We start from the raw sequence: 461,373 nt of genomic DNA, 5'->3' as shown, positions 1-461,373 counted from the left end.
TTGCCATAAGGATGCGAACCAAACACTTGCGCGCGAAAGTAATCATTAATCACGGCGCGCGGGCTTTCTTTGGCTTGAGTCAGGGCGGCGATTTGCTGCTGCTTGAGCTTAGTAAACTCAGCGCCATCAAAACTTGGGGAGATTAATATCGCCTTAAGTAAGGGCAAGATTTTTATGGCATCGTTTGCCATAAAATCCAGAGTAACTACACTGCCTTCTGCGCTCGAGTAAGAGGCGACACTCGCGCCAAGTGAATCCACAAAGAGCTCAGACTCGGCCTTACTTTTGAGGCTATTACCCAGTAGCAGGCTTGCGGCAGTCATAGACGCAAGGCCTGCTTGAGTGTCATTAACACTTCCAGCTCGCACCACGGCATTAACAGTAATCAAGGGCACTTCGGTTTGCGGCATTAACATTAAGATTAACCCGTTAGCCAGAGTCACGGTTTCATAGCTTGGCATCACAAAGGCAGGTGAGCTTGCCGTTGCCGCCTTAGATGATTGAGGTACCGATTGACATGCCGTTAAGCCAATAACCATAGTGAATGAGGCTGCCATCAAGCGCGCCACTAAGCCAAATCTGATGTTGCTCATTGATCTTGCTCCTCATTTGCTGCCAACACGCCGACGGTGCGATTCGCGCGGGTAAAATACTTAGCGGCGACTCTTTGTATGTCCTCGGGGGTGACCTTGTTATAAGCCGCTGGCGCCTCGAATAACTGGTTGTAACTGCCAAAATACAACTCATAGGTACCTATGGTATTAGCCTTACCATTGATGGTTTCCATGTTGCGATAAAAACCCATTAGCCGTAAGTTTTTTACCTTGTCTAACTCTTGCTGCGTCACGCCTTGATTCACCACGCTTGCAATCGCAGCCAACATGGCTTGCTCTAACTTAGGTGCCGTCACCTCTGGCGCAGCTACGCCATAAAAATAGAATAAATTAGGATCAAAACTTTCAGGCATATAGGTTTCTGCCGACAAAGCGACTTGCTTATCCACTAACGCCTGATGCAAACGCGAGCTATTGCCTTCCCCTAAAATGGCGGCCAATAAATTCAACGCGTAATAATCTTCAGATTGAGTCGCTGGAATATGGTACGCCAGCATCACATTGGGAGTACTCACAGAAGCCTTGTGCACAAACACGCGGCGCTCACCGGTTTGCACTGGCTCTATGGTTTTTATCGCGCGCGGCGGCGCCTGCGCAGGTATCGGGGCTAAATATTTTTCAGCAAGGGCTTTGACTTCAGCCAGCTTCACATCGCCGGCTATCACCATCACAGCATTATTGGGCGCGTAGTAAGTTTTATGATATTGGCGTAAATCGTCTATGGTCCAAGCCTGAATATCTGACTCATGACCGATAACTGGCCAAGAATAAGGATGAGCATTAAAGGCCACAGATTTAAGCTCTTCATGCAGCACTCTAAAGTTAGAATTTTCAAGCCCAGTAGTGCGCTCAGAGGTGACTACGCCGCGCTCACTTTCAACCATAGCCGCAGAAATATCTAAGTGAGCTATGCGGTCGGCCTCTAAATCAAATATGGTTTCTAGGGCTGATGCCGGAAACCAGTTGGTATAAACCGTTATATCTTCAGTGGTATAAGCATTATTAGCGCCGCCTGCGGCCTCCATAGTACGGTCAAACATTTTTGGACCGTACTTTTTGGCGCCATTGAACATCATATGTTCAAAGAAGTGAGAAATTCCTGTAATGCCTGGCGCTTCATTGCGCGAGCCCACTTTCCAGAAAATATACATGTTAGCGTTGGGAATAGAACTGTCTTCCAACACCATGATCTTCATGCCGTTTGCTAACGTAAAACTGTTAATGTCCGCGCTCGTCGTGGCGCGCGCAGGCGTCCATGCTTGCACCATAATTAACGCTAATCCAATCCATAGGAGCTTCATCAGCACACCTCACCAAAGTCTTGTTAAGTCAGCCCACAACAGCTAACAACTAGTGGAGCCATTATTCAGCCACCAATTAAAGACAAATAGTTAATCGATGCAAGCAAAATTGCAACATAAGCGCAACCTTAGCCAAAAACAGAGATTTGATTAGCAAAAATAGTGGCCGCAGAATGTTTTAATCTAGCGCTAGGGGGATATCTTTATATGCCACCAATCATTGGTGGCGGAATAACTAGCGCGCCTTAGTTAAAAACACTACATCGTTATCAATCAATTCCAGTTGCCAGCCATAATGTTTGGCAAGCCAGCCAAAGCTAGCATCACTATAAAAATTAATATGGGTGAGATCGTTTTTATAGTGCCAGCGACTAAAGGCATCGGCACTAGTCACGCGCTTAGTCATCACAGCTAACACCCCGCCCGCCTTTAACATGGTATTGAGTTGCGCTAATAATTGCGCGGCATCGGCAATATGTTCGATCACTTCCGTCAAAGTAATAAAGTCATACTGCTGATGCAGCAGCGCGCCATGGTTATGGTAATAGAGATCGTAATTAGCTATCGCCACTCCTTCTTCCCTTGCCATTTGGCTTAATACCGCGCCTTCTCCGCAACCAAAATCTAGCCCTTGTAAGCCAGTAATATCCGCATGAGTGCCCTGTAAACGCGCTAACAGTGGCGCCCAAGTGCGACTTAAAAAGCGTCGGTAACCAACATCAGCACAGGAGTTATCATGTTTGTCGTATTCAGCTTTCTCGGCGCCTGGGGATAAATGAAAAGACGCAGGAACTGAAACGAGTTCGCACGCCTGACAGCAAACATAGCGCCGCCGCGCATCTTGGCAAAAAAGAGTTAAGTGCTGCCCGCCGCATAAGGGGCATAACATTGGATGAGTCACATGAGGCTCGCTCAAGAAATAATGGCGCTCTTTATAGCATTTTTTAGCTTAAATTGGATGGCTAAGGAGTAGGCTTAAGTACAGGCGTGAGTGTGCTAGATTGAGTAGCCGCGGCTTTGGCCTCTTTAAGTGCTCGCTCTTCATCGCTTTGTAAGGCGCCTTGGGCTTTTTTTAATTGCTCAGCTTCCCAAGTGGGACGCGCGTCATCAGCCTTGGATGTTAATTGGCGCTCATTGCTGGCCGCAGCTTTTGCTTTTTGTAATTGCTCCGCCTCCCAATTAGGCTTGATGTCATTAGCCGAAGTTAGGGTTTGATGATGTGAGGTCACTGACTTATTAGCGGGAACCAACAGCACTTTATGAGGTTTGCTACTTGGTGTTGGCGGCACGTTTTGCGTGCCAGCACTCACATTAACACTTAGCAGCATAGCGGCCATCATCCATCCTTGGTGTTTCATTGCTAGTCCTTATTTGCTTAAGTGCTTAAGTGCTGACTTGATTAAATACTTACTGGCTTTAGTGCTCAGTATTTAGCGTTAGCTTAGCTTGCTGCGTTTGTTGCCAAAATTCCACAAAGTCTTTGGCAGCCATAGGTTTAGCAAACAAATAACCTTGCTGCAAACTTACGCCACGACTTAATAGTGCCTGAGATTGAGTGAGGGTTTCAACTCCTTCGGCAATCACTCCCATATTTAAGCTCTTGGCCATTCCTACATAAGCATCTAACACTTGAGTACGGTTTTCTTCTTCCACTAAGGTATCAATAAATAGCTTATCAATTTTCATGATATTAAATGGCAGTTGCTGCACATATTGGCCGCCGCCATAACCGGTACCAGCATCATCAAGCTCAATCAAGCAGCCTAATTCCTGCAACTGTTTAAGATTGGCTGACGCAACAGCCATATCTTGAATAGGAGAGCGCTCAGTGATTTCTAACGCCAAATGATAAGCGGGATACCCGAACTCACTTAATTGCGCTAATAAATTGCTAAATTTAGCCGTTTCAATTTGCGCTGCGATTAAGTTGATCCCACAGCGAAATTCTGGATTAGCGTTAAGCACTACCGCTAAATCTTGAGGAATATCATTCAAGATTTTGGTGGTGACCTGATAAACCATATCACTTTGCTCTAGTTCATTGATAAAGATAGCAGGCGATAATATTTCACCACTTGGCAGGATCCAGCGGATCAAGGCTTCTGCACCAACAATTTCACCAGTTCTAGCATTCATTATCGGCTGATAGAAGGGCTGCAACTGCCCATTATCAATAGCTTTTACCAGCCTAAAATGAATACTCTTACGCAATTCTTTGCGAAGACGATATGAACGGAACATCAATAAGATAAAAGTCGACAATAACAACAGACACGGTAAGAAATAGGTTTTAGATAAACTAAATACTCGCCAAAAACCGATCATTGACGTGACTTCAATGGGATACTTATCGCTTTTAATCTGGATAATTTTAATGCCATCACCATCAAGACTACCGATATCTGAGATAAGCTCATTATCGCCAAGATGAATATAAATCCGCCGTTCACTATGACGTTCAGATTCAAAGAATGAATAATGATTCCATAAAGAAATTCGGCGAATATTAACCTGCCGACCTTGATACAACATATATAAATCTTGGTAATGTTGCCCCGGCAAATATGTGGTGGTTAGCTTGGTATTTTCTAATGCGGGAATATCCCAGAGTTTAGGATTAGCGTTAATGCTGAGATCAAAGCTAACTTGTCCCATCACGCTACAAAACTCAAAGGGTGGGCTTGATAATGAGCGCACAAAAAACAAATTTGCATAGATAGAGTTAAACATGTGCTCTTTTAGCACTTCTTGCCCTTTATCATCGCATTGCTCAAAATTGAGTGCATCCATCACTCTAAGATCTTGATATGCGGTGTATAACTGATTTTCCACCGAATAAACAAAATCATCGAGATCATCACTAACTTCCATCTCAATCAGCCAATAACTAAAACCAAAAGAGAGTAACGCGGCCGCTAACAAAAGCGCGAACACCTCTAAGCAGGTTTTCCATGATTCAGTAAAATTTTGCAATGAGGGCCATTCTCGCTTTAAAAAATAACAGTTATCCATTAACTAGTAAGAGGAATAAGTAGATTTAACATTGTGACAACCAGGTTCTATCTGACAAATGCGACATACCCTTAAAAATTAACAAAAAATAATAGCCATAGCGGCTAAAATAAGCTTTAATTTTTAAAGAAATAATCTTTATATTTAATCAAAACTTTTTACAAAGTATTCACAACAGTAATGTATGTAGACGTTCATTGAGATTTTATCATTCACTGGCGGATTTAATAAGAAGATTTAATACTCAAAGATTAGTACATAGGGAAATACTCGACTAATCACCCGCGCTGATAAGGAACATTTAGGGAGACTCTTATTCCATGCGTCCTTGGCAACAGATACTCACTCAACTTTCATCGAAAGCACTCACGCCTCTTGCCAATGAGAACGCCGCGCTGGCGCTCTTATGTAAAGGTAAAATCTTAGGGTGCTCAGCCACTTTTGCTGATGCCCTGGCTGTCAGCCCCGATGAAATCAACGGCATAGATATTTCACAACTGTCTGCGCGCTTACAATCCAATGGTCAACAGAGCATAGAATGCTTGTCATTATGGAGCCCTAAGCGCGATCACCACTTCCAGTGGCTATTTGTTGATGGCAATAACAATGAAAAATTAATGGCTTGCCAATTAAGAGCCACTAGTTATCACCATCAAGACTGTCATTTACTGGCGATTCAATTATTAGAGCGACGCTTACAAGAGCGTAGCCAGCAATCAGCAGACACGACTTTTAGTGATATTCCGCGAGAAATACTCGATGCATCGCTTGGCCATAGCGCCGAGGCTGTGTATATCACAGATGCCGCTGGCACTATCATAGCGGCCAATAATGCTATGTTTAGGATCAGCGGTTATAGCCAACAACAACTGATAGGTATAGCGCAGCAAACGCTGTTTCTTGAAGGTAAAAACCAATTAATGCAAATGGGCATGGCTTGGCAAGGCGAAGTCATGAAAACTAAGGCCGATGGTAGCCGCTTCCCGGCATGGCTAAGTCAACGCTGGCTCACATCCAATGCTGGCGATAGCTACTGCGTCAATATTTTCTCGGATATCACCGACAAAAAAGCGTTGCAACATCACCTTACTTATCAAGCCACCCATGACAGCTTAACTGGGCTTGCCAATCGCAGGCAGCTTAAGCTGTCACTGCAAGATGCGCTTGCCAACATTGACAGAGCCAAGTCCGGCATGGGCGCGTTAATGTTTTTAGATCTCAATGGTTTTAAAAATATTAATGACTGTTTTGGTCATGCCATGGGCGATATGGTACTGCAACTTGTCGCCGCGCGATTAGAAGCCGGCTGCCCAGTGGATAATCTATGCTGCCGCTTAGGCGGCGATGAATTTACCTTACTCATCAACCAATGCGATAGTCGTGAGCAAGTGGCTAAGTTAGCGCGCCAAGTGCTGAGTCTGTTTGATACCCCGTTTGAATTAGAAGGTCAGAAGTTTTATCTCGGTATTAGCATAGGCATCACCTTATTCCCTGAGCATGGCGAGCAAGCTGCGCAATTAATTAGCCGCGCCGATACCGCTATGTATAGCGCCAAAAAGAGTCTCGATCATATCGTCTTCTACAGCCAAGAACTGCAACTGATGGCGGAGAAAAAAGTCACCTTTTTGAATGCTTTAAGGCACGCCTTAAGCCTCAATCAATTTATGCTCTACTATCAAGCCATCATAGCCAATGACACTGGCGAATTAATGGCGGCCGAGGCCTTATTACGTTGGCAAATAGATAAGAACCATGTCATTGAGGCGATAGATTTTATTCAGCAATTAGAAGAATCTGGCCTAATTATCAGCGTGGGCAATTGGGTATTATCGCAAGCCTGTCAGCAAGCCGCGCTGTGGCGTAAACAGTATCAGCGCGGCGTGCGTATTAGCGTTAATGTCTCACCGCTACAGTTAGAGCATCCAGATTTTATTGAGCATGTCGACAATGCGCTCGCGCGAGCTAAATTGCCGCCCAATTTATTAAGCATTGAAATCACCGAAAGCGCCCTAATCAGACGACCTGAAGCCGTCAAGACAACTTTAATGGCACTGAAGCGTAAAGGCGTGGGGATTGCCATTGATGACTTTGGTCGCGGCCTATCATCTCTTAGCCGTTTAAGCAGTTTACCGATTGATAGTATTAAAATTGATGCTAATTTTACCCAACAAATCGACACAGAAACTGGGGTGAAATTTTACCAAGCCATAGTCTCTCTTACTAAAGCGCTCGATCTTAATTTTGTGGCCGAAGGCATTGAAACTGAAAGCCAATGGCAGCAATTTAAAACTATGGGTCACGGATTTGGCCAAGGATTTCTGTTCAATCATCCCTGCCCTGCCACTGAGTTTACACAGAAGTATTTGGACTAATGAGTCAATTAGCATTGGGATTAGGAGTTAGAACTCTTGGTATCTGGCTTGGACTGCCGCTGGCATAGCGGCAATCTGGCGCGCCACCATAGCATCAAAGGCCGCTAACATAGGGCTGATATCTAACTCGTTTTCAAGCGCGGCTAGGCTATAAGCCGCCGCTTCTAAGCTTGAAAGACTATCGCTGCGTTTAGCTTTACGAATACGATAACGCCCTTGGTAATCATCCCCTAAATGCACAGCTTGATACTCTTGTAGCCAAGGGTTGAGCTTAAGTATCTTCAAAGCCTTACGCCAAGTGCCATCAATCAACAACAAAGTGGTATGGGCCGGATTTTCAATCGCCACAGTTTCAATGGCCACACTCGACTCACTGGGGTAAGCCACTAATACTTGAGTGGATGTTTGCGCTAAACGCTGCCGCAAACAGTCAAAATCTTCTGGCAGCTCACCCACATGCACTTCGCACTGAGGCAACACTTGCTTTAACAGACGCACACTATTTTTAGCATGCTGCACTTCTGAAGGGTGCTGCAGCACGACTAATTGCACCTGGCTTTGCATCACGTTAATACTGGCGCACAGACATGCGCTTTGCGGATACTCGCAATCAGGACAATAACGACGTTTAGACATGTCACTCACAGTAGGAAAATTAAGCGCTAGTGTACGTTAAACTGCCGCAGAGGTTAAGAGTGCGCCAATATTAGATGCGCATAAGTTTTGGCAGCAACAGCCAACGGCTAAATTGCCAATTCACACCATTTAAGCATAAAAAGGTAAGCATAAAAAAAGCCCAGAAACTGGGCTTTTAAATTAACAAGTCACAAATCAAGCTCTAACGCTCAGCGGCAGTTTCAAGCTCAGCGTCTAATTCAGCTTCAGGCTCGCGGTGCCAATGACCAAAGCGATTCATCAACATAATGCCAATAAATGCCGCCGATAAACCGCCCATCACAGAAGCAACCGCTACTGGCGCCTCCAATGAGGTTTGCAGAATAATGCCAGCCACAATTGATGCGCCACTCATTTGAATAAAGCCCAGCATAGCGGTCGCCGTACCAGCGCGCTCACCAAAAGGCGCAAGCGCCATTGATGTTGCAGGCCCAAGCAATAAGGCAAAACCACTACATAACAGCATCATAGGCAGCATATAGCTCAAAGCGCCCGCCATGCCTTGCGCGGGAATAAGCTGATGCAATATCAGTAGCAATAACGCCGCTAACAGCATTAATCCCTGCGCCACTATCACAGTCATGCGATTCCCTAAGCGCTTAATCACTAACGGCGCCGCAAAACAGGCAATCACATTGACTATGGCATTAAGGCCAAACAAGCCACTAAAGCCTAATTCCGAAATACCTAAGTGATGAATCAACCATACTGGCGAGTAAGAGACATAACACAAGATAGCGCCCGTGCCTGACATACATGTCAGCGCATAAAACATAAAATGGCTGTTGCTGAGCACTGGCTGATAACGATTCCAGCGATATAACGGGCCAGTGCTAATGGTATGCTCAGGGCGAGTTTCTTTAAAACGCAGCGCAACCACGCTTAACATGATTAAGCCGTAAACCGCCATAAACATAAAGGTTGAACGCCAGCCAAACTGCAAGGCTAATAAGCCGCCTAAGGTCGGGGCTAAGGCTGGGATCACGCAAATTGCGCCATTTAAATAGCTGTATACTTTGGCGCTTTCTTGCGGGCTAAAGCAATCACGCACCGCACTAAATACCACTATTGATGAAGCGCAGGCGGCAAATCCTTGCAGTACCCGAGCTAACTGCAAATAGCTAAAGTCCTGAGCTAACACAGCCATCAAGCTACTTAATACATACATGCTGATACCAGCAAGCACCACAGGGCGACGTCCAAAGCGATCGGCAAGCGGGCCAATCACAATTTGCCCAACCCCCATGGCGAATAAAAACAATACTAAGGTAGATTGCACGTCACTGGCGCTAACACCAAATTCGGTCGCCATTACTGGCATAGAAGGTAAATAAATATCTATGGCCATAGGGCTTAACAGCACCATAAACATCAATAAAGGTAATAAATTTGGTCGCATACAATCTCTGAATTCACACTAAAAATATGGCAACTATTGTAAGCCCTGCCCAAGTTATGAATGAAATGATATTCTTTACTAAATGAATTTCCATTTTGGAATAACTGATGAAGCTGGATAAACTGATCAGGCTAGATCTTAATTTACTGGTTATTTTGCAGGTGCTCTTAGAAGAGCAAAATGTCACCCGCGCTTCTCGCCGCCTCAACTTGAGCCAATCGGCGCTCAGTAAGCAACTCGCCAAATTGCGGGACATGCTTGATGATCCCTTGTTTCAGCGCACCGCCCATGGCTTAAAGCCTACGGCGCATGCCCAGCAAATTGCTGAGCGCTTACCCAATCTGTTGCAAGGCATTGCCGAACTCACCCAGCCACCGCAATTTGTCGCTGCCAGCTGCGATCGCCAATTTAGCTTTGCCATGGTTGAAAGTGCCTATGAAACCTTATTAACGCACTTTATTGGCAAAGCATTGAACGAGGCGTCCAATATTAGGTTCAGCTCTTATGTGTGGACCGAGCATTCACTGCAAGCCTTGCTCATGGGACAAGTGGATTTTGGCATTACAGGCCGAGATCTAACCCCGCAAACTGGTGAGCTCTTTGATAATTTGCCGAAAGAATTAGTCTGCCAAACCTTATTTACTCATCAACAAGTGTGTTTGGTGCGTAAAGATCATCCGGCCTTATTGGCATATGACAAAGGTCATTGGGATCTGGATTTTTATCTCAGTCTGTCGCATGTACAAGTGCGCTGTGAAGGTAACGATTGGTGGGCATTAGATTATCACCTCGCGCGCTCTGGTCAGCATCGCAAGCTTAGCGTGATAGTGCCGGATTTTTATGGGGCGTCCAATATCTGCGCCAATAGCGATTTAGTGTTTACCTTGCCAGAAAGCTTTGCCAAGCACGCCGTAAAAATCTATCCCTTGGTGGAATTACCTTTGCCCACGCCCTTTAGCCCGATGGCGTATGTGTTGCTATGGCATCAAAGACACAGGGAAGACCCAGGGCATCGCTGGGTGAGAGAATCACTCATGGCCTGCGCTAAGCAAGATCAGATCACTCCAAATGATCTTTCACCAATTGTGACAACGTCATAATCAACTGCTCAAGTTTAGGATCGCTATTGCCGCGTTTTTTTAATAAAAATAACCAAGGCGTATCCTGACCTTGATGCAACCTAGCCGCTTCGACTTTCGATATTTGGCAAGCATGTAAGCCTGGGATCATCGCAAACTTATCGTACAAGGTGCGATAAGAGGTTAGCGCTAAGCTGGTATGGGAATACATATAATCTATGAGGCTACTGGTATTACGCACAGTTAACTCTGGCTGTAACTCAATCCCTTGGCTATTACAGAAGCGCTGAAACGGGGTGTACTCATCCAATTTGGCAAATTCAGTATCGACATAAGGGTATTGAGCAATAGATTCAAGACTAATCTCTTGTGACAAAATAGGGTGTTCTGATGATGCTAATAAATATAAATTAGATAACTGAATGAGCGGAATAACATCTAATTTATCACTTAAGGATTGCAACTCATCAAGGGATGAATGGCAGCATAAGGTAAAAGATAACTTATCGTTGATGACTTCTTGCCAAGAGTTAGCATGCCACTGTTCCAGGACTAAATTGAATTTATCATTAAACTGCTTAAGCTTAACCAGTAAATCCTTAGTTAAAGAACAGGCAAAACAATCAGGCAAAGCAATCACAAACTGATTAGTTAGTACTTTAGCCTCAGCGTGAATATGATTAAAAGCCTCTGCACTGGCGATTATACCTTTAGCAATTGGATATATTTGTGATGCTACCGCATTGGGGCACATACCATATCGACGACGCACAAATAATTCATTATCAAATGATTCGCGCAAACTCTTTAAGCAACGACTAATTTTAGGGGCTGGAATATTTAATTGTCGAGAAACAACGGTTGCGGATTCGGACTCGTACAAGAGTACGAATATACTTAGACTTAAAAGGTCAACGCCTTCAACATTCACCACAGCCAGATCCTTCTGATTTATAATTATAATTAACACAATTTCATCTATACAAAAAGTAATCAACTAGTTGCATAGCAATTATCAACCAAGATCACAATTTTATTTTCAACAAAATCCAACACTTACACCTTATTATGCAAATAATAATTCCACTATCAACAAGTATCATTTAAATCAATCACATAGAAATCACTCCTACTACATACCTAGCCATTAAGAATTCTGCTGTTAGCAATTCTTGATTATAAAATGCAAAATATATGTATGTTGTTTTCGCAAACCTCAACAACATCATATTATTAACATTTACTTTCTCAAGATACGGAAATGTTGACTTCTATCAACATTATCCTAGGTAAAAAAAACAATACTGAAGTGGACAAGATTAACAAGGAGAACATCATGTCTACTTCAGTGATTACCAATTATGCCTTTATGTATTTCGTCTTATTTTTAATTGTGCCACTGTTAATTGTGAGTTTTACCCTCACCTGCATTAAGTTTTTCAAAAACGAATCTGGATATAACATTGAAAACTTAACTCTTGAACAATTAGGCGCAAGTGCTACGCCACACTTTAGTAACAAGCAGGTGTTAAACCAACTTCATGACTTAAATGCGCTTGCAAAAGACAAATATGACATTCTGTATGGTGTTAATTTAGATGAAGTGATCGAAGTAAAAAACAATGACGAATTAAAAGAAGTCTTACATCAATATAAAATGAACTATGTCGTGATTGACCATAAGTCATCAGAAATAAAATTAGTCATCACAGACAATGAACATAATGAAAATAGGGCTATTCGTAATATTTTTAGAAAACTTAATATTAACCACATTAATGTTAAACCCAACCAGCCATATGACTTCAACTTAATCAAAACTGCATTAGCGGCCTAATTACACTATGTCAGGGAGTCGCTATATGTTCACATTACTGAAGCCATTAATGTTAGGGCTGATGCTAGTGGGCACTGGAATATCCTGGGCACACGCCCAGGAACCTCTGTCACCAATGCATGACAACGCTTGCTTTAAGTGCCATAAAAAGAACGGAAAAATGCTAGGTGTGCACGCCAACGTTGCGCTCGATATTAGCTGTAATGATTGCCATGGTGAAAAACAAGGCCATCCTCGCCAACCTTCTGAGTTAGTGATTTTTAATTCAGATAAAAGCACAAGTCTCCAACAAACTTCTCGCTGTTTAACTTGCCATGAAGCCTCTGTGATTGGCGAGCAAGAGTGGACCCATAATGTTCACTCCAACAAAATCGATTGTGCCAAGTGCCATCAACTGCATCCAAACATAGATCCTATGGTCACAATCTCAGCCCAGCAACGCGCTGAACTTTGCAGTAGCTGTCATCAAACCTCAGCGGAATAATCTCTATGCAAAAGAGTAAAAGAATGTTTCTTAAAGGTGCGGGAGCCTTAGCATTAGGGTTTTCAATCTACCGAATGTCAGCGACTACCCAAGCAGCCACTGTGGGCAAAATTGAAAAACTGGTGCTCATTCACGATGAGAACAAGTGCATAGGTTGCGATGCTTGCAGCTTGGCCTGCCGCGAAACTAATCAAGTGCCAGAAGGCGTGGCACGATTAGAAATTAAACGTCATGGCCCTTATGGTGAATACCCTAACCAAAGCTATCGTTTTGAACGTATTTCATGTCAGCACTGCGAAGAGGCGCCTTGCGTTAAAGTCTGCCCAACTGGCGCCGCCTATCGCGATGAAGCCACTGGCATAGTGCGAGTTAACGAATGGAAATGTGTGGGTTGCCAATATTGTCTGGCCGCCTGCCCTTATCAAATTCGATTTATCCATCCAACCACCAAGGCTGCTGATAAATGCGATTTTTGCTTAGAAACTAAGTTAATGCAGGGCGAATTACCAGCCTGCGTTCAAGCCTGCCCAACACAAGCGCTTATTTTTGGTGATAGTAAAGATCCAAGTTCCCAGGTCAGCAAAATACTACAAACTGTGGCCGTTAATCGCGATAAAGAAGCCTTAGGCACCCGCCCTAAAGTCTTTAAAATTTTGGCCGCTAATGGCGAGGTAGTGATATGAGCTCCTTTCATTTCGATTCTTTAGTGTGGCATTGGCCCATTGCGATTTACCTGTTTCTTGCTGGTATTTCTGCAGGTTCCATTTTCTTTGCCATCTTACTTAAGTACTTTTGTGTAAAAGATAAAGCTGAAGGTTCACGCTTTATTTTAGGCGCATGTATCATAGCGCCGATTGCCGTGTGGGCGGGTCTTGGTATTTTAGTGGTAGATTTAACTAAGCCACTGGATTTCTGGAAGATTTTAATTTTATACAATCCTTTATCTGTGATGTCCATTGGTGTCATAGTCTTAATGATCTACCAGGTCTTTATGTTTGCTTGGATAGGCGCCATCTATCAAAAATCACTCACTAAGCTCCTAGCGGGTCGCTTGGCAATCGTCAGCCGCTTATTGCATTGGCTTGCACATCATCAAGCCACGATTACCGGATTATTATTAATCCTTTCAATATCACTTGGGGCCTACACTGGATTCTTACTCTCGGCATTACCTGGTTATCCCATGCTTAACAACCCAGTATTACCTTTACTCTTCTTAGCTTCAGGCTTGTCATCGGGAGCTGCAGGCTCGTTATTGCTGGGCGTGCTACTTAAAGGTGCGGCCGACAGTAAAGAAGTGCATTTCATTCATAAGATTGAAATTCCGCTGATTTTAATTGAGTTGGTACTGCTATTTACCTTCTTCCTCGGCCTCATTTTAAGTGGTGGCCAAAAGCAAGTGGCAGCCTTCAATGCCATAGGTCAAGGGTTCTGGGGCTGGATTTTTTGGGGCGGAATTATCGGCCTAGGATTATCGATTCCGTTAGCGATGAACTTATTCATGAGCGCCTCGTCGCAGCGCAAATTTTCTTACGTCGCCTTCACCGCCAGCATGAGTCTGCTTGGGGTGTTACTGCTTAGACATTTCATCTTATATACAGGCCAAATGACATTAGCATAAAGGAAATCAATATGTTGAAAAAAATAATAATGATGCTTATCTGTAGTTCATTCAGCGTTGCCGCGGCCAATATTGCCGACACCCACACAGAAATGTCAGGCTGCGATGCTTGCCACGTCAATAGTGAACCTTCAAGCGACATGGTGCATGAGTTACAGCAATGTCAGTCATGCCACGGTGCTATGAAGGATATTGCTGGCGATAACCATAAGATCCATGATGGCGTTATCGGCTGTAATGATTGCCATATTGCCCATAAAGACGTGAAGCCCGATGCCCAGTGCGCCCAATGCCATTAAGAGCAAGCCACTAAAATAACAGCAATACCTATCAAGATTGCGTCTTGAGCGACACTCAACTTTATTGCTGAGTGTCGTTTTCATTAACGGCAATTAACGTGATCTATATCACACCCAGTGTCAGACTCTTGTTTCGATTTGTTCGGGCGTACATTAATTCGAGCATCTTATGTGATTCACTCACGCGAACCTCTATCGGAGAGTCTATGGTCACTTTTACTTCAGCCAATTCCAGCGGCCAGTTATTTAAAGCATCCCCCATGAAACTCGTGCTGGCAGTATTGCTGTTAGTCGCTACTTTTGCCGTCACTATGGTGGCTTTGCCATTACTACTGTTAATTGGCGCTGTCGCCATGATTGCCATTAACTTAGCTTGGCGGCGCTTACAAAAACGCCAGCAGGCATTTTATGCTCAAAGTGAAACCTACACTGAGCAGGTGGCTCCCGACCAAAGCCATCCATTTGCTGACAACTTTATTCCTAAGCAGCATGAGGCGCAGATAGTCGATTTACCTAGCAGCGAATGGCAACGTAAAGACTAAATGCAAAGATAAGCTAGGTGGCAAAGCACAAAGCTCAGTAAATAGTGCTTAGTAAACAGTGTCATTGGTGAGTCGCGCTGGCGAATCCCCCCTGTTTGCTGCCAAAGTAATTCGCTGCCAAGCGGCTCACGGCTAAAGCAATTCACTCATTCCGCAGGGGTAGTCGATGAAGTGAGGATAGATAACTTAGGGGTTAACGATTTAGTAGCGCGAGCATTGAGCGCCATTAAGCATTAATTTATCGGCATATCAAGTAACTGGGCGGCGCGCTGCATGGCGCTTAGTTCTTGCGGATTATCAGTCAGAGGCATAACTTGCGCTAACTGTTGCTGCAATGACTGCTGCAGCGCAGTAATAATCTCGTGATGTTCATCATTGGCGTGGCGTTTAGCTAAGGACAATAAGGCGGCGGCGCCAACTACATCAATGCGCCCAAGCATGCCATCGGTGAGTGCAACACTAAGCTCAATCATAGCGGGTACACTGCGGCCAAAACGAATGACTTGGCGCAGATAATCTTCGGCAACGCTAAGCTCCTGCGCACTTAAACTTTCATCATTTAATAATTGCTGCGCTCGCAGCAACATGGCATCCAACTGCCCGTGGGTGGCCGCTTCCGTCAGCCAGTATTCACTTAAACTTGGATTGCTAGTGCAGCCCTCACCTTTGGCGAGCATTAAGGCTAAATGATATTGCGCTTGGGCAAAGCCAGCATCCGCCGCCTTTAAGCTCCAGTCATAGCCCAGCGTTAATTGGCCTTGCTGATAATAAAGCACCCCGAGATTACACATAGCCTCAGCGTTATCTTGCTTAGCGGCGGCTTCAAGATACTGCTGCGCCAACGCTTTATCGGCGGCGGTATGCAAGGTGCCCGTTAAATAAAAATAACCAAGCAAAGCTTTGGCATTAATTACCCCAGCTTTTGCTGCCTCTGCAATTAAGGCTTCACCTTGAGCAGCGTCAGCATCACCTTGATACCCGTGTAATAAGGCCACGCCATACTCAAAGCGTGCATCCATATCGCAGCGATAAGCCAAACTAAACCAATACATAGCTTTAGCTAAAAACTCATCACTGCCTTGGTGTAAATTTCCAGCGTCAGGTAAGTCATCCTCTAAGGCCTGCTCTTGCTCTTGTAGAAGCAAGGCTTTGGCTTTAAATGACATACCGAGTAAATATTGCGAGCGACAATCATCTTCCATCACAGCGCGATAGCACAATTCGCGCCCGGCATCTTGCCCTAAGGGTTGCAACTGATACTGACAATTAAGCTTAGGGTGCAATTGCTCGCAGGCTAAGGCTAATACTTGGCGGGCATCGCTTAAGGATTTTTCGGCCAGTGCTAATAAGGCTTCTTGAGTGAGGTGATATTTTTCAGGATGAGCGCCACGATTGCCGTGACCTCTGAGTTTGTGTAGCGATCGCGCGAGGCGCACCGAAATGAGCCGCAGCTTATTGAGCTGCTCAATTCTATCGAACAAGTTAACGCTATCAAAAATGCGCTCGCCTGCTAATAACTGACACAGCCTATGGGTAAAGGCGCGAATATGTAATAGACATTGGGTCGGCACCTCAAAGGCGTAATCCCGCGCTTTATCATATTCACTTGCCAATACCGCATCGATATTAGCTACCCATTGGCTGTCAGTTTGCATGCGTATCCTATTGATTGTCGCCGTTATCTAAGTTAACGGCTTTAGGGGCGCGATTAACCATGTATAAACGGAACAAGGCGATATTGACGAATAAGCTCAAGAAAGCGATGCCAGTATCAACAATGATTTGTACCGGTAATCCCAGTGGCAGCAAGGCCGAGGCAACTAAGCCACCCACTAACGAAAATGGCATGTACAAAAATAAGATCAACATGGTTTTTAAGGCAATAGGACCACTAAAGTTAAAGCTCGCCTTAATAGATTCCAGCGGCGTTAAGCGCTCAGTCACTACCATGAAATTGACATAGGCCAAACGCGAGAACAAATAAGCGCTCACACCTAAGCCTATGATACCTAAGCCACCCGCAAAGGCGGTTAAGATAAAAAATGGCGCTAAAATCGCTAAGCCTGAAAAAACGCCCGCCAATAATAATGGCGGTACAAACGCAAAGCTGTGACTTAACACTTGCATAGCCGTTGGTTGATGACCTTCACTGCGCCATTCCATAAACAAGGTTAATGCCGCAATTAGCAGTGAAAACACCAGTAACAGCACCATCATGGCAGCGCCATGACCGGCACCAAACTGCGGATTTTCTAAGTCAGCGCCGCGCAGTTCTGCGCCCAGCCACACTTGAATTGCCACTTGGATCACTAAGATTGGCAGAGTCAGCTTAGCCAGCTGCCCCATATGATTTTTAAAGAAATAAAACGCTTCGGTTAAGATAGCGGACAAAGACATGCGCCCTTCCATAACATATTCAACATAAACTGCCGCTAGGATACCCAATATCCCGCTGCAATGCACAATACAAATAGCTTGCTGTTACATAAAGAAAAAGCTGTTATCGGAATGTTTTGCCGTTAAGATGGCGCTAGGTATTCTGAACTGAGGTTCCAATGAAAAAATCTATTACTCTAGCTACCCTGCTCGCAGCCACTCTCACTATGGGCGCAGCTCATGCGAGTTGGCTCAATGATTTGGTGGGTTCAAGCAGCGCAGATACAGCAACGTCTAACCAAAGCGCGGCGACATCAGGTCTAAGCACTAATCCCTTGGTTAATAGCCTGTCATCCCTAGGCTTAAATGCCGCGCAAACTGAAGGCGGTATTGGCAGTTTATTAAATGTGGCTAAAAGCACCTTAGGTGCCAGCGACTTTAGCGCCTTAAGCCAATCCATTCCTGGCGCCGATAGCTTATTAGCCGCAGCGCCTGCACTTGGCGGTAACGATGGTCTCACAGGCTTATTGTCTAAAGCCGGCAATGTCGGTCAAGGATTGCAAGCCGGAGCTATGGTCTATGATTCATTTGAGAAGCTCGGCATCCCTAAAGATATGGTGGTGCCTATGATCAATGGCGTGAAATCTTATCTTGAATCTCAAGGCGATACTGGCGCATTGGGACTACTTAATAAAGGCTTAGAAAGCCTGCTCTAAGCGAGTGTTAGCCGTAATTTATCACCAGCTAGCGCGGTAAACCGTGCTAGCTGGATGCAAGTAGCGCCAGCACACTACAAATGAACTAGGTTTAATCCCCCATCCGTCTGAACTTAGTGTCCATATGCTAGTCTTCAATATGTGTTCTATTGCCAAAACTCTCGGTCATGATTTCAAAACTCAAACAATTATTGCTATCGCACTTACAGCCACAAACGCCAGAGCAGCAACAACAGCACCTTAATATTGCGGCGGCAAGCATGCTGTGCGAAGTGATTTTTGCTGATGAACAAGTCTCAGATGCAGAAGCTGATTTATTACCAGACCTACTAAGTTCACTGCTCAATTTAGATAAAGATCAGGCAGAGCAACTGACAGAAGAAGCCAAGCTTAGCCGCCATCAGGCCACGTCCTTGTATGAATTTACCAATGAGCTTAATGATAAATTTAGCTTGGAGCAAAAACTGCAATTGATCTTAGCCATGTGGAAACTTGCCTATGCCGATGGCCGTTTATGCCAGTATGAAGATCAAATTATTCGCCGCTGCGCCGACTTACTTTATCTAAAACACAGTGAGCTGATCCAATTACGCAATCAAGCGCGCGACAGCCTCAATCTCTAATGCATTAGATACCAACGCAGCGCCAGACGTCATAGCTAACGCCACAAAAATAAAGGCTTCACCCTAAGGTGAAGCCTTTATTTATTGTTTCATCGCAGTAACTCACTGCCGCTAGACTCAAGCCTCGGCTTAAGCGAGCATTTTACCCATGGCATAACCTTGACCCCGAACCGCAGCTAAACGCTCAGCTAAGCCATCCATAGGAATTTTTAGGCCCGCAACATTAGCTGTGGTAGCTAACCAACAGGTGCGTCCATGGTCTTCAATCGTGTCCCAATCGGCGATCACTTTCTTAGCAAAGTACAATAGACCAGCCAATTCGCAATAAGGAGAGGTTTCATCGGGATGATTTTGAAAACGTATACCATCCACTAAGGATACTGGGAACTTCCAGTTGTCAGCCATTAACGCGCCAATATCAGCGGCCGCGTAACCAAGCACTGCCACTTGGCTGGCTTCCAAGCCACCACCAGCATCAATTAAGGCTTTAATTTCAACGGCGCTATCGGCCATCATAGTGGCAATTAATAAGTCACCAATATTGTGCAAAATGGCGCAAGTGAAGGCTTCTTCTGGCTGACTTTTGGCGACTTTAGCCACCACCTGACAAAAACATGCCACTTCAAAGGTATTACCCCAGAATTCACTGAGATCGACATGGTTTGATTTAGGAACGGCGCCAACTAAGGCAGAGGCAATAACTAAGGTTCGCAGTTTTTGCATCCCTAAGCGCACCACGGCTTCATCTAGGGAAGCAACTTCGCGGCTATTGCCAAAATATGCTGAGTTTGCCATCCGCAGCACCTTAGCGCTGACGATAGGCTCTTGTGCCAATTTGCTGGAAATCACCTTAATTGTCGCCTGACTATCATTGACTACATCTAATAATTCACTGATGGCCTTTGGTAACCGAGGTAATTCATCCACTTTAGATAAAAGCAGTGCTGCATCCATGACCTTTCTCCTTTTGTTGTCTCTAAAAATATAGTCAACAATTGTCATGCGCACTTAATTTACTATTTAAATTCTTGAATTTAGCTTAACGGCTCTCACTCTTCGCAGTGTCCATAACAGCATAACGCAGCCACTAAATATCAGGCCACCATAAAGCATGCCGGTACCGATCGACCAAGCTAATAAGCCACAAAAAGCCGCTGAGAACGCGACTATCCAGTATATGCCTTTATCCTTAATTAGCTTGGCGGCGGCCAGCATACTCAAGCTATAAATCAGCACAAATACGCCGTTACTCCAACTAATTAAGGTTTCAAGAGAAGCGCCATAAAACTCTGCAATCACTAAAATAACTGCCATAGCGATAAGTAACAGTGAAAGCGCATTGATGGGCACCCCTTTAGCATTTTTATGACACAGAGCTTCAGGCAACAAGCCTTGCTCGGCAAAACTTGCCATTAATCGGGCGCAGCCTGCGCTATAGACGTTAACCGTGGCCAAACCGCTTGCCACCCCTAAAATGCCAATAATCACAGTGCCGCCTTCCCCAAAAAAGTGATTAAACAGCATCACCATAGCCTCAGCACTATTAGTGGCATGACTCATGGGAAACCACAGCAATAAGCAAGTACAAAGTAGATAAATCACCCCAACTAATGACGTGCCGATTATGATGGCAGCCAGCATGTCGCGTTTGGGGTCAATAAAATCATCGCTCAGATGAGTGACGGCTTCTATCCCAAGAAAACTCCACAGACCTATGGCCATAGCTGCCATGACAGCATTGACTTCTATCTTGCTGACTACTGCCATAGATAATTGGCTTATCTCTCTTGAACCGCCTGCAATTAATGCCACCACCACGGCCACTATTAGCAGAGTTAAGCCGAGCTGTAATTTGGCCGACACTTGAATACCGCCGCGATTGACCCACCACAGCAGAGCTAACATAGACAGCTGAAACAAGAGCGGCCAAGGTCCAGTAAAGTGCCAAAAAAGCTCAATAAATTCATAAGTCATTAATAGCGCTGCCGGCGCGCCAATGGGCACCACCAGCAAAAACATCAAGCCGATGACTCGCCCAAGCACAGCGCCAAATGCCAGCTCAGTAAAATAGGCTGGCCCCGCCGCATGGCTAAATGTCGCGGCCAAACGACCAAAAACCCAAGCCACAGGTAAGATGGCCAAGGTTAATACCAGCCAAGCAATAACGGCATTACTGCCCGCTAACGCTAGGGTCATTTGCGGCAAAATAAACACGCCAGTGCCGAGCAAAGTTGTGGCCATCATAGCCGCGCCTTGAAGCCGGCCAAGTTTATGACTCATGAATATCCCTTGAGATAACGCTAAGGGCCTGAGTATATCGCCAATCCATTAACAAGCCGTCAGCATTTGCGGGTATTTTAACCACAAATAACATCTAATCAGTCAATTTAAGCCAGTTAACGATTTGCAGGGAGACAGGTTTTACTAGTAGCAGTTTGCCACCAGCAATTTTCTATTGTCTTGCCGCATGGCAAATAAACGTTGCAAATCAACATAGCGACTAAACATAGCAACTCAAGATGGCAACTAAGAGGGGGATTGGAAGTATGGGGGCTGCCTTAGCGCCCCATATTGCGGCTTTGTTGACGTCTAACTTGCTGACCTTGCGCCAGCACTTCGGCTAAATGCAAAATCACGCTTAAGGATGAAGCCAGCGCTTGCTGCTCTGGCGCCAATCCTTGCGCTTGCCATTGCTTGGCAAGCTTAATGGCGATATTAATGATTAACTGCTCAGGCTGAGACAGGTTTTGCTGCGACGCCTTAACAAACAATAACCTAAAGGCATCGAGCAGCACACTCATCACTACTTCATCAGCGAGCTCTGTATTGGCAGAGCACTCAAATCGCCAATCGTTTTCACCATCAAGCGCTTGATAACTCATGGCGGCAATTAAATTAGTCACAGTAGTTAAACTGGTGGCGCCAACAAACAAGGCGCTAATGTCTTGATTAGCGGCTAAATAGCTAGCTAGATGCTGGGCAAAATCCGCTTTTATGCGCTGCGCCGCCAAGGCATTAATCACACTCATAATTCGCACTCACTCGTTAACAATACTTTTAAGCAATCTTTTGACACTCATAAACTATGCCGCATAGCTTACCCTTGCAATTCTAACCATACAGTTAACTGCTGCAAATAATCGCGAGTTAACAAGGCTAATGCCCGATAATAATCGGTATCGCTATGCTCAGCTAAACGGTCAATACAAGCTGGTGCAAACGTCATAATAAATTGCGCTAATAACTGCGCAAGCCAAGCGTCACTGCAATAAATTTCATCGCTGCCAAGGGCGGCATCCGCGCCAAGACCGTTGGCTAACATGGCCAATAACAGCCCCATATGATCTAGCGGCTCATTGCGCTCACTATCAATATTAATGCCTGCTTGACGATAAAATGCCATCAAGGCTTGGGTGCTAACATCATTGAGCAGCCCAGTTTCGCACAAATACACTGAGCCCCAAGGCGGACATAAAGGCACGCCTGGGCCAATAAACAAACGGCTATAGTCTTTAAGCAATTCATCTAGACTGGTTTGCGGTTTAGACAGTAACTCACAGCCCTGCATACTTGCTTGGCTGTGGGCGAGCGGCCATTCTTGACACCAATCGACTTGACTAAACTGAGCCAATAATTCGGCAGATGGCGGCTGAAACCACAAGTTATGGAGCACTTGGGCCATGGCTTGCATTTCTTCACGGGAGATAGTCATACTGGCTTCCACTGAGTTAACGCCTAAGGCGTTGAATAAGTTAGTAATCAAAAGGCTAAGGCGCACTGCACTTTGGCCTTAATACTTACTCTTAGAGGTTTAATACTTACACTTCAGCAGGGTTAAGTACGCTGCCTTCCACCAAGTTAAGCTTAGGCTCGCTATTTGATGGCCATGGCTGGCTATAACACAAGCCTATGGTCTCTTTCGCTGGGCGACCATGACGGTTAGCCTTAATGATTAAGTTAGGCTTAGTAATGTCTGGAGATGGCAGCGGCGCAATATGGCCATCGCCTTCGCCATACTTGGCCTTAAGCTTGTCCATGGTATCGAAATCCAGCGCGCGCAGCGGGCAAGATTCAACACAAATCGGCTGACGACCAATGGCGATACGCTCAAAACAACCATCGCACTTAGTCATGACTTTACGATCAGGGTCGAGCTGTGGCGCGTCATAAGGACAAGCACAAGCGCAGCTTTCGCAACCAATACATAAGTCTTGCTTGATATGCACTAAACCATCTTCAGCACGCTTATGCATAGCGCCCGTTGGGCAATACTTAACGCACGCAGGCTCATTACAGTGATTGCAACCAATCGACATATAGTAAGCAAACACGTTTTGACTAAAGCTACCATCATCATTTGTGGTCCACTCACCGCCGCCGTATTCATACACACGGCGCCACAACACGCCTTTCATGGCTGAAATACCCGTGGCGCCTTCGCCTTCACCGCGCTCAAGCCCGACCATGCGGTCTTTACAAGCCACATGACAAGTCTTACAACCAGTACACTTAGTAGTATCTAGGTAAAAACCATATTGAACATTTGCTTTCATGGCTTATGCCTCCTGTTTCGCAGCAATTTGCACGCGGTTAGTGTGCTGAGGATTGCCCTTAACCACTGGGGTTGGGTGATACTTGGTCAGAACGTTTAAGGCGCCATTGATATCCACTGGGCGACCTTGCTGATCTTTATCTGTCCCCGGCTTATACCAGCGGCCTTCACCCATGGCAGTAACGCCAGGAGCAATACGCGGAGTAATACGCACAGGCAATTCGGTCATGCCGCGATCATTCCATACTCGCACAATTTGGCCAGACACTAAGTTGCGCGCTGCCGCGTCCATAGGGTTCATCCATACCGCATCTTCTACCGCTTCACGCAGCCAAGGCACGTTGTCATAGCTTGAATGCACTCGGCCTTTAGTGTGATAACCAATTAACTGCAAAGGATATTCCACCGCAGTTTGCTTATCTTCATAGCCATCCCAAGTCACCACATACTGAGGTAATGGCGTGATTTGATAACGCTCTTGCTGCTTGCTGCTAAAGCGTTGCTGCTCTTGCGCGCTCCAATAATTTTGTAACTGCCAGTTGGCGCGTTTATCTGCCAGTGACAAAGAATAGATTTCAATCTTGCCTGATAATGTTTTAACCCCGTAGGCATCATCTTTGCCCGCTACCCAATCTTTAAGCACCACAAAGCTTTCAGGCATGTATTTGCGGAATACCCCTTGCTCTTGCGCTTCGCTATAGGTTGCTGGCAAACCAATATCTGGGTTGTTAGCGCGGGTTTGCTGGTACAAGGTATTATTCCAATCGGCAACATTTTTGCCTTCGGTATAATCATCACAGCCCATAGCCTTAGCTAAGCCAGTGCAGATGTCGTACATGTTTTTGGCTTCACCCAGCGGCTTAACCCCAGTGCTCATCATGGTCATATAACCCATTTGGCCTGAAGCATAAGAGTCACCTGCTAAGTCATCAGACTCAAGCCAAGTGGCAGCAGGTAAAATGTAATCTGCGTAGCGCGCCGATGGCGTCATCCAGCAATCACACACCACAATCAGCTCACACTTACTGGTGTCACTTAAAATCTTAGTGGTACCGTTAATGTCTGAATGCTGGTTAACAATGGCATTACCGCTGACATTGATAATGGCCTTGATGTTGGAATCTAAGCTTTCAGCGCCCTTAAGGTTATGGGTATAAGGGGTGAATTCTTTACCGCGCTCAATGGCTTCGCTAAAGGTAAATACTGGAATAGTGGCTTTAACTGGGTTATCACCAATATCAATGCCAGCCACGCCTAAACCGTAGTTCATTGGCATAGCGCCAGTGTTAACCCCAGGCTGACCTAATTTACCGGTTAAAATCGATAACATGTACAAGGCGCGCGTAGCCTGATCGCCATTGGCATGACGGCTAACGCCAGCGCCTATGCTGATGTACGGCGCTTTAGCGGCCATAATGGCATTGGCTAAATCACGAATTTGCGCGGCGCTAATACCTGTGCGCGCCGCCGCCCACTCTGGGGTGCGCGCTAACTTGCTATAGGTGCCAAGAATATAATCGCGATAGTTTTCTTCTGGATTGATTAACGCCGCGTAGCGCTGCTGTTCGCTGTCATCAGATACTGCCCACAAGGCTTTAAAGCTTGCCAGTGACTCATAGTCATAACCTAAACAATGCTTATCTAAGAAGGCTTTAGAATTGTTTTCAATCCAGCCGCTACTAATCATTTCATAAGCTATGGCTTCGGCTAATGCCGCATCTGTGCCAGGGCGAATAGGCAACCACTGGTGCTCTTTACCCAGCATAGAATCGGTATAACGGCTATCAACCATGTATACCTTAATGCCCGTCGGGTGGTTATTCAGTGCCTGCACAAAGTCATAGCCTTCACCACTACCGCTCATGCGCATTTCATTCGGGTTAAAGGCAACCCCTAAAAATAAGTCAGCATTAGCAATTTCGGCTAAACGCGAGCCATAGTAAGCATGGCCAGCATCACCATAAGTGGCTTCGGCCGCCATATATAGTTGCGCCCACGAGTAATCCCAATGGTGATCTAAGTAACCGCCAGTTTTATTGAGTAAGCGCTGCCATACCTGATAACCCGCAAAGCCGTAATAGGCGCCGCTGCGGTAATGGAAGTAAGTGGATGCTGGGCCGTGATCGCGGCGGATTTGCATCAGCTTCTCACCCACTTCTTGGTAGGCTTGCTCCCAGCTAATGGCAACGAATTGATCAAGCTCACCAGTGCGAGTTGCGCCAATACGCTTCATTGGGGTACGTAAACGGTCTGGGGCATAAGTACGTTGGCGCAGTGAGCGGCCACGAGTACAACAACGAATTTGGTGATTCTCGCCATATTGATCAGAAGTCTCGTGGTCGGTTTCAACCCGAGTGATCACCCCATCTTTACTGAAAACCTTGATAGGGCAGTTAGAACCACAGTTTACCAAACAGGCAGACCAGTGCTGAACTTCATCAGCAGTAGGTTGCAGTGGCTTGCTAAATGCAGGAGTTTTAGTGCTAGGGTTACAGGCGCTAACGGTAGCAGCGCACCCCATGGCGGCACTCATTTTTAAGAAACTTCTACGTTCCATGACTTATGACCTCAATAGAATCCACAGCCTATTTGATTGGCGCTAGCCTTGGCTTTGGCTAACTTTGGTAATCAAATCAAGCTGTATTAGTGATATCCATTGTAAGAGATCTCAGGGTTCAAACTGCAGTTGTTACTTTTTCACTAGGTAGAATTGTGGCGCAAGCGGCAAATTAGCCAAAAACTTGAGTTGACTCACGCTTAAGGTTAAATAATTGAACTAAATCAATAGAGCCTATACTGCTGAAAAATAAAACATTAATACAGTTACTAATATCTAAGGTCAAGAGTGAGTTGCCAACTTGAACCGTGCTTGTTACAAAAGATGCCATAAAGCTCATTGAGAAAACATGGTGCTAGTCAAATTTTGAACAAAAAAGCAATTGTTATGACTCAAACTAGGTAGCGCAGGTTGTTATTCGTGGCGCCATTAACAGCGCCATTGGGAATGTCATTAACAGTGCCGATAGCTGTGCCAACAAAAGTGCCAGCCAAAAAGCACACAAGCCACTAATAGGTTATGTGGCTTGCTAAGGTGAAATAAAAGGGCAGCTTGTGATTAAGGCCTGTGTTAAGCCATTAATGTATCGACTTATCGATTTGCGCGCTTAACCACTGGCTAAACTGCGCCATATTTTCAAGGGATTGCGCGTCCATTGCGAGGGTATTAGTCGCCATCACCTCATCAATTTTGACCTGTAAGCTCGTGGCTTGATAAGCGCAGCCTACCAACTCTTGGGTCAAGCATTCAAATGGCGTAGGGTCGAGCATATCGGTAAATAAGGTGGCCGTCATAATCTGCCCTTTTTCCACGTCAAACAGCACTTCCACCCCGCCCCAACTAAAGCGCTCATCTAAGCTGTGGGTAAAAGGCGGCGTTTGGCCAACGTTCCAATCCCAACTTTGCTGGGTGGCAAACTTGTCACTTAACCCAGGCAAATCAACGCCCTTACCCGCAGTAAAATCATCATCAGAAATATACTCAGGCGCCACTGACTCACCATAATAGTCACTGAACGCAGCAATCATGGCATCACACACTTGCTGATGATCTATATCGCTCTTAACGGTATTAAGGTTAATCACCCGCGATTTCACCGAAGTGATGCCCTTAGCTTGGAGTTTTTTCGGATCTGGCGTTAGATAATCCCCAAGACGCTGCATGTCAGCACTCAGCAATAAAGTACCATGATGAAAGCCCCGCTCTTGGGTTTCACGGTACGCTGAACCTGAAAATTTACGCACGCCATCGCCATCATCTATCACTAAATCATTACGACCATTGGCGCAGCCTTGAATACCTAAACTTGCCAAAGCATCGAGAACAATTTGGGTGGATATGTCTTTGTTGTATTCGGGCTTGGCCGCCATAAAGGTAAAGTTAGAATTGCCTAGATCGTGGAATACAGCGCCGCCTCCCGTTTGGCGCCGCGCTAATTTCACCCCATCTTCTGCCATCTTATCGGTGCGACACTCACGCCAAGGATTTTGCGCGCGGCCAATCACCACAGTATCGGCATTGCGCCATAAAAACAGCACCCGCTGATCGGTCGGCATATTGCGAAAAATAGTGTCTTCAACCGCAAGGTTAAACCAAGGGTTAGTGGAGGTAGAAATCAGAATGCGAGTGCGATGCATAAGTCAGTGGCTCTATAACGATAATGACAGGATTTTAGACCCCAAGGGGTGGTGAGTGCCATAAGTCATGGCACGATATGACTGATTGATTGGGTATATTTGTTTTTAGGGAGGTTTTTATCCGTTTATCCTGCCACGAGCGTTGCTTTATTGGCTACTGCGTTGTCGGCTACTGTTTTATCAATACCTAGGCTCGCCGCCGCCTCCCTCGCTTCGGCGGTTATCGAACACGACAACACGAGCTATTCAAACGCCCGTATTGGAATGCAGGATGATTAACGGGTAATCACATTCACTATATCTAAGATTTTTCGCGTTTTTTCATCAAGCTTAATAATCGAATCATCGACTCGAATGCTAATTCGTCCATCTCTATCGAGGGGCATAACTATATGGCCGCGATCATAAATATCGCTATGCAAAATATCGCCGCGGCGCAGTTTCTTCTGCCAGCCTGGTGGCAAAGGTTGCCCTTGATCCACTTTCTTTTGTAAACCCGGTGGCAAGCCTTTGTCTTTTTTATGATGCTCACCACCCGAATTAGCCGTAGCTATGGCTGGCACAAGTAAGCTTGATAACACACAGCTAATAACCCATCTTGATATTTTATTCATGCTGACTCCCGCTTATAGTGAATTTCATACCAGTTACCTCGCCATACATAGCATCAATAATAGCTTTGATAGCACATCACTCGCTTTAAAAAACGTCGCTCACAACTTAACCATATCACAGCTTGCTGAAATCTGGACGCGAGAGACGGTTGAGTATGGAATACAAATAAAATACCAATCCGCACAGGGCAGCGCCGATGAGATATAACCAAGTGCCGCTTAAGTGATCAAGAATGATACCGCCACCGAGCGGCGCAAGCGCAAAACCTAAGTCATAAAATGAGGCCGCGCCTAAATAGGCGCCGCGTAACTTAGCGGGGGCGAGGCGGTCGATATGCACATTCATGGTGGGGAATAAAATAGTTTCAGCCAAACTCATTACGATAATAGCGCCAACCCAGCCCCAGAATAAATCTATGGGGTTGGCCGCTAACCAACACTGCGACACCATTAATAATACTAATCCCATGCGAATACGATCTGTTAGTTCAAACCGTGCCAGCAATTTTAATAATAAATACTGAGTCGAGATAATCACTAACGCATTAGTCAAAATCAGTGATGAAATGAGCTCCAGCAAATTGGGGGCATTGGCGCGGGTTAAATATTGAATCAGCGAACTATCCATTTGCGCATAAATGAACATACATAAAATATTGGCGACAATCAGGCATTGCAGCAATTTATCTTGTAATAACACCCGTATTATCTGCTGCCGCCCAATAACGGCAGAAGCCATACTATCGTCAGCCTTAGGATTAGCGCAGATTTTGCTTAAGTCATTAGCGCCCTGTTTTGCCTGATGTTTAAAGCCAAAAAATAGCAGTACTAATAGCAAAGCAAAAGCCGCAGCTGTAATATAAAAACTCGATTGCTGACCGGTAACGCCAAACCAAATGCCAAGTAATGGCCCTAAGGCGCAGCCGACATTGACCACAAAATACAAAGATTGCATAGCTAATTCGCGGGTTTTCACATCGGCAATAATATCGCCCACGGCTGCTGAAGTCAGTGGCCGCCACAGCGCAGTAGCTATTGAGCATAATGTCATGACCACGACATAGCCCATCACAGTATCCACTTCTGCCAACAGTGAAAATGAAATGACGTAAAGCACACCAGTGAAATACATTAATTTCTGCCGGCCAATTTTGTCCGATAACGAGCTACCAACAAAGCTAGTAACCACAGAAATTAACGCTGCGCTAGATAAGACTAAGCCGACTTCGGTGGCCGATAGCGCAAACTTCTCATACAGAATTACCGCTAGAAATGGCCATACCATGTAATAACTGCCGCGGGTAATAAACGAGCCAAATAATAAAATCCACATGAGGCGCGGAAATTGTTTAAAACGGGCAAGTGACACGTCTGAATGCATGTAGGCCAAACTTTTAAGGCATTTAATCGCTGGTTAAATATACGGAGTAATTAAGTAAAAAGTAGCTAACGTTAAAAATAAATCTTAATAGCCGCTATAAATTGATGGCATCAGAGACTAACAGCCACAAACAAGATGTTCCCATAAAAGAAAACTCTCTACATATTGAATATGCTGAGGGTTTGGCAGAAAAAGAGTGTTACTTAGCGGCAGCTGCCATTTGGCCAGCAATTCGGCCGTACACAATAATATCTGTGTAGGCATTGCCTCCTAAGCGGTTAGTGCCATGAGTCAAACCTGTAACTTCACCTGCGGCATAGAGACCTGGAATAACCTTACCTTTAGTATCAATCACATGGGTTTTAGTATCCGTAACTAAACCGCCCATAGTGTGATGCACTGAAGGGGTAGCCTTCATTATCCAGTAAGGACCTTGGCTCAAGTTCACTAAACCCGCTCTGTGATAAAACGCCTCATCCTTACCTGTAGCACCGTAATGGTTAACGTCCGTCACTGTGCTCATCAAGCTTGACTGAAATTAGTACTGCATCAGGAACTTAGTGGCGATGTCGACATCTGGTGTAACTAGGCGGTCTTTATCGTAATAAGGCAATGATTGGCGCAATGACTCGCCTGGAAATAGTCAGTGATTTTTACGTATTACAGTCAAAGCTTATTAAACTAGAACTGTCGCGATTAAACCGCGAGCAGCATCACAAGAGGTTAATGCGAGGTAATAAGTAGGTCACAACTCTAATCAATACTAACACTGTCACCAAAGAAGCTTGAGTCAACAAACAGCCTTACAATCTCAATAATCCTTATAATTTCAACGCGTGATCAAACAGAAATGCCACACGCATAGGACTAATATCCCGCGGTTAATGATAGCTAGTAGGTAGTGGCATAAGGTAAGACAGTATCATCACAGCGCTTAACTAATGATGTTTAAAAGCAGAGGTTTTATTCAAGGTGAGGACTGAGTAGAACCACACCTTGTTAATCATTAGCTAGTAGTGAAAGAGTTATGGCTTATACAAATGCTTAGCGTGAAAGCGCAGATGGTTTGCCATAAAACTTGAGACAAAATAGTAGCTATGATCATAGCCTTCGCGATAATTCAGGGTTAACGGGTACTGACTTACCTTAGCGGCAGCAACAAGTATCTCAGGTGTTAACTGCTCAGCTAAAAAGTTATCCGCATCCCCTTGATCCACTAATGCTGGGACAACTTGCACTGCGCTGCGCATTAACACGCTAGCGTCATAGTTTGCCCAAGTGGCTGTATCTTTACCTAAATAAGCCGAAAATGCTTTTTTACCCCAAGGGCAATTCATGGGATTCGTAATCGGGCTAAAGGCAGAAACTGACAGATAACACTCAGGGTTTCGCAGCGCTATCATTAATGCGCCGTGTCCGCCCATAGAGTGGCCAGAGATGGCGCGTTTATCCGTAACCGGAAAGATAGACTCAATCAAGCGCGGCAGTTCATGCACTACATAATCATACATTTGATAATGGCGATTCCACGGCGCTTGGGTGGCATTGACATAAAAGCTCGCCCCTTGGCCTAAGTCATAACTGGCATCATCAGCGACACCATCGCCTCTAGGGCTAGTATCTGGCGCCACAATTGCTATTCCAAGTTCAGCCGCTAGCGCCTGCGCGCCTGCTTTTTGCATAAAGTTTTCATCGGTACAGGTTAAGCCAGAAAGCCAATACAACACAGGCACCTTGTTGATGGGCGATGCTTGTGGCGGCAAATAGATAGCAAAGCGCATGTCGCAATGTAAGCTGCTGGAATGATGCCGATATTGCTTATGCCAACCGCCAAAACTCTTGTTCACGCTAATACTGTCAACTATCACTATGGCGACTCCTCTCGATGTTTGCGTTAATGCTTAGGTGCATTTATTTCAAAGCTTGTATTTCAAAGCTTGTATTTCAAAGCGCTTATTTCAAAGTAAGCACTACAGGCGCCAGCGGCGCTTGCAGTATTAAGTCACTGATTATTTATCGAAATGAATGACAGTGCGGATACTCTTACCTTGATGCATTAACTCAAAAGCCTCGTTCACTTGCTCAAGCGCCATAGTATGAGTAATGAAATCGCTTAATTGGAACTCGCCTTGCAAGTAACGTTCAACATAATCTGGCAATTCTGAGCGGCCTTTGACCCCACCAAATGCTGAGCCTTTCCATACCCGCCCTGTGACTAATTGAAATGGTCGCGTAGAGATTTCTTGGCCGGCGCCCGCCACCCCAATAATCACAGATTCACCCCAGCCTTTATGACAACACTCAAGGGCTGAGCGCATGACATTGACATTACCAATACATTCAAACGAGTAATCTACGCCGCCATCGGTGAGCTCAACTATCACATCTTGAATCGGCTTGTTGTAGTTTTTAGGATTAATAAAGTCAGTCGCGCCCAGTTTGGCGGCTAACTCAAACTTACTCTCGTTAATATCCACCACTATGATGCGTGACGCTTTTGCCATAGTGGCGCCAATTACGGCCGATAAGCCAATGCCGCCCATACCGAAGATAGCCACAGTCGCACCCTCTTCCACTTTGGCGGTATTCATCACGGCGCCCATGCCAGTCGTCACGCCGCAGCCCAATAAACACACTTCTTCAAGTGGCGCGCTAGGGTTAACCTTGGCAAGAGAAATCTCAGGCAATACTGTGTATTCAGAGAAAGTCGAGGTGCCCATATAATGATAAATAATCTGGCCATCTTTAGAGAAACGGCTAGTTCCATCTGGCATTAAGCCTTTGCCTTGGGTTGCACGAATCTTTTGGCAGAGGTTAGTCTTGCCCGACTTACAGAATTTGCATTCGCCGCACTCAGGGGTGTAGAGCGGAATGACATGATCGCCCACTTGCACGCTAGTCACGCCTTCACCGATAGACTCAACTATGCCGCCGCCTTCGTGACCTAAAATACAAGGAAAAATACCTTCAGGATCATCACCCGATAACGTAAAGGCATCGGTATGACACACGCCAGTGGCTATCATCTTTACTCGCACTTCGCCTTTTTGCGGCGGCATAACATCAACTATTTCCATAGTTAATGGCTGACCGACTGCCCAAGCGACTGCAGCTTTGGATTTAATTATTTGTGATGTCATAGATGCATCCTCACATTGAAACTGAACATACGGTCTTATCTGGATCAGTGCCGTGATTAATGGCAAGTAGTATAACTAGCACTCGATAATTGATAATCCCATGCTGGAGTAAAGCGCTTTTACCATAGGGTAATAATGGGGCGTTACTTGGGTCAAAAACTATACGCCTGCGAGTTCAAAATAACAGCAATTAATGTGTTATTGCTGCGCAAATAAACTAAGCAAAACCACACTTATCATCTATCACCTTTTTGAACCCTTTTTTTGCTGTAAATCTTGCTCATTTTGGCAAGCAACACACAAGCGCACGCCGCGAATTGCCTGTTGGCGCGCCGCTGGAATTGGCGCTTCACACATTTGGCAAATGTCAAGACTTGGGCCAACAGGCAAGCGCTTTCTCGCCGCGGTAATGCCCTCTTCAATACTGCTATCGATTTGCTCTTGCACTGCCCCTTCTTTTGCCCATCCACCTGCCATAACATCCCCCTTTCAGCCATAGACACTTGCCCGCAAGCCATAGAAAATCGCCAGTAAGCCAATATTTTGGATATGTTTACGAGCATTTAGCCACTATATTGACCCGCTAGATTTATCAAGAATGAAATAATAATCAGTGAATCGTGCCAATGACTTTTACCTATAAGTAATAATGCTATATTGCCAAACAAGAGTTTTGGCTTCATCAGCCAAACCCAGCAACTGAGATAGTTTATTTTAGTCGATACACTATGCGGCCACTAAAACAGAGTCAGCAACGCGGCCACACTCACATCAAGGAATACACATGGTTAATTGGGAAGGAGTCAGCGAATTTGTGGCGGTGGCCGAGGCCGAAAGTTTTACTCAAGCCGCCAAACGCCTTGAAATCTCCATAGCGCAAATGAGTCGACAAGTGAGTGCGTTAGAAACACGCCTCGCCACTAAACTCTTGCATCGCACTACCCGCAAAGTGTCACTCACTGAGGTCGGCCACATCTATTACCAGCATTGCCGCCAAGTGTTAGATGGCTTGGAAGACGCTGAGCGCGCCATTACCAATTTGCAGACCATACCGCGCGGCCTGTTAAAAATTACCGCCCCAATCACTTATGGTGAAAGAACGCTGGCGCCGCTATTAAATGACTTTCTGCTTAAATATCCTGAGCTGGAAGTGAAAGTTAACCTCACCAATCAGAAGGTTGATTTGGTCGATGGCGGTTACGACTTAGCAATTCGCTTAGGAATACTCGAAGACTCAAGTTTAATAGCCAAACGCTTAGGCACCCGCACTCAATATGTGTGCGCATCGCCTGACTATATTCAGGCATTTGGCATACCGCATTCATTGTCAGAGCTTGATAGGCATAACTGCATTCAAGGCACGTTAGATTACTGGCGATTTCAAGAAAACGGTAAAACCCGTAACATTAGAGTGAAAGGTAATCTCAGCTGTAACAGTGGCTTAGCTTTGGTTGACGCGGCGATTAAAGGCCTAGGTATAGTGCAACTGCCTGATTACTATGTTGTACCATATCTGCACGATGGCCGCCTAGTGCCGCTACTGGAGCAGCACCGCCAACCAGACGATGGCATTTGGGCGCTGTATCCGCAAAACCGTTACTTATCCCCCAAAGTGCGCATGCTTATCGACTTTTTAAGCGAACAGCTAAGCATAAATTAAACCAAAAATGGCGACCTAAGGGTCGCCATTTTGATATGTATGCTAGTGCTATAACCTAAAGCTTATTGCAATAACTGCACGATAATCAGCAAAATTAAGCCAGGGCACACGAACTTAACGTAACTTGGCCACCAGCGCCAAAACCAATGGCTAGTATCAACGCCATCTTGCTGCGCTATCACAGCCAATAACTGCTGACGGTTCCACACCCAACCCACATAAATAGCGATGCCTAAGGCAATCAACGGCTGCGCGCGCTCTGTGGTTAAGGTAATGATCAGGCTAAACAAGCTACCGAAATAACACACCACCAGCACAGATAACGCGGCAATTACTAATCCCACTAAAGCGCTGGCTTGATTGCGACCTAACGCGGTTTTCTCCACTAAATAACTGGTTGGCACTTCAACAATAGAAATGGCTGAGGTCAGTCCGGCGATAGTCATCAGCATAAAAAACACTATGGCTAACAAGTACTGACTCACACCGCCTAAGGTTTCAAACAAGGCTGGCAGCACAGTAAAGACTAAGGTATCGGCATTCAATAAACTGCCATCGGCGGCAAAAATCTCAACGCCATTATGCTGCGCCACATACATGGCTGGCAGCACCATTAAGGCCGCTAAAAATGCCACGCAAGTATCAGTTAAGGTGACATAAGCAGTTAACTTACCTAAGTTTTCTTGCTGACTCACATAAGCGCCGTACACCATCATGGCGCCTGTACCTATGGTCAAAGAAAAGAAGGTTTGCCCAAGCGCGCCAATTAATACATCCGCGTCCCACACTCTTGAAAAGTCAGGCACTAACAACACGGTTAAGCCTTCCATAGCGCCATCTTGCGTCAGAATATAGCCAACGCCCGCCACCAAAATCAGCAGCAATAACGGCATCAAACGCTTTGACCAGCGCTCAATACCTTGCTGTACGCCTTGGCGAATGACCAAGATCACCATGGCAATAAATACTAAGGTAAATACTAAATTGCGCGATACTGAAAAGTCCATCAGCCAAGCACTGACATCATTCATGCCCGCCATTTGCGCCACCGGCGCCATGGCATAACTCACGAACCAACCAGATAAAATGCTGTAAAAGGTGCAAATCAAGGTGGCGGTAATAATCGAAAATATGCCGATGGCCTTACCGATCTTTTTAGCCAAAGCACCCTTAGCCACCTTGGCCATGGCATCGGCAGGATTAGTTTGGCCGTGACGACCAATCATAAGTTCTGCCAGCAGCATGGGATAACCTAAAACCAAGATCAGCAATAAATACACCAGCAAGAAGGCGCCGCCGCCATGAGTGGCTGCTTGGGTTGGAAATCCCCAAATATTACCCACCCCAACGGCAGAACCTGCTGCCGCCATAATAAAGCCAATACGCGAGCTAAATTGCGTAGCTGCTGTTGATGCCATGGTTAACCTCGACCACTGAAATGAGCGCGCATCTTAATGCCTCACGCCAAAGTGTCAACGCGATAAATCAGCTTTAAACTTAGATTTTATAGCGCATTTAGCTTTCAAATAGATTTTTTGAGAAATTAATCCTCAATTTATGTTTAATATTGAACAAATGATTGCGCAGGCGAGCAACTAACTTGATTGCTGCGCAATTTTCTGTAGTCGTCACAAACAACCAAAGTTGCGACATGAGTCACACTTTTAAGGGTGAGCGAGTTCAAACAACTCATCGCAACTGGCCTGAATTACAGCTTGGATGGCAGCTCGAAGGCAACTAACAGCGCCGCCTAACATACGGCGCTAACAGTAACCTTAAGCTAAATCATGGGAGGTCATGGGGCAGCGGAATGCGGGTCTGGTTTTTCACCTGTTTTAGCACAAAGCTTGAACGCACACCGCTCACATGCTCAATGCTAGTGAGTTTATCCAGCAGAAAGATTTTGTACTCTGGCATGTCGCGGATCAGCACTTTAAGCTGATAATCAAAGTCACTGCCAGTTAATAGGCAGCATTCCTGCACTTCATCATAACTGGCCATCTTAGTTTCAAAGTTATCTAACACTTCGCCAGAATGCTTATCAAGGCGCACTTGCACATAGGCAGTAAGCACCAAATTAAAGTGCTCAGGATTTAATAAAGTAGCGTAACCAGCAATATAGCCCGCCTCTTCCAATGCCTTAACGCGGCGCGAGCAAGGCGATGCCGACAAGCCGACTTTTTCAGCCAATTCTTGATTGGATAACTTGCCATGGGCCTGCATTAGTTTGAGTATTTGCAGGTCGAGCTTATCTAAGACTAATTGCGCCATTCACTGTTCTCAGTAACCTTTGTTCTGGGGCGAGCCTAAGCCCTTTATGGCAAGCTGACAAGTCTTACCTAAACAAACGCATGGGCATAGCCACTACCTTAAAATCAGCCGCTAACTGACATAAAAAATCATCAGCGAGCAAAGCCATGCCTTGATAAAACTCACTATCGGCATGCTTGGCGGCAAGCTCTAAGCAGCGCCCTGACCATGGCAGCAAGTGTTGCTGCAGCAGAATTTGAATAAATTGGGTCAACTCTAAATTGGCTGGTTCCTTGGCTAAGCGGCCCAAGCTACTATCTAACACACTAAAAAATAAACCAATATGATCAAGTGGCTGACGATAGTTAAGGGTTAATTCCACGCCGTGGGTCTTATAAAAGTCCATAAGCGCCACTGTGCTTCTATCGTTTAGCAGTTGCTCTTCACTTAAATACACAGAGCCCTGAGGTATCGCCTTTGGCTCACCTGGGCCAAAGAACAATTGGCCATAATCTAGTTGTAACTCAATTATTTGGCTGTCTTTAGTGCAACTGTCTTGCGCTTGCCACTGGCTTAAATAACGGCTTAGGGCAGCTCGCCCTTGAGTATTAGATGCGCGCGCCGCCAAAGTTGGCCAACTACCTGCTACGTCATGCTCAATAAATTCATTGAGCAAGGATGCTTCAGGATAATGGCACAAGAAATGGTGCAGTATGCGAGCAATCCCTTGATATTCAATAAAATCGATTGTGTTGCTGGTCATAAGTGTCTCTTTTATAAAAAGACAAGCGCCCTTAGGCGCTTGTCTTGGCAATAGTAAGCTCTGTGATTTTACACTTCACTCAGGTTCAAGATACGACCCATGTTGCTGCCCGCAGGCTGGCCATGGCGGTTAGCCTTGATGATAAGATTGGGTGACGTAATCGCTGGACTTGGCAATGGCGCAATATGACTATCGCCTTTACCGTACTTAGCTTCTAGGTTTTCCATGGTATCAAAATCCAGCGCGCGCAGCGGGCAAGACTCAACACAGGTAGGTTTTTTACCTTCAGCTAAGCGCTCATAACAACCATCACACTTAGTCATTACTTTGCGCTCACGGTCAATCTGCGGCGCGTCATAAGGGCAAGCGCGGGCGCAGCTTTCGCAGCCAATGCACAAGTCTTGCGCCACATGCACTAAACCATCTTCACGGCGCTTATGCATAGCGCCTGTTGGGCACGCTTTGACGCACACAGGCTCAGAGCAGTGGTTGCAACCTATGGACATGTAGTAAGCAAACACATTGTTCTCGAACACTTTAGTGGCAGGATTCATACTGCATTCCCCACCGCCATATTCGTACACTCGGCGCCAAGTTACGCCCGCTAAGCTTGGCACGCCGCCATTCATAGGGTTATGGGTAGCGCGAATAGTATCGGCCTGACGGTCTTTACAAGACACATGACAAGCCTTACAGCCGGTGCACTTGGTGGTATCAACGTAGAAACCATATTGAGTTGGTTGAGTCATTTACAAGTGCTCCCTTAAGCTTTCTTGATCTGTACACGAATGGTGAGCTGTGGATTACCTTTGGCCACAGGACTTGGCTGATAGCGAGTTAAAGAATTAACCGCTCCGCCCACATCTATCACCTTGCCACTGCTGCCAACGCGGCCTTTCGCGTCTGCTAAATACCAAGCGCCTTGACCGAGCGCCACCACATTAGGTGCTACCCGCGGGGTGATTTTCACCGGCACTTCAATCGAGCCGCGCGCGTTATACACTTCAACCTTGTCACCAGATTTTAGGCCATAGGCATTGGCATCAAATTGATTGATCCACAGCGCATCTTCTACGGCTTCGCGCAGCCAAGGCACGTTGTGATAGCTTGAATGGGTGCGGCCTTTAGTGTGATAGCTAGCTAACTGCAATGGATAAGCTACTGAGGTATCGGCATCTTCATAACCGTCCCAAGTTACTGTGTACTGAGGGATAGCTGTGATGGTGTCGCCTTTAACGCCTGTCTTATCTTCGGTGTTCCAGTTAGCCGCGCGCCACGCAAGCTCAGCTGAGTAGATTTCAATCTTGCCCGATGGCGTGCTTAACGCCTTACCTTCATGCACAAAATCGGCTAAAGCTACATGGTTTAACTGCATGTCTTTACGGAATAAACCTTGAGCCTGCGCTTCTTTATAGGTGGCAGGGAACGCTGGCACGACTCCTTGGTTTTGGCTCATTACGCGCGTCTTTTGATACAGCTCTTCTAACCACTGCGCTTCAGTTTTACCGTCAGTAAATTCCGCGCCCACGCCCATCTTGTCGGCAATCATAGCCGCGGCGTCATGCATAGACTTGCAATCCCACATAGGCTCAACCGCAGCAGACATAGCAGTTAAATAACCAAGCGCGCCAGCAGCATAGGAGTTATCTACTAAGTCGTTAGATTCTAACCAGCTAGTGTCTGGCAAAATGATGTCGGCAAATTTAGCGCCTGGGGTCATCCAGCAATCACAGCTGACCACAAACAAGTCTTCGGCATCCCGCAGAATTTGCGCTGTGTTGTTGATTTCAGCGTGCTGATTTAACAGCGAGCTGTCTGAGGCTGACAAGATAAAGTGAATGTTAGTGCCAAGCTTAGTATCTAGCCCTTTAACACCACGCAGACCATGAGTGCGGGCGGTAAAGTCTTTACCATTGACTATGGCTTCTGACCAAGTGAAGAAAGAGATGGATTCTTTCACTGGATTGCTACCCGTTGGAATACCAGCGCGGCCCATGCCACTCATATAAGGCAGCTCACCGTTAGAGGCGCCGCGAGTACCAAGTTTACCTGTCAGTACTGATAACATGTACAAGGCGCGCATGCTTTGCTCGCCGTTCGCCTGACGGTTAACGCCAGCGCCTATCACTATGTAAGGCGCTTTGGCAGCCATTAAATCATCCGCAATTTCACGGATTTTATCAGCTGAAATACCAGTAATGCTCTCGGCCCATTCAGGAGTGCGCGCCGGCCCTGCAAACTTATTCAGACCTAAGATGTAGTCATGGTAGTTATCTTGGCTATCCATAACCTTGGCATATTCTTGCTTAGTCGCATCATTGCTAGCTTCAAACTTTGCCTGTTGCGCTGCAATAGAAGCAGCGTCATAACCCACTACATGCTTGTTGATAAAATCCAGTGAGTTTTTCGCTACCCAGCCAGTGCTAATCATCTGATAAGCCACAGCCTCAGCAAACGCTGCGTCAGTGCCTGGGCGAATTGGCAGCCACATGGACTCTTTGCCTAACATGGAGTCAGTGTAACGCGGGTCAATCATCACCACTTTAAGGTCATTATTCTTTTGCAGTGCTTGCAAGAAGTCATAGCCTTCGCCTGAACCAGATTGACGAATTTCACTTGGGTTATAAGCAACGCCTAAGAAGAAATCACTGTCGGCTATGGTCGATGTTGATGAACCCATAGTGCTGCCAGTACCAAAGGTATGCTGAGCCGCTTCCATTTGCTGCGCCCAAGAATAGTTACCATAAGCATTGAGGCAGCCACCGACTAAGTTAAACAGGCGGTTAAAGTTAGCGTTAGAGGCAAAACCATAATAAGCGCCAGAACCATAGCTGCGAAATACGGCTTGGTTACCGTATTGGTTAATTACCCGCTGCAGATTTTCAGCCACTATCGTGGTCGCGTCATCCCAGCTAATAGGCACAAATTTGCCTTCACCGCGCTCACCGACTCGCTTCATAGGAGTTTTTAGGCGATCTGGCGCATAGGTGCGCTGGCGCAAAGAGCGGCCACGGGCACAGGCACGCACTTGATGCAGGCCGTAGACATCGTCAACTTCATGATCGGTTTCAACCCGAGTGATCACGCCATCACGGCTAAAGACCTTAATTGGGCAGTTAGAGCCACAGTTAACTAAGCAAGATGACCAGTTAATGGCTTCTTCACTGACTGGTGGCTGTGGCGGTACCAGATTGGCGTCCTTCGAGCTTGAATTACAACCTGTTACTGTCGCGGCGCAGCTCATGGCGGCGCTCATTTTTAAGAAACTTCTGCGTTCCATTATTTTTTCCTCTAAGAATAATTCTGCTTACGGCAGCAAGTAGCTGAAGGACAACATCAGCTGATGAGCGTTGTAGTTATTGTCTACCATGCCCAAAGTGGTGATACCTGTGAGGGAGTCGAGCTGCATTTGACTAGCATCGGTATCGAAATAGCGCTCAAACTGATACGCGAGCTTAAGCTGCATGGTGTCGCTTAAGGCGTATTGACCATACAGCTCAAGGCTGTGGTTAAAGCTGAAGTAATCGCCGTAAGCGCCTGCCTGCTCTTGGTTTACTAAGGTTTCACCGTTAGAGTTGGCAAATAGGTAATCTAGCCCTAAGGTCAACTTGTCATCGAGCAAACCGCTATAAGATGCGCCGGCGCCAAGATTGATAAAGCTGTCGTTGATATCAGCCTGCCAGTGCGCACTTTGATCGCCGCTTTGCTGAGAATCAATCCACTGCTGCCCAGCAAAACCATAGGCATTTAGCTGCTCTGTCAGTTGCAGGCTTAAGTTGATGTCATAGCCATAGTCCCGCGACTCATTAAGACCTAGGTCGGTGTGGTAATAATCATCAAAGGCGTAACGTGTGGTGACATCCAGTACCAGCCAAGTGAGCGGCGTGTATTGCATGCCAACTTCAACTTCAGTGCGCTCTCTGTCGGCCAAATTAAACTTGCGCAGTAAGCTGCTCTCTTCACTTGATGTCAGCTCATTGGCTTGATAACGACTGCCACCGCGATTGCCATAGCTGCCTTTAATATCAAAGCGCACAGTCTCGAACGTGCGGATATCAAGTTCTGCCCACAGAGAGTTATCTTCCGTGCGCTCGCGCTCACCATAGCTGCGTTCAACTTGTTTAAAGTCATAACCTGCCTGCAAGCGATAGCCTGAGGCAATGCGATAGCTAGTGTTTAACTTGACGGTTTGCCGCTCGATATCCAGTGGCACGTTTTGAGTGAAACTGCCATTAAGTGGATTGTAATCAAGCTGCATAAATTCATGCACAGAGGAGTCGTTATCGCGCTTGCTGTAATCAAGGCTGCCACCAACCCGCCAGCGGTTAGTCAGCATAGAAGTGGCGGCTAACTTGGCGTCTAAGGTATCCACTTGCCCGTCCCAGTTTTGCAGCGGATTGCCACTCATCTGGATTAAGGCGTCATCTTGAACCATGCGCCCTGCCACAACGCGGCCATTAACCACGCTAGTATCCAAGCGATACTGGCCTGATAGTGTTAGTTGATGCGCCTGATTATCTGGCGTCGCCGCATAAACATCGCTGGCATAAGGCAGACTAATGTTATTGATATGGTTGCTGTATTGACTGCCATGATAGCTAAGTTCACTGAGCCAATTAGCGCCAGACATAACAGCGCCGGCACTTAATTTGTCGGTCGACTCATCCACAGGCAAACCAAAATTCATTGGCCGCTGGGCCAGCAAACTGGCGCTCTTAGTGCCAGTCTTTTCTTCCCGGTCGTAGCGCACAAAGGTGCTGATATCGACTAACGCCGCGATATCGCCAAAATCATAATCCAGCCCTATACCAGCGCGCTGACGCTCAAGGGCTAAATCAAATATCCGGCCATAAGGGCTTGGCACTAACATGCCATCGTTATGCCATAAGTTTGATTGCGCCGCGCCCGCTTGATAAGTGGTAATGCTTTGATAATCCATATCAAGCTGATATTGACCTAAGCGCCCAGTGCTTAAGGTCGCAAAACCATTATCTAGCCCTAATTGATGCGCTTGAACTTGACTGCGATAGTCAGCACCATTTTGATAGCGCACATCGCCACTTAGGCTCGCATTGGCGCCATCATCATCTGTGCCAAAGGCATTGCCCGCATGCTTATTGCTGGAGTCGATATAGCCAGCAGTGGCCGTTACCACGCCATTAACACCGCTTGCCACAACACAGTTTTTACACTGATAAGCACCGTCTTTTACCCGCGAGGTATTGGCATTGGCCACACCAAAATCTGCAGCAACACTACTGCCACAGGCAGTCAGCAGCGCTAAGGTCAGTAGATTCAATGAAAATCTCATGCTAAACACTCCTGATTAGCGCGACAGTAAGCTGCCGGATGGATGATTAGAGCCGTGGACTTGATTGTGGCAATTTAAACAACTCTTACCGCCACCAAAGGCATCCATACCTGCTTGCGGCACTACGCGAGAAGCGTGGCCATCATCGGCATGACATTGCTGACACAATTGCGGTACGCGGCTATTGAGCAAGGCTTGATTGACGCTGCCGTGAGCGTTATGACAATTTGCGCAGTTTTCTACCACAGGCGCGTGTTCCCATAAAAATGGGCCACGTTTTTCGGCGTGACACTCATAACAGGTATCGTTAAGGCTAGGTTTAACTAAGGCGCTTTCAGTCATAGAACCATGGGGGTTATGACAATCGGTACAAGTCATCTGATCCCATTTCAGTGGGTGTGATGAGCGCTTATTCATGTCGGCCTTAGCTTGGGTATGACAGCTAGTACAAGTGTCATTAACGCTGAGGCGATCTAAGGCAGGATCTTTTGCCGCATGCACTTGATGACAATCAGCGCAGGCTATGTCTTCAAGATTATGGGTACTGTTATGCCAAGACATCTGCTTAGGATCGTTATGACAACCTAGACACACGCTGTTTTGACTGGCAGCAGGCAGTTTTGAGTCTGCGCCAAAGGCGATCATCGGCTCTTTGCCACCGCGATTATGCTGACCCATAGGGCCATGACAAGCTTCGCACTGCAATCCAGCCATAGGTGATTTGGATGATGTCATGTCGCCATGCACACCCTTAAATATGTCCATGACCTTGTCATTGCGCTTGTGACACATAAGGCAAGAATCCGCGCCTTTAGGTGAGTATTTACCCTCACTAAACTTTTGTGTCAGTTGTTGTTCCAGTTGTTCGCCACTGAGATCATCCCAGGGGGTTGCCTGAACGCAAAAAGCCATGGTCATTACCATGGCAAGAAGTGCGTTCAGGCTTAAAGTTAAGCCCTTGCTTATACGCTGCATCATTCTCTGGCCTTCCAATATTTTTATATACTCGCGAGTAGAGGCATCAAGTACCCCTTGGTGAGTATTTTAAGATATGAAAAACCTAAATCAGGGTTTGTTAGTTTATGTATATGAAAATCTGCGACAACGTCTGCAAATACTCAGTAGCTTTGGCCTGAATCACACTCTAGCCACTGATTAAGTATAATTAACGAACTAATTAAGATTATGATAAATAAGGGTAAAAACATTTCGAGGTGACTAAGATGTTAATAATCGTTAACACGCATAAAAAGTAAGGTTAAATGTACTGTAAACATTAGGATATGCAAAAGCATACTCAGTTCAAACTTTTAGCAATATTCATAAATGGTTAGTTGGCTTGCTAGCCACTTATCAACCAACCCGACCCTGGATAACAATAATCACTCTCACTCGCTTATCTGCTTAATGATGTAATCCTTGATGGCAGAAACCAGTAACGCCGGAATTTTGTCTTGGCGATCTTGACGGCAAATACACGAGTATTTGGCAGGCGCCATAGCGCGAGCTAGCCTTGAAAATTGCTTGTCATCAAGCGCCATCATCTTAAGACCTGGGAATTTCTGCAAAAACTCAGCGCCGCAGCGTGAGCCCAATAAGGTCAGCGCCCCCCCTTCCATTAAACAATCGGCAGAGGTTGCTAAGCTAGAACTGCGCTGATGCACCTTCAAATTGAGCTGCATTTGAGATGCAAAAGCTTCTAGCGGATCGCTGACATCGTTGTAACCTGGAGTCTGAGTCACTAAATAAGGGTGACAGGCAATATCTTCCAAGGTCAGTTGGCTTTGCCAAATGGGGTGCTCAGTATGGGCGACTAAGAAAGATATTTTATTTTCGCCAACATAATTGGCTTGGATCATGCTCACGCCTTGCTTAGAACAATCGCTGGTACGGGTGCATTCGCGATTAGTAATAGCTATGCATACCGTGCCTTTAACCACTTCTTCGCAGATGCCGCGCCGACTTGGCTTAAGTGCGATGTTGAGATTAGGATAAGCCAGCGCCAAGGTGCGCTGCAGATATTCAGGCAAGCCCACAGAAAATAACGCCGGCACAGCGATAACACATTCATTAACTTGCACTTGGCGGCGGTTGAAATCCGCTAATTGATCTGTCAGTTGCGTCATCTGTTTAATCAGCGGATACAACTGATGCGCGCGCTCAGTTGGCAAAAAGCCGGTTTTCTTGCGAATGAATAAAGTATCGGCATAAATATCGCGCAGCACAGCCAAGTAACGGCTCACCTTTGATTGCGATATTTGGTACATTTCTGACACCAACCTAGCGCTACCGGTTTCATAAATTGAGGTAAAGACGAATAACGCCCTCAGTTCTTGATTCAACATGCGGTCGGTTCCTGATGATTTTTCATGAATTATAAGTAGTTAAACTTAAATTCATTGTGATAAGTGTATTACTTTAGGGGTAATGCTGAGCTTTTTATAATTTTAGATATCTAAATTAACCGGATCATTTAAAACCCTGTTTGAAATTCCACCATTTGCTGAAACCCGAGCAGCCTCATAGGCGAGCTGGGTTATTTTGGGTTACACTCTGACCTTTGATTATCTGGCCTAAGTCTAAGATAATTGTCCCTTTGTTCTTGCGATTCAGGATTGTCACGCTATGCAAACTCAACACACGGCCGAACTCAACTTGTTATGGGGTTCTATGATTCTCGATGAGCTGGCAAGACTGGGAGTCAAGCATGTGTGTATGGCACCGGGTTCGCGCTCAACGCCGCTAACCTTAGCCGCTGCCAATCAAGATAAACTCAGCCAGCATTTGCATTTTGATGAACGCGGTTTGGGCTTTCTCGCGCTAGGGCTAGCCAAAGCAAGCCAAGCGCCAGTCGCCATTATTACTACCTCAGGTACCGCGGTAGCCAATCTTTATCCTGCGATTGTGGAAGCTTGGCTGACTAAGGTGCCGTTAATTGTTTTATCTGGTGACAGGCCGCCTGAGTTATTAAACTGCGGCGCCAATCAAGCCATAGTGCAAACCGGCATTTTTGCTAACTATGCCAGAATGATTAGCTTGTCGACGCCAGACTGGCATATTGCGCCGCAAGCGCTGCTCACTCAGCTTGATGAAGCCGTGAGTAATTTGCACACCCCATTACATATCAACTGCATGTACCGCGAGCCCTTGTACCCAAGTGCGCTCAACACTGACGTTGTCAGTGATTATCTCGCGCCTGTTAGCCACTGGAGGCAGTCGCAGCAGCCTTATTGCACCCATCAAACTTGGCAAGCCAATGCGCTGCCAACACCGCAGCAAATTGAGAATTTTAGTCATGCAAAGGGCGTGATAGTCGCAGGCACCCTAGCCCCAGAGCAAGACCCTAAGCAATTGCTGCAATTAGCTAAAAAGCTTGGTTGGCCGTTAGTCGTGGACGCGCAAAGTCAGCTGCGCCAAGACGATACTAGCCTTTACCATATAGATTCCCTCTTGCAGCAACCGCAAGCCATAGCGCTGCTTGCCCAAGCTGAGCATGTACTGGTATTTGGCGGGCGCTTACTATCAAAACGTTTGATTCAATACTTAGCGCAGCAGCCATGGCACGCCTATTGGCAAGTGCTGCCGCAGCAAGAGCGCCTTGACCCTAGCCACAAGCCTAAGCAGCTATTTCACTGCTCGCTTACTAGCTTGTGCCAGTTAGCTTGGCCGCAATCGGCGCAGGCTCATTGGGCTAATGACCTCTATGCCATCCAAACTACGCTCGAGCTTGGCTTTACTGAGCATATTGATGAAGGTGAATTTGGTGAGGCGCAAGTCGTGCGAGAATTCAGTGCCGATACTCGCCTCAAGCAACTGTTTATAGGTAACAGCCTGCCAGTGCGCTTATTTGATATGTATGCGCGGCCAACAAATCCTGAGTTAAACGTTTACACCAATCGCGGCGCCTCAGGCATAGATGGCTTACTAGCAACCGCTTGCGGCATAGCTAAAGGCTGCAGCGGCGCTACCGGCTTATTGATAGGTGATTTATCGCAACTGCATGATCTCAACTCCTTTGCTTTGGCTAAATCAATTGATACCCTCATGGTGCTGGTAATTTTAAACAATGACGGCGGCAATATTTTTAATCTGTTGCCAGTTCCGAGTGAAGCGCTGCGCAGCCAATATTATCGTTTAAGCCATGGCTTAACCTTTGCGGGCGTCAGTGAAATGTTCTCCTTACCTTACAGCCAAGTGACTAATAAAGCACAATATCAGCAAGCCATAGAGAATGCCTTTAATCATCAAGGCGCCTCTGTAATTGAAGTGATGGTGACGCCAGAGCAAGCCAGCAATCAAATTGCCGCCATCAATCAATACATCAAACTCAGTCAATGCCATTAGGGATTAAGATGCCGCTATCTATGGCGCCAGAGACTCAGCCAGAACTGGCATTTAGCTGTTATGGCGACCCTAAGTCGCCAGCGTTAGTCTTGCTCCATGGTTTTTTAGGCAATAAGCATGACTGGCTTGGCTATGTTGAGCATTTAACTGACAAGCTTTATTGCATTTGCATCGACTTACCAGGCCATGGTGATAGCCGCGATATGTTAATTCCATCCCCAGGCTTTGATAGCTGCGCGCAGTTAATTATCAATACGTTAGCCAAACAAGGTATCCATCAGTTTCACCTGCAAGGTTACTCCTTAGGCGGGCGTATTGCCCTGCACTTAGCCCATATGGCGCCAAAGACTGTGTTATCGCTGCATTTAGAGTCCTGTCACCCTGGGCTTAAAAACCTAGATGACAAAGAGGCGCGCTTAGCTCACGACAAATTATGGGCGGATAAGTTACTCACTCTGCCCATGGCTCAATTTTTACAAGACTGGTATCAGCAAGCTGTGTTTAGCGATTTAAGCCCAAATGCTAAAGCGCAATTAATTGAACGCCGCTTGGATAATGCGCGGCAGCTTCGAGCAAGTTCACAAACAAGTTCACCAGCAAGTGCACAAGTTGATACAAAAGCGAGTGCACCAACAGAGACAAAGGCTGAGGCGCAAATTGTGCGAGCTCCCCAAGGGCTACATGATTGCTATTGCCATACATCACTGGCCTTGCAGGCAAATTTATGGCATTTACCGCGCTTAATCCCAAGCTTCTATTACGCCGGTAGTCAAGATGCTAAGTTCTCAGCCCTAGCCCAGCAGTGGCAAGCGCGTGGCGGCCCGCAGGTGCACTTAATCGCGGCTGCTGGCCACAACATACATAATGCGCAGCCACAAGCGCTGGCCACGCGGCTAGCGGCCAATATTTGCCAAGGATAAGTACCTCTATGATGCTGGATTTTATTGCCCTTTATCGTTATCAGATTGCACTCAGCCCAAGCTTACCCGTTGCTAGTCAGCGCATTAACCAGCGCCTTGGGCTGGTATTAGAGCTAGCAAGTGGTGATAAACATACTTGGGTTGAGATTGCGCCGCTATCAGGCACAGATGATAACGGCCAAGCCTTGCATGGCTTTAGCCGCGAGCGCCTTGAGCAAGTTGAACACCAGCTTAGCCAAGATTTACCGCGGCTTTTTAATCAGCCCCTAGATGCACTGCTTGCGAGCATTCAACATAGATACCCTAGCCTAGATTTCGCCCTGAGCTTAGCTCATGCCAAATTAACTGAGCGTTTAGCGCCGGCGCGCACACACTTAGCCCCAATAGGGTTAGTTTATGGCCATAGCGGCGAAACTGACGCCGAGTTAGCTCATCGCCTTGAGCTGTATTTAACTCACTATCAAGGCAATTTTCTTAAAATTAAAGTGGGACAAAGACCTTGGCAGCAAGATTTGGCTCTTATCTACCAAGTGCTGGCTCACAAGCCCAAATTGCGCTTGCGTTTAGATGCTAATCGCCACTACTCGCTTGAAGACGCTATTGATTTTTGTGCCTGCTTACCTAAAGCCAATATTGATTACATTGAAGAGCCTTGCGCTAATGTCACTGACTGCCAAGCCGTGTATCAAGCCACAGGCATAGGTTTTGCGCTGGATGAAAGCCTGTGCGCGCCAGATGCTCACTATCAGCCCATGGCAGGGTTAAAAGCACTGGTATTAAAGCCTATGCTCATTGGCGATTTAGCTAAACTGCAAGCTATGATTGAGCAAGCGGCCGCTGATGGCGTGCGCAGCGTAATTAGCTCATCCTTTGAAGCCTCACTTGGTATTCACGATTTAGCCTTAATTGCGGCGCAGTTAACCCCAGACGAAGCGCCAGGCTTAGATACCTTATGTGCATTTAGCCAAGACTTGCTGATTAGCACGGCCAATAAGCCATGCTTAACAACAGCCGATCTCACTTTAGTGTTACAACTCGGGCAAAAGGTTAAGTGATGATTTCACCATTACACCAAACCGCAAACGAACACCCTAATTTACTGGCGCTTGCTAGCTCAAATGGCAGTATTAGCTATCGGCAGTTAAGCGCGCAGGTGTTGGCATTAGGGCAGTCACTGCGACAAGCAGGGCTTGGGCGCGGCTGTCGCCTTGGTGTAATTAGTCACAACAGCTTAGCTATGGTGAGCTTATATTGGACCTGCATTGATGAGGGCATAGTGTTTATGCCCATATCCCCAAGGTTTCCACCTAAGCAAATCAATCAATTACTGCAACGTTTTGCTATAGACCATATTTATAATCCGGGGGAAGTGGCAGGGCTTGTGGGCTGCGCTATTACGCCTGATTTTAACAGCCAACTGGCGATCCAAGCCCCCAATATTGATAGTCACCAAGCCGCCAATGTCATTTTAACCTCAGGCTCTAGCGGCCAACCGAAAGCTGCGGTTCACAGTTTAGCTAACCATATTCATAGCGCCCAAGGCTCGGCGCAAATCATCCCGCTGCACGCAGGGGATCGCTGGCTGTTATCGCTACCGCTATTTCATATTGGCGGTTTAGCCATACTGAATCGCTGCGCCATCGCGGGCGCCTGCGTGCAGCTAATGAGTGATGAGCCGTTATCACTGCAAGTGCCACAGGTTAGCCATGTCTCGTTAGTGGCAACGCAATTACAGCGCTTAGTGGATAATCACTGTGACTTAAGCGGACTTAAGGCCATGCTGCTTGGCGGCGGCGCTATTTCCAGTCAACTGCAAGCAGTATTAGCAAAGCATCACATTCAAGCCTTTTGCAGCTATGGCATGACAGAAATGAGCTCACAAATCTGCACAGGTCAGATTAATAACCGCGGCTTATCAGGCCGCTTGCTGCCTGAGCGCCAACTAGACATTCGTGATGGCATTATTTGGGTGAAAGGCGCGACCTTATTCTTAGGATATTTATCCGATACCGGGCTAGCCTTACCGCTTGACCCCCAAGGCTGGTTTTGCACTAACGATTGCGGCCACTGGAGTGATGATGGCCAACTGAACGTGACTGGGCGCAGCGATAACATGTTTATTTGCGGCGGGGAAAATATTCAGCCTGAGGAAATCGAAGCCTTATTAACTCAATTAGATGCAGTCGCAAACGCCATAGTTTTTCCTGTGCCTAACCATGAATTTGGTTTATTGCCCGCGGCCATTATCCGCTGGGCGGGAGATACTAGACTCAGCCAAGATGAGCTCAATCAAGCCATATTGCCGCTATTAGCCCAGTTTAAACGGCCTCGCCAATATTGGTTATGGCCAGAAGATGCGCCTGAGATGGGAATTAAAGTCAATCGCCAACAAGTCATAGCGTTAGCCCGCCAATCCATTGATTAAGCGCCATAGCAGTAAATGACAGCCACAAAAAAGCCTGCATCAGCAGGCTTGTTTATGGTGATGAGTCATTGACTCATCACAGCATTAAATCGACATTTGCAGCTTAAGCTTATTCATCGCATTTTTCTCAAGCTGGCGAATACGCTCAGCCGATACTTGATACTCAGCCGCTAGTTCTTGCAAAGTAATCTTATTTTCTTCATCTAACCAGCGCGCTTGCAGTATGTGCTGACTGCGCTCATCTAAGGTCTTAATGGCGGCGAGCAAACGCGACTGGGCATCGTTGTCCCAATTAGCGTTTTCTACTTGCGCGGCAACATCTGATGAATGATCTTCAAGGAAATGCACTGGGGCATAATCATGCTCATCGTCATTGTCGCTCGCTAAATCAAAGGCCGGGTCTTGCGCAGCCATGCGTGACTCCATTTCGGTCACATCGGCTTTACTCACGCCCAGATTTTCAGCCACCATGCTGACTTCTTCATCACTAAACCAACCTAAACGAGTCTTGGCTTTACGCAGATTAAAGAACAACTTACGCTGGGCTTTGGTGGTAGCCACTTTAACGATACGCCAGTTTTTCAATACGTATTCATGAATTTCGGCCTTGATCCAATGCACGGCGAAAGACACTAAGCGCACGCCAACATCTGGGTCAAAACGCTTAACCGCCTTCATCAAGCCGATATTACCTTCTTGGATAAGATCCGCCTGTGGTAAACCGTAACCGGCGTAACCGCGAGCCACATGCACCACAAAACGCAAATGCGACATGATCAGCTGCTTTGCCGCTTGCAGATCACCTGTTTGCTGCAGACATTTCGCCAACTCATATTCAGTTTCAGCATCCAGCATAGATCTGCTATTAACCGAGTGAATATAAGCTTCAAGACTACCGCTACTTTGGGGAACCGTCAGCGTCATAGAGGAAGATAACATTGTCATTCACGCTCCTAAAACATAAATAAACCAGCGACTAACGTGGTTTATATCGGGTTGTTTGGCTCCTTGTTGAGCCACAACCTGACGAACTATCGAATATTCATCGCAGACTGTCAACCTTAAGGCTTGTTTTTGTGTGCCTAAGGTTGAGCTAGCTGATATTCTATTCTGCCGTATTTCACCGTTGCTGCAAGTGAACAAATGTTCACCGTTATGAAGGTTCAATATTGCGTAAATGCTGCCTAACCGATAAGTAAGAGCCAAGCCAGCCTAAGAATGAAGCGAGGACAATTAACTGCAGCAACTCACTAAACGACAAGGTTTGCATGTTAAGACTGGTCTGGTACAAGCCCATTAACTCAGCCAGCGCAGAATCGAGGTACAACACCAAAATATTGATGATCACCCAAGCGAGTAATCCACCAATCACGCCATACCACACGCCTGTATATAAGAAGGGGCGCTGAATAAAGCCTTCGGTAGCACCCACTAGCTTCATCACTTCAATTTCGGCGCGCCGCGCCATAATGGCTAGACGAACTGTGTTACCTATGACAAGCACGACGGCCAGCACCAGCAACACGGCAATGGCCATCACAGTATGCTGCAGTAACTTAAGCACAGCTTGTAAACGCTCTAGCCACTCGATATCTAAGCGCCCAAAGCTCACTTCCGGCTCTTGCTGCAACTTATTTAGCAATTCGCGCGCGCCGCCCGCACTGGAATACTTCTGGCTTGGGGTAACCAGCACGACGGCGGGCAGCGGGTTAGTATCTAAATAATCGAGCGCCTCACCAAAACCAGACAATTGCTTAAATTCAGCTAAGGCTTGGTCACGGCTGATATAACGTACATCGCTGATTTCTGGGTAACTTTGAATGCGAGTAATAAGGTTCTTAATCGATTGCTCACTGCGCCCTTCATTGATAAACAATGAAATTTCAGCGGCGCTTGCCCATGAATCAGTCACAGCTTCGGCATTTTTAACTAATACTTGCAGCGCCGCAGGTAAACTTAAGCTCACGCCAAGTACCGCCATGGTCATAATCGACGAGACGGGATTGCGCCATAACTCACCTAGGCTTGCCATGGCCTGCTGAAGATGACGCACAAAAAACATAATGATCCGCCCAGTAAAAGGCAGTTTGCTGCGACTTAATGACACCTGATTAGACATGCAGAATCCTGTGGTTGCTTATCCGTGTGCTAGCTCTTGAGCACCTAACATCCGCCCTTGCCTTAAGGTTAAAGTGCGGTATTTCATCCGTGCAATCAGGCCAAGATCGTGCGTGGCTATGAGCACGCTAGTGCCAGCGGCATTTAAGGTTTCAAATAAGCGTAAAATATCCATAGATAACTTAGGATCTAAGTTACCTGTCGGCTCATCGGCCAGTAATAACGGTGGCTTATTGACGATAGCGCGCGCTATGCCCACCCGCTGCTGCTCACCACCCGATAACATCACAGGATTGTGCCTATCTTTGCCATACAGGCCGACCATATCGAGCGCACCATCAACGCGTTTGCGAATTTCACCTAAGGTAAAACCCTCAATCACTAACGGCAAGGCGACATTGTCAAACACGCTTCTATCCATCAACAAATGGTGATTTTGGAAGATCATGCCAATATCGCGGCGCAAATAAGGCACATCGTCACGCTTGATGCTGGCAATATCATGACCATTGATCATCACGCGACCGGCGTTGGCGCGCTCAATCACGGTGATCAACTTGAGCAAGGTACTCTTACCGGCACCACTGTGGCCGGTCAAAAAAGCCATTTCACCTTTGCGCAGGTGAAAATTCACATCATTCAATGCTTTATGGCCACCAGAATACACCTTGGTTACCTGCTCAAATCGTATCATGGGTTATCCTTAAGCCTTGTCACCATCTTGGTTAAATAATGCTTCGATAAAATCATTAGCATCAAATTGGCGCAAATCATCAATTTGCTCACCCACACCGATATAACGAATTGGAATGCCAAATTTATCAGCAATGGCGAAGATCACCCCGCCTTTGGCTGTGCCATCAAGCTTAGTGATGCTAATGCCGGTAATGCCGACCGCCTCTTGGAACAATTGCGCCTGACTAATCGCATTTTGGCCCGTGCTCGCATCTAAGGTCAGCATGACTTCATGGGGTGCATTGATATCGAGTTTTTTCATTACTCGCACCACTTTCTTAAGCTCTTCCATCAAGTGGCTCTTATTCTGTAAACGCCCTGCGGTATCAGCAATCAAGACATCGACTTTACGCGCTTTGGCCGCTTGCAAGGCATCAAACAACACTGAGGCACTATCAGCCCCTGTGTGCTGGGCAATCACAGGAATATTATTGCGCTGACCCCAAACTTGCAGCTGCTCTACCGCCGCCGCGCGGAAAGTATCACCGGCCGCCAGCATTACAGATTTACCTTGATTTTGATACTGTTTTGCCATCTTGCCGATAGTAGTAGTTTTACCTACACCATTAACGCCCACCATTAAGATCACAAATGGACCATCGCCATTTTCTGGCACTAACGGAATAGCAACCGGAGCTATGGTGTGATGCAATTCTTTACGCAGTAATTCATACAAGGCTTCGGCATCTTTTAACTGCTTGCGACTGGCGTGTTCGGTCAGATTTTTAATCAATTTAGTGGTGGTCTCAACTCCCACATCAGCAATCAATAACTGCTCTTCTAATTCTTCAAATAGATCATCATCAATCTTTTTACCGCGGAACAAGCTCATAAAGCCGCTACCAATGTTCTCACTGGTACGCATTAAGCCGCGCTTTAAACGCGCAAATAAACCTTCTTTCACCGGCTTATCCTGTGGCTCTGGCTGCTGTTCTTCAATTTCTGTTTGTGCTTGAGCTTCAGCTTGTACTTGAGCATCGCGTCGTGCCTGAGCTTCAGCCTGTGCTTGAGCTTCAGCCTGAGCATCGCGTCGAGCCTTAGCTTCAGCTTCTGCCTTAGCTTCAGCTTCTGCCTTAGCTTCAGCTTCTGCCTTAGCTTCAGCTTCTGCCTTAGCTTCAGCTTCTGCCTTAGCTTCAGCTTCTGCCTTAGCTTCAGCTTCTGCCTTAGCTTCAGCTTCTGCCTTAGCTTCAGCTTCTGCCTTAGCTTCAGCTTCTGCCTTAGCTTCAGCTTCTGCCTTAGCTTCAGCTTCTGCCTTAGCTTCAGCTTCTGCCTTAGCTTCAGCTTCTGCCTTAGCTTCAGCTTCTGCCTTAGCTTCAGCTTCTGCCTTTGCTTCAGCTTCAGCTTCTGCCTTTGCTTCAGCTTCTGCCTTTGCTTCAGCTTCTGCCTTTGCTTCAGCTTCTGCCTTTGCTTCAGCTTCTGCCTGCGCTTCCGCTAGTGCATTAGCCTCAGCTTCTGCTTGGGCTTGCGCTTCTAATTTAGCTTGTTCTTCATCTTGCGACTTGTCTCTGCGAAACCAGGAAAAAAAACCTTTCTTAGCCATAAATGCTACCGACACCTGTTATTTATTATGTGGCTGACGTTAATCAACAACTGAGTATTCGTTTTTATTACCAGCCGTAAGGGGCTGCCGTTATGGAGCTTAAGTCTCACTGACGTTAATTGTGTTTATTGCGCTTAGGGAAAGACTCACCCGAAACCGTCAACTTAAGGTAAAATTGCCGCCTTAAAGGTGGCATAGTCTACCACTTTCTTTCTTCAGGCAAAATCATAGGGGCACCATGGCCAAGAACAGAATGGCGAACAAGGGCACATCCTCGTCTAAAAGTGCCAGCAGCAACCCTAAAGGTGGTAGCGGCCAAGTGCGGATCATCGCCGGTCAATGGCGTTCTCGTAAGCTGCCAATTCACGATTTAGAAGGTCTTAGACCGACCACCGACAGAGTGCGCGAAACCGTATTTAACTGGCTAGCTGCAGAATTAACTGACAGTCGCGTACTGGATTGTTTTGGTGGCAGTGGCGCCTTAGCGTTAGAGTCTTTATCAAGATACGCAGCCTACGCGCGCGTATTTGAGCTGCAGCCTCAAGCCGCTAAACAGCTGCAAATTAACCTCACTACCCTAAAATGCGATACGGCAGATGTAGTGCAAGGCAACAGTTTGTTGTTATTGCAGCAAAGCCCAGCCACAGCGCTAGCTAAAAATGATCCAGCGCCAAGCAAGGGCTTTGATATTGTGTTTATCGACCCACCCTTTCGCCAAGGCTTAGCGGCGCAGTGCATTGAGTTACTTGATAAAAATCTATGGTTAAACGATGACGCGCTAATTTATTTAGAAACAGAGTCTGAATTAACCGATATGAACCTGCCAAGCACTTGGCAAGCACTAAAACACAAGCAAGCAGGACAAGTGAGTTATCGCTTATTTCGCTATCAAGCGGCAAGTGAATAATGTTAAGCCTGATTCGTTTAGGTAAAGGCGCGACCTTGCTGGCTTGGGGACTGATGCTAGTTAGTCTTTCGCACCCTTTTACGGGCATGATTCAGCCATTATTGCAGGGGCTGCTTGGAGTCACTTTGATCATGCATGGATTATTTAGCGCAGCATTTCATTATCGCTATCGCGCTAATCCAGCTATCACCCTCGCGCAGCTTCGCTGCACCCGCCTGCAAATATTAATATTCGGCGTCTTTGCTTTATTGGAATTTAAATTCCGCGCTTATAAAAGCCAGCATTCATAAAGCCGCGCCCATAAAAAAACCCGCTAACTGCGGGTTTTTTATAAGCTAATTGCCAACTTATCCTTTTGGATATGGGTGGGCAATGCCTTTGTGACAATCAATACAAGTCTTTCTGTCTTCAGGAGCTTTCTTGAAGTTCATTTCATGCATTCTGACAGCCATCTTCTTCATGTTAGCCGACGGATTTTCATAAATGCGGTTATGACAGTTTTGACAGGTTGAAGAGTCAATTGAACGTAAATAGTCGCGAGCCAATTCAGCTTGCTCTTTACGGTTAGTCTCTAACCATTCTTGAGTTTCAAAGCCGTCAATGGTCAAGTAACCAATGATATCTTTAGATACCACGATTTTCTTGGTCAAATAAGCAAATGGCTCTTGGGCAATATGACATTGCTGACACTGCACTACGATACCAGCACGGTTATCGCCATGCGGTGAAGCTAACACTTCATCTTGCAGAGAATGGCCTGCGTGACAAGTCATACAGAAAGCATCTGTACTGGTTGCATGCAGAGTTTGTTGGGTGGCAAAAAATCCAACGACGCCCACTACAATACCCACCACTAATAAGGCGAATATTGAGTATTTTGCGCTAGGTTTGAATAATGCACGCAAGTTCATCACAGCTCTCCAATTCTTCGGAATTTATCTTTTAATTTTTCTATTTTATGTTCATTTAACTTTAATAAATTTGATTCCGAATCAAAAAATGGACATTTAAATAACTAAAATCGTAAAAATGGGATCCTCATCGCACTAATCCGCTCAATAATTTTTCAAAACAACGGCTTCGTGATGATTTTACCCCCTGTTCTGGGTCATTTTATCTATCTAACTCACAATCTATGGCCCCAGGCAGCAAAACTGTGACGTCAGTCTAGTCATAAGTTGATTATGAGAATTGATAAACACAATATTCTGGGGTTAATCACAAGCTAATAAGAATAAGCTTATTAAATCAATAGTATAAAAGTGTGAAATATCTCACCTAAAAAATCATTAGCTATGTTATAGTTTACGAGTATTCATTGGAGATTTTTACTTTGGCAGTAAACCGTCATTCATTTTTCGTCATGTTAACTATGCTGGCACTTCTTGTGCAGGGCATGGCTTTCAGTGGCCAAGTGATGGCAATGCCAGTAAGTAACTCAATGGATCATATGCAAATAATGGATGCTCATTGCCAAGATCCAGTAAGCACTCATGCTTGCTGCGATGAATCGGCTGCTAACTCAGGCAATAAATCTTGCTGCGAGGGCGACAGCGCCTGTTTATCTGATTGTAACCATTGCCTCAGCATCTCTGTTGCTGGCACTTTAGTGGATACTCAGATGTGGCCATCGACTCTTGCTTACTCTGAGAAGCTATTTTCTGCTATCCCCTCGCTCCACTCACTAGCTCTGCCCACAGAACTGAGACCTCCCATAGTCTAAGTCCGCTAGGTTTGCCCCACGCAAACAACATCACCACCTTGTAAAAAATTCAGCCCGGCCTAACTGCACCTATTGAATCGTGCCTAGGTTAATTGCGGCTATCTCATAGATGGAGCTTTACTATGTTATCTTTTGCCAAAACTATTTTGTTAACGTTTTTCTTCGCGGTTTCAATGCCGACAGCCTTTGCTGCTGATCATATCCACGCGGCGCATGCAGCCAGCCACTCTTGCCCTATGCACCCAGAAGTAACAGGTGTTAACGGTGACTCATGCCCAAAATGCGGCATGGATTTAACCCAAACCTCAGCATCAGGCAAATCACATTGCCCAAGCAAAAAAGCCGATTGCGATAAGTGCCCAAGCGCTAAGCAAGCTCACCATGCCCAACATACGCAGCACACTCCTTATGATTGCCCTATGCACCCAGAAGTGACTGGCGTTAAAGGCGACTCATGCCCTAAGTGCGGCATGGATTTAGAGCCAGTAGCCACAGCGGCCACTCATGATTGCCCTATGCATCCAGAAGTCACTGGCGTTAAAGGCGATTCATGCCCTAAGTGCGGCATGGACTTAGAAGCTAAGCAGACTTCTGCGCCTAAAAAAACACATCATCACGGTTAATACTCTGGGCGGAGTGAGGGATTTTTTATGAATAGTTTTAATCTAAAAGCCAGCAGTATCTTACTTGGACTGAGTTTAAGCGTGGCTATGCCAAGCGCTATGGCGCAAACACAAGCCAGCAGCCAAGATGCGGCCATCACCACTAGCACCAGCAGCAACGCAGAGCAGCATTATTACTGCCCTATGCACCCGCAAGAAACCAGCCATGAGCCAGGTCGTTGCCCAATTTGTAAGATGTTTTTAGTTAAAGATGAGGAAGAAGAAGCCAGTGCTGAACATCAGCATCAAGACGCGAACGCAACGAGCAACATCAAGACCTTAGCCCCCATTAAGGAGCTTAAGCCGTTAACTGAGTTAACGCCTGCCAAGGTCAAATATGTTTGCCCTATGCACCCGCATATTGTCAGCGACCAAGAAGGCAGCTGCCCGATTTGTGGTATGGATTTAGAGCCAGTAAATATGGCCACCAGCGCCACTGAAATTGAAGTCAATGTATCAGGCAATATGCAGCAAGCCTTAGCACTACGGGTAGCCCCAGCAACCCGCGGCACCTTGTGGAAATACGTACGCGCCGTCGGCTCCATTGATTATGATCAAAGACAAATCGAGCATATCCACCCTCGGGTTAGCGGCTGGGTTGAAAAACTTAATGTTGAATCGGCGGGCGATAAAATTAAACAAGGCCAGCTGTTATATGAGCTGTATTCACCTGAGTTAATCAATGCCCAGAATGATTACTTGCTGGCCATGGAAACCTTAGCGCAAAACAATAACAGCAAAAATTATCAGCAATTAGTGCGTAATGCTGGCTTACGTTTAGAGCTACTGGGTTTCAACGCGGCGCAAATTAAGCAATTAGCCAGCACTAAGCAGACCCAGTTTAAGGTGCCATTTTATGCCAAGCGAGATGCTGTGGTAGAAACCCTCAACATCCGTGATGGCATGTATGTGGAGCCGCAAACTGAGATTATCTCGTTAGTGGATTTATCTAAAGTGTGGGTAGTCGCTGATGTGTTTGAAAATGAGCAATCTTGGCTCGCTTTAGGGCAAGAGGCTGAGATTAGCATTCCGGCGCTTAATATCAGCGATATGAAGGGCAAGATTGATTATATCTATCCAGAACTTGACCCTATTACCAGAAGCTTAAGAGTTCGAGTGGTACTGAGTAACCTTGATGCCACCTTGCGCCCAAAAACCTTAGCTAACGTAGCCTTCTTTGGCGGCGCTAAGCGTGGTGTCTTATATGTGCCAAGCGAAGCCTTAATTCAAACTGGCAAGCAAAACCGCGTCATAGTCAAACAAGGCGACACTAGCTTTGTGGCGAAAGAAGTCGTCGTTGGCATGCAAACCCAAGGTAAGAGCGAAATCATTTCCGGTCTTAATGACGGTGAAATGGTCGTGACCTCAGGTCAATTCCTGCTGGATTCAGAAGCTAGCTTAAAGGGCAGTTTACTCCGCTTAAGCCAAGGTCATCAGCACTAGGAGCGCATCATGCTAGAGAAAATAATCCAAGGCTGTTTACGCCAAAGGCTGATGGTGCTGATAATCACCATAATGATCGCCGTGATCGGCATAGATCAGCTGCGTAAAACCCCGCTCGATGCCCTGCCCGACTTATCGGACGTGCAGGTTATTATTAAAACCAGTTACCCAGGTCAAGCGCCGCAATTGGTTGAAGATCAGGTAACTTACCCGCTATCGAGCGCCATGTTATCTGTGCCAGGCGCTAAGACAGTGCGTGGATTCTCTATGTTTGGAGACTCCTACGTGTATGTCATTTTTGAAGATGGCACCGACATTTACTGGGCACGTTCGCGAGTACTGGAATACTTAAGCCAAGTCAGTAGCCGTCTGCCAAGTGGCGTGCAACCTAGCCTTGGCCCGGATGCCTCTGGGGTTGGTTGGATCTTTGAATATGCCTTAGTCGATCGCACCGGCAAGCTTGATCTGTCACAGCTTAAATCCCTGCAAGATTGGTACTTAAAGCTTGAGCTGCAAAGCGTGCAAGGTGTGGCGGAAGTCGCAACCGTTGGCGGCATGGAGCAGACCTATCAAATCGTATTGCAACCCAGCAAATTAGCTATTTATCAGATGGATATCTCAAGGGTCAAGCAAGCCATAGATAATGCTAACAGTGAAGTTGGCGGCTCTGTGGTTGAAATGGCTGAAGCTGAGTACATGGTAAGAGCCAAGGGCTATCGCCAGAGCATAGAAGATTTTGCCAACATCCCATTAGGCATGGCAAGCGCTACGGGCACGCCGCTATTACTTAAAGATGTGGCCGATATTCGTAAAGGCCCAGCCTCACGGCGCGGCATTGCTGAACTTGATGGTGAAGGCGAAGTGGTTGGCGGCATTATTGTGATGCGCTACGGCGAAAACGCATTAGCCACCATTGAAGCGGTGAAAACCAAATTAGAGCAACTGAAAACTGGCTTACCTGAAGGGGTCGAGATAGTCCCAACCTATGACAGATCTGGCTTAATTTTAAAGTCTGTTGATAACCTCTTTCAAAAAGTGATTGAGGAAATGCTAGTTGTTGGTGTGGTGTGCTTACTGTTTTTGCTGCACGCACGTTCAACCTTAGTGGCTGTGATCACCTTGCCACTCGCCATTTTAATTGCCTTTATGGTTATGAATGCCATGGGAGTGAATGCCAACATTATGAGTTTGGGCGGTATTGCCATTGCTATTGGCGCTGTGGTGGATGGCGCCATTGTAATGATTGAAAACATGCACAAGCATCTTGAGCATTTTGAGCAAAAACATGGCCGGCGTCCTGATAATAGCGAGCATTGGCAATTAGTCGGCGAAGCTTCCATTGAAGTGGGGCCAGCGCTATTTTTCTCGCTGTTAATTATTACCTTAAGCTTCTTACCTGTATTTGCCTTAGAAGCTCAAGAAGGCCGCTTATTTGCGCCTCTTGCCTACACCAAAACCTTTGCTATGGCGGCGGCAGCGATTTTATCTATTACCTTAGTGCCGGTATTAATGGGCTACTTTATTCGCGGTAAAATTCCAAGCGAGCAAAGTAATCCCTTAAGTCGCTGCTTAATTGCCTTATATCGCCCAGCGCTGCAAGGCGTATTAAAGTACCCAAAAACCACCTTGTTAGTGGCCTTCATTGCCTTTCTTAGCGCCTTTTATCCGTTATCAAACTTAGGCAAAGAGTTTATGCCTGAGCTTGATGAAGGCGATTTGTTATATATGCCAACTACTTTGCCAGGGATCAGTGCAGGTAAAGCGGCGGAAATATTGCAGCAAACCGACAGGTTAATTAAAACCGTGCCCGAGGTGGCTAGAGTCTTTGGCAAAGTGGGGCGCGCAGAAACGGCGACAGATCCGGCGCCACTAACTATGCTCGAAACCACTATCATGCTTAAACCCAAAGAGGAGTGGCGTGAAGGTGTTGCCCTTGAGGATGTTATTGCTCAGCTGCAAGCCACAGTAAAAGTGCCAGGTATCACCAATGCTTGGGTGCAACCAATTAAGACCCGCATCGATATGCTTTCAACGGGTATTAAAACCCCAGTGGGCATTAAGATCAGTGGCGCTGATGTTCAAACCCTACAAAGCATAGGCGCTGACATTGAAGCCATTTTAAGTAAAGTGCCCGGCACCCAATCAGCTTACGCTGAGCGCTCAAGCGGTGGCCGCTACCTTGATATCACCCCCAAACTTGATGTGGCGGCGCGTTATGGCATGAACTTAAGCGACATTCAAGATGTCGTGCGCTATGCCATTGGTGGCATGAACATAGGCGAATCCATTCAAGGGGCTGAACGTTACCCCATTAACTTAAGATATCCGCGTGAATTGCGTGATGATTTACAAAAGTTAGTCGAGTTACCTGTGGTGACCAAAAGTGGTAATTACCTGCCATTAGGTAACCTTGCTGATATTAGTATTAGCGATGGCCCGCCGATGTTAAGCAGTGAAGATGGTCGCCTGATCTCTTGGGTCTTTATTGATATCAAAGGTGTATCCATTGGTGACTATATAGATAATGCCAAAGTGGCCTTAGATGCTGAGCTTAAAGTACCGCCCCGCTACAGCTATTCATTTGCAGGCCAATATGAATACATGCAAAGGGTAGATGCCAAACTTAAACAAATAGTGCCTGTAACATTGGCAGTGATCTTCATCTTGTTAATGCTGACCTTTGGCTCAAGCCTACAAGCCAGCATGATCATGGTGAGCTTACCTTTCGCCTTAGTGGGCAGCAGCTGGTTACTCTACTTGCTGGACTACAACATGTCGGTGGCAGTCGCGGTTGGCATGATAGCGCTCGCGGGCGTTGCGGCTGAGTTTGGTGTGGTGATGCTGATTTACTTAAACAATGCCATTAAGCAGCATCAGGCAGAAGGGAAATATAACACAGTCAATGACCTCAAAGCGGCGCTAATGGAGGGGGCGGTAATGCGTATTCGCCCGAAAGCCATGACAGTTGCGACCATCTTCTTTGGTCTGCTCCCTATCATGTGGGGCGCTGGCAGCGGTAACGAAGTAATGCAAAAAATTGCCGCGCCTATGATAGGCGGCATGGTAACGGCGCCACTGTTATCACTATTTGTATTACCTGCCTTATATCTGCTGATCTATGGCCGTAAGCTAACTAAGGATTAAGCTTTAGCCTTAAGGGCACAATCACAGATTATCTATGATTGAATTCGCAGTAAAAGGCTTGCCCTTTTACTGCGAGCCCTTAATCCTTAGCTTCATTTATTGAGCTAATTTATTGAGCTCATTTATTCATAGAGTGAGCGGCTCACTCCCATGTGTTAAGTCAGTGTCACTCTTTTCATCACAATGTTAAGCTTGTGGATTCTTAACTGTCTGCAAAAACTAGATAAATAATGATGAATGTTAACGGCTTACCTTTAATTGCCCTGCTATTACTAACTGCCACGCCAAGCCACAGCGCGCCCATGACGGCAGAGTTTAGTGCCAAGGCTGTGTGCCCGCTTTATCAATCCAAAAACAAACAAACCAATCCTGGCGATCACCACACCCAAGTGGGTCAAACCTATGCCGTGATTGAATATCTAGGCAGCAGCGACAATCCTAGCTGGTATCGACTCGAGACTTCGATTGCCCCTTCTCCGCAGCGCTGGGTGGCAGCCAATTGCGGCGCACTAACATCGACAACACAAAGTGCCTCGCCTACGGCTGCGACATTCACTCAACCCTTATCTCAAAGCGCAAATCAGCCAGTGGCAGCTAGCAATAAACGCCAAGCATGCTCCACGCCTGAGCAGTATGATTCCAATCTATTAGCCTTAAGTTGGCAGAATGCGTTTTGTGAATTAAGTGGCCGTAACAAGGCCGAATGCAAAGCTATGCTGAAAGATGCAAGTTTGCCGGCGCACCACAACTTTAGCCTGCATGGCCTGTGGCCTAATAAACAAGGCTGCGGCATCAATTATGGTTACTGCGCTGGCGTGACGTCTAAACCGAAACACTTTTGCGATTACCCAGCGCTAACCTTGTCAGAATCCACTCGCACCGCGCTTGAAGCGTTAATGCCAAGCGCGCAATTTGGCACTTGTTTGCAAAAACATGAATATTGGAAACATGGCAGCTGCACCGCATTTAGCCAAGATAACTATTTTCAGCAAGCGATCCGCTTAACCACAGCAGTGAATAACTCGTCATTTGTGCGCGACTTATTAAAAAAGCGCATTGGCCAAACCATAAGTCGCAAACAGTTTATGCAGGCATTTAGCCAAGACTTTGGCCCTGATGCCAGCAATAAAGTCAGCCTGCAATGCCGCAATGGGGTGTTGATGGAAATCCAATTGAGCTTACCCAAAGACTTAACTGACACCAGTTTAAGCCAGTTATTAGCGCAAGCGCGCCCGATTAAACCTGGATCTTGCCCAGCGCAATTTACTATTGATGCGCCAGGCTATTAGCCTAACAAGCTCGCACTGCGATTAAGTAGTCAAGAACATTGGTGGCTTGATAACCAATTGAAACTTGAGCTATTAGCGGCAAATTTACTGCTGCGCTAAACGCTTATCGTCTAAAGCAACAATTGAGAATGTCGCCCCTTGAGGGTCATTAATCACGCTAAAACGACCAATTTTGGCAATATCTGTAGGCGATACACACACAGTCGCCCCTAAGGATGTCGCCCTAGCCGCGCTGTCATCACAATCTGCCACTTGGAAATACAGCATCCAGTGACTGGGCATATTGCCCCAGTCGCTGGTCATTTGCAGCATGCCTGCCACTGGCTTTCCAGAGACTGAAAATGCTCGATACAGCTGTCGATTCACTATTAAGGTGCGGCATTGCCACCCCAAGACTTGTTGATAAAAATGCTGGCAGCTATCGGCATCTTTGCAGGCAAGCTCAACCCAAGATAAATGATGACAACCACCGCCTTGTACCGCGCCGCTATGATCTTTGGCTTGCCATAAACAAAACACCGCGCCTTCGGGATCTGATACTTGCGCCATGAAGCCTGCGCTTCCCACTTGATGGGGGCCAAGGCGCACTACCCCGCCCGAGGCTTGCACTGCCTGTAAGCTGGCATGAATATCGTCCACCGCAAAATAAGTGCTCCAACCTAACATAGGTGTGCAGGGATCATCTTCAGCAGGATACAACGCGCCTATGGCAGTACCCTGCAACGAGAGCATGGTATAAGCGCCAACAGGCAGGGGCATATCATCCATTTTCCAACCGAAAAAGGCCTGATAAAACTGTTTCGCTTGCGTCCAATCCTTGGCAGCTAATTCACTCCAACAGGGCATGCCATGGCAAATATTGCTGTTATCCATAATCATCACTCAATCCATAACCTAGAGTTAAGTAAAGGCAGGAACCTGCCATTATGCCAACCCATAAAAAAAGGCCGCCGAGGCGACCTTGATTAGCTATCGAGAACTTATTGCTTGATACACATTACGTGATAGACACCATGCTCAACTTCAGTCCCTTCAGTTTCATGCTCAAAGCCTGGGAATTCTTTATCCCACACTTCTAAGCTCTTGAGATAATTGATTTGAGGACTAGTTTCATCACCAAAGTTTTCACCAGACATCAGCATTGGAATTCCTGGTGGATAAGGGATCACAGCATTGGCAGCAATGCGACCCACTAATTCATTGGATGGCACCATTTCCACATTGTTAGCCACAATGGATTGGAACGCCGCTCTTGGAGTAATAATGGCTTCTGGCAAGTTAGAATAAGCAGCATTGAGTTTTTCTGAAGGGTTATGTTCCTTCAGGTAAGCAAACATCTTATTACCTAAATCTTTCAGACCCATTTCACCATAAACCGCGGGATGACCATTGGCTAAATCGGGCAATACTTCGCGCAGTGGTGTGTTGGCATCATAGTGCTTTTTGAACGACAGCAAGGTATTAACCAGAGTCGCCCACTTACCTTTAGTAATACCCATAGAGAACAGGAACATTACTTGGAAGTCAGTAGTACGAGTTGGCACTATACCAAAACGACCTAAATATTGAGTCACCAGCGCCGCAGGCACGCCACTATCGAGTAACTGGCCATCATCGCCCATGCCAGGAGACAGGATAGACACCTTGATAGGGTCTAACATGCACCAGTCTTTTGGCATATCAGCAAAACCATGCCATTTATCTTCAGGATGCATAACCCAGCAATCTTGGTTAGTTACCAATAATTCGGCAGGGGCATCTTCAAAGTTATAGCTCTTTGCGGTTTCAGGGTCGATAACAGTTTCAGCATTCCAAGGCTTGAAGAACCAATCGTTATCGTTCTGATATTCTTTATGCAGCTTGGCCATGGCTTGACGGAAGTCAACGGCTTCGCGGATAACTTCTGTCGTTAATGATAAACCACGATTACCGTCCATTTGCGATACCGCCACATCGTTTGAGGCACTGATGGCATATAAAGGCGATGTAGTCGCATGCATCATATAAGACTGGTTAAATCTCTGATGATCAATGGCATTTTTACCATTACGCACATGTAACCATGAAGCTTGTGACAAGGCATTGAGCAGCTTATGGGTAGAGTGAGTTGCAAATACGGTTGGACCTTGATAATCAGCGGCTGGCTCACCGCGCATCGCAAAGTGATCGGCATAAATGGGGTTAAAGCGTGCGTAACCATACCAAGCTTCATCGAAGTGAATGCGGTCACAGCTTTCAGCCAAGATATCTTGAGCACGTTTAGCGTTGTAGCATAAACCGTCATAAGTACAGTTAGTCAGCACTGAATACACTGGTTTTTGTTCAGCAAACTCTTTGGTCAATTCGCTGTTTTTAGCGTTAGCTTTAAGAGCCGCGGCATTCATTTGGCTTGGGAAGATAGGGCCAATGATGCCATAACGGTTACGGGTAGGAACCATATACACAGGGCGGGCACCAGTTAACATAATGCCTTGTTCAATCGACTTATGGCAGTTACGGTCAACTATGACTAAATCATCTTCATTCATACAAGCTTGCATGATAGTGCGGTTAGAGCCTGAAGTACCAGTCACTAACGAGTAAGAACGATCAGCACCAAAAACACGCGCCGCATACTTTTCACTTTCACCAAATGAGCCGGTGTGATCGAGCAGAGATCCTAAATTACCGCGCTCAATCCCCATGTCGGTACGGAAAATACCTTCACCGTAATAGCTATAGAAGCGTTGGCCAGCGGGTGTTTTAGTAAAACCAACACCACCTTGGTGACCTGGCGCTGCCCATGAATATTCATGAACGTCGTCATACTTCATTAAGGCAGACATTAAAGGCGGTAATTGACGTTCGCGGTAGCGCTGCATGGCAGCTAACGCACGACCGGCAATAAAGTCAGCCGTGTCTTCTAATATCCATGCAAATTCATCAACCCGAGACATCAACTCACGGTTTACCGTTAGAGTAATCTTTTTGCGTTCGGCCAATAAGAAGACTGGCACACTTTCTTGACGACGTTTTAATTTCTCAATCAAGGTAAAGAAACGACTATTTTCTTCTGCTTGAGAACCGCTCATGGTGGATGTCAGCATTAAGCAATCAACTGCAGTATTAGCATTCAAAATTGAATAGCAGTCGTCATAACTAGTCGCAATAATAACTTCAACGCCACTTGTTTCTAATTCTTCAACTAAACGAGTAATCGCATGACCAACCACGCCTTCTTTTGGCGCCTCTTCAAGAATTAAACTGATATATTTTTTGCCGTAACCACTCATAGTAACGCTCCGACTTAAATAGTGAAAATTGAAAATATGGAATTAAAAAGCAAACTAAATAATAAAAGTATTGAATTGACTACTTAATCACTTATGATAAATAACCAGTCGATTAACACCTCGTAATATGGCTCTAATCTAGGCCAAAAGAATATTAAAAACAAATATTTTAATATTCTTAAATATCATAAACTTGCAAACACGCACACAAATAAAAGCATTGAGTTTCAACTAGTTATCTAAACGTATCCATTTAATTAACTATCCTTAATTCATTTTATTAATATCTATTTCAAACGTAGATGTTATCTCGCCATTTCTATAAGATTAACTTCAATTAATAACAATGGTTTTTTATTGCTGCCAAGTTAGATTTAACGTCAAATAAAGATAGATTCCAGCAACACCTTAGCATCAATCCTATTCAAAAAAGTAAAGCGCTCATATATCAGAATTAACCTGCTGTACTTTGCACCAATATTCAGCTTGAAATTTATTTTTGTTTTTTAATTTAATATGACTTGGGAGAAACGTCATGGCGTCAGAGTCAAATAAAATGGGCTTAATCGGCCTGACCACCATAGTAACGGTAAATATGATGGGGTCAGGGATTATTATGTTGCCCGCCAGCTTGGCACAAACGGGGGGGATTTCACTGCTCTCTTGGCTAGTGACTGCAGTTGGGGCTATGTGTATTGCTTATGCCTTCGCAAAATGCGGCATGTACTGCAATAAAGAAGGCGGTATGTCGGCCTATTCAGCCGAGGCCCATGGTAAATCATCATTCTTTATTGCTTCATACACTTATTATGTCTGTTTAGTTATCAGTGCTGTGGCTATCGCGGTTTCTGCGGTTGGGTATTTAGAGCCTTTCATTCCTTGGTTAAAATCTGGCCCCATTCATACTTTTGTTGGCGTGGTATCTATCTTGATAGTGACTATGTTTGCCAACTTTAAAGGACCTAAGATCACTGGTCGTATTTCAACTTTCACTGTCTGGGGTATTATTCTTCCCGTCGTAGGTTTATCTATTTTCGGTTGGTTCTGGTTTGATAACAGCATATTTTCTGCCGCATGGAATCCACATCATTTAGGTACTGGTGATGCTATTTCATCCGGTATTGCACTAACTCTGTGGGCTTTCTTAGGCATAGAATCCGCTGGCGCTAACTCAGGCGCAGTCGAGAACCCAAAACGTAACGTGCCTTTAGCGTGCTTATTAGCCACTAGTTTTACCGCTGTGGTTTATATTGCCTCAACCTCAGTGATTCAAGGGATTGTACCTAACGAAGTGTTAGCGACATCTAACGCGCCATTTGGTCTAGTGTATTCATACATGTTCAATGATACCGTCGGCCAAATAGTCACAGGTCTTGCGGTAATTGCTTGTATAGGTTCATTATTAGGCTGGCAGTTTACTAATGCCCAAGTATCTAAAGCAGCGGCCGATATTCGTTTATTCCCTAAAATCTTTGCTGATGTCACTAAAGATAACGCGCCAATCAAGGGTATGCTAATTATGCTGCTACTTGAACTTGGCTTAGCAGTAATGACTATTTCACCAAGCTTAGTTAAACAATTTAATGTGCTACTTAATTTGGCCGTATTTATTAATATGGTGCCTTATATCTTATCTCTGACAGCACTTGAAATTATTCTGCGTGAAAATAAAGTCAATCGTAGTGAATATTTTAACGCTGCCATTATAGGCACTATAGCAGTAGTTTATAGTTTATACGGCGTATATGCCTGCGGTGAAGATGCGGTATTCTACGGCACCTTAGTGACTCTGTTTGGTTATATTTTCTACGGCTTTATCGCCGCTCGAGATAAAAATACGGCACTTAACGTTAATACCAGCATCAACTAGCTATATTTTTACTCAAATTTACATCATAAAAAAAACCGCAAATGCGTAATGCCAATCAGTTAAGACAGATCGCTTGACGATCTCACTGAAAGGATCAAAATCCGATGACCCCATGTCATCGGATTTTTTTATGCAACTTTCAGACGCTTTGGCGCGTACTCATATCAATCGCCATACCGAATTCACCTGTCTGGCCGATGTGCTTGAGCCTGATTTAATTCAGTCGTGCCTTGATTCACATGGTGTTGCCAGTTTACGGCGACGTAAGTTACCTATGGATGCCATGATTTGGGCGGTGATTGGTATGGCTCTGTTCAGAGGCGAGTCCGTCCGCTCTCTCATCAATAAGCTTGCTATCGTCTTACCTCAAGAAGTGGATTACGTGGCTCGCAGCGCTGTCACGCAAGCGCGTAAGCGGCTAGGCTCTGACGTTGTTCAGGATGTGTTTAAGCGAAGTGCCAAGACCTGGCATGAGAGAGCAGAGCATCCTCATTGGTGTGGACTCAACCTCTACGGTGTCGATGGTGTCGTGTGGCGAACACCTGATAGTGAGCAAAACAACCAGGCCTTTGCCAAAACCGCCAATGCTGCTTATCCTCAAATTCGTATGGTTTGCATGATGGAATTAAGCAGCCACTTGGTATTGAACAGTGCCTTTGATTCTGTTGCTGTCAGTGAAATGAATTTAGCCGCCGAACTGATATCCAGCATACCCAATAACAGCCTGACTCTGTTTGACAGAGGCTTCTATTCCTTGGGGCTTTTGCACGCCTGGCAACAGGCTCAACCTAACAGCCACTGGCTGCTGCCGTTGAAGAAAGGCACACAATATGAAGTGGTACGCTCTTTAGGAAAACACGACCAACTGGTGCAGTTAACCACCACAGCTCAAGCCAGAAAGAAGTGGCCTATTGCCTGACAATATTGAAGCTCGCTTACTGACGAAGACGGTAAAAGGTAAGTTGGTTTCCATTTTGACCTGATTAACTGACCCCTTACGTTATCCGGGGGCCGAGATAGTGGATTTATATGCCTATCGATGGGAGATAGCAGTGGGCTATCGGGAGATGAAGCAGCATCTGCTGGAGAGTCGCTTTACGTTACGCAGTCAATTACCAGAGCTGGTTATCCAAGAATTGTGGGGGGTACTGTTGGCCTATAACCTCATCAGATACAAGATGGTGTTGATGGCTAAAAGCTTACCGTCGTTACATCCGAACCAATTAAGCTTTAGAGATGCGTCGAGTTATATCATTTTCAAACTGACTCAGCTGTCATCTCAAATGCGAGGGAATGTCCCGAGAGATGTCTTGGACATAGTGCGTAATGCGATGCAGTTCAAGCTTGATGGGAAACGGGATAGAGCCTATCCACGTGCGTTAAAAATGAGTAAAAACAAGTATCCCATTAAGCCTAAGAAAAATGCCGTTCACACTAAGTGAACGGCATTAGGCAAATGCGGGTTTTTTATAGAAGCAGTACTTAGACTTTTTTAACACACATCACGTAGTACACCCCATGTTCATTTTCGGTGCCTTCGGTTTCATGCTCAAAGCCAGGGAACTCATTATCCCAAACTTCTAAGCTCTTCAGATAGCCAATTTGTGGACTTGAATCATCACCAAAACTTTCACCCGACATCAACATAGGGATCCCTGGTGGATAAGGGATAACCGCGTTAGCGGCAACGCGGCCTTTGAGTTGATGGGATGGCACCATCTCAACATTATCTTCAACTATGGCTTGGAACGCCGCCCTTGGAGTAATCACAGCTTCTGGCAGAATAGAATAAGCAGCATTGAGTTTTTCTGACGGATTATGCTTACGTAAGTAGTTAAACATCTTGTCCCCCAGTTCCTTCATGCCTAAGTCGCCATAGACTTCAGGATGCGCCTTAGCTAAATCCGGTAGTACTTGCACTAAAGGCGCGTTGGCATCGTAATGCTTTTTAAATGCCAACAAGGTATTTACTAATGTCGCCCATTTGCCTTTGGTAATACCCATAGAGAACAGGAACATGACTTGGAAGTCAGTCGTACGGGTTGGCACTATACCAAAGCGCCCTAAGTACAAGGTGACTAAAGCTGCAGGTACGCCACTAGCTAATAAATTGCCATCATCGCCCATGCCAGGCGCTAAGATAGACACTTTAATGGGGTCAAGCATACACCAATCGGCAGGCATATCTTTAAAGCCATGCCAGGTATCCCCAGGATGCATAATCCAGCAGTCTTGATTAGTCGCAAGTAACTCAACCGGCGCCTCTTCAAAGGCATAACTCTTACCAGTAGCGGGATCTGTGACTACTTCGGCGTTCCACGGTTTAAAGAACCAATCGCCATCAGCATTGCATTCCTTGTTTAACCGCCCCATGGCTTGGCGGAAATCTATGGCCTCTTTAATCACTTCATTGGTGAGGGATAAACCGCGATTACCATCCATTTGTGAAACCGCAATATCGTTTGACGCACTGATAGCATACAGAGGCGATGTGGTGGCATGCATCATATAAGCTTGATTGAAACGGTTGTAATCAATGGCATCTTTACCATGTCTTACATGTAACCACGAGGCTTGTGATAAGGCATTTAACAGCTTATGGGTTGAGTGAGTCGCAAATACAGTTGGACCGTCATAATCTGCTTGCGGTTCACCTCGCATAGCGAAGTGATCTTCATAAATAGGATTAAAACGCGCATAACCATACCAAGCTTCGTCAAAGTGAATGCGGTTGGAGCTTTCAGCTAAAATGTCCTGCGCACGCTTGGCGTTATAACAAAGGCCGTCATAGGTACAGTTGGTAAGCACGGCATAAGCAGCTGAATCCTCCGCCTTATGCTGGGATAATTTACTGCCCTTAGCGTTGGCGATTAATGCCGCTTTAGACATTTGATCGGGATAAATTGGACCAATAATACCGTAGCGATTGCGAGTAGGAACCATATAAACAGGTAAGGCACCGGAGAGCATCAAGCCTTGTTCAATCGATTTATGGCAGTTACGGTCACAAATGGCCAATGCATTCTCACGCATACAAATTTGCATAATGGTGCGGTTCGCGCCCGAGGTGCCAGTCACCAAAGAGTAAGAATTATCTGCGCCAAAAACTTTAGCTGCATACTTTTCACTTTCACCAAAATAACCCGTGTGATCCAATAAAGATCCTAGCGATCCGCGTTCGATCCCCATGTCTGTTCTGAACAGGCCTTCGCCGTAATAGCTATAGAATCTTTGCCCTGCTGGGGTCTTAGTAAAACCGACCCCGCCTTGATGACCTGGAGCCGCCCAAGAATATTCGTGGATGTCATCATATTTCATCAAAGCAGACATTAATGGTGGCAGCAGTTGTTCGCGATAACGCTGCATAGCCGCGACCGCGCGACCTGCGATAAAATCGGGTTTATCTTCTAAAATCCAAGCAAATTCATCGACTTTTGACATCAGCTCACGATTGACGGATAAAGTAATTTTTTTGCGCTCGGCTAATAAAAAAACCGGAACACCTTCTTGGCGACGATTGAGCTTATTAATGATCACATAAAACTTTTCATTCTCATCCGTTTGCGATCCACTCATAGCGGATGTCAGCATTAGACAATCTATGGCGGTATTAGCATTTAATATGGAATAGCAATCGTCAAAAGAGGTAGCAACTATTACATTGGCAGAATTATTTTTAAGCTCTTCAATTAACCGCCCAATTGCATTACCAACCACGCCTTCTTTCGGCGCTTCTTCAAGAATCAAGCAAGTCAGTTTTTTCCCATATGTACTCATAAATATTGCTCCACCTAGTCAGACATGTGTATGCCACTTCACCTTATATTTAGCGCAATGACACCAACACTCAACATTGAGCTATATTTCTGGCGAGTTTTTTAAAATCAGTCTTTTAATGTAGATGACTGTCTTGGACTTCGCAAAAAAAAGCCCAAGTTTTTTTAAGTGTTATCTCATCGACTACATAACGAGCCCGCTATTATTAAATCTTTAATACGAGGATTTAGTTCAGAAGACATTGGAAATAAACATAAAAATTATCGCCAATTTTAATTTGATTTATGCTCACCATATTTTTGGCAAACCTCCAGCGCCTAACCTAGACTTTCCTGTAACAAATAAATCCGAAAAAAGATCAACAACCATGGTTATAGATTACCATTTAATTAACCCACTGACTTATTTGCAAAACCTATAAACCCAGTCGCTAAGGCACTTGCCAATATGTCACTGAGTTTGTCTTATCAACTTTGAAAGAACTAAATGCATCTGGGAGTTCAAATATGGCGTCCAAGTCAAATAAGATGGGACTAATAGGTCTCACTACCATAGTGACCGTCAATATGATGGGATCTGGTATTATTTTACTACCCTCAAGCCTAGCCCAAACAGGAGCCATATCGCTGTTGGCTTGGCTAGTTACCACAGCCGGCGCTATGTGTATTGCTTACGCTTTTGCTAAGTGCGGCATGTACTGTAATAAAGATGGTGGTATGTCCGCCTATTCCGCCGAAGCCCATGGTAAATCGTCATTCTTTATTGCATCTTATACCTATTATGTTTGCTTAGTCATTAGCGCGGTGGCCATTGCGGTATCTGCGGTAGGTTACCTTGAGGCCTTTATTCCTTGGCTTAAACAAACCCCAGTGCACACCTTTATTGGTGTGGTCGTTATTTTAATAGCGACTATGTTTGCTAACTTTAAAGGCCCTAAACTTACCGGTCAGATTTCAACCTTCACTGTATGGGGCATTATTATCCCCGTAGTTGGTTTATCGGTAATAGGTTGGTTTTGGTTTAGTCCAAAGATGTTTAGCGAAGCTTGGAATCCACACAACGTCAGCACCCTTGGGGCAATTTCATCCGGTATAGCCTTAACTCTATGGGCATTCCTAGGCATTGAATCTGCGGGCGCTAACTCAGGCGCCGTAGAAAACCCACAAAGAAACGTTCCTATAGCCGTGATGTTAGCTACCAGCTTTACTGCCGTGGTTTATATCGCTTCCACTGCAGTTATCCAAGGCATTATCCCTAATGCAGAATTAGCCAACTCTAATGCTCCGTTCGGCTTAGTCTATGCTCACATGTTTAATCCTATCGTTGGGCAAGTCATTACCGCATTAGCAGTGATTGCTTGTATCGGTTCTTTACTCGGTTGGCAATTTACCAATGCCCAGGTATCTCGCGCTGCGGCAGATATTCGCCTTTTCCCTAAAATATTTGGTGAAGTCACTAAAGATAATGCCCCTGTTAAAGGCATGCTGATCATGCTTGCCCTTGAGTTAGCCTTAGCCGTTATGACCATTTCACCCAATCTGGTTAAACAGTTTAACGTCTTGGTGAATCTAGCCGTATTTATCAATATGGTGCCTTACATTCTTTCAATGACAGGGCTCGAAGTTATCTTACGCAATAGTAAAGTGAGCCCTAGTGAATATCGCACTGGCGCTATTGTAGGTACCTTGGCAGTGCTTTACAGTATTTATGGTGTGTATGCTTGCGGACAAGAAGCGGTGTTTTATGGGGTGATAGTGACCTTCATCGGCTATATCTTTTACGGCTTTATTGCTGGTCGAGATGCCCATGAGAATATCATGCGATCTTAGTTAGCCTAAAACCAAAAAAGCCCCAAATCCCTGGGGCTTTTTTATTGGTTATTGGTGTAATACAGAAATTAACTACCGTATTGCGGCAACCAAGACGCCATCACTAATAAATGGCAACAAGCGGTTAATACGCCAAAGCCTATCACAATAAAAATAGTGACATTGCCACCAGCAACTTTAAACCCCTGATAGTCAGGATGCAGCTTACGAACTTGGTAGGCCATTAACGCTGGTACTATTACCGCCCAAATACAAGCAGCTAAAGCCGCAAAGCCGATTGCCACTAGAAAGCCGTTAGGGAACAGCAAACCCAGCAAGGTCGGTGGAATAAAAGTCACGCAGGCGGTTTTAGTGCGACCAGAGTAACTATCATCAAAATTAAACAAATCAGCCAAATAATCAAACAAACCTAAGGTAACCCCTAAGAAGGATGATGCCACCGCTAGATTAGCAAATAAGGTCAACATACTAGTTAGCCATTCGCTATTCATCACTTTATCTAAGGCAGCCACTAATACGCCGATATTTCCGCCTTCCTTGATAATACTAATAAATTCAATTCGACCTATATTACCCATCGTAGCCACTAACCAACACAGGTAGATAACCAAGGCAAGGAAGGTACCTAAGAATATGGCTTTAATGATTATTTTATGATTATTGCCATAATACTTTACCAAGCTTGGTACATTACCGTGATAGCCAAAGCTCGCTAGACCAAAAGGCAGTGCGGCCCACAAATAAGGGGCAAAGCTAGCTTCACCCTGTGGATCAAATAAGCGGCTAGGCTCAACTTCAATCAGTAAATTACCTGCAGCCAAGAAAAAGGTAATCACCATACCACCTAACATAATGGTGGTAATACGATCGACCGCCTTAGTACTAATAAGCACTATACCCGCTAATATCGCCACAAATACTAGTCCAGCAACGGGTTGAGGTAGGTTAATCCCCATGCTTTGCAAGCTATGATTAACTATCGACCCACCGCCACTGATATAAGCATAAGTTAAGATATAAAGTACAAAGGCAATCGATAGCCCAGTCACTATCCGCCAGAACTGCCCTAAGGTATCGCGCGTTAAGGTATCAAAGCTAACGCCAGGCTTAAAATGCAGATTGGTTTCTAATAATAAGAGTCCTGAAAGCAGCATGATCAGCCAAATGACAATTAACATCACTACGCTATAGCTAAACCACATACCGGCACTTACTACGGGCAATGAGAACATCCCAGCCCCAACTGTGGTCCCCGCAATAATCATGGCGCCCCCCAGTAACGATTTTCCTGCTGGCTCGGCATTCATATGATTAGCCATGTACTTCTCCAAAAAAATGAGCGTAAATACGCATAAAAAAGCCTGCTCAAGCAGGCTAGTAGATTGGCAAATTCTTAGTGGGCCTTAGCCACACTCTGAATGATGGTTTGACGAATATTGGCCCGCAGCAATCCGTTGGCGTAATCACGAATTCGAATAATCTCAGCACTATGCGCTGATTCACTCAAATAGCCTAAATCCTTTAACTTTAAGCTTAAACAACCATACAATTTCTTATCGTAAAACTCAGGCGCAGTAATACCATGGATATGACCTAAATGCTGCGCCAATTGATGACCTTCATTTTCAAGCGCAGCGCGCTCAATATGAGGCTTAGCCACTAATAAATTGAATAACATGGCATACCGCTGCATAGACTCATCTACCACGGCGGCTAACAAGAGCAACTGATCAATCTTACTGGCATTAATTTCTAATACTTGATCTTCTGTCACTAAGCCTTCTTGGATAAATAAATCCAGCACGCTATCGATATAGCCATCCAGATCAGCAATATCCATAAACAATTCAGCTTGTAATAACGGATAGAAACCATGACACATCTGCTTTATCTTGTTTCGATCGACCACTTCATGCTGAGTCAAAATACAGGCAATCAAAGATGGTAAAATCAACAAATGTAAGATGTTATTGCGGTAATAAGACATGGCCAGCAACTGCGAAGCTTCAATCGAGATAATCGAGCCTAAAGCATCTTGCTCAGACACTAACTTTTTCAACTCTAAACCTTGTTCGACCAGAGACTCACCATTGCCTTCAACCACTGAGGCATAACTGGTATATGGAACTTCTTTTAACAGATGCAAGTACAAGTCTAATTGACGGCACAGCTGGCTGCGCTCGAGCGCATTTTGCTCAGACGCCAATAACACCATACTAGTTAAAGTCACTGAGCTCACTGCAGCAGCATCGTTAATATGAGTCATCACCTTATTAGCTAAGCCATTGACCACAGGGGTTAACCAGCTTGGCTTAGCCTGCGGATTGGTGCTCATTTGCTCACGCCAATCAGCTACATGCTCATTCAGGTAGCTTTGAATGGTAATAGGCTCGCCAAAATTCACATAACCTTGACCAAAGTTACCTAATTTACGGATGGCACCAAATACTTGCCATAGCGACTCTTTTTGCTTCTTTTTGCCACTTAACTCTTTGTGATAGGTCGCGACTTCCATCACATGGTCATAACCTAAATACACAGGCACTAAAGTGATAGGACGCTCAATGCCGCGCAGCACTGAATTTAACGTCATGGCTAACATGCCGGTTTTAGGGGTTAGCAAGCGCCCAGTACGCGAGCGACCACCTTCAGTAAAGTATTCAACTGAATAGCCTTTAGTGAACAGTTGGTCTAAATATTCACGAAAGACTGCGGTATATAATTTGTTGCCGTTAAAACTGCGACGAATAAAGAAGGCGCCGCCACGTCTAAACAAAGGCCCCGCCGGCCAGAAATTAAGATTGATACCCGCAGCAATATGCGGTGGCACCATACCTTGGAAATATAAAATGTAAGACAGCAGCAAATAGTCCATGTGACTGCGATGACAAGGCACATACACGATTTCATGGCCATCATGGTGCAACTGGCGCACATGTTCCGCGCCCTTAATATTGATGCCCTTGTAGAGCTTATTCCAAAGCCATGTCAGCATGCGTTCGGCAATTCTTACCAAGCTATCAGAATAATCCGCCGCGATTTCATCAATATATTCAACAGCCTTAGCCTTAGCTTCGGCATGAGTAATTTTTTTGGATTGAACTTCCTCATCAATCGCCTTCTGCACTGCTTCGGAATTAATGAGGGCATGAAATAAATTCTGACGACTTGGCAGCGACGGCCCTGTCATCACTTTGCGCTGACGGCTAAAGTGAACCCTAGCAACGCGCGCAAGTTTATGGGCAATCTGCTGATCCGTGCCATGCTCGTCAGCCATATAGCGCAGCGACACAGCATTAGAGAATTGCACAAAATTATGGCGACCTAAGAATAAGATCATAAAAAATTTGCGCAGCCAATTAGGATCTTCGCGCTCTAACACCGCGGCCTTCATAGTGTCATCTTCTTTACCTGGTGTCCGTCCCCAAAACAGACTCACAGGTACAAGTTGAATTTCCAAATCAGGATTAGCTCTGTGCATTTGCAGCAGAGTTTTAAATTCACTTAAGAAGGCATCACTTGATGGCCGATTGCCAAACATAGGTTTAGCGCGATTTAAGCACACAACTCGCGGCAGTGCTTTGCCGTGGCATTCCAACTCATCGTAAGGGCTAGGTAAACCAAACTTATCGGTGACATCGCTCAAGGCGGCCATATCGCTGAAAGATTCAGTTTTCATTACATAAATGAGCGGTTTTTTAGGATCAAGATTTAGATCGGCAAAGGGATCTGTTGGCACAACGATTGTGTGCACTAGCTTGCGCTGAAACCAGCGCAACACTGTCATTACGAAAGAGTCTTGTTTGGCCATTGTTATTATGCAATTCAGGTCACGTTAATAGTCCTATAGAATACCAGAACAGGCTACTTGATAGCGAATCTCTACTTAAAACAAACCTTGGCGAATACTTGCGCCAGCACAAATACTGTATATACTAACAGTAACTGTATAGAAAGACAGGAACCAACATGAGACCTTTAACACCCCGCCAAGCAGAGATTTTAGAACTGATTAAACGCAATATCAGCGAAACTGGTATGCCGCCAACTCGTGCAGAAATTGCGACTCAGTTAGGGTTTCGCAGTGCCAATGCCGCCGAAGAGCATTTAAAAGCGCTGGCAAAAAAAGGGTGTATTGAAATCATGCCTGGTACTTCTCGCGGTATTCGTCTGCCGCCCGAAGAAGTGGTAGAAATTGAGACTGGTCTGCCACTCATTGGCCAAGTTGCTGCGGGCGAGCCTATTCTTGCCCAGCAACATGTCGAAAGTTATTTTCAAGTTGATGCCACTATGTTCCATCCTGCCGCCGACTTCTTATTAAAAGTTCGCGGCGATAGCATGAAGAACATCGGCATTCTCGAAGGTGATTTGCTAGCCGTGCATAAAATGCAAGAAGCTCGCAATGGCCAAATTGTGGTGGCTCGAGTTGATGATGACGTCACAGTTAAGCGCTTTGAAAAGAAAGGGAGAATAATTTATCTACACCCTGAAAATGATGAATACTCCCCGATAGTTGTTGATCCTAGCTATCAAGAACTGACCATAGAAGGCTTAGCCGTAGGCATTATTCGTAATGGTGGTTGGCTATGACCACCAAAACATCAACCACATCAGGTCACCCCGGATTATGGTGCGCTAATACTCGGCGCGTTCATCAAACCATGATAGAAAGCTTACCAACCCAAGGCCAAGGGCGAATTGAGCTTGAAAAAATTGCCCCACAACTGGTGCGTCTCAGTCACCAAGGCCAATGGATAGTCTTAATTAATCCGCCCAACATAGGTTATAAAACCATGTTGGCCGCGGCTGGGGTTCGCTTAGATAGAGTTTTACTCGTAAAAGCCAAAGATGAAGTTGAAGCCTTATGGGCGAGTGAAATTGCCCTTACCAATGGTACCTGCAGCGCCGTATTAACTTGGGTTTCTATGTTAGATCAACGCGATCAGCGCCGCATGCAATTAGTTGAACGCAATGCTCGGGCGATTGGCTTTATTTTTGAACATGTAAACCTAACGCTTGGTGACGAGCTCGCATTTAAAGCCCCGCAGACCTTACTGCGTGCCATGCATTAGCACCTAAACATAATCTAAAAATCTAAGCTCGAAATTCACTAATTCAAAATCTAGGCTCGCAGCCTAAGCTCAAAATTTAAATGCAAACCAAGTTCAGCCCAACATAGTGCTGCAGATTAAATTCTGCAGGCATGTCTTAGCTATTACTCATCATCGCCACCAGCATTCATTTCAGTCAGCAAGCCACGCCCTATACTTTCAATCTTTATTGATTTCTAAATTTATGACTTTTCAGCTATATATCTATGGTATGGAAAATTAAGTTGCTGCTAACTTTAATGAATAATGGATTTATCTGATTAACGATTAGTGTCCAATATCGGGCAGCATCATCAAGAATACCTTGGTGCTAGCCTCAAAACACTTGCCGTCATCGTTTGCTGTTGTGGGAACCGAAGAGTTTACATAGCACCTAGACTTTACTGTGTACCTCTTCTTTGTAATTGCTTAGGCAATTAATCGGGGAGATGTCTCTTGAAACCAATACATTTTCTTTTGGCATGTATACTCATGCCGATTTTTCCAGCCACAAGTATGCCGTTAAATATGACCCAAGGGGTGTCAGCCATTAGCGGCAAGGTCTATGACCTACATATGACCATTCTCTACATTTGCTGCGCCATAGGGCTCATAGTTTTTGGCATCATGCTTTACGCCATCATCTATCACCGCAAATCCAAGGGTGCCAGCCCAGCCCAATTTCATGAAAGCACTAAAGTTGAAATCGCCTGGACGATAATCCCTTTTATCATTCTGATTTTAATGGCTATTCCAGCTACTACCACCTTGATTGCAATGGAAGATACTAGTGATGCCGAACTCACTGTAAAAGTGACTGGCTCACAGTGGAAATGGCATTACCAATATTTTGATCAAGATGTTGGCTTTTACAGCATCCTTTCGACCCCAAGAGATCAAATCGATAATTTAGCGCCCAAAGATAAAAACTATTTACTCGAAGTTGATAAGCCGCTTGTGATCCCTGCCCACCGTAAAGTGCGGTTTCTGGTGACCTCTGAAGATGTTATTCACTCTTGGTGGGTACCTGCCTTTGCGGTAAAAAAAGATGCCAACCCCGGCTTTATTAATGAAGCTTGGACACGTGCTGACAAGGTAGGTATTTATCGCGGCCAATGCGCAGAATTATGCGGTAAAGATCATGGATTTATGCCGATTGTGGTGGAAGTCATGGAGCCAGAAGCTTTTGATCAATGGATGATTGCGCAGCAAGCATTAAAAGCCCAAGCATCAGAGCAAGCCAAAGCGCAATTAAGCCAAACCTTAACCATGGCCGAATTGATGACGCAAGGGGAGCAAATTTATGTCAGTCGCTGCGCCGCTTGCCATCAACCCAATGGCGCCGGCTTGCCAGGTGTATTCCCAAGCCTAATTGGCAGCCCCATCATCAAGGGGCCTGTCACAAATCATATCAATATCGTATTGCATGGTAAGGCAGGAACCGCCATGCAAGCCTTTTCCAAACAGCTTAGCGCACAAGAAATTGCCGCAGTGGTTACCTTTGAGCGCAATGCTTGGGGCAATAATTCCGGTGAAGCAATTCAAGCTGCCGACGTTAGCAAACTGAACCAATAAGGGGATATGTGATGACAACTGAAAAACATACACCTATCCGCGAAGAACTGCAGTACGCGGGCGCCGGAGCAATGGACAGTCATAATAATGAACATTCTCATGATCATCACCACGAAGGTCCACCCAAAGGATTAATGCGCTGGGTTCTGACCACCAACCACAAGGATATTGGCACCTTGTATTTGTGGTTCAGTTTTATGATGTTTTTAATCGGCGGCGCCATGGCCATGGTGATCCGCGCCGAGTTATTTCAACCCGGTTTACAATTAGTTGAACCTAACTTTTTTAACCAGATGACCACAGTTCACGGACTCATCATGGTGTTTGGCGCTGTGATGCCAGCCTTTATCGGCTTAGCTAACTGGATGATCCCCATGATGATAGGGGCGCCTGATATGGCGCTGCCACGCATGAATAACTGGAGCTTTTGGATTTTACCTTTTGCCTTCTTAATCTTATTAAGTTCACTGTTTATGGAAGGTGGCGGCCCTAATTTTGGCTGGACTTTCTACGCGCCGCTATCAACCACCTATAGCCCAGACTCCACCGCATTATTCGTATTCTCCATTCATATTATGGGGATAAGCTCCATCATGGGAGCGATTAACGTCATAGTCACCATAGTTAACTTACGCGCCCCAGGTATGACATGGATGAAGCTGCCACTCTTTGTATGGACTTGGTTAATTACTGCTTTCTTATTGATTGCCGTGATGCCAGTACTGGCAGGGGTGGTCACTATGGTGCTAACCGATAAGTTCTTTGGCACTAGCTTCTTTGATGCAGCGGGCGGCGGCGATCCTGTGATGTTCCAGCATATCTTTTGGTTCTTTGGTCACCCCGAAGTTTACATTATGATTTTGCCATCCTTTGGCATCATTTCCGCCATAGTTCCCACCTTTAGCCGTAAGCCTTTATTTGGTTATGCCTCTATGGTTTACGCCACATCCAGCATTGCCATCTTATCCTTCTTAGTGTGGGCGCATCATATGTTCACTACCGGCATGCCCGTCTTTGCCGAGCTGTTCTTTATGTACTGCACTATGCTGATTGCCGTGCCCACAGGGGTAAAAGTCTTTAATTGGGTAGCAACTATGTGGCGCGGCGCATTAAGTTTTGAAGCGCCTATGCTGTTTGCCATCGCCTTTATCATATTATTTACCATAGGCGGATTATCAGGATTAATGCTGGCCATTACCCCTGCGGACTTTCAATACCATGACACCTATTTCGTAGTGGCGCACTTTCACTATGTGCTAGTCACTGGCGCGATATTCTCCATCATGGCCGCCGCTTATTATTGGCTACCCAAATGGACTGGCCGCATGTATAGCGAGCGCTTAGCCCGCTGGCATTTTTGGAGCTCAGTAATTTCAGTTAACGTCTTATTCTTCCCTATGCATTTCTTGGGGCTTGCTGGCATGCCAAGGCGCATTCCCGACTATGCATTGCAATTTGCTGACATTAACCAAATCGTTTCCATCGGCGGCTTTGCTTTTGGCTTATCCCAACTGATTTTCTTAGTGTTAGTGATTAAATGCATTCGTAGTGGAGCGCCCGCCCCCGCCAAACCTTGGGAAGGCGCAGAAGGTTTAGAGTGGACATTACCAAGCCCTGCGCCCTATCACTCCTTTACCACGCCACCAGCCATCGAGCCTGTGGTGCGCCATGGATAAGCCACGCAATAACCGCCTGATCATAGGGTTAGTTTCTGGGGCAATTGCCATGTTTGCTTTCGGCTTTGCCTTAGTGCCCTTGTACGATGTGTTGTGTGAACAATTAGGCATTAATGGCAAACCTCGCAATAGCGCGCAAATATATTCAGCAAACACTGACGCCCCAGGGCGCTTAGTAAATGTTGAATTTATCGCGCAAGTTCCAGCGAGTTTGCCTTGGGAGTTTGCCCCTGAAGTTAAACGCATGCAGGTAAGAACCGGTGAGTTAGTCCGCACTCACTTTAATGCTAAAAATTTATCTGGCCAGCATATCGTTGGCCAAGCCATACCTTCGGTTTCTCCTGGTCAAGGAGCCGCATATTTCAATAAAACCGAATGTTTCTGCTTTAACCAACAACCCCTAGAAGGCCATAGCAGTGCCGAACTTGGCTTGGTTTTCTTCGTGGATAAAGACTTACCTGACTCAATCAATACCTTGACGCTAGCTTATACCCTGTTTGATATCACAGATTCCGCCAGCGGTAGCCCTAAAGGAGTGTCGCAATGAGCACGCAGAATTACCAAAAGTACTATGTTCCCACTCAAAGCCCCTGGCCAATTATTGGGGCTATCGGCTTATTTTTAATCGCGATAGGTGCCGGCACGACAGTGCAACAATATGCCAAGGGTGGCAATGGCGGCGGTTACTTACTGCTGAGTGGCGTTGCAGTGATTTTATTTATGTTGGTGGGATGGTTTAGAAATGTCATTCGAGAATCTATGTCGGGCTTATATTCACCGCAAATGGATAGATCGTTTCGCCAAGGCATGAGTTGGTTTATTTTCTCTGAAGTGATGTTCTTTGCCGCCTTTTTTGGCGCCTTATTTTATGCCCGAAACATTGCTGTCCCTTGGCTTGCTGGCGAAAGCAATAATGCTATGACACATACTGTGCTGTGGCCCAATTTTGTGGATACTTGGCCACTACTTATCACCCCTGACGGTAAGACCACTCAGGCTATGCCTTGGCATGGCGTCCCGTTAGTCAACACCATCTTGCTACTCACCTCTTCCATTACCTTACATTGGGCTCATATCAATCTTGAGCGCGGTAAGCGCACCGCTTTAAAGCTCTGGTTAGGCTTAACTATTATTCTCGGTTTGTTTTTTATCAGTGGTCAAATCTATGAGTATTACCATGCCTATACAGATTTAAATCTCACCTTAGATGCTGGGATTTATGGCAATACCTTTTTCTTACTCACGGGCTTTCATGGCACCCATGTGTTCTTAGGTTTAGTGTTTTTAAGTGTGTTATTGGCGCGGATTTTCAGTGGTCATTTTACCACTAATCGACATTTTGCCTTCCAAGCAGGAAGTTGGTATTGGCACTTTGTCGATATGGTTTGGCTATGCCTATTCGTGTTTATTTATATTTTATAAAGGGACTTAGTAAGGTCTGGGATTTGGCGTTATTAAGCCAAATCCCAGCGCGACTAAAAACAATAACACGACTATGGCCGACCATATCAGGCGACGGCCGAGGTAATGACTCATAGATTGAGTCTCCTCGCCTTGCCCGTGGCGCACCATAAGGAACATGGCTCTGCCTAAATTAATAATGATAATAACTAACAGGCAAACTAAAGCTATTTTGAAGGCCAATAGGAGCGTCATGAGCCATTCCTCGCTGCGATATCAGGGTAACGTGTTCTTAGTGCTGATATTTACTGTGGGCATATTTATTCTGCTGGTCAAGTTAGGCCTGTGGCAATTACACAAAGGCTATGACAAACAAGCTTGGCAGCAACAGCAAGACATTAAACACTCTCGCGAGCCTCTTAATTGGGATGAATTAACACTGAGCGCTGCCGAGTTGCACGGTCATCAAGCTCAGCTTGCAACGACGGATAGCAAGGCGCCACTCATTGTTTTAGATAATCAAATTCTGCAAGGGCAAGTCGGATATCGCATCTTTCAAGTGCAGCAACAGCCGCAGCTTACTCACGCCCTATTAATTGAATTAGGTTTTGTGGCCGCAAGCCCTGATCGCAATAACATTCCGCCGTTAACACGCATTAATTCAGCGCCAGCTTTGGTTGGGCGCCTCTATTACAAACAAACCAATCGCTTAAGTCAGGCACTAGCCCCCGAATCCTTATTAGATAGCCATAACAATCAGGTTATTCGCATTCAAAATCTGAATCTTGCCGCCTTAGCTCAATACTTATCTTTACCGTTATTACCTGTGGTGTTGTTACCTACAGAGCTCTCACAACCTCAGTGGCCGCGAGTATGGCAATCACCGCCCATGTCAGTTGCCAAGCATTTTGGCTACGCCTTGCAGTGGTTTGTGATGGCACTGGTATTTGCAGGTCTAGTATTAGCCTTAAGCTTTAAGCACTTAAAACAACATAAGGATGAAGCATGACTACAACTAATAATAAACGCACCTTATTGTTAATTTCGCTAGTGTTTGTCATCCCCGTGTTGCTGGCGAAATTATTCTTAAGCTTGCATCTTTACAAAGAAGGCGCCACTAACCAAGGTCAGCTGATTTCACCGAGTCCAAATTTAACTGAACTTAAGATGCTCAATAATTATCAAGGACGTTGGCAGATAGTGTATTTACTGCCAAACGAATGCGATAGCCGTTGTCAGCAGCGACTTTACATCCTCAAGCAAGCACATACAGCTTTAGGTCCAGATCAAGATAGAGTCCGCCCGCTAGTACTACTGCAGCGCGGCAGCGATCTTAAGGCACTTGAACCTTTTGATTTTGAGTTGGTGGTCGCTAACCCTGAAATATCACAATGGCTCATGGATCAAGCCTTAGTGATTATTGATCCCTTAGGATCCTTAGTCATGAAGTATCCGCTCACTGCCACTATCGAGCTTGAGCTACTCCAAGGTAAGGCCTTGATTGCTGATATGCGTAAGATGCTTAAATTATCGAGGATTGGCTAATGGCATTCACTTGGTTAGTCAGACTCACCTTACTACTGACCTTATTAGTGATCTTTATGGGGGCTTATACTCGCCTTGAAGATGCGGGTCTAGGATGCCCAGATTGGCCGGGCTGCTATGGCAAAATCTTAGTGCCAAGTTCGCCACAAGATATTGCCCATGCAGAACAAGCGTTTCCTGAGCGGCCAGTGGAAACCGCTAAAGCTTGGTTAGAAATGATCCACCGCTATCTGGCAAGTAGCCTAGGTTTACTGATTATTGTTATCGTTATTCAAGCGTTTAGAAATGCCGACGCCCCCAAAAAGCTGCCTTTAGTCATTTTACTCTTAGTGCTAGTGCAAGGCGCATTAGGCATGTGGACTGTCACCTTAAAACTCATGCCAATAGTCGTCATGGCGCACCTGCTTGGCGGCTTTAGCTTATTATCCTTATTGTTTTTATTCTATTTACGCTTAACACCACCGCCTAAAAGCTATGCTCACACTGGCGTGAGATGCTTGCGCCCCCTGGCGGTTGTTGCCTTGGTTGTATTGATACTGCAAATCAGCTTAGGCGGCTGGACATCATCTAACTATGCCGCCCTCGCCTGCACTGAACTGCCCATTTGTGAAGCCAATTGGTGGAGGAATCTCGCGCCACTTACGGCATTTAATCCGCTGCCTCAAGGCCATACCCAGTTTGAATTTGGGGTGCTGGCTTATCCAGAGCGCATGACCATACATGTATTTCATCGCTTTGGCGCCTTAGTCACGGCTTTGTTGCTCGTGGGTTTATGGTGGCAAGTGCAGCGCAAGGCAAGCCTGCCTAGGCTTAAACGCGCTAGCAGCATAATGCTGTTATTACTTGTGTGCCAAGCTAGCCTTGGCGTAGCCAATGTGTGGCTACAACTACCGCTACTAATTGCTGTGAGCCACAACTTAGTCGCGGCATTTTTACTGTTAAGTGTGATTTATCTTAACTATGCCATCTGGCGTAACCCGTAATGGAGGTTCTATGAGTAAATCCTTATCGGCAAATTTTCACCTAAGAACACGCACCACTATTTGGCGAGATTACTATGAACTCACTAAGCCAAAAGTCGTGGCCTTAATGCTTCTAACCGTACTGGTCGGCATGTGTTTATCTGTGCCAGCCAGTGCGCCACTACCGTGGCAGCCATTAGTATTAGGGTTAATCGGCATAGGGTTAATGTCAGCGGCGGCCGCCACCATCAACCATCTCATTGATTGGCAAATCGATGCCCGCATGGCACGCACTCATCACCGCCCTGTCGCCACCGGCCGAGTCCCTGTAGAGCACGCACTGATATTTGCAATGACCCTTGCCATTTCAGGCTTTAGCTTGCTGTACCTGCTTGTGAATCCAATAACCGCTTGGCTAACTTGCGCCAGTTTAGTGGGATACGCCTTTATCTATACCTTATGGTTAAAACGCGCCACGCCGCAAAATATAGTCATAGGCGGCTTAGCGGGTGCCATGCCGCCCTTATTAGGCTGGACCGCCATGACGGGGCAATTCCACGGTTTTGGCTTATTACTTGTCATCATTATTTTTACTTGGACGCCACCGCATTTTTGGGCGTTAGCCATCCATAGGCGCGATGATTATGCCAAGGTCAATATCCCTATGCTGCCGGTAACTCATGGGGTGGAATTTACTAAGACCTGTATCTTGCTCTATACAGTGTTACTCGCCATTGCTTGTCTATTTCCTGTCATTGTGGGTATGTCTGGCGCACTCTATCTAGCGCTATCAACACCCTTAAGTCTGATGTTTATTTACAAGGCTTGGCAGCTTAAGTTTCATGACCAACCCGGCTTAGCTATGGGGTTATTTCGCTTTTCTATTTATCAATTGATGTTGTTATTTCTCGCATTATTAGCAGACCACTACCTATAGGGCCAAGTATGCGCATATTGATTGGGGTAATTATTGTTGGCTTCATAATGCTCGCGGGCGTCTTGAGTTATCAGGGCTATCAGCAAGTCATGTCAGAGAAAGATGAGCCCTTAGCCACCAGCTATCAATTTGAAAAACCGCGGCCCATTATTGACTTTGTATTAACTAATCAAGATGACGCGCCATTTACGGCTAAGCACTTGCTAGGACACTGGAGTTTGATATTTGTAGGCTATACCTCATGCCCTGATATTTGCCCCACCACTATGGCTAAACTTTCTAGCATGTATGAGCAATTAAATGCCATTGCGCCAGTACAAATCATTTTTTTGTCGGTTGATCCAGCGCGCGACAGCATTCAAAAATTACAAGATTATCGCAATTTTTTTCATCCCAAGATTATTGCCGTAACAGGTCAGCATGCCAAACTTTATCCACTCACTCAGAGCCTTGGCATGGTGTATGCGATGACAGGCACAGGCGCTGACTATCAAGTCGATCATAGTGCGTCGCTGGTGTTAATTAATCCACAAGGTGAGCGCGTGGCTGTATTTAAGACTATGGCGAATACTCAGAGTCAAGGAGACATGAGCAGCGCGCAAATAATCCATGATTTTAGGTTACTCACCAAGTCATAAAACTCGCCATTTAGTACGAGTTAACTGCTTAGGTTCAAAAGAAAATTTTGCTCCACTAAGGAATTTGTGTAAATAGCCGACTATCTTTGCATGTACACGGACGTTTTTAAGAATGAATTTATGGATGAACATACAATCAAACTAGGTCACTCGTTGACCATCAGAAATATCAGCGAAAGTTACGCCATGATCACTAAGGCGCTCGACGCTGATCATGTCTTATTCCTTGATGTTAGCGAACTCAAAACCATAGATACCGCAGGAATGCAGATGTTTCATGTACTTGCTGTCGATTGCGAACGTCACTCAGTTAATCTTAGTTTTTCGCTTGGAACCTCAGAACTCAAAACTCAATGTCTTAACCTGGGTATCGTGCTCCCAGGGCTCGTATTTGCAAGCTAAGGAAGGATCGAATGAAAAAAATACTTGCTGTGGATGATTCTGCTTCAATGCGTCAAATGGTTGGCTTTACGCTGAAGACCGCGGGGTTTGATGTCACAGAGGCCTGCAACGGCGATGAGGCTCTGACCGTGGCTCAACAAGGGCAATATGACTTGGTGATTTCAGACGTCAACATGCCTGTGATGGACGGCATCACCTTAATCCGGAACCTAAGAACGCTACCCGCGTACAAATTCACCCCGCTGTTGATGTTGACCACTGAGTCTGGTGGCGACAAAAAACAAGAAGGGCGGGCAGCAGGTGCAACCGGATGGATAGTCAAGCCATTCAACCCTGATCAGCTATTGGCCACTGTTCGCAAAGTATTAGGTTAATAAGGTTATCGGATATGGAAATCGACCTAAGTCAATTCAGCCAGGTGTTTTTTGAAGAAAGCCTAGAAGGCCTGGCAGCGATGGAAACTGAACTGCTCGCGATTAATATCGACGAGCCAGATGATGAAGCTATCAATACCATCTTTAGGGGCGCCCACTCGATTAAGGGAGGCAGCGCGACCTTTGGGTTTAATGGCGTGGCTAACTTCACTCACTTGCTTGAAACCTTACTGGATGAAATTCGCGATAAACGCCGCAAGATGACCGCTGATCATGTTGATATTCTGCTGCACTCAGTGGATGTCTTACGCGCCATGATCGATGCCTTAATGACTGAAAGCGAATATTCAGATCCACAATTGCAAGAGTTGGAACGTCGGTTAAATGAAGCCTTAGCCATTGCTAACAATAACGTCGTAGCAGCGCCGGTGATCATTGAGCCAACCTTAGAAGTGAGTAACTTGCAGCGTTGGCAAATTAATTTTATTGCGGGTGAAGACATACTCAAATGCGGCAATGACCCCTTGTTGATGTTTACTGAGCTGAGGCAACTGGGCGAACTTGAGGTCGAGTTACTCCCCACAGATATGCCTAAGCTGTTAGATTTTGAGCCAGAAAATTGCTATTTAAGCTGGCGCCTCACCTTAGTCACTGAAGCAAGTCTTAAAAAAATTACCGAAGTATTTGATTGGGTGGCTGATGAGTGCCAAATCGAATACCTAGAGCTTACTGACTCAGCGCCAGAAACCATTGAAAATGACAGCTGCGACGGCTTAATTGAAGAGTTGGTCGAGGTTAGCGAAACGCCTGAACGCGCGAAACAAATGGCCAGTCCACCAGCGAATAAGGCCAAGGCAGAATCCGGTTCAATTCGCGTCAGCACAGATAAAATAGATACCTTAATTAATATGGTCGGCGAGTTAGTGATTACTCAGGCCATGCTCGGTCAATTAGGCCAGCAAGAGCAAATTTCAAGTGAATCAATGTTGATGCTCAATTTGGGTTTAGAGCAACTGGCATCCCACACCCGCGATCTGCAAGAAAGCGTCATGCAAATCCGGATGATACCTATCAGCTTTGCTTTTAGTCGCTTCCCACGATTAGTGCGCGATATTAGCCAAAAACAAGGTAAAAAAGTCGAGCTCATACTTAAGGGGGAAGACACTGAACTTGATAAAACCGTGATGGAAAAAATTGTCGACCCTATGGTGCACTTAGTGCGCAATTCGCTCGACCATGGCCTTGAACAACCAGACGTGAGACGCGCTAATGGTAAGAGCGAAGTCGGCAATATTACCCTCAACGCCTTCCATCAAGGTGGCAATATCATTATTGAAATCAGTGATGATGGCGCCGGTTTAAACACAGAAAAAATCTTAGCCAAAGCGCGTGAAAAGGGTCTTATTGGTCGCGACGAAGAACCCAGCGACGAAGTGATTCATCAGCTTATCTTTCACCCCGGGTTTTCAACCGCTGATCAAGTCTCCGATCTTTCTGGGCGCGGCGTCGGCATGGATGTAGTTAAGCGCAATATTCATAGCTTAAATGGCAGCATTGATTTGAACTCCAAACGCGGCCATGGCAGTCGTTTTACCATTCGCTTACCTCTGACGCTTGCGATTCTTGATGGCCAATTAATTCGTATTGGCGAGCACATTTATGTGATCCCCTTGATGTCTATCTATGAATCATTACAAGTGAAAAACGAGAAAGTAAATCGTCTCAACGAAGAGCATGAACTCATTCGCTTACGTGATGACTATGTCCCCATCATCAAGGTTTTTCGTGAGTTCAATCATAAGGCTGATGCTACTGAAGTGGAGAATGGCCTAGTGATGGTCGTCGAGCATAACAATAGCAAGGTCGGGTTATTAGTGGATGAACTCATGGCTCAGCAACAAGTCGTTATTAAGAGCCTTGAAGATAACTATGCCAAGATCCCAGGAATTTCGGGAGCCACTATTTTAGGCAATGGCACAGTGGCCTTAATCATTGACGTCGCCAGCTTAGTTGAACTTGCTGGTATTGGGCATAACAAAGAACATGCGGCATAAGGATAGGCAGTCATGGCTCAAGCAACAACAATCAATATAGAGCAAAACCAAATACTCACTAGTAAAGAACATGACTATCACCAGTTTTTAAGTTTTGTGATGGCCAATGAAGAATATGGCGTGCCGATTTTAGCGGTGCAAGAAATTCGCGGCTGGGAACCGACCACTAGTATTCCTAATGCCCCGAAGCACGTTAAAGGCGTGATTAATTTACGCGGCACCATAGTCCCTATTATCGATCTGCGAGAGCGGTTTGGGATTGATAGCCTAGCCTATGGTTCAACCACTGTGGTGATAGTGCTCAAAGTTGAGTTAGCTAATCAACAAAAAGTCATAGGCATAGTGGTGGATGCTGTGTCTGATGTATTTACCATTGCGGAAAACGAAATTAGGGTCACTCCAGATTTTGGTAACGCCCAAGATTTACGCTTTATTCGCGGTCTTGCCAGTGTGTCCGAAAAAATGGTGATTCTGCTTGATATCAATATGTTGCTAGGTAAAGACAGTCTTCCGGATGCGGGGACTTTATCAAACATCATCAAAGATCTAGAACTAGACACTCCCGTTGAAGATTAATAGCTAGGCAGAGGATTTAACATGGAAGCGACAAAAGATCATCAAGGAACCGGAGCTTTAAAAAGCACTCAACTGCTGACTATCACCTTAGTGGTGTTAGTCATAAGTTTAATTTGCACAGTCATTAATGCCCCACAAATCGCAGTGATCGCGCTGCAATGTGCGGGCTTAGCTTTGCTCGGTTGGAGTTGGTATCAAGCAACTCAAGAAGAAAGTGTATTACCTAATTTTATTAGCCAACTCTCTTTGCACCTGCAAGGCCAAGGTGCCATGCCCGAGTTAGCAGTGGCAGGATGGCAGCAGTGCAAACAAGCACTCACTAGCCTGCAAACCAATCTTAATAAATATAGCTTTAGTCATCAGGCGTTAGAAAAATGCCAGGGCAGCATTATGCTGGCATCCGCTGACGGCATGATTATGCACGTCAATCCATCGCTACAAACCCTAATGCAACACGCTGAGCAAGATATCAAAAGTGCTATCCCATCGTTTAACAGTCGCCAGTTAACCGGCAGCCATATGGATCAATTCCATAAAAACCCTGCGCATCAACAGCATTTAATTCGCAATCTCAGCTCAGCCCATACTGCCAGGTTCAACGTCGGAGGTCGCACCTTTAACTTAATCGCAAGCCCAGTGTATGACAAAGATAATCAGCAAAAACTCGGGGTAGTGATTGAATGGGCCGATATGACAGAACAATTGGCGAAAGAAGCCAAAGAAAACGCCCTTGCCAAAGAAAATAATGCCATCAAGCAAGCCCTTGATGTCTGCCAAGCCAATGTCATGATGGCCGATGAAAACTACCATATCACCTACCTCAATACCTCTTTAACTCAAGTTTTTAGACATAATGAAAACTCACTGAGACAAGCTATACCCCAATTCTATGTGGATAAATTGGTTGGCAACAACATTGATATTTTCCATAAGAATCCAGCGCATCAGCGCAGTATGCTCGAGAAATTAACCTCAGTGTATAAAACTCATATTACAGTCAACGGCATAGTCTTTTCGTTAATTGCAACGCCTGTATTTGATGGCGGCAAACGCATAGGCACTGTGGTTGAGTGGGAAGATGTTACTGAGCAGTTAAAACTCAAAGATGAGCAAGAAAGTTTGTTCAATGAAAACCTGCGTATCCGCCAAGCGTTAGATAATGTCAGCGCTAATACCATGGTGGCGGATAACGATCTCAACATCATTTATCTCAATAAAGCCGTACAGAAGATGTTTATGGATGTAAACGCTGAACTGAAAAAATCACTGCCTGCATTTGATGCCAATAACTTGCTGGGTGCCAATATCGATAAGTTCCATGTTAATCCGCAGCACCAAAGACATCTTTTAGCTAAGATGACGGACACTTATCGCAGCCGCATTACCGTAGGTGAACGCACCTTTACCTTTATTGCTAACCCTATAATGCAACCTGATGGTACTAAAATAGGCACAGTGGTGGAGTGGGACGATATTACTGATCAACTGAAAAAACAGCAGGAAGAAACCCGCATTGCCAGTGAAAACGCCCGCATACGTCAGGCACTAGATAACGTCAGCGCCAATACCATGCTTGCCGATGCCGAGTGCAACATTATTTATATGAATGGCGCGGTATCTAATATGTTTAATCAGGCGCAAACCGACATTCGTACCAGTTTGCCTAACTTTAATGCCAACAAATTGATTGGGCAAAATATTGATGTCTTCCATAAAAATCCCAGCCATCAACGCAACATTTTAAGCAAGATCAACAGCACTTATACCAGCCAACTAGTGGTTGGTGGTCGCACCTTCCGTATCATTGCTAACCCGATTACAGACGCCAGTGGCAACCGTTTAGGCACAGTAGTGGAGTGGGAAGATCGCACTGCCGAAGTCGCCATTGAGCATGAAGTCGATGCGCTCATTCAAGCTGCTAATGCTGGTGATTTAAGTCCAAGATTAACGACAGCGGGTAAAGAAGGCTTCTATCTCAACCTTTCAAATGGCTTAAATAAGCTGGTCACTATTGCCGATGAAGTGATTTCCGATGTTGTTAATGTGTTCGATGGCATGGCAAAAGGCGATTTAACCCGTGAAATCCAAGGAGAATACCAAGGTCAATTTGGCAAATTAAAAGCCGATGCTAACACCACCATTCGGCGCCTAACCGAAGTGCTTTCAGGCATTCAAGAATCGGCAACCACAGTGACAGCAGGCGCCGAAGAAATTGCCAAGGGCAATGCTGACCTTAGTCAGCGCACCGAAGAGCAAGCAGCATCGCTTGAAGAAACGGCCTCAAGCATGGAAGAAATGACCACTACTGTGCAGCAAAGCGCTGAAAACGCAGTGCAAGCCGATAAGCTCGCCAAAGAAGCCAACACTAAGGCGATCCAAGGCGGCGAGGTCGTGACGCAAGCCATTAGCGCAATGGAGGCTATCGATCAATCGAGCAAACGTATCGTCGACATTATTAGCGTGATTGATGAAATTGCCTTCCAAACTAACTTGTTAGCCCTCAATGCGGCGGTTGAAGCCGCTAGAGCCGGTGAGCAAGGCCGCGGCTTCGCTGTGGTCGCCGGTGAAGTGCGCAATCTGGCGCAGCGCAGTGCGGGCGCCGCCAAAGAAATTAAAGAGCTTATTCGCGATAGCGTTGGCAAGGTGAGAGACGGTACTGCCTTAGTCAACCAATCGGGTATTACCTTGCAAGAGATAGTCGATTCGGTATCAAAAGTTGCCATGATGATTAATCAAATTAGCGTGGCCGCCGATCAGCAATCCATAGGTATTCAAGAGGTGAATAAGGCTGTGTCACAAATGGATGATATGACCCAGCAAAACGCGTCTTTGGTTGAACAAGTGTCTGCCGCAGGCGATGCCATGACAGAGCAAGCGCGTAGCATGCGCAGTCAACTGGGCTTCTTCACTATGGGCAAAGGGGCGATGAACAACTCACCTAACATCAAAACTAAGACGGCCAGTTTAGCTAAAGTCTCTGGCCTTGAAACTCACCACGATGACGACTGGAATGAGTTCTAACCTTAGATGGGAATAGGTTATTTTGGCCTATTCCCTGCTCATTAAGTCGTAGACCACGACTACATAAAGAATAACAAGGAGCGATTGGGAAGCTTGGATTCCCAATCAGACTGTCAGGGATGAACATGAGTACTAACCATTTAGACGATGAACCCGAGTTCCTTATGACAGATAAAAATTTTGAATACATAAGAACACTCGCTTACCAACAAACAGGGATAGTGTTACCTGAACGCAAAAAACAGATGGTGTATAGCCGCTTATGTCGCCGCTTGCGGGTATTAGGCCATAACGACTTTGGCGAATATTGCCAGACGTTAGAACATAATAATGATGAGTTGCCTAACTTTATCAATGCGTTAACTACCAACTTAACGTCTTTTTTTCGCGAGAGACATCACTTCGACTTTTTGAACGATGTAGTGATGGATCAATGGCGTAAACAAGGTAAAAAGCGCATTCGCATTTGGTCATCTGCCTGCTCAACCGGTGAAGAACCTTACAGCATAGCCATGACGTTACAACCTATGCTTGCGCAAGCTCAGCTTGATATTAAGATTTTAGCAACAGATCTCGATACTAATGTGCTCGCCAAAGCGCAAGCCGGCATTTACCCCAAAGATAACCTTGAGCATATTGCCAACGACATGCAAAAGTCTTGCATCAACTTGTTAGGTAATCAATTTGAAATCAAGCCGCTGATTAAAAATTACATTCATTTTAAACAGTTAAACTTGCTGCAATCTTGGCCAATGAAAGGTTCATTTGACGTCATTTTTTGCCGTAATGTAATGATTTATTTTGATGCTGAAACCCGCAAAAAAATCATTGCCAGATTCAGGCAGTTGTTGAGTGATGATGGTTATTTAATCATTGGCCACTCTGAAACCTTGCATCATATTTCCGATGAGTTTGTGCTAATCGGCCACACCATTTATCGCCCAAAAACTCACACTACCCATTCTTTGAGCCAATTTGGCACTGAAGGTAAATAAGATGATTAGAGTTCTTGTCATAGACGACTCTGCCTTAGTCAGGCAATTACTGACCCATATGCTGGAGCAAGCTGATGATATTTGCGTTGTCGGCGGCGCTGAAAATCCATTGCAAGCCAGAGACATGATTAAAACGCTCGCGCCAGATGTGCTCACCTTAGATATAGAAATGCCCAAGATGGACGGTATCGCATTTTTACGTAACTTAATGCGCTTACGCCCCATGCCGGTCATTATGATATCGACTTTAACCGAGAAAGGCGCAGCTATTACCCTTGAGGCCTTAAGCATTGGCGCCATCGACTTTATCGCTAAGCCAAAAAACGATTTACAAAATAGCTTGCCGACCTATCAAGCTGAATTATTAGAAAAAGTAAGACAGGCCGCTTGTTGCCGCATTCGCCCCAAGATGCCTGTTACACCGATAATCAGCCCCCATAATGCCAAACTTAAAAACCGCTTAGTGGCTATCGGCGCTTCAACGGGTGGCACCGAAGCTATTGCAGAATTGATTAGTACGCTACCAGCTAACTTTCCACCTGTGGTCATAGCCCAGCATATCCCCGCGGCGTTTAGCGCCTCGTTTGCACGGCGTTTAGATACTAAAAGCGCCATGAGTGTTCATGAGGCCGTGGGAGGCGAATTACTTAAACCGGGATTTGTGTATGTGGCGCCGGGAGATAAGCATTTAACTATTATCAGAAGAGGTACTCATTTTTACACTGAGCTACTTGATACCGATCCCGTCAATCGCCACAAACCTTCGGTCGAAGTCCTGTTTAAAAGCGTGGCGGAATGCGCAGGTCAGCAGAGTATAGGTGTGATGCTAACTGGAATGGGCAAAGATGGTGCGCAGGGATTACTCGCCATGAAGGAGCAAGGATCGCATAACATTTGTCAGGATGAAGCCACATCTGTGGTGTGGGGCATGCCAGGGGCTGCGGTGGCGATTGACGCGCACCATGAACAGCAACCCCTGCATTTAATCGCCAATCGACTATTAAACTTACTGAGGGTCTAAACCTAAGCTGCTTACACTGGCTTAAAACTTGGGCCAGCTACCATCATCCTTAGGTCTCACCCAAGCTTGTGAGAACCAATAATAGCGCCCAGTGGATTTGCTGGGCGCAGTGCAATTGTAACGTGAACGTCCAGCACCTAAGGCTAGCTCAGCCTGAATACTAAAAGTTTCAGCATTCAACCACACAGGCTCAGTCGCGCCCTGCCCTTGCACAAAACACATCACTTGTTTGCGATTGATATCTGTCATATCCAACGTTAACTCAAGCTTGGGCTGCCACTTGCCATTTGCAAGCATAGGGTCGTGAATGTTTTGGCTAACGATAGGCATGTTCAAACTGTGCAACTTAACCTTAAGCGATGACATATCGGCATAAGGGCCAGCCACCGGAAAACGAGGTAACGCTGTGAGTGATGAATACCAGCCAGCAGCGCCAGACTGTTGACCTAAGGCTACATATCCTTGTTCAGCTAACCATTGCTGCAGCTGCGCATTATATTCACCATAAGGATAGGCTAAAGTTTTATGAGACTGACCTGTGTGTTTTAAAATCATCGCCTCAGTACGTTCAATGTTAGCGGTAACGCGCCCCAACCATTGAACCTCAGTTTCACCAGCGTCCATACGCACTAAGTGTTCATGGGCATAGCTATGATTTGCGATAGTGGCGCCTTCTTGGGAAATCTTAGTTAACGTTGCCCAGCTCATCATCTCCCCATAACCTTGCTCAATTGGCGTTATGGCAACAAACATAGTGTAGGGAAAGCCAAACTCTTTTAGTAAAGGGTGCGCATTAGCAGCAATGTCTTGATAACCGTCATCAAAGGTAATTACCACGCTTTTATCGGCTAATGGTTGACGCTGCTTAATGGCTTCGATTAAACGGCTCAGAGGAATAACGGTAAAATCATTGTCTTTAAGATACTGCATCTGCTCACGAAATTGCGCGAGGCTAACACTCGTGCTGCGCGGCCCTGTGTCTGATACATGATGATACTGTAGAATGACAGCGCCCCGCTCCACCACTGGCGTGTTCGGTAATTGCGCCCATGCTAGGGTGCTTAAGCATAAGCAAAAAGTAGCGAGTATCGCACTCAGCCATTTATTTAACATATAAGATTTTCACCTCTATGATGACAAGTCCAGCAATTCTGCTTAACGCTCAAGCCAATCGACACTTGTTGGCCTTAGCCTTGCCAATGATTTTATCGAATATCACTGTGCCCTTATTGGGCCTAGTGGATACTGCGGTTATAGGTCATTTGAGTAATGCCTATTATTTAGGGGGCGTTGCGTTAGCATCGACCATAATTACGCTAATTTTCTGGTTACTCGGATTCTTGCGCATGGCCACCACTGGCTTAGTCGCGCAAGCGTATGGTCGACAAGATAATCAACAACAATTCAGCCTGCTATTACAAGCCGTGAGCCTAGCACTGATTTTTGGCTTACTCATTATTGCTTTGCAACAGCCCATTCTTGAACTTACTTTAGGTTTTTCTGCCGCTAGTGAGCAGGTGATTATCTATTGCCAACAGTACTTTTATATCCGAATTTGGGCGGCGCCTTTTGCCCTATTAAATTTAGTGTTATTGGGATATTTACTAGGCAGACAACAACCTAAAGCCGCTATGTGGCAACTCATAGTCGCTAATAGCGCCAACATTATACTCGATTTGGTATTGGTTTTGGGATTTGACATGGGAGTTAAGGGTGCGGCCATCGCCTCAGTCATCGCTGAAATAGCAGGAACTACAGTGGCTGCCACTATGGTTGTCCGCCAACTGAAGTTGCAATCGGGTTTTGCCCTTAAAGAGCAACTCAGTCGTTTGCATCTTAATGGCTATCAGCAACTACTAAGCCTCAATGCCAATATCTTTATTCGCAGCCTATGCCTGCAAGCTGTGTTCGCCTTTATGACCTTTAAAGCCGCGAGCCTGGGTGATACCGTATTAGCAGCCAATGCCATTTTACTGAACTTACTCTTACTTATTTCTTACGCCTTAGATGGTATTGCCTACTACGCCGAAGCTGAAGGTGGGCGCCACTTTGGTCGCGGAGATAAAGCCGGGCTCAAATATAGCGTTGCCCTCGCCTTTTATTGGTCAGCGATTATAGCCATATGTTTTAGTTTAAGTTTTTATCTACTAGGCGCGCCATTGATTAGCTCGCTCACTAGCATAACGAGTGTGCAAGCCAGTGCCATTCATTACCTGCCGTGGTTAGTCTTGATGCCTATCTTGGCTTTTGGATCATACCTGTTTGATGGCGTCTATATAGGCACAGCGCAGGGGGCAACCATGCGTAACAGCATGATATTTTGTACCTTCGCCGTATTCTTTCCGGTGTGGTGGTGTTTAGAATCGTCAGGCAACCATGCCCTATGGGCCGCGATGTCAGCCTTTATGCTTACCAGAAGCCTCACCTTAGGACTGCATTACCAATTAAAGCTAAGTCGCCACGACTGAGCTAGTATTGAATCGACATCAATTTAATTAATAGCATTAATGCCAATCACTGAAACTGATTGGCATTTTTTATGCCCAGAGCTTCAGTCTATGACTCATATTGCTAATAGCCAAAAGATGCAGCATTGTCTGATTAATAAATTCTCAGAACTTTAGTGAGGGTGTGGCGAAGTATTAACGACAGGAATATGAGATGAACTAGATATAATATTTAGTATTCAATCAGCGTTAAACATCAGCCAAGCCACTTAGCCTTGACGTCGTAAAGACTAATAGACTTATATATAAGCATCGTAAACGTCCGGTGATCTACACCTTGCCTAGATCAACCTGCCAAGGTAAGAGGCTATTGAGGTCGCAGTGAGGGTGAGATAATTGCTCTAAACAGTGTTCAATGTAATCGAATGGCGTTAGCCCATTTGCCTTGGCCGTTTCTATGATGCTGTATAAAATAACACTCGCCTCAGCACCACGATGGTTGTGGTTAAACAGCCAGTTCTTACGCCCTATCACAAACGGTTTTACTGCGCGTTCGGCACGGTTGTTGTCGATATTCAGTCGGCTGTCTTCTGTATAAAGACTCAGCTTTGACCATTGATTGAGGCTGTAATGGATGGCTTTGCCCAGAGGGCTTTGCTTTGACACTTGCTGCGCTGATTTATCCAGCCATTGCTTAAATAACGCCAGGTGGGCAGCTGAGTGTGTGCGCCTAAAATACAGCCGTTCCTGTAAACTCAGTGATTGTATTTGCATTTCAATGCGGTACAGCTTGGCTATCATGCTCAGTGCCATATCTGCTTTACTGACTTTGCCTGTTTTGTTTTTTCCTTGTGCCACTATCGCTTCTTTGAACTTACGCCGCGCGTGTGCCCACGACTGCATGGATGCAGGAGGTAGAGCGACTCAGGAGACTAAGCCGAACAGCCCACAAGTTTATGACTTACCTGCTGGTAAGCTGCGTAACCATCGACCTGTAAATAACCATTAAACACCGTTTGCTCGGTGGCAAGAAAATGACTCACGCACGAGCTCGCACGGCTACCGTCTTGATAGTCGTACAGTACAATGCTGCGTAAACCTTGATATCTAGGCTCAGTGCTTGGTCCATCCGCACCAGCGCAATACACCCATATATAGGATTTCACCCGCTCATCGTTAATCACGTTGAGCGTGGTTTCGTCCGCATGGATGACTTCTTGTGTTAACAAATGCTGGTGCAGTAAATCATATAAGGGTTTAAACAGCGCGACCGATTTCATCATCCAATCTGCCATGGTTTGCCGACTTAAGGCGATACCATGTTGCTTGAACAAGGTTTCTTGCCGGTACAGTGGTAACGCATATTGGTATTTGCTAGTAATAAGTTGGCTAAATAGACTTGCCGTGGCAAAGCTTTTAGGAATAGGGCTGGCTGGCACCGGCGCTTGTTTGATATTGGCCTGAGTGCCTTGCGTTTCGCAATGCTTGCAGCTGTATTTTAATATAACGTGTTCAATCACACTGATTTGTGCCGGAATAAACTGAAGCTTCTCGCTGCTATCTTGGCCCATTAACGCCAGCTGATGCCCACAGCAATCACACTGCTTATCTTCATCGCTGATGTCATGGATAATAATTTCTCGCGGCAGGTCTTTAGGCAATAATTTACGCTTGGCCCGTTGTTTAGGCGGTACTGACACATCAGCATCTGCCGTTAATTCAACGGGCTCATCAACCGTGACTTCAACTTCGTTAAACAACTCACCTTGATAATCATGGCTTTCACTGCTGGCACCAAAACGCTTTTGCTGGGCTAACCTAAACTGCTCCAGCAAACGTTGCACCGATTGTTTGAGCGCCGCGATTTCCGCCTCTTTTAACGCGAGAGCATTATCGTTAGCCGCCAACGTCTCAAGCAATAATTGCTTAAGTAAATCAACGTCGTTGGGTAGGTTTTCAGGGCTTAATTTCATGGTGTGATTATACCAAAACGCTCCTTAGATAAGGGTGAAACAGTGATCTAATTATGGGAAACAGCATACGTAATGGCGATCAACTGTAACTCAAGCCCTTAATATGTTGATGGCCTAATACGTCAAATCCTGAAAGTAGCCAATGAAACTGCTGCTCAGATAAGCTCATACACTCATCTTCGCTTTGAGTTGGCCACTTGAATTTAGCCTGTTCGAGGCGCTTGTACCAAAGTGCAAAACCGGTGTTATCCCAATACAAAATCTTGAGTTTGTCACGGGCTTTATTACAAAACACAAACACGCTGCCATCGGTGGCTGATAGCGACAATTGTTGCTCAACGATAACGGCTAAGCCATTTATTGATTGACAAAAATCCACTGGTGCTCGATGCAGGTACACGCGAGGAAGCTCACGAAACATCAACATGCTTGCAGGCCTTTGATGATATCAAGCAAATAAGTTGCGGGTAATGAACAGGGAAAAGTCCATAAACCTGTTTGATGTTGTAAGCAGATACTTTGTTGAGGAGGGCCAGGTTGAGCTTGGGTCGTCATCGCTGTCGGCGAGGTCACGGTGGCCTGAACAAACGGCGTAACCTTTGGACTGCTTGTTTTAGTCATATCGGCTTTACGGGCGTAAAATCCGCTAAGACTAAGCTTATACTGACGGCAAAAAGCGGTAATCGTTAAGCCGCTAGCGGGTTGTTGTTGTATCAAAACAGCCCAGTCTTCATGGGAACGTTTAGCTATATTAACTCCTGATGAAATGGTCAGTCGTTAAGATAGAGGTTCAACAATATAAGGTGAAGATGTACTTGCCCGGACGCTTACTTCACAAACCGTAAAGCCAACGATTAAGCTAGCAAGCTCTAGCGTCAGACGTTGTGAACGCAAGTTAATCAAAAATCTAAACGAAAAAAGCCCGTTGCATGGCAACGGGCTTTATCGACTCTCTTCCGAGAAATTAGGCGCCTGGAGATGACCTACTCTCGCATGGGGAAACCCCACACTACCATCGGCGCGACTGCGTTTCACTTCTGAGTTCGGAATGGGATCAGGTGGTGCCACAGTGCTATGGTCTCCAGACAAATTCTTTGCACTTATATATTTGTCTATGGTGCTGATACCCAGAATCGAACTGGGGACCTCATCCTTACCAAGGATGCGCTCTACCGACTGAGCCATATCAGCGAATTTGGTGTCTGGAGATGACCTACTCTCGCATGGGGAAACCCCACACTACCATCGGCGCGACTGCGTTTCACTTCTGAGTTCGGAATGGGATCAGGTGGTGCCACAGTGCTATGGTCTCCAGACAAATTTGGAAATTCAGAAAGCTAATTATTGAGTACTCAATCTTCAATCAAGTATTTTTCGATTCTTTCAGGTTTGTTCAGTAAAACCCATCTGGGTTGTATGGTTAAGCCTCTCGGGTCATTAGTACAAGTTAGCTCAACGCCTCACAACGCTTACACACCTTGCCTATCAACGTCCTAGTCTCGGACGGCCCTTCAGAGGACTTATAGTCCTAGGGATGACTCATCTTGGGGCTCGCTTCCCGCTTAGATGCTTTCAGCGGTTATCGATTCCGAACGTAGCTACCGGGCAATGCCATTGGCATGACAACCCGAACACCAGCGGTTCGTCCACTCCGGTCCTCTCGTACTAGGAGCAGCTCCCCTCAATCATCCAACGCCCACGGCAGATAGGGACCGAACTGTCTCACGACGTTCTGAACCCAGCTCGCGTACCACTTTAAATGGCGAACAGCCATACCCTTGGGACCGACTTCAGCCCCAGGATGTGATGAGCCGACATCGAGGTGCCAAACACCGCCGTCGATATGAACTCTTGGGCGGTATCAGCCTGTTATCCCCGGAGTACCTTTTATCCGTTGAGCGATGGCCCTTCCATTCAGAACCACCGGATCACTATGACCTACTTTCGTACCTGCTCGACGTGTCTGTCTCGCAGTTAAGCTGGCTTATGCCATTGCACTAACCGTACGATGTCCGACCGTACTTAGCCAACCTTCGTGCTCCTCCGTTACTCTTTGGGAGGAGACCGCCCCAGTCAAACTACCCACCAGGCACTGTCCCTAATCCCGATAAGGGACCTAGGTTAGAACATCAAAACTACAAGGGTGGTATTTCAAGGACGACTCCACACAAACTAGCGTTCATGCTTCAAAGTCTCCCACCTATCCTACACATGTAGGTTCAATGTTCAGTGCCAAGCTATAGTAAAGGTTCACGGGGTCTTTCCGTCTAGCCGCGGGTATACGGCATCTTCACCGCAATTTCAACTTCACTGAGTCTCGGCTGGAGACAGCGTGGCCATCATTACGCCATTCGTGCAGGTCGGAACTTACCCGACAAGGAATTTCGCTACCTTAGGACCGTTATAGTTACGGCCGCCGTTTACCGGGGCTTCGATCATGAGCTTCTCCGAAGATAACCCAATCAATTAACCTTCCGGCACCGGGCAGGCGTCACACCGTATACTTCATCTTGCGATTTTGCACAGTGCTGTGTTTTTGATAAACAGTTGCAGCCACCTGGTATCTGCGACTCCCGCTAGCTTAGAGAGCAAGTCTCATCACCGGCAGGAGCGTACCTTCTCCCGAAGTTACGGTACCATTTTGCCTAGTTCCTTCAGCCGAGTTCTCTCAAGCGCCTTGGTATTCTCTACCCGACCACCTGTGTCGGTTTGGGGTACGATTCCTGCTAACCTGAAGCTTAGAAGATTTTCCTGGAAGCATGGCATCAACTACTTCAGTCCCTTAGGACCTCGTCATCAGCTCTCAGCGTATGTATTCCCGGATTTGCCTAAGAATACCGCCTACCACCTTAAACGCGGACTACCAACGCCGCGCTAGCCTAGCCTTCTCCGTCTCTCCATCGCAGTTAGCACAAGTACGGGAATATTAACCCGTTTCCCATCGACTACGCCTTTCGGCCTCGCCTTAGGGGTCGACTCACCCTGCCCCGATTAACGTTGGACAGGAACCCTTGGTCTTCCGGCGAGGGGGTTTTTCACCCCCTTTATCGTTACTCATGTCAGCATTCGCACTTCTGATACCTCCAGCGTGGGTTACCCCTTCACCTTCAACGGCTTACAGAACGCTCCTCTACCGCGCATCTCTAATGAAATGCACCCGTAGCTTCGGTGACTAGCTTAGCCCCGTTACATCTTCCGCGCAGGCCGACTCGACTAGTGAGCTATTACGCTTTCTTTAAATGATGGCTGCTTCTAAGCCAACATCCTAGCTGTCTAAGCCTTCCCACATCGTTTCCCACTTAGCTAGTACTTTGGGACCTTAGCTGACGGTCTGGGTTGTTTCCCTTTTGACAACGGACGTTAGCACCCGCTGTCTGTCTCCCGCATAGTACTCATTGGTATTCGGAGTTTGCAAAGGGTTGGTAAGTCGGGATGACCCCCTAGCCTTAACAGTGCTCTACCCCCAATGGTATTCGTGCGAGGCGCTACCTAAATAGCTTTCGAGGAGAACCAGATATCTCCCGGTTTGATTGGCCTTTCACCCCCAGCCACAAGTCATCCGCTAATTTTTCAACATTAGTCGGTTCGGTCCTCCAGTTGATGTTACTCAACCTTCAACCTGCCCATGGCTAGATCACCGGGTTTCGGGTCTACACCTAGCAACTAAACGCGCAGTTAACACTCGGTTTCCCTACGGCTCCGCTATTCGCTTAACCTCGCTACTAAATGTAAGTCGCTGACCCATTATACAAAAGGTACGCAGTCACGGTCTCAAGAACCGCTCCCACTGCTTGTACGTATACGGTTTCAGGTTCTATTTCACTCCCCTCACAGGGGTTCTTTTCGCCTTTCCCTCACGGTACTGGTTCACTATCGGTCAGTCAGGAGTATTTAGCCTTGGAGGATGGTCCCCCCATGTTCAGACAACATATCACGTGTGCCGCCTTACTCGTTTTCATCTAAGGTTAGTTTTCATGTACGGGACTATCACCCTGTACCGTTGGACTTTCCAGACCATTCCACTAACACCCCCTAGACTTAAGGGCTAATCCCCGTTCGCTCGCCGCTACTTAGGGAATCTCGGTTGATTTCTTTTCCTCTGGGTACTTAGATGTTTCAGTTCCCCAGGTTCGCCTCATACAGCTATGTATTCACTGTATGATGACCACTTATGTGGCCGGGTTTCCCCATTCGGACATCGTTAGCTCAAATGCTTGTTACTAGCTCGCCAACGCTTTTCGCAAGTTACTACGTCCTTCATCGCCTCTGACTGCCAAGGCATCCACCGTATACGCTTAGTCACTTAACCATACAACCCAAATGAGTTTCACTTGAGCGTATTGCAACTAGCTGGTTTTTACTGTCTCTTGCTTTCGCAAAAGAACGCCTTGATTTACTTCATTTCTGAAGTTAAAGAATATCCAAAACACTTGATTAAAGTATTTTGAGAACTCAATTTTGTATCACCTAATGCTCGCGCACTAAGTTCTACTATCAGCTTTCCAAATTTTTAAAGAACATATTCCAACGACTCGGTTGAAATTAGGCTTAAAAAAGCCAAAGATAAATTTTACATTATCTTTGGCATTTCTATTCCAAAATCTGCAATGGTGTCCATTTCTAATCAGAGAAATGGTGGAGCTATGCGGGATCGAACCGCAGACCTCCTGCGTGCAAGGCAGGCGCTCTCCCAGCTGAGCTATAGCCCCATTGCAGCAGTCGAAAACATATTGAAACCTAAAACATCCGCCAAATCGGTTTGATAACAAAACAATTTGGTGGGTCAGAGTGGACTTGAACCACCGACCTCACCCTTATCAGGGGTGCGCTCTAACCAGCTGAGCTACAGACCCATGTTTTGGTCTCGCAATATTCTCTATCTTCTATCAGACAATCTATGTGAACACTCAACAGTAATGCTAAATCGCATAGGTAAGGAGGTGATCCAGCCCCAGGTTCCCCTAGGGCTACCTTGTTACGACTTCACCCCAGTCATGAACCACACCGTGGTAAACGCCCTCCCCGAAGGGTTAAGCTATCTACTTCTGGTGCAGCCCACTCCCATGGTGTGACGGGCGGTGTGTACAAGGCCCGGGAACGTATTCACCGTGGCATTCTGATCCACGATTACTAGCGATTCCGACTTCATGGAGTCGAGTTGCAGACTCCAATCCGGACTACGATCGGCTTTGTGAGATTAGCTCCACCTCGCGGCTTTGCAACCCTCTGTACCGACCATTGTAGCACGTGTGTAGCCCTACTCGTAAGGGCCATGATGACTTGACGTCGTCCCCACCTTCCTCCGGTTTATCACCGGCAGTCTCCCTAGAGTTCCCACCATTACGTGCTGGCAAATAAGGATAAGGGTTGCGCTCGTTGCGGGACTTAACCCAACATTTCACAACACGAGCTGACGACAGCCATGCAGCACCTGTCTCAGAGTTCCCGAAGGCACTAAGCTATCTCTAGCGAATTCTCTGGATGTCAAGAGTAGGTAAGGTTCTTCGCGTTGCATCGAATTAAACCACATGCTCCACCGCTTGTGCGGGCCCCCGTCAATTCATTTGAGTTTTAACCTTGCGGCCGTACTCCCCAGGCGGTCTACTTAATGCGTTAGCTTGAGAGCCCAGTGTTCAAGACACCAAACTCCGAGTAGACATCGTTTACGGCGTGGACTACCAGGGTATCTAATCCTGTTTGCTCCCCACGCTTTCGTGCATGAGCGTCAGTCTTTGTCCAGGGGGCCGCCTTCGCCACCGGTATTCCTTCAGATCTCTACGCATTTCACCGCTACACCTGAAATTCTACCCCCCTCTACAAGACTCTAGTTTGCCAGTTCAAAATGCAATTCCCAGGTTGAGCCCGGGGCTTTCACATCTCGCTTAACAAACCGCCTGCGCACGCTTTACGCCCAGTAATTCCGATTAACGCTCGGACCCTCCGTATTACCGCGGCTGCTGGCACGGAGTTAGCCGGTCCTTCTTCTGTAGGTAACGTCACAGCTAACGGGTATTAACCGTCAACCTTTCCTCCCTACTGAAAGTGCTTTACAACCCGAAGGCCTTCTTCACACACGCGGCATGGCTGCATCAGGGTTTCCCCCATTGTGCAATATTCCCCACTGCTGCCTCCCGTAGGAGTCTGGGCCGTGTCTCAGTCCCAGTGTGGCTGATCATCCTCTCAGAACAGCTAGGGATCGTCGCCTAGGTGAGCCTTTACCTCACCTACTAGCTAATCCCACCTGGGCTTATCCATCAGCGCAAGGACCCGAAGGCTCCCCTGCTTTCCCCCGTAGGGCGTATGCGGTATTAGCAGTCGTTTCCAACTGTTATCCCCCACAAATGGGCAAATTCCCAGGCATTACTCACCCGTCCGCCGCTCGCCGGCAAAGTAACAAGTTACTTCCCGCTGCCGCTCGACTTGCATGTGTTAGGCCTGCCGCCAGCGTTCAATCTGAGCCATGATCAAACTCTTCAATTAAAGTTTTGTTCGGACCCAAAGGTCCTGCTCAATGAATTCTGTCGATTCGATGATAAATCACCGAATTTGCATGTTATGCGGACATCTTCGTTGAAGTCTCTTGCGAGACGTTTTAAATCGTTGTCGATTTAGCAACTACTGTGAATGTCCACATAGATTGTCTGATAAATTGTTAAAGAACGTGACCGTGATTTCTCACTGGTCAGGGCTGCGTATTCTACACACCCTTAATTCAGCGTCAAGTAGTTTTTTATGTAAGTAATTCAACTGTTGTTTAATTACTCAAACCGCTTTTCTCTAGGTTAAACTTCTTATAAAGAAGCCGCCCTTTCAACCTGCTCATCAAGCTGTATGCTTGCTGCGTCGTGTCGATGGGCCGCATTATAGGGAGCTGAGAAAATTGCGCAAGGGCTTTTTGAAAGAAAAATACAACTTTTTGATAGTTTCGAAGTTAAGCACAAGCTAACCACAAACTACCCCCAGAGTTATCAACAGAGGCTGTATTTTTAGGCGTTTTAAGACATCAATTATCACTAACCTATGGGACTATTTCAGCGATAAACATCGCACTTAATAGTGTTATGTAGCCAGTTAAAACAAAAAAGCGACTCAATGAGTCGCTTTTTGATAGTTTGCTATTAATAGCCTAGTAGTTAGCTGAGCTTACCGTGGCATTGTTTGTACTTTTTACCACTGCCACATGGACACATATCATTGCGACCCACTTTTTCGCCTTCGCGCACCATAGGTACATGAGCGGCTAACTCCGGCGCTTCACCTGCCCCCGTCACTAGTGACTCAGCTTCGGCATGTGAAAAGTCATGCTTTATTTTAGCTTCGGCTTCGCGGCGCTGTTGTTCCATCTCTTCCACATCGGATTGAGCTTGAACTTGTACTTTAGATAAGATGCTGATGACGTCATGCTTTAATGAATCAAGCAATTGTTGGAACAATTCAAAAGATTCGCGCTTATATTCTTGCTTAGGGTTCTTTTGAGCGTAACCGCGCAAATGAATGCCCTGGCGCAAATGATCCATAGCGGCCAAGTGTTCTTTCCACAGTCCATCTAAGGTTTGCAGCATTACCGCTTTTTCAAATTGACGCAGCACAGAAGCGCCGACCATCTGCTCTTTATTAGCATAGGCTTCAGTCCAAGACTGCAGTACACGCTCACGCAGGGTTTCTTCGTACAAGTCTTCTTCAGCATCTAACCATTGTTGAATTGGCAGTACTAAGTTGAAATCTTGACGTAGGCGTTGCTCAAGTCCTGGAACATCCCATAACTCTTCCACTGATTGTGGTGGAATATATTGATTCATGGTGCTTGAGATAACATCCGCTTCGATATTACGAATAGTTTCTTCAATGCTTTGCGCATCCATCAACTCATTACGCTGGGCGTAAACGACTTGACGTTGATCGTTAGCTACGTCATCAAATTCAAGTAACTGCTTACGAATATCAAAGTTACGGGCTTCTACTTTACGCTGCGCATTTTCAATGGCGCGTGACACCCATGGGTGTTCAATCGCTTCGCCAGCCTGCATGCCCAATTTCTTCATCATGGATGACACACGCTCGGATGCGAAAATGCGCATCAAGCTGTCTTCCATAGATAAATAGAAACGTGATGAACCAGCGTCCCCTTGTCGACCAGAGCGACCACGCAGCTGATTATCGATACGACGCGATTCATGACGCTCGGTACCTAAGATGTGTAAACCACCGGCGGCCAGCACTTCATCGTGACGAACCTGCCAGTCACTACGGATTTTACTGATTTGCTCAGGGGTTGGATTGGCAAGTGCATCGACTTCCATCTTCCAGTTACCACCTAAGACGATGTCGGTACCACGACCTGCCATGTTAGTTGCCACAGTAACAGCGCCAATGCGACCGGCCTGAGCAACAATGTCCGCTTCTTTTTCGTGGAACTTGGCATTTAGTACAGCGTGTGGAATTTTCTCTTTCTTTAATAGGTGCGCTAACAGCTCAGACTGCTCAATCGATACGGTACCGACCAAGACTGGCTGGCCACGTTCGCGGCAATCTTTAACATCAGCAATAATCGCTTGATACTTTTCTTCCGCGGTGAGATAGACCAGATCTGCAAGATCTTTACGCACCATAGGACGGTTGGTAGGTACTACTACTGTATCTAGACCATAAATATGCTGGAATTCGAATGCTTCAGTATCAGCGGTACCTGTCATACCGGCTAATTTCTGGTATTGACGGAAATAGTTCTGGAAAGTAATCGACGCTAAGGTTTGGTTTTCATTTTGAATGTTCACACCTTCTTTAGCTTCTACCGCTTGGTGTAAACCTTCAGACCAACGACGACCAACCATAGTACGGCCAGTGTGTTCATCAACAATGATCACTTCACCATTCTGCACTACGTAATCTACGTCTTTTTCAAACAGTGTATGTGCACGCAAGGCGGCATTGACGTGATGCAACAAAGAGATATTAGCCGCAGAATAAAGTGAATCGCCTTCGGCCAACATGCCGTGCTGAGTTAACAAGTCTTCGACTTTCTCTTGGCCGCGCTCTGTTAAATGCACCTGCTTAGATTTTTCATCAATGCTGTAATCGCCTTCACCCACAAACTCTTCTGAGTCTTCTTTTTCTTGTTGGATCAAATGTGGGATCAGTAAATTCATCTTGGTATACAGCACTGAACTGTCTTCAGCAGCACCCGAGATGATCAAAGGCGTACGGGCTTCATCGATTAAAATAGAATCCACTTCATCGATTAAGGCATAGTTCAGTGGACGCTGCACACGATCGTTTGGCGAAAATGCCATGTTGTCGCGCAGGTAGTCAAAACCGAATTCGTTGTTAGTACCATAAGTGATGTCTGAGTTGTAGGCTTCTTTCTTGTCCTGTTGACTAAGACCTGCCACGTTAATACCCACACTTAAGCCTAAGAATTCAAACAGTGGACGGTTGTTTTCGGCATCACGACGAGCCAGGTAATCGTTGACGGTAATAACGTGCACGCCTTTACCGCTAAGGGCATTAAGGTAAGCTGGCAAAGTCGCGGTTAAGGTTTTACCTTCACCGGTACGCATTTCAGCAATCCGGTTACTATCAAGTACCATGCCGCCCAGTAACTGCACATCGAAGTGACGCATTTCAAACACGCGCTTTGAGGCTTCACGCACTACGGCAAAGGCTTCTGCGGTAATACTTTCTAAGCTTTCGCCCTGTTCTAGGCGTTGACGAAATTCTGCAGTTTTACCCGTTAATTCTGTATCGGTTAATTTCTCATAATCAGCTTCTAGCGCATTGATTTTAGTTACAGTTTTATTGAGCGCTTTTAAAGTACGATCGTTACGACTACCAAAGACTTTTGTCAGTAAATTTCCAAACATCACATTCACTTATTATTGTTAAAGGCCGATTTCACAAAATTGAGAAAGCCAAAATGTTAATTAAACAGGTTTGCGCTGAACATACTTAGTTGGGTCTATCTGCTGTCCATTGCGTAACACCTCGTAGTGCACATGCGGTCCAGTCGAACGCCCTGTGCTGCCCATAATGGCAATCGTCTCGCCTTTGGTCACGACATCACCTACGGAAACTGACAAATCCTTGTTATGGCCATAACGGGTTGAAATTCCATTACCATGGTCTATCTCAATCACATTACCGTAACCAAACATATTACCGGACCAAGTCACAACTCCTGCCGCAGTGGCAAGTACGTTAGAGCCTTCAGCACCAGCAAAATCAATGCCTTTATGCCTCGCCTTGCGCCCATTGAAGGGATCGTTACGAGTACCATAGGGAGATGACAACCAACCTTTTTCGATCGGACGCCCTGAAATATACCTCTCTGTACCTATATTGAGATTAGAAGCGACAGTTTCAAGTAGCGGCAGTTGTTGATTGTTGATTTCGAGACGTTGCGTCATTAAATCTATTTCAGCAATCAGCTCAGTTAAGGTCACTTGCTCACCCACACCGGATAAACCACCGACACCGACTTGACTGGTAAAGTCGAATTGCTCAGATAATTGATTATCTTCTGCCAGCTGCTGACCCAGTGCCTCAAGGCGAGTCAACTTAGCCTGCATCAAGGCGACATGCTGCGCCAAGGTGGCTAACTGCATATCGGTAGCATTTTTTAACTCGAGCACTTTTTGCTCTTGGGCTTCACGAGCTAACTTTTCAGATTCGACACTGTATTGCTGTGATTTAAATTGATCAGACGTGTGCTGGTAGACTCCCGCACCTGTCGCGATCAGAAATATTGGCAAGAGCAACCACTGTTTACTCGGCTGCCACCGGCTAACACCTTTTCGGCGTTGAATAAAAACTGTTACACTCATAACTTCACTCAGCAACTTAACGATCATATGAAAAAGCTACCTCAGGATCTGTGCCAATTGTTACATGCCAATGGCCAATTACCTGAAATTGCCGAGAAAGCGGAACTGTTAAACCAACTGAATAATGAATTAAAACAGTTGGTATCGGGTCCCGTCGTCGATCAGCTGAAAGTTGCTAATCTTCGTAATAACGTCCTAGTGCTAGAAACCTCTGCGGCCATCTGGGCTACCCGGATTAATTTCCAGAAAGCTCGACTTCTGCAACAACTCCAACTACACACTTTGCCCATGCTTACTGCAATTGAAGTTAAAGTCAACCCAGGGCTTGCGGTAAGTAAGGCTGAACCTAAGGCTAATAACCGCCAAATCAGCGAAACTACTGCACATCATCTCGATGCGCTAGCCGATCAAGCCGGTGGTGAATTGGGACAGAAACTAAAACGGCTGGCTGCATTGGCCAGCCGTCGTCGGCAATCGTCAGAGGATTAGGCGAACGAACCCGCCCATCCTGGCACTGTAAAGCTGACTGGGACATCAGCTTCTTGCTCAAAGCTCACTAGATCCCAAGCATCCGCTTGGGCTAATACCGCTCGAACCAATTGGTTATTTAAGGCGTGGCCGGTCTTATGAGCCGCAAACTCGCCCACTAATGCGTGACCACACACATACAAATCACCAAACGCATCTAAGATCTTATGCTTAATGAACTCATCCTCATAACGCAGACCGTCGGGGTTGAGAACACGATATTCATCAAGCACTACAGCATTTTCCATGCTGCCACCTAGTGCCAAATTATTAGCTCGCAGATATTCAATATCGCGCATAAAGCCAAAGGTACGAGCACGACTGATTTCTTTAATAAACGCAGAAGAAGAGAAATCTAACATCATGTGTTGTTGACTACGGGCGATTTCTGGATGAGCAAAATCAATGCTGAAATTCACTCTAAAACCATTAAATGGACGCAGTTCCGCCCACTTGTCGCCATCTTCAACACGTACCGTTTTCTTAATACGCATGTATTTCTTCAGTGCACTTTGCTGAGCAATGCCAGCGCTTTGCAACAAGAATACAAATGGGCTAGCACTGCCATCCATGATAGGGATTTCAGGAGCATCGACTTCGATAATAGCGTTATCGATTCCAAGGCCAGCTAACGCGGCAAATAAATGCTCAATAGTAGAAATGCGGACACCGGCATCATTTACCAAAGCGGTACACATAGTCGTTTCACGCACTTGATCGGCCAGCGCAGGAATAACCACGGCAGGCACTAAATCAGTACGAACTAATTTGATACCCGAATTCACCGGCGCGGGTTTGATGGCTAACGTAACCTTGTTGCCCGAATGCAGGCCAACTCCGGTCGTTTTCACCATTTTTTGCACAGTTCTTTGGAAGATCATTATGTTACCCGTACTTTGTTGCTACTAATATTCGGCAATTATTGCGCGCGTAAGTCACGCACAGCGCAACTAGTCAGATATCTTACCACAAGTATTCAAATTGGCAAAAATTGCTCAATTATCCCCCACGGCAAGATGCTGACGCGCCCACTCCATTTGTCTATCACAGCCGGCTTAGCCCACTCTTAATCCGCTTGCTTACGTAAGAATGCTGGAATATCTAAATAATCAAGCTCATTACGATTAACTGGCGCTGGATTAGTGGCGGCATTGGCATTGCGAGAGCTAGCCACTTGGCCACTATGGCCTGGATTCGTGGCAGTCATAGGCGTAGATTCATTAATGAACTCTACTCTTGGCTCAGGCTGCGCAACAACCACAGGCTCAGGGCGCGCGGCAGGCTTAGTCACTAATTGAATATCAGGCTTCTTTTCAGCGCCAATACCAGTAGCAACAACAGTTACACGCAGTTCATCGCTCATTTCTGGGTCGATAACCGCGCCCACAACTACGGTCGCATTATCAGATGCATAAGCTTTAACGTGATTACCAACAGTTTCAAACTCTTCGATAGTCATGTCTAAACCGGCAGTAATGTTCACCAGAATGCCACGAGCACCGGCTAAGTCGATATCTTCCAGTAATGGGCTAGCAACAGCAGCTTCTGCCGCTTCTTCAGCGCGATCATCACCACGAGCAACACCCGTACCCATCATGGCGTTACCCATTTCTGACATAACCGTTCTAACGTCAGCAAAGTCGACGTTGATTAAGCCTGGGCGAGTAATTAGCTCGGCAATACCTTGTACCGCGCCTAATAACACATTGTTGGCTGCAGCAAACGCATCCAGCAGGGAAGTACCGCGGCCCAGCACTTTCAATAACTTTTCGTTAGGAATAGTGATTAATGAGTCAACGTGCTTGGCAAGCTCAGCAATACCTTGCTCAGCATAAATCATGCGCTTTTTGCCTTCAAACGGGAAAGGCTTAGTCACTACCGCAACCGTTAAAATACCTTCTTCTCGAGCAATTTGCGCTACTACTGGCGCCGCGCCAGTACCAGTCCCGCCACCCATACCGGCAGCGATGAAAATCATGTCGCAACCTTTAATGGCTGCGCGAATGTTTTCTTTGTCTTCTTCAGCCGCTAAGCGACCAATTTCAGGGTTAGCGCCAGCGCCAAGCCCTTTAGTCACATCGCGACCTAATTGAATAGTCGAGCCTGCTTGTGATTTACGCAGCGCTTGTGCATCAGTGTTAGTTGCAATGAACTCAACACCTTCAATATTGTGCCTAACCATATGCTCGACGGCATTACCACCGCCGCCGCCCACACCGATGACCTTGATCACCGCCTCATCTGAGTGCGTTTCCATAATCTCGAACATAGTCTGTTCTCCGTGTTGTCTGCGTTTAGAACTCGCCTTTAAACCAGCTTTGTACCCGATTCCAAAGACTGGTTACCCCTTGTCGTTGCGGCCGCTCGAACTGACGTTCCAGCACCCGTCTTGCGCCGTAATGAAGCAACCCAACCCCAGTGGAGTAAACAGGTTGTTCAACACGTTCAAATAATCCTTTCACTGGTAGCGGCAAAGCTACTCTTACCGGCATACCAAAAGTGGCTTCGGCCACATCCACGGCGCCTTCAATCGATGCCGTGCCGCCCGTGAGCACTATGCCGGCGGCGATTTGGTCATCAAGACCCGCGTCGCGCAGTTGCTTGAGGATCAGCTCAAACAACTCTTGATATCTAGGCTCGACCACTTCAGCCAGTGTATGACGTGACATAGTTCGCGACGGTCTGCCGCCTACCGATGGCACATCAATACTGTCTTCACGGCTCACCGCTGAACTGCGAGCGCAGGCATGCTGCACTTTAATGTGCTCAGCGTGCGCCAATGGCGTTCTAAATATCTTGGCAATATCACTACTGACCTGGTTACCTGCCACAGGCACCACAGCGCAGTGACGTAAGGCACCATTGGTGTACACGGCGATATCTGTGGTACCACCACCAATATCCACCAAACACACACCTAAATCTTTCTCATCATTGGTCAGCACGGCATCTGCCGAGGCTATCCCTGAAAACACTAAGTCATCGACCTTCAGGCCGCAGCGCTCCACACTCTTAGTGATGTTCTTGGCCATGTCGTTGGCACAAGTCACTATATGGACCTTAGCTTCCATACGCATGCCTGACATACCTATGGGGCTACGAATACCTTCTTGAATATCGATGGCATATTCTTGTGGTAACACATGCAAAATCCGCCGTTCAGTGGGGATTTTTACTGAGCGCGCCGTATGAATCACGTTATCAACGTCTTCTTGCGTCACTTCTTCATCGTTAATCGACACCATACCGTTTTCATTTTGACAATCGATATGTTTGCCAGAAATACTGAGATAAACAGATGACACTTGGCAATCTGCCATCAATTCGGCTTGATCTAATGCACGCTGAACACTCTTAACGATAGAGTCGAGGTCATTCACCCCGCCCTTGTCCATGCCGCGCGACGGGTGATTGCCAAGGCCTATGATGCTGATTTCACCATCTGGCAAGACTTCACCTATCACTACCGCGACCTTAGAAGTCCCGATATCTAAGCCAACGATAAGATTTCTTTCTGGATTCTTTGTCATTCGTTAACGGCTCTCTATTTGCGTCTCTTTCCAACCTACGGCTAGACCTGTGTCATAACGTAAATCAATGCGGTCAACCGTCTTATCGACTTGGGTCAACATGGGATAAACGTCAATAAATCGCTGCACGCGAGTCATCTTATCTTCACGGCCCAAAGCCAAAATAATGCCATTGTTTAACTGCGCTTCCCAAGCGTGGCGCGGGCTCACTGTTAATTGGCTCAAACTAAAACCATTGTTCGCCAATAGTCGTTGTAATTGCTGATAACTCGTTAATACTTCAGCGGCCATGTTTTCTGGCCCCGCCAATCTTGGTAATGGCCCAATTTCTGGCTTAGCAGGCGCCGCGAACACTTGTCCATGGACATTCAACCAGTCATCACCATTCCAGTGCGCCACAGGATGCTGCTCCTGCAGATACACTTTTAATTTCGCTGGCCACTCACGTCGCACTGAGGCTTCATAGACCCAAGGCAATTGCTGCAAGGCCGCTTGCACCTTATCGATATCGGCGCTAAAAAAACTGCGATTCATTGTATCTTGCAATGCCAAGCGAATATCTTGGTCTGAGGTAAAACTGCGTTCACCGTCAACAATGACTGATTCAATAGGCAAAGCTTCGGCATCATTCAGCAGCTTATGCAAATGCATGGCTGATATGGCCAAAGACACCAGCACTACCCCTAAAAAGCACAGGCCACTAATTAAGTACCAATCCAGCTTTGTTAGGCTAGTACGCAGTTTTTGTCGCTTATCCTTCCAGCTCACTTTGCCATCCGCCCCGCGCCTATGTCGAAACAAGGGAAACCGACCATTATATAGAGCTATGGCCTTGGGTCAAAAAAAGCTGCCAAAGCCACTGCAACCGCTTAATATATAATCAAGTTATCTTAATTTACGCTTCTGTGAAACCTAAACCTTTCGCGGCTAGCTGTTTCGAGAGCGCGCCAATATTGCCAGCCCCTTGGGTTAGCAATAAATCACCGCCAATGACTTGCTCACTGACTATGTTAGCTAGCTGTTCAGGGGATGAGACGAACACAGGGTCGACCTGACCGCGCAAGCGAATTGCCCGGCACAAGGCGCGGCCATCGGCACCCACTATCGGATCTTCGCCTGCAGCATATACATCTAGCAACAATAAGCAATCAACTCGCGACAATACATCAACAAAATCTTCAAACAAATCACGGGTACGCGAATATCTATGAGGTTGATAAGCCATGACTAAGCGTCTATCTGGCCAGCCAGCGCGGGCGGCCTTAATGGTCGCGGCCACTTCTGTTGGATGGTGACCATAGTCATCCACCAACAACACATCACCCTTAGGGGTATCAAACTGCCCCAGCTGCTGGAAACGACGGCCTATGCCTTCAAACTTGGCTAGGGCTGAGATAATGGCTTGATTATCTATGTCATCTTCAGTAGCGACTGCAATTGTAGCCAGGGAATTGAGCACATTGTGTTGCCCTGGTAAATTCACCAATACATCAAGATCGGCATGTCCCTGACGGCATACGGTAAAGCGGCACTGACTACCAAGCTGCTCAAAGTTAGTGGCTCTGACATCAGCATCTTCACTGAAACCATAAGTAATCAGTTTGCGGCCAATGCGCGGCAGCAATTCACGCACGACTGGGTCGTCAATACACACCACGGCAACGCCATAAAATGGCAAGTTATGTATGAAATCAATGAAGGTATTCTTGAGCACATTGAAATCGCCGCCATAGGTTGCCATATGGTCAGCTTCAATGTTGGTAACGACAGTCACCATAGGCTGCAAGTGCAAAAAGCTCGCATCGCTTTCATCAGCTTCAGCAATTAAGTAGCGACTGCTGCCTAATCTCGCATTAGTGCCAGCACTATTGAGCAAGCCGCCAATGACGAAGGTCGGATCGCGTCCCGCTTCGCCGTAAACACTGGCAATTAAGCTTGTGGTAGTCGTTTTACCATGAGTACCAGCAACCGCGACCCCATGACGATAACGCATTAATTCAGCGAGCATTTCAGCGCGGCGCACGATAGGAATGCGCAGCTTTTTAGCAGAGATTAATTCAGGGTTTGTCGCGGCAATGGCGGTTGATACCACCACAACATCAACGCCTTCCACATGACAGCCTTGATGGCCGATTAAAATCTTAGCGCCAAGAGATGCCAATCTTTCAGTCACACTATTAGTGGCGATATCTGAACCGCTAATGTCATAACCTTCGTTAACGAGTACTTCGGCAATACCGCCCATACCAGCGCCGCCAATACCCACAAAATGAATGCGTTTTACTCGGCGCATTTCAGGGATAGTCTGACGTAACTCTTGGTATTTATCTGTTGTTTTCATTAATCAATTTTTCCTGCAAGTTCAATGCATACTTGGGCCACGCGCTCGGTTGAATCCAGCACAGCCGCTTGCCTTGCATTTTGCCCCATGAGTTGCAGCTCTGCTTTATCACTTGCCAGCAAAGCCAGTTTCGATGCCAATTTATCCACTGTTAATATCGACTGCGGTATCAATAAGGCCGCACCTGCCGAGACTAACACCTTAGCGTTTAGCGTCTGATGATCATCTACCGCATGTGGGTAAGGCACCAAGACACTCGGTAAACCTACCGCTGCCAACTCAGACACGGTTAGCGCGCCACTGCGACAAATAACTACATCTGCCCAGCGATATGCCGCTTCCATATCATCAATAAATTCAGCGACTTTAACTGCGCCTTGTTGACGTAATTGCTGATAGGTTGAAAGCACTTCGCTCTCATTACCTTTGCCGACTTGATGCCATACCGTAATGGCGTGTTGCGGCGCAATATTGGCCACCACTTGCGGCATCACATCATTTAAAATTTTGGCGCCTAAACTGCCGCCCACTACTAACACATTAAGGCTATCATCATGAACCCTATGAGCTTCTTGCCCCAGCGCTATTAGCTCAGTGCGCACCGGATTACCAACTGTGATGGCATCACTACGCAGTCCATCAAAAGTATTGGCAAAGGCGCACAATACCCGAGTGGCAATGCGCGCTAATAACTTATTGGTCATACCCGCAATAGCATTTTGCTCATGCAGCACTAACGGTATGCCCGCAAGTTTGGCGGCAACGCCGCCTGGCCCACTGGCAAAACCGCCCATGCCGAGCACGACATCTGGCTTAAATTCGTTAATGACTTGCCGCGCCTGCCAAATAGAGCGCAGGATTTTTAACGGCGCCGCTAACTTGCGAATTAACCCGTTACCTCTAACGCCTTTGATATCAATGAAATTAATATCAAAGCCATATTTAGGCACTAAGCGCGCTTCCATTCTGTCGGCTGTGCCTAACCAGCGCACTTGCCAGCCTTGCTGGGATAAGGCTTTAGCTACCGCGAGCGCGGGAAATACATGACCGCCAGTGCCACCGGCCATCACTAAAATTCTTTTTTGATTCATTGCCTGACTCACTACTGGGCTCGCTGTCTCATTGGCGACTTGGCTCACTGCGCGCCTCCTTGAGGCTGAGTTAACTGCACGCGGCGTTCATAATCGATTCTTAATAACACAGTCACAGCCGCTGTCATGACCCACAAACTACTGCCGCCGTAGCTGATAAAAGGCAATGTTAAGCCCTTAGTCGGTAACATGCCGATACTGGCGCCAATATTAACTACGGTTTGGAAACAAAACCAAATGCCGATGCCAAAAGCTAAAAACGCTTCAAACGGCTTATCCATCTGCAGGCATGAACTGCCAAGACGAATAGCCCGCAGCGATACAAACAGCAGCATAAGCAGCACCATAATAATGCCGATAAAGCCAAGTTCTTCGCCTATCACCGCAAAAATAAAGTCGGTGTGCGCCTCGGGTAAATATTCAAGTTTCTGAATGCTATTACCTAGGCCCTGACCAAACCAATCGCCGCGGCCATAGGCCATTAACGATTGCGTTAACTGATAACCAGTGCCAAACGGATCTTTCCATGGATCCATAAACGACATGACCCGTTTCATCCGGTATTCAGCCGTCATAACCAAAACCACGAATCCGACTATGCCACCTAAAATCAACACCATAAAGTCGAACAGTCTCGCGCCCGCTAAAAACAATAAGCCTACGGTACACACGAATAATACGACGACTGTGCCTAAGTCAGGCTGCATTAACAGCAAGAAGGCAAACATTAGGAACACGGCAATCGGCTTATAAAAGCCCTTGGCGTGCTCGCGAATTTCTTCATGGCGGCGCACTAAGTAGCCCGCCATGTACACCATAAAGGCAAACTTGGCGAGTTCTGCCACCTGAATACGAATAGGACCGATAGATAACCAGCGCGTGGCACCATTTACTGAGGTGCCAACCACTAGCACAGCCACTAACAAGACTAAGGCCCCAAGCAAAATAAAGGGGCTCAACTGTTGCCAGCGGTGCATCTCCATTTGCAGCACCACAGCGGCAATAGCGGCGCAGCCTACTAAATAGAACAGATGCCGCCATACAAAATGCATGGGGTTGCCAGTTAAGGTTTGCGCCTCAGCCATAGAGGCCGACATCACCATCACAAAACCAAAGCCAATCAAACATAACACAGCGCAGAGTAAGCCTCTGTCATACAGCGGCTCACTCTTGACGTGGCTAAATGCCGACGCCCATGGCAATGACCAAGTGCGACCAAAGAGGTGCAACTGCGGCTCATTCAGCGCCATGCAAGGCCTCCGCCGCCGCGCTAAAGTCTTTACCGCGCGCCATGTAATTTGGATACATGTCTAAACTGGCGCAGGCCGGTGATAACAGCACCATATCGCCGCTCTGACACAAGGCAAATGCCGCATTCACGGCTTCGGCCATAGTGGCTACCGCTAAGCTATCAGGCTTTAACGCCGCGATTTTAGGGCCATCACGCCCTAAGGTAATGACTTGATGCACACACTCAAACGCTGCTGCGAGCGGGCTTAAATCTGCGCCTTTAGCATCGCCGCCAGCAATCAAGATGATGTTACCGCTAAAATCCACTAAGCCATCAAGCGCCGCTAACGTGGCGCCCACATTAGTCGCCTTGGAATCATCGATAAAATCGACGCCAGCCACAGTAGCAACGCGCTGACATCTATGAGCTAAACCAGTAAATTGCGCGGCAATGCTTACCATGGCGTCGCGCGCAATATCTACCAGTTCACACAAGGCCATAGCGGCTAACACATTGGCTAAGTTATGGCGGCCTATTAAGGCCACATCGGCGCATGCCATAATGCGCGACTCACCGCGCACTAACATGCCATCACTAATGCCCCAGTCATCGCCATCCGGCGCACTCAAACCAAAGCTGAGATAATGCCCAGGTTCAGATGTTTGCGTTAAGGCATCATCGTGGTTAACCACACATATGCGGCTTTGCGGATATAAAGCTAATTTCGCTTGGCGATATGACTGCAAATCTGGATATCTATCCATATGATCTTCAGAGATATTCAGGCAAGTAGCGGCCGTGCAATTCAGGCTATGGGTCGTCTCTAACTGAAAGCTAGATAATTCGAGCACATAGAGATCCGCGTTTTCAGCTAATAAATCCAGCGCTGGCACACCTATGTTACCGCCCACCGCGACTTTTACGCCGGCCGCTTGCGCCATTTGTCCCACTAACGTGGTGACTGTGGTTTTGCCGTTAGAGCCAGTAATGGCCACTAACTTAGCGTCCGTTTGAGTCTTAGTCAGTTCACGGGCAAACAGTTCCACATCGCCAATCACTTCTATGCCCATATCCAAAGCCACCCGCACTTCAGGGGTTGATAAGGCTATGCCTGGGCTTATGATGATTTGCTGCGCTTGCACTAAAAATCGGCAATCAAAACCGCCGGTTAATAGCGGCACCTCAGCAAACTCACGGGCTAATTGCTCATGCCCCGGCGGCGTGTTACGGCTATCCATCACAATTGGCGTAATGCCTTGAGCGCGAAGATAACGCACCACAGACAAACCGGTAGCGCCAAGTCCTAGTACTATATGTGAGGCGGGACTTATGCTCGCTTTATTTGATTCAGAACCCAATAACGAAGACATCTTGGCCTACCTTAACTTCAGAGTCGCAAGACCCAGCAGCACCATAAACAAGGAAATAATCCAAAAGCGTACTATCACTCTTGGTTCTGGCCAGCCTTTCAATTCATAGTGGTGATGAATAGGCGCCATACGGAAAATACGTTGGCCGCGCAGTTTATAACTGCCCACCTGTAAGATCACTGACAAGGTTTCCATGACAAACACGCCGCCCATGATCACCAGCAACACTTCTTGGCGCACTAATACGGCCATGGCACCTAAAGCTGCGCCTAGTGATAACGAGCCGACATCGCCCATAAATACTTGCGCAGGATAAGTGTTAAACCATAAGAAACCTAAACCTGCGCCGACTATGGCGGTACAGACAATCACGAGTTCACCCGCGCCTGGCAAATACGGAATATGCAAATAGCTAGAGAACTGGGCATGACCAGACAGGTAAGCAATTAACGCAAATGCTGAGGCCACCATCACGGTAGGCACAATTGCTAAGCCATCAAGACCATCAGTTAAGTTAACCGCGTTACTGCTACCGACTATGGTGAAATACGCAAGCACTATAAACATCAAGCCAAGTTGCGGCATTATGTCTTTAAAGAAAGGCAGTACCAGCTGCGTTTCACCAGGATGACTGGCAGAGAAATACAAATACACGGCAATGACTAAGGCTGCCAATGATTGCAGTATGTATTTCCATCTCGCAATCAAGCCTTTAGTGTCTTTTCTCACCACTTTGCGATAGTCATCAATAAAGCCAATAGCGCCAAAGGTGCCCAGCACAAACAGCATCACCAACACGTAACGGCTATCAAGATCGCCCCACAGCAGCACGCTAATAAAGATGCCCGCCAAAATTAATAAGCCACCCATGGTTGGGGTACCGCGCTTACTAAAATGCGATTCTGGACCATCATTACGTACCACTTGACCGATTTGCAGCAACTGCAAACGCTCAATCATCTTAGGGCCCCACCACAAGCTAAAAATCATGGCAGTGAGCAAACCTAAGATGGCTCGGAAGGTTAAATACGAAAATACGTTAAACCCGGTATAAAACTGGGTTAAATACTCAGCCAGATAAACCAGCATTTACACTAACTCCTGTCGCTCAAAGGCGGCTTTGAGGGCAGCAACAACACGCTCCATTCTGGCGCTGCGCGACCCTTTAACTAATACGGTAACATCACTAGGTAACTGGTTGAGATAACTAATTAAACTCACCACTAACTGCTCAATATCAGGGGCATGTTGACTACCAAAGGCAGCACTGGTGTGTGCACTTAATTGGCCAGTACAAAACAATGCTTGTATTCCCTTCTCTTGAGCCAGCGTGCCTAGCTGCGCGTGCAAAAGGGAGGCATTGTCGCCTAATTCGCCCAAATCGCCCAGTACTAAACAGCGCTGCGTATTAATTTCCGCCAAATAATTGATAGCGGCCGCCACCGAGTTAGGGTTGGCGTTGTAACTATCATCTATGACTCGAAAGCGACCTAAGGTCATAGGCAGCATGCGCCCTTTAACTGGCTCAAGTTCTGCTAAGCCCGCCAAGATATCGGCCATAGTGAAACCCGCCGCCAATGACATAGCCGTAGCAGCCAAGGCATTAGAAACTTGATGGCGCCCAGCTAACGACAACTTAATGGGATGACGCTGCTCTTGATAGGCCAAAACGAACTGGTAGCAACCGACACTATCAGCCACAAGCTCTAAAGCCTGTACGTCAGCCTTATGTTCAATGCCAAAGGTAATTTGTTGATACGCGCCAGCAGCTTGCTGCATTACGCCATGAAAATCATCATCAAGATTAATCACGGCAACGCCATCATCAGCTAAATGGTTAAAGATTTCTGATTTGGCGGCAGCAACCCCAGCTAACGAGCCAAACCCCTCTAAATGGGCACTGGCAACATTGTTGACCATAGCCACTTTGGGCAGCACTAGCCCTGAGGTGTAATCAATTTCGCCAGGATGATTAGCGCCTAACTCAAACACCCCCACTTGATGCTGCGGCTCTAAGCGCAATAAGGTTAACGGCACGCCGATATCATTATTATAATTACCTGCGGTATAGAGCACCTTGTGGCCTTGCTTAGCTATGGTCGCCAGCATTTCTTTGACGCTGGTTTTGCCGTTAGAGCCAGTGAGCGCCAAGCTTAATAGCGGCTGCTGCGCGCGCATATAAGCGCCCAGAAGCCCTAAAGCTTGATGACAATTGGCAACAATAATTTGCGGCACATTTAACGCTAAGGCGCGCTCCACCACTAACGCCACTGCGCCATTGTCTATGGCTGACTGAGCAAAATCATGGGCATCAAAATTTTCACCTTTCAGCGCGATAAATAAGCCGCGCTCACCGCAATCGCGACTATCGGTCGCTACTTGCTCGATAACAATATCGTCACCCTGCCACTGGCCGTGCATAATATTAGCCAAGGTACTGACGGATAAAGGGATCATTGCTGCACTCCTGACACTAATTGCGCGGCAAACTCACGCTCATCATAGTGATGTTTAACACCATTGTATTCTTGATAGGTCTCATGGCCTTTACCGGCCAGTAAAATCAGATCTTGCGGTCCTGCCTTAGCAAACACGCTTTTAATCGCGGCGATTCTATCGGCTTCAATCAACACAGCGTCGCTATCGCTAAATCCCGCTAATACATCGCTGATGATAGCTACTGGATCTTCACTGCGAGCATTATCAGAAGTCACCATCACCTTGTCGGCAAACGCTTCTGCAGCCTTGGCCATTAAAGGACGCTTACCTTTATCACGATCGCCGCCGCAGCCAAAAATGCACCACAGCTTACCGCGGCAATGCACTTTTAACGCTTTAAGGGCTTGCTCTAAGGCATCAGGAGTGTGGGCATAATCCACCACTACGCATTGACCTGTGGCAGCATTAAAGCGCTCCATGCGCCCTGCCACGGGTTTAAGGCTTGGCACTGCTGCTAATAACGCTTGCATATCATGGCCTTGTAAATGCATGCAGGTTAATGCCGCCAGCAAATTAGCTAAGTTAAATTCACCCAATAATGGCGAGCTTAACTGCCCTTGTCCGCCCGGCCAGGCAATTGTCGCGTCAACACCGCCATCATGATAGTGGGTGCTAATCACTTGATAATCGGCCTTGGCATGGCCTTTTAGGCTGTAGCCTATGACATGGCGCGCTAACTCTTGCTCTTGCCAGTTTTCACCGCAAGCATCATCGAGATTAAGCACACTGAATTTAAGCGTTGGGAAACTAAATAAACGCAATTTTGCCGCGGCATAAGATGCCATATCACCATGATAATCAAGGTGATCGCGGCTTAAATTGGTAAATACGGCGATATCAAAAGGAACCGCAGCCACGCGCCCTTGCACTAGCCCATGGCTTGACACTTCCATGGCGCAAATATCTATACCGGCCTGACTAAATTCACTTAACTGGCGCATCATAGTCACAGCGTCCGCTGTGGTATTACCGCTATCAATCAGCTCGCCCCAACGGCCATTGCCTAAGGTGCCCATCACAGCAGCGCGCAGCCCTAAGCTTTCGGTTAATTGCGCGATAAATTGGCTAACCGAGGTTTTACCGTTAGTGCCAGTCACACCCACTAAACGCATAGACCTGCCCGCTAATGAATAACGCCGCGCAGCAAGTTGCGATAAATACTTAGCTAAATCAAAAAAGTAGATAGAGCCTTGATGCTGAGTGCCATGTAACTTGGCATCATCGGTATGCACTAACGCGGCGCATGCGCCTTGGGCCAGCGCAGTTTCTATGTATTGGCGCCCATCACTTACGTGACCTGGCACAGCAATAAATAAGTCGCCCGCTTCCACCTTGCGGCTATCTAGTTGCAACTGCTTAACGCTTTGCGTCCCTTGGTATGTCATCCAGGGAGAGAGCAGTTCAGTCAAACTCATCATTCTACTTTTCCTCCCGCAGCCACTAATTTTAATTTTTCTTCTGAGCTAATAGGCTCAACATTCAACATTTGTAAGGCGCCGGCCATCACAGTGGCAAATACTGGCGCCGCCACATCACCGCCATAATAACGCTCACCCTTAGGCTCATCTATGACGACCGCTATGGCCAATTTAGGGTTATGCACTGGGGCGACCCCAGCAAATAGCGCTACATAGTCATCACCATAGCCACCAGCTACCGCTTTACGACTGGTACCGGTTTTACCCGCCACCGGATAACCTTCAATATGCGCTTGTTTAGCTGTGCCGCCGGGCTCAGTCACGCCCACCAGCATGTTCATCACTTCACGTGCGACATGTGGGTCTAACACTTGCTCGCCTTCTGGGGCTTTTTTCAATTTAAGAATGGATAACGGTCGCAAAACACCGCCGGCGCCTAAGGTGGCATACATGCGCGCCAATTGCAGCGGCGTTGCCGTTAAACCGTAACCAAATGACAAGGTGGCACGCTCAAAGTCAGACCACTTATGCTGCTCGCGAATCAGACCTGCGCTTTCGCCAGTTAAATTAATGCCGGAATAGTTACCAAGCCCCATCGCATAATAAGTGCCAAGCAACTGCTCAACTGGCATGGCAAGCGCCAACTTACTCACGCCGACGTTACTGGATTTAACCAGAATTTTGGCCAGTGACATTTCGCCATAATTGTTAGAATCGCGCACTTGGCGGCCACCGACTCGCATCCAACCAGGAGAGGTGTTGACTGTATCGCCATCTTTCACCACACCGGCTTCTAACGCCGCGGCCATCACAAATGGCTTAATGGTCGAACCTGGCTCAAACGCATCTGTCAGCGCTTTATTGCGCATTCTAAATGGCTGCAAGCTTTCGCGGGAATTGGGGTTGTAAGATGGGGTATTGACCATGGCCAGCACTTCGCCAGTATGCACATCAATCACCACAGCAGAACCTGAGGTCGCTTGGTTGATTTCAGTGGCGCGCTTTAAGGCGCTATAGGCCAACTGCTGAATACGCTGGTCGATACTTAGCACTAGATCATTGGGACGCTCACCTTCTTGCACAGTATCAAGCAGTTCAACGACGTGACCATCGCGCGACTTGCGCACTTTCTCTTTAGTGGGTTTTCCGGTTAACCAGTCATTGTAAGTGCGCTCAAGCCCCTCAATCCCGATATCATCGACATTGGTAATACCTATGACTTGCGCGGTAATTTCACCGGCGGGATAAAAGCGGCGGGATTCAGAGCGCTGGGCAATGCCTTCAATCTTAAGGTTTTTGATGTATTCACCCACGGCTGGGGTGACTTGCCGCGCGAGATAAATAAAGCGGCGTTTAGGATTTTCTTTGACCCGAGCGACAAGGTCGTCCACAGGCAGATGCAGCACATCAGCCAGCGCTTGCCAGCGTCTCATGTCAGCAAAGCCATTGCGATCAAACACTATTTTAGGGTCGGCAATCACAGCGCGCACAGGCACACTGACCGCGAGCATATCGCCATTTCTGTCGGTAATTAAGCCGCGCTGCACTTCTCGGCTTGTGGTACGCAAGGTGCGCATATCACTTTGCTGGCGCAGCATATCGGGCTCAATCACTTGGATATAGGCAGCTCTTGCTGTCAGCAAGCCGAATAATAGCAACACGAACGCTACCACGACTCGCAAGCGCCATTGGATTAACTCGGGTTTTTGCTTACGTTTAGCCTGTCGACTCATTGCTGCCTCACTACCACTTCCTCGCGAGGCAGTGGTCGATTCATATGCAATTCCTTAGTGGCAATCTGAGTAATACGGCTATGTTCAGCTTGCGATTGTTCTTCTAGCAGCAAGTTGCGCCATTCAATATCTAAGTGATCGCGCTTTTGCATCAGCTGATCCCACTGGCTTATCAGCTGGCGACTCTCATGACTTATCAGCACCACAAACACGGCGTTAATCAGTACCACTAAGGCTAAGATCACTACGTATCTGTGCTGCCACAAATCTTGCAGCACAATTCGCAGTAAATTCTGCTGCAACTTATCCATAGTCAACTCAGCTAACCAAACGCTCAGCGACTCGCAGCACAGAACTGCGGGCTCTAGGGTTCAGCTCCAACTCTTGCTCTGATGGCTTTTGCGCCTTACCGACTGGTTTCAAGGTACGATTACGGTTAATTTCCGCTTCAGTCACAGGTAAGCCAAATGGCACTTCTGCACCTTGGCTATGACGGCGAATAAAGCGCTTCACTATTCTGTCTTCTAACGAATGGAAACTGATGATCGACAAGCGGCCCTCAGGCGCTAAGGCAAGCAGAGAACCATCAAGGGCTTGATCGATTTGATCCAGTTCGCTGTTGATATAAATCCGAATGGCTTGAAACACCCGCGTTGCTGGATGCTTATTACGCTCTTTCGACTTAGTAATACGTGCAATCAAATCAGCTAACTGCTTAGTACGCTCAAAGGGAGTCGCTTCACGATCGGCAGCAATACAGCGGGCGATATGGCGACCATTACGCTCTTCACCATAGGTCTTAAATACCCAGGCCATATCTTCGATTTCAGCCTTGGCCAGCCACTGGGCGGCAGTTTGGCCGCGACTGTTATCCATACGCATGTCTAATGGACCGTCGCGCAAGAAACTAAAGCCGCGATCGGCATCATCGAGCTGTGGCGATGACACGCCTAAATCCAGCAATATTCCATCAATTTTGCCGGTTAAACCAAGTTCAGCCACATAATCGGCCAACTGACCAAAACCGCCGTGAACAATTTGAAAACGTTTATCGTCAGCAAAACGCTGCGCAGCGGCTATGGCTTGGGGATCTCTATCAATGGCGATTAAGCGGCCATTAGGTCCTAAACGGCTGAGGATTTGCGCTGAATGGCCGCCGCGGCCAAAGGTGCCATCAATATAAATGCCGTCAGGACGAATATTCAGACCGTCGACAGTCTCTTGCAGTAATACTGATAAATGGGCAAATTCACTCATGGTTTTCTCTATTTTTTTAGTTTCACTTAAAGTGAAAAATCCGCTAGGCGAATATTCTCCGCCAGCGGTTCATTGAGGATCACTTGTTGATCCTGCTCTAATTGTTGTTGCCATAGCGCTTGATCCCACAACTCCAATTTATTGAGTTGGCCGACCAAAGTTAATTGCTTATCTAGCTGCGCATACCGGCGTAATGCTGGCGGGATTAATAAACGGGAGTTAGCATCTAACTCCAATTCGTGTGCGTGACCGAGTAATAAGCGCTTTAAGGCGCGTTCGGCTGGCTGGGTATCTGACAAGGCCATCAATTTGTCTTCTACCTTGCGCCACTCAGTTAAAGGATAAAGCAATAAACACGGCGAGATAATGTCAACTGTTATTACCAATTTGCCACGCGCGTCAGTAGAATTCTCAACGCACAAAAGCTCGCGATACCTTACTGGCATGGCGACCCGACCTTTGGCATCTAAGTTGAGTAAACTCGCTCCACGAAACAATTATTTTTATTCCTTTATAGAGTGTCCAGATCCACCAATACCCACAAATTCCCACAACACTTAAGTTTATGGATATATGGCAAGTTTTGTCAAGGATACCGTTGGGGTTTGAAGCCAGTCACCAAGCGGCCTTGGCAGAGATTGCAACAAATCATTCATGTTTTTCGTGAGTGGAAAAATGTGGGATTTTGAATTCTAAAAAAAGCTAAATGTGCCAGAAAATAGATGCTTAAGTGCAATCTGTGGTCGCAATCCGCTATAAGATTTTGGCGATGAATTGCATCACTGAAAGATAGTCAGCCATGACCTTAAGGGTAAATGCCATTTTCCCTTTTATTAGAGTTTGATCATCATTCGCGGCACAAGACTCAAGTTTGCATCTCTTTGGCCGATACAGAGTTAACGAGTGTCAGTTAAGCATCAGAAAGTAATCATAATAAAATAGGCAAGATAAGAGAGGCCGCAATGAGTCTAGATAGTCTCTATGCCATGTTAGCAAGGCCTGTGACTGCGGTGATGAAGGCTAAGCCGCAGATAACTGAGGTAAGTAAGATGGCGCCAAGCAGCGCCGATGATCATCAAACTAAGCTGGTTGATTTGCCGCAGCCACCTAAGTCGCAGTCTGCGGCGCCTGATAAAGCCAATCAAAGACAATATGACAGGCGCCAGCAAGATAGACGCCATCAATCGCGCGCTAAGAGCAACCAAGAAGCGCAGCCGCCAGCAAGCCAGCTAACTGCAAGTGATGACACGAGTGAACCGAGTAACCCGCCGGCGCGTCAAGGTGGCCATATAGATATTGAAATCTAACTTAAGGTTTGTTTTACCGCTTGCTGCCAACCTAAATACAGCTGCTGGCGACTATTTTCAGTAATAGTGGGCGCAAAACACTTATCGGCCGTCGCTTTATGATCTAACTCACTGGTCGATTGCCAAAAGCCCACGGCAAGGCCGGCTAAAAAGGCCGCGCCCATGGCAGTAGTTTCTGTCTGTTTAGGGCGGATCACTTGAGTATTAGTAATATCCGCTTGAAACTGCATTAAAAAATCATTGGCAACTGCGCCGCCATCCACCCTAAGTTGCTTTAATGGCAAGCCGCTGTCTTTGATCATGGCATCGAGTAAATCGCGGCTTTGATAAGCAATGGATTCTAACGCCGCGCGGATAATATGATTGCGATTGGCGCCGCGGGTTAACCCCACTAATGCGCCGCGGGCATCGGGTCGCCAATAAGGCGCGCCTAAACCAACAAAGGCTGGCACTAAATACACGCCATTGGTATCTGGTACTTTTGAGGCAAAATACTCAGTATCTTGAGCATCACGAATTAACCCTAGCTCATCGCGCAGCCATTGAATGGTCGCCCCGCCCATAAATACTGAGCCTTCAAGGGCATAGTTCACTTCCCCTTTGGCGCCTATGGCGATGGTAGTAAGCAATCCATGATGAGATTGCACGGCATCAAGGCCAGTATTCATCAGTAAAAAGCAGCCAGTGCCATAGGTATTTTTGGCCATGCCCTTTTCAATACATAACTGCCCAAATAGGGCCGACTGTTGATCGCCCGCCATACCCGCAATGGCAATTTCAACCCCTTGACCACCAATGCGGGTGGGGCCAAACACCGACGATGAGGCTTGCACTTTGGGCAGCATGCTAGCGGGAATACCAAAAATGGCGAGTAATTCAGGGTCCCAGCACTGCTGATGAATGTTGTACAACATAGTGCGCGAGGCATTGGTGGGGTCGGTGGCGTGCACCGCCCCCTCAGTGAGCTTCCACAGCAGCCAAGTATCTATGGTGCCAAATAACAAGTCACCTTGCTCGGCTTGCGCGCGCGCGCCCTCAACATTATCCAAAATCCACTTAAGTTTAGTGGCAGAAAAATACGGATCGAGCACTAAGCCAGTGCGTTCACGAATGAGGTCTTGATAGCCTTGCTGTTGTAATTGCTCGCAAATATCACTGCTGCGCCGACACTGCCACACTATGGCATTAAAGATGGGCTTACCTGTGTGCTTGTTCCACACCACAGTGGTTTCGCGCTGATTGGTAATGCCTATGGCGGCGATATCGCGGCTACGAATGCCAGCCCGCGCCAATACTTCAATCAATACTGAGCTTTGCGACGACCAAATCTCCATAGGATCATGTTCAACCCAGCCAGGCTTAGGGTAAATCTGGCTAAACTCTCGCTGAGATACCGCCACAAGATTAGCGTCATGATCAAATACTATGGCTCGGGAACTGGTGGTTCCTTGATCTAAGGCCAGGATAAATTTCTTGGTCAATCTGGTTGTCCGCTTAGCTAGTCCTAGGCTAATTTAACCATAGCCTTAGGGATAATTCATCTTTCGCGCAGGTAAGTACGCGTGCTACCGTCAGTTACTGCTTAAGCCTTTGCTGGCTATCGGCCTTAATTACAGCACTAGTTACCATATTACTCGCCGCGTTTATGCAGCAAGGGCGCGAGTTTTAAAAGTTCAGCCATATTAGTGGCGGCCAATTTTTTCATCACCTTGGCGCGATGCACTTCAATGGTGCGCACCACCACAAACAAGCTCTCGGCCATTTGCTTATTGGTATAGCCATTAACTATTAACTGGAATATCTCTTTTTCGCGCTCAGTTAGGGTATCTATCAATTGCTGCGCAGATAACTTCTTATGTTGTCGCCAACTATGAAGTAAACCCTTTGCAATGGCCGCGGCCAAGGCATGGCCTGCCACTGGCTTTTGAAAGAAATCAAAGGCGCCATTTTTAAAGGCGTCCACCGCCATAGGTACGTCGCCATGGCCGGTTAAAAAAATAACGGCTAATGGACTTGATGCTTGTTTCATCCACAAGTGTAAATCTTGGCCGCTTAAGCCTGGCATGCGCGAATCTAAAATCACGCAGCCCGGCTGCTGACAATCCACCGCCGCTAAAAAGGCGTCGCCACTTTGAAACCATTGCACTTGATAACCAAAGCCTTCCAGTAAGAAGCATAACGAGTCGGCAATGGCCGCATCATCATCCACCAAATACACTGGGCCAGTGCAGGGTTCGCTCGAAAGTGTCGCCCCTGCATCCGCTGATTTATCTTGCTTAGCTATCACAGCATTCATCCCTAACCTCATTCTGTTACTCAACAGCCTAATGCCGCACTCTAGCCATATAGCGCTGAGCATAACTAAGACATCCCTTATCAATAAGAGAGTGATATCCCAGTTTTAAGGATTCAGCGACTCCAAAGCCGCAAACTTTGACATTCAACACATAGGCTTAGCCTCAGATTGAATTATGGTAAGGCCATTAGTCATCATAGAGTCGCCCCTTGCCAGTAAGTTATTTTTTTCGCTCACTCAAAAAGAGCCCTTTTACCCGCTTATGCCACTGCGTTGCATGGCTGGCGTTGAGTCTTTTAAGCAGCAATGCCATGGCCAACACTAAAGCACCGCCGCAGGTCATCTTAAAAGTCGGGGTTTTGGCTAACTGGGGTTATCAAGATGCCATAGAGCGCTGGCAACCTATGATGGCATACCTTGAAACGCAGCTAATTAACGTGGATTTTCAGGTGCACCCGGGCTCCTTTGAAGAGCTTAATCACGCGCTTCACCAAGGGGATATTCAATTTATTATCACTAACCCTGGCCAGTATTTATCTTTATCGCAGCAATATCCGCTGTCATGGCTCGCCACTATGCGCTCGCGCCAACATAACGGCAGCACCTCGGCCATAGGTTCAGCCATAGTTGTGCGCGCCGACAGTAACTATCGCACCTTGTATGACCTTAAAGACAAGATAGTCGCCGCCAGCGGCCGCCAAGCCTTAGGCGGCTATCAAGCGACAGTAGGGCTAATGCATAAGCTCGGGATGGAGCCAGACAGCTATTTTGCTCAAGTAAAATTTTTAGGCTTTCCACTTGATGCTTTAGTTTATCAAGTGCGTGATGCCAATGTGGACGCGGCCATCACCCCGTTATGTACTTTGGAAGATATGGCCAATCGCGGCCAGATTAGCTTAAGTGACTATCGCATTTTAAATCCGAGCCGCCCCAATGGCTTTGATTGCCAATGCTCCACCAATCTTTATCCCAACTGGTCATTTGCCGCCAGCGAAAAAGTGGACTTAGCCTTAGCGCAGCAAATCACAGCGGCGCTGCTAGCGCTGGATGAAAACCATCCCGCGGCCATTAGCGCTAATCTCAAGGGCTGGACGGCACCTATTAGTCAGCTCGCCGTCATTAAACTCTTTAGTGATTTACAGCCCAAAGTGCCTGTGACTACCAATTGGCATGGCGTTAAAAGCTGGCTGGATGATAACCGCCACTGGGGCATATTAGCCGTACTGATTTTTATGATAGCCACCATTTATCACTTATGGATTGAATATAAGTTTCGCCAAAAGAGCGAAGCCTTAGTACAAACCGAGCGCCAACTAAAACAGCAAGCCGTTGCCCTAGAGCGCTTACAAAGTGCCAGTATTATTGGTGAAATTGGCGCTGGCCTTGCCCATGAAATCAATCAGCCTATCGCCGCCATTACTAGCTATAGCGAAGGAGGCATCATGCGTTTGCAGCGCAGTGATAACCCAGATAATCAAGCTTGCTTAGCCTTGCTAGAGAAAATCCACCAGCAATCGGTGCGTGCCGGCGAAGTAGTGCATCGCATTCGCGGCTTACTTAAACGCCGCCAAGCTGTGATGCAAGATGTGAACTTACTAACCTTAGTGGATGAAAGCATAACCCTATTAATCTTAGAGCTAGAGCGCCAACAAGTACGCATTCACACCCAAGTCAAAGGCGAACCATTTTTTATCCATGCTGATCGGGTTGGTATACAGCAGGTTCTGATAAACCTACTAAAAAACTCCCTTGATGCCATCTCTGATATGCCTGCTGGCCATAGTGGCCTCATTGAAGTGCAATTTGAGTTTCTGGAGCAGCAATTAAATCTCAGCCTGACCGATAACGGCCCAGGTCTGACTCTACCCAGCGATGAACTGATGGCCACCTTTTTCTCTACCAAAGCCAATGGTCTTGGGCTTGGACTGGCAATTTGCTCCGACATAGCTAAGCAACATGAAGGTAGCTTCAACCTGAGCAATCGAAGCGATGACGAGCACGGCTGCACCGCCACCCTCAAACTAAAACGCCGAGGCAGTACAGCAGCCATTTTCTAATCAAACCTAACGCTATGCCCTTTGGTCTGTGTGATGTTTTTAAAAAGAGTAACTTGCCAATGGCAAGAAAAACAGCAAGAGAGCTAAACCAAATCCGCAGAAATTCAGATGATTACCAAGCAATAAACTAACACTGCAGGCAACTCCTGCAGCTGGCATAGCGACGCCAATAACCGTCGACAACAGGGATGTTGTCGTCGAGCGTCCAAGGATGGATTTACCGCGAGTTATTAGCGTCGCTGCGCCCGCAACAAGCAACAAGCAACTTAAATCTTGGTAAAAACCTCACGCCCATCACGCTTAAGCTAGATGAGCTTTATCACTAAGACCTAACTCACACCCTAGCGCCAAGCTGCCAAACAAAGCTCACTTTTACGCAAATGAATACCTATATGTGGTTAACCACAATAGACAAAGCCAGCCTTTGCTGCTGCTCAAAAAATAAACTTTGACCCACTTCACAATTGCATCAAAACAAGCATGAGCATGTGGTTTACCACAATATCCAGCCTTAAGTCCCCTCGCCACAATGCTATTAACACGCCGAGTCAACCGGCTCACCCTTAGCAAGCACCCATGGGGATAATAATAATGAAACTAGATAGGCGAACCTTTATCAAAGGTGCCGGCGCAGGTACCGCCACGTGCGCCTTGGCAAGCTTCCTGCCAGGATCGTTAGCTGCATTAGAGCGCACCGACCTCACAGGTTCAGCGACCAGTGTCGCCAGTATTTGTGAAATGTGTTCAACCCGCTGCCCAATTTCAGCGCGAATTGTTAACGGTAAAAACGTATCAATTTTAGGCAACGACAAAGCCAAAGCCTTTGGCGGCGCCGTGTGTGCTCGCGGCGGCGCGGGTCACAGCCAACTTTATGATAAGCAGCGCATAGTTAAGCCACTTAAACGTGTGGGTGAGCGCGGCGAAGGCAAGTGGCAAGAAATTGAGTGGAATGAAGCCTATGCCATCATTACCGAAAATCTCAATAAGATTAAGCAGCAACACGGCGCTGAAGCGGTTGCCTTCTCATCAAAATCAGGTTCACTGTCTAATCACTTATTCCATTTAGCCAAAGCCTTTGGCACGCCAAATACCTTTACTCATGCATCGACTTGCCCAGGTGGTTACGAAGTTGCCGCTAAAGCCATGTTAGGCAGCAAGATTAACCGTGATTTGAGCAATTCAAAATACATAATCAACTTCGGCCATAACCTTTACGAAGGTATCAATATGTCCGAAACCCGCGGCATGATGCATGCGCAAATGGAAAAAGGCGCCAAGCTTGTGGTGTTTGAACCACGCTTCTCTATCGTCGCTGACAAAGCCGATGAGTGGTATGCCATTAAGCCAGGTACCGACGTCGCCGTAGCCTTAGCTATGTGTCATGTGCTGATTAATGACAACCTCTATGACAAAGCCTTTGTGGAGCAATATGTCACTGGCTTTGACGCCTTTGCTAAAGAAGTCAGCGCTTATACCCCTGAGTGGGCTGAGTCTATTTCAGACGTTCCTGCCAAAGATATTCGCCGTATTACCCATGAATACGCCGATGCGGCGCCACACGCTTGTGTCGACTTTGGCCATAGATCGTCCTTCACCACTGAAGAATTTGAAATGCGCCGCGCCTTGTATGCCGCCAACGTGTTAATTGGCAATATCGAGCGTAAAGGCGGCCTGTACTTTGGCAATAAAGCCGCGAGTTATAACAAGTTTGCTGGCGATAACATTGCGCCAGTGTTAGCTAAGCCTGGCGTGAAAGATATGCCTAAGCCAAATGCTAAGCGCATTGATATGGTTGATGAGCAATACGCCATGATGTGGACATCGGGCGGTATTTATCAAACCATTCTCGATGCAACCTTATCGGCCGTGCCTTATCAGTTACATGGCTGGGTTATGTGCCGCACTAACCCAATGCAAACCATGACAGATCGCGCCCGCATTGTTGAGACCTTAAAGAAGCTCGATTTTGTGGTGTGCTGCGATATCTATATCAGTGAAAGTGCCGCTTATGCTGACATCTTCCTACCAGAGTCCACCTACCTTGAGCGCGATGAAGAAATTGCCGACAAGTCAGGTAAGACTCCTGCTTACTATGTCCGTCAAAAAGTGGTTGAGCCGATAGGTGATACCCGTCCAAGCTGGCAAATTTGGAAAGAAGTCGGTGAAGGATTAGGCCTAGGTCAATATTTCCCTTGGGAAAATATGGGCACCTTGCAGATGTTCCAAGTCAATAGCGATGTGGCGCTGCTGCAAAAGATTAAGCAAGACGGTTTTGTTAGCTACGGTAAGCCATTAATGCTGCGCGAACCTGGCATGGTGCGTGACTTTGTGGCCGCCTACCCTAATGCTCAAGTGCCTGATAGCGATGGTACTTATGCTAGTCATCTTAAGTTTAAGACCCCAAGTGGCAAGATTGAGCTGAGTTCAGACACAGTAGAAGCCATGGCTCCAGGGCGCGGCGTTATTCGCTACCGTGAAGTCACCATGAAAAAGGCCGACGAACTGTTCTTTATTCAAGGCAAGGTCGCTGTGCACACCAACGCCGGCAGCCAAAACGTACCTATGCTGGCCAACTTGATGTCTGACAATGGCGTGTGGATCCACCCGCTGACCGCAGGCCTACTCAATATTCGCACCGGCGACAAGATACGCATCTATAACGATACCGGTACTGAAGAAGGCCATGCCCTCATCACCCCAGGCATTCGTACCGATACCGTTTTCGCTTACATGGGCTTTGGCTCTAAAAACAAAGAATTGGCGCGCGCCACAGGCAAAGGTGTCCATTGTGGCAACTTACTTCCTCATGTCACTTCACCCGTTACAGGCATGAACCTGCATACCACGGGCGTGAAGATAGCCAAGATTTAATCGGAGTTAACTATGACTAAACGTTATGTTCTCGTGCACGATGAAAACAAGTGCATTGGCTGTCAGGCCTGTAATGTTGCCTGTCGCAGCGAAAATAATGTACCTGAGTCAGTCACAAGACTGCAGGTACGCATTGAAGGGCCTTATGGCAACTATCCGCACCTGCATTTTAAGTACAATCGGGTGTCGTGCGAGCAGTGTGAAAACGCCCCTTGCGTTAAGGTATGCCCAACGGGCGCTGCCTATGTGGATGAAAACGGCATTGTCTCTATCAACGAAGGCAAGTGCGTAGGTTGCCTCTATTGTGTCGCGGCTTGTCCGTACAAGGTGCGTTTCATTAACCCTGAAACCCGAGTGCCAGATAAGTGTAACTACTGTAAAGACACCCGTTTGGCTCGCGGCGAGCAGCCAGCCTGTGTGACTGTATGCCCAACCCAAGCCTTAGTGTTTGGCGATGCTAACGATCTCACCAGCGAAGTACGCAAAGTGCTAGACACTAAACCAAGTTATCAGCAAAAGGTTAACCTCGGCACTGAGCCGCGTTTATATCGCATTCCTGGTCGTAAGGGAGGGATCCAAGCATGAACAATATCTGGGGCTCAATGGAGCAATACGATCCTGTGGTGTGGAACTGGATCATAGCTGTCTACCTGTTTATGGCAGGCTTATCGGCGGGTTCTATGTTAGTGGCCATAGGCCTTAAATGGTACAAGCAAAGCCGCGGCTTACCCTGTGAAGGCTTGCCTGTTATTAAGGCGGCGGCTGTGATTGGCCCGGTGGCCATCTGTCTTGGCATGGCGTTATTAGTGCTCGACTTAACTAAGCCGTTTGAGTTTTATCACATACTGTTGAACTACAACCTCACCTCTGTCATGGCTTGGGGGGTTATCGCCCTACTGCTGTACATTCCCTTAGTGTTTGTATTTGCAGCCTTAGTCTTTGACAAGCAAGTGCTACATTTCGCCCCTTGGCTTGCGGGTGTTCTTAAGGTCTGCCGCCAAGTAGAAGGCAGCATTAACAAGCTGATTTTCGCCTTAGCCTTAGGTGTGGGGGTTTATACCGGCTTCTTACTGTCGGCCATGATTAGCTACCCTATCCTCAATACTGCGGTACTGCCAGCGCTGTTCTTAGCCTCGGCGCTGTCTGTGGGTAGTGCGGGTAATATCTTGATTGCGACCTTGTTCTTTAGCAAAAAAGAGTCTGATTGTATTGAGCAAGTGCACCGTATCGAATACCCAGTCGCCTTTAATGAAGCTCTGTGTCTGGTACTCTTGTTTGTGGGCTTAAACTTCTCAGGTCCTGCCGCCAAAGCCGCGACCGCAGCTATCACTACTGGTACTTGGGCAAGTGTCTTCTGGATTGGTGTGGTAGGTCTTGGCTTAGCTGTGCCAGTACTGGCCTCGACCTTAGCGCCAAAATCGTGGAAACACACGAAAGGCTTTTTGATTACAGTGTCAAGCTGCACCATTCTTGGGGTGTTAGCCCTGCGTCACTTCGTGGTATACGCTGGCCAAAGCTACATCAGCTAATGAGCTAAGCCAATATTCAAAAGGGTGCCCATGGGCACCCTTTTTGTTACAGCGCTAATTGTCTATACAAGTTAAAACTTGTAGCTAGCCTGTACGCCCACCAGAATGATATTGCCACTGGTAGTACCGCTGAACCTACCGCCAAACCAGGCTGATTGATAATCTGAGCTGATGCCTGAGCGCGGCTCACTGACTGGTGACTCATCAGCAATGATGTAAGTCAGACCAAAGTCCATATCAAACTGCTTACTGAACTGATAGCCATAACCTGCGCTCAACCATACACGGTCCATCTCTGGAATAGTAATGGTACGGTTAGCATCAGATACTGCTGACATGTCATACGCCACACCCGCGCGCAGAGTAGACTTGGCATCTAAACGATACGTTGCGCCTACAGCAAAACGATAGCTATCTTCCCAGTTTTCTTGCTTCACTAATTGGGTCGGCTCTTTAAACGATGGGCTATAGGCTTCTAACTTGTCAAATGTACTCCAATCGGTCCAGTTGACACTGGCATGCACAGCGAGCTGTGGCGTCAATTGATGGAAAGAGGCAATTTCAGCGCTGGCTGGCAAAGTTAAATCCATGGAACCATCGAATTTCATATTCGGGTTCAAAGGATTAAAACCAAAACCATGAGCTTGCCCTTCCAGCGTTTGCTCAACCTCTGAACGGTAGTTCACACCTATGCGGTTATCAGCATTGATTTGCCACGCACCGCCTAACTGCCAGCCCCAAGAAATATTATCGCCCTTCATATACTTAAGGGTGGTGCCTTTAGGAACAGTTATCCCACCTAATGATGGTGGCAGGGTTAAATCTGCTGAGCTCTTAGCACCTATGCTGCCTTCACCCAGAACCATACGCACACCCGCGCCTATGCTTAACTGATCGTTGATGCGATAAGCTAGGTTTGGGTTGATTTCGATGGCAGTGATTGAGGCTTCGTTACCAAATTGAGTGCCACGAAAGCTATCATCAAATTCGGTAGCCATACCAAAGTTGGTACCTAAGGCTAAACCTACATGCCACTTATCATTGAGTTGATGAGTGACAAAGAAGTTAGGGATCACCGCATCGCCAGCAATATCTTTCGCGGTAGTGGCTACCGGAGGCGCAATCGGTTTGCCACTCATATCCACAAGTACCGAATAACCATCAACATCGACATTTGGCATCACCAAGATGGCGCCTGCTGTCATTTGCGTACCTTCAAGGTAAGTCATCATGGCTGGGTTACGAAATTGTGTAGCAGCATTGTCAGCCATGGCTGCTTCACCCGCGAACGCGCGGCCAAGTCCAGTGGCTGAGGTTTCAGCTAATTGAAAGCCCGCCGCGTGCGCAGTTGACGTCATACCCAGTAATGCTGAACTGACCGCCAATGAAGTCACGGCCAAAGAATGGATCTGCTTTTTCATTATTCTTCTCTGTATTTTTTAACTTAGCCGGAGTTTCCGACTCGCTATTGAGTAGAGTAATCACTCAACTTATTGAGCGGCAGTGTACGTTAGCAGCATATCTTTGCAAGCATTCGCATTAAAACAGGATGATCCTCTGGCAACTAACAACTTGGCAGCAAAATCAGTGACCACTATCACCATTGACGCCAAAATACAGCGTACGAAATCGCGCTTAACGTCGCTAAGCGCCATAAATCAAGCAAACAACACAAACATAACTACCTGTATAAAAAAGAAAAAATAAAAACACACAGACAAAACAGCTGTTTATTAAAAAACAACCATGTGATTAGCATATTTCACTAGCACCAGAAAACAACAGAAACACAACAAGTGTTACACCGCTTAAAAATCAATAAGTTAGCAAGTAATGGCCGCCAATAAAAATGCCAGCAGCTTTAGCGCCAGCTAAATCAACTGGCATTTCCATCCAACTTAGGTACAAGTGTACGCTTAAACTATCGATACCAAACCTGAGTATTCGCTTCAAAATTAGCGATGCTTTTCTCATGTTCTAAGGTCAAACCTATGGCATCTAACCCTTTTAATAAGCGCTGCTTATTCGCTGGATTTATGGCAAATGCAAATGTTCGCCGCGTTGGCGATGTGACAGTTTGCGCCGCCAAATCGATACTGACTAAAGTGCCAGCCACGGCCTCGACATCATCAATCAGTAATTGCACTTCCGCAGACGTTAACACCACAGGTAACAACCCATTATTAATGGCATTCGAGTAAAAAATATCCGCAAAAGATGAGGCGATGACAGCTCTAAAGCCAAAATCAGCCAAAGCCCAAGGCGCATGCTCACGACTCGAGCCACAGCCAAAGTTATCCCCCGCAATTAAAATTGAAGCGCCAGAAGATCTTGGCTGATTGAGGGCAAATTCAGGGTTAGGCACTAGCCCTGCATCATCCAAGTAGCGCCAATCATGGAATAGATGCACGCCAAAGCCATCGCGGGTCACTTTTGATAAAAACTGTTTAGGGATAATTTGGTCGGTATCTATGTTGGCGTTATTAAGCACCACAGCCAACCCTACTTCCTTAGTAAAAGCCTGCATCTTATTGCTCCTTGACAGTAGTGCGAATATCCACAAAATGACCGGCCACAGCAGCGGCCGCCGCCATTGCTGGGCTCACTAAATGAGTGCGACTACCACGCCCTTGACGCCCTTCAAAATTGCGATTACTGGTAGAGGCGCAGCGATCGCCACTTTCAAGCTTGTCATCATTCATGGCTAAACACATGGAGCAACCCGGTAAGCGCCACTCAAAGCCAGCGTCGATAAAAATCTTATCTAGACCCTCGGCCTCAGCTTGGGCTTTTACTTGCCCAGAGCCCGGCACAACGATGGCGCTAACCCCTGCGGCCACTTGCTTGCCTTTAGCTTCCAGCGCCGCGGCGCGTAAATCTTCAATGCGCGAATTAGTGCAAGAGCCAATAAAGACTTTATTAATGGCGACCTCACACATTGAGGTGCCTGGCGTTAAGCCAATATAATCAAGCGCCTTTTGCATAGTGGCGCGCTTAGCTTCATCTATTTCAGCCCTAGGATCTGGCACTAGGCCATCAATGGCGACCACTTGCCCTGGATTAGTTCCCCAAGTTAATTGCGGCGCGATATCGGCGGCATTTAAGCTAATGCAGGCATCAAAGCGAGCATCGGTATCTGAGTGCAACTTAGACCAAGCCGCCACGGCCTCAGTCCATTGTTCACCTTTAGGAGCAAATTCGCGCCCTTCTAAATAGGCAAAAGTCGTGGCATCTGGGGCTATCATGCCCGCCTTAGCGCCCATTTCTATCGCCATGTTGCACACAGTCATGCGCCCTTCCATCGACAAGGCGCGAATGGCTTCGCCGCAAAACTCCACCACATAGCCAGTGCCACCTGCGTGCCCAAGCTTACCTATGATGGCTAACACCAGATCTTTAGCGGTGATCCCAGCGCCTAGCTGACCCGTGACTTCAATCTTCATGGTTTTAGCGGCTTGCTGGCGCAAAGTTTGCGTAGCTAACACATGCTCAACTTCACTGGTGCCTATACCAAAAGCTAAAGCACCAAAGGCGCCATGGGTGGCAGTATGGGAGTCACCACAAACAATCACAGCGCCGGGTAAGGTAATGCCAAGCTCTGGGCCCATGACGTGCACTATCCCTTGATTGGGATGATGAATGTCATATAAGCGAATGCCAAACTCGCGGCAATTGTCAGCTAAGGTATCCACTTGAATGCGCGCTTCGCTGCTTAAGGCATCAAGGCTAGCGCTGCGGGTCGAGGTATTATGATCCATAGTGGCAAAGGTTTTGTGGGGCGCGCGAACGCGTCGCCCTGTCGCCTTAAGACCAGCAAAGGCTTGCGGCGACGTCACTTCATGCACTAAATGCCTATCGACATATAAAATGGCAGCTTCGCCAGCAGGTTCTGCCACTAAATGCTGCTGCCAGACTTTGTGATACAGTGTTTGCGCCATTAGTGAGCCTCCTTAATCGCTTGAGCAATAAAATCACCGACTTGCGCCGTGTTATAGCTTTGGCCATGCTGCGCCAATTCACGGGTAACTACGCCTTGTTGCAACGCCTTGGTCACGGCCGCTTCTATGGCAAGAGCTGCGGCTTCTTGCTTTAAGCTATAACGCAGCATCAATGCCGCCGACAAAATTTGTGCTATGGGGTTAGCAATGCCAAGACCTGCAATATCAGGGGCGCTGCCACCCGCAGGTTCAAACAAACCAAAGCCAGTACCATTGATGGAGGCGGATGCCAGTAAACCCATGGAGCCAGTAAGCATGGCCATTTCATCGGAAATAATGTCGCCAAATAAGTTGGAGCACAGCATCACATCAAATTCATCGGGGCGGCGCAGCAACTGCATAGTGGCGTTATCTATGTAGATGTGTTCAAGGGTCACGTCCGGATAATCCACGGCGACTTCTTCTACCACTTGGCGCCACAGCACTGAGGTAGTAAGCACATTGGCCTTATCGACCGACGTCACTTTGCCGCGACGATTACGCGCCGTGTCAAAGGCAATTTTGGCAATGCGGCGAATTTCACGGCGACTATAGCGCATGGTATCAAAGGCTTCTTCCGCGTCGCCTGCGCCTTGGCGGCCTTTAGGCTGGCCAAAATAAATGCAGCCTGTTAGCTCACGCACACACATAAGATCAAAGCCGCGCGCTGAGATATCGGCGCGCAGTGGCGATAATGACTCAAGCCCTAGGTGCAATTTTGCTGGGCGTAAATTACAAAAGAGCCCAAAGTGGGCGCGCAGTGGCAGCAAGGCGCCGCGCTCTGGTTGCTGCAAAGGTGGCAAGCCTTCCCACTTAGGGCCGCCAACAGAGCCAAATAAAATGGCGTCACTGGCTTGGCAACCTTTAAGTGTGGCCTCTGGCAGCGGCGTGCCATGATTGTCGATGGCGATACCGCCAACATCATACGCACTGTACTCAATATCTAGGCCAAACTTAGCTTCCACTGCGGTCAAGACTTTACGTGCCTCCGCCATCACTTCTGGGCCAATGCCATCACCAGCTAATACTGCTATTTGATAACTCATACAGTTCCCATCTCCCTGTGTTCTTGAATTCGTTGTTTTTGGCTGGCGACCATATCGGCCCGCCAAATTAAGTTCATCACATGAATTAATGCCTGCGCCGAGGCCTCAACCACATCTGTGGCTAAGCCGACACCATGAAAATTCTGGGCTTGATAGCGCGCGCTAATATCCACTTGCCCCAAGGCATTTTGACCTTCGCCTTTAGCGCTTAACTTGTAGCTGTTTAATTCAATTGGCCGACCACTGGCAGCGGCGATAGCTTTATAGGTGGCATCGACTGGGCCGACGCCTTCAGCGCTGGTTTGCACTAATTGCGCGCCGCACATCAAATCAATAGTTGCAGTGGCAATACCCGCCTTAGTATTTGAGGTCACTTGCAACTGGGACAGCGCAAAATGGTCATCACTTTGCTGGCGAGCGCCAATAAATACCAAGGCTTCTAAGTCATAATCAAACACTTGGCCCTTTTTATCGGCAAGCTTTACAAAGGCGTCATACAAGCTATCGAGGTCATAATCACTGTCTTGATAACCCATTTCTGTCATGCGATGTTTAATCACATGCCGACCTGAGCGCGAAGTCATGTTCAGGTTGTTGCGACTTAAACCTATGCTCTCTGGCGTCATGATTTCATAGGTGTTTTTGGCTTTTAACATGCCGTCTTGATGTATGCCCGATGAATGCGTAAAAGCATTGCTACCGACAATCGCTTTATTGGCTTGCACTGGCATATTGCACAGCTGGCTCACCAACTGCGAGGTGCGATGGATTTCTTTAGCATTTATCTGCGTACTCAGCCCAAGCAAGTCTTTGCGGGTGGCTAAGATCATGGCGATTTCTTCGAGCGAGCAGTTGCCCGCGCGCTCACCTATGCCATTGACTGTGCACTCAATTTGGCGCGCGCCTTGCTGCACCGCCGCGATTGAGTTGGCTACAGACAAGCCTAAATCGTCATGGCAATGCACTGAAATAATGGCTTTATCTATGTTGGGCACTCGATTAAACAAGGTGTGAATAATCCCAGAAAATTCCGATGGCACTGTATAACCCACGGTATCTGGAATATTAATGGTTTTGGCACCGGCGTTAATCGCCGCCTCCACCATGCGGCATAAATGATCTATCGGCGTACGGCCCGCATCCTCACAAGAAAATTCCACATCATCACTAAAGCGTCTGGCATATTTGACCGCATGCACCGCCATGGCGAGCACATCATCAAAGCTGCGTTTCAGCTTACTTTCCACATGGATAGTAGAAGTTGAAATAAAGGTATGAATTCGAAACTGTTCCGTGTCCTTTAACGCTTCTGCCGCGGCATCTATGTCTTTTTCCAAGGCGCGGGCTAAGGCGCAAACCCGGCTATTGCGAATTTGGCGCGCTATGGTTTGCACTGAATGAAAGTCTCCTGGCGATGACACAGGAAAACCCACTTCCATCACATCCACACCTAGACGCTCAAGTGCCAGTGCTATCTGCAATTTCTCATTGACCGACAAACTGGAGGCTAACGCCTGCTCGCCATCGCGTAATGTGGTATCAAAAATGATGACCTGGTTAGACATAGCACTCTCCATCTAGCTGTAATCTTTATCGTTAGTAGCCCGCGGCGGAAAAAAAAACCCCGCTAGGCTGGCGGGGTTTAGTGAGGAGAATATTTCATCTTGGTAGCACTAAACGCTCCGCGCAGTCATTGCGAGAATCAGTAGGCTAAGGAGTAATAAAATATTCACACTCGGCATTAGATTAAGTCCGTGGTAGCAGGCACCTAACTATCAGCGCGCGCCTAAATAAAAACCATTGAATAGTTTTTAACCTGCGAAGCTATTAAGTGTCAAGCCTCATTTTTTTCATCTTGTTTACATAACTACGCGGATATCAGCATTTGTCGCAACAATGATGCGCGGCGTGAATGATCTAAGCACCGGGAGTGCGGGGTTAATGCTAATGGTGACGTTTATCCGCAAAGGAGCCTGTTAGTTGGAATTTGCAAGAGAGGTGCCTCTCTTGCATTGATAGTCTTTAACTTATTGTTTTCGACTAATGGCTTTTAACTACTTGGCGCAGGCCTTAAAGCAGAATTGAGTGGTAAGCTATTCGCCGCTGATAAAGGCGGTGATTTCATCGAGGAAGGCGTCACCAAAACGTTCAAGTTTACGCTGGCCCACGCCATTCACCGCGAGCATTTCAGCCGCTGTGGTTGGGATCATCGCCGCCATTTCAGCTAAGCTCGCATCGTTAAACACGAGATACGGCGCCACATCATGATCTTCTGCCAGTCGGCGCCTTAATACTTTAAGGCGCGCAAATAGGCGTCTGTCATAGTTAAGCGGCGCTTTAGCGCGAGTGCTGCGTTTAACTGGCGCAGTAATGATGATCCTAGGCTCAGCCAGCATCAAAGTTTGATCGCCTTTTAAAATGGGGCGCGCGGGCGCATTCAGCCGCAGGCGTGAGCCGCGAGTCACATCTTGACTGGCCAAACCTAAATGAATGAGCTGGCGTATGATACTGAGCCAATACTCATGGCTCTTGTCTTTACCTATGCCCCAGGTTGAAAGCTTATCGTGGCCTCTATCTAATACTGACGCCGCCTTGGAGCCGCGCAGCACTTCAATCACGTGATTAATTCCAAAGCCCTGATTTAAGCGGTAAATACACGACAATACTTTTTGCGCATCAAGGCTGGCATCAAATTGGGTGGGTGGATCTAAGCAGATATCGCAGTTACCACAAGGCTCACGTGCGCTTTCATCAAAATAATGCAATAGCACTTGGCGGCGGCAAGTCTGCGCTTCGGCAAAGGCCGCCATAGAATTAAGCTTGTGATACTCCACTTGCTTTTGTGGGCCTTCTGGCAACTGCTCCACAAAATGGCGCACCCGATTAATATCGGCGGGATCAAACAGCATAAAAGCTTCGGCATCTAAGCCATCACGGCCACCACGACCAGTTTCTTGATAATAAGCTTCAATGCTTTTTGGGATATCGTAATGCACCACATAGCGCACATTGGATTTATTAATGCCCATACCAAAGGCGACGGTAGCTACTACTATCTCCACCTGATCTTTTAAGAATTTATCTTGTACCTGCGCGCGCTCCTCTGGCGTTAAGCCTGCATGATAAGCGGCGGCATTAAAGCCTTGCAGCCTAAGGCGCTGCGCCACTTCATCTACCCGTTTGCGACTGGAGCAATAAACAATACCGTTAGCCCCCGCTTGCCCACTAATATACTGCTTTAACTGATTGGCAGCATTGAGTTTTTCTGCCACTGTATAGCGAATATTGGGGCGATCGAAACTCGATAATGAAATAAATGGCGCTATGTTCAAGCGCTGACAAATACTAGTGCGAGTGGCTTGATCGGCGGTGGCAGTAAGCGCCATTAACGGCACTTGCGGGAAGGTTTGCTTTAAAATGCCAAGCTCAGCGTATTCTGGGCGAAAATCATGGCCCCACTCGCTAATGCAATGGGCCTCATCAATGGCAAATAAGCGCACATGCCAATCATTCAAGCGGCTCAGAAAATCCCCTTGCAGTAAGCGCTCGGGAGACACGTACAGCAAGGTCAATTCGCCTTGGCGCAATTGCCTAAAAATATCGGCAGCCTGCTCACGGGGCAGTGAAGAATTAAGATAGGCGGCAGCAACGCCAGACTGTAGCAAGCTATCGACTTGATCTTTCATCAAGGAAATTAACGGTGAGACCACAATCGTCAGCCCGCCTAACATTAAGGCCGGCACTTGATAGCATAAGCTCTTACCGCCACCTGTAGGCATGACGACTAAGCTGTCTTGGCCCGCTAGCGCCGTCTCTATGACTTGCTTTTGACCTGGACGGAATTCTCGGTAACCAAATACTTGCTGTAAACAGCCTTGTGCTGGGTCAAACGTCGCTGCTAGTTGCTGCTCTTGCATGCTATCTCAGGGCCAATAATCAGGCGGACTATTCTAAATGACCGCACAGCATCTGTCTTGTGTTAAGCGTTGCCACCCGCATCTAATGCTGACAAACCTAGGCTATCCTCATACAATTGCCGGCCACCCTCTCCTACGAACCCTCGAATGAACGAACAAGAAAATCGTAAAGGCATAATGCTCGCCATTGCCGCCTATAGCATGTGGGGATTCGCCCCGTTATATTTCAAATTACTGAGTGACGTTAGTCCGACCGAAATTTTACTGCACAGGATCATCTGGTCATTTGTGTTTATGTTGCTGGTATTGATAGTGACAGGTGGCGCCGTCAATATTCGCGCCGTGCTTAAACGGCCAAAACAACTCGCCATTTTAACGGTAACCTCAACCTTAATTGCTGGTAACTGGCTGTTATTTATTTGGGCGGTTAACAATAACCATATGCTGGATGCAAGCTTAGGTTATTACATAAACCCGTTACTCAATGTGCTGCTTGGCATGGTGTTTTTAAGTGAACGCCTGCGGCCACTGCAATGGGTTGCGGTCGCCCTCGCATCCCTTGGGGTGCTAGTGCAACTGATTTCGTTTGGCTCCATCCCTATTGTATCGATTGCCTTAGCCGTATCTTTTGGGGTGTATGCTCTACTGCGCAAAAAGGTCAATATCGATGCTAAGAGTGGCTTATTTTTAGAAACCGCGATTTTAATGCCAGTGGCACTAGCATATTTAGCTTGGATGCCAGCCAATGGTAGCGCCAGCATGCTAACTAACTCATGGGATTTAAATCTGTTACTCATGGCGGCCGGTATTATTACGAGCCTACCGTTATTATGCTTTGCCGGCGCTGCGGTGCGCATTCCACTGAGCGTACTCGGGTTCTTCCAATACATAGGCCCAAGCATAATGTTTGCTTTAGCTGTGCTTTATTTTGGCGAAGCCTTCATCCTAGAAAAGAGTGTGACCTTTGGCTTTATCTGGTGCGCGCTGATGGTTTTCACCTTCGATATGGCTAACAATCGGCGCCAGCGCCAACATGCTCATACCGCTACCACTACCACTAAATAATGACCGATGGGTTAAGTTGTGTTGAGTTAACGATTTAAGACCTCAGCCTTGATGCCCACTAAGCCCACTACCGTGGGCTTAGTGGGCATCAAGATTTACACTTCACGCGAATAAATCGAGCGCCAAAATTTTAGATCGGCGTTGATAGTTATACAGCTGCTTTTTCTTTTCTGGCAAAGCTTCAACTTCTTGCAGCGCAAAACCATGCTCAAGAAACCAGTGAATGCTGCGGGTGGTCAGCGCAAATAAGCGCCTATACCCTCGCGCCCGCGCTTGGTTAATGATGGTATTGAGCAGCAAGGCGCCGCGATCAGCATCGCGATAATCAGGGTGCACCACTAGGCAGGCAAACTCACCAGCGTTATCTTCTTCAAACGGATATAGGGCGGCGCAGCCAATGATCAAGCTATCACGCTCAACTACCACAAACTGCTCTATCTCCATTTCTAGCTGTTCGCGAGAACGGCGTACTAACACCCCTTGCTCTTCCAATGGGCGAATTAAGTTAAGTACGCCGCCAATATCACTAATGTCAGCACGCCTTAATTTTTCAGCACTTTCGGTGACGATTTGAGTACCTATGCCATCGCGCGAGAATAACTCCTGCAGCAAAGCGCCGTCAGTTAAGTAACTCACCAGATGGCAGCGACTCACCCCTTGGCGACAAGCATCAATACTGGCGTGTACAAAGGCGCGGGTGGAGGGGCACAACTGCTGATGCGTTTGCTGTAAATAGCCTTGAGCCAAGTTCGGCATAATTTCAGGGATAAGCTCGCTGGCTTCATTCATGAGCCCAGGTAACTGACAAAACCCTATCATCTTGTCAGCCTTAAGCTTAACCGCCACTTGGGTGGCAATATCTTCGGCGGTGAGATTAAAACTTTCACCAGTGACAGAAGCGCATACCGGCCCCATCAGCACTATGTTGCCTTGATTTAATTGACAATGCAGCGCTTCGGTATCAATTTTTCTGACCTTACCGCTAAGGCAATAATCCACGCCGTCATCCACGCCAAGCGGCTGAGCTATCACATAATTGCCGCTGACTAAGTTGATATTAGCGTGCTGCATCGGGGTGTTATTGAGACTCATGGATAAACAGGCCGAAATATCTAGCATTAAGGCGCCGGCCACCTGTTTGATGACTTTTAAGCACACCTCATCGGTAATACGTATGCCGTGGTGATAATCACAGCGCATGCCGCGCGTAGCAAGCTCAGCTTCAATCTGTGGGCGCGCGCCATAGACAATCACCATCTTGATCCCAAGACTGTGCAGCAGCGCTATATCATTGATGATGGCGCGAAATTCGCCTTCTAAAATCGCCTCGCCGCCCAGCATCACCACAAATGTCTTCCCACGGTGGGCATTGACATAAGGCGCCGAATGACGAAAGCCGGCCACTAATTCACTCACAAATGATGACACTGTTAACTCCTTCCAACAGAATAACTACTCACGCAATACTAATGAATTGTTATTCACAAATAAAGAATTTTAATGCAGATGGTTACAGTATTGGTGAATTAGTTGTCGCTGGGAATGAAATTGAAGCAAAAAAAAAGCCCCTTAATTAAAAGAGGCTTTTTAAAAGTCGCTAATCAAATTACTTGATTTTAGCTTCTTTGTAGATAACGTGCTGACGGATAACAGGATCAAATTTCTTGATTTCCATTTTCTCAGGCATGTTACGCTTATTCTTTTCAGTAGTGTAGAAGTGACCAGTCTTAGCACTTGATACTAATTTGATCTTCTCACGATTACCTTTAGCTTTAGCCATGGTCTATTACACCTTCTCGCCGCGGGCACGAAGTTCAGCAACAACTACTTCGATACCTTTCTTGTCGATAATACGCATACCTTTAGTAGATACACGTAATTTAACAAAACGCTTTTCTTCTTCAAACCAAAAACGATGGTTTTGCAGGTTTGGTAAAAAACGACGACGGGTCGCGTTTTTTGCGTGCGAACGGTTGTTACCAACCATTGGTCGCTTGCCAGTTACTTGGCATACTCTTGACATGTCAATCTTCTCCAAAAAACAAATTTAACGCTCGAGCATTAATGTGCATCGAATGGCCGTCGCCCGAGGCACACGAAGGGCGCATTTTATACAGCATAGACGAGGAAAGATCAAGCAATAGTTATGCTATCCATCCTCGTTCTGCAAACGACACTATGTCACGATCCCCAACAACCATGTGGTCTAGCAAGGTTACGTCTATCGTTGTTAACGCGTTTTTCAATCGCTCAGTAATTCGCCTATCTGCCTGACTGGGCTCGGCGATACCAGACGGGTGATTATGGCAAATGATGACAGCAGCGGCTTGCTTTTCCAACACTAAGGCCACCACATCTCTGGGGTAGACAGACGCTGAATCTATCGTTCCACGAAATAATTCTACAAACTGAATTACTCGGTGCTGACTGTCGAGCAATAAGATGGCGAACACCTCATAGGCGCGATCTGCCAATTGTCGCATTAAATATTCCCGAGTTAAATCAGGATTTGACAAAATCTGACTTCGATGCAGTTTTTCTCGGGCGATGCGACGAGAAATTTCTGCCGCCGCCTGCAACTGCGCGTATTTTACCGATCCCATCCCCGGAAGTCGACACACCTGCACCTGTGTTGCGCAGAATATTGCCCTTAAACCGCCAAAATGTGTCAATAATTGTCGTCCAAGGTCGACTGCGCTGGTGCCAGGCAGACCATTTCGCAATAAAACGGCTAATAATTCAGCATCCGACAGCGACTGCGGTCCCGCTTTTTGTAATTTTTCTCTGGGACCTTCACCTTCAGGCCAATCTTTTATGGTCATAGCTTACCCAAAACGCTCTTTATATAAACTCAAGTATGGTTGAATTATCACTAGCTGCGTTTCGCCCTGTGCGTACACCGCGATTTTGCACGCCAAGTATCCCAATCGCCTTCAGCTTTGTGATAAGGTTAGCGCCATACATTGCAGCGCGAGAGACAGTGCGTGAGTCTGAGTAATAAGAAAATTCTGTTAGGTATCGGTGGCGGTATCGCGGCCTATAAGAGCGCCGATCTAGTGCGACGCCTCAAAGAGCGTGGCGCCGAAGTGCGAGTCGTCATGAGTCAAGGGGCGAAAGAATTCATCACGCCACTGACCTTACAAGCCTTAAGTGGTCATCCAGTCGCTAGTGATTTACTCGATCCTGCCGCAGAAGCGGCTATGGGCCATATTGAATTGGCGCGTTGGGCCGATTTAATGATTATCGCCCCAGCCACGGCTAATTTAATTGCGCGCTTTAATGCTGGCATGGCCGATGAGCTGATTACTACTTGCGTATTAGCAACCTCAGCGCCTATCGCCTTGTGTCCGGCCATGAATCAGCAGATGTATATTAACGCCGCGACTCAGGCCAATCTCAGCAATTTACGCCAACGCGGCATCCATTTATGGGGACCGGCGAGCGGCTCGCAAGCTTGCGGAGAAATTGGCCCTGGGCGCATGCTCGAGCCATTAGAAATTGCTAAGCAGGCCGAAGTCTTTTTTGCGCCGCAATTATTAGCTGGCCAAAAGATTATGATTACTGCTGGGCCAACCCGCGAAGCGATTGACCCAGTACGCTATATTTCAAACCACAGCTCAGGCAAAATGGGTTATGCCCTCGCGCAAGCGGCGCAAGCCATGGGCGCAGACGTGACCTTAGTTAGTGGCCCGACGCAATTAGCTACACCTAGCGGAGTGACGCGCATTAATGTCGAATCCGCCGATGACATGCTCAGCGCTGTGATGGCTGACATTGCCAAGCAGACCATTTTCATTGGTTGCGCCGCCGTTGCTGACTATCGCGTGGCTGATATTGCCACCCAAAAGGTCAAGAAATCATCAAGCACTATGGCGCTTGCACTAGTGCGCAATCCTGATATTTTGGCCAACGTCGCCGCCCTTGACAACAAACCATTTTGCGTGGGATTTGCAGCAGAAACCCAAGATGTTGAGCACTACGCGAAAGGCAAACTGACCGCCAAGCGCCTCGACATGATAGCGGCCAATGATGTCTCAGTGGCAGGACTAGGCTTTAACGCTGACAGCAATGCGCTGCAGGTGATTTGGCCCACAGGCCAGCAAGCCTTACCCGCAACCGATAAATTAACCTTGGCCCAGCAATTACTGACGCTAATTGCCACCCACAAACATGCTTAACTAGACTTAGCCGGATACTAGCACCCCATGAAAACACCGATTGAAGTAAAGATCCTTGATTCCCGTATCGGCACCGAATTTGAGCTTCCCGCTTATGCCACGCCAGGCAGTGCCGGCATGGACTTACGTGCCATGATTGATACTCAGTTGACCATAGAGCCAGGACAAACGGTACTTATCCCAACAGGCATCGCCATTCATGTGGCAGATCCAGGCTTAGCCGCCGTGATTTTACCGCGCTCTGGCCTTGGCCATAAGCACGGCATTGTCTTAGGCAATTTAGTCGGACTGATTGATTCTGATTACCAAGGCCCATTAATGGTGTCGTGTTGGAATCGTGGCAACGAGCCATTCATCCTCCAAGTGGGTGATCGTTTAGCACAATTAGTGTTTGTCCCTGTCGTGCAAGCCGAGTTTAAATTGGTGGATGAGTTTGATAGCTCAGATAGAGGCATTGGTGGGTTTGGCCATTCAGGCACCCGATAACCTGTTCAGTTGTTAACGAGCGAAGGATACTGCCCATGGCTGTTAGCCAAAAAATTAATCGGCGCGACCACATACTTCAGTGCTTAGCACACATGTTAGAAACCCATCCAGGCCAGAGGATCACTACCGCTAAATTAGCGGCTGAAGTGGGTGTGTCTGAGGCCGCGTTATATCGCCATTTTCCCAGCAAGGCGAGAATGTTTGAAGGCTTAATCGACTTTATTGAAGACTCTTTGCTGTCGCGCATTAATATCATCATGGATGAAGAAAAAGACACTATGCGCCGCTGCCAACAGACCCTACAACTGTTGCTCATTTTTGCTGAACGTAATCCTGGCATTTCGCGCCTGCTCAATGGCGATGCACTGTTAGGTGAACATGAACGCCTTCGCAGCCGCGTAAGTAACTTATTTGCCAAGATTGAAACCCAGTTAAAGCAAATTCTGCGGGAAAAAACTTTGCGCGAAGGCCAAGGCTTTAATTTAGATGAGGCCATTTTAGCCAATTTATTACTGGCCTTTGCTGACGGCAGAATTGCCCAGTTTGTGCGTAGCGAATTTAAATTAAAACCTACCCATCACTTTGATGAGCAGTGGATTTTCATTCAGCAGCAATTGCTACAAAGCTAAGCGCATAACGCACTATCGATAAGGCGGGTCCAGTATGGATACCCGCTTTTTTTCAAGTCACTCTCCCTAAGCCAACCTAGCCCCTAGATAACCAAGTTAAGCGACAGCCCTAACTCTGCGGCGGCACCTAGAACAGCGAATACCCGACTAAGTTAATCGGTTTTTTTATCCGCCAAAGAGTATGAATTGACGGCATTTCAAGGTATTCTCACCAGCCCAAGTCGCTCGCTACCACTTAAAAAATGAGTGTAGTCGAGATGGGTTCGCAATTGATGTTGGAGGAAACATGGCACTCTCAGACGCAGCACGCAAAGTGCAAACGGCATTGTTAGAACGTGGGTTAGAAACCCCGATGCTGCCCTCAGTTCTGTCTGCTGACGTTCGTAAAGATAAGATTGAACAGCACATGCGCTCAATCCTCGAATTAATGTCGCTAGATTTAAGCGATGACAGCCTAGCTGACACCCCAAGACGCATTGCCAAGATGTATGTCGATGAGATTTTCTCTGGCCTAGATTATGCTAACTTTCCAAAAATCACTGTCATCGAAAACAAAATGCAGTTTGATGAAATGGTGCGCGTGCAAGATATCAGCATGACTAGCACTTGTGAGCATCATTTAGTCACTATCGATGGCGTGGCGACTGTGGCTTATTTGCCGCGTAACAACATCATAGGGTTATCGAAAATTAATCGCATAGTGCGCTTTTTTGCCCAGCGGCCACAAGTGCAAGAGCGCTTAACTCAGCAAGTTTTAGTGGCACTGCAGACCTTGCTTGAAACTCAAGATGTCGCGGTAAAAATGGATGCCGTGCATTACTGCGTTAAATCCCGCGGCGTGATGGACTCCACCAGCTCCACCACTACCACGGCTTTAGGCGGAATTTTTAAAACTAACCCTGCCACCCGCGCCGAGTTTTTGCACCCCTAAGCCTGCGCATAATGCCAGTCAGCAGGCACAACATGCTGAACTATGCGCGGCGCGTAAAAAAGCCTAAGACACCACATCTTAGGCTTTTTAGTTTTTACTTGAACCGACCCGACTTAAAGGCTTATGCGGCGCTGCGGACTCATAATGTTGTCCAGCAGCGACGTCGTTTCTGGCCGTTTTTGCTATCGCATTAAATACCGTATTGCTGTCGATACTCACTTACCGCCGCCAGCTCAGTTTCCATGCCTGGCTTTTCAGACAAATAACCAATCAAGTCAGCCAAGGTAATAATCGCAATCACGGCGCAGCCATAATCACGCTCGACTTCTTGAATGGCCGATAACTCGCCCTTGCCTTTCTCTTGTCTATCAAGGGCAATCAGCACACCAGCTAAACTTGCGTTATGAGCTTGAATAATATCCATCGACTCGCGAATGGCAGTACCAGCGGTGATCACATCATCCACCAGCATCACTTTACCGGTTAACTCGCTGCCCACTAATGAACCGCCTTCACCGTGATCTTTCTTCTCTTTACGGTTAAAGCAATACGGCATATCAACATCGTGATGCTCAGCTAACGCCACAGCGGTGGTGGTTGCAATTGGAATGCCTTTATAGGCTGGGCCAAACAGCAAATCATAATCAATGCCAGCATCCATTAAGGCGGCGGCATAAAAGCGGCCAAGACGGGCTAAATCACGGCCAGTATTAAATAAACCGGCATTAAAGAAGTACGGGCTGTGGCGACCTGACTTTAAGGTAAACTCACCAAATTTCAACACCTGACGCTCAAGGGCAAATTCAATAAACTCTCGCTGATAAGCTTTCACTCGTAATCCTCACGTTACTTTGGGTATCTGTTTTTTTGTTGTTTATGATCTTATTTTTATTATGCGTGGTACACAGGCTAACTTTTTGCTTTAAAAAAAGGACCCTCAACGGGTCCCTAATTCATATCAATTCAACGCGGCTTTCTGAACATCGACAATTTCACGAATACCGTGCTTGGCCAGCTCCAGCATTTCTAATAATTCTTCATGGCTAAACGGCTCACCTTCGGCTGTGCCTTGAATTTCGATAAGCTTGCCGGTTTCGGTCATCACTACGTTCATGTCGGTTTCAGCAGTGCTGTCTTCGATGTATTCCAAATCGCAAATGGCTTCGCCATCAAAAATGCCCACACTCACGGCAGCAATTAAGAATTTTAATGGGTTAGCTTTTAATACGCCCTTAGCGCGCGCCCAATTTAAGGCATCCACTAAGGCCACACAGGCACCGGTAATAGCCGCGGTACGAGTACCACCGTCGGCTTGAATCACATCACAGTCAATCACTATGGTGTTTTCGCCCAGTAATTTCATATCCACCGCGGCGCGCAGGGCGCGGCCAATTAAGCGTTGGATTTCTTGAGTACGACCAGATTGCTTACCACGGGCAGCTTCGCGGTCCATGCGGCTGTGAGTTGAACGCGGCAACATGCCGTATTCTGCGGTTACCCAGCCTTGGCCTTGGCCTTTTAAGAAGCGCGGAACACCTTCAGTGAAGCTGGCAGTACACAGCACTTTAGTTTCACCAAACTCCACTAACACTGAACCTTCAGCATGAGCAGTAAAGTTACGGGTAATGGTGATCGGACGGGTTTGTGCTGGGGTACGCTTGCCTGGACGCATGAGAATTCCTGTGCTTAATAATTTGATTAAATCTGGGGGCATATTATAAGGACTTTCCACATATATGCCATGATTTGCATGGCCAAATCGTGGCCTAGGCCGTTAAAGGTTCCCCCAGAGTCGACCCAAGGCTATAATCTGCATTTACTTTCGACGCCATCTGGAAACTTCGCATGATCCAAAGCATGACAGCCTACGCCCGTATCGAACACAAAGCCGACTGGGGCACTGCCTCATGGGAAATCCGCTCAGTCAATCAACGCTATTTAGAAACTTACCTGCGTTTACCAGAGCAGTTTCGCAGCTTTGAACCTGCCTTACGCGATCGCCTTCGTAAACGCCTGAATCGCGGCAAAATCGAAGTGAACTTGCGTTATGAGTTGGCCGAGAATACCAACAATGAATTACAACTCAATCAAGCCTTAGCCAAGCAACTGCTTGGCGCGGCGCAGTGGTTAAAGCAAGAAGCCGGCCAAGGTGAAGTCAACCTCACTGATATCTTACGCTGGCCGGGCGTACTTTCTAGCGCTGAGCGTGATATGGATGCAATTGGCGCCGATTTAATGGCTGCCTTTGATGCTGCTATCGATCAATTTATTGAAGCTCGAGGCCGCGAAGGCGCCGCTATCAACGATATGCTGCAAGCCCGCCTTGATGGCGTAAGCGAACAAGTGGCCATAGTGCGCGCGCACATGCCACAAGTAATGCAATATCAGCGTGACAAGCTCACCAACCGTTTAGCCGAAATTAAAGGCGAGCTAGACTCAGCCCGTATCGAGCAAGAAATGGTGTTACTGGCACAAAAGCAAGACGTTGCAGAAGAGATGGATAGACTCGAAGCTCATGTCACTGAAGCGCGTCGCATCCTTAAGAAAGGCGGCAGCGAAGGTCGCCGTTTAGATTTTATGATGCAAGAATTTAACCGCGAGTCAAACACCTTAGCCTCTAAATCTATCAGCTCAGAAATCACCTCAGCCGCCGTTGAGCTTAAAGTGCTAATTGAGCAAATGCGCGAACAGATCCAAAACGTGGAATAACCTACCACGAGTTTAAGCTAAGCTCCGCAACTAAAAACACCCAGCCATTGCTGGGTGTTTTGCGTTTAGAAACGCGAATTTTTGTTTCTAGCTAGCCGAGCTAAATTGCGTATTTAGAGGGTATATCAAGGCTGACTAAACTAAATAGGCGAGTCTTTTGACTGGCGCATGACCTACCACAGCTTAATAAAAAGGAGCGGGATCAACACTTAAACTACTTGGTGACACGCCGCGCTCTATGCCTAATTCAGATTTATTCAAATCCAGATAATCTATGTCGGTGTAACGCTGATGCTTAAGTGAATAAAAGCATTTAACGATAGGGTGCAGGGCGTCGCGTTCTTTAGCATCCCAGACTATGCCTACGCGACCATCGGATAACTCAACCAGTGAGCCCACGGGATAAACGCCAACACAGCGAATAAATTCATAGACTAGCTGTTGATCTAAATGAAACGGCGTCAGGCTCAATAAGATTTTAAAGGCCGAGGCCGGACTCATTGCCTGCTTGTAGCAACGAGTAGCAGTTAACGCATCGAAAATGTCGCAAATACAACTCATGCGCCCGTGAAGCGGAATTTGATCAGCGTTTAAGCCCCTAGGATACCCCTTACCATCGAGCTTTTCATGGTGCATCAAACACACATCTTTGGAAACTTGCGACAAGCCCTTAGCGGCTTTCATTTCTTCTAAGGCATACACTTGGTGCAGCTTCATGTGCTCAAATTCTTCAGGCGTAAGCTTACCAGGCTTATGCAATATCTGGTTATTAACACGAATTTTGCCGACATCATGGAGTATACCGCCAATAGCCATATCTTTAAGAAGTTGCTTATCAAGCTTGAGGTGGCGCCCAAAAGTCACCAGTAAGAAGGCGACATTAACTGAATGCTCTAACAGATAAGCATCTTTAGTGCGCAGCGCCGAGATACATTTAAAGGCATCAACATCTAGCATTACCGACTCAATCATGTTCTCTGCTAAGGCTTCAAATGGCTCAACTTTTATCGCCTTGCCTTCATAAATTTCACCCAATACTTTTTTGATGAGGCCCTTGGCTTCACCTAATAATTTTTTGGCATTGGTTTGGCGTACGTCGCGATTGCCGCCACTGGTGGTTGAGGTTTTAGATTTAGCTTGAACAATTGAACCTGGCGCCGATTTACTAGGGTCTATCCACACAAACTTGATGCCACTTTTAATGATTTTAGCGATGGCAGTTCTATCTTGAATTTGCCCCGCATTGGCGATAGTGACTTTGCCGGAATCATCAATGGCAGCTACAAACATACCTACGGCTAATTTAGCAACGGATACCCTCTGCAGCTCATCCTTGACGGTGGAACTCTCCATTGACTGTCTACTCCAAGATGCGAACGACAATACTATAAACATACGACAAGAAATGTTTCCTTGCCTACATGCGACCCCTTGAAATCCCGCATAATCACTCGCCAGACGCCGTAACAACGGCCAATGCCGCGCTTCATGTGATTAATAGCTAAAGGATAGCTCAATTCAAAATTTAGGCATGGACATAAATTTCACGAGAGAGACTTAATGGTGTTAAGACCCACCACGGCTAAGTAGTCGTTAGTCGGTTTGCTGATATGTTTGAACAAGCGCTGTTAGCCACAGCATAAATTCATCACTTTAGTCAGCCAAAGCATCCACATGTTGGCTAAGCTCACAAGCTGAACCGATTTAGTTGACACTGACCGCGCTGACAGCATAATTTGAGCGGTTATTAATAGCTAACTCACCTTAGCCTTAGATAAGTTGCAATCTAACTTAGCGGGCACGGTATGAGTCTTTGATCGCTGCAGGAGTTCTCTTTGCCTTTTCAGTCGTTGTTGTCTGCCATTGAAACCCTAAAGGGAAAAATCGAGTCTCTACGCAATGAGCCGTTTGGTATCAAAGATAGCTTACTGCAATTATCCAGTGACATTGATGCTATCCCATTGATTTCTTGGCTAGCTAGCCAGCAAACTTACCCAAAAATTTATTGGCAAGGCCGCGATAAAGTGGAAGAAGTCGCTGCCATTGGTCGCTGCCTAGAATTCTTCTTCGAGCAAGACAGCAGCGATGAACAGTTAGCCCAAGCTTATCAAAGACAACGTCAACTCAGTGATAACCCACAAATTCGCTATTATGGCGGCCTCGCCTTTGACCGTTCCATTGCCAGTTGGACTGAATATGGCCAAGCCAGATTCGTGTTACCACGGATAGAACTGCGTCGCAGCGCCGAGCAATTTAGTTTAAGGATCAATATTAATGTCGACGCCCCTGAACTCAATGCCGAACTTGATGATGCGCTGCGCTGTTTAGCCCTGATGAAACCGGCTAGGCCACTCATGCCGCCCCATAAACTGAGTTTATTAGCGCGTCACGACCAACCTTCATTTGATCGCTGGCAAACGCTAGTGCAGCAAGTGACTGGGGCGGACTTTAATCAAGCCACGCCTAAAGTAGTGTTATCCCGCTTAACTCAGCTAGATATTGATGGCGAAGCCAACCCTTGGATGGTGTTAGCTTGCTGGCAAGGACGTAATCCCAATAGCTTTCAATTTGGCTTTCAATTTACTCCTGAGCATTCCTTTATTTCTTGTTCGCCAGAGCGGTTATTTCGTCGTCGCCAACGGGAATTATTTACCGAAGCCTTGGCGGGCACCACGCTTAGGGGCTTAAGTGATGAGGAAGACCAGCAATTAGCGCGCGCCTTGTTGGATGACAATAAAAACAAATACGAAAACCAATTAGTCCGTGAACATATTGTCGATATGCTGACCCCGCTCAGCCAGTATGTTGGCGCCGATGAGCAGCCGCGAGTCTTTAAACTGACGCACATTCAGCATTTGCACCGCGCTATCCGCGCCGAGCTCAAGTCTGAAATTAATGATTTTGACTTATTGCTCGCCTTGCACCCCACCCCTGCCGTTGGCGGCTTACCAAGACGCGCCGCCATGGATTTTATTCGTGAGCAAGAAGGTTATCAGCGCGGTTGGTATGCCGGCGCTTGCGGTTATTTTAATGCCATTGAAAGTGAATTTGCGGTAGCGATCCGCTGCGCCTTGTTTGAACAAGGGCGCATTAATTTGTTTGCCGGTGCTGGCATAGTGGCAGGCTCAGATCCGCAAGCCGAGTGGCAGGAGTTAGAAAACAAACTCGCTACTATCATCTCAATTCTTATCGATTTCTAGCCTCAAGACTTGCATTCTGTTGATGGCTCCCTATAATTTGCGACCCCTAGTAGTAGTCCAGCACTGAGCTACCAAGGCACACGAAATCCGCGGGTTCCCTAACCCCGCCAATAAACTAAAAAGGCTACAAGATGCTTATGCTTTCTAACGCGCAATATCAGCGCGCGCTGTTGTTATTGACCGCGTTTCATATTTTTATCATTACTGCCAGCAACTATCTGGTGCAGTTACCTTTCCAAATCTTTGGTTATCACACCACTTGGGGCGCGTTCAGCTTTCCTTTCGTCTATTTGGCGACCGATTTGACTGTGCGTATTTTTGGCCAGCAGCAAGCGCGCGGTATTATCTTTAAAGCCATGGTGCCAGCCTTAATTATCTCCTACATTATCGGCGTGCTGTTCCATCAAGGCAGTTTCCAAGGCATGGGCTCCTTAACTGAATTCAACGCCTTTATGTTCAGAATTGCCTTTGCAAGTTTTGCCGCTTATTTGGTGGGGCAACTGATGGATATTAAAGTATTCGCCAAAATTCGCGCCCAGCGCAGTTGGTGGGTGGCTCCTGCGGCATCGACTTTTATCGGTAATTTTATCGATACCTTAGTGTTCTTCAGCATAGCGTTTTACGCATCCAATGATGTGTTTATGGCGCAGCACTGGCCTGAGATTGCCTTAGTGGATTATGGCTTTAAACTTGCCATTAGCTTTGCGCTGTTCTTACCGGCCTACGGGGTATTACTGCGAGTATTACAAGACAGAATTCTCACGCCCGATAGCACTAGCAAGTTGGCATAAGCCTGCCTGCTACTACTGCGCCACATGGCGCAGTAGTAACAACTCCCCTTTCCCTGTAAAGACACCAACCAAAAACAGCAGTTAGGGCTGCTGTTCTTGGATTATCTAGGCTTTTTTCTGCGGCAATAGTTTGGGAATACTGACAGCTAGTCAGTCATAAGCTGTGTTGTAGAAGCAAGCAGTAAATCATTAGCAAGCCAAGCGTTCAGGCTGCCAGTATTGATTAGCTGAGGTGGACTCACGCCATTGCAAAATCATCACAAACTACTTGCGCAATCAAATGATAATGATTATCATTTGATTGCGTTCCGAGCATTCATCATGATTCGCTCTTAGTCACATCCCTCTGCATGTGACTACCTTCAGCACTTTTGTTGAACCGAGATAATTCTCGGTTTTTTTTTGCCGAATTTTTTGGCTAATGTTGCGCTTCAGAGTCTTTCGTGGCTGCACTAAAATGCAAGCCATCGTAGGGATTGCCATCATTGTTTTCTTTGGCAAATTGATACACACCTATAATGAACTTAGTGCCCTGACCTAAGGTAGAACTCACTTCAATGGTGCCACCAAGGCGCTTAATAATGCCATAACTTAGGGATAAACCTAGACCTGTGCCATCTTTGCGTGTGGTATAAAACGGGTCGAAGATTCGGTTTAATACGCTATCGGCAATACCGCAGCCTTCATCTTCCACTTCTATACGCGCGCCTATGGGTAAGTGACCATTCTCAAGGGATTCATTGGCTTGATACCAATCATGAGTACGGATCCAAATTCGCCCCTTACCCGCCATGGCATGAGTGGCGTTAATCACTAAGTTAATCAGCACTTGTAATAACTGTTGCCGATTAATTTCAACGGAGCATTTGGCGTTAAATTCTTTAATTAACACCACTTCTTGCTGTGAAATTGAGTGTCTAACTAACACCATAGTTTCTTCAAGAATAGGGCTAAGGTCATGCATCTCAAGCGGCGCATTAAATTCACCCGGCCGGCTGTATTGCAGCAGGCTGCGGATAATAGTGCTTATCCTATCCACCTGCTGAATAATCAAATCGATTTCTTCTTCCACTAAGTTTGAGGCATCACCAAGCTCATAACGAATTAATTCCATGTTGCCTAAGATCACGGCCGTCGGATTATTAATTTCGTGAGCAATACCTGCGGTTAGCTCACCTAAGGCCGTGAGCTTTTCATTGGTCACTAACTGTTGGCGGGTTTCATTGAGAAGCTTAACGTTGCGCTCCAGCTCTAAGGTTTTTTCTTGAAGGCTAAAGGTACGCTGCTCCACTTTCATTTCTAACTGCTCAGCCGCCGCTTGAATTTCAAGATTGCGGGCTTGGAGTTGATCAAGCATCAAATCAAACTGCGCCGCTAAATTGGAGAGTTCATTGTCACGCTCTAGCTCCAATGGCCCAATGCGCATATTGCGCCCTGATTGCACCCCTTTAACCACATGATGAATACGCTCTATGGGTTGCAATAAACTGTAAGCGCCGCGATACACCAGCAAGCCTGACACTAAGAGCACTAACATTAGAATGCTACCAAGCTCCAAGATGTTTAATAGGTAGTTATGGACAAAGGGGGATTCAGAAAATCCAGTATAAATCATGCCAATGCGTTTACCGCGCACATCCCTCAAGGGCGCATAAGCTGACACAAACCAATCATCCACCACAAATGCGCGATCAACCCAAGTGTTACCCGTGGCCAATACCTTTTGCTCAACTTCTTGCGATACTAAACTGCCTAAGGCGCGCCCTAGGTCTTGGCCTTCTCGCGGATAAAAATTAAGCGGAACATTAGTCGCAATCCGAACATTGCCTAAGAAAATAGTGACAGCGCCGATGGAGCGCGCAGGCAAAGTGCCCTCTTCATACACTAAATCACGAATATCATCGACTATGTTGGTATTGCGATTCAGCAAAATACCGCCATCAAGATACCAAAATACATTGCCTTGGCTATCGGCCACAGGCAATACGCTGCGACTCACGAAGCCACGCGATAACTTGCTAACGTCTGGTAGATTGGCATGATGAGTCGCTTGAATATCGATAATGGCTTGCTTAGCAAGCTCAGTGGACAAACGCTCAAGCGCTTGATTTGACATCACCATTAACCCAGAAAACGCCTGATTTTGCTCAGTCTTTGGTAGCATCTGGCGTAGATCTGGGTCAGCCTGCGCTTCGGCTACTGGCACCAAGCGTAAAAAATCTAAGCCTAATGTCTTCTGCTGCTGAGACAGACAAGCTTCAAAAACCTCAGTGCTTGGCATGCTCGCCATATGCTGAAAATGATTTTGAAAGGCCCACGAAGATACGACATTTTGCAATTGGGCGGCTTGTCGTGTTTGTAAGCTCGACAAGGTATTTTGCGCCACAGCTAAATCGGCTTTCACCTTCATAAATAGCTGTTGGCCTGTGTAGCTAATGTTCCAATAAATAGTGATAAACACTAGGCTGACTAAGGTCAGCAAGATAGGCAGCAAGGTTAAAATTAAGATGCGATAGCGCACCTTAGCCTTCATTTGTAACCAGCTCATGCCGAAAACCCGCCGAAACCTTTCACTCAGCCACTTCATTTAGCCTTGCACCTCACCTGAGTCACCCTCAAACCACTCTTTGTACTTACGGTCTAAGGTTTTGCGCGATACGCCTAAGTCACGTGCCGCCGCGCTTTTATTGCCATCATAAGCTGCGACCACGCGGGTAACATGATCTTTTTCTACTTGTTTCAGCGGCCAATCAGGGGGATAACCCGATTGAATTGGTTCATTACTAATAGCCGGTTTGCGCCAGTATTCCGCCGGCGGCTTACCTAACAGCAAGCAGCGCTCAATCATGTTTCTTAACTCGCGAATATTGCCTGGCCAGTCGTATTGCTGCAACTTAAGTAAATCTTCATGGCTCCACACTACATCCTTAACGCCAAGCTCTGCGGCCAGCATTAAAGTGAAATAATGGGTTAATTCCACGATATCATCACGTCGCTCGCGCAGCGGTGGAATAACTATATCGAGCACATTGAGGCGGTAATATAAGTCTTGGCGGAAATTGCCAGCATTAACCTCATCAATCAAGGTGCGGTTCGATGCCGCAACTACTCGCACATCAATGGCGACTTCTTTCTCGCTGCCCACAGGGCGCACTGATTTTTGCTCTAATACGCGCAGTAATGCAGTTTGCATTTTAAGCGGCATTTCGCCGATTTCATCTAAAAAGATGGTGCCACCAGAGGCAAAGCTAAATAAACCTTCGCGGCTCGCTTTGGCGCCAGTAAAGGCGCCAGCCGCATGGCCAAACAATTCACTTTCAAGTAATTCTGGGGCAATGGCGCCGCAGTTCACCGGCACAAATGGGCCTTGGCGACCGCTAAGCTGATGTAATTGCCGCGCCACCAACTCTTTACCTGTGCCGGATTCGCCTTGAATAAGCACCACAGAGTTAGTGGGCGCGACTCTGGCGATAATATCTTTCACATCTCGCATCGCCTGCGAGTTACCGATTATGGTACTGGCATAACCAATCGATACTTCGCGGCGCAGCATCAAGTTCTCGCGCTTTAATAAACGCCGCTCGATACATCTATCCACAGCCGTCATCATTTGCTCTAAATGAAACGGCTTCATGATGAAATCAGATGCGCCAGCGCGCAGCGCCCGAATGGCGATTTCCATGTCGGCATAACCCGTCATAAAAATCACGTCCGAGCGGCGCTCTTGATCGGATAAGGCTTCGTGCCATTCAATACCACTGCGCCCGGGGAGGCGAATATCCACCAGCAATAAATCGAAATGACAGCGCTGACGTAATTGCTCTGCTTCTTCGACACTGCCTGCGGTTTCCACTAAGGCGAACTTTTTGGCTAATGCTTTGCTTAAAAAACTGCGCATGCCAGGCTCATCATCAACAATTAATACTGAGACAGCGGTAGGCATGGTAATAGACTTAGATGGGTTCAGGCTCATATTGTCCTCTGGTGGACATTTTGACTCAATTAAGGGGGAGTCTAGCAAAGGTCTGGTCAAGATTGGTCACTATGCACCAAAAAATCTGACTAATAGGACATTTTGTCCAAAAGTTGTGACCTCGACGGGTGTCTAACTTCACGTTTTTTTAAGAATTCACGCTCAGATCGCCATTTGAAACTTGGCATCATTTTTGCTTGTACGCACGTTTGATTAATGGCATAACATAGCCGCAGCCGTATATTTCTCAGTGCTCGCGGTATCTTAAGATGGACTTCAGGAGCTTTCATGAAAAGTAAAACTATTAGCCAATGGATAGCGCTAACCTTAGGCGTATTATTTTTGGCCGCAGCCCCAGCTAAAGCCGATAACCAGGTGGTTAAATTAGCCACTACCACTAGCACCGAGAACTCAGGCTTATTAGCCGACCTTCTGCCTACCTTTGAAAAAGAGTCAGGTTACAAGGTGCAAGTGATAGCAACGGGTACTGGCAAGGCGCTGGCTTTAGGTCGTCAAGGCGATGTGGATGTTGTTATGACTCACGCGCCAGATGCAGAAGCTAAGTTTGTGGCAGAAGGTTTTGGTTGGATGCCACGCGGCATCATGGAAAATGACTTTGTTATCTTAGGCCCAAAACATGACCCTGCGGGCATCCGCAGCAGCAAAACTGCCGCTGAAGCTATGCAGCGTATTGCCCAGTCAGATGTGCCTTTCATCTCTCGCGGTGACAACTCAGGCACTCACATGAAAGAGCTGGCCTTATGGCAAGAAGCCGCTATGTCACCAGAATTTTCTGGTTACACTTCTGTAGGTCAAGGCATGGGTAAAACCATTCAAATGGCTAACGAATTACACGCTTATACCTTGTCTGATCGTGGCACTTATGTGGCTTACAAAAATAAAACTGACTTAGCCATTGATTTTGATGGTGGCAGCGCTTTAGCTAACCCATATCAAATCATCTTAATCAGCCCAAAGAAATACCCAGAACTGAACCACAAGGGTGCTCAGGCCCTGTCTGATTGGTTGATTTCAGATGCGGCGCAGCAAATGATTAATCAATATAAAGTGCAAGACGAACAGTTATTCAAGGCTACTTACAAGCGATGATTGATAGCTGGACAGCCTTGATGCAGCAGGCCATTGGCCTGCTGTTTTCACTTAATCACGACGTGTGGTCGATTATTGGCGTGTCTTTTATCGTCTCTATCGCCGCACTGCTGATCACGCTCATCCCTTCGATTCTTTTAGGCTTCCTACTCGCTTTTACCCGCTTTCCTGGACGGTGGGTCGTCACTAACTTAGTGCAAACGCTGCAATCTATCCCAACCGTGGTCATAGGCCTGCTGGTATATTTACTGCTAACTCGCACCGGCCCCATGGGCGATTTAGGCTGGTTATTCACTCAAAAAGGCATGATTTTAGGCCAGATGATGATTTGCGCTCCCGTGCTCATTGCCATGAGTCAGGCCGCATTTTCGAGCGTAGATAGACGCGCGTGGGAAACCCCGCTGACTATGGGTGCCACTAAACTTCAAGCCGTATGGGTGGTGTGCCGCGAACTCAGGGCGCCATTAACGTTAGCCATCATTGCGGCATTTAGTCGCATAGTCACGGAAGTCGGTTGCTCTATGATGGTGGGCGGCAATATCATGTACGTGACTCGCAATATCCCAACCGCGATTGCGCTTGAAACCAGTAAGGGAGATTTTGCTCAGGCCATAGCCTTAGGTCTGGTATTATTGATACTGGCGCTATTACTGAATTTTGGAATAGGCAGTTTTAGAGGCAAAGCTGAGCCTCGCAGTCATTAATACAGGTTTTTATGCTAACACTCCAAGCCACCGACCTTGTGATGCAATTTGAGCAACGTCGTTTATTTTCTATCCGCTCATTGCAATTTAGCCAAGGGCAGCGCATTTACCTGCAAGGTGAAAATGGTTGTGGTAAAACCACATTAATGAGAGTGTTAGCTGGGCTAATTAAGCCCACCCAAGGACAGTTGGTAGTCAATAACCAAGGCGCCAAGCATTCACCTTTAGGCCAAGTAGTTTATCTGCATCAGCACCCGTATCTTTTTGAAGGCAGCGTTGACTACAACTTAGCCTTTGCGGCGCGCTTTAGTCACGACCCAAGCCAAATAGCCCAAAGACGCGAGCAAGCCATTAGCATGGCCAAACTTGAGCACTTACTTACCAGTAACGCTTCCATTCTTTCGGGCGGCGAACGCCAACGCTTGGCTATCGCTAGGGCTTGGATACTCAACCCTAAGTTATTATTGCTCGATGAGCCTATTTCCAATATGGATAGTGAATCTAGCCAGTTAGTACAAACTATGGTGAGCACTCTTGCCGAGCAAGGCTCGGGCTTATTACTCACCAGTCATCAGCGCTGCGGCTTAACCGATATATGTGAGCAGCACTGGCGCATCGACAATCAGCGACTGATAAGCCAGCCCTGGTTATGTAAGCATCACGAGGAAAAACAATATGTCAGCAATTAAGGCGGTGATTTTAGCCGGTGGCAGAGCTCAGCGTATGGGCGGTGATGATAAAGGACTTGTCATCTTAAACGATAAAGCCATGATTGAGCATGTCATCGACAGGATCAATACTCAAGTCGCTGACATAGTGATAAATGCTAATCGTAATCAAGACGTGTATGCCCGTTATGGCTACTTAGTGGTGAGCGATCAAGACTCAGGCTTTTTAGGCCCACTTGCTGGTATTATTAGCGGCCTCAATGAATGCGATGCCAATAGCCAATACCTGATCACAGTTCCTTGTGATTGCCCTTTGCTGCCGCTGGATTTAGTGGCTCGCATGCAAGCGGCCTTAGAATCCCAAGACGCCGATCTGGCCGTTGCTACTGATGGCAAACGAACTCAGCCTGTGATCATGCTGCTTAAACCCCATTTACGCGACTCAATGCAGGCCTTTTTAGATGGCGGCGATCGCAAAATCGAACTTTGGTATCAACCGCTCAACGTTGCTGAGGTAAGCTTTGCTGATCAGCCGCAGGCATTCATCAATGTGAATACTCAAGAGCAGAAACAGCAACTGGCTACCACTCTTAAAAGCATGGTTAAGTGAGACATTAATGACCCTTCCATTCTCAAATCCGCTGTCTATTCCCGTACTTGGATTTTGTGCCTACAGCGGCACAGGCAAAACCACCTTGTTGAAGCAATTGATCCCTGAATTAAACCGCCGCGGTTTACGCTTAGCAGTGATCAAGCATGCTCATCATAATTTTGATGTGGATATTCCAGGCAAAGACAGCTACGAAATGCGCAAAGCCGGTGCCAGACAAATGCTGGTTGCCTCCCATGTGCGCTGGGCATTAATGACCGAAGATGCGCTAGAGGGTGACCCGCAATTACCGCATTTATTGGCACAAATTGAAGCCGATAAAGTCGATATCGTCTTAGTCGAAGGCTTTAAAAAGCTGCAATTACCTAAGATTGAATTACACCGCGCCGCCCACGGCAAGCCGTTTATTCATGAGCATGATGACAATATTCTTGCAGTCGCTTGCTGTGATGACACAGTACTGCCTGCATCTATGCCAAGGTTGGATTTAAACAACATAGATGCCATTGCCGATTATGTCATGAGCTATGTCTCTGACTGGCAGCCAGCACACAAGGCTGCGCAGCTAGTCGTAACAGCAGAGCCTGCATTAGCCCAGCGCCCAATGACCACAGTTGCGCCAGCTCACACCAGTCAAACCTTAAGCGTTAACCAAGGCGTGCAAGCCATTTTAAACTGCGTCACGCCATTAACTGAGCATGAATTACTGCCATTAGCCGAGCTTAGCGGCGCAGTATTGGCCACAGATGCGATTTCACCAGTGGATGTACCGCAGCAAACTAACTCGGCGATGGATGGCTTTGCACTGGCTTATGACGCGGATATTGCAAAGTATCAGATAGTTGGCCAAGTTTTAGCGGGCCACAGTTTTGAGCGCGCGCTTAACACCGGCGAAGCCGTGCGCATTATGACTGGCGCCCCCATTCCTGCGGGCGCAGATACTGTCGTACCAAAAGAGCTCACCACAGAGCAAAATGGCCACATGAATTGCCATGATGACGTTATTCGCGGTCAACATGTGCGCTTAGCGGGGGAAGATATTCGCCAAGGCGCCACCGCCCTTACCTCAGGTCAGCGTTTAGGCGCCGCCGAAATAGGCCTGTTGGCATCCCTTGGTTTTGCCCATGCCACTGTGGTTAAAAAGCCTGTGGTGGCGGTATTTAGTACTGGCGATGAAGTGAGTCAACCGGGCGAGGCTCTCAAGCCTGACTGCATTTATGATGCGAACCGCTATACCATCAGCGCCATGGCTACAGCCTTAGGTTGTAAAGTTATCGATCTTGGGATTATCGAAGATTCTGAGGCCTCGTTAAGCGCAGCCTTAAGCCAAGCGGCCACTCAAGCCGATGTGGTCATTAGTTCTGGCGGCGTATCGGTTGGCAATGCCGACTACATCAAAACTGTACTCGCCCAACTTGGCCAAATTAATTTTTGGCGAATCAACATGCGCCCAGGGCGACCACTCGCTTTTGGGCAAGTTAACAAGGCACTGTTCTTTGGTTTGCCAGGTAACCCAGTGGCTGTGATGGTGTCTTTCCTGCAATTCGTGCAACCTGCGTTAAGAAAGCTCGCCGGTGAAGCGCAGTGGCAAGCTAAGTGGCTGCCAGCTATTAGCGATCAAATGCTGCCAAGCCGCCAAGGACGCAGTGAATTTTTACGCGGTGTTTATCATCTTGGCGATGATGGCCGTTTACATGTACGCACGACTGGCCCCCAAGGCTCTGGTATGCTCAATTCCATGGTTAAAGCCAATTGCTTAATCGTGATTGATGATGCTGATGATGCTATTGCGGCTGGGCAAATTGTGTATATTCAGCCATTTGCTGATTTGCTCTAGGTTTTCAGCATGAGTTTATTGCTCGATAGATTTGATCGCCAAGTGGAATATTTACGCTTGTCGGTCACAGATAGATGCGATTTTCGCTGCGTATATTGCATGAGTGAAGATCCGTGTTTTTTAAACAAGGATCAAGTGCTCAGTTTGGAAGAATTGGCGCAAATCGGCCAAGCCTTTACTGAGCTTGGGGTCAGTAAAATCCGTCTAACTGGCGGCGAGCCGTTAGTGCGCACTGACTGCGATCAACTGGTATCAGCCTTAGCTCAACTACCTAACTTGCGCGAGCTGTCGATGACTACCAATGGCTCGCGTTTAACTAAGCTCGCGCCCAATTTAAAAGCGGCGGGCTTATCGCGGCTTAATATCAGCTTAGACACCTTAAATCCCGAAAAATTTACCGCATTAACCCGCAACGGCAAACTTGAGCGGGTGATTGCGGGCATTGATGCCGCGAAAGCCGCAGGCTTTGATCGCATCAAGATCAATGCTGTGATCCTTAAAGGTCACAATGATGATGAGGTTATCGACTTAGTTGATTTCTGCCGCGGCCGTTCACTCAATATTGCTTTTATTGAAGAAATGCCACTTGGGGAAATATCTGAACGTAAAACCGCCCGTCATTGCAGCAGCGATGAAGTGCGCGCCATCATAGAGCAAAAATATCCCTTGGTATTATCGGCAGAACGCACCGCTGGACCTGCACGTTATTATCAAATGGCCGACAGCGATATCCACATCGGCTTTATTTCGCCCCATAGCCATAATTTTTGTCATGAGTGCAATCGCGTCAGAGTCACGGTCGAAGGTAAGTTACTCTTGTGCCTTGGCAATGAAAATGCGGTGGATTTAAAAGCGCTGCTGCGTGAGTATCCAGGCGATATAGCAAGGCTAAAACAAGTGATTAGTGAAGCTATTTGGCATAAGCCGAAGCAGCACGATTTTGGCGCTGAAGGCGACACTCAAATTCTGCGGTTTATGAATGTCACTGGTGGTTAAGCGCTAATGATGGCAAATAACGGGTGGCTAGACTGAGCGTCTGACACTCGTTACACTGTCATTGACCCCATCACAAACCACTGCTGGATAGGCTAAGCCATGGCGATCACTCGAAAGCAAATCAATAACCTCATCATTATTTTTTGTCTGCTTTTTATTTCCAGCATGTATTACATCAATCAATATATTAATCCGCCGAGCGCCCCCACTCAGGCGTTATTTGATGCCAGCACTCCACTGCAACAATTACAGTTACAACAAGACTGGCTCAGCATAGACAAACACGTGGTGAAATGCAGCGCCAGCGTGAGTAATTGCCAAGCATGGGTACAAGCTTGGCAAAGCTTAACCATTTCACCGTTAGCGACTGAGCCAGAGATAGTCTCAGAACCAATGGAGTTGTTAATTCAAGCGGGTAACCTGAGTGAGATGCAATTATGGCTGTATTTTCCTGAGCAAAGGCTATTAAAGTCGCCATCAAGTAATTGGTTTATTATCCCGCCAAGCCAAAATCCAGCGTTAATACCTAGCGCCAACACTCATAGTTAGGGGCCATATGCCTGAGTTACCAGAAGTTGAAGTTACGCGTCAGGGAATTAGTCCGCACTTGCTTGATCAGCAAGTGACAAACTTTATTGTGCGCAATCCAAATTTACGCTGGCCAGTGCCTGACGTCGCGGCCAATATCATAGGCCACACCATTCGCAGCATTAAGCGCCGCGCTAAGTATTTACTGCTAGAAACCGATGCTGGTACTGCCATTATCCATTTAGGCATGTCAGGCAGCTTGCGGGTGTTAGCCGCGAATACCCCAGTGGAAAAGCATGACCATATTGACTTAGTCATGGCCAATGGCCGCGCTTTGCGTCTAAACGACCCGCGCCGCTTTGGCGCATGGTTATGGAGTGAGTTGCCAGATGGGCACCATCCTGTGCTAGCCAAATTAGGCCCAGAGCCGTTAAGCCCTGAATTTACTGCCGATTACTTGTTTAACGCCCTTAAGGGTAAGAGCAAGGCGATTAAACTGGCATTAATGGATAATCATATCGTCGTGGGCGTTGGTAATATTTATGCCAACGAGGCACTCTTTGCCGCCGGTATTCATCCGCAAGCCGCAGCTGGTAGCATTACTCTGTCTAAGCTTAAGCAACTGACTGAATGTGTAAAAACCATTTTGGCCAATGCCATTAAACAAGGCGGAACTACCTTAAAAGATTTTACCAATGCCGAAGGCAAGCCAGGTTATTTTGCCCAAGAACTGCAAGTGTATGGCCGCGGTAATCAAGCATGTAAACAATGCGGTTTATTGCTGACAGAAATAAAATTAGGCCAACGAGCGACAGTGTTTTGTCGCCATTGCCAACCGTAGCCCATGAAAAAAGGCGCCTTAGCGCCTTTTTATGCTGACCTCATCAACGAGTCATGGGTGCCCTAGTCAATGAGTAAGCGAGTTAAATTGATACGTTAGAAACGATATTCGTAACTGCCAAATACGCCGCCATTACTGTCATTGCTATCCACAAATTCAGAGCGTGAAGCTACCCCGCCCACTGTGACCATACCTTGCCATAATGGCAAACGGTAAGATAATTCCAGCATCAGCAAGTCTTCTTTCGGTGTAATCGGCGCCCAGCCATTATTAATGCTTACACCGTCTTTATTTAATTGGGCGTAGCGCACAAACGCATTTAGGCCTTGGCTATTGGCAAATTGCGCCACCATACCTAACACATAAACCTGCGCGTCACTGTCATAAGTTGAGCCTAACGCTCGGCCGTAGTAGCGCGAGCCACTTAAATAAGTGCTGTGTTCATAAATACAATTGAAGACGTTTTCGTCTTCGCCACAAGCACGCAAGGTATCTGAGTATTCCAAGAACACCTTATATTGTTGCTCGGCATCACCAAAGCGACTATCGACACCATAAAGTACAGCGCAGTCCGCAATATCCCAAGGCATGGAACCAGTAGCATCTTCACACGTTCGCTCTAAGTAGGCCCCAACGGGGATATTCCATAGGGTGTCACTATAGCGCACATCAAAACCAGCAATCATGTTGCCATAGCTAGAGCAACCTACTTCATCAACATTGTCAGCGCGACAGTCTCGTTGACCAGTAATAGCTTTAAATGCCGAGCTAACATCGCATTCTTGCCCTTCGCCACAAAATTGTGTGGTCCAAGAGCCACCAATTTCCAGCTGCTTAAATGGGCGAATCGAGGCGCGCATATTCCATAACATGGCATTGGGCGCATATCGCTCTTGCTCATATACACTCAGCCCAGCCGTTAAGGTCCATGGACCAAGCCAAGATAACCAAGGAGTTTCAAAACCATGGGCATCATTACGACTTAGCATAATAGACGGCATAGGTCGGGCATTAGTGCTCTTGATTAAACCATTATCAAAACTTGGGCCCCACCACTGCTCCAGTGTTCCTGCGGTAATGACCCAGTTACCTAGCACCATAGCCATATAGGAGTCATCAAATCTAAACTCTTTCTCATCTAACGGGTCATAATTGGCAGAACCAGATAATTTAAAGGAGAAGCGCGTTCCTGTGTATTCTTGCGAAACTTTTAGCTCACCTTGCTCACGATAATCGCTGCCAAAATGTTGAAAACGGGCAGGATCGCTGGCAGCCACAAGTTTTACTTTAGTATTACCGCGGTTTTCAATGGCATTGCGATAATAAAAATTAACGCGAGCAAAAGCCGCAACTTGCGCTGGTGTCATTAACGATGGTTCGGCTTTCGCTAAATCCACCCCAATACCCGCCCACATTAACGGATAAGTATTGACTGGAACCGTTATCACACCAGCATCAGCAAGGGCCTGAATATCCGACCTTAGGTAAATATCAGAAGTATCAACCCAAGGCGCAGCAACGACTGAGCAACTAGAAAAGAGTATAGCGGCCATCATGGCCTTATAAATATGTGTCATTAACTTCTTATTTAAGTTTGGCATGTAGCGCAGCGACCACATCTGGATGAACAAATTGGCTCACGTCACCGCCATGCAAGGCGACTTCTTTAACTAAGGTAGACGAAATAAACGAGTTTTCTTCTGCCGGTGTCATAAACACACTCTCAAGCCCTGGGCTTAAGCGGCGATTCATATTAGCCAGTTGGAATTCATATTCAAAATCAGATACCGCCCGCAAACCACGTACTAAAATGCCCGCTTGCTGCGCTTTAGCGAAATCCACCAATAACCCTGAAAAACCCACCACTTCAACATTCGACAAGTGAGACGTGACCTTTTCAACCAAAGCGACTCGCTCGGCTAAACTAAACTTAGGTTGTTTACTGGGATTGGCCGCGATAGCAATCACCACCGTATTAAACAACTTTGATGCCCGCTCAATGAGATCAGCGTGACCATTAGTTATAGGGTCAAAAGTTCCAGGATAAATAGCGCGAGTGTGCATAACAAGCTTCCTTTCGCGTTGGCAAAATAACGAGCAAAGATCCTACCTTGCCTACCGCGGTTTGTGAATGATTAATCCCATTTAAGTTCTAAAATATCATGCTTGTGCGAGATACGACTCACCTTACAGGCTAGACAATAGCTAATAGCCACTCTATTAGTAAGTGATTAATTATCATTAATTTCCATTTTGCTTGGCGCACTTTAGCCAAAGTGCTTAAAATAACGCTATTTTTTAAGAGGGTTAGCCATGAAAAAGCTCATAGTGGATCTTGATGGAACATTAACTCAAGCAAATACCTCTGATTATGCAAAGGTTTTGCCTAGACTCGATGTGATAGCTAAGCTGAGACAATACCATGCTGATGGTTTTACTATCGTTATCGCAACGGCTCGCAATATGCGCACTTTCGAGGGCAATGTGGGTAAAATCAATATTCATACCTTACCTATAATTACGGCTTGGCTTGATGAGCATCAAGTTCCTTACGATGAAATTTTAGTGGGTAAACCTTGGTGTGGTCATGAAGGTTTTTATGTCGATGATAGGGCGATTCGTCCATCAGAATTTGCCCGCTTAACGCTGGCGCAAATCAATCAGCTAATAGAGCAGGATAAAACATGTACCTGATCACCTCAGCGGCTCTTATTAGCCATGACCTACAATCAGAATTTGGGCCACTGCCACCAAGCTTTTTACCTGTTGGTAATCAGCGCCTATTTCATTACCAGTTAGCCTTGATCCCAAGTAATAGGCGGATCATTTTAACTCTGCCGGAAGGTTTTGAACTCGGTGCTTATGATCAGCAAGTATTAATGCAGCATCAAGTTGAAGTGTTATTTTTACCAGCAAAGTTATGCTTAGGCGAATCAGTTGTTTATGCGCTAAATCTTATTGAATTTAATCCACAAACGCCGCTATATATATTGCACGGTGATACTTTAGTTGATCATCTCGACATTGAGCCCGACAGCATAGGTATTAGTCAAATTGACAGTAACTATGATTGGGCCGAATACCTGCCTGAAACCGGTCGACTCCAGCAATATTCAGATAAGCGCCCACCTGTCAGCAATTTAATCGCCAATGGTGTGTTTAGCTTTGCCAATCCTCGAGCCTTGGTTAGGCATTTAATACAAGCTAATTGGAATTTTATTGATGGGATTAATGGTTATCATAAGGAGCACAAGTTAACTCCGGTACAATTTGATACTTGGTATGATTTTGGTCACGGCCATACCTATTACCAATCGAAAAGCCGCATGACCACTCAAAGATCATTTAATGAAATGCAAATCTGCGGTCAAATTGTCACTAAATCTAGCCATAAAAAGATTAAGCTAGCCGCGGAAATTCATTGGTACCAAGCTATTCCGGGTGATCTACGTCGCTATACCCCACAGTTATTAGCCAGCCAAGAAACCGACAACAGCGTGCAATATAGTATTGAGTATTTACACCTAACTGCACTCAATGAACTTTATGTTTTCAGTCAATTACCAGCTTTTGCGTGGCGAAATATTCTTAAAGCCTGTGGTAATTTCTTAAAACAAGCACAGCAATACTCACAACCAGAGCAACTTACCCTCACCGACCTCTTTATCAGCAAAACTCAAGAGCGGCTGCAGGAGTTTGCGACTGAGCAGCTCATTGCTTTAGATTCACCATTAATAGTCAATGGCGAGAGAGTCTGTAGCATCAATGAATTAGCGCGACTGAGTGCAAATTACTTACCTGCTGATAATGGCAATATCAATGTCTTACATGGTGATTTTTGCTTCAGTAATATCTTGTATGATTTTCGAACCTGCGAAATCAAAGTCATTGACCCTAGGGGGTTAGATGCCAATAATCAGATGAGTATTTATGGTAATAGTTATTATGATATTGCCAAACTAGCTCATTCAATCTTAGGTCTCTATGATGTGATAATTGCAGGCTACTTTGAAGCTGAACTAGTTGATAATAAGCTTGATTTCAAGCTAGTGATATCAAAGCGCCGTCAGCAAATCATGCGTGATTTTATTAACATGATGCAGCAAGAATTTGCCCTCAATAGCCAACAGCTGTATGCGATGCAAGTTCAATTATTTCTATCTATGCTACCACTGCATCAAGACCGCCCAGATAGACAGCGAGGCTTTATCGGCAATGCGTATCGGCTCTTTGCCAAAATGATTGCACTACAACCAGGTGACCTATGATAGTTATCCCTATGGCGGGGCTTAGCTCCCGTTTTTTTAACGCGGGCTATACCGAACCTAAATACATGTTACCCGCCCATGGTATGCCTTTATTCGATCATGCCGTGCTAAGTTTTAAAGACTACTTTAGCAACACTCAATTCCTATTTATTGTACGTAACTTATATAACACCCCAGAGTTCGTTGCCAATCGCTGCCAAGCCCTTGGCATTGCAGACTATAAAATTGTTGTATTAGAGCAAGATACGCGCGGTCAGGCAGAAACCGTTTACCTTGGATTAGATGAAGTAAATGATGAGTGCCCTATTACTATTTTCAATATTGATACCTTTAGGCCGAATTTCATCCTGCCAGAGATAGCAAGCCATGCCGATGGATATCTGGAAGTGTTTAAAGGTGAAGGCAGTAATTGGTCTTATGCCAAGCCTGCATCGGCAACCAGCAACCTAGTTGTCGCCACGGCCGAAAAGAACCCTATCTCAGATCTTTGTAGCACAGGCTTGTATCACTTTGCCCATGCCGCAGATTTCAAGCGCGCATTTGAGAAAGAAGTGCGCAAACCTGTGAGTGACTGGCAAAAAGCAGAGCTTTATATCGCTCCGCTTTACAATGACCTCATTCAAGCGGGCAAAGATATTCGCTATCACCTAATTGAGCGTGACCAAGTTATTTTTTGTGGCGTTCCCAGTGAATACGACCAATTTGTTGCTCAAGAGATAATCCCCAAATGATCCGCTTTGAAGATATTAGCGTAGTGATTCAAGGGCCTGTTCAAGCCTCAACCACAAGAGCGCAAGAGCCAGGCATCACGCAGAAGTGCATTGAAAGTGTACGAGAGCACCTACCTGGTGCAACTATTATAATTTCGACGTGGGAAGGTCAAAATTATCAAGGTCTTGAACCTGATTTGCTGTTATTAAACCAAGATCCAGGTGGCACTATCACTTCATTTTCCCGTGAAGGAAAGCCTGGAGCTTTAAACTTTAATCGCCAGTTACTGTCAACTTCCGCTGGTCTTAAACAAGTCAAAACACCCTATGCAATAAAACTGCGATCAGATAACTTTTTGACCGGTAATCATTTTGTTGACTACCAGCAACAGTTTACCCATAGAAATCCCGCAGATAGCGTGTTTAGCGAGCACGTAATTGTGTGTACTAGTTACTTTCGCCGTTTTGCCGATGGTCAGGAAGTTGTAATGCATCCAAGTGATTTTTTTTACTTTGGTCGAACCGAAGATTTACTTAAGATATGGGGTATCCCCCCATTTGCTGACCTGCAGTACGATACGAGTAAAACGGGTGAATTGCAGTACCGCGGCGCCCCAAAAACAGCGCCGCATGCCGAACAAATTTATTGCAATGCTTGGTTACGCGAATTAAATCCAAACATTCCTTATCTAGAACACAGGCACCATGCAACACAAGCTATGATTGCATGGTGGCAGCGATTTATGGCATCTAACTTGGTTATTTTAGAGCCACAACAACTAGGGCTTGGGTTAATTAAGCGCTTTATCCCAAAATCCAAGCGCCCAAATGAAATGAGCTATCTCGATTGGTTGTTACTATATAAACAGTATTGTGATCCGAATACCCAAGCTTCTCGCTTAGAATTATTTAGAACCTTAGGCTGGCGTAGACTGGTTAAACTACCCTTAAGCCGTCTTAAATTTAAATCTAAAGCAGTAAAAAAATTCAAATAATCAAATTGGGCACCAAAAAAGGATAGCGATCAGCAAGCATTTTACCTTCAATCAAGGTAACGATTTATGCTTGCTGATAATTGGGATAATCCTCAAGGGTGAGATTTTATTTATCGCCTAAGACCGCCGACTATTACGCTGGCGCTAAACGACTTATTTAAAAACACTTAAATCATTTATTGTTAAGCAACGCTCATTCGCAGCTGTTACTATCATAAGTTTTAACGAATTAAGTCGCTAGATTCCTATTGCCTCTTAAGGCAATCGTTTTGATTATTATTTTTCACCGGCGAAACATTTTCATTTAGCAGGCTAGGAACCTGCGGGGCTGAATTTGGAACCAACCAACTAACCAGTTATATCAATTCATCAGCATTACGGGCAGCGCTCATTTGGAGGTAACAATTTTTTGCTTCCAATGTTCATTAACTACTTTACTACCCCATTTATCAGGGAGAAAAATAAAAGTTAATATTACCCAAAAAAGTTAATTCTATCTAAGAAACAGAGCTAATCTTAACTATTTTATTTATGAAGTAATTTTATAATGACTATCTTAAACACATACAACTACATTGACTGAGAACGAGAAAATTTGAACCATTGCTTCAATTGCAAAATAATAACTTCTAATCCATTCATATTAGGCTCGATTTTTAATCTTGTTATCAAGGTAACAATGTTTTCCTTGGTCAACAATCGCTCAACATTTAGCTTTAGCATCTCCAATTCAGTTGCTGAACTTACTGCAAGTTGGGCTGCTACACAGGCGGCAATACGCGGCGGCTGATCTTTTGATACCGGGGCGGTAAGAGTAGGTACTCGTAGGGCAATGGCTTGCAATAGAGTATCGCCACCACTTAATACTGCAGCCTTGGCTGCTGACAATATATTAATAAACTCTTTATTATTAAGCTGTTTAATAGCAATAACACCTTCGAGCTGCGGTAAAGCACTAGGGTAATTGGGCCCAAAAACCATCACGCTTACTATACCCGACGTTAGGTAACTGGCGTGTGCAGCTTTAGCAAAAATATCAGCGGCTAACTCACCGCGAACCTTATGCCCACCGGAGCCTGCATTAAACAGCACAAACTCATTACGCATCAATTGATATCGAGATAATAAGGTCACTTGCGAGACTTTATCTGGCTGGGTAAATACCGGACCTATATTGATAGGCTCTGGCCGGTTTATCAATTTAAGTTTTATCCTATCTAAGTGACTGATAGCTCCAATCACAAACTCAGGTTGCACCACCCAATGACAGTCTGTGACTAACGCGCGTCCAATTTTCATTCCGCGCGCACGCTTACGTTTATGCTGGCTTAAAAATATCACTTTAGCACCGAGCTTATATGCGTGGCTGAGTTGCGATTTTCTACCTGAAGCATCAAAGAAAACAACATCCGGTTGATAGCTAGATATGATGTGATTAACACTTGTAACTGCTTTAGTAGGACTATCTTTTAATAAACTATATGGATAAGGGCAAGCTAATGCATAAGGCGCTTGCTCGCTCAGAATGAAATGAATGTCAGCACTTGGAAAGGTTTTATTGATGGCATCAGCCAAGATAACACACCGCATATACTCACCCATACCTTCAGCAGATGACACCGGAATGAATAAGATTTTTGGTGATGAAGACATGCATGATCTCTTTGTAATTGATGTTATGAATCAGGCTAATTACTTATTAAATCTCAATGGCGAACAAAAACAACAACACCTTAACACCAAAACTACAGGCATCACGCGTAATGCACAAAATTCACCAATAACAAGTTACTAGAAATGCCAAAAAAAAGAATAGGAAGAACTAAAAATACATTTCTAAAATAATGCTTTAAAAATTCGATACTCCCAATAGGTAATTTTAAAAGAGAACAATAAAAATTACATCCAATATATGGTCAAATTCGGTTAAAATCCCCTAATCTTAGTTTCCAGAGAAAATACTAGTGACTACTAACCCCAAACGTTACTTAATGTATATTGCCCAAAATTATTCCTATGCTATTTTGCGGCCATTACAACAAGAAATTATCGCGAAAGGTGGTGAAATCCGTTGGTTTCTCGAAGGTAACGAAGTCAACCCCAGTCTACTCAAGCCAAGTGAGACTCGATTACTCACCGTTGATGATGTCATCCAATGGCAGCCTGATGCTGTTTTTGTGCCTGGCAATACTGTACCGAACTTTATCCCAGGGGTTAAAGTGGGAGTCTTTCACGGTTTCAACGCAGGCAAAATTAATCGACGCGGTAGAGAAGATCACTTTGAAATCAGAGGGTGCTTTGATCTTTATTGCACTCAAGGCCATGACACCACATCCGTTTTCAATCGTTTATCTGATGAATATGGTTTTTTTAAAGTAACACAAACTGGCTGGCCAGCACTCGATCCCCTATTTACCCCTGTCACTAAGAATCCATACGTAGACAATGATGACACTCGTAAAACCGTATTAATGTGCTCAACATTCTCACGCAATTTAACTTGTGCACCTCATTTGTATAATGAAATTAAAAGACTATCAGCATCAGGTAAATGGCGCTGGTTAATTCAATTCCATCCGAAAATGCCAATCGATGTGGTCGAGATGTATAAGGAACTGCAGGGGCCAAATCTCACCTTTGTTGAGACAGATAATGTGATCCCGTTACTGCAGGCGGCGGATGTCATGCTGTGCGATACCTCATCGATTTTAATCATGTTTCTATTACAACAGAAACCAGTTGTGACCTTTAAGAACCTCAATCCTCAGCCACACTTAATTAACATAGAAGACAGCCAAGAGATTGAATCCGCATTAACACACGCTCTAGGACAACCCACTGACTTGATGAATGAAATAACAAAATACTCACAGATCATTCATCCCTATAAGGATGGTAAATCTAGCGCCAGAGTATTAGCCGCTGCCAATGAACTAATTTCTAGCGGGCTAGGCTCTTTATCGTCTAAGCCTCTCAATTTAATTCGCGAATTGAAAATGCGCAAAAAGCTGAACTATTGGAAATGGTAAGTGTGCCAAATCAGCTACCCACCTCGAAACCAAACGTAATTAAGGGTTGGCATTCAAACTGGCCATATGCTCACTGTGAATAATCTGGACTAATTTTTATGAAAAAACATTCTTTATCCGTCATTCTGATCACTAAGAATGAAGCCGACCGCGTAGAACCGTGCCTAAAATCAGTAGCTGACATTGCTGATGAAATAATCGTCCTTGATAGTGGTTCAACCGATGCCACAGTTACCATTTGCCAAAAATATACCAGCAACATAGAAATTACTGACTGGCCAGGCTTTGGTAAGCAAAAACAACGCGCGCTCGATAAGGCCAGTTGTGATTGGGTGTTATCCATAGATGCTGATGAAGCCTTAGATGAAACCATGCAGCAGGCACTTAGCAATTTACTTGCGCAAGAGCATATTGATGAAACAGCCTTTACCTTGCCTTGGGGAGTAACCCTTTACGGTAAAACCTTAAAATACGGCCGGAGCGCAAGATCTGTACTGCGTTTATTTAAGCGTGATGGCGCCAAATACACCTTAGATGAAGTGCATGAAACTGTCATACCAAGCGCAGGTAAAACAGGCAAATTAGCTGGCTTGCTATTGCATTACACCCACAGAGATTATGGTCATGGCCTTAATAAAGCTGGCCAATATGCATGGCTAGGTGCGCAAAAATATCATCGTAAAGGTAAAAAATCCCATGGCCTCGCCTTAGCATTACTCAGAGGAATGTGGACTTTTTTCCATATTTATATCCTTCGCCGCGGCTTTATGGACGGCAGTGTCGGCTTTATCGTTGCTATGACTTATGCCCAAGTAAACTTCAACAAGTATGTTGGTTTATGGCTGCTAGAAAAAGAACAAAACAATGGAAATCGCTAAATGAAAAAAATACTCTTGGTCTTTGGCACTCGCCCGGAAGCCATAAAAATGGCTCCTATCTTCAGTGAATTAAAAGCAAATAATGAAGTGATTGTGAAAATATGTGTTACAGGCCAACATAGAGAAATGCTAGATCAGGTCCTTAATTTATTCGATATTACCCCTGAATACGATCTAAATATAATGAAGCCAAATCAGGACCTATCGGATATAACAGCAGCGATTATTTTGGGAATGAAACCTGTAATTAAAGACTTTAATCCTGATATGATTTTAGTTCACGGGGACACCACAACATCTTTTATAACTGCATTGTCAGCATACTATCACCAAATTGATGTCGGCCACGTTGAAGCCGGTTTACGCACTGGCGACCTATTATCTCCTTGGCCCGAAGAAGGAATGAGAAGTCTTACTGCCAGAATAACTAAACAACATTATGCTCCCACTAAAGATGCAGCCGCAAACTTGATAAGTGAAGGTATTGATGAAAAAAAAATATTCATAACAGGAAACTCTGTCATAGATGCATTATTAAGTGTTTCAAATAAAATAGACCAAACTGAAGAACTACAGAAATGTCTTGATAAAAAATTTAATTTCTTATGCGGGAAAAAAAAACTAATTCTTGTCACTGGTCATCGAAGAGAAAACCATGGACTAGGTTTTGATAATATATGCAAAGCAATATCAACTATCGCCAAAAGAGATGATGTACAGTTTGTATATCCTGTACATTTGAATCCCAATGTTTTAACCACAGTAAAACAGCACTTATCAGGAATAGAGAACGTACATCTCATTGAACCGCAGGATTATCTTCCATTTATATACTTAATGAAGAAAAGCTATCTTATATTAACTGATTCAGGTGGCATTCAAGAAGAAGCTCCAACCCTTGGAATTCCGGTACTTTGCATGAGAGATACAACCGAGAGACCTGCTGCAGTTGATGCTGGTACAGTTAAGCTTGTAGGAACACATAGCGAAGAAATCATTAAGCAAACAAATTTACTTCTTGATTCTAAAGAAGTTTATGAAAATATGAGCAAAGCTAACAATCCCTATGGTGATGGTTACGCTGCAAAAAACATTGTTAAAGCGCTTCTTGAAAAGTAGTTATTAGTGTGTGGGTTATTTAATTAATAACCCACACAAAAGTCATTTTCTACCAATTATTGATTTTAAAAAAGTTCTTAATCGTCTTCTTAACTTCTTCCTCTTGGGTATCCAACTAGCATTAAAATAGTGCATTGTGTAAGACTCCGCAGCTTTATTGCAGAAAATACTCGATGGGTAGATATAAATTTCACCATTTTTAACTTGTAGTTCATCGCAACAAGGATCTATACCAAATTCATTAACAAGTACTCGAGTAATTTTATTGGTATTAGTTTCATAGTCAAAAGATCCATCTTTATTAACAAATTTTATTGTTTCATAGTCTTTTAGAAGACGAGCAATAAGTAAATTATTCTTCTTAGCCCCCATAACAGCTGTGATAGGGCTTAATTTATTTTTGTAAAGTTCAAACCCAGAGAAAAATTCATGCTCTAAAAATTTGTCTAGAGATTTAAAGACCTCAACATCTGTATCAAGATAAATACCGCCGTAATTTAAAAGAGCATAGAGTCTTACATAGTCAGAAACAAAAGCCCATTTCCGCTCTTGATAAGCTTGTTCCACATAGGCATTACCTGTAATATCAAATGAATCTTCATTCCATTCAACAATTTTATAATCAGGCAAAATTTTCTTCCAAGATTCAATGCAGTGATTAATCAGGTCTGATTTTTTTCCTCTACCAAACCAGCAATAGTGAATAATTTTTTCATTCATTGTTAACTAACCCTTACTAAAATTAATTTATTACTATTTCCAGAATAAGAGTCGACTCACTGTTTCATAGACCCGATATGATTCAATATATACTTGTGTTAATAGACTAATATTCTCTTTTTTCTTTCGATTACTTCCAATCGTTGAAACAACCTCACCGCGCAGACAAATAGAGGGCTTAAGACTATAAGCTTGAACTTTATGGATCCAAGGCTTTTCCATAAAGTCATCAACCGGCTCAATAAATTTATCACTGCAGGAAATAAATCGAGCGGCAACTTCAGGTGTGATTATATAGCCAGTTGTTCCGCACGTACCCTTTTTGTAGACGCCTATCTGATGAGTTCCATCAACATTAGCTTTGGATTTAAATGCCCTAGGTTTAGTGGCTGCCAGTTTTATATACCCAAATTCAGAGACTCGGCTGAAAGTCTTTTCCAAAACGACTTTAAATTCCTTAACTAGATCAATATTGTCCTCTAGAATCACTAGCGGCTCATTGAGCTCAATACATTGCTGCCATAAACGAAAGTGACTGGCATAACAGGCTATCTCACTAGGCAAAAGCTCATAACCTTTGCGTCGCTTAGTGATGTTAGGCGCAGCACGTTCAGATAATCTGAAATCTGGCACAGCCGCATCGACAGCATCAAAGAATTCAAACTCAACGCCAGCCGCTGCCATTTTTTCAGTCATCAATTGCCGACGCTCGGTTGAGCGCGCAAGATTAATTACAAATACTTTCATATAGTCTCAATTTATTGCAGTGACAAAACTTGCATTTGGGCTAATTTCAACACAACTTGTTCAACACTAATTATTGCCATGAGATCGCTGCCTTTGGCGCGCTTACCCCAAGTAATATCACCTTGTGGATGCTGCTCTAAGATCACTTGGTCATACACGCTCACCACTAAGTCTTGATATAAATATGGGCCAGTGCGGCCAGGATTTGAATGGGCATATAGGCCAATCACTGGGGTGCCTTGGGTTACTGCCATATGGGCAGGGCCAGTATCTGGAGCAATCACTACGGTGGCACGCTTTAATAGTGCGAGCATCTGACACAAAGTAGTTTTGCCTACCAAATTGGTTAGCTTAACGCTGCAATTGGCTTGAATTTGCGCGGCTAATTGCTGCTCACTGGCGCTTGGGCCGCCGCACAGTAATACTCGCAAGCCACGCTCGCTAGCATAGTTAGCGATGGCGCCATAACGCTCAGGTAACCAATTTCGCTCGGCCTTGCTGGCTGAAGGACAAATAATTAACGTTTTATCATCAGCAGGAATATGTTCAGCGGCAAACTCACTGTCAGCGGCAGTTACTGGAATATTCCACTGCGGCGTTAAATCTTTTACGCCTATGGCAGCAGCAAAGCCCATAAAGCCATCAAGTACATGGGGCTGCGTTTGCGGGGCAATCGCTTGATTAGTAACTAACCATTGACCTTCTTTAGCGCGCGCCTTATCAAATCCAATCCGGGTTTTAGCCTTAATACATAAAGAGGCGACCGTGGCACGCAATGCTACTTGCATATGCAGCAGCGCATCAAACTTACGGCCGTTAAGATTAGCTCTTAATTGCTGATAACTGCGCCAGCCCAATGATTTATCGAAGATAACAAATTCAACCCCAGGCAAATGCTTAAGCAGTTGATATTCAACTTTGCCAATCACCCAAGTGATAGTCACCGTCGGATATTGTCTTTGAATCGCTTGCACCATAGCCACCGCATGACACACATCACCAATGGCGGAAAGACGTAAAATACAAAGAGATTGATGAGGTGCAAGTTCCATAGCAGTCGCCAGTTAATTAATGCAAGGCGTGGATCTTAATGTAGAATAGCCTCGTGTTCCATGTTTTGGCCCAACTAAATATGTCATTTAAGCTCAAAATCCAAAAGCTTGATCAAACAAGCTTACTTTCGACTCAATTTGCACCACAGCACTTGAGCCCTAACTGGTTTGAGCCTGATTTCTGGCAGCAGCAAAATGCGGTGTTCGGCACCTCTTGTGGACGCTATACCACTTGGTTTGTGCAGCATGAGTCTGAGCAGTGGGTGTTACGCCATTATTGGCGCGGCGGCGCGATTGCTCGCCTATCCAAAGATAAATATTGTTATCTGGGTTTGCAGCGCACACGCGCGGCGGCGGAACTCACCTTATTAAATACCCTGTGGATTGAAGGCTATCCGGTGCCAAAACCCATAGCCGCGCGGGTTATTCATCACGGGCTGTTTTATCAAGCCGATATTTTGATTGAAAAAATTCCTGAAGCGCGCGATTTGGTGGATATTCTTGAGCGTCAAAGCCTTGATGATACACAGTGGCAAGCGCTTGGGGCATGCATAGCTAAGTTCCATCAGCGCGGTGTCTACCACGCTGATTTAAACGCAAAAAACATTATGCTTAACCCGCAAGGCTTTCATTTAATTGATTTTGATCGCGGCGCAATTAAGCCTGCGAATCATCAATGGCAGCAAGCCAACTTAGCCCGTTTATTGCGCTCTTTCACTAAAGAGAAAGCCAAGCAGCCTAAGCTTAACTTTAGTGATAGTGCGTGGATGCAACTGCTTAAAGGCTATAACCTTACCCGCGCTCAAGGCTAAATAATTAATGCTATTAGCAGCTTAAGCACTAAGCTGCCTTATAAGCGCAAGCTGCTTATCTAAAGCGCCACGATTTTGCGCCAACACACTAAGGCCAGCATCACCTGCTTGTTGTTTTAGGGCTGGATTGGCTATTTTGGCTAATAACTCCTGCCCTAAAGCCTCCCCCGAACTAACTAACGTTAAATTATTGGCATCTTGTAGCAGTTGGCCTATCTCTAAAAAGTCACGATAGTTAGGCCCCATATACACGGCCAGCCCAAGGGCAGCAGGCTCCAGCGGATTATGGCCACCATGGACAATTAAACTGCCACCTACAAAGGCTTGATCGCCGCAGCCATATAAATCGAGTAATTCTCCCATGGTATCGCCCAGCAGCACTTGTGTGTGCGCTGCGATGTCCGTTTGCTGGCTACGCCGTGCTACCTTAAAACCCGCGGCCGCTAAGGTTTGAGCCGCTAGTTCAAATTGCTCAGGATGGCGCGGCACTAAAATCATCAAGGCTGCAGGATACTGAGCTAGCACTAACTGATGCGCTTCAATCATGGCGGAAAATTCACCGGGATGAACACTCCCTGCCACCCATACTGGTGCCTTATCTTTTTGCCAATGGCGACGCAATTCCGCCGAAGCTACTTGACGCTTGGCATCTATGTTCAAATCGAATTTTAAACTGCCACAAACGCTAATGCGCTCGACCTTTACCCCAAGCTCGATAAAACGCTCGGCTTCTGCGGGGGTTTGCACGGCTATGGCAGCTAATTGCTTGAGCATAGGTGCCACTAGCGTTAATTGTTTATGGTATTTTTGCGCTGATTTTTCAGAAAGTCGCCCATTGGCAAGCACCACTTTGGCGCCCGCTTGGTAACTGTAATGAATCAAATTAGGCCACAACTCAGTTTCCATAATAATCACGAGCTTGGGCGCCAACTGTTTTATAAACCTATGAATGGCTAGCGGAATATCAAAAGGCAAATACACATGCTGCACTCGCCCTTGCTGAATTTCCGCCGCGAACGCTTTTAACACTTGCGCGGATCCCGTTGGGCTTGAGGTCGTTAACGTCAGTCGATAGTCGGGATAAGCGCTTAATAATTGCCGAATCAAGGGCACAGCCGCTAAGGTTTCGCCCATAGACACTGAATGAATTAATACTTGAGATGGCAACAGGCGCGTTAAACCAAAACGCTCGCCCCAGCGCAGCCTGTAGCTAGGGTCTTTGCGTGACCGTAGTAATAAATACACGACCAATAATGGCGTCAGCAAGGTGACAAGAATGGAATACAGCGTTCGGTTCATATGAATTTATGCTTAAAATCGATTTTGCTTGGGCCTTAATGCCAATGTTAACATAAAGCTGCGCCGAGCATCTCAAGGTCGCAAAAGGTAATTAGGTTAAGCAGTTAATCCTTAGGGGATCTCATGAAAACGCGCGATAAAATTATTCTAGCCAGTCTTGAGTTGTTCAATGAACACGGCGAGCGCGCCACTAGCACCAATCATATTGCCGCCCACTTAAGCATTAGCCCTGGCAACTTGTATTACCACTTTCGCAACAAGGAAGACATCATTCGCTCTATCTTCAGCTTGTACGAAGATCATTTAGAGCAAGGGTTTCAGCCCTATGTCGATCAGCCCGTCAATATTGAACTATTACTAAAATACTTTGATGCCATGTTTTATACCATGTGGCAATTTCGCTTTATCTACGCCAACTTAGCCGACATTCTGAGTCGCGATGAAGCCCTCAAACGCCGCTATCTTAAAGCGCAGCAATCGGTATTGCAGCGCTCAAGCCAAGTATTAAGCCAATTATGCCAAGATGGTTTTCTTAATATAGAAACTGGCAAAGTGGTTGAATTAGCTGACACAGTAAAAATGATAGTGAGCTCATGGATTGGCTATCAACTCACGCAATCAAGCACCCATCAAATCAGTAAATCGACTTTGTATGAGGGCCTGCTACGGGTATTAATGATTTTTAAAGGCTACGCCATGCCCGCCTCATTAGAAACCTTTGAGCGGATGGAGCGGCATTATCGTGAGTTAACCCTCAAGCCTTAATAGCCCTAGCGACTGATTTGTTGACATGCGTCACACCAGTAAGCCATGAGGACGTGAACTTGCTACCTTAAGTGGCATAAAAATCACTGCAGCGGCGCGGTAATTAAGGTTAAAATGCCAACAACTCCAACTATCAAAATAAGTACCCAAGGAGATTTTCGTGGCAGCACCTTCTTTTTACGAGCAAATTCAACAGCAAATTCAAGATGTAAAGGCTGAAGGCCTCTATAAGAGCGAGCGCATCATTGCCTCACCTCAGCAAACCGCCATTCAAGTGAATAGCAAGCAAGTCATTAATTTCTGTGCCAATAACTACCTTGGTCTTGCCAATCACCCTAAGTTGATTAGCGCTGCCAAACAGGGATTAGATTCCCACGGTTTTGGTATGGCTTCAGTGCGCTTTATCTGTGGTACCCAAGATATTCATAAGCAGTTAGAAACCGAGCTCAGTGAATTTTTAGGCATGGAAGACACCATCCTCTACTCGTCATGCTTTGATGCCAACGCGGGTTTATTTGAAACCTTATTGGGAGCTGAAGATGCGATTATTTCCGACGCTCTAAACCATGCCTCTATTATTGATGGTGTGCGTTTATGTAAAGCTAAACGCTTTCGTTATGCCAATAACGACATGGCAGATTTAGAACAACAATTGCAAGCGGCCCAAGCCGCAGGCACGCGTCACATCTTAATCGCCACCGATGGCGTGTTTTCTATGGATGGCGTTATTGCCAACTTGCAAGGTGTGTGCGATCTGGCCGATAAATATGGCGCCTTGGTCATGGTGGATGATTCCCATGCGGTCGGCTTTATCGGCGCCAATGGCCGCGGCACCCATGAACACTGCCAAGTCATGAGCCGAGTCGACATAATTACCGGGACTTTAGGTAAGGCCATGGGCGGCGCTTCTGGCGGCTTTACTGCAGGCAAGAAAGAAGTCATTGATTGGTTACGCCAGCGCTCGCGTCCGTATTTGTTCTCTAACTCATTAGCGCCGGCCATAGTACATGCCTCGATTCAAGTGCTCGACATGCTGAAATCAGGCCAAGCCTTGCGTCAATCGGTATGGGATAACAGCCGTTATTTCCGCGAGCATATGTCAGCGGCGGGCTTTACCTTAGGCGGCGCCGATCACGCCATTATTCCTGTGATGATAGGCGATGCTAAACTTGCTTCTGAGTTCTCGAATCGATTACTGCAAGAAAATATCTATGTGGTGGGCTTCTCCTATCCGGTAGTGCCTAAAGGCCAAGCACGAATTCGCACCCAAATGTCGGCGGCCCACACCCAAGCACAACTCGATCAAGCGATTGAAGCATTTACTCGTATCGGTAAAGAATTAGGCATCATATAAGGATTATTATGAAAGCTCTCAGCAAGTTACATCCTAAAGAAGGTATTTGGCAGGTTGAAGCTCCCATGCCTGAAGTGGGACACAACGATCTCTTGATCAAAATTCGCAAAACCGCCATTTGCGGTACCGACGTGCACATCTATAAGTGGGATGAATGGTCACAACAAACCATCCCAGTCCCTATGATCGTCGGCCATGAATATGTCGGTGAAGTGGTAGGCATGGGCCAAGAAGTTCGCGGCTTTAACATTGGCGATCGCGTCTCAGGTGAAGGCCATATTACTTGTGGTTACTGCCGCAATTGCCGTGCTGGTCGCACCCACTTATGCCGCAACACCACTGGCGTTGGCGTCAATCGCCAAGGATCTTTTGCCGAATACTTAGTGATCCCTGCCTTTAACGCCTTCAAAATTCCTGATGATATCAGCGATGATATGGCCGCGATTTTCGATCCCCTCGGTAACGCTGTGCATACCGCCTTATCTTTTGATCTGGTTGGCGAAGATGTATTGATCACAGGCGCTGGCCCCATTGGTATTATGGCCGCCGCCGTATGTCGCCACGTTGGCGCCCGTCATGTGGTCATTACCGATGTGAACGAATACCGCCTTGAGTTAGCCCGTAAAATGGGAGCCACTCGCGCAGTCAATGTCGCTAATGAAGACTTAAAAACTGTCATGGCAGAACTTGGCATGACCGAAGGCTTTGATGTCGGCTTAGAGATGTCTGGCGTACCATCAGCCTTCCACGCCATGCTTGATACCATCAATCACGGCGGTAAGATTGCCATGCTAGGTATTCCTAGTGGCAATATGGCCATTGATTGGAGCAAGGTCATCTTTAAAGGCCTAGTGATCAAAGGTATTTATGGCCGTGAGATGTTTGAAACCTGGTACAAGATGGCAAGCTTAATTCAATCAGGTCTCGATATTAGCCCTATTCTCACCCACCATTTTGCCATTGATGATTTCCAACAAGGCTTTGATGCCATGTGTTCTGGCCAATCAGGAAAAGTGATCCTCGACTGGTCATAATTATGATGGCGGGTCTGCCCGCCATTTTTTTTCGGAGTGTATATGTCTTTTACCCATATGGATCTCGGCATGCTGCGCGTTATGCAGCAACAAGATCCACAGTTACAGATTGTTGATATTCGTGACTCTGCAAGCTTTGAGCAAGCGCATATCCCAGCGGCCGTTAACCTTACCAATGACAATCTGGTGGATTATATTCAACAAGCCGATTTGGACGCGCCGCTAGTCGTTGTTTGTTATCACGGCATGAGCAGCCAAAATGCCGCTAACTACCTAAGCGAGCAAGGCTTTGATCAAGTCTATAGTCTCGATGGCGGCTTTAGCGCTTGGCAGGCAGCGAACTTATGATGATTTTTGGTCACTTACCTAACGCCCGGGCTGCCCAAGCGCTGATTGATTACCTTAAAAGCCAAGGTGTAGTTTGCCAGATGCATGATGAAGGCATGCAAGTGCAGTTGTTGGTGGATGCCAGCGATTTTGCCAAGGCGGAAGCTGAGTACCAAAACTTTATTGCTCATCCCAATGATGACAAATACTTGCAAGCCTCCTGGCAGTACGGCAGCACCCATAGCAATTTAAATTATGGTAAGCCCATTAAGCAGTTGCTGGCCGAAGTCATAAGCACCAGCGGACCGCTAACCCTTAGCATTCTCGCTATCTGTATTGTTATTTTTGGCGCTTGGAATCTCGGCTTTGCCGATACCTTATTTATCCACTTAGGCTTTTTTGGCGTCACCCCAAGCGCAGGACTTGATGAGTTCTGGCGAGTATTTACTCCTAGCCTCATTCATTTTTCCGCCATGCACATCATATTCAACTTATTATGGTGGTGGTACTTAGGCGGCAAAATCGAGCAGCAATTAGGTAGTGGCAAACTGCTACTGATTTTACTGGTAGCCGGCACCCTGCCCAATGTGCTGCAATATCTACTACAAGGCCCCAATTTTGGCGGCCTATCAGGTGTGGTCTATGCGTTAGCTGGCTACACCTATGTAATGGGAATTCGTAAACCCGAAGCTGGCATTGCTCTGCAAAATTCGTTTATGGGCTTTATGATGATTTGGCTAGTATTAGGCTTCACCGATGCCTTTGGCTTATCCATTGCTAACGGCGCCCATGTCGGCGGATTGCTGGTTGGTATTGCTCAAGGCTTATTTGATAGCCGCCGCCAGCCTCATTCCCGCTAGCCAATTCGCGTTAGTCGCAACATATAACCATTACCTAGCACACAGCTTGTCGACCTTAGCCCTATTTAGCATAAGGTCGGCATCAATATAACCAAGTATTTTAACAACTCCATCACAAATCGATTGCTCAGTTTAAAAAACATGCTAAGTTATAAATCCTGTTTCTAACTGGCTTAAATTGATGACTTTTAGCGCAGATTTTTTTTCTGTCTAACAAAAAAATCCACAATTCAAGATGTTTTAAATAAATTTGATCTGATCTCACATAATTTTATTTATCAACGCACTTTCAATGACTTACAAAATCACTCTTTTCCGATCCGATCGGTTATTCCCATATAGATCATTTTGATTCACAGAGTTATCCACAGCTAATCACCTTTTTTAGCACTGTCTGAATTTCATACTTAGCTGTTCATTTTTCAAGCCTAAGATTTACCTCAAAATTAACTTATGCACCGCGAAGATTTGCTAACTCGCCTATTGGTTGTCAATGTGGCATGCTTACTTCATTTGCAATGACTCACGATATCAACATGGCTACCATCAGCGACAATCCCCTGATCTTAATCGACGGTTCTTCTTATCTTTATCGCGCCTATTATGCTCCGCCGCATCTTACTAACTCCAAAGGGGAAGCTACTGGCGCCGTCTATGGTGTCGTTAATATGCTTAGAAGCTTATTGCGCCAATATTCGCCTTCGCACATAGCGGTAGTGTTTGATGCCAAAGGCAAAACCTTTCGTAACGACATGTATAGCGAATACAAGGCGCAGCGCCCGCCTATGCCTGATGATTTGCGCAGCCAAATAGAGCCGTTACATAAAATTATTAAAGCCATGGGCTTACCGCTGATTTCTATCACAGGTGTTGAAGCGGACGATGTGATTGGCACCTTAGCCTCGCAAGCTTGCGCCGAAGGTCGTGCCACGCTTATTAGTACTGGCGATAAAGACATGGCGCAATTAGTCAGCGACAACGTCATCCTCATTAACACCATGACAGATACTGTGATGGGACCGCTCGAAGTCACTGAAAAATTTGGCGTGGGTCCAAATAGAATCATAGATTTACTGGCATTAATGGGTGATAAGGCTGATAACATTCCAGGCTTACCTGGCGTCGGTGAAAAAACGGCAGTAGCCCTTATTACTGGTGCCGGCAGTGTCGCTAACCTGCTGCGCGATCCAGATGCTGTGGCAACCCTTGGTTTTCGCGGCGCTAAAACTATGCCCGCCAAAATCAAAGACAATGCCGCCATGCTGCAACTGTCTTATGAGCTTGCCACCATTAAAATAGATGTTCCTATGGAGCAAACTTGGCAGCAACTTGAACGCCAAGATGAAGACAAGCAAGCCTTAGCTCAGTATTTTACTGACATGGAATTTAAGCGCTGGTTGGCTGAAGTGCTCGATACGCGCGCGCCAACATCAACTAGTGCCAGCGCTATGGTGCTAGCAACAGCTGCTGAAGAAGCTGAAGTCGCTCCTATTATCACTACTCGATATGAAACCCTATTAACCCAAGCGCAGCTTGATACTTGGATTGAAAAAATCAAGCAAGCAGAGCTTGTCGCCATAGATACAGAAACCACTAGCCTTGATTACATGCAAGCTCAGTTGGTGGGGTTATCCTTTGCGATTACCGCGGGCGAAGCCGCTTATCTACCATTAGGCCATGATTATGAAGGCGCGCCGACTCAGTTAGATAAGCAGCAAGTATTAGCCCAGCTTAAGCCGCGATTGGAAGACCCAACCATTCATAAAGTCGGGCAAAATTTAAAATACGACATGAGCGTGCTCGCTAACGCCGGCATTGCGCTGCAAGGCGTTAAATTTGACACTATGCTCGAATCTTATGTCTTTAACTCAGTGGCGAGCCGCCACGACATGGATAGCTTGGCCCTCAAGTATTTAGGTCATAACAACATAAGTTTTGAAGAAGTTGCCGGTAAAGGCGCTAAGCAGCTTACTTTTAATCAAATTCCATTAGAGCAAGCCGCAACTTACGCCGCTGAAGACGCTGATATCACCTTGCGCTTGCATCAGCATTTGTGGCCAAGACTGGCGAAAGAAACCAGTCTAGATAAGGTATTGCTCGACTTAGAAATGCCATTAGTTCCTGTGTTGTCAGCCATGGAGCGTCGCGGCGTATTAATTGACAGCTTATTATTGGCACAGCAAAGTGAAGAGCTAACCCGTAAAATTGATAAGTTAGAGCAAGATGCCCATGAACTGGCAGGCGAAGTGTTTAATTTAAGTTCAACTAAACAGCTGCAGACTATCTTCTTTGAAAAGTTGGGTTATCCCGTCATCAAGAAAACTCCTAAGGGCGCGCCATCCACTGCCGAGGAAGTATTAGTCGAGCTGTCTTTGGATTATCCGCTACCGAAAATCTTGTTAGAGCATCGCAGTCTATCTAAGTTAAAGAGCACTTATACCGATAAGCTGCCGATGATGGTGAATGCTAAAACTGGCCGCGTGCATACTAGCTATCATCAAGCCAATGCCGCTACTGGCCGTTTATCGTCAAGCGAGCCTAACTTACAGAATATCCCTATTCGTACCGCAGAAGGCCGCCGCATTCGCCAAGCATTTATCGCCCCTGAAGGTAAAAAAATTCTGGCTGCCGATTACTCGCAAATCGAGCTCAGAATCATGGCGCACTTATCCCAAGATGCCGGTTTACTCAGCGCGTTTGCGCAAGGCAAAGATATTCACCGTGCAACCGCTGCCGAAGTGTTTGATGTCGCGTTTGAAACTGTCACCACAGAGCAAAGACGCCGCGCGAAAGCGGTTAACTTTGGTTTGATTTACGGTATGTCAGCCTTTGGGTTAGCTAAGCAGTTAGATATTCCCCGCGCAGAAGCGCAAACCTATATTGATACTTATTTTGCCCGCTATCCTGGGGTGCTGCGCTATATGGAAGAAACCCGCGCTTTAGCGGCAGAGCAAGGCTACGTTTCAACCTTGCTTGGGCGACGCTTATATTTACCCGAAATACATGCTCGTAACGCTATGCGCCGACAAGGCGCAGAACGCGCCGCAATTAACGCGCCGATGCAAGGCACTGCGGCCGATATCATCAAGCGCGCCATGATCACGGTCGATCAATGGATTAACGAGCATACCCATGGTGAAATATCCATGCTGATGCAAGTTCACGATGAATTAGTCTTTGAAGTTGATGCGGCGCAGGCCGAAACCCTAAAAGACAAAATTTGCCAATTGATGGCAACAGCGGCCAATCTTGATGTGCCATTGCTGGCAGAAGCAGGAATTGGTAATAACTGGGATGAAGCCCACTAAGCTCACGCAGGCCTTCACTTGCGATGCCTGCCGTAGCAACTAAGTTACGAAAGTAAATTACTAAGTGTGAGGTAAACGCTCCCTGCAAAAAGGCTACCCAGTTTGAGGTAGCCCAAGCTCTTGCGACAGACTTGATTGAAATTCACTCAAGAACTCATGAAAAGAAGATGTCATCATTCGGTGACATCTTCTTTTTTTATGTAATTTTTAGATCAAAAACTGCTGATAAAAACAGCGCGAGACGCGATCGGCATCACATTATTGTGTCATTGAGCAAAAAACAGTTTTTCAAAATATGATTAATCCAGTATTATTCACGGCGTAGGGTACAGAGGTTAAGATGTTCTATCTTTCAGACCTTTATTTCACTTTTAGTGAACAGCCAAATTCTGGCGCCTCAGCAATCTTTGTATTGCTGAGGCTTTTTTTTGCCCTAAAAAAAATTAGAGTAAATACTTTAATCTCGCCAAATTTCAAGCTATGCTGTGATCATTAAGCGCTGTTGATAACAAATGAATCATTTGTGAAACACCAGAACTTGAGTCTTGTTGAATTTTAGCTTCTCCCCAAAAGAGCTAACTTTAAGCCGCTGACCCTATTGTCATCGGCTTTTTTTTTGGAAAAAAAAAGCCTGCCGCGGCAGACTTTAATTTAAAAGCTAACGATTAGAGTTGTTGCTCTTCTGGCTCAAACTCTTCCCATCCTTCTGGATGGCACCAACCATTCAGAATCGATAATACCTTTTGCTTACCAGTGCCTTTAAGTGATGAGAATGGTTCAACATTAACCCAATCACCGAACTCAGCTAAAGCGGCACGCACTTCATTGACTGTCTTCATACGTGCACTTTGGGCTAACTTGTCTGATTTAGTCAGCAAAGTTAATACTGGGATTTCACTTTCCACAGCCCATTCAATCATTTGAATATCAAGATCTTTAAGTGGGTGGCGAATATCCATTAACACCACAACACCGCTAAGACATTCGCGTTTCTGCAGGTACTCACCCAAGGCATGTTGCCACTTTTTCTTCAGCGCTAACGGCACTTGGGCAAAACCATAACCAGGCAAATCTACTAAACGTCGATAGTCATCAAGCTCAAATACGTTAATTAATTGAGTGCGACCTGGGGTCTTACTGGTTCTTGCTAAGCTTTTTTGCTCGGTCAGCGCATTTAACGCGCTCGATTTACCGGCGTTAGAGCGACCAGCAAAAGCGATTTCGATGCCGGTATCGCCCGGTAAATGTTTATCTAAGTGGGCAATATCAGGAGCGCTGATAAGAAACTTAGCTTTACGAAAATCAATTTGATTATCTGTCACGTAATACTCCAGTAGATGCATCACTTTTGTCATAAAAGTTGAAGAATTGCTTACTTTTCCACGATTTCGTGTAAAATATAGGCTCGATCACAGTTGGCTCATTTTAACACGACTGTCTCTCGAACCAGGACATTAAACTAACAAGAAGTTGGAACGCCATGAAAAAGTTAGCTCTAGCGCTGTCTGTAGTCGCCACTATATCTTCCTCTGCGATTGCTGAAGGTAATGTTGAGGCGGGTAAAGCCAAGTCTATTACCTGTGCTGCCTGCCATGGTGTTGACGGCAACAGCATGATCAACATGTATCCTAAAATTGCTCAACAACATGCCACCTATTTACAAAAGCAATTACAAGAATTCCGTACTGCTTCTCAAACTGGCGGTACCAATGGCCGCATGGATCCTATCATGAGTAGCATGGCTGCCGCCCTGTCTGATGAAGATATAAAGGATTTATCTGCCTATTTCTCTAGTCAGACCATCACTGCCAATCCAGCCATCGAAACACCTGCATTAGGTGAAACCTTGTATAAAGGTGGCGATATGTCACGGGGCATTACTGCCTGTATCGCTTGTCATGGCCCAGACGGTAATGGTATGGCATTAGCCGGTTTCCCAAGCTTAGCCGGACAACATGCTAATTATATCAAAATTCAGCTAACTAAGTTTCATGATGGCAGTAGAAATAATGATATGAATGGCATGATGCGTGATATCGCAAAAAAATTATCTCCTCAAGATATCGACGCATTATCGACTTATATATCTACCATTAAATGAACAAAGCTTAATGATTGAAATGACTATAAAAAGGGAGCTCTTGCTCCCTTTTTATTTACTTAAAGCTTACGTTAACGTAAAGCGCGTAGTGCTATTGCTTGACAATAATCACATATTTGGGTTTAATGAGCCCCGTAACGATACAAACCCAGCAGTGTGAATGTTAATACTTATAATCATGCACTGATATCGATTACATACATTTAAGATATAAAAATAAATAAAAGTTAATAATAAGAATAAACTCAAGACCACTCACAAAAAATAATAATAAGTGATGATTACCCTTTGTAATCTAGGTCGAAATCTTCAAATGATGTCAGTTTTTCAGAGTGTTCTTGGTAATCCAGATTGGATTCAAATACTCAAGCAGGGCGCAAATTTAAAGGATTTGAATTTGCTCGAAAACCTTTGTTTTCTTCCTCGCTGAATCGAGATGTCGCTAGAAGTTACTAAACAGGGATGGTTGGATTGAGTGTCATAGATGACAACCTATAAGTAAATGGCTGAGACCATCTACGGGAATCTTCAATTGAAACATTGAAGCGCTACAAGATTAAGTGTCTGGAAGACCAGAAACTATAAATAATTGCATGGAAAGCAAACAATAACAGATGGATTTTGACTGGGATAGTCACATAGCTAGTAAGGATACTGGATAATCAAATTGACATGTCTTTGACATTTTTTATATGGCGGCAGGCAACTGCCGCCATTTTTATTTTATTAGTTATCAATACCGATACCTCTTTACTGGTATAATCCTGCAATAGTGACATAACTTACTGATAGTAAATGCTTAGCTGCCCACTTTGCCAAAATTCATCATGCTCAATATTTTATCAAGACAAGAAACGCAGCTTCTATAGTTGTCCGCGCTGTTGCTTGATATTTGCAGATAGCCGCAGCCAACTTCCCCCACAAGCATTGAAACAACGATTTAGCCAACCAAGCCCAGCCAAAAAACAACAACAATTAGCTAATTTTGTGCTGCCTCTGCTCGATCAACTCCATCAGTTAACCGCCAGTCAATTGCATGGTTTAAATTACGGTCGCATTCTCGATGCTGCCAGCCAGCAGATAATTACTAAGCAAGGCCATTTACTGGAGCAATACGATCCCTTCATTGCTCCTAATCACCAAGTCTTGCGCCACAGTTATGATTTTATCTGTTGTTATCGAGTATTTGAGCACTTTAGAAACCCACAACGTGAATGGGCATTATTATGCCGCCTGTTAAAAACCGGGGGTTGGCTGGCGATAAGTACCCGCATGTTGAGTGATAATGCCGACTTTGGAAAATGGCATTATAAAAATAATCTCGCGCATGTGGCCTTTTTCCACGCCAAGACCTTTAGTTATTTAGCCGAAAATAGTGGATTTACGTTATTATTTGCAGCGGATGATTTCATTCTGATGCAAAAAACATCAGAATCTGGTATAAATCCCGCCCTTTGATCTCGGCCTGGCATTTGAAACAGGCTGGGCAAAACCAGTAGTCGAGAAAAGTATGAGTCGTTCCAAGAAAACCCGCAGTGGTCTGGGTTGCGCCCCAACCAAGGCACCAAGACAGAAAAAAACCGAGCGTGAACTCGCTAAAAAGAAACGCGTTACCGGTAATAAAACCGGAAGTCGTCACAATGAGACTTTATTAGAGCAAGTGGCAAACGGTTCAACTGCCAAGAAAGATCCACGTCATGGCAGCAAAAAGCCTGTGGCTTTAGTGCTGCCAACGGCCGTTGAAAAAGTCAATGTTGCTGCCGTGAAAGCTTCACCTAAGCCAAAGTTAAGCGATGACCAAAAGCTGTTGCAACTTGAAGAAGATCCGCGCTTAAACCAATTGCTGGATGCATTGGAAGAAGGTCGCGATCTGAATGCGGCCGATCAAGAGTGGCTGGATAAGCAACTCAATAAGATTGAAGCCTTAATGATCAAATTAGGCATCACTGATGATGAAGAACTTGCAGCACCAGCGCCGAAGAAAGCCCTTAATGATGATGAATTGCTAGCTCAGTTTGAGTCTGGTGAGTCGTTACTTGATCAGTTTCGTCATAGAGACTAAATCGCATCAATTGCAAGGAGGCTTAGTTGGATAGCATCTGGATCATTGCCGCATTCACCATCATAGTGCCTTTAGCCGCGTATGCGGCTATCTTGTTATGGCGCTTACGCCAACAGCAACAGCACGCCACTCAGCAAGCTTTGGCAATCGCTAGCGCCGCCAAGGCTAAGCGAGAGCAAATACTGGGGGATATCAGTTATATCGCCCAAGCTATGATTGAAGATAGGTGTGAATTGTCTGAAGGCGTGATCCGCATAGGTAAGTTGTTTGGCATCTTATCGCTCAGCGAGCAGGTGATGCCGCAATACCCTCACCTATTCCGCCATTTTCAACGCATCGCTTCTCATCCCATCAGGGATGACAGAAAAGCGTTAGATAAACAGCAACGGATGCGGCTTGATTTGCAGCGGATAAAAAGTGAGGCTGAGTTAGCTGAAGGCATAATGCAAGAAATTCAGCAGATTGCCCTACATCCACTGCCAAAATCTCATTAAGCAACTGATTAACAAGCCGCAGTAATGCGGCTTTTTTATTGATAAAAATCAACATATCCAGTGAGTCAGAGCACAAAACCTCTATCAAACCAAAGACAAGCTCACCATTTTGTTGGATAGTCGCTAATTCTGAAACCTTTACGTTAAATTTTTAAACCTAGATCAAAGTATTTTTGACGTAGAGGCTGCATACTTCGCCTATTGCTAAATTACCGGAGGTCACGCCTTGAAGCAGCCCACACAGATCAGCTGGGATCAGTATATGATTGAGAAATACAATTATAGCGGTCCTCGTTATACCTCTTATCCAACGGCATTAGAGTTTAACGACGCTTTCTCTGAGCAAGACCTATTGCAGGCGATAAAAACAAGCAAAAGCAATAAATTATCCCTGTATATCCACATTCCTTTCTGTGCCAAGCTGTGCTATTACTGTGGCTGCAACAAAATTATTACCCGCCATCAGCATAAAGCCGATCAGTACATTGAATTCTTAGCGAAAGAAATTATCAATCGCGCGCCGTTATTTGAACATTATACGGTTACGCAAATGCATTGGGGCGGCGGTACTCCGACCTTCTTAAATCCAGAGCAAATCTTACGCTTAAGCCAATTACTTAAGCAGCACTTCCATTTTGAAGAGCAAGGTGAATACTCTATCGAAGTCGACCCTCGTGAGATTGAACTCTCAATGCTAGACACCTTAAAAGAAGCCGGATTTAACCGTATTTCTATTGGTGTTCAAGACTTTAATAAAGAAGTACAAGTAGCGGTTAACCGCGAGCAAGATGAAGGCTTTATTTTCGATTTAATGGCCAAAGCCAAAGCTATGGGCTTTGTGTCTACTAACGTTGATTTAATTTACGGCTTGCCGCATCAAACGCCTGAGACGTTTGCAGCGACTATCGCCCGCATTATTGAATTATCGCCAGACCGTTTGTCGGTATTTAACTATGCGCACTTACCTGCCCGCTTTGCCGCGCAGCGTAAAATTAAAGAAGAGCATATGCCCGGCCCGCAGCAAAAACTCGATATGCTGCATCAAACCATCACAACCTTAACTGAGGCTGGTTATCAGTACATAGGTATGGATCACTTTGCTAAGCCAGATGATGAATTAGCTAAGTTACAGCGCGAAGGCCGTTTACACCGCAACTTCCAAGGTTATACCACTCAAGAAGAGTGTGACTTACTGGGCTTAGGTGTGTCATCTATCAGCATGATTGGTGATTGTTACGCCCAGAACCAAAAAGATATTCGTCCATATTACGAAGCCGTGGAAGCTCAAGGACATGCATTGTGGAAAGGTTGCAGCCTTAATCGTGACGATGAAATTCGTCGCGCTGTGATCAAGCAATTAATCTGTCACTTTGAGCTCGATATGGCTGATATGGAGCAAAAGCTAGGTATTCAATTTGAACAGTACTTCAGCGAAGACTTAAAGCTATTGCAGACCTTTATTGATGATAAATTAGTCAACATTAGTGACCGCAAAATCACTATCGGCTCAACCGGTCGCTTATTAATTCGTAACATCTGCATTTGCTTTGACGTGTATTACCGCGACAAAGCACGCCAGCAGCAGTTCTCGCGAGTTATCTAATCACTCGCTAAGCACACTGACTAGCGCGAACTATACCCACAAAAAAGCCACTGCATACAGTAATGCCGTTCACTTAGTGTGAACGGCATTTTTTTTAGGCTTAATGGGATACTTGTTTTACTCATTTTTAACGCACGTGGATAGGCTCTATCCCGTTTCCCATCAAGCTTGAACTGCATCGCATTACGCACTATGTCCAAGACATCTCTCGGGACATTCCCTGGCGTTTGAGATGACAGCTGAGTCAGTTTGAAAATGATATAACTCGACGCATCTCTAAAGCTTAATTGGTTCGGATGTAACGACGGTAAGCTTTTAGCCATCAACACCATCTTGTATCTGATGTGGTTATAGGCCAACAGTACCCCCCACAATTCTTGGATAACCAGCTCTGGTAATTGACTGCGTAGCGTAAAGCGACTCTCCAGCAGATGCTGCTTCATCTCCCGATAGCCCACTGCTATCTCCCATCGATGGGCATATAAATCCGCTATTTCGGCTCCCGGATAACGCAAGGGGTCAGTTAATGAGGTCAAAATGGAAACCAACTTACCTTTTACCGTCTTCGTCAGTAAGCGAGCTTCAATATTGTCAGGCAATAGGCCACTTCTTTCTGGCTTGAGCTGTGGTGGTTAACTGCACCAGTTGGTCGTGTTTTCCTAAAGAGCGTACCACTTCATATTGTGTGCCTTTCTTCAACGGCAGCAGCCAGTGGCTGTTAGGTTGAGCCTGTTGCCAGGCGTGCAAAAGCCCCAACGAATAGAAGCCTCTGTCAAACAGAATCAAAGGCGCTGTTCAATACCAAGTGGCTGCTTAATTCCATCATGCAAACCATACGAATTTGAGGATAGCCAGCATCACCAGCAACGTTGGCGGTTTTGGCAAAGGCCTGATTGTTTTGCTCACTATCAGGTGTTCGCCACACGACACCATCGACACCGTAGAGGTTGAGTCCACACCAATGAGGATGCTCTGCTCTCTCATGCCAGGTTTTGGCACTTCGCTTAAACACATCCTGAACAACGTCAGAGCCTAGCCGCTTGCGCGCTTGCGTGACAGCACTGCGAGCCACGTAATCCACCTCTTGAGGTAAGACGATATCAAGCTTATTGATGAGAGAGCGGACGGACTCGCCTCTGAACAGAGCCATACCAATCACCGCCCAAATCATGGCATCCATAGGTAACTTACGTCGCCGTAAACTGGCAACACCATGTGAATCAAGGCACGACTGAATTAAATCAGGCTCAAGCACATCGGCCAGACAGGTGAATTCGGTATGGCGATTGATATGAGTACGCGCCAAAGCGTCTGAAAGTTGCATAAAAAAATCCGATGACATGGTGTCATCGGATTTTGATCCTTTCAGTGAGATCGTCAAGCAATCTGTCTTAACTGATCGGCATTACTGCATACAGTGGCTTTTTACTATTTGCAGCCAAAAGGCTTAAGGTAAATTGGCTTCTTTAGCAAAATACATGGCGCGGCGCTCACTATCAGATAAAAATGCCATCTCGACGCCATTACGCTGAATTTGCGCTAACACATCAGCGGATAATCCCATTTCTTGCTCGGCCACGCGATATTCATGGCCAATATCAATATTGCTCACACCTGGATCATCAGTATTAATGCTGACTAACACGCCGGCATCATAAAAAGCCTTTAAAGGCTGAGCTTGGTAACTCGCTACCGTTGAAGTATGTAAGTTGCTGGTTGGGCAAGATTCAATCCCAATTCTATGTTTGGCCAAATACTCCATTAACTGCGGATCTTTTACTGCATTAACCCCATGACCAATACGAGTAGCACCTAATGAGCGAATAGCCTGCCAAATGCTACTCGCGCCATCGGCTTCACCGGCATGCACTGTGACAGCTAAACCTGCATCGCGGGCACGACGGAAATGCTCCACAAATAAGTCACCAGGATATGACAACTCATCACCCGCTAAATCTATCGCCACGATTTTGGCTCGTTGCGATAAAATTGCATTCAGTTCAGCGCGGCAAGCATCCACGCCAAATGAGCGCGACATAATACCGATAAGATTCACTTTTACATCGCTATCGCGCATGCCGTGGGCAACGCCCTCAATCACAGCTTCAACCACGCCTTCTAGCGGCAACTTATGGTTCATCGCCATGTAATAAGGGCTAAAGCGTAATTCAGTGTAATCTAGCCCTGAAATGGCAGCATCAAGCACGTTTTCATAGGCGACGCGCTTAACGGCATCTAAGTCGGCTAATACCGCTACCATCCAATCTAGTTTTGCTAAAAAAGCCACTAAGCTGGCTTCTTTACCTTGAATTTGCACATAGGGAGCCAAGGTTTCAAGCGAGTCCGCAGGCAATGCAATACCGTGTTGATCGGCTAACGACCAAATAGTTCCAACTCGAACATTACCATCTAAGTGGCGATGCAAGTCGACTAAGGGAATGCTGGTATTTATCATTTAGTTACTCCAATAAGGCTCTAGCAAGTCGCACTTGCCATTGTTCTGATTATCATACGGCCGTTTTGAATTTTATTACACCATCAGATTATTTAACAAGGTATTTTCGCTTTAAGAACCTTTTATACTGTTGGATGTAGCATCTGCTGACGAGTTAAACACCCAGTGCTAAGTGAACCAAGCTTAATAGTGCTGATATTCAACAGCCTGCCAACATCGCCACTTTTTGATACACTGGCATTCTGGATAGTTATTGACGCTAGGATATCCCATGTTAACCCCCAGTTCTTTCACCACAGAAGCTCAACTGCAAGATGCTCATTATCAGGAGCAGTTAGCAGAGTTTTGGCAGCAAGTTGAACAAGGTGAAATAACCAGTGTTGATGGCATTAGGCTCAACTACTGCGCCGTGCGCCAACCAAAAATTGCGCCGGCGATTGTGTTTTGCAGTGGCCGAGTGGAAAGCTATTTAAAGTATCAAGAACTGATTTTTGATTGCTACCGCCAAGGCTTTAGCATTTATGCCATGGATCATCGCGGCCAAGGTTTATCGGCGCGATTAACAGCAAACCCACACTTAGGCCATGTCGATGAGTTTGATGACTATGTCCAAGATTTACATCAGTTTGTGCAAAACAAGGTCTTAACCGACCGCCATACTCAGCTATTTATGCTCGGTCACTCCATGGGCGGCGCCATTGGCACCTTGTATTTGCAGCAATACGGCCATAATTTTAGTGCTGCGGCGTTTAGCGCGCCTATGTACGGTATTCGCTTGCCTGCGCCTGAATGCATCATCAAGCCACTGGCCACTTGGTTTAATAAAGTACCTAAAGGCGGCCAACCGCATTATGTGTTAACTGGTAAGGGCTACCAAGATATTGCCTTTAAAAGCAATGAGCTCACTCATAGCCAAGTGCGTTATCTTAGGTATCGGCAGTTATATCAGCAGTTGCCACAACTGCAACTAGGCGCGCCAAGCAATCATTGGTTATTGCAAGCTCTTAGCGCTGCCAATAAGGCCAAGGATGCTGCGAGTCAGTCAGATATTCCGTTACTGATTTTGCAAGCGGGGGACGATAGTATTGTTGATAATCACGCCCAAACGGCGGCGGTTAACGGCCTATGTCAGTTATTGCGGATTGATGGCGCTCGCCATGAAATCTTTATTGAAACCGATGTACGTCGAGAGCAAGGCTTAAGCGCGGCATTACACTGGTTTAGCCAAGCCAGTTGAAGCTAAGCCGAGAATGGCTAATGGCAATATTGCATCGCCATTAGCCTGTGCTGATACTGACATAACGCACATAGTTACTGCGGCTGCTCTTTAGCTGCCATTAGCTCTGTCATATCTGTATGAGTGCCTATGATGCGCTCGGGGCGACCTTCACAGTCCCACTCCACCAGCATGCCTCTATCCATTACCCAGATATAATGCCCAAGCTTATGCTTGAGGCGATGGATACTTTCAAATTCAGTGTGCGTGCCAGAGATATAGGCCTGCAATTTCAACATCACAGCCTCTTTATCATCGGGATGAACGCGACTTTCCCATTCCTGAAAATCATCGTTAATCTCATGCTGCTGAAAACCTAACATCTCTTTCCAGCGGTTAGAGAAATACACGGCGCCTGTGATGATATTCCAATCCCAAATGCCGTTACCTGAGCTTTCAACCGCATAGAACCAGCGATACTCGTAGTCTTGTAACTTTTGCTGCAGCTTCTGTTTTTGCTCAAGGTTTTCATGCATGGCCGATTGCAGCTGCGCTACCTCACTACAGCTCCACGCAATGGGGCGCATAGACACAGGCTTTTGGCTGGCAGAGGAACCCGCAGCAATATAGCCCTTTAGTTGCGCTGATAACTGATTCAGTGGCCGAATGACCCACAGGTATAATAACCCCATGAATCCCATCCCCAGAGTTGCCGCGAGCCCCCAGAACCACAAGTAGCGCTCACGTAATTCACTATCGGCGGTAAGCATCACAGGGGTTAAATCAAATTCTAAATAAATGAGATCTATCTTAGGGTTTTTCTTGCTGTGAAAAATCGGGTAATAGGCCTGTATGCTTTTGCGCAGCGGATTGACTTGTAAAATCGAGCTTTGCTGCTCAATGGCCTCTTGATGTAACTTGGCTTGATAACCATCAATAAAGTTATCGGCAACACTGCTGCGCCATACCAAATAGTTAGCGTGTTTAATGACATGCTGCTTATCAAGCAGAAGTAAGACTAACACCTGTAAATCCGTCGATGCCAAGGACACTTCGGTTTTAAGACGATGCGAGCCACCATGCAGCTCAGTTTCTGCTACTACATATTGCAATCGCGCCAACGACTTATCTAAACGCTGACTATGCTCTTGAATTAATTGTCGATGAATTTGATCCCTTTCGTAAACGTAGGCTGTCACTACTAAGATCAAAAAGAAACTGACAATTGTCAGTAGCACTAGTACCGCAAGCGGCGGTCGATAAAAAGAACGCACCCGTGAATCCTTGAGTTATTATTATGCGACTATAAGACAGATAGAAATCACTACCGCGCCAATCCGGTGAGTTAAGTAAAAAACCTACTCGCATCTATGCTAACCAGTTAAGTGCTAGCACGCAAAAGGTCTTTGACCAACACGTCAACTTTTAGCTAAAAACGCTTAATTTACAATTGCATTGATTAATGTTCAACCTACAAACTCTTAGACTAATTATGCTAAAGTAGAGCCAATAGTGCTGCTGGAGAGTAAGACTTGAATAACGAATTACGTGGCGAAATTGCTCACTGGCTCAGCCAAGTGGGGATCAATAGCCAGCCGACAGATGGCCTGCCGACTTTTGTATTGCTACTGGCGTGCATTGTCTTAGCCACTGTTGCCTATCTCATCGTTAGACGCGGAGTGATCCGCGCCCTCAATATAGTGATTAAACACTCAAGAGCCTCGTGGGACGACAGCTTTATGCGCTTTCGAGTGTTGGAAAAGCTCGCACTGCTGGTGCCCGCCTTAGTCATGAATCTGTTAGTGCCGATAGTGTTAACCGCACACTCTATTTTGTCTGTACTGATAGATCGCACCTTAAGCATCTTGATTGTGATGCTATTTATTCGCGCGGCATTTTCAGCCTTAGATGCCACTAACGAGATTGCCGACGTCAATCTTGTCAGTCGCCGCTTGCCGATTAAAAGTTTTGTGCAGTTAATAAAACTGTTCTTATTCTTTGTGGGCGTCATAGTCGCCATCTCGATTTTAGCCAACCAATCCCCCATCTACTTTCTAAGTGGTTTAGGTGTGGCCACGGGTTTAGTGATGTTAGTGTTTCGCGACACTATTTTGGGATTTGTGGCAGGCATTCAGTTAGCGGCTAACCGCATGGTGAGCCTAGGCGATTGGATTCAAATGGATAAATATGGCGCCAATGGCACCATAGAAGAAATATCCCTGACCACAGTCAAAGTGAAAAACTTCGACAACACGTTAACTATGATCCCCGCCTACGGCTTAGTGCAAGACGCCTTTAAGAACTGGCGCGGCATGTCAGAATCTGGGGGGCGACGCATTTGCCGCTCGGTCAATATTGATGTCAGCTCGATTCACTTTTTAAGTGAGAGCGAACTTACCCGCCTCACCAAAGTAAATCTACTCAAAGACTACATAGCTAAAATGCGCCATGAGCTAAGCGACTACAACACAGGTCTTATCGACAATGATGAGCTGATTAATGGTCGCCACTTAACCAATATTGGTACCCTGCGCATTTACTTATTGGAATACCTTAAGCACCACAACAGCATCCATAAAAACATGACCTTGTTAGTGCGCCAATTGCAGCCTGGGCCCGATGGATTGCCCATTCAAGTGTATGCCTTTACCAATGACACGCGCTGGGATGTTTACGAAGGTATTCAATCCGATATCTTTGATCACTTGTATGCCATTTTGCCTGAATTTGGCTTACGCGCCTTCCAAGTGCCGACCGGTGAAGATATGCGCCAAATGCGCTTGGCGCCTGATTCTATTAGAGATGCTCAATAACCAAAACACACTGCAATAATTGCTGGCTTAACGGTTAGAGTGCATGCCAAACATATTGCCCTCGGTGTCATAACCTAGGGCAATAAAGCCATGCTCACCGATGGAAAACTTAGGCTTCACAATACTGCCGCCTGCAGCAGTCACTCGGCCTTGTTCAACTTGGCAATCATCACAACTAAAATACACCAGTACACTGTTACCACCGGCGGCAATGCCTGGCATTTTGACTAACGCCCCAGAAGCACCATAAGTCAGCATATCCATAGGAAAGGTATGCATCTCCATCCCCGGAAACTCAAGAGCGGTTAATTCAGTGGCCAATACTTGCTGATAAAAAGCTTTAGCTCGCGCCATATCATCGACATAAATTTCAAACCAACCAACGGGATTTGCCATATTTATACCCTCATCAAGATTAAATGTTGCGGCCGCTTAGCGGCCAACCCAGTCTTATTTTAGTCGCTTGCCATACATTAGCCGCCAAATCTGTGACTCTAAACCTCGCCTTATTCATGCAAATATCTGCGATTGCGTTTACTCTATAGCCACTAAAAATCACCTTGGCCAGCTTATGATTTCCCCCTATAAACTCATTACCGCAGCGCTGTTATGGCTCACCTTACCCATTAATGCCGCCGAGCTAAGCATAATTACTTTAGAAAATGGCGCTAAGGTTAGACTCAATGATGATTTCACTTGGGAGTACGTCATCTTAACCAACACCCAAGAAGTGCCAATTACTAGCCAAGTACCGTCAGCAAATGCCCCATCAACGCCATTAAACACCAGCACGACTGCCATTAAGGCTGCTGCTGAAAACACAGCCGCGAGCGCCGTTGCCTTTAGCAACGTTAAGACCTTGACTGCCGACGCTATGGCGCAGGCGCAATTACTTAAAAGCACAGCTAAAAATGGCGTTAAAGTGAGTGTCAGCCAAATAGAGTGGGATAACGATGGTAGGCTCGGCCTCACCTTTGATCTAGCCAGCACTAGCCCTGAGCATTATGTGTTGGTTGAACTTGAAGTACGCTTCTTTAACGATAACGGCCAAGAAATGGCAACCGAGACAATTAACGTGTGGCGCGCGATTAATAGAATGCCTGATACTTATTTGCGTAAAAATCAGCAGCGCACCAGTAACACGTTTTGGATTGAAGGGCTTAATCAGCAGCAATGGCAACAGCAATTATTAAGCTTACGCATTACTGAGATGGACTCAAGAATGTAATTAACACTGAGGCTCTTGGTAATACCAAGAGCCTCAGGCTGCATAACTCAACTGACGCTTTAGAAACTTGGCAGCAAACCTGCTGGTAAATAACGATTCAAGCTCGCGCCATAAAGCAGCTCAGTGGCCGCCTCAATATCTGGGGCAAAATATCTGTCCTTATCGTAATAAGCCACTTGCTCGCGGATCTCAGCCTTAGCTTGGGCTACCGCCGCGCTTGGCTGTAATGGCGTCCTAAAATCTAAGCCTTGCGCCGCCGCCAACCACTCTATCGCCAATACGCCGCGGGTGTTTTCCGCCATATCCCTTAATCTTCGCGCGGCAAAGGTCGCCATAGACACGTGATCTTCTTGATTAGCCGACGTTGGCAAGCTATCGACTGACGCGGGATGAGCATAGGTTTTATTCTCTGAGGCTAAGGCCGCTGCCGTGACTTGCGCTATCATAAAGCCCGAATTAACCCCGCCATTATTAACTAAAAATGGCGGCAGTTTAGATAAGCTTGAGTCAATCAGTAGCGCAATTCTGCGCTCGGCGATTGAGCCCAGCTCAGCAATAGCAATAGCTAAGTTATCGGCAGCCATAGCCACAGGCTCAGCATGAAAATTCCCGCCAGAAATAATCTCAGCCGTGTCTTGAAACACTAACGGATTATCCGTTACGCCATTGGCTTCAACCCCGAGCACTTCCGCCGCTTGACGAATTTGCGTTAAGCAAGCACCGAGCACTTGCGGCTGACAGCGCAGCGAATAAGGGTCTTGCACTTTGTCGCAATTGGCATGGCTTAAACTAATTTCTGACTCAGCCTCAAGTAAGTGCCTAAATATTGCGGCTGAATCTATTTGCCCACGTTGACCGCGAGCGGCATGAATACGAGCATCAAATGGGCTACGGCTACCCATAGCAGCTTCAACACTCATGGCGCCAATCACAGAACTTGCGGCAAATAAATCTTCGGCGTGAAACAAGCCTTCTAATGCCAAGGCCGTCGATGCTTGGGTGCCATTAAGCAGCGCTAAGCCTTCTTTGGCAACTAAATCGAGCGGCGCTAAGCCAGCAATGGCTAAGCCTTCACTCGCCGAAATAAGCTCGCCCTGATAACTCATCTCGCCTTCCCCTAAAAGAGGCAAGCACATATGAGCCAAAGGCGCTAAATCCCCAGAGGCGCCGACTGAGCCTTTTTCAGGAATACAAGGATATACGCCGGCATTAACTAGGCTTATCAGAAAGTTAATCACTTCAAGGCGAATACCTGAGAACCCTCGCGCTAGGGAGTTAATCTTAAGTACTAACATCAAGCGTACAGTCGCATCTTGCATATATTGGCCAATACCCGCCGCGTGGGATAACACGATTGAACGCTGCAATAACTGCAAATCTTGCGGGGCTATCTTGGTATTGGCTAACAAGCCAAACCCCGTATTAATGCCATAGACAGTGCGGCCTTCATCCAGCACTTGTTGCACTATTGCCGCGCTGCCATTGATAGCACTGATGGCGCTTGGCGCTAGCGCTAACGTCACCTTGTTGCGGCTAATAGCGCGCAACTGACTTAAGGTTAAGCTGCCAGGAGTTAAGATAAAATGCTCCATTAATTATTCTCCAACATAGGTAAATCAAGCCCTTGTTCATGGGCGCAGCTCTTAGCAAGCGCGTATCCCGCATCCGCGTGACGCATTACGCCTGTGGCGGGATCATTCCATAACACTCGCCCAAGCCTTGCCGCCGCATCATCAGTGCCATCGGCCACTATCACGACCCCAGCATGTTGACTAAAGCCCATACCTACGCCGCCGCCATGATGCAAGGACACCCAAGTCGCGCCGCTCGCCGTATTGAGTAACGCATTGAGTAACGGCCAATCCGATACTGCATCTGAACCATCGAGCATGGCCTCAGTTTCACGATTAGGGCTTGCCACTGAACCTGAATCTAAGTGATCGCGACCTATGACTATGGGCGCAGATAACTCGCCGCTTTTCACCATGTCATTAAATGCCAAGGCTAAACGCGCCCTATCTTTAAGCCCAACCCAGCAAATTCGGGCAGGTAAGCCTTGAAAGGCAATACGCTCGCGCGCCATATCGAGCCACTGATGTAAATGAGGGTTATCAGGAATTAGCTCTTTTACTTTGGCATCGGTTTTATAGATATCTTGGGGATCGCCAGAAAGAGCAACCCAGCGAAATGGCCCTATGCCCTCACAAAAGAGTGGCCGCACATAGGCAGGTACAAAGCCTGGAAAATCAAAAGCATTTTCCACACCTTGCTCGAACGCCATTTGCCTAATGTTGTTACCATAATCTGTGGTGGCAGCGCCCGCGGCTTGCAAGGCCAACATGGCCCTGACTTGCACTGCCATCGACTCTTTAGCAGCATTAACGACCGCCGCCTCATCGCTATTACGCATGGCTTTGGCGTGCTCTAAGCTCCAGCCTTGAGGTAAATAGCCATTGAGGGGATCGTGCGCCGAGGTTTGATCTGTCACTACATCTGGGGTAATGCCGCGTTGCACTAATTCACTAAATACATCGGCAGCATTTGCTAATAATCCGACCGATACTGGCTGACCACTGCAATTGGCGGCCGTGATAATAGCTAGCGCTTCATCCAGACTATGCGCTTTTTTATCTACATAACGAGTGCGCAATCTAAAGTCGATCCGAGTTTCATCGACTTCACATGCCAGCACTGAGTAACCCGCCATAGTACCTGCCAATGTTTGCGCGCCCCCCATGCCGCCTAATCCGCCGGTGAGAATCCACTTACCCGCCGAGTTACCGTTAAAATGCTGTTTCGCCATGGCCACAAAGGTTTCATGAGTGCCTTGAACTATGCCTTGGGTGCCAATATAAATCCAAGAGCCCGCCGTCATCTGGCCATACATGGCAAGCCCTTGTTTATCGAGCTCATTAAAATGCTGCCAATTGGCCCAATGAGGCACTAAGTTAGAGTTGGCGATAATCACCCGTGGCGCCTGCTTATGGGTCTTAAACACTCCCACCGGCTTGCCCGATTGCACTAACAAGGTTTCATCATCATCAAGGCGGGTCAAAACCTCGATGATCTTGTCATAGCATTGCCAGTCGCGCGCCGCGCGGCCAATGCCGCCATATACCACTAAATCTTCAGGGCGCTCAGCCACATCTGGGTGCAGGTTATTCATCAACATGCGCATGGCCGCTTCCGTCAGCCAGCTTTTACAAGTGAGCTGATTACCATGAGGCGCAATAATGCGGCGAGAGGGATCGTGACGCTTATCCATAAAGGCTTCTCCAAACTAACGATGATTTGTTATAGGTTGTTGTTTTATCGAAATGTGAGATGGCCGCCCAAACGAAAGCGACTACCTGGATGCACTAAACGGGCGAAACTCACCACCCCTTGCTGACTCCAAGTGCGACGAATGATCTGTAAGCAAGCTTCGCCCTCTTTAAGCAACAAATGTTCTCGCAGCGCTGCACTTGCGGCTATGGCTTCTATGGTGTGGCGCGCTTCAGTCAGCGGCGCTACGCGGCATAAATATTCGTGGGGAGTTTGCTGATTAAAATCTTGGGATAAATACTCTGGCGCCAGCGCTGGGTTAACAAAGCGCTCTTCTAATTGCAGCGGCAAGTCTTGCTCGCAGTGCAGCAAGATAGAATGAAAAATCGGACTGGCAGGCTCTATCCCCAAAGCTATGGCAATCGGCGCCAGTGCCGGCATAGTTTCTAAGGTCAGCACCTTGACGCTATAGCCATGACCGCGCTCTTTAATTTCATCGGCAATATTGCGAATGGACAGTAACGAGGATTGCGACTTCAGCGAGGCCACAAAAGTGCCAGCACCTTGACTACGCTCTAATACGCCGCCTTCCACCAATTCAGTTAAGGCTCGCCTAGCCGTCATCCGGCTGCAATGAAAGCGCTGCGCCAACTGATTTTCTGACGGCACTTTCATGTGCTCTTGCCAGTCACCGGCATGAATATGATCTAGGATCATCTGCTTGATTTGGGCAAACATCGGCACTGTCATTGCGATTCCTTGGCATCTGTCATCTAAGTATTCCTAACGCTCTGCTTAGCTATTACTAGCATTGAGCCTCTGAGTTAGCTCTATTGAAAAACCAGATAGAGTGCTATCTTGTATATACAAGGCAGACTAAAAAAGCAACAAGTGACGAACATATGATTAACGAAGTGGAGATGAGCATGGAATGGGATCAAGTGTGGATTGATATTAATATCGCCAGTATGGATCCTGCACTTTCAGGGGCTTACGGTGAGATCGCTGATGCCGCTATGGCCATCATCAATGACAAAATTGTATGGATAGGCCCAAGAGACCAGTTGCCCGCCTTTGATGTGTTATCAACCCCCGTCTATCGCGGCGGTGGCGGCTGGATTACCCCAGGCTTAATTGATGCTCACACCCATTTACTCTTTGCGGGTAATCGCGCCAACGAATTTGAAATGCGCTTGCAAGGCGCTAGCTATCAAGACATAGCTAAGGCTGGCGGCGGGATTTTAGCCACAGTTAAAGCAACTCGCGCCGCTAGCGACGCTGACTTATTTGAGCTCGGGCGCAAACGCTTAAATGCCCTCGCCAAAGAAGGGGTAACGACTATCGAAATTAAGTCTGGGTATGGTCTCGAACTTGATACTGAACTTAAGATTTTGCGCGTTGCCCGCGAGCTAGGTAAGCATCACCATGTGGATGTTAAAACCACCTTCCTTGGCGCTCACGCGGTAGCGCCAGAATATCAGCATGATAGCGATGCCTATGTCGATGCCATCATTAACGAGATGCTACCAGCTGTAATGGCAGAAAACCTTGCCGATGCGTTCGATGTCTTTTGTGAAAATATCGCCTTTAGTACCGAGCAAACCGAAAAACTGCTGCGCGCCGCCAAAACGGCTGGTCTTGATATCAAGCTGCACGCCGAGCAGCTATCCAATCTTGGCGGCTCACAGCTGGCTGCCAATCTTGGGGCAAAGTCGGTGGATCACCTTGAATATTTAGATGAAGCGGGCGTCAAAGCCATTGCTGCTAGCGGCACTTGTGCCACCTTATTACCGGGCGCGTTTTACTTTCTGCGGGAAACTAAGCTGCCTCCCATAGAGCTATTGCGCCAATACCAAGTACCTATGGTGATAGCCAGTGACTATAACCCAGGATCATCACCCATTTGCTCCACCTTGTTGATGCTGAATATGGCCTGCACCTTATTTCGTTTAACGCCAGCCGAAGCATTAGCAGGCGTTACCCGCCATGCCGCCAAAGCCTTAGGGATAGAAGATAAGGTCGGCGTCTTAGCCGTTGGCATGCAGGCTGATTTTTGCTTGTGGGATATCACTCACCCAGCTGAGCTCGCTTACAGTTACGGCACTAATCCGTTTAAGCATACAGTAAAAGCGGGCAAGCTTATTCATCAGTAAATATGCTTAGCGCTTAACAGCCCAAGCCACTAAGCGTACGGCGATAAAAGGCGCAAGATTAACGCAAGGTTTTTAAGTTCATAAAGCCCTTAAGCAAGGCAATACTCTGCAAGCTATCTAATTGATAGGGATTAAATTCTGGTTCAGGGAGTACCGACTCGAGCAAGTGTTTATGGGTTTCAAGCTGCAGCACAGCGCCCATGCCCCAGTGCGCAAAATCACGCTGGGGGATGGCGCGCCGCTTGATAAGACTAATGTTAAAGTGGCGAGTATCGTTACAAATGGCGGCATAGAGCTTATCAACTTGGTAAGCATCCCCTTCAATAGCCTGTAAAAAATAATAATGATCAGCACACAAAAACCCACTGATCTGGTTATTTTGATTGGCAGTACTCGCTTGCTGAAGCATGGTGCGAATAGCATTAGGCGGCATTTGATTGTGGCTACTGGCATAAATAATTTGTATCAAATCCATCGATAATTATCCTTAAGCTTTATGAGTATCTAAGCCTGTTGCTGTGAATCTACACCCGCAAAAAAAGTTACCAATAACAATGGCAGATAGTCACAGGATTTACTAGTTTTAGGCGGCACTTAGCTCAGGTTTTGCTTGATAAACACTGGCTAAATCAAGCGTTTCAGCTTAGGATCAGGCATCATTACTCAGTACCTAGCGCCCGTTAATCTGTCTCAAGGGCAAGCAAAATTCACTGGGTAAAAAAAATAACAAATGACTTAGGCTGGAGTAGTTCGCATGACAATCAGGGCAATCATAGTCGATACCGCAGGCACGACAACCGATTTAGATTTTATCCATAACACTCTATTTCCTTACTCAGCTAAGATGCTGCCTGAGTTTATTCAGCAGCACCAAAATGATTTCTTAGTGGATTTTTGTTTGAGTGATGTGCGTGATATCGCGCTTGAACCTGAAGCTGACCTTGCCCGAGTTATCGCTATTTTGCAGCAGTGGGTTGGCGAAGATCGCAAAGCAACGCCACTAAAAACCCTGCAAGGCATGATTTGGAAACAAGGCTATGCCAAGGGCGAATTTAAAGGTCATATCTACCCTGATTTTATTGAAGCGATAAAGCGTTATCAGCAACAGAATCTGCGCATTTACAGCTTCTCTTCTGGCTCTGCTGAAGCTCAGTCTATGCTGTTTGGCCACAGTGATGGCGGTGATTTGAACCCGCTATTTAACGGTCATTTTGATACCCGCACTGGCAGCAAGCTTGATAAGCAAGCCTATCAAAACATTATCAATACCATTAGCTTAACCAGTAAGCAGATTTTATTTGTATCAGATAATCTGGACGAATTAAAAGCCGCAGCATCGGCGGGCATGAAAGTCTGCCAAATGGTGCGTGAGCCTAACACTCGTACCGGTGAATTTAGCCAGATTACTAGCTTTGATGAGCTGACTATCGACTAGCGCATCAACTAGCGCTTGCGAGCATTGATGGATAACCAAATGGTGGCTCTGGCCGCCATTTTTGTTATTACTACTTTTAAATTGGTAATTGTTGAGCATGGCACCTGACTTGCTCATAAAAGCAACAGCTGTTAACCTCGATTCAAACACAGGTTAATTGAGAACTTCATGGAAGAGTTATTCGCTGATTACCACATTCGCACCGATATCAATGTGGCTTGGGGGGAGATGGACGCCCTTAAGCATGTCAATAATGTGGTGTATTTCCGCTACTTTGAAACCGCCCGCATCGATTTTTTACTGCAAACTGGCTTAATTAGCCTGCTGCAAGATGAAAAAATTGGGCCGGTTATCAGTGAAACCCAGGCGCGCTATAAACGCCCAGTGACCTTCCCAGATACTCTGACTATAGGTACTCGTATCAGCGATATACAGTCTGATCGCTTTACCATGCATTACGCCGCCTTTAGTCAGGCGCAGCAAGCCATTACCACCTTAGGTTCAGCCCAAGTTGTAATGTTCAACTTCAGTACTGGCAAAAAAGCTCTGCTGCCAAACGCTGTACTTAGCGTATTAGAGCAGCATTGCCGCGCAGAGATTGAATCATAGGGTGTTAAGCGCTAAGCCACTTTAAGCCACTCAATCATCAGCTAATTAAGTGCTCGGCGAGAGCGGCGCGCACGATCGCAGGAATGAGCTCACTGCGCTCATCTTGAAAGTTATAATGCACCATGCTGGTATGAGCCTCCGCCGTTAACTTACCTTGCTGCCAGCAGCGTTGGCGCAGCTCAAAGCTTGAGTTACCAATGTGGCTGACATCGGTGGTGATAGTCACCACAGCGCCATAAAAGGTCGGCGCCTTAAAGGCGACTGTGTAACCTGCCACGATGAGATTCCAGTTCGCAATACTAAGGCTTGGGTTAAACATGGCAAACACCCCCGTGCGCCCGGCCTCAAACCATGCGGGGATCACGGTATTATTGATATGCCCCAAAGCATCGGTTTCATTAAATCTAGGGGCTAATTCAATGGATAACATGTTGATTCCTTGTCGTTATGCTTGAGCCGTTAAGCCTTATCCGTTAGCTCAACGCGGTTATAACCAGCGCCGCACTGTTGCGCTATAGCGTTTGAACTCATCACCAAACAGCTGAGTTAACACTTGCTCTTCAGGCTTAATTTGAAAACGCGTGAGATACCACACAAACACTAATACCAGCATCATAGCCACCGGGCTTGCTAAAAAACCAGACCAACCTAATAACCACATGGCCATACCCACATACATGGGATTGCGAGTAACACTATAAATACCGGACGTCACTAAGGCCGAGGTGTTATTAGGTTTAGTGGGGTCAACCGTGGTATTGCAGCGCCTAAATTCGCGCACACCCGCCACAGCAAAAATAATCCCGACACCGCCATAACCTAGCAATAAGCTCCAGCGCAGCCAAGGAGCAAAATCCAAAGCCAGAGTGACATTGGAGAGCGCCCACGCCGCAAACGCAAATAAGACCAAGAGCAACAATGGCGGTATTTTTAGTGACATAAGCTCACCTTACATGGGTTATATGCAGTGTTATTCAGTTAACGCCAGCGTTACCGCGGCGTTAGCATGAATAGCTGTGGTATCAAATAATGGAATATGAGTGTCTTGCTCACGCACGAGTAAGCCGATTTCAGTGCAGCCTAAGATCACGCCCTGCGCCCCCCTTGCTACCAGATGTTCCATAATTTCTACATAGGCTTGTCTTGATTCAGTAAGTATTTTGCCAAGGCACAATTCTTGATAAATTACCTTATGCACGCATTCGCGCCCCGCGACATCAGGCACTAACACCTGAATGCCTTTGGCTTCAAGGCGACTAATGTAAAAGTCTTGCTCCATGGTAAAGCGCGTACCGAGTAAACCCACGCAATCTATGCCTTGCTGCAACAAAATATCGGCGGTGGCATCAGCAATATGTAGCAGCGGGATATTGATGGCCGACTCTATTTCAGCGGCGACCTTGTGCATGGTATTCGTACAAATAAGCAGAAAATCAGCACCCGCGGCTTCAACATTCAGCGCCGCCTGCGCCAACAAAGTGGCAGCGCCCGTCCAATTACCTTGATGCTGCAGCGTTTCTATCTCAGCAAAATCAACGCTATTGAGCACGAGTTTAGCGCTGTGCAAACCGCCCAACTGCGCCTTTACCCCTTGATTGATCATGGCGTAGTAACTCGCGCTGGACTCCCAGCTCATGCCGCCCAATAAGCCTATGGTTTTCATTACTATCTCCTGCGCTATTCCCTTTGGAGCTATTGGCATTTTACTATTCCACCTTGAACTTTAGCCGCTCTTTTACGCATCAGCATAACGGCTTTTAATTGCCGCAGCCATCCACAGTTTTTTACCAATAAAATTAAATACCATTAAAATCAAAAGTCTTTGCATACAAAATTTACATACAAAAAAAGGGACGCAATAAGCGCGGTGTTTTTCAAGGTAGTTGTCGCTTGAGCTATTAAGCTGCCTCTTTTTTCCTCTCCGGATTTAGATCCACATCGCCAACATGATCCCAGTTCCTAACCTCTTTGGACCAGCGATTTGGATTCAGTGTTCTTGCCTTTGCATACAACTCTGAACGATTAGCCAGTATTGCCTGATCCTCACCTTTATGTCGCTGCGCTGGGGTGACAAATTTTATCCTGCTGTGACGATGCTCAGTGTTGTACCATTGAACAAAGTCTCTGACCCAGGCCCTGGCATCGTCCAGTGTTTTAAAGCCTTCACTCGGCCATCGACGACTGTATTTGACTGTGCGAAACAGGGATTCTGAGTAAGGATTATCATTGCTGACACCTGGTCGGCTACGTGAGCCAACAACTCCCATTTCCATCATCTTTGCTTGCATGGTCAAACTCTTCATTGGGCTGCCATTGTCAGAGTGCAAAACAATCTTTTCATTGACGCATTTCTCAGACCATAAGGTGCGTTCCAGAAGGTTGGCTGCATGCTCACCCGACTCGCTGTCATGCACTTCCCATCCCACCACTTTGCGGCTAAATATATCCATTATCATATACAGATAGAAAAACCGACCAATGACTGTTGAGGGGCAATACGAAATATCCCAAGTCCACACTTCACAAGGCCCTGTAGCGGTAAACCCATTTGGTTTTGCTATGCTCCCTTTAGGTTTAGCCTTGCCCCTGTGTTTCAGCTGATTATGGGCTTTGAGGATACGATAAAAGCTCGATTCCGAACCCAGATACACGGCTTCATCAGCCAATATCGGTACGATTTGGCTGGGTGACAGGCTGGCAAATCGCTCCTGGTTACTGATGTCTAATATGGCTTGTTGTTCCGCTTCTGTTAACTTGTTAGCAGGCACGGGTCTGGCCGCCTCTGGCCGTTTATCTGCACTGACACAACCCGTTTCCAACCATCGTTGTAATGTGCGTAGGGATAATCCGATTTCCGCACAGGCTTTATGCTTTCTCGCACCTGCGCTGACAGCATCATCAACCAAAGATACATAGTATTGCCTATCTGAGAGCGTGGTTAATTGTCCTCGTCTTCCCCCCAGTAGGCATTTAACTTTTTTCTGAGCACCAGAAGAGCTGCGGTTTCGGCCAAGGCTGCATCTTTCCGTTTTAACTCTCTCTCCAACTCTTTAATGCGTTTTTTGTCGGCTTTACGCTCTTGTGCCTGCTGCTTGCGCTTCTGTGCCTCGGTCTGATTACCTGAAATACAGCTCAGTTTCCATTGCTGGATTTGCTCAGGAAACAGTCCTTTCTTGCGACAATACTCACTTAACTCAACTGCCGACATTGCGGCCGTTTCTATCACCGCAGAAAACTTCCGCTCCGCGGACCAATCATCTGGTTCATTACTTTTTGTCAAACTGAAATCGGCCTCTGCATACTTTTCCCGCCAACCATACAGAGTAGAAAGACTAATACCTTCTCTCTGTGAAAACTGACGCAATGATAAACCGCTTTCCATCAACTTACTAACGACTGCTTTTTTGTGCGCTTCAGGATAATGTCTCACTCAAACCTAACTTCCGCCTCCTGTCCAATAGTATTAAAAACTGAGGCGACAACTATCCTGACACAGGGGGAGCGTAATGCCGTTCACTTAGTGTGAACGGCATTTTTTTTAGGCTTAATGGGATACTTGTTTTTACTCATTTTTAACGCACGTGGATAGGCTCTATCCCGTTTCCCATCAAGCTTGAACTGCATCGCATTACGCACTATGTCCAAGACATCTCTCGGGACATTCCCTGGCGTTTGAGATGACAGCTGAGTCAGTTTGAAAATGATATAACTCGACGCATCTCTAAAGCTTAATTGGTTCGGATGTAACGACGGTAAGCTTTTAGCCATCAACACCATCTTGTATCTGATGTGGTTATAGGCCAACAGTACCCCCCACAATTCTTGGATAACCAGCTCTGGTAATTGACTGCGTAGCGTAAAGCGACTCTCCAGCAGATGCTGCTTCATCTCCCGATAGCCCACTGCTATCTCCCATCGATGGGCATATAAATCCGCTATTTCGGCTCCCGGATAACGCAAGGGGTCAGTTAATGAGGTCAAAATGGAAACCAACTTACCTTTTACCGTCTTCGTCAGTAAGCGAGCTTCAATATTGTCAGGCAATAGGCCATTTCTTTCTGGCTTGAGCTGTGGTGGTTAACTGCACCAGTTGGTCGTGTTTTCCTAAAGAGCGTACCACTTCATATTGTGTGCCTTTCTTCAACGGCAGCAGCCAGTGGCTGTTAGGTTGAGCCTGTTGCCAGGCGTGCAAAAGCCCCAAGGAATAGAAGCCTCTGTCAAACAGAATCAAAGGCGCTGTTCAATACCAAGTGGCTGCTTAATTCCATCATGCAAACCATACGAATTTGAGGATAGGCAGCATCACCAGCAGCATTGGCGGTTTTGGCAAAGGCCTGATTGTTTTGCTCACTATCAGGTGTTCGCCACACGACACCATCGACACCGTAGAGGTTGAGTCCACACCAATGAGGATGCTCTGCTCTCTCATGCCAGGTTTTGGCACTTCGCTTAAACACATCCTGAACAACGTCAGAGCCCAGCCGCTTGCGCGCTTGCGTGACAGCACTGCGAGCCACGTAATCCACCTCTTGAGGTAAGACGATAGCAAGCTTATTGATGAGAGAGCGGACGGACTCGCCTCTGAACAGAGCCATACCAATCACCGCCCAAATCATGGCATCCATAGGTAACTTACGTCGCCGTAAACTGGCAACACCATGAGAATCAAGGCACGACTGAATTAAATCAGGCTCAAGCACATCGGCCAGACAGGTGAATTCGGTATGGTGATTGATATGAGTACGCGCCAAAGCGTCTGAAAGTTGCATAAAAAAATCCGATGACATGGGGTCATCGGATTTTGATCCTTTCAGTGAGATCGTCAAGCGATCTGTCTTAACTGATCGGCATTACGCAATAAGCGTCCCCTTTTTTTAGCTGTCGCATCTAGCCTTAGCTATTAGCGACTTGCGGCTGTTGCGTACATGGCATTAATTTCATGCGCATATTTATGATAAATCATCTTACGGCGCAGCTTCATGGTCGGAGTAATTAACCCAGCTTCCATCGAGAAGGCTTCAGGCAACAGAGTAAATTTCTTAATTTGCTCAAAGCCAGCTAAACCTTGCTGCATAGTCTTAAGACGCGCTTCAAAATGCTCAACCACATAGCTGTGACGCAGCAATTCCATCGGCGACTCATACTTCAGGCCTTTTTCACGGGCCCAATGCTCTAAGGCTTCAAAGGCTGGCACAATCAAGGCTGTCACATAATTGCGGGCATCGGCCACAATGGCCACTTGCTCGATGAAAGGACAGCTGCCAACAGTACCTTCAACCCGCTGCGGCGCTATGTACTTACCGTTAGAAGTCTTCATTAACTCCTTGATACGGTCGGTAATAAATAAATTGCCGTTAGCATCAATTTGACCAGCATCACCGGTACGCAGCCAGCCATCAGCATCTAAGGCCTCGGCTGTGTCTTGTGGGCGATTGTAATATCCACGCATTACCGTATCGCCGCGCACTAAAATCTCGTTCTCAGCGCCAAGCTTAATTTCTAAGCCAGACAAAACGCGACCATTAGAGCCTTTCACTTGGTTATTTAACGCCTGACAGGTCACAGTCGCTGTGGTTTCTGTCATGCCATAACCACAAAGCACTGGCACACCAATGGCATAGAAGAAACTAGCCACCTTGCTATCTAAAGCGGCGCCGCCACATGGCATAAATTTCAGACGACCGCCCAATACCAGTCTTAACTTTGAGAACACTAACTTTTGCGCCAACTGATATTGCAGTGCTAACCAAGGGTTACCGCGTTGACGGCCTTGACTGACTTCAAACTGACGCTCACCAACATTAATCGCCCAGTGGAATAACTGCTGGCGCACTTTAGGTGCCTTGCCGACCTTGTCGTACACAGCGCTATACACTTTTTCAAGGAAGCGTGGCACTACGCATAAGGTATGCGGCTTAACTTCGGCAATAGCCTCTTTTATTTTAAGCGTGTCTGGTAAGTAGACATTGCGCGCGCCGCGGCCGAGGGCATAGAAGCTCCAGCAGCGTTCAAACACATGGCTTAATGGTAAAAAGGCTAAGGAGACATCCCCTTGGGTGAATGCTAATTCGTTATCATGCAACTTAATGGTTGAAGCGATATTACGATAATCCAGCATCACACCTTTTGGCTCACCTGTGGTGCCCGAGGTATAGATCAGGGTCAGTAAATCATTTAAGTCTTTATCCGCTAAGCGCTGCTGTAATTCAGCATCTAGACGTTGATCGTCTGCTAGTTCAGTGGCTAATAGCGCATCAAAATGCCAATGGTTAGCGGCCTGCAGCTTAACTTCTGGATCAAAAACAATCACTTGTTCAACACTTGGACACTGAGCTTCTAAAGCGCAGGCCATTTGATACTGTTTGGCGTCATTAACGAACACCACTTTAGCGCCGGCATCATTGATGATGTAGGCCGCTTGCTCTTCGGTGCTGGTCGGATACACAGGCACAACCACAGCACGAACCATTAATGAGCCGACGTCGGCACAGGTCCATTGCGGTAAATTCTGGGACAAGATAACTGTCTTATCTTGTGGCTGGATATTGAAAGACAGTAGTACCTTCGCCATCTTTTCGCTGATGTCAGCAAACGCTTGCCAGCTGACTTTTGCCCAAGCATCTTTCAAACCAAAACCTTCTAAGGCAATGGCATCAGGACGGGCCTGCCACTGTTGTTGTAGCAGTTGGATAATATGATATTGCTGTAAGGACATAGATGACTTCGCTTTAATGAAAACCTAAAATTGGGCTTACATGTGTACCGCTTTTTTCTATTCTACTCCATGCCATGCTAAATAATAAGAGTTTTAGCTCTACAATTACTCAGGATTGACCTCACCTCACATTTACAGAAATTCATTTATGGTCAAACCTGTGTGTAAAAATCCTCGAAAAATTCGCGATATATGACTCTTTTTGACCCGCTGTTGTTGTTATTTCCCCGCATTTAAAATGTCAGCAAACTCACTTTCGCCAACAAACTCAGCGTGGTAATTCAGGCTAATAGCTATCAATCGGGCGACGAGTTTTGGAGACGTTCTGGGCAAGTTGTCGCTAATGTTTACTGGCATCAAAATTTAACAGCTGCATTACATCCATTAAGGCTTTGATATGAGATATAGTTTACCACTTACTTTGATAGCAGCATGCAAACAGGAAGCTTGGGCATGAGCCACATTGACCCCTACAGAAGTTCACCGCGCCGAGCGCTTAGGCGCCTAAGCCTAAGCTCACGGCAACCACTCTCTCTCATGCTAGTGTCTGTAATGCTAGCAATTCCTGAGTTGGCATTAGCCAAAAGCGCGCCGCTTGCTGAAAATCTTAATCCCGCAATAGCGCCCGCCACGAAAAAGCACGCCTGTTATGTCGATGGCATTGCCGAAAAGGTACTCTGCGGTACGGTGTCGGTTGCTGAAAACCCAGCTAAACCCGATGGCAAACAGTTAGATATTCATTACGTTATTCTGCCTGCCATAAAAAATGCTAACCCAGAACAAGCCTTACTCGCCATTGCGGGCGGCCCAGGGCAATCTGCCATAGACAATGCCGCTGGCTTTGAGCGCATGCTGAAAGAAGTGCGCCAATTTAAAGATGTACTGTTTATTGATCAGCGCGGCACAGGTAAATCCCATCTACTCGGGTGCGAGCAGTTAACTACATTAGATGCCTTTGCCATCAATGATGAATTACAAGACCCGAAAGCGGAAATGGCTAAGTGCTTAGCTAAGATAGATGCCGATGTCAGTCAATATGGCAGCCTTAACGCCATTGCCGATTTTGAGGCTGTACGTAAACAAGCAGGTTATAAGCAGCTTGATCTCTATGGCATTTCTTATGGCAGCCGCATGGCGCAAGTCTATATGAAGCAATACCCGCAAGCGCTACGCACTGTCACCTTAGATGGAGTAGTCCCTATGCAGCAAAACATTATTGTGATTAGTGATGCTATCGCCCGCGCCACCCAATTAATGTTAAGCGACTGCGAGCAAGATGCCTTGTGCCACCAGCGCTTTCCCAACCTGTCTAGGCAGCTTATCCAAGTTGAAGCAGAGCTAAAGCTTAAGCCTAAAGTGATTACTATCATGCAGCCTAAAAGTGGTGAGCCCGCTGAGTTTACTCTGACGGCCAGTAAGTTTTTAGGCACTATTCGGATGGCGCTCTACTCCCCTAGCACCCGTGCTTTACTGCCTTATGCCATAGAGCAAGCGGCCACGGGTAATATGCAGCCCTTGCTTGGATTACACGCCCTAACCTTAGATGGCGCAGGCATAGCCATGGGGATGCATGCCAGCGTAGTGTGCGCTGAAGATATTCCGTTTATTACCGATGAGTTAGCAGCGCAAGCCAATGCCACCCCCACAGGCAAAAGCATGCTAAATGCGTTAACTCTTGCCTGTGAAGCTTGGCAAGTACCAGCCGTTACATCTGAATTTCATCAAGCTGTGGCTAGCGACATCCCGACCTTACTCTTATCTGGCAAGTTAGATCCTGCCACGCCGCCAAGCTGGGGAGAATTAGCGGCAGTGAATCTCACCAATGCTCAGCATCTAGTCGCGCCGTATGCGGGTCACGGTGTGGCCTATCAAAGCTGCGCTAACGAGTTAATCGCGACCTTAGTTAAACAAGGCAACTTAACGGCATTAGATAGTCAGTGTTTACAAAAAGATGTGCGCCGCAGCTTTTATCTTAATGCCAACAGCCTAGAAACCTTAAGCGCGCCTAAGCCATCAACAGTCACCAGCACAGATGCCGGAGTAACGCCATGATCCAAGTGACAAATTTATCCAAAAAAATTGGCGAAGTGCAGGCGCTTGATGGCCTGAGCTTTCAAGCACTCGATGGCCAAATCACCGGTTTATTAGGGCCTAATGGCGCCGGTAAAACGACTTGCCTGCGCACCATTTTCGGCCTACTGCAACCAGATAGCGGCAATGCTACCGTTGAAGGCATAGATGTAGTCATCTCCCCCCTTGCCGCAAAGCAGCAACTCGGGCTATTTCCCGATCCTTTTGGTTTATATGAACGTTTAACGCCGCGAGAATACATCAGTTTTTTTGCCGAATTAAGTGGCTTTAATCGCGCGCAAGCAAAAGTAGCAACAACCCAAGTCATTCACGATTTACAGTTAGATGATATTGCGGATAGGCGCTGCAAAGGCTTCTCTCAAGGGCAACGCATGAAAACCGCGCTAGCGCAGGCAATAGTCCATAGACCGCGCAACATTATTTTGGATGAACCAACCCGCGGCCTTGATGTTATGAGTACCCGCGTATTGCGCGGCATGCTTAAAGACTTGCGCGACCAAGGTCACTGCGTGCTGTTTTCAAGCCATGTCATGCAAGAAGTGGCAGCCCTGTGCGATCAAGTAATAGTCATGGCTAGAGGCAAAGTAGTGGCTGTCGGCAGCCCCCAGCAATTGTGTCAACAAACCGGTCACGACTCCCTAGAAGAAGCCTTTATCCAGTTAATCGGCACAGATGAGGGGATAGCCGCATGATAGCTAAGATAATCACCTTAGTACGCAAAGAGTTAATTGATGCGGCGCGGGATAAACGCTCAGTGATGGCTGGCCTCTATTACGCCATAGGCACGCCATTAATCATGTGTGGTTTGTTTATGGTGCTGATTGGCCAGTTAACGAGTCCAGAAGATTTAAAAATCACTATGGTGAATCAAGCCAGCGCCCCCGACTTAGTGCGCTACTTAGATAACCGCGGTATTTCTCATGGTGATGATGCTAATAGTGATAATGCTAACGTATCAGCGATTCGCTTAGAGATAAGCCCAGAGTACCCACAGCAAATGGCGCAAGCAGAGCGTGCTGAATTAACCTTAGTCGCGGATAATTCTGACGAGAAACTGCAAAAATCCATTCGCCGCTTAGAGCGCGAATTGCAAAACTACAGCAGTGAAATGGCAAGCCTAAGATTAATTGCCCGCGGCATAGACCCAAGCGTAGTGCAGCCGCTATAGGTACAAGTTCAAGATGAGTCTACGGCCGATTCTCGCGGCGGTATGATATTAGGCATAGCCATCTTTACTATGATTTACGCCGTCTTTATTTCCGGTATGAATCTCGCCATAGATACCAGCGCGGGTGAGCGGGAACGTAACTCACTCGCCTTGCTCTTGAGCCACCCGATCACCACCCGTGAATTGGTTATATCCAAAATCTTAGCTGTGGCGGTATTTGCCATGTTAGGTTTAGCGCTAATTCTTGGGGTATCAAAAATAGCTTACAGCTTAGTGCCTTGGCAACAACTGGGCTTTAGTATCAATCTCACCCCTGAGTTTATCGGCCTAATGCTGATCATAGGCTTGCCGGTGGCGCTAATGGCGGCAAGCTTACAAATCTTTGTGTCATTTATGGCGAAAACCTTTAAAGAGGCGCAGTCGTATCTCACCATAGTGCTATTTGTGCCTTTAGCCTTATCTATGGCGGCGAGCTACAACATAGCCCCAGATGCCTTGCAGTGGTTGCCGGTATCAGGTCAGCAACAAGCCTTAATGGCGTTTATTAAGGGCAAAGAAATCCCTATGCTGCAATTACTGGCATCATCGGTTGGCACCTTAGTCATAGCCTTGATTATGGCCTTAGGGCTTGAGCGTATGCTCAAGAGTGAAAAAGTAGTGTTTGGTTTGTAATCGCAACGCGAAGAAACTGGACGAACTAATGGAAAATGTCACTGCACCGGGATATAAGCCAAATCAGGAAATAAACAGCCTTAAATAACATATTTAGTTATTAATGTTTAAACAAAGGCACAGAATTGACTGTGCCTTTTTATTCGCAACAATGGCTGGAAAACTTGGCTCGATAAGCCCGCGGCGATAATGACGTTTGCTGGATAAACAACTTGCGAAAAGAACCTACGTCTTCATAGCCAACTTTCACCATTATCTGTGCCAGGGCTAGATCCGTGCTTTCTAATAATCGCTTGGCCTCATCAATTCGCAGCCGTTGCCAATAACTGGCTGGCGTTTCATGCAAGGCTTTTTTAAAGCGTCGAATTAAAGTGCGCTTACCGAGGGCAAAGTGTGCGGCAATGTCATCTAGCTGATACTGCTCTGCTAAATGCAATTGCATCCATTGCTGTATTTCAGTGATCAGGCTGTCTTGGTGAAACTCTGTGGTCATGGCTATGGTCATAAAAGGCTGCTGCGAGCCGCGATTAGGGGCCACTAGCAATACCTTAGACAATTGATTAGCCAGCTGCGAACCTGCAAGCACTTCCACTACACTCAGTGCCAAACTAAGGCAAGAGCTGGTTGCCCCACCACTATAAAATTGTCCATCGGTGACCACCAGCGAATCCATGCAAAGCGTGATCTCGGGGAATTGCTGGCGAAATAAGTCCGTGAGCCACCAAGCGGTGGTGGCCTTGTGTTGCGCTAATAAGCCGCTAGCGGCCAAGATCAAGGTACCTGAGCAATATGCCGCGATGGGCTTAGTCGTTTTAGCGTAACAGACTAACGCTGGCATCAGCGGCGAAAAGGCATCACGAAACTCAATATATTCATCCATATCAGTGACAAAAGCCGAGGCAAGCAAGACGGCATCGGCACTGGCCAATTCGACTTCATCTAAAGCGATAGCTGGAATGGTAAAGCCATGGTTAGTGGTGACAGGCTTGCCATCAGGACTAACGATATGGACATGAAATAAGTCACTATTGACCTCTGGATGGATGCGACGCCAATAAATATTACAGAAACTAAAGACATCCAAGATACTAGTAATACCGCTAGCTACCACATTACCTGCGGCCAAAATCATAATGGTTTTCATCGCCGAACCTGTCACTTACGACCCCAATATTGTCAATAATGACTCTTACTAACCATTTATCCAGTCTTTATACTGAATATCAGTTAACAATATCGAGGCTAAATCTATGACATCGCCAATCGCAACCATGCTTACCGCTATCGGCTTTATGGTAATCAATTGGAGCTTATTGTTGTGGTTACACTTCAATATATTGCCAAGTATTTTTGCACACTTGATTGCCATACCCAGTTTGGTGTTACTGACAGGCTTTGCCGCCTGGAAAATGGCCAACCGGCATTGCTGTTAATGGCTCATAAACAACCACACCGGCATATGCCGGTGCTCTTGAACTTACAGGTGCTTATTTAGCTTTAGGTCGGAACGACTTAATCACGTCTTCATTGCACTCAAGAAATGGTCCTTCCATTAAGTCGATGCAGTAAGGAATAGCTGGGAATACAGCGTCCAAACATTCACGAATCGACTTAGGCTTACCTGGCAAGTTAACTATCAAGGTATCACCGCGTAAACCTGCAGTTTGGCGCGATAAAATGGCGGTAGGTACAAACTTTAACGACTCGGCGCGCATTAACTCGCCAAAGCCTGGCATCATGCGATCGCACACAGCTTCAGTGGCTTCTGGAGTAACGTCGCGCTTGGCAGGGCCCGTGCCGCCAGTAGTCACAATTAAACTGCAACCACATTCATCGGCCATCTTTTTCAGTGTGGCTTCAATCACGTCCTGCTCATCTGGGATAACCTCATACACAGGCTCCCATGCTGATGTCAGGTATTCATTGAGCACGTCAATAATCGCCTTGCCAGATAAATCTTCGTAGATACCCGCGCTCGCGCGATCGCTGACTGTCACGATACCGATTTTTGCTGCCGTCATTATTTATATCCTTTATTAACCCAGCCTCGAGTAATCACAGGTGCAATGCAACTCATCGCGCACCGCAGCCCTACTGAGGCAAATATTTAGCGTAAAATATCATGGATTAATTGCCAGCAAAAATCAGATTGTAGCCTTTGCCTACTAGCCCGCTAAATCATAGGTGCGAGCGACATCAATACAACAGCGCATTTGCTGCAGTAATTCCGCCCCAAGCACATCGACTAAGGATTGATCTTCATGCTTAGCCGCCAATTCAACTTGTTTGGCCAACTCAGATAACACCGGCATGGCAAGATTCGCCGCCACACCTTTGATGGTATGAGTGCAATTGCGCAGCGACGTAAAATCACAATGCTCAATACTGCGGCCAATGGTACCTTCATACTCTTGCATCTCTTGCACGAACATAGCTAACACTTCAGCCAGCAATTGCTTGTCGCCCGACATAGTCCTTAAGGCAGCGGCGCTATTAAACACTTCGCCCGCGGATTTCACACCCGCCACCGCACTTAATGGCGGTGGCAATTTACTATTCATAGGCAGCGCCTTATTTGGATTAACATCCATTACGCTATTGGCTTCAATCTGCATTAGCCAACGACTTAATACCAAAGAAATTTCTTTTTCTTGCAAAGGTTTAGACAGGTAATCATTCATGCCCGCTTCCGAGCAGCGCTCTTTATCGCCCTTCATGGCATTGGCGGTAATGGCGATAATTGGAATATGCTGCCATCTTTCGCCCACTTGCCCTGCCCGGATGGCGCGCGTGGTTTGATAGCCATCCATTTCTGGCATGAGGCAATCCATTAAAATCGCGGGGTAATCCGGGCAATCAGGTGAACTTAAATGAACTAATGCCTCAACACCGTTGTTACAATAATCCACGCTAATCCCAAATTTTTGCAGCATGCCAGTCACGACGATTTGATTAATCTTATTGTCTTCGACCAATAAAAGCTGGGTGCCATCACTATAAAAATCAGCATTTATCATGGAGTTACGAGTTTGATTATTACCAAGCCCAATAACATTCAGTAGCAGCATTAACGATAACGGCCGCGTTAAGGTTAAATAAGAGTCATCAATATTTTTAAGTAGCACTCGCTGCTGATGAGTAATGGCAATCACCACCGGCGGCGAATGCGCAGGCAAAGGCGCGGCAAAAGTGGTTATCAAGTCGTGCAATTGATTATCAGCGCGATGACTGTAATAGAAAATAGCTAAGGTATTATCGTCATGCGCCACTTGGTTAAGGTTTGGTGGCAAGGCGGCCATCTTAATGTCAGCGCCCCAAGTCTCAAACAAATCCACCAGTAAGCGCTCTTCATCACTAATATGACCAAAGAAGTGAATGACTTTACCTTGTAGTTGCGGTGGCCAGATGCCTTGCGGCTTGGCCTGCACGCCAAGCTCTAACTGAATTTTGAAGCAACTGCCCACCCCTTGTAAGCTTTCAAGACTAATGCTGCCGCCCATAAGCTCGCATAGTCGCTTAGCAATGGATAAGCCTAAACCTGTGCCACCAAAATGGCGCGTGGTCGTGCTATCTGCCTGAGTAAAAGGTGAGAACAGTGTGGCTTGCACTTGCTCGCTAATGCCTATGCCAGTGTCTTCGATACTGACTAATAGCTGCAATTTACCATCGCCCAGCGTATGGGTAGTCACATACACTTCAACCCAGCCCGCTTCAGTGAATTTAATGGCGTTGCCTATGATATTGGTTAGCACTTGCCGAATGCGATTAGGATCGCCCTCCATCCAGCGCACCCGTAACTGACCTATGTCATAAATCAGCTTAATGTGTTTATCTTCAGCCTTAAGCGACATCGACTGCAATACATCATCTAGCAGGCTCACAAAATCAAAAGCGATATGTTCAATATCAAACTTGCCTGACTCGATTTTAGAAAAATCCAAAATGTCGTTAATTAGCAATAACAAGGAGTCAGCACTATTGGTGGCAAGCGCGACATAGTGGCGCTGCTGCTCATTGAGCTCGCTTTCAGACAAGATGGCTAAAATACCTGTGACGCCATTCATGGGGGTGCGAATTTCATGGCTCATACAAGCCAAGAAATCAGATTTAGCCCGTGTGGCGGCTTCGGCCTTTTCGGTGGCATCGGATAATGCCCAGTTATTAAATTCTAACTCTTGGGCATAACGCTCAATTTTGATCTCGTTGAGCTTAATGTTGCTTAAGTTTTCGATACAGATAATCACGCCACACACTGCGTCTTGTTTATCTATATCGGGAATTAAACTTGCCTGAAAATACTCCTTACGCTGCAAGCGCTTAGAGAAACATTCAAACTCAAAAGTTTCAATGTTGCCGGCCATCGCCTTAGCAAAATAGGCACTCATGAGTCCAAGCTCATAGGGCGATAACACTTCACTTAACTGCCGACCAATCACTTGATCTAATTCAGATTCAAGCCACTGTAGATAATTGGCGTTAATGAATCTCACATGAAAATACTGATCTATATAGGCCATCTGAATAGGCAGTACTTTGGCAATATTATCGATATAGCGCCGCGAGCTTTCTAACTCTAATTCTTGCTGTAAACGCTTACCTATTACCTCGTTATACCCATTTACTAAAGATTCAAATTCATCATTGCTCGAAAACTTGATGGCGGCAGTGCCATGGTTATCAATAATTTGCTGACGAATAGAGGTTATTGGCCGAATGACAACTTTTTGCTGTATGTATAAATTCACCCCGAGCAATAGGGCAAAACCAAACAGTTGGATCATGATAAAGGTCAGCAATAAACCGCGATATAGCGCCTGTAACTCATGCAGATCATAATCTACATACACAACATAAGGGCGTAGACGCTGCTCTGTGGGGGATATCAAATGCAGTAATAAATACTGCTCAAGATGATCTATCTGCATCAGATCTACATCCGAAAACTGTTGTAATCCGATACTTGGGTTGTAGGAAATATCCTTAACGGCCAACGGTAATTTAAATTCTTCGCCCACATAGCGTAAGTGGTTATCGGCCAGAATTCGATGGGTTTTAGGGTCAATCAAGCTGAGTCGATTGATATTATCTTTCGAGGCTAAGGTTGCTACCACCCGCTGCATATTGGTGACCGAAGGATTGGCTTCCAAAGTTAAGTTTAACGTACCAATTAAGTCAGTTAACTCATGCGCCACTTGGCTGCGAATACGTTGTTTCATATCCGTAAGATATAAAATCGAAATAATAATACTGACGCAAATCGCACAGATAATAGTGGGTAAGTTCAACTTGTAGACAATATTGCGCTTTGGTCGAATCGCCAGCATCTCAGTCATTGATTACTATCCTAGTTAAAAATATTGTCCATATGCTTACAGTCAGATTCTATTGAGCCTATGTTATTGAGCGCCTGACATAAGGCCTTGCCCATAGCCTTGAGCTGCTGCTTGTTCTGTTTAATTTTTTGCTGTTCTGCCAAGGGTAATAAGGTCAATAATTTTAATGATTCCGCATAATCTTGAACGCTCACGCCTTCGCGTTTTGCCATAATCGCCATGGATTGTTCTGGGTATTGTTCCAGTTGTGCTAAGGATTTTTCCCACGCACTCTTAAGCAATGGTACTAAATCGGGATGATTCTTGATGCTAGCTTGCGAAAACGACACGACATCGATAATTTCACCGGGCACCTCTAGACTACTAAACAGCGGGTGCACGCCATCAATATTCATGGTTTTACCCATGAAAGGCGCATAAGTGACTACTGCATCAATTTTTCCGGTTTTCATCATGTCAAAGCTATCAGCTTGCTCGACATTGATAACATTAACATCAGCGAGCGACATGCCGTGTAGCGCCAGCGCTCGGCTTAAAATATAGATGCCAAGCACACCGACCTCGCAGCCGACTAACTTACCTTTCAAATCCTTCATTGAAGTGATTCCAGCTTGCCCCAAAATCACATCGCCACCACTGGAGTAATCGGTTAACAACACCACTTGTACCGGCTCGCCGCCAAGAGAGGCCACTTGCGCAGCTTCTATCATGGTACTGGCAAAACCTTCGGCATTCCCCATTAAATAAGCGCGCTGACTATCGGCTAAACTCATCACTTCCATCAACTCTATCTGCAAGTTTTCGCCGCGCAAAAAACCTTTTTCATGGGCGAGATACAGTAACTCGTACCCAGGCCAAGGATTAATGGCTAAAGTGACTTTTTCTGGTTCTTTAGCGCCGCATCCCAGCAAGCTAAAGACCAATATCCATAATAGCTTTTGCATTCCGTATTCCTTTACTTAGCCGTCGATGCGGCGTCATCTGCGCAAACCACCTGATTTTTACCATTAGCTTTCGCTTGATACACAGCCAAGTCAGCTTTTTTAAGTAAGTCGGCAAACACCATTAGCTCTTTAGTCGCAGTTGCTACCCCAAAACTGGCCGTCACTAATAAAGCGCCGGGATATGACTCAGCTAAAGCTAGCCTGATTTTTTCAGTTTTGGTGGCCGCTACTTCTAACGAACAATCCATTAAAATCACAAACTCTTCTCCACCAATGCGGGCGACTACATCTTCCTTACGGGTTAATTTACGCAATAATTCAGCAATACTTTTAAGCACAAAGTCGCCCATGTCGTGGCCGTAGGTGTCGTTAATGGCTTTAAAGTTATCCACATCGAACATAACGACAGACAAAGGTTCATCATGGCGCTTAAAACGAGCAATGCGTTGCAGCGCGCATTCTTCTAAAAAATAGCGATTAAATAGGCCGGTTAACGCATCGTGCAGCGCTAAGTACTGCAAGGTGTCTCGCTGTTTTTTAAGCTGGATATGAGTAGATACACGAGCTTTTACAATCGCTGGGCGAATAGGTTTAGTAATATAATCAACGGCGCCTAACTCTAAGCCGTATTGCTCGTCATCATCGGTATCTTTACCTGTGACAAATATGATGGGGATTTTTGAGGTATTGGGATCTTCTTTTAAATGGCGACACACTTGATAACCATCGAACTCAGGCATAACCACATCGAGCAAAATAAGATCGGGCTGCGGGTCAATATTCGCTAGCCGAATGCAATCATGGCCGCTATGCGCCACTCTTACATGGTATAACCCTTTTAAACACTGGCTCATAATGAGTTGATTCATTTTAATATCATCAACTATCAGCACAGTTTCAAGTTCATCCATAAGTGCATCCTGCCTTCACAACTCAAACCTAAAATTCGTCCTTTACCAAGTGTAGCAGCCAAAGCTTATAGTGAAAGCTTATGAATTTATAGATGAAAAAATCATCACGAATAAATTTGGCCTTGTTAGCGAAAGCTAACATTTACCTCAATAAACGAAAAAGCCGCAGCAAGGCTACGGCTTTTGTTTGTTCGGCGTTAGGCTCCATGAGCCCTTGGTTTAGGCCACTATCAGAGTCTTGAGTGTGTTAGTGCTACCAACCACATCCATAGCATCACCATGGGTAAGCAGTACTAAATCACCAGCTTGCAAATGACCGGTTTGCTTGAGCATATTAAGGGCACTAGTGGCGATATTGTCTGCTCCACAGCTCTTGGTATCAAAAGCAATTGGCATAACACCGCGGTACAGCGCCATTTTATTGAGTACGCCTTGCTGACGAGACAAGGCAAAAATCGGCAGATTAGAGTTAATGCGCGACATCAGCTTAGCTGTGCGTCCTGATTCAGTCAGGGCAACAATCGCCTTGATACCGTCTAAATGGTTAGCGGCATACATGGTCGACAGCGCAATGGTTTCTTCTGTGGAGTTTGAGCGAATGTTCAGGCGATGGCCTGACAACTGAATGCTTGGATGCTCTTCTGCACCAAGACATACACTGGCCATGGCTTTTACTGTTTCTTCTGGGAAATCACCCGCGGCAGTTTCAGCCGATAGCATCACAGCATCAGTACCATCTAGCACGGCATTAGCCACATCCATGACTTCGGCGCGAGTTGGCATTGGGCTGGTGATCATTGATTCCATCATCTGAGTGGCAGTGATCACGACTTTATTCAATTGACGACTGCGACGGATAAGGCTCTTTTGCACAGCAACCAACGCAGCATCACCAATCTCAACCCCCAAATCGCCGCGAGCTACCATGATAACGTCACTGGCGTGGATAATATCATCCATAGCCGCTTCACATTGTACTGTCTCAGCGCGCTCAACCTTAGCAATGATTAAGGCATTACAACCAGCTTCTGTCGCCAATTGGCGAGCGTATTCAATATCGGCACCTGAGCGCGGGAAAGATACCGCCAGATAATCCACACCGATTTTAGCGGCTGTGATTATGTCGGCTTTATCTTTGTCGGTCAGAGCCGCAGCAGACAGACCACCGCCTTTCTTGTTGATGCCTTTGTTGTTAGACAGCACGCCAGCAACAGTCACTTTAGTATGAATTTTAGCGCCATCAATGGCTGATACTTGCAACTGCACGCGGCCGTCATCCAGCATCAAAATATCGCCAACTATTACGTCTTGTGGCAGTGATTTGTAATCGATACCTACGGCAACTTGATTACCTTCACCTTTGGCCATTTCGGCATCTAACGTAAAGCTATCATCGATATTCAGTTTGATTTTCTGATCATCTTTAAAGGTAGAAACGCGGATTTTAGGGCCTTGCAAGTCACCCAAAATTGCCACGTTTTTGTTGAGTAACTTGGCGATTTCTCTCACCTTTTCTGCGCGGGCTAGATGATCTTCTGCTGAGCCGTGAGAAAAGTTCAGACGCACTACGTTGGCACCTGCGGCAATAATGCGCTTAAGGTTATCATCTTTATCCGTTGCTGGGCCTAAGGTGGTTACTATCTTGGTTCTACGAAACATATTGATTTCCAAATTTCTGATGTCTGTGTCATGTGGCACTGCTTGCCAATGTTTAAGCCTGATGGGGTTTGGGAAATCTTTTAATCAGACTCGCTCAAACCCTTGGGCTTAGTAGTCGGGGCTATTACTGACCTTTAATTTCAGTCAAACCGCGATAAGGCGCCTTTTCACCTAACTGCTCTTCGATACGCAGCAGTTGGTTGTATTTGGCTACGCGATCAGAGCGGCACAGTGAGCCAGTCTTGATTTGGCCAGCCGCAGTACCTACTGCAAGGTCAGCAATAGTGGCATCTTCAGTTTCACCCGAGCGATGGGAAATCACGACTGTGTAACCGGCCTCTTTCGCCATACGGATAGCGGCTAAGGTTTCAGTCAAAGAGCCAATCTGGTTGAACTTAATCAGAATCGAGTTAGCAATATGATTCTCGATACCGCGGTTTAAGATCTTAGTGTTAGTCACGAACAAGTCATCACCCACCAGTTGAATTTTATCGCCCATGATTTGAGTCTGGTAGGCCCAGCCATCCCAGTCAGACTCATCTAAACCATCTTCAATAGAGACAATTGGGTACTGCTCGGTCAGTGATTGAAGGAAATCTGAAAACTCGTTAGCGCTGAACTCTTTGCCTTCACCAGATAACTTATATTTGCCTTCTTTGTAGAATTCAGAGGCCGCGCAGTCGAGCGCCAACGTCACATCTTTACCCAGCTCATAACCTGCCGCAGCAACCGCTTCTTTAATCACGGCCAGTGCCTCAGCGTTAGAAGACAGGTTAGGCGCAAAACCGCCTTCGTCACCCACTGAGGTGCTCAAGCCTTTGGCTGACAGCACTTGCTTTAAGTGATGGAAGATTTCGGCGCCCATACGTAAAGCTTCACGGAAGCTCTTAGCTCCCACAGGCTGAACCATAAACTCTTGAATATCTACGTTATTATCAGCGTGCTCACCGCCGTTTAGAATATTCATCATAGGAACTGGCATGCTGTACTGACCCGCAGTGCCATTGAGCTCAGCGATATGAGCATACAGTGGCATGCCCTTGGCAGCCGCAGCGGCTTTGGCAGCGGCCAGAGACACGGCCAAAATAGCGTTAGCGCCCAGCTTGTCTTTGTTGTCGGTACCATCAAGGGCGATCATTATGCCATCAAGCTCAGCTTGAGCTGTGGCGTCTTTACCCAGCAAGGCCGCGCGGATTGGACCATTGATGTTAGCCACGGCCTTTAATACGCCTTTGCCTAAATAACGACTCTTATCGCCGTCACGCAGTTCCAGCGCTTCGCGGCTACCAGTAGAGGCGCCCGATGGCGCGGCCGCCATACCAATAAAACCACCTTCTAAGTGTACTTCGGCCTCTACGGTTGGATTACCGCGGGAATCCATGATTTCACGAGCTTTAATTTGAATTATTTTTTTCATTTTGATTATTCTTATTAACTGTTAAATATGAAATTTGTTGGCTCTGAGACTAGCTTAGGTCTCAGCATTTGAACTGATATACAGCCGCGACATTACGGGCAGTCAATTCAACATTAAATTCTGCTTCTTTGAGCGCCTCTTCCAGCGATACCGAGCGAGATACCACGGCAAACACAGCGTCTATGCCATGGTCGTGCACTACGGCGCAGTCTTGGCTCAAACAGCCTGAAATACCGATAACAGGCAGATTAAATTGCTTGGCACAACGTGCTACGCCAATGGGTGTTTTACCGTGAATGGTTTGGCTATCGATGCGACCCTCACCTGTGATGACCAGATCTGCGTCTTGCAAATGGGCTTTCAGGTTGACGGCGTCCATCACGATTTCAATGCCTGGGCGCAGATTGGCCTTAAGTAAACCAATTAATGCAGCGCCCATACCACCCGCGGCGCCCGCTCCTGCCACATGATTCACTTCAACATCAAGCTGCTTAGCAATCACCTCGGCATAGTGGCCAAGATTGCTATCAAGCTCTGCCACCATGTCTGGCGTTGCGCCTTTTTGCGGGCCAAACACCTGCGACGCGCCTTTAGGGCCACACAGTGGGTTATCAACATCACAAGCAACTTCAATAGTGACTTCAGCCAAACGTGGGTCGAGCTTAGCGATATTGATGCTCGCAAGTTTCGCTAATTCTCCACCGCCAAAGCCTAGCTCTGTGCCAGCAGCATCAGTCAGACTGATACCGAGTGCCTGCGCCATACCTATGCCGCCATCATTGGTGGCGCTGCCGCCAATACCGATAATGATGTGAGACACACCTTTGTCCAGCGCAGCTTTAATCAGCTCTCCAGTACCAAAGGTGGTAGTGATCAGTGGATTGCGCTGGGCGCTTGGCACCAGATGCAGACCCGAGGCCGCAGCCATTTCAATAATGGCAGTCTGCTTACCGCCCTGCTCACCTGTGATACCAAAGAAAGCATCAACTGGAGTACCAAGTGGGCCAGTAACCTTGCAGTTGAACAATTCACCGCCAGTGGCATCAATCAGCGACTGCACTGTACCTTCACCACCATCAGCCATAGGCAACTTGATGTACTGCGCATCAGGCATAACTTTTTTAAAACCATTCTCAATGGCTTGAGCCACTTCCATCGCGGTCAGGCTTTCTTTGTAAGAATCAGGAGCAATTACAATTTTCATTATTTATTACCTTAGAAAGTGAATCCGAACACGCCGAACATCATGGTGGATACGAAGGCGATCATCAGACCAACCGCGGTTTCATAAGGGATCAGTTTCAGTCGTTCACTCATTTGCATATTCACTGAACCGCCAGTGGCATGGAAGAAGCTGCCGTGTGGCATATGGTCAAACACTGTGGCACCGGCGTGGATCATGGCAGCACCAGCCAGCGCAGGAACGCCCAGCTCAAGAATAGTTTGACTAAATACGCTAGAAGCAACGGCGGTGCCTGCTGTGGTCGAGGCTGTTGCCAGTGACATCATGGCGCCTGATATCGGAGCCAGTAAGTAAGAAGGCAAGCCTGAAGCGGTAAGGCCATCAATAAGACCTGACTTAAGGCCAGAGTTAGCGATAATGCCCGCCAAAGTACCAGTACCCAGCAACATCACGGCCACAGGTGCCATACGGCTCAGGCCAGAGATGGCAAATCGGTTGATTTCTTTATAGCGCTTCATCGCTATGGCGCCAGCTAAACCACCTAAAGGCAGTGCCAGCAGAGGATCAATGGCGATACCGGCGATAGGTCTTAACGACAGTAAGGTTATGGCAACAAGAGGGGCAACAATGGCGGCGCCAAAGCTTGGTAACAGATGAGTATCAACGCTAACCAGTTCATGGGCTTCTACTTTGCTGCCTTTATTAACCAGTTTTTTGGCAATGAAGTAAGCAAATAACATACCGCACAGCCCAGGGATAATACCTGCAGCCATAACACTGGTCAGTGGCACGTTAAAGGCATCAGCAGCGGCGATAGAATTAGGATTAGGAGACATGACATTACCGGCTTTACCTCCACCCACCATGGCCAACAAAATCGCCATTTTGGAAATATCAGTGCGATGAGCAATAGCCAGAGCAATAGGCGCTACAGTAATAACGGCAACGTCAACAAACACGCCGACGGCGGTGAGGATCATGGTTGCCAGTGCCAGCGCGAATAAGGCGCGGGTTTCACCGATTTTTTTAATGATGGATTCGGCAATCGCAGTCGCGGCGCCAGATTCAATCAGCACGCCAGCTAATACACCTGCGGCCAAAATACGAAGCACGGCAGTAACTATGCCCTGCGCGCCACCTATCATAAGTGACACTGTCTCTGTTAATGACACGCCACCGACGATACCGCCAACTAATGCGCCCAGCATCATACCGTATGCCGGCGGCACCTTTTTTAAAATAAGAAAAATAGCTACAAGCAACGCCACCAGCGCGCCGAGCATGGAAACTTCCACCACAATATATTCTCCGACTGAATAATGTCGGGGAGTAATTTAACAATATTAAATTTTTAAGTCTTTGTGTACATGGTGGAAAGCAAACCAATAAAAATCGCGATTTTTTGTGCACATGTACAAATTAAAAATTAGCCCCTTCATGGGCTTGCAGTGACATATACAGATGCACACTGGCATCAAAGTCAAAAATATTAAGATTGGTGATTTCGCATATCCGCTCGAGTCGGTAACGAATGGTATTGCGGTGCAATGCCATGGCATCACAGGTCGCATTAATATTGCAGTTTTGCTTGTAGTAAGTCTTGAGGGTATCAATTAACAAGCCTTTCTTATCCTGCACCTTGAGTAACTCATAAGGTTTGAGAATGCGATCGGAATGCCACTTAATATTTTTAAGGTAATGCAAACTGATGGGGATCATGGCTTCATTATAAAAATGAAATTCATTGCCATTATTGCTTGTGGAGTTCTCATTAACCTCCATGGTGGCTTTTGCCGACAAATATGAGAGGCTTAATCCATTGATATTTGGATAGTAATCACCGAGATAGATTTTTGCGGCATATTTTTTATCATCTTCAATCCGGGAAAATAGCGCTTTAATTCTTGTCAATTCATGCTCTTTTGACCAAGAGTCATGAAGGAGTTTGACGGGTTTTAGCACTACGACTTCTCTTCGAGTCACAGATTTAATGGCAACTATATTGTCGCGCTCTGGATTCTCTAACAGGTACACCAAACGAATAAGGTGATCGGACGTGATCTGATGGCCATTTTTAGGGAATAATTTAATGATGGTGGCAATTCTGGGTTGTCTGAGATCCAGTTTTAATCTTTCAGCTATGTCGGTTAATTGCTCTTCATAAAAACCGTCACCATTGATCAATTGAAACACCAATTCTTCTCTATGGCGCCTGTCCCACTGCACATGCGACATAGCTTCGGCTTGCTCAATGATGAGCTCAGCAATGGATTTTACCAATGGCACTTGCTCACGAATGTCATTGGGATTGCCGGAGATCCCAACAATCCCCACAGGATTATTGCCATAGAAAATCGGCACATTAATACCGGGTTTTACGCCTTTAAGCTGATTGGCGATGTTGTCATTAATTTCAACCATACGGCAATCATTAAACGCCAGTTGGGCACCTTCATGAATATCATTAATCCGCGAAGCATCCCCCGAACCTATGATAATGCCGTTGGCATCAAACACATTGATTGAGTAGTTGAGCGCACTCATTACGCGCTCAACTATTTTCTGGGCAATACTCTTGGATAACATAATGTCCCTTAATGAAATGCTCGCCAATAATTGAGTGCTAAAGCTATAAGCGCTAAACCATCACACCTATAAGCCTTTAACTCAAGCAATTAGCTATACAGCTTCGCCGGCGGCATAGCCACTTGACCACGCCCATTGGAAGTTATAACCCCCAAGCCAACCGCTTACATCAACCACTTCACCAATAAAGAATAATCCGGCCTGACGCTTAGCTTCCATGGTTTTGGAAGATAGCTCGTCGGTATCTACGCCGCCTAAAGTGACTTCGGCGGTGCGATAACCTTCGGTGCCATTGGGCGCAATGCGCCATTGATGCAGATACTCGCCTAACTGCTGAATTTCGCTTTTGCTTAATTGGTTAACTGGCTTGTCTGGTAACTCACCCAGTTCCACTAATCTCTCCACCAAACGCTTAGGTAATAAGCGACTTAGTGCATTCTTGAAAGACAATTTTGGTGATTCTTGGGTGATTGTATTTAGCCACTGTACAAAGTCGTGTTCTGGCAGCAAGTTGACGGTAACGGCTTGTCCCGGTTGCCAGTAAGATGAGATTTGTAATACCGCAGGTCCACTCAAGCCTCTATGGGTAAATAGCATGGCTTCTTTAAAACTTTGACCGCACTCGGCAGTAATCACTACGGGTAAGGCAATACCTGACAGCTCTTCATATTTAGCTTTATCATCTGGCTGCAAAGTAAAAGGCACTAAGGCGGCCGTAGTCGGCAATACTTGCAAACCAAATTGCTCCGCAACTTTATAACCATAAGGGGTGGCGCCAAGTTTTGGCATAGATAAGCCGCCTGTCGCTATAACTAACGACTGACAACTAAAGGCACCCGCTGAGGTTGCTAAGCAATACTCGCCATCGGCATTCGTGGTAATGGCATTGATATCAGTGCGCAGCTGCGTTGTTACCCCAGCCCATTCACACTCTGTCGTTAGCATAGTGACTATGTCTTTCGCTGACTCATCACAAAACAGTTGACCTAAGGTTTTTTCATGAAAACTAATGCCATGACGCTCAACCATAGCGATAAAATCAAACTGACTAAAACGCGCCAAGGCGGATTTAACAAAGTGCGGGTTAGCACATAAGTAGGCATTAGCATCGGTATGATAGTTAGTGAAATTACAGCGCCCGCCACCACTAATGAGGATTTTTCGTCCGGGCTGCTTAGCGTTGTCGACTAACAACACCTTGCGGCCTCGATAGCCAGCCGTAAGTGCACACATCAAGCCAGCGGCGCCGGCGCCTATGATGATGACATCGAATTGGGTTTGTGACATAACAAGTCTCATTTTGGTACGGGTACCGCAGCATGGCTGGAAAGGTACTTAGGATAAATACTATTTGACCTAAATGGCCAAGCACAGGTGAATGACGGGATTTAGGCGATAACGGCAATAAAAAAGGATGCCATTTTAGCATCCTTTAATGGGGCGTCTATCGCTCAAACTTTGCGACTTGAGGTTTCAGACTTACGCTCACGCGCTAATAACCCTGCGGCAGCATCAAATGGTGATTTACCTTCATACAATACTTGGTAGATTTGCTCAGTAATTGGCATTTCCACCCCTAAGCGCAGGGCTAAGGTGTGTACTTCTTTGGTATTTCGGTAACCTTCGACCACTTGGCCAATCTCTTTCTGAGCCGAATCAACATCTTGACCTTTGCCTAAGGCTAAGCCAAAACGACGATTACGTGATTGGTTATCGGTACAAGTTAATACCAGATCGCCTAAGCCAGCCATACCCATAAAGGTATCAGCCTGCGCGCCTAACGCCTCACCCAAGCGAGTCAGTTCAACTAAACCGCGAGTGATTAATGCTGTGCGAGCATTGGCACCAAAACCAATACCATCGGACATGCCAGCGCCAATGGCGATAACATTCTTAACCGCACCACCTAACTGCAGACCAATAAAATCATCATTGCCATACACGCGTAAACGCTTAGGGCTATGCAGTAATTCAATCAAGTCTTGAGTAAAGTGAGTATCAGTGCCAGCAACCGAAATAGCTGTCGGTAAACCGGCGGCTAATTCTTTAGCAAAGGTTGGGCCTGACAATACCGCTAATGGATAGATATCACCTAACACATCGTGGGCCACATCTTGCAATAACCGACCGGTTTCAGGCTCTAAGCCTTTGGTCGCCCATACAATCCGGCTATCTTGTCGCAATAATGGCTTAGCTTGCGCCAATACCAAGCCAAACACATGGCTAGGAACGACCACCAATACATTGCGACTAGCACTCAGCGCCTTAGCAAGTGAAGCTTCTGGCTGCAATAACTCAGGTAAAGCGATACCTGGCAAGAATTCACGATTCTCCCGATCACGTTGCAGTTCAGCAATATGTTCAGGCTCATGACCCCAGAGTAAGGTCTTATGGCCATTGCTGGCTAAAGAAATGGCAAGGGCGGTGCCATATGAGCCCGCCCCCAACACCGTAATATCGGCAGTGTCTTTCATAAATAATTAAGCGTTAGCTTCTTCAGTAGTTGCTGGTGCAGCTTGAGCCTGACGTTGCTGTACATATTGAGCAAACAGGGCATCAAAGTTAACTGGCGCTAAGTTCAGCTGTGGGAAAGTACCACGAGCAACCAAGCTGCCAACTAATTCACGAGCATATGGGAAAAGGATGTTAGGGCAATAAGCGCCCAGTGAATGCGCTAATTGTGGCTCAGTTAAACCAGACACTGAGAAAATACCGGCTTGCTGCACTTCACACAGGAAAGCGGTTTCATCACCGTTAGTGGCGGTTACCGTCAGAGATAAAATAACTTCAAACACATCATCAGCTAACTTGTTGCTGCGAGTATCTAAATCGAGTTTAACTTCTGGTTGCCATTCTTTTTGGAAGACATTTGGGCTATTAGGAGTTTCAAACGATACGTCTTTAGTAAAGATGCGTTGAATTTGAAATTGTGGGGCTTGTTGTTCGTTATTGATTGCTTCAGCCATGACTCGATTTATCCTATCAATGTGTTTCCGGTATATTACATACCTTGGGTTTAATGATAATAACTGAGTTCCAATGGTGGAAACTCAGAACCATCCCAGGTTTTTCACTATCGGCTCCCCCGATTAGGATGAAGCCGAACGGAGATAATGATTAGCGTTTGCTCTTTTGGACAGGTAAGTTAGCGGCTTGCCACTCACCCATGCCACCTTTCAGGTTAAATACTTGCTCGAAGCCTTGCTTTGACAGCAACTGAGCAGCCTGTGTTGATGTCATGCCTGCGCTACACACTATTACAATGGGGCTTGTTTTAAGATTTTCAAGACTGGTGGCTTGGTTATTTTTGATGTCAGCCATAGGAACGTTCATAGCTCCAGCAATATGGCCTTTCTTGAAATCTTCTTTACCACGAACATCGATGACTTTGGCGTCTTCACGATTAATCATCATAGTTAATTCGTGATTGTTGACGTTCTTGACCTTAGACAGGCTAGATTTCACCATAGTTACCAAAACAGCAATAAATAAACCCACCCATGCCACACTTAACATTGGGTTTGCTTTCAAAAATTCGATGTACTCTTGCATCTGTCTCTGCCTGTTGTATCAGCTAATTGGAATTATCTGGTCGCAGAGTATATACCCAAGCGCCCCTCGCTGGCGAGTTTAGGACAACATTTCCCGTCACAGAACCCAGTTGCAACGCAGGCGCAGCCATTAGTAACTAAATGGTGGCAAACACTGAGCCAAATAACCATTAACCTCGATGAAAGCACCGATAACACTAATCGAACAACTTCCCTTTGTCACAGCCCGCTTAAGTAGTAAGATTCATACAGTTTCGATTTCTATTTTCATAATTCTAAGGGAATCTTTATGTCTGCAGCAAAACGCCCTCTGGCGCTGATTATTCTTGATGGCTGGGGTCATCGCGACAGCGAGCACATGAATGCCGTGCATCATGCGCATACTCCTGTACTGGATAAACTCTACCAACAGTACCCTAATAGCCTTATTTCAGGTTCAGGTTTGGATGTCGGTTTACCCGATGGCCAAATGGGTAACTCAGAGGTAGGTCATATCAATATCGGCTCTGGCCGCGTGGTTTATCAAGAATTAACGCGGATCACTAAAGCGATAGAAGATAACGAATTTGAACAAAATCCAGTACTTTGCCAAGCCATTGATGCCGCCATTGCGGCTAACGGCGCAGTACACATCATGGGATTATTATCGCCAGGCGGCGTACATAGCCATCAAGACCATATTGATGCCATGTGTAGAATGGCCGTCAGTCGCGGCGCCACTCAAGTGTATTTACATGCCTTTTTAGATGGCCGCGATACCCCGCCACGCAGCGCTAAAGCGAATTTAGCTCACTTTGAAACCCTATTTAGCACCTTAGGCACAGGCAAAGTAGCCTCTATCATTGGCCGTTACTTTGCTATGGATAGAGACAATCGCTGGGATAGAGTGTCTAAAGCCTATGAGTTAATCGCCGCAGGCTGCGCGCAATACCATTACGCCAATAGCTTAGACGCGCTTGATGCGGCCTATGCTCGTGATGAGAATGATGAGTTTGTAGCAGCCTCAGCCATGGTTGATAGCCAAAGCCAAGCCGCGAAATTACAAGATAATGACGCGCTGATCTTTATGAATTTCCGCGCCGACCGCGCTCGTCAAATTAGCCGCTCATTTATTAATGCTGATTTCGATGGCTTTGAGCGTTCAGTACATCCCGATGTTAATTTTGTGATGCTGACTGAATATGCCGCCGATATCCAAGCCGCCATTGCTTTCTCATCCACAGATTTAGTCAATACTTTAGGTGAAACCCTGCAAAACCAAGGGTTAACTCAGCTACGAATTTCTGAAACTGAAAAGTATGCTCATGTGACCTTCTTCTTCAATGGCGGCAAAGAAGAGAACTTTGTCGGTGAAGACAGAATTCTGATTAACTCGCCTAACGTCGCGACTTATAACTTAAAGCCTGAAATGAGCTCGGCCGAACTCACAGACAAATTAGTGGAAGCAATTGAATCCACTAAGTATGATGTCATCATCTGTAATTACCCTAATGGCGATATGGTTGGCCATACTGGTGTTTTTGAGGCGGCTGTAAGCGCCTGTGAAGCGGTTGATGCTTGTATTGGTCGAGTCGTCGATGCCCTGCAAAAAGTGGGCGGCGAATGTATTATTACTGCCGATCACGGTAATGCTGAGCAAATGGTGGATGAAACCACAGGCCAAGCACACACTGCCCATACCAGCGAATTGGTGCCTTTTATTTATGTTGGTCGTGATGCCAATATCGATGCTGGCGGCCGTTTAAGTGATATAGCGCCAACCATGTTACAGTTGTTAGGACAAGCCATTCCAGCAGAAATGACTGGTAAGCCATTGATCCATTTAACTGAGTAACGCTAACTCGTGAGCTTTTTACCCCAATTAAAAGCCTGCCTTATCGCAGGCTTTTTGATCTTATCCTTGCCAGCTGATGCCAGCGAGCTCAGTCGTCGCCAGGCTGAACTCAAGCAGATCCAGCAAGAGATCAATAAGCAGCACAATGCTGTCTCGAAAATCAGTAAGCAAAGAGAAAAGCTGCAATCTTTGCTCAAGCAAGACGAGCAAGCCATTGCGACTATCGCTCGCAAAGCTAACCTCACCAAGCAACAATTACAGACCACAAAAAATCAACTCGAGCAATTATCTGGTGAGTTTGAACAGCTAAACGCCGACCAGCAAAAACAACAACAAACGCTATCAAAACAACTGTCTGCGGCCTATTTAGCCGGTAATCACGATTACAGTAAAATGCTGCTTAATCAACAGCAACCCGCCACCATAGAAAGAATGCTGGCTTATTATCAATACCTCAATAAAGCCCGCATCAATGCCATTGAATCGCTCAAAAACACGCAAACGCAACTCGAGCAAGTCAAAGCCCAGCAATTAAGCCGCCAAGATGAACTCAATAAGCTCATTTTGACTCAGCGTCAGCAGCAAGAGCAATTGGCTGACGAGCAAACGCAAAGAAAACAAACATTAAGCCAGCTACAACAGACGCTCAATACTCAAGGCGCTCAGCTTGAACAGTTGCAGTTAGAAGAAGGCAGCATTAAGCATTTATTGAAGCAAGCCGCCGAAGCCAGCAAAGCCAATCCCAGCATGAGTGGTTTAGCCAAACAGAAAGGCAAATTAGCATGGCCAGTGTCCGGCAAAGTGCAGGCAAGTTTTGGCAGTCAGCGTTCGGGCAATGTCAGCTGGAAAGGGGTGTTACTCAAAGCACCCGAAGGGCGCACTGTCAAAGCTATTGCCTCAGGCAAAGTGATTTATGCCGATTGGTTAAAAGGCTTTGGCATGGTATTAGTGGTAGATCACGGTCAAGGCTATATGAGCCTATATGGTTATGCCCAAGCCTTGCTTAAAAATCCAGGCGATACAGTGGCTAAAGGTGATAATGTTGCCTTAGTCGGTCAATCCGGTGGACAAACCGAGCCTGGCTTATACTTTGAAATACGGCATAAGGGACAGGCCGTTAATCCGGCTACTTATTGTCGGAATTAATCAGTCCCACAGGGGGCTGAATGGCACTAGTAAAGGCGATAATTCTGCTAATTTGCGGGGCGGTGCTAGGCGTACTGTCGACTCTTTGGCATCAAAGTGACGCAGCGCCGCCAGTCCCAGCAACTAACACAATAAGTGAAGTCATTAATCTGGTACAAACTCATTATGTTGATAGCTTGAGTGAGCAGCAATTGATAGACGCGGCCCTGCAAGGCATAGTCAGCCAGCTCGACCCTTATTCAAGTTACTTATCCCAGCCAGATTTACTACTGTTAGAACAAAGCAATAAAGGCGAATATTTTGGTTTTGGCTTTGAAGTGGCTGCTGATAATAAAACCGATGAAATTCGTATACTGACTCCATTCTACCCTTCACCTGCGGCGCATGCAGGTATAGAGCCTGGCGACATCATCACACATCTATTTGCTGAACCAGTTAACGCCGCTAAGCTTAACGATTTCTTAGCAGCGATTCGCCGCTACAGCCATCAGCGGCAGAATATCGAATTGAGTTTATATCGTCAGGGAACGGTCGTAAATGTTGAGCTAGCACCCAATGAAATTCACATTGAATCTGTGTCGGTTGATATGCTTAAAAATAATATTGGCTACGTAAAAATAACTCATTTTCAAGAAGATACCGCCAGTAAGCTCGAAGGTTTTCTGCAGCAATGGCAACTGCAAACATTAACTGGTGTCATACTCGATTTACGCGATAACCCCGGCGGCTTATTAGATCAAGCCGTACAAGTCGCTGATTTATTACTCGATGATGGCAAGATTGTTTCTGTCCAAGGGCGCTATTTTGCGGCCAACACGATTTATTTTGCCGATGAGACCAGCATAATTAACGGCATTCCCATGGTCGTACTAATAAATCATGGCTCAGCGTCAGCAGCTGAAATTGTTGCAGCCGCCCTACAAGAAAATCGCCGCGCCTTACTCATGGGGGAAACTAGCTTTGGCAAAGGGACAGTGCAAACTGTCTTACCTATGGAGTCACAACTTAGCGCCATGAAACTCACTATCGCTAATTATCTAACCCCTGCAGGCAACAAGGTTCATCAACAAGGAATAGAGCCCGACATAAAAATAAATGTTAATGATATATTAACAGCCAAGAATGTGGATATAATCGGCAATTCATCCAATAACAAAGAAAAACAATCAGATGAGATTTTGGCTACTGCAATCCATTGGTTTTCCGCTTCGCCGTAACCCCCAGATTTTTTTGTTATTAGCCGCTCTTAGTGGAATGCTTGCAAAGCCTGTATTAGCTGGACAAATCGCCATCATTATCGATGATATTGGTTATCGCCATACGGATAGTAACGTATTAAGTTTGCCACCCTCAGTGACTTTATCTATTTTGCCTCATACCAAAATTGGATCAAATATAGCCACACAAGCTCATCACAACGGCCATGACATTATGGTGCATCTTCCCATGCAAGCGCTCAATGGTAAAGCACTTGGGCTCGGCGGTTTAACCAATCATATGAATGAGGAACAAATGAGGCGCTCAATCAAGGCGTCGGTAGGTAGCGTGCCCCACGCTATTGGGGTGAATAATCATATGGGAAGTTTATTGACTCAACTGGCAGAGCCTATGACTTGGTTGATGCAAGAATTAAAGCAGCATGATTTATTCTTTGTTGATAGCAATACCACGCGCTTTAGTAAGGCAGCGCAAAAAGCCGAACAACAAGGTATTCCATTACTTACTCGACAAATATTCTTAGATAATCAGCTAGATAACGCCTCACTTGAGCGGCAATTTAAGCACTTAATGCAACTAAGCCACAGCCAAGGCTACGCTGTAATAATTGCGCACCCACACCCAGAAACGGTTCGATTTTTGAAAAATAACCTGCAGCGTTTAGAGAGTGAAGGCATTAGCTTAGTGCCAGTATCAAGCTTACTCCCTTACAAACTGGCGTTAACTCAGCAAGATAAACCATCAAGCTAATGATGGTAATAGCTGTACTAATTGATCGCGATTAGACACCATATCCTGCAGATTATAGTGATCAAGCACAGTCAAAAATGCTTTAACTGCCTGAGCTAAGGCGACTTTCAGCTGACAAGCATTAATTAACTGACAAGCTGGCTGATGACAATCAATGACATTCATGGTCGGCTCGAGTTCTCTCACTAACTGACCTATATTAATTTGCTCCGCAGCCTTAGCTAATTTAAAGCCACCATTCTTACCGCGAACCGTATGCAGATAACCAAGCTTACCTAAGTTATGAATGATCTTAGATACATGATTAGGTGATAAATCAAACACCTGAGTAATTTCCGCAATACGATATAATTCTTCACGATTAGGCTTAATGGCCAAATACATGAGTGTACGTAATGCATAATCGGTATAACGAGTTAATTGCATTGTCTATCACCAGATGCTGTCAGAGCTTCGAGCTCAGTTATTAACCACATAGCCTCTGCATTATGAGTGCCGCAGACATCCATACTTGCTTCGAAATCATGACAGACAGCAGGGCGAGTCTCAGAGCCAAATAATAAACATAGGTTGTCACTACTCAACTGAATGCAACGAACGCCGGCAGGTTTACCTTGTGGCATACCTGGTATAGGTGTAGAAATACTTGGAGCAATACAACAAGCTCCACAGCCAAGACGACATTGCATGAACAGCCTCATATCAAAGAAATTACGACTCGATAATCGTAGCCGTCGATTATACCCGATCCCCACCTAAGTTGATCAATCAAACCTAAGTTCAGTAATCAAACACATGGAATATCACGCCTAATCCCAGCTAACATCAACATTTAGCCATTAACCTTTTCATTAATGATTCAGTCTCAAAACAAATAAGCAGAAATAAGCAGTAAGTTCAGCTTCAGGTTAACCTTAATATTTGAAAATATTTCGTAGGTATCTTAAAGAATAATTAGCAAAAAATGCAGGTGAACCAACTCAATTAACACTTGATCGCAAACACTATCCATAACATCACTAGATAAGCTGAATTAATCAGTTAAAAACCAACAAAAAACTCTTAAAAAACCTAAAGAAAAAAGCCCGCTGCGTGAGCAACGGGCTTTATCGACTCTCTTCCGAGAAATTAGGCGCCTGGAGATGACCTACTCTCGCATGGGGAAACCCCACACTACCATCGGCGCGACTGCGTTTCACTTCTGAGTTCGGAATGGGATCAGGTGGTGCCACAGTGCTATGGTCTCCAGACAAATTTGGAAATTCAGAAAGCTAATTATTGAGTACTCAATCTTCAATCAAGTATTTTTCGATTCTTTCAGGCTTGTTCAGTAAAACCCATCTGGGTTGTATGGTTAAGCCTCTCGGGTCATTAGTACAAGTTAGCTCAACGCCTCACAACGCTTACACACCTTGCCTATCAACGTCCTAGTCTCGGACGGCCCTTCAGAGGACTTATAGTCCTAGGGATGACTCATCTTGGGGCTCGCTTCCCGCTTAGATGCTTTCAGCGGTTATCGATTCCGAACGTAGCTACCGGGCAATGCCATTGGCATGACAACCCGAACACCAGCGGTTCGTCCACTCCGGTCCTCTCGTACTAGGAGCAGCTCCCCTCAATCATCCAACGCCCACGGCAGATAGGGACCGAACTGTCTCACGACGTTCTGAACCCAGCTCGCGTACCACTTTAAATGGCGAACAGCCATACCCTTGGGACCGACTTCAGCCCCAGGATGTGATGAGCCGACATCGAGGTGCCAAACACCGCCGTCGATATGAACTCTTGGGCGGTATCAGCCTGTTATCCCCGGAGTACCTTTTATCCGTTGAGCGATGGCCCTTCCATTCAGAACCACCGGATCACTATGACCTACTTTCGTACCTGCTCGACGTGTCTGTCTCGCAGTTAAGCTGGCTTATGCCATTGCACTAACCGTACGATGTCCGACCGTACTTAGCCAACCTTCGTGCTCCTCCGTTACTCTTTGGGAGGAGACCGCCCCAGTCAAACTACCCACCAGGCACTGTCCCTAATCCCGATAAGGGACCTAGGTTAGAACATCAAAACTACAAGGGTGGTATTTCAAGGACGACTCCACACAAACTAGCGTTCATGCTTCAAAGTCTCCCACCTATCCTACACATGTAGGTTCAATGTTCAGTGCCAAGCTATAGTAAAGGTTCACGGGGTCTTTCCGTCTAGCCGCGGGTATACGGCATCTTCACCGCAATTTCAACTTCACTGAGTCTCGGCTGGAGACAGCGTGGCCATCATTACGCCATTCGTGCAGGTCGGAACTTACCCGACAAGGAATTTCGCTACCTTAGGACCGTTATAGTTACGGCCGCCGTTTACCGGGGCTTCGATCATGAGCTTCTCCGAAGATAACCCAATCAATTAACCTTCCGGCACCGGGCAGGCGTCACACCGTATACTTCATCTTGCGATTTTGCACAGTGCTGTGTTTTTGATAAACAGTTGCAGCCACCTGGTATCTGCGACTCCCGCTAGCTTAGAGAGCAAGTCTCATCACCGGCAGGAGCGTACCTTCTCCCGAAGTTACGGTACCATTTTGCCTAGTTCCTTCAGCCGAGTTCTCTCAAGCGCCTTGGTATTCTCTACCCGACCACCTGTGTCGGTTTGGGGTACGATTCCTGCTAACCTGAAGCTTAGAAGATTTTCCTGGAAGCATGGCATCAACTACTTCAGTCCCGTAGGACCTCGTCATCAGCTCTCAGCGTATGTATTCCCGGATTTGCCTAAGAATACCGCCTACCACCTTAAACGCGGACTACCAACGCCGCGCTAGCCTAGCCTTCTCCGTCTCTCCATCGCAGTTAGCACAAGTACGGGAATATTAACCCGTTTCCCATCGACTACGCCTTTCGGCCTCGCCTTAGGGGTCGACTCACCCTGCCCCGATTAACGTTGGACAGGAACCCTTGGTCTTCCGGCGAGGGGGTTTTTCACCCCCTTTATCGTTACTCATGTCAGCATTCGCACTTCTGATACCTCCAGCGTGGGTTACCCCTTCACCTTCAACGGCTTACAGAACGCTCCTCTACCGCGCATCTCTAATGAAATGCACCCGTAGCTTCGGTGACTAGCTTAGCCCCGTTACATCTTCCGCGCAGGCCGACTCGACTAGTGAGCTATTACGCTTTCTTTAAATGATGGCTGCTTCTAAGCCAACATCCTAGCTGTCTAAGCCTTCCCACATCGTTTCCCACTTAGCTAGTACTTTGGGACCTTAGCTGACGGTCTGGGTTGTTTCCCTTTTGACAACGGACGTTAGCACCCGCTGTCTGTCTCCCGCATAGTACTCATTGGTATTCGGAGTTTGCAAAGGGTTGGTAAGTCGGGATGACCCCCTAGCCTTAACAGTGCTCTACCCCCAATGGTATTCGTGCGAGGCGCTACCTAAATAGCTTTCGAGGAGAACCAGATATCTCCCGGTTTGATTGGCCTTTCACCCCCAGCCACAAGTCATCCGCTAATTTTTCAACATTAGTCGGTTCGGTCCTCCAGTTGATGTTACTCAACCTTCAACCTGCCCATGGCTAGATCACCGGGTTTCGGGTCTACACCTAGCAACTAAACGCGCAGTTAACACTCGGTTTCCCTACGGCTCCGCTATTCGCTTAACCTCGCTACTAAATGTAAGTCGCTGACCCATTATACAAAAGGTACGCAGTCACGGTCTCAAGAACCGCTCCCACTGCTTGTACGTATACGGTTTCAGGTTCTATTTCACTCCCCTCACAGGGGTTCTTTTCGCCTTTCCCTCACGGTACTGGTTCACTATCGGTCAGTCAGGAGTATTTAGCCTTGGAGGATGGTCCCCCCATGTTCAGACAACATATCACGTGTGCCGCCTTACTCGTTTTCATCTAAGGTTAGTTTTCATGTACGGGACTATCACCCTGTACCGTTGGACTTTCCAGACCATTCCACTAACACCCCCTAGACTTAAGGGCTAATCCCCGTTCGCTCGCCGCTACTTAGGGAATCTCGGTTGATTTCTTTTCCTCTGGGTACTTAGATGTTTCAGTTCCCCAGGTTCGCCTCATACAGCTATGTATTCACTGTATGATGACCACTTATGTGGCCGGGTTTCCCCATTCGGACATCGTTAGCTCAAATGCTTGTTACTAGCTCGCCAACGCTTTTCGCAAGTTACTACGTCCTTCATCGCCTCTGACTGCCAAGGCATCCACCGTATACGCTTAGTCACTTAACCATACAACCCAAATGAGTTTCACTTGAGCGTATTGCAACTAGCTGGTTTTTACTGTCTCTTGCTTTCGCAAAAGAACGCCTTGATTTACTTCATTTCTGAAGTTAAAGAATATCCAAAACACTTGATTAAAGTATTTTGAGAACTCAATTTTGTATCACCTAATGCTCGCGCATTAAGTTCTACTATCAGCTTTCCAAATTTTTAAAGAACGACACCCCTTCAAAGGAAGGTAATGTTTTGCTCGTCAACAAGACAAGGCAATCTGTGTGAACACTCAACAGTAATGCTAAATCGCATAGGTAAGGAGGTGATCCAGCCCCAGGTTCCCCTAGGGCTACCTTGTTACGACTTCACCCCAGTCATGAACCACACCGTGGTAAACGCCCTCCCCGAAGGGTTAAGCTATCTACTTCTGGTGCAGCCCACTCCCATGGTGTGACGGGCGGTGTGTACAAGGCCCGGGAACGTATTCACCGTGGCATTCTGATCCACGATTACTAGCGATTCCGACTTCATGGAGTCGAGTTGCAGACTCCAATCCGGACTACGATCGGCTTTGTGAGATTAGCTCCACCTCGCGGCTTTGCAACCCTCTGTACCGACCATTGTAGCACGTGTGTAGCCCTACTCGTAAGGGCCATGATGACTTGACGTCGTCCCCACCTTCCTCCGGTTTATCACCGGCAGTCTCCCTAGAGTTCCCACCATTACGTGCTGGCAAATAAGGATAAGGGTTGCGCTCGTTGCGGGACTTAACCCAACATTTCACAACACGAGCTGACGACAGCCATGCAGCACCTGTCTCAGAGTTCCCGAAGGCACTAAGCTATCTCTAGCGAATTCTCTGGATGTCAAGAGTAGGTAAGGTTCTTCGCGTTGCATCGAATTAAACCACATGCTCCACCGCTTGTGCGGGCCCCCGTCAATTCATTTGAGTTTTAACCTTGCGGCCGTACTCCCCAGGCGGTCTACTTAATGCGTTAGCTTGAGAGCCCAGTGTTCAAGACACCAAACTCCGAGTAGACATCGTTTACGGCGTGGACTACCAGGGTATCTAATCCTGTTTGCTCCCCACGCTTTCGTGCATGAGCGTCAGTCTTTGTCCAGGGGGCCGCCTTCGCCACCGGTATTCCTTCAGATCTCTACGCATTTCACCGCTACACCTGAAATTCTACCCCCCTCTACAAGACTCTAGTTTGCCAGTTCAAAATGCAATTCCCAGGTTGAGCCCGGGGCTTTCACATCTCGCTTAACAAACCGCCTGCGCACGCTTTACGCCCAGTAATTCCGATTAACGCTCGGACCCTCCGTATTACCGCGGCTGCTGGCACGGAGTTAGCCGGTCCTTCTTCTGTAGGTAACGTCACAGCTAACGGGTATTAACCGTCAACCTTTCCTCCCTACTGAAAGTGCTTTACAACCCGAAGGCCTTCTTCACACACGCGGCATGGCTGCATCAGGGTTTCCCCCATTGTGCAATATTCCCCACTGCTGCCTCCCGTAGGAGTCTGGGCCGTGTCTCAGTCCCAGTGTGGCTGATCATCCTCTCAGAACAGCTAGGGATCGTCGCCTAGGTGAGCCTTTACCTCACCTACTAGCTAATCCCACCTGGGCTTATCCATCAGCGCAAGGACCCGAAGGCTCCCCTGCTTTCCCCCGTAGGGCGTATGCGGTATTAGCAGTCGTTTCCAACTGTTATCCCCCACAAATGGGCAAATTCCCAGGCATTACTCACCCGTCCGCCGCTCGCCGGCAAAGTAACAAGTTACTTCCCGCTGCCGCTCGACTTGCATGTGTTAGGCCTGCCGCCAGCGTTCAATCTGAGCCATGATCAAACTCTTCAATTAAAGTTTTGTTCGGACCCAAAGGTCCTGCTCAATGAATTCTGTCGATTCGATGATAAATCACCGAATTTGCATGTTATGCGGACATCTTCGTTGAAGTCTCTTGCGAGACGTTTTAAATCGTTGTCGATTTATCAACTACTGTGAATGTCCACACAGATTTGCTTGTCTTCTACTTGTTAAAGAACGTTGCCGCTACGGGCTAGGGATGCGTATTTTACGCATTTCCTGTTGTGCGTCAAGTGTTTTATTCAACAACTTGTCGTCACTACTGAATACCTTAAGTAGTCAGTAAGTCGTCACTATCTACTGCGTTGCCGCACCATCTCGTGTCGATGGGCTGCATTATAGGGAGTGTTCGCTATTGTGCAAGCGCTTTTCGCTATAAAAAATGCCGCTCGGCTAGGGTTTAGCCAAAAGCGACATTTTATAGACAAAGCGAGTGAATTCTAAACTAAAACGCTAGTTGAGCCATTGCTGGATCAGCTTTTCAGCTTGTGGATCGGCCCAATCAACATAACTACGAACAAAGGCTATTAGCTCGCCTTGCTTATTCAGGATAAAAGTCGCTGGTATATAGTCAAGTGGGAAAATCTCACCCAAGGCCTGCTTGGAATCATAATAAGAAGTGAAGTTATTCATGCCTAAGTCAGCCAAGAAAGACTTAACTAGTTTCTGACCTTCTGCATCTATAGAGATAGGCAGAACGACAAAATCGGCATTTGAAAACTTTTTAGCTAAGGCGTCAAGGGCTGGTAGCTCACGGACACAAGGAGGACACCAAGTGGCCCACATGTTAACCATTACGACCTTACCTTGATATTGGCTAAAATCAATCGGGTTACCTTGATTATCACTAAAGCTGACTTTATCTAATGAGTAAGCTTTTGGTAACACTTGAATTTTATCAACCGTTGATTGCGGTTTAGCCTGTTCTGACGCGACCTGCATGCCAGGGTATGCACTCACAAGCTGACTCGCGCATAGCATACCAATAACCAATGCCTTAGCTAATACTCTCATTTAGATTGCTTTCCTTTTAGCAAGCGCTGCAGCTCTTGTTGATCTTCGGCGGATAAATTCACTGGCGCATTAGGCTCAATGCGCTGACGACGAATAAATTTAAACGCAATGAACAGACCAATAAGCAGTAACAACAAAGGACCTAGCCATAACACGTAAGTTTTAGCTTCCATTCTTGGCTTATAGAGTACGAACTCACCATAACGGCTAGTCATAAACTCTACAATTTGGTCATCACTCTTGCCTTCATCGACCATCTTATACACTTCAAGACGCAGATCGCGGGCAACTGGTGAGTTAGAGTCTACCAAGTTCTGGTTTTGACACTGTGGGCAACGTAATTCATTGGCCAGTGTTAACGCCCGCTGCTGATTACTTTGATTTTTGAATTCATAAGTATCTATGGGAGTCGCTTGCACAGCCGCAGATACTAACAGCACTGCTGACATGATTAAGTGGGATAACTTCATGACGTTGCTCCTGCGCTAGCGGCTTCGGCTTTTAACTGTTGCACCATAGGCAGCAAAGTTTCACGCCACACAGTCGGATCTATAGGACCTGCGAAGCGATATCTGATGATCCCGTTGTGATCTATGATGAAAGTTTCTGGCGCGCCATACACTCCGAGATCTAATCCTAAGCGACCATCTTTATCGAAGATGTTTTTCGCGTAAGGATCGCCTTCACGATTCAGTTCACGAATCGCTAAGCCGCGCTCGTCACGATAATTGATACCGTAAACTGGCACAATATTCTGACGCGCTAAGCTCATTAGGAACGGATGCTCGTATTTACAGCTTGGGCACCAAGTCGCCCAAACGTTCATTAAAGCGACCTGCCCTTTTAAATCCTCATTAGTAATCATGAGGTTCGGGTTTTCCAATTGTTGCAACTGGAAAGCCGGGATCGGCTTTCCTTCAAGTGCTGAATCTAATTTCTCTGGGCTTAAGAACAATCCTTTGAATAAAAAGACTGACATGCCCAGAAAAATAAACAATGGAATAAAAAGAATAACTCTATTTTTATTCATTACTTTCTTACCTATTAAGCGGTCGCAATTACTGCTGCATGAGATTCTTTAGCCGTTTGCTTTTGACGATAACGCTTATCAGACGCGGCGAAGAAACCACCCATCATCATGAAAATGCCGCCAAACCAAATCCAACGAACGTATGGCTTATAGTTCAAGCGCACAGCAAATTCCGTTGGGCTAATTGGGTCACCCATGGTCACGTACAAATCGCGAGTAAAGCCCCAGTCAATACCTGCTTCAGTCATATCCATGACCTGAACGTTATATTGACGACGGTCAGGTTTAAGCAAGCTAATGAACTCACCGTTTTTAAGGATCTCAACTTGGCCTTGCTTAGCGGTATAGTTAGGACCTACTACATTCTTAGTTTCAAGGAAGTTGAAGGTATAACCGGCTAATTCATGGCTAGCACCAGGCCCCATACGCACGCTCTTTTCAAGCGAGTAGTTAGACACCATAGTTGCGCCAAAAATAGACATAGCGATACCCAAGTGGGCAAGTACCATACCCAATTGACTACGACCCATACGAGTCAGCTTAATATCGCCTTGCTTACCCTTAACGATATGGTAAGCCGCCACTAACGTTGCTAGAACCACCCATACTGTGGTGCCGACACCTAACATCACCCAAACATTAAATTCGCTACCGAAAATAAATGGGGCAACAATACCAGATGCTGCAGCAATCAAAGCAGGCACTGTGAGTGAGCGCTTAAGTTCTCCAGCTTTAGCTTTTTTCCAGCGCAGGTTAGGGCCTATGCCCATAAACACAAACAGCACTAACACGATAGGCACAAACACAGCATTAAAATATGGTGGGCCAACCGAAATCTTACCCATGTTCAGAGCATCAATCAGCAGTGGATATAATGTTCCAAGCAATACAGTTCCGCAGGCAACGGTCAGCAATACGTTACAAACCAGCAACATAGTCTCTCTTGACCACAACTCGAAACGGGCTGGGCTGCTCATTTCACTAGCCCTGAATGCGAATAACGTCAGCGAACCACCCACGGCTAAACCAAGCAGCAAGAGAATGAACATGCCTCGGCTTGGGTCGGCAGCAAATGAATGCACAGAGGTTAATACTCCAGAACGAACAATAAAGGTTCCAAGCAAACTCAGTGAGAAAGCAAAGATAGATAGTAATACCGTCCAGTTACGGAAGGCGCCGCGCTTTTCAGTCACAATCACAGAGTGAACTAAGGCGGTACCAATCAACCAAGGCATGAACGATGCGTTTTCAACCGGATCCCAGAACCACCATCCGCCCCAACCTAATTCGTAATACGCCCACCACGAACCTAAAGCGATACCACCGGTAAGGAATACCCAAGCCGATAATATCCAAGGACGGCTCCAACGAGCCCAAGCAGAATCAAGACGACCACTCATAAGAGCGGCAATCGCGAATGCAAAGCTTACGGCAAAACCTACATAGCCGAGATACAGCATTGGTGGGTGGAAAATCAGACCCACGTCTTGCAGCATAGGGTTAAGGTCACGCCCCTCCCCAGGAACTGGGAATAAGCGCTCAAATGGGCTTGATGTCAGCAACATGAACAGCGTAAAGCCAATAGTGATAAAGGCTAAAATGCTTAACACTCGAGCCGTAAACACTTCTTCGAGGCCACGACTAAAAGTCGCTACCGCCGCAGCCCACACAGTTAATGAAAAGACCCAAAACAGCAGCGATCCTTCATGCCCACCCCAAACAGCTGCAATTTTAAAGAAAATTGGTAACTGCGAATTAGAATGATGCGCAACGTATGCAACAGAGAAATCATCGATAGCAAATGAATAGCCTAATGTGATGACCGATAACGTAATAAAGAAAAACATGCCATAAGTTAATGGCCAGGCATAGCGCACCAGATATTGGTCCTTGCGGGCAATTCCGATTAAGGGCACACAAGATAATAAGATGGCAAACGCTAAACCTATTATCAGTGAGAAGTGTCCAAGTTCAGGGATCATTGGGGTTCCTCGGTGTCACAGTGAATGTTGATACAACGTTACGCTGATCAACGCACAAAAATATGAATCACACATTAGATTGTACGAATTTTTGCTCATTTTAGTGTTTGCTATTGTATCTGTCTGCTAGTTTGACCGAATAATGGGTCAGGTGTCGCATTCTGAGTTAATACAAAACTGTCAACTCGTTAACAAAAATTACGTGCATCGGCAGTCTGACAGTCCATCATGGCAAAAGTTTCGGGATTTTTTCTTTATGATTTAATATGTGAACCAGTCCTCAAACTAGAATATAGACTGCGAGCTAGCTCTTATATTCATGTTCAATGAAGCATCTTTGCGTATAATCGCCGCATTATGTGTGGCAATATTGCCGCAATTTTGTAACTAACGTGAAGTGAAATAATGACCACCTTTTGGATTTTTATCGCTCTTGTCGTGTTAGTCAGCTTACTGCTGATTTGGGTACCTCATTTTCGGCAGCAAAAGTTGCTAATTGCTGAAGCCGCTGGCATACGCAACCAGACCAATATCGAACTTTTTAACGAACGCTTAGCCGTGTTAGAAAAAGAACTTGACGAAGAATTACTGGATCAGCAAGAGTTTGCCGCACTGAAGCAAGAACTGGAAATCAGTCTGCTGCAGGACATGAAGCAAGGAAGTGATGAGTCACTCACTGCCACCATCAAGCCAAAAAGCCCACTGATCCCAGCCGTCTTATCGATAGTATTAGTCGGTATTTCTGCTTACTGCTATCAGCATTTAGGCGCTTATCAAATGTTAGATCAGCCTATGACTGCCGCTAATCCTCACGCAGGCATGACGGCCGATCAAATCATGTCACAACAAGTGATGATGATGGAGCAGCAAGTTAAGGCTCAGCCAGATAACAGCCAGGCTTGGTTTAACTTAGGTCACGCTTACATTTCAGCTAATCGTTACGATGATGCCGTAACTTCTTTTGATAAAGTGATTGATTTAGTTGGTCTACATGCTGAGCTTATTGGCCCTAAAGCCACGGCTTTATTTTATAAAAATAATCAGCAAATGACGCCAGCTATTCAGGCCTTGATTGATCAAGCGTTATCGTTAGACTCAAAAGATCCATCAACCTTGTTATTAGTCGGTATGAATGCTTTCTTCAATGCTAACTACAGCGAAGCCATTAATGCATGGGAAACTATCTTAGGTAGTGATCGCACTGATGTTGATCGCAGCGCTGTGATTAACGCCATTGAGACCGCTAAAATGCGTTTAGGGGCTGAAACTGGCGAAATGCCACAAGATGCCACTCATCAAAAAACTATGACAAAAAATAACACTGCGCCAGCACCTAAAACCATGCCAAGCGCTGCCACTGTGACTATTGCCATTAGTATAGCGCCTGAATTGGCCGATAAAGTCGGTCCATCAGATATGTTATTTGTCTTCGCACGCCCAGTTACTGGTGCCAAGGTACCGTTAGCGGCTACCAAAATCAGCGTCAAAGCCTTGCCTGCCAATGTCGTGTTGGATGACACCACCAATATGGGCGGCGAAATGAAGTTAAGTGATGCTACTGCGGTTGAGATTATCGCAGTTTTATCTAAACATGGTAGCGTCAGACCACAAGCAGGTGACTTACAAGGCAAACTGGCTAACGTCAGCGTCGGTGGTAACGGCACTTTAGTGATTGATACCTTAGTGAACTAAGCCTACTGGCATTCATAAAAAGTTCATAAAAAAACCGGCCAAGGCCTAATGCCGTTCACTTAGTGTGAACGGCATTTTTCTTAGGCTTAATGGGATACTTGTTTTTACTCATTTTTAACGCACGTGGATAGGCTCTATCCCGTTTCCCATCAAGCTTGAACTGCCTCGCATTACGCACTATGTCCAAGACATCTCTCGGAACATTCCCTGGCGTTTGAGATGGCAGCTGAGTTAATTTTAAAATGATATAACTCGACGCATCTCTAAAGCTTAATTGGTTCGGATGTAACGACGGTAAGCTTTTAGCCATCAACACCATCTTGTATCTGATGAGGTTATAGGCCAACAGTACCCCCCACAATTCTTGGATAACCAGCTCTGGCAATTGACTGCGTAGCGTAAAGCGACTCTCCAGCAGATGTTGCTTCATCTCCCGATAGCCCACTGCTATCTCCCATCGATGGGCATATAAATCCACTATCTCGGCCCCCGGATAACGCAAGGGGTCAGTTAATCAGGTCAAAATGGAAACCAACTTACCTTTTACCGTCTTCGTCAGTAAGCGAGCTTCAATATTGTCAGGCAATAGGCCACTTCTTTCTGGCTTGAGGTGTGGTGGTTAACTGCACCAGTTGGTCGTGTTTTCCTAAAGAGCGTACCACTTCATATTGTGTGCCTTTCTTCAACGGCAGCAGCCAGTGGCTGTTAGGTTGAGCCTGTTGCCAGGCGTGCAAAAGCCCCAAGGAATAGAAGCCTCTGTCAAACAGAGTCAGGCTGTTATTGGGTATGCTGGATATCAGTTCGGCGGCTAAATTCATTTCACTGACAGCAACAGAATCAAAGGCACTGTTCAATACCAAGTGGCTGCTTAATTCCATCATGCAAACCATACGAATTTGAGGATAGCCAGCATCACCAGCAGCATTGGCGGTTTTGGCAAAGGCCTGGTTGTTTTGCTCACTATCAGGTGTTCGCCACACGACACCATCGACACCGTAGAGGTTGAGTCCACACCAATGAGGATGCTCGGCTCTCTCATGCCAGGTTTTGGCACTTCGCTTAAACATATCCTGAACAACGTCAGAGCCCAGCCGCTTGCGCGCTTGCGTGACAGCACTGCGAGCCACGTAATCCACCTCTTGAGGTAAGACGATAGCAAGCTTATTGATGAGAGAGCGGACGGACTCGCCTCTGAACAGAGCCATACCAATCACCGCCCAAATCATGGCATCCATAGGTAACTTACGTCGCCGTAAACTGGCAACACCATGTGAATCAAGGCACGACTGAATTAAATCAGGCTCAAGCACATCGGCCAGACAGGTGAATTCGGTATGGCGATTGATATGGGTACGCGCCAAAGCGTCTGAAAGTTGCATAAAAAAATCCGATGACATGGGGTCATCGGATTTTGATCCTTTCAGTGAGATCGTCAAGCAATCTGTCTTAACTGATCGGCATTAGGCCTTAGCCGGTTTTTTATTGCAGAAAGAGTCTTATTTAGACATAAACTCAATCGCGTTTTTGTAATCTTGATCGGTACAGTCAGTACACATACCGCCTGGTGGCATAGCGCCTTTACCAGTTTTAATAGTAGCTACTAAAGTATCCATACCTTGTGCCAAGCGTGGTTCCCAAGCCGCTACATCATGAACTTTAGGGGCACCAGCAACACCCATACTATGACAAACTTGGCATGCCTTGTTGTAAACAGCCTCTCCATCCTGAGCAAAAGCGCTTGGTGACATAGTCATCACAGCGAATGCAGTCATGGCTAACATTTTTTTCATGCTTATTTTCCTAATGCTAATATACAAAGCTCATCGCTGCCAAAACTGGGCAGACTCCTTTTGACAAACAAAGGTTACTACAATCTGTACAAAAACTCACGTTTTTGTGATCCATATCTATAGATTTGCAACATTGATGAAATTGATGTCAAAGATTTTGTATATTAGCAACTTGAGCAAAAGTTCCCACTTTAATTGGTTTCTTGGAAGCACTTCAAATTGCTGGAATATAGCGCTTAACCACAGTAACTCCCTATTTACCTTTATGTTAGTATCACTAATGTTAGATTTTCAGCACCCGATAGAGGATACAGTGACGGACCAAATGAATTCCCCATTAATATCAGCCAGTGAACTCACCTGCATTCGCGAAGAACGCATTCTGTTTGATGGTTTAAGTTTTGATATTGGTGCTGGAGATATTGTTCAAATCGAAGGTCCTAACGGTGCCGGAAAAACTAGCTTATTGCGCATTTTAGCGGGTCTATCGCGACCATATGCCGGTGATGTTTATTATCAGCAGCAAAATATCACCCACTACCGCGATGAATTTAACTCTGATCTGCTCTATTTAGGCCATTTAGCTGGCGTAAAAAGTGAATTAACCGCAGAAGAAAACCTTAACACTAACTTACGCTTAAGTGGCTACGATGACGCCAAAGTGGCTGCCATCTTGAGTAATGTTAATCTCACTGGTTTTGAGGATGCGCTGGCAGGACACTTGTCGGCAGGCCAGCACCGCCGCACCGCGCTTGCCAGACTTTGGCACACTAATTGTAAAATATGGATATTAGATGAGCCGTTTACTGCCATCGATAAGAAAGGTGTTGAAGATTTAGAGAACTTATTTTTAACACATGCCGCAAATGGCGGCTGCGTCATCATGACGACTCACCAAGACATGGGTGTTATCGCACATGATAGAGTTCGCAAAATCCGACTAGATTATCGCTTCCTATAAGGTTTACCTGGATGAAAAGCAGAAACCTCAATTACACCCAAGCATTTTTTACCGTACTCAATCGTGATTTGAAAATTGCGGTGCGTCATCGCGGTGATATTTTTAACCCATTATTATTTTTCGTTATGGTAGTGACCCTATTCCCTCTAGGTGTAGGACCAGAGCCGCAGATGCTGAGCCGCATTGCCCCTGGGGTAATTTGGGTGGCCGCACTATTGGCTTCAATGCTGTCGTTAGAGCGACTATTTAAAACAGATTATAGCGATGGCAGCTTAGAGCAAATGCTGTTAAGCCCGCAGCCACTGCCATTAATGATATTGGCAAAAGTAATAGCTCATTGGTTACTAACTGGTGTGCCTCTTATCATCATAGCGCCACTGCTAGCCGTATTACTGCACTTAGATGAAAACAGCTATGTCGCACTTATCGCCACCTTAGCCTTAGGTACGCCAGTACTGAGTTTACTGGGCGCCATTGGTATGGCGCTAACCGTTGGCTTACGCAAAGGCGGCGTGTTAGTAAGCCTATTAATCTTACCTCTTTATATTCCAGTGTTGATATTTGCCACCAGTGCTATCGATGCTGCGAGCATGAATCTACCTTTTGATGGTCAACTAGCGATTATTGCTGCTATGTTGGTCGGTTCTTTAACCTTGGCACCATTTGCAATTGGCGCCTCTCTAAGAGTGAGTACTAACTAAAATGTGGAAATGGTTACACCCTTACGCGGATCCAGAACGTGCATATCAGCTCGCTGGGAAATTACTGCCTTGGTTTGCGGCCCTAGCGATTGGCATGTTAGCCACCGGAACCCTGTGGGGACTGTTATTTGCACCGAGTGATTATCAGCAAGGCGATAGCTATCGCATCATCTTTATTCATGTGCCAGCCGCGTCTATGTCGATGGCTGCTTATATGGCCATGGCTACCGCCTCTTTTGTTGGTCTAGTATGGCAAATTAAAGCCGCCGACTGGGCTGCTGCCGCTATCGCGCCTATCGGCGCTGTTATCACCTTTATTGCATTAGTGACAGGCGCCACTTGGGGTAAACCTATGTGGGGCGCATGGTGGGTATGGGATGCACGCCTGACATCTGAATTAGTATTATTATTCTTATACTTAGGCGTAATAGCTTTATACTCATCTTTTGAGGATAAAGTACTCGCGGCGCGCGCTGCCGGCATTCTTGCTATTGTCGGGGTGATCAATATTCCAATTATTAAGTATTCGGTGGATTGGTGGAGCTCGCTGCATCAGCCATCAACCATTAGAATTACAGAAAAATCAGCCATGCCGACTGATATGCTGTATCCACTTTTAATCAATATTTTAGGTTTCGCCCTTATGATAGGTGCGCTGACTATTGTCCGCTTCCGTGCTGAAGTACTGGCACGTAACGGTATGCGTCCATGGGTACGCCAATTAGCGCTGGCACAAGGATCTAAATAATGGAATTTAATTCATTCAGTGAATTTCTGAACATGGGTGGTTACGGCTTCTACGTGTGGTTAGCCTATGGTGTGAGCTTTGGTTCGTTATTAATTTTGACCATAGCAAGTGTTGGCCGCAAGAAACGAGTCCTGACTGAAATAGCGAAGAAGCTCGAACGCGAAGAACGACTTAAACAGAATCGGAGCAATAAACAGTGAATCCAAGACGTAAAAAGAGATTCGTATTAGCCGTTGGATTAATTGCTGGCGTTGCTGCAATTGCATCCTTGTTATTGTATGCCTTAAATTCAAACCTGAATTTATTCTATACACCAACCGAGATTACCCAAGGCAAGAAAGATACCGGCGTTAAACCTGAACCAGGCCAACGGATCCGCGTTGGTGGCATGGTTACTGTTGGATCGTTAGTTCGCGATCCTGAAAGTCTACACATTGAGTTTGCAGTGCATGATGCTGCCGGTGGCGAAATCATAGTGACTTATGACGATCTGCTGCCAGATCTATTCCGTGAAGGCCAAGGTATTGTTGCCCAAGGCGTATTAACTGACGACTATAAACTGCAAGCTTCTGAAGTATTGGCCAAGCATGATGAAAACTACATGCCACCAGAAGTCGCTGAAGCCATGGGTAAGACCCATGAAAAACTCGACTATAATGATGAACAAGTGAAATCAGTACAATAATACCAAGATGCCGCAACTCAGTTTGCGGCATTTTTTTAACTGCAATAACGCGCTTAAGTATACCGACATTCAAACAATAACAAGTTTAGTGGCGTCAATGGATTAGATGCTCGCACATAATCATGCCCCAGTGATTAGCGCCTCAAGCTCATAAGTCGTAAGTCATAAGTCATAAGTCATAAGTCATAAGTCATAAGTCATCTAGCGTATGGCAAACTTCCTTAGACTCCCCTTAAATAGCCTAAAAACCACCCTTCATTGCCATATCCCAACAAAATACTGATTCCCATGTAATACCGCTGATGGTTTACAGGTCTCAAACGCCCACAATCACTGCCTACCAACGTTAAGATCATTGTTACCATTGCCATTATGAAGGGTGTCAACGACCGGTAGAGCATGCTTACAGACTCGATTAATCCGAAGTAAAAATGCTGGACTCTAATTGAGATAGAAAACACAAGGCGGTGAAACTGATCGCCAAATTAAGTTGACCACTACAAGAGTGATTAACTATGAGCTTGACTGTTAAAGATAAATCTTAGGGAATAGCTAGTTTACCTCCGAATTAAACTCATTAATTTGACATATATAAACGCCACCCTGACGCCCACAGAGCCAGATACAGGCTTAAAAATAAATTGTGTAATCGAGATGCGTTTGAAGTGGAACTTTCCCGTAGTAGGGTGTGAGAGCTTTCTGAAGTGGCTTATCAGGGATAGTCATACCCATAGTGTTTTTCAGCAATAGAAAGAGACTGCCAATAAAGAATAACCAGAAGTAGAGTCAAACTTAATGCAGGGAAACAGCACAGTGTAAATAAGGGGAGAAAGCTGGATAGTTTAATTCAGCTAGAGAATGGAGCTAGAACGAAGATAATACGAAGACAATACTTAGAATTCAAGAGATTTAAGATAATAAAAAACCGGACACTAGGCCCGGTTTTTTCATACAACCTGATTATTACTCAGCAGCTTCAACTTCAACAGCTTGAGCAGCTTCAGGACGACCAACGAGCTCGATGTAAGCCATAGGGGCTTTATCACCGGCACGCAGACCGCACTTCAGGATGCGGGTATAGCCACCAGGACGTTCCTGGTAACGTGGACCCAATTCATTGAACAATTTACCTACAACTTCAGAGTCGCGGGTACGAGCAAATGCCAGACGACGATTTGCAACGCTGTCACTTTTAGAAAGTGTTATCAGAGGCTCAACTACGCGACGGAGCTCTTTCGCTTTCACTAAAGTCGTCTTGATAATCTCATGACGAACCAGTGATGAAGCCATGTTACGGAACATAGCTTGGCGGTGGCTGCTGTTGCGGTTAAGTTGACGACCACTCTTACGATGGCGCATGACCTAATCCTTATAACCTAAATCTGTACAAACCTGGGACTTATAGGTCGTCTGCTAAACTAGCTGGAGGCCAGTTTTCCAAACGCATACCTAACGACAGTCCGCGAGAAGCCAACACATCCTTGATCTCGGTAAGAGATTTCTTACCCAGGTTAGGAGTTTTGAGCAACTCAACTTCAGTACGCTGTACCAGATCACCGATGTAATGAATCGCTTCAGCCTTCAAACAGTTGGCTGAACGTACAGTTAGCTCTAAATCGTCGACAGGACGCAGCAAAATCGGATCAAACTCTGGCTTCTCTTCTTTCTGTTCTGGTTCAGAAACATCACGTAATTCTACAAACGCATCTAGCTGTTCAGCCAAAATTGTTGCAGAGCGACGGATAGCTTCTTCTGGGTCGATAGTACCATTAGTGGTCATATCAATTACCAGTTTATCCAGGTCAGTACGTTGTTCCACACGAGCTGACTCAACATTATAAGCAATGCGAGCAACTGGTGAGAAAGAAGCGTCTACCAACAGGCGACCAATCGGGCGATCGTCGTCTTCGGTTTGAGCACGGGCAGAAGCCGGTACATAACCGCGACCACGTTCAACACGAATACGCATGCTGATATCATTGTTACCGGTCAGATGACAGATAACATGATCTGGGTTCACGATAGAGACATCGCCGTCGTGGGTGATATCTGCTGCAGTAACAGGGCCTGCGCCGGACTTGCTCAATGTGAGCATAGCCTCGTCTTTACCCTCGATAGTCACTGCTAACCCTTTCAGGTTCAGCAAGATTTCAAGGATATCTTCTTGTACGCCTTCCTTGCTGCTATATTCATGCAGCACGCCGTCGATCTCGACTTCGGTAACTGCGCAGCCGGGCATAGACGACAATAGGATGCGACGCAACGCGTTTCCTAAAGTGTGACCAAAACCACGTTCAAGTGGCTCCAGAGTCACCTTGGCACGCGTTGGGTTAACCTGCTCGATATCAACGAGACGCGGTTTAAGAAATTCTGTAACAGAACCCTGCATTGTGTCCTCTCTTGTTTGTTAGCTTTACTTAGAGTAAAGCTCGACGATCAGCTGTTCGTTAATTTCCGCAGACAAGTCGCTACGTTCTGGCAGACGCTTGAAAGCACCTTCCATCTTAGCGGTATCTACTTCAACCCATGTAGGCTTTTCGCGTTGAGCTGCCACTTCTAAAGCCGCTTTAATACGAGCTTGAGTGCGTGACTTCTCACGAATGCTTACAACATCATTCGCAGACACTTTGAATGACGGAATATTAACAACACGACCGTTGACCATAATAGACTTATGGCTAACTAGCTGACGTGATTCAGCACGAGTCGCGCCAAAGCCCATACGATAAACTACGTTATCCAGGCGGCATTCTAAAAGTTGCAACAGGTTTTCACCAGTGTTGCCTTTTGCACGTGCTGCATCTTTGTAATAGTTACGGAACTGCTTTTCCAGCACACCATAAATACGACGAACTTTTTGTTTCTCGCGCAGCTGAGTACCGTACTCAGACAAACGTGGCTTACGAGCGCCATGTTGGCCTGGTGCAGCTTCAAGCTTACACTTCGAATCAATTGCTCTCACACCGCTTTTCAGGAAAAGGTCTGTACCTTCTCGGCGGCTGAGCTTGAGCTTAGGACCCAAGTATCTTGCCATGATCTTTCTCCAATATCCTAGCTAGACGTCGTTATACGCGACGCTTTTTAGGAGGACGACAACCGTTATGAGGGATAGGCGTCACATCGGTAATGTTGGTAATTTTATAACCAACAGCGTTCAGCGCACGAATGGCTGACTCACGACCTGGACCTGGACCCTTCACGAAAACTTCAAGGTTTTTAACACCATAATCCTGAGCAGCGGCACCTGCGCGCTCAGCAGCCACCTGCGCAGCAAATGGAGTAGATTTACGTGAACCACGGAAACCTGAACCACCTGACGTCGCCCATGACAATGCGTTACCCTGACGATCAGTGATAGTAACAATTGTATTGTTGAAAGACGCATGGATATGCGCCATACCATCCGCAACCTGTTTACGTACGCGCTTACGCGGAGAACGTGACGGAACTTTAGCCATTGTCTACCTTCCCGTTACTTCTTGATTGGTTTACGTGGACCTTTGCGTGTACGCGCATTGGTCTTAGTACGTTGCCCACGAAGAGGCAGGCTACGACGATGGCGGAGACCACGATAACAACCAAGGTCCATAAGACGTTTGATGTTCATGGAAATCTCACGACGCAAGTCACCTTCTACAGTGTATTTGGCGACTTCTTCGCGTAGAGTATCAATTTGAGCTTCGCTCAATTCCTTGATCTTAGCATCTTCGGCGATTGAAGTAGCTGCGCAGATTGCTCTAGCGCGAGTACGTCCAATACCAAAAATTGCAGTCAAAGCAATGACTGTATGCTTTTGATCAGGAATGTTAATGCCAGCTATACGGGCCACTATGCACTCCTTATAAGTTAAAGGCCATCTGTGAAAAGCCCGAAAGGATACTCAACAGATGACAGTTTTGCAATCAATTTTTAATCAGCCCTATCAAATAGGGCTGATTAAATGTTTTTAGCCTTGACGCTGTTTGTGTTTTGGTTCAACACAGATAACGCGAACAACGCCACTACGCTTGATGATCTTGCAGTTACGGCAGATCCTCTTCACGGAAGCACGAACTTTCATTTCAACACTCCGTAAGCTAACTTATCGACCAAAGCGATCTAAATTCGCTTTGTTGACCAGATTAGCCTTCTTCATCACAGACTCATATTGATGTGACATCATATGCGTCTGAACCTGAGCCATAAAGTCCATGATCACGACTACCATAATCAGTAGTGAAGTACCGCCAAAATAGAACTGTACTTTCCACGCAATTAACATGAACTCCGGAATTAAGCAGATAAAGGTAATATACAAGGCGCCCGCTAAGGTGAGTCGAGTCATTACTTTATCTATGTAACGCGAAGTCTGTTCGCCAGGACGGATCCCGGGGATGAACGCACCACTCTTCTTCAAGTTATCTGCTGTTTCGCGAGGGTTAAACACCAACGCAGTATAGAAGAAACAGAAAAAGATAATTGCTGCTGCATACAATAATGAGTACAGCGGTTGTCCAGGGGACACAGCCAGTGAAAAATCACTTAACCATGACATAGACGGATTCTGACCGAACCACTGAGCCAGGGTTCCAGGAAACAGAATAATGCTGGACGCAAAAATTGGTGGTATCACACCAGCCATATTCACTTTCAACGGTAAATGCGTTGATTGCGCGGCAAACACCTTACGGCCTTGCTGACGCTTGGCATAGTTAACAACAATACGTCGTTGACCACGCTCAACAAATACTACGAAGTAAGTAACGGCAAATACGATAACCGCAATCAGTAGCAATACTAATACGTTCAAGTCGCCTTGACGCGCCTGCTCGGCCGTTTGGCCAATAGCTGAAGGCAGTCCGGCTACGATACCTGCAAAAATCAGGATCGAAATACCATTCCCTATGCCCCGTTCGGTAATTTGCTCACCTAACCACATCAGGAACATAGTTCCAGTGACTAAGCTCACCACAGCAGTGAAATAGAATCCTACACCTGGGTTTACGACTAAACCCGGAACCAGATTCGGCAATCCTGTTGCAATACCGACCGACTGGAATGTACCCAGCACGAGTGTACCCCAACGAGTATACTGACTGATTTTCTTACGTCCTGACTCGCCTTCTTTTTTCAATTCAGCTAATGCAGGATGTACCACAGTCAATAATTGCATAATGATCGATGCCGAGATATACGGCATGATCCCTAGTGCAAAGATGGAAGCGCGCTCAAGGGCACCACCCGAGAACATGTTAAACATGCCCAGGATGGTTCCTTTTTGCTGAGTAAACAGCTCGGCTAATACAGCAGCGTCAATACCAGGAATCGGTACAAATGAACCCGCCCTAAAGACGATAATCGCACCAATCACGAACAGGAGACGACTTTTCAATTCTGAAAATCCGCCCTTCGCGCTTTTTAAATCAAGTCCTGGTTTTGCCATCGACGTATTATTCCTCGATCTTACCGCCAGCAGCTTCGATAGCTGCGCGAGCACCTTTAGTAACCCGCAGACCTTTAACAGTCACTGGGCGTTCAATGGTACCTGAAAGAACGATTTTCGCAAACAGGATGTTGCGAGTAATTACGTTCGCATCTTTTAATGCGTTCAGGTCGATAACATCACCGTTAACTTTTGCCAGTTCGAGTAAACGAACTTCAGCAGTTACCAAAGCGATACGTGAAGTAAAGCCGAACTTAGGTAAACGGATCTTCAGTGGCATTTGACCACCCTCGAATCCAGGACGTACACCGCCGCCAGAACGAGATTTTTGACCCTTGTGACCGCGACCAGCAGTCTTACCTAAGCCTGAACCAATACCACGACCTACACGCTTAGGTGCAGACTTAGAGCCTGCAGCTGGAGATAGAGTATTTAAACGCATCTATTAACCCTCCACCTTAACCATGTAGTAGACCTTGTTAATCATACCGCGAACAGCAGGAGTATCTTGCAGTTCAACAGTGTGACCAATACGACGTAGACCTAAACCAGTCAGGGTCGCTCTATGCTTTGGCAAACGACCAATAGCACTTTTAGTCTGAGTGACTTTTACAGTTTTAGTAGCCATGGTGCATTACCCCCGAATTTCATCAACATTCAGGCCACGCTTAGCTGCGATTTGCGCAGGTGACTTCATGTGCACCAGAGCATCTACAGTCGCGCGAACGATGTTGATCGGGTTAGTAGAACCGTATGCTTTTGACAGAACGTTATGAACGCCTGCTACTTCCAATACGGCACGCATCGCGCCACCGGCAATAATACCGGTACCTTTTGACGCCGGTTGCATGTAAACAAGTGAACCTGAGTGGCGACCTTTCACTGGGTGGTGAAGGGTACCTTTATTCAGTTCAACGGTTACCATGTTACGACGTGCTTTTTCCATTGCCTTTTGAATAGCAGCTGGAACTTCGCGCGCTTTACCATAGCCAAAGCCAACCTTACCATTGCCATCACCCACTACTGTCAGTGCGGTGAAGCTAAAGATACGGCCACCCTTAACTACTTTAGAAACACGATTAACTGCAATTAATTTCTCTTGCAGATCGTCTTTTTGCTGAGCTTCTAATTTAGCCATTGTTATAACCCCTTAGAACTGGAGGCCAGCTTCACGAGCAGCATCTGCCAGCGCAGCTACACGACCGTGATACTTGAAACCAGAACGATCGAAGGCAACAACAGTCACGCCTTTTTCGATCGCGCGTTCAGCAATAGCTTTACCTACTGCTTTAGCTGCGTCTACGTTGCCTGTAGATTTCAGAGCTTCTTTTACTGCTTTTTCAGCGGTAGAAGCTGCTGCAATTACTTGGGCATCGGCATTGATCACCTGAGCATAGATGTGACGTGGTGTACGATGTACAACCAGACGTGTCGCGCCTAGCTCTTGGATCTTCTTACGGGCGCGTAATGCGCGGCGTAAGCGAGATGTTTTCTTATCCATATCGCGTTACCTACTTCTTCTTAGCCTCTTTACGGCGAACGTTTTCGTCGTCATAACGAACACCTTTGCCTTTATAAGGCTCTGGTGGACGATAACCACGAATCTCAGCAGCAACTTGACCAACAACTTGCTTGTCAACACCACGAAGGATGATGTCAGTCTGAGTTGGACATTCTACTGTTACGCCAGCGGGCAGCTTGTGTACCAGAGGGTGTGAGAAACCTAAAGTCAGATCAAGATCAGCACCAACGATTTTCGCGCGGTAACCAACACCAACTAACTTCAACTTCTTCTCAAAACCTTGAGATACACCGATTACCATGTTGTTTAATAAAGCGCGTGCAGTACCAGCCTGTGCCCAAGCGTTAATAACGCCTTCAACAGGTTGAGACTTAATAACGCCTTCTTCAACAACAACAGCAACCGCGCTGTTGAAAACTCGAGTCAGAGAACCTTTACCACCTTTGATGGTAACTTCTTGACCGTTTACAGTCACCTCTACGCCAGCTGGGATAGTGACTGGTGCTTTTGCTACACGAGACATTCCTAGCTCCTTAAGCTACGTAGCAGATAACCTCACCACCCATGCCTACAAGGCGGGCGGCACGATCAGTCATCAGGCCTTGAGAAGTGGAAACGATTGCGACACCCAGTCCGCCCATCACTTTTGGTAACTCGTCTTTACCTTTGTAAATACGAAGACCAGGACGGCTTACACGCTGGATAGTCTCAACGACTGGCTGACCCTGGAAATACTTAAGAGTGATTTCCAGTTCAGGTTTGGCTTCACCTGCAACTGCGTAATCAGTGATATAACCTTCTTCTTTAAGCAGCTTTGCGATAGCAACTTTCAGCTTAGCAGAAGGCATCTTCACAGATACTTTGTTAGCAGCTTGGCCGTTACGGATACGGGTTAACATATCCGCAATAGGATCTTGCATGCTCATATTAGCTTACTCCGTGACAAGTATTACCAGCTGGCCTTACGCAGACCAGGAACTTCACCACGCATTGTTGCTTCGCGCAGCTTAATACGGCTTAAGCCGAATTTGCGCAAGAAGCCATGCGGGCGACCAGTTTGATTACAACGATTACGCTGACGCGCGGCGCTGGAATCACGTGGTAGAGCTTGCAGCTTAAGAACCGCATCCCAACGATCTTCTTCAGAAGTCTCTGGGCTGTTAATGATTTGCTTAAGTGCCGCGCGCTTTTCAGCGTACTTGGCCACGAGCTTTGCACGTTTGACTTCACGTGCTTTCATTGAAGTTTTTGCCATTACGCTACCCTTATTTTTTGAATGGGAAGTTAAAAGCGTCTAACAGAGCTCGACCTTCTTCATCAGTCTTCGCAGAGGTAGTGATAACAATATCCATACCGCGAATCTTATCGATTTTATCATAATCGATTTCTGGGAAGATGATTTGCTCACGCACACCCATAGCGTAGTTACCACGGCCGTCGAATGACTTAGCACTCAGACCGCGGAAATCACGAATACGTGGGATTGCGATGTCAACCAAACGCTCTAAAAATTCCCACATGCGCTCACCGCGCAGGGTTACTTTACAACCAATAGGGTAGCCTTCACGGATTTTAAAACCAGCAACTGACTTACGAGCAACAGTCACTACTGGCTTTTGGCCAGCGATTGCAGTCATGTCACGAACAGCAGCGTCCATAACTTTCTTATCTGCAACAGCTTCACCAACACCCATGTTCAGGGTGATTTTATCAATCCGAGGGACTTGCATGACACTGCTATAACCGAACTTTTTAGCCAGTTCAGCGATCACAGTCTCTTTATATTTATCATGCAGTTTCGCCATCGTTTACTCCAGTTACTTAACGAGTTCACCGTTCGATTTAAAGAAACGAACTTTTTTGCCGTCTTCAAATCGGAAACCAACACGATCAGCCTTGCCTGTGGCATGGTTGAAGATCGCAACATTTGATGATTGAAGAGGTGCTTCTTTCTCAACGATGCCACCAGTTACACCCAGTTGCGGGTTTGGCTTGGTGTGCTTCTTAACAAGATTGATACCTTCAACAATCACTTTACCAGTAGGAAGTACTTGGGAAACTTTTGCGCGTTTACCCTTGTCTTTGCCTGCCAGTATAATTACTTCGTCTTGACGACGGATTTTAGCTGCCATTTTGAAGCTCCTTTACAGTACTTCAGGTGCCAGCGATACGATTTTCATAAATTGCTCATTGCGCAATTCACGTGTCACTGGTCCAAAGATACGAGTACCAATCGGTGCAAGGTTTGCGTTAAGCAAAACTGCTGCATTCCGATCGAAGCGAATGACAGAACCATCTGGACGACGTACGCCTTTCTTAGTACGGACTACCACCGCGTTATACACATCACCTTTCTTCGCTTTAGCGCGAGGAATAGCTTCTTTAACAGAAACCTTAATGATGTCGCCGATACCGGCATAACGACGATGAGAGCCACCCAAGACCTTAATACACTGAACTCTGCGAGCGCCGCTGTTACACGCGACATCCAGAGTCGATTGCATTTGGATCATTTTAAGTGCTCCGCTATCGTTACTACACAAAATCCCGTTTATACGGGGTTATTTTCTCACCTCATTCTTGGCCAATATTGGTCAAAAATGGAGCGCAATTATAACACCATAAAATAGGCTTGGATAGTATTAAAAAACAAACGGCCCCAAAAAAGGGGCCGTTTCGCTAAAAAGACCTTACGCTACGTTAGGTCTAAAAACTACTTCAACCAGAGTCCAAGACTTAGTCTTAGACAGAGGACGACATTCACGGATAGTGACTACATCGCCTTCTTGACACTGATTTTGCTCGTCATGGGCATGAATCTTGGTAGTACGTTTGATGTACTTGCCATAGATTGGGTGCTTAACTTGACGTTCAATGGCAACAGTGATGGACTTGTCCATCTTATTGCTGGTCACACGACCTTGCAAAGTACGGATTGCCTGAGACATTATGCACCTGCCTTAGAAGTAATAATGGTCTTAACGCGCGCAATGTTACGACGCACTGTTTTCAGCTGGTGAGTTTGAGCCAGTTGACCAGTTGCGTGTTGCATGCGCAGGTTAAACTGCTCACGCAGCAGACCAAGTAATTCAGCGTTTAATTCTTCAACGCCCTTTTCTCTTAGTTCGCTCGCTTTCATTACATCACCGTCTTAGTTACGAAGGTAGTCTTGATTGGCAACTTGGCAGCGGCCAGTGCGAAAGCTTCGCGGGCCAACTCTTCAGATACGCCATTCATTTCGTAGAGTACCTTACCAGGTTGAATCTGACATACCCAGTATTCAACGTTACCTTTACCTTTACCCATACGCACTTCAAGAGGCTTAGAGGTAATTGGCTTGTCTGGGAAAACCCGAATCCAGATTTGTCCCTGACGCTTAATGTGACGTGTCATTGCACGACGCGCAGATTCGATCTGGCGAGCAGTTAAGCGGCCACGGCCGACTGCTTTCAGACCGAAAGTACCGAAGCTTACTTCAGTACCGTTCGCTAGACCACGGTTGCGGCCTTTGAACATCTTGCGAAACTTCATACGTTTAGGTTGCAGCATTGCTGGCTCTCCTACTTGTTACGAGGCTTGCGCTTAGGTTGCTGCTTCGGCTCTTCGATCTGAGGCAGCATACCGTCCAGAACTTCACCTTTGAAGATCCAAACTTTAATGCCAATCACACCGTATTGGGTGTGACTTTCTGCAGTAGAATAGTCGATGTCAGCACGCAGGGTATGCAAAGGTACACGACCTTCACGATACCACTCTGAACGCGCAATCTCAGCGCCGCCTAAACGGCCACTAACTTCTACTTTGATACCTTGGGCACCGATACGCATGGCGTTTTGTACTGCGCGCTTCATAGCACGACGGAACATTACGCGACGCTCTAGCTGCTGAGCAATAGAGTCAGCTACCAGTTTTGCGTCCATTTCAGGCTTACGGATCTCAGCGATGTTAATCTGAGCAGGGGTACCAGTCAGTTTTGCAACTTCGGCACGCAATACTTCAACATCTTCGCCTTTCTTACCAATCACAATACCTGGGCGGGCAGTGTGAATAGTAATGCGAATGCTTTTCGCTGGGCGTTCGATAACAATCTTAGATACTGATGCGGCTTTCAGTTTCTTTTCAAGAAACTTACGCACTTCCCAGTCGCTGTTCAGATTATTTGCATAGTCTGACTTATCTGCGTACCAGGTAGAGATCCAAGGCTTAGTGATACCCAGACGGATACCATTAGGATGTACTTTCTGTCCCATTGCTCTCTCCTAGCGATCTGATACAACCACAGTAATGTGGCTGGTACGCTTCATGATACGATCAGCACGACCTTTAGCACGAGGCATGATGCGCTTCATAGTTGGGCCTTCGTCTACGAAAACCTTGGCTATTTTCAGCTCGTCGATGTCTGCACCTTCGTTGTGCTCTGCGTTTGCAATAGCTGAGTCAACTACTTTCTTTACCAGTACGGCCGCTTTCTTAGGGCTGAAGGTCAAGATCTCAAGGGCCTTTGAAACAGGCAAACCGCGGATCTGATCAGCAACTAAGCGAGCTTTTTGCGCTGAAGTACGGGCAAAACGATGTTTAGCTAAAACTTCCATCTTATTCCTCCCGTATTAACGCTTCTTCGCTTTCTTATCTGCAGCATGGCCGCGATAAGTGCGAGTTGGTGAGAATTCACCCAGTTTATGGCCTATCATTTCGTCAGTTACGAAAACAGGTACGTGCTGACGACCATTATGGACAGCGATGGTCAAACCAATCATAGTTGGGATGATCATTGAGCGGCGAGACCAAGTTTTAATTGGCTTCTTGTCACCGGCTTCCATCGCTTTCTCTACCTTCTTCAGCAAGTGCAGGTCAATGAAAGGACCTTTCTTGAGAGAACGTGGCATGGCGAATCCTCTTATTACTTATTACGACGACGTACAATGTACTTGTCAGTGCGCTTATTACTACGAGTCTTATAACCCTTAGTAGGAACGCCCCATGGAGTCACTGGGTGACGACCACCTGAAGTACGACCTTCACCACCACCATGTGGGTGATCTACAGGGTTCATTGCAACACCACGCACTGTTGGGCGAATGCCTCTCCAGCGCTTAGCACCTGCTTTACCTAACTGGCGCAGCATGTGTTCGGCGTTACCAACTTCACCTAAAGTCGCGCGGCAATCTACTGGAACTTTACGCATTTCGCCAGAGCGAAGACGCAGAGTTGCATAGGCACCATCACGAGCTACAACTTGTACATAAGCACCTGCAGAACGTGCGATCTGAGCGCCTTTACCAGGCTTCATTTCAACAGCGTGTACTACAGAACCCACTGGAATGTTACGCAGTGGCAGTGCATTACCTACTTTGATGTCAGCATCAACACCAGACTTGATCAGGTCACCAGCTTTCATGCCTTTAGCGGCAAGAACATAGCGACGCTCACCGTCAGCGTACAGAACCAGCGCGATGTTCGCGGTACGGTTCGGATCGTATTCCAGGCGTTCTACTTTGCCTTGAATACCATCTTTGTTACGCTTAAAGTCGATCAGACGATAATGTTGCTTATGACCACCGCCCACATGACGGACAGTGATACGACCGGTGTTGTTACGACCACCAGACTTAGATTTTTTCGCCAGCAGGCCAGCAAAAGGTTTACCCTTATGCAGGTCGGTGTTAACCACTTTTACAAGGTGGCGACGACCTGGAGAGGTTGGCTTACATTTAACAATTGCCATGATAATTCTCCCTTTGCTTACTCAGCGCCAACGAAATCAATATCAGCACCAGCAGCCAAGGTAACATAGGCTTTTTTCCAATCGCTGCGACGACCAACACGGCCACCGGTGCGCTTAGTTTTACCTTTGTTTACCAAAGTGCGAACTGAGTCAACTTCAACTTCGAATAGCTTTGCTACGGCAGCTTTAATCTCAGCCTTAGTGGCATCGATAGCTACACGGAAAACTACAGTGTTAGTTTTTTCGGCGTTCACTGTGCTCTTTTCAGAGATGTGCGGTGCCAGAATAACTTTCAGCAAACGTTCTTCGCGGATCATGCTAGCATCTCCTCGATTTGCTTCACAGCAGCAGCAGTCACAAGCACTTTGTTGAAAGCGATCAGACTTACAGGGTCGAGACCTGCAACATCACGAACGTCAACCTTGTACAGATTGCGAGCAGCTAAGAACAAGTTCTCATCAACTTCAGCAGTAACAATTAACACGTCTTCTAAATCCATGGCTGCCAGCTTTGCTTTCAGCTCTTTAGTTTTAGGAGCTTCTACAGAGAACTCTTCAACTACGATCAGACGGTCTTGACGTACCAATTCAGACAGAATGCTCATCAGAGCACCACGGTACATCTTCTTGTTAACTTTTTGGCTGTGATCTTGAGTTTTGGCAGCAAATGTTACGCCGCCTCCACGCCAAATTGGGCTTTTCACACTACCAGCACGAGCACGGCCCGTACCTTTCTGGCGCCAAGGCTTTTTGCCTGAGCCAGTTACTTCCGCGCGAGTCTTTTGAGCACGTGTGCCCTGACGCGCGTTTGCAGCGTATGCTACAACTACCTGATGAACCAGTGCTTCATTAAAGTCACGGCCGAAGGTAGTTTCGGAAACTTCAAGAGCGCGTTGCGCGTCTTTCAATACCAATTCCATTACTATCTCCTCAGACCTTAAGCTTTAACAGCAGGCTTGATAATCAAGTCGCCATTGGTAGCGCCAGGAACGGCACCTCTCACCAGTAGCAGGTTACGCTCAGCATCTACACGTACAACGTCTAGATTTTGAGTAGTGACTTGCTCGGCACCCATGTGGCCTGACATTTTCTTGCCTTTAAATACGCGACCTGGCGACTGGTTCTGACCGATAGAACCGTTCGCGCGGTGCGCCAAGGAGTTACCGTGAGTCATATCTTGAGTACGGAAGTTCCAACGCTTAACGCCGCCCTGGAAACCTTTACCTTTTGATTGACCGGTAACATCTACTTTCGCTACATCAGCGAAGATATCAACGTTCAGCTCAGCACCAACTTCAATGCCTTCGCCTTCACCGTCTGCCAGACGAACTTCCCACAAACCACGGCCGGCTTCAACGCCTGCCTTGGCAAAATGGCCAGCTTCTGGCTTAGTGATGCGATTGGCTTTTTTGGCACCTGTTGTAACTTGCAGTGCACGGTAACCGTCAGTTTCCAAAGTTTTCACTTGGGTAACACGGTTAGCGGCAACTTCAATTACGGTTACCGGGATTGAAACGCCATCTTCAGTGAAGATGCGAGTCATACCCACTTTACGACCAATAAGACCGATAGCCATCTCTCAAACCTCTTCTTTGGATCTCAATTAACCCAAGCTAATCTGAACATCTACACCAGCGGCAAGATCCAGACGCATCAGAGCGTCAACGGTCTTCTCGGTTGGCTCTACGATGTCAACCAGACGCTTGTGAGTACGCAGTTCGTACTGGTCACGTGCATCTTTATTAACGTGCGGAGAGATCAAAATGGTGTAACGCTCTTTACGCGTAGGTAGTGGAATAGGACCACGTACCTGGGCGCCAGTACGTTTAGCAGTTTCAACGATTTCCGCAGTAGACTGATCAATCAAACGATGATCGAATCCTTTTAAGCGGATACGGATTCTTTGGTTCTGCATTGACCAGAGCTCCTAAAATGGACACATAAAAAATCACCCTCTAGCCGTCTCAATGTAGAAAGGCAGAGCGAGATGATTTAACCGTTCGACTCCCAATCGGAGTCGCTGTTTATGATTAAGGCAATTGCTTAATCAATATATTCGCTTACTTTAAGTAAGTGAGGGGCACATTATACATGGCTACTTTTAAATAGCAACCCTACTGTGCGAATAATCAACATTAATGCTGTTTATTAAAGTGCGCGGATTATACGGTCTTTTTTTGATGAGTGCAATTATTTCGTGAATATCTGCTTTTTTGAACAATTAACCATATCCAAATCGTAGCCAATAAAAAAGGAGACCTAAGTCTCCTCTTTTTAGTGTCTAACTAAGTTCGCAATTAAGCGATGATCTTAGCAACAACACCAGCACCAACAGTACGGCCACCTTCACGGATAGCGAAGCGTAAACCTTCGTCCATCGCGATTGGGCAAATCAGAGTAACAACCATCTTGATGTTGTCGCCTGGCATTACCATTTCAACGCCTTCTGGCAGTTCGATAGTACCGGTTACGTCAGTTGTACGGAAGTAGAACTGTGGACGGTAGCCTTTGAAGAATGGAGTGTGACGTCCGCCTTCATCTTTAGACAGTACGTATACTTCTGATTCAAAAGTAGTGTGTGGGTTGATTGAGCCTGGCTTAGCCAGTACTTGACCACGTTCTACGTCATCACGCTTAGTACCACGTAACAGAACACCACAGTTCTCACCTGCACGACCTTCGTCCAGCAGCTTACGGAACATTTCTACGCCAGTACAAGTAGTCTTAGTAGTGTCACGAACACCAACGATTTCTACTTCGTCACCAACTTTAACGATACCGCGCTCTACACGACCAGTTACTACAGTACCACGGCCTGAAATAGAGAATACGTCTTCGATTGGCAGCAGGAATGGCTTATCGATGTCACGCTCTGGCTCTGGAATGTAAGAATCCAGGGCTTCTGCCAGTTCAATGATCTTAGCTTCCCACTCAGGCTCACCTTCCAGTGCTTTCAGAGCAGAACCCTGAATTACTGGTAAATCATCACCTGGGAAGTCATATTCAGACAGCAGTTCACGAACTTCCATCTCAACCAGTTCCAGCAGCTCTTCGTCATCTACCATGTCACACTTGTTCATGAATACGATGATGAAAGGTACACCTACCTGACGAGAAAGCAGGATGTGCTCACGAGTCTGTGGCATTGGACCATCAGTAGAAGCAACTACCAGGATAGCGCCGTCCATCTGAGCAGCACCAGTGATCATGTTCTTAACATAATCAGCGTGGCCTGGACAGTCTACGTGCGCATAGTGGCGTGAAGGAGTGTCATATTCGATGTGAGAGGTATTAATGGTAATACCGCGCTCACGCTCTTCTGGAGCGTTATCGATTTGTGCGAAGTCACGAGCTTCACCACCGTAGGTCTTAGCCAGTACGTGTGAAATAGCAGCGGTCAGAGTGGTTTTACCATGGTCAACGTGACCGATGGTGCCCACGTTAACGTGGGGTTTTTTACGTTCAAATTTAGCTTTAGCCACGATAAATTCCTTTCTTTTCAGAAATACCCGTCATTCGGGAGATAATCAGTCAAAATTGCAGGCCTGCCCCAGCCAAAATTAATTGCGGGACTCGATCACTGCCTTAGCAATGTTTTGTGGTGCTTCAGCGTACTTCAAAAACTCCATAGAGTATGAAGCACGACCCTGAGATGCGGACCGCAAATCAGTCGCATAACCAAACATTTCAGATAAAGGTACTACAGCATGGACCAGTTTAACACCACCGATGCCATCGTCCATTCCTTCGATTATTCCGCGGCGACGGCTCAGATCTCCGACCACGTCACCCATATAATCTTCAGGGGTAGTTACCTCAACTTTCATGCAAGGCTCGAGCAACACAGGGTTGGCTTGAAGCGCACCCTTCTTGAAGCCCATAGAACCTGCAACCTTGAAAGCCATCTCATTCGAATCCACATCATGATATGAACCATCGAATAAAGTGACTTTCACGTCCAACACAGGGAAGCCGGCGAGTACACCATTCTTCGTCTGTTCTTGGATACCTTTGTCAACAGCTGGAATGTATTCCTTTGGAATAACACCACCAACAATAGCGTTGACGAATTCATAACCAAAGCCTTCTTCTTGCGGCTCAAGCTTTAACCATACGTGACCAAATTGACCGCGACCGCCTGACTGACGAACAAACTTGCCTTCAACTTCAACCGCTGAGCGGATAGTTTCACGATAGGCAACTTGTGGCTTACCAACGTTACATTCAACGCTAAACTCACGGCGCATACGGTCAACAATGATATCCAAGTGTAGCTCACCCATACCAGAAATCAGGGTTTGCCCTGACTCTTCATCGGTCTCTACACGGAAAGATGGATCTTCTGCGGCTAACTTTTGTAGCGCTATACCCATCTTATCTTGATCAGCTTTCGATCTTGGCTCTACTGCGATAGTAATCACTGGCTCAGGAAATTCCATGCGCTCAAGAATTACTTTGTGATCAGGGTCACACAAGGTATCGCCTGTGGTCACATCTTTCAAGCCAATCAATGCGGCGATATCACCGGCACGTACTTCTTTTAATTCGTTGCGGTCATTAGCATGCATCTGCACGATACGGCCAATACGCTCACGTTTCATTTTTACTGAGTTATAAGCGGCTGAACCTGACTCTAATACACCGGAATATACACGAATAAAGGTCAAGGTACCGACAAATGGGTCAGTTGCAATCTTAAATGCTAAAGCAGAAAAAGGGGCTTCATCTTCAGCAGGACGCTCAACTTCTTGCTCATCCTCATCGATACCTTTAATGGCAGGCACATCGATTGGGGCTGGCAGATATTCAACCACAGCATCAAGCACAGCTTGAACGCCTTTATTCTTAAAGGCACTACCACAGGTTGCTAAAACGATTTCGTTATTGATGGTACGTTGGCGCAACGCGAGTTTAATCTCGTCTTCTGACAAATTACCTTCTTCTAGGTATTTATCCATCAGCTCTTCCGAGGCTTCTGCCGCTGCTTCAACCAAGTACTCACGCATCTCATTCGCTTTTGCGACTAAGTGCTCAGGAATTGGATCATAAGCGAAAGTCATACCCTGGTCTGCTTCATTCCAGTTAATGGCTTTCATCTTAATCAGGTCAACAACCCCTTTAAAATTCTCTTCGGCACCGATATTCATTTGAATAGGTACACAGGTCGCACCCAAGCGCTTACGAATTTGATTTACTACGCGATCAAAGTCAGCGCCAGCACGGTCCATCTTGTTTACAAACACCATGCGTGGAACGTGGTATTTGTCAGCTTGACGCCATACTGTTTCAGATTGGGGCTCTACTCCAGATGAACCACAAAAGACTACCACAGCACCATCAAGTACGCGTAATGAGCGCTCTACTTCAATGGTAAAGTCAACGTGACCAGGAGTATCGATGATATTAATACGATGTTCAGTGAACTGAGCATCCATACCGCGCCAGAAGGTGGTCACGGCCGCAGAGGTGATAGTAATGCCTCGCTCTTGCTCTTGCACCATCCAGTCAGTTGTTGCTGCACCATCGTGAACTTCACCGATCTTATGAGACAATCCGGTATAAAACAGTACACGTTCAGTTGTAGTGGTTTTACCAGCGTCAACGTGAGCACAGATACCGATATTGCGGTAGCGCTCAATTGGAGTTGTACGAGCCACGATTCATTCCCTCTTAACCAGGTTGTCCTGGGCAAATCGATAAAGGCGTGGGCTTGCGCCCACCCCATATAAAGCAATTACCAGCGGTAATGAGCAAACGCTTTGTTTGCTTCTGCCATGCGATGCACGTCTTCGCGCTTCTTAACGGCAGTGCCTTTGTTGTCGGATGCGTCTAGCATTTCACCAGCCAGGCGCAGAGCCATAGATTTTTCACCACGCTTACGAGCAGCTTCAACCAACCAACGCATTGCTAACGCATTGCGACGAACTGGGCGAACTTCACAAGGAACTTGATAAGTAGAACCACCAACGCGACGAGATTTAACTTCGACAGTTGGACGTACGTTATCTAAAGCTGCTTCCAGGATTACCAGATGATCTTCGCCTTTTTTGGCAGAAACAACATCTAATGCTTTGTAGATAATTTTTTCAGCAGTCGACTTTTTGCCGTCCTGCATAATGACGTTGATGAACTTAGCCAGCAACTCACTGTGGAACTTTGGATCAGGTAGGATTTTACGTTGTCCTACAACGCGACGTCTTGGCATAACAATTCTCCGTATGCTTCAGGGATTTCCAAAACTGGAATCTCAATTAATCTAGCTTGGCCTTACTTAACGGATACGTTAAGACTTAGGACGCTTAGCACCGTACTTAGAACGAGCTTGGCGACGAGTAGTCACGCCAGCACAGTCTAATGCGCCACGAATAGTGTGATAGCGCACACCTGGTAAGTCTTTAACACGACCACCACGGATCAGGATCACACTGTGCTCTTGCAGGTTGTGGCCTTCACCGCCGATGTATGAAGTAACTTCAAAACCGTTGGTCAAACGAACACGTGCTACTTTACGCAGAGCAGAGTTTGGTTTCTTAGGGGTAGTGGTGTACACACGAGTACAAACACCACGCTTTTGTGGGCACGCGGCCAACGCTGGAACATTGGTTTTTTCTACCAATGCGCGACGTGGCTTACGTACCAACTGGTTAACTGTTGCCATTTAAAGCTCCAATCAGTTGATAATAACTGAAGTTGTAAGGGTGTAAAAAATCTATTCCCACAAGTGTGGGAGGCGGAATTTTAGAAAGCTAATGCCAGCCTGTCAAGAAATAGCCAACTTTAGTGTGAAATTCCGATAAAAAAGGCGCCTTAAGGCGCCTTTTTCAGTGCGCGAGGTTATTAATCCTGCCCAGATGTCATGTTCAGCAGATCAGCTAAGTTTTGTTCAGCTTCACTTACACTGATAGTCGGGGCAACTTTAGCCTCTGACTTACCACGAGCTTGGTTACGCTTAATGTGATAAGCATAGCCAGTACCAGCAGGGATCAAACGACCAACGATTACGTTTTCTTTCAGACCACGTAAATCATCGCTCTTACCACCAACGGCAGCTTCAGTTAACACACGAGTTGTTTCCTGGAACGATGCTGCTGAGATAAATGACTCAGTTGCCAACGAGGCTTTGGTGATACCCAGTAATTCACGATCGAATTTAGCGGTAATCTTGCCTTGTGCTTCCAGTTCGCGGTTTGCGATTTTCACGCGCGCCACTTCAACTTGCTCACCTTCTAAGAACTCAGTGTCACCGGCTTCGGTGATGATACACTTACGCAGCATCTGACGAACGATCACTTCGATGTGCTTGTCGTTAATCTTTACACCCTGCAGACGGTAAACGTCCTGTACTTCGTTGGTAATGTAGTTGGCGACATGGTGGATACCACGCAGACGCAAAATGTCGTGAGCGGCTTCTGGGCCGTCAGCAATCACTTCGCCACGCTCAACTTTTTCACCTTCGAACACGTTCAGGTTACGCCACTTAGGGATCATCTCTTCATAAGCATCGCCGTCGTTCGGTGTAATCACCAATCGACGCTTACCTTTAGTTTCTTTACCGAAACTAATGGTACCTGAGATCTCTGCCAAAATAGCAGGCTCTTTCGGTTTACGTGCTTCGAACAGATCCGCTACGCGTGGCAGACCACCGGTAATATCGCGTGTCTTAGACGATTCTTGTGGAATACGAGCTAACGCATCACCCACTCGAATTTGCGCGTTATCTTGCAGGTTCACAATCGCGTTACCTGGCAAGAAGTACTGAGCTGGAATCTCGGTACCAGGGATCATCAGATCAGCGCCGTGCTCGTTAACCAGACGTATCATTGGGCGCATTTCTTTACCCGCTGAGTTACGTTGACCAACGTCCAGAACCACAATCGAAGACAAACCAGTCAGTTCGTCGGTTTGTGTGGTCATGGTCACGCCATCGATCATATCCTGGAACTTAACATAACCCGCCACTTCAGTGATGATTGGGTGAGTATGTGGATCCCAGTTTGCGATGATTTCGCCGGCATTTACCGAAGTATCATCCAGTTTCTCAAGCACGGTACCGTAAGGTACTTTATAGCGCTCTTTCTCACGACCTAACTCATCGATGATGGCCAGTTCAGAAGAACGAGAAACGATTACCAGCTTACCGTCGTTGTTAGTTACGTGCTTAGCATTGTGCAGTTTCAAACTACCAGAGTTCTTAACTTGAACATTGTTTTCAGCAGACGCTCGAGACGCCGCACCACCGATGTGGAATGTACGCATCGTTAACTGTGTACCTGGCTCACCGATTGACTGTGCGGCGATAACACCGATAGCTTCACCGTGGTTGATGATATGGCCGCGAGCCAAGTCACGACCATAACAGTTAGCACACACACCAAAGTCAGTGTTACAGCTGATCACAGAGCGAACGATAACTTCATCAACGCTGTTTTCTTCTAACTTGTCACACCAAGCTTCGTCTAACAGGGTATTGCGAGGAGCTAATACGTCGTTAGTACCTGGATAGAATACGTCAATAGCAACCACGCGGCCCAGTACGCGTTCGCGTAATGGCTCAACCACATCACCACCTTCAATCAGCGGCTTCATGGTCAGACCTTCGTGAGTACCACAATCGTCTTCAATAACAACTAAGTCTTGAGCAACGTCAACTAGACGACGAGTCAGGTAACCCGAGTTCGCTGTCTTCAATGCGGTATCGGCAAGACCTTTACGCGCACCGTGAGTCGAAATAAAGTACTGAAGTACGTTCAGACCTTCACGGAAGTTAGCCACAATTGGGGTCTCAATGATCGAACCATCTGGTTTCGCCATCAGACCACGCATACCCGCCAACTGACGGATCTGGGCTGCACTACCACGAGCGCCTGAGTCGGCCATCATAAAGATACTGTTGAATGACTTCTGTCTTTCTTCAACGCCATCTTTGTTGATAACGGCTTCAGTCGACAGGTTCTCCATCATCGCCTTAGACACTTTTTCGTTTGTCCGGGCCCAGATATCGATAACCTTGTTATAACGCTCACCTGCAGTAACCAAACCAGACTGGAACTGTTCTTGAATTTCCAGTACTTCAGCTTCCGCATCAGCAACTAATTCAATCTTCTCATCTGGGATCACCATGTCGTTGATACCTACAGAGGTACCAGAGATAGTGGCGAAATGGAAACCGGTATACATCAATTGGTCAGCGAAGATAACAGTATCTTTCAGACCCATTTGACGATAACAAGTGTTCAACAGCTTAGAGATCTGCTTTTTACCCATGTCTTGGTTCACTAAGTCAAATGACATGCCTTGTGGCAGGATCATCGACAGCAGTGCACGACCAACAGTGGTATCTACAATGCGACGGCTCTGGGTGCGCTCACCATTCTCAGCAATGTGAGTTTCAGTAATACGTACTTTCACGCGTGAGTGCAGCTCAACAGCACCTACACGGTAAGCCTTTTCAGCTTCCGCCACAGAGGCAAATGCCATGCCTTCACCTTTACCGTTAACTTTTTCACGGCTGGTGTAGTACAAGCCCAATACCACGTCCTGAGAAGGAACGATAATTGGTTCACCGTTTGCTGGTGACAGAATGTTGTTGGTTGACATCATCAACGCACGCGCTTCTAACTGAGCTTCCAGAGTCAGAGGAACGTGAACAGCCATTTGGTCACCGTCGAAGTCGGCGTTGTATGCCGCACATACTAACGGGTGCAGTTGAATCGCTTTACCTTCGATCAGAACGGGTTCAAACGCCTGGATACCCAGACGGTGAAGGGTTGGTGCACGGTTAAGCAGTACTGGATGTTCGCGGATCACTTCATCCAATACATCCCACACTTCGCCTACTTCACGCTCAACCATTTTCTTAGCCGCTTTGATGGTAGTAGCTAAGCCACGACCTTCTAACTTGCCATAGATGAACGGCTTGAACAGTTCCAGAGCCATCTTCTTAGGAAGACCACACTGATGCAGACGTAAGGTTGGACCTACGGTAATTACCGAACGACCAGAGTAGTCAACGCGCTTACCGAGCAAGTTCTGACGGAAACGACCTTGCTTACCTTTGATCATGTCGGCCAAAGACTTCAGAGGACGCTTGTTAGAACCTGTGATAGCACGACCACGACGACCGTTATCTAACAGGGCATCAACAGATTCCTGCAACATACGCTTTTCGTTGCGTACGATAATATCTGGCGCAGCCAGATCTAACAGACGCTTCAAACGGTTGTTACGGTTGATCACGCGACGATATAAATCGTTCAGGTCTGACGTCGCAAAGCGACCGCCATCCAGTGGTACCAAAGGACGTAAGTCAGGAGGCAGTACTGGCAGCACTTTCAAGATCATCCACTCAGGCTTGTTGCCTGAAGTAAAGAAAGCTTCCATCAGCTTTAAACGCTTGGTGACTTTCTTACGACGTGTTTCAGAGTTGATTGATGGCAGCTCTTCACGCATTTGCTCGATTTCTTTTTCGAGATCAATTGCGCGCAGCAGTTCTAATACTGCTTCAGCACCCATCTTAGCTTCAAACTCATCACCGTACTCTTCTAAGGCATCTAAGTAGGTTTCTTCAGTCAACATTTGACCGCGCTCGAGGCTAGTCATACCAGCTTCGATAACTACAAAAGATTCAAAGTACAGAACTCGTTCGATATCACGCAAGGTCATATCCAGCATCAAACCGATACGGGATGGCAGTGATTTCAAGAACCAAATGTGGGCAACTGGGCTTGCCAGTTCAATGTGACCCATGCGCTCACGACGCACTTTAGTTTGAGTCACTTCAACGCCACACTTCTCACAGATCACTCCGCGATGCTTAAGGCGTTTGTATTTACCACACAAACATTCGTAATCTTTTACCGGACCAAAAATACGCGCACAGAACAAACCTTCACGCTCAGGCTTGAAAGTACGGTAGTTAATGGTTTCAGGCTTCTTAACTTCACCAAATGACCAAGAACGGATCAGATCAGGTGACGCAAGGCCAATCTTGATACCATTAAATTCTTCAGTCTTACTTTGCTGTTTCAGAAACTTTAATAAGTCTTTCACGTTTCTCTCCTGAAGGAGTTAAACCGGATGCCCCGCCGAGGCGGGACACCAATTTATGTTGCCAAACGAAGCGGGCTTCGCTTAGTCCTGATCCAACTCGATATTAATACCAAGTGAACGGATTTCCTTCAGCAATACGTTGAAGGACTCAGGCATACCAGGTTGCATTTGATGATTTCCGTCCACGATGTTCTTATACATCTGTGTACGACCATTCACGTCATCTGACTTAACGGTAAGCATTTCCTGCAAGGTATAAGCAGCGCCATACGCTTCCAGGGCCCATACTTCCATCTCACCGAAACGCTGACCACCGAACTGAGCTTTACCACCCAGCGGCTGCTGAGTAACTAAGCTGTAAGAACCGGTAGAACGGGCATGCATCTTGTCGTCAACCAAGTGGTTAAGCTTCAGCATGTACATGTAACCTACGGTTACTTCACGCTCAAACTCATTACCGGTACGACCATCAAACAGTTTCAACTGACCTGAAGTTGGCAAGCCTGCCAATTCCAGCATCTGCTTGATTTCAGATTCTTTTGCACCGTCGAATGCAGGGGTAGCAACAGGTAAACCACCTTTCAGGTGTTTAGCCAAGCGCAACACTTCTTCATCGGTAAAGCTGTCAATATCAACACGCTGCAGTGCATCACCCAGCTCGTAAGCTTTCTTCAGATACTCACGCAGCTCAGCTAACTCGCGTTGCTCTTCAAGCATCTCAGTGATACGATTACCGATACCCTTAGCAGCAGCACCCAAGTGAACTTCCAATACCTGACCGATGTTCATACGCGATGGTACACCCAGCGGGTTCAGTACGATGTCAACAGGGTTACCCTTGTCATCGTATGGCATGTCTTCAATTGGACAGATCTTAGAAATAACACCTTTGTTACCGTGACGACCAGCCATCTTGTCACCAGGTTGGATAGTACGCTTAACCGCTAAGTAAACTTTAACGATTTTCAGTACACCTGGCGCCAGATCATCACCTTGGGTGATCTTGCGACGCTTGATATCAAACTTCTTATCGAAATCAGCTTTCAGCTCTTCGTGCTGCTCTGCCAACTGCTCTAATTCAGTTTGCTTAGTCTCGTCGTCGATCACTTGTACCAGTAATTCCTTACGTGGAATTTCGGCCAGCTTAGCTTCGCTAAATCCAGCACCCAGTAACAAGTTACGTGCACGGCCCAAAACACCTTCTTCAAGGATCTTGAACTCTTCAGTCAAGTCTTTACGAGCTTGAGCTATGTGCATCTCTTCGATTTCAACGGCACGCTTGTCTTTCTCTACGCCATCACGGGTAAATACTTGAACGTCGATTACGGTACCTTTCACAGAGTTAGGTACACGCAGCGAGCTGTCTTTAACGTCAGAGGCTTTTTCACCGAAGATAGCGCGGAGTAACTTCTCTTCTGGAGTCAGCTGAGTTTCGCCTTTAGGCGTTACTTTACCTACCAGAATGTCACCGCCCTTCACTTCTGCACCAATGTAAACGATACCTGACTCGTCTAATTTAGACAGAGCAGATTCGCCAACATTTGGAATGTCAGCCGTGATTTCTTCGCTACCCAATTTAGTATCACGAGCAATACATGACAGCTCTTGAATATGGATAGTCGTGAATCTATCTTCTTGAGCTACACGCTCAGAGATTAAGATAGAATCCTCGAAGTTATAGCCGTTCCAAGTCATGAATGCGATACGCATGTTCTGACCTAACGCCAAATCACCTAAGTCGGTTGAAGGACCGTCAGCCAGTACGTCACCACGAACGATAGGATCACCTACGCTGCAGCATGGACGCTGGTTGATACAAGTATTTTGGTTAGAGCGGGTGTATTTGGTTAAGTTGTAGATATCAATACCCGCTTCACCAGCGTGTAATTCTTCTTCGTTAACCTTAACTACGATACGACTTGCGTCAACGTAATCAACCACACCGCCACGCTTAGCAGCCACAACTACACCAGAGTCGACAGCCAGAGCGCGTTCAATACCGGTACCTACCAACGGCTTATCAGCGCGTAAAGTTGGTACAGCCTGACGTTGCATGTTCGCACCCATCAAGGCGCGGTTAGCATCGTCGTGCTCAAGGAACGGGATCAAAGATGCCGCTACAGAAATAATCTGCTGTGGAGAAACATCCATATATTGAATGTCAGCAGCACGCATAAAGGTGGCATCACCCTTATGACGACAAGCTACTTGCTCTTCAATGATACGGCCTTCACTGTCTAATGTGATGTTTGCCTGAGCAACCACATAGCGACCTTCTTCAATCGCAGACAGGTATTCCACTTCATCGGTTACCACACCGTCGATAACTTTACGGTAAGGAGTTTCCAAGAAACCGTAAGAGTTAGTACGGGCGAATGTCGCCAATGAGTTGATCAAACCAATGTTTGGACCTTCTGGGGTCTCAATTGGACACAGACGACCATAGTGAGTTGGGTGAACGTCTCGAACTTCGAAGCCCGCGCGTTCACGTGTCAAACCACCTGGACCAAGAGCAGAAATACGACGCTTATGCGTTACTTCTGACAATGGGTTGTTCTGATCCATAAACTGAGACAACTGTGAAGAACCGAAGAATTCTTTCACTGCCGCAGAAATTGGCTTAGCGTTAATTAAGTCTTGTGGCATTAATTCGTTCAGGTCGCCTAAAGACAGACGCTCACGAACCGCACGTTCAACACGGACTAAACCAACACGGAACTGGTTTTCAGCCATTTCACCAACACTACGAATACGACGGTTGCCCAAGTGGTCAATATCGTCGACTTCGTCGTTGCCGTTACGGATATCGATGATTTTCTTCATCACAGCAACAATATCATCATTGCTCAGAACACCAGAACCTTGGTCTTCTTCGATTTCTAAACGACGGTTGAACTTCATACGACCTACTTTAGACAGGTCATAACGCTCTTCGCTGAAGAACAAGTTCTGGAACAAGGCTTCTGCCGCGTCCTTGGTTGGTGGCTCGCCAGGACGCATCATGCGATAGATTTCTACCAGAGCTTCTAAGCGATTGGTAGTTGAATCGATACGCAGAGTGTCAGAGATATAAGCACCGTTATCTAATTCATTGATATACAGAGTGCTAATGTCTTTGATGCCGGCCAGAGACAGCTGAGCTAAATCTTCCAGGCTCAGTTGATTGTTGGCACTAACCAACACTTCACCGGTATCTGGATCGATATAATCTTGTGCAGCCACTTTACCAATGATGTACTCAACTGGAACTTCCAGTTCAGTAGTATTGGTCTTTTCTAACTGACGAATATGACGCGCAGTGATACGACGGCCAGATTCAACCAACAAAGTTCCTTCAGAATCTTTGATGTCGAAGCTTGCAGTTTCGCCACGTAAGCGGTCAGGACACAGGCTCATGACTAATGAGTCTTTTTTCAGGCTGAATTCAACCCGATCGAAGAAGGTGTCTAAGATTTGCTGAGTGCTGAAATCCAGAGCACGCAACATAATGGTCGCAGGTAACTTACGACGACGGTCGATACGTACGAATAACGCATCTTTAGGGTCGAATTCGAAATCCAACCATGAACCGCGGTAAGGAATAATACGAGCATTATATAAAACCTTGCCTGATGAGTGAGTCTTACCACGATCGTGGTCGAAGAAAACACCAGGGCTACGATGTAACTGAGATACAATTACACGCTCAGTACCGTTGATAACAAAAGTACCGTTGTCAGTCATCAGAGGGATATCCCCCATGTAGACTTCTTGCTCTTTGATATCTTTTACTGTGCCCGGTGCAGCTTCACGGTCATACAGAACCATGCGCAGTTTAACGCGCAGTGGAGCGGAATAAGTAACACCGCGAATTTGACACTCTTTCACATCAAAGACAGGCTCGCCTAGCTTGTAGCTAACATACTGCAGCTCAGAATTGCCAGAAAAGCTCTTGATGGGAAAAACGCTACGGAAAGCGGCTTCGAAACCACGCTCACCCGTAGGATCTTGATCGGTGAATTTCTTGAAAGAGTCTAACTGAATAGACAACAGGTAAGGGATATCCAAAACCTTTGGACGCTTACCAAAGTCTTTACGAATACGCTTCTTTTCAGAATAGGAGTAAACCATGGGTTTCCTCTGCTTGCGAGATGTGACCAAGACTGAACCAACACTCATGTGTTAACCCAGCACGTTTGCCCATCACCGTTGATGACAAGAACCTAACCAGTAATCTCTGCTAGGGACTGCATAAAAATCCGGCGACACACGGTGAAAAAATCGCCAGCGCTTATAGCGCAAAAAAGGCTGACGGTTAAAAACCGTCAGCCTCACTCAAATTACTTTGAGTGGCAGTAAACTAAAATAGCTTACTTGATCTCTACAGAAGCACCAGCTTCTTCAAGTTCTTTCTTCAGAGCTTCAGCTTCTTCTTTAGAAACAGCTTCTTTAACTGCTACTGGAGCAGCTTCAGCCATAGCTTTAGCTTCTTTCAGACCTAAACCGGTAGCGCCACGAACTGCTTTAATAACAGCTACTTTGTTTGCACCGAAAGAAGTCATAACTACGTCGAATTCGGTTTGCTCTTCAACAGCAGCACCGGCATCAGCGCCGCCAGATACTACTGCAGCAGCAGCAGAAACACCGAACTTCTCTTCCATAGCTTCGATCAGTTCTACAACTTCCATTACAGACATAGCTGCAAAGGCTTCTAACATTTGGTCTTTAGTGATAGACATAAGAAATATTTCCTATTGTTCTGAATTCAATTAGTTCAAGCAGCCAGCTTAAAATTAAGCGGCTTCTTTTTGATCGCGCAGTGCGGCCAGTGTACGAACGAACTTGCCAGCTGATGCTTCTTTCATAGTCATCATCAACTGTGCCAGTGCTTCTTCGTAAGTTGGCAGTTTTGCTAAACGATCAATGTCAGCTGCAGGGATAAAGTTCCCTTCAAAAGCTGCGCCTTTAACTTCGAAGTTAGCTTGCTCTTTAGCAAAGTCTTTTAACAGACGAGCTGCAGCACCTGGGTGCTCAGTAGAGAAAGCAATCAAAGTTGGGCCAGTAAACACATCGCTAAGGCACTCATAAGAGGTACCTTCAACTGCACGACGAGCCAGAGTGTTACGTACAACTTTCACGTATACACCGTTAGCACGGGCAGCTTTACGAAGAGTGGTCATGGCACCTACAGTTACGCCGCGAGAATCGGCTACAACTGCAGAAAGCGCACCTTTGGCAGCTTCGTTGACTTCAGCAACAATCGCTTTTTTGTCTTCGAGTCTTAATGCCATTGGCTATACTCCTGGATTCTACCTGGGTTACCCCAGTATTTACCTATTAACAACTTATGTTGTTAATGACTTACGGCGCAGATATTCCAGCAGATAAAAATCTAAACTGGGGCCTGACACCGTCTACGCAGGAAATTAAGTGAATCTAATGATTTACACCTGCGGTCTTGGACGGAAATCTGTTTAAACAGACTTCAACCCACCAAAGTGCGCGCATTATAGACTAATACACGCACCTTGTAAATTAGTTAGCAGCGTCCAGAGTACCCTGGTCAACAGCTACACCTGCACCCATAGTGGTGGAGATGGTTACTTTCTTAACGTAAACGCCTTTAGCTGCAGCTGGCTTGGCTTTTTTCAAAGCAGTCAGCAGGGCTTCCAGGTTTTCTTTCAGTTGAGCGGTTTCGAAGTTCACTTTACCGATGGTAGTGTGAATGATACCGTTCTTGTCGTTGCGGTAACGAACTTGACCAGCTTTGGCATTCTTAACGGCTTCAGCAACGTTAGGAGTAACAGTACCAGTCTTAGGGTTAGGCATCAGACCACGTGGGCCTAAGATCTGACCTAACATACCAACAACGCGCATTGCATCTGGAGATGCGATAACTACGTCGAAGTTCATTTCGCCAGCTTTAACTTTCTCAGCCAGCTCTTCCATACCTACCAGTTCAGCGCCAGCAGCTTTAGCAGCTTCAGCGTTTGCACCTTGGGTGAACACAGCTACACGTACGTCACGACCAGTACCGTGTGGCAGCACAGTGGCGCCACGAACGTTTTGGTCAGATTTACGTGGATCTACGCCCAGGTTAACGGCAACGTCAACACTTTCTAAAAACTTGGCAGTAGCCAGTTCTTTCAATAAAGCAACAGCTTCATTGATGTCATAGCTCTTGGTTACGTCTACTTTTTCGCGAATTACGCGCATGCGTTTAGTCAGCTTTGCCATTGTCTTAGTCCTCTACTACCAAACCCATTGAACGTGCAGTACCTTCGATTGAGCGAGTCATCGCTTCAATGTCAGCACCAGTCATATCAGTAGCTTTCAATTCAGCAATTTCCTGCACAGCAGAACGCTTGATGGTAGCTACTTTTTCGGTGTTTGGACGGCTTGAACCAGACTTCAGGCCAGCAGCTTTCAATAATAAGAAAGATGCAGGTGGAGTCTTAGTTTCGAAAGTGAATGAACGATCGCTGTATACAGTGATAACAACTGGAATTGGCATGCCTTTTTCCAGTTTTTCTGTACGAGCGTTGAACGCTTTACAGAATTCCATGATGTTCACGCCTTTCTGACCCAGAGCTGGACCAACTGGTGGCGAAGGATTCGCTGAACCAGATTTAACTTGCAGCTTGATATAAGCTTCAATCTTCTTTGCCATGTGACATTTCCTCTATTTGGGTTCAAACGCTAATTGACGACATGCCAATAAGCTCCCCCGAAAACAATGGGAGCGGATTATATAGAAATCCGCTCCTGTTGCCAAACGGATTTAGTGTTTTATTTAATCAGTTTTTTTCAACCTGACCAAAATCCAGTTCAACAGGTGTTGAGCGACCAAAGATCATTACAGAAACCTTAACGCGGCTCTTCTCGTAATCCACTTCTTCAACGGTGCCGTTGAAGTCAGCAAATGGACCTTCAGTAACACGTACCACTTCACCTGGTTCAAAAATAACACGGTGAGTTGGTGACGCAGTTGTTTCTTGTAAACGACGTAAAATAGCATCAGCTTCTTTATCAGAAATAGGCGCAGGACGGTCAGAAGTACCGCCGATGAAGCCCATTACGCGTGGGATGCTTTTTACTAAGTGCCAGCTTTCGTCATTCATTTCCATCTGTACTAATACATAGCCAGGGAAGAATTTACGTTCGCTTTTACGGCGTTGACCTGCACGCATTTCAACAACTTCTTCAGTAGGTACTAAAACCTCACCGAAGTAGCGTTCCATTTCGTACATTTTGATATGTTCGATCAGAGATTTACATACACGGCCTTCATAACCAGAGAATGCCTGTACTACATACCATCTTTTTTTTACTTCGTTAGCTTCAGTCATCTATGGTGCCTATACGCCAGTGATAAAGTTTACAATTCGTAGCAGAATGGCGTCCAGTCCCCACAAAATTAATGCCAAAACACCAGTAGCAGCTAATACGATAAAAGTCGTATTCAGCGCTTCTTGGCGTGTTGGCCAAATAACTTTGCGTACTTCAATTTGCGATTCACGAGCAAATGCCAGAGCCATCTTACCCTTGGCTGTTTGCAATGCAATTACGCCTGCAACAGCAAACGCAGCCACAACCGCTAAAACGCGAACCAATACGCTGGTATCGCTAAAATACTGGTTGCCGATCACAGCGGCTGCCAGTAACAGGATGACTACACCCCATTTCACCATATCCAGAGAATTACCCTGTTCTTCAGTATTCGTTGTCATCGGTTTAGTCCGTTATTCGCTTGGAGCTGTGCTTGTTTAGTAAATACCAACATCCGGCATTATACACAAGAGCATCCCGGATAGTTCAACTTGCCCAAGCTAACTGCCCACGCAGAAACAGTTAAAGGGTTAAAAATCGGCCATAGATTGTATTCTGAATCAGCCTCAACCGCAAGGTTGTACAGCCTCGATGATCTCGCATTAATTCAAGATTTTTAAAAATCGACGCTTAATGAGATAATTTTTATTCAGACCAGTAATCCTATAGCAATCAAGTTAACCCCGATTGAATTCAGAAAACAAAAAAGGAGACCTAAGTCTCCTCTTTTTAGTGTCTAACTAAGTTCGCAATTAAGCGATGATCTTAGCAACAACACCAGCACCAACAGTACGGCCACCTTCACGGATAGCGAAGCGTAAACCTTCATCCATCGCGATTGGGCAAATCAGGGTAACAACCATCTTGATGTTGTCGCCTGGCATTACCATTTCAACGCCTTCTGGCAGTTCGATAGTACCGGTTACGTCAGTTGTACGGAAGTAGAACTGTGGACGGTAGCCTTTGAAGAATGGAGTGTGACGTCCGCCTTCATCTTTAGACAGTACGTATACTTCTGATTCAAAAGTAGTGTGTGGGTTGATTGAGCCTGGCTTAGCCAGTACTTGACCACGTTCTACGTCATCACGCTTAGTACCACGTAACAGAACACCACAGTTCTCACCTGCACGACCTTCGTCCAGCAGCTTACGGAACATTTCTACGCCAGTACAAGTAGTCTTAGTAGTGTCACGAACACCAACGATTTCTACTTCGTCACCAACTTTAACGATACCGCGCTCTACACGACCAGTTACTACAGTACCACGGCCTGAAATAGAGAATACGTCTTCGATTGGCAGCAGGAATGGCTTATCGATGTCACGCTCTGGCTCTGGAATGTAAGAATCCAGGGCTTCTGCCAGTTCAATGATCTTAGCTTCCCACTCAGGCTCACCTTCCAGTGCTTTCAGAGCAGAACCCTGAATTACTGGTAAATCATCACCTGGGAAGTCATATTCAGACAGCAGTTCACGAACTTCCATCTCAACCAGTTCCAGCAGCTCTTCGTCATCTACCATGTCACACTTGTTCATGAATACGATGATGAAAGGTACACCTACCTGACGAGAAAGCAGGATGTGCTCACGAGTCTGTGGCATTGGACCATCAGTAGAAGCAACTACCAGGATAGCGCCGTCCATCTGAGCAGCACCAGTGATCATGTTTTTAACATAATCGGCGTGACCTGGACAGTCTACGTGCGCATAGTGGCGTGAAGGAGTGTCATATTCGATGTGAGAGGTATTAATGGTAATACCGCGCTCACGCTCTTCTGGAGCGTTATCGATTTGTGCGAAATCACGAGCTTCACCACCGTAGGTCTTAGCCAGTACGTGTGAAATAGCAGCGGTCAGAGTGGTTTTACCATGGTCAACGTGACCGATGGTGCCCACGTTAACGTGGGGTTTTTTACGTTCAAATTTAGCTTTAGCCATGGTTTTGCCTCAATCCAACATCTTGGTGATGAAAACTGCACATGTGAAAAAATTCGATGCATATTATTAGCATCGAATCGTTATTTAGTATAAGGGAGCTTGAAATGATGGTGCTGATACCCAGAATCGAACTGGGGACCTCATCCTTACCAAGGATGCGCTCTACCGACTGAGCCATATCAGCAACAAATTTGGAGCGGGCAGCGGGAATCGAACCCGCGTTATCAGCTTGGAAGGCTGGAGTAATACCATTATACGATGCCCGCGCAACCTAATCAGGCTACCTAACACTAGGAATATGGTGGAGGGAGAAGGATTCGAACCTTCGAAGGCTGAGCCGTCAGATTTACAGTCTGATCCCTTTGGCCACTCGGGAACCCCTCCAGAAAAATGGTGCCGGCACCAAGAGTCGAACTCGGGACCTACTGATTACAAGTCAGTTGCTCTACCAACTGAGCTATGCCGGCGTGTCATTTCGGAGCGGATAATATGGAATAATTGCCACGAGCGCAATAGAAAAATGCAATTATTCTCAAACATTGCATCAACGGCTGCTTTTTTGAACGAATACAAGGTTTGCCGTTCATTTTTTATGCCATTAACATTTACTCACGCCAAGGGTTGTCGACAACTGTTAGTATGGTGTACTGTGCAGGGCTTAATAGAGGACCTCGAATGCCAGTACAAAATAGCACCCAAGCAGCCTTGTATATGCCTTTTGCGCGTCAACAGTGGGCTGAGTTACGTAATGCAGTACCTTTGACTTTATCTCAGCAAGATATCGCTGATTTACAGGGACTCAACGAAGATCTCTCCTTGCAAGAGGTCACTGACATTTATTTGCCTCTGAGTCGACTATTAAACCTCATTATTGGTGCTAAACAAGTTCGCGGCCAAGTCGTGGAACAGTTTTTAGGTCAGCAACCTCATCGTAGCCCTTATATCATCAGTATTGCGGGGAGCGTTGCTGTGGGTAAAAGCACGACGGCCCGCATTTTACAGGCTTTGTTGCAGCGCTGGCCTGAACACCCAAGAGTGGATCTAGTGACTACCGATGGCTTTCTTTATCCGTTAGCCACCCTTAAGCGTAAAGGCCTCCTAAAGCGCAAAGGCTTTCCTGAAAGCTATGACACTAAAATGCTGATTGAGTTTGTGTCTGCAATTAAAGCAGGACTTAAGAATGTGACAGCGCCCATCTACTCACACATCACTTATGATCGCGTGGCTGAGCAGCAAGTGATTAATCAACCAGACATTCTTATCATCGAAGGCCTCAATGTTTTACAGACAGGTCTTGATGCGCCAGTTGATATAAAACGGCCTTTTGTTTCTGATTTTGTTGATTTTTCTATCTACGTAGATGCTGATGATGCCTTACTAAAAAATTGGTATATCAATAGGTTTTTACGTTTTAGAAGTGGTGCCTTCAGTGACCCTAAATCATTTTTCCATCACTACGCAAGCCTTAACGATCAACAAGCTGTTGAGACGGCAAGCAATATTTGGGACACTATTAATGGGCCCAATTTACGCCAAAATATCTTACCGACACGAGAGCGTGCCCACCTTATCTTGCGTAAAGGTGGACAGCATCGCATGGATCAAGTGCTGTTAAGAATGTGATTTCCTCAGGGTAATTTCGCCACCGATATAGCTTTTTTCTTCCAGTTCGGTGGCAAGCCTTACACCTCCCTGCTCATCAATCCCTAGATAGCGACCTGTTTCCATCTTATCGCCCATATGAATATTCACAGTTTTGCCAATAAATATGTCACTGCGTTGCCAGCGACTCATAAACGCAGCCAATCCTGCTTGCTCAAATTGCAGTAAATCTCGCGTTAACTGTTGCTGTAGAGCTATGATGATATTGCTCTTATTCAAGTCTTTGACTATATCGGCTAAATCACTCCATGGCTGATTGATATTTAGTCCACTTTGCTCTGGCATACAAATATTGACGCCTATACCTATGGCCAAATGACAGCCGCCATCGGCTTGCCCTTGCAGCTCAACCAAAATTCCAGCTAACTTTTTGCCTGAGCGATAAATATCATTAGGCCACTTCAATCCTAATTCGCTGACACCAAAAGACTCAAGCACCTTAACTAGACTGCAGCCTACGACTAGGCTCAATCCCATCAATTGAGTCATGTTGCCACTGGTTTGCCAATACTGGGTAAAATACAAGTGGCTACCATAAGGCGAAGTCCAAGTTTTACCACGGCGACCACGGCCACTCGTTTGGCTTTCTGCCACACAAATATCGCCGCGTTCTAAATCATTCACATGACTCAACACAAACGCATTGGTTGAATCTATTTGATCGAAATAAAAGCTGCGCGCGGAAATCGCACTTTTAAGCTCATCAGCATCCGCAAGTTGCACTGCACTTGCCAGTTTATAACCTTTACCTTTGACACTGTATATCGCCACGCCGAGCGCGATTAAGCCATCAATATGTTTGTTGATAGCGCTGCGGCTCACGCCCAGTTCCTGCGCCATGCACTCACCAGAGGTAAAATGTCCGCTGGTTAATAATTCTAAAATTTGTCGCTTCCGCTGCCAGTGATCTATCATAGCGCTGCTATTACTCCCTGATTCGCAATTAAACGGGGCTCAATCTCAAGTGTTACCATAAACAAACTATATACCTTAGCCACGACATGATTCGCTAATGCTGCCACCTCAGCGCCGGTGGCGCCACCAAGATTAATCAGCACTAACGCTTGATGCTTGTGAACTGCCGCTCGCCCTAATTCAAACCCCTTTAAGCCAGCATGCTCAATCAACCAGCCGGCCGCTAATTTCACGCGGCCATCATCAAGTGCATAGCCAACAATACTCGGAAACTTACGAGCTAGCTGCTGGTATGTGACAACATCGACTATGGGATTTTTAAAGAAACTGCCAGCGTTACCGTAAATAGCAGGATCGGGTAATTTACTGCGTCTAACTTCACAGACGCAGTCAAATATTTGCTTGGGCGTAACAGTGGCTTTATCAAAGTCTTGTAGCGGTCCGTAATTGAGTAGCGGCGTCCATGATTTGGCTAATTTAATACCAACACTTAAGATGACTGCCGTCTGTTGCAGTTCATGCTTAAAAATCGATTCACGGTAATCAAAGCCGCATTGCTCGGCAACTAATCTAATGATTTCGCCTGAGGTTAAATCAAGATACTCAACCCAAGCACAAACGTCACAAAACTCTTTACCGTAAGCGCCAATGTTTTGAATGGGAGCGGCGCCAACACAGCCAGGAATTAATGCCATGTTCTCTAAACCTGGCATATTCATAGCTAAAGTCTGTTCAACCAGTTCATGCCAATTAACGCCAGCTTCAACCTCCAAATAATACCAATCTTGATCGTCACTCACCTTTAGCCCTTGGGAATCGACTTTAATGACGGAGCCAAGAAAATCATCTAGCAAGACTAAATTGCTCCCGCCACCTATGATTAACATTGGTTGGCTTTGTTGATGACACGCAAGCGCCATAGCAATTAACTGCTGCCGATTATTGGCCAGTTTAAATTCGAGACAAGATTGATCGATACCAAAGGTGTTAAAGGACTTGAGTGAATTACCAATCATGATGCTGTTCATTTAGAAATAATGACACCATTGTATCAGCCAATTTTAAATAATTGACCATGGTGAGGAGTTAATAGCGAAAACAATGACATTTAGGGCTATGATAATTGCTCTATTCCATGACGACATAGCCAGTAATTGCCTCTTTCCAAGGAATGATTGGCTTTGTCATTCGCACGTTGCTCAGGAACCGACTTTAAATTTCAAGTAGCATTAGCCATCCGATGCTTACGCCCTCGCTGATAGCGGCACCTTCTTGGAAATCTGTGCTCATCGTGTACCCTAACAAGCAAAAAGTAGCCTATAAATCTTTTAAAACTAACGAAAAAAGCCCGTTGCATGGCAACGGGCTTTATCGACTCTCTTCCGAGAAATTAGGCGCCTGGAGATGACCTACTCTCGCATGGGGAAACCCCACACTACCATCGGCGCGACTGCGTTTCACTTCTGAGTTCGGAATGGGATCAGGTGGTGCCACAGTGCTATGGTCTCCAGACAAATTTGGAAATTCAGAAAGCTAATTATTGAGTACTCAATCTTCAATCAAGTATTTTTCGATTCTTTCAGGCTTGTTCAGTAAAACCCATCTGGGTTGTATGGTTAAGCCTCTCGGGTCATTAGTACAAGTTAGCTCAACGCCTCACAACGCTTACACACCTTGCCTATCAACGTCCTAGTCTCGGACGGCCCTTCAGAGGACTTATAGTCCTAGGGATGACTCATCTTGGGGCTCGCTTCCCGCTTAGATGCTTTCAGCGGTTATCGATTCCGAACGTAGCTACCGGGCAATGCCATTGGCATGACAACCCGAACACCAGCGGTTCGTCCACTCCGGTCCTCTCGTACTAGGAGCAGCTCCCCTCAATCATCCAACGCCCACGGCAGATAGGGACCGAACTGTCTCACGACGTTCTGAACCCAGCTCGCGTACCACTTTAAATGGCGAACAGCCATACCCTTGGGACCGACTTCAGCCCCAGGATGTGATGAGCCGACATCGAGGTGCCAAACACCGCCGTCGATATGAACTCTTGGGCGGTATCAGCCTGTTATCCCCGGAGTACCTTTTATCCGTTGAGCGATGGCCCTTCCATTCAGAACCACCGGATCACTATGACCTACTTTCGTACCTGCTCGACGTGTCTGTCTCGCAGTTAAGCTGGCTTATGCCATTGCACTAACCGTACGATGTCCGACCGTACTTAGCCAACCTTCGTGCTCCTCCGTTACTCTTTGGGAGGAGACCGCCCCAGTCAAACTACCCACCAGGCACTGTCCCTAATCCCGATAAGGGACCTAGGTTAGAACATCAAAACTACAAGGGTGGTATTTCAAGGACGACTCCACACAAACTAGCGTTCATGCTTCAAAGTCTCCCACCTATCCTACACATGTAGGTTCAATGTTCAGTGCCAAGCTATAGTAAAGGTTCACGGGGTCTTTCCGTCTAGCCGCGGGTATACGGCATCTTCACCGCAATTTCAACTTCACTGAGTCTCGGCTGGAGACAGCGTGGCCATCATTACGCCATTCGTGCAGGTCGGAACTTACCCGACAAGGAATTTCGCTACCTTAGGACCGTTATAGTTACGGCCGCCGTTTACCGGGGCTTCGATCATGAGCTTCTCCGAAGATAACCCAATCAATTAACCTTCCGGCACCGGGCAGGCGTCACACCGTATACTTCATCTTGCGATTTTGCACAGTGCTGTGTTTTTGATAAACAGTTGCAGCCACCTGGTATCTGCGACTCCCGCTAGCTTAGAGAGCAAGTCTCATCACCGGCAGGAGCGTACCTTCTCCCGAAGTTACGGTACCATTTTGCCTAGTTCCTTCAGCCGAGTTCTCTCAAGCGCCTTGGTATTCTCTACCCGACCACCTGTGTCGGTTTGGGGTACGATTCCTGCTAACCTGAAGCTTAGAAGATTTTCCTGGAAGCATGGCATCAACTACTTCAGTCCCGTAGGACCTCGTCATCAGCTCTCAGCGTATGTATTCCCGGATTTGCCTAAGAATACCGCCTACCACCTTAAACGCGGACTACCAACGCCGCGCTAGCCTAGCCTTCTCCGTCTCTCCATCGCAGTTAGCACAAGTACGGGAATATTAACCCGTTTCCCATCGACTACGCCTTTCGGCCTCGCCTTAGGGGTCGACTCACCCTGCCCCGATTAACGTTGGACAGGAACCCTTGGTCTTCCGGCGAGGGGGTTTTTCACCCCCTTTATCGTTACTCATGTCAGCATTCGCACTTCTGATACCTCCAGCGTGGGTTACTCCTTCACCTTCAACGGCTTACAGAACGCTCCTCTACCGCGCATCTCTAATGAAATGCACCCGTAGCTTCGGTGACTAGCTTAGCCCCGTTACATCTTCCGCGCAGGCCGACTCGACTAGTGAGCTATTACGCTTTCTTTAAATGATGGCTGCTTCTAAGCCAACATCCTAGCTGTCTAAGCCTTCCCACATCGTTTCCCACTTAGCTAGTACTTTGGGACCTTAGCTGACGGTCTGGGTTGTTTCCCTTTTGACAACGGACGTTAGCACCCGCTGTCTGTCTCCCGCATAGTACTCATTGGTATTCGGAGTTTGCAAAGGGTTGGTAAGTCGGGATGACCCCCTAGCCTTAACAGTGCTCTACCCCCAATGGTATTCGTGCGAGGCGCTACCTAAATAGCTTTCGAGGAGAACCAGATATCTCCCGGTTTGATTGGCCTTTCACCCCCAGCCACAAGTCATCCGCTAATTTTTCAACATTAGTCGGTTCGGTCCTCCAGTTGATGTTACTCAACCTTCAACCTGCCCATGGCTAGATCACCGGGTTTCGGGTCTACACCTAGCAACTAAACGCGCAGTTAACACTCGGTTTCCCTACGGCTCCGCTATTCGCTTAACCTCGCTACTAAATGTAAGTCGCTGACCCATTATACAAAAGGTACGCAGTCACGGTCTCAAGAACCGCTCCCACTGCTTGTACGTATACGGTTTCAGGTTCTATTTCACTCCCCTCACAGGGGTTCTTTTCGCCTTTCCCTCACGGTACTGGTTCACTATCGGTCAGTCAGGAGTATTTAGCCTTGGAGGATGGTCCCCCCATGTTCAGACAACATATCACGTGTGCCGCCTTACTCGTTTTCATCTAAGGTTAGTTTTCATGTACGGGACTATCACCCTGTACCGTTGGACTTTCCAGACCATTCCACTAACACCCCCTAGACTTAAGGGCTAATCCCCGTTCGCTCGCCGCTACTTAGGGAATCTCGGTTGATTTCTTTTCCTCTGGGTACTTAGATGTTTCAGTTCCCCAGGTTCGCCTCATACAGCTATGTATTCACTGTATGATGACCACTTATGTGGCCGGGTTTCCCCATTCGGACATCGTTAGCTCAAATGCTTGTTACTAGCTCGCCAACGCTTTTCGCAAGTTACTACGTCCTTCATCGCCTCTGACTGCCAAGGCATCCACCGTATACGCTTAGTCACTTAACCATACAACCCAAATGAGTTTCACTTGAGCGTATTGCAACTAGCTGGTTTTTACTGTCTCTTGCTTTCGCAAAAGAACGCCTTGATTTACTTCATTTCTGAAGTTAAAGAATATCCAAAACACTTGATTAAAGTATTTTGAGAACTCAATTTTGTATCACCTAATGCTCGCGCATTAAGTTCTACTATCAGCTTTCCAAATTTTTAAAGAACGACACCCCTTCAAAGGAAGGTAATGTTTTGCTCGTCAACAAGACAAGGCAATCTGTGTGAACACTCAACAGTAATGCTAAATCGCATAGGTAAGGAGGTGATCCAGCCCCAGGTTCCCCTAGGGCTACCTTGTTACGACTTCACCCCAGTCATGAACCACACCGTGGTAAACGCCCTCCCCGAAGGGTTAAGCTATCTACTTCTGGTGCAGCCCACTCCCATGGTGTGACGGGCGGTGTGTACAAGGCCCGGGAACGTATTCACCGTGGCATTCTGATCCACGATTACTAGCGATTCCGACTTCATGGAGTCGAGTTGCAGACTCCAATCCGGACTACGATCGGCTTTGTGAGATTAGCTCCACCTCGCGGCTTTGCAACCCTCTGTACCGACCATTGTAGCACGTGTGTAGCCCTACTCGTAAGGGCCATGATGACTTGACGTCGTCCCCACCTTCCTCCGGTTTATCACCGGCAGTCTCCCTAGAGTTCCCACCATTACGTGCTGGCAAATAAGGATAAGGGTTGCGCTCGTTGCGGGACTTAACCCAACATTTCACAACACGAGCTGACGACAGCCATGCAGCACCTGTCTCAGAGTTCCCGAAGGCACTAAGCTATCTCTAGCGAATTCTCTGGATGTCAAGAGTAGGTAAGGTTCTTCGCGTTGCATCGAATTAAACCACATGCTCCACCGCTTGTGCGGGCCCCCGTCAATTCATTTGAGTTTTAACCTTGCGGCCGTACTCCCCAGGCGGTCTACTTAATGCGTTAGCTTGAGAGCCCAGTGTTCAAGACACCAAACTCCGAGTAGACATCGTTTACGGCGTGGACTACCAGGGTATCTAATCCTGTTTGCTCCCCACGCTTTCGTGCATGAGCGTCAGTCTTTGTCCAGGGGGCCGCCTTCGCCACCGGTATTCCTTCAGATCTCTACGCATTTCACCGCTACACCTGAAATTCTACCCCCCTCTACAAGACTCTAGTTTGCCAGTTCAAAATGCAATTCCCAGGTTGAGCCCGGGGCTTTCACATCTCGCTTAACAAACCGCCTGCGCACGCTTTACGCCCAGTAATTCCGATTAACGCTCGGACCCTCCGTATTACCGCGGCTGCTGGCACGGAGTTAGCCGGTCCTTCTTCTGTAGGTAACGTCACAGCTAACGGGTATTAACCGTCAACCTTTCCTCCCTACTGAAAGTGCTTTACAACCCGAAGGCCTTCTTCACACACGCGGCATGGCTGCATCAGGGTTTCCCCCATTGTGCAATATTCCCCACTGCTGCCTCCCGTAGGAGTCTGGGCCGTGTCTCAGTCCCAGTGTGGCTGATCATCCTCTCAGAACAGCTAGGGATCGTCGCCTAGGTGAGCCTTTACCTCACCTACTAGCTAATCCCACCTGGGCTTATCCATCAGCGCAAGGACCCGAAGGCTCCCCTGCTTTCCCCCGTAGGGCGTATGCGGTATTAGCAGTCGTTTCCAACTGTTATCCCCCACAAATGGGCAAATTCCCAGGCATTACTCACCCGTCCGCCGCTCGCCGGCAAAGTAACAAGTTACTTCCCGCTGCCGCTCGACTTGCATGTGTTAGGCCTGCCGCCAGCGTTCAATCTGAGCCATGATCAAACTCTTCAATTAAAGTTTTGTTCGGACCCAAAGGTCCTGCTCAATGAATTCTGTCGATTCGATGATAAATCACCGAATTTGCATGTTATGCGGACATCTTCGTTGAAGTCTCTTGCGAGACGTTTTAAATCGTTGTCGATTTATCAACTACTGTGAATGTCCACACAGATTTGCTTGTCTTCTACTTGTTAAAGAACGTTGCCGCTACGGGCTAGGGATGCGTATTTTACGCATAAACCTGAGTGTGTCAAGCCCTTATTTCAGGCTTGGATTCAAGCGGTTAAACTTTCGCCTAACACCCTTAATCACTCATGGTTAACTTGCTTCGCAAGTTCCATCCTGACCCAGTATCGTTGCCTTACAGCGCCGTTTTCCATGTCAGTGGGGCGCATTATAGGGCGCTGCCACAATTGCGCAAGCGCTAATTGGGCCGCCCTCGACTGACTGCTCACTTAGCCATCCATATGGATAAAAATGACACGATCCTGAGCTTTTATGACGTGGATTTAACTAAATCGCATGTCACAAGCAGCGCGAAACGGAGGTAACCGTCCAGCGAACCACACCTCGCATCGTTAATCTGATTATTTGAAAATATCTGCTCATTGATAAATTTGGAGCAGGTGATGACAACTCACAAAACAAGTCAGCAGTGGCGACAGTTACTTTTACAACGCAATACTTTTAGTGGCACTAATATCGAATTTTGCCAGCAACATAATGTCTCGATTACCACCTATTATAAACAGCGCGCTTTACTGGGTAAGCAACAGTACCAGCCAAGCGTGTCAGAGCAAACATCTCACGTTACTCAATCACGCTTTATACAACTAAAACAAACCACCACTGAAGTCTGCACGCAAACTCATCAACACCCAGTGCTGTTTGATACCCGAACTGGCCAACTCACTCTTTCAGCGGATTTAGCAACAACGGATATCCTTACCATCATTAAGGGGCTAATGGCATGAGGATGTTTGTTGATGTGCCTTCCGTCTATTTATGTGCCGATGCTGTCGATTTTCGTAAATCGATTAATGGATTAGCCGCCTTAGTCGAAGCCGAGCTTGAACTACCGGTGCTCAGTGGTGCGCTATTTGTATTTTGTAATAAAGGCCGTGACAAACTCAAATTACTTTATTGGGATAACACTGGCTTTGCGCTGTGGTATAAGCGATTAGATAAGCATAAGTTCAAATGGCCCAAACTCATGTCACCCACAATGACATTAACCGAGCAGCAATTACACTGGTTATTAGGGGGTTATGATGTCATTGGCCACAGTAAAATTGATGTGACGGGTAAGCAACTACTTTAATATTTGCGATCAATTGATGATCATCAAAACAAGGTCAATTAGCACTACAAAGCCTTTCGATATGCCTTAACATAGGCGTCATGAAAAATGAACTCGCCCTTACACAGCGCATTGCTGAACTTGAAAAACTGTTAGCGCAGAAGGATGCACTCATCGCAGCCTTGGAAGAGCGCTGGCGCTTGGCTCAACAAAAACAATTCGGCAAAAGTGCTGAAGGCTTTGTTGGGCAAGGCGAGTTATTCAATGAAGTGGAAGAGATTGTTGAAGCCATTGAGGCCGAGCAACAAACCATTAGCTATACCCGCAAAAAGCCTGTGCGTAAGCCACTGCCAAAAGACTTACCTCGCGAGCAAGTTATCCATGATATCACCGATAAGACCTGTGATTGCTGTGGCGGTGAGTTACATAAAATGGGCGAGGATAAATCAGAAAAGCTTGAGTTTATTCCAGCCAAAATCAAAGTGATTGAGCACATTAGGCCTAAATACGCTTGCCGCCACTGTGATAAATCCTCGACTCAAACGCCGATTAAACAAGCCTCAATGCCAGCGATGCCAATCAATAAAGGCATTGCTACAAGCAGTTTACTCAGTCAGCTTATCACCAGTAAATATCAATACGGGTTACCGCTTTATCGCCAGGAAGCGATGTTTAAGCAATATGGCATTGAGCTCAGTCGCCAGACAATGAGCAGCTGGATAGACAAATCAGCCACCCTCTTCGCACCATTAGTTGAACGGCTTAAAACAGAGTTGTTAAAACAGCCCACGTTGTTTGCGGATGAAACGCCATTAAAAGTGGTGAAATCCGATAAAGTAAACAGCTACATGTGGGTCTATTGCTCAGGTCGAGATTCACCAGCCCCGAATAATCCTATCCCTAATATTGTGCTTTACGACTTCCATAACAGTCGGGCTGCCGCCTGCGTGGTCAATTATCTTGATGGATATCAAGGCTATTTGCACGTAGATGGATATCAAGCTTATGAAAAAACACAGGCAACCCTAGTGGGATGCTGGGCACACGCTCGTCGTAAATTTATCGAGGCAAAAAAGCTGCAAGGCAAAAATAAAACCGGCAAAGCGGATATGGTATTAAGCCTTATCCAAAAACTGTACGGTGTAGAGTCACGCATCAACGATAAAAGTCCTGATGAAAAGTACATTGCCAGACAAGAGGCTAGCCTGCCTATCCTAGGCAAGCTAAAAGCATGGCTTGAGCAAAACCAGCCCAATTTAGTGGGTAATACCAAACTGATGGAGGCAGCTAATTACCTGGCTAATCAATGGCACAAACTCATTCGTTATGTTGATGATGGCAGATTGAGTATTGATAACAATCGTGCAGAGCGAGCCGTAAAACCGTTTGTGATTGGCCGAAAAAATTGGTTATTCAGTCAGACAGCTAATGGGGCCCATGCCAGTGCCACGCTTTACAGTATTGTCGAAACGGCAAAGGTCAATGGCTTAGTACCATTTGATTACATCATGGCTTGTCTTAATGAACTGTGCCAACCAGCACCGGATATCGACAGCCTGTTACCATGGAACTTTAAAAGATAGGTGTAGTTGCCCAGACGCTTACAAACGGAGTGCTGGAGAGTCGATAATTATCAGCCACAGGCTTAACAGTATTGATATCTACAACCCAATAATGGGTCATAGAGTTAGGCAAGGCGGCTTTTTATCACGATTGGGGATATGCATGCACAGTAAGAAAAATAAGCCGGAGTCAATGGAGCAGAACGGTTGATGTTCAACAGCTCAACATGGAAGCCAAGATTTTTAAAATGAGTCTATTTGCAAAAGCTCATCAGGCTTTCTATCTAATAATTGCGCTAAAGCGCTTATTGATAAGTAAATGACTCTGTATTCAGTTCATTTTATTTTTAGCATATAACGAAAAAAGCCTCAGCATTTCTGCTGAGGCTTTCATCTTTATGTTGGCGGAGCGGACGGGACTCGAACCCGCGACCCCCGGCGTGACAGGCCGGTATTCTAACCAACTGAACTACCGCTCCTTTAGTGATGGCTTGCGCTTCTCACTAAATTCTTTTAGCGTCGCTAACATGTCAGCGTTAGGAGACGTGCTTTTGCAAGCAAATTAGGCGCCTGGAAATGACCTACTCTCGCATGGGGAAACCCCACACTACCATCGGCGCGACTGCGTTTCACTTCTGAGTTCGGAATGGGATCAGGTGGTGCCACAGTGCTATGGTCTCCAGACAAATTTGGAATTCGGAAAGCTGTCAAAAAATGGTGGTCGCTACTGGGCTCGAACCAGTGACCCCCTCCTTGTAAGGGAGGTGCTCTCCCAGCTGAGCTAAGCGACCTGGGATTTTTTGCTATTGAGTACTCAATCTTCAATCAAGTATTTTTCGATTCTTTCAGGTTTGTTCAGTAAAACCCATCTGGGTTGTATGGTTAAGCCTCTCGGGTCATTAGTACAAGTTAGCTCAACGCCTCACAACGCTTACACACCTTGCCTATCAACGTCCTAGTCTCGGACGGCCCTTCAGAGGACTTATAGTCCTAGGGATGACTCATCTTGGGGCTCGCTTCCCGCTTAGATGCTTTCAGCGGTTATCGATTCCGAACGTAGCTACCGGGCAATGCCATTGGCATGACAACCCGAACACCAGCGGTTCGTCCACTCCGGTCCTCTCGTACTAGGAGCAGCTCCCCTCAATCATCCAACGCCCACGGCAGATAGGGACCGAACTGTCTCACGACGTTCTGAACCCAGCTCGCGTACCACTTTAAATGGCGAACAGCCATACCCTTGGGACCGACTTCAGCCCCAGGATGTGATGAGCCGACATCGAGGTGCCAAACACCGCCGTCGATATGAACTCTTGGGCGGTATCAGCCTGTTATCCCCGGAGTACCTTTTATCCGTTGAGCGATGGCCCTTCCATTCAGAACCACCGGATCACTATGACCTACTTTCGTACCTGCTCGACGTGTCTGTCTCGCAGTTAAGCTGGCTTATGCCATTGCACTAACCGTACGATGTCCGACCGTACTTAGCCAACCTTCGTGCTCCTCCGTTACTCTTTGGGAGGAGACCGCCCCAGTCAAACTACCCACCAGGCACTGTCCCTAATCCCGATAAGGGACCTAGGTTAGAACATCAAAACTACAAGGGTGGTATTTCAAGGACGACTCCACACAAACTAGCGTTCATGCTTCAAAGTCTCCCACCTATCCTACACATGTAGGTTCAATGTTCAGTGCCAAGCTATAGTAAAGGTTCACGGGGTCTTTCCGTCTAGCCGCGGGTATACGGCATCTTCACCGCAATTTCAACTTCACTGAGTCTCGGCTGGAGACAGCGTGGCCATCATTACGCCATTCGTGCAGGTCGGAACTTACCCGACAAGGAATTTCGCTACCTTAGGACCGTTATAGTTACGGCCGCCGTTTACCGGGGCTTCGATCATGAGCTTCTCCGAAGATAACCCAATCAATTAACCTTCCGGCACCGGGCAGGCGTCACACCGTATACGTCATCTTGCGATTTTGCACAGTGCTGTGTTTTTGATAAACAGTTGCAGCCACCTGGTATCTGCGACTCCCGCTAGCTTAGAGAGCAAGTCTCATCACCGGCAGGAGCGTACCTTCTCCCGAAGTTACGGTACCATTTTGCCTAGTTCCTTCAGCCGAGTTCTCTCAAGCGCCTTGGTATTCTCTACCCGACCACCTGTGTCGGTTTGGGGTACGATTCCTGCTAACCTGAAGCTTAGAAGATTTTCCTGGAAGCATGGCATCAACTACTTCAGTCCCGTAGGACCTCGTCATCAGCTCTCAGCGTATGTATTCCCGGATTTGCCTAAGAATACCGCCTACCACCTTAAACGCGGACTACCAACGCCGCGCTAGCCTAGCCTTCTCCGTCTCTCCATCGCAGTTAGCACAAGTACGGGAATATTAACCCGTTTCCCATCGACTACGCCTTTCGGCCTCGCCTTAGGGGTCGACTCACCCTGCCCCGATTAACGTTGGACAGGAACCCTTGGTCTTCCGGCGAGGGGGTTTTTCACCCCCTTTATCGTTACTCATGTCAGCATTCGCACTTCTGATACCTCCAGCGTGGGTTACCCCTTCACCTTCAACGGCTTACAGAACGCTCCTCTACCGCGCATCTCTAATGAAATGCACCCGTAGCTTCGGTGACTAGCTTAGCCCCGTTACATCTTCCGCGCAGGCCGACTCGACTAGTGAGCTATTACGCTTTCTTTAAATGATGGCTGCTTCTAAGCCAACATCCTAGCTGTCTAAGCCTTCCCACATCGTTTCCCACTTAGCTAGTACTTTGGGACCTTAGCTGACGGTCTGGGTTGTTTCCCTTTTGACAACGGACGTTAGCACCCGCTGTCTGTCTCCCGCATAGTACTCATTGGTATTCGGAGTTTGCAAAGGGTTGGTAAGTCGGGATGACCCCCTAGCCTTAACAGTGCTCTACCCCCAATGGTATTCGTGCGAGGCGCTACCTAAATAGCTTTCGAGGAGAACCAGATATCTCCCGGTTTGATTGGCCTTTCACCCCCAGCCACAAGTCATCCGCTAATTTTTCAACATTAGTCGGTTCGGTCCTCCAGTTGATGTTACTCAACCTTCAACCTGCCCATGGCTAGATCACCGGGTTTCGGGTCTACACCTAGCAACTAAACGCGCAGTTAACACTCGGTTTCCCTACGGCTCCGCTATTCGCTTAACCTCGCTACTAAATGTAAGTCGCTGACCCATTATACAAAAGGTACGCAGTCACGGTCTCAAGAACCGCTCCCACTGCTTGTACGTATACGGTTTCAGGTTCTATTTCACTCCCCTCACAGGGGTTCTTTTCGCCTTTCCCTCACGGTACTGGTTCACTATCGGTCAGTCAGGAGTATTTAGCCTTGGAGGATGGTCCCCCCATGTTCAGACAACATATCACGTGTGCCGCCTTACTCGTTTTCATCTAAGGTTAGTTTTCATGTACGGGACTATCACCCTGTACCGTTGGACTTTCCAGACCATTCCACTAACACCCCCTAGACTTAAGGGCTAATCCCCGTTCGCTCGCCGCTACTTAGGGAATCTCGGTTGATTTCTTTTCCTCTGGGTACTTAGATGTTTCAGTTCCCCAGGTTCGCCTCATACAGCTATGTATTCACTGTATGATGACCACTTATGTGGCCGGGTTTCCCCATTCGGACATCGTTAGCTCAAATGCTTGTTACTAGCTCGCCAACGCTTTTCGCAAGTTACTACGTCCTTCATCGCCTCTGACTGCCAAGGCATCCACCGTATACGCTTAGTCACTTAACCATACAACCCAAATGAGTTTCACTTGAGCGTATTGCAACTAGCTGGTTTTTACTGTCTCTTGCTTTCGCAAAAGAACGCCTTGATTTACTTCATTTCTGAAGTTAAAGAATATCCAAAACACTTGATTAAAGTATTTTGAGAACTCAATTTTGTATCACCTAATGCTCGCGCATTAAGTTCTACTATCAGCTTTCCAAATTTTTAAAGAACGACACCCCTTCAAAGGAAGGTAATGTTTTGCTCGTCAACAAGACAAGGCAATCTGTGTGAACACTCAACAGTAATGCTAAATCGCATAGGTAAGGAGGTGATCCAGCCCCAGGTTCCCCTAGGGCTACCTTGTTACGACTTCACCCCAGTCATGAACCACACCGTGGTAAACGCCCTCCCCGAAGGGTTAAGCTATCTACTTCTGGTGCAGCCCACTCCCATGGTGTGACGGGCGGTGTGTACAAGGCCCGGGAACGTATTCACCGTGGCATTCTGATCCACGATTACTAGCGATTCCGACTTCATGGAGTCGAGTTGCAGACTCCAATCCGGACTACGATCGGCTTTGTGAGATTAGCTCCACCTCGCGGCTTTGCAACCCTCTGTACCGACCATTGTAGCACGTGTGTAGCCCTACTCGTAAGGGCCATGATGACTTGACGTCGTCCCCACCTTCCTCCGGTTTATCACCGGCAGTCTCCCTAGAGTTCCCACCATTACGTGCTGGCAAATAAGGATAAGGGTTGCGCTCGTTGCGGGACTTAACCCAACATTTCACAACACGAGCTGACGACAGCCATGCAGCACCTGTCTCAGAGTTCCCGAAGGCACTAAGCTATCTCTAGCGAATTCTCTGGATGTCAAGAGTAGGTAAGGTTCTTCGCGTTGCATCGAATTAAACCACATGCTCCACCGCTTGTGCGGGCCCCCGTCAATTCATTTGAGTTTTAACCTTGCGGCCGTACTCCCCAGGCGGTCTACTTAATGCGTTAGCTTGAGAGCCCAGTGTTCAAGACACCAAACTCCGAGTAGACATCGTTTACGGCGTGGACTACCAGGGTATCTAATCCTGTTTGCTCCCCACGCTTTCGTGCATGAGCGTCAGTCTTTGTCCAGGGGGCCGCCTTCGCCACCGGTATTCCTTCAGATCTCTACGCATTTCACCGCTACACCTGAAATTCTACCCCCCTCTACAAGACTCTAGTTTGCCAGTTCAAAATGCAATTCCCAGGTTGAGCCCGGGGCTTTCACATCTCGCTTAACAAACCGCCTGCGCACGCTTTACGCCCAGTAATTCCGATTAACGCTCGGACCCTCCGTATTACCGCGGCTGCTGGCACGGAGTTAGCCGGTCCTTCTTCTGTAGGTAACGTCACAGCTAACGGGTATTAACCGTCAACCTTTCCTCCCTACTGAAAGTGCTTTACAACCCGAAGGCCTTCTTCACACACGCGGCATGGCTGCATCAGGGTTTCCCCCATTGTGCAATATTCCCCACTGCTGCCTCCCGTAGGAGTCTGGGCCGTGTCTCAGTCCCAGTGTGGCTGATCATCCTCTCAGAACAGCTAGGGATCGTCGCCTAGGTGAGCCTTTACCTCACCTACTAGCTAATCCCACCTGGGCTTATCCATCAGCGCAAGGACCCGAAGGCTCCCCTGCTTTCCCCCGTAGGGCGTATGCGGTATTAGCAGTCGTTTCCAACTGTTATCCCCCACAAATGGGCAAATTCCCAGGCATTACTCACCCGTCCGCCGCTCGCCGGCAAAGTAACAAGTTACTTCCCGCTGCCGCTCGACTTGCATGTGTTAGGCCTGCCGCCAGCGTTCAATCTGAGCCATGATCAAACTCTTCAATTAAAGTTTTGTTCGGACCCAAAGGTCCTGCTCAATGAATTCTGTCGATTCGATGATAAATCACCGAATTTGCATGTTATGCGGACATCTTCGTTGAAGTCTCTTGCGAGACGTTTTAAATCGTTGTCGATTTATCAACTACTGTGAATGTCCACACAGATTTGCTTGTCTTCTACTTGTTAAAGAACGTTGCCGCTACGGGCTAGGGATGCGTATTTTACGCATAAACCTGAGTGGGTCAAGCCCTTATTTCAGGCTTGGATTCAAGCGGTTAAACTTTCGCCTAACACCCTTAATCACTCATGGTTAACTTGCTTCGCAAGTTCCATCCTGACCCAGTATCGTTGCCTTACAGCGCCGTTTTCCATGTCAGTGGGGCGCATTATAGGGCGCTGCCACAATTGCGCAAGCGCTAATTGGGCCGCCCTCGACTGACTGCTCACTTAGCCATCCATATGGATAAAAATGACACGATCCTGAGCTTTTATGACGTGGATTTAACTAAATCGCATGTCACAAGCAGCGCGAAACGGAGTGCTGGAGAGTCGATAATTATCAGCCACAGGCTTAATAGTATTGATATCTACAACCCAATAATGGGTCATAGAGTTAGGCAAGGCGGCTTTTTATCACGATTGGGGATATGCATGCACAGTAAGAAAAATAAGCCGGAGTCAATGGAGCAGAACGGTTGATGTTCAACAGCTCAACATGGAAGCCAAGATTTTTAAAATGAGTCTATTTGCAAAAGCTCATCAGGCTTTCTATCTAATAATTGCGCTAAAGCGCTTATTGATAAGTAAATGACTCTGTATTCAGTTCATTTTATTTTTAGCATATAACGAAAAAAGCCTCAGCATTTCTGCTGAGGCTTTCATCTTTATGTTGGCGGAGCGGACGGGACTCGAACCCGCGACCCCCGGCGTGACAGGCCGGTATTCTAACCAACTGAACTACCGCTCCTTTAGTGATGGCTTGCGCTTCTCACTAAATTCTTTTAGCGTCGCTAACATGTCAGCGTTAGGAGACGTGCTTTTGCAAGCAAATTAGGCGCCTGGAAATGACCTACTCTCGCATGGGGAAACCCCACACTACCATCGGCGCGACTGCGTTTCACTTCTGAGTTCGGAATGGGATCAGGTGGTGCCACAGTGCTATGGTCTCCAGACAAATTTGGAATTCGGAAAGCTGTCAAAAAATGGTGGTCGCTACTGGGCTCGAACCAGTGACCCCCTCCTTGTAAGGGAGGTGCTCTCCCAGCTGAGCTAAGCGACCTGGGATTTTTTGCTATTGAGTACTCAATCTTCAATCAAGTATTTTTCGATTCTTTCAGGTTTGTTCAGTAAAACCCATCTGGGTTGTATGGTTAAGCCTCTCGGGTCATTAGTACAAGTTAGCTCAACGCCTCACAACGCTTACACACCTTGCCTATCAACGTCCTAGTCTCGGACGGCCCTTCAGAGGACTTATAGTCCTAGGGATGACTCATCTTGGGGCTCGCTTCCCGCTTAGATGCTTTCAGCGGTTATCGATTCCGAACGTAGCTACCGGGCAATGCCATTGGCATGACAACCCGAACACCAGCGGTTCGTCCACTCCGGTCCTCTCGTACTAGGAGCAGCTCCCCTCAATCATCCAACGCCCACGGCAGATAGGGACCGAACTGTCTCACGACGTTCTGAACCCAGCTCGCGTACCACTTTAAATGGCGAACAGCCATACCCTTGGGACCGACTTCAGCCCCAGGATGTGATGAGCCGACATCGAGGTGCCAAACACCGCCGTCGATATGAACTCTTGGGCGGTATCAGCCTGTTATCCCCGGAGTACCTTTTATCCGTTGAGCGATGGCCCTTCCATTCAGAACCACCGGATCACTATGACCTACTTTCGTACCTGCTCGACGTGTCTGTCTCGCAGTTAAGCTGGCTTATGCCATTGCACTAACCGTACGATGTCCGACCGTACTTAGCCAACCTTCGTGCTCCTCCGTTACTCTTTGGGAGGAGACCGCCCCAGTCAAACTACCCACCAGGCACTGTCCCTAATCCCGATAAGGGACCTAGGTTAGAACATCAAAACTACAAGGGTGGTATTTCAAGGACGACTCCACACAAACTAGCGTTCATGCTTCAAAGTCTCCCACCTATCCTACACATGTAGGTTCAATGTTCAGTGCCAAGCTATAGTAAAGGTTCACGGGGTCTTTCCGTCTAGCCGCGGGTATACGGCATCTTCACCGCAATTTCAACTTCACTGAGTCTCGGCTGGAGACAGCGTGGCCATCATTACGCCATTCGTGCAGGTCGGAACTTACCCGACAAGGAATTTCGCTACCTTAGGACCGTTATAGTTACGGCCGCCGTTTACCGGGGCTTCGATCATGAGCTTCTCCGAAGATAACCCAATCAATTAACCTTCCGGCACCGGGCAGGCGTCACACCGTATACTTCATCTTGCGATTTTGCACAGTGCTGTGTTTTTGATAAACAGTTGCAGCCACCTGGTATCTGCGACTCCCGCTAGCTTAGAGAGCAAGTCTCATCACCGGCAGGAGCGTACCTTCTCCCGAAGTTACGGTACCATTTTGCCTAGTTCCTTCAGCCGAGTTCTCTCAAGCGCCTTGGTATTCTCTACCCGACCACCTGTGTCGGTTTGGGGTACGATTCCTGCTAACCTGAAGCTTAGAAGATTTTCCTGGAAGCATGGCATCAACTACTTCAGTCCCGTAGGACCTCGTCATCAGCTCTCAGCGTATGTATTCCCGGATTTGCCTAAGAATACCGCCTACCACCTTAAACGCGGACTACCAACGCCGCGCTAGCCTAGCCTTCTCCGTCTCTCCATCGCAGTTAGCACAAGTACGGGAATATTAACCCGTTTCCCATCGACTACGCCTTTCGGCCTCGCCTTAGGGGTCGACTCACCCTGCCCCGATTAACGTTGGACAGGAACCCTTGGTCTTCCGGCGAGGGGGTTTTTCACCCCCTTTATCGTTACTCATGTCAGCATTCGCACTTCTGATACCTCCAGCGTGGGTTACCCCTTCACCTTCAACGGCTTACAGAACGCTCCTCTACCGCGCATCTCTAATGAAATGCACCCGTAGCTTCGGTGACTAGCTTAGCCCCGTTACATCTTCCGCGCAGGCCGACTCGACTAGTGAGCTATTACGCTTTCTTTAAATGATGGCTGCTTCTAAGCCAACATCCTAGCTGTCTAAGCCTTCCCACATCGTTTCCCACTTAGCTAGTACTTTGGGACCTTAGCTGACGGTCTGGGTTGTTTCCCTTTTGACAACGGACGTTAGCACCCGCTGTCTGTCTCCCGCATAGTACTCATTGGTATTCGGAGTTTGCAAAGGGTTGGTAAGTCGGGATGACCCCCTAGCCTTAACAGTGCTCTACCCCCAATGGTATTCGTGCGAGGCGCTACCTAAATAGCTTTCGAGGAGAACCAGATATCTCCCGGTTTGATTGGCCTTTCACCCCCAGCCACAAGTCATCCGCTAATTTTTCAACATTAGTCGGTTCGGTCCTCCAGTTGATGTTACTCAACCTTCAACCTGCCCATGGCTAGATCACCGGGTTTCGGGTCTACACCTAGCAACTAAACGCGCAGTTAACACTCGGTTTCCCTACGGCTCCGCTATTCGCTTAACCTCGCTACTAAATGTAAGTCGCTGACCCATTATACAAAAGGTACGCAGTCACGGTCTCAAGAACCGCTCCCACTGCTTGTACGTATACGGTTTCAGGTTCTATTTCACTCCCCTCACAGGGGTTCTTTTCGCCTTTCCCTCACGGTACTGGTTCACTATCGGTCAGTCAGGAGTATTTAGCCTTGGAGGATGGTCCCCCCATGTTCAGACAACATATCACGTGTGCCGCCTTACTCGTTTTCATCTAAGGTTAGTTTTCATGTACGGGACTATCACCCTGTACCGTTGGACTTTCCAGACCATTCCACTAACACCCCCTAGACTTAAGGGCTAATCCCCGTTCGCTCGCCGCTACTTAGGGAATCTCGGTTGATTTCTTTTCCTCTGGGTACTTAGATGTTTCAGTTCCCCAGGTTCGCCTCATACAGCTATGTATTCACTGTATGATGACCACTTATGTGGCCGGGTTTCCCCATTCGGACATCGTTAGCTCAAATGCTTGTTACTAGCTCGCCAACGCTTTTCGCAAGTTACTACGTCCTTCATCGCCTCTGACTGCCAAGGCATCCACCGTATACGCTTAGTCACTTAACCATACAACCCAAATGAGTTTCACTTGAGCGTATTGCAACTAGCTGGTTTTTACTGTCTCTTGCTTTCGCAAAAGAACGCCTTGATTTACTTCATTTCTGAAGTTAAAGAATATCCAAAACACTTGATTAAAGTATTTTGAGAACTCAATTTTGTATCACCTAATGCTCGCGCATTAAGTTCTACTATCAGCTTTCCAAATTTTTAAAGAACGACACCCCTTCAAAGGAAGGTAATGTTTTGCTCGTCAACAAGACAAGGCAATCTGTGTGAACACTCAACAGTAATGCTAAATCGCATAGGTAAGGAGGTGATCCAGCCCCAGGTTCCCCTAGGGCTACCTTGTTACGACTTCACCCCAGTCATGAACCACACCGTGGTAAACGCCCTCCCCGAAGGGTTAAGCTATCTACTTCTGGTGCAGCCCACTCCCATGGTGTGACGGGCGGTGTGTACAAGGCCCGGGAACGTATTCACCGTGGCATTCTGATCCACGATTACTAGCGATTCCGACTTCATGGAGTCGAGTTGCAGACTCCAATCCGGACTACGATCGGCTTTGTGAGATTAGCTCCACCTCGCGGCTTTGCAACCCTCTGTACCGACCATTGTAGCACGTGTGTAGCCCTACTCGTAAGGGCCATGATGACTTGACGTCGTCCCCACCTTCCTCCGGTTTATCACCGGCAGTCTCCCTAGAGTTCCCACCATTACGTGCTGGCAAATAAGGATAAGGGTTGCGCTCGTTGCGGGACTTAACCCAACATTTCACAACACGAGCTGACGACAGCCATGCAGCACCTGTCTCAGAGTTCCCGAAGGCACTAAGCTATCTCTAGCGAATTCTCTGGATGTCAAGAGTAGGTAAGGTTCTTCGCGTTGCATCGAATTAAACCACATGCTCCACCGCTTGTGCGGGCCCCCGTCAATTCATTTGAGTTTTAACCTTGCGGCCGTACTCCCCAGGCGGTCTACTTAATGCGTTAGCTTGAGAGCCCAGTGTTCAAGACACCAAACTCCGAGTAGACATCGTTTACGGCGTGGACTACCAGGGTATCTAATCCTGTTTGCTCCCCACGCTTTCGTGCATGAGCGTCAGTCTTTGTCCAGGGGGCCGCCTTCGCCACCGGTATTCCTTCAGATCTCTACGCATTTCACCGCTACACCTGAAATTCTACCCCCCTCTACAAGACTCTAGTTTGCCAGTTCAAAATGCAATTCCCAGGTTGAGCCCGGGGCTTTCACATCTCGCTTAACAAACCGCCTGCGCACGCTTTACGCCCAGTAATTCCGATTAACGCTCGGACCCTCCGTATTACCGCGGCTGCTGGCACGGAGTTAGCCGGTCCTTCTTCTGTAGGTAACGTCACAGCTAACGGGTATTAACCGTCAACCTTTCCTCCCTACTGAAAGTGCTTTACAACCCGAAGGCCTTCTTCACACACGCGGCATGGCTGCATCAGGGTTTCCCCCATTGTGCAATATTCCCCACTGCTGCCTCCCGTAGGAGTCTGGGCCGTGTCTCAGTCCCAGTGTGGCTGATCATCCTCTCAGAACAGCTAGGGATCGTCGCCTAGGTGAGCCTTTACCTCACCTACTAGCTAATCCCACCTGGGCTTATCCATCAGCGCAAGGACCCGAAGGCTCCCCTGCTTTCCCCCGTAGGGCGTATGCGGTATTAGCAGTCGTTTCCAACTGTTATCCCCCACAAATGGGCAAATTCCCAGGCATTACTCACCCGTCCGCCGCTCGCCGGCAAAGTAACAAGTTACTTCCCGCTGCCGCTCGACTTGCATGTGTTAGGCCTGCCGCCAGCGTTCAATCTGAGCCATGATCAAACTCTTCAATTAAAGTTTTGTTCGGACCCAAAGGTCCTGCTCAATGAATTCTGTCGATTCGATGATAAATCACCGAATTTGCATGTTATGCGGACATCTTCGTTGAAGTCTCTTGCGAGACGTTTTAAATCGTTGTCGATTTATCAACTACTGTGAATGTCCACACAGATTTGCTTGTCTTCTACTTGTTAAAGAACGTTGCCGCTACGGGCTAGGGATGCGTATTTTACGCATAAACCTGAGTGGGTCAAGCCCTTATTTCAGGCTTGGATTCAAGCGGTTAAACTTTCGCCTAACACCCTTAATCACTCATGGTTAACTTGCTTCGCAAGTTCCATCCTGACTCAGTATCGTTGCCTTACAGCGCCGTTTTCCATGTCAGTGGGGCGCATTATAGGGCGCTGCCACAATTGCGCAAGCGCTAATTGGGCCGCCCTCGACTGACTGCTCAGTTAGCCATCTATATGGATAAAAAGGACGCAAACGCGTCCTTTTTATGAGTGGTTTAACGATTCAAACCTGTTTAACCACAGCTTAATGACTAAAGAAGCGCGACTCTTGCTCGGCTACGACTTGCTTACCGTCTATGTCTGTTAGTACTTGAATCGAGATTTTAGTGATTGGCCGCTTAAGATTAATAGGATCCATCTCAATACTAATAGGCAGTACTAACACTTCGCCGCCTTGGGACTTAACTTCTTTAGGCCCTAACCACTGATAATCCTCTAAACCTTCCACCTTAAATTGGTGAATATGAGCTTGCTCTGTCTTATTGAGGATTTTTAAGGTGTAGGTATTTTCAATCATACCGTCAAGATTTGTGCGATATAGAGTATTTCTATCGCGGATGACATCTACCCGCATTGGGGCAATGCTGGCGGTGGCATAAGTCAGTAGCAGTATCATCACCACCAGTACGGCGCCGTAGCCCAGTAACTTCGGACGCAATACCTGCTCTTGTTTGCCTTCTAACTTATTCTCAGTGGTGTAACTAATCAGTCCTTTAGCGTAACCCATGCGGTCCATGGTTTGATCGCAAGCATCAATACAGGCACCGCAGTTAATACACTCGTATTGCAAACCATTGCGAATATCGATACCCGTTGGGCAAACCTGTACACATAAGTCACAGTCGATACAGTCACCTAAGCCTTGCTCTTTATGATCGGCTTTTCTCGATCTTGGTCCACGTGTTTCGCCGCGCGCGGCATCGTAACCCACTATATAGGTATTCTTATCAAACATAGCCGATTGGAAGCGCGCATACGGGCACATGTGCACACACATGATTTCACGCATCCAGCCGGCGTTGCCATAAGTTGCCAGGGTAAAGAACATCACCCAGAAATAGATGCCACCACTAGCATTAAGGCTAAAAAAGTCACTGTAGAGTTCTGAGGTGGGGACGAAATACGATACGAAAGTCATGGCTGTCAACCAAGACACTAATATCCATGCCAAATGCTTAGCGCTCTTACGCCAAACTTTATTGAATGACCATGGCATTTCATCTAGCTTGATCCGCTTGTTGCGGGCTCCTTCTATTTTTTCTTCAAACCAAATAAAAATAAAAGTCCACACGGTTTGTGGGCAGGTATATCCGCACCATACTCGCCCTAAATAGGTGGTGATAAAAAATAAGCCAAACGCGGCAATCATCAAGACGGCAGCAAGCAGGGTTAGATCTTGCGGCCAAATAGTTAAACCAAAAATATGAAACTTTTGTTCGCCGAGGTTAAACCACACGGCTTGGCGGTTTCCCCAAGGTATCCAAGGCAGTAATAAGAAGAATGCCATAGCAACCCAACCCATGCGGCGCCGAAGCTGAGTCCAGACGCCTTGAACGGCACGGACATAAATGCGATTGCTTGGATTAAACCGGTCGGCTTTGCTGGCATCAGGCTGATGGATCTTGATACGTTCCGCCTTAGAAAAATCCTTATTCCCCGATCCTGACGTCATAATTCAATGCCTTACTGCGTTGGTTTATTTTAAGTTTCTGCTTTATTATACCCATCATTGTAATGGTTATTCACCTAGTTGGGCTAAAAGATGAAGGGATGGATTATAATCGGCACGGTTGGTGCGGCCTTGTATTACACAGCTACTACCACCACTTTGCTTGATACGCCGATCACAGCCGGCAAATCAGTGCTGCAAGGTTGGCATAGCAAAATCCAATCCTTAACCGGTACTAAGATAATCAAAGCTGATACGGCCTTTTCATCACTGAAACAGCAGGTTGAAGGACGCTTATCCAGTCATGAGCTGAAGCATCTTGATACCATCATTGTTAGCCCAGAATCCATCGCCCAATTTTCCGAGCAATATTGCCAATCAACTCGTGTAGCGCACCCAATTATCAGCGTTGATAATGTACGCTTTATTTGCGACCGCCTATAACCTGTCGTTGGTGGCACCAAGCGCGCCACCATTAATACTTACTTTGGCAAAAGTTGATCTTATCGGCCACTGCACCTAGCCTTTGGCCATTATTCACCACAGGACATACATGATGACCCACGCTGCTACTGATAAGGTATCTGATATTTTCGACCCATTACTTTGGGACAAAGTTGAAGGTTTTACGTTTGAAGATATTACCTACCATAGAGCCAAAGCTCATGGCACAGTGAGAATTGCCATTGATCGCCCTGATTGTCTTAATGCATTTCGTCCAAAAACCGTTGATGAACTCTATATTGCCTTAGATCATGCTCGTCAGTGGTCTAATGTTGGCTGCGTACTATTAACGGGTAATGGGCCATCGGCTAAAGGTCAGTGGTCGTTCTCATCGGGCGGCGATCAACGCATTCGCGGTAAAGATGGTTATAAGTACGAAGGCGCAGAAGCTGGTACCGCCGATGTGGCGCGTATGGGACGTTTACACATTTTAGAAGTGCAGCGACTTATTCGCTTTATGCCAAAAGTAGTGATTGCTGTGGTTCCGGGTTGGGCAGTTGGCGGCGGTCACAGCTTACATGTGGTGTGTGATTTAACCTTAGCCTCGAAAGAGCATGCCATCTTTAAGCAAACTGATCCTGATGTTGCCAGCTTTGACTCTGGCTATGGCAGTGCTTACTTAGCCAAGATGATAGGTCAAAAACGCGCGCGCGAAATATTCTTTTGCGGCTTCAACTACAGCGCCGATGAAGCTTTTGATATGGGTATGGTTAACCGCTCAGTGGCTCACGCCGATTTAGAAACTGAGGCGCTGCACTGGGCCAAAGAAATCAATTCAAAATCGCCAACCGCAATGCGTATGCTCAAATATGGCTTTAACTTGCCTGATGATGGCTTAGTCGGTCAGCAATTGTTTGCCGGTGAAGCAACGCGCTTAGCCTATGCCTCTGAAGAAGCGAAAGAAGGCCGTGATGCCTTCTTAGAAAAACGCGATCAAGACTTCTCTAAGTTCCCTTGGCATTATTAATCTCGATTATGAGTGAGCTTTCGCTTTGCTTTTAAGCCGCCTCAGGGCGGCTTTTTTATGGGTGATAGTCAAAGCAATAAGAAACCGATAGTCACAATCGAAACAAACTTATATACGCAGCAGTTGATAATGATTATCATTTTATTATTAGCTATTGAGTGTCACTTTTATTGGGGTAATGAGTATGCGGAAAACGATTAGCTTTGCCATTTTACATTTTAGCGTCGCTTTTAGCGTGACTTACTTGCTCACTGGCAGCGTTATCTTAGGCGGCGCGATTGCCTTACTAGAACCTGCCGTAAATACAGTGGTATTTTATTTTCATGAAAAAGTCTGGAAAAGAATTGAGCAAAAACAGCAACAAGCTGCCGCTCAAACTAAGCTAATGCTGGTGTAAACCTTAAACTTTATTCAATTTGAACGGATAGCGTAAAAAACTAGAGCTGGCTCACCTTAATGATATTGGCCATTGAACCATAATGCTTGTAGGCACCTCTAACTAATAACTTATTGTTATTCAATTAATCATGAAAAAACTATTGCTCGCATCTATGCTAATTTTTACACCACTCACCGAAGCAAGTGCCTTGCCAGAGGCTTTGCAAAACATTGCCGCAGTGCAAAAAGCCGATGCGCGGGTTATTACTTCTGGCCTGCCAACGCCAGCGGAATTTGATTCACTCGCGCGTTCAGGGGTAAATGTCGTTATTAATTTAATGCCAGATAGCAGCAATGACAGTTATCACAACGAGGCGCAATTAGTCCAAGCAGCAGGTATGGAATACGTTTATATTCCCGTTGATTGGCAACATCCAACTATTGACGATGTAAACCGCTTCTTTGCGGCCATGCTGAGCCATCAAAACCAAGATGTTTTAATTCACTGTAAAGCTAACTATCGCGCCTCGGCTTTTTATTACCTTTATGAAGTGACCCAGCTTGGTAAAAACCCAGAAGCAAGCATGCAGCATACTATGGCGCCGTGGGGAGATATTGAGCGCAGCTTGCAGCAATATCCGCAGTGGCAGCAATTGATTAATCGGGTATTGGCGCAGTACGACCAATAAAAAAGGCGCTACTAGAGCACCTTTGAAGAAACCGCGAACATTACTCAACGGTAACCGATTTGGCCAAGTTTCTTGGCTGGTCAACGTCCGTGCCCTTAATCAAGGCCACATGGTATGACAGTAATTGCAGTGGAATAGTGTAAATCAGTGGCGCCATAAAGGCATCACAATGAGGCACAGGGATCACCTTCATAGTGTCATCCGACTCAAACTCAGCATCAATATCAGCAAACACATACATTAAGCCGCCGCGCGCACGCACTTCCTCAACGTTAGATTTAAGCTTTTCTAACAACTCATTGTTAGGCGCCACCACGATCACCGGCATGTCAGCATCGATTAACGCTAAAGGGCCGTGCTTCAACTCACCTGAGGCATAAGCTTCAGCGTGAATATACGAAATCTCTTTAAGCTTTAACGCGCCTTCCATAGCAATCGGGTATTGATCGCCGCGCCCTAAAAATAAGGCATTATTTTTATCAGCAAAATCTACCGCTAATGCAGCAATGGCATCATCTAACCCTAATGCCTGCTCGACTTTAGCTGGCATAGATAACAAGCTTTGGGTGATATCGGCTTGCATTTGCAGCGACATACCGTTGTGACGACCAATGGCGGCAGTCAGCATCAATAAACCCGCTAACTGCACAGTAAAGGCTTTGGTTGAAGCCACACCAATTTCGGCGCCAGCTTTCATCATGTAAGCCATGTCAGATTCACGCACCAGTGATGAACCTGGCGAGTTACAAATGGTCAGCGTCGCTTTATAACCCATTTCTTTAGCTAAACGCAGCGCCGCCAAGGTATCAGCGGTTTCACCAGATTGTGAAATAGTCACTAACAAGCTGTTTGGGAATAAGTGCGACTTGCGATAGCGAAACTCTGATGCGATTTCGACGTTACAAGATACCCCAGCCCAATCTTCTAACCAGTAACGCGCTGCCATACCTGAATGATAACTGGTACCACAGGCAATAATTTGCACGTGTTTAATGTCTTTTAAAAACTCACCCGCATTGGCGCCAAAGGCAGTATCTAACACTTGCTTGTTAGCTATGCGGCCTTCAATAGTGCGTGATAACGCTAATGGCTGCTCATAAATTTCTTTGAGCATATAGTGGCGATATTCACCTTTATCGCCAGCATCATGGGTGACTTCAGATTCTTTGATTTCACGCTTAACTGGCGCGCCATTAACATCAAAAATGGCTACCTGACGACGGGTCACTTCAGCCACATCGCCTTCTTCTAAAAACGCGAATGAGCGCGTCACAGGTAATAAGGCTAATTGATCTGAGGCGACAAAGTTTTCACCTAAGCCAAAACCAATCACTAATGGGCTACCAGAGCGCGCAACCACTAAACGCTCGTTATCACGTCTATCCATAACCACAGTGCCGTAAGCGCCTTGCAGTTGCTTAACTGTGGCTTGCACCGCAGCCAGTAGGCTCGCGTGAGTCTTGAGTTCATGGTGCACTAAGTGGCAGATAACTTCAGTGTCAGTGTCAGAGGTAAACACATAACCTAAGCCTTTAAGCATGTCGCGCAGCTTGTTATGGTTTTCGATAATACCGTTATGCACTACGGCAATATCATCACTGGATACATGAGGGTGGGCATTACGCTCACTTGGCTCGCCATGGGTTGCCCAGCGAGTATGGGCAATACCTGTGCCGCCCGCTAACGGATGCTTATCTAACGCCGCTGTAAGTTCCTGAACCTTGCCGACGCGGCGGGTACGGTTTAGCTCGCCATTATGGATAACGGCGACACCCGCCGAATCATAACCGCGGTATTCTAAACGGCGTAAGCCCTCAACCAAGATTTCAGCAACATCCCTTTGCGCCACGGCGCCAACGATTCCACACATAGTTCACCTGTTATTTCAAAGATAAATGGGTAGTGTTCAACACTAAGTTATTCTTGATAAGGGGCAAGAATGACCTCAACCCCTTGTTGACGGATGGCAGCAGCAGCTTCGGGTGGCAATCTGTCATCCGTGACTAATTTATTAACCGTGCTCCACGGCAATTCCAAATTAGGAATACGGCGCCCAAGTTTGTGCGATTCGAGCATGACCACAACTTCACGAGACACTTCCGCCATTACCTTGCTTAAGCCTGTGAGTTCATTAAACGTAGTGGTTCCTTGGGCTAAATCCAAACCATCGGCACCAATAAACAATTGATCGAAGTTATATGAACGTAGCACTTGTTCGGCGATACGGCCTTGAAATGATTCAGAATGCGGATCCCAAGTACCACCGGTCATCAATAAGGTCGGCTCGAACTCGAGATCATGAATCGCATTGGCAAGCAGCAAGGAGTTAGTCATCACCACTAGGCCGCGCTTATCGTTCAAATGCGAAATAATGCCTATGGTCGTGCTGCCAGAATCAATAATGATGCGATTGTGATCATCAATCAGCTTGGCCGCCGTGGCTGCGATACTGAGTTTATTGGCTGACAGCAGTTTATAAGAGCCTTGGGTAATATCTTGAGGCACCGCCACCGCACCGCCATAACGACGAAACAACAGACCGTTTTTCTCTAACGCGGTTAAATCTTTACGAATGGTCACCACAGAGGTTTCAAATAAGAGGGATAGCTCATCAACACTGACTTCCCCTTGCTCATTTAACAGGTTAAGTATGCCGTGGCGTCGCTGCTGGGTGTTTCGTTTAGTCATTTATCTTTCGAGTTAAGTTTCGTTTCGAAAGTTAATTATATACAAATGAAAGCAGTTTGCCAGTAACCAAGACGATATTGCTGATAAAAACTCATTTTTTGATGGGTAGTACGCGATGCACTAAATCACAGCCATAAAAAAAGCAGCCGTTTGGCTGCTTTATTAGTGCAATGACTTGCTTAGAACTTAGCTTCAACCGCCAACGCTAGGCTACGGCCAGCGCCTATTGTTACGTCTTGATAGCTACCGCCATCGAGATATTCTTTATCAAAGAGGTTTTTGATATTCATGCGCAGATTAACTTCCGTGCCTTGAATGTCCCACGCATAGGCAGCGCCTAAGTCAAACCGGACAAAACCATCTTTAGTAATAGTATTGCTGGTATTGGCAAAACGCTCGCCCACATACACAGCGCCAAAGTTCAGGGCTAAATCATCATTCACTTCATAACGAGTCCAGATATTGGCTGACCACTGCGGAGCATCAATCGGCGTTTTGCCATCAAGTTGCTCACTATCACCTGTGCCAGTTTTATATTTAGCATCTAAGTACATCATAGAGCTGGTAATAAACCAGCTGTCACTCATCTGGCCCTGCGCACCCAACTCAAAGCCGCGGTGATGTTGCTCACCATCTTGGTTAGTTATGTACTTGTCACCTGCTGGCGTTGATTGATCAAAAATCTGTTTAACCACTTTATTGTCAACGTTAATATCAAACACTGCTGCCGTCAGTAATAAGCTGCTGTTAAACAGTTCCCACTTAGTACCCAATTCATATTGAGTGCCATATTCAGGTTTAAGATCTAACTGGTCATTGACGTCGAACTCATCATTCACCATGCCTTGCGGAGTGAAACTTTTTGAGTAGTTGACATAAATGCTGCCGTAATCAGTTGGCGCGTACACTAAACCCACTTTTGGCGATAAGGCGTAGCTGTTATTGCCTTGGCCTTCTTTTTTCTGCTCGTCGTAACGCACGCCAGCTAACACTTTCCATTCTTCCGTCAAACTCATCAGGTCTTGGACGTAGAAACCATAGTGGTAATACTCAGACGTTGATTTAGCTTTAGTAGCGTTTAAGTAGTTAACATCGGGAGCCACTATTTGCCCAGGCATGACAGTGGCAGATTCGCCGCCATCATAAAACTGCTGATAGTAATAATTTAGATAATTACCACCAATCAATAATTGATGCTCGATGCTGCCAGTATCAAAGTCAGCCAAGAAATCTACATAAGCCGTCTTATGCTGCCAATTATCATGGCGATCGAAAGGTTTAACTTTATAACCATTTTCAAATGGGTTTTCAGTATAGGTAGGTGATGAGCCTAAACGTTGACGCTCAAATTTCTGATGGTTATATCCCGTCTTTACTTTGAGGTTGTCAGTCAGCTGCCAGCTAATATCTGCGCCTAAGTTAGTGACATTGTTGTCAGTGAAAGTCCAAGGCATTTCCCAGATGTCTTTACGGTCACCAATAATCTCGCCTTGGCTGTTTAACCAAGCACCTGAATCTATGTTGGTTTTGTCAGAAGTATTATCGTATTTCACCGATAATGTCAGATCATCGGTAACATCAAAATCTAAGGCAACGAAACCTAACAGGCGATCACGCTCTTGATGCTCACCGTTAAAGTATTCACGCCAGTATTGAGTGTCTTGTTTTACTAACACAGTGCGATAACGCACGGTTTGATCTTCATTGACGGCGCCGCCAGCATCTAACTGAAAACGAGTTGAACCTTGATCGTCAGTATCAAACCCTAAGTTAAACAAGCTATCGTAGGTCGGCTTTTTGGTAACCATGTTAACTAAGCCGCCAGGACCAGACTGACCATAGAGCATAGACGATGGGCCTTTAAGCACTTCAACTTGCTCAAGGGTTTCAATGGGCTGCACGTAATGCGACCAGTGCTGCTGACCATTTACTAGGAAACCAGAACCAGAATCCAATTCAAAACCACGAATAGCGAATACTTGGCGGTTCCATTTTTCGCTGCCAGAAGTGACAGATGAGTCATTGCTCAGCACTTCACCTAAGTTAGTAGCAAGCTGCTCATCGGTAACGAAATCAGGGATCACGGTAACTGACTGTGGGGTATCAATTAATGCAATATCACCGCGCATGGCACCACTAGCATTGCCCGCTTTATAGTTATTAAATTGCTGAGCAACAACACTGATACGCTCAATGTTAGCCGTTGCAACGACTTGAGCATTGCCCTCGTCAGCTACAGCATTAACACTTAATAAGCTCATGATTGCCAAACTAATTGATGATCTTCTGGTGTTCATTACTATCCCCACAGCACGACATTGTACTTTATGCCGCAGAGTCTAAATGAGAATCTATATCATTCACACTTTTTTTTACATATTTATGGCAATAATTGAACTAGATCACTTATTTAAGGGGCTAGCTCTGCTGTAAACACTTTTAATTAAGCTCAGAAACAAAAAAAGCACCGCTATGGTGCTTTTAATCAGTGTCACATTTAAGTGAATTAAGCTTACTTGGCTTGCTTTTGTGGGCGCTGCCAGCCGCTAAAATGCTTTTGCTTAACGCGGGTGATGACTAACTCATTAGCACCCACATCACGGGTGATAGTAGAACCTGCCCCTAAGGTCGCGCCTTTGCCAATAGTGACTGGGGCAACTAATTGAGTGTCACTGCCAACAAACACATCATCTTCAATCACAGTTAAGTGTTTATTGGCGCCATCATAATTACAAGTAATAGTGCCAGCTCCTATGTTTACGCCGCTACCGACCTGCGCATCACCTATATAGGTCAAGTGGCCAGCTTTTGAACCTTCGCCCAATACTGCATTTTTAATTTCAACGAAATTACCGACGTGGGCGTCACGCTTAAGCACAGCGCCCGGACGTAAACGTGCGAATGGGCCGGCGTTAGCCGCTTCTTCTAAACTGGCGCCATCCACTAAGGTGTAAGGTTTAATCTCAGCGTTATCGGCAATAGTACAATCTTTTAAAATCGCGCCAGCGCCAATAGTGACATTGTTACCTAGCACTACTTTGCCTTCAAAGATGACATTAATGTCGATCATCACATCCATACCAACTGTCACTTCACCGCGGATATCGATGCGGTTAGGGTCGCGTAAATTGGCGCCTTCTAGCATTAATTTTTCGGCGGCACGTGCTTGATAAGCACGCTCTAACTGAGCTAATTGCACGCGATTGTTAGCGCCTTCCACTTCAATGGCCAGTGGCGGCTGCGCGGTAGTAATCTCAACGCCATCACGTTTTGCCATAGCAACGATATCAGTTAAGTAATATTCACCTTGGGCATTGTTTGACGACAACTGACCTAACCACGCCTTTAATTGCTTGCCAGGGGCTGCCATGATGCCACTGTTGATTTCTTTAATTTGAAGCTGGGCAATGCTCGCATCTTTTTGCTCAACAATACCGATAACATTGCCGACGCTATCGCGCTCAATGCGGCCATAGCCAGTAGAATCGAGAAGAGTCACAGTCAAAATGGCAAGGCCATCGGCAGCGCGAGACGCCAGTAAGGCTTCTAACGTGGAGGCTTGAATTAATGGCACATCGCCATAAAGAATTAAGACGGTATCATCATCTTGAATATTGGCGTTAGCCTGCGCTACTGCATGGCCAGTGCCTAACTGTTCGGCTTGCTCAACCCAGTTAAGGTCTTGCTCACCTAAGCGCGCTTGCAATTTATCGGCGCCATAACCGTAGACTAAGTTAATCTTGTCGGCGTTAAGCTCGCGAGCGGTATCTATCACATGCTGCACCATAGGCTTGTGCGCGACTGAGTGCAGTACTTTGGGTAAATCAGAACGCATGCGGGTGCCTTTACCGGCAGCGAGAATAACGACATTGAGCGACATGTTAGCTTCCTTTTCAATTTGCTGGCGCCATTGTAGCCAAAAGCCATACAAAAATCAGCGGCCTGAACCCACAATCCCTTTGGGTCTTTAAGATTGGCATGATTATTATGGCCAGTAACAAAAAAGGCGCCCCGAAGGACGCCTTTTAACTAACCTAAACCTTAACGGTGCAGGCCTTTCTTGATGGTTTCAACCACACGCAATTGAGCGACGGCTTGCGCCAATTCAATCGCGGCAGCAGCATAATTGAAATCAGCTCCAGCATTAGCCATATCGGCTTCTGCGCGGTGCTTGGCTTCTAAAGCCGCTGCTTCATCAATGTCTTTGGCACGCAAAACCACATCAGCCAGCACGGCAATTGAACTAGGTTGCACTTCCAGAATACCACCTGAAAGATAAAACACTTCTTCATTGCCGTTTTGCTTGACGATGCGCGCCATGCCAGGCTTGATCTTAGTCAACAGAGGTGAGTGACCGTGCATAATGCCCAGTTCACCTTCAGCACCACTTATCTGCAGGCTTTCAACCCGACCGGAAAAGATGCTGCTTTCTGCACTAACGATATCAAGCTGTACTGTAATGCTTGCCATCGGGGTTCTCCTTAAAACACTAAGCAATGATGCTTAGTTATTTTTTGTTAGCTCGCTCGATAACTTCATCGATTGAACCAGCCATGTAGAACGCCTGCTCTGGAATGTGATCAAATTCACCTGCCAGAATACCTTTAAAGCCACGAATAGTGTCTTTCAGGGCAACGTACTTACCAGGAGAACCGGTAAAGACTTCAGCAACGAAGAACGGCTGTGACAAGAAACGCTCGATCTTACGGGCGCGGGCCACAGTAGTCTTATCTTCGTCAGACAGTTCGTCCATACCTAAGATAGCAATAATATCTTTCAGCTCTTTATAACGCTGCAGCACGGTTTGTACGCCGTTGGCAGTGTCATAGTGCTCTTGGCCAACAACCAGCGGATCTAACTGACGCGAGGTAGAATCCAATGGGTCAACCGCTGGGTAAATACCCAGAGAAGCAATTTGGCGAGACAATACAACTGTCGCATCCAAGTGAGCAAAAGTGGTTGCTGGTGACGGGTCAGTTAAGTCGTCCGCAGGTACGTATACCGCCTGAACAGAGGTAATAGACCCTGTCTTGGTTGAAGTAATACGCTCTTGCAGAACACCCATCTCTTCAGCCAATGTTGGCTGGTAACCTACCGCTGACGGCATACGGCCTAACAGTGCAGATACTTCAGTACCGGCCAAGGTATAACGGTAGATGTTGTCTACGAACAACAGTACGTCTTTACCTTCGTCACGGAACTTCTCAGCCATAGTCAGACCAGTCAACGCTACGCGCAGACGGTTTCCTGGTGGCTCGTTCATCTGACCATAAACCATGGCTACTTTGTCTAATACGCCAGAATCTTTCATCTCGTAGTAGAAGTCGTTACCTTCACGGGTACGCTCACCTACACCAGCGAATACTGACAGACCAGAGTGGGCCTTAGCGATGTTGTTAATCAGTTCCATCATGTTAACTGTTTTACCAACACCCGCACCACCGAACAGACCTACTTTACCACCCTTAGCGAATGGACAAACAAGGTCGATAACCTTGATACCAGTCTCTAACAGCTCAGTCGTGTTCGATTGATCTTCATATGAAGGCGCCGCACGGTGAATCACATAACGCTCTTCTTCACCAATAGGACCCGCTTCATCAATAGGCTCACCCAGAACGTTCATAATACGGCCCAGGGTAGCAACCCCAACCGGAACGTTAATAGGAGAACCTGTATTTGCGACTTCAAGACCACGACGCAGACCATCAGAAGAACCCATGGCGATAGTACGAACTACACCGCCACCCAGCTGTTGCTGAACTTCCAGCACCAAACCGTTACAGACACCTTCGCCTGTGATCTTCAGAGCGTCATATACTTGAGGTACGGCAACTTGTGGAAACTCTACGTCCACAACCGCGCCAATTACTTGGACAACAGTACCTGTGCTCATGATTAATCCTCTAAAACTTGTATTCGTTACCTAACCTAAACCGCTGAGGCACCTGACACAATTTCCGACAATTCCTGCGTAATCGCAGCCTGACGGGCCTTGTTGTACACCAACTTCAAGTCATTGATAAGTTCGCCAGCATTGTCGGTTGCCGCCTTCATTGCCACCATACGGGCAGCCTGTTCAGACGCAATGTTTTCAACAACACCTTGATACACCTGAGATTCTACGTAACGAACCAAAAGCTCTTCTAACAGTTCTTTTGGATCCGGCTCGTAAATATAATCCCAGTGATGTGACTTACTATCATCATCGGATTTAGGTAAAGGCAGCAGCTGTTCGATCACGGGTGTCTGCGCCATGGTGTTCACAAACTTGTTGAATACCACGTACAGACGATCCAGTTTGCCTTCGTTGTAAGCTTCTAGCATGACTTTCACAGTACCGATCAAGTCACTCAATTTAGGTGCATCACCTAAACCTGAGGCTTGAGCCGATAATGGGCCGCCGAAGCTTTTGAAAAACTGCACACTACGAGCACCAATGGCACAAAATTCAACTTCTGCGCCTTGCTCTCTCCAGCTTTTCACGTCTGCCACAACCTTTTTAAAGAGGTTGACGTTCAGACCACCACAAAGACCACGGTCGGTGGCTACTACTATGTAACCTACTCGCTTAGCCTCTCGCACCTCTAAATAGGGGTGTTTATATTCAAGAGAACCTTGCGCGACGTGACCGATCACCTTACGCATATTCTCCGCATAAGGACGACTAGCAGCCATGCGCTCTTGTGCTCTGCGCATCTTACTGGCTGCCACCATTTCCATAGCGGACGTGATCTTCTGAGTGTTTTGTACACTCGCGATCTTGGTTTTAATCTCTTTAGCGCCGGCCATCTCTACTCTCCAATCTGGACCTTGAGGTGTCTACGACACCTCGATGTTTTTTACCAGGTTTGGGTTTTCACGAACTTGTCCAGGCCAGCCTTCAGTTCACCTTCGATATCAGCGTTATAATCGCCAGATTCGTTAATGGTGTTCATCAACTGTGCATGTTCAGTGTTCATGAAAGAGAGCAGAGCCGCTTCGAAGCTACCGATCTTATTCAGCGCAACGGCCTTCAGGTAACCTTTTTCAGCTGCGAAAATAGACACAGCCTGATCAGCTACGCTCATAGGCGCATATTGCTTTTGCTTCATCAGTTCGGTAACACGCTCACCGTGCTCTAATTGAGCGCGAGTTGCATCGTCAAGATCAGATGCAAACTGTGAGAACGCAGCCAGCTCTCGATACTGTGCCAGTGCGGTACGAATACCACCGGACAGTTTCTTGATGATCTTAGTCTGAGCCGCACCACCAACACGAGATACCGAGATACCTGGGTTAACCGCTGGACGTAAGCCAGAGTTAAACAAGTCGGTTTCAAGGAAAATCTGACCGTCGGTAATAGAAATTACGTTGGTCGGTACGAACGCAGAAACGTCACCCGCTTGGGTTTCAATGATTGGCAGAGCGGTTAACGAACCGGTTTTACCTTTCACTGCACCTTTAGTGAACTTCTCTACATACTCTTCGTTAACGCGTGAAGCACGTTCAAGCAAACGAGAGTGTAGATAGAATACGTCACCTGGGTAAGCTTCACGTCCTGGTGGACGCTTAAGCAGCAAAGAGATTTGACGGTATGCAACAGCCTGCTTTGACAGGTCATCGTATACGATCAGTGCATCTTCACCACGATCACGGAAGTATTCACCCATAGAACAGCCAGAGTATGGTGCCAAGAACTGCAGAGCTGCAGCTTCAGAGGCAGTAGCCACAACCACGATAGTGTTGGCTAATGCACCATGCTCTTCAAGTTTGCGTACTACGTTAGCGATGGTAGAGGCTTTCTGACCAATGGCTACGTACACACACTTGATACCAGAATCTTTCTGGTTGATCACGGCATCAATCGCCATCGCTGTTTTACCAGTCTGACGGTCACCAATGATCAATTCACGTTGACCACGACCAATAGGGATCATGGCATCAACGGCTTTATAACCAGTTTGAATTGGTTGCGATACTGACTTACGCTCAATAACACCAGGAGCAATCACTTCAACAGGCGAGAAACCATCGTTATCGATTGGTCCTTTACCGTCGATTGGAGCACCCAGAGTGTTAACCACGCGACCCAGCAAACCACGGCCAACTGGAACTTCCAGAATACGACCAGTAGTCTTAACTTTTACGCCCTCAGCTAAATCAGCATAAGGACCCATTACTACGGCACCGACAGAATCACGTTCTAAGTTCAACGCGATAGCATAACGGTTACCTGGCAGTTCGATCATTTCGCCTTGCATTACATCGGCTAAGCCGTGAATGCGAATGATGCCGTCACTTACTGCAACAATAGTACCTTCGTTGCGAGCTTCACTAACGACGTCGAACTGCTCGATCCGCTGCTTAATCAGATCGCTGATTTCAGTGGAATTCAGTTGCATGCTCAAACTCCCAATTACGACTGTAGGCTATCAGCAAGACGAGATAATTTACCTCTAACCGACCCATCAATGACGAGGTCTCCTGCCTTAATAATTGCACCAGCGATTAAGCCAGCATCGACACTACAGTTCAGCTTAACTTTGCGTGTGAGACGTTTCTCCAACGAGAGACTAATCTGCTGTACTTGCTCGTCACTGAGTTCAGTTGCAGAAACCACTTCGGCCTCAACAATTTTTTCCCAGTCGTTGCGGAACTCAACAAACAGTTGAGCGACAGCAGGCAGAACCTCGAGGCGACCGTTTTCAGCCATTACCTTGATCAGGTTTTGTCCTTGTGTATCCATCTGCTCGCCACACACACTGATAAACAGTTGTGCAAGTTGAGCACTGGCCATTGAGCCAGAAAGCAGTGGACGCATAGTGTCGTTTTCACTCACTAGTGCAGCAAAATCAAGCATTTCTGCCCATTTTTCCACGGCTTGATGTTCTACAGCAAAATCAAAAGCTGCCTTAGCATAAGGGCGAGCAATGGTGGTTAACTCAGCCATAACTCCACTCCCTTATCAAATTTCAGCAACAAGTTTATTAACTATGTCGCTATGGGCGGCTTGATCGATCGAACGCTCAAGGATTCTCTCTGCGCCGAGAACGGCCAGAGCAGCAACCTGCTTACGCAGATCTTCTTTCACGCGATTACGTTCAGCTTCAATTTCTGCTTTACCCTGAGCGATAATTCTTGCACGCTCAGTGTCTGCTTCAGCTTTGGCTTCTTCAACAATTTGATTTTTGCGCTTGTTTGCAGCATCAATAATTTCGTTGGCAGTAGCTTTAGCTTCTTTAAGTTGGTCAGTTGCTTTCGCCTGAGCCAACTCCAGGTCTTTTGCCGCGCGGTCCGCAGAAGCGATACCATCAGCAATCCTTTTTTGGCGTTCTTCGATGGCATGCATCAAAGGTGGCCAAACATACTTCATGCAGAACCACACGAAGAGAATAAAGGCGACCGTCTGACCGATTAGGGTAGCGTTGATATTCACAACAGCCTCCTATTTAGAGTTAAGACAGAAGCGTTTTTTTACAGCATTGCACCCAGAGGGTTAGTGAACAGCATATACAATGCAATACCTACGCCGATCATTGTTACAGCGTCGAGCAGGCCAGCTACGATGAACATTTTAACTTGTAGCATTGGGGCCATTTCAGGTTGACGCGCAGCGCCTTCCAAGAACTTGCCGCCCAAAAGACCGAAACCGATAGCGGTACCAAGGGCACCCATACCAATCAGCAGAGCAACAGCAATTGCAGTAAAGCCCAGAATCGTTTCCATCTGTATCTCCAGTTCTAAATCTTTAATTTAGTGATGATTTAGTTTAAAAATTTCTTCAGCAACCCTTAATGATCTTCATGCGCCATGCTTAAGTAAACAATGGTTAGCATCATGAAGATAAACGCTTGCAGTGTGATAACCAAAATATGGAAAATCAACCAACCCAGCTGGAGTGTTACCCCAAGGGCGGAGATTGCCAAATTGGCACCATACATCAGCGCAATAAGGATGAAGATCAACTCACCCGCGTACAAGTTACCGAATAATCGCAGTGCCAAAGAAATTGGCTTAGCAATTAAAGTAACTGTCTCCAGCAGGAGGTTGACGGGTATCATTGCCCAATGGTTAAAGGGCTGTAATGTCAGTTCTTTCACGAACCCTGATATACCCTTGACCTTAATGCTGTAATAAATAATCAGCACAAACACACCTAACGCCATAGATAGCGTGATGTTCAGGTCCGCTGTAGGTACCACTTTCATGTAGTCAACCCCAACAAGCTCTGCAGCTTTAGGGAGCCAATCTACTGGCACCATATCCATGAAGTTCATCATGAATACCCAGCCAAAAATGGTCAGCGCGAGAGGAGCAATCAGAGGGTTTTTGCCGTGGAAGGTTTCTTTAACACTGCTATCAACAAATTCAACGACCATTTCGACAAAACACTGAAGTTTGCCAGGTACGCCGGTTGTCGCTTTTTTAGCAACGCTGCGGAAAAGCCCCAAGAACAGGACACCCAGACCAACCGAAAAGAGCAACGAATCAATATGCCATGTCCAGAAGCCCGCCTCACTACATGCAGAGTTGAATGCTAAGCCGTTATCGGTAGCACACACTTGCAAGTTGGTAAGGTGATGCTGGATATAGCCCTGCGGTGTTAACGCTTCACCAGTTGCAGCCATGATTCATCCCACTTAACTTTGCTTGAAGTATAAAGGTGCAGCCCAATGTACCGTCAATGCGATAGCGTAAGTCACAAACAATGGCATAAACTCCACGTCCATGTACAAAAATGCTAGCGAAAACAATACTATGGTCAACAGCATCTTTACCGCTTCCCCCAAGTAGAAAGATTTTATAACCTTGTCTGCTGAACTTGCTCCCGAATGAGAGAAAGCGAGGGTTGCGAATACAAAATTAGGGAGCACAGCGATTAATGTCCCAGCTAATGCCGACACACCAAAGCGAACTCCCCACATTCCAGAGAAGATAATTGTTACAACTCCAGCAACAAACACTTGCATCAGCACTAACCGATAGGCTGACCCGCGCCCGCGTCGTGCCAAAATTTTACTCAATTTTCATTCTCCACTTTCTGTCTTAATGTTTTTATGACCGAGCATGTTAAATAACATCGGCAGCCATGCTACAAAAAGCCTGCGAAAGTATACCTTTTCAAGAACTCTTTGCAATGATGAGATTATGAAAAAAAAGACTTTTAACGTGATGGATGCTCAAATATAGAAAATTCATACTTTAACAATTGTCACAAAATTACATATAAAACTGTTAACGTTAATTTTTTAATGAATTTTATTCAAAATGCCGTCTAATTCAGCGAGATTTTGATAATTTATTACAATTTTACCCTGTCCTTTATTATTGTGACTAATTGCAACTTTAGCGCCCAATCGCTCAATTAACTGGCTCTCTAATCGGCTTACATCGGGATCTTTAATGTTTATTTCAGCAACTTTAGGGGGATTATTAGTTTTAGTGACTAAGTTTTCGGTTTCGCGCACCGTAAGCCCTTTACTAATCACTAATTTAGCTAGCTCAGTTTGAGTTTCACACGAGACGCCAAGTAAGGCGCGGGCGTGCCCCATATCTAAGTCACCATTTTCAAGCATCAGCTTAACCGCTTCATTGAGGCCGTTTAAACGCAGCAAGTTAGTGACTGTCGTGCGTGACTTGCCCACAGATTCTGCAACTTGTTGATGAGTTAGCTTAAATTCTTTAATTAAGCGGTCTAATGCTATGGCTTCTTCCATGGCATTTAGGTCTTCACGCTGAATGTTTTCAATCAGTGCTATGACTATGGCCGATTCATCGGCCACATTTTTAATGAGACACGGCACTTTATCTAGCTTGGCAAGGCCAGCTGCGCGCCAGCGCCGTTCACCTGCCATGATCTCATAGCGGTTTTGGCCAATTTGGCGCACTACTATCGGCTGAATAATACCTTGAGTCTTAATTGAGCTCGCAAGCTCTTCTAGCGCCTCAGCCGACATGTCTTTACGGGGCTGATATTTTCCTGGCTGAAGTAAATCAAGATCGAGATGACGCAACACATCATCAGTAGCTATGGCATCCTGATGACTTGGTGCTTCGATAACAGTGTCATGGTGAATTTTCTGATTGGCAGCGTGACTGGTACTCAGTAATGCATCCAAGCCTTTACCCAGCCCGCGTTTCTTAATGGTCATAATCTTCCTTTATGCTTTTTCAGCTAACTGTTCCGCGCGTCGAATAATTTCACCGGCCAGAGCAAGATAGGCTTTAGCGCCGGCACTGGTCTTGTCGTAATACATAGCTGGCGCGCCAAAACTTGGCGCTTCGGCTAAACGGATATTACGCGGGATAACAGTGCGGTAAACTTTATCACCGAAGTGTTGTTTGAGCTGATCTGAGACGTCATTGGCTAAGCGATTGCGAGGATCATACATAGTGCGCAGTATGCCTTCGATATAGAGCCCAGGGTTCACCATGGCGCCGAGTTTACCTATGGTATCAATCAAAGCCGTTAATCCCTCTAAGGCATAATACTCGCATTGCATCGGCACTAGCACTGAGTCGGCAGCCGACATGGCATTAACGGTCAGCATATTGAGTGAAGGAGGGCAATCGATGAAAATAAAGTCGTATTGATCTCGAATCGGCGCTAAGGCATTGCGTAAGCGCACTTCTCGGGCAAAAAATTGTATGAGTTTAATTTCAGCGGCGGTGACATCACCATTACCCGCAATCAAATCATATTTGCCCGCAGTATTACGGATCACTATCTCTTCAAACGGCTTTTCTTCGACCAATAATTCATAGGCAGTATTATCAAGATCATACTTGTCGACACCGCTGCCCATAGTGGCATTTCCTTGCGGATCCAGATCGACCACCAAAACTTTACGCTTAGTGGCGGCGAGTGAGGCAGCTAAATTCACGCATGTAGTTGTTTTTCCTACGCCACCCTTCTGGTTGGCCACGGCTATAATTTTCGCCACTTTGTCACCCTGTCTGTCAGACTCAAATTAACGAAATATCACACATTTTTTTAGATAATGCATGAGTTATCAAAGCGGTAATGAATAAATTGTGGGATGTCCGCCTTGATTACAAGCGGACAATTCCAATATCAGACTATTGTTTGATGAGTTTGAGCAAATGTCGTTGCTCGTTCAAATCTGGTAGCACTAGCTCAATAGTATCAATCAACTTAAAACCTACTGGAATCGATGCCATTTCCTGCTCATTTAGCTGACCTTTCAAGGCATAAAAACAGCCATTGTCTGTCGGTAAATGATGACACCAAGTGAGCATATCCGTTACTGAGGCAAAGGCACGACTCAGCACACCATCAAACTTTTGTTCAGGATCAAAGGCTTCAACACGACTTTCGATGGAAGTGATGTTAGTTAATCCAAGTTCAAAGGCCACTTGTTTTTGAAAACGAATGCGTTTACCTAAGCTATCAAGTAAAAAGAACTGCTTATCTGGATTAATAATGGCTAACGGGATCCCCGGCAGCCCAGGGCCAGTACCTACATCAATAAAGCGCTCACCTTCTAAATAGGGCGATACCACTAAGCTGTCCATGATATGGCGAATAAGCATTTGCTTAGGATCACGCACCGAAGTGAGGTTATAAGCCTTGTTCCATTTATCCAACATACCAACAAAATTAAGCAGTTGCTCTTGTTGTTTCGGAGTTACATCTAAGCCGGTTTGGGCTAAATAGGTCGTGAGTAGAGCCTGCACTCGACACCTCAAAAAATAAGTGGGTATTCTGAGCACTATTATGCGGCTCAGGATAAAAGAAGGGAAGCCTAAGCTTCCCTTGAATAATGCTAGTAAGCCGTTAGTACTAAGCTGATTTACGCAATAAACCGCGCTTTTTCAGATGCACTAATAAAATTGAAATGGCCGCGGGAGTGATCCCTGAAATCCGTGAGGCTTGGCCTATAGTTTCTGGCTTATGGGTGTTGAGTTTGGCAATTACTTCATTGGATAACCCAGGTACTTCATGGTAATCCAAGGTTAACGGTAAGCCGGTATTCTCATTACGCATAGCTTTCGCAATTTCATCTTGCTGGCGCTGAATGTAGCCTGAATATTTTACCTGAATTTGCACTTGCTCTGCGGCCCTTGGGTCGCTAATGGCAGGGCCAAAACCTTCAACTTTCATCAGCTTGTCATAATCAAGTTCAGGCCTTTTCAGTAAATCTTCAAAGGTTGCTTCACGGGTAATTGGCGTATTCAAGTGTGGATTCAACGCTTCTACTAAAGGCGAGTTTGCATGGATCCACTGACCACGTAAACGTTGCAATTCAGTTTCAATCGCTTCGCGCTTGGTATTGAATTTAGCCCAACGGTCATCATCAATCAGACCTAACTCACGACCTTTTTCGGTTAAGCGTAAGTCAGCGTTATCTTCACGCAGCAACAAACGGTATTCGGCGCGGCTAGTAAACATGCGGTACGGTTCTTTGGTACCTAAAGTTGATAAGTCATCAACTAACACCCCTAAATACGCTTCATCGCGACGTGGTGCCCACGCATCTTTTTCTTGCACGAATAACGAGGCGTTCATACCGGCTAACAAACCTTGGGCACCGGCTTCTTCATAGCCAGTAGTACCATTGATTTGTCCTGCAAAGAATAAACCTTTGATCGCTTTCGTTTCTAATGAGTTTTTCAGATCTCTTGGATCGAAATAATCATATTCAATAGCGTAACCAGGACGAATGATCTCAGCATTTTCCATGCCTTTGATCGAGCGCACTAAGTTGATCTGCACATCAAAAGGTAAGCTAGTAGAAATACCGTTAGGGTAAATTTCTGTGGTGGTTAAACCTTCTGGCTCAATAAAAATTTGATGTGAGTTTTTGTCAGAGAAGCGATGAATTTTATCTTCAATGCTTGGGCAATAACGTGGGCCAATGCCTTCAATCACGCCTGAATACATAGGACTACGATCTAAACCACCGCGAATAATGTCATGGGTTTGCTCATTGGTATGAGTCACGTAGCATGATACCTGACGTGGATGTTGCTCAACTTTGCCAACGAACGACATCACAGGTAATGGATCATCACCTTTCTGCTCAGTCATTTGAGCAAAATCAATGGTATTGGCATCAATTCTTGGTGGTGTACCTGTCTTTAAGCGACCGACACGAATCGGTAATTCACGTAAACGATTGGCTAAGGCGATAGAAGGTGGATCGCCAGCACGGCCACCGCTGTAATTCTCTAAACCAATATGGATTTTACCGCCAAGGAAAGTACCTGCAGTTAACACCACACTCTTAGCAGCGAACGCTAAACCCATCTGGGTGACGACACCAACCACTTGATCGTTTTCAACCACAAGATCGTCTACGCCTTGTTGGAAAATACGCAGGTTTGACTGGTTCTGTAAAATATTTAAGATCGCATGTTTATACAAAGCGCGATCAGCTTGAGCTCTAGTCGCTCGTACTGCTGGGCCCTTACTTGAATTTAAGGTCCTAAATTGAATGCCAGCTAAGTCGGTGGCTATTGCCATTGCGCCGCCTAAGGCATCAATTTCTTTAACCAAATGGCCTTTACCTATGCCACCAATGGCTGGGTTGCAAGACATTTGTCCAAGAGTATCAACGTTATGGGTCAGCAACAGGGTTTTTGAGCCCATTCTGGCAGCAGCCAATGCGGCTTCAGTTCCGGCATGACCACCACCTACAACAATTACATCAAACCGTTCATGAAAATGCATAAAACTGCCTTTTGATATTAAAGATCGAAACTTTACGAGTTGGCTATTTTAGCATTTGTCTGTGCCAAGGTGAATGATCTATTTGCATTGAAAGATCTTAAGGTGATCGGCTTAATAGATCTTAAGATCTTTATATAGATCTCTTATTATGTCTTATTATTAGGATCGCCATTTTCTGTGGGTAAGCCTATAAAGACTTATAATTCATTAGGTTGCGACATACTGATCCTGTGATCTAACGGGGATCTATTAGCAAATAAGGTGGGGATAGATCGCTACTTTATCCACAGGTACGATCTTTAACCAAGCAGGAGTGTGAATAGTACATGAGTTGATCAGAGAAAAATAATAGCTTATCCACAGATTTATCCTTTTTGGTAGTGCTTTGTGGATAAACCAGATCTAAATTGTGGGTAGATCTGGTTTTATTGATCTTATGATCGGTTTAGATGCGCTTGATCCATTGCTTAAGCCAATGAATAGCGGCATCTTCCGGGATCGTTTGCTGTTTAATGTCGATTTGGATCTTGTCCACAATTTCCGTGGCGCCTAAAAATGATAACTCTGAAACTAAGCTTTCCGGCCCCTGACAAAAAGTGTCGTAGTTGGAGTCGCCGATGGCACACAAAGCAAAAGTTAGCTCAGCAAGCGAGGGTTGTAAGAGGAGTAATTGCTTTAATAACGGCTGTAAATTGTCTGGTAAATCACCTGCGCCATGGGTAGATGACACGATAATCCATAGGGATTTTGGATCTAAATCGGCTAATTCTGGCGCTAAATGTAGGGTGACTTCATAGCCAAAATCACTCAATAATGGCAGCATTTCATCAGCTACATATTCAGTACCACCTAAAGTAGTACCGACAATAATTTCAATTTTACTCATGATTTTTCCTAATGAGGGACCTGTAGTCCTAAATGATGGGGCTATAGTAACTGATTGCTTAGTATGGCTTCTAGCAAGCTGGCAGGGCTTATTAGCCTATAAATTGACTATTTTAGGCTGATACTTGATAGATAGCAGGTCAAAAAGAGGTGAGCTTTTAGCTGAAGTTGGCTTATTGGGCATAAAAAAAGGAGCCTGTAGGCTCCTTTAATCGTTATTTACCGATACAGAATGAACTAAATATCTTGCCTAACAGGTCATCTGAAGTGAATTGGCCCGTAATTTCTGATAATGCTTGCTGCGTCATGCGTAGTTCTTCTGCTAACAATTCACCCGCCTCGTATACTTCTAGCTGCTCTTTACCTATTTGTAAGTGCTCAGCGGCGAGGGCTAGCGCTTCTAAATGGCGTCGGCGAGCAATAAAACCGCCTTCAAGGTTGTTTTGGTATCCCATCAAACTCTTTAAATGCAGCTTGAGTTCCTCTACACCTAGGCCGGTTTTCGCTGAAATTCGATAGACGCTGTGGCCTTGCTCTTCAGTGCAATCTAACGATTCGCCGGTGAGATCGGCTTTATTACGTATCACAGTAATGCCTAAACCCGCAGGCAGGCGATCGATAAAATCTGGCCAGATATTGTGTGGATCGACGGCGCTAGTCGTGGTGCCATCCACCATAAACAGCACTCGATCAGCTCTTTTTATTTCATTCCAGGCGCGCTCAATACCAATTTGTTCAACGGTATCTGTGGTATCACGCAGGCCTGCGGTATCGATAATATGCAAAGGCATACCATCTAAATGTATGTGTTCACGCAATACATCGCGCGTAGTGCCGGCAATTTCGGTCACAATGGCTGATTCTTTACCAGCTAAGGCATTTAATAAGCTTGATTTACCAGCATTGGGGCGACCAGCGATAACCACTTTCATGCCTTCGCGAATAATTGCGCCTTGTTTTGCGCTCGCTTGCACAACATCTAGTTTATCTATGATGCGATATAGGGCGCTGGCAATTTTGCCATCAGACAGAAAATCCACTTCTTCATCGGGGAAATCAATGGCAGCTTCGACATAGAGGCGTAAATTGGTCACTTGCTCGACTAAAGTGTGTACTTCTTTTGAGAATTCGCCTTGCAGTGATTGCAGCGCACTTTTGGCTGCTTGTTCACTGGTGGCATCAATCAAATCGGCAATGGCTTCAGCTTGAGTTAAATCGAGCTTATCATTCATAAAGGCTTGTTCGCTGAACTCACCTGGGCGAGCAATACGAATACCGGTAATTTCCAGTACGCGTTTTATCAGCATATCGAGAACGATTTGACCGCCATGACCTTGCAGTTCAAGAACATCTTCACCGGTAAATGAGTTTGGGCCTTTAAAGAATAAGGCAATACCTTGGTCAATCACATGACCATCGGCCGCTTTAAAATCACAGTAATCAGCATAGCGAGTCTTAGGTAAGTGACCGAGCACTTCCATGGCGGCAGATGCTGCTAATTTTCCCGAAATGCGGATGATGCCCACACCGCCACGACCGGGGGCGGTAGCCTGTGCCACGATAGTTTCTGTTGTCACGCGTGTTACCCATTTCAAATAAAAGAAAACAAAAAGGCGGCAATAAGCCGCCTTTTTTTGGTTTAGCTATCGGCTTATTTTAAGCCTTTTTTCTCGAGGTTGGCATAAATAATCTTCTGCTGGATAATGGCAACTAAGTTACCTACTAACCAGTACAGAACCAGACCCGCTGGGAACCACAAGAAGAATACGGTAAATACCACTGGCATCCACTGCATCATTTTAACTTGCATAGGGTCCATGGTAGGTGCAATAGGTTGCATCTTCTGCATGTACCACATAGACGCGCCCATCAACAGCGGCAGAATGTAGTATGGGTCTTGAACCGACAGGTCATGGATCCATAAAACAAACGGTGCGTGACGTAATTCAACGCTTTCTAACAATACCCAGTACAAGGCAATGAAGATTGGCATCTGTAACAAGATAGGTAAACAGCCACCCATAGGGTTAACTTTTTCTTTCTTGTACAGTTCCATCATGGCCTGACCCATCTTTTGACGGTCATCACCAAAGCGTTCTTTCAGTTCAGCCAGTTTTGGCTGCAGGTTACGCATCTTAGCCATAGACACATATTGTGCCTTGGTTAATGGATAGAGTAAGCCACGAACTGTCAGAGTAATTAAGATAATGGCCACACCCCAGTTACCAACGATTGACTGGAAGAACATCAATAATTTGTAAATTGGAACGGCTAACCACCACAAGAAACCATAATCTACCACTAGGTTCAGCGTTGGTGAGATGGCAGATAATTGCTCTTGGTATTTAGGGCCCACATAGAATTGAGCGGCCAAATTTACCGTGGTGTCAGGCGCAATATTCTGCACTTGGCTACGGAAGCCAATGTTGGCCATACCGCCACTAACACTGGTAAATAGGGTATTTTGCTCAGTGGCTTGTGGAACCCAAGCGGATACAAAATAGTGCTGCAACATAGCGGCCCAGCCACCTTGGGTGACGGTATCTAAGTTGCTTTTACTCATGTCTTCAAATGAGTACTTTTCGTAACGCTCTTTAGCGGTAGAGAAAGCGGCGCCACGATAAGTTGGCATCATCATGCTAGATTCACTAGCCTTGACGGTTTGCTTAATCTGACCGTACATCTGAACTTGTAATGGCTCAGCAGTGGTGTTTTTGATGCGGTAATCAACACCAATATCGAATTTACCTTGGTGGAAGGTAAACACTTTAGTGTAAGTCACACCATCAGCAGCAGTAAAAGTTAAAGGAACTTCCAGTGTCGTTTCACCCGCAGCCATAGCGTAATCTTGCTTGGCAGCAGTAAAATGAGCACGGCCTTTAATGCTATCAATACCATTGGTACCGATTAATCCACTTTGGGCAATGTAGGTATAAGCTGGAGTTTGCTCAAGTAATACAAAAGGCTGATCTTTGTTTTGTTCTAGCTTGTGGGCTACTAACGCCGCATAAACTATATCACCACCTACTGGATTGATTTTCACATCCAACTGGTCGGTTTTAACACTGATCAAGTCTTTTGAAGCCGCTGTATGAAGCGCAGGAACACTAGCATCTGATGTCGGAACATCAGAATTATGGTCTGCAGTAGCGGTTTGAGAAGCTACAGTCGTGTGTATCGGCGCTTGAGGCGCGTTGTCAGTCTGCCATTGTTGCCACAGCAGGAAGCTGACAACCAGCAAACCGATTAGCAATATATTACGTTGAGATTCCATAACCTTATTTATTGCACCTGTCGTTTTTGGGAGGGACGGGATCACTACCGCCGGGATGTAAAGGGTGACATTTTAATATGCGTTTGAGAGCAAACCAACTCCCTTTTACTGATCCGTGAGTTTGAATTGCTTCTATCGCGTAATGTGAGCAAGAGGGAGTGAAACGACATCGAGGACCCAGTAAAGGGCTGATGAAGATTTGATAACCACGAATGAACGTGGTTGCTAGCCATTGAATCGGCGAGAGAGTTTTCGCCATAGCTTTTCTATCAAACAATGTAATTCTGCATTATCCATCGCTAAGCAACCGTGACGAACCAAAACCACGATATCAGCATCAGGGATTTGATCTTGATGTAAACGGAAACTTTCCCTAATGACTCTTTTGATGCGATTACGTTGATTAGCATGTTTAACTTGGCGTTTAGGCACAGTTAATCCAAGGCGAGGGTGTTCCTGACCATTAGAAATTGCAAGCAAGGTAATATCAGCAGAAGATGCTTTAAGGGGATTGTTGAATACAGATTTAAATTGCGCGGGAGTTAACAAGCGTAACTCCCGCGTAAAGGTATAGCTAGTCACCTAGTTATCTACTTATTAAGCAGATAAACGAGCGCGACCTTTCGCACGACGACGTGCAAGCACCTTACGGCCGCCTACAGTAGCCATACGAGCGCGGAAGCCGTGAGAACGCTTGCGCTTCAGGTTGCTAGGTTGAAAAGTACGTTTACTCATGATGGCAATCCGTCTTTGTTTAGTTAATGTGCCTTAGCGTCAAAATGAGACTAAGGTGGAAAAAGAGGCCGAATTGTAATCACTTTATTAGGGGCAGTCAACAGAAAGCCCTAATGAAACTGAAATACTCTTCAACTTGGTTAATCAAGATCCTGACCAGATACACCAGAAAATGTGGATAAGTCTGTGAAGTACCACTACATCTGGTGTTTGTTGATTAATTAAATAAGATCTGACGCCACTAAAATAGATCAGCTAAGATCCCTTTATAAAGCGGCAGTTTGCTGAATTTCGCACATATTTGATCGCATTAGATCTTGACTGATCAAGCCTTTTTGGATCCAAATTCTTAGTTGGGGATAAATATATTTAAAGGATAGCGATCAGCGTGATCTCCCTATAGAATACCTATCCTTTCGGTTGGTCTTTTTGGGGATAAGTTCAGTGGCGGTTTCACTTTGGCAACAATGTATCGGACGACTGCAAGACGAGCTGTCTGCTCAACAATTCAGTATGTGGATAAGACCGTTGCAGGCCGAAATGGATGGCGAGACACTGGTGCTTTATGCGCCCAATCGTTTCGTGCTCGATTGGGTTCGTGATAAATATATCAATATTATTAATCAATTCTTTATTGAACAACTAGGTAGTAATGCTCCTAAGTTGCGTTTTGATATAGGTAGTCGCCCATCAGCCAAGCCGGTTGCTGCGCCAGCGCCAGTAAGAACGGCAGGTCCAGCTATGGTTCGCCCACAAGTGGCAACAGGTTTTCAAAGCCAGCGCGAACCAGTATCTAATATTAATCATCGCAGCAACATCAATCCGACTTACCAATTTGACAATTTTGTTGAAGGTAAATCGAACCAACTCGGCAAAGCGGCTGCATTACAAGTGGCTGAAAATCCAGGTGGTGCTTATAACCCATTATTTCTTTATGGCGGCACGGGCTTAGGTAAAACTCACCTGTTGCATGCTGTTGGCAATGGCATTATTAAAAATAATCCCAATGCTAAAGTGGTTTATATGCATTCAGAGCGCTTTGTTCAAGATATGGTGAAAGCGCTGCAAAATAATGCTATTGAAGAATTTAAGCGTTATTACCGTAGTGTTGATGCGTTATTTATCGATGATATTCAGTTTTTTGCTAACAAAGATCGCTCGCAAGAAGAGTTTTTCCACACTTTCAATGCGTTATTAGAAGGTAACCATCAGGTCATCTTGACCTCAGATCGTTATCCTAAAGAAATTGATGGCGTTGAAGACAGATTAAAATCACGTTTTGGCTGGGGCTTAACGGTAGCTATCGAGCCACCGGAATTAGAAACCCGAGTAGCAATATTAATGCGCAAGGCGCAAGAAAGCGGCATTAATCTGCCAGATGAAGTGGCTTTCTTCATTGCTAAGCGTTTACGTTCGAACGTGCGAGAACTTGAAGGCGCGCTCAACCGCGTGATTGCTAATGCCAATTTTACTGGCAGACCGATCACCATTGATTTTGTGCGTGAAGCACTGCGCGATTTATTAGCTCTGCAAGAAAAACTGGTCACTATTGATAATATTCAAAAAACCGTGGCAGAGTATTACAAGATAAAAATGGCTGACATGCTATCAAAGCGTCGTTCACGCAGTGTGGCTCGTCCGCGTCAAGTGGCCATGGCATTATCGAAAGAATTAACCAACCAAAGTTTGCCTGAAATTGGCGATGCTTTTGGTGGGCGTGATCATACTACTGTGCTACATGCTTGTCGTAAAATCGCGCAATTGCGCGAAGAAAGTCATGACATTAAAGAAGATTATGCGAACTTGATTAGAACTTTATCTTCCTAAAAGGCAGGGAACCGCAAACCATGAAATTTTCAATTGATAGGGATGCCCTTTTAAAGCCGTTACAACTTGTGAGTGGGGCTGTTGAGAGACGCCATAATTTACCTATTTTAGCCAACCTATTGGTAGAGGTAAGTGGTCACTCACTCAAGTTGACTGGTACGGATCTTGAAGTTGAATTAGTGGGTCAAGCTCAGCTTCATGGCGATATCGTCGAAGGGCAAACGACAGTTCCTGCTAAAAAGTTACTGGATATCGTTAAATCCTTACCAGAACAAACAGAAATTAAAGTCGAGCAGCAAGACAATAAGTGGTTACTACGTTGTGGCCGCAGTCGTTTTTCATTAGCGACCTTGCCAGCGCAAGAATATCCAAATGTTGATGCTTTTCAAGCGGATACTGAATTAACTCTTAAGCAAGGTACGCTTAAGTCACTGATAGATGCCACACAATTTTCTATGGCTAATCAGGATGTTCGTTATTATTTGAACGGTTTGTTACTTGAAACCGAAGGCAATATGTTGCGCGCAATTGCGACTGATGGTCATAGATTGGCGTTAAGTCATCGCACCACGGAAGCTAATTTGCCTGAAAGACAAGTGATTGTACCGCGCAAAGGCGTGATGGAATTAGCGCGTTTGATGGATGGTGACGATCAAGATATTACTTTGGCGATTGGTGAAAATGCCATTCGTGCGACCACGGCTAATGCGGTGTTCACCAGTAAGTTAGTGGATGGTCGTTTCCCTGATTATCGCCGCGTACTGCCTAAGGGCGGTGATAAAATTGTGATCGCCAGTCGTCATCATTTAAAACAAGCCTTAACCCGGGCATCAATATTGTCCAATGAAAAATTTCGCGGTGTGCGCATTCAGTTAGAGCCAGGTTTGATGAAAATTACGGCAAATAATCCTGAGCAAGAAGAAGCGGAAGAAATCATTGATATTGATTACCAGGGACAAGCATTGGAAATTGGTTTTAACGTCAGTTATTTATTAGATGTTCTCAATAACCTTAAAAATGAAGATGTACGTATTACTCTGATTGACGGTAACTCAAGTGCTTTACTTGAAAATTACCAAGATCAAGATTCTATGTATGTTGTCATGCCAATGCGTTTGTAGGAGATTGTGGCAGAGTTCTCTGCCATTTTTATGAGCATTTCACGCTTAACTATAGAATCCTTTCGCAATCTATCTTCAGCCCAATTGTCCCCCGGCACTGGGCTGAATTTGATCTATGGCCCCAACGGCAGCGGTAAGACCAGTATTCTTGAAGCCATTTATTTTTTGGGGATGGGGCGCTCTTTTCGCAGCCACATCAGTCAACGAGTCATACAGTGCGACGCTGAGCAGCTAACCTTATTTGCTCAGTTGCAACATGAACAAAGCGGCCAAGCAGGCAAGGTCGGCTTTAGAAAGCACAGAAACGGCGATACTGAGGTCAAAATTGATGGCGCTCGGGTCAAACGTTTATCTGTGTTAGCCGAATCCCTACCCATACAGGTCATTACACCCGAAAGCTTTTCCCTACTGTTTGAAGGTCCACAGTCGCGGCGGCAGTTTATTGATTGGGGTACCTTTCATGCCGACCCGCATTTTTATCCTGCTTGGGTCAATGTTAGACGCATCATGAAGCAGCGTAATCAGTTATTACGAGACGGTGCTAGCTATCAGCAAATTCAGTATTGGGATAAGGAGTTAGTTCGTTATGCCGAGCCTGTTACTGAGGCAAGAAAACGGTATGTGGACTCGTTAAATGAGCGACTAAAGGGTATAATCGAGGAGTTTTTACCCCAGGTAGAACTAAAGATTTCTTTTACACGCGGTTGGGATAGTAAAACTGATTTAAATCAGTTGCTTGAACAGCAATATCAGCGTGATCTGGGAATGGGGCATACGGTAAGTGGTCCACATAAAGCTGACTTGAGATTGCGGGTAGAAAATTTACCGGCACAAGACGCTTTATCCCGTGGGCAGCTGAAGTTATTGGTATGTGCCTTACGTATTGCCCAAGGCCGTTTATTAAGGCAACAAACTGGCAAAAACAGTATTTATTTAGTCGATGATCTGCCTTCAGAGCTAGATGCTCAGCACCGACAATTACTGCTAAAACAATTGACCGATACGGGCGCACAAATTTTTGTGACCGCTATTGAACCTGCAGCCATTGTCGATTGCTTACACATAGCACCGAGTAAGGTGTTCCATGTGGAACAGGGGCTGGTAACGCAAATTGAACACACGATGAGAGAATAATATGTCAGAGAATAGTTACGATTCTTCGAGTATTAAGGTCCTTAAGGGCCTTGATGCGGTACGTAAAAGACCTGGGATGTATATCGGTGATACCGACGATGGTTCAGGTCTGCATCATATGGTGTTCGAAGTGGTCGATAACTCAATCGACGAAGCTTTGGCTGGCCATTGTCACGATATTACCATCAGAATTCACACCGACGGTTCTGTGTCGGTGCAAGATGATGGTCGTGGTATTCCGGTAGCTATCCACCCAGAAGAAGGTGTTTCGGCGGCTGAAGTTATTATGACGGTACTGCACGCTGGCGGTAAGTTTGATGATAACTCTTATAAAGTGTCTGGTGGCTTACACGGCGTTGGTGTTTCAGTAGTAAACGCCTTGTCTGAAAAGCTGCAGATGACCATTCGCCGTGATGGCAAGGTCTATGAGCAGTTTTATACCCACGGTGTGCCTGATGCGCCAATCAAAGAGATTGGTCAAGCAAGCAAAACCGGTACTACGATTCGTTTTTGGCCAAGCCATGAGACTTTTACTGATACCTTGTATCACTATGAGATCTTAGCTAAACGCGTACGTGAGTTGTCATTTTTGAACTCAGGCGTTGGCATCCGTTTAATGGATGACCGTGATGCTAAAAATGAATTTTTCCAGTATGAAGGCGGTATTAGCGCATTTGTTGATTACTTAAATCGCAACAAGACGCCAGTTAACAAAGATGTGTTCCATTTTACTCAAGAGCGTGACGACGGCATTACCGTTGAAGTGGCTATGCAGTGGAATGATGGTTTCCAAGAAAACATTTTTTGTTTCACCAACAACATCCCACAGCGCGATGGCGGTACTCACTTAGCGGGTTTCCGTAGTGCCTTGACTCGTAACCTTAACACTTATATGGAGCGTGAAGGCTTCAATAAGAAAGGTAAGACTAACGCGACTGGCGATGATGCTCGTGAAGGTTTGACCGCGGTTATTTCGGTTAAAGTACCAGATCCTAAATTCAGCTCGCAAACTAAAGATAAATTAGTATCGAGTGAAGTTAAGACCGCGGTTGAGCAGACCATGGGTGAAAAACTCAATGATTATCTGCTGGAAAACCCAGGCGATGCTCGATTAATTGTTGGCAAGATCATTGATGCTGCGCGTGCTCGTGAAGCGGCCCGTAAAGCCCGTGAAATGACGCGTCGTAAAGGCGCGTTAGATTTAGGTGGTTTACCGGGTAAGTTAGCCGATTGCCAAGAAAAAGATCCTGGTTTATCTGAAATTTACATAGTGGAAGGTGACTCGGCCGGCGGCAGCGCCAAACAAGGCCGAAATCGTAAAAACCAAGCTATTTTGCCGCTTAAGGGTAAGATCTTAAACGTTGAAAAAGCGCGTTTTGATAAGATGTTATCTTCACAAGAAGTGGCGACACTGATCACTGCCTTAGGTTGTGGTATTGGCCGCGATGAATATAACCCAGATAAGACTCGTTATCACAACATCATTATCATGACGGATGCTGACGTCGACGGCTCGCACATTCGTACCTTGCTGTTGACCTTCTTCTTCCGTCAAATGCCGGAACTGATTGAGCGTGGTTATATTTATATTGCCCAGCCGCCTTTATATAAAGTGAAACGCGGTAAGCAAGAGCAGTATCTGAAAGATGAAGCGGCCAGGACTCAGTATCTGACCACGCAAGCGTTAGATGGCGCCACTTTATACTCAGCACCTGGCATTCCTGGCATGAGCGGTGGCCCATTAGAGCGCTTAGTGAACCAGTTCCGTGAAGTAGAAGCCATGATTGAGCGTCTGTCTTTACGTTACCCACGGATTGTGACTGAACGCATGCTGTATCACCCTGAAGTCACGACTGAAATGCTGTTAGATGAAGGTTTGATGACAGCTTGGTGTGATTCGTTAATTTCTGACTTACGTGAGCGTGAAAACACCGGCGTGCTGTATTCAGCGCAAGCGATGTTTGATCCTGAGCGTCAGCAGTATTTACCGCAAATCACAATTCGTAAGCATGGTATTGATACTCATTACTTGCTGGGTCATGACTTCTTTAGCTCTGCTGATTACCAGCGTATGGTGCGTCTGGCATCTGAATTAGAAGGTCTGGTCGAAGCTAATGGTTATGTACAGCGCGGCGAACGTACTAAGCAAGTGGCTAGCTTTGCAGAAGCACTTGAATGGTTGATGCAGGAAGCTCAGCGCGGTTTATATATCCAGCGCTATAAAGGACTGGGTGAGATGAACCCAGAGCAATTGTGGGAAACCACTATGGATCCTGAGCAGCGTCGTATGTTGCAAGTGACCATTGATGATGCCGTTGGCGCCGATCAATTGTTTACTACCTTAATGGGCGACAATGTTGAACCAAGACGTGAGTTTATTGAAGCTAACGCCTTGAACGTGGCTAACCTAGACGTCTAGTGCTCTAAGTTAGTTAACAATAAACGCGACTCTTGAGTCGCGTTTTTTTTTGCCAAATTTCGACTAAAATTAATCAGGTAAAGGGGATTGAGAGTCAGTTATATTGCTAATAGCCAAGGTGGCGCTGTGAGAAAATTATTTGACAAAATTTTTAATTTTAGAGATGACGTTGAAGTCAGTATCTCTAAACCGGCTTCCCAAGCCACTATGGCAGGAGGGCAAGCAATAGCCGCAGTGAGTGCGGCTAAGCCCATCCATAAATCATCCCAAGTGACGCCTGTAGAATCTAAATTAATCAATAGTATTGATTCATCCGCCATGTTTTATAGCTTGTTGTTTCAAGTAGATTCCGAAGACAGTGGCGGGGTTGCCAATAATCTCGAGAAAAAAGTCATAGAAAATGTGGCTAAGGCATTAAGCGACCCAGAACAAATCGCTGCTAAAGTCTTAAAACTTTCCAGTCGAGTGATAGAGATTGATAAGCAGCTAGCTAATCCTGAATGCGATGTGCAGGCGATTTTAAAGCTATTGCAGCAAGACCCTATGATTAGCATTGAAGTGCTAAAACTCTGTAATTCACCCGCGTTTAGGCGCGGCACTAAAGACGTCATTAATCTTCAGCAAGCGTTAGTATCTTTAGGGCGCGACCAAATTCGCCGCTTTGTCACCTCAAGCATGGTGAAAGACATTATTGATATTAAGCCGATTTACTACCGCCGCTTTGGCGCGCAAATTTGGCACCATTCATTACAAGTGGCATTTTTGGCGGGAGAAATGGCCACAGATGATGCCGATACTGCATTTTTAATGGGCTTATTGCATGACGTTGGCAAGATAGCTATTTTTAAAATTTTATTGGATCAATTTGTCGTGGCTGAGGTTGGTGAGCAGCCAAGATCGCACTTATTTAGACAAGCCATGACGAGTCGCAGTTTAGTGCTGAGTGCTAGTTTGATGAAATGTTGGCGCTTACCGCCTATTTATTGTGAAGAATTAGAAAGGCTTGCGAATGTTAACTATCGCCCCGATGGCGGCTTAGCGGCGGTGATATGGCGCGCCAATGCCATTAGTGAACTCTCAATGCTGTATCAAGCCAAACGCTTGGATGAAGAACAGTTACCTTTGCATTTACAACGTATCGACTTATCGTTAGAAGACTTTTTAGAGCTTCACGAAAAATTAGTGACTCTTGAGAATTAATAGTTACCTCTTACATAAACACAAGCAAGATACAAAAAGACCAGTCATAGGACTGGTCTTTGGTGTTAACTGCGATAGCCAACTAATGTAGATGGCTATAAATGTAGACTAGTGATTATTGCAGTAACGAAATATCAGCAACATGCCAGAACTGCTGGCGCAATTGGCCTAGCAATGCCAAACGGTTGTGACGCAAGGCTAAATCATCGGCCATGACCATTACCGCTTCAAAGAAGTTATCTACGTCGCTGCGTAATCCAGCCAGCAGAATCAAAGCTTGCTGGTAATCACCGCGTGCGAATAATGGATCTAATTGCGGCTGCAACTTGTTTAAGTGCGCGGCAAGTTCGATTTCTTCTTTGGCCGTTAATAACTGGCTATCAATGGCTGTTGGTAATTCACCTTCAACCTTGGCAAGAATATTACTCACGCGCTTATTAGCTGCGGCTAATGCCATAGCAGCATCTAAGCTTCTAAAGTGAGCCACGGCTTGAATACGGGCATCAAAATCCGCCGGGCGAGTAGGGCGACGAGCCAGTACCGCTAAGATAACGTCAACGCCTATGCCTTTATCTTGATACCAAGCACGGAATCGTGCCATTAAGAACTCAAGCACATCTTCATTAGCATTGGTATTAGTTAAGGTTTCGCCGTGTAAGCGAATACCTTCAGCAATTAAATCCACTAAGTCTAATGGCAGCTTGTTTTCAACGATAATTCTCAGTACACCGATAGCGGCGCGGCGCAGCGCGAATGGGTCAGCCGCACCTTTTGGCGCTTGGCCAATGCCGAAAATACCGGTTAAGGTATCAAGCTTTTCAGCTAAAGCAACGGCGCACGATACACCTGAGCTTGGCACTGTGTCACCTGAGAACTTAGGCTTATATTGCTCATCCAGTGCCACGGCAACGGCTTCATTTTCGCCATCTAAACGGGCGTAATGCATACCCATGGTGCCTTGGGTATCAGTAAATTCCATCACCATGTTGGTCATCAAATCTGCTTTTGATAACAGACCAGCGCGTGCAGCATCTTGTGATTTGGCATCAATCTGAGTAGCTATGAAGGCGGCTAAGGCTGAAATGCGCTCAACACGGGCTTTCAAGGTACCTAATTGCTGCTGGAATACCACAGTCTCAAGGCTAGTTAAACGAGACGCTAAGCTGTGCTTTTTATCGGTATTGAAGAAGAATTCGGCATCGGCAAGGCGAGGGCGAACCACTTTTTCATTACCGGCAATGATTTGGCTTGGATCTTTAGACTCAATGTTAGTTACAAAGATAAAGTTCGGCAGTAACTTGCCGGCCTTATCAAACACTGGGAAGTATTTCTGATCGCCTTTCATGGTGTAAACCAAGGCTTCAGCCGGCACGTCTAAGAATTTTTCTTCAAAGTGCGCAGTTAATACTACTGGCCATTCAACCAGAGAAGATACTTCTTCAAGTAAGCTTTCTTCGATATCAGCCACGCCGCCAATATCTGCAGCTGCTTGCTCGGCATCATTCTTGATGATAGCCATACGCGCAAAGTAATCAGCCATGACCTTCCCGCGCTCAAGCAATAAGCTTAAGTAGTTATCGGCATGATCTAATTCAAAGCTAGCTTCACCCATAAAGCGGTGGCCACGAATAGTGCGAGCGGCTTGAATGCCCAGCAATTCACCGACAACTAACTTATCGCCCAGTAGCATAGTAATAGTGTGCACTGGACGGATAAACTGCGTCTTGTTGCTACCCCAGCGCATTGGCTTTGGAATTGGTAACTTATCGAGTGCCTTTTGCGCCATGGCTGGAATTAAATCCATAGTGGCCGCGCCAGTAATGTTGGCGTAATGAACTAACCATTCACCTTTATCTGTGGCTAAACGCTCAGCTTGTTCAACGCTAATACCGTTACCACGAGCCCAACCTTGTGCAGCTTTAGTCGCATTACCTTCGGCATCGAAGGCTGAAGATACGGCAGGGCCGCGTTTTTCAACGACTTTGTCTGCTTGAGCCAGTGCTAAACCATTCACTTTAATGGCTAAACGGCGAGGCGCTGCATACCAATTGGCATCGCTAAATTGCAGATCGGCCTTGGTTAATTCGTCAGTGAAGTTAGCCAATAAAGATTCAGCTAAGGTTCGCAGTGACTTTGGCGGCAACTCTTCGGTGCCGATTTCAATCAGCAAATTTTCAAAATTCATGGCGATATCTCTACTTACACATAGGGAAGCCAAGGGCTTCACGGGCCTGATAATAGGCTTCGGCCACTGCTTTGGCCATGGTACGAACTCGCAGAATATAACGCTGACGCTCAGTAACAGAGATGGCGTGGCGAGCATCTAATAAATTGAAGGCGTGTGAAGCTTTCATCACTTGCTCGTAAGCTGGTAATGGCAGCGGCTTTTCCAGTGACAATAAATGCATACACATTTTTTCGCACTGATCGAACACGGTAAATTGGAATTCAACATCGGCGTGTTCAAAGTTATAAGTTGATTGCTCAACTTCATTTTGATGGAACACGTCACCGTAGCTGATCTTACCTAATGGACCGTCAGCCCATACCAGATCGTAAACGCTGTCTACGCCTTGGATATACATGGCTAAGCGTTCTAAACCGTAAGTGATTTCACCGGTAACTGGAGTGCATTCAATACCACCCACTTGCTGGAAGTAAGTGAACTGTGTCACTTCCATACCGTTAAGCCATACTTCCCAGCCCAAGCCCCAGGCACCTAAGGTTGGTGATTCCCAGTTATCTTCCACAAAGCGGATATCATGGATTTGCGTATCTATACCTAACGCCTGCAAAGAACCTAAATACAGTTCCTGGATATTATCTGGCGATGGTTTCAGCATGACTTGGAATTGATAGTAATGTTGAAGACGATTCGGGTTTTCACCATAGCGACCGTCGGTTGGACGACGTGATGGTTGCACATAAGCGCTATTAATTGGTTCTGGGCCCAGTGAGCGCAGGAACGTCATAGGATGAAAGGTGCCGGCACCTACTTCCATATCCAGCGGCTGAATAATGGCACAACCTTGTTGTGCCCAATATTCCTGAAGGGTCAGGATAAACCCCTGAAAGGTTTTTACGTCATGTTTGCTAGTCATATCCACTGCTTCGGGCTGTCATAGAAAATGGTTTAAATTATACCTTGTCGTAATAGTCTTATGTAGGCTAATTTTTAACGTATTTACCCTGTTAGTGTCAGTTAAGGAAATTCATGTCACAAATTACCACCACTTGCCCTTGGGTAACTGACGATCCCCTCTATCAGCAATATCACGATAAGGTTTGGGGACGACCAGTTTATGATGACCGAGAGTTATTCACCAAACTGTGTTTAGATGGTCAACAGGCTGGCTTATCATGGTTAACCATTTTAAAGCGCCAAGCTAACTACGAGGAGCTTTTCTTTGATTTTAATCCACAAGAAATCGCCTTAATGACGCAAGACGACGTTGAGCGTTTGTTGTTAGATACTCGCATTATTCGCAATCGCGCCAAAATTAATAGCATCATTGGCAACGCCAAAGCTTACCTTGCTTATAGTCAAAACGGAGTCAATAGCTTTTCACAATTGCTTTGGTCGTTTGTCGGTGGTCAACCTGTGATCAATCATTTTAATGTTATGGCTGAGGTGCCGGCGCAAACTCCTGAGTCGCAAGCCATGTCGAAGGCTTTAAAAAAATTAGGCTTTAACTTTGTTGGCCCCACTATTTGTTATGCCTTTATGCAGGCCGTCGGTATGGTGAACGATCATCTAACGTCTTGTCCTTGCTATCTTGAATCGAGTGCAAAAAAATAGGGTGTTTCACGTGAAACACCCTAAAGTATTATCGATTCGTTATTGCAGTCTTATTCAAAGAAGAAGGTTTGCTTTTGCCTTTGCTGACCATTGAGCTCATTCATAGTGGCCGCATCAAATAGCGCGCCATTAACCATGGTATAGGCTACTTTATCAGAATCACGGATATTGATAAGTGGATTACCATCGATGACGATAAGGTCAGCCAGTTTACCTGGGGTGATTGAACCTAATTGTTCATCCATGCCAAAGTGAATGGCTGGGTTGATGGTTGCGGTTTTTAATGCTTCTAGCGGCGACATGCCACCTTGGGCAAACATCCAAATTTCCCAATGAGCGCCTAAGCTTTCTCTTTGGCCATGAGCACCTATGTTGGATTTAATACCAAGCTTACCAACTTCGTTAGCCATTTTAGCGACATTAAAGTGATTGTAATGCTCATCGGGCGCTGTGGTTCTACGCATGGCTCTTGGCTGTAAGATGTAGTCAGGGACGAATTTTGACAGGCGAGGGTGCGCCCAGACGTCAGTTTTATCATACCAATAATTCTCACCAGCAATGCCGCCATAAGCCACCACTAAGGTTGGGGTGTAACCCACTTTAGTTTGACTCCAAAACTGTTTGATATCGTCATAAAGCACTGCCGCTGGCAGTGAGTGTTCAATCCCAGTATGACCATCAGCTATCATGGTTAGGTTATGCTGCAACAAGCTACCACCTTCTGGCACAACCATCATCTCTAATTCTCTGGCAGCTGCTATGACTTGTTGCCTCTGATTACGCCTTGGTTGGTTATAGCTTTTAACGCTAAAGGCACCAACTTTTTTAAGGCGTTCTAAGTGAAACTTAGCATCATCAAGCGAGTCAATGTGCGAGGTATAGCCAGGACCATGGGCGCCATAAAGTATGGTGCCAGTACTGAATATTCTTGGCCCCACAATATTGCCTGCTTTTTGTTGCTCGCTGGCGGCAAAGATTTCGGTAGTGTCGTTAGATGGGTCATGAATTGCCGTGACACCTAAGGCTAAACTCGCAAAGTTGCCCCAGTTTTGCTGCGGGATAATTTCATTTTCACCTTGAGCGCCATGGGCGTGGGCATCAAATATCCCAGGCATAATAGTCTTACCCGCGATATTTATGATCTTGGCATCCGCAGGAATAGTGACTTGTTGATGCGAACCGACGGCGACAATCTTGTTATCTGTGACTATCACAACGCCATTTTCAATGACTTGATCTTGCTCCATGGTAATCACTTGGCCACCCACAAAGGCAATAGTTCCACGTGGAACGTAGGACTCTTGGTTAAAGCCAATGTTAGTGACCTTAGCGGCTTGTTTGGATTTAACTTTGTTAGTGGTTGGATAGCTTTGATCTATATCCACCTGATATAGCTCAGGCCCTAAGGTCCAATACAGTTGCTGATTATCTTGGCGCCAACTAATGCTCTCGCCAGCGCGGCTACTTAGTTGGGTGACTGGTAAATTTTTAGCTTCTGGGCCTATTTCGACAGTCTCACCATGTTTGGCAAAAGGTGTAATAAAAACTTTAAAGCGTTCGGCAAAGGCTAAGTGCTCACCATTAGGGGATATTCTAAATTCGGTGGCAAGCTTACTGGTGTAGTGCACGCGCTTGTCATGGCCGCTTAAGGCGACCGATGAAAACTGCGGTGTTTCACCGGCATCCATAAAGTAAACTCTGCCATTATCAGCGCCGAACTGGGGTTGATAGCCTTGATCATCGAGCTTAGTTTTTTTTTGGGAGTTAAGATTAAGTGCGTATAGCCCAGGCTCTTGTGACCAAGTGGTCGGCGTTATATAGCCGCCCTTAACTTGGCGATACACTAAGGTTTTACCATCGGGTGACAAGGTCGGCTCAACATATTTGCCGGGCTTATCGGTTAAGGTGGTGATTTTACGGCTGGCTAATTCAAGCCTATGCAAGGCGCCTTGCTCTTTATCATCCCAAGTAGCAAATACAATGGATTTACCATCGCGCGCCCACTGCGGGAATAATTCATTGGCATTGTTTGTAAGCATTGTCAGGCGCTCAACCTTGCCATTAGGTAATGATTTTAGCCATAACTTGCCTAAAGCTTCATAGACAACGGTTTTGCCATCGGGGGAAACTTGCGCCATTCGCAGCATTTTTACTGAAAAGTCGACAATATCTATATCTTGAGTAAAGCGCACCGCAGGTTGCACACTCATTTCGGTATCTATGCTAAAAGGAATGACCTTAGCAGATTTATCATTGAGGCTTAATTCGCGAATTTTACCTTTAGCCCAAAAGCGAATGGCCTGATTATCAGGACGCCAACTCATGTGCGGGTAAACACCATGAATCGCCCAAGTTTCTTGCATGTCACGGTCAAGATCTGAATACAGTTTATCGATTTTTCCAGACTCTAAATCTAACAAATATAAGGTCGACTGAAAGCCATCGCGGCGAATGAAAGCAAGCTTAGTACCATCAGGGCTTGGAGTTGGTCTGATGGCGCCGCCAGTGCCTTGTAACAGAATATCTATATCACCTGTGTCGCGGTCATAACGCTTGATGGTATATATGCCTTGCACTGAGTCTTTAGAGTAATGGAAGGTTTTACCTGGGGTGTCATCTTGGCTGAAGTAAATGTAGCGGCCATCGGGTGAAAAGGCAGGTTCACCTAAATCCTTTTGATCGTTCGGCCGTTCAGTGAGTTTAATGCCTTCACCGCCTGCAACGTGATACATCCATACTTCGCCTGCGCCTAAGCTTCTTTCGGCGGTAAAGTGTTTACGGGCAACGAGATACTGAGAATCCGGACTCCATGCTGGGCTATTGAGTAATCTAAACGTTTCTTTAGTCACAGGGCGTGGTTTAGTGCCGTCGCTATTCATCACCCAAATATTGTCGGCGCCATCTTCATCTGAAGTAAATGCTATGTATTTGCCATCAGGGCTATAGACAGGTTGCATTTGCCACGCGATACCGCTGGCTAATACTTCAGCCTCTCCACCGGCAACTGGAATTCGGTAAATATCCCCTAATAAATCAAACACTATGTATTGATTATCTGGACTACTGCTGACGTTCATCCAGGTGCCTTCAGTGACCTTAATATCAATTTGCTGCAGCGGCGCTTTGGCTGGGGCGTTGACTTGCCATTCTGGTGGTGATTCGGCGTGTAGGTTAAAGGCGAGCACTAAGGCTAGCGGGGTTAACAGGAACTTTTTCATGATCACTCCATTGCTACGTTTTTGTTATTTGACACTAACTTTACGTTATTGCCATTTTTTAGCAACATAGGTTTTGGCCACAAAAAAAGCACCCTAAGGTGCCTAATGGTTTAGCTAACGGTAAAACGCTAAAGGATAGCTATGGTATCAAACAAGGTTATAGGTCCAGACGTGACAACTTTGCATGTGACGCCGCCACGCCAGTCCGGGGTTAATGCATTTTGTAGGCCATCAGCTTGTTTTTCTATTTTTGTGCAAGGCGCAGTTTCACCTGTAATCAGTAATGCTACTTGTTCACCGATAATGATTTGCTTACCGACATCTGCGGCACTGAATTCATAACCTGAGATTAAAAGATTCGCGCGGCGAGTATGCCACTCTAAATCATTATCAAGCTCATCACAGGCAGCTTGCCACTGCTCTTGAGATAATACTGTTACTTGACGCTTACCTGGCTTACCAAACACATCATCAGCAACGCCTTTTTCTAAGCTGATATCAGCGTTAGTTAGGCACAGCATAGGGCCAGATTTTTTCTGTTTATAAGCGATACCGACAAGCTGCATGTTAACTTCCTTTTTGAATGAGATAACGATAGGGCGAGCCATCAGTGTCGCTGGCTAATAAGGTGTGATCCATAAACTGGCAGAAACTTGGAATGTCACGCGTGGTCGCTGGATCATCGGCGAGGATCAATAAAGTCTCGCCAGCCGCCATTTGTCTGACAGTTTTACGAACCATCATGACAGGCTCTGGGCAACGTAGCCCTTGGGTATCAAGTTGGTGTTGGGCAAGTTCAAAAGGGTTCGACATAAGGGCAATATCCACGAAAAAATTAGAATAATGTTACTCTCGGCCAGTGTGAATGCCAAGGTTGAAACACTAATTAGTCTAGAACTTGGACTGTTGTCCTTGATGGTTTCACGTGAAACATGTCGAATGACTCAAGATAGTTTGCTGATAAGCGGTCACAGTTTTAATGCTCTGCGTCGTGATTAAGTGGCAATAAAAAAGCCGGAGATAGACTCCGGCTTATTATTTAATAAAATTTATACCCGCTCGAATACTGTCGCTATGCCTTGGCCTAAGCCAATACACATGGTCGCTAAACCAAACTTAGCATCTTTATGTTCCATCAGATTAATCAGAGTGGTGGATATTCGCGCGCCAGAGCAACCTAATGGATGACCTAAAGCAATCGCGCCGCCATTAAGGTTAATTTTTTCATCGACCAAGTCCAGCAAACCTAAGTCTTTAACGCAAGGTAGCGATTGCGCCGCAAAGGCTTCGTTAAGCTCAATCACATCCATATCTTGAATAGTTAAGCCGGCGCGAGCTAATGCCTTTTGGGTGGCTGGTACTGGGCCGTAACCCATAATAGCAGCGTCACAACCAGCCACTGCCATAGCGCGAATACGGGCGCGAATTGGTAAGCCTAAGGCGCGCGCTTTAGACTCTTCCATCACTAACATAGCGCTGGCGCCATCAGACAAGGCTGAAGACGTACCTGCGGTAACAGTGCCATTTACAGGATCAAAGGCTGGGCGTAACGCCGCCAGAGATTCAAGGGAGGTTTCTGGGCGAATCACTTCATCAAATAGCACTTTTATCAACGCGCCTTGGGCGTCATGGCCTTCGATACCATAAATTTCGTTAGCAAATCGGCCTTCAATGGTGGCTGCATGAGCGCGTTGATGTGAGCGCACCGCAAACTCATCTTGCATTTGACGACTAATGCCGTGCATACGGCCTAGCATCTCTGCGGTTAAGCCCATCATGCCCGAGGCTTTAGCGACGTTATTGGCAAGGCCTGGGTGAAAGTCAACGCCATGGCTCATAGGTACGTGTCCCATGTGCTCAACGCCGCCGACAATAAAGGTGTCGCCCATGCCAGTCATAATAGCGCGAGCAGCTTGATGAATGGCTTCCATGGATGAACCACATAAGCGGTTAATAGTGACAGCGCCAGCCGTTTTGGGCACGCCAGCCAAGAGTGAGGCGTTACGCGCGATATTAAAACCTTGCTCTAAGGTTTGTTGCACGCAGCCCCAAATCACATCTTCAATAGTATTAGGGTCAAGCTGCGGATTACGCAGCAACAAGCCTTTCATTAATTCGGCTGACAGAGTTTCGGCGCGCACATTACGAAATACCCCAGCCTTAGAGCGGCCCATAGGAGTGCGAATACAGTCGACGATAACAGCATGTTTCATGATTAAATTCCCTTACCCTAAATTATGCTTGGTAGTAACGTGCATTATTGGCTGCCATGTCACGCATGGTCGCTGTCACTTGGTAGAGTCCGCCTAAATGGGCAAACTTATCAGCCAAGGCCACAAAGGTGGCAACCCCCATGGTATCTAAATAGCGGAACACGCCACCGCGAAATGGTGGGAAGCCTAAGCCAAAGACTAAGCCCATATCAGCTTCAGCTGGGCTGGCAACTATGCCTTCTTCTAAGCAGCGCACTGTTTCGATAATCATAGGGATCATAGTGCGGGCAATAATGGTATCAGCATCAAATGCTTGAACTTCACCATAAGCTTGCTTGAGTAAATCAACACTAACAGGATCAATGGTTTTGGCGAGCTTACCCTTGGCATCTAGTGCGTACTGATAGAAGCCTTTCCCATTTTTCTGACCATATCTTTGATTGGCAAACATGATGTTGATGGCATCATTATCTGGTGTTGCCATGCGATCAGGAAAGCCTTCAGCCATCACAGCCTGAGCGTGATGGCCAGTATCTAGGCCGACCACATCCAATAAGTACGCCGGACCCATAGGCCAGCCAAATTGTTTTTCCATGACTTTATCGATAGCGCTAAAGTCGCCACCATCAGCCAGCAAGCCATTAAAGCCAGCAAAGTAAGGAAAGAGCACGCGGTTAACAAAAAAGCCTGGGCAATCATTGACGACAATCGGGGTTTTACCCATCTTGCTGGCATAGGCAACAACTGTGGCTATGGTTTCATCTGTGGTTTTGTCACCGCGAATGACTTCCACTAACGGCATTTTATGCACGGGATTAAAGAAGTGCATACCGCAGAAACGGCTCGCATCTTTAACGCTCTTAGCTAACAAATTAATGGAAATGGTTGAAGTGTTAGAGGTAATCACAGTCTGTGCGCCCACATGCTGCTCAACTTCGGCCAGCACTTGCGCTTTAACCTTAGGATTTTCGACCACGGCTTCAACTATAATATCGGCGTGGGCTAAGGCTGAATAATCTAAGCTTGGGGTAATGTTATTAAGTACCTTAGCCATTTTTTCAGGGGTTGAACGGCCACGCTGAATTTGACCTGTCAGTAGCTTTGATGCTTCATTTAAACCGAGCTCTAATGCCGGTACTGCAATGTCTTTCATCACAATCGGCGTGCCTTTGCTGGCACTTTGATAAGCAATGCCGCCGCCCATAATACCGGCGCCTAATACGGCCGCTTGCTTAATGGGTAGCGCAATTTTGCTGGCTTTCTTGGCTTTACCTTTAACAACTTGCTCGTTTAAGAAGATACCAATAAGCGCGGTAGCCACATCAGTTTTAGCCAAAGTCACAAAAGTTTGATGTTCTACTTTTAAGGCCTGAGTTCTATCAAATGTTGCCGCGGATTCAACCACATTGACCGCCGCCATTGGCGCTGGATAATGTTTACCAGCAACCCCAAACACCATAGCTTTAGCGGTTGAAAAAGACATCATGGCTTCGAGTTTTGGTAAGGCTAAAGGTTGCTGTTTGCGTTGTCTGCGCGCTTGCCAATCAATTTGTTCAGCAATGGCAGACTTGAGCATTTGTATGGCCGATGTGAATAACGCTTCAGGTTTTACCACGGCATCGATGGCGCCGACGGCAAGCGCGGCATCTGCACTGTTATCTTTACCTGTAGTAATCCATTCCAATGCATTATCAGCGCCTATAATACGCGGTAATCGCACCGTGCCACCAAAGCCAGGAATAATGCCAAGCTTAGTTTCAGGTAAACCAATGAGGGCATTGGTATCGGCAATGCGTAAGTCCGCCGCTAAAATAGTTTCACAACCACCACCAAGTGCATAACCATTAATGGCTGCAATGGTAGGGAAAGGTAAATCTTCTAGCTTGTTGAACACCTTGTTTGCTTCTTCAAGCCATTGCAAAAGCTGCGCGTCATCTTGGGCAAACAGACCTAAAAATTCAGCGATATCAGCGCCAACAATGAAGGCTTCTTTAGCAGAGCTCAGGATTAATCCTGTAATCGCCGGCTTGGCCGCAATAGCGTCCAGTGCTTCATTAAAGGCGAGGAGTGTGGCTCTATCGAATTTATTCACTGAGCCCTGGGCGTTAAAGCATAAGTGAGCGATATTGCCGTCGATGAGATCAACTTGGATCATGGGACTTTGGTAAATCATTGCACGCTTCCTTTTCGCTAAACCTGTTCTAATGATGAGTTAGGCTTGGATTTTGCTGCACACAGTGAGCAAGTGGACTAGCCAGCAAACTTGTAACTTGATGTTGGCTTAATGTTATTCAGTGTGCGACTAAATGAAAAATAATTCAACATCCAATTTAAACGGGCGTTTAACAGTTGTTGCTGATGGTGAGGATCTTAGGCTGTGATAAACTTAAACACAGGATAGGAAGTAAATAGTATGGCAACTGAGTGAGAGATTAATAATGAATTCAGAACATTACCAAAATCATATTAAAGCATTAAATCATCGAGCTCAGGACATACTGGCCAAAGAAGGGCTGCAAGGCTTAGTGATCCACTCAGGTCAGCCGCGACGCCAATTTTTAGATGATATGGATTACCCGTTTAAAGTGAATCCGCACTTTAAAGCTTGGGTGCCTGTAATTAATAACCCCAACTCGTGGTTGATTATTAATGGCGTAGATAAACCCGTGTTGGTGTTTTATTGCCCGGTAGATTTTTGGCATAAAGTCAATGAAGTACCCACGGAGGAGTGGACGCACAGTATCGATATCAAAGTGCTCACCAAAGTGGATGCCATCGCTGAGCTACTGCCTAATAATATTCAGGACTGGGCCTATATCGGCGAGCATATTGATGTTGCCGATGCGCTGGGTTTTAGCCATAAAAATCCTAATGGGGTAATGAATTATCTGCATTACCACCGCTCAGTAAAAACGCCTTATGAACTTGATTGTTTGCGCGCGGCCAATCAATTAGCGGTACAAGGCCACCATGCTGCCAAATCCGCCTTTTTTGATGGCGGCAGTGAATATGCAATTCAGCAAGCTTACTTGCAAGCTCTAGGGCAAAGCGAAAATGATATGTCTTATGGCAATATTATTGCGCTTAACCGCAATTGCGCGATTTTGCACTACACAGATTTAGCTTATCAGCCGCCCACGGAAAGTTTGTCATTCTTGATTGATGCTGGCGCGCAAATTAATGGCTATGCCGCTGACATTACTCGCACTTATTCATTTGATCACAATGATTTTTTTAATCTGATTCAGGCCATGGATAAACTGCAAGCTAAGGTCATGGCCGCAATGAAGGTGGGGGTGCGTTATCTTGATTTACACTTGATGACCCATAAGTTGTTGGCGCAAGTGCTAATCGATCATCATATCGCTATGGGTGATATTGATACCTTGATTGATCTGGGTGTTACCCGCACCTTTTTCCCCCATGGACTTGGCCATATGCTTGGGTTGCAGGTACATGATGTTGCTGGCTTTATGCATGATGAGCGCGGCACACATGTTGCGGCGCCTGCAAGTGACCCGTTTTTACGCTGCACCCGTACGTTAGAGCTCAATCAAGTGTTAACCGTTGAGCCAGGTCTGTATTTTATCGATAGTTTATTGGCGCAGTTAGCAACCACTGCGGCTAAGCATCATGTAAACTGGGCGCAAGTGGCAGCGTTTAAGCCTTATGGCGGCATACGGATAGAAGATAACGTCATTATCCAACCTTTTGGCGTTGAGAACATGACGCGGGAGTCTGGATTAATTGATTGAGTCGTATTATGTACCCATAGAAGAGGTACGTTTTGAAGAAGAGATAAAGCAAAGCCGCTTTATCTCTTTTGTTTTTCCGGTCAACAACGCCGATGACCTTAGCCAAAAATTGGCAGATATTCGTAAAAGCTGGCCCAATGCTTGTCATTATTGTTATGCCGCTCGATTTGGCGCGCCTGATAATGACGTATTAATTAAATCTAGCGATGATGGCGAGCCTGCCGGTAGTGCTGGGCGTCCCATGCTGGCGTTATTAAGCGGTAGTCAATTGGGTGAAGTCGGCGCTATTGTGGTGCGCTATTATGGCGGTACTAAGCTTGGTGTTGGCGGATTAGTACGTGCTTACACGGCTGGGGTGCGCCAGTGTTTAGTGGCTATGCCAAGGCGCGAAAAACAATCACGATACCCAGCCTCACTAAGCTGTGCGTACAATGAGCTTAATGATATCGACTATTTATTAAATAAATTTGATGCGGTTATTATCGATAAGCAATTTGGCGCGGCTATCGAATTAACCTTTGAAATTAGTCTCAGCCAGTGGCCATTATTAATGGCTGCAGTTGTGAGTCAATTTCAAGGGCGCCTACGTTTAATCGCGCTAAGCCCGCGATTAGAATAATCTCAGTATTATGTCTATTCAGGTAGTTATGCCAGAATAACCCTTAACTGAATAAGCCTTATCGAGGCAAGTACAAAAAAATCATGCAATATAGAACAATAACAAGAATAACCGGCCTACTCATTGGCCTATTTTCTATCACTATGCTGCCACCTGCTATGGTGGCGGTTTGGTATAAAGATGGCGGTGGTGCCACGTTTATTCAGTCTTTTTTTCTGAGTTTGTTGATGGGTTTTATTCTTTGGTATCCCAATCGTCAATTTAAGACTGAGCTGCGCACCCGTGAAGGTTTTCTCATTGTGGTGTTATTTTGGGGGGTACTGGGTTCCATTGGTGCTTTACCTTTTATTTTGTCACCTCAGCCAGATTTAAGTATTACCGATAGTTTCTTTGAATCCTTTTCGGCGCTGACGACCACAGGTGCGACGGTTATTGTCGGCTTAGATAACTTACCTAAAGCGATATTATTTTATCGTCATCTACTGCAGTGGCTGGGTGGTATGGGGATCATTGTGCTCGCGGTCGCGATTTTACCTGTGCTGGGTATTGGTGGCATGCAGCTCTATCGCGCTGAAATTCCAGGCCCAGTTAAAGACAGTAAGATGACGCCGAGGATTGCCGAAACCGCTAAAGCGCTCTGGTATATTTATTTGCTGCTTACCATTGCTTGCGCCTTAGCTTACTGGGCGGCAGGCATGACCTTGTTTGATGCCGTGTGTCACTCATTCTCAACCATAGCCATTGGCGGGTTTTCTACCCACGATGCCAGCATGGGTTACTTTAATAGCCCAGTCATTAATTTGATTTGTGTGTTCTTTTTGCTGGTTGCGGCAATTAACTTTAGTGTGCATTTTGCGGCGTTTTCGCGCCGAGGTATTAACTTTAAAGTGTATTTTCGCGATACCGAATTTAAAGTGCTCATTGCTATTCAGCTGATCTTAACCGCTATTTGTTTTTTGACTTTATATCAAAGTGGTATTTATGACTCGGCAGAGCAAACCTTAGATTATGCCTTGTTCCAAGCGGTATCTATTTCTACTACCGCAGGCTTTGGTACTGAAAGTTTCCATTTATGGCCGCTGTTTTTACCTATGCTGCTAATCTTTTCTAGTTTTATTGGTGGCTGTGGCGGTTCGACTGCCGGCGGCATGAAAGTCATGCGAATGATTTTATTATTGCTGCAAGGCTCAAGGGAGCTTAAACGTTTAGTTCATCCCAAGGCGCTTTATTCGATTCGCTTAGGCAATACCGCTTTGCCCGATCGGGTCATTGATGCGGTGTGGGGATTCTTCTCGGCTTATACCTTAGTCTTTGTGGTGTGTATGCTGCTGCTGATGGGCTTAGGTTTAGATAACATCACGGCTTTTAGTGCGACAGCCGCCTGCTTAAACAACTTAGGCCCAGGTCTTGGAGAAGTGGCGAGTAATTATGCCAGTATTTCTGATGGCGCTAAGTGGGTGCTAGTGGTTGCTATGATGTTTGGCCGACTGGAAGTGTTTACCTTGTTGGTGTTATTTACGCCGACCTTTTGGCGTAACTAGCGCGTTTATTGAAAAGCAGTTTTGTTAGTGTTGACTGCAAAACTGCTTATACATGATGGCGATAACTTCCCGTACCTTGTCGTTTTTTAGGCGGTAATAAACGACTTGTGAGCTTTTGCGGCAGTCCACTAATTGCTCTTTTCTTAATACGGCCAAGTGCTGCGACAGCGCAGATTGGCTCAAGGGAATATGCTCATTCATCTCGTTGACGCAGTATTCATTGTCCAGCAATTGGCACAAAATCATTAAGCGATAAGGGTTAGCTATCGCTTTTAGCCATTTAGCGGCTTGCTCGGCATTATTGACCATAGCCGTTTTATCGATAACTTTTACCATGTCTCATTGGCCCTCGGCTAATTCATTAGTTTATTCTAATTGCTTCGCTGACTTATTGCTACGCTTGCTGGGTGTGATGAAGTTGGATTATTGCGGCCTAAACACATGACACTGTGGCTGAATATTGCCACAATCAGCAAAACTTTAGACAAGGAATGACATGGCTTCAGTATTAGTGTTGTATTTTACTCGGGGTGGGCATACGGCCAAGATAGCTAATGCCATTGCCGCCAGACTCACTAGCCAAGGGCATCACTGCGACTGCTTTAACATTAATGGCTTAACTCAACGCATTGACTGGGATAAGTATGATCTGGTGAATTTTGGCGCCTGTGTGCTTTATGGCACTTATGATAAGTCGGTATTTACGTTTATTGAGCAGCACCAAACGCAATTAGCTGCTGTGGCTAATAGCTTTTTTTGTGTCAACGTGGTGGCGCGTAAACCTGAAAAACGCATTCCTGAGAACAATAAATACCTTCAGAAGTTTTTAGCCTTATCGCCTTGGCAGCCACAAGATGTGAAGATTATTGCGGGTAAAGTGGATTATCCTTCATGGCCTTGGCTCGACAGCCTTGCCATTCGTTTTATCATGAAGATGACTGACGGTCCAACCGATCCTAAAGCAGTGATTGATTACACCGACTGGCAAGATGTCGACAAGTATGCCGACTCTCTGCCAAGTCTCATTAAGCGCTAAAAGGCCGGTGTTTTTCGCCCTAGTATTTCCAAAAACTAGGGTGAAACAGCACGGCTATCGTTAATATTTCAAGCCGCCCAAGTAGCATGCCCGCCGCTAATACCCACTTAGCGACATCGGGCAGGCTCGCAAAATTGCCTGCCGGACCAATAGTGCTACCAAGCCCAGGCCCTACGTTAGCCACTGCAGTAATAGCGCCAGTAAAGCTAGTCACAGGATCAAGGCCGGTGAGTACTAAGATCACCGACAACACTACTATTACCCCGAAGAAGAGTAAGAAAAACGTGATGATGGAGCGCACAATATCATCGGATATCGGCCGGCGATTATAGCGCTGCCTAAAGGCGCCGCTGGGGTGGATTTGCTGCTTTAATTGCTCGCGCATTATGGCGCCAGCAATCTGAAATCTAAAGATTTTGATACCACCAGATGTTGAGCCCGAGCAACTACCAGAAAACAACAAGAACAAGAAAATAATATTGGCGAGCGCTCCCCACTGGGTGTAATCCGTTAAGCCAAAGCCTGTGGTTGTGACGACTGAGACTACGTTAAAGCTAGTGAGGCGAATGGCGTCCATAAAGGTGAACTTATCTTGCGCCCATAACCATAGCGCTAGGCATAAAGACATTAAGACAACAAACTTAAAGAAACCTATGACCTGGGCGTCACGCCAAACCATCAGGCTTTTTTGCCTAAGGCTTTGCATAAACATCAATAAGGGTAAGCCGCCAGCGAACATAAAAATGGTGCCAACCCAATGGGCTGAGTCACTAAAGTTAGCCATGGATTTATCAGAGGTTGAATAGCCGCCAGTGGATAGGGTGGTCATGGCATGATTAGTGGCATCAAACCAACTCATACCTGCCCAGCGATAACTAAGAGCACATAGCAAGGTAAGGAAGATATACACGCAGAACAAGTGCTTGGCCATGTTCTGGGTGCGTGGCACGGATTTATCGCTCCAGTCTGATGACTCAGTTCTAAAGAGGCGCATGCCACCGACGTTAAGAAACGGCAAGACAGCCACCGCCATCACAATAAAGCCGATCCCGCCTAACCATTGCAATAATGACCGCCAAATCAAGATGCTATGGGCCATTGAATCTAAGTTCGACAATACCGTTGAGCCTGTGGTGGTGATGCCTGACATGGTTTCAAAGAAGGCGTCGGTATAATTGATACGGTGATAGAGGGTAAAAGGCAGGGCGGCAAATAGACTCACCACTATCCAAGTGAGGCTAGTGAGTAAAAACATATCGCGAATATTAAGGTGTAGCTGCTTACGTTCGCCGCCGCGTAAACATAAAGAGGCCACTACACCTGTAGTTAGCACAGACACGATAAACGCCCCTAAGGTTTCTTCGCCATAAATTAACGAGAAAATTAGGGGGATCATCATAAAGCCCGCCACCATGGATAGAAAAACTCCCAAGATGAACGTCAGCGGCCGCAGATTGAGCATGGGCATTTCCAAGGTTTAAAAGAAAAAGGCACTCGGTTGGAACAGCTTCTCAACTTCACCGATAAATTTCTTATTCACGAGAAATAAGATGACATGGTCGCCTTGCTCGATGACAGTGCGATCGTGAGCCATTAAGACTTCATCATCACGCACTATGGCGCCAATGGTGGTGCCCGGCGGTAATTTAATATCCCCCACTTTTTTGCCAACCACCCGTGAAGTATTTTCATCGCCATGGGCAATGGCTTCAATGGCTTCGGCGGCGCCACGTCTTAAGGAGTAGACGTTACAAATATCACCTTGGCGAATATGGGTCAGCAGGGCTGAAATCGTGGCTTGTTGCGGTGAAATGGCGATATCAATATTGGCTTCTTGGACGATATCAACATAGGCTTCGCGCTGGATAAGCACCATGACTTTTTTGGCGCCCATACGTTTAGCCAGTAAGGCTGACATTATGTTGACTTCATCATCATTGGTAACCGCAATAAACACATCAGTTTGATCGATATGCTCTTCTAGCAGTAATTCTTGATCTGAGGCGTCGCCACAAAAAACAGTAGTGTTTTCAAGCTTTTCAGATAAGACTTCAGCACGCAGGGCATTGTGCTCAATTAATTTAACTGAATGGCTGCGCTCAAGTTTCTTGGCGAGTCCGAGGCCAATATTACCACCACCGGCAATCATGATATTGCGATAGGAGTTGTCGAGCTTTTGCATTTCACTCATCACGGCGCGAATGTGGCGACTATCGGCCACAAAGAAGACTTCGTCATCCGCTTCAATGATGGTGGAGCCGCGCGGCATGATAGCTTTGCCTTGACGGAAAATCGCTGCCACTCGGGTATCAATATTGGGCATATGTTCACGCAGTGCCGATAGTGCATTACCGACTAACGGACCGCCATAATAAGCACGCACCGCCACTAAGCTGACCTTGCCTTCAGCAAACTCCATTACCTGTAAAGCCCCCGGGTAGGCGACTAAACGCTGAATGTAAGCAGTCACTAACTGCTCTGGCGCTATCAGCTCATCAATGACAAAACCACCGCGCGGACGGCTATCGGCATTCTTGGTTTCACTATTGATAAACAGCTTTTCTTGTAGATTAAGATAAGCCTCAGAGCGAATGCGCGCGATTTTAGTTGGCGTGCCAAATAAGGTGAAGGCCATTTGGCACGCGGCCATATTGCATTCATCACTATTAGTTACGGCAATCAACATGTCCGCATCTTCAGCGCCCGCTTCTTTTAAAACATCAGGGTGAGCGCCATGACCGACAACGACACGTAAATCGAACTTATCTTGCAACATTCTTAAGCGGTCGCGATTACTGTCGACTATGGTGATGTCATTGTTTTCATCAACTAAGTTTTCAGCTAAGGTGCCGCCTACTTGGCCTGCGCCTAAGATAATAATTTTCATGTCGTTGCCTGTTGGTTATTGTGCGGATTTATGCAGTAAGGCGTAATAGAAACCGTCCATTGCTTGGGTTCCTGGCAAAATTTGCCAACCCGTTTCCGCTGGTGCTTGCTGTGCGATTGGCACTAGTGTGGCATCTTTTGTGCGCTCAAGAAAGGCTTGTATTTGCAGGGCATTTTCTTGGGGCAAGATAGAACAAGTGGCATAAAGCAATTGGCCACCCGGCTGTAACCACTGCCAGCAGTGATCCAAAATCTGGCGCTGCAGCTCAGCTAACTCTTCAATATCTTGTGATTTTCGCAGCCATTTAATATCTGGGTGGCGACGGATAACTCCAGTTGCAGAGCAGGGCGCGTCCAGCAAAATGCGATCAAACTTATTGCCTTGCCACCAAGAGTCGATATTGGCAGCATCACCATGAATTACCTCAGCGGTTAATTGTAAACGCTGCATATTTTCTTTTACGCGCTGCAGGCGATTTTCATCAAAATCAACCGCTACTAGTTGGCAGTCAGCTTGCTCTAAAATATGACAGCTTTTACCACCAGGGGCCGCGCAGGCATCTAAAATCAGCTCGCCATCTTTGGGGGCTAATAAAGTCGCGGCCCACTGCGCCGCGCCATCTTGCACTGATACCGCGCCATCAAAAAATCCTGGCAATATGCCGACATCTTTAGGACTTTCAAGCAAGATAGAATCTGGGCTAGAACCTGCGCTAGCCGCAATATCCGCTTGCGCTAATAAGGCTAAATACTCATCACGGCTTTGATGATTGCGATTGTTGCGTAACCACATAGGCGGGCGCTGATGGCTTTGCTCTATGACGTGTTGCCAATCATCTGGATAGGCTTGCTGCAGTCTTTTAATGATCCAAGCTGGGGTATTAAATTTTAAGGTGTCATTGCTAGTGCTAAGTTCTGTAGCATTGCGCTGAATGGTGCGTAATACGCCATTAATGACTTTTACCATGCCTTCAAACTTAAGCTGACGACAAGCTTCAGCGGTTTCAGAAATAGCGGCATGGGGCGGAATACGTGTGAAATACAGCTGATAGCAGCCTACTAACAATACCTGATAAATGATCCGCTGCTTGCCTTTAAAAGGCTTACTTAAACAGTCACTCACGCATTTATCTAACTGCGGCAGCGCTCGCATTACCCCGTAGCAAATCTCGGCTAATAAGGCTTTATCTTTGCCATTAGTGAGATGTTGCTGTTGATTGGGCAAAGCCACTGAAAGGGATAATCCTTTCTCAAGTACATCAAATAAGGCTTTAGCGGCCAGCGCGCGTAAGTTCATCATGCGTTTGGTTCCTGCGTTAGTTGGCTGCCAGGGACAAACCATTCTGAGCGTGAGTTAAGAATATCGGCAAAAGCGAGTGGTTTTTTACCTGGTAATTGCAAAGTAGTTAGCACTATTACGCCATCAGTGGTAGCGATTTCAAGCCCAATCTTAGTCGCGGCTATTATGGTGCCGGGCGCTTCAGTGCATTGTGTGGCTTTGACTTCGGCTTGCCATACCTTGATAGTTTGGCCTTGTAATTCAAAGTAACTGACTGGCCATGGGTTAAAGGCGCGAACTTCTCGCCACAGATTAACCGCAGGCTTATGCCAATCTAACTGAGCTTCTTCTTTGGATAATTTCTCAGCATAGTTGGCCAGTGACTCATCTTGCTTAATGGCGGTAATGCTGCCATCGCTTAAACCAGTTAAGGTTTGCAATAAAGCCTCTGGCCCTTGCGCCGCGAGCTTCTCATATAAGCTTGCTGAGGTATCGCTATCTTCAATCGGCAGATAAGTTTTTAACAGCATATCGCCAGTATCTAAGCCCACATCCATTTGCATAATGGTGACGCCAGTTTCATTGTCGCCCGCCCATAATGCGCGCTGAATTGGCGCCGCGCCGCGCCAGCGTGGCAATAATGAACCGTGGACGTTGATGCAACCCATGGCAGGCATATCGAGCACGACTTTCGGTAAGATTAAGCCGTAAGCGACTACGACCATGAGGTCGGCATTTAACGCTGCTAATTCTTGTTGCGCTGGCTCTTGTCGCAGCGAACTTGGCTGATAGACCTCAATATTGTGCGCTTGCGCCAGTGCTTTTACTGGGCTTGGAGTTAATTTTTTACCGCGGCCAGCTGGGCGATCAGGCTGGGTATACACAGCAATCACATTATGGTGAGAGTCAATTAAGGCCTGTAAGTGGCGAGCGGCAAAATCCGGGGTACCGGCAAAAATAATATTAAGTGGCTTCAAGTGCTGTCCTTTTATTTCAATCTTGGGTCTGTTGTTTGCTGGCTTTTTCGAGTTTTTGTCGAATGCGCTGACGTTTAAGCGGCGACAAATAATCTACAAACAACTTACCTTGAAGGTGATCCATCTCATGTTGAATGCAGATGGCAAAGAGTTCGTCGGCATCGACACTAAAGGTCTCACCAAATCGATTTTGCGCTGTAATTGTGACTCGCTCGGCGCGGTCAACCTTGGCATAAATACCAGGGACAGACAGGCAGCCCTCTTCATTGCCGTAATTACCACACTGGTTTGACAGTACAGGATTAATAAATACCTTTGGGCGCTCAACTTCATCTTGTAAATCCATGACTATCAATTGTTGATGACAATCCACTTGAGTCGCAGCCAGACCTACGCCCTTTTGGTGGTACATGGTTTCAAACATGCTATCAATTTGCTGTTGCAGTGGCTCACCAAAGTCAGTAACCGCTTTAGCTATGGTGCGCAACCTTTCATCAGGAAAACGTAATACATTGAGTAAAGCCATAGGTAAACTCTTAACAAGTATGTCAAAATTAAACCAGTTGGTTATACTGGCAGCTAGTATGGAATTAATTTTAATCCTTCAGGGCAAGCAATAATAGTAAAAGCTTGTTGATGGACTTAAGAACAAGGATGGCTCGATGAAACGATTGCTGCTTTCTTTATCATTATTGCTAAGTGCAGCCTCGGTGAGTGGTGATGTCATCACCCTAAAACCTGGTCATCCTGAGGCGTATGTCGTCGCTAAAGGCGATACGCTTTGGGATATTTCGGCGCATTTCCTGCAAGACCCTTGGCGCTGGCCAACACTCTGGGGCGCCAACCCGCAAATTGCTAACCCGCATCTTATTTATCCTGGTGATCAACTGACCTTAGTCTTTATTGATGGCGAACCCAGATTAGTCAAAAAGCCCATGTTATCTAAGCAAGCGCAGGGGCGAATTGAGCCCAAGGGCGGCGCCATTCCTGCGGTTAATTTAGCGCTTATTCGTCCTTATTTAATTCATAATCGTGTGGTTGGCGCTGATTGGTTTGCTAATCAACCTATGCTCATGGGGGGCGAAAGCCCATCACTTAATCATATCGCGGGTGAAGTCGTCTTTATCGATGCCGTGCTAGAAACCGGTACTAAGATTGGTTTATATGAACCTGGGCGGCACTTTGTACGCCAGCAAGATGGTAGTCAGTTAGGTCAAGAAGTGATTTTAACGGCGACAGCTCGAGTGATTGAGTCAGGCGAGATTTCAAAAGTTGAATTACTCACTAGTTTTCGTGAAGCAAGGCCTGGTAATCGCATCATAACTCTTGAAGATGATGCCTTGCTATCGGCGCAATTTATGCCAAAAGCCGCCACAGTGAAAGATGCTAAAGTGCTAGCTTCGGCCATTAATATTCTTGAAATGGGTAAGCTTGATGTTGCTTATATTGACCGCGGCCAAGTGGATGGCGTAACTACGGGCGATGTGTTTGCTATTACCCGTACGGGCGATAAAGTCGTGATGGGTAAAGATGGTATACCTGTGCCGAGTACCGATAGAACCACTTACGATAGATTTATGGCGCTGATGTCAGATGATAGAACTCGCCAAATGCCCGCCACTTACCATGGCAATATGTTGGTGTTTAAAACATTTGAGAACACAAGTTTAGGTCTCATCATGGTTAATGAACAGCCGGTGCGGATTGATGACAATCTCATCATTCCTGAGCAAGTTTCTGTGTTGCGGGAATAATTATTGCGACATCAGTGCCTGATGCATTGGTTGTTGCTGCGATATCTGGTCTCGGGCTGACCAAGGTTCAACAACTGTTAGAGCGAATGACGCTGCCAGAATTACGGCAGCGTTTATTGTCGGATATCGACTCTTTGGGCCTAAGTGCCAAAACTGTATCGAAAGTGGCTTATCACGAGCAGAAAGTTGAGCAAGCCCTAGTGTGGCAGAGCCAAGATAAGTCCCATCACATTATTGGTTTTGATCATCCTAACTACCCACCGCTGTTAAAAACCATTTCAAATCCGCCCATGGTGTTATTTGCCATAGGTGATATTAATCAGTTGCTGCAACCGAGTTTAGCCATAGTTGGCAGTCGCCAAGCCTCATTAGCAGGTAAAGCCTTGACCTATGATTTGTGCTGCCAATTGGCTCGGCAAGGGTTTTCTATAGTCAGTGGTATGGCGGCAGGTATTGATGGGGTTGCGCATCAGGCTGCGTTAGCTGTACAAGGCCATACTGTGGCCGTGCTGGGTACTGGGGTTGATGTGGTGTATCCCAGACGGCATTTGAGCTTGTATCAAACACTTATAACTAATGCTTGTGTGATTAGTGAGTTTTGGCCGCAAACCCAAGCCTATGCCACTAATTTCCCGCGGCGTAATCGTATTATCTCTGGCATGAGCCTTGGGGTGGTGGTTACTGAGGCGCGGATTAAAAGTGGCTCCTTAGTGACCGCTAAGCTTGCGTTAGAGCAGGGACGTGATGTGTTTGCCGTGCCAGGTAATGTGGCCAGTGGCGATCACGAAGGTTGCCACTATTTAATCCAACAAGGCGCTAAACTGGTGCAGAATTCGGCCGATATTGTTGATGAGTTACACAGTTTATGTGGTCTCCATGTGCAAGAAGTGCGAAAATTTGCGCCAACGCTTACCACTGAATGCTGCCAGTTGCCATTTGCTTCGCTGTTAGCTAGTGTAAAATATGAAGCAACATCAATCGATGAGGTCATTGAACATAGTGGTAAATCCGTGGATCTAGTATTAGAGCAATTGCTTGAACTTGAGTTGCAAGGGTGGGTTGCTGCGGTACCCGGTGGTTATGTCAGACTTAAGAGGAACTAGTTATGTTCGATATCCTCATGTATTTATTCGAGAACTACGTTCACAGTGAAGTAGATCTTACTGTGGATGAAGATGAGCTGACACAAGAGTTAACCCGTGCCGGTTTTCATCAAGCCGATATCCTTAAAGCCCTCACTTGGCTTGAGCGATTAGGTGAGTTGCAAGAGGGCGATAAGCCCTATTTATGCAACCATAAGCAAACGTCGTTTCGCATTTATACCGATGCAGAAATGGCCAAGATAGATGTTGAATGTCGTGGCTTTATTTTGTTTTTAGAGCAAATCCAAGTATTGAATGTTGAAACCCGTGAAATGGTGATTGATAGAGTCATGGCACTGGATGAGACTGTGATGGTGCTTGACGATTTAAAATGGGTCATTCTCATGGTGCTCTTTAATGTACCTGGCTATGAATCTGCCTACGAGCAAATGGAAGATCTAATCTTTGAAGAGCCAGTTGGTATGTTGCACTAGCCTGCGAAGCTGATTGTCTTAGTAGTAATGACCACCAAAAAAATCGTCATTGTGTAAACATCAAGATATCAGGGCGCCAGCGAGACTCATTAACATCGCGCTGGCGCCCTTTGTTTTGCCCCGCTTGTTACTGGCGCTAAGTTTGAGTTGTTACTCACAGGCGTTTTACTCGCATCAAACTTAGGTTTAACTCATTCCACTGTGCGTGCTAAGGCTGTAGCCTAGTTAACCCTTAGATTTAGCGGTATCCACATCTAGGGCTTGCAGGTAAAATGATCAGTCATTTTATGTTGTGAGGCACTATGTCTAAGATTGATCAGCAATTATTTACGGCGCATGAGCATGCGTTGGAAAAGGCATATGAACAGTGCCCTGTCTGCGGCTCTGAATTATCGGTACGTCACAGCAAACATGGCGGCTTTATCGGTTGCAATAATTACCCCAATTGCGATTACACTCGGCCGTTAGTTCAGCATGAAAGCATAGAAACCCAAGTGATTGAGGGCTCGCAATGCCCTGATTGCGGCCATGAACTCGCGGTTAAATCTGGCCGTTTTGGCATTTTTATTGGCTGCACCCAATATCCTACCTGCCAACATATCGAAAAAACGGCGGCAGATAACCATGACCCGATTAGTTGCCCGCAATGTCAGCAAGGTAACTTAGAGCAAAGAACTAGCCGCTACGGCAAGAGTTTTTATGCGTGCAATCATTATCCTAAGTGTAAATTTCTGGTGAATTACCCTCCGGTTGCTAAGGCCTGTCCAACTTGCGGCTTTGGTATTTTACTTGAGCGCAAAGGCGCAGGCGGTAATCGCCTCGAGTGTCCGAATAAACCCTGCAAATATAAATGTGCCGTTGACTAAGCGGCTACTCATCCATGAGTTGCAGCGCAATCAGCCTTAGGTATAATTTCGCCACTGCGATTGCGGGGTAAGTACAGCGCCAGTGATTGAGCGCGGTTTTTGAAAGACAACGAATTCAACATTCATTTGATGGAAGGTATGTACGGCATGAAGCAAATTCACTCCTCGGGATCAGCCTCACTTTTACTGCAAGGTGGGGTTGTCGCCTATCCAACAGAAGCCGTGTATGGTCTTGGCTGCGATCCAGATAACGAGCGGGCCGTGCAAAGAATCTTAGCGATTAAACAAAGGCCGTGGCAGAAGGGGCTAATTTTGGTGGCTGCCAATTTGGAGCAGTTACGCGCTTATGTCGATTTTTCAAAGCTCACGGCTGAGCAGCTCGCATTTGCCACTAGCCACTGGCCGGGGCCGTTTACCTTTATCATGCCAACCTTAACGACGACATCCAGCTTACTGCGGGGCGAATTTAGCTCAATCGCCGTGCGCATTTCGGCGCATCCTGTGGTGCAAAGTTTGTGTCTGGAATTAGGTAAACCACTGGTTTCTACCAGCGCTAATTTAGCGGGTGAAGCGCCTGTGGTATTAGCTGATGACATAGTTAATCAGTTTGATGGACAGATAGATGCGCTGATCTTAGGCGAATTAGGGGGCTCTCTGCAGCCGTCAACTATTATGGATGCCATTTCTGGCCAAGTGCTTCGACAGGGATAAATCAATGACAGCGCCAAATATTCAAGCCGTAAAAGCGTTTTTACTAAGTCTGCAGCAGCAGATTTGCCAAGGACTCGAGCAATTAGATGGTCAGGCGCAGTTTATGGCTGACTCATGGCGGCGCGCCGAAGGCGGTGGTGGCTCGAGCCGAGTATTAACAGATGGCGCTGTGTTTGAGCAAGCCGGCGTTAATTTCTCGCATGTTACAGGCGCGGCCATGCCGGCATCGGCCACAGCTCATAGACCTGAGCTTGCTGGTCGCAGCTTTGAAGCCATGGGCGTATCTCTGGTCATTCATCCACGCAATCCCTATATTCCAACCACTCATGCCAATGTGCGCTTTTTTATCGCCACTAAGGCTGATGCTGAGCCAGTATGGTGGTTTGGTGGTGGCTTTGATTTAACGCCGTATTATCCCTTTTTAGATGACGTAATTGAATGGCATCAAGCCGCTAAGACTATTTGCGATCTCTTTGGCGCTGAGACTTATACAAAATATAAGACTTGGTGTGATGAGTATTTTTACTTGCCTCATAGACAAGAGACTCGTGGCGTTGGCGGTTTGTTCTTTGACGATCTTAACCAAGGCGGCTTTGATGACAGCTTTGCTTTCATGCAAGCCGTCGGTAACGGCTTTTTACCTGCCTATGCCAGCTTAGTTGAGCGCCGTAAACATACTCCTTATGGCGAGGCGCAGCGTGATTTCCAACTTTACCGCCGTGGGCGCTATGTTGAATTTAATCTAGTTTATGATCGCGGCACCCTCTTTGGCTTGCAAACGGGCGGTCGCACAGAGTCGATTCTCATGTCTATGCCACCGTTAGTGCGCTGGCAATATAACTATCAGCCAGCAGAGGGCAGCCCAGAGGCTGAGCTTTATCGTGATTTTTTAAAACCGAGAAATTGGCTTAATCTGTAGCGCTTGTCCGTGTGTGGTTCAAGCGCTAGTGAGTTATTGCGAAGACTTAGAGTTACTGATTCACCATGTTAGCGGCAAGCTCGCTAATTGCTTGGTAAATGGCGACTTGATGGGCGGTTTCTTTAACTTGAGTGCTGAGTGCTTTATCCATGCACAGCAACCACTGATCTTTAAGCTCAGTTGTGACGGCAAAAGGCATGTGGCGCGCACGCAGCGCCGGATGCCCATGCTTTTGCTCAAACAGTGCCGGGCCGCCTAACCAGCCACTTAAAAATTCAAACAGCTTTTGTTGTGACTCGGCAATGGGTGCTCTATGCATAGCAAGTAGCGCTTGGGTGTCTGGGTTGGTTTGCATTTCTTGGTAAAAGGCACTGGCAATATTGGCAATAGTGTCGGCGCCGCCAATCAAATCATAAGCAGTAGATTGTTGTGCTTGGCGCGCAGTAGGCGCTACAGGCGCGGGCTTAAACAACTTAGTGAGCCACTTCATGGTATTACTGTATCCTTTATTTGCTAAAGTCGTGATTAACTAACGTCTTGCCATCCGTTGATGGTATGGATTGCGCCTTTTCTATCTCTAGGTAAACTAAGTCGCTAGATAATTGCTAAGGGGTTTTAATGACTGATAAATATGCGCTATTTGGCAAACCTGTGAGTCAAAGTCGCTCGCCATATATTCATAGCTGTTTTGCGGCCCAATTTAATCAAGTAATCGATTATCAAGCAATTCTGATTGCCGCAGAAAGCGATTTCTTGGCGGACGTTCAAGCCTTTGCCCGTGCTGGCGGCCAAGGCGCTAATGTTACTGCGCCTTATAAAGAGATGGCCTATCAAATTTGCAGTCAATTATCTCCTGCTGCCGCACTCGCTGGCGCCGTTAATACCTTATTCTTTTTATCCGATGGCAGCATCAGTGGCGATAACACAGATGGGATTGGTTTAGTGCGAGATTTAGAGCGCCTTACCTCACTTAACGGTAAGCGAGTCTTACTCATAGGTGCTGGCGGCGCCGCGCGCGGTTGTATCTTACCTTTACTCGAGTCAGGAATTAGCGCGCTTACTTTGACTAATCGCACTTTGCATAAAGCGCAGCACTTGTGTGAGCTGTTTGCGGCTCATGTTCCGGCTGAAGTTTCGCTAACGAGTCATGCATTGGCAGAGTTAGCGAATGATTACGACATCATTATCAATTCAACGTCAGCAGGTTTAGGTGGTGAGTTGCCCGCCCTCGATGCGCGCGTGGTTAAGGGGTGTCTCTGTTATGACATGGTGTACGGCGCAGGCTTAACCCTGTTTAACCAGTGGGCATTAACTGCGGGTGCTAAACAAGTACATGATGGCCTTGGCATGTTAGTGGGTCAGGCCGCGGTTAGTTTTCAATTATGGCGCAAGCAAACGCCAGATATAGGGCCCGTATTAACCCTGCTAAGGCTGCAATTGGAGCAAGCATGAATCAAGCAATTATTTTTACCGATTTACAGCAATGGCAGGCGCAGCTGCAAGTGATGGTATTGCCAGTGCAAATCAATGGCACCACACTTGATTGCCACATTAGCCTTGGCTATCTATTGGCGGGGCAAGTTATGACTCAAGATGTTGAGCTAATTAATGCCGCGTTTGATGCTAAGCGTTTTGATATTGAAGATGAGTTAGAGCAAATCATTGAAACACTAGGGGGCGAGATAGATGCCCCCATATGTTTAGAGTAATACTTTTATTTAGAGCCTTATATTCAGAGCGACACTCATTCAAATTGAAACTAATTCAAAGTAAAACTGGTCAAAGTAAAAATCAAAGCGGCCTATAAAAAGCTTAACTTGTATATAAGTGGCCAACACTCTGTGTGCCACTTATATATGACTAGTTTTTACAAAGACGAGCTTTACTAAGGATTCATATACTCGTTTTTCAAGCGCACATAATTATCCGCCGATTGCGCTAAAAATTGCATTTCGCTGTCTTTGAGGGGTCTAGCCGCTTGCGCTGGACTACCTACATATAAAAAACCCGATTTCAGCGTCTTGTTTGGTGGCACTAAGGCGCCAGCGGCGAGCATGACATCATCTTCAATAATGACACCATCCAAAATAATCGCGCCCATGCCAACTAAAATCCGATTGCCTAAGGTGCAGCCATGCAGCATGGCCTTGTGACCTATGGTGACATCATCGCCAATGATTAGCGGAAAACCATCGGGGTTGTGCTCGGATTTACGAGTGACATGCAAAACGCTGCCATCTTGGACGTTCGAGCGCTTGCCGATGCGGATATGATTGACGTCACCGCGGGCAGCAACCAAAGGCCAAATGCTGGCATCATCGTCCAAACGTATGTCACCGACTAATACAGCGCTACTATCTATATACACAGAATCAGAGAAATGCGGGCTAATACCTTTATAAGGGCGCAAATGGTTCATCAAAAACTCTCATTACCAGCCAAAAGGCCAGTATAAAGCTAAAAAAAGCAGCAGTCAGGTGGATTTGTAAGCGAACGAATTGAAATGGCTGCTTTTAGTCATATTAGCGCTTGCGCAATTGTGGCAGCGCCCTATAATGCGCCCCACTGACACGGAAAACGGCGCTGTAAGGCAACGATACTGGGTCAGGATGGAACTTGCGAAGCAAGTTAACCATGAGTGATTAAGGGTGTTAGGCGAAAGTTTAATCGCTTGAATCCAAGCCTGAAATAAGGGCTTGACCCACTCAGGTTTATGCGTAAAATACGCATCCCTAGCCCGTAGCGGCAACGTTCTTTAACAAGTAGAAGACAAGCAAATCTGTGTGGACATTCACAGTAGTTGATAAATCGACAACGATTTAAAACGTCTCGCAAGAGACTTCAACGAAGATGTCCGCATAACATGCAAATTCGGTGATTTATCATCGAATCGACAGAATTCATTGAGCAGGACCTTTGGGTCCGAACAAAACTTTAATTGAAGAGTTTGATCATGGCTCAGATTGAACGCTGGCGGCAGGCCTAACACATGCAAGTCGAGCGGCAGCGGGAAGTAACTTGTTACTTTGCCGGCGAGCGGCGGACGGGTGAGTAATGCCTGGGAATTTGCCCATTTGTGGGGGATAACAGTTGGAAACGACTGCTAATACCGCATACGCCCTACGGGGGAAAGCAGGGGAGCCTTCGGGTCCTTGCGCTGATGGATAAGCCCAGGTGGGATTAGCTAGTAGGTGAGGTAAAGGCTCACCTAGGCGACGATCCCTAGCTGTTCTGAGAGGATGATCAGCCACACTGGGACTGAGACACGGCCCAGACTCCTACGGGAGGCAGCAGTGGGGAATATTGCACAATGGGGGAAACCCTGATGCAGCCATGCCGCGTGTGTGAAGAAGGCCTTCGGGTTGTAAAGCACTTTCAGTAGGGAGGAAAGGTTGACGGTTAATACCCGTTAGCTGTGACGTTACCTACAGAAGAAGGACCGGCTAACTCCGTGCCAGCAGCCGCGGTAATACGGAGGGTCCGAGCGTTAATCGGAATTACTGGGCGTAAAGCGTGCGCAGGCGGTTTGTTAAGCGAGATGTGAAAGCCCCGGGCTCAACCTGGGAATTGCATTTTGAACTGGCAAACTAGAGTCTTGTAGAGGGGGGTAGAATTTCAGGTGTAGCGGTGAAATGCGTAGAGATCTGAAGGAATACCGGTGGCGAAGGCGGCCCCCTGGACAAAGACTGACGCTCATGCACGAAAGCGTGGGGAGCAAACAGGATTAGATACCCTGGTAGTCCACGCCGTAAACGATGTCTACTCGGAGTTTGGTGTCTTGAACACTGGGCTCTCAAGCTAACGCATTAAGTAGACCGCCTGGGGAGTACGGCCGCAAGGTTAAAACTCAAATGAATTGACGGGGGCCCGCACAAGCGGTGGAGCATGTGGTTTAATTCGATGCAACGCGAAGAACCTTACCTACTCTTGACATCCAGAGAATTCGCTAGAGATAGCTTAGTGCCTTCGGGAACTCTGAGACAGGTGCTGCATGGCTGTCGTCAGCTCGTGTTGTGAAATGTTGGGTTAAGTCCCGCAACGAGCGCAACCCTTATCCTTATTTGCCAGCACGTAATGGTGGGAACTCTAGGGAGACTGCCGGTGATAAACCGGAGGAAGGTGGGGACGACGTCAAGTCATCATGGCCCTTACGAGTAGGGCTACACACGTGCTACAATGGTCGGTACAGAGGGTTGCAAAGCCGCGAGGTGGAGCTAATCTCACAAAGCCGATCGTAGTCCGGATTGGAGTCTGCAACTCGACTCCATGAAGTCGGAATCGCTAGTAATCGTGGATCAGAATGCCACGGTGAATACGTTCCCGGGCCTTGTACACACCGCCCGTCACACCATGGGAGTGGGCTGCACCAGAAGTAGATAGCTTAACCCTTCGGGGAGGGCGTTTACCACGGTGTGGTTCATGACTGGGGTGAAGTCGTAACAAGGTAGCCCTAGGGGAACCTGGGGCTGGATCACCTCCTTACCTATGCGATTTAGCATTACTGTTGAGTGTTCACACAGATTGCCTTGTCTTGTTGACGAGCAAAACATTACCTTCCTTTGAAGGGGTGTCGTTCTTTAAAAATTTGGAAAGCTGATAGTAGAACTTAATGCGCGAGCATTAGGTGATACAAAATTGAGTTCTCAAAATACTTTAATCAAGTGTTTTGGATATTCTTTAACTTCAGAAATGAAGTAAATCAAGGCGTTCTTTTGCGAAAGCAAGAGACAGTAAAAACCAGCTAGTTGCAATACGCTCAAGTGAAACTCATTTGGGTTGTATGGTTAAGTGACTAAGCGTATACGGTGGATGCCTTGGCAGTCAGAGGCGATGAAGGACGTAGTAACTTGCGAAAAGCGTTGGCGAGCTAGTAACAAGCATTTGAGCTAACGATGTCCGAATGGGGAAACCCGGCCACATAAGTGGTCATCATACAGTGAATACATAGCTGTATGAGGCGAACCTGGGGAACTGAAACATCTAAGTACCCAGAGGAAAAGAAATCAACCGAGATTCCCTAAGTAGCGGCGAGCGAACGGGGATTAGCCCTTAAGTCTAGGGGGTGTTAGTGGAATGGTCTGGAAAGTCCAACGGTACAGGGTGATAGTCCCGTACATGAAAACTAACCTTAGATGAAAACGAGTAAGGCGGCACACGTGATATGTTGTCTGAACATGGGGGGACCATCCTCCAAGGCTAAATACTCCTGACTGACCGATAGTGAACCAGTACCGTGAGGGAAAGGCGAAAAGAACCCCTGTGAGGGGAGTGAAATAGAACCTGAAACCGTATACGTACAAGCAGTGGGAGCGGTTCTTGAGACCGTGACTGCGTACCTTTTGTATAATGGGTCAGCGACTTACATTTAGTAGCGAGGTTAAGCGAATAGCGGAGCCGTAGGGAAACCGAGTGTTAACTGCGCGTTTAGTTGCTAGGTGTAGACCCGAAACCCGGTGATCTAGCCATGGGCAGGTTGAAGGTTGAGTAACATCAACTGGAGGACCGAACCGACTAATGTTGAAAAATTAGCGGATGACTTGTGGCTGGGGGTGAAAGGCCAATCAAACCGGGAGATATCTGGTTCTCCTCGAAAGCTATTTAGGTAGCGCCTCGCACGAATACCATTGGGGGTAGAGCACTGTTAAGGCTAGGGGGTCATCCCGACTTACCAACCCTTTGCAAACTCCGAATACCAATGAGTACTATGCGGGAGACAGACAGCGGGTGCTAACGTCCGTTGTCAAAAGGGAAACAACCCAGACCGTCAGCTAAGGTCCCAAAGTACTAGCTAAGTGGGAAACGATGTGGGAAGGCTTAGACAGCTAGGATGTTGGCTTAGAAGCAGCCATCATTTAAAGAAAGCGTAATAGCTCACTAGTCGAGTCGGCCTGCGCGGAAGATGTAACGGGGCTAAGCTAGTCACCGAAGCTACGGGTGCATTTCATTAGAGATGCGCGGTAGAGGAGCGTTCTGTAAGCCGTTGAAGGTGAAGGGGTAACCCACGCTGGAGGTATCAGAAGTGCGAATGCTGACATGAGTAACGATAAAGGGGGTGAAAAACCCCCTCGCCGGAAGACCAAGGGTTCCTGTCCAACGTTAATCGGGGCAGGGTGAGTCGACCCCTAAGGCGAGGCCGAAAGGCGTAGTCGATGGGAAACGGGTTAATATTCCCGTACTTGTGCTAACTGCGATGGAGAGACGGAGAAGGCTAGGCTAGCGCGGCGTTGGTAGTCCGCGTTTAAGGTGGTAGGCGGTATTCTTAGGCAAATCCGGGAATACATACGCTGAGAGCTGATGACGAGGTCCTACGGGACTGAAGTAGTTGATGCCATGCTTCCAGGAAAATCTTCTAAGCTTCAGGTTAGCAGGAATCGTACCCCAAACCGACACAGGTGGTCGGGTAGAGAATACCAAGGCGCTTGAGAGAACTCGGCTGAAGGAACTAGGCAAAATGGTACCGTAACTTCGGGAGAAGGTACGCTCCTGCCGGTGATGAGACTTGCTCTCTAAGCTAGCGGGAGTCGCAGATACCAGGTGGCTGCAACTGTTTATCAAAAACACAGCACTGTGCAAAATCGCAAGATGACGTATACGGTGTGACGCCTGCCCGGTGCCGGAAGGTTAATTGATTGGGTTATCTTCGGAGAAGCTCATGATCGAAGCCCCGGTAAACGGCGGCCGTAACTATAACGGTCCTAAGGTAGCGAAATTCCTTGTCGGGTAAGTTCCGACCTGCACGAATGGCGTAATGATGGCCACGCTGTCTCCAGCCGAGACTCAGTGAAGTTGAAATTGCGGTGAAGATGCCGTATACCCGCGGCTAGACGGAAAGACCCCGTGAACCTTTACTATAGCTTGGCACTGAACATTGAACCTACATGTGTAGGATAGGTGGGAGACTTTGAAGCATGAACGCTAGTTTGTGTGGAGTCGTCCTTGAAATACCACCCTTGTAGTTTTGATGTTCTAACCTAGGTCCCTTATCGGGATTAGGGACAGTGCCTGGTGGGTAGTTTGACTGGGGCGGTCTCCTCCCAAAGAGTAACGGAGGAGCACGAAGGTTGGCTAAGTACGGTCGGACATCGTACGGTTAGTGCAATGGCATAAGCCAGCTTAACTGCGAGACAGACACGTCGAGCAGGTACGAAAGTAGGTCATAGTGATCCGGTGGTTCTGAATGGAAGGGCCATCGCTCAACGGATAAAAGGTACTCCGGGGATAACAGGCTGATACCGCCCAAGAGTTCATATCGACGGCGGTGTTTGGCACCTCGATGTCGGCTCATCACATCCTGGGGCTGAAGTCGGTCCCAAGGGTATGGCTGTTCGCCATTTAAAGTGGTACGCGAGCTGGGTTCAGAACGTCGTGAGACAGTTCGGTCCCTATCTGCCGTGGGCGTTGGATGATTGAGGGGAGCTGCTCCTAGTACGAGAGGACCGGAGTGGACGAACCGCTGGTGTTCGGGTTGTCATGCCAATGGCATTGCCCGGTAGCTACGTTCGGAATCGATAACCGCTGAAAGCATCTAAGCGGGAAGCGAGCCCCAAGATGAGTCATCCCTAGGACTATAAGTCCTCTGAAGGGCCGTCCGAGACTAGGACGTTGATAGGCAAGGTGTGTAAGCGTTGTGAGGCGTTGAGCTAACTTGTACTAATGACCCGAGAGGCTTAACCATACAACCCAGATGGGTTTTACTGAACAAGCCTGAAAGAATCGAAAAATACTTGATTGAAGATTGAGTACTCAATAATTAGCTTTCTGAATTTCCAAATTTGTCTGGAGACCATAGCACTGTGGCACCACCTGATCCCATTCCGAACTCAGAAGTGAAACGCAGTCGCGCCGATGGTAGTGTGGGGTTTCCCCATGCGAGAGTAGGTCATCTCCAGGCGCCTAATTTCTCGGAAGAGAGTCGATAAAGCCCGTTGCCATGCAACGGGCTTTTTTCGTTTGGGATTTTTATGATGCTTTTTGGTTGTTGAAGGCTGCTAGCACTTAACCTTTCAAGCCGTTGGCCTAATTTATTTGGGGTATAACTGAGGGGCTACTGAACAATAGCTTGGAAGGGCTTTCTGGATTCGATTTACGGGTAATAAAAAGGTCACCATGAGTGACCTTGTGTTGGTGCTTATTTTTACTTATCGTATGAAAGCAATAGCTTCCACTTCTACTAAGGCATCTTTTGGTAAGCGTGCGGCTTGAATGCATGAGCGCGCTGGAGCGGCTTGAGTGCCAAAGAACTCAGTGTACACTTCGTTAAATGCCGCAAAATCGGCCATATCAGCTAAGAAACAGGTAGTTTTAATTACAGTATCTAAACCCGCCCCCGCTTGCTCTAACACAGCCTTAAGGTTTGTTAGTGATTGCTGTGATTGCTCTTTAATGCCGCCTGGAACAAATTCCATAGTGGCTGGATCTAAAGGAATTTGGCCAGAGGTAAATACTAAGTTGTCGAACGCCATACCTTGAGAATAAGGACCGATAGCGGCAGGTGCGCTTGCAGTATTTATAACAATTTTCATGAGATTTCCTAAGAGTGAGCCTTACATTAGTGACATCTATTGTAAACATAATCGATTCAAGCTTCGAGCAAGTGCGGCTATTAATCCGTATATTTTGGAATGAGCTTAGGTTTACAGCCGTTAATGGTGCGAAAGAAATCTAATAATTGATTGATGTCCTGCGCTTGATTGTCACTTGGCATGAGTGGCGCGGCAATAACAATTTTTTTGCGACTAAAATCAAGGCCAACAACAACAATAGGAACCTTGGATTTAGTGGCTATATGATAAAAGCCCGTTTTCCAGCGAGTTACTGGGCTACGAGTGCCCTCTGGTGCTAGTGCTAATTTATAGTGCGGGTGGTTTGCGAATAACTGCGCCGCCGAATCCACCAGATTATTTTTTTTTCTTCTATCGACTGGACTGCCGCCAATTGCTTTAAAAAACCATCCCCAAGGCGGTATAAATAATTGATGCTTACCTAGAAAGTTAATCTTAGTGTTGAGCGCGCCTCTAGCGATAACTCCAATAATAAAATCCCAATTACTGGTATGGGGGCCAACAATCATAATGTACTGATTGATGGCGGGTGGCGCGCCTTCAAAACTCCAACCTGATATTTTCATTAACCAGCGGCAAAATTGATAAACCATAGTGACTCACTATTAGTGCTGAAAAAGGTTATGGGATTAACTAGTAAAGCAATTATTAGCATATCACAGCGCCGCAATAGCTAGGTTTAGCTTTTATGAACAAGCACTTGATGACCTTGATTTATTATTAAGGATATTCGCTTTTATTGCAGTTAACTCGGTGCATGACGCAAAATTATGATTGAGATTAGCATCTGAGACTCACTTGGGTATAGTGGAGGTAATTGAGTAAAGGGAGAAATTCAATGCTACGCCACTGGTATTTATTGATGTTGCTAACCATGTCGCTGCCACTACAGGCGGTACCTACCGATGACATAATGGCTGTGATCAGGGCACAAGAACAAGCGTGGAATCAAGGGGATCTAGATGCTTATATGCAAGGTTATTGGAATAACCCTAAGCTGCGCTTTGTGTCCGCAGGTAAGTTTAATTATGGCTGGCAGGAGATTTTAGCTGCCTATAAGCGCAATTACCCCAACGCACAATCTCTGGGTAAGTTAAGTTTTACCGTCAAAGAAATCCGCATGCTCAGTAATTACTCGGCATTAGTGGTTGGCCGCTGGCAGCTAAAACGAGTCAAAGATGCGCCCTCTGGCGTGTTTACCTTGTTGATAGAAAAGATGGATGGTAAATGGGTAATTACCCATGATCATTCTTCAGATTAACGAGCTCAGTGCTAAGTATCTTGCCCTTGTTGTTAAATCGAGTCTCGCTAAGGGCGCAGTTACCATAGTTGTCTTTAATTAGAACGCTTGCGCTGCGAGTGCCATAGTCTGGACTGGTGATAAAGATGGCTGACAGCAAGCGCTCCCACTCTTTACTCACGCCGGTATCAGGTAGCTGCGCATCCTCTGGGCGACTTTGGTCGCGCAGTAGTGGCTCTAATTGCTGATGGGTGAGTGTAGGTGAAGTAGTTATTAGGGCTTCTAAGGCATTACGACCTGTTGCCATCTTCGGCCATTCATCATCCATGGCGCCATTACTAATCGCATGAAAACCTGGGGCGAGTTTTTGACTTATGCCGAGCAAGCTATTAAAGCAATAGCACTCATTATCTTGCTGGTAAATTAGATTAAACGGGTTGTAACTGCGGGCATGTTTGCTTAGCCAAGGGCTGATATTTTCTGTAGTGAGCGCCTTAAGTACTAATTCTCCTCGTGACAGGCGATTTTGCTGCTCAGATGCTGGTGCTCTCAGGTTGGTGAGGGCTGCAAAATTCCCTTGCTGATTGATACCAAGCCAAGTGCCACCGGCTTGTAAATCCTTGCCCGCGAGAATGCCAGACGGTTGCTGCCAGCGATGCAAGGGTTGGGTGGCTCTATGATGAAACTCATCGCGATTCGCACAAACTATCAGTGGATAGCTAGGATGGGCAGCGATGGCCAAAAACAAAATACACATACAGGCTAATCTCGTTAGTTAACTTAAGTTAGCCTGTATGCTTATCAACTTGATGTCAATGATGGTGATCATGGCCATCGTGGTGATGACTAATTTTTACTTTATCAAGCATTAAGCGTTTCATTACCCCTCTTGGCCCCACACGTAATAAACTACCAGCAAACAATAATGCCAACATACCTAAGGCCATGTAGTTAACACTTTCAGGCAAGACTAACCATGGCTGCCAACTAATTTCCAAGCTTGAACCTATGAATAAGGTAGCTGCCATAGCGGCGACTAACAGTGATCTTTGCGCCCAAGTTAAGTCCATCAATTGCGCTTTGTTAGCTATTGGGGCGGCGATTAAGGCAAATAGTACGGCGGTATTGCTCCAACCGCTATTGGCAAGCGCAACCGCAAGCACGGCGCCTGCCAAGTTACAAAAACGACTCGGCAGAAACACTATCGCCAATACTGCGAGTTGTAATAGCGGATGATTAAGAGGCACAGATGGGTGGCCCACTAAATTGGCGAGGATTAAACAGAAGATAATCCAAGGCGCAGAGCGGTCAACTAAGTGGACAAAACCAAACTGAATCGACTGATGTGGTATGTGTTGATGGGGCTGAACTGGGGTTATTTTCCAATAACTCAGCATAGCGCCAATCACCAGCAGCCCTGCTCCTTGTAGCAGCATCATCTTAGGGCCAAGCAAGAATAAGGTCACTAACAGTGCCTCAGGACCTGCTAAACGTTGTAGCCACAAGCTATTGAGCTTATGAGTATTAGGGCGAATGCCAAACACAAATCTAAGGCTGGCGGCGGCGTAGGCCAGTAATAACACCGGCGCTATGCTAGTCAGCCATTCGATTAATTGCTCAGTGCTGTGATCATGATGATGATCGCTGTGGGCGCCTGAATCCAAGCTCAACAGCAGAATGAGTAACCCTACACCAAGCAAACTGCCAATACCGGCTTGATATTCGTATTTGCCTTTAGTGTCATGGCCTGATTGCCCGTGGGGCTGATGCATAACCACATGCAAGATAGAACCGGTGACAAAGGCTTGTAAATAAACGGTATTATCTAAGCTTAAATGTTGGATAAGCGGGCCACTGGCAAAGTAGCCAAAGGCTGTTAGTGCCATCATGGCGGCAAGCATAGCGCTTGCCCAGCGTGTACCCACTTGCGGCTTTAACAGCCACCAGATAGCTAAGCCTACAGGTAAGCGGTGCAGCACGACCCCTAGGGCTAATAAGGGCGAAGCACCCTCTTGCTGCGACAGTGCCATAGCGCTGCCATCGGTAATGGTGTGCAGTAATAACCCGCCGATACCTAAGATTAAGGTGAGATTGTGGGTCATGGTTGACCAGCGATGAAATAGCTTTTCGCTGGCGGTGGGTCCCCACAAGCCTAAGAACACAAACACCAGCGCCAACAGGCCACCGTGCTCTAACAGTTCTGGCAAAATGTGGATAAGAACTAAGCCACCTAATGAGACAAAAATGAAACCATCTAAGCCCTTGTGTAAACCACTACCCGAAGTGAAATAACGATAAAATAGGGGGCCTAATAGCAAGGCTAAGCAACTCGCAACTAAATACAGCATAATCTCAAGAGGGGTTGGCTAGATAAGTCGGCCATTATAACAGTTGTCATTGATTTCAGCAGAGATAGTATTGTTAATTTTATAGCATGACAAATGTAAGTGAATGTCGTTGTATTAACGGTGATTTCTATAGACCTGTGGCTAGATTGTTATAGAATGCTTGCAGTATCTTCTTGATCTATAGCGATGTGCCTGTATGGAAACTTGGTCGGCTGCTGTCATGCTGTTTTTGATTATGGATCCTCTGGGAAACCTACCCATATTCGCGTCAATATTGCGCCATATAGAACCCAAAAAACGCCGACGAGTATTAGTGCGCGAGCTATTAATATCGCTGGTGATCATGATGATGTTCTTATTCGCTGGCGAGTCCATTCTCAATTTCTTAAATCTGCGTTCTGAGTCGGTAAGTATTGCCGGCGGGATTATCTTGTTTCTTATCGCAATTAAAATGATTTTCCCCCAGCCTGGTGGGGTAACAGGGCTAGCTGCTGGCGAAGAGCCCTTTATTGTCCCTATGGCCATTCCGTTAATGGCAGGCCCTTCTATTTTAGCGGCGCTGATTTTATTAGCGCATACCGATCCGCATCGTATGGTCGATTGGACTGTAGCACTGACTTCTGCGTGGGCGCTTAGCGCGGTGATCTTAATGTTCCATCAGGTATTTACGCGCGTGCTTGGTGAGAAAGGCTTAACGGCTATGGAGCGATTAATGGGTATGGTGCTGGTAATGCTATCGGTACAAATGTTCCTTGATGGCGTCGGCAGTTACCTAGCAACTCAAGGCTAATCGCTTAAGGCTCACTTGTTTGGCTGCTTAACTTTGAACACTAGCACTCGCTTCAATGGCGGCGCGCGCTTTGGGCAAAAAGATTTCACTAACCACTAATGATTGATCGCCTAAATGAAAATAACGGCGGCGTCCCCAAAGCGGCTCTTCGCCTGTGGCTACCATAGCCATAGGTAGGCGCGCTAACGCCTTTTGACCGTTAAAATTGGCGATTTCAATGGCGCCCGCGGTAAAGTTGCCGGCAAACAATTGTTCACCCAAAGGCCGATTACCTAAGGTTGCCAATTGGCTTAGCGGGTGGTGCATTAAGGCATCGGGAATTTCGGTATGGGCGAATACCCAAGGAATACCATCAAGACAGAGCAAGACTTCACGGATCCACAGGCTTGATGTAGTTTGAGTTGCCGCTATCAATTTTACATCGAATTGCTGACAGCAATTTTTGAGCCTAGCAGTTAAGCTTCCCTTATCGACTAACCATTGAGCCATAAGACCTTCTGGTAATTTGTTGGGTTTATCTGGCGAAAACCATTGAATTGATTCACCATTAGGAAAGCAAAGGTCGGTCATGGGCATGGAAAACTCATCACAATAATGACTATCTCCAGCAGTTTACCATGACCTAAAATCGACACATAGCAAAGCTTGTCAGCTGAGATTAATTAAGGAATCGATGTTTATCATGAAGATACTAATGGCAATGATAATAATACTTGCAAGTGTTATTGGGACAAGCGCGATGGCGGCAGAAGAGGTTAAAGACGATTTTGGTTACTACGGCTTTGAGCCCGAAATAGTCACTAATTATCTTAGCAAAGGTAATAAGTTAGGTTTTGTGCGCATTACCGTTGAATTGATGGTAAAAAACTCGGCTGACTTAGCCGCATTAGAGCGTCACGATCCTTTGCTGCGCAGCGCCATTGTTGAAATTATTGGAAATCAAACCGAAGAAAAAATTAAATCACTGACTGGGCGTGAAGAGATTCGGCGTGAGTGTTACGATACCGTCAATGAGCTATTGACCAAGGAAACTGGTCAGGCATCGGTCGTCAATTTACTCTTTACCCGTTATTTATATGATTGATCTGTGTTGACGTAGATCAGTCTTAGATTGGTCAATATGGCATTTAAACACACGAAAAAAATCCCAGCGCCACTCGACAAAGTCGGTTTGCACCCTCGCAATATTCATAGCAAAGGTTATGATTTTGAACGGCTTTGTCTGGCTCTTCCGAGCTTATCTAGCTTTTCCCGAGATAACGGCTATGGCCGAGTTTCCATTGATTTTGCCAACCCAGATGCCGTTAAAAGCTTAAATAGCGCCATATTGCTGGCTGATTATGGCATTAAAGGCTGGAGCATACCCGTAGGCGCCTTGTGCCCACCTATACCCGGGCGGGTGGATTACATTCACCATATTGCGGATTTACTGCAAATCAATAATAAGCCGATCACAGGCAAGGCCATTAAGCTGCTTGATATCGGCACTGGCGCTAATGGTGTCTATCCGTTACTTGGCCATAGCAGTTACGGTTGGCAGTTTGTGGCATCGGATATCGCTCAGGCTTCATTAGATAATGTTGCGGCCATCATTAAAGCTAATCCCTTGTTAACCAGTGCGCTGCAATTGCGGTTGCAATCTAACCCAAGTGCGATTTTTAAAGGGGTTATGCAAGCGGGCGAACTGTTTGACATTACCCTGTGCAATCCGCCATTTCACGAATCAGCGCAAGCCGCTACTCAAGCGGCCACTCGTAAAGTGAATAATCTGGGCTTGGCTAAAGGGCAAGCGGCAGAGCCTAAGCTTAACTTTGGCGGTCAAGCCAATGAGTTATGGTGTCAAGGCGGCGAGTTAGGCTTTTTAACTAACATGATTAACGAAAGCCGTGAGTTTAGCCATCAATGTTTATGGTTTACGTCTTTGGTCTCTAAGGGCGAAAATCTTGCGCCGTGTCGTAAGTTATTAACTCAGCTAGGCGCCGATGAGGTAAAAGTCATTGAGATGCAGCAAGGTAATAAACTCACGCGCGTATTGGCCTGGAGTTATTTACCCGCGGCCAATCGTAAGCAATGGTTAAAGCTTAAAGCGCAGCAGCCTAAATTTGGCATGGCGCCCAGCTTTGGCATATAAGTCTTAGATATATAAGGCCTAGGCATATAAGCGATTAGATGAAGACTAAAACTAAAACAGGCCATTAGATCAATGGCCTGTTTTTATTTAGGTCGCGCTCCAAATCAAGCTGCCAGTATTTGAGAGATCGTACCCCCCCAATAACGCTGCCATTTGTCTTGATTCAGCGCTTGTGAGTAGCTTAAACAAGTGCTGTAATTGGCGTCTGAAATAGATGTTTTGCGGCATCACAAAATCAAAGGATTCATGCAAAATTGGAATGAAAATAAGGTCGCTTTCGTTGGCCACAGCTTCACAACCAAAACCAACATCGGCGTCCCCCCGAGCAATATAACCTGCTAGCTCGCGCTCACTATAAGCCGTCACCACTTGATTGATTTCTGAGAGTTGCTTGCCTTGGGTTAGTAGCCAATGCTCTAAATGTTGCTGACTACCAGCGCCGCCTTGGCGACTCACCCAACGCAATGGCTGCGAGGCCAATTGTTGCTGCTGCTGGACAAGGTGATGTAAATCTGGTCTTAACAGTAAGCCTTGGCGGCGCTGATAACCATGCACCATGACCCATTGCTGATGATTGGCATAACCTTTAAGTAAGGCGGGGTGGCGAATGTTGCGCTCTTCAATTGAGCCCCAATGTAAGGTACAGACATCGGCATAGCCTTTAGACAGCAAATCTAAACCTAGGCGCGAACCTGTGGAGCTATAGCTGATTAACTCGCGGCTACCAATTTCGGCCATCATGCGGGCGACTGTCATGGACAATAACGGGTCATCACTGCCAGTGATCAGCATGCGGTCGGTGAGCATGCCATTATGGCAGGAGTCCATAATCCATCTATCAATCAAAATCTTAGGGAATAACCATTTACCCGTGATTTTAGTCGCTGGCAAAATGCGGTCATTAGCCATGGAATAGACTTTCTTTTCATTTAAATCTAAATAGTCAGCGACTTGGCGAGCGCTCATGTAAATCTGATCACTGCTGTCGGTCATGCTTTGGCCTCTGGCTTGGCGTCGAATGTTATGGTTTCTGCGCCGTTGTACACTAAGAAGTGACGGCCTTTAGCGCGCGCCACCATAGTAATACCAAGCTTTTGTGCTAGCTCTAATCCCATTTGGGTAACACCGCTACGAGATAACAAAACCGGTATGCCCATTTTGGCCACTTTAATCACCATCTCTGAGGTCAGGCGGCCTGTGGTGTAGAAAATCTTATTACTGCCAGTGTCTTGCGCTAGCCACATGTCGCCCGCCAAGGTATCGACTGCATTGTGGCGACCAATGTCTTCCACGAAGGCTGTGATAGTGGCATCTTCACATAAACCGCAACCATGGACTGCGCCTGCATTCTTGTAGGTTTCGTTATAGTCGTTAATGTTATTGAGTAGCGCGTACAAGGTGCTTTGTTTCAGGCTTGGGGTTGGCAGCACAATATCTTCTACGCCTTGCATAAAGCCGCCAAATACTGTGCCTTGACCACAACCGGTAGTCACGGTTTTTTCACTTAATTTTTGTTCTATATCAGCATCTTGCTCATCAGTAACTACCGCGGCAGAGTTAGTATCCCAGTCGACAATCACAGATTTCAGTTGGCTAAGATCTGAAATAAACCCTTGGTTTTTCAAATAACCTAGCACTAGTGCCTCAGGTCTGGCGCCTAAGGTCATTAAGGTCACTATCGGGCGCCAATTTAGATAAATGGTTAATGGCCGCTCGCAGGCGATGAATTTATCCTGAACTTCGCCCTTTTCGTTGACTGCGGTGACAGCTATGGTCATAGGCACTTCGGCTTGAGTTTTAATAAAAGCAATTTTTGATGTTGGAGTTGTCATTGATTCTGGTCTCGCTAAATTCTGCGCCTTACCTTGCAAGGATCGTACCTAAAATTAAAACGCTATATTTTGCGGTAAAGATCTCACTTTACTTAGTCGCAGTGGTGATTATGTCCCTACTTAAGGCGATAATTGGACAATTTGTCCCTATGGAATACGGCAATTAATGATCCAGCTCAAAGAACTCTCTCAATGCAGCTATGGCATCAAAATTGCTTGTTGCGGTTTAGCCCTTGAGCGAGCACGATCCGCTTAGTAAACGACATCCTTCCTGATTTAAGCAGGATTAAGATTCGGAGTCATAATGCAACATTCTGAAAGTATTTGGCCTATGCACGTTTCTCTGAAAAAAGTAGAGAAGCAAGTGGGACGCTGGACCTCGATCCAATGGGAATTAGATCAAGTATTACCTGGGGATGAAAATACCCCTGCAGGCTTTAAAACCGTGGCGTTAGAGCTGTTTTTAGATGAGCGCGCCAGCTATCGCCTCAATCTGGATATGGAAAACCCAACGTTATTTATCGTCTGCGATGAATTAGAAGATGGCACTTGGGTGCCAGCCGTGGTGTCTGCTGACCAAAATGTCGCAGCGGGTTGCTTAGAGGGCGATACCCCAGTACTGAGCATGGCTATGCCTGATGCGGTAGCCTGCTGGTTAGAAGCTTTTATTACTCGCCATGGCGAAGTGGAAATCAGTGCGCACAGACGTAAACACGTTAACCGCCGTAAAGAACAAGCCCAGCAAGGGAGAAGTCGATGACATCTGGCAACGGATTACTCAGCCGTTGGCACTTACGTCGCCAACAGGTTGCTGCAGAAGCCAAGGAAGATGAAGCTAAAGCTTTGCTAGAGCAGCAGGCAACAGAGGAATCATCAGCGCAAATCAGCGATGACTTGCCCGTGGACGCAGAGCCTACAGAAGCTGAGGCTCCACAGCCCTTGCCCGATCCTGAAAAAATTGAAGTGGGCGGCAGCTTTGCCAGCTTTATGGGCGACAATGTTGACCCATTAGCGAAAAAAGCGGCATTAAGAGCCTTATGGAAACAGCCTCACTTTAATGAAATTGATGGCTTACTTGAATATGCACTGGATTACAGTAATCAGCCTAAATTAAGCGCTGAAGTGTCGGCTGAACTAGTCAATAAAGTATTTAAGCGAGTGATTGAAAGAGAGCAAAAAGAGTTAGCCGAAAAAGAGGCGCAACAAGCCGCACAATTAGCTGAGCACAATAGTCAGCTCAATGATCATCACGTCATGGATGTGGTGGATAGTGATAGTGCGCAGGATGAAGCCGCGCCAGATGCCATGCTTAATAGTCAAGATGACAATATAGACAATTTGCCAGAGCCATTAGTGGCAAATTCTCAAAAAGTGGCAACCGAATCAATCGATGAAACTCAACCTGTTACTTTGGGTTAGTTTAGTGAATTATAAAGGCCTCCACTCTGGTATGGCTCTTGCTGTGTGTATTTGTAGAACTCTTATGGAAATTCAACAATATAAAATGGAACACACACGCAAAGTCATTAACAGGGTCATGTTCAGGAACGCAATGTGAACAATAAACAACATCCACTGGAGCTGAAAAATATTCGCCAGCGTGTCATGGCGAATACCCAAATTCTGCAGAATTTGATCCCTCCGACAGTGAGCTATACCACCCAAGGTAATGTGCTTATTCTTGGGCCAGAAGATTTAGCTCGCCTAGCAGCGGCTAAGCTGCCACAAATGGCGAGCTTAGTCATTTTAGCGACTGATGCTATTACCAGTCAGGAGGATGCTCATCTTGAAAAAGTGATGAACTCAGCAGTTAATGTCGAATGTTTTTATAATAAAATTGTCGATATTAAAGGCTTTTTAGGTCAATTTCAGGTGACAGTTGAGCAAGGCGAAACCTTAGCGCCATTAAGTGTGGTGGCCATTCGCAAGCCACACTTTGATATGATTTTAGATTTAAGCCACACCCCAAATTTGAACCTAGAAATGTTGCCGCCAGGCTATTTTCATGTGGGGTATGACGAAGCTAAATTAGCCGCCGCGCTTAGCGACATTCCTGAGTTAGTCGGTGAGTTTGATAAACCAAGATACGTTAAGGTTAATAGCGATATTTGCGCTCATAACCGCAATGGCATCAATGGTTGTAACTTGTGCCTTAACTTCTGTCCGGCAGATGCTATCAGCAGCCAAGACAAGTTGATCACTATTGACCCATACCTGTGTCATGGCGCCGGTAGTTGTACCAATGCGTGCCCAACAGGCGCCATTAGTTATGACTTACCTAATCCGCAGTCGTTATTAACTTATCTGCAAAAGCTGATTGCGCGCTTTAGTGATGAAGCCAGCGTCGCCCCGGTGATTTTATTCCATGACAACAATGTCACCGCCGAGCAATTGCAGCAGCAATTAGCGGGTGACGTCTTGCCTGTGGCCTTAGAAGAAATCACAGTCGCTTCGATGGAGCATTGGTTTGCGGCGTTAGCCTTTGGTGCGCGCCAGGTGTTGATCATGCAAACCGATACTACAGCGCCAACCTTAACCCAAATGCTGAACGGTGAATTGGCCTTAGCTAATCGCATCTTAAGTGAAATGGGGCAACCAGAGCGCATCAGCTTAATTCATGATGCTGCCATTGCCGAGCTTGATTCGCAGCTGGCTATCAGTAATTTATGGCCGGTTATCGCGCCAACCCAAATTGCCGCAGCGCCTAAGCGTAGCGTGCTATATACAGCTATCGATCACCTTAATGCACAAGCGGGCGCAGTAGTGTCTATTGTGCCTATGGCTAATATTCCGTTTGGCCAAGTGAATGTTAATCTTGAAAAGTGCACCTTGTGTGTGTCTTGTGTGGCTATTTGTCCAACTCAGGCGCTGCGTGATGGCGGTGACATGCCAGCCTTGCGCTTTACTGAGCAAGATTGCGTGCAGTGCGGCTTGTGTGAAGCGGCCTGTCCTGAAAATGCCATTAGCTTAACTGCGCAAATCAACTTTAATAGTGACAGTCGTCAGACGCTTAAAACTATTAAAGAAGAAGCGCCATTTGAATGTATCCGCTGTGGCAGTGCGTTTGCAACCCAGTCTATGGTGCATCGCATGCTCGATATGGTCGGGGCCCACAGTGCCTTTAGCGCCAATATTGAACGCTTAAAAATGTGCGGTGATTGCCGCGTTAAAGATATGTTTGAAGACATACTTCAAGATCCAGAAAAGCAACTGAGATAGAGTGCAAATATGACCGACCAAGTAAGAGAAGTAAGTGAAAACGATCAGTTGCGAGCCGATATTTATCAGTTGCTTGCGGCCCTGCTTCGCCGCCAACCTAGCCAAGAGTTATTAGACTTTTTAGCTGAGCTTGATATTGAAGCGAATGATGACAATGACATGACCCGCGCCTGGTTAGCGCTGAAACTGGCCGCCGCGCAATTTAACGCGACCCAGTTAGAAGATGAATACTTTGACGTCTTCTTAGGTGTTGGTCGCGGTGAAGTGCTGCCTTACGGTAGCTGGTTTATGACAGGTTCGCTGATGGATAAGCCATTAGCCTTACTGCGCAATGACTTAAAGCAATTAGGTTTTGAGCGTGAAGAAAACGTCAAAGAGCCAGAAGATCACGTTGCCGCTTTATGTGAAGTGATGGCTACCTTGATTTTAGAGATGCCAAGCTATCGTCAACTGGCTTTCTATCAGCGCCATATGAGCAGCTGGGTTAATCGTTTTTGCGATACCTTAGCCGCAGCGCCAAGCGCAGCGTTTTATGCCACAGTGGCACAATTGGCCAAAGCCTTCTTCGTATTAGAAGCGGCTGAATTTGAACAATTAAGCCTAGATATTCCAGTGAATTGTCCTGGAAATTCCGATATAAAAACAGCGGCAGTGGAAGAGATTAAGGTGAATTAAGGGCGATTAGCCCTTATCGGGACTGTCTGCCGCCCAAGCGGTAATAGGAAAGTAGACAGTGAATTAAGGAGGCAAGGATGCCTCCGTAAGTTGGGCATATGCCCTTGTGTTAATAGGAGAGGCCATGAAACAGCAAGCAGCCATGAGTCGTCGAGAGGCCTTAAAAGCCTTAACGGTCGGCACAGTAGCGAGCGCAGCGGTGATAGTAATAGCACCGGTAGCAGCTGAATCAAACGACGTCACCCCTGCAGTAGTTAAAGGTGAAGGTTACCGAGAAACCCCCCATATTCGTGCCTACTATGCCAGTTTGCGTTAACGCAGCAGTATAAAACGGTTTCGGATAGGCGCTTAGGCGTCAACAATTAGAGGAGGATGTGTGATGCGACTAACACGCACATCAGATAAAGTCAGCTTGCCCAAATCAGGCTTAGGCCTAAATCGCCGTCAGTTTCTTAAAACTGCCGGATTATCCGCAGGTGGCATAGCTGCCGCTTCCATGCTTGGCACGGCCATGATGCGCAAAGCTCATGCCGAATTTATCCCCCACGATACCCCTATCGAAGTAAAAAAAACCATTTGTACACACTGCGCCGTTGGCTGTGGCATTTATGCTCATGTGCAAAATGGCGTGTGGACAGATCAAGAACCCGCCTTTGATCACCCCTTTAATTCCGGTGGTCATTGTGCCAAAGGCGCTGCTGTGCGTGAAGTTGGCCATGGCGATCGTCGTCTTAAATACCCCATGAAAAAAGAAGGCGGTAAGTGGAAGCGCATTAGCTGGGAGCAAGCGATTAATGAGGTCGGCAATAAAGCCCTCGAAATTCGTGAGCAATCCGGGCCAGATTCCATTTTCTTTATGGGCAGCGCCAAATTTTCTAATGAGCAAGCCTATCTCTATCGCAAATTAGCGGCCTTATGGGGCACAAATAACGTCGATCATTCAGCACGCATTTGTCACTCAACCACGGTGGCTGGTGTGGCCAACACTTGGGGCTATGGCGCGCAAAGCAACTCAATCAATGATATGCGTAATGCTAAGAGCATGATCTTTGTGGGCGCCAATCCTTGTGAAGCGCACCCTGTGGCCATGCAGCATATTTTGATTGGTAAAGAGCGCGGCGCCAAAATCATAGTGGTCGACCCCAGATTTACTCATACCGCGGCCAAGAGTGATGAATATGTTCATATTCGCCCGGGTACTGATATTCCTTTTATTTACGGCTTGTTATGGCACATTTTTGAAAATGGCTGGGAAGATAAGCAGTTTGTAGAAGAGCGTGTGTACGGCATGGAGTTAATCCGTGACGAAGTGAAAAAATTCCCGCCGGATGTGGTCGAAAATATCGCGGGTGTCACTAAAGAGCAGATGTTTAGAGTGGCAAAAATTCTGGCCGATTATCGCCCCGGCGCCATAGTCTGGTGTATGGGGGGGACTCAGCATCATATGGGCAACTCCAATACCCGCGCTTACTGCATCTTGCAGTTGGCCTTAGGTAACATGGGGGTGCCTGGCGGTGGCACTAATATTTTCCGTGGCCACGACAATGTGCAAGGCGCCACAGATTTTGGCTTATTGTTTGATAATTTACCGGGCTACTACGGCTTAACCTCTGGTGCGTGGGAGCACTGGGGCGCCGTATGGGGGCTTGAATATGCGTGGATGAAGAGCCGCTTTGATCAAGGCACTTATCTCGGCCAAGAGCCAATGCACTCAACCGGTATTCCGTGTTCCCGTTGGCAAGATGGGGTGCTTGAACCCAAAGATAAAATTGCCCAGCGCGACAATATCCGTATGGCGTTTTTCTGGGGGCAGTCAGTAAATACTGAAACCCGTGGGCCCACCGTCCGTAAAGCACTAGATGCTATGGATATGGTGGTCGTAGTTGACCCATTTCCTACTATGGCAGGGGTTATGCCTGAGCGCAGTGATGGCGTGTATTTGTTGCCCGCGGCCACTCAGTTTGAAACCTATGGTTCAGTTTCAGCCACTAACCGCTCGATTCAATGGCGCTCTAAGGTCATTGAGCCCTTGTTTGAATGTAAACCCGATCATGAAATCATCTATTTGTTGGCCAAGCATTGGGGCATAGATGCCCAAATGTTTAAAAACATTAAGGTCAATGGCAGCGAGCCGTTAGTTGAAGACATTACCCGCGAGTTTAACCGCGGCATGTGGACCATAGGCTATACCGGCCAAAGCCCAGAACGTTTGAAGTTACATCAAGAAAACTGGGGCGAGTTTAGCGCGGATAGTTTGCAAGCCGCTGGTGGCCCATGCGCTGGTGAAACCTATGGTTTGCCTTGGCCATGTTGGGGTACGCCCGAGATGAAGCACCCAGGCACCCAGATTTTATATCGCACCGATCTAGAAGTGCGTAATGGTGGCGGAACCTTTAGGGCGCGCTTTGGGGTTGAGCATGAGGGCAAAAGTATCTTGGCGGTTGACTCATGGTCTAAGGGCAGCGCCATTGAAGATGGTTATCCAGAATTCACCGATGCCATGCTTAAACAACTGGGCTGGTGGAGTCAGTTAACTCCAGCCGAGCAAAGCGCCGCCGAAGGTAAAAACTGGAAGACAGATTTGTCGGGGGGTATTCAGCGCGTGGCGATAGCCAATGGTTGCACTCCTTATGGCAATGCTAAGGCGCGTTGCACTGTCTGGACCTTCCCCGACAATATTCCGATTCATAGAGAGCCGCTTTATACCCCAAGGCGCGACTTAGTGCCGCTATACCCAACTTATGCTGATCAATATGTGGCACGGCTGCCAACCTTGTACGAGTCCATTCAAAAACAAGACTTTGCGAAAGACTTTCCGCTAGTGCTGACCACAGGGCGGATAGTGGAATATGAAGGCGGCGGTGAAGAGACGCGTTCAAACCCTTGGTTAGCGCAATTACAGCAAGAAATGTACATAGAACTTAATCCTAAGGATGCCCAAGACCGGGGCATACGCGATGGTGATAAGGTCAAAGTGCATAGTCCAGAAGGGGCGATCATTGAAGTGGCGGCCATGGTGACACCTAGGGTAATTCCCGGTGAAACCTTTATGCCATTTCATTTCGCGGGTGTGTTTGAGTCTAAGAGTTTGGCTAAGGATTACCCTGAGGGCACAGAGCCCTATGTGATAGGTGAGTCCGCCAATACCGCCATGACCTATGGCTACGACATAGTGACTCAAATGCAAGAAACCAAAGCCACCCTGTGCCAGATTAGTCGGGCATAACCCTTGATGAGGAGATTGCTATCATGGCAGTCATGAAATTTTTATGTGACACCAAGCGCTGCATCGAGTGTAACGGTTGCGTCACGGCTTGCTCCAATGCCAATTCTGAGGCCTTAGTTTGGGGCATTCAGCGTCGGCGCGTGGTGACCTTGCACGATGGTGAACCTGGGGAAGCGTCAATATCTGTGGCCTGTATGCATTGCAGTGATGCGCCTTGCATGGCCGTGTGTCCTGCCGATTGTTTTTATCGAACCGATGAAGGCATAGTGCTGCACGATAAGGAAACCTGCATTGGCTGCGGCTATTGTTTTTACGCTTGTCCCTTTGGTGCGCCCCAATTTCCGCAAAAAACCAGTTTTGGTTCGCGCGGAAAAATGGATAAGTGCACCTTTTGCGCGGGTGGCCCCGGGGATAACTTCTCAGAGCAACAGCAAAAGCTCTATGGCGCCAACCGGATTGCCGAAGGCAAGTTGCCGCTATGCGCTGAGATGTGTTCCACCAAGGCGCTGCTGGCAGGCGATGCTGAAGTGATTTCAAACATATACCGCGCTCGAGTCGCGGCGCGCAGCAACCCAGATGCCATTTGGGGCTATGTGCCAGAGACTGGGGGCATCCCAGCGCAGTAATGCCACCTAAGTGTTAGGTAAGGAGATGCAGATGTTGATTCAACAAATCCGTCACCTGTTGGCATTAGTGCTACTGGTGACAGCGCCCATGGCTTATGCCGCTGACTCTAGCCCTAAGCCGGCGCCGTCAGAGCAGGCGTTAATGGCGCAGCAACAACAAGTGCTCGCAGCGCAGCAGCAAGCGATGCAAACCATACAGTTGCATCCGCAGCAAGCTGAGGTCGAGTTGTGGTCGGCCATTAAAAATGGCGATCAAGGGGTGACTTCAGCGCAAACCACAGGGGCCGATCAGCTCATTAATGTGGTTGGCAATGAGGGTAAACTAGTTCGCAGTGAGTACATGATGCCAGCGATGGCGTTTGCGGTTGTCGGTGTCTTTGGTTTGTTCTTATTGTTTTTTCTGATTAATGGTCCGGCCAAATTGGCTCATGGTTTTTCCGGAAAAATGGTAGAACGCTGGAGTAAGCTTGATATTTGGCTGCATTGGTTGATGGCTATTAGCTGTTTAACCTTGATGTTTACCGGGCTTAACATTCTGTTGGGGCGCTTTGTGCTACAACCTTTAGTGCCAGCTTCCATCTGGGCGGCGCTGATTTATGGCAGCAAAACGATTCACGATTGGATAAGCCCAGTGTTTATGGTGTCTTGGATAATATGCATAGTGAAATGGCTACCACTACAGACCTTTAAGATGTACGACCTTAAATGGTTTGCGACCGTGGGCGGCTATATTAACTTTGGGCCGTTCAAGGGTAAGCATCCTGATAGCGGCTTTGCCAATGCCGGTGAAAAGATGTGGTTTTGGACCTTAACTCTGTTTGGGCTAGTGGTCGTAGTGTCGGGGTTATTGCTGTTATTGCCCAAATTAGAGCTAGCGCGGGATGTTTCTGTGCTGGCATTACTGGCCCATGATGCGGCCGCTGTGATCTTAATCGCGTTTACCATAGTGCATGTGTGGATGGCTACCGTATTAAATGAAGGTGGACTTGAGTCTATGGTGTCCGGTTATTGTGATGAAAACTGGGCGATGCAGCACCACAACCTTTGGTATGACGAGCTTAAAAGCCAAGGTCTGCTTAAATACAAGCCCAATGAGCTAACTTAACTGCTTTAGTTACCGTTAATTTAGTGACCTATATCCAGCCCCATACCCAGCCTAAGTGCTGGGTATTTTTATGGCTACCCCCCGCCTTTGACTCGTGTAACTGTTTAGTTTCGCTGTTTTAATCGCCAACAAGGCGCACATTCACTCGCCAAATGGTGGCTTTTTATACCAAGAGTTTAAGTGTTTTTCATTTGTAACTAATCTTTGAAAGTTTTTTTGCCGCTCCCACCATGTCAGTCTGATTAACAATGTGATCAAGGTCGCACTCTTGGCCGAATTGTGGCGAAAACAACCCGGAAACCCCACTCTGATCAAGGTTTATTCAGATAAAACTTTTATAGTTAACTCGCTTTTTAAGACCATGAAAAATCGTGAGTTTTTAACCAATCTGCAACAAGCTGTGCTTGCGGTAAATTGGCTTTATCAAGGCGTTGTCTATGTATTTCAACGTCGATTAATCAGGAGCAACAATGAAAAAACAACAGCCAGATCTGAACCGCAGATCGCTGCTGAAGGCTCTGACAGTAGGTAGTGCGGCCGGTGCCGTGATTGCTACCGCAGGTGTCAGCGTCGCTCAGGCAAGTGAGAGCAGTAAGGTAGCTAAATCGGAAGATGGTTACCACGAAACTGCGCATATTCGTGCTTATTACAATAGCCTGCGCAGCTAATCAGGAGAATTCGCGATGAAATTAACTCGCAAGTCAAATGTCGCCACTGTGGCTGACAAGCCGACGCTAGGTATTAGCCGTCGTCAATTTATGAAGCATGCTGGTATCGCCACTGGTGGTATTGCGGCTGCCTCATTACTGGGTACTGGTATGATGCGTCGCGCTGAAGCGGCTGACGTTCCATATGATGCTCCAATCGAAGTTAAGCGTACTATTTGTTCTGCTTGTGCTGTTGGTTGTGGTTTATATGCTGAAGTACAAAATGGCGTGTGGACTGGTCAAGAGCCAGCATTCGATCACCCATTTAACGCTGGTGGTCACTGTGCTAAAGGTGCTGCTCTGCGTGAACATGGTCACGGTGAAAAGCGTCTGAAGTACCCAATGAAGTTGGTTGACGGTCAGTGGAAGCGTCTGTCATGGGAACAAGCTATCAATGAAGTTGGCGACAAGATGTTGGACATCCGCAAGGAATCAGGTCCAGATTCAGTTTACTTCATGGGTAGCGCTAAGTTTTCTAACGAAGGCTGTTACTTCTACCGTAAGCTGGCGGCTATGTGGGGCACGAACAACGTCGACCACTCAGCACGTATTTGTCACTCTACCACGGTAGCCGGTGTTGCTAACACTTGGGGCTATGGTGCGCAAACTAACTCTTTCAACGACATTCAGAATGCCAATGCGATTTTCTTCATTGGTGCTAACCCTGCTGAAGCCCACCCTGTGGCCATGCAGCACATTCTGATCGCTAAAGAGAAGAACAACGCTAAGATCATCGTGGTAGATCCACGCTTCACTCGTACTGCTGCTCACTCTGATCTGCATTGCCCAATTCGTCCAGGTACTGACATTCCGTTTATCTACGGTATGTTATGGCACATTTTCCAAAATGGCTGGGAAGATAAGGCATTCATCGAGTCACGCGTATTCGAAATGGATACTATCCGTGAAGAAGTGGCTAAGTGGAACCCGAAAGAAGTTGAAAACGTTACTGGTTGCTCAGAAGAAGTGGTTTATCAAGCCGCTAAACTGATGGCCGATAACCGTCCAGGTACCGTAGTTTGGTGTATGGGTGGTACTCAGCATCACGTGGGTAACTCTAACACTCGCGCTTACTGTATTCTGCAGTTGGCTCTGGGTAACATGGGTGTGTCTGGTGGCGGTACTAACATTTTCCGTGGCCACGATAACGTACAGGCAGCTACTGACTTAGGTCTGCTGTTTGACAACTTACCAGGTTATTACGGTTTGACTACTGCGGCATGGCAGCACTGGACCAACGTATGGGAACTGGATATGGAGTGGATGAAGAGCCGCTTCGATCACGGTACCTACTTAGGTCGTGAGCCTATGACTACTCCAGGTATTCCTTGTTCACGCTGGCACGACGGTGTGTTAGAAGACAAGGCTAAGCTGGCGCAGAAAGATAACATCCGTTTAGCTTTCTTCTGGGGTCAATCAGTTAACACTGAAACTCGTCAGTCTGAAGTGCGTGATGCCTTAGACAAGATGGACACAGTAGTTGTTGTCGATCCATTCCCAACTATGGCAGGTGTTATGCATCGCCGTAAGAATGGCGTGTACTTACTGCCTGCGGCGACTCAGTTTGAGACTCGTGGTTCAGTATCTAACTCAGGCCGTTCAGTGCAGTGGCGCGAGCAGGTTATCGAGCCGTTATTCGAATCTAAGACTGACATCGAAATCATGTACCGTCTGGCACAAAAAGTCGGTATCGATAAAGAGTTAACTAAGCGTATTCCTGTTGAAAATGGCGTTCCTGTCATTGAAGACATTACCCGCGAAATCAACCGTGGTATGTGGACTATTGGTATGACAGGTCAAAGCCCTGAGCGTATCAAAGAGCACACCATGAACTGGGGCACTTTCAGCAACAAGACGCTGGAAGCCACAGGTGGCCCATGTAAGGGTGATACCTATGGTATGCCTTGGCCATGTTGGGGTACCCCAGAGATGAAGCATCCTGGTACCCAAATCCTGTATGACACAAGCAAACACGTTAAAGACGGTGGTGGTAACTTCCGTGCACGTTATGGTGTGGAATACAAAGGTGAAAACCTCTTAGCTGAAGGTACCTTCTCTAAAGGTTCTGACATCGAAGATGGTTACCCAGAATTCTCTGCCCAAATGCTTAAGCAATTAGGCTGGTGGGATGAGCTGACTGCAGAAGAGAAAGTGGCTGCTGAAGGCAAAAACTGGAAGACTGACTTATCTGGCGGTATCGTGCGCGTAGCGATTAAGCATGGTTGTATTCCATTTGGTAACGCTAAAGCGCGTTGTATCGTATGGACCTTCCCTGACGAAATCCCGTTACACCGTGAGCCTCTGTACACTGCTCGTCGCGATTTGGTATCTAAGTACCCAACGTATGACGATATGCAAGTACATCGCTTGCCAACTCTGTACAAGTCAATCCAAGAAAAAGACCTGTCTGGTAAGTACCCACTGGTACTGACTTCTGGTCGTCTGGTTGAGTACGAAGGTGGTGGTGAAGAATCTCGTTCTAACCCATGGTTGGCAGAACTTCAACAAGAAATGTTTGTTGAAATTAACCCAGCTGATGCCGCCGATCGTAACATCCGTAATGGTGATGACGTATGGCTGGAAGGCGCTGAAGGCGGACGCATTAAGGTACAAGCTATGTTAACTCCTCGAGTTAAGCCTGGCGTAACCTTTATGCCGTACCACTTCGCAGGTGTGATGCACGGCGAAAGCTTGGCACCTAACTATCCAGAAGGCACAGTGCCTTACGTGATCGGTGAATCTTGTAACACGGCTCTGACCTATGGTTATGACCCTGTGACTCAGATGCAAGAGACTAAAGCGTCTCTGTGTCAGATTGCCAAAGCGTAAGTGCTGCATAAGCTAGGAGAATTGCCATTATGGCTACAATGAAATTTTTATGTGATACCAAGCGCTGCATCGAATGTAACGGCTGTGTCACTGCTTGTAAGAACGAAAACGCCTCTGCTTTAGAGTGGGGTATTAACCGTCGTCGCGTAGTAACCATCAATGATGGTCAACGTGGTGAAGCCTCTATCTCTGTGGCATGTATGCACTGTAGCGATGCCCCATGTATGGCGGTATGTCCTGCGAACTGCTTCTACCAGACTGAAGATGGTCTGGTACTGCATGACAAGGACACCTGTATTGGTTGTGGTTACTGTTTATATGCTTGTCCTTTCGGCGCGCCTCAGTTCCCGAAAAGCGGTGCTTTCGGCAGCCGTGGCAAGATGGACAAGTGTACTTTCTGTGCCGGTGGCCCAGAAGAGAACCACTCAGAAGCTGAACTGAAGAAGTACGGTGCTAACCGTCTGGCTGAAGGCAAGCTGCCAATGTGTGCTGAATTGTGTGCGACTAAGTCATTGTTAGCGGGTGATGCAGATGTAGTTTCTGCCATCTTCCGTGAGCGTGTGGCTTACCGTGGCGCCAAGAACGCAGCTTGGGATTAATTTTCCAAGTTTAGGACAGTCCATCAAGTTGTCTCTGTTACGGCAGAGATAACCCTAGAGGATAGATTATGAACAAACTGTTCAAACACATAGGCTTAGCCATAGCACTGTTATTCAGTGCCGTCGCTTTTGCCAATGGTGGTGACGCGGCCGTGGCCCAGTCTCAGGATGCGCAGGTATGGGCGCAGCTGAAGGATGGCGTGGTTGGTTACACCGACTCTAAGAGTGAGTTTCACGGTCAAGCTATCAATACTTATGATTTACGAGTATTGGAAGCCCGTGCTGACTGGTTAGCGCCAGCGTTAATGGCCTCGTTATTTGGCATGATTATCATTTTTGTTCTGTTTATTGCGGTCAACGGTATTTCTAAGTTGCACCACGGTTATTCAGGCAAGATGGTATTTCGCTGGTCAAAATCCGATGTTGCCATTCACTGGTTAGGCGCCATTCCGTGCTTACTGCTGATTGTCACCGGTCTGGTACTGCTGGCTGGTCGCTTCTTCTTCCAACCTTATTTGGGTGAAGGCGTATGGGCTGGTTTAGTCTATGGTGCTAAGCAAGTGCATGACGTGGTAGCGATTCCATTTATGCTGGGTTGGGCACTGATGACAGTGCTGTGGGCCAAAAACCAAATCCCAACTATGTACGACGTTAAGTGGTTCATGGTTGTTGGTGGTTACATTAACTTCGGTCCTTTCAAAGGCCAGCACCCTGACGCTGGCTTTGCCAACGCGGGTGAGAAGTTATGGTTCTGGACTTTCGCCATGTTCGGTTTACTGATCTCAGTATCTGGCATGATGTTATTGTTCCCTAACCTGTTTGAACCAAGCCGCAACTTAAGCTTATTGGCTCTGATTGTTCATGGCGTTAGCGCCATCATCATCTGTGCTTTCTCCATTGTTCACATCTTCATGGCAACTGTTATGTCTGAAGGTGGTATGGAATGTATGGTGTCTGGCTACTGTGATGAGAACTGGGCTTCACAACACCACAACCTGTGGTTTGATGAAATCAAAGAGAACGGTACCCTGAAGTATAAAGACTAAGTCTTAACACTTTAGCGCCTCAAAAGCCCCGCCAACGCGGGGCTTTTTGTTGCCTGTCGGCAATGGGGGGGCTGCTGACGGCAAGAGTGGTTAGATTGGCCAAACTGCGCGAGCCACTTGGCGCATTAAATCCACGCGATTGATTCGAATCACCCTCTTAATCTAATCACTTTGTGAGTTGAATAACTTGCCTAATCTAATCATGCGGTGATGAGAATAAGAGCTGTAATCGCATCACAGGGGGAAATGTCGAGGTGAGTTAAGTGGATATGGCTGCAGGCTGGATGCATTGTAAAGTCGTGGGGCTAACCCTTGAGTGTATCTTGGTGAGTTTGGTGCGCTGGGCTGTTTGGTTAAGTTAGACCCCGTGGCCGTAGTACTCGATACTCCCTTAGTGGAAGTGCGAGATTTCAATAACTCTGCGCTCTAGTGCAAGGTGTTAGTGGAAAAGCTGTGATAGGTAAACGCGGCTCTGGTGGCGTTGGCGCTAAAAAGTGTGATCTATCTTAAAAAAATTTAATGGTTAGCGAAATGAGAGGCGTTATTTTCTAGTCAGTTCACGGTTTAACTATCTCAAAATGGATAGCCTGAGGGGGTCAGAGTATTCAGGGCCGACTGACAGTTAACGGGCTCACTTTTAGGAAAGGGTATGTCACAAATCATTCAAACCTTAGATTCAACCATAGTTACCCCATATCAGGCCAATATTACTGTGCCAGATTGGATGCTGAGCTCGATGGAACGCGTGATGCAGTTCTATGTCGATAAGAACCTAAGATTAGACACCCAATCCGCTGATGTTATGCCAGCACCGATTGAAGGCAAGAAGTACATGCTGTATGCCCATGTGCCTTTTTGTCATACCTTGTGCTCTTACTGCACCTTCCATCGATTCTTGTTTAATGAAGATAAAGCTCGCGCTTACTTCATCTCGCTGCGTAAAGAAATGGAAATGGTCAAAGCCCTAGGTTATGACTTTGAGTCCATGTACATAGGTGGCGGCACCACGACAGTATTAGAAGATGAGTTAGCCCGCACCATTGAACATGCGCGCAAACTGTTCCCCTCTATCAAGGAAGTCTCGTGCGAGTCGGATCCTGTGCATTTAGATAGCCCAGGCTTTAAAGACTTAAAAGGGCTGGTGGATAGAATGTCCATTGGCGTGCAAAGCTTTGATGATGGCATCTTAAAGATGACCGATAGGTTAGAGAAGTTTGGTACAGGTCAGCAGACGTTCGATAAAATCATGGCAGCGAAAGAGCTGTTCCCGATCATTAACGTCGACTTGATTTTTGGTTTCCGTGGCCAAACTGAAGCGGTTATTCAGCACGATTTAGATATGGCTAAGCGTTTAGATCCCCGCCAAATCACGACTTATCCTTTGATGATCACTCATCAAACTCGCAAAAGTGTTAAAGGTACCCTTGCCGCGCCGCAAGGCGAGATGGTCAATCAATACCGTCAAATTCTTAATAATCTTAATGGCCAATATAACCAGTTAACCGCATGGGCCTTTGGCAAAGCGAACAACGAAGGCTTTGATGAATACGTCATCGATTATGATGAGTACTTAGGTGTGGGTTCTGGCTCGTTCAGTTTCTTAAACGATACATTGCACGTCAATACCTTCTCACTGCGTAAATACCAAGAGCGTATTGCCGCAGGTAAGATGAGCGTAGAGCAGCAAAAGCTGTATTCCAAGAAAGACGTGATGCAGTATCGCTTCTTGCTCGGCATGTTCTCTGGGCGGTTATCTCGTAAGTATTTCAGAGAGACGTTTGGGGTGAATTTAGATACCAGCTTATTTAAAGAAATGACCTCGATGAAGCTGATTGGCGCCATTAAGAATGACCCAACCGATCCTGATAATCTGATCGTTACCGATAACGGTAAGATGATGGGCTTGTTGATGATGAAAGAGTTCTATTCGGGCATGGATAACGTTAGAGCGCAATTACGTAAACCTCTGCAGCAGCAAGATATGTAATCCTTGCATTTGGATAAAAAAAAGACGCCGCTGGCGTCTTTTTTTATTAAACTTTATTTATCCCAGCGAGGTAGTTAAGTTACAGCGTGAAAATTCTAACTTCATGAAAGTAATCATAAATGTGACGTGTAGCACGTTCAAATGTAGTTAATTTTCATCCTTGTGGGATATATTAGTAATGTAGCGGTTAAATTAAGCCCAATTGATTTGTGATTTCGATTGATTTAGTCTCGCCAGTAAGTGGGGTTGAAACGGTGATTGAACATGGAACAAATACTATTATTTAGCGATTTTTGTGAGCGTTATGGTCTGGATGAAACTTGTCAGGATAGCCGCCGCTTGTACAAGGTTTACCAAGCTAAACTTGAAGTTTTTCATTTGGCCATGAGTCATTTGATTGTGGCTGAAGCCCTTAAAAAAGCAGCGACTTACTAATTTTTCACGGATTTTCGTATCCCTTCGCGTGTATCTCACCGCCTAATCTTGATCTTACACTTATTGATTGTTAGCCCGAGCGGCAAGCTTGGCTTGATAGCCGCAGGCGATGGCGAAGTGTGTTAGTAACACATCTCTCGCAATCGCTGTTGTCTATGACAAGGTTAAGACTGAGTCACTACGCCGATTTTGACTGAGTAATCAGTTTATTTAACTCTTCCTGCGCGGCCGTAAAGTTAAACTCAGCAATCGCCTTTTCTAAGGCGGCAAAATCAATGCCTAAGGCATTAATGGCCACAGCGTTTTGCTTCATCAGAGCAATAAAATCTATCGCTTGAGTATCAAAGTTATCCAGCAGCATTTGCAGTTGTTGCAGTTCAATCATGAGCTCAGTGGCATCATAAGCTTTCACTGCCGTGGTGACTGCTGGCGCCACCACGGGCCCAAAGGTCAGTACTTCTTGTTGTAACTGGCGAAGCATGTCGCTTAGTCGCAATAAAAACTCAACGGATGGCAAAATTTGCTTATGGCCTAAATCTTCGAGCTCTTTACCAATTGCAGACAAGCTATCGGCACTGATATTGGCGGCGGCGCCTTTAATGGTATGGCCGACACGACCAATAAACTCCCAATCATTGCTAGCCACAGCTTGTTGCAGGGCGCTTTGTTCTTGGAGGCGACTATTGATAAATGAACTGACAATTTGCCAATAGAGTTTGACATTGCCACCTAAGCGGCTTATGCCATCGTCAATATTAAGAATTTGCAGCTCGCCGCCAAGGGGGTGGCTATAAACAGTATTTTCAATCTCAGCAGGCACATCATCTTGCTGATTAAGATTGATAATGGCGGGCATACTTTCATCAAATCTGGAGTCGTCGTTATGCTGGCTCGGTGACGTTTGGAAGAACTCACAGATGTCATTAGGGTCATCGGCAATTTCTATCACGGGAATGGCGCTGACAGCATGGTTGGCTGGCGTGGCATTATTTAGGGGGGGCGAGGTATAAGTAATATTTTGGGGGTTTTCATTCAGCCAGCGCGTTATTTTTTTCAACAGCTCATTGACGTTAATCGGCTTACCGAGATGATCATTCATGCCCGCGGCTTTACAGTTTTCCACATCTTGGCTCATGGCGTTGGCTGTCATGGCTATGATAGGAACATTGAGCTTGAGCTTATTGCGAATATTCTTGGTGGCGGTAATACCGTCCATCACCGGCATTTGCATATCCATCAATATCAGCTGGAAGCTTTGCTTTTCGAGCCAATCGAGCGCCTCTTGGCCATTGTTGGCCACTTTAATCTCTGGGCCATAAGGCTCAAGTATGCCAATGGCTACTTCTTGGTTAGTTTCGTTATCTTCCACTAATAACACTTTGGCCTTATTGATAATGCTGTAATCATTTTGCTCAGGTTCGGCGCGGCGTGCTTTGAGTGATTCAGTGGTCTTCATGACACCAAAGGCATTCATGATGGCATCAAATATCAAGGACGGGTTAACCGGCTTAATGACTAGGCCATCGAATAACTTCTCGTTATCACCGCTGAGCCCCACTTCACGGCCATAGGCGGTGACCATGATGAGTTTCGGCAGTTTATCTTCAGCAATTTTTTCGCGAATTTGTTTAGTGGTTTCTATGCCATCAATGCCGGGTAACATCCAGTCCATAAACACGACATCAAAAGGGTCTAATTCATTAATGCCTTTTTCTACGGCGGTCACAGCTTCAAAACCATTACTGACTGTCATGACCCTAAAATTCATGGCCTTGAGCAGGCCCATCATGATTTCTCGGGCGGCATCGTTATCATCCACCACTAACACGCGCTTGGCCTGTAGATCATCGATAGGTTGATAGAATTTTCTGGCTTTAACATCTTGCAGGCCGGCTTCAATGGTAAAACCAAAGACTGAGCCTTTACCTGGCTCGCTCTTCACCCAAATGCTGCCCCCCATCAATTCGACCAAGCTTTTCGAGATAGTTAAGCCTAAGCCTGTGCCGCCATATTTACGGGTGATTGAACCGTCTGCTTGCGAGAAGGATTTGAACAGGCGTCCAAGTTGCTCCTCACTCATGCCAATACCGCTATCGATAATTTCAAATTGGATAACTATGTTGTCGCTAACCTTGCTCTCTGACTGCTTAACTTTAACGATAATTTCGCCTTTCTCGGTAAACTTGATTGAGTTACCGCAAAGGTTAATTAGCACTTGGCCTAGACGCAGCGGATCGCCGACTAAGGCTGAAGGTAGGTGTGGGTCGATATCAAATAAAAACTCAAGGTGTTTATCATCGGCCTTCATGCCAATCACGTTGGCGAGGTTATCTAACACTTCATCGAGTAAGAAATCGATATTTTCAATGCTAAGTTTACCGGCTTCCACTTTAGAAAAGTCGAGAATGTCATTAATGATGCCAAGCAGAGATTTAGCGGCATGATCAATTTTACTGACGTAGTGATGCTGTTTTTCCGATAGCCCAGAATGCAGGGCTAAATGCGACATACCAATAATGGCGTTCATTGGAGTGCGGATTTCATGGCTCATATTGGCTAAGAACTCACCCTTAGCCTTACTGGCTTCATCGGCAGCATTTTTGGCACTGCGCAGCTCAATCTCCAATTCTTTTTGTTCAGTCACATCAACAAAGAGTCCCACAATGCCCTTGGGATCGCCCTTACTTGAGTAGTAAGTAGCCTCGAAAATACTGATATGACGTTGTTCATTGTCGGCATTGTTAAGGTTGAGATCGTATTGAGTGGTGCCTGGGGTTTGCAATAAGGTTTTTTCGGCATTATTGAAAACCAGCGTGGCTTCTACTGGGAATAAATCGGCAGGGGTGCAGTCCAAAATATCGGCTTCAAACAAACCAAGAAAATCACTAAAACCATTGTTGACCCCAAGATAGCGGCCATTGGCATTTCTAAAATACATCGGGCTTGGAATCGCGTTGAGTACTTGCTGGTTGAACTCAAGCTGTTCAGCAATGCGCCGCTCTGCCGCGGCTTGCAGTTCACTATTTCGGGCAAGTTCAAAATTAATGGCTAAGTCATCTTGGACCTTATTGAGCCATGATAATTGTGACTCAGTGAGCGGACTCGTGAGGCCTAGCTCTAACAGACCAATAATATTGTCATTCACCTTGAGCGGGAAGAAATGTAATTCTGCCAAGGCTAATTCACCATCAAGCAGTGGGATGCGATATTTGCCATCGAGATCCCGCAGCGAGAAGTGATTACGGCTACGCAATAAGCTTATCTGAATCGAATCCTTATCTGCGATGGTTTGACTGCCGCGGCCAGAATAACCGCAACCTGCTACTCGTGTGAGTTGGTTATCAACGAATTTATAAATACCAATCAAGGGGATTTCAAAGCGTTCAGCCAAGAAATTAATCACATTACTCCCCAATTGATTGGCGTCGGCGGAGTCACGCATTACGTCGGTAAATTCTTTGATGGAAGAGTTCATCTGTAATTGCTGATTCACTTCTTGCAGGATTAAATTTTGCGCCCGCGCTAAGGGGCGCAGCGCCCCTTTGTTGCTTTCCGTGAGTTGGAAGGCGAAATCATGATTGTTGACTTGTTTTACTAACTTACGCTGCATCCGATAGGCGGGTGACAATACGTAGAGCCACAATAAGAGAAATGAAACCAGAGCTGAAACCGACAATAGAATTAAGCCAGTAATCTGATAATCAAATAACTCATGAATTCTTTGTTGATATTGGGTTAATTCATTGCGGGTGGATTCATTGAGTAAGCGATAAAAATCACCGATGGGCGCCATTATTTTTCGTTTTTCTTGAAAGTAGGCATTACTAAATAACAGTTCAATGGCTTTATTTGGATTGGGGTCGATCTTAACCAGTCCTTTATCGGTACGCTCTATGCCTTCAATGGCATCAAAGGCTTCTCTTTCTAGATTAATTAAGTTGTCAGATAGCGCTATGGCTTGGCGCAGTAAAATAATTTGGTTGGGAGCAATGCCAGCATCTTCCATGCGCTCAAGTAAACTTGGATGCGCTTGATTCGAGTTATTGTGAGGAATGAGTAACTCATTGGGATCTGAAGCTACGTCCCAATATTCAAAAATATTCCCAGGTGGTTGCGGCGCCACACCATTGCGTACGGCAATGACCCGATTAAATAATTCTTTCCATTTAGGATTGCCAGTGGCGGCATAACTACGAGCAAATTTAGTCAGGTGATCTGAGCTTTGCTTGAGCTCGTGCGCCAGCATAATACGCTTGTGTATGGTTAACACCTGTGTATCTAATTGCACGGAATTTAAATGAAGCTGGTAAGAAAAATAGGCAATACTCAGTAGCAGTATCGAGACTAAGCTACAAAGCATAATAAAAATTGTGCGGATCGAACCCATAAACAAACCTCATTCCTTGAAAGTTGTAATTTCTTCCATAAAGCGTCTAGATTTAAACTAACTCTTTGACGCTTGACACTAAGTGTAGGTTAGTTAATCGATATTGCTCGAAACGGATTGAGTGAATGTTATTACAAGGATGGAACACACAATGGACTCTAAACCCTGCGTGCTTATAGTGGATGATGCCCCTGAGAATCTAGCGCTTCTTCATGGGTTACTTAAAGATAGTTATCTCGTTAGAGCCGCTAATTCCGGTGAATCTGCACTTGATATTGTGAGCAAAATGCCCATTGATATCATTTTGCTCGATGTCATTATGCCTGGCATGGATGGCTATGAAGTGTGTCGCCGCCTCAAACAAAATGAAGCGACTCGCTCCATTCCTGTGATTTTTTTAACCGCTAAAGATTCCACTAAAGATGAACAATTTGGCCTAGATCTGGGGGCCAGCGATTACATTGCTAAGCCAATTAGTCCACCGATTGTGTTTGCGCGGGTAAAAACTCATTTGCAAATTAAAGCTTCCCAAGACTTTTTGAAAGATCAAAATACTTTTTTGGAAGCCGAAGTTCAGCGCCGTATTCATCAATTATCACAAGTGCAAGATGTCACCATAGCGGCGCTCGCAAGCCTTGCCGAAACGCGCGATCAAGAAACTGGTAATCATATTCGCCGTACTCAGTGGTACGTAAAATTGTTAGCCGAAAAGGCTAGGTTTTTACCAAGATTCAGTGAGCGTCTGACCCCTGAAGTGATTTCTACCTATTTCAAATCAGCGCCTTTGCATGACATAGGTAAAGTCGGTATTCCCGATAATATTTTGCTTAAGCCTGGCAAGTTGAATAATGATGAGTTTGCTGTGATGAAGCAGCATGCTTACTTTGGTTATCGGGCGTTAATTGAAGCCGAAGAAGATATAGGTTATGAGGATTCTTTCTTAACCGCAGCGAAAGATATTGCTCATTATCACCATGAAAAATGGGATGGTAGTGGTTATCCCAACGGGCTTAGCGGTGAAGATATTCCATTAAGTGCCAGGTTAATGGCGATTGCTGACGTGTACGATGCGCTGATTAGTAAGCGGGTGTATAAAGATGCTATGACCCATGATCAAGCCATGGATATTATCCGCAATGGCCGTGGCACGCATTTCGATCCTGATTTAATCGATGTTTTTTTTGAAATTGAAACTGAGTTTCAGCACATAGCGGCTAAATACAGTGATGAGTAACTGCCTAGAGAGTTTTTCTAGGCGGTTATTCAATATTTCATCTAAGTATTTATTGGCTTAGCATGATAAGAACTGGTTATATCGCACGTTTAGATAGACGGCAATATAGGTTTGTTTTGGCGAGAGCGGTAGCTTTTGATCATCATGTACAAGCTGGTGGTGATAAGGCAAATCAGTAAATAATGAAGCAGGGCATTACTGTCTTTAGGCATAAACTCTACTAAAATCGGGCCCGCTACTGAGCCAACGCTGTAGCTAAGTAGCATTAACTGAGTAATAGAAACTATCTTACTGGGCGCACTATTATCGCAAGCCAAGCTGATGGCAATAGGATACAGAGCAAAAGCGCTCGCTCCGACTATCATGTAAGCGCCAGCCTGCAGTTGAGCTTGCTGGCTAGTTAAAATAAGCCCTAATGCTGCCACACCTAGCAGTGAAAACATCGCCATTAACCATTTCTTGCCAAGACGGCTGGATAAATAACTCACTAGCGGTTGAATGAGCATGCCGCCCACTATCACTAAGGCCATGATCACCCCAATTTCAGCCTCGGTCTTGGCCTGCATTTGCAAGGTGAGTGGTAATAAGCCATAAATTGGCCCGAGCACTAATCCTGACACTAAGCAGCCCATAATCGCTGGGCGCGAAATATCTTTAACTGCACTCAAGCTAATGCCATGGCGGGCTTGCTTTGCTGGCTGACCTTTAGATATAAGTAATGGCGGTAAACACGCCAGTAGCAGTAATGCCGCGACTACTAAAAAAGGCAGCCAACCTTCAGTACCTAAGGGCCCAACCGCCAACTGTCCTGTGGCAGTGCCACCATATAAGGATGTCATGTACAGGCCTAAACGTTTGGCTCTTTGTTTGGCGTTATTAGCCATTAATAACCAAGACTCAACCACCACAAATACACCAGCCACCGCGAAACCTGCCACAAATCGCGCTGCTAACCACAGATTAGCGTCAGGAAAGGCGGGCATTATGATGACAGTAAGTAACAGCAGTAATAAGAAGGCAATAAATGCCATTCTGTGGCCAATCTTGGCTACTATGGCTTCTATGCTAGTGGCGCCTATGAGTAAGCCAAAATAAAAACTACTGGCTAACCAAGGAGCTAGGTGAGTGCCTATATTAAATGCCGGTAACGAGAGTGGGATTAAGCTCATTAAAAACCCCGAGGCCAACGCAAATAAACTTAACCCCATGACAGGAACTAAGGTGCTAGTTTGGGGGGCAGTATTAATATCTGTGGGCACTGATTGAAGGTTCCAAATATGAGTTAATTGGGAGGCGCTATGGCAAAATTCGACGGACTCTACTGGCAATAATTGGTAAGGTAAAGTGAGTTAAATTGACAGTCTCATGCAAAAAATTCTAACGAGAACAATGTTTTAAAATTGTTAATGTAAATACCCCTCAAATAGCCTCAAAAGCCAGCAATATTTGCTGCTGGTGCCAATATCCCTTACCATCAAATTTGGTCCCTAGATTGGAAGTGAATATGGCTCGCATCATGCTTTCCGCTAATTTGAATTGCGATAGGTTATTGATTTTAGATAAGGCGTTATCTGTCGGAGGGCGTTATCACTATCAAGACGGTGGCAAGCGTATTGGCGGCGGTGGAGCCAATACTGGCATTGGCTTGTTGTGGGCAGGTCATCAAGTGTCTTTAGCCACGCAAGTGGGCGCAGATACCTTAGGGGATTGGCTGGTGGCGCAAATTAGTATGATGGGCATGGATTGTCATTATATTAAGCGTTATCAGGCTAATACCTGTGAAATGCTACTTATTATTACTCCCGATAAAGAGCGCACTATAGTGCGGCCACTGCGACCGACATTTCAACTTCCCGCGCCGCCCGTATGGTCAAGTTATGATGCCCTATATATCAACTCATCGGCCCAAGGCGCGGCCAGTTGGGCAAAAACTGCTTTGCCTCATTGCTTAGTGGTAGCGCAATTGGCTAAAGATGATCGTGATCGCCCATGCCATATCTTAATTACCTCAGCCACAGATTTAGCTGGATGCAGCCAATTAACGCCGTGGGAGTTTGCTAAGCAAATAGCGGGTGACAGTTTGCAAGCATTTATCGTGACCGAAGGCGGCGATGGCGCCGTGTTGTATCAGGAACATTCAGTGACACGAGTCGCGGCTGTCGCTACCAATGTCGTTGATAGCACCGGCGCGGGTGATGGTTATGCCGCAGGGCTAATTCATGGCTTGATGCTTAAGCAGCCATTAGCGCTGGCGATGGAAGAAGCTGCTCGTTGGGGGGCATTGGCCGTGGCAACAAATTCATCGATTCCAGGTCAACCGTTAGCGGATTACTTAGGCCATACATTAGAGTGATTGTTTAGTTTTGGCATACAAACAATCAGTATTTAAGTTGTTGCTAGTGCTTAATGAATGATAAACCGTGTTTGTGGCATGGCTTGAGGGCAGCAATGATCTGAGTGAATGGGCAGAATGAATGTTCAGAGTTAATAAGGTAACCACACCACAGGCTACATCACTCTGTGGTGTGGTTACTTATGCTTGCTTACATATTGGGGTAATTGGGGCCGCTGCCACCTTCGGGCGTGACCCAAGTGATATTTTGGCTCGGATCTTTAATGTCACAGGTTTTGCAGTGAATACAGTTTTGCGCATTAATCACTAGCTGATCTTGGCCTTCAAGCTGCTGAATTTCATACACTCCAGCAGGACAATAGCGCTGCGCTGGCTCATCAAACTTGGCTAAATTGACCGTGATGGGGATCGCGGTATCCTGCAGGCGCAGATGGCAGGGCTGATCTTCATCATGATAAATATTGGCCAAATACACAGACGACAATTTATCAAAGGTGAGCTTACCGTCAGGTTTTGGGTAGCTAATTTTCACCGCAGCTGCCGCAGGTTTTAGCTTTAAATGATCCGCTTCGTTATCACGCAAGGTAAATGGCAATTGACCATTAAACCAGTTTTGGTCGATAACATTAAAGGCGCCGCCCATTAAGGAGCCAAATTTATGTAACGCTGGTCCAAAGTTGCGCGATTGATAAAGCTCTTTATACAGCCAGCTTTGCTCGAATTTCTGCTGAAAACAGTCAAGATCTTTGCCACTCCTGACCCCTGACATCAATGCTTGAGCCAAAGTCTCAGCCGCTAACATGCCGCTCTTCATGGCGGTATGTGTGCCTTTAATTTTGGCAAAGTTGAGGGTGCCTGCATCGCAACCTAGCAGCATGCCGCCATTAAAAGTCATTTTAGGTAATGAATTTAAGCCGCCCTTAGCTATGGCGCGGGCACCATAGCTGATGCGCTCGCCGCCCTGTAAGGTATTGGCGATAATGGGGTGAGTCTTATAACGCTGGAACTCATCAAACGGGCTTAAGTGCGGGTTGTCATAATTCAAATCAACAATGAGCCCCACCAACACTTGGTTGTTTTCCATGTGATACATAAAGCCGCCACCAAAGGCGCCAGTATCTAATGGCCAACCTGCGGTATGAACCACTTTACCGGCTTGATGCTTGTCATTGGCCACAGTCCAGATTTCTTTGAAGCCGAGGGCATAATGCTGTGGGCTTTTGCCTTTATCTAGCTGAAATTTGGAGATAACTTGCTTGCCTAAATGGCCACGGCAGCCTTCGGTGAGTAAGGTGTATTTAGCGTGTAATTCCATGCCAGGCATATGGCTATCTTTAGGCTCGCCGTTGGCTGCAACCCCCATATCACCAATCAATATGCCTTTAACGCTACCATCTTGATAATAAAGTAATTCACTCGCCGCAAATCCTGGGAAAATCTCCACGCCTAAGCTTTCTGCTTGTTCGGCCAACCAGCGGCTTAGATTGCCGACGCTGATAATATAATTGCCTTGATTGTGCATGGTTTTTGGCGTGACTGAGTGGGGCACGCTTTTAGCGGTTTGCGTCGACGTTAGGTAATAAATTTCGTCAACATTGACCTTGGTATTAAGGGGGGCTTGGCGGTTCTGCCAATCAGGAAAGAGCTCTTTGAGTACTTTTGGTTCAAATACGGCGCCAGACACTATATGCGCGCCGACTTCCGATCCCTTTTCAACCACGCATACACTGATAGTTTTTTTGGCGCTGGCTGCGATTTGCATCAGTCGGCATGCTGCGGCTAAACCCGCAGGTCCAGCGCCGACGATAACGACATCAAACTCCATTGATTCACGTTCCATCTTGCAACCTCAATAAGTCAACTTGCTGTTTTCTTTTTATTCACTTTACCCGAAATTCATGGTCTATCACAGAGGTAATAATACTTTATCTATCCGTTTTAGGGTGTTAGCAATCTGATGATGGTCACATTTATAGCCATTTTTAACGAGCTTATTTGAAAATTTGGTACAGGGGCATGGGATTGAAACTCGGAGTTTGGCTATAATGGGCTATTGACGGTTCTCCGAGCTTTTTGTCCTACGTCACTACAGATACGGACAGATTGCCGTGGTAATTTTGCCACCGTGGTGAGTAAAGAAATGCACTCACCTCCCACACTTGGAAAGGTTAACATGTCCCAGCTTCAAGACAGCTACGGTCGTAAATTTCACTATTTGCGGATGTCAGTGACTGACGTGTGCAATTTCAAATGCACTTATTGCCTTCCCGATGGGTATCGTCCCGACGGCAAGCCTAAATTTCTTTCTTTGAACGAAATTAGCAACCTCGTGGGCGCGTTTGGGGCTGTTGGCACTCAAAAAATTCGTATCACTGGCGGTGAGCCATCACTGCGCAAAGATTTTACTGACATTATTCGAGTGGTTGCCGCTGAACCTAACATCAAGACAATTGCCACTACCACTAACGGTTATCGCCTCGAGCAGCATGCTCAAGAATGGTTTGATGCCGGTCTTAGACGCATTAATGTCTCGGTAGATAGCTTAGATCCGCGCATGTTTTATCAAATTACAGGCGAGAACAAATTTGATACTGTGATGCGTGGAATAGATGCAGCCTTAACTGCCGGTTTTGAGCGCGTTAAAGTCAATGCTGTATTGCTTAAAGATCTTAATGATAAAGACTTGCCCCGCTTTTTAGCTTGGATTAAGCACTCTCCTATCGACTTACGTTTTATCGAACTGATGGAAACGGGTTTAGGTCGCGATTACTTTCAAGCCCATCATTTAGCCGGTGCTGATATCAAGCAGTATCTGCTTGCCAATGGTTGGCACTACGATATGCCTGCGCCAGATGATGGCCCAGCGCAAAACTTTAGTCATCCAGATTACCAAGGCCGCATTGGTCTTATCATGCCTTATGCGCAAAACTTCTGCGCAAGCTGTAACCGTTTGCGGGTATCGGCCATGGGTAAATTGCACCTTTGCCTATTTACTGAATCTGGGGTTGAACTGCGCGACTTATTGCAGACACCAGAGCGGCGCCCTGAACTGATTGAGCGCTTACAGCAGCAATTAGTGCAAAAGAAGCAAACCCATTTATTGCATGATGGCTTAACTGGCGTGACTCAGCATCTGGCTTCTATTGGCGGCTAATACTAGTACTCGTCGTTGACGAGGCTAGCGCGGCGTTATCACTATCAACACTCTGTAGTAACGCTTAGCTGCCATCGCCGCAGTAATTTTGTGCCGCATTAATATTGTCAGCAATACTCATCTGCGGACTCACTTAGATTGAAAAAGGTATGTTTATGACCACAGGATTCACCCACATTAATGCCGATGGCAATGCCCATATGGTCGATGTTACTGATAAGCAAGTGACTGAGCGTGAAGCTCGCGCCGAAGCTTATATTGAAATGGCACCAGAAACCTTAGCCATGATCATGAGTGGCAGCCACCATAAAGGTGATGTGTTTGCCACTGCGCGTATTGCCGGTATTCAGGCCGCTAAAAAGACTTCAGATCTTATCCCATTATGCCATCCATTAATGCTGACTAAGGTCGAAGTGGAATTGGAAGCAGAGCCTGCCCATAACCGCGTTAAGATCACTAGCTTATGCAAGTTATCCGGCAAAACTGGGGTTGAGATGGAAGCATTAACTGCAGCGTCTGTCGCGGCATTAACCATTTATGACATGTGTAAGGCGGTACAAAAAGATATGGTGATATCTCAAGTACGCTTATTAGAAAAACGTGGCGGCAAGTCTGGCCATTTCAAGGTGTAATCTCATGATTAATGTTTTGTTTTTTGCCCAAGTGCGCGAGCTGTTAGGCGTAGCCTCAATCCAAGTACCAAGTGAAGGCATCACCACGGCTGAGCAACTGCGAGCGCATTTAGCGGCGCAAGATGCCAAATGGGCTCAAGTGTTAGGTTCAGATAAATTGCTGGTTGCTGTTAATCAAACCATGAGTCAGTGGTCAAGTGCAGTGGCGGCAGGTGATGAAGTCGCCTTCTTCCCGCCAGTGACCGGAGGCTAAGTTATGATCCGAGTTCAACAGCAAGATTTTGATGTTGCCGCTGAATATGCCTTATTAGCCAATGATAATAGCGATGGCGCTGTGGTTAATTTCATTGGCAAGGTGCGCGATTTTAATGATGGCAGTGAAGTGAGCGATCTGACCTTAGAGCACTATCCTGGCATGACAGAGGCCGTGCTTAATCAGTTAGAGGCTGATGCAAGAGCGCGCTGGCCGCTTAATAAAATCACCATCATTCACCGTGTTGGCACCATGGGGCTAGGTGAGCAAATCGTATTTATCGGGGTCACTAGTGCCCATCGCAAGGCCGCGTTTGCGGCTTGTGAGTTCTTGATTGATTTCCTTAAGACCAAAGCGCCTTTTTGGAAGTTAGAAGGCAAGGGCGACCAACAACAGTGGGTTGAAGCTCGCGATAGCGACGAGCAAGCCGCGAGTATGTGGCAACAAAATTAGGATGATGTATGAATATTTGGGATCAAATGTGCCGAGGCTTGCGTGCTAGCTTAGTGTTAGTTGTTATGGGGTTGTTGGCGCCGAGCGCATGGGCGCAGCCACCTGCGATTGCTGCCGCTGCCAATATCAAGTTTGCGCTTGATGAAATAGCCGCTGAATTTCAGCAGCAAACTGGCCAGCAAGTGCGAATTTCTTATGGGTCATCGGGTAACTTTGTGGCGCAAATTCGCCACGGCGCTCCATTTGAATTATTTCTGAGCGCCGATCACAAATATCTACAACAACTAAACCAAGACGGAGTTGCTATTACGGCGCCGCAATTATACGCCAGCGGTAAGCTCGCCTTAGTGACGCCTAAAAATAGCCCAATAGGTTTAGACCCAGAATTACAAGGGATTAAACAAGCGCTGGCTGAAGGTCAAATCAAGCGTTTTACTATCGCTAATCCTGAGCACGCTCCTTATGGCGAGCGCGCCCAAGAAGTGCTGGAGCATTATGGCTTATGGCAGCCGATGGAGCCGTTTCTCATCTTAGGTGAAAACGCCTCACAAGCGGCGCAGTTTGCCATTAGTGGCTCCACCCAAGCTGGCATTGTCGCCTTGTCACTGACCAAAGCGCCGCAATTTGCCGCTAAAGCCAATATTCTGGAATTACCCGAAAGCGATCATCAGCCACTCACTCAATACATGAGTTTGCTGCCTAATGCTGGCGATACCGCTAAGGCGTTTTATCAGTTTATCTTGTCCGATAAGGCGCAGACTATTTTCAAACATTATGGCTTTGCCGTGCCAGAGTCAGGAAAGCTTTAATCATGGATTGGACCGCCTTATGGCTATCGGTCAAGCTGGCCGCAGTCACAGTGCTGATATTGGTGCCGCTGGCGATAGGTGCAGGGCGCTTATTGGCGTATCGACATTTTAACGGTAAGTCAGCAGTTGAAGCCTTAATCATGGTGCCCTTAGTACTGCCACCGACTGTTATCGGCTACTACTTGCTGGTGGGGTTAGGTAATCAGAGCTGGATAGGGCAATTGATTGAATCTTGGTTTGGTCAGGCGCTGGTGTTTCATTTTTCTGGCCTAGTTGTCGCTTCCATCATAGTGAACATACCTTTTGCGGTGCAGCCCATTCAGCGGGCATTTGAAAGTATTCCGCCGGAACTGCGCGACGCCGCATCTTGCTGCGGCATGAGCCGTTGGCGCACATTTTGGCGCATCGAATTACCGCTAATTTGGCCAGGGGTATTAACTGCGCTGGTACTGTGTTTTTCGCACGTTTTGGGTGAATTTGGCGTGGTCTTGATGATGGGCGGCAATATTGCTGGCGAAACCAAAACCATATCCATTGCCATTTATGACAGTGTGCAAGGCTTTGATTTTGATGCGGCCGGCATGATGTCGCTAGTACTACTGCTATTTGCCATTAGCGCCTTAATTATTACCACCAGTTTATCGCGACGCTTGGGAGCTCAGTATAGTGAACGCCGCTGATTTGCATTGTGTTATTTCCCAAACCAGCCCCATTCCGCTGCAAGCTGAATTTAGCTGTAAAGCTGGCGAGATCTTAGCGGTTGTTGGCCCCTCTGGCGGCGGTAAAACTACCTTGCTGCGCATGATTGCCGGTCTTGGCGCTGCAGGTTCGAGCCAGATTTATTTTGGCGATACCCCGTGGAGTGACGCCAAGCTTGGGGTGCAATTAAGCCCGCAGCAGCGTCATATCGGCTATGTACCGCAGCATTTTGGCTTATTTCCCAATCTCACTGTGCTTGAGAATGTGATGTCTGGCCTTGATCATTTGCCTAAAGAAGGGCGCCGTCAGCGCGCTTTAGATTGGTTAGAGCGGGTCAACCTTGATGGTTTACCCGAGAGATTACCGAGCCAGTTATCGGGCGGCCAAAAGCAGCGCGTAGCGTTAGCGCGCGCCTTAGCCCGTGAACCTAATATTTTACTGCTTGATGAGCCTTTTTCGGCGGTTGATAGAGAGACGCGCGAGCGCTTGTATTTAGAGTTAGCGCGGCTAAAGTCACAGCTCGCGTTACCTGTGATCATGGTAACGCATGACCTTAATGAAGCCTTATTGCTGGCCGATCACATGGTGCTCATTAGTCAAGGGCAAATGCTGCAGCAAGGGGCGCCGCGGGAAGTATTATCTCGGCCAAAAACTGCCATAGTTGCGCGGCAAATGGGACTGCGCAATATGTTTACGTCACAAGTCACCGTCATAGATAAAGGCAACAATCTCAGTTGGTTAAGATTGGGTAATCAGCAGATAGCCTGTGAAGGCACGGCAGGGTTAGAGGTTGGGCAATCGGTATTATGGGTCATTCCTAATGCCGGCATTCGCTTTAACTCTATTAGTCAGGGGCGCTTGTGCCGCAGTTTTAACAAATTAACCGTCAAAATTACTAGCGTGTTGTTGATGGGCGAGTCCGCGCGCCTTCAGGCCAGTATTCATGGGGTTGATGGTATTTTGAATGCTGAAATCCCGCTGCATTTGCTTGAAAAGTTACAATTAGCGGTCAATGTTGAAACTGAGGTGGCATTAAAGTCGGATCAAGTTCACATTCTTGGGGATGATGTTGTTAAATGATCTAGAGTTAATCTGGTGTTCACCATCATTTGGTGCTCAATTAGTTATTATTTCAGCATAATTTAACTAATGATTTAAAGTTAATATCCACCCACATATGCAGTCCATCCTCATTTAGCTACACTCAATGAAGTTTATCTAACGGAGGCTTCAAAAATGTTAAAGAAATTGAGTATCGCATTAGTGCTTGGCAGTTGTTTATCCTTGCCTGCAATGGCAGCTTATACTGGCCCAGGTGCTACCGCTAAAGTGACGGATGCGAAAACTGCCGCGTCAGCTGATGATAAGGTTAATGTGGAAATCACAGGTTATCTTATTCAGGATCTCGGTGATGACAATTACTTGTTTGAAGATGAAACTGGTCAAGTACAAGTGGATATTGATGATAAATTGTTACGTGAACTTGACATTGACGCGACCACACCTGTGACTTTAGTGGGTGAAGTGGACAGCGATATTGGTAGTCAAGAAGTCGACGTTGAAACTATCACTTTGGTTCCTGTTAACAATACTAAAAGTGTTAAGTAGTTGATTCTTAATTTATATTTGCCATTGTTTAATGAGTTAAACCATGGCAAATAGCTCCTCCTCGTTGCCATTGTCGTTACTGCCTAGTGTTAAATTTTTCTATTCTTGGTGCAATTCAGATATTCTGGATTGAGACTATTTAGCTCGACAATCGGAGAGACCATGAAACCTTGGCTTTATGGCTTAGGCTTGCTATTACCCACATTGAGTTTAGGTGCGCTAGCCGATGCTAATTTATATAAGTCACTGAATCAGAGTGATGTGCGCGCGCCATTAACTGTGATAGCTGAGGTCGCCCAATTATCCCCAGGGGTGGTGTCTGAGTTTGAGACCCGCCTTGAAGATAAGGGTTTGGTTTACCAGATTGAGCTAGTTGACACCAAAGATAAATCACACACAGAATTTATAGTTAATGCCGAAACTGGCCAAGTGCTGCATAAATTCACCAGTAAACTACAAGCAAAAGATATGGCGGAATACCGAGCGGCCAATTCACTGGTTGCTAGCAACCATAAAATGAAGCAGTTACTCACTTCAGCCATAGGTAAAAATACTGGTAAATTGATCTACATGAAGCTCGATAATGATCTTGGCATTAATTATCTCGAATTTACTATTTTAAATGGCAGTAAGGCGCAGACGCAGGCATTTGATATCGATCGAATGCAGCCAATCCCATTACTGACCCGGCACTGAGGAATTTGCATGAAAATATTATTAGTAGAAGATGATGCCACCACCCTAGATTACATAGTTAAAGGGTTTCAGGAGCAAGGGTATAATATCGAAACTGCGTCTGATGGCCATCAGGGGTTATTAATGGCAACCACAGGCCATTACGAACTTATTTTGTTAGACCGCATGTTACCGCAACTTGACGGCCTAAAACTGTTAGCCGCGCTGCGTGCGACTGGCAGTCAAACTCCTGTGCTGATTTTGTCGGCACTAAGCCATGTAGATGAGCGCGTTAAAGGCCTGCGTGCCGGCGGCGATGATTACATGACTAAGCCATTTGCCTTCTCTGAGCTGTTAGTGCGCGCCGAAAAATTGATGCAGCGCGGTCAAACCATTCAAGTGATGACAGATTTGAAAGTCGGCCCATTAGAAATGGAATTGCTGACTCGCGAAGTGACCTTAGATGGCAATGAGCTGATGCTGCAACCAAAAGAGTTCCAGTTGCTTAAGTATCTGATGGAGCATGTTAATCAAGTGATTAGCCGCACCTTATTGTTTGAAGCAGTATGGGATTATCACTTCGATCCCCGCACCAATGTGATTGATGTACATATTGCTAAGCTGCGTCGTAAGTTTGAAGAATATGGCCATGGCGAGTTGATTGAAACTGTGCGTGGCGCCGGTTATCGCTTACGTCATCGCCACTAAGCTTGGTTGCGGCTTCGGCCGCTTCTTGTTTTCATCATCATTAAAAGATAACTAGGTGACATGAAAAATATCCGTCCTTACCACAGCAGTGTGTGGCGAATTACTATCATATTTACTTCGCTTGTGACGATCATTATTGGCACCTTGTTATTTTCGCTGTATCGCCAACTGGTGATAGAGCAGCAACATCAGTTGGAATTTCACCTCCAAAGCGAGTATCAGCGCTATCAAGAGTTGGCTGATACTGTGAATCGCCAAAATTTTGCGATTCAAGTGAGTGCGCCCGATCCCAATGGCATTTTAGTGGCGTGGGAAGACGGTGATGTTACGCGCGGCGCCTTATCATTTTTGCCGGAACACTTACCCTTTCTGCCTGAAACTCGCGAGTTTCCTATCTTGACCTTAGGTCATGAAAAGCTGAATATCTATCGCGGTGGTTTGCTGAAGACGCGCTATGGCGATGTCTTGATTGCGAGCCGCACCGACCAGCTGGCGACCTTAATCAATAAGTTTTTAAATGCCGCCACTTGGGCTGTAATGTTTACTATTGTCGTGACCTTGGCCGCTGGCTATTTATTTTCTAAAGCCTTACTCATGCGCTTAGTGCAATACAATAAAATCAGCCAGAAAATCCAGCAAGGTCAGTATGATAAGCGCTTACCTATCAGTCGGCAGTGCGATGAGATTGATGTATTAGCTAATCAGTTTAATACTGTGCTCGATGCCTTTGAGCGCAACTTATTGGCAGTGCGGGGGGTGACCGATAATATCGCCCATGACCTACGCACGCCGCTATCTCATATCCGCATTGGGATTGAGAAGCTAGCGACGACAGACACCAATAATATCGCGGAAGACAGCGCCATATTGCTGGAAGAATTAGATAACTGTTTAGCGACGTTCAATGCCATGTTATCTATCACTCGCATTGAAGAAGGCCAGCAACAACTAGAATTGCAGCCATTAAACTTGCATGAGTTATGCGCCGATTTGCTCGATATGGCGCAAGCCGTGGCAGAAGATAGAGATCAAACCTTAAGTTTTATTGGCGGCGATGATTACAGCATTAAGGCTGATAAATACCTGCTATTTACTGCCTTATTTAACTTGGTCGATAACGCCATTAAATATGCTGGTGATGGCGAGCGCATTGAAATTATTCAGCAAGGCAATCTTATTCAGATTTGCGATAACGGCCCTGGCATTCCTGATGAAGCCAAAGATAAAGTGTTTGATCGCTTAGTGCGCTTAGACCCTAGTCGACATCATGTTGGCACTGGTCTTGGACTGTCGATGGTAAAAGCGATACTATCGCGCCACCATGCCATTATCGAACTCACTGACAACCATCCCGGCTTGATAGTAAGCATTCGATTTTAACGACTAAGACAGTTATGTATCAAATCGTGGCCAATGAGCCAGAGTTTGTGGTGATCAATAAAGCCGCAGGCGTACATTTTCACTCTCAAGACGGCCATGCTGGCGTTGCCGCGCAATTAGCTTTGGATTTGGGTATGGACTTATATCCAGTCCATCGACTCGATACCATTACCTCAGGCTTATTGATTTTTGCTAAGACCTTGCTGGCTGCGCAGCAATTTGGTGAGCTTTTTAGTCAGCATCAAGTGCAGAAATATTACCTAGCCATCGCCGGTAGCAAGCCAGTGAAAAAGCAGGGCAGTGTAATTGGTGATATGGCCAAATCGCGCCGCAGCCAATACAAGTTATTGCGCACCAAAGAAAACCCAGCAATTACCCAATTTTTCTCGCAATCTTTAGTTGCGGGTAAGCGGCTATATTTGCTTAAGCCTTTAAGTGGCAAGACCCATCAATTGCGCGTGGCTTTAGCCTCATTAGCTGTGCCTATTTTAGGGGATAAGCTTTATGGCGGCGATGATAGTGATCGCGGTTACTTACACGCTTGGCAATTGCGCTTTTGTTTTAATGGCCGCGATTGTCAGTTTGCCGCGCTGCCCACAAGTGGCGAGTGGTTTAGCGAAGAAGTGTTGGCTCCAGTGTTAAGCCCATGGCAAGCGCCTGAGGCGTTAAGCTGGCCAAAGCATAAGTAGTTTTAAAAACCGCCTAATGGCGGTTTTTAAATGGAAGTTTGGTCATCAAGCTTGGCAGTTAGTGCGAACTACATACTGGGCAAGTGGGCTGCGCCAGTAATTTCATTTCTCTAAATTCCATGGTCATGGCATCTATCATTAACAGGCGGCCACTTAAGCTGCGACCTATGCCGGTAATCAGCTTAATGGTTTCTGTGGCTTGTAGGCAGCCCACTAGGCCAACCACAGGGGCTAATATGCCTGATTCCACACACGTTAATTGCTGCTCGCCAAACAGTTGGCTAAAGCACTGATAGCATGGTGTATGGTCTTGATAGTCAAAGATTGTGATTAAGCCTTCCATGCGAATCGCGGCGGCTGACACTAACGGCACTTTATGTCGATAGCAGCCGAGGTTTAATTGCTCGCGCACCGCCACATTATCTGTGCAATCCACCACTATGTCGTGCTTAGCTATCAGTTGCTGCATTTGCTCATCATCGAGAACGGCTTGCATTGTCACTATGCGCGTATAAGGATTGAGTTGCTCTAAGCTTTGTTTGGCAGAATTCACCTTGGCTTGGCCAATGTTGTGGTCTTGATGCAGCACTTGGCGTTGTAAGTTTGATAGCTCAACCGTATCAAAATCCACTAAGGTGAGCTCGCCAATACCAGCAACCACTAAGTATTGGCTGGCCGTGCAGCCTAAACCACCTGCGCCTATCATCAACACCTTGGCTTGCTTAATCTTTTCTTGGCCATCAAGATCAATCGATTTAATCGAAATTTGGCGGCTATACCTTAGCATTTCAGCATCGCTAAGGATTTCTTCATGGTGCGACATGGGGATTAATCCAATAGGTAATTAAAAGGCTCAACTAACACTTCACTGCCTGCTGGCGTGTCCCCTTGCATTTGCTCAAGCACTATAAAGCAGTTGGCAAGGGTCATAGAGGTGAGCATGCCTGAACCTTGGCTGCCAGTGGTGGCAACCGTGGCAACGCCATCGGCGCTAGTGCTTAAAATACCGCGCTGATATTCAACTCGCCCCGTTTGCTTGCGAATCGCTTGTTGCAGCGAGGCCTTAATTCGCACTGGTGGCGTTTGTGGTAAGCCTTGTAATTTATTTAGAACAGGCACCACTATCTTGTAAAAAGTCACCATGGAAGATACAGGATTACCTGGCAGCCCGCAGAAAATTGCTTTGGCAATATGACCAAAGGCAAAAGGCTTACCGGGTTTAATGGCGAGTTTCCAGAAAGTAATTTGGCCTTCTTCATCCAAAATTTGCTTAGTGTAATCGGCTTCGCCCACAGACACGCCGCCTGAGGTTAACACTAAATCTGCCTTGCTGGCCGCATTGATAAAGGCTTCGCGAATGGCTTCTGGATCATCTTTAATCACGCCTAAATCAATAGCGTCAACACCGGCGCGGCACAGTAAACCTTGGAGAGAATAACGATTAGAATCATAAATTTGACCATGACCTAACTCACTACCTACAGGCATAAGCTCATCGCCAGTAGAGAAAAACGCCACTTTAAGGCGGCGCAGCACTTTAAGCTGAGAAATGCCTATGGTCGCGAGTACGCCCATTTCGGCGGGGCCTATGTGGCAGCCTTTATGTAAAACTTTGGTGCCTTGGCTGAGTTCTTCACCGCGCTGGCGCACGTTTTCGCCCAACTCTTTAACCGCCTCAAGTAGCACTTGATCGCCATTGACTTGCGCGAGTTCTTGCATCTGCACGCTATCGTAACCCGCAGGCACTGGCGCGCCAGTCATAATGCGGATACAAGTGCCGGACTGATAATCGCCAAGGTAAGGGTGGCCTGCAAATGATTGCCCGATTAAGGTCAGAGCTTGGCCTGCTTGCCAGTCTTGATGGCGAAAGGCAAAGCCATCCATAGCGGAATTAGCAAATGGAGGCAAATCAATGGCAGAAACCAGATCTTCAGCCAGTACCCGACCTAAGGCCTGAGGCAGTAATACCACTTCGGTTGCAGTAATAGCATTGACTTGTTCCAACAATAAAGGAATTGCGGCGTCAGGATGAAGCAAACCTGGTTGGCTACATGGGTCATGGCGGCTTGACATAGGAAGTTCTCTGGGCTGTAAAAATTGGCAATATTATGCCACGGTAGCCTAGGATGATCATGAATTGTGCGCAGATATCCGTGAAAAGTGTGCACTTAAGCCAATCGTATTAATGGTTAGTGGCGAATAAGATTAATTATTATTTTAAATCAATATGTTAATTTTATCAGTGGTTGCAATTTGAGCTTAGGTTGGCACAATAACTCACAAGAATCTGTGTCGTTAAAGGGAAGTGTTATGTTAGCAAGTGCAATGATCGACAAGTTAAATGAGCAAATTAACATGGAATTTTATTCCTCTAATTTGTATTTACAGATGAGCGCCTGGTGCGAAGACAAGGGCTTTGAAGGCGCCGCCAAATTTATGCGTAGCCATGCTGATGAAGAAATGCAGCACATGCGCCGCTTGTTTACTTATGTGAGCGAAACTGGAGGCGTACCGTTAATTGGCGCCATTGCCGCTCCTGCCCATCACTACCAGTCGCTCCTGCAATTAATGCAGCAAACCTTAGAGCATGAACAGTTAATTACCTGCAAGATTAACGAGTTAGCGCATACAGCCTTTATAACCCAAGACTACTCCACCTTCCACTTTTTACAGTGGTATGTGGCCGAGCAGCACGAAGAAGAAAAGCTGTTTAAATCGATTGTCGATCGCATCATTTTAGTGGGTGAAGACGGCAAAGCCTTATTCTTCATTGATAAAGAGCTCGATGCTATGGCAACGCAAGCAAGCGCTAGCATCATGAGTCCAGCAGCGATTTAAGCTTAAATCCATAACAAAGAGCCTAAACTAGGCTCTTTGTTTATTTAAAGCCAACAATACCCAGTGTAAAATCCTTAACCTCGCATTCGCAGTAAGTGCGCCGTCACCATGCTTAGCCAAACTTTGCCATGTATTAGCTATTTAAGTATTTGCTTTAATCTATAAGCTTTTATGGAATAGGCCGTTATGGCTTGCGCCAGTGCTATGGGCTAGTTGGTAGCGCTAGTATGGCCAAGAGCGGCGAGTGAGAAAATTTAAATTTATTAATAACTTACAGATGGATTGCCGATAGTTAAGGAAGAAATGCATGGGCGCTGAAACACTGGCTCGAATGTGGTATTTATACATAGTGCAGTGCCATGCTGGTCAGCTTTACACTGGCATCACGCTCGATGTCGCGCGCAGGTTCAGTGAGCATCAAGCTAACTCTCCAAAAACGGCGCGCTTTCTGCGTGGTAAAGGGCCGCTGACCTTAGTTTATCAAGAAGTGGTCGGCAGTCATGGCGATGCGCTGCGCCGAGAAATCGCCGTTAAAAAGCTTAAACGTCAGCAAAAGTTAGCGTTAATTGATAGCGCCCTCAATTCTGCCGTCTCTTCAATCAGCAATGGTTAGCCGTCTCTTGTTGTCTCATTCGTTGCTTCATTGACTTATTACCATCACTGATGGCGGCGTGTGGCGCAGCGTTTGCCCTTCATTAATGCTTTGATTTAACAGCATCCAATCAAACGTCTGCGCCACTATGTGGCAGTCAGGCTATTTAGCTCTTAACACTGGGTACACTTGATACTGGGCATCAGCATAAGGGCTGCGCCCATAAAACCAAGCAAGCCGCGCCTTAGGGTCGGCCGCAAACGCTTTATCTTGGAGCGCAGTATCAAATTCTTTTTGTAACTGCGGATTATCTTTGAGCATTTGCTGGGCTAATGGCTCAACGGCATAATCTTCCATATATTCAGTGCGAGTGAAAATCGGATTAAAGAATCCCCATTGCAATAACGAATCCGGGGAGTCGGGTTCCAGCAGTAATATCGCTAAATCGCCAAGTGGCTGGCGAGTACTAATCTTCATTGTGCCTTTAGGCAGAGTCGCATTAATGTCTTTTAAGCGACTGGTAGTGCTAACTCGTTGCCTACCTTCATAGTCTTTGTCGCCAAATTGGCGATTAGTAAAAGTGTATTGCTGCAATTTGAGTTTGCTTTCACCCATGAGTGGGCTCATGTCTATGCCGTGAATTTGCAGTCTAGCTATGACTTCGGTCCATTGCGGCAACACATAATAGGCTGATGGTCGCCGAGTTTGTTTATCGCTGCGGGTATTACCTATGAGCTTAAGGTTCTCATAAAGCTTGGGCTCGCCCGTCCAGCGCACCACTTTATCACCGCTAATAGCGCTGGTTTCAACTCGATAATCTATGCCTTTAAAATTCCAACTCTGTGGCTGTGCTTCATCAATCCAGCTTAAGGTCACTAAGCTTGGGTAACGATTCTGATCTTTAGTGATGGCAGCTTTCAGCGAGGCTTGCTTAGCGGCTAAGGTCTGCAAACTTTGCTCTAACAGTACATAGGTGCCTAATACGCGCTGGCGATAAGGCTTTAAGCTGTGGTTTTCGACTAACACAGTAGGCAAATGGCGCGCATCACCATAACCATTTGAAAATCTCGGTTCTGGATTCCAGTGGCTCATGCCTTGGCTGATATCTCGGTTATCAATGGCAAAGACTAAGGGGCCTGGAATGTGGCCATGTTGGCTGAGGCTCATCTCCACCGCGGGGCGATATTCACTATCAAACCAAGTATTAATGCTTGGGCTTAAGCCTTGTTTGAGGTTATAGCCAAAGGTGATGTCATATTGATAGTCGATACCATCAGTGACATGCACATCTAAATATAACGACGGTTGCCACAGATGAATGGCTGGCAATAATGCCTGCATTTCAGCGCTGTCGCTCTTGGCGTAATCGCGGTTTAAATTGAGATTTTGAGCCGTAGTGCGCCAGCCGCTAATCTCAGGGCCGCGCTGATTAACGCGATTAAATTGCCCTTGGCGCTCATGGCCATCGACATTAAATATGGGAATAAATAGCAAATTGGCATTATCGAGCAGGTGCGCCTTCGGGCCTGTGATTATGTCTCGAATTAACATCATGCCCGCATCTTTACCGTCAATTTCCCCTGAGTGAATGCCAGCTTGCACTAACAGGCTAGGTTTGCGATTGGACCTTAGGGCGGCGGCATTATCAGCGCCCTCCTTAGAGACTACATACATCCAGATATCGCGCCCCTGCGGGCTTTTACCTAAGCTTATCTTGTTAATTTGGGATGATTGCGCCATTAACTTATCTAGGTAAGCCATAGTCTGTTGATAGTTTGGGCTGGTTAACCCTTGGCTAAGCTCAAAGGCCGTGGCTAAGGGGTGCTGGGGTTGGAATAAGGATTCGCTACTACCTTGCCAAGGCGTTGTTGGTGGTAATAATTCGTGGGTTTGACTTAAATGCGCAAAATCAGTGGCCGCAACACACGCGTTGGCAAAGAATAAGCTTACCGCCAAGGTGGACTTCATAACTAACCTAAACATGCTCTATCCCTGCACCTATAATTATTTGCAGCCATTCTGGCACATAAAAGCAAGGAGGGCATTAGCCCTCCTTGGATGGTGTTAGCTGCTGAGCATAAAGCTTAACCCTTGGCAGCTGTCACTGGCTGAGATTAACTGCCCTTGGGGCCTGCGCTGCGAATAGAATCAGGCACTTGGTATTTTTCAAAGTTAGCATTGAAATCTTGCGCTAACTTAGTGGCGTATTGTTGATAGGCCGCCTTATCTTGCCAAGTATTGATAGGGTTAAGTAACTTGCTATCGACCCCAGGCACGGCCAGCGGAATATTAAGATTAAGAGTGGCTAAATGCTCAGTCGCCGCGCCCACTAACTTACCTTGCACTATGGCATCAATCACAGCGCGGGTGGTTGGGATATCAAAACGCTTACCTATGCCATATGGGCCCCCAGTCCAGCCAGTATTGACTAAGTACACTTGGCTGCCAAACGACTCAATGCGCTTCATCAGTAATTCAGCATACACGCCGGCAGGGCGTGGGAAGAAAGGCGCGCCAAAACAAGTAGAGAAGGTTGATTCAATTGCCGCCGATGATCCCATTTCAGTAGAACCCACTTTGGCGGTATAGCCAGATAAGAAGTGATAAGCCGCTTGCTCTTTAGATAACAAGGATACGGGCGGCAATACCCCTGATACATCGCAGGTTAAAAACACTACTGACTTAGGTTCGGCGCCGCGATTTTCTAATTGGCGTCTAGCAATATGTTCCAGCGGATAAGCGGCGCGGGTATTTTCAGTGAGGCTAATGTCAGTAAAATCAGGTACGCGCTTTGCGTCTAACACTACGTTTTCCAGTACGCAGCCAAAGCGAATCGCATCCCAAATCACCGGCTCGTTCTTCTGGCTTAAATCGACACACTTAGCGTAGCAACCGCCCTCAATGTTAAACACGCCGCCTTGAGCCCAGCCGTGTTCATCATCACCGATTAAGAAGCGGCTAGGATCGGCGGACAGCGTGGTTTTGCCAGTACCTGATAATCCAAAGAATAAGGTGGTATCGCCAGCTTCACCTACGTTAGCAGAGCAGTGCATTGGCAGTACGCCTTTGGCGGGCAGTAAGTAGTTTTGCACTGAGAACATGGATTTTTTCATTTCACCGGCATATTGCAAACCCGCTAATAACACCTTGCGCTCAGCAAAGTTTAAAATCACACAGGCTTCAGAATTGGTGCCATGACGGCTAGGGTCGCAGACAAAACCAGGCGCATTAAGGATTTGCCATTGCGGCTTATTGGCTTGATTAAAATGCTCGGGAACAATAAACAGGTTGCGCGCAAATAACAGATGCCAAGCATATTCTGTGGTGACTCGCACTGGCAGATAGTGCTCAGCATCGGCGCCGACTTCAAACTCAGACACAAAGGTATCTTTATCACTGAGATAGGTTTCAACTTCTTGCCATAGCGTATGGAAAGCACTGGCATCGAATGGGCGGTTTACTTTGCCCCAATCTATGTTGGCTTGGCTATCGGCATCCTTGACGATAAAGCGATCATTGGGGGAGCGACCGGTTCTTACACCTGTAGTCGCGACTAATGCGCCATTGGCTGTGAGTTGGCCTTCTCCCTTGGCAAGAGAAAGTTCGACAAGCTCGGCTATTCCAAGATTGGTATACACGCGGGGTACACATGCCGCCATGATAAGGTCTCCGTTATTGGCTAAGAGTGGTTCGGTCTGCGCCGAATTAATTTCAGTTTTGTAACTATTTTGTTTGTTCAGTGTAACTCGCTGTGGGTGTGAAGTGGGAGGGGCTGTTTGAAATAAATCCAAATAAAACCGCGATGTCAAAGGGTCTTACCAATTTTAGACATAAAAAAACACGCCAATCGAGGCGTGTTTTAGGATGGGGGTCTCGCTGTTATTGCACGTTGGGCGCACTGTGGTTGGAGTAAATACCCGCAACATCAATGGCATCAAATCGGTACTGGCTGTTGCAGTACTCGCAGCCCAGCTCCACATAACCTATGTCATTAACTATCTCGTTAATTTCACTTTGTTCTATGGTGCGAATGGCATTGGCGCTGCGCTCGCGTGAACAAGTGCATTTAAAGCTGACAGCCACAGGATCAAACAAGCGTACTTGTTCTTGATGATATAAGCGGTGCAGTACTTCTTCGGCATCTAAATGCAGAATTTCATCGGCCTTAATAGTGGCAGTGAGCTGGCATAAATGCTCAAACATAGTATTTTCATCAGTCTCTGATGGTAATACTTGCAGCATAATGCCGGCGGCGTGGCTCGCGCTGGTAAATAACCAAATCGCGGTTGGCAGCTGCTCAGATTGCGCAAAGTACTCTTCTAAACACGCAGCTAAGTTCGGCTTATCTAAGGCCACTACGCCTTGATAGCGCTCACCGTGAGTCGGGGTTAAGGTGATAACCATGTAACCTTGACCAAATAATTGCTCTAAGCTGGCATCATCTGCAAGCTCGCCATCCCAGCGCGCTACGCCACGTAATTCTTGCTGGTGATTGGCATTAACTACAGCCATAGAAACCGGGCCATTGCCTTGTAACTGTATGCCTATGTCACCTTCAAACTTAAGGGTGGCCGTTAATAGTGATGTGGCCGCCACTAATTCACCAATCAGTTGTTGCAGTACTTGTGGGTACTCGTGAGTCGACAAGATGTTTTGATAAGTATCTTGCAACTGTACCAGCTCGCCGCGTACATCCGCATTGTCAAACAAATAGCGGTATAAGGTATCTTGAGTCATTGGATCTCGCTTCTATACATCTCTAAAACGCTGCAATTGGCGGCGTTGTTTCTTGTCTGGTTTGGTATCTGGCGCAGGATTATGCAAGATATTTAAGCGTCTTGCTTCTGCGTTGGCTTTAGCCTTTACCTGGCTTTCAGCCGTTTCTTGATAAAGCTCACTGGCAAGGGCGGCGCTTTTGCGGATCCCTGATAATTGAACTATTACGACTTCTTTGATATCAAAGCCTTGCCGTAATCTGATCAAGGCGCCAATCTCAGCATTCTTACTGGATTTGGGGCGCTGGCCGTTGTAATGTATTTTACCACTGTTAATCATCTCTTTGGCGAGCGCTCGAGTTTTATAAAAACGGGCGGCCCACAGCCATTTATCGAGTCTAACAGAGGAATCTTGCTCCGACATTCGTGCCTCCAAACAAGGCCTCTTGGTGCGGGTATTCTGGCAGATTACGGCGGGAATTTCATCATTTGAAATAGCATGTACATTAGTTCAAGGACTTACGACGGGTTTGCCAGTATACTGCCATCGCAAACGTCGCTGGCGCGAAAGTTATCATATTTACCCCAACGCGCCAACAGCCTCCATGTTAACTACTTGTTGCGCGGATAGGGCTTAGGTAGCATGGCATGCCATGCATCAATGTAATTGACAATAGAGGCCTAGCTAGGGTCCGGTGATAATGACACTACTCGAACGTTTATTGGGAAAATTAACTGCCTTACCTATCAGTAAGTTAAATCAGGCTTTGCTGTGGTTACTGCTGGCAGTTATTGCTTATATTAGTGCCCAGCTCAGTTGGAAGCTCATGCCAACCCAAGAGCAAGTCATCCCATGGCAACCTCAGCCAGTCAGCGCGGCTAGCGCCCAATCTCAGCATGATATCAGTGCCTTGGAGCAGTTAAATTTATTTGGTCAACTCAATGCTAAGGCAGAAAAGCCCAAAGTCGTAGAAACCGCCAAGGTGATAGATGCGCCTAAAACCAATTTATCGATTCAGTTAACTGGCGTAGTGGCATCAACCGAGTTGCAAAATGGTTTAGCTGTCATTGAATCTCGTGGTAATCAAGATACCTACAGCATAGGCGACAAGATAGATGGTACTTCGGCCTCACTTAAAGAGGTCTATGCCGATAGGATCATCATTACCAATGGTGGTCGCTACGAAACCTTAATGCTTGATGGCTTAAGCTATACCCCAGCCAGCAATGCTAGTTTACCTGTTGCCACTAAACGGCAAACTCCGATTAAACAAGATAAAAGCAATGATGCCCAATTGGCTTCTGAGCTAAAAGCGACCCGTGATGACGTGCTCGCCAATCCCGGCAAAATCACCGACTACATTGCCATTTCTCCAGTGCGAAAAAATGATGAATTAATGGGATACCGCCTGAACCCTGGCAAAGATCCACAACTATTTACTAGCGCCGGTTTTCAAGGCAATGATTTAGCAAAAACAATCAATGGGTTTGACTTAACTGACATGACCCAATCAATCGAATTGATGGCCCAGCTACCTGAGTTGACCAATGTGTCTGTGATGGTTGAACGCCAAGGGCAACTGATCGAAATATCCTTTAGCCTGCCGCAATGACACACGTTTTAGGGGAAAACAGAACAATGAAAAACTTCCAGTTTCGACGCAAGCTAGTAGCGACCATGCTCGCTGGCGCGGCGATGTTATCGTCGCCAGCTTGGTCTGAACAATATGCTGCCAATTTCAAAGGCACAGACATTAAAGAGTTTATCAATATCGTGGGTAAGAACCTCGATAAAACCATCATTGTTGACCCGACTGTGCGTGGCAAGATTGATGTCCGCAGTTATGACATGCTCAACGATGAGCAGTATTTCCAGTTTTTCCTGAACGTGTTGCAGGTTTATGGCTACGCCATTGTTGAGATGGAAAACAATGTCTTGAAAGTCGTGAAGGACAAGGACGCTAAAGTGTCTGCCATTCGCGTGGCCGATGATGCGGCGCCGGGTGTGGGTGATGAACTCGTGACGCGCATAGTGCCCTTGTATAACACTGAGGCTAAGCAGTTAGCGCCATTATTGCGTCAGCTTAACGATAACGCCGGTGGCGGCAACGTAGTTAACTACGACCCATCGAATGTGTTGATGCTGACAGGCCGCGCGGCTGTGGTGAATAAGTTAGTTGAGATAGTTCAACGCGTTGATAAACAAGGCGATACTGAAACTCAAGTGGTTAAGCTTAAGCATGCCTCTGCCGGTGAAATTGTGCGTATTATCGACAGTTTATATCGCACCAGTGGCAATCAAGCGCAGTTACCAGGGCAAGCGCCTAAAGTGGTGGCGGATGAGCGCATGAACGCTGTGATTGTGAGTGGCGATTTAAAAAGCCGCGAGCGCGTAGTGAGTCTGATTGAAAATCTGGATGCCGAGCAAGCTAGCAGTGGTAATACCAAGGTGCGTTATTTGCGTTATGCCAACGCCGAAGATTTAGTGACAGTATTAACGGGGTTTGCTGAAAAACTGCAGCAAAACCAAGAGGGCGGCGCTCCAGGTAACGGCGGTAATAACCGCGCCCGCAACGAAATCAATATCATGGCGCATACCGATACCAATGCGTTAGTGATAAGCGCAGATCCTGAGCAAATGCGCACGCTTGAAAGTGTGATTAATCAGCTCGATATTCGCCGCGCGCAAGTTTTAGTTGAAGCCATTATTGTGGAAGTTGCCGAAGGCGATGATGTTGGCTTTGGTATTCAGTGGGCCACGACCGCAGGCGGCGGTACGCAGTTTAATAACTTAGGCCCTACTATCGGTGAGATAGGTGCTGGAATTTGGAAGGCCCAAGGTGAAGAAGGCTCGAAAGTGTGTGATGGTACAATATGTACTGAAAATCCACCTAAGCGCGGTGACATTACCTTACTGGCGCAGGCGCTAGGTAAAGTGAACGGCATGGCGTGGGGCGTCACCATGGGTGACTTTGGCGCGCTGATTCAAGCGGTGTCGAGTGATACTAATTCCAACGTACTGGCCACACCTTCTATCACTACCTTAGATAACCAAGAAGCGTCATTTATTGTCGGTGATGAAGTACCGGTATTAACTGGCTCGCAAAACTCATCAAACGGTAACTCTAACCCTTTCCAAACCGTGGAACGTAAAGAGGTCGGGGTTAAGCTTAAGGTAGTGCCGCAAATTAACGAAGGCACCTCGGTTAAGCTCACCATTGAGCAAGAAGTCTCTGGCATTAACGGGAAAACCGGTGTCGACGTGACTTTCGCAACCCGCCGTTTAACTACTACTGTGATGGCTGACTCTGGCCAAATCGTAGTGCTAGGTGGTTTGATTAACGAAGAAGTGCAAGAAAGCGTGCAAAAAGTTCCTTTCTTGGGTGACATTCCGATTATTGGTCACTTATTTAAATCATCGTCATCGGGTCGCAAAAAGAAAAACCTGATGGTGTTTATTAAGCCCACCATTATTCGTGATGGCATTACTATGGAAGGCATTGCCGGCCGTAAGTACAACTATTTCAGAGCCTTGCAGTTAGAGCAGCAAGAGCGCGGCGTTAACTTAATGCCAAACACTAATGTGCCTATCCTTGAAGAGTGGGATCAAGCCGAATATTTATCTGATGAAGTGAATGCGATTTTAGAGCGTTACAAAGAGGGTAAAGGCTTAGCAACGCCTATGCGTCAGACTGATGGCACCTTAAAAGTGTTAGACGAAAACAAACAAAAAGATAAAGTCGATGAGTGATATTCAGCCAAACTCTGGGCTTGCGACTGAGCTTGCCGATGTTAACCAAGACTTGCTGTCAGAGGCCGATATTGATGCGGCCTATGTTAGCAACAGTCGCGACCGTTTGCCGTTTGCTTTCGCCCATCGCTTTGGGGTGACCTTAGATAAGCAAGACGATAAGCTTACCTTGTTTCATCGTAACGATACGCCGCTGGCAGTCTTGCTAGAAGTGCGCCGCTACTCTGGGTGTACCTTGCCCTTGGTTGCTCTACACGATGATGCCTTTGAAGCTAGGTTAACCGCCGCTTATCAAGCTAACTCTTCTGAAGCGCAGCAATTAATGGAAGACATAGGCAATGAGATGGACTTGTTCACCTTAGCCGAAGAGATGCCGCAAACCGAAGACTTACTGGAAGGTGATGACGACGCGCCTATCATTCGTTTAATCAATGCCTTGTTATCGGAAGCCATTAAAGAAGAAGCCTCAGATATTCACATTGAAACCTATGAAAAACAGCTCATTGTTCGCTTCCGTGTCGATGGCATTTTAAAAGAAGTGCTTAAGCCTAATCGCAAGCTGTCATCCTTGTTGGTGTCGCGTATTAAGGTTATGGCAAGGCTTGATATCGCCGAAAAACGGGTGCCGCAAGATGGCCGCATTTCATTGCGTATTGGTGGCCGCGCGGTGGATGTGCGGGTATCGACTATGCCATCAAGTCATGGCGAGCGGGTAGTGCTGCGTTTGCTTGACAAAAACGCCGGCAATCTTGATTTAAAACAGTTAGGTATGACCGAAGGTGTGCGGGTGCGCTTTGATGTGCTTATTCGTAAACCCCATGGCATCTTATTGGTGACCGGTCCCACCGGCTCAGGTAAAAGTACCACACTTTATGCGGGCTTAACTGAGATTAACTCTAAAGATACTAACATCTTAACGGTTGAGGACCCGATAGAATATGAGCTGCACGGCATAGGTCAGACACAGGTCAATACTAAGGTTGATATGACCTTCGCCCGCGGTCTGCGCGCGATTTTGCGTCAAGATCCTGATGTGGTGATGATAGGTGAAATCCGTGACTTAGAAACCGCGCAAATTGCGGTGCAAGCCTCGTTAACTGGTCACTTAGTGATTTCTACCTTGCATACCAATACCGCCTCTGGCGCCATTACTCGTTTGCAAGATATGGGCGTTGAGCCTTTCTTAGTGTCATCGAGCTTACTCGGGGTGCTGGCGCAGCGCTTAATTCGTACCTTATGTCATGAATGTAAGTTGCCCCACACCGCCGATGTGCGTGAGCGTCAGTTGCTTGGCATTGAAGAGGATGCCAGCGATGTCGTGATTTATCGCGCCAATGGCTGCGCTGCTTGTGGGCACAATGGTTATCGTGGCCGTACTGGTATCCATGAGTTATTAGTGGTTGACGATCATATTCGTGAGCTCATCCACAGTGGTCGCGGCGAGCTTGCCATTGAAAAGCATTTGCGTAAACAAACGCCGAGTATTCGCCATGATGGCATGAGCAAGGTGCTTGCTGGGGTCACTACCTTAGAAGAAGTGCTGCGCGTTACGCGCGAGGAATAATAGGTGCCGGCATTTGAATATAAGGCGCTCACCAAACAAGGCGCCCAGAAAAAAGGGGTGATAGAGGCCGACAGTGCTCGTCATGCCCGCAGTCAGCTGCGCGATCAACAGTTGATGCCGTTAGACATTCAACCGATTGCGGCCAAAGAAACCCACACTCGTCAAAGCTTTAGCTGGTTTAAGCCTAAGGTTTCTGTGGCTGAACTGGCATTGATCACTCGCCAAATTGCGACCTTAGTGGCCGCGGGTATTCCCATTGAAGAAACCCTTAAAGCCGTCGGTCAGCAGTGTGAAAAAGCGCGCTTAGCTAGCTTAATCATGGCAGTGCGTTCGCGCGTGGTGGAAGGTTACTCGCTAGCTGATTCCATGGCTGAGTATCCTCATGTGTTTGATGATTTGTACCGCGCCATGGTGGCCTCAGGTGAAAAGTCGGGTCACTTAGAGGTTGTGCTTAATCGTTTGGCAGATTATACCGAGCGGCGCCAACAGCTTAAATCTAAGCTGACCCAAGCCATGATCTATCCCATCATGCTGACCTTAGTGGCCATAGGTGTGATATCGATTTTGTTGGTAGCAGTAGTGCCAGAAGTGGTCGGTCAGTTTCAGCACATGGGGCAAGAGTTACCGACTGCGACGCGCATCCTGATTGCAGCGTCTGACTTTATGCAAAGCTATGGCCTAGCTATGGTGGGCTTAATCCTTAGTGGCAGTTTATTGATGCAAAAGCTGTTGCAAAAGCCCTTGTTTAAAATGAAGTATCATACCTTGTTGCTGAAAATGCCCGTGGTGGGCAAGGTCAGTAAAGGGGTGAATACCGCCCGTTTTGCCCGTACGTTAAGTATTTTATCGGCAAGTTCTGTGCCTTTACTTGAGGGCATGCGCATTGCCTGCGACGTACTGCAAAACGTGCGAGTGCGCGAAGCGGTGGAAGATGCCACGGCGCGGGTGCGAGAAGGAACTAGCTTAGGCGCAGCGCTTGGCAATACTAAGCTGTTCCCACCTATGATGCTGTACATGATAGCGTCCGGTGAAAAGAGTGGTCAGTTAGAGCAGATGCTAGAGCGCGCGGCAGATAACCAAGACAATGAGTTTGAAGCCAACGTCAACATTGCCTTAGGGGTGTTTGAACCTATGTTGGTAGTGTCTATGGCGGCGGTAGTGCTATTTATTGTGCTCGCGATTTTGCAGCCGATATTAGCCCTTAACAATATGATTAGTGGATAGTGATGTTATTTGGCCTCAGGCCTTTATTGGAGAAGTAATCAATGCAAAGAAATACAAGACAACAGGGCTTCACCTTACTGGAAGTCATGGTCGTTATTGTGATCTTAGGTATTTTGGCATCCATGGTGGTTCCAAACCTTATGGGTAACAAAGAGAAAGCCGACCAACAGAAAGCTGTGTCCGACATAGTTGCGCTGGAAAACTCGCTCGACATGTACAAGTTAGATAACAGTATTTATCCAACCACAGAGCAAGGCTTAGATGCCTTAGTGCAAAAGCCAAGTGGTTCACCTGAGCCGCGCAATTATCGTAACGAAGGTTACCTTAAGCGTTTGCCACAAGACCCATGGCGCAACGACTACTTGTTATTAAGCCCTGGCGAAAATGGCAAGATTGATGTGTTCAGTGTGGGCCCTGATGGCCAGGCGGGTACTGAAGATGACATAGGCAACTGGAATCTACAGAAATTTCAGTAATGGCTAATTCTCGCCACCTAGGCTTTACCTTGCTAGAAGTGCTGCTGGTGGTCCTGTTAATGGGGATTGCCGCCAGCGCTGTAACTTTGTCGCTTGGCAGTAACGGCCCACAACAACAACTAGATAAGCATGCCAACCAGTTTATGACGGCCGTGCGCGTGGTGCTGGATGAAGCCATACTCAATGGCCAGTTTTTGGGGGTGGTGGTCGCGCCTGACAGCTATGAATTTGTGGTCTTTCATGAGGATAAGTGGCAAGTTCTCGAGAAAGACCGGCTTTTGAGTAAGCGTGAATTAGAGCCAGAAGTGCAGCTTGATGTGATTGTTGAAGGTATGCCGCTTATCCAAGACGATGAACAAGATAATTCTTGGTTTGAAGAGCCATTTAAAGAGGCTGACGCTGGCTTTGAGCAAGATAAAAAACAGCCCGAGCCACAAATATTATTATTTCCTAGCGGTGAAGTGACGGCCTTTGAAGTGATTTTCTCCACTCGTGGTGATAGCAAAGAGCTTATCCAAGCCAAAGTGTTTGCCGACACTTTAGGCCGAGTGAGTAGGGAGTCCTTGAGTGAAATTTAATAAGGGGATGACCTTATTGGAAGTCATGGTCGCGCTTGGTATTTTTGCGGTGGCGGCGCTCGCTATTACCAAAAGCTTGGGCGACTTGATGGCCAACATGCCGATTTTAGAAGAGCGTACCCAAGCCCAGTGGGTGGCTGACAATCAAATGGTCGATGCGAGATTAGAACCCAACTTTTTGCCTATCGGCAAGAAAGAAGGCACAGAAGAGTTAGCCGGCAAAGAGTGGTTTTGGCGCCGCGAAATAGTCAAAACTACCGATGATAACTTTCGCATGATCCGTATCAGTGTGAGTGATGACCGCCGTTTTGATAGGGTTCATGCCCAAGTGAGTAGTTATGTGGCTAACCCAGACTTATAAACGCAATCTAGCCGGCTTTACTTTGCTGGAAATGCTAATTGCCATCGCGATTTTTGCCTTGTTGGGTTTAGCGTCCAATACAGTGCTGCAAGCTGTGATGAAGAATAATGAAGTCACCAAAGACTTTGCTAAGCATTTGCAAGGCTTACAAATAGGCTTTGGTGCCATTGCCCGTGACTTGCAACAAATGGTGCCGCGCCATCCAAGGGGCGCCGATGGTAGTCGCAGTAATACTGTGCTGCAAGCCGGTAAAGGCTTGTTAGATTCTGATGATGAAGCCTTAGTGTTTTACCGCTTAGGCTGGTTAAATCCTAATGGCTTATTGCCAAGGGGCAGCATTCAGGCCATTGCCTATGTGTTAGTGGAAGGGCGATTAGAGCGCTGGCATTTTCCGTACCCAGATCCAGAAATCGGTACTGAGCCGGTAAAAACCGTGTTGATGGATAAGGTCTTAGCCGTAAATTATGCCTTTTATATCAATGATGCTTGGCAAACTAAGATAGATGGCAATCAAATGCCACTGGCCATTGCCATCTCAGTTGAGCAAGAAGGCTATGGCACTATTCAGCGTAAGTTTTTACTGCCGGAAAACTCATTAGTTAAAAATGATGCCCCGAATAATGACGGTAATGATGCCAACCCCAATGATGGCAACCAGGACGATACCGATCAAAATGGCTCGGGGAGTAATGATACCGATTATAACGGCAATGCCTCAGGCGGTGATGCTGAGGGAGACACTAATACATGAGGCGCGAAGGCATTAAGCGCAGAGACATTAAGCGCACAGTCACTAAGCCCTTATCAACCAAGGGCATTGGCGCCAAACGCCAGTCTGGTGTCGCCTTATTAGTGGTGTTGCTGATAGTCGTAATATTGGCCTCGTTAGCCACAGACATTAGCTCGCGCAATCAATTAGAAGTGCGGCGCACCTTAAATCTGGCGCAGTATGATCAAGCCTATTGGTATGCCATGAGCGCCGAACAGTTAGTAAAAAAGGTACTAAAACAAGATCTTGATGACAGCGATGGCACAGTGCATTTACAGCAATACTGGGCATTAGCCGATGTAGTGTTTCCGGCGGAGCACGGGCAGATCTCAGGCAAGATCACCGACATGCGCTCTTGTTTTAACCTTAATGCCTTGTCGCAGCAGACTAAAGAAGTTGAAAACGGCGCGCCTAAAATGCCCTTACCCACTCGCCAGTTTCAAGCCTTGTTAGTGGCGTTAGGCATGGATGAATTTAGCGCCGAGCGTTTAAGTCATAACCTTAAAGATTATGTGGATGCCGATGATATGGTAAGCCCATCGGGCGCGGAAGATGCTGAATATGAAGCGCGAACTGTGCCTTATCGCGCTGCTAATAATCTATTGCAGCATCGCAGTGAATTACGAGCTGTCATTGGCTTTACCCAAGATATTTATCAGAAGTTGCAGCCTTATGTGTGCGCCATTCCAGGCGATGATCGGCAGTTACTGAACGTTAATACCTTGCAAGCAGAACAAGCGCCATTGCTTGCTGCCATGTTAGATAATCAAATTTCTGTGGGCGAGGCGCAAAACATTATTGGTCAGCGCCCCAATGGCGGTTTTGAGAAGGTAACAGAGTTTTGGGAGATAGGCTCAGTGTCTAATCTGCAGCAAAATGATGTGATGAAGTCGAGCATAGTCGTCGATAGCCAGTACTTCTTGTTGCAGGCTGGGGCCGAGGTCGATGATGCCGTATTTTTAATGGACACAGTATTTAAGCGACAAAGCGGCAATAAGATGGCGGTGATCGCCCGTCAATTTGGTGGACAAAAATAACAATCTTGCACCAATGCAGGAGTGGAGAATAAACGTGAGTGAACGCCTGATAATACGTCTAGGCATAGATAATGCGAGCCCTTGCCATTGGTTGATTTGGTCAGCCGCGGTCAATGAAGTGATCGCCTCTGGTGTTCTGGCAACGCCTGCGCAGTTAACCACTATTAGCGAGCATGCCGCTCATCGTCCCGTTGACGTATTAGTGTCATCGGCAGGCTTAACTTTGACCCAAGTGCATTTGCCACTTAAAGGTCAGCGTCAGGCGCTAAAGGCCTTACCTTTTATGCTGGAAGAAAACCTAGCGGGTAATGTGGATGATATGCATTTTGTGCCATCGGCTCGTGATGGTGATTTACTTGGCGTAGTGGCCGTGAGTCATCAGCAAATGCAACTTTGGCTCACTTGGCTGACAGAGGCTGGCATTACAGCACGAAGCTTATTGGCTGATAGCTTATGCCTGCCATTGGTGGACGGCTGTAATTGGAGCGCCATGGCCTTTGGCGATCAATTATTGCTGCGCACCAATCAAGCCTTAGGCTTTGAATTACCTAACTCTTGGGTACCTTTGGCGTGGGCTAAATTGACTACCAAATTAACTGAGCCGCCAGTTGTGGCCTGCTTTACTGAGTTAGCGTTACCTAATTGCGAGATGCGTGAGCAGCCCCTTGAATTACCTATGCAAGTGCTGGTTTCAGGCATAGCAAGTGCCACTGGCAACTTACTCACTGGTGCTTACAAGCCGCAAAAACACTATGGCGCCGCCTTAAAACGGTGGATCCCGGTAGCGGCTATGGTGCTGCTGGCGCTGGTGTTGTCTTTAGTGGATAAAGGCGTGTCGATTTATCGCCTGAATCAGCAGGCTGAGCAAGTCGAGCAGCAAGTCCAAACCATTTTCACCAAGATGGTGCCAGGCAGTAGCCGCATAGTGAATTTGCGTAATCAGCTCGGTGGCGAACTACGTAAATTGCAAGGCCAAGGCGGTGGTGGCCAGCTATTTGCTATGTTGAGCGAGCTTGAGCCTGTGTTTAAGGCCGTGCCAACCCTTAAGCCGAGTGGTTTGCGGTTTGATAGTCAGCGCAGTGAGTTGCGCTTACAAGTCACCGCCGGCAGTTATGGGCAAATCGAGAAATTTCGCGAGTTAGCCAGTAAGTATTTCAAGGTTGAAGCCGGCGCCATGAATAGCGCGGAACAGTCAGTGACCAGCACTCTGACCTTGAGGAGAATTTAATGCAACAGAGCTTAATGAACTGGTGGGAATCACTAGTGCAGCGTGAGCGCCAAATGGTCGCGGCGGCGGCGGTTATGGTAGTTATAGGCATAGGTTATTGGGGCATATGGAGTCCAATCAATAATGCACTGCAAGACGCCGAGCAGCGTTTGCACACCCAGCAGCAAAATTTGCAGTATGTTAAAACCACGGCCAATCAAATCACCGCCTTGCGACAAGCGGGTGCTAAGGGCGGCAATCGCGGTAGCATCAGCAATATAGTCACTAAAACTGCGGGCGATTTCCAGCTTGAAATTAGCCGGATGCAGCCACAAGGTAAGTCGATTCAATTGTGGATGGATGATGTGCCTTTTAATACCTTAATGAGTTTTCTCGATAACCTAGTACAAGAGCAAGGCTTGTCTCTTGATAGCTTAGATATCAATGAGACCGATGCCCCTGGCGTTGTACAGGTGCGTCGAATCCAGCTGTCGCAATAAGGAACATGCTTTGAAAGTGCTTAAGAAACTAGTAGTGTTTGTCTTGCTGTATCTAGTGTTTATGGTGACCTTGTTCCCAGCCAATGTCGCTATTTCTTGGCTGACGCTGCCCAAAAATATCTCGCTCTCAGGCGTGAGCGGCAGTGTGTGGGCTGGCAAGATAGCGCAGGCGAATATCGATGGTCGCCAACTAGATAATTTGAGCTGGCAATTATTACCCGCGCAATTACTAAAAGGCCAAGCGGCGGCAGATATCATCATAGGTAACCGCGCCTCAGCGGTAAATGGTAAGGCGTGGCTGGGTTATAGCGCGGCGGGCTTAGCCCTTAAAGATGTCAGAATCGAAGCGCCACTTAAATGGATAATAGGTAATACGCGTTTGCCGTTTCGCGCTGAAGTGCAGGGCGATATTACTGTGATGCTCACAGGCTTTAAGCAAGGCACACCTTGGTGCGAAGCGCTTGATGGCAAGGCCTTTGCCTCCGACTTACAAGTCAATAACCAGTTTGGCAAGTATCCACTAGGTGAGCTACAAGTGGCCATGAGTTGCACCGATGGCCAAGTGCAAGTGGCTATGGATGAAGCCACCAATGGCCTTGGGATCTCAGGGACTGCCGTTGTTGGTGACAAGATGCAACTAGTGCTAGATGCCAAGATACGTGAAACAGATACCATGCCAAGCGATCTTAAAAAAGCCTTGAGCTTCTTAGGCCGCAGCGATGATATGGGTTATTACCCACTTAAATTTAATGGCCGCATTCCTGGGCTGTAATTTAATCATGTAGAGACTCTAGGCAAGGCTAACCCTTTGCCTAGAGACCTGATATTCACATCAATATTTCATTCAAACCATTCAAACCATTCAAACACTTATCACAGACCCAGTAACTAGCCATTGGCGCTAAGTAGTGGTAGCAGTAATACTTGATAATCACTGATCGCCTTAAAATCTGTCATCACTTGTGGCGTCTTGTGGGAGTCCGGATTAGTAATTCCGAGCTGAAAACCAATCCCTGCCGCCTTAGCTGCCACTAAGATTTTGGGGCTGTCATCAATAAATAGGCAGCGCTCTGGCACCAAGTCAAACGCCTTAATGGCATATCGCCAAAACTCAGGGCACTCTTTTGCAAAGCCAGTATTATGACTTGAAAGCTGACCTTCTAATTCAGTCCCTAAACCTGTATGGGCTAATTTGAGCGCTAAGTTATCAGGATGCGCGTTAGTGAGTAAGATTCGGCGTTTATTGGTCTGCTTTAAGGCTTTTAAAAAAGGTAAGCTGTCTTGGCGCCATTGAATTTTTGCTGCGGCTTCATGATGCAGGGCTAAAATATCTAAGCCTAAAGCATTGCTCCAATAATCTAGGCAATACCAATCTAATGTTCCAGCCACTTGATGGTAAGCGTTATCAACTAAGGCATGGGCTGCAGTTAGCGATATTTGATGTTTAGCGCTTAGGGCTTGCGGTACTAATTGCTGCCAAATGCAGTTGTCATAATGCAGGTCAAGCAAGGTGCCATCCATGTCTAATAACACAGTATCAATTTGTTGCCATGGAAACATAGGTGTCCTTTGTGATGATCTAGATATTTTCAGTTGTGCAATAGCAGCAGCATAGTAAGATTAGCTAGCAAAAGATAACTCAATTTACCCAGCTCATTAGAGGACACTATGAGTTCAAGGCAAAAGCCAGAAATTCTCCATCGGCAAGTCGTTGCTCATAGTCGTTTGTTTAAGATTGAGCAAATTCATCTCAAGTTCTCCAATCAAGTGGAGCGCGTGTATGAGCGCATGGCAGGTGGCAGCCGCGGCGCCGTAATGGTCGTTCCCATATTAGGTGATGAGCTGTTACTGGGGCGAGAATATGCAGCTGGCACAGATAATTATGAGCTAGGCTTCCCTAAGGGCTTAATTGACCCTGGTGAAGATGCTATTACTGCTGCCAATCGTGAGCTACAAGAAGAAATTGGTTATCAAGCAGGACGCTTAACCTTGCTAAAAGAGCTATCCCTCGCGCCCGGTTATTTTTCCAGTAAGATGCAGATTTTTTTGGCGCAAGACTTAAGTCCAAGCAAGTTAGAAGGCGATGAGCCTGAGCCCATTGAAATTGAAACTTACCCATTAGCGCAGTGGGAGCAGCTGTTAGACAATCCCGACTTTACCGA

At 46.5% G+C, this 461,373-nt stretch carries 392 protein-coding genes, 11 tRNA genes, 19 rRNA genes, 9 pseudogenes and 1 riboswitch (2 of these 432 running past the window's edge); of the genes and pseudogenes, 181 read left to right on the top strand and 250 right to left on the bottom strand.

What is annotated here, in order from left to right; translation table 11 throughout:
- From AC1HDP_RS14425 to AC1HDP_RS14405, 5 genes are all read right to left on the bottom strand, one after another.
- Positions 1-593, bottom strand: the 5' end (the start) of a protein-coding gene (locus tag AC1HDP_RS14425) for a M16 family metallopeptidase (RefSeq protein ID WP_479639267.1). The gene continues 862 nt to the left of window position 1, outside the view; the window shows 593 of its 1,455 coding nt (coding positions 1-593); its start codon is at positions 591-593; the stop codon falls past the left edge of the window.
- Positions 590-1,915, bottom strand: coding sequence for a M16 family metallopeptidase (locus tag AC1HDP_RS14420; protein ID WP_479639266.1), 1,326 nt, complete (start codon positions 1,913-1,915; stop codon positions 590-592). The genes AC1HDP_RS14425 and AC1HDP_RS14420 overlap by 4 nt, the downstream gene beginning before the upstream one ends.
- A gap of 235 nt (positions 1,916-2,150) precedes the next feature.
- The gene (locus AC1HDP_RS14415; protein WP_479639899.1) at positions 2,151-2,804 is read right to left on the bottom strand and encodes a class I SAM-dependent methyltransferase; all 654 of its coding nucleotides are present in this window, start codon (positions 2,802-2,804) and stop codon (positions 2,151-2,153) included.
- A gap of 73 nt (positions 2,805-2,877) precedes the next feature.
- Entirely contained in the window at positions 2,878-3,273 is a 396-nt protein-coding gene (locus AC1HDP_RS14410) for a hypothetical protein (protein ID WP_479639265.1), read from the bottom strand.
- Between the two features lie 58 nt (positions 3,274-3,331).
- A complete protein-coding gene (locus AC1HDP_RS14405) occupies positions 3,332-4,888 on the bottom strand; it encodes an EAL domain-containing protein (RefSeq protein WP_479639264.1) in 1,557 nt (518 codons plus the stop codon).
- A 359-nt stretch (positions 4,889-5,247) separates the two neighbouring features.
- Here AC1HDP_RS14405 and AC1HDP_RS14400 point away from each other — a divergent pair, with 359 nt between their 5' ends.
- Positions 5,248-7,299: a putative bifunctional diguanylate cyclase/phosphodiesterase gene (locus tag AC1HDP_RS14400; RefSeq protein ID WP_479639263.1), complete on the top strand. Its 2,052-nt coding sequence runs from the start codon at positions 5,248-5,250 to the stop codon at positions 7,297-7,299.
- Between the two features lie 27 nt (positions 7,300-7,326).
- Here the strand turns inward: AC1HDP_RS14400 and AC1HDP_RS14395 are convergent, their stop codons facing one another.
- Together AC1HDP_RS14395 and AC1HDP_RS14390 are read right to left on the bottom strand one after the other, a co-directional pair.
- Entirely contained in the window at positions 7,327-7,935 is a 609-nt protein-coding gene (locus tag AC1HDP_RS14395) for a tRNA-uridine aminocarboxypropyltransferase (protein WP_479639262.1), read from the bottom strand.
- A gap of 202 nt (positions 7,936-8,137) precedes the next feature.
- Positions 8,138-9,373: a multidrug effflux MFS transporter gene (locus AC1HDP_RS14390; protein WP_479639261.1), complete on the bottom strand. Its 1,236-nt coding sequence runs from the start codon at positions 9,371-9,373 to the stop codon at positions 8,138-8,140.
- A gap of 107 nt (positions 9,374-9,480) precedes the next feature.
- Here AC1HDP_RS14390 and AC1HDP_RS14385 point away from each other — a divergent pair, with 107 nt between their 5' ends.
- Positions 9,481-10,473, top strand: a complete 993-nt coding sequence (locus AC1HDP_RS14385) for a LysR substrate-binding domain-containing protein (protein WP_479639260.1) — start codon at positions 9,481-9,483, stop codon at positions 10,471-10,473.
- Here AC1HDP_RS14385 and AC1HDP_RS14380 read toward each other — a convergent pair.
- Positions 10,433-11,386 (bottom strand): LysR family transcriptional regulator, encoded by a 954-nt coding sequence (locus tag AC1HDP_RS14380; RefSeq protein ID WP_479639259.1) that lies wholly within the window; start codon positions 11,384-11,386, stop codon positions 10,433-10,435. The genes AC1HDP_RS14385 and AC1HDP_RS14380 overlap by 41 nt on opposite strands.
- Before the next feature lie 402 nt (positions 11,387-11,788).
- On the opposite strand from AC1HDP_RS14380, the gene AC1HDP_RS14375 reads away from it, so the two are divergent.
- The 6 genes from AC1HDP_RS14375 to AC1HDP_RS14350 all read left to right on the top strand — a co-directional run bounded on the left by AC1HDP_RS14375 (position 11,789) and on the right by AC1HDP_RS14350 (position 15,235).
- Positions 11,789-12,289, top strand: coding sequence for a DUF2726 domain-containing protein (locus AC1HDP_RS14375; protein WP_479639258.1), 501 nt, complete (start codon positions 11,789-11,791; stop codon positions 12,287-12,289).
- 25 nt (positions 12,290-12,314) lie between these two features.
- Positions 12,315-12,773 carry a cytochrome c3 family protein gene (locus tag AC1HDP_RS14370; protein ID WP_479639257.1) on the top strand — a complete coding sequence of 153 codons (459 nt, stop codon included), beginning with the start codon at positions 12,315-12,317 and terminating at the stop codon, positions 12,771-12,773.
- 5 nt (positions 12,774-12,778) lie between these two features.
- Positions 12,779-13,456, top strand: coding sequence for a 4Fe-4S dicluster domain-containing protein (locus tag AC1HDP_RS14365; RefSeq protein WP_140930420.1), 678 nt, complete (start codon positions 12,779-12,781; stop codon positions 13,454-13,456).
- Positions 13,453-14,394 (top strand): cytochrome c nitrite reductase subunit NrfD, encoded by a 942-nt coding sequence (gene nrfD, locus AC1HDP_RS14360; RefSeq protein WP_479639256.1) that lies wholly within the window; start codon positions 13,453-13,455, stop codon positions 14,392-14,394. Before AC1HDP_RS14365 ends, nrfD (AC1HDP_RS14360) begins: the two co-directional genes overlap by 4 nt.
- Positions 14,395-14,405: 11 nt before the next feature.
- The gene (locus AC1HDP_RS14355; RefSeq protein WP_479639255.1) at positions 14,406-14,693 is read left to right on the top strand and encodes a cytochrome c3 family protein; all 288 of its coding nucleotides are present in this window, start codon (positions 14,406-14,408) and stop codon (positions 14,691-14,693) included.
- Between the two features lie 206 nt (positions 14,694-14,899).
- A complete protein-coding gene (locus AC1HDP_RS14350; RefSeq protein WP_479639254.1) occupies positions 14,900-15,235 on the top strand; it encodes a hypothetical protein in 336 nt (111 codons plus the stop codon).
- Between the two features lie 233 nt (positions 15,236-15,468).
- Here AC1HDP_RS14350 and AC1HDP_RS14345 read toward each other — a convergent pair whose 3' ends face one another.
- Together AC1HDP_RS14345 and AC1HDP_RS14340 are read right to left on the bottom strand one after the other, a co-directional pair.
- Positions 15,469-16,890, bottom strand: a complete 1,422-nt coding sequence (locus tag AC1HDP_RS14345) for a DUF4145 domain-containing protein (RefSeq protein ID WP_479639253.1) — start codon at positions 16,888-16,890, stop codon at positions 15,469-15,471.
- 7 nt (positions 16,891-16,897) lie between these two features.
- Positions 16,898-17,632, bottom strand: a complete 735-nt coding sequence (locus tag AC1HDP_RS14340; RefSeq protein WP_479639252.1) for a hypothetical protein — start codon at positions 17,630-17,632, stop codon at positions 16,898-16,900.
- Between the two features lie 158 nt (positions 17,633-17,790).
- On the opposite strand from AC1HDP_RS14340, the gene AC1HDP_RS14335 reads away from it, so the two are divergent.
- The gene (locus AC1HDP_RS14335) at positions 17,791-18,327 is read left to right on the top strand and encodes a DUF2780 domain-containing protein (protein WP_479639251.1); all 537 of its coding nucleotides are present in this window, start codon (positions 17,791-17,793) and stop codon (positions 18,325-18,327) included.
- Between the two features lie 167 nt (positions 18,328-18,494).
- Entirely contained in the window at positions 18,495-18,950 is a 456-nt protein-coding gene (locus AC1HDP_RS14330) for a tellurite resistance TerB family protein (RefSeq protein ID WP_479639898.1), read from the top strand.
- A gap of 129 nt (positions 18,951-19,079) precedes the next feature.
- On the opposite strand, the gene AC1HDP_RS14325 is transcribed toward AC1HDP_RS14330, so the two are convergent.
- The 13 genes and pseudogenes from AC1HDP_RS14325 to AC1HDP_RS14265 form a co-directional block, all read right to left on the bottom strand.
- Positions 19,080-19,904 carry an HDOD domain-containing protein gene (locus AC1HDP_RS14325; protein WP_479639250.1) on the bottom strand — a complete coding sequence of 275 codons (825 nt, stop codon included), beginning with the start codon at positions 19,902-19,904 and terminating at the stop codon, positions 19,080-19,082.
- Between the two features lie 66 nt (positions 19,905-19,970).
- Positions 19,971-21,230, bottom strand: coding sequence for an L-methionine/branched-chain amino acid transporter (gene yjeH, locus AC1HDP_RS14320; RefSeq protein ID WP_479639249.1), 1,260 nt, complete (start codon positions 21,228-21,230; stop codon positions 19,971-19,973).
- Positions 21,231-21,508: 278 nt separating this feature from the next.
- Positions 21,509-21,979 carry a hypothetical protein gene (locus AC1HDP_RS14315; RefSeq protein WP_479639248.1) on the bottom strand — a complete coding sequence of 157 codons (471 nt, stop codon included), beginning with the start codon at positions 21,977-21,979 and terminating at the stop codon, positions 21,509-21,511.
- A 68-nt stretch (positions 21,980-22,047) separates the two neighbouring features.
- Entirely contained in the window at positions 22,048-22,662 is a 615-nt protein-coding gene (locus tag AC1HDP_RS14310) for a TorD/DmsD family molecular chaperone (protein ID WP_479639247.1), read from the bottom strand.
- Between the two features lie 106 nt (positions 22,663-22,768).
- The gene (locus AC1HDP_RS14305; protein ID WP_140930408.1) at positions 22,769-23,503 is read right to left on the bottom strand and encodes a DMSO/selenate family reductase complex B subunit; all 735 of its coding nucleotides are present in this window, start codon (positions 23,501-23,503) and stop codon (positions 22,769-22,771) included.
- A 3-nt stretch (positions 23,504-23,506) separates the two neighbouring features.
- Positions 23,507-26,059: a DMSO/selenate family reductase complex A subunit gene (locus AC1HDP_RS14300; protein WP_479639246.1), complete on the bottom strand. Its 2,553-nt coding sequence runs from the start codon at positions 26,057-26,059 to the stop codon at positions 23,507-23,509.
- Positions 26,060-26,637: 578 nt separating this feature from the next.
- On the bottom strand, positions 26,638-27,696 hold the full coding sequence (locus tag AC1HDP_RS14295) for a lipoate--protein ligase (protein WP_479639245.1): 1,059 nt from the start codon (positions 27,694-27,696) through the stop codon (positions 26,638-26,640).
- A gap of 275 nt (positions 27,697-27,971) precedes the next feature.
- The gene (locus tag AC1HDP_RS14290) at positions 27,972-28,310 is read right to left on the bottom strand and encodes a hypothetical protein (RefSeq protein WP_479639244.1); all 339 of its coding nucleotides are present in this window, start codon (positions 28,308-28,310) and stop codon (positions 27,972-27,974) included.
- Between the two features lie 115 nt (positions 28,311-28,425).
- The gene (locus tag AC1HDP_RS14285) at positions 28,426-29,691 is read right to left on the bottom strand and encodes an MFS transporter (RefSeq protein ID WP_479639243.1); all 1,266 of its coding nucleotides are present in this window, start codon (positions 29,689-29,691) and stop codon (positions 28,426-28,428) included.
- A gap of 199 nt (positions 29,692-29,890) precedes the next feature.
- Positions 29,891-30,226: pseudogene (locus tag AC1HDP_RS14280) on the bottom strand (FAD-binding protein); the annotation flags it as partial.
- Positions 30,227-30,716: 490 nt separating this feature from the next.
- The gene (gene fghA, locus AC1HDP_RS14275) at positions 30,717-31,559 is read right to left on the bottom strand and encodes an S-formylglutathione hydrolase (protein ID WP_479639242.1); all 843 of its coding nucleotides are present in this window, start codon (positions 31,557-31,559) and stop codon (positions 30,717-30,719) included.
- A gap of 141 nt (positions 31,560-31,700) precedes the next feature.
- The gene (locus tag AC1HDP_RS14270) at positions 31,701-32,831 is read right to left on the bottom strand and encodes an S-(hydroxymethyl)glutathione dehydrogenase/class III alcohol dehydrogenase (RefSeq protein WP_479639241.1); all 1,131 of its coding nucleotides are present in this window, start codon (positions 32,829-32,831) and stop codon (positions 31,701-31,703) included.
- Positions 32,832-33,074: 243 nt separating this feature from the next.
- The gene (locus AC1HDP_RS14265; RefSeq protein ID WP_479639240.1) at positions 33,075-33,308 is read right to left on the bottom strand and encodes a DksA/TraR family C4-type zinc finger protein; all 234 of its coding nucleotides are present in this window, start codon (positions 33,306-33,308) and stop codon (positions 33,075-33,077) included.
- A 307-nt stretch (positions 33,309-33,615) separates the two neighbouring features.
- Here AC1HDP_RS14265 and AC1HDP_RS14260 point away from each other — a divergent pair, with 307 nt between their 5' ends.
- A complete protein-coding gene (locus tag AC1HDP_RS14260; protein ID WP_479639239.1) occupies positions 33,616-34,491 on the top strand; it encodes a LysR family transcriptional regulator in 876 nt (291 codons plus the stop codon).
- Between the two features lie 62 nt (positions 34,492-34,553).
- Here AC1HDP_RS14260 and AC1HDP_RS14255 read toward each other — a convergent pair whose 3' ends face one another.
- From AC1HDP_RS14255 to AC1HDP_RS14220, 8 genes are all read right to left on the bottom strand, one after another.
- Entirely contained in the window at positions 34,554-35,909 is a 1,356-nt protein-coding gene (locus tag AC1HDP_RS14255) for a sodium-dependent transporter (RefSeq protein ID WP_479639238.1), read from the bottom strand.
- Positions 35,910-36,276: 367 nt separating this feature from the next.
- Positions 36,277-36,762: an Lrp/AsnC family transcriptional regulator gene (locus tag AC1HDP_RS14250; protein WP_479639237.1), complete on the bottom strand. Its 486-nt coding sequence runs from the start codon at positions 36,760-36,762 to the stop codon at positions 36,277-36,279.
- Between the two features lie 64 nt (positions 36,763-36,826).
- Positions 36,827-37,504, bottom strand: coding sequence for a TorD/DmsD family molecular chaperone (locus tag AC1HDP_RS14245; protein WP_479639236.1), 678 nt, complete (start codon positions 37,502-37,504; stop codon positions 36,827-36,829).
- Positions 37,505-37,572: 68 nt separating this feature from the next.
- Positions 37,573-38,253: a DMSO/selenate family reductase complex B subunit gene (locus tag AC1HDP_RS14240; protein WP_140930391.1), complete on the bottom strand. Its 681-nt coding sequence runs from the start codon at positions 38,251-38,253 to the stop codon at positions 37,573-37,575.
- A gap of 14 nt (positions 38,254-38,267) precedes the next feature.
- The gene (locus tag AC1HDP_RS14235) at positions 38,268-40,784 is read right to left on the bottom strand and encodes a DMSO/selenate family reductase complex A subunit (RefSeq protein ID WP_479639235.1); all 2,517 of its coding nucleotides are present in this window, start codon (positions 40,782-40,784) and stop codon (positions 38,268-38,270) included.
- A 27-nt stretch (positions 40,785-40,811) separates the two neighbouring features.
- The gene (locus AC1HDP_RS14230; RefSeq protein WP_479639234.1) at positions 40,812-42,815 is read right to left on the bottom strand and encodes an MtrB/PioB family decaheme-associated outer membrane protein; all 2,004 of its coding nucleotides are present in this window, start codon (positions 42,813-42,815) and stop codon (positions 40,812-40,814) included.
- A gap of 15 nt (positions 42,816-42,830) precedes the next feature.
- Positions 42,831-43,739 carry a DmsE family decaheme c-type cytochrome gene (locus AC1HDP_RS14225; RefSeq protein WP_140933962.1) on the bottom strand — a complete coding sequence of 303 codons (909 nt, stop codon included), beginning with the start codon at positions 43,737-43,739 and terminating at the stop codon, positions 42,831-42,833.
- A 464-nt stretch (positions 43,740-44,203) separates the two neighbouring features.
- Positions 44,204-45,160 carry a LysR family transcriptional regulator gene (locus AC1HDP_RS14220; protein WP_479639233.1) on the bottom strand — a complete coding sequence of 319 codons (957 nt, stop codon included), beginning with the start codon at positions 45,158-45,160 and terminating at the stop codon, positions 44,204-44,206.
- 280 nt (positions 45,161-45,440) lie between these two features.
- On the opposite strand from AC1HDP_RS14220, the gene menD reads away from it, so the two are divergent.
- Genes menD through menE form a run of 4 tightly spaced genes read left to right on the top strand, consistent with a single transcriptional unit; the run spans position 45,441 to position 50,504 of the window.
- The gene (gene menD, locus AC1HDP_RS14215) at positions 45,441-47,159 is read left to right on the top strand and encodes a 2-succinyl-5-enolpyruvyl-6-hydroxy-3-cyclohexene-1-carboxylic-acid synthase (RefSeq protein WP_479639232.1); all 1,719 of its coding nucleotides are present in this window, start codon (positions 45,441-45,443) and stop codon (positions 47,157-47,159) included.
- 8 nt (positions 47,160-47,167) lie between these two features.
- The gene (locus AC1HDP_RS14210; RefSeq protein WP_479639231.1) at positions 47,168-48,079 is read left to right on the top strand and encodes an alpha/beta fold hydrolase; all 912 of its coding nucleotides are present in this window, start codon (positions 47,168-47,170) and stop codon (positions 48,077-48,079) included.
- 8 nt (positions 48,080-48,087) lie between these two features.
- Entirely contained in the window at positions 48,088-49,134 is a 1,047-nt protein-coding gene (gene menC, locus AC1HDP_RS14205) for an o-succinylbenzoate synthase (RefSeq protein ID WP_479639230.1), read from the top strand.
- Positions 49,134-50,504, top strand: coding sequence for an o-succinylbenzoate--CoA ligase (menE, locus tag AC1HDP_RS14200; protein ID WP_479639229.1), 1,371 nt, complete (start codon positions 49,134-49,136; stop codon positions 50,502-50,504). The genes menC and menE overlap by 1 nt, the downstream gene beginning before the upstream one ends.
- An 84-nt stretch (positions 50,505-50,588) precedes the next feature.
- Here the strand turns inward: menE and rpoH are convergent, their stop codons facing one another.
- The 4 genes from rpoH to ftsY all read right to left on the bottom strand — a co-directional run bounded on the left by rpoH (position 50,589) and on the right by ftsY (position 54,897).
- Positions 50,589-51,443: an RNA polymerase sigma factor RpoH gene (gene rpoH / locus AC1HDP_RS14195; RefSeq protein ID WP_479639897.1), complete on the bottom strand. Its 855-nt coding sequence runs from the start codon at positions 51,441-51,443 to the stop codon at positions 50,589-50,591.
- A 214-nt stretch (positions 51,444-51,657) separates the two neighbouring features.
- The gene (gene ftsX / locus AC1HDP_RS14190; RefSeq protein ID WP_140930383.1) at positions 51,658-52,623 is read right to left on the bottom strand and encodes a permease-like cell division protein FtsX; all 966 of its coding nucleotides are present in this window, start codon (positions 52,621-52,623) and stop codon (positions 51,658-51,660) included.
- An 18-nt stretch (positions 52,624-52,641) separates the two neighbouring features.
- Positions 52,642-53,316, bottom strand: a complete 675-nt coding sequence (gene ftsE, locus AC1HDP_RS14185) for a cell division ATP-binding protein FtsE (protein ID WP_140930382.1) — start codon at positions 53,314-53,316, stop codon at positions 52,642-52,644.
- A gap of 9 nt (positions 53,317-53,325) precedes the next feature.
- A complete protein-coding gene (ftsY, locus tag AC1HDP_RS14180; protein ID WP_479639228.1) occupies positions 53,326-54,897 on the bottom strand; it encodes a signal recognition particle-docking protein FtsY in 1,572 nt (523 codons plus the stop codon).
- Between the two features lie 238 nt (positions 54,898-55,135).
- On the opposite strand from ftsY, the gene rsmD reads away from it, so the two are divergent.
- The gene (gene rsmD, locus AC1HDP_RS14175; RefSeq protein WP_140930380.1) at positions 55,136-55,804 is read left to right on the top strand and encodes a 16S rRNA (guanine(966)-N(2))-methyltransferase RsmD; all 669 of its coding nucleotides are present in this window, start codon (positions 55,136-55,138) and stop codon (positions 55,802-55,804) included.
- A complete protein-coding gene (locus AC1HDP_RS14170) occupies positions 55,804-56,094 on the top strand; it encodes a DUF1145 domain-containing protein (RefSeq protein WP_479639227.1) in 291 nt (96 codons plus the stop codon). Before rsmD ends, AC1HDP_RS14170 begins: the two co-directional genes overlap by 1 nt.
- A gap of 57 nt (positions 56,095-56,151) precedes the next feature.
- Here the strand turns inward: AC1HDP_RS14170 and AC1HDP_RS14165 are convergent, their stop codons facing one another.
- Positions 56,152-56,715, bottom strand: a complete 564-nt coding sequence (locus AC1HDP_RS14165; protein ID WP_140930378.1) for a NapC/NirT family cytochrome c — start codon at positions 56,713-56,715, stop codon at positions 56,152-56,154.
- Between the two features lie 407 nt (positions 56,716-57,122).
- Here AC1HDP_RS14165 and AC1HDP_RS14160 point away from each other — a divergent pair, with 407 nt between their 5' ends.
- The 5 genes from AC1HDP_RS14160 (at position 57,123) to AC1HDP_RS14140 (ending at position 64,065) form a co-directional block, all read left to right on the top strand.
- Complete coding sequence (locus AC1HDP_RS14160; protein WP_479639226.1) at positions 57,123-57,527, top strand: hypothetical protein; 405 nt, start codon at positions 57,123-57,125, stop codon at positions 57,525-57,527.
- Positions 57,528-57,649: 122 nt separating this feature from the next.
- Entirely contained in the window at positions 57,650-58,150 is a 501-nt protein-coding gene (locus AC1HDP_RS14155) for a heavy metal-binding domain-containing protein (RefSeq protein WP_479639225.1), read from the top strand.
- A 27-nt stretch (positions 58,151-58,177) separates the two neighbouring features.
- Positions 58,178-59,632, top strand: coding sequence for an efflux RND transporter periplasmic adaptor subunit (locus AC1HDP_RS14150; RefSeq protein WP_479639224.1), 1,455 nt, complete (start codon positions 58,178-58,180; stop codon positions 59,630-59,632).
- A 9-nt stretch (positions 59,633-59,641) separates the two neighbouring features.
- A complete protein-coding gene (locus tag AC1HDP_RS14145; protein ID WP_479639223.1) occupies positions 59,642-62,776 on the top strand; it encodes an efflux RND transporter permease subunit in 3,135 nt (1,044 codons plus the stop codon).
- A gap of 230 nt (positions 62,777-63,006) precedes the next feature.
- A complete protein-coding gene (locus tag AC1HDP_RS14140) occupies positions 63,007-64,065 on the top strand; it encodes a ribonuclease T2 family protein (RefSeq protein ID WP_479639222.1) in 1,059 nt (352 codons plus the stop codon).
- Between the two features lie 84 nt (positions 64,066-64,149).
- Here the strand turns inward: AC1HDP_RS14140 and AC1HDP_RS14135 are convergent, their stop codons facing one another.
- Together AC1HDP_RS14135 and adiA (AC1HDP_RS14130) are read right to left on the bottom strand one after the other, a co-directional pair.
- On the bottom strand, positions 64,150-64,944 hold the full coding sequence (locus AC1HDP_RS14135; RefSeq protein ID WP_479639221.1) for a VOC family protein: 795 nt from the start codon (positions 64,942-64,944) through the stop codon (positions 64,150-64,152).
- A gap of 101 nt (positions 64,945-65,045) precedes the next feature.
- A complete protein-coding gene (gene adiA, locus AC1HDP_RS14130; protein ID WP_479639220.1) occupies positions 65,046-67,337 on the bottom strand; it encodes an arginine decarboxylase in 2,292 nt (763 codons plus the stop codon).
- Between the two features lie 535 nt (positions 67,338-67,872).
- On the opposite strand from adiA (AC1HDP_RS14130), the gene potE (AC1HDP_RS14125) reads away from it, so the two are divergent.
- Positions 67,873-69,207, top strand: a complete 1,335-nt coding sequence (gene potE, locus AC1HDP_RS14125) for a putrescine-ornithine antiporter (RefSeq protein WP_479639219.1) — start codon at positions 67,873-67,875, stop codon at positions 69,205-69,207.
- Between the two features lie 130 nt (positions 69,208-69,337).
- Positions 69,338-70,649, top strand: a pseudogene (locus AC1HDP_RS14120) (IS4 family transposase).
- A 40-nt stretch (positions 70,650-70,689) separates the two neighbouring features.
- Here AC1HDP_RS14120 and adiA (AC1HDP_RS14115) read toward each other — a convergent pair.
- A complete protein-coding gene (gene adiA / locus AC1HDP_RS14115) occupies positions 70,690-72,984 on the bottom strand; it encodes an arginine decarboxylase (RefSeq protein WP_479639218.1) in 2,295 nt (764 codons plus the stop codon).
- 506 nt (positions 72,985-73,490) lie between these two features.
- Here adiA (AC1HDP_RS14115) and potE (AC1HDP_RS14110) point away from each other — a divergent pair.
- On the top strand, positions 73,491-74,813 hold the full coding sequence (potE, locus tag AC1HDP_RS14110; RefSeq protein WP_479639217.1) for a putrescine-ornithine antiporter: 1,323 nt from the start codon (positions 73,491-73,493) through the stop codon (positions 74,811-74,813).
- Positions 74,814-74,881: 68 nt separating this feature from the next.
- Here potE (AC1HDP_RS14110) and mtr read toward each other — a convergent pair whose 3' ends face one another.
- The gene (gene mtr / locus AC1HDP_RS14105; protein ID WP_479639216.1) at positions 74,882-76,132 is read right to left on the bottom strand and encodes a tryptophan permease; all 1,251 of its coding nucleotides are present in this window, start codon (positions 76,130-76,132) and stop codon (positions 74,882-74,884) included.
- A 74-nt stretch (positions 76,133-76,206) separates the two neighbouring features.
- A complete protein-coding gene (gene plsB, locus AC1HDP_RS14100; RefSeq protein WP_479639215.1) occupies positions 76,207-78,624 on the bottom strand; it encodes a glycerol-3-phosphate 1-O-acyltransferase PlsB in 2,418 nt (805 codons plus the stop codon).
- Between the two features lie 158 nt (positions 78,625-78,782).
- Here plsB and lexA point away from each other — a divergent pair, with 158 nt between their 5' ends.
- The 6 genes and pseudogenes from lexA to AC1HDP_RS14070 all read left to right on the top strand — a co-directional run bounded on the left by lexA (position 78,783) and on the right by AC1HDP_RS14070 (position 84,576).
- Entirely contained in the window at positions 78,783-79,403 is a 621-nt protein-coding gene (lexA, locus tag AC1HDP_RS14095) for a transcriptional repressor LexA (RefSeq protein ID WP_479639214.1), read from the top strand.
- Positions 79,400-79,885, top strand: coding sequence for a SulA-like leucine-rich domain-containing protein (locus tag AC1HDP_RS14090; RefSeq protein ID WP_479639213.1), 486 nt, complete (start codon positions 79,400-79,402; stop codon positions 79,883-79,885). Before lexA ends, AC1HDP_RS14090 begins: the two co-directional genes overlap by 4 nt.
- Positions 79,886-80,395: 510 nt before the next feature.
- Positions 80,396-81,466: pseudogene (gene coxB / locus AC1HDP_RS14085) on the top strand (cytochrome c oxidase subunit II); the annotation flags it as partial.
- A gap of 83 nt (positions 81,467-81,549) precedes the next feature.
- On the top strand, positions 81,550-83,154 hold the full coding sequence (ctaD, locus tag AC1HDP_RS14080) for a cytochrome c oxidase subunit I (protein ID WP_479639896.1): 1,605 nt from the start codon (positions 81,550-81,552) through the stop codon (positions 83,152-83,154).
- A complete protein-coding gene (locus AC1HDP_RS14075) occupies positions 83,147-83,701 on the top strand; it encodes a cytochrome c oxidase assembly protein (protein ID WP_479639212.1) in 555 nt (184 codons plus the stop codon). Before ctaD ends, AC1HDP_RS14075 begins: the two co-directional genes overlap by 8 nt.
- A complete protein-coding gene (locus AC1HDP_RS14070) occupies positions 83,698-84,576 on the top strand; it encodes a cytochrome c oxidase subunit 3 (protein ID WP_479639211.1) in 879 nt (292 codons plus the stop codon). The genes AC1HDP_RS14075 and AC1HDP_RS14070 overlap by 4 nt, the downstream gene beginning before the upstream one ends.
- Positions 84,577-84,582: 6 nt before the next feature.
- On the opposite strand, the gene AC1HDP_RS14065 is transcribed toward AC1HDP_RS14070, so the two are convergent.
- On the bottom strand, positions 84,583-84,810 hold the full coding sequence (locus AC1HDP_RS14065; protein WP_479639210.1) for a DUF2909 domain-containing protein: 228 nt from the start codon (positions 84,808-84,810) through the stop codon (positions 84,583-84,585).
- Here AC1HDP_RS14065 and AC1HDP_RS14060 point away from each other — a divergent pair.
- The 12 genes from AC1HDP_RS14060 to AC1HDP_RS14005 all read left to right on the top strand — a co-directional run bounded on the left by AC1HDP_RS14060 (position 84,809) and on the right by AC1HDP_RS14005 (position 97,080).
- The gene (locus tag AC1HDP_RS14060; protein WP_479639209.1) at positions 84,809-85,564 is read left to right on the top strand and encodes an SURF1 family protein; all 756 of its coding nucleotides are present in this window, start codon (positions 84,809-84,811) and stop codon (positions 85,562-85,564) included. The genes AC1HDP_RS14065 and AC1HDP_RS14060 overlap by 2 nt on opposite strands.
- Complete coding sequence (locus AC1HDP_RS14055) at positions 85,561-86,100, top strand: hypothetical protein (RefSeq protein WP_140930360.1); 540 nt, start codon at positions 85,561-85,563, stop codon at positions 86,098-86,100. The genes AC1HDP_RS14060 and AC1HDP_RS14055 overlap by 4 nt, the downstream gene beginning before the upstream one ends.
- Entirely contained in the window at positions 86,100-87,083 is a 984-nt protein-coding gene (locus tag AC1HDP_RS14050; RefSeq protein ID WP_479639208.1) for a COX15/CtaA family protein, read from the top strand. The genes AC1HDP_RS14055 and AC1HDP_RS14050 overlap by 1 nt, the downstream gene beginning before the upstream one ends.
- A 10-nt stretch (positions 87,084-87,093) precedes the next feature.
- The gene (gene cyoE, locus AC1HDP_RS14045) at positions 87,094-87,999 is read left to right on the top strand and encodes a heme o synthase (RefSeq protein WP_479639207.1); all 906 of its coding nucleotides are present in this window, start codon (positions 87,094-87,096) and stop codon (positions 87,997-87,999) included.
- 8 nt (positions 88,000-88,007) lie between these two features.
- Positions 88,008-88,637: an SCO family protein gene (locus AC1HDP_RS14040; RefSeq protein ID WP_479639206.1), complete on the top strand. Its 630-nt coding sequence runs from the start codon at positions 88,008-88,010 to the stop codon at positions 88,635-88,637.
- 120 nt (positions 88,638-88,757) lie between these two features.
- Positions 88,758-89,039: an STAS domain-containing protein gene (locus AC1HDP_RS14035; RefSeq protein ID WP_168195124.1), complete on the top strand. Its 282-nt coding sequence runs from the start codon at positions 88,758-88,760 to the stop codon at positions 89,037-89,039.
- A gap of 11 nt (positions 89,040-89,050) precedes the next feature.
- Positions 89,051-89,413 (top strand): response regulator, encoded by a 363-nt coding sequence (locus AC1HDP_RS14030; protein ID WP_140930355.1) that lies wholly within the window; start codon positions 89,051-89,053, stop codon positions 89,411-89,413.
- A 14-nt stretch (positions 89,414-89,427) separates the two neighbouring features.
- On the top strand, positions 89,428-91,467 hold the full coding sequence (locus AC1HDP_RS14025; protein ID WP_479639205.1) for a chemotaxis protein CheA: 2,040 nt from the start codon (positions 89,428-89,430) through the stop codon (positions 91,465-91,467).
- A gap of 12 nt (positions 91,468-91,479) precedes the next feature.
- Entirely contained in the window at positions 91,480-92,043 is a 564-nt protein-coding gene (locus tag AC1HDP_RS14020) for a chemotaxis protein CheW (protein ID WP_479639204.1), read from the top strand.
- Between the two features lie 21 nt (positions 92,044-92,064).
- Positions 92,065-95,064, top strand: a complete 3,000-nt coding sequence (locus AC1HDP_RS14015) for a methyl-accepting chemotaxis protein (protein ID WP_479639203.1) — start codon at positions 92,065-92,067, stop codon at positions 95,062-95,064.
- A gap of 125 nt (positions 95,065-95,189) precedes the next feature.
- Positions 95,190-96,059 carry a CheR family methyltransferase gene (locus AC1HDP_RS14010; RefSeq protein WP_479639202.1) on the top strand — a complete coding sequence of 290 codons (870 nt, stop codon included), beginning with the start codon at positions 95,190-95,192 and terminating at the stop codon, positions 96,057-96,059.
- A gap of 1 nt (position 96,060) precedes the next feature.
- Entirely contained in the window at positions 96,061-97,080 is a 1,020-nt protein-coding gene (locus tag AC1HDP_RS14005; protein WP_479639201.1) for a protein-glutamate methylesterase/protein-glutamine glutaminase, read from the top strand.
- A gap of 21 nt (positions 97,081-97,101) precedes the next feature.
- Here the strand turns inward: AC1HDP_RS14005 and AC1HDP_RS14000 are convergent, their stop codons facing one another.
- Positions 97,102-98,193, bottom strand: coding sequence for a polysaccharide deacetylase family protein (locus AC1HDP_RS14000; RefSeq protein WP_479639200.1), 1,092 nt, complete (start codon positions 98,191-98,193; stop codon positions 97,102-97,104).
- A 20-nt stretch (positions 98,194-98,213) separates the two neighbouring features.
- On the opposite strand from AC1HDP_RS14000, the gene AC1HDP_RS13995 reads away from it, so the two are divergent.
- Positions 98,214-99,548 carry an MATE family efflux transporter gene (locus AC1HDP_RS13995; RefSeq protein WP_479639895.1) on the top strand — a complete coding sequence of 445 codons (1,335 nt, stop codon included), beginning with the start codon at positions 98,214-98,216 and terminating at the stop codon, positions 99,546-99,548.
- Between the two features lie 309 nt (positions 99,549-99,857).
- On the opposite strand, the pseudogene tnpC (AC1HDP_RS13990) reads toward AC1HDP_RS13995, so the two are convergent.
- The 12 genes and pseudogenes from tnpC (AC1HDP_RS13990) to AC1HDP_RS13935 form a co-directional block, all read right to left on the bottom strand.
- Positions 99,858-101,500, bottom strand: a pseudogene (tnpC, locus tag AC1HDP_RS13990) (IS66 family transposase).
- Between the two features lie 79 nt (positions 101,501-101,579).
- Complete coding sequence (tnpB, locus tag AC1HDP_RS13985; protein WP_479637569.1) at positions 101,580-101,927, bottom strand: IS66 family insertion sequence element accessory protein TnpB; 348 nt, start codon at positions 101,925-101,927, stop codon at positions 101,580-101,582.
- Positions 101,921-102,250: an IS66 family insertion sequence element accessory protein TnpA gene (tnpA, locus tag AC1HDP_RS13980; RefSeq protein ID WP_479639530.1), complete on the bottom strand. Its 330-nt coding sequence runs from the start codon at positions 102,248-102,250 to the stop codon at positions 101,921-101,923. Before tnpA ends, tnpB (AC1HDP_RS13985) begins: the two co-directional genes overlap by 7 nt.
- 220 nt (positions 102,251-102,470) lie before the next feature.
- A 5S ribosomal RNA gene (gene rrf / locus AC1HDP_RS13975) occupies positions 102,471-102,586 on the bottom strand.
- 29 nt (positions 102,587-102,615) lie between these two features.
- Positions 102,616-102,691, bottom strand: a tRNA-Thr gene (locus AC1HDP_RS13970).
- 9 nt (positions 102,692-102,700) lie between these two features.
- A 5S ribosomal RNA gene (gene rrf / locus AC1HDP_RS13965) occupies positions 102,701-102,816 on the bottom strand.
- A 100-nt stretch (positions 102,817-102,916) separates the two neighbouring features.
- A 23S ribosomal RNA gene (locus tag AC1HDP_RS13960) occupies positions 102,917-105,809 on the bottom strand.
- A gap of 324 nt (positions 105,810-106,133) precedes the next feature.
- Positions 106,134-106,209 (bottom strand) — tRNA-Ala (locus tag AC1HDP_RS13955).
- 67 nt (positions 106,210-106,276) lie between these two features.
- Positions 106,277-106,353 (bottom strand) — tRNA-Ile (locus AC1HDP_RS13950).
- Between the two features lie 80 nt (positions 106,354-106,433).
- Positions 106,434-107,980, bottom strand: a 16S ribosomal RNA gene (locus AC1HDP_RS13945).
- Between the two features lie 653 nt (positions 107,981-108,633).
- Positions 108,634-111,360: a preprotein translocase subunit SecA gene (secA, locus tag AC1HDP_RS13940; RefSeq protein ID WP_479639199.1), complete on the bottom strand. Its 2,727-nt coding sequence runs from the start codon at positions 111,358-111,360 to the stop codon at positions 108,634-108,636.
- A 60-nt stretch (positions 111,361-111,420) separates the two neighbouring features.
- The gene (locus tag AC1HDP_RS13935; protein WP_479639198.1) at positions 111,421-112,320 is read right to left on the bottom strand and encodes a peptidoglycan DD-metalloendopeptidase family protein; all 900 of its coding nucleotides are present in this window, start codon (positions 112,318-112,320) and stop codon (positions 111,421-111,423) included.
- A 27-nt stretch (positions 112,321-112,347) separates the two neighbouring features.
- Here AC1HDP_RS13935 and AC1HDP_RS13930 point away from each other — a divergent pair, with 27 nt between their 5' ends.
- Complete coding sequence (locus AC1HDP_RS13930; protein WP_479639197.1) at positions 112,348-112,809, top strand: DUF721 domain-containing protein; 462 nt, start codon at positions 112,348-112,350, stop codon at positions 112,807-112,809.
- On the opposite strand, the gene lpxC is transcribed toward AC1HDP_RS13930, so the two are convergent.
- From lpxC to mraZ, 15 genes are all read right to left on the bottom strand, one after another.
- The gene (lpxC, locus tag AC1HDP_RS13925) at positions 112,806-113,729 is read right to left on the bottom strand and encodes a UDP-3-O-acyl-N-acetylglucosamine deacetylase (RefSeq protein ID WP_140930343.1); all 924 of its coding nucleotides are present in this window, start codon (positions 113,727-113,729) and stop codon (positions 112,806-112,808) included. The genes AC1HDP_RS13930 and lpxC overlap by 4 nt on opposite strands.
- A gap of 185 nt (positions 113,730-113,914) precedes the next feature.
- Positions 113,915-115,117 (bottom strand): cell division protein FtsZ, encoded by a 1,203-nt coding sequence (gene ftsZ, locus AC1HDP_RS13920; protein ID WP_140930342.1) that lies wholly within the window; start codon positions 115,115-115,117, stop codon positions 113,915-113,917.
- A gap of 25 nt (positions 115,118-115,142) precedes the next feature.
- Positions 115,143-116,378 carry a cell division protein FtsA gene (gene ftsA, locus AC1HDP_RS13915; RefSeq protein ID WP_140930341.1) on the bottom strand — a complete coding sequence of 412 codons (1,236 nt, stop codon included), beginning with the start codon at positions 116,376-116,378 and terminating at the stop codon, positions 115,143-115,145.
- Between the two features lie 3 nt (positions 116,379-116,381).
- Complete coding sequence (locus AC1HDP_RS13910) at positions 116,382-117,146, bottom strand: cell division protein FtsQ/DivIB (RefSeq protein WP_140930340.1); 765 nt, start codon at positions 117,144-117,146, stop codon at positions 116,382-116,384.
- Positions 117,147-117,273: 127 nt separating this feature from the next.
- Positions 117,274-118,719: a UDP-N-acetylmuramate--L-alanine ligase gene (murC, locus tag AC1HDP_RS13905; protein ID WP_479639196.1), complete on the bottom strand. Its 1,446-nt coding sequence runs from the start codon at positions 118,717-118,719 to the stop codon at positions 117,274-117,276.
- The gene (murG, locus tag AC1HDP_RS13900; protein ID WP_479639894.1) at positions 118,719-119,810 is read right to left on the bottom strand and encodes an undecaprenyldiphospho-muramoylpentapeptide beta-N-acetylglucosaminyltransferase; all 1,092 of its coding nucleotides are present in this window, start codon (positions 119,808-119,810) and stop codon (positions 118,719-118,721) included. Before murG ends, murC begins: the two co-directional genes overlap by 1 nt.
- Before the next feature lie 44 nt (positions 119,811-119,854).
- The gene (gene ftsW / locus AC1HDP_RS13895; protein ID WP_479639195.1) at positions 119,855-121,060 is read right to left on the bottom strand and encodes a cell division protein FtsW; all 1,206 of its coding nucleotides are present in this window, start codon (positions 121,058-121,060) and stop codon (positions 119,855-119,857) included.
- Complete coding sequence (gene murD, locus AC1HDP_RS13890) at positions 121,047-122,411, bottom strand: UDP-N-acetylmuramoyl-L-alanine--D-glutamate ligase (RefSeq protein ID WP_479639194.1); 1,365 nt, start codon at positions 122,409-122,411, stop codon at positions 121,047-121,049. The genes ftsW and murD overlap by 14 nt, the downstream gene beginning before the upstream one ends.
- A gap of 6 nt (positions 122,412-122,417) precedes the next feature.
- Positions 122,418-123,500: a phospho-N-acetylmuramoyl-pentapeptide-transferase gene (gene mraY / locus AC1HDP_RS13885; RefSeq protein WP_479639193.1), complete on the bottom strand. Its 1,083-nt coding sequence runs from the start codon at positions 123,498-123,500 to the stop codon at positions 122,418-122,420.
- Positions 123,501-124,868: a UDP-N-acetylmuramoyl-tripeptide--D-alanyl-D-alanine ligase gene (locus AC1HDP_RS13880; protein ID WP_479639192.1), complete on the bottom strand. Its 1,368-nt coding sequence runs from the start codon at positions 124,866-124,868 to the stop codon at positions 123,501-123,503.
- Positions 124,865-126,328 carry a UDP-N-acetylmuramoyl-L-alanyl-D-glutamate--2,6-diaminopimelate ligase gene (murE, locus tag AC1HDP_RS13875; RefSeq protein WP_479639191.1) on the bottom strand — a complete coding sequence of 488 codons (1,464 nt, stop codon included), beginning with the start codon at positions 126,326-126,328 and terminating at the stop codon, positions 124,865-124,867. The genes AC1HDP_RS13880 and murE overlap by 4 nt, the downstream gene beginning before the upstream one ends.
- Positions 126,325-128,061, bottom strand: a complete 1,737-nt coding sequence (locus AC1HDP_RS13870) for a peptidoglycan D,D-transpeptidase FtsI family protein (protein WP_479639190.1) — start codon at positions 128,059-128,061, stop codon at positions 126,325-126,327. The genes murE and AC1HDP_RS13870 overlap by 4 nt, the downstream gene beginning before the upstream one ends.
- Entirely contained in the window at positions 128,058-128,372 is a 315-nt protein-coding gene (gene ftsL / locus AC1HDP_RS13865) for a cell division protein FtsL (protein ID WP_479639189.1), read from the bottom strand. The genes AC1HDP_RS13870 and ftsL overlap by 4 nt, the downstream gene beginning before the upstream one ends.
- Before the next feature lie 7 nt (positions 128,373-128,379).
- Positions 128,380-129,318 carry a 16S rRNA (cytosine(1402)-N(4))-methyltransferase RsmH gene (rsmH, locus tag AC1HDP_RS13860; RefSeq protein WP_479639188.1) on the bottom strand — a complete coding sequence of 313 codons (939 nt, stop codon included), beginning with the start codon at positions 129,316-129,318 and terminating at the stop codon, positions 128,380-128,382.
- 26 nt (positions 129,319-129,344) lie between these two features.
- Positions 129,345-129,815 carry a division/cell wall cluster transcriptional repressor MraZ gene (gene mraZ / locus AC1HDP_RS13855; protein ID WP_479639187.1) on the bottom strand — a complete coding sequence of 157 codons (471 nt, stop codon included), beginning with the start codon at positions 129,813-129,815 and terminating at the stop codon, positions 129,345-129,347.
- Between the two features lie 465 nt (positions 129,816-130,280).
- On the opposite strand from mraZ, the gene AC1HDP_RS13850 reads away from it, so the two are divergent.
- Positions 130,281-130,625, top strand: coding sequence for a hypothetical protein (locus AC1HDP_RS13850; protein WP_479639186.1), 345 nt, complete (start codon positions 130,281-130,283; stop codon positions 130,623-130,625).
- Here the strand turns inward: AC1HDP_RS13850 and glpK are convergent.
- Together glpK and AC1HDP_RS13840 are read right to left on the bottom strand one after the other, a co-directional pair.
- Positions 130,622-132,106: a glycerol kinase GlpK gene (gene glpK / locus AC1HDP_RS13845; RefSeq protein ID WP_479639185.1), complete on the bottom strand. Its 1,485-nt coding sequence runs from the start codon at positions 132,104-132,106 to the stop codon at positions 130,622-130,624. The two genes, AC1HDP_RS13850 and glpK, sit on opposite strands and share 4 nt — an antisense overlap.
- 149 nt (positions 132,107-132,255) lie before the next feature.
- Positions 132,256-132,921 carry a response regulator transcription factor gene (locus AC1HDP_RS13840; RefSeq protein WP_479639184.1) on the bottom strand — a complete coding sequence of 222 codons (666 nt, stop codon included), beginning with the start codon at positions 132,919-132,921 and terminating at the stop codon, positions 132,256-132,258.
- Positions 132,922-133,232: 311 nt separating this feature from the next.
- Between AC1HDP_RS13840 and AC1HDP_RS13835 the strand changes: the two genes are divergently transcribed.
- The 4 genes from AC1HDP_RS13835 (at position 133,233) to nrfD (AC1HDP_RS13820) (ending at position 139,378) form a co-directional block, all read left to right on the top strand.
- Positions 133,233-134,978, top strand: coding sequence for a sensor histidine kinase (locus AC1HDP_RS13835; protein WP_479639183.1), 1,746 nt, complete (start codon positions 133,233-133,235; stop codon positions 134,976-134,978).
- A 591-nt stretch (positions 134,979-135,569) separates the two neighbouring features.
- Positions 135,570-137,849, top strand: coding sequence for a thiosulfate reductase PhsA (gene phsA, locus AC1HDP_RS13830; RefSeq protein WP_479639182.1), 2,280 nt, complete (start codon positions 135,570-135,572; stop codon positions 137,847-137,849).
- Between the two features lie 12 nt (positions 137,850-137,861).
- Positions 137,862-138,434, top strand: a complete 573-nt coding sequence (locus AC1HDP_RS13825; protein ID WP_140930325.1) for a 4Fe-4S dicluster domain-containing protein — start codon at positions 137,862-137,864, stop codon at positions 138,432-138,434.
- Positions 138,431-139,378: an NrfD/PsrC family molybdoenzyme membrane anchor subunit gene (gene nrfD / locus AC1HDP_RS13820; protein WP_140930324.1), complete on the top strand. Its 948-nt coding sequence runs from the start codon at positions 138,431-138,433 to the stop codon at positions 139,376-139,378. Before AC1HDP_RS13825 ends, nrfD (AC1HDP_RS13820) begins: the two co-directional genes overlap by 4 nt.
- A gap of 71 nt (positions 139,379-139,449) precedes the next feature.
- On the opposite strand, the gene AC1HDP_RS13815 is transcribed toward nrfD (AC1HDP_RS13820), so the two are convergent.
- From AC1HDP_RS13815 to recQ, 6 genes are all read right to left on the bottom strand, one after another.
- Complete coding sequence (locus AC1HDP_RS13815) at positions 139,450-140,799, bottom strand: outer membrane protein transport protein (RefSeq protein WP_479639181.1); 1,350 nt, start codon at positions 140,797-140,799, stop codon at positions 139,450-139,452.
- Between the two features lie 500 nt (positions 140,800-141,299).
- The gene (leuD, locus tag AC1HDP_RS13810) at positions 141,300-141,905 is read right to left on the bottom strand and encodes a 3-isopropylmalate dehydratase small subunit (protein ID WP_479639180.1); all 606 of its coding nucleotides are present in this window, start codon (positions 141,903-141,905) and stop codon (positions 141,300-141,302) included.
- Between the two features lies 1 nt (position 141,906).
- Complete coding sequence (leuC, locus tag AC1HDP_RS13805) at positions 141,907-143,316, bottom strand: 3-isopropylmalate dehydratase large subunit (RefSeq protein ID WP_479639179.1); 1,410 nt, start codon at positions 143,314-143,316, stop codon at positions 141,907-141,909.
- Positions 143,316-144,401, bottom strand: coding sequence for a 3-isopropylmalate dehydrogenase (gene leuB / locus AC1HDP_RS13800; protein WP_479639178.1), 1,086 nt, complete (start codon positions 144,399-144,401; stop codon positions 143,316-143,318). The genes leuC and leuB overlap by 1 nt, the downstream gene beginning before the upstream one ends.
- On the bottom strand, positions 144,398-145,966 hold the full coding sequence (gene leuA, locus AC1HDP_RS13795) for a 2-isopropylmalate synthase (RefSeq protein WP_479639177.1): 1,569 nt from the start codon (positions 145,964-145,966) through the stop codon (positions 144,398-144,400). The genes leuB and leuA overlap by 4 nt, the downstream gene beginning before the upstream one ends.
- A 528-nt stretch (positions 145,967-146,494) precedes the next feature.
- Positions 146,495-148,318: a DNA helicase RecQ gene (gene recQ / locus AC1HDP_RS13790; RefSeq protein WP_479639176.1), complete on the bottom strand. Its 1,824-nt coding sequence runs from the start codon at positions 148,316-148,318 to the stop codon at positions 146,495-146,497.
- A gap of 147 nt (positions 148,319-148,465) precedes the next feature.
- Here recQ and rarD point away from each other — a divergent pair, with 147 nt between their 5' ends.
- Positions 148,466-149,383: an EamA family transporter RarD gene (rarD, locus tag AC1HDP_RS13785; protein WP_479639175.1), complete on the top strand. Its 918-nt coding sequence runs from the start codon at positions 148,466-148,468 to the stop codon at positions 149,381-149,383.
- A 102-nt stretch (positions 149,384-149,485) separates the two neighbouring features.
- Here the strand turns inward: rarD and argA are convergent, their stop codons facing one another.
- The 4 genes from argA to radC form a co-directional block, all read right to left on the bottom strand.
- Positions 149,486-150,811 (bottom strand): amino-acid N-acetyltransferase, encoded by a 1,326-nt coding sequence (gene argA, locus AC1HDP_RS13780; protein WP_479639174.1) that lies wholly within the window; start codon positions 150,809-150,811, stop codon positions 149,486-149,488.
- A gap of 178 nt (positions 150,812-150,989) precedes the next feature.
- The gene (gene rpmG / locus AC1HDP_RS13775; protein WP_007651290.1) at positions 150,990-151,163 is read right to left on the bottom strand and encodes a 50S ribosomal protein L33; all 174 of its coding nucleotides are present in this window, start codon (positions 151,161-151,163) and stop codon (positions 150,990-150,992) included.
- 6 nt (positions 151,164-151,169) lie between these two features.
- Complete coding sequence (gene rpmB / locus AC1HDP_RS13770; protein ID WP_140930315.1) at positions 151,170-151,406, bottom strand: 50S ribosomal protein L28; 237 nt, start codon at positions 151,404-151,406, stop codon at positions 151,170-151,172.
- 121 nt (positions 151,407-151,527) lie between these two features.
- Positions 151,528-152,205, bottom strand: coding sequence for a RadC family protein (gene radC, locus AC1HDP_RS13765; RefSeq protein WP_479639173.1), 678 nt, complete (start codon positions 152,203-152,205; stop codon positions 151,528-151,530).
- Positions 152,206-152,367: 162 nt separating this feature from the next.
- Here radC and coaBC point away from each other — a divergent pair, with 162 nt between their 5' ends.
- The 4 genes from coaBC to folE all read left to right on the top strand — a co-directional run bounded on the left by coaBC (position 152,368) and on the right by folE (position 155,607).
- Complete coding sequence (coaBC, locus tag AC1HDP_RS13760; protein WP_479639172.1) at positions 152,368-153,561, top strand: bifunctional phosphopantothenoylcysteine decarboxylase/phosphopantothenate--cysteine ligase CoaBC; 1,194 nt, start codon at positions 152,368-152,370, stop codon at positions 153,559-153,561.
- Between the two features lie 27 nt (positions 153,562-153,588).
- Entirely contained in the window at positions 153,589-154,047 is a 459-nt protein-coding gene (gene dut / locus AC1HDP_RS13755) for a dUTP diphosphatase (protein WP_479639171.1), read from the top strand.
- 35 nt (positions 154,048-154,082) lie between these two features.
- Positions 154,083-154,676, top strand: coding sequence for a nucleoid occlusion factor SlmA (slmA, locus tag AC1HDP_RS13750; protein WP_140930311.1), 594 nt, complete (start codon positions 154,083-154,085; stop codon positions 154,674-154,676).
- Positions 154,677-154,962: 286 nt separating this feature from the next.
- Positions 154,963-155,607: a GTP cyclohydrolase I FolE gene (gene folE / locus AC1HDP_RS13745; RefSeq protein WP_140930310.1), complete on the top strand. Its 645-nt coding sequence runs from the start codon at positions 154,963-154,965 to the stop codon at positions 155,605-155,607.
- 190 nt (positions 155,608-155,797) lie between these two features.
- On the opposite strand, the gene pyrE is transcribed toward folE, so the two are convergent.
- Together pyrE and rph are read right to left on the bottom strand one after the other, a co-directional pair.
- A complete protein-coding gene (gene pyrE, locus AC1HDP_RS13740) occupies positions 155,798-156,439 on the bottom strand; it encodes an orotate phosphoribosyltransferase (RefSeq protein WP_140930309.1) in 642 nt (213 codons plus the stop codon).
- Positions 156,440-156,565: 126 nt separating this feature from the next.
- The gene (gene rph / locus AC1HDP_RS13735) at positions 156,566-157,279 is read right to left on the bottom strand and encodes a ribonuclease PH (RefSeq protein ID WP_479639170.1); all 714 of its coding nucleotides are present in this window, start codon (positions 157,277-157,279) and stop codon (positions 156,566-156,568) included.
- Positions 157,280-157,452: 173 nt separating this feature from the next.
- Here rph and AC1HDP_RS13730 point away from each other — a divergent pair, with 173 nt between their 5' ends.
- Positions 157,453-158,316, top strand: coding sequence for a YicC/YloC family endoribonuclease (locus AC1HDP_RS13730; RefSeq protein WP_479639169.1), 864 nt, complete (start codon positions 157,453-157,455; stop codon positions 158,314-158,316).
- 183 nt (positions 158,317-158,499) lie between these two features.
- Here the strand turns inward: AC1HDP_RS13730 and AC1HDP_RS13725 are convergent, their stop codons facing one another.
- Positions 158,500-159,669 carry an HD-GYP domain-containing protein gene (locus AC1HDP_RS13725; RefSeq protein WP_479639168.1) on the bottom strand — a complete coding sequence of 390 codons (1,170 nt, stop codon included), beginning with the start codon at positions 159,667-159,669 and terminating at the stop codon, positions 158,500-158,502.
- A 482-nt stretch (positions 159,670-160,151) separates the two neighbouring features.
- Between AC1HDP_RS13725 and AC1HDP_RS13720 the strand changes: the two genes are divergently transcribed.
- Positions 160,152-161,516 (top strand): isochorismate synthase, encoded by a 1,365-nt coding sequence (locus tag AC1HDP_RS13720; RefSeq protein ID WP_479639167.1) that lies wholly within the window; start codon positions 160,152-160,154, stop codon positions 161,514-161,516.
- Positions 161,517-161,647: 131 nt separating this feature from the next.
- Complete coding sequence (locus AC1HDP_RS13715) at positions 161,648-162,307, top strand: 7-cyano-7-deazaguanine/7-aminomethyl-7-deazaguanine transporter (RefSeq protein WP_479639166.1); 660 nt, start codon at positions 161,648-161,650, stop codon at positions 162,305-162,307.
- 418 nt (positions 162,308-162,725) lie between these two features.
- Here AC1HDP_RS13715 and AC1HDP_RS13710 read toward each other — a convergent pair whose 3' ends face one another.
- Together AC1HDP_RS13710 and AC1HDP_RS13705 are read right to left on the bottom strand one after the other, a co-directional pair.
- Entirely contained in the window at positions 162,726-164,894 is a 2,169-nt protein-coding gene (locus AC1HDP_RS13710; protein WP_479639165.1) for a sensor histidine kinase, read from the bottom strand.
- The gene (locus AC1HDP_RS13705) at positions 164,895-166,280 is read right to left on the bottom strand and encodes a sigma-54-dependent transcriptional regulator (RefSeq protein WP_479639164.1); all 1,386 of its coding nucleotides are present in this window, start codon (positions 166,278-166,280) and stop codon (positions 164,895-164,897) included.
- Positions 166,281-166,568: 288 nt separating this feature from the next.
- Between AC1HDP_RS13705 and AC1HDP_RS13700 the strand changes: the two genes are divergently transcribed.
- From AC1HDP_RS13700 to mutM, 8 genes are all read left to right on the top strand, one after another.
- A complete protein-coding gene (locus AC1HDP_RS13700; protein ID WP_479639163.1) occupies positions 166,569-167,390 on the top strand; it encodes an ABC transporter substrate-binding protein in 822 nt (273 codons plus the stop codon).
- Complete coding sequence (locus AC1HDP_RS13695) at positions 167,387-168,094, top strand: ABC transporter permease (protein ID WP_140930300.1); 708 nt, start codon at positions 167,387-167,389, stop codon at positions 168,092-168,094. Before AC1HDP_RS13700 ends, AC1HDP_RS13695 begins: the two co-directional genes overlap by 4 nt.
- An 11-nt stretch (positions 168,095-168,105) precedes the next feature.
- Entirely contained in the window at positions 168,106-168,783 is a 678-nt protein-coding gene (locus AC1HDP_RS13690; RefSeq protein WP_479639162.1) for an ABC transporter ATP-binding protein, read from the top strand.
- The gene (gene mobA, locus AC1HDP_RS13685) at positions 168,770-169,372 is read left to right on the top strand and encodes a molybdenum cofactor guanylyltransferase MobA (RefSeq protein ID WP_479639161.1); all 603 of its coding nucleotides are present in this window, start codon (positions 168,770-168,772) and stop codon (positions 169,370-169,372) included. The genes AC1HDP_RS13690 and mobA overlap by 14 nt, the downstream gene beginning before the upstream one ends.
- 7 nt (positions 169,373-169,379) lie before the next feature.
- Positions 169,380-171,209, top strand: a complete 1,830-nt coding sequence (locus AC1HDP_RS13680; RefSeq protein ID WP_479639160.1) for a bifunctional molybdopterin-guanine dinucleotide biosynthesis adaptor protein MobB/molybdopterin molybdotransferase MoeA — start codon at positions 169,380-169,382, stop codon at positions 171,207-171,209.
- Positions 171,210-171,218: 9 nt separating this feature from the next.
- Positions 171,219-172,205 (top strand): GTP 3',8-cyclase MoaA, encoded by a 987-nt coding sequence (gene moaA, locus AC1HDP_RS13675; RefSeq protein ID WP_479639159.1) that lies wholly within the window; start codon positions 171,219-171,221, stop codon positions 172,203-172,205.
- 99 nt (positions 172,206-172,304) lie between these two features.
- Entirely contained in the window at positions 172,305-172,754 is a 450-nt protein-coding gene (locus tag AC1HDP_RS13670; RefSeq protein ID WP_479639158.1) for a hypothetical protein, read from the top strand.
- 7 nt (positions 172,755-172,761) lie between these two features.
- Positions 172,762-173,574 carry a bifunctional DNA-formamidopyrimidine glycosylase/DNA-(apurinic or apyrimidinic site) lyase gene (mutM, locus tag AC1HDP_RS13665; RefSeq protein ID WP_479639157.1) on the top strand — a complete coding sequence of 271 codons (813 nt, stop codon included), beginning with the start codon at positions 172,762-172,764 and terminating at the stop codon, positions 173,572-173,574.
- A 95-nt stretch (positions 173,575-173,669) separates the two neighbouring features.
- On the opposite strand, the gene AC1HDP_RS13660 is transcribed toward mutM, so the two are convergent.
- Together AC1HDP_RS13660 and coaD are read right to left on the bottom strand one after the other, a co-directional pair.
- The gene (locus AC1HDP_RS13660; RefSeq protein WP_479639156.1) at positions 173,670-175,151 is read right to left on the bottom strand and encodes a capsule assembly Wzi family protein; all 1,482 of its coding nucleotides are present in this window, start codon (positions 175,149-175,151) and stop codon (positions 173,670-173,672) included.
- A 7-nt stretch (positions 175,152-175,158) separates the two neighbouring features.
- Positions 175,159-175,638, bottom strand: a complete 480-nt coding sequence (coaD, locus tag AC1HDP_RS13655; RefSeq protein ID WP_479639155.1) for a pantetheine-phosphate adenylyltransferase — start codon at positions 175,636-175,638, stop codon at positions 175,159-175,161.
- Positions 175,639-175,887: 249 nt separating this feature from the next.
- Here coaD and AC1HDP_RS13650 point away from each other — a divergent pair, with 249 nt between their 5' ends.
- The 4 genes from AC1HDP_RS13650 to AC1HDP_RS13635 are packed head-to-tail and all read left to right on the top strand — an operon-like array spanning position 175,888 to position 179,547.
- Positions 175,888-176,268 carry an HAD hydrolase family protein gene (locus tag AC1HDP_RS13650; protein ID WP_140930291.1) on the top strand — a complete coding sequence of 127 codons (381 nt, stop codon included), beginning with the start codon at positions 175,888-175,890 and terminating at the stop codon, positions 176,266-176,268.
- The gene (locus AC1HDP_RS13645) at positions 176,259-177,842 is read left to right on the top strand and encodes an aminoglycoside phosphotransferase family protein (RefSeq protein ID WP_479639154.1); all 1,584 of its coding nucleotides are present in this window, start codon (positions 176,259-176,261) and stop codon (positions 177,840-177,842) included. The genes AC1HDP_RS13650 and AC1HDP_RS13645 overlap by 10 nt, the downstream gene beginning before the upstream one ends.
- Positions 177,839-178,573, top strand: coding sequence for a glycosyltransferase family 2 protein (locus tag AC1HDP_RS13640; protein ID WP_479639153.1), 735 nt, complete (start codon positions 177,839-177,841; stop codon positions 178,571-178,573). The genes AC1HDP_RS13645 and AC1HDP_RS13640 overlap by 4 nt, the downstream gene beginning before the upstream one ends.
- On the top strand, positions 178,570-179,547 hold the full coding sequence (locus AC1HDP_RS13635) for a WavE lipopolysaccharide synthesis family protein (RefSeq protein ID WP_479639152.1): 978 nt from the start codon (positions 178,570-178,572) through the stop codon (positions 179,545-179,547). The genes AC1HDP_RS13640 and AC1HDP_RS13635 overlap by 4 nt, the downstream gene beginning before the upstream one ends.
- 570 nt (positions 179,548-180,117) lie before the next feature.
- On the opposite strand, the gene AC1HDP_RS13630 is transcribed toward AC1HDP_RS13635, so the two are convergent.
- A complete protein-coding gene (locus tag AC1HDP_RS13630; RefSeq protein ID WP_479639151.1) occupies positions 180,118-181,200 on the bottom strand; it encodes a hypothetical protein in 1,083 nt (360 codons plus the stop codon).
- Positions 181,201-181,538: 338 nt separating this feature from the next.
- Between AC1HDP_RS13630 and AC1HDP_RS13625 the strand changes: the two genes are divergently transcribed.
- The 3 genes from AC1HDP_RS13625 to wecB all read left to right on the top strand — a co-directional run bounded on the left by AC1HDP_RS13625 (position 181,539) and on the right by wecB (position 184,573).
- A complete protein-coding gene (locus AC1HDP_RS13625) occupies positions 181,539-182,576 on the top strand; it encodes a CDP-glycerol--glycerophosphate glycerophosphotransferase (protein ID WP_479639150.1) in 1,038 nt (345 codons plus the stop codon).
- A gap of 98 nt (positions 182,577-182,674) precedes the next feature.
- On the top strand, positions 182,675-183,454 hold the full coding sequence (locus AC1HDP_RS13620) for a glycosyltransferase family 2 protein (RefSeq protein WP_479639149.1): 780 nt from the start codon (positions 182,675-182,677) through the stop codon (positions 183,452-183,454).
- Complete coding sequence (wecB, locus tag AC1HDP_RS13615; protein ID WP_479639148.1) at positions 183,455-184,573, top strand: non-hydrolyzing UDP-N-acetylglucosamine 2-epimerase; 1,119 nt, start codon at positions 183,455-183,457, stop codon at positions 184,571-184,573. It abuts the gene before it with no gap.
- Between the two features lie 42 nt (positions 184,574-184,615).
- Here the strand turns inward: wecB and AC1HDP_RS13610 are convergent, their stop codons facing one another.
- Genes AC1HDP_RS13610 through AC1HDP_RS13600 form a run of 3 tightly spaced genes read right to left on the bottom strand, consistent with a single transcriptional unit; the run spans position 184,616 to position 187,092 of the window.
- Entirely contained in the window at positions 184,616-185,293 is a 678-nt protein-coding gene (locus AC1HDP_RS13610; protein WP_479639147.1) for a glycosyltransferase family 32 protein, read from the bottom strand.
- 33 nt (positions 185,294-185,326) lie between these two features.
- Positions 185,327-186,040 (bottom strand): glycosyltransferase family 25 protein, encoded by a 714-nt coding sequence (locus AC1HDP_RS13605; protein WP_479639146.1) that lies wholly within the window; start codon positions 186,038-186,040, stop codon positions 185,327-185,329.
- An 11-nt stretch (positions 186,041-186,051) separates the two neighbouring features.
- Positions 186,052-187,092, bottom strand: coding sequence for a glycosyltransferase family 9 protein (locus AC1HDP_RS13600; RefSeq protein ID WP_479639145.1), 1,041 nt, complete (start codon positions 187,090-187,092; stop codon positions 186,052-186,054).
- Positions 187,093-187,172: 80 nt separating this feature from the next.
- Here AC1HDP_RS13600 and AC1HDP_RS13595 point away from each other — a divergent pair, with 80 nt between their 5' ends.
- On the top strand, positions 187,173-187,904 hold the full coding sequence (locus AC1HDP_RS13595) for a 3-deoxy-D-manno-octulosonic acid kinase (protein WP_479639144.1): 732 nt from the start codon (positions 187,173-187,175) through the stop codon (positions 187,902-187,904).
- 21 nt (positions 187,905-187,925) lie between these two features.
- On the opposite strand, the gene waaA is transcribed toward AC1HDP_RS13595, so the two are convergent.
- Positions 187,926-189,203 (bottom strand): lipid IV(A) 3-deoxy-D-manno-octulosonic acid transferase, encoded by a 1,278-nt coding sequence (gene waaA / locus AC1HDP_RS13590; RefSeq protein ID WP_479639143.1) that lies wholly within the window; start codon positions 189,201-189,203, stop codon positions 187,926-187,928.
- A 123-nt stretch (positions 189,204-189,326) separates the two neighbouring features.
- Here waaA and AC1HDP_RS13585 point away from each other — a divergent pair, with 123 nt between their 5' ends.
- The 6 genes from AC1HDP_RS13585 (at position 189,327) to polA (ending at position 196,851) form a co-directional block, all read left to right on the top strand.
- Positions 189,327-189,968 carry a TetR/AcrR family transcriptional regulator gene (locus AC1HDP_RS13585; protein WP_479639142.1) on the top strand — a complete coding sequence of 214 codons (642 nt, stop codon included), beginning with the start codon at positions 189,327-189,329 and terminating at the stop codon, positions 189,966-189,968.
- A gap of 160 nt (positions 189,969-190,128) precedes the next feature.
- Positions 190,129-191,322, top strand: a complete 1,194-nt coding sequence (locus AC1HDP_RS13580) for a glycine C-acetyltransferase (RefSeq protein WP_479639141.1) — start codon at positions 190,129-190,131, stop codon at positions 191,320-191,322.
- 8 nt (positions 191,323-191,330) lie between these two features.
- A complete protein-coding gene (gene tdh, locus AC1HDP_RS13575; RefSeq protein ID WP_479639140.1) occupies positions 191,331-192,356 on the top strand; it encodes an L-threonine 3-dehydrogenase in 1,026 nt (341 codons plus the stop codon).
- Positions 192,357-192,398: 42 nt separating this feature from the next.
- Entirely contained in the window at positions 192,399-192,704 is a 306-nt protein-coding gene (gene glpE / locus AC1HDP_RS13570) for a thiosulfate sulfurtransferase GlpE (protein WP_479639139.1), read from the top strand.
- A complete protein-coding gene (gene glpG, locus AC1HDP_RS13565; protein ID WP_479639138.1) occupies positions 192,701-193,543 on the top strand; it encodes a rhomboid family intramembrane serine protease GlpG in 843 nt (280 codons plus the stop codon). Before glpE ends, glpG begins: the two co-directional genes overlap by 4 nt.
- A 536-nt stretch (positions 193,544-194,079) precedes the next feature.
- On the top strand, positions 194,080-196,851 hold the full coding sequence (gene polA / locus AC1HDP_RS13560; RefSeq protein ID WP_479639137.1) for a DNA polymerase I: 2,772 nt from the start codon (positions 194,080-194,082) through the stop codon (positions 196,849-196,851).
- A 665-nt stretch (positions 196,852-197,516) separates the two neighbouring features.
- On the opposite strand, the gene yihA is transcribed toward polA, so the two are convergent.
- Positions 197,517-198,173 carry a ribosome biogenesis GTP-binding protein YihA/YsxC gene (gene yihA, locus AC1HDP_RS13555; protein WP_479639136.1) on the bottom strand — a complete coding sequence of 219 codons (657 nt, stop codon included), beginning with the start codon at positions 198,171-198,173 and terminating at the stop codon, positions 197,517-197,519.
- Between the two features lie 158 nt (positions 198,174-198,331).
- Here yihA and AC1HDP_RS13550 point away from each other — a divergent pair, with 158 nt between their 5' ends.
- The 5 genes from AC1HDP_RS13550 to hemN all read left to right on the top strand — a co-directional run bounded on the left by AC1HDP_RS13550 (position 198,332) and on the right by hemN (position 203,111).
- Entirely contained in the window at positions 198,332-198,952 is a 621-nt protein-coding gene (locus AC1HDP_RS13550; RefSeq protein WP_140930272.1) for a c-type cytochrome, read from the top strand.
- 795 nt (positions 198,953-199,747) lie between these two features.
- Positions 199,748-200,410, top strand: a complete 663-nt coding sequence (locus tag AC1HDP_RS13545; protein ID WP_479639135.1) for a methyltransferase domain-containing protein — start codon at positions 199,748-199,750, stop codon at positions 200,408-200,410.
- A 52-nt stretch (positions 200,411-200,462) separates the two neighbouring features.
- The gene (gene yihI, locus AC1HDP_RS13540) at positions 200,463-201,014 is read left to right on the top strand and encodes a Der GTPase-activating protein YihI (protein WP_479639134.1); all 552 of its coding nucleotides are present in this window, start codon (positions 200,463-200,465) and stop codon (positions 201,012-201,014) included.
- A gap of 26 nt (positions 201,015-201,040) precedes the next feature.
- Positions 201,041-201,508, top strand: coding sequence for a DUF2489 domain-containing protein (locus AC1HDP_RS13535; protein WP_479639133.1), 468 nt, complete (start codon positions 201,041-201,043; stop codon positions 201,506-201,508).
- A 226-nt stretch (positions 201,509-201,734) separates the two neighbouring features.
- Positions 201,735-203,111, top strand: a complete 1,377-nt coding sequence (gene hemN, locus AC1HDP_RS13530; protein WP_479639132.1) for an oxygen-independent coproporphyrinogen III oxidase — start codon at positions 201,735-201,737, stop codon at positions 203,109-203,111.
- A gap of 69 nt (positions 203,112-203,180) precedes the next feature.
- Here hemN and AC1HDP_RS13525 read toward each other — a convergent pair.
- Both AC1HDP_RS13525 and add read right to left on the bottom strand, forming a co-directional pair.
- Positions 203,181-204,435: pseudogene (locus AC1HDP_RS13525) on the bottom strand (IS4 family transposase).
- A gap of 123 nt (positions 204,436-204,558) precedes the next feature.
- Positions 204,559-205,566, bottom strand: coding sequence for an adenosine deaminase (gene add, locus AC1HDP_RS13520; protein ID WP_479639131.1), 1,008 nt, complete (start codon positions 205,564-205,566; stop codon positions 204,559-204,561).
- Between the two features lie 271 nt (positions 205,567-205,837).
- Here add and AC1HDP_RS13515 point away from each other — a divergent pair, with 271 nt between their 5' ends.
- Positions 205,838-206,803, top strand: coding sequence for an alpha/beta fold hydrolase (locus AC1HDP_RS13515; RefSeq protein WP_479639130.1), 966 nt, complete (start codon positions 205,838-205,840; stop codon positions 206,801-206,803).
- 74 nt (positions 206,804-206,877) lie between these two features.
- Here AC1HDP_RS13515 and AC1HDP_RS13510 read toward each other — a convergent pair whose 3' ends face one another.
- Positions 206,878-208,056: a PAS domain-containing protein gene (locus AC1HDP_RS13510; protein WP_479639129.1), complete on the bottom strand. Its 1,179-nt coding sequence runs from the start codon at positions 208,054-208,056 to the stop codon at positions 206,878-206,880.
- 258 nt (positions 208,057-208,314) lie between these two features.
- On the opposite strand from AC1HDP_RS13510, the gene AC1HDP_RS13505 reads away from it, so the two are divergent.
- Positions 208,315-209,595 (top strand): mechanosensitive ion channel family protein, encoded by a 1,281-nt coding sequence (locus AC1HDP_RS13505; RefSeq protein ID WP_479639128.1) that lies wholly within the window; start codon positions 208,315-208,317, stop codon positions 209,593-209,595.
- Between the two features lie 27 nt (positions 209,596-209,622).
- Here AC1HDP_RS13505 and AC1HDP_RS13500 read toward each other — a convergent pair whose 3' ends face one another.
- Positions 209,623-209,991: a VOC family protein gene (locus tag AC1HDP_RS13500; RefSeq protein ID WP_479639127.1), complete on the bottom strand. Its 369-nt coding sequence runs from the start codon at positions 209,989-209,991 to the stop codon at positions 209,623-209,625.
- 175 nt (positions 209,992-210,166) lie between these two features.
- Between AC1HDP_RS13500 and AC1HDP_RS13495 the strand changes: the two genes are divergently transcribed.
- Entirely contained in the window at positions 210,167-210,823 is a 657-nt protein-coding gene (locus tag AC1HDP_RS13495) for a DUF3157 family protein (RefSeq protein WP_479639126.1), read from the top strand.
- Positions 210,824-210,882: 59 nt separating this feature from the next.
- On the opposite strand, the gene hutH is transcribed toward AC1HDP_RS13495, so the two are convergent.
- From hutH to hutC, 3 genes are read right to left on the bottom strand one after another with little or no spacing between them, the layout of a single operon-like run.
- Positions 210,883-212,415, bottom strand: a complete 1,533-nt coding sequence (gene hutH, locus AC1HDP_RS13490; protein ID WP_479639125.1) for a histidine ammonia-lyase — start codon at positions 212,413-212,415, stop codon at positions 210,883-210,885.
- Positions 212,415-214,088, bottom strand: coding sequence for a urocanate hydratase (hutU, locus tag AC1HDP_RS13485; RefSeq protein ID WP_479639124.1), 1,674 nt, complete (start codon positions 214,086-214,088; stop codon positions 212,415-212,417). The genes hutH and hutU overlap by 1 nt, the downstream gene beginning before the upstream one ends.
- A gap of 44 nt (positions 214,089-214,132) precedes the next feature.
- Positions 214,133-214,837, bottom strand: coding sequence for a histidine utilization repressor (gene hutC / locus AC1HDP_RS13480; RefSeq protein ID WP_479639123.1), 705 nt, complete (start codon positions 214,835-214,837; stop codon positions 214,133-214,135).
- A 176-nt stretch (positions 214,838-215,013) separates the two neighbouring features.
- On the opposite strand from hutC, the gene hutI reads away from it, so the two are divergent.
- Positions 215,014-216,240, top strand: coding sequence for an imidazolonepropionase (gene hutI / locus AC1HDP_RS13475; protein ID WP_479639122.1), 1,227 nt, complete (start codon positions 215,014-215,016; stop codon positions 216,238-216,240).
- A 58-nt stretch (positions 216,241-216,298) separates the two neighbouring features.
- Here hutI and AC1HDP_RS13470 read toward each other — a convergent pair whose 3' ends face one another.
- Positions 216,299-216,715: a BLUF domain-containing protein gene (locus AC1HDP_RS13470; RefSeq protein WP_479639121.1), complete on the bottom strand. Its 417-nt coding sequence runs from the start codon at positions 216,713-216,715 to the stop codon at positions 216,299-216,301.
- A 279-nt stretch (positions 216,716-216,994) separates the two neighbouring features.
- On the opposite strand from AC1HDP_RS13470, the gene mtnC reads away from it, so the two are divergent.
- Positions 216,995-217,675: an acireductone synthase gene (mtnC, locus tag AC1HDP_RS13465; RefSeq protein WP_140930257.1), complete on the top strand. Its 681-nt coding sequence runs from the start codon at positions 216,995-216,997 to the stop codon at positions 217,673-217,675.
- 168 nt (positions 217,676-217,843) lie between these two features.
- Positions 217,844-218,284, top strand: coding sequence for an acyl-CoA thioesterase (locus tag AC1HDP_RS13460; protein ID WP_479639120.1), 441 nt, complete (start codon positions 217,844-217,846; stop codon positions 218,282-218,284).
- 37 nt (positions 218,285-218,321) lie between these two features.
- Here AC1HDP_RS13460 and AC1HDP_RS13455 read toward each other — a convergent pair whose 3' ends face one another.
- The 6 genes and pseudogenes from AC1HDP_RS13455 to AC1HDP_RS13430 form a co-directional block, all read right to left on the bottom strand.
- Positions 218,322-218,714, bottom strand: a complete 393-nt coding sequence (locus tag AC1HDP_RS13455; RefSeq protein WP_479639119.1) for an acyl-CoA thioesterase — start codon at positions 218,712-218,714, stop codon at positions 218,322-218,324.
- Between the two features lie 57 nt (positions 218,715-218,771).
- Positions 218,772-219,224, bottom strand: a complete 453-nt coding sequence (locus tag AC1HDP_RS13450) for a methyltransferase family protein (protein WP_479639118.1) — start codon at positions 219,222-219,224, stop codon at positions 218,772-218,774.
- Between the two features lie 30 nt (positions 219,225-219,254).
- Entirely contained in the window at positions 219,255-219,947 is a 693-nt protein-coding gene (locus AC1HDP_RS13445) for an aspartate/glutamate racemase family protein (RefSeq protein WP_479639117.1), read from the bottom strand.
- A gap of 235 nt (positions 219,948-220,182) precedes the next feature.
- Positions 220,183-221,714 (bottom strand): IS3 family transposase gene (locus AC1HDP_RS13440; protein WP_479637392.1). Its coding sequence is split into 2 segments (ribosomal slippage): positions 220,183-221,270 and positions 221,270-221,714, totalling 1,533 coding nucleotides; the frame shifts between segments, so codons are not numbered across the junction.
- Positions 221,715-221,797: 83 nt separating this feature from the next.
- Positions 221,798-223,053 (bottom strand): annotated as a pseudogene (locus tag AC1HDP_RS13435) (IS4 family transposase).
- 131 nt (positions 223,054-223,184) lie between these two features.
- Complete coding sequence (locus tag AC1HDP_RS13430) at positions 223,185-224,999, bottom strand: AMP-dependent synthetase/ligase (protein WP_479639116.1); 1,815 nt, start codon at positions 224,997-224,999, stop codon at positions 223,185-223,187.
- 432 nt (positions 225,000-225,431) lie between these two features.
- Between AC1HDP_RS13430 and AC1HDP_RS13425 the strand changes: the two genes are divergently transcribed.
- The 3 genes and pseudogenes from AC1HDP_RS13425 (at position 225,432) to AC1HDP_RS13415 (ending at position 228,930) form a co-directional block, all read left to right on the top strand.
- On the top strand, positions 225,432-227,051 hold the full coding sequence (locus tag AC1HDP_RS13425; RefSeq protein WP_479639115.1) for an alpha/beta hydrolase: 1,620 nt from the start codon (positions 225,432-225,434) through the stop codon (positions 227,049-227,051).
- On the top strand, positions 227,048-227,782 hold the full coding sequence (locus AC1HDP_RS13420; protein WP_479639114.1) for an ABC transporter ATP-binding protein: 735 nt from the start codon (positions 227,048-227,050) through the stop codon (positions 227,780-227,782). Before AC1HDP_RS13425 ends, AC1HDP_RS13420 begins: the two co-directional genes overlap by 4 nt.
- Positions 227,782-228,930: pseudogene (locus AC1HDP_RS13415) on the top strand (ABC transporter permease). The gene AC1HDP_RS13420 and the pseudogene AC1HDP_RS13415 overlap by 1 nt, the downstream one beginning before the upstream one ends.
- A 139-nt stretch (positions 228,931-229,069) precedes the next feature.
- On the opposite strand, the gene AC1HDP_RS13410 reads toward AC1HDP_RS13415, so the two are convergent.
- Positions 229,070-230,074 (bottom strand): GlxA family transcriptional regulator, encoded by a 1,005-nt coding sequence (locus AC1HDP_RS13410; protein ID WP_479639113.1) that lies wholly within the window; start codon positions 230,072-230,074, stop codon positions 229,070-229,072.
- A gap of 106 nt (positions 230,075-230,180) precedes the next feature.
- On the opposite strand from AC1HDP_RS13410, the gene AC1HDP_RS13405 reads away from it, so the two are divergent.
- Positions 230,181-230,363, top strand: coding sequence for a hypothetical protein (locus tag AC1HDP_RS13405; protein ID WP_479639112.1), 183 nt, complete (start codon positions 230,181-230,183; stop codon positions 230,361-230,363).
- 54 nt (positions 230,364-230,417) lie between these two features.
- On the opposite strand, the gene mog is transcribed toward AC1HDP_RS13405, so the two are convergent.
- From mog to AC1HDP_RS13340, 13 genes are all read right to left on the bottom strand, one after another.
- The gene (gene mog, locus AC1HDP_RS13400) at positions 230,418-230,951 is read right to left on the bottom strand and encodes a molybdopterin adenylyltransferase (protein ID WP_479639111.1); all 534 of its coding nucleotides are present in this window, start codon (positions 230,949-230,951) and stop codon (positions 230,418-230,420) included.
- Between the two features lie 144 nt (positions 230,952-231,095).
- A complete protein-coding gene (locus tag AC1HDP_RS13395; protein ID WP_479639110.1) occupies positions 231,096-234,263 on the bottom strand; it encodes a hybrid sensor histidine kinase/response regulator in 3,168 nt (1,055 codons plus the stop codon).
- A gap of 11 nt (positions 234,264-234,274) precedes the next feature.
- Complete coding sequence (locus AC1HDP_RS13390; RefSeq protein ID WP_479639109.1) at positions 234,275-235,207, bottom strand: ABC transporter substrate-binding protein; 933 nt, start codon at positions 235,205-235,207, stop codon at positions 234,275-234,277.
- 11 nt (positions 235,208-235,218) lie between these two features.
- Positions 235,219-236,118 (bottom strand): GGDEF domain-containing response regulator, encoded by a 900-nt coding sequence (locus AC1HDP_RS13385; RefSeq protein WP_479639108.1) that lies wholly within the window; start codon positions 236,116-236,118, stop codon positions 235,219-235,221.
- Between the two features lie 219 nt (positions 236,119-236,337).
- The gene (pyk, locus tag AC1HDP_RS13380; protein ID WP_479639107.1) at positions 236,338-237,777 is read right to left on the bottom strand and encodes a pyruvate kinase; all 1,440 of its coding nucleotides are present in this window, start codon (positions 237,775-237,777) and stop codon (positions 236,338-236,340) included.
- Between the two features lie 124 nt (positions 237,778-237,901).
- Entirely contained in the window at positions 237,902-239,194 is a 1,293-nt protein-coding gene (gene eno, locus AC1HDP_RS13375) for a phosphopyruvate hydratase (protein ID WP_479639106.1), read from the bottom strand.
- A gap of 61 nt (positions 239,195-239,255) precedes the next feature.
- Positions 239,256-240,398: a glycerate kinase gene (locus AC1HDP_RS13370; protein ID WP_140930241.1), complete on the bottom strand. Its 1,143-nt coding sequence runs from the start codon at positions 240,396-240,398 to the stop codon at positions 239,256-239,258.
- A gap of 11 nt (positions 240,399-240,409) precedes the next feature.
- Positions 240,410-241,675 (bottom strand): GntP family permease, encoded by a 1,266-nt coding sequence (locus tag AC1HDP_RS13365; protein WP_140930240.1) that lies wholly within the window; start codon positions 241,673-241,675, stop codon positions 240,410-240,412.
- 121 nt (positions 241,676-241,796) lie between these two features.
- A complete protein-coding gene (locus AC1HDP_RS13360; protein WP_479639105.1) occupies positions 241,797-242,963 on the bottom strand; it encodes a sugar diacid recognition domain-containing protein in 1,167 nt (388 codons plus the stop codon).
- A gap of 93 nt (positions 242,964-243,056) precedes the next feature.
- Entirely contained in the window at positions 243,057-244,250 is a 1,194-nt protein-coding gene (locus AC1HDP_RS13355; protein WP_479639104.1) for a BaiN/RdsA family NAD(P)/FAD-dependent oxidoreductase, read from the bottom strand.
- Positions 244,251-244,414: 164 nt separating this feature from the next.
- A complete protein-coding gene (gene gpsA / locus AC1HDP_RS13350) occupies positions 244,415-245,437 on the bottom strand; it encodes an NAD(P)H-dependent glycerol-3-phosphate dehydrogenase (RefSeq protein ID WP_479639103.1) in 1,023 nt (340 codons plus the stop codon).
- Between the two features lie 6 nt (positions 245,438-245,443).
- Positions 245,444-245,929: a protein-export chaperone SecB gene (gene secB, locus AC1HDP_RS13345; protein ID WP_140930237.1), complete on the bottom strand. Its 486-nt coding sequence runs from the start codon at positions 245,927-245,929 to the stop codon at positions 245,444-245,446.
- 151 nt (positions 245,930-246,080) lie between these two features.
- Entirely contained in the window at positions 246,081-246,515 is a 435-nt protein-coding gene (locus AC1HDP_RS13340) for a rhodanese-like domain-containing protein (RefSeq protein WP_479639102.1), read from the bottom strand.
- 288 nt (positions 246,516-246,803) lie between these two features.
- Between AC1HDP_RS13340 and gpmM the strand changes: the two genes are divergently transcribed.
- Genes gpmM through AC1HDP_RS13320 form a run of 4 tightly spaced genes read left to right on the top strand, consistent with a single transcriptional unit; the run spans position 246,804 to position 251,462 of the window.
- Positions 246,804-248,348 carry a 2,3-bisphosphoglycerate-independent phosphoglycerate mutase gene (gpmM, locus tag AC1HDP_RS13335; protein ID WP_479639101.1) on the top strand — a complete coding sequence of 515 codons (1,545 nt, stop codon included), beginning with the start codon at positions 246,804-246,806 and terminating at the stop codon, positions 248,346-248,348.
- A 9-nt stretch (positions 248,349-248,357) separates the two neighbouring features.
- Positions 248,358-249,494 (top strand): murein hydrolase activator EnvC family protein, encoded by a 1,137-nt coding sequence (locus AC1HDP_RS13330; protein WP_479639100.1) that lies wholly within the window; start codon positions 248,358-248,360, stop codon positions 249,492-249,494.
- Positions 249,495-249,514: 20 nt separating this feature from the next.
- Positions 249,515-250,711 (top strand): S41 family peptidase, encoded by a 1,197-nt coding sequence (locus tag AC1HDP_RS13325; protein WP_479639099.1) that lies wholly within the window; start codon positions 249,515-249,517, stop codon positions 250,709-250,711.
- A 37-nt stretch (positions 250,712-250,748) separates the two neighbouring features.
- Positions 250,749-251,462 carry a divergent polysaccharide deacetylase family protein gene (locus AC1HDP_RS13320; protein ID WP_479639098.1) on the top strand — a complete coding sequence of 238 codons (714 nt, stop codon included), beginning with the start codon at positions 250,749-250,751 and terminating at the stop codon, positions 251,460-251,462.
- Here AC1HDP_RS13320 and AC1HDP_RS13315 read toward each other — a convergent pair.
- The 9 genes from AC1HDP_RS13315 to AC1HDP_RS13275 form a co-directional block, all read right to left on the bottom strand.
- Positions 251,454-251,888 carry an Rrf2 family transcriptional regulator gene (locus tag AC1HDP_RS13315; protein WP_479639097.1) on the bottom strand — a complete coding sequence of 145 codons (435 nt, stop codon included), beginning with the start codon at positions 251,886-251,888 and terminating at the stop codon, positions 251,454-251,456. The genes AC1HDP_RS13320 and AC1HDP_RS13315 overlap by 9 nt on opposite strands.
- Positions 251,879-252,151, bottom strand: coding sequence for a YkgJ family cysteine cluster protein (locus AC1HDP_RS13310; protein WP_479639096.1), 273 nt, complete (start codon positions 252,149-252,151; stop codon positions 251,879-251,881). The genes AC1HDP_RS13315 and AC1HDP_RS13310 overlap by 10 nt, the downstream gene beginning before the upstream one ends.
- 445 nt (positions 252,152-252,596) lie before the next feature.
- Positions 252,597-252,712, bottom strand: a 5S ribosomal RNA gene (gene rrf, locus AC1HDP_RS13305).
- A gap of 100 nt (positions 252,713-252,812) precedes the next feature.
- Positions 252,813-255,705 (bottom strand): 23S ribosomal RNA (locus AC1HDP_RS13300).
- Between the two features lie 300 nt (positions 255,706-256,005).
- Positions 256,006-257,552 (bottom strand): 16S ribosomal RNA (locus tag AC1HDP_RS13295).
- Between the two features lie 459 nt (positions 257,553-258,011).
- Complete coding sequence (locus AC1HDP_RS13290; protein WP_479639095.1) at positions 258,012-258,572, bottom strand: TlpA disulfide reductase family protein; 561 nt, start codon at positions 258,570-258,572, stop codon at positions 258,012-258,014.
- The gene (nrfF, locus tag AC1HDP_RS13285; RefSeq protein ID WP_479639094.1) at positions 258,569-259,042 is read right to left on the bottom strand and encodes a heme lyase NrfEFG subunit NrfF; all 474 of its coding nucleotides are present in this window, start codon (positions 259,040-259,042) and stop codon (positions 258,569-258,571) included. Before nrfF ends, AC1HDP_RS13290 begins: the two co-directional genes overlap by 4 nt.
- Complete coding sequence (locus tag AC1HDP_RS13280; RefSeq protein WP_140930226.1) at positions 259,039-259,602, bottom strand: DsbE family thiol:disulfide interchange protein; 564 nt, start codon at positions 259,600-259,602, stop codon at positions 259,039-259,041. The genes nrfF and AC1HDP_RS13280 overlap by 4 nt, the downstream gene beginning before the upstream one ends.
- 14 nt (positions 259,603-259,616) lie before the next feature.
- Entirely contained in the window at positions 259,617-261,584 is a 1,968-nt protein-coding gene (locus tag AC1HDP_RS13275) for a heme lyase CcmF/NrfE family subunit (RefSeq protein ID WP_479639093.1), read from the bottom strand.
- Between the two features lie 405 nt (positions 261,585-261,989).
- On the opposite strand from AC1HDP_RS13275, the gene ccmI reads away from it, so the two are divergent.
- On the top strand, positions 261,990-263,276 hold the full coding sequence (gene ccmI, locus AC1HDP_RS13270) for a c-type cytochrome biogenesis protein CcmI (RefSeq protein WP_479639092.1): 1,287 nt from the start codon (positions 261,990-261,992) through the stop codon (positions 263,274-263,276).
- A gap of 55 nt (positions 263,277-263,331) precedes the next feature.
- On the opposite strand, the pseudogene AC1HDP_RS13265 reads toward ccmI, so the two are convergent.
- Positions 263,332-264,655, bottom strand: a pseudogene (locus tag AC1HDP_RS13265) (IS4 family transposase).
- A 117-nt stretch (positions 264,656-264,772) separates the two neighbouring features.
- Positions 264,773-265,066, bottom strand: a complete 294-nt coding sequence (locus AC1HDP_RS13260; RefSeq protein ID WP_479639091.1) for a c-type cytochrome — start codon at positions 265,064-265,066, stop codon at positions 264,773-264,775.
- A gap of 325 nt (positions 265,067-265,391) precedes the next feature.
- Here AC1HDP_RS13260 and ccmA point away from each other — a divergent pair, with 325 nt between their 5' ends.
- The 5 genes from ccmA to ccmE are packed head-to-tail and all read left to right on the top strand — an operon-like array spanning position 265,392 to position 268,161.
- Positions 265,392-266,027 (top strand): cytochrome c biogenesis heme-transporting ATPase CcmA, encoded by a 636-nt coding sequence (ccmA, locus tag AC1HDP_RS13255; RefSeq protein ID WP_479639090.1) that lies wholly within the window; start codon positions 265,392-265,394, stop codon positions 266,025-266,027.
- An 11-nt stretch (positions 266,028-266,038) separates the two neighbouring features.
- On the top strand, positions 266,039-266,728 hold the full coding sequence (gene ccmB / locus AC1HDP_RS13250; RefSeq protein WP_140930221.1) for a heme exporter protein CcmB: 690 nt from the start codon (positions 266,039-266,041) through the stop codon (positions 266,726-266,728).
- 1 nt (position 266,729) lies between these two features.
- Positions 266,730-267,476 carry a heme ABC transporter permease CcmC gene (gene ccmC / locus AC1HDP_RS13245; protein WP_479639089.1) on the top strand — a complete coding sequence of 249 codons (747 nt, stop codon included), beginning with the start codon at positions 266,730-266,732 and terminating at the stop codon, positions 267,474-267,476.
- Entirely contained in the window at positions 267,476-267,676 is a 201-nt protein-coding gene (ccmD, locus tag AC1HDP_RS13240; protein ID WP_140930219.1) for a heme exporter protein CcmD, read from the top strand. Before ccmC ends, ccmD begins: the two co-directional genes overlap by 1 nt.
- Positions 267,673-268,161 (top strand): cytochrome c maturation protein CcmE, encoded by a 489-nt coding sequence (ccmE, locus tag AC1HDP_RS13235; protein WP_479639088.1) that lies wholly within the window; start codon positions 267,673-267,675, stop codon positions 268,159-268,161. Before ccmD ends, ccmE begins: the two co-directional genes overlap by 4 nt.
- A 963-nt stretch (positions 268,162-269,124) precedes the next feature.
- On the opposite strand, the gene rplQ is transcribed toward ccmE, so the two are convergent.
- From rplQ to AC1HDP_RS13010, 45 genes are all read right to left on the bottom strand, one after another.
- Positions 269,125-269,520 (bottom strand): 50S ribosomal protein L17, encoded by a 396-nt coding sequence (gene rplQ, locus AC1HDP_RS13230; RefSeq protein WP_140930217.1) that lies wholly within the window; start codon positions 269,518-269,520, stop codon positions 269,125-269,127.
- 40 nt (positions 269,521-269,560) lie between these two features.
- On the bottom strand, positions 269,561-270,550 hold the full coding sequence (locus tag AC1HDP_RS13225) for a DNA-directed RNA polymerase subunit alpha (protein ID WP_140930216.1): 990 nt from the start codon (positions 270,548-270,550) through the stop codon (positions 269,561-269,563).
- A gap of 24 nt (positions 270,551-270,574) precedes the next feature.
- Positions 270,575-271,195, bottom strand: coding sequence for a 30S ribosomal protein S4 (gene rpsD / locus AC1HDP_RS13220; protein WP_140930215.1), 621 nt, complete (start codon positions 271,193-271,195; stop codon positions 270,575-270,577).
- 31 nt (positions 271,196-271,226) lie between these two features.
- On the bottom strand, positions 271,227-271,619 hold the full coding sequence (gene rpsK / locus AC1HDP_RS13215; RefSeq protein ID WP_140930214.1) for a 30S ribosomal protein S11: 393 nt from the start codon (positions 271,617-271,619) through the stop codon (positions 271,227-271,229).
- 14 nt (positions 271,620-271,633) lie between these two features.
- Complete coding sequence (gene rpsM / locus AC1HDP_RS13210) at positions 271,634-271,990, bottom strand: 30S ribosomal protein S13 (protein ID WP_140930213.1); 357 nt, start codon at positions 271,988-271,990, stop codon at positions 271,634-271,636.
- A gap of 117 nt (positions 271,991-272,107) precedes the next feature.
- Positions 272,108-272,221: a 50S ribosomal protein L36 gene (gene rpmJ, locus AC1HDP_RS13205; RefSeq protein WP_140930212.1), complete on the bottom strand. Its 114-nt coding sequence runs from the start codon at positions 272,219-272,221 to the stop codon at positions 272,108-272,110.
- Between the two features lie 21 nt (positions 272,222-272,242).
- Positions 272,243-273,583, bottom strand: coding sequence for a preprotein translocase subunit SecY (gene secY, locus AC1HDP_RS13200; protein ID WP_479639087.1), 1,341 nt, complete (start codon positions 273,581-273,583; stop codon positions 272,243-272,245).
- Between the two features lie 7 nt (positions 273,584-273,590).
- Entirely contained in the window at positions 273,591-274,025 is a 435-nt protein-coding gene (rplO, locus tag AC1HDP_RS13195) for a 50S ribosomal protein L15 (RefSeq protein WP_140930210.1), read from the bottom strand.
- 3 nt (positions 274,026-274,028) lie between these two features.
- Entirely contained in the window at positions 274,029-274,211 is a 183-nt protein-coding gene (rpmD, locus tag AC1HDP_RS13190; protein WP_479639086.1) for a 50S ribosomal protein L30, read from the bottom strand.
- A gap of 6 nt (positions 274,212-274,217) precedes the next feature.
- A complete protein-coding gene (gene rpsE / locus AC1HDP_RS13185; RefSeq protein WP_140930208.1) occupies positions 274,218-274,721 on the bottom strand; it encodes a 30S ribosomal protein S5 in 504 nt (167 codons plus the stop codon).
- A 12-nt stretch (positions 274,722-274,733) separates the two neighbouring features.
- The gene (gene rplR, locus AC1HDP_RS13180) at positions 274,734-275,084 is read right to left on the bottom strand and encodes a 50S ribosomal protein L18 (RefSeq protein WP_140930207.1); all 351 of its coding nucleotides are present in this window, start codon (positions 275,082-275,084) and stop codon (positions 274,734-274,736) included.
- 10 nt (positions 275,085-275,094) lie between these two features.
- Complete coding sequence (gene rplF, locus AC1HDP_RS13175) at positions 275,095-275,628, bottom strand: 50S ribosomal protein L6 (RefSeq protein ID WP_479639085.1); 534 nt, start codon at positions 275,626-275,628, stop codon at positions 275,095-275,097.
- Positions 275,629-275,638: 10 nt separating this feature from the next.
- The gene (gene rpsH, locus AC1HDP_RS13170; protein ID WP_140930205.1) at positions 275,639-276,031 is read right to left on the bottom strand and encodes a 30S ribosomal protein S8; all 393 of its coding nucleotides are present in this window, start codon (positions 276,029-276,031) and stop codon (positions 275,639-275,641) included.
- Between the two features lie 23 nt (positions 276,032-276,054).
- Positions 276,055-276,360, bottom strand: coding sequence for a 30S ribosomal protein S14 (gene rpsN / locus AC1HDP_RS13165; RefSeq protein ID WP_479639084.1), 306 nt, complete (start codon positions 276,358-276,360; stop codon positions 276,055-276,057).
- A 10-nt stretch (positions 276,361-276,370) separates the two neighbouring features.
- Entirely contained in the window at positions 276,371-276,910 is a 540-nt protein-coding gene (rplE, locus tag AC1HDP_RS13160; protein WP_140930203.1) for a 50S ribosomal protein L5, read from the bottom strand.
- A gap of 12 nt (positions 276,911-276,922) precedes the next feature.
- Positions 276,923-277,237, bottom strand: coding sequence for a 50S ribosomal protein L24 (gene rplX, locus AC1HDP_RS13155; protein ID WP_140930202.1), 315 nt, complete (start codon positions 277,235-277,237; stop codon positions 276,923-276,925).
- 12 nt (positions 277,238-277,249) lie between these two features.
- The gene (rplN, locus tag AC1HDP_RS13150; RefSeq protein WP_140930201.1) at positions 277,250-277,618 is read right to left on the bottom strand and encodes a 50S ribosomal protein L14; all 369 of its coding nucleotides are present in this window, start codon (positions 277,616-277,618) and stop codon (positions 277,250-277,252) included.
- Between the two features lie 177 nt (positions 277,619-277,795).
- The gene (gene rpsQ / locus AC1HDP_RS13145; protein ID WP_140930200.1) at positions 277,796-278,053 is read right to left on the bottom strand and encodes a 30S ribosomal protein S17; all 258 of its coding nucleotides are present in this window, start codon (positions 278,051-278,053) and stop codon (positions 277,796-277,798) included.
- Entirely contained in the window at positions 278,053-278,244 is a 192-nt protein-coding gene (rpmC, locus tag AC1HDP_RS13140) for a 50S ribosomal protein L29 (protein WP_140930199.1), read from the bottom strand. Before rpmC ends, rpsQ begins: the two co-directional genes overlap by 1 nt.
- Positions 278,244-278,654, bottom strand: a complete 411-nt coding sequence (gene rplP / locus AC1HDP_RS13135; RefSeq protein WP_039036042.1) for a 50S ribosomal protein L16 — start codon at positions 278,652-278,654, stop codon at positions 278,244-278,246. The genes rpmC and rplP overlap by 1 nt, the downstream gene beginning before the upstream one ends.
- Before the next feature lie 11 nt (positions 278,655-278,665).
- Positions 278,666-279,355, bottom strand: a complete 690-nt coding sequence (gene rpsC, locus AC1HDP_RS13130) for a 30S ribosomal protein S3 (RefSeq protein WP_140930198.1) — start codon at positions 279,353-279,355, stop codon at positions 278,666-278,668.
- Positions 279,356-279,364: 9 nt separating this feature from the next.
- Entirely contained in the window at positions 279,365-279,697 is a 333-nt protein-coding gene (rplV, locus tag AC1HDP_RS13125) for a 50S ribosomal protein L22 (RefSeq protein WP_140930197.1), read from the bottom strand.
- 15 nt (positions 279,698-279,712) lie between these two features.
- Positions 279,713-279,991 (bottom strand): 30S ribosomal protein S19, encoded by a 279-nt coding sequence (rpsS, locus tag AC1HDP_RS13120; protein WP_140930196.1) that lies wholly within the window; start codon positions 279,989-279,991, stop codon positions 279,713-279,715.
- A gap of 14 nt (positions 279,992-280,005) precedes the next feature.
- On the bottom strand, positions 280,006-280,830 hold the full coding sequence (rplB, locus tag AC1HDP_RS13115) for a 50S ribosomal protein L2 (protein WP_140930195.1): 825 nt from the start codon (positions 280,828-280,830) through the stop codon (positions 280,006-280,008).
- A 17-nt stretch (positions 280,831-280,847) separates the two neighbouring features.
- Positions 280,848-281,147 carry a 50S ribosomal protein L23 gene (gene rplW, locus AC1HDP_RS13110; protein WP_140930194.1) on the bottom strand — a complete coding sequence of 100 codons (300 nt, stop codon included), beginning with the start codon at positions 281,145-281,147 and terminating at the stop codon, positions 280,848-280,850.
- Complete coding sequence (rplD, locus tag AC1HDP_RS13105) at positions 281,144-281,749, bottom strand: 50S ribosomal protein L4 (protein WP_140930193.1); 606 nt, start codon at positions 281,747-281,749, stop codon at positions 281,144-281,146. Before rplD ends, rplW begins: the two co-directional genes overlap by 4 nt.
- A 17-nt stretch (positions 281,750-281,766) precedes the next feature.
- The gene (gene rplC / locus AC1HDP_RS13100) at positions 281,767-282,405 is read right to left on the bottom strand and encodes a 50S ribosomal protein L3 (protein WP_140930192.1); all 639 of its coding nucleotides are present in this window, start codon (positions 282,403-282,405) and stop codon (positions 281,767-281,769) included.
- A 27-nt stretch (positions 282,406-282,432) separates the two neighbouring features.
- Positions 282,433-282,744 (bottom strand): 30S ribosomal protein S10, encoded by a 312-nt coding sequence (gene rpsJ, locus AC1HDP_RS13095; protein WP_006083601.1) that lies wholly within the window; start codon positions 282,742-282,744, stop codon positions 282,433-282,435.
- A 382-nt stretch (positions 282,745-283,126) separates the two neighbouring features.
- A complete protein-coding gene (tuf, locus tag AC1HDP_RS13090) occupies positions 283,127-284,311 on the bottom strand; it encodes an elongation factor Tu (protein WP_140930180.1) in 1,185 nt (394 codons plus the stop codon).
- A gap of 78 nt (positions 284,312-284,389) precedes the next feature.
- Entirely contained in the window at positions 284,390-286,486 is a 2,097-nt protein-coding gene (gene fusA / locus AC1HDP_RS13085) for an elongation factor G (RefSeq protein ID WP_479639083.1), read from the bottom strand.
- Between the two features lie 77 nt (positions 286,487-286,563).
- Entirely contained in the window at positions 286,564-287,034 is a 471-nt protein-coding gene (rpsG, locus tag AC1HDP_RS13080) for a 30S ribosomal protein S7 (RefSeq protein WP_140930190.1), read from the bottom strand.
- A gap of 78 nt (positions 287,035-287,112) precedes the next feature.
- Complete coding sequence (rpsL, locus tag AC1HDP_RS13075; protein ID WP_140930189.1) at positions 287,113-287,487, bottom strand: 30S ribosomal protein S12; 375 nt, start codon at positions 287,485-287,487, stop codon at positions 287,113-287,115.
- A 179-nt stretch (positions 287,488-287,666) separates the two neighbouring features.
- Positions 287,667-291,878, bottom strand: coding sequence for a DNA-directed RNA polymerase subunit beta' (gene rpoC, locus AC1HDP_RS13070; protein ID WP_479639082.1), 4,212 nt, complete (start codon positions 291,876-291,878; stop codon positions 287,667-287,669).
- Positions 291,879-291,959: 81 nt separating this feature from the next.
- Complete coding sequence (gene rpoB / locus AC1HDP_RS13065; protein ID WP_479639081.1) at positions 291,960-295,988, bottom strand: DNA-directed RNA polymerase subunit beta; 4,029 nt, start codon at positions 295,986-295,988, stop codon at positions 291,960-291,962.
- 239 nt (positions 295,989-296,227) lie between these two features.
- Positions 296,228-296,596, bottom strand: coding sequence for a 50S ribosomal protein L7/L12 (gene rplL, locus AC1HDP_RS13060; protein WP_479639080.1), 369 nt, complete (start codon positions 296,594-296,596; stop codon positions 296,228-296,230).
- Positions 296,597-296,650: 54 nt separating this feature from the next.
- Positions 296,651-297,148, bottom strand: coding sequence for a 50S ribosomal protein L10 (gene rplJ, locus AC1HDP_RS13055; RefSeq protein ID WP_140930185.1), 498 nt, complete (start codon positions 297,146-297,148; stop codon positions 296,651-296,653).
- A 244-nt stretch (positions 297,149-297,392) separates the two neighbouring features.
- Complete coding sequence (gene rplA, locus AC1HDP_RS13050) at positions 297,393-298,094, bottom strand: 50S ribosomal protein L1 (protein WP_479639079.1); 702 nt, start codon at positions 298,092-298,094, stop codon at positions 297,393-297,395.
- Between the two features lie 4 nt (positions 298,095-298,098).
- A complete protein-coding gene (gene rplK / locus AC1HDP_RS13045) occupies positions 298,099-298,527 on the bottom strand; it encodes a 50S ribosomal protein L11 (protein WP_479639078.1) in 429 nt (142 codons plus the stop codon).
- Between the two features lie 127 nt (positions 298,528-298,654).
- Positions 298,655-299,206, bottom strand: a complete 552-nt coding sequence (nusG, locus tag AC1HDP_RS13040) for a transcription termination/antitermination protein NusG (protein WP_140930182.1) — start codon at positions 299,204-299,206, stop codon at positions 298,655-298,657.
- A gap of 9 nt (positions 299,207-299,215) precedes the next feature.
- Entirely contained in the window at positions 299,216-299,587 is a 372-nt protein-coding gene (gene secE, locus AC1HDP_RS13035) for a preprotein translocase subunit SecE (protein WP_479639077.1), read from the bottom strand.
- A 351-nt stretch (positions 299,588-299,938) separates the two neighbouring features.
- On the bottom strand, positions 299,939-301,123 hold the full coding sequence (gene tuf / locus AC1HDP_RS13030; RefSeq protein ID WP_140930180.1) for an elongation factor Tu: 1,185 nt from the start codon (positions 301,121-301,123) through the stop codon (positions 299,939-299,941).
- Positions 301,124-301,231: 108 nt separating this feature from the next.
- A tRNA-Thr gene (locus AC1HDP_RS13025) sits at positions 301,232-301,307 on the bottom strand.
- An 8-nt stretch (positions 301,308-301,315) separates the two neighbouring features.
- Positions 301,316-301,389: transfer RNA gene (locus AC1HDP_RS13020), tRNA-Gly, on the bottom strand.
- Between the two features lie 33 nt (positions 301,390-301,422).
- Positions 301,423-301,507 (bottom strand) — tRNA-Tyr (locus AC1HDP_RS13015).
- 7 nt (positions 301,508-301,514) lie between these two features.
- Positions 301,515-301,590: transfer RNA gene (locus AC1HDP_RS13010), tRNA-Thr, on the bottom strand.
- A gap of 208 nt (positions 301,591-301,798) precedes the next feature.
- Here AC1HDP_RS13010 and coaA point away from each other — a divergent pair.
- A complete protein-coding gene (gene coaA / locus AC1HDP_RS13005; RefSeq protein ID WP_479639076.1) occupies positions 301,799-302,746 on the top strand; it encodes a type I pantothenate kinase in 948 nt (315 codons plus the stop codon).
- Here the strand turns inward: coaA and birA are convergent.
- The 5 genes from birA to AC1HDP_RS12980 form a co-directional block, all read right to left on the bottom strand.
- Positions 302,735-303,700, bottom strand: coding sequence for a bifunctional biotin--[acetyl-CoA-carboxylase] ligase/biotin operon repressor BirA (birA, locus tag AC1HDP_RS13000; RefSeq protein ID WP_479639075.1), 966 nt, complete (start codon positions 303,698-303,700; stop codon positions 302,735-302,737). The genes coaA and birA overlap by 12 nt on opposite strands.
- Positions 303,697-304,719, bottom strand: a complete 1,023-nt coding sequence (gene murB / locus AC1HDP_RS12995) for a UDP-N-acetylmuramate dehydrogenase (protein ID WP_479639893.1) — start codon at positions 304,717-304,719, stop codon at positions 303,697-303,699. The genes birA and murB overlap by 4 nt, the downstream gene beginning before the upstream one ends.
- Positions 304,720-305,096: 377 nt before the next feature.
- Positions 305,097-305,212: ribosomal RNA gene (rrf, locus tag AC1HDP_RS12990) — 5S ribosomal RNA — on the bottom strand.
- A gap of 100 nt (positions 305,213-305,312) precedes the next feature.
- A 23S ribosomal RNA gene (locus tag AC1HDP_RS12985) occupies positions 305,313-308,205 on the bottom strand.
- A 300-nt stretch (positions 308,206-308,505) separates the two neighbouring features.
- Positions 308,506-310,052, bottom strand: a 16S ribosomal RNA gene (locus AC1HDP_RS12980).
- A gap of 614 nt (positions 310,053-310,666) precedes the next feature.
- On the opposite strand from AC1HDP_RS12980, the gene AC1HDP_RS12975 reads away from it, so the two are divergent.
- From AC1HDP_RS12975 to tnpC (AC1HDP_RS12965), 3 genes are all read left to right on the top strand, one after another.
- Positions 310,667-311,011 carry an IS66 family insertion sequence element accessory protein TnpB gene (locus tag AC1HDP_RS12975; protein ID WP_140929966.1) on the top strand — a complete coding sequence of 115 codons (345 nt, stop codon included), beginning with the start codon at positions 310,667-310,669 and terminating at the stop codon, positions 311,009-311,011.
- A complete protein-coding gene (gene tnpB, locus AC1HDP_RS12970; RefSeq protein ID WP_140929967.1) occupies positions 311,008-311,358 on the top strand; it encodes an IS66 family insertion sequence element accessory protein TnpB in 351 nt (116 codons plus the stop codon). The genes AC1HDP_RS12975 and tnpB (AC1HDP_RS12970) overlap by 4 nt, the downstream gene beginning before the upstream one ends.
- Positions 311,359-311,438: 80 nt before the next feature.
- Positions 311,439-312,920, top strand: a complete 1,482-nt coding sequence (gene tnpC, locus AC1HDP_RS12965) for an IS66 family transposase (RefSeq protein ID WP_140929968.1) — start codon at positions 311,439-311,441, stop codon at positions 312,918-312,920.
- Positions 312,921-313,301: 381 nt separating this feature from the next.
- Here tnpC (AC1HDP_RS12965) and AC1HDP_RS12960 read toward each other — a convergent pair.
- The 11 genes from AC1HDP_RS12960 to ccoG form a co-directional block, all read right to left on the bottom strand.
- Positions 313,302-313,378, bottom strand: a tRNA-Asp gene (locus AC1HDP_RS12960).
- Positions 313,379-313,467: 89 nt separating this feature from the next.
- Positions 313,468-313,583: ribosomal RNA gene (gene rrf, locus AC1HDP_RS12955) — 5S ribosomal RNA — on the bottom strand.
- 31 nt (positions 313,584-313,614) lie between these two features.
- Positions 313,615-313,690 (bottom strand) — tRNA-Val (locus tag AC1HDP_RS12950).
- Between the two features lie 87 nt (positions 313,691-313,777).
- Positions 313,778-316,670, bottom strand: a 23S ribosomal RNA gene (locus AC1HDP_RS12945).
- Positions 316,671-316,970: 300 nt separating this feature from the next.
- A 16S ribosomal RNA gene (locus AC1HDP_RS12940) occupies positions 316,971-318,517 on the bottom strand.
- An 883-nt stretch (positions 318,518-319,400) separates the two neighbouring features.
- Positions 319,401-319,477, bottom strand: a tRNA-Asp gene (locus AC1HDP_RS12935).
- An 89-nt stretch (positions 319,478-319,566) separates the two neighbouring features.
- Positions 319,567-319,682 (bottom strand): 5S ribosomal RNA (gene rrf, locus AC1HDP_RS12930).
- A gap of 31 nt (positions 319,683-319,713) precedes the next feature.
- Positions 319,714-319,789, bottom strand: a tRNA-Val gene (locus AC1HDP_RS12925).
- An 87-nt stretch (positions 319,790-319,876) separates the two neighbouring features.
- Positions 319,877-322,769: ribosomal RNA gene (locus AC1HDP_RS12920) — 23S ribosomal RNA — on the bottom strand.
- 300 nt (positions 322,770-323,069) lie between these two features.
- Positions 323,070-324,616 (bottom strand): 16S ribosomal RNA (locus AC1HDP_RS12915).
- Between the two features lie 522 nt (positions 324,617-325,138).
- The gene (gene ccoG, locus AC1HDP_RS12910) at positions 325,139-326,566 is read right to left on the bottom strand and encodes a cytochrome c oxidase accessory protein CcoG (RefSeq protein WP_479639074.1); all 1,428 of its coding nucleotides are present in this window, start codon (positions 326,564-326,566) and stop codon (positions 325,139-325,141) included.
- 90 nt (positions 326,567-326,656) lie between these two features.
- Between ccoG and AC1HDP_RS12905 the strand changes: the two genes are divergently transcribed.
- From AC1HDP_RS12905 to AC1HDP_RS12890, 4 genes are all read left to right on the top strand, one after another.
- The gene (locus AC1HDP_RS12905; RefSeq protein WP_479639073.1) at positions 326,657-327,007 is read left to right on the top strand and encodes a hypothetical protein; all 351 of its coding nucleotides are present in this window, start codon (positions 326,657-326,659) and stop codon (positions 327,005-327,007) included.
- Positions 327,008-327,119: 112 nt separating this feature from the next.
- A complete protein-coding gene (locus AC1HDP_RS12900; RefSeq protein WP_479639892.1) occupies positions 327,120-328,034 on the top strand; it encodes a 1,4-dihydroxy-2-naphthoyl-CoA synthase in 915 nt (304 codons plus the stop codon).
- Between the two features lie 184 nt (positions 328,035-328,218).
- Complete coding sequence (locus AC1HDP_RS12895) at positions 328,219-328,431, top strand: DUF2061 domain-containing protein (protein ID WP_479639072.1); 213 nt, start codon at positions 328,219-328,221, stop codon at positions 328,429-328,431.
- Between the two features lie 154 nt (positions 328,432-328,585).
- Complete coding sequence (locus tag AC1HDP_RS12890) at positions 328,586-329,101, top strand: protein tyrosine phosphatase family protein (protein ID WP_479639071.1); 516 nt, start codon at positions 328,586-328,588, stop codon at positions 329,099-329,101.
- A gap of 40 nt (positions 329,102-329,141) precedes the next feature.
- On the opposite strand, the gene glmS is transcribed toward AC1HDP_RS12890, so the two are convergent.
- The 23 genes from glmS to rpmH form a co-directional block, all read right to left on the bottom strand.
- Positions 329,142-330,971, bottom strand: a complete 1,830-nt coding sequence (glmS, locus tag AC1HDP_RS12885) for a glutamine--fructose-6-phosphate transaminase (isomerizing) (protein ID WP_479639070.1) — start codon at positions 330,969-330,971, stop codon at positions 329,142-329,144.
- Between the two features lie 47 nt (positions 330,972-331,018).
- Complete coding sequence (locus AC1HDP_RS12880) at positions 331,019-331,789, bottom strand: DeoR/GlpR family DNA-binding transcription regulator (RefSeq protein WP_479639069.1); 771 nt, start codon at positions 331,787-331,789, stop codon at positions 331,019-331,021.
- 179 nt (positions 331,790-331,968) lie between these two features.
- Complete coding sequence (locus tag AC1HDP_RS12875; RefSeq protein ID WP_479639068.1) at positions 331,969-334,086, bottom strand: TonB-dependent receptor; 2,118 nt, start codon at positions 334,084-334,086, stop codon at positions 331,969-331,971.
- Between the two features lie 215 nt (positions 334,087-334,301).
- Positions 334,302-335,669 (bottom strand): bifunctional UDP-N-acetylglucosamine diphosphorylase/glucosamine-1-phosphate N-acetyltransferase GlmU, encoded by a 1,368-nt coding sequence (gene glmU / locus AC1HDP_RS12870; protein WP_479639067.1) that lies wholly within the window; start codon positions 335,667-335,669, stop codon positions 334,302-334,304.
- A gap of 161 nt (positions 335,670-335,830) precedes the next feature.
- Positions 335,831-336,259 carry a F0F1 ATP synthase subunit epsilon gene (locus AC1HDP_RS12865; protein WP_479639066.1) on the bottom strand — a complete coding sequence of 143 codons (429 nt, stop codon included), beginning with the start codon at positions 336,257-336,259 and terminating at the stop codon, positions 335,831-335,833.
- A gap of 37 nt (positions 336,260-336,296) precedes the next feature.
- Positions 336,297-337,685, bottom strand: a complete 1,389-nt coding sequence (atpD, locus tag AC1HDP_RS12860) for a F0F1 ATP synthase subunit beta (protein ID WP_479639065.1) — start codon at positions 337,683-337,685, stop codon at positions 336,297-336,299.
- A gap of 35 nt (positions 337,686-337,720) precedes the next feature.
- Positions 337,721-338,581, bottom strand: coding sequence for a F0F1 ATP synthase subunit gamma (gene atpG / locus AC1HDP_RS12855; protein WP_140930131.1), 861 nt, complete (start codon positions 338,579-338,581; stop codon positions 337,721-337,723).
- Between the two features lie 50 nt (positions 338,582-338,631).
- Positions 338,632-340,173 (bottom strand): F0F1 ATP synthase subunit alpha, encoded by a 1,542-nt coding sequence (atpA, locus tag AC1HDP_RS12850; RefSeq protein ID WP_140930132.1) that lies wholly within the window; start codon positions 340,171-340,173, stop codon positions 338,632-338,634.
- Between the two features lie 14 nt (positions 340,174-340,187).
- On the bottom strand, positions 340,188-340,721 hold the full coding sequence (atpH, locus tag AC1HDP_RS12845) for a F0F1 ATP synthase subunit delta (protein WP_479639064.1): 534 nt from the start codon (positions 340,719-340,721) through the stop codon (positions 340,188-340,190).
- A 15-nt stretch (positions 340,722-340,736) separates the two neighbouring features.
- Complete coding sequence (gene atpF / locus AC1HDP_RS12840; RefSeq protein ID WP_479639063.1) at positions 340,737-341,207, bottom strand: F0F1 ATP synthase subunit B; 471 nt, start codon at positions 341,205-341,207, stop codon at positions 340,737-340,739.
- Between the two features lie 38 nt (positions 341,208-341,245).
- Positions 341,246-341,497: a F0F1 ATP synthase subunit C gene (atpE, locus tag AC1HDP_RS12835; RefSeq protein ID WP_011761755.1), complete on the bottom strand. Its 252-nt coding sequence runs from the start codon at positions 341,495-341,497 to the stop codon at positions 341,246-341,248.
- A gap of 65 nt (positions 341,498-341,562) precedes the next feature.
- Complete coding sequence (gene atpB, locus AC1HDP_RS12830; protein ID WP_140930135.1) at positions 341,563-342,399, bottom strand: F0F1 ATP synthase subunit A; 837 nt, start codon at positions 342,397-342,399, stop codon at positions 341,563-341,565.
- A 12-nt stretch (positions 342,400-342,411) separates the two neighbouring features.
- A complete protein-coding gene (locus AC1HDP_RS12825; RefSeq protein ID WP_140930136.1) occupies positions 342,412-342,795 on the bottom strand; it encodes a F0F1 ATP synthase subunit I in 384 nt (127 codons plus the stop codon).
- A gap of 225 nt (positions 342,796-343,020) precedes the next feature.
- On the bottom strand, positions 343,021-343,923 hold the full coding sequence (locus AC1HDP_RS12820) for a ParB/RepB/Spo0J family partition protein (protein WP_479639062.1): 903 nt from the start codon (positions 343,921-343,923) through the stop codon (positions 343,021-343,023).
- Positions 343,924-343,932: 9 nt separating this feature from the next.
- Positions 343,933-344,715, bottom strand: a complete 783-nt coding sequence (locus tag AC1HDP_RS12815; protein ID WP_479639061.1) for a ParA family protein — start codon at positions 344,713-344,715, stop codon at positions 343,933-343,935.
- Positions 344,716-344,851: 136 nt separating this feature from the next.
- Complete coding sequence (rsmG, locus tag AC1HDP_RS12810; protein WP_479639060.1) at positions 344,852-345,469, bottom strand: 16S rRNA (guanine(527)-N(7))-methyltransferase RsmG; 618 nt, start codon at positions 345,467-345,469, stop codon at positions 344,852-344,854.
- A gap of 106 nt (positions 345,470-345,575) precedes the next feature.
- The gene (gene mnmG, locus AC1HDP_RS12805; RefSeq protein WP_479639059.1) at positions 345,576-347,465 is read right to left on the bottom strand and encodes a tRNA uridine-5-carboxymethylaminomethyl(34) synthesis enzyme MnmG; all 1,890 of its coding nucleotides are present in this window, start codon (positions 347,463-347,465) and stop codon (positions 345,576-345,578) included.
- A 445-nt stretch (positions 347,466-347,910) separates the two neighbouring features.
- Positions 347,911-348,351 carry an FMN-binding protein MioC gene (gene mioC / locus AC1HDP_RS12800; RefSeq protein WP_479639058.1) on the bottom strand — a complete coding sequence of 147 codons (441 nt, stop codon included), beginning with the start codon at positions 348,349-348,351 and terminating at the stop codon, positions 347,911-347,913.
- A 214-nt stretch (positions 348,352-348,565) separates the two neighbouring features.
- Entirely contained in the window at positions 348,566-349,927 is a 1,362-nt protein-coding gene (mnmE, locus tag AC1HDP_RS12795; RefSeq protein ID WP_479639057.1) for a tRNA uridine-5-carboxymethylaminomethyl(34) synthesis GTPase MnmE, read from the bottom strand.
- Between the two features lie 74 nt (positions 349,928-350,001).
- Complete coding sequence (yidC, locus tag AC1HDP_RS12790; protein WP_479639056.1) at positions 350,002-351,624, bottom strand: membrane protein insertase YidC; 1,623 nt, start codon at positions 351,622-351,624, stop codon at positions 350,002-350,004.
- Positions 351,625-351,628: 4 nt separating this feature from the next.
- The gene (gene yidD, locus AC1HDP_RS12785) at positions 351,629-351,883 is read right to left on the bottom strand and encodes a membrane protein insertion efficiency factor YidD (protein WP_140930144.1); all 255 of its coding nucleotides are present in this window, start codon (positions 351,881-351,883) and stop codon (positions 351,629-351,631) included.
- On the bottom strand, positions 351,850-352,206 hold the full coding sequence (gene rnpA / locus AC1HDP_RS12780; protein WP_140930145.1) for a ribonuclease P protein component: 357 nt from the start codon (positions 352,204-352,206) through the stop codon (positions 351,850-351,852). Before rnpA ends, yidD begins: the two co-directional genes overlap by 34 nt.
- A gap of 15 nt (positions 352,207-352,221) precedes the next feature.
- Entirely contained in the window at positions 352,222-352,359 is a 138-nt protein-coding gene (gene rpmH / locus AC1HDP_RS12775; RefSeq protein WP_006083827.1) for a 50S ribosomal protein L34, read from the bottom strand.
- 444 nt (positions 352,360-352,803) lie between these two features.
- Between rpmH and dnaA the strand changes: the two genes are divergently transcribed.
- The 5 genes from dnaA (at position 352,804) to AC1HDP_RS12750 (ending at position 360,060) form a co-directional block, all read left to right on the top strand.
- On the top strand, positions 352,804-354,186 hold the full coding sequence (dnaA, locus tag AC1HDP_RS12770; RefSeq protein WP_140930146.1) for a chromosomal replication initiator protein DnaA: 1,383 nt from the start codon (positions 352,804-352,806) through the stop codon (positions 354,184-354,186).
- A 20-nt stretch (positions 354,187-354,206) separates the two neighbouring features.
- Complete coding sequence (gene dnaN / locus AC1HDP_RS12765; protein WP_140930147.1) at positions 354,207-355,307, top strand: DNA polymerase III subunit beta; 1,101 nt, start codon at positions 354,207-354,209, stop codon at positions 355,305-355,307.
- Between the two features lie 30 nt (positions 355,308-355,337).
- Positions 355,338-356,441 (top strand): DNA replication/repair protein RecF, encoded by a 1,104-nt coding sequence (recF, locus tag AC1HDP_RS12760; protein WP_479639891.1) that lies wholly within the window; start codon positions 355,338-355,340, stop codon positions 356,439-356,441.
- 1 nt (position 356,442) lies between these two features.
- Positions 356,443-358,860: a DNA topoisomerase (ATP-hydrolyzing) subunit B gene (gene gyrB, locus AC1HDP_RS12755; protein WP_479639055.1), complete on the top strand. Its 2,418-nt coding sequence runs from the start codon at positions 356,443-356,445 to the stop codon at positions 358,858-358,860.
- Between the two features lie 126 nt (positions 358,861-358,986).
- On the top strand, positions 358,987-360,060 hold the full coding sequence (locus AC1HDP_RS12750) for an HDOD domain-containing protein (protein WP_479639054.1): 1,074 nt from the start codon (positions 358,987-358,989) through the stop codon (positions 360,058-360,060).
- A gap of 115 nt (positions 360,061-360,175) precedes the next feature.
- On the opposite strand, the gene glyS is transcribed toward AC1HDP_RS12750, so the two are convergent.
- Both glyS and glyQ read right to left on the bottom strand, forming a co-directional pair.
- The gene (gene glyS, locus AC1HDP_RS12745; RefSeq protein WP_479639053.1) at positions 360,176-362,245 is read right to left on the bottom strand and encodes a glycine--tRNA ligase subunit beta; all 2,070 of its coding nucleotides are present in this window, start codon (positions 362,243-362,245) and stop codon (positions 360,176-360,178) included.
- 10 nt (positions 362,246-362,255) lie between these two features.
- The gene (gene glyQ, locus AC1HDP_RS12740) at positions 362,256-363,161 is read right to left on the bottom strand and encodes a glycine--tRNA ligase subunit alpha (RefSeq protein ID WP_140930151.1); all 906 of its coding nucleotides are present in this window, start codon (positions 363,159-363,161) and stop codon (positions 362,256-362,258) included.
- Positions 363,162-363,274: 113 nt separating this feature from the next.
- On the opposite strand from glyQ, the gene AC1HDP_RS12735 reads away from it, so the two are divergent.
- The gene (locus AC1HDP_RS12735; protein WP_479639052.1) at positions 363,275-363,859 is read left to right on the top strand and encodes a DNA-3-methyladenine glycosylase I; all 585 of its coding nucleotides are present in this window, start codon (positions 363,275-363,277) and stop codon (positions 363,857-363,859) included.
- A 50-nt stretch (positions 363,860-363,909) separates the two neighbouring features.
- Here AC1HDP_RS12735 and AC1HDP_RS12730 read toward each other — a convergent pair whose 3' ends face one another.
- The 5 genes from AC1HDP_RS12730 to fadB form a co-directional block, all read right to left on the bottom strand.
- Positions 363,910-367,077: an amidohydrolase family protein gene (locus tag AC1HDP_RS12730; protein ID WP_479639051.1), complete on the bottom strand. Its 3,168-nt coding sequence runs from the start codon at positions 367,075-367,077 to the stop codon at positions 363,910-363,912.
- Between the two features lie 128 nt (positions 367,078-367,205).
- Positions 367,206-367,643: an MOSC domain-containing protein gene (locus AC1HDP_RS12725; RefSeq protein WP_479639050.1), complete on the bottom strand. Its 438-nt coding sequence runs from the start codon at positions 367,641-367,643 to the stop codon at positions 367,206-367,208.
- A gap of 1 nt (position 367,644) precedes the next feature.
- Positions 367,645-367,890 carry a sulfurtransferase TusA gene (tusA, locus tag AC1HDP_RS12720; RefSeq protein WP_140930155.1) on the bottom strand — a complete coding sequence of 82 codons (246 nt, stop codon included), beginning with the start codon at positions 367,888-367,890 and terminating at the stop codon, positions 367,645-367,647.
- A gap of 236 nt (positions 367,891-368,126) precedes the next feature.
- On the bottom strand, positions 368,127-369,290 hold the full coding sequence (fadA, locus tag AC1HDP_RS12715) for an acetyl-CoA C-acyltransferase FadA (protein ID WP_479639049.1): 1,164 nt from the start codon (positions 369,288-369,290) through the stop codon (positions 368,127-368,129).
- A gap of 22 nt (positions 369,291-369,312) precedes the next feature.
- Positions 369,313-371,463, bottom strand: coding sequence for a fatty acid oxidation complex subunit alpha FadB (fadB, locus tag AC1HDP_RS12710; RefSeq protein WP_479639048.1), 2,151 nt, complete (start codon positions 371,461-371,463; stop codon positions 369,313-369,315).
- Positions 371,464-371,728: 265 nt separating this feature from the next.
- On the opposite strand from fadB, the gene pepQ reads away from it, so the two are divergent.
- From pepQ to AC1HDP_RS12695, 3 genes are all read left to right on the top strand, one after another.
- Entirely contained in the window at positions 371,729-373,045 is a 1,317-nt protein-coding gene (pepQ, locus tag AC1HDP_RS12705) for a Xaa-Pro dipeptidase (RefSeq protein ID WP_479639047.1), read from the top strand.
- Complete coding sequence (locus tag AC1HDP_RS12700; protein WP_479639046.1) at positions 373,038-373,664, top strand: YigZ family protein; 627 nt, start codon at positions 373,038-373,040, stop codon at positions 373,662-373,664. Before pepQ ends, AC1HDP_RS12700 begins: the two co-directional genes overlap by 8 nt.
- An 83-nt stretch (positions 373,665-373,747) precedes the next feature.
- Entirely contained in the window at positions 373,748-375,205 is a 1,458-nt protein-coding gene (locus AC1HDP_RS12695; RefSeq protein WP_479639045.1) for a TrkH family potassium uptake protein, read from the top strand.
- Between the two features lie 24 nt (positions 375,206-375,229).
- On the opposite strand, the gene AC1HDP_RS12690 is transcribed toward AC1HDP_RS12695, so the two are convergent.
- Positions 375,230-375,541, bottom strand: a complete 312-nt coding sequence (locus AC1HDP_RS12690; RefSeq protein WP_479639044.1) for an ArsR/SmtB family transcription factor — start codon at positions 375,539-375,541, stop codon at positions 375,230-375,232.
- Between the two features lie 160 nt (positions 375,542-375,701).
- On the opposite strand from AC1HDP_RS12690, the gene hemG reads away from it, so the two are divergent.
- On the top strand, positions 375,702-376,241 hold the full coding sequence (hemG, locus tag AC1HDP_RS12685; protein ID WP_479639043.1) for a menaquinone-dependent protoporphyrinogen IX dehydrogenase: 540 nt from the start codon (positions 375,702-375,704) through the stop codon (positions 376,239-376,241).
- A gap of 19 nt (positions 376,242-376,260) precedes the next feature.
- On the opposite strand, the gene AC1HDP_RS12680 is transcribed toward hemG, so the two are convergent.
- Genes AC1HDP_RS12680 through def form a run of 5 tightly spaced genes read right to left on the bottom strand, consistent with a single transcriptional unit; the run spans position 376,261 to position 381,909 of the window.
- Positions 376,261-377,703 (bottom strand): TrkH family potassium uptake protein, encoded by a 1,443-nt coding sequence (locus AC1HDP_RS12680; RefSeq protein WP_479639042.1) that lies wholly within the window; start codon positions 377,701-377,703, stop codon positions 376,261-376,263.
- Between the two features lie 15 nt (positions 377,704-377,718).
- Complete coding sequence (trkA, locus tag AC1HDP_RS12675; RefSeq protein ID WP_140930165.1) at positions 377,719-379,128, bottom strand: Trk system potassium transporter TrkA; 1,410 nt, start codon at positions 379,126-379,128, stop codon at positions 377,719-377,721.
- A gap of 15 nt (positions 379,129-379,143) precedes the next feature.
- Complete coding sequence (rsmB, locus tag AC1HDP_RS12670; protein ID WP_479639890.1) at positions 379,144-380,424, bottom strand: 16S rRNA (cytosine(967)-C(5))-methyltransferase RsmB; 1,281 nt, start codon at positions 380,422-380,424, stop codon at positions 379,144-379,146.
- Positions 380,424-381,383: a methionyl-tRNA formyltransferase gene (fmt, locus tag AC1HDP_RS12665; RefSeq protein ID WP_479639041.1), complete on the bottom strand. Its 960-nt coding sequence runs from the start codon at positions 381,381-381,383 to the stop codon at positions 380,424-380,426. The genes rsmB and fmt overlap by 1 nt, the downstream gene beginning before the upstream one ends.
- 16 nt (positions 381,384-381,399) lie before the next feature.
- Positions 381,400-381,909 carry a peptide deformylase gene (gene def / locus AC1HDP_RS12660; protein WP_479639040.1) on the bottom strand — a complete coding sequence of 170 codons (510 nt, stop codon included), beginning with the start codon at positions 381,907-381,909 and terminating at the stop codon, positions 381,400-381,402.
- A 136-nt stretch (positions 381,910-382,045) separates the two neighbouring features.
- Here def and AC1HDP_RS12655 point away from each other — a divergent pair, with 136 nt between their 5' ends.
- The 6 genes from AC1HDP_RS12655 (at position 382,046) to hemF (ending at position 387,209) form a co-directional block, all read left to right on the top strand.
- Positions 382,046-383,137 carry a LysM peptidoglycan-binding domain-containing protein gene (locus tag AC1HDP_RS12655; protein WP_479639039.1) on the top strand — a complete coding sequence of 364 codons (1,092 nt, stop codon included), beginning with the start codon at positions 382,046-382,048 and terminating at the stop codon, positions 383,135-383,137.
- A 14-nt stretch (positions 383,138-383,151) separates the two neighbouring features.
- Positions 383,152-384,240: a DNA-processing protein DprA gene (gene dprA, locus AC1HDP_RS12650; RefSeq protein ID WP_479639038.1), complete on the top strand. Its 1,089-nt coding sequence runs from the start codon at positions 383,152-383,154 to the stop codon at positions 384,238-384,240.
- Between the two features lie 2 nt (positions 384,241-384,242).
- The gene (locus AC1HDP_RS12645) at positions 384,243-384,713 is read left to right on the top strand and encodes a DUF494 family protein (RefSeq protein WP_140930169.1); all 471 of its coding nucleotides are present in this window, start codon (positions 384,243-384,245) and stop codon (positions 384,711-384,713) included.
- 302 nt (positions 384,714-385,015) lie between these two features.
- A complete protein-coding gene (locus AC1HDP_RS12640) occupies positions 385,016-385,579 on the top strand; it encodes a DNA topoisomerase family protein (RefSeq protein WP_479639037.1) in 564 nt (187 codons plus the stop codon).
- A 147-nt stretch (positions 385,580-385,726) separates the two neighbouring features.
- Complete coding sequence (tsaC, locus tag AC1HDP_RS12635) at positions 385,727-386,290, top strand: L-threonylcarbamoyladenylate synthase type 1 TsaC (RefSeq protein ID WP_479639889.1); 564 nt, start codon at positions 385,727-385,729, stop codon at positions 386,288-386,290.
- Positions 386,291-386,294: 4 nt separating this feature from the next.
- Complete coding sequence (gene hemF, locus AC1HDP_RS12630) at positions 386,295-387,209, top strand: oxygen-dependent coproporphyrinogen oxidase (protein ID WP_479639036.1); 915 nt, start codon at positions 386,295-386,297, stop codon at positions 387,207-387,209.
- A 52-nt stretch (positions 387,210-387,261) separates the two neighbouring features.
- Here hemF and AC1HDP_RS12625 read toward each other — a convergent pair whose 3' ends face one another.
- Positions 387,262-387,699, bottom strand: a complete 438-nt coding sequence (locus tag AC1HDP_RS12625; RefSeq protein ID WP_479639035.1) for a group II truncated hemoglobin — start codon at positions 387,697-387,699, stop codon at positions 387,262-387,264.
- 128 nt (positions 387,700-387,827) lie between these two features.
- Here AC1HDP_RS12625 and aroE point away from each other — a divergent pair, with 128 nt between their 5' ends.
- Together aroE and AC1HDP_RS12615 are read left to right on the top strand one after the other, a co-directional pair.
- Complete coding sequence (gene aroE / locus AC1HDP_RS12620) at positions 387,828-388,661, top strand: shikimate dehydrogenase (protein WP_479639034.1); 834 nt, start codon at positions 387,828-387,830, stop codon at positions 388,659-388,661.
- A complete protein-coding gene (locus AC1HDP_RS12615; protein WP_479639033.1) occupies positions 388,658-388,918 on the top strand; it encodes a DUF1488 family protein in 261 nt (86 codons plus the stop codon). The genes aroE and AC1HDP_RS12615 overlap by 4 nt, the downstream gene beginning before the upstream one ends.
- A gap of 176 nt (positions 388,919-389,094) precedes the next feature.
- Here the strand turns inward: AC1HDP_RS12615 and AC1HDP_RS12610 are convergent, their stop codons facing one another.
- Positions 389,095-389,628, bottom strand: coding sequence for a gamma carbonic anhydrase family protein (locus AC1HDP_RS12610; RefSeq protein WP_479639032.1), 534 nt, complete (start codon positions 389,626-389,628; stop codon positions 389,095-389,097).
- A 516-nt stretch (positions 389,629-390,144) separates the two neighbouring features.
- Between AC1HDP_RS12610 and AC1HDP_RS12605 the strand changes: the two genes are divergently transcribed.
- From AC1HDP_RS12605 to rrf (AC1HDP_RS12595), 3 genes are all read left to right on the top strand, one after another.
- Positions 390,145-391,691: ribosomal RNA gene (locus AC1HDP_RS12605) — 16S ribosomal RNA — on the top strand.
- 300 nt (positions 391,692-391,991) lie between these two features.
- A 23S ribosomal RNA gene (locus tag AC1HDP_RS12600) occupies positions 391,992-394,884 on the top strand.
- Between the two features lie 100 nt (positions 394,885-394,984).
- Positions 394,985-395,100 (top strand): 5S ribosomal RNA (rrf, locus tag AC1HDP_RS12595).
- Between the two features lie 247 nt (positions 395,101-395,347).
- On the opposite strand, the gene AC1HDP_RS12590 is transcribed toward rrf (AC1HDP_RS12595), so the two are convergent.
- Together AC1HDP_RS12590 and AC1HDP_RS12585 are read right to left on the bottom strand one after the other, a co-directional pair.
- Entirely contained in the window at positions 395,348-395,731 is a 384-nt protein-coding gene (locus AC1HDP_RS12590) for a RidA family protein (protein WP_140930112.1), read from the bottom strand.
- 80 nt (positions 395,732-395,811) lie between these two features.
- Entirely contained in the window at positions 395,812-396,363 is a 552-nt protein-coding gene (locus AC1HDP_RS12585) for a lysophospholipid acyltransferase family protein (RefSeq protein ID WP_479639031.1), read from the bottom strand.
- A 245-nt stretch (positions 396,364-396,608) separates the two neighbouring features.
- Here AC1HDP_RS12585 and AC1HDP_RS12580 point away from each other — a divergent pair, with 245 nt between their 5' ends.
- Positions 396,609-397,031, top strand: coding sequence for a YybH family protein (locus tag AC1HDP_RS12580; RefSeq protein WP_479639030.1), 423 nt, complete (start codon positions 396,609-396,611; stop codon positions 397,029-397,031).
- On the opposite strand, the gene AC1HDP_RS12575 is transcribed toward AC1HDP_RS12580, so the two are convergent.
- Together AC1HDP_RS12575 and AC1HDP_RS12570 are read right to left on the bottom strand one after the other, a co-directional pair.
- Complete coding sequence (locus AC1HDP_RS12575) at positions 397,006-397,767, bottom strand: NRDE family protein (protein ID WP_479639029.1); 762 nt, start codon at positions 397,765-397,767, stop codon at positions 397,006-397,008. The genes AC1HDP_RS12580 and AC1HDP_RS12575 overlap by 26 nt on opposite strands.
- Positions 397,768-397,822: 55 nt before the next feature.
- Positions 397,823-399,358, bottom strand: coding sequence for a metal transporter (locus AC1HDP_RS12570; RefSeq protein WP_479639028.1), 1,536 nt, complete (start codon positions 399,356-399,358; stop codon positions 397,823-397,825).
- Positions 399,359-399,554: 196 nt separating this feature from the next.
- Between AC1HDP_RS12570 and AC1HDP_RS12565 the strand changes: the two genes are divergently transcribed.
- The gene (locus tag AC1HDP_RS12565) at positions 399,555-400,148 is read left to right on the top strand and encodes a YhgN family NAAT transporter (RefSeq protein ID WP_140930107.1); all 594 of its coding nucleotides are present in this window, start codon (positions 399,555-399,557) and stop codon (positions 400,146-400,148) included.
- Positions 400,149-400,175: 27 nt separating this feature from the next.
- Here AC1HDP_RS12565 and AC1HDP_RS12560 read toward each other — a convergent pair whose 3' ends face one another.
- On the bottom strand, positions 400,176-400,724 hold the full coding sequence (locus AC1HDP_RS12560) for a chorismate--pyruvate lyase family protein (RefSeq protein WP_479639027.1): 549 nt from the start codon (positions 400,722-400,724) through the stop codon (positions 400,176-400,178).
- A 163-nt stretch (positions 400,725-400,887) separates the two neighbouring features.
- Between AC1HDP_RS12560 and AC1HDP_RS12555 the strand changes: the two genes are divergently transcribed.
- Together AC1HDP_RS12555 and rlmF are read left to right on the top strand one after the other, a co-directional pair.
- Entirely contained in the window at positions 400,888-401,232 is a 345-nt protein-coding gene (locus AC1HDP_RS12555) for a flagellar basal body-associated protein FliL (protein ID WP_479639026.1), read from the top strand.
- 36 nt (positions 401,233-401,268) lie between these two features.
- Positions 401,269-402,279: a 23S rRNA (adenine(1618)-N(6))-methyltransferase RlmF gene (rlmF, locus tag AC1HDP_RS12550; protein WP_479639025.1), complete on the top strand. Its 1,011-nt coding sequence runs from the start codon at positions 401,269-401,271 to the stop codon at positions 402,277-402,279.
- A gap of 87 nt (positions 402,280-402,366) precedes the next feature.
- Here rlmF and AC1HDP_RS12545 read toward each other — a convergent pair whose 3' ends face one another.
- Together AC1HDP_RS12545 and AC1HDP_RS12540 are read right to left on the bottom strand one after the other, a co-directional pair.
- Positions 402,367-403,272, bottom strand: coding sequence for a substrate-binding domain-containing protein (locus tag AC1HDP_RS12545; RefSeq protein ID WP_479639024.1), 906 nt, complete (start codon positions 403,270-403,272; stop codon positions 402,367-402,369).
- Positions 403,269-404,111 (bottom strand): formate dehydrogenase accessory sulfurtransferase FdhD, encoded by an 843-nt coding sequence (locus AC1HDP_RS12540; protein WP_479639023.1) that lies wholly within the window; start codon positions 404,109-404,111, stop codon positions 403,269-403,271. Before AC1HDP_RS12540 ends, AC1HDP_RS12545 begins: the two co-directional genes overlap by 4 nt.
- 304 nt (positions 404,112-404,415) lie before the next feature.
- Between AC1HDP_RS12540 and AC1HDP_RS12535 the strand changes: the two genes are divergently transcribed.
- From AC1HDP_RS12535 to AC1HDP_RS12470, 14 genes are all read left to right on the top strand, one after another.
- Complete coding sequence (locus tag AC1HDP_RS12535; RefSeq protein ID WP_140930102.1) at positions 404,416-404,871, top strand: DUF3305 domain-containing protein; 456 nt, start codon at positions 404,416-404,418, stop codon at positions 404,869-404,871.
- Positions 404,868-405,530 carry a DUF3306 domain-containing protein gene (locus AC1HDP_RS12530; RefSeq protein WP_479639022.1) on the top strand — a complete coding sequence of 221 codons (663 nt, stop codon included), beginning with the start codon at positions 404,868-404,870 and terminating at the stop codon, positions 405,528-405,530. The genes AC1HDP_RS12535 and AC1HDP_RS12530 overlap by 4 nt, the downstream gene beginning before the upstream one ends.
- A 186-nt stretch (positions 405,531-405,716) precedes the next feature.
- Entirely contained in the window at positions 405,717-407,330 is a 1,614-nt protein-coding gene (locus AC1HDP_RS12525) for a 4Fe-4S binding protein (protein ID WP_479639888.1), read from the top strand.
- A 9-nt stretch (positions 407,331-407,339) separates the two neighbouring features.
- Positions 407,340-408,005 carry a TorD/DmsD family molecular chaperone gene (locus AC1HDP_RS12520; RefSeq protein WP_479639021.1) on the top strand — a complete coding sequence of 222 codons (666 nt, stop codon included), beginning with the start codon at positions 407,340-407,342 and terminating at the stop codon, positions 408,003-408,005.
- Between the two features lie 124 nt (positions 408,006-408,129).
- Positions 408,130-408,321 (top strand): formate dehydrogenase, encoded by a 192-nt coding sequence (locus AC1HDP_RS12515; RefSeq protein ID WP_140930099.1) that lies wholly within the window; start codon positions 408,130-408,132, stop codon positions 408,319-408,321.
- Between the two features lie 63 nt (positions 408,322-408,384).
- On the top strand, positions 408,385-411,231 hold the full coding sequence (locus tag AC1HDP_RS12510) for a molybdopterin-dependent oxidoreductase (protein ID WP_479639020.1): 2,847 nt from the start codon (positions 408,385-408,387) through the stop codon (positions 411,229-411,231).
- A 23-nt stretch (positions 411,232-411,254) separates the two neighbouring features.
- The gene (gene fdh3B / locus AC1HDP_RS12505; RefSeq protein ID WP_479639019.1) at positions 411,255-411,857 is read left to right on the top strand and encodes a formate dehydrogenase FDH3 subunit beta; all 603 of its coding nucleotides are present in this window, start codon (positions 411,255-411,257) and stop codon (positions 411,855-411,857) included.
- Between the two features lie 10 nt (positions 411,858-411,867).
- On the top strand, positions 411,868-412,962 hold the full coding sequence (locus AC1HDP_RS12500) for a formate dehydrogenase subunit gamma (RefSeq protein WP_479639018.1): 1,095 nt from the start codon (positions 411,868-411,870) through the stop codon (positions 412,960-412,962).
- A gap of 470 nt (positions 412,963-413,432) precedes the next feature.
- Positions 413,433-413,630 carry a twin-arginine translocation signal domain-containing protein gene (locus AC1HDP_RS12495; RefSeq protein ID WP_140930096.1) on the top strand — a complete coding sequence of 66 codons (198 nt, stop codon included), beginning with the start codon at positions 413,433-413,435 and terminating at the stop codon, positions 413,628-413,630.
- Between the two features lie 15 nt (positions 413,631-413,645).
- Complete coding sequence (locus tag AC1HDP_RS12490; RefSeq protein ID WP_140930095.1) at positions 413,646-416,498, top strand: formate dehydrogenase subunit alpha; 2,853 nt, start codon at positions 413,646-413,648, stop codon at positions 416,496-416,498.
- Between the two features lie 29 nt (positions 416,499-416,527).
- Positions 416,528-417,097, top strand: a complete 570-nt coding sequence (gene fdh3B / locus AC1HDP_RS12485) for a formate dehydrogenase FDH3 subunit beta (protein WP_140930094.1) — start codon at positions 416,528-416,530, stop codon at positions 417,095-417,097.
- Positions 417,098-417,165: 68 nt separating this feature from the next.
- Complete coding sequence (locus tag AC1HDP_RS12480; protein WP_140930093.1) at positions 417,166-418,143, top strand: formate dehydrogenase subunit gamma; 978 nt, start codon at positions 417,166-417,168, stop codon at positions 418,141-418,143.
- A gap of 649 nt (positions 418,144-418,792) precedes the next feature.
- Positions 418,793-420,130, top strand: coding sequence for a coproporphyrinogen III oxidase family protein (locus AC1HDP_RS12475; RefSeq protein ID WP_479639017.1), 1,338 nt, complete (start codon positions 418,793-418,795; stop codon positions 420,128-420,130).
- A gap of 264 nt (positions 420,131-420,394) precedes the next feature.
- Complete coding sequence (locus tag AC1HDP_RS12470; RefSeq protein WP_168195116.1) at positions 420,395-420,565, top strand: hypothetical protein; 171 nt, start codon at positions 420,395-420,397, stop codon at positions 420,563-420,565.
- Between the two features lie 178 nt (positions 420,566-420,743).
- Here the strand turns inward: AC1HDP_RS12470 and AC1HDP_RS12465 are convergent, their stop codons facing one another.
- Entirely contained in the window at positions 420,744-424,835 is a 4,092-nt protein-coding gene (locus AC1HDP_RS12465) for a response regulator (RefSeq protein WP_479639016.1), read from the bottom strand.
- A gap of 268 nt (positions 424,836-425,103) precedes the next feature.
- On the opposite strand from AC1HDP_RS12465, the gene AC1HDP_RS12460 reads away from it, so the two are divergent.
- Positions 425,104-426,186 (top strand): response regulator, encoded by a 1,083-nt coding sequence (locus AC1HDP_RS12460; RefSeq protein WP_479639015.1) that lies wholly within the window; start codon positions 425,104-425,106, stop codon positions 426,184-426,186.
- Positions 426,187-426,275: 89 nt separating this feature from the next.
- On the opposite strand, the gene AC1HDP_RS12455 is transcribed toward AC1HDP_RS12460, so the two are convergent.
- Positions 426,276-427,394, bottom strand: coding sequence for an MFS transporter (locus AC1HDP_RS12455; RefSeq protein ID WP_479639887.1), 1,119 nt, complete (start codon positions 427,392-427,394; stop codon positions 426,276-426,278).
- 296 nt (positions 427,395-427,690) lie between these two features.
- Here AC1HDP_RS12455 and AC1HDP_RS12450 point away from each other — a divergent pair, with 296 nt between their 5' ends.
- Entirely contained in the window at positions 427,691-428,539 is an 849-nt protein-coding gene (locus tag AC1HDP_RS12450; RefSeq protein WP_479639014.1) for a PfkB family carbohydrate kinase, read from the top strand.
- 190 nt (positions 428,540-428,729) lie between these two features.
- Here the strand turns inward: AC1HDP_RS12450 and AC1HDP_RS12445 are convergent, their stop codons facing one another.
- Entirely contained in the window at positions 428,730-430,379 is a 1,650-nt protein-coding gene (locus tag AC1HDP_RS12445; RefSeq protein WP_479639013.1) for an electron transfer flavoprotein-ubiquinone oxidoreductase, read from the bottom strand.
- A 210-nt stretch (positions 430,380-430,589) separates the two neighbouring features.
- Positions 430,590-430,725, top strand: a riboswitch (molybdenum cofactor riboswitch).
- Here AC1HDP_RS12445 and moaA (AC1HDP_RS12440) point away from each other — a divergent pair.
- The 12 genes from moaA (AC1HDP_RS12440) to AC1HDP_RS12385 all read left to right on the top strand — a co-directional run bounded on the left by moaA (AC1HDP_RS12440) (position 430,713) and on the right by AC1HDP_RS12385 (position 439,599).
- Positions 430,713-431,693 carry a GTP 3',8-cyclase MoaA gene (moaA, locus tag AC1HDP_RS12440; RefSeq protein WP_479639012.1) on the top strand — a complete coding sequence of 327 codons (981 nt, stop codon included), beginning with the start codon at positions 430,713-430,715 and terminating at the stop codon, positions 431,691-431,693. Its footprint overlaps the riboswitch before it by 13 nt.
- 155 nt (positions 431,694-431,848) lie before the next feature.
- Complete coding sequence (moaC, locus tag AC1HDP_RS12435) at positions 431,849-432,325, top strand: cyclic pyranopterin monophosphate synthase MoaC (protein WP_479639011.1); 477 nt, start codon at positions 431,849-431,851, stop codon at positions 432,323-432,325.
- A gap of 4 nt (positions 432,326-432,329) precedes the next feature.
- Positions 432,330-432,578 carry a molybdopterin synthase sulfur carrier subunit gene (gene moaD / locus AC1HDP_RS12430; protein WP_479639010.1) on the top strand — a complete coding sequence of 83 codons (249 nt, stop codon included), beginning with the start codon at positions 432,330-432,332 and terminating at the stop codon, positions 432,576-432,578.
- Between the two features lie 3 nt (positions 432,579-432,581).
- Positions 432,582-433,031, top strand: coding sequence for a molybdopterin synthase catalytic subunit MoaE (moaE, locus tag AC1HDP_RS12425; protein WP_479639009.1), 450 nt, complete (start codon positions 432,582-432,584; stop codon positions 433,029-433,031).
- Positions 433,032-433,096: 65 nt separating this feature from the next.
- Positions 433,097-433,840, top strand: a complete 744-nt coding sequence (gene modA, locus AC1HDP_RS12420; protein ID WP_479639886.1) for a molybdate ABC transporter substrate-binding protein — start codon at positions 433,097-433,099, stop codon at positions 433,838-433,840.
- A gap of 2 nt (positions 433,841-433,842) precedes the next feature.
- Positions 433,843-434,520, top strand: coding sequence for a molybdate ABC transporter permease subunit (gene modB / locus AC1HDP_RS12415; protein WP_140930082.1), 678 nt, complete (start codon positions 433,843-433,845; stop codon positions 434,518-434,520).
- Positions 434,504-435,619, top strand: a complete 1,116-nt coding sequence (locus tag AC1HDP_RS12410; protein WP_479639885.1) for an ABC transporter ATP-binding protein — start codon at positions 434,504-434,506, stop codon at positions 435,617-435,619. The genes modB and AC1HDP_RS12410 overlap by 17 nt, the downstream gene beginning before the upstream one ends.
- Before the next feature lie 156 nt (positions 435,620-435,775).
- Positions 435,776-436,147 carry a NirD/YgiW/YdeI family stress tolerance protein gene (locus tag AC1HDP_RS12405; protein ID WP_479639008.1) on the top strand — a complete coding sequence of 124 codons (372 nt, stop codon included), beginning with the start codon at positions 435,776-435,778 and terminating at the stop codon, positions 436,145-436,147.
- Between the two features lie 162 nt (positions 436,148-436,309).
- Positions 436,310-436,843 (top strand): PepSY domain-containing protein, encoded by a 534-nt coding sequence (locus tag AC1HDP_RS12400; protein WP_479639007.1) that lies wholly within the window; start codon positions 436,310-436,312, stop codon positions 436,841-436,843.
- Between the two features lie 9 nt (positions 436,844-436,852).
- Entirely contained in the window at positions 436,853-437,530 is a 678-nt protein-coding gene (locus AC1HDP_RS12395; protein ID WP_479639006.1) for a response regulator transcription factor, read from the top strand.
- Between the two features lie 123 nt (positions 437,531-437,653).
- Entirely contained in the window at positions 437,654-438,910 is a 1,257-nt protein-coding gene (locus tag AC1HDP_RS12390) for a sensor histidine kinase (protein ID WP_479639884.1), read from the top strand.
- Positions 438,911-438,924: 14 nt separating this feature from the next.
- Positions 438,925-439,599 carry a TIGR01621 family pseudouridine synthase gene (locus AC1HDP_RS12385; RefSeq protein ID WP_479639005.1) on the top strand — a complete coding sequence of 225 codons (675 nt, stop codon included), beginning with the start codon at positions 438,925-438,927 and terminating at the stop codon, positions 439,597-439,599.
- A gap of 58 nt (positions 439,600-439,657) precedes the next feature.
- Here the strand turns inward: AC1HDP_RS12385 and moeB are convergent, their stop codons facing one another.
- Positions 439,658-440,422, bottom strand: a complete 765-nt coding sequence (moeB, locus tag AC1HDP_RS12380) for a molybdopterin-synthase adenylyltransferase MoeB (RefSeq protein ID WP_479639004.1) — start codon at positions 440,420-440,422, stop codon at positions 439,658-439,660.
- 5 nt (positions 440,423-440,427) lie between these two features.
- Entirely contained in the window at positions 440,428-441,672 is a 1,245-nt protein-coding gene (moeA, locus tag AC1HDP_RS12375; protein ID WP_479639003.1) for a molybdopterin molybdotransferase MoeA, read from the bottom strand.
- 237 nt (positions 441,673-441,909) lie between these two features.
- On the opposite strand from moeA, the gene ftnA reads away from it, so the two are divergent.
- Together ftnA and AC1HDP_RS12365 are read left to right on the top strand one after the other, a co-directional pair.
- Positions 441,910-442,437 (top strand): non-heme ferritin, encoded by a 528-nt coding sequence (ftnA, locus tag AC1HDP_RS12370; protein ID WP_479639002.1) that lies wholly within the window; start codon positions 441,910-441,912, stop codon positions 442,435-442,437.
- Positions 442,438-442,768: 331 nt separating this feature from the next.
- Positions 442,769-443,050 (top strand): annotated as a pseudogene (locus AC1HDP_RS12365) (GIY-YIG nuclease family protein); the annotation flags it as partial.
- Positions 443,051-443,191: 141 nt separating this feature from the next.
- On the opposite strand, the gene AC1HDP_RS12360 reads toward AC1HDP_RS12365, so the two are convergent.
- The 4 genes from AC1HDP_RS12360 to hslR form a co-directional block, all read right to left on the bottom strand.
- Complete coding sequence (locus AC1HDP_RS12360; RefSeq protein WP_479639001.1) at positions 443,192-445,012, bottom strand: M14 family metallopeptidase; 1,821 nt, start codon at positions 445,010-445,012, stop codon at positions 443,192-443,194.
- A 131-nt stretch (positions 445,013-445,143) separates the two neighbouring features.
- Positions 445,144-446,688, bottom strand: a complete 1,545-nt coding sequence (locus tag AC1HDP_RS12355; RefSeq protein ID WP_479639000.1) for a phosphoenolpyruvate carboxykinase — start codon at positions 446,686-446,688, stop codon at positions 445,144-445,146.
- Between the two features lie 220 nt (positions 446,689-446,908).
- A complete protein-coding gene (gene hslO / locus AC1HDP_RS12350) occupies positions 446,909-447,766 on the bottom strand; it encodes an Hsp33 family molecular chaperone HslO (RefSeq protein WP_140930070.1) in 858 nt (285 codons plus the stop codon).
- A 12-nt stretch (positions 447,767-447,778) separates the two neighbouring features.
- Positions 447,779-448,168, bottom strand: a complete 390-nt coding sequence (gene hslR, locus AC1HDP_RS12345; protein WP_479638999.1) for a ribosome-associated heat shock protein Hsp15 — start codon at positions 448,166-448,168, stop codon at positions 447,779-447,781.
- A 277-nt stretch (positions 448,169-448,445) separates the two neighbouring features.
- Here hslR and gspC point away from each other — a divergent pair, with 277 nt between their 5' ends.
- Genes gspC through AC1HDP_RS12285 form a run of 12 tightly spaced genes read left to right on the top strand, consistent with a single transcriptional unit; the run spans position 448,446 to position 459,983 of the window.
- Complete coding sequence (gene gspC, locus AC1HDP_RS12340) at positions 448,446-449,357, top strand: type II secretion system protein GspC (RefSeq protein WP_479638998.1); 912 nt, start codon at positions 448,446-448,448, stop codon at positions 449,355-449,357.
- Positions 449,358-449,383: 26 nt separating this feature from the next.
- Positions 449,384-451,495, top strand: a complete 2,112-nt coding sequence (gene gspD / locus AC1HDP_RS12335) for a type II secretion system secretin GspD (protein WP_479638997.1) — start codon at positions 449,384-449,386, stop codon at positions 451,493-451,495.
- Positions 451,488-453,059: a type II secretion system ATPase GspE gene (gspE, locus tag AC1HDP_RS12330; protein WP_479638996.1), complete on the top strand. Its 1,572-nt coding sequence runs from the start codon at positions 451,488-451,490 to the stop codon at positions 453,057-453,059. The genes gspD and gspE overlap by 8 nt, the downstream gene beginning before the upstream one ends.
- A 3-nt stretch (positions 453,060-453,062) precedes the next feature.
- The gene (gene gspF, locus AC1HDP_RS12325) at positions 453,063-454,283 is read left to right on the top strand and encodes a type II secretion system inner membrane protein GspF (protein ID WP_479638995.1); all 1,221 of its coding nucleotides are present in this window, start codon (positions 453,063-453,065) and stop codon (positions 454,281-454,283) included.
- Between the two features lie 41 nt (positions 454,284-454,324).
- Positions 454,325-454,759: a type II secretion system major pseudopilin GspG gene (gene gspG, locus AC1HDP_RS12320; RefSeq protein WP_140930064.1), complete on the top strand. Its 435-nt coding sequence runs from the start codon at positions 454,325-454,327 to the stop codon at positions 454,757-454,759.
- Complete coding sequence (gene gspH, locus AC1HDP_RS12315) at positions 454,759-455,337, top strand: type II secretion system minor pseudopilin GspH (RefSeq protein WP_479638994.1); 579 nt, start codon at positions 454,759-454,761, stop codon at positions 455,335-455,337. The genes gspG and gspH overlap by 1 nt, the downstream gene beginning before the upstream one ends.
- A complete protein-coding gene (gene gspI / locus AC1HDP_RS12310; RefSeq protein ID WP_168195114.1) occupies positions 455,327-455,698 on the top strand; it encodes a type II secretion system minor pseudopilin GspI in 372 nt (123 codons plus the stop codon). The genes gspH and gspI overlap by 11 nt, the downstream gene beginning before the upstream one ends.
- Positions 455,676-456,449, top strand: coding sequence for a type II secretion system minor pseudopilin GspJ (gene gspJ / locus AC1HDP_RS12305; RefSeq protein WP_479638993.1), 774 nt, complete (start codon positions 455,676-455,678; stop codon positions 456,447-456,449). The genes gspI and gspJ overlap by 23 nt, the downstream gene beginning before the upstream one ends.
- Entirely contained in the window at positions 456,446-457,504 is a 1,059-nt protein-coding gene (gspK, locus tag AC1HDP_RS12300) for a type II secretion system minor pseudopilin GspK (RefSeq protein WP_479638992.1), read from the top strand. Before gspJ ends, gspK begins: the two co-directional genes overlap by 4 nt.
- A gap of 34 nt (positions 457,505-457,538) precedes the next feature.
- Positions 457,539-458,732, top strand: a complete 1,194-nt coding sequence (gene gspL, locus AC1HDP_RS12295) for a type II secretion system protein GspL (RefSeq protein ID WP_479638991.1) — start codon at positions 457,539-457,541, stop codon at positions 458,730-458,732.
- Complete coding sequence (locus AC1HDP_RS12290; protein ID WP_479638990.1) at positions 458,732-459,211, top strand: type II secretion system protein M; 480 nt, start codon at positions 458,732-458,734, stop codon at positions 459,209-459,211. The genes gspL and AC1HDP_RS12290 overlap by 1 nt, the downstream gene beginning before the upstream one ends.
- Before the next feature lie 16 nt (positions 459,212-459,227).
- Positions 459,228-459,983, top strand: a complete 756-nt coding sequence (locus tag AC1HDP_RS12285) for a type II secretion system protein N (RefSeq protein ID WP_479639883.1) — start codon at positions 459,228-459,230, stop codon at positions 459,981-459,983.
- A 116-nt stretch (positions 459,984-460,099) separates the two neighbouring features.
- Here the strand turns inward: AC1HDP_RS12285 and yrfG are convergent, their stop codons facing one another.
- Positions 460,100-460,771, bottom strand: a complete 672-nt coding sequence (yrfG, locus tag AC1HDP_RS12280) for a GMP/IMP nucleotidase (protein WP_479638989.1) — start codon at positions 460,769-460,771, stop codon at positions 460,100-460,102.
- A gap of 108 nt (positions 460,772-460,879) precedes the next feature.
- Between yrfG and nudE the strand changes: the two genes are divergently transcribed.
- Positions 460,880-461,373, top strand: the 5' portion of a protein-coding gene (gene nudE, locus AC1HDP_RS12275) for an ADP compounds hydrolase NudE (RefSeq protein ID WP_479638988.1). 58 nt of this gene lie beyond the right edge of the window; 494 of the gene's 552 nt are visible here — the first part of the coding sequence; the start codon lies at positions 460,880-460,882; its stop codon lies off the right edge, out of view.

The sequence above is a fragment of the Shewanella sp. ISS20 genome (assembly GCF_056522965.1).
This window is presented reverse-complemented; position numbering and strand designations above follow the sequence as displayed.

Bases quoted from the DNA above. Each gene is read 5' to 3' on its own strand.
- menE (WP_479639229.1), top strand. From the start codon at position 49,134: ATGATTTCACCATTACACCAAACCGCAAACGAACACCCTAATTTACTG.
- AC1HDP_RS12890 (WP_479639071.1), top strand. From the start codon at position 328,586: ATGCTAATTTTTACACCACTCACCGAAGCAAGTGCCTTGCCAGAGGCT.
- AC1HDP_RS12585 (WP_479639031.1), bottom strand. From the start codon at position 396,363: ATGGTTTATCAATTTTGCCGCTGGTTAATGAAAATATCAGGTTGGAGT.
- AC1HDP_RS12905 (WP_479639073.1), top strand. From the start codon at position 326,657: ATGAAGGGATGGATTATAATCGGCACGGTTGGTGCGGCCTTGTATTAC.
- AC1HDP_RS14010 (WP_479639202.1), top strand. From the start codon at position 95,190: ATGAGTACTAACCATTTAGACGATGAACCCGAGTTCCTTATGACAGAT.
- AC1HDP_RS14140 (WP_479639222.1), top strand. From the start codon at position 63,007: ATGATGAATGTTAACGGCTTACCTTTAATTGCCCTGCTATTACTAACT.
- rplN (WP_140930201.1), bottom strand. From the start codon at position 277,618: ATGATCCAAATGCAATCGACTCTGGATGTCGCGTGTAACAGCGGCGCT.
- AC1HDP_RS12405 (WP_479639008.1), top strand. From the start codon at position 435,776: ATGTTAAAGAAATTGAGTATCGCATTAGTGCTTGGCAGTTGTTTATCC.
- AC1HDP_RS13730 (WP_479639169.1), top strand. From the start codon at position 157,453: ATGATCCAAAGCATGACAGCCTACGCCCGTATCGAACACAAAGCCGAC.
- atpG (WP_140930131.1), bottom strand. From the start codon at position 338,581: ATGGCCGGCGCTAAAGAGATTAAAACCAAGATCGCGAGTGTACAAAAC.
- gspE (WP_479638996.1), top strand. From the start codon at position 451,488: ATGAGTGATATTCAGCCAAACTCTGGGCTTGCGACTGAGCTTGCCGAT.
- AC1HDP_RS12530 (WP_479639022.1), top strand. From the start codon at position 404,868: ATGACATCTGGCAACGGATTACTCAGCCGTTGGCACTTACGTCGCCAA.
- AC1HDP_RS14005 (WP_479639201.1), top strand. From the start codon at position 96,061: ATGATTAGAGTTCTTGTCATAGACGACTCTGCCTTAGTCAGGCAATTA.
- AC1HDP_RS14365 (WP_140930420.1), top strand. From the start codon at position 12,779: ATGCAAAAGAGTAAAAGAATGTTTCTTAAAGGTGCGGGAGCCTTAGCA.
- mraY (WP_479639193.1), bottom strand. From the start codon at position 123,500: ATGCTGGTTTATCTGGCTGAGTATTTAACCCAGTTTTATACCGGGTTT.
- AC1HDP_RS13640 (WP_479639153.1), top strand. From the start codon at position 177,839: ATGATAGTTATCCCTATGGCGGGGCTTAGCTCCCGTTTTTTTAACGCG.
- slmA (WP_140930311.1), top strand. From the start codon at position 154,083: ATGGCTGTTAGCCAAAAAATTAATCGGCGCGACCACATACTTCAGTGC.
- AC1HDP_RS14235 (WP_479639235.1), bottom strand. From the start codon at position 40,784: ATGGAACGCAGAAGTTTCTTAAAAATGAGCGCCGCCATGAGCTGCGCC.
- AC1HDP_RS13620 (WP_479639149.1), top strand. From the start codon at position 182,675: ATGAAAAAACATTCTTTATCCGTCATTCTGATCACTAAGAATGAAGCC.
- AC1HDP_RS12645 (WP_140930169.1), top strand. From the start codon at position 384,243: ATGTTCGATATCCTCATGTATTTATTCGAGAACTACGTTCACAGTGAA.
- AC1HDP_RS13360 (WP_479639105.1), bottom strand. From the start codon at position 242,963: ATGTTATCCAAGAGTATTGCCCAGAAAATAGTTGAGCGCGTAATGAGT.
- AC1HDP_RS12655 (WP_479639039.1), top strand. From the start codon at position 382,046: ATGAAACGATTGCTGCTTTCTTTATCATTATTGCTAAGTGCAGCCTCG.
- rplW (WP_140930194.1), bottom strand. From the start codon at position 281,147: ATGATCCGCGAAGAACGTTTGCTGAAAGTTATTCTGGCACCGCACATC.
- dut (WP_479639171.1), top strand. From the start codon at position 153,589: ATGAAAACACCGATTGAAGTAAAGATCCTTGATTCCCGTATCGGCACC.
- gyrB (WP_479639055.1), top strand. From the start codon at position 356,443: ATGTCAGAGAATAGTTACGATTCTTCGAGTATTAAGGTCCTTAAGGGC.
- AC1HDP_RS13385 (WP_479639108.1), bottom strand. From the start codon at position 236,118: ATGGATGAACTTGAAACTGTGCTGATAGTTGATGATATTAAAATGAAT.
- gspG (WP_140930064.1), top strand. From the start codon at position 454,325: ATGCAAAGAAATACAAGACAACAGGGCTTCACCTTACTGGAAGTCATG.
- AC1HDP_RS13660 (WP_479639156.1), bottom strand. From the start codon at position 175,151: ATGACACATATTTATAAGGCCATGATGGCCGCTATACTCTTTTCTAGT.
- AC1HDP_RS12535 (WP_140930102.1), top strand. From the start codon at position 404,416: ATGCAACATTCTGAAAGTATTTGGCCTATGCACGTTTCTCTGAAAAAA.
- rplQ (WP_140930217.1), bottom strand. From the start codon at position 269,520: ATGCGCCATCGTAAGAGTGGTCGTCAACTTAACCGCAACAGCAGCCAC.
- AC1HDP_RS13850 (WP_479639186.1), top strand. From the start codon at position 130,281: ATGAGTCTAGATAGTCTCTATGCCATGTTAGCAAGGCCTGTGACTGCG.
- AC1HDP_RS14420 (WP_479639266.1), bottom strand. From the start codon at position 1,915: ATGAAGCTCCTATGGATTGGATTAGCGTTAATTATGGTGCAAGCATGG.
- AC1HDP_RS14385 (WP_479639260.1), top strand. From the start codon at position 9,481: ATGAAGCTGGATAAACTGATCAGGCTAGATCTTAATTTACTGGTTATT.
- AC1HDP_RS13545 (WP_479639135.1), top strand. From the start codon at position 199,748: ATGCTTAGCTGCCCACTTTGCCAAAATTCATCATGCTCAATATTTTAT.
- yihI (WP_479639134.1), top strand. From the start codon at position 200,463: ATGAGTCGTTCCAAGAAAACCCGCAGTGGTCTGGGTTGCGCCCCAACC.
- AC1HDP_RS12580 (WP_479639030.1), top strand. From the start codon at position 396,609: ATGCTACGCCACTGGTATTTATTGATGTTGCTAACCATGTCGCTGCCA.
- AC1HDP_RS14300 (WP_479639246.1), bottom strand. From the start codon at position 26,059: ATGGAACGTAGAAGTTTCTTAAAAATGAGTGCCGCCATGGGGTGCGCT.
- AC1HDP_RS14000 (WP_479639200.1), bottom strand. From the start codon at position 98,193: ATGTTAAATAAATGGCTGAGTGCGATACTCGCTACTTTTTGCTTATGC.
- rpoB (WP_479639081.1), bottom strand. From the start codon at position 295,988: ATGGTTTACTCCTATTCTGAAAAGAAGCGTATTCGTAAAGACTTTGGT.
- AC1HDP_RS13585 (WP_479639142.1), top strand. From the start codon at position 189,327: ATGAAAACGCGCGATAAAATTATTCTAGCCAGTCTTGAGTTGTTCAAT.
- AC1HDP_RS12455 (WP_479639887.1), bottom strand. From the start codon at position 427,394: ATGGGGTTAAGTTTATTTGCGTTGGCCTCGGGGTTTTTAATGAGCTTA.
- nusG (WP_140930182.1), bottom strand. From the start codon at position 299,206: ATGACTGAAGCTAACGAAGTAAAAAAAAGATGGTATGTAGTACAGGCA.
- rpsN (WP_479639084.1), bottom strand. From the start codon at position 276,360: ATGGCAAAAACTTCAATGAAAGCACGTGAAGTCAAACGTGCAAAGCTC.
- AC1HDP_RS12575 (WP_479639029.1), bottom strand. From the start codon at position 397,767: ATGTGTATTTTGTTTTTGGCCATCGCTGCCCATCCTAGCTATCCACTG.
- AC1HDP_RS14210 (WP_479639231.1), top strand. From the start codon at position 47,168: ATGCCGCTATCTATGGCGCCAGAGACTCAGCCAGAACTGGCATTTAGC.
- secA (WP_479639199.1), bottom strand. From the start codon at position 111,360: ATGTTTGGAAATTTACTGACAAAAGTCTTTGGTAGTCGTAACGATCGT.
- rpmD (WP_479639086.1), bottom strand. From the start codon at position 274,211: ATGGCTACTAAAACTGTAAAAGTCACTCAGACTAAAAGTGCTATTGGT.
- AC1HDP_RS12360 (WP_479639001.1), bottom strand. From the start codon at position 445,012: ATGTTTAGGTTAGTTATGAAGTCCACCTTGGCGGTAAGCTTATTCTTT.
- AC1HDP_RS14075 (WP_479639212.1), top strand. From the start codon at position 83,147: ATGGATAAGCCACGCAATAACCGCCTGATCATAGGGTTAGTTTCTGGG.
- moaC (WP_479639011.1), top strand. From the start codon at position 431,849: ATGACCACAGGATTCACCCACATTAATGCCGATGGCAATGCCCATATG.
- rplK (WP_479639078.1), bottom strand. From the start codon at position 298,527: ATGGCAAAGAAGATTGAAGCTTATATCAAGCTGCAAGTTAAATCTGGT.
- rpsG (WP_140930190.1), bottom strand. From the start codon at position 287,034: ATGCCAAGACGTCGCGTTGTAGGACAACGTAAAATCCTACCTGATCCA.
- coaA (WP_479639076.1), top strand. From the start codon at position 301,799: ATGCCAGTACAAAATAGCACCCAAGCAGCCTTGTATATGCCTTTTGCG.
- AC1HDP_RS14135 (WP_479639221.1), bottom strand. From the start codon at position 64,944: ATGATTATGGATAACAGCAATATTTGCCATGGCATGCCCTGTTGGAGT.
- AC1HDP_RS12450 (WP_479639014.1), top strand. From the start codon at position 427,691: ATGGCTCGCATCATGCTTTCCGCTAATTTGAATTGCGATAGGTTATTG.
- AC1HDP_RS12515 (WP_140930099.1), top strand. From the start codon at position 408,130: ATGAAACAGCAAGCAGCCATGAGTCGTCGAGAGGCCTTAAAAGCCTTA.
- rpoH (WP_479639897.1), bottom strand. From the start codon at position 51,443: ATGTTATCTTCCTCTATGACGCTGACGGTTCCCCAAAGTAGCGGTAGT.
- AC1HDP_RS13700 (WP_479639163.1), top strand. From the start codon at position 166,569: ATGAAAAGTAAAACTATTAGCCAATGGATAGCGCTAACCTTAGGCGTA.
- AC1HDP_RS14015 (WP_479639203.1), top strand. From the start codon at position 92,065: ATGGAAGCGACAAAAGATCATCAAGGAACCGGAGCTTTAAAAAGCACT.
- pyk (WP_479639107.1), bottom strand. From the start codon at position 237,777: ATGTTTCGTAGAACCAAGATAGTAACCACCTTAGGCCCAGCAACGGAT.
- AC1HDP_RS12880 (WP_479639069.1), bottom strand. From the start codon at position 331,789: ATGACTAAACGAAACACCCAGCAGCGACGCCACGGCATACTTAACCTG.
- rplA (WP_479639079.1), bottom strand. From the start codon at position 298,094: ATGGCAAAGCTGACTAAACGCATGCGCGTAATTCGCGAAAAAGTAGAC.
- nrfD (WP_140930324.1), top strand. From the start codon at position 138,431: ATGAACAATATCTGGGGCTCAATGGAGCAATACGATCCTGTGGTGTGG.
- AC1HDP_RS12895 (WP_479639072.1), top strand. From the start codon at position 328,219: ATGCGGAAAACGATTAGCTTTGCCATTTTACATTTTAGCGTCGCTTTT.
- rplO (WP_140930210.1), bottom strand. From the start codon at position 274,025: ATGCGTTTAAATACTCTATCTCCAGCTGCAGGCTCTAAGTCTGCACCT.
- AC1HDP_RS12480 (WP_140930093.1), top strand. From the start codon at position 417,166: ATGAACAAACTGTTCAAACACATAGGCTTAGCCATAGCACTGTTATTC.
- atpE (WP_011761755.1), bottom strand. From the start codon at position 341,497: ATGGAAACGATTCTGGGCTTTACTGCAATTGCTGTTGCTCTGCTGATT.
- AC1HDP_RS13650 (WP_140930291.1), top strand. From the start codon at position 175,888: ATGAAAAAGCTCATAGTGGATCTTGATGGAACATTAACTCAAGCAAAT.
- moaD (WP_479639010.1), top strand. From the start codon at position 432,330: ATGATTAATGTTTTGTTTTTTGCCCAAGTGCGCGAGCTGTTAGGCGTA.
- tdh (WP_479639140.1), top strand. From the start codon at position 191,331: ATGAAAGCTCTCAGCAAGTTACATCCTAAAGAAGGTATTTGGCAGGTT.
- AC1HDP_RS13280 (WP_140930226.1), bottom strand. From the start codon at position 259,602: ATGAATAAAAATAGAGTTATTCTTTTTATTCCATTGTTTATTTTTCTG.
- ftsY (WP_479639228.1), bottom strand. From the start codon at position 54,897: ATGGCTAAGAAAGGTTTTTTTTCCTGGTTTCGCAGAGACAAGTCGCAA.
- AC1HDP_RS13715 (WP_479639166.1), top strand. From the start codon at position 161,648: ATGCTTATGCTTTCTAACGCGCAATATCAGCGCGCGCTGTTGTTATTG.
- AC1HDP_RS14145 (WP_479639223.1), top strand. From the start codon at position 59,642: ATGCTAGAGAAAATAATCCAAGGCTGTTTACGCCAAAGGCTGATGGTG.
- tsaC (WP_479639889.1), top strand. From the start codon at position 385,727: ATGAAGCAAATTCACTCCTCGGGATCAGCCTCACTTTTACTGCAAGGT.
- AC1HDP_RS12395 (WP_479639006.1), top strand. From the start codon at position 436,853: ATGAAAATATTATTAGTAGAAGATGATGCCACCACCCTAGATTACATA.
- AC1HDP_RS12290 (WP_479638990.1), top strand. From the start codon at position 458,732: ATGCAACAGAGCTTAATGAACTGGTGGGAATCACTAGTGCAGCGTGAG.
- AC1HDP_RS14410 (WP_479639265.1), bottom strand. From the start codon at position 3,273: ATGAAACACCAAGGATGGATGATGGCCGCTATGCTGCTAAGTGTTAAT.
- mtr (WP_479639216.1), bottom strand. From the start codon at position 76,132: ATGGCTAATCATATGAATGCCGAGCCAGCAGGAAAATCGTTACTGGGG.
- fadB (WP_479639048.1), bottom strand. From the start codon at position 371,463: ATGATTTACCAAAGTCCCATGATCCAAGTTGATCTCATCGACGGCAAT.
- glpE (WP_479639139.1), top strand. From the start codon at position 192,399: ATGTCTTTTACCCATATGGATCTCGGCATGCTGCGCGTTATGCAGCAA.
- leuA (WP_479639177.1), bottom strand. From the start codon at position 145,966: ATGTCTAACCAGGTCATCATTTTTGATACCACATTACGCGATGGCGAG.
- AC1HDP_RS14060 (WP_479639209.1), top strand. From the start codon at position 84,809: ATGAGCCATTCCTCGCTGCGATATCAGGGTAACGTGTTCTTAGTGCTG.
- gspH (WP_479638994.1), top strand. From the start codon at position 454,759: ATGGCTAATTCTCGCCACCTAGGCTTTACCTTGCTAGAAGTGCTGCTG.
- nrfD (WP_479639256.1), top strand. From the start codon at position 13,453: ATGAGCTCCTTTCATTTCGATTCTTTAGTGTGGCATTGGCCCATTGCG.
- hutI (WP_479639122.1), top strand. From the start codon at position 215,014: ATGGAATGGGATCAAGTGTGGATTGATATTAATATCGCCAGTATGGAT.
- waaA (WP_479639143.1), bottom strand. From the start codon at position 189,203: ATGAACCGAACGCTGTATTCCATTCTTGTCACCTTGCTGACGCCATTA.
- gspC (WP_479638998.1), top strand. From the start codon at position 448,446: ATGACACTACTCGAACGTTTATTGGGAAAATTAACTGCCTTACCTATC.
- AC1HDP_RS13395 (WP_479639110.1), bottom strand. From the start codon at position 234,263: ATGACTGAGATGCTGGCGATTCGACCAAAGCGCAATATTGTCTACAAG.
- AC1HDP_RS13450 (WP_479639118.1), bottom strand. From the start codon at position 219,224: ATGTCACTAAAAATACCGCCATTGTTGCTCTTGGTCTTATTTGCGTTT.
- mnmG (WP_479639059.1), bottom strand. From the start codon at position 347,465: ATGCATTTTCATGAACGGTTTGATGTAATTGTTGTAGGTGGTGGTCAT.
- AC1HDP_RS13430 (WP_479639116.1), bottom strand. From the start codon at position 224,999: ATGTCCTTACAGCAATATCATATTATCCAACTGCTACAACAACAGTGG.
- AC1HDP_RS14270 (WP_479639241.1), bottom strand. From the start codon at position 32,831: ATGACATCACAAATAATTAAATCCAAAGCTGCAGTCGCTTGGGCAGTC.
- leuD (WP_479639180.1), bottom strand. From the start codon at position 141,905: ATGCAGGCTTTTACTAAGGAAGTAGGGTTGGCTGTGGTGCTTAATAAC.
- rarD (WP_479639175.1), top strand. From the start codon at position 148,466: ATGAACGAACAAGAAAATCGTAAAGGCATAATGCTCGCCATTGCCGCC.
- AC1HDP_RS14090 (WP_479639213.1), top strand. From the start codon at position 79,400: ATGACCACCAAAACATCAACCACATCAGGTCACCCCGGATTATGGTGC.
- AC1HDP_RS14350 (WP_479639254.1), top strand. From the start codon at position 14,900: ATGGTCACTTTTACTTCAGCCAATTCCAGCGGCCAGTTATTTAAAGCA.
- AC1HDP_RS12730 (WP_479639051.1), bottom strand. From the start codon at position 367,077: ATGAAAAAGTTCCTGTTAACCCCGCTAGCCTTAGTGCTCGCCTTTAAC.
- AC1HDP_RS14265 (WP_479639240.1), bottom strand. From the start codon at position 33,308: ATGGCAGGTGGATGGGCAAAAGAAGGGGCAGTGCAAGAGCAAATCGAT.
- AC1HDP_RS12640 (WP_479639037.1), top strand. From the start codon at position 385,016: ATGTCTAAGATTGATCAGCAATTATTTACGGCGCATGAGCATGCGTTG.
- AC1HDP_RS12900 (WP_479639892.1), top strand. From the start codon at position 327,120: ATGACCCACGCTGCTACTGATAAGGTATCTGATATTTTCGACCCATTA.
- AC1HDP_RS12590 (WP_140930112.1), bottom strand. From the start codon at position 395,731: ATGAAAATTGTTATAAATACTGCAAGCGCACCTGCCGCTATCGGTCCT.
- AC1HDP_RS14285 (WP_479639243.1), bottom strand. From the start codon at position 29,691: ATGCATTCAGACGTGTCACTTGCCCGTTTTAAACAATTTCCGCGCCTC.
- AC1HDP_RS13260 (WP_479639091.1), bottom strand. From the start codon at position 265,066: ATGAAAAAAATGTTAGCCATGACTGCATTCGCTGTGATGACTATGTCA.
- pepQ (WP_479639047.1), top strand. From the start codon at position 371,729: ATGAATTCAGAACATTACCAAAATCATATTAAAGCATTAAATCATCGA.
- AC1HDP_RS13320 (WP_479639098.1), top strand. From the start codon at position 250,749: ATGCTTGCAAAGCCTGTATTAGCTGGACAAATCGCCATCATTATCGAT.
- AC1HDP_RS13815 (WP_479639181.1), bottom strand. From the start codon at position 140,799: ATGAAAAAGCAGATCCATTCTTTGGCCGTGACTTCATTGGCGGTCAGT.
- AC1HDP_RS12560 (WP_479639027.1), bottom strand. From the start codon at position 400,724: ATGCCCATGACCGACCTTTGCTTTCCTAATGGTGAATCAATTCAATGG.
- atpD (WP_479639065.1), bottom strand. From the start codon at position 337,685: ATGAGCACAGGTACTGTTGTCCAAGTAATTGGCGCGGTTGTGGACGTA.
- AC1HDP_RS14330 (WP_479639898.1), top strand. From the start codon at position 18,495: ATGATTTCAAAACTCAAACAATTATTGCTATCGCACTTACAGCCACAA.
- AC1HDP_RS14325 (WP_479639250.1), bottom strand. From the start codon at position 19,904: ATGGATGCAGCACTGCTTTTATCTAAAGTGGATGAATTACCTCGGTTA.
- yidD (WP_140930144.1), bottom strand. From the start codon at position 351,883: ATGGCGAAAACTCTCTCGCCGATTCAATGGCTAGCAACCACGTTCATT.
- AC1HDP_RS13595 (WP_479639144.1), top strand. From the start codon at position 187,173: ATGTCATTTAAGCTCAAAATCCAAAAGCTTGATCAAACAAGCTTACTT.
- AC1HDP_RS14030 (WP_140930355.1), top strand. From the start codon at position 89,051: ATGAAAAAAATACTTGCTGTGGATGATTCTGCTTCAATGCGTCAAATG.
- ftsA (WP_140930341.1), bottom strand. From the start codon at position 116,378: ATGACAAAGAATCCAGAAAGAAATCTTATCGTTGGCTTAGATATCGGG.
- murE (WP_479639191.1), bottom strand. From the start codon at position 126,328: ATGATGAGTTTGACTGAACTGCTCTCTCCCTGGATGACATACCAAGGG.
- tusA (WP_140930155.1), bottom strand. From the start codon at position 367,890: ATGTCGAACCCTTTTGAACTTGCCCAACACCAACTTGATACCCAAGGG.
- rplJ (WP_140930185.1), bottom strand. From the start codon at position 297,148: ATGGCATTAAGACTCGAAGACAAAAAAGCGATTGTTGCTGAAGTCAAC.
- ftsW (WP_479639195.1), bottom strand. From the start codon at position 121,060: ATGGCGCTGAATGAGCCGCAGTTGCACCTCTTTGGTCGCACTTGGTCA.
- rplL (WP_479639080.1), bottom strand. From the start codon at position 296,596: ATGTCTATCACTAAAGACCAAATGTTAGAAGCCTTTGCAGCTATGTCT.
- glpG (WP_479639138.1), top strand. From the start codon at position 192,701: ATGATGATTTTTGGTCACTTACCTAACGCCCGGGCTGCCCAAGCGCTG.
- AC1HDP_RS12680 (WP_479639042.1), bottom strand. From the start codon at position 377,703: ATGCTCAATCTGCGGCCGCTGACGTTCATCTTGGGAGTTTTTCTATCC.
- adiA (WP_479639218.1), bottom strand. From the start codon at position 72,984: ATGAGTACATATGGGAAAAAACTGACTTGCTTGATTCTTGAAGAAGCG.
- hutU (WP_479639124.1), bottom strand. From the start codon at position 214,088: ATGGATAAGCGTCACGATCCCTCTCGCCGCATTATTGCGCCTCATGGT.
- AC1HDP_RS13495 (WP_479639126.1), top strand. From the start codon at position 210,167: ATGATTTCCCCCTATAAACTCATTACCGCAGCGCTGTTATGGCTCACC.
- AC1HDP_RS14375 (WP_479639258.1), top strand. From the start codon at position 11,789: ATGTCTACTTCAGTGATTACCAATTATGCCTTTATGTATTTCGTCTTA.
- AC1HDP_RS12525 (WP_479639888.1), top strand. From the start codon at position 405,717: ATGGCGAATACCCAAATTCTGCAGAATTTGATCCCTCCGACAGTGAGC.
- folE (WP_140930310.1), top strand. From the start codon at position 154,963: ATGGCACTCTCAGACGCAGCACGCAAAGTGCAAACGGCATTGTTAGAA.
- recF (WP_479639891.1), top strand. From the start codon at position 355,338: ATGAGCATTTCACGCTTAACTATAGAATCCTTTCGCAATCTATCTTCA.
- gspJ (WP_479638993.1), top strand. From the start codon at position 455,676: ATGTGGCTAACCCAGACTTATAAACGCAATCTAGCCGGCTTTACTTTG.
- moaE (WP_479639009.1), top strand. From the start codon at position 432,582: ATGATCCGAGTTCAACAGCAAGATTTTGATGTTGCCGCTGAATATGCC.
- AC1HDP_RS14390 (WP_479639261.1), bottom strand. From the start codon at position 9,373: ATGCGACCAAATTTATTACCTTTATTGATGTTTATGGTGCTGTTAAGC.
- rpsC (WP_140930198.1), bottom strand. From the start codon at position 279,355: ATGGGACAGAAAGTACATCCTAATGGTATCCGTCTGGGTATCACTAAG.
- fdh3B (WP_140930094.1), top strand. From the start codon at position 416,528: ATGGCTACAATGAAATTTTTATGTGATACCAAGCGCTGCATCGAATGT.
- AC1HDP_RS13930 (WP_479639197.1), top strand. From the start codon at position 112,348: ATGAAAAAGCTACCTCAGGATCTGTGCCAATTGTTACATGCCAATGGC.
- plsB (WP_479639215.1), bottom strand. From the start codon at position 78,624: ATGGCCAAACAAGACTCTTTCGTAATGACAGTGTTGCGCTGGTTTCAG.
- AC1HDP_RS14250 (WP_479639237.1), bottom strand. From the start codon at position 36,762: ATGGCGCAATTAGTCTTAGATAAGCTCGACCTGCAAATACTCAAACTA.
- recQ (WP_479639176.1), bottom strand. From the start codon at position 148,318: ATGCAAGAGCAGCAACTAGCAGCGACGTTTGACCCAGCACAAGGCTGT.
- rlmF (WP_479639025.1), top strand. From the start codon at position 401,269: ATGGCATTTAAACACACGAAAAAAATCCCAGCGCCACTCGACAAAGTC.
- phsA (WP_479639182.1), top strand. From the start codon at position 135,570: ATGAAACTAGATAGGCGAACCTTTATCAAAGGTGCCGGCGCAGGTACC.
- ftsZ (WP_140930342.1), bottom strand. From the start codon at position 115,117: ATGTTCGAGATTATGGAAACGCACTCAGATGAGGCGGTGATCAAGGTC.
- AC1HDP_RS13825 (WP_140930325.1), top strand. From the start codon at position 137,862: ATGACTAAACGTTATGTTCTCGTGCACGATGAAAACAAGTGCATTGGC.
- rsmB (WP_479639890.1), bottom strand. From the start codon at position 380,424: ATGAACTTACGCGCGCTGGCCGCTAAAGCCTTATTTGATGTACTTGAG.
- ftsE (WP_140930382.1), bottom strand. From the start codon at position 53,316: ATGATACGATTTGAGCAGGTAACCAAGGTGTATTCTGGTGGCCATAAA.
- AC1HDP_RS13880 (WP_479639192.1), bottom strand. From the start codon at position 124,868: ATGATCCCTTTATCCGTCAGTACCTTGGCTAATATTATGCACGGCCAG.
- AC1HDP_RS12615 (WP_479639033.1), top strand. From the start codon at position 388,658: ATGAATCAAGCAATTATTTTTACCGATTTACAGCAATGGCAGGCGCAG.
- yidC (WP_479639056.1), bottom strand. From the start codon at position 351,624: ATGGAATCTCAACGTAATATATTGCTAATCGGTTTGCTGGTTGTCAGC.
- AC1HDP_RS12470 (WP_168195116.1), top strand. From the start codon at position 420,395: ATGGAACAAATACTATTATTTAGCGATTTTTGTGAGCGTTATGGTCTG.
- AC1HDP_RS12690 (WP_479639044.1), bottom strand. From the start codon at position 375,541: ATGGTAAAAGTTATCGATAAAACGGCTATGGTCAATAATGCCGAGCAA.
- rplR (WP_140930207.1), bottom strand. From the start codon at position 275,084: ATGGATAAGAAAACATCTCGCTTACGCCGCGCATTACGCGCCCGTAAG.
- ftnA (WP_479639002.1), top strand. From the start codon at position 441,910: ATGTTAGCAAGTGCAATGATCGACAAGTTAAATGAGCAAATTAACATG.
- AC1HDP_RS12545 (WP_479639024.1), bottom strand. From the start codon at position 403,272: ATGACCGACAGCAGTGATCAGATTTACATGAGCGCTCGCCAAGTCGCT.
- AC1HDP_RS13500 (WP_479639127.1), bottom strand. From the start codon at position 209,991: ATGGCAAATCCCGTTGGTTGGTTTGAAATTTATGTCGATGATATGGCG.
- wecB (WP_479639148.1), top strand. From the start codon at position 183,455: ATGAAAAAAATACTCTTGGTCTTTGGCACTCGCCCGGAAGCCATAAAA.
- potE (WP_479639219.1), top strand. From the start codon at position 67,873: ATGGCGTCAGAGTCAAATAAAATGGGCTTAATCGGCCTGACCACCATA.
- hslR (WP_479638999.1), bottom strand. From the start codon at position 448,168: ATGTCGGAGCAAGATTCCTCTGTTAGACTCGATAAATGGCTGTGGGCC.
- AC1HDP_RS12510 (WP_479639020.1), top strand. From the start codon at position 408,385: ATGCGACTAACACGCACATCAGATAAAGTCAGCTTGCCCAAATCAGGC.
- hemG (WP_479639043.1), top strand. From the start codon at position 375,702: ATGGCTTCAGTATTAGTGTTGTATTTTACTCGGGGTGGGCATACGGCC.
- mioC (WP_479639058.1), bottom strand. From the start codon at position 348,351: ATGAGTAAAATTGAAATTATTGTCGGTACTACTTTAGGTGGTACTGAA.
- atpH (WP_479639064.1), bottom strand. From the start codon at position 340,721: ATGGCTGAGTTAACCACCATTGCTCGCCCTTATGCTAAGGCAGCTTTT.
- eno (WP_479639106.1), bottom strand. From the start codon at position 239,194: ATGAAAAAAATAATTCAAATTAAAGCTCGTGAAATCATGGATTCCCGC.
- AC1HDP_RS13695 (WP_140930300.1), top strand. From the start codon at position 167,387: ATGATTGATAGCTGGACAGCCTTGATGCAGCAGGCCATTGGCCTGCTG.
- moeA (WP_479639003.1), bottom strand. From the start codon at position 441,672: ATGTCAAGCCGCCATGACCCATGTAGCCAACCAGGTTTGCTTCATCCT.
- coaD (WP_479639155.1), bottom strand. From the start codon at position 175,638: ATGCACACTCGCGCTATTTATCCTGGAACTTTTGACCCTATAACTAAT.
- AC1HDP_RS12865 (WP_479639066.1), bottom strand. From the start codon at position 336,259: ATGGCAAGCATTACAGTACAGCTTGATATCGTTAGTGCAGAAAGCAGC.
- gspK (WP_479638992.1), top strand. From the start codon at position 456,446: ATGAGGCGCGAAGGCATTAAGCGCAGAGACATTAAGCGCACAGTCACT.
- rpmG (WP_007651290.1), bottom strand. From the start codon at position 151,163: ATGGCTAAAGCTAAAGGTAATCGTGAGAAGATCAAATTAGTATCAAGT.
- def (WP_479639040.1), bottom strand. From the start codon at position 381,909: ATGGCTTTACTCAATGTATTACGTTTTCCTGATGAAAGGTTGCGCACC.
- AC1HDP_RS13935 (WP_479639198.1), bottom strand. From the start codon at position 112,320: ATGAGTGTAACAGTTTTTATTCAACGCCGAAAAGGTGTTAGCCGGTGG.
- atpB (WP_140930135.1), bottom strand. From the start codon at position 342,399: ATGGCTGCAACTGGTGAAGCGTTAACACCGCAGGGCTATATCCAGCAT.
- rplB (WP_140930195.1), bottom strand. From the start codon at position 280,830: ATGGCAATTGTTAAATGTAAGCCAACCTCTCCAGGTCGTCGCCACCTT.
- AC1HDP_RS12355 (WP_479639000.1), bottom strand. From the start codon at position 446,688: ATGGCGGCATGTGTACCCCGCGTGTATACCAATCTTGGAATAGCCGAG.
- AC1HDP_RS13995 (WP_479639895.1), top strand. From the start codon at position 98,214: ATGACAAGTCCAGCAATTCTGCTTAACGCTCAAGCCAATCGACACTTG.
- ftsL (WP_479639189.1), bottom strand. From the start codon at position 128,372: ATGGATAAGTTGCAGCAGAATTTACTGCGAATTGTGCTGCAAGATTTG.
- rpmH (WP_006083827.1), bottom strand. From the start codon at position 352,359: ATGAGTAAACGTACTTTTCAACCTAGCAACCTGAAGCGCAAGCGTTCT.
- ftsX (WP_140930383.1), bottom strand. From the start codon at position 52,623: ATGTCTAATCAGGTGTCATTAAGTCGCAGCAAACTGCCTTTTACTGGG.
- lpxC (WP_140930343.1), bottom strand. From the start codon at position 113,729: ATGATCTTCCAAAGAACTGTGCAAAAAATGGTGAAAACGACCGGAGTT.
- polA (WP_479639137.1), top strand. From the start codon at position 194,080: ATGGCTACCATCAGCGACAATCCCCTGATCTTAATCGACGGTTCTTCT.
- AC1HDP_RS13310 (WP_479639096.1), bottom strand. From the start codon at position 252,151: ATGCAATGTCGTCTTGGCTGTGGAGCTTGTTGTATTGCTCCAAGTATT.
- AC1HDP_RS14040 (WP_479639206.1), top strand. From the start codon at position 88,008: ATGCGCATATTGATTGGGGTAATTATTGTTGGCTTCATAATGCTCGCG.
- AC1HDP_RS13370 (WP_140930241.1), bottom strand. From the start codon at position 240,398: ATGAAAATTGTAATTGCTCCTGATTCTTACAAAGAAAGCCTGACCGCG.
- AC1HDP_RS13460 (WP_479639120.1), top strand. From the start codon at position 217,844: ATGGAAGAGTTATTCGCTGATTACCACATTCGCACCGATATCAATGTG.
- rpsE (WP_140930208.1), bottom strand. From the start codon at position 274,721: ATGGCTAAATTAGAAGCTCAGCAAAAAGACGATCTGCAAGAGAAATTA.
- AC1HDP_RS14370 (WP_479639257.1), top strand. From the start codon at position 12,315: ATGTTCACATTACTGAAGCCATTAATGTTAGGGCTGATGCTAGTGGGC.
- AC1HDP_RS13870 (WP_479639190.1), bottom strand. From the start codon at position 128,061: ATGAGTCGACAGGCTAAACGTAAGCAAAAACCCGAGTTAATCCAATGG.
- tnpB (WP_140929967.1), top strand. From the start codon at position 311,008: ATGAGGATGTTTGTTGATGTGCCTTCCGTCTATTTATGTGCCGATGCT.
- AC1HDP_RS14165 (WP_140930378.1), bottom strand. From the start codon at position 56,715: ATGAACTTGCGTGCATTATTCAAACCTAGCGCAAAATACTCAATATTC.
- AC1HDP_RS14155 (WP_479639225.1), top strand. From the start codon at position 57,650: ATGTTATCTTTTGCCAAAACTATTTTGTTAACGTTTTTCTTCGCGGTT.
- rplP (WP_039036042.1), bottom strand. From the start codon at position 278,654: ATGCTGCAACCTAAACGTATGAAGTTTCGCAAGATGTTCAAAGGCCGC.
- rpsH (WP_140930205.1), bottom strand. From the start codon at position 276,031: ATGAGCATGCAAGATCCTATTGCGGATATGTTAACCCGTATCCGTAAC.
- rpsK (WP_140930214.1), bottom strand. From the start codon at position 271,619: ATGGCTAAAGTTCCGTCACGTTCTCCGCGTAAGCGCGTACGTAAACAG.
- ccmD (WP_140930219.1), top strand. From the start codon at position 267,476: ATGGAATTTAATTCATTCAGTGAATTTCTGAACATGGGTGGTTACGGC.
- AC1HDP_RS13600 (WP_479639145.1), bottom strand. From the start codon at position 187,092: ATGGAACTTGCACCTCATCAATCTCTTTGTATTTTACGTCTTTCCGCC.
- AC1HDP_RS14255 (WP_479639238.1), bottom strand. From the start codon at position 35,909: ATGGCATCAACAGCAGCTACGCAATTTAGCTCGCGTATTGGCTTTATT.
- mtnC (WP_140930257.1), top strand. From the start codon at position 216,995: ATGACAATCAGGGCAATCATAGTCGATACCGCAGGCACGACAACCGAT.
- AC1HDP_RS12520 (WP_479639021.1), top strand. From the start codon at position 407,340: ATGACCGACCAAGTAAGAGAAGTAAGTGAAAACGATCAGTTGCGAGCC.
- rplV (WP_140930197.1), bottom strand. From the start codon at position 279,697: ATGGAAGTTTTAGCTAAACATCGTTTTGCCCGTACTTCAGCGCAAAAA.
- AC1HDP_RS14395 (WP_479639262.1), bottom strand. From the start codon at position 7,935: ATGTCTAAACGTCGTTATTGTCCTGATTGCGAGTATCCGCAAAGCGCA.
- secE (WP_479639077.1), bottom strand. From the start codon at position 299,587: ATGACAACGAATACTGAAGAACAGGGTAATTCTCTGGATATGGTGAAA.
- glyQ (WP_140930151.1), bottom strand. From the start codon at position 363,161: ATGACTAGCAAACATGACGTAAAAACCTTTCAGGGGTTTATCCTGACC.
- gpsA (WP_479639103.1), bottom strand. From the start codon at position 245,437: ATGAAAGACACTGCCGATATTACGGTGTTGGGGGCGGGCTCATATGGC.
- AC1HDP_RS12820 (WP_479639062.1), bottom strand. From the start codon at position 343,923: ATGACCATTAAGAAACGCGGGCTGGGTAAAGGCTTGGATGCATTACTG.
- rpsJ (WP_006083601.1), bottom strand. From the start codon at position 282,744: ATGCAGAACCAAAGAATCCGTATCCGCTTAAAAGGATTCGATCATCGT.
- rsmD (WP_140930380.1), top strand. From the start codon at position 55,136: ATGGCCAAGAACAGAATGGCGAACAAGGGCACATCCTCGTCTAAAAGT.
- AC1HDP_RS14240 (WP_140930391.1), bottom strand. From the start codon at position 38,253: ATGACTCAACCAACTCAATATGGTTTCTACGTTGATACCACCAAGTGC.
- mog (WP_479639111.1), bottom strand. From the start codon at position 230,951: ATGACGGCAGCAAAAATCGGTATCGTGACAGTCAGCGATCGCGCGAGC.
- trkA (WP_140930165.1), bottom strand. From the start codon at position 379,128: ATGAAAATTATTATCTTAGGCGCAGGCCAAGTAGGCGGCACCTTAGCT.
- AC1HDP_RS13515 (WP_479639130.1), top strand. From the start codon at position 205,838: ATGTTAACCCCCAGTTCTTTCACCACAGAAGCTCAACTGCAAGATGCT.
- AC1HDP_RS13835 (WP_479639183.1), top strand. From the start codon at position 133,233: ATGGCCAACACTAAAGCACCGCCGCAGGTCATCTTAAAAGTCGGGGTT.
- AC1HDP_RS14035 (WP_168195124.1), top strand. From the start codon at position 88,758: ATGGATGAACATACAATCAAACTAGGTCACTCGTTGACCATCAGAAAT.
- ccmB (WP_140930221.1), top strand. From the start codon at position 266,039: ATGAAAAGCAGAAACCTCAATTACACCCAAGCATTTTTTACCGTACTC.
- rplF (WP_479639085.1), bottom strand. From the start codon at position 275,628: ATGTCTCGTGTAGCAAAAGCACCAGTCACTATCCCAGCTGGCGTAGAG.
- glmU (WP_479639067.1), bottom strand. From the start codon at position 335,669: ATGTCGCTCAATGTCGTTATTCTCGCTGCCGGTAAAGGCACCCGCATG.
- AC1HDP_RS13840 (WP_479639184.1), bottom strand. From the start codon at position 132,921: ATGAATGCTGTGATAGCTAAGCAAGATAAATCAGCGGATGCAGGGGCG.
- AC1HDP_RS13725 (WP_479639168.1), bottom strand. From the start codon at position 159,669: ATGGAGAGTTCCACCGTCAAGGATGAGCTGCAGAGGGTATCCGTTGCT.
- ctaD (WP_479639896.1), top strand. From the start codon at position 81,550: ATGGACAGTCATAATAATGAACATTCTCATGATCATCACCACGAAGGT.
- rpmJ (WP_140930212.1), bottom strand. From the start codon at position 272,221: ATGAAAGTTCGTGCTTCCGTGAAGAGGATCTGCCGTAACTGCAAGATC.
- gpmM (WP_479639101.1), top strand. From the start codon at position 246,804: ATGTCTGCAGCAAAACGCCCTCTGGCGCTGATTATTCTTGATGGCTGG.
- AC1HDP_RS14355 (WP_479639255.1), top strand. From the start codon at position 14,406: ATGTTGAAAAAAATAATAATGATGCTTATCTGTAGTTCATTCAGCGTT.
- yjeH (WP_479639249.1), bottom strand. From the start codon at position 21,230: ATGAGTCATAAACTTGGCCGGCTTCAAGGCGCGGCTATGATGGCCACA.
- AC1HDP_RS14225 (WP_140933962.1), bottom strand. From the start codon at position 43,739: ATGGTAATGACCATGGCTTTTTGCGTTCAGGCAACCCCCTGGGATGAT.
- AC1HDP_RS12475 (WP_479639017.1), top strand. From the start codon at position 418,793: ATGTCACAAATCATTCAAACCTTAGATTCAACCATAGTTACCCCATAT.
- AC1HDP_RS14290 (WP_479639244.1), bottom strand. From the start codon at position 28,310: ATGAATAAAATATCAAGATGGGTTATTAGCTGTGTGTTATCAAGCTTA.
- modB (WP_140930082.1), top strand. From the start codon at position 433,843: ATGGATTGGACCGCCTTATGGCTATCGGTCAAGCTGGCCGCAGTCACA.
- AC1HDP_RS13705 (WP_479639164.1), bottom strand. From the start codon at position 166,280: ATGAGCCTGAACCCATCTAAGTCTATTACCATGCCTACCGCTGTCTCA.
- radC (WP_479639173.1), bottom strand. From the start codon at position 152,205: ATGACCATAAAAGATTGGCCTGAAGGTGAAGGTCCCAGAGAAAAATTA.
- AC1HDP_RS13605 (WP_479639146.1), bottom strand. From the start codon at position 186,040: ATGAAAGTATTTGTAATTAATCTTGCGCGCTCAACCGAGCGTCGGCAA.
- rpsQ (WP_140930200.1), bottom strand. From the start codon at position 278,053: ATGTCTCAGGCAATCCGTACTTTGCAAGGTCGTGTGACCAGCAATAAG.
- AC1HDP_RS12875 (WP_479639068.1), bottom strand. From the start codon at position 334,086: ATGAACACCAGAAGATCATCAATTAGTTTGGCAATCATGAGCTTATTA.
- AC1HDP_RS13610 (WP_479639147.1), bottom strand. From the start codon at position 185,293: ATGAATGAAAAAATTATTCACTATTGCTGGTTTGGTAGAGGAAAAAAA.
- leuB (WP_479639178.1), bottom strand. From the start codon at position 144,401: ATGAGTTATCAAATAGCAGTATTAGCTGGTGATGGCATTGGCCCAGAA.
- rpsS (WP_140930196.1), bottom strand. From the start codon at position 279,991: ATGCCACGTTCTCTCAAGAAAGGTCCTTTCATTGACCTGCACTTGCTG.
- AC1HDP_RS13275 (WP_479639093.1), bottom strand. From the start codon at position 261,584: ATGATCCCTGAACTTGGACACTTCTCACTGATAATAGGTTTAGCGTTT.
- rpmC (WP_140930199.1), bottom strand. From the start codon at position 278,244: ATGAAAGCGAGCGAACTAAGAGAAAAGGGCGTTGAAGAATTAAACGCT.
- yrfG (WP_479638989.1), bottom strand. From the start codon at position 460,771: ATGTTTCCATGGCAACAAATTGATACTGTGTTATTAGACATGGATGGC.
- glmS (WP_479639070.1), bottom strand. From the start codon at position 330,971: ATGTGTGGAATCGTTGGCGCCGTGGCGCAAAGGGATGTTGCTGAAATC.
- dnaN (WP_140930147.1), top strand. From the start codon at position 354,207: ATGAAATTTTCAATTGATAGGGATGCCCTTTTAAAGCCGTTACAACTT.
- AC1HDP_RS12725 (WP_479639050.1), bottom strand. From the start codon at position 367,643: ATGCAGCTTGTCGGTATCGCTTATAAACAGAAAAAATCTGGCCCTATG.
- moaA (WP_479639012.1), top strand. From the start codon at position 430,713: ATGTCCCAGCTTCAAGACAGCTACGGTCGTAAATTTCACTATTTGCGG.
- birA (WP_479639075.1), bottom strand. From the start codon at position 303,700: ATGATAGATCACTGGCAGCGGAAGCGACAAATTTTAGAATTATTAACC.
- AC1HDP_RS13225 (WP_140930216.1), bottom strand. From the start codon at position 270,550: ATGCAGGGTTCTGTTACAGAATTTCTTAAACCGCGTCTCGTTGATATC.
- tnpB (WP_479637569.1), bottom strand. From the start codon at position 101,927: ATGTTGATGTTTCGTGAGCTTCCTCGCGTGTACCTGCATCGAGCACCA.
- AC1HDP_RS12610 (WP_479639032.1), bottom strand. From the start codon at position 389,628: ATGAACCATTTGCGCCCTTATAAAGGTATTAGCCCGCATTTCTCTGAT.
- AC1HDP_RS14340 (WP_479639252.1), bottom strand. From the start codon at position 17,632: ATGTCTTTGTCCGCTATCTTAACCGAAGCGTTTTATTTCTTTAAAAAT.
- AC1HDP_RS12625 (WP_479639035.1), bottom strand. From the start codon at position 387,699: ATGAAGTGGCTCACTAAGTTGTTTAAGCCCGCGCCTGTAGCGCCTACT.
- AC1HDP_RS14295 (WP_479639245.1), bottom strand. From the start codon at position 27,696: ATGCATCGCACTCGCATTCTGATTTCTACCTCCACTAACCCTTGGTTT.
- hutH (WP_479639125.1), bottom strand. From the start codon at position 212,415: ATGGAGCATTTTATCTTAACTCCTGGCAGCTTAACCTTAAGTCAGTTG.
- AC1HDP_RS14400 (WP_479639263.1), top strand. From the start codon at position 5,248: ATGCGTCCTTGGCAACAGATACTCACTCAACTTTCATCGAAAGCACTC.
- mobA (WP_479639161.1), top strand. From the start codon at position 168,770: ATGTCAGCAATTAAGGCGGTGATTTTAGCCGGTGGCAGAGCTCAGCGT.
- rsmH (WP_479639188.1), bottom strand. From the start codon at position 129,318: ATGAGTGAATTTGCCCATTTATCAGTATTACTGCAAGAGACTGTCGAC.
- ccmI (WP_479639092.1), top strand. From the start codon at position 261,990: ATGACCACCTTTTGGATTTTTATCGCTCTTGTCGTGTTAGTCAGCTTA.
- AC1HDP_RS14310 (WP_479639247.1), bottom strand. From the start codon at position 22,662: ATGACTATCTCCCGTGAAGAAATGCAAGCCATGGCCCAAGTGCTCCAT.
- AC1HDP_RS13315 (WP_479639097.1), bottom strand. From the start codon at position 251,888: ATGCAATTAACTCGTTATACCGATTATGCATTACGTACACTCATGTAT.
- AC1HDP_RS12570 (WP_479639028.1), bottom strand. From the start codon at position 399,358: ATGCTGTATTTAGTTGCGAGTTGCTTAGCCTTGCTATTAGGCCCCCTA.
- modA (WP_479639886.1), top strand. From the start codon at position 433,097: ATGGGGTTGTTGGCGCCGAGCGCATGGGCGCAGCCACCTGCGATTGCT.
- tnpC (WP_140929968.1), top strand. From the start codon at position 311,439: ATGAAAAATGAACTCGCCCTTACACAGCGCATTGCTGAACTTGAAAAA.
- moeB (WP_479639004.1), bottom strand. From the start codon at position 440,422: ATGTCGCACCATGAAGAAATCCTTAGCGATGCTGAAATGCTAAGGTAT.
- menD (WP_479639232.1), top strand. From the start codon at position 45,441: ATGCAAACTCAACACACGGCCGAACTCAACTTGTTATGGGGTTCTATG.
- ccmC (WP_479639089.1), top strand. From the start codon at position 266,730: ATGTGGAAATGGTTACACCCTTACGCGGATCCAGAACGTGCATATCAG.
- AC1HDP_RS14020 (WP_479639204.1), top strand. From the start codon at position 91,480: ATGGCTCAAGCAACAACAATCAATATAGAGCAAAACCAAATACTCACT.
- murG (WP_479639894.1), bottom strand. From the start codon at position 119,810: ATGAATCAAAAAAGAATTTTAGTGATGGCCGGTGGCACTGGCGGTCAT.
- AC1HDP_RS14025 (WP_479639205.1), top strand. From the start codon at position 89,428: ATGGAAATCGACCTAAGTCAATTCAGCCAGGTGTTTTTTGAAGAAAGC.
- AC1HDP_RS12695 (WP_479639045.1), top strand. From the start codon at position 373,748: ATGCAATATAGAACAATAACAAGAATAACCGGCCTACTCATTGGCCTA.
- AC1HDP_RS14345 (WP_479639253.1), bottom strand. From the start codon at position 16,890: ATGCAAACTGACAGCCAATGGGTAGCTAATATCGATGCGGTATTGGCA.
- rpsL (WP_140930189.1), bottom strand. From the start codon at position 287,487: ATGGCAACAGTTAACCAGTTGGTACGTAAGCCACGTCGCGCATTGGTA.
- AC1HDP_RS13680 (WP_479639160.1), top strand. From the start codon at position 169,380: ATGACCCTTCCATTCTCAAATCCGCTGTCTATTCCCGTACTTGGATTT.
- rplC (WP_140930192.1), bottom strand. From the start codon at position 282,405: ATGGCTATCGGTCTTATTGGTCGTAAAGTGGGTATGACTCGCATCTTC.
- moaA (WP_479639159.1), top strand. From the start codon at position 171,219: ATGAGTTTATTGCTCGATAGATTTGATCGCCAAGTGGAATATTTACGC.
- secY (WP_479639087.1), bottom strand. From the start codon at position 273,583: ATGGCAAAACCAGGACTTGATTTAAAAAGCGCGAAGGGCGGATTTTCA.
- rph (WP_479639170.1), bottom strand. From the start codon at position 157,279: ATGCGTCCAGGCAAGCGTACCCCAGCACAAACCCGTCCGATCACCATT.
- menC (WP_479639230.1), top strand. From the start codon at position 48,088: ATGATGCTGGATTTTATTGCCCTTTATCGTTATCAGATTGCACTCAGC.
- AC1HDP_RS12400 (WP_479639007.1), top strand. From the start codon at position 436,310: ATGAAACCTTGGCTTTATGGCTTAGGCTTGCTATTACCCACATTGAGT.
- AC1HDP_RS12735 (WP_479639052.1), top strand. From the start codon at position 363,275: ATGTCACAAATTACCACCACTTGCCCTTGGGTAACTGACGATCCCCTC.
- hemF (WP_479639036.1), top strand. From the start codon at position 386,295: ATGACAGCGCCAAATATTCAAGCCGTAAAAGCGTTTTTACTAAGTCTG.
- AC1HDP_RS12460 (WP_479639015.1), top strand. From the start codon at position 425,104: ATGGACTCTAAACCCTGCGTGCTTATAGTGGATGATGCCCCTGAGAAT.
- AC1HDP_RS14305 (WP_140930408.1), bottom strand. From the start codon at position 23,503: ATGAAAGCAAATGTTCAATATGGTTTTTACCTAGATACTACTAAGTGT.
- AC1HDP_RS12385 (WP_479639005.1), top strand. From the start codon at position 438,925: ATGTATCAAATCGTGGCCAATGAGCCAGAGTTTGTGGTGATCAATAAA.
- AC1HDP_RS14065 (WP_479639210.1), bottom strand. From the start codon at position 84,810: ATGACGCTCCTATTGGCCTTCAAAATAGCTTTAGTTTGCCTGTTAGTT.
- rplE (WP_140930203.1), bottom strand. From the start codon at position 276,910: ATGGCGAAACTGCATGATAAATATAAAGAGACTGTGATCGCTGAACTG.
- AC1HDP_RS13645 (WP_479639154.1), top strand. From the start codon at position 176,259: ATGTACCTGATCACCTCAGCGGCTCTTATTAGCCATGACCTACAATCA.
- AC1HDP_RS12490 (WP_140930095.1), top strand. From the start codon at position 413,646: ATGAAATTAACTCGCAAGTCAAATGTCGCCACTGTGGCTGACAAGCCG.
- secB (WP_140930237.1), bottom strand. From the start codon at position 245,929: ATGGCTGAAGCAATCAATAACGAACAACAAGCCCCACAATTTCAAATT.
- AC1HDP_RS13290 (WP_479639095.1), bottom strand. From the start codon at position 258,572: ATGAGAGTATTAGCTAAGGCATTGGTTATTGGTATGCTATGCGCGAGT.
- mutM (WP_479639157.1), top strand. From the start codon at position 172,762: ATGCCTGAGTTACCAGAAGTTGAAGTTACGCGTCAGGGAATTAGTCCG.
- AC1HDP_RS14230 (WP_479639234.1), bottom strand. From the start codon at position 42,815: ATGAGATTTTCATTGAATCTACTGACCTTAGCGCTGCTGACTGCCTGT.
- AC1HDP_RS13355 (WP_479639104.1), bottom strand. From the start codon at position 244,250: ATGTCACAAACCCAATTCGATGTCATCATCATAGGCGCCGGCGCCGCT.
- AC1HDP_RS13690 (WP_479639162.1), top strand. From the start codon at position 168,106: ATGCTAACACTCCAAGCCACCGACCTTGTGATGCAATTTGAGCAACGT.
- AC1HDP_RS13340 (WP_479639102.1), bottom strand. From the start codon at position 246,515: ATGCAAGAGTACATCGAATTTTTGAAAGCAAACCCAATGTTAAGTGTG.
- AC1HDP_RS12975 (WP_140929966.1), top strand. From the start codon at position 310,667: ATGACAACTCACAAAACAAGTCAGCAGTGGCGACAGTTACTTTTACAA.
- AC1HDP_RS14220 (WP_479639233.1), bottom strand. From the start codon at position 45,160: ATGTTGAATCAAGAACTGAGGGCGTTATTCGTCTTTACCTCAATTTAT.
- aroE (WP_479639034.1), top strand. From the start codon at position 387,828: ATGACTGATAAATATGCGCTATTTGGCAAACCTGTGAGTCAAAGTCGC.
- rpmB (WP_140930315.1), bottom strand. From the start codon at position 151,406: ATGTCAAGAGTATGCCAAGTAACTGGCAAGCGACCAATGGTTGGTAAC.
- AC1HDP_RS14315 (WP_479639248.1), bottom strand. From the start codon at position 21,979: ATGAGTGTGATTAATGCCTTGGCGGCGCAGCGCATAAAAGCGGATTTT.
- AC1HDP_RS13710 (WP_479639165.1), bottom strand. From the start codon at position 164,894: ATGAAGTGGCTGAGTGAAAGGTTTCGGCGGGTTTTCGGCATGAGCTGG.
- atpA (WP_140930132.1), bottom strand. From the start codon at position 340,173: ATGCAACTGAATTCCACTGAAATCAGCGATCTGATTAAGCAGCGGATC.
- lexA (WP_479639214.1), top strand. From the start codon at position 78,783: ATGAGACCTTTAACACCCCGCCAAGCAGAGATTTTAGAACTGATTAAA.
- rplD (WP_140930193.1), bottom strand. From the start codon at position 281,749: ATGGAATTGGTATTGAAAGACGCGCAACGCGCTCTTGAAGTTTCCGAA.
- AC1HDP_RS14415 (WP_479639899.1), bottom strand. From the start codon at position 2,804: ATGTTATGCCCCTTATGCGGCGGGCAGCACTTAACTCTTTTTTGCCAA.
- AC1HDP_RS13390 (WP_479639109.1), bottom strand. From the start codon at position 235,207: ATGCAAAAGCTATTATGGATATTGGTCTTTAGCTTGCTGGGATGCGGC.
- AC1HDP_RS13325 (WP_479639099.1), top strand. From the start codon at position 249,515: ATGGCACTAGTAAAGGCGATAATTCTGCTAATTTGCGGGGCGGTGCTA.
- AC1HDP_RS13425 (WP_479639115.1), top strand. From the start codon at position 225,432: ATGCAAACAGGAAGCTTGGGCATGAGCCACATTGACCCCTACAGAAGT.
- AC1HDP_RS12555 (WP_479639026.1), top strand. From the start codon at position 400,888: ATGGCGGCAGAAGAGGTTAAAGACGATTTTGGTTACTACGGCTTTGAG.
- AC1HDP_RS12445 (WP_479639013.1), bottom strand. From the start codon at position 430,379: ATGGAACGTGAATCAATGGAGTTTGATGTCGTTATCGTCGGCGCTGGA.
- AC1HDP_RS13550 (WP_140930272.1), top strand. From the start codon at position 198,332: ATGAAAAAGTTAGCTCTAGCGCTGTCTGTAGTCGCCACTATATCTTCC.
- AC1HDP_RS14260 (WP_479639239.1), top strand. From the start codon at position 33,616: ATGGTTAATTGGGAAGGAGTCAGCGAATTTGTGGCGGTGGCCGAGGCC.
- murD (WP_479639194.1), bottom strand. From the start codon at position 122,411: ATGTCTTCGTTATTGGGTTCTGAATCAAATAAAGCGAGCATAAGTCCC.
- AC1HDP_RS13445 (WP_479639117.1), bottom strand. From the start codon at position 219,947: ATGAAAACCATAGGCTTATTGGGCGGCATGAGCTGGGAGTCCAGCGCG.
- AC1HDP_RS12495 (WP_140930096.1), top strand. From the start codon at position 413,433: ATGAAAAAACAACAGCCAGATCTGAACCGCAGATCGCTGCTGAAGGCT.
- AC1HDP_RS13420 (WP_479639114.1), top strand. From the start codon at position 227,048: ATGATCCAAGTGACAAATTTATCCAAAAAAATTGGCGAAGTGCAGGCG.
- tuf (WP_140930180.1), bottom strand. From the start codon at position 301,123: ATGGCTAAAGCTAAATTTGAACGTAAAAAACCCCACGTTAACGTGGGC.
- rpsD (WP_140930215.1), bottom strand. From the start codon at position 271,195: ATGGCAAGATACTTGGGTCCTAAGCTCAAGCTCAGCCGCCGAGAAGGT.
- cyoE (WP_479639207.1), top strand. From the start codon at position 87,094: ATGAGTAAATCCTTATCGGCAAATTTTCACCTAAGAACACGCACCACT.
- ccmA (WP_479639090.1), top strand. From the start codon at position 265,392: ATGAATTCCCCATTAATATCAGCCAGTGAACTCACCTGCATTCGCGAA.
- gspD (WP_479638997.1), top strand. From the start codon at position 449,384: ATGAAAAACTTCCAGTTTCGACGCAAGCTAGTAGCGACCATGCTCGCT.
- fadA (WP_479639049.1), bottom strand. From the start codon at position 369,290: ATGAAACATGCTGTTATCGTCGACTGTATTCGCACTCCTATGGGCCGC.
- nrfF (WP_479639094.1), bottom strand. From the start codon at position 259,042: ATGAAGTTATCCCACTTAATCATGTCAGCAGTGCTGTTAGTATCTGCG.
- AC1HDP_RS13630 (WP_479639151.1), bottom strand. From the start codon at position 181,200: ATGTCTTCATCACCAAAAATCTTATTCATTCCGGTGTCATCTGCTGAA.
- AC1HDP_RS13405 (WP_479639112.1), top strand. From the start codon at position 230,181: ATGACATCGCCAATCGCAACCATGCTTACCGCTATCGGCTTTATGGTA.
- add (WP_479639131.1), bottom strand. From the start codon at position 205,566: ATGATAAATACCAGCATTCCCTTAGTCGACTTGCATCGCCACTTAGAT.
- AC1HDP_RS13410 (WP_479639113.1), bottom strand. From the start codon at position 230,074: ATGAAAACCATTATGATTTTGGCCGCAGGTAATGTGGTAGCTAGCGGT.
- AC1HDP_RS14150 (WP_479639224.1), top strand. From the start codon at position 58,178: ATGAATAGTTTTAATCTAAAAGCCAGCAGTATCTTACTTGGACTGAGT.
- murC (WP_479639196.1), bottom strand. From the start codon at position 118,719: ATGAAAACAACAGATAAATACCAAGAGTTACGTCAGACTATCCCTGAA.
- AC1HDP_RS14245 (WP_479639236.1), bottom strand. From the start codon at position 37,504: ATGACCAGCAACACAATCGATTTTATTGAATATCAAGGGATTGCTCGC.
- AC1HDP_RS14055 (WP_140930360.1), top strand. From the start codon at position 85,561: ATGACTACAACTAATAATAAACGCACCTTATTGTTAATTTCGCTAGTG.
- AC1HDP_RS13470 (WP_479639121.1), bottom strand. From the start codon at position 216,715: ATGGATTTGATACAAATTATTTATGCCAGTAGCCACAATCAAATGCCG.
- leuC (WP_479639179.1), bottom strand. From the start codon at position 143,316: ATGGCGCAAACACTGTATCACAAAGTCTGGCAGCAGCATTTAGTGGCA.
- AC1HDP_RS14050 (WP_479639208.1), top strand. From the start codon at position 86,100: ATGGCATTCACTTGGTTAGTCAGACTCACCTTACTACTGACCTTATTA.
- ccoG (WP_479639074.1), bottom strand. From the start codon at position 326,566: ATGACGTCAGGATCGGGGAATAAGGATTTTTCTAAGGCGGAACGTATC.
- adiA (WP_479639220.1), bottom strand. From the start codon at position 67,337: ATGAGTGGTTACGGCAAAAAATATATCAGTTTAATTCTTGAAGAGGCG.
- AC1HDP_RS14335 (WP_479639251.1), top strand. From the start codon at position 17,791: ATGAAAAAATCTATTACTCTAGCTACCCTGCTCGCAGCCACTCTCACT.
- glyS (WP_479639053.1), bottom strand. From the start codon at position 362,245: ATGAATTTTGAAAATTTGCTGATTGAAATCGGCACCGAAGAGTTGCCG.
- potE (WP_479639217.1), top strand. From the start codon at position 73,491: ATGGCGTCCAAGTCAAATAAGATGGGACTAATAGGTCTCACTACCATA.
- AC1HDP_RS13625 (WP_479639150.1), top strand. From the start codon at position 181,539: ATGTATATTGCCCAAAATTATTCCTATGCTATTTTGCGGCCATTACAA.
- rplX (WP_140930202.1), bottom strand. From the start codon at position 277,237: ATGGCAGCTAAAATCCGTCGTCAAGACGAAGTAATTATACTGGCAGGC.
- AC1HDP_RS13455 (WP_479639119.1), bottom strand. From the start codon at position 218,714: ATGTTATCCATTGAATTAGCCCCTAGATTTAATGAAACCGATGCTTTG.
- hslO (WP_140930070.1), bottom strand. From the start codon at position 447,766: ATGACTCAAGATACCTTATACCGCTATTTGTTTGACAATGCGGATGTA.
- AC1HDP_RS14170 (WP_479639227.1), top strand. From the start codon at position 55,804: ATGTTAAGCCTGATTCGTTTAGGTAAAGGCGCGACCTTGCTGGCTTGG.
- AC1HDP_RS14070 (WP_479639211.1), top strand. From the start codon at position 83,698: ATGAGCACGCAGAATTACCAAAAGTACTATGTTCCCACTCAAAGCCCC.
- AC1HDP_RS13635 (WP_479639152.1), top strand. From the start codon at position 178,570: ATGATCCGCTTTGAAGATATTAGCGTAGTGATTCAAGGGCCTGTTCAA.
- AC1HDP_RS12540 (WP_479639023.1), bottom strand. From the start codon at position 404,111: ATGACAACTCCAACATCAAAAATTGCTTTTATTAAAACTCAAGCCGAA.
- hutC (WP_479639123.1), bottom strand. From the start codon at position 214,837: ATGACAGTGCCGATGTTTGCCCAAATCAAGCAGATGATCCTAGATCAT.
- fdh3B (WP_479639019.1), top strand. From the start codon at position 411,255: ATGGCAGTCATGAAATTTTTATGTGACACCAAGCGCTGCATCGAGTGT.
- AC1HDP_RS12565 (WP_140930107.1), top strand. From the start codon at position 399,555: ATGGAAACTTGGTCGGCTGCTGTCATGCTGTTTTTGATTATGGATCCT.
- AC1HDP_RS13670 (WP_479639158.1), top strand. From the start codon at position 172,305: ATGGCGATCACTCGAAAGCAAATCAATAACCTCATCATTATTTTTTGT.